Consider the following 447,058-nt stretch of genomic DNA (forward strand, 5'->3'; position numbering starts at 1 on the left):
CAGGCCAGACGGCGCGCAGTCGCCTCGAAGAGAGCGTCGCCGACGACCGGCGGCGCAGCGTCCGGCCAATCGAGAAAGATCGGCTGCGCCGTCGCGCGCCCTGTCAGCCGGAGGATCGCGCGGCGCGCCTCCCCTCTGCGGATCGCGACCAGGCGGCGGCGCGCGCGATCGTCGGCATGGGGATGGGAGGCGCCGCCGTCCGTCACGATGACCACGCCGCCGAGGCATCCCTCTTCCGACGCCTGCTGAATCAGGGCGCCGGCGCCAAGCGTCTCGTCATCGGCATGCGGCGCCAGGACGAGCCATCGCGCCCGGGCCCAGCGCGACCTGGCCAAGGGAGCGGCGCCGACCGGCCCGAGCTTGGGGCTCACCACAGGGCGTCTCCCGCACCCCAGAGGTCGTGATCCAGCCAGGTCTTGGCCGCCTCGTCGCGCGCATGGTCGGGTCCGGCCTGGCGGAGGTACAGGCTCAGATCGCGGATGATCTTGTCCAGCCGTTCGCCGTCGAAGGCGCTGCGGGTTCCCGTCGCCCGGGCAGCCAGCTCCATCACGTCCAGCGCGCTTCGCTCGACGACGCCGCGGGTCGCCCGCGCAAAATCGGCCGCGTCCCTGGCCTCCGTCGCGGCCCGCTCGGCGGCTTCGCGAACCCACAGATAGGCGGTGCGGGCGGCGACGACCGCCTCGGCGAATTTGGCGCGCTGCAACGGATCGCGCCGCGCCGCTTCGGACAGGGCCTCGCGCATCGCCAGGACGAGACCCTCGACGCCGCCGAGCTGGACCGCCGTGAAACGCCAGGCCCCGGCGGTGAAGCGGGGTTCGCGGTCGTAGTCGCCCGGCTGTCCCAAAAGACTGAGGTCCGTCACCGGCAGATCGGTGACGTCGTATCGACCGCTCAGGGTCGCCCGCATGCCGCGGACGCGCCATCCCGTCAGATCGGCTCGCTCGCCGCAATCCGCCGGCACGACGGCGAGACGACGCGGTCCCTCGGCAGGCTGAACGGTGACGACGGCATAGGCGAGCCCGCCCGCCCCGGTGGCGAACATCTTGGCGCCCGACAGCCGGCCCTCCCGGAGCTGGACGCCCGGCTGGGGTTCCGTGGCCCAGACCCCGAACCAGCCGCCGGCGGCGAGTACATCCGCCAGCCAGAGCTTCTGCTCGGGCGCGCCATACCAGTCGAACAGGGCCAGCGCATTGACATGGCCCTCGAAGAGCCGGCCCACGCTCAGGTCCGCGCGTCCGACCCGGCGCAGATCGTCCAGGAGGGCCAGGGCCTTCAGGGCCGGCGTGGCGAAGGCTCCGCCGCCGCTGGCTGCCGGGGCGTAGCGCCGGTGCAGGCCGAGCGTCCGGAGCAGCGCCAGGCTGTCGACCGGAAAGCGCGGCGAGGCGTCGTAGCGCTCGCCGAGCGCCGCCAGGGCGTCATGGACGCCGTCTGCGGAGAGGTCCGGGACGATTGCAGGCGCGTCAGGCATCATTATTTTCTCGTCTTCGATCCGCCAGTTCAACCAGCCAATGGCCGGCGGCCTCGACCCCCTCCCCGCGCAAACCGTCTCGGGCCTGCGGGTCAAGGCCCCGCGCCGCAGCAATAATCCCCGGCCAGGCCTTAGGTTCGGGCCATGCGGCCAGGACGACGGCGGCGCCGGCCTGGGCGAGCCCTGCGGCCTTGGCCGCCTGCTCCTCATAGGGTCGGGGTTCGGGCAGGCAGACGAACGGACGATCCGCCGCGAGAACGGCGTCGACGAGACCGTCGCCCGCCGCCCCGACGACGACGCCGGCCTTTTCGATTTCCGAGTTCACATCCTCGATCCAGCCCTTCAACACCAAATTTGGCGGCGCAAGGGACGGCGCCGTCACAGGCCCGATCGCCGTCCATCGGACGTTCGGCGTCGCGGAGGCGGCTGCGGCCAGTTGCGCCCCGTCCATCGGCGCGCCGCCTCGCCCGTGAACCACCAGGACCGCGTCCGGATCGCCCGGACCGACGTCGGCGCGCCGCGCCGGCGCAAAGTAACGGGTCCGCGCCCGCACCCAATCCGGCGTATCGGGATGCTCCAGCCTCGAATGCCAGGGCGCGAGCAGCGCCTCTGCACCCCGGAAGGCTTCCAGATGGGCCGTATCCGTTCGGGCGCCGGACAGCCGCACATAGACGACCGGCGTCGACGCCAGCCTGGCCAGGAGCGCCACCTCGACCGACACATCCACTACGACGAGCGCCGGGGCGGCCGTCGCGATCCATGTCGAAAGGTCGGCGACGCGCTGGCGCAATCCCGCGACGCCATAGGGCGCGTAATGAAGCCCCTTGGGCAGATCCGGTCCGCCGTCCGCGCCGAACCCCGTGGCGGCGTCGGCCCGGTCGTCGGGAAGATCGACCACGGCGACCTCGCCGCCGCGACCCGCGAGCCCGGTCCCCAGGAGGACGAAGCGTGTCGGCGCGGCGGCCGCGACCTGAAGGGCGCGCTGGCGATGACCCTCCCCCTGATGGTGGACATAGTAGCCGATCGGACGGGTCATGGCGCGACGCCGGCGGGTTGAAGCCTGGGCTTCAGGTCCAGCGCATAGTCCAGCGGCATGGGCGGCAGGTGCGGCTCCGCTTCCGCGATCCGCTGCGCGCCGTCGGGCAGACGGCGAAGGTCGCGGCGCCACAAGGCGCGCGCCCGCCAATGGGAGAAGGCGGGCGCCCTCAGGAGCTCCTGTCCCGCCGTCTGGCGCGCCAGCAGGGCCATGGCCTGGGCCATGCCGTCCTGCGCCCGTCCATGCGCGCGCGCGGAGACGCGGGTCCAGACGCTGAGCGGATGAACCAGTCTGGCGCCGGCGCGCTGGGCCGCCAGCACCAGGGCGCGATCCTCCCCCGTGGGCAGACGCGGCGTCCCGCCCGCCGCCCTGTAGGCCGCAGTAGTGATGGCGAGACTGGCGCCGGTATGGTCGCCGTGACGGGGGGCCGGATCCCAGGGGACCGGGTCCAGGGCGTCCTCGATCGCCCTCACCTCCCGCCAGTAGTCGCGCCAGACCGCCCAACCGGTCTGGAGCGCCTGGCTCTCCGGCTCGTCCTCGTCCAGCGTCAGGGCGCCCCCGACGAGATCGGCCCCCGCAGAGACGGCGTCGAGATTGGCCGAGACCCAGTCCGACGGCGGCCGGGCGTCGGCGTCGGTCGACAAAAGCACCCCCTTCCCGTCCAGGAGGTCCAGGCCCAGGTCCAGGGCCGCCGCCCGGGCGCTGCCCGCATGGGCGTGCTCCGGCGCAAACGTGTGTTCGACGATGGACAGCGTCAGTGTGGCCTCATGGGCGGCCGCGACCGCCTCGGCCTGCCGCCGGGTCCCGTCGGTCGTATTGTTGATGCAGAGCGCCACGCGGACCCGGCCCACGCCGGTCTGATGCGCGAGCGCGTCGAGCAGGCGCGGAAGGCGGTCAGCCTCGTCCCGCGCCGGCACGCAGACACAGAAGGGGGCGACGCTCACGCCGTGAGCCGTTCGCCGGGGCTGTCGTTGGCGACGGCCAGCCGGTCCGCCGTCAGATCGCGATAGAGCGCCTCGTATCGCTGCACCATCTCACCGGCGTCACAGGCCTGCTCGGCCCGCGCCCGGCAGGCGCGGCGCGACAGTCCGACGGCCCCGCGGGCGGCGCGGGCGAGGTCGGCGGGATCGTCCGGCGACGCCAGCACGCCGCAGGCCGGCGTGAGGATTTCCGGTATGGCGCCCCGCGCAAAGGCCGCGACGGGCGTGCCGCTCGCCAGGGCCTCGGCGACGACGAGGCCGTAGGGCTCGTCCCAGCAAGGCGTGCACAGCGCAGCGGCGGCGCATCCGATCTCCTGCGCCAGAGCGCGGTGGTCGAGGTGGCCGAGATACAGGGTGTCGGACGACAGCCGCGGCAGGATTTCGCGATGATGATAGTCCGGGTCGGCGATCGGCCCGGCGAACCGGAGCGGCAGTCCGGCCAGGCGGGCGGCGTCCAGGGCGTGGTGCAGCCCCTTTTCCGGCACGATCCGCCCGTACCAGATCAGATGCGGCGGTCCGGACGCCTCGGCGTGAAACGCGAAGCTTTCGAGGTCGATCCCGTTCAGGATGACATGATCCAGCGGCACGACGTCCTGCCAGCTCGCCCTGATGGATTCCGAAACGCCGACGTAGCGGATGTTTCCGCCCCGGCTCTCGCGCACCCCGCTTTCCAGCCAACAGAAGGGCGGGGTGTGAAGCGTGGTCACCATCGGCATGGGCAGGGTGTCGGCCATCGACACCGGCAGATAGTGCAGGCTGTTGTTGTGGATCACGTCGAAGCGGCTTCGCCGCAGCCGGGTCATCAGGGACAGATAGGCGTGATGTTCACGGAAGAAGGCGACGTCGCCCGCTTCAGCGGTCCCGACCTTCGCCATCTCCGTCTGTTCGCAGATCGCCTCAAGGCCAAGCGCAGGATCGGATCGCGTCGCCGCAAAGAGGGTGACGTCATGGCCGTGCCGCCGCAGCAGACGACATAGCAGATGGGTGTGCATCTCCAGCCCGCCGGCGAACGGCTCGGCGATGGGATATTTAAGATGTGCGATGACGCCGATGCGCATCAAGTTCCGGCCCTGCCCCAACCCGAGCCATATTGGGCTCGTTCAACGTTTTACACGTGACGACGTAAGACCAACCGTGGCCTATCGGTTCCTCTGTGCGGTTCCGCTCTCCGCCCTGTCGCGTTTGACCGGATGACTGGCAGTAGGTTGTAGTCGATATCTTGGCTCAGGACCGACGAATACGCAGGCGCTTCTTGCCGCGCGGCGAAGACTTTCAACTTTCTTGGACCCTGAGCCGCGAACGCGCGTTCCCGGCTCTGAGCAACCAGCGAGGAAGCCTATGACCGCACCGATCACATCAACCTTCGCAACGCGTCGAGACGCCGAGATGGTGGTCGAACGCCTTGTTCAGACCCATGGGGTCTCCCGCGACGCCATCCGGGTCGCTCCCGATGGACAAGAGAATACGGTGGGCGACAGGGCCTCCGGCGGCGATCTGGAAGCCGCAGATCCCAGTGTCGAGGCGAGATCGGACGCGCCGGTGGAAGGGCGAATCGCGGTCTCGGTCACGCCAGGCTCAGCGGACGACGCCGAAATCTTCCGGGCCGCGTTCCGAGAGTTCAACGGCGAGGCTGAGCCGAATGCTTCCGCGTCCGTCTAGACCCGCGACGACGCTTTCGCGCGCCGCATCCGCCGACAGACCCCGGGGCGAGCGCCCGCCTCGCCCGCCATGCCGACCCGTTCCTGTCCCGGGCAGCTGAGCCCGACCGTTCACCGAAAAGGAGGCCCTCGACCATGTCCGACCCCCTCTCAACCGACGCCGACGTCCAGTCGCCGGCCTTCAACGACAAGGATGAAGTGGAGGGCGCCTATGACGCCACCAGCATCCGCGCCGTCATGATCAATCGGCCGCGTCAGGCGCTGTATGACTATTGGCGCGACTTCCGGAACCTGCCCAGCTTCATGGAGAATGTGAAGTCGGTCGATGTGCTGGACGACGCCCGGTCCAGTTGGACCGTCGCCGGTCCGGCGGGCGCGGAAATCGAACTGGTCAGCGAGATCACCGACGACCGTCCCGGCGAATATATCGCCTGGCGTTCCACCGAGGACAGCGACGTCGATCATGAGGGCTGGATCGCGTTTCGCGACAACGCCTTCGGCCGAGGCACCGAGGTCCGCGTTCTGATCAGCTACGACCCGCCTGCGGGCGCCGTCGGCAAACTGGTCGCGAAGGTGATGCAGCGAGAGCCCCGGGTTCAGGCCCGGCGCGAACTGCGGCGCTTCAAGCAACTGATGGAAACGGGCGAGGTCCCGACGTCCAAGGCCCCCGATGCGGCGCCGCGCGCCGATCGTCATTTCTGATCCCGGAAGGAAGTCCCATGCGCGCCCTGACCTGGCACGGCAAACATAATGTTCAGGTGGATACGGTCCCCGATCCTCAGATCATCAACCCCCGCGATGCGATCATCAAGATCACGGCCACGGCCATCTGCGGCTCGGACCTGCACCTCTACGACAGCGTCATCCCCGGCATGTCCAATGGCGACATCCTCGGCCATGAGTTCATGGGCGAGGTCGTCGAGATCGGCCGGGGCGACACCAGCCTTCAGGTCGGTCAGAAGGTGGTCGTGCCCTTCGTGATCGCCTGCGGCTCCTGCTTCCATTGCGGCAAACAGCAGTTTTCGGCCTGCGACAACTCCAATCCGGCCGACAAGTCCGACGCGTCCGAGATCGCCTACGGCTATCCGGCCGCCGGCCTGTTCGGTTATTCCCACCTGACCGGCGGCTATGCGGGCGGCCAGGCGGAATATGTCCGCGTCCCCTATTCCGACATCGGCCCGATCGTGGTGCCCGACGGGATCGAGGACGAGCGAGTGCTGTTCCTGTCCGACATCTTCCCCACCGGCTGGATGGCGGCCGAGAACGCCGGGATCGAGCCGGGCGACACGGTGGCGATCTGGGGCTGCGGTCCGGTCGGCCTGTTCGCGATCAAGAGCGCAAAACTGATGGGCGCCGGACGCATCATCGCCATCGACCATCACCCGCGCCGGCTTGAGCTGGCCAAGGCCAACGGGGCGGAGGTGCTCAACTATCACGAGGTCAAGATCCGCGAAGCCCTGATGGAGATGACCGCCGGCATCGGTCCGGACGCCTGTATCGACGCCGTCGGCATGGAGGCGCACGGCTTTTCACCCGACAACGTCATCGACGCCGTCAAGCAGGAGACCAGGCTTGGCACCGACCGTCCGCATGTGCTGCGAGAAACCCTCATGGCCTGTCGGAAAGGGGGTCGGATCTCCATACCGGGCGTCTATGGCGGACTCGGCGACAAGCTGCCGATCGGGGCCCTCATGCAAAAGGGCCTGACCATCAAGACCGGTCAGACGCATGTGCAGAAATATCTGCCCCAACTGCTGGACCTTGTCCTGGACGGCAAGATCGACACCACGGACCTCATCAGCCACCGCCTGCCGCTGGAGCAGGCCCCCGAGGCCTACAAAAACTTCCACGACAATCCGAACGAGTGGACGAAGGTCGTGCTCAAACCCCACTGATCGCGTCCGGCAGGCGGCCCACAGGCCGAGGGGCCGCCTGCCGACGACGCCCCGCGGTCGTCCGTCCCCGGTTCGGAGCGACCACGCGCCCGGAACAACCGCCCCGACCGGGAGGTTTCAACCCCAAGGGCCCGTCACAAGGCGGGCGTCACAGCAAGGATCTTTTCATGACCGAACGTCTCTACACCTTGAGAATAGGCCAGACCGACGGCCGCGAGCGCAGCGTCCAGGTCCGATCGGAAACGGATGTTCAGGCGGCCGACGCCGCCGCCCCTCTGCTCTCGGAGGGCGAGACCATCCTGTCGATTTCGGAGATCTCGGATGACGGCGCGGTCGTCGCCGACGCGCCCGCGCCCCAGTCATAGGCCGCCGAGCTCGCTCCCGTGACGCCTGGCGTCGCGGCCGCGCCACAAGACATCCGCTAGCCTGGGGTCGCCGACGAGGCCGTGGAGGTCACGTCCGACCGGGACCGTGCGGCTGCGAAAAAATATAGACGCCCGCCGCGACGAGACGATCGTGCAGGCCCGGATCGACCCCGTCGAAATCCTCGGTCGGCGGCGGCTCACATTCGACGACCAGACGACCGTCGCACCAGACGGCGACCGGCGCCTTCAGCGCAAAGGCCCGGCGCCGGGCCTGGCGGAGGGCGTCCGCGACATCGCCCGCGATGAGGGTCTCCGGCTCGCCCCCCTGCCGGAAGCGCAGTTGATAGCCCAGCACGGGCGTCCTCGGTCTCATGACGCCCCCTCCCGGCCAGGCCGGGCCGCCCCCAGCGAATTCACGTCGAGCCTGATCATCGCCGCCTCACGGCCGCGACAGGACAGCGCGCTCAGCGCCGTGCTCCGCGCGCAGATGAACAGGTCGGCCTTCCAGCCATAGGCGCTCCACGGTTATCGCCCTCCATCCCTCAGGGAGGACCACGGGCCGGGCCGGCCAGTCGGCGGGGGCGCCGCGCGCTTCCAGTCCGGTCAGTCCGTAGACAATGCCGAGCAGCAGCCCCCCGAGGTTGGCGAAGAAGGGTCCCGCCGCGGTCTCGCTGTCCGGGTGGTCGGCCCGATACTCCAGACACTGGTGGAACCGTCCGGCGTCGTAGGCTGCGTATCCCTCCTCGAACAGCTTCAGCGCCAAGGTGCGATCGCCGGCGAGCGCCGCCCAGGCGGCATACAGGGCCGGAAACATCGGCGAACCCACATAGGCCTTCCAGTGCGCCAGATAGAAGTCGAGCGTCGCCTTCGCCACATCGGGTCCGGCCGGATATCCGCCCGGAAACAGGCCGGCCAGGGGTGATGGCGTGGCCCCCTTGGGCTCGTCGATCCGGAAGCCGTCATGGGCGGCGATCACCCCATCCGCCCGGAGGGGCAGGTAGAGCTGGTCGCAGACCTGACGCCAGGCCTCCGGCGAAGGCCTGCCCAGGGCCTCTGCGGCGGCCGTGGCGCGCGTCAAGACATCCCGGGCGAACATCAGGGTGAAGGCGTCGTTGTCCGGCGGAACCGGCACCTCGGCCGGACCGGTGGCCCGGATCAACTCAAAGCCGCGATCGGTTCGGACCATCCGGCTGACGATCCAGTCCGCCACCCCGCTGAGGACGGGCCACGCGTCCTCGCGCAGGAAGGCCGCGTCGCCCGTCGCATCGGCATAGAGGCTGAAGGCGCGTGCGACATGCAGCGATCCGTGGTCCTCGTGCGCCGCGCCCGATCCGCCGCCGGGCGTCGCCTCCTGCCCGGTCGAGGGCGCCGCCTCCCAGGGGAACTGCAGCCCCTGACGTCCCGACAGGCGGGCGTTGGCGCCCGCAGCGGCCAGGCCGCGACTGCGGAAGTCCAGCAGGGCGCGCGCGGCGTCGGGTTGGCTGAGGATCAGGGGTGGGACGCAGAAGGCGTCGATGTCCCACATCACATGGCCGTAGTAGTAGGAATAGTCATGCCAGGTCGCCAGCCCGAAGATCGAGGTCGCGGCCGGCGAGGCGGCGTGGACGGAACTGTTGAGATAGAAGAAGGCCGCGTCGATCAGGGCCTGATGCTCGGGCCTGGCGCCCTCGACCACGATCCGGCCCCGCCAGAGGGCGCGCCAGGCCTCGCGGTTTCGGGCGCGCAAGGTCTCGAATCCGGTCTCGGCCGCACGCGCGACGCGGCGCACCGCCTCCTCGTCCGGACGGGCGTGCACCAGCGAGGGGACCAGGGCCGCCATCTGTCGCAGGCGCGCGCCCCGTTTGCCGACGCGCCCGAGATCGTAGGCGGTCTGGAGCGGCCCGGACACATCCCACGTGGCGACGCTCCGAGCCGCAGCCGGTCGGGTCTCGGTCCAGAGGGCGAGGCCGCAGGTCGAGAGGTCGCCCTCGGTGGTCCAGAGCAGAGATCCGTCGCAGGCGGGCTCGGCTTCGCCCGGCGTATCGGTGCTCCGTCGCGTCACCCGCCCCCGCAGACCGGCGGTCGCCACGACGGCGCGGATCTGGAGCCCGCACGCCCTGTCGGGTCGCACAAAGACCTCTTGCAGCACCACGGTCGGGGCCGTGCGGCTTGCAAAGGTGACCACCTCGAACTGAGCTGTCACCTCCCCGAGGCGGGCGGTCCACCGACTGGTCAGTTCCCCGGTGGAGAAGTCGTAGTCCTGAACCAGGTCGGTGACGCACCAGGGCTGATCCGACAGCCAGACGCCTTCGATGCAGACGTCGGCCGCCAAAGGATAGGGCACGGGCGCGGCCGCCTCGATCCGTCGTTCCGGATGTTCGCCGGCGACGCCGTTCACGAGGGTCATGCCGGGGGCGAGCGCCATCTCGCGGACGCGCAGACCGATCAGGCCGTTTGACACATAGGCCGGCAGGGCGCCGTTGCGGGGGCCATGCGCCGGCGGCGGGCTGATCGGGCGCCAGGCCTTCCCCTCACCGCCAGCCATCGAGCACCTCGGCGCATTCGGCGGTTTCGACCTGCTGGGCGAACCGGTCATGATAAAGGGCCAGCAGATGGTCGTGAGGGTCATCGGCGGAGCTGCAGACCGCGTCGGTGACGACCACGACCCGGTACCCCAGATCGATGGCGCCCAGAACCGCCGCCAGAACGCAGACGTCGGTTTCGGCGCCGGTGACCACCAGGGTGTCGACGCCGAGCGCGCGCAGTTCAGCGTCCAGCCCCGTGCCGAGCCACGGCGAATAGACCCTCTTGTCGATCAGGCGGCCGGGCGGCGTGAACCTCTGCAGCGGACCGGCGAGATCGACCATTGACGAGCCCATCGCCTCCAGGGTCATCGAGGACCAGCGGCGCCAGTAGTCGCGCCATGTCCCGCGCCCTTCCCCCACCCGGGCCGCCGGGATGAAACGGGTGAAGATCGTCCGGTCGGCCTTGGCCTCGCAGAGCTTGACGAGGACGGGCATGACCCGCTCGGCCCACGGCGTGCGCCATTCGGTGTCCTCGACGAACATCCGCTGCATGTCGATGCACAGGTGAACGGTCGAAGTCGGCAGGGGCGCATGCAGACCGGCCACGGTCAGATCTCCTCTGGCTTGCGGGCTTGGAGAGGCTCGTGGGTCGCCGTCTCGCCGGCATGATGTTCGATGCGCCCGCTTTCGACCTCCGCCCGGGAAAAGACTTCCTCCTGGCCCGAGTCCAACAGTTCGGTCCCGGCTCCGCCCAGGCCGCCCTGGGCCAGGCCGGAGCGGGCGTCAGCGGCCTGTTTCCGGTTCGGCGACCGCCGAGGATCATCCTCTTCCGCTCCCACGGTCATCGTTCTCTCCCTGTCCAAGTCAATCGCATAGGCCGGGGCGTTCGTTCCCTCTCGCCGGGCCAAACCCTGCCTGTGTCCATGACCGGACTCGACTGCGCCGGGTTCGTCCCCGGCGACCTTGGCGTCGGACTTCGGATCGCCGTCGCGAAAGCGCCACTTCATGACGAGAACCCCAGAGGCCATGACCAAAGCGCAGCTGTTGGCGACGGTGACGGGCCAGGCCTGGGTCATGACGCCATAGACCACCCAGAGAATGAAGCAGGACACCGTAAGCGAATAGGTCTTGAGACTGACGGCCGAGGCGTCCCGCTCCTTCCAGATCTTGATCCCCTGGGGCGCGAAACTGGTCACCGAGCAGATCGCAGCGGCTGATCCCACGATATTGGCGACTGTCTCATTCATAAGCCCGCAACGTGGCCCTGCCCCCCCCTGTTCCTATGCGCGAAAGCGCTCAGTCGCCTGCCGGGCCGCCCTGACCTGACACGAACGTCCATCAATCCCGGAGCGGCTCGGCTCAGCTTCGCCGCAGCCGCAAGCCGTCTGCGTCCGAACCGCGCCCGTCCTGATCCTTCACAGCACATCCGGCCCCTTCCGGGCCTTTTCCACCAGGTCCGCCGTCAGGCGGTCGGGACCCAGGGCCCATCGGGCGAGCGCAGCGTCAAAGACGGCGGGCTCCGGCGAGACCTGGGCGAACAGGGTCATGGAGGACCGGAACTTCAGATCGTCCGGCGATCCGAACAGGCGATGCAGCGAGGCCGCCGGCGCCGTCGTGGCCGCCTCTGCGGCTTGGACAAGCCGGTCGCCCAGGATCGGATGCGCCAAATAGGCCCGGGCCTCGGCCAGAGACGCGATCCCGTAGAAGACGGCGGTGGGCGACCGTCCCAGCGATCGGGCCTGAGGAAAGACGAACCACATCCAGTGGCTCGCCTTGCGACCAGCGGCGAACTCGGCCATCGCCGTGTCGAACACCCCGTCCTGCGCCGTCACGAACCGTTCCAGGTCGGCGGTCATGCTTCACCTCCGTCCAGCGCAGCGAACCAGTCCGCATAGAGGGTGTTCCGCGCCATGCGGCGGTTGAGGTCCGGCGCCCCGTCGTCCCACCAGACCGGACCGCGTTCGCCCAGCGCGATCTTGGCCGTGTCGACGGCGCGACGCGCGGCGGCCAGGGCGTCCTCTTCCGCCGCAGCCAGGGCCGCACGGACGGATCGACGCGCCGCCATCAGGTCCTGGACGCGCCGCTGGCGCGTCTCTGCAGCGAGCGTCGGATCGGCGCAGCGCCACAGGCGGCCGCGCACCACGAAATAGCGGCCGTCGGGCGTGGTCGGATGAGGCGAAGTCGCGGGCATGGACGGACAACGCCCGACCCGCGAGATGTCGCCGCCCACAGACCGCTCCACAGGTCCACATCCTCGCGCCTTGACTCTCGCGGCGTTCGATAAGAACAAATGCGGAACATTGAACGGTTCGCCCAGTTCAGGAGATCATGTCCGTCGCCCCGTCCCCGTTTCAGGCCTTGCGTTCCGAGATCGCCCGCATCGAGGCGTTCCGGCGCACACCCCGCGGCGTCCTGCCGTTCGGCCTGGACGCCCTCGACCGTCGGCTGCCCGCCGGCGGCCTGGCGCTGGGCGCGCTGCATGAGGTGGCCGGCGGCGGAGACGGCGCCGTGGACGGGGCGGTCGCCGCCCTCTTCGCCGCGGGCGTCGCCGCCCGCACCCAGGGTCCGGTGCTCTGGTGCGTCACCCGGCCGGATCTGTTCGCCCCGGCGCTGGAACAGGCCGGCCTCTCGTCCAACCGGGTGATCTATGTGGAGGCCGGCGACGAGGCCGGCGTGCTGGCCGCCTTCGAGGACGGCCTGCGCCACGGCGGCTTCGGCGCGGTCGTCGGCGAGGTGGCCCGCCTGTCCATGACCGCGTCCCGGCGGCTGCAGCTGGTCGCCGAGGACAGCGGATCCCTCGGCCTGGCGGTGCGACGATGGCGTCGCCAGGCCGAGGCGGCGGACTTCGGCCAGCCCACGGCGGCCGCCACGAGGTGGCGGGTCACCGCCCTGCCCTCCGCCCCCCTGCCCGTCGCCGGCGTCGGACGCCCGCGCTGGTTCGTCGAACTGATCCGCTGCCGCGCCGGAGCCTGCGCGGATTTCGAACTGGAAGCCTGCGATGAGACGGGTCGTCTCGCTCTACCTGCCCACTTGGCCGACCGACCGATTGCGGCGCCGGCTTGGACCGGACGCGCCGTCGCCTGAGACGCCTCTCGTCCTGGTGGGCCGTCAGGGCCGTAAACGCCTGGTCCTGGCCGCCGACCCCGCCGCCCTCGCCCATCGTCTGCATCCCGGCATGGCCGCGACCCAGGCGCGCGCGCTCGTGGGCGACCTGGTGGTCCACCCCTTCGATCCCGCAGGAGACGCCGCGGCCCTGGATCAGCTCGCCCTGTGGGCGCTGCGCCGCTATGCGCCCATCGTCGCCGCCGACCCGCCGGACGGACTGGTGCTCGACGGCACCGGCGCCGGCCACCGATACGGCGGCGACCAGGGCCTGCTCGACGATCTGATCGCCCAGACCGCCGGCGTCGGCCTCGACGCCCGCGCCGCCCTCGCCGACACCTGGGGCGCCGCCCACGCCCTCGCACGCCAGGTCGCTCGACCAACGATCGCGGTCGAACGCGGCGGCCCCGCGATCCGCCATCTTCCAGTGCGCGCCCTGCGCCTTCCCGCCGACATGGTCGAAGGCCTGGAGCGCCTGGGGATCGACACCATCGGCGAGCTGGAGGCCAAGCCGCGCGCGCCCCTGGCCCTGCGGTTCGGCCCCGAGCTGACGCGGCGGCTGGACCAGGCCTATGGGCGCGCGCCCGAGCCGATCACCCCCATCGACGCCCCGGAGCTGATCCAGGTCCGACGCCTGTTCGCCGAACCGATCGGCGCCCCCGAGACCCTGGCCCGCTATACGCTCAAACTGGTCGAGGCCCTCAGCGCTGCGCTGGAAAGCCAGGGCCTTGGCGCGACGCGGCTCGATCTGCGCTTCGAACGGATCGACAACCGGACCGAGGCCATCCGCGTGGGCCTCGCCCGCCCCGTCCGCGATATCCAACGGCTCGCGCGCCTGCTCTGCGACCGGATCGAGACCGTCGATCCCGGCCTGGGCGTCGAAGCCATGGTCCTGGCCGCCCCCGTCGTCCTGCCGCTGGATTGGTCGCCGACGTCCGGCGACCTGACCGGCCCGGCCACGCCCGACATCGGCGACCTCGTCGATCTCCTGGCCAATCGTCTCGGCCCGCAAAACCTGTATCGGCTGGCCCCAGCCCAGAGCGACGTCCCCGAACGCGCGACCCGCAAACTCCCCCCCACCGCCCCGCCGGTGACGGAGACCTGGACCCGGCGCTGGCCGCGCCCCTCGCGGCTTCTCGCCCGCCCCGAGGCGATCGAGGCCGTCGCCCTCCTGCCGGATCAGCCGCCGGTCGCCTTCAGTTGGCGGGGCGTTCGCCACCGGGTCAAAAAGGCTGACGGCCCGGAGCGGATCTTCGGCGAATGGTGGCGGCGCGACGGCGAACGCGACGCCGTGAGGGATTATTTCCAACTGGAGGACGAGGCCGGGGCCCGCTTCTGGGTCTATCGGCGCGGCGACGGCGAACAGGCCCAGACAGGCGACCTAAGCTGGTGGCTCCACGGCCTGTTCGGCTGACGCCCGTCCATCGTCAACCGATGTCGGCCTTGGCCTTCAGCGCCGCGATGCGCAGCCTGCACAGGTCCCTGGGGCCCTTCGAGCGACTATGGTCACGCGCGCGACCGCGCCGTCGCAGCGGCGCTTTGGTCCATCCAGACGGACCGGTCCGACCCTAGCAGGCGCCGCATAGCGTTGCGTCAGCGTGCCGGTCCTGCCGGAGCTTGGGCGAGCGGTACGGGTCTAACGTCAGGCTGCCCTTTCGCACCGGCCTTGGCTCGCGCAGCCGTCGATGAACAGGCGTCTCCGCGACGACGGAAATGACCCACCCCGCATCTCGCACACGAAGGATGAGGGGGACATATTCCCTCGGGCGAGCATCAGCGAATGCCGCCTTGAAGCCACGCCCCTGGCCGCCGTAAACGCCGTCGACGGCTTCGTCCTGACAATCATCGACGGCTGGGCGCCTGGGCCGGAAGCAGGACAGTTCGGCCCGCCCCGGAGCCACTGAAGGTTCGGAACGGGCCTGCCCGGACATTCCCTCCCGGATGCTCTTCGGATAACACGAGTCGTTTAGATGACCAGCTCGGCCTTAAGGCTGATTATGCCGGGGGAAGGTCTGGCTTCTCCGCTGATCAGTCCCGTCCAAATGAACGTTCAAGCGGCGACAGCGGCAGTCCGGACCTGCTCGGCTGCGGATCGGTCGCCCAGGGTGAAGTGCGCCCTGAAGTCGATGATCTCGCCAGCGACCAGATGTTCCGCACCCCTCGCACGCGGCTCCAGCGTCCCGTCATTCATCGCAGCCCGATGCGGTGATGCGGTGACGCGGTCCGGCCGGCGTCGCCACCGGCCAGACCGCCTGACGCCGTTCCAGCACGAACCGCGACGGCTGCGGCTTAGCTTCAAAACTCGGTCCTGTCAGCCCGTTGTCTTCGGCGCGTCTTGAGGAAGCCTCTATCGCCGACGTTTCGGCTTCGAGGTCGGTCTCCAGATCGTCCAATAGGGCGAGCGTTCGTGCGTCATGGGATGGACCGCGCACCTTCTGGATGACGGACAGCGTCCTCTGTGAAGACGCGCGTGGCGAAAGGCGTCGCACCCGCCGCCTGTCCCGCCTCAACGCCTGATGCTGCCCTGATGATGGCGAAGCCCTGCCCTTTGGCTGTCTTGCGCCGAAGACCGCCCAAGCTATCCCGACGCCGCCTGCGCCACCCGCAACGGCCGGAACGGCCGGAACGTCGAATCCGACGGCGCGCGCCTACTGGCCCTCGAGACGCGGGAGGCGGCGCCGACCGATCAGCGAAGGGTCAAAGCTGGAAGACCGCCGACGTCAGGGACGGTCACGCCGTCTCATGCCCGGGATAGCCCGACAGCGCTCAAAACGAGGCGTTCTCCCGGGGCGCCGATCAAACCTATTGCGAGATGACCTCCGTCACGGCTGAAGGCCTCGACGCGGCTGAAGGTCTCGACGCAGCTGACGGAATGGATCATTTTGAGAGGGTCGAAGAACCGTAGTGATCCTCGCCATGCGCCCTTTCGTCCTGCTTCCCGTCTTCCTCCTGGCCGCATGCGCCCATGCACAGGGATCGGATCCGCGCGCTGAAGCGACCGCGGCGTGCCTGGGTATTGCGGCGAGAAACGGCGTCGCGATCGGCGGCGCTCCCGCTCAAGACACCGTCGTCATGGGGCCGGACTATGTGCTGGGGGAGAAGACCTGGCCGGCGACCTCGGCCCGGGGCGAGGTGCTGTGCACGCTCCACGACGACCAGGTCCAGTCGGTGGCGGTCGGGGGTAAAGAGGTCTGGCGTCGTCGTTGACCTGCTAGGAACGCCGCAACCGGTCGGTCCGTGGTGGATGCCGAAGGCCGACCGGCGTCGAGACGCAGACGCGCGCCGTGGTCGAGCGCCAGGGGCCGGACGCCAAGTCTCGATGGCGAGAAAGCCCGCCCCCTCGCGAGGGCGGGTCCTGGCTCACCAGTTTTCAGGAAGGGTCGGGCCGTTGCCGCCGCACACGAAGATCGGCGTTGCGTCGTAATAGGGCGAAGGCACATTCGCCCTCAGGACGTAGCTGTAGCTGCCGGATCGGCCGCAGCCGCGATCGGAGATCTCGCCGAGATATTCGGTCTTCGCGGCGTCGGCGTATTAGACGTAGTGATAGGCGGTCAGGTCGGTCTGAGCGACGGCTGAGGTGACGCCGGCGGCGGCGACCAAGGCGGCGCCGACAAGCATGGCTTTAACGCGGATTTTCATCGGGTTGTCTCCATGTGCACGCCCCATCGCGTGCTCGGACAGAGCACACCGACGACGAACCGGAAGCAACTCACGGGCGCGTCATAAACCACGTTTCAGTTGTGAAGCTTGAGAGATCAGAGGAAACGCGCGCGCCCGACCAGCCGCTTGAAGAGGCTATCGGCGCCGACGAGGAGGAGGCCCAGCAGGTTCATAGGTCGAACATGCCGCCACTCCGGCGACCCGGTCACCATAACGATTGGTAATCACCCAACCAGGCTTGCAAGACCAGATATCCAAGACCGGGATTAGGCCGCCAGCCTCCGGCCACGCCGGGCTTGGCAGTGTCGGGTTCCTCGTTGCCGTTCGTCGCCAGCGCGGGTCCCAGGCCTCAGCGGGCGGCTCCACGGCCCGTTCGGCCAGGCCCCCTGCCCTTCGCGGAACGAGAGCCGCGCCCGACGCCTTATCCTCGGAAACGAGAACGCCATGCCCTTCCCTCCCCGCCTTGCCGACCCCGCCCCCGCCCCCGCCTTCGTGACGGGCCCGATCCGGGTCTTCCGCTGAGCGGCCGCTCCCACGGCGCGCCGGCGGAACGCGTCGTCACCCTCCTGGGCGACTCCCTGACCGCAGGTTATGGCCTCAAACCCGCCGAGAGCCTCCCGCGTCAGTTGGCCAAACGCCTGGAAGGCGGGACGCCGCCCGTGCGGATCGTCGGCGCCGGCGTCTCCGGCGACACCACGGCCGACGGTCTGCGCCGCGTCGATCGGGACGTGCCGGCCCAGACCGACCTTTGCGTCCTGGCCCTGGGCGCCAACGACATGATGCAGCTGGTCCCCGCCGACCGCGTGAAGGCCAATCTCCTGTCTATCATCGACCGACTGCACCGGCGCGGCGTCTTCGTCCTCGTCTGCGGCATGCGCGCGCCGCCCTGGTTCGGCGCCTATGCCTGGGCCTTCGACGCCGCCTATCCCGAGGTCGCCCGAGCGTCCGGCGCGCCCCTCATGCCCTTCCTGATGGAGGGGGTGGCGCTGCATCCCGCCTATGTCCTGCCGGACCGGATCCATCCCAACGCCGTCGGCGTGGGCCGGATGGCCGACGCCCTCGCACCCCATGTGCGCGCCGCCCTCGAAACCCTGGCCACCCCAGCGTCGCGGTGACCGACATGCGGATCGCCACCTTCAACATCAATGGCGTCAAGACTCGGCTGCCCAACCTCCTCGCCTGGCTGGAACAGGCCCAGGCGGACGTGGTCTGCCTGCAGGAACTGAAGGCGACCGACAGCCAGTTTCCCGCCGCCGAGATCGAGGCGGCCGGCTATGCGGCGGTCTGGGCCGGCGAACACCGCTGGAACGGCGTCGCCATCCTGAGCCGGATCGGCGAGCCCGTCGTGACCCGACGCCGGCTGCCGGGCGACGCCGACGACCGCCAGGCCCGCTATATCGAGGCGGCGGTGAACGGCGTGCTGATCGGCTGCCTCTATCTGCCCAACGGCAACCCCAGGCCCGGACCCAAGTTCGACTACAAGCTGGCCTGGGCCGACCGGCTCATCACCCATGCGGCCTCGCTCTATCCCACGGCGGCGCCGGTCGTCCTGGCTGGAGATTACAATGTCGTGCCGACCGACGCCGACATCTACAACACCCGCTCGTGGAAGACCGACGCCCTGCTCCAGCCCGAGAGCCGCGCGGCCTACCAGACCCTGCTCGACCAGGGCTGGACCGACGCCCTGCGCGAGCGCTTCCCGCACGATCCGCCGCCCTGGACCTTCTGGTCCTATTTCCGGGAGGCCTGGCCCCGCGACGCCGGCCTGCGGATCGACCATCTGCTGCTCAACGGCCTTGCGGCCGAACGCCTGACCGACGCCGGCGTCGATCGCGCGGTGCGCGACGCCGAGGGCGCCAGCGACCATGCCCCGGTCTGGATCGACCTCGCCTGACCAGACCGTTCCGGACCGCTTCACGTCACCCGACCGCCCCATCCATCGCTAGACAGCCAGGGTCCGGAAGGTGACGGAATAGCGCAAGGCCGTCATCGGCGTGATCGAATGCTCCCAGCCCGCGCGCGCCTCCCCCGACAATCGATAGGCCGAGCCGCACGCCAGCGGCGCATGTCTGCGCAGAAAGCCCGCCCCCTCGCGACGGCGCAGCCGCATCACGCAGGGCGCCAGCAGGGACAGGCCCAGGATCTCGCCATAGACGGGGCGGTCGCGATGCCAGCCGATGCCGGCGCCGGGCGCATATTCATTGACCAGGACCTGGACGAAGGCCGCGCCGTCCAAATCAAGACGATCCGCCAGCCGCGCCATCACCTGGGAGAGAAACACCGGCCATCCCGCGCTGTCGGCTGCTCGATCAAAGGCCGCGATCCGGCGATGGCCGAGGTAGCCCAGATGCTCATAGGGCCTGAAGGCGAGGGTCTGGAGCGCAGCGACAAGCGCGGCCTGTTCGGGCGTCGACAGGACGTCGGCCCAATAGTCGAACCCTGCAACGACCGGCGCAAATACAGGCGCTTCCCCAAACAGGTCGATCTGCGCCGGTCCGGTCAAGACAGGGCCAGTTGTTTCACCGCCGCGCCCATCGTCTCCAGATTGGACAGGCTGACCCCGACGAGCCGCACGCCCCGGCTCGGCGGATAGAGGGACCGGACCAGCAGCCGACTGACCTCGCGCAAGGCCTCGCGGGAGGCGACGGGCTCGGACAGGGACCGGCTGCGGGTCGACTGCTGGAAGTCGGCCCATTTGACCTTGACGGTGACGGTCCGTCCGCGACTGCCCGCCGTCTCGCACCAGGCCCAGACCTCGTCCGCCATCGCCGCCACCCCGGCCTCGATCGCCTCGGGCTCGGTCAGGTCGGAGGCGAAGGTGGTTTCCGAGCCGCTGGACTTGCGGGTCCGGTCCGGGTTGACCGGCCGATCGTCCTCGCCGCGGGCGATGGCGTAATACCAGGGCCCGGATTTGCCGAAATGATGCTGGAGAAAGGCCAGGGACTGGCGGCGCAGGTCCGCGCCGGTGCGGATCCCCAGACGCTCCATCTTGGCGGCGGTCACCGGCCCCACGCCATGAAACCGCTGGACCGGCAGGGTCTCGACGAAGCCCTCGCCCCGGCCGGGCGCCACGACGAACTGGCCATTTGGCTTTCGCTGGTCCGACGCCAGCTTGGCCAGGAACTTGTTGTAGGAGATTCCGGCCGAGGCGGTCAGGCCGGTCTCCTCCAGAATCCGCCGCCGGATCGCCTCCGCCGTCGCCGAGGCGGTGCCCAGGCCGCGCCGGTCGGCGGTCACATCGAGATAGGCCTCGTCCAAAGACAAGGGTTCGATCAAGTCCGTGTAGTCGGCGAAGATGGCCTGGATCTGCGCCGAGACCGCGCGATAGACCTCAAAGCGCGGCGGGGCGAAGACGAGGTCCGGGCATTTGCGCAGGGCGGTCGTCGAGGGCATGGCCGAGCGCACCCCGAACCGCCGCGCCTCATAGCTGGCGGCGGCGACCACGCCGCGCGCCGCCGCGTGCCCCACCGCGACCGGCCGCCCGCGCAGGGCCGGATCGTCCCTCTGTTCGACGGAGGCGAAGAAGGCGTCCATGTCCACATGGACGATCTTGCGGATGGCCGATCCCTGCATGACGCCCTGCATATCAAGGCGAGAACAAAAAGGAAACATTTGTCCAAGGCGACGCTTGCCTTCGGCCTCCCGCAAGCGCTTTCGAGGACGCCGAACACCCCGCGAACCCTGATGTCCTACGTCGAGCTTCAAGCCACCTCGCACTTCTCCTTCCTGCGCGGCGCCAGCAGTTGCGAGCTGCTGTTCGAACAGGCGCGGCTGTGCGGTCTGGAGGCCCTGGCCATCGTCGACCGCAACTCCCTGGCCGGGATCGTGCGCGCCCATGAGGCGGCCAAGGCCTCGGGCATGCGCCTGATCGTCGGCTGCCGCCTCGACCTGGTCGATGGGACCGGCCTGCTGGTCTATCCGACCGACCGTCCCGCCTATTCCCGCCTGACCCGTCTGCTGTCCCTGGGCAAGCGCCGCGCCGGCAAGGCCCGATGCCATCTCGACTGGGCGGACCTGAAGGACTGGTCGCAAGGCCTGATCGCCGTCCTCGTCCCCGACGAGGCGGACGACGCCTGCGCCGCCCGTCTGCGAAAACTGAAGGCGAGTTTCCCGACCGGCGCCTATCTGGCGCTGACGCTGCGGCGACGCCCCGGCGACGCGCTGCGCCTGCACGACCTGTCCACCCTGGCGGCCCAGGCCGGCGTGCCGACCGTGGCGACCAATGACGTCCTCTTCCATCATCCGGACCAGAGGCTGCTGCAGGATGTCGTCACCTGCGTGCGTCACGGCTGCACCATCGACGAACTGGGGTTTCGGCGCGAACGCCATGCGGACCGCTATCTGAAGCCCCCGGCCGAGATGCATCGTCTCTTCAAGGCCTATCCCGAGGCCCTGGCCCGCTCGGTCGAGATCGCCGACCGCTGCCGTTTCTCGCTCGACGAACTGGCCTATCAATATCCCGACGAGGTCTCGACGCCGGGCATGACGCCGCAGCAGACCCTCGAACAGCTGACCTGGGCCGGCGCCGCGGATCGCTATCCGGAGGGTCTGCCGGACAGCGTGCGCCGGACCCTGCATCACGAGCTCGATCTGATCGGCAAGCTGGACTATGCGCCCTATTTCCTGACGGTCCATTCGATCGTCCGGTTCGCCCGCAGCCGGGATATCCTGTGCCAGGGTCGCGGCTCGGCCGCCAACTCCGCCGTCTGCTATGTCCTGGGCATCACCTCGATCGACCCCGGGCGCAACGACCTGCTGTTCGAGCGCTTCGTCAGCCAGGAGCGCAAGGAGCCCCCCGACATCGATGTCGACTTCGAGCATGAGCGGCGCGAGATCGTCATGCAGTGGATCTTCGAGACCTACGGCCGCAACCACGCCGCCCTCTGCGCGGTCGTCACCCGCTATCGGTCGCGGGGCGCCCTGCGCGACGTCGGCAAGGCGCTCGGCCTCAGCGAGGACCTGATCAAGACCCTATCGTCCCAGGTCTGGAGCTATTCCAGCGAAGGGGTGGAGGACAGGCACGTCGAGGGGCTGAACCTCAATCTGGAGGACCGCCGGCTTCGGCTGGCGCTCGACCTGTCGCGTCAGCTGATCGGCGCCCCGCGCCACCTCAGCCAGCATCCTGGCGGCTTCGTCCTGACGCGGGACCGTCTGGACGATCTGGTCCCGATCGAGCCGGCGGCGATGAAGGACCGCCAGGTCATCGAATGGGACAAGGACGACATCGACGTCCTGAAGTTCATGAAGGTCGATGTCCTGGCGCTGGGCATGCTCAGCTGCATGAAGCGCGGCTTCGACCTGCTGGCCGAGCACAAGGGGATCGCGCTCGACCTGGCCACCCTCCCGGCCGAGGATCCCAAAACCTATGCGATGATCCGCAAGGCCGACACCCTGGGCGTCTTCCAGATCGAGAGCCGGGCCCAGATGGCCATGCTGCCCCGGATCAAGCCCCGCACCTTCTATGATCTGGTCATCGAGGTCGCCATCGTCCGCCCCGGACCGATCCAGGGCGACATGGTCCATCCCTATCTGCGACGACGCGAGGGCAAGGAGGCCGTCGTCTATCCCAAGCCCGAGCTGGAGAAGGTGCTCGGCAAGACCCTCGGCGTGCCCCTGTTCCAGGAACAGGCGATGCGGGTCGCCATAGAATGCGCCGGCTTCACGGCCTCGGAGGCCGACCAGCTTCGGCGCGCCATGGCGACGTTCAAATTCACCGGAGGCGTCAGCCATTTCAAGGACAAGCTGATCAACGGCATGGTCGAGCGCGGCTATGACGCCGCGTTCGCCGAAAAAACCTTCAGCCAGCTCGAAGGCTTCGGCTCCTACGGCTTTCCCGAAAGCCACGCCGCCTCCTTCGCCCTGATCGCCTACGCCTCCTCCTGGCTCAAATGCCACCACCCGGACGTCTTCTGCGCCGCCCTGCTCAACGCCCAGCCGATGGGCTTCTACGCCCCGGCCCAGATCGTCCGCGACGCCCAGCAGCATCAGGTCGAGATCCGCCCGGTCTGCGTCAACGCCAGCCGCTGGGACTGCACCCTGGAGCCTTCCGGCCCGGACGGCCGCCTCGCCGTCCGCCTGGGCTTCCGGATGGTGCGAGGACTGGCGAACGCGGACGCGGCCCGCATCCTGGCGGCCCGAACGGAGGGCGCCTTCCGCTCGGTCGACGACCTGTGGCGACGCGCCGGCGCCCAGGTCTCAAGCCTGGTCCGACTGGCCGAAGCCGACGCCTTCCGCCCAGCCCTTTCCCTCGATCGCCGCGACGCGCTGTGGGCCATCAAGGGCCTGCGCGATGCGCCCCTGCCCCTCTTCGCCGCCGCCGACGCCCGCGACCCGCAACCCGAGATCCTGGAGCAGGACGCCGACCTCAAACCCATGACGCCGGGCCGCGAGGTGGTCGAGGACTACAGCCATACCGGCCTGACCCTGCGCGACCATCCGATCAGCTTCCTGCGCGCCGAGCTCCAGACCCGCCACGTCATGACCTGCGCCGATGCGACAGGGATGCGCGACGGACGCCTGACCCGGGTCGCGGGCCTGGTCCTGGTCCGCCAGAAGCCCGGCAGCGCCAAGGGGGTGATGTTCATCACCATCGAGGACGAGACCGGGGTCGCCAATCTGGTGATCTGGCCCAGCCTCTACGACCAGCAGCGCCGCATCGTCCTGTCGGCGACGATGCTGGCGGTGGACGGCAAGGTTCAGCGCGAAGGCGAGGTCGTCCATATCGTCGCGACCAGACTTCACGACGCATCCGGCCTGCTCGCCTCGGTCGGCGACCGAGCCTCGGCCTTCCCCCTCCCCCACGGTCGCGGCGACGAATTCCATCGCGGCGGATCGCCCGACGCCCGCGACGCCCCGCCCCGGACGGTCAGGGCGAGAGACATCTACATCCCCGATCTGCACCTCGACACGATCCGTCTGAAGAGCCGGGATTTTCGGTGATCAGCTTGTCCGCCCCTCATTCAGACGGGCGAGAGAGGCGCCAGCCGAACGGACACCGCACGTCGTCGGTATCGCCTTGGATCACTCCGGTCCGGCGTCACGCTTGGCGAACTCGCGGATCATCGCCACCACGGCATCCCGCTCAGGCCCACGAAGTTGAGACCACAGCTTCAGCATCACCCTTTCGGAGTGCGTATTGGCCGACAACTCTGTCTCGCCATAAAGGCTCAGCACGGAACAGTCGAACGTCTTCGCCAGTTTCAGCATGGCTGCGGCGCTGACGCGATTGAGCCCGCGCTCGTACTTTTGGATTTGTTGAAATGTGACCCCGACCGCCGTGGCGAGCTCGACCTGCGTCATACGCGCGGCCACCCTGAACGCCTTGATCGTGGCTCCAATTCGAACATCGACTTCAGTGGTGTTGCTGCGTGCCATGAGCGGGTGCTAACACGACCGCTCTGGCGTGAACACGGTCAGATTTGCGCACCTGACGCTTCAGGGCTGACACACTCAGCCGGCGGCGGCCGCAGGTCCTGTGTGGAATTCGAAGTTGATTGCGGCCGAGACCTGATTCAGAGCCCCAGCCATGGTGTAGACGGGCTGGACACAACCCAACAGGTGAATGACGTCCACCACGACGGCACGGGAATTCAGCCTACTTCACCGCCCGAGCGCCTCAATCCCGCATCAGGCCACAAGAGGCGAGCATAGGCTTTGCCGATCGGCGTCACGGCGGCTCCGATGCTCGACACGACCCAATTCTGGGCCTTAGCCCAGGCGACGAGCGCACCGCTGCAGCCGGCGCCGGCTCGCGCCCTACCCACCGTCAGGGAACGCCAGAACAAACCACTGAGTGCGACGACGGCCGCGAGAAGCACAATGCCGAACGCAAGGGATAGGCTCTCTGGCACCACGAGCCGCCGAGCCAGAACCAGTAGAATATTGCCGAAGGCGAACGTGAACAGGCTGACCGTGCCGATAAAGCTTAGACGGGCCGTTCGCGCACGACCCCGATCATAATGTTCGGTCGCCAGCCAGACGGCTCCGGCCGCTGTCAGCGCCCCAATGGCGAAGTAAAGCGGATGGTTGTCGTTCCGAAAATCCATGTTGATGAGAAGGCTTACGACAGCGCTGAACGACGCGTCTCTTGGCCAGAGCGCAAGCACGGCGACCAAAGGCATTAAAGTGAGAGCGGCGAACGCCACCCGCCCCGGACCGGGCTCATCAGGATTTCTGGTCAACCACCGGGCGGCGTGTCCGATCAGGAGCCCAAAGGTCACGAAGCCGAGACCATGAAGAACGGACGGTCCACCGGGCCCATCGCCGCCGCCGTAAAGAAATCCCGCGGGGAACTCCAGATAGTTCCGCCCCATCACCGGCGGAGGCCTCGGGAGATCAGCCAGCAGGGGATGGGCGAGTTGGACCGCCAGGCTGAAGGTCACGAGAACCGCGAGCCCCCAACGATCACGCGTCAGACGAAGGATGACCGGCGCAAAGACCAGAATGACCGCGTAAAATTTGAGGATGTCGGAAAAGGGGGTGACGCCCATCAGAAGCAGGCATCTCAAGCCGTAGCCCATCGAGAAATCGCCCACCGCAACACGGACGATGATCGCCAGAGCGTAAAGAAGATAACACTGCGCAGCCCTGGAGAGGAGCTGCCGAACCGTGGCGACGGGCCCGTCTCGATCCAGCTTCTTGCGGTATGCGATTTCAAGCATCGAGCCGAACAGGCAGATGAAAACCGGCGTGGCCAGGCCCATTAAGAGTCTGACGGCGGTCATCGGGATCCCGTTCTGTCCATCGAACGCCCCGGACACGGTGAAGGCATGGCTGCCCATGGCGCCGATAATCGCCACTGACCGAACCAAATCTATGCCGACCAGACGTCGCCCAGTAACCATGCGGATCCTTTAACGGCGCCAGTAGCGCACAATTGCTGCGGCGCAGCAACGGCCGGACATCGGGTCAGGAAGGCTGCACCGCGCAAAAAGACGCCTTGCCGTCGTGTCTTGACGGAGGGACTATTGCGGACCGACGGAGCGGTTCTCTCCATTCGCGTCACAGCCGCCCGCTCCAGCGCTGTGGCCATCCCTCCCCCGACACTGCGCCCGTTCAACATCAGAGCCCCTACATTGATCATGGAACCCAGGATCTCGCCGGAAATTGGTGACGACGCAGCTTTCTACAGCGACATTGGACGGTCGCTTCGGATTCGCCGCAAGGAACTTGGCCTGAGTTTGAGGGTCGTGGCCGCCTCGGTCGGCATGAGTCCGCCCATGGTCCTGAAGTACGAAGCAGGTGCGAAAGTTTCGTCAGCGACGCTCGTTCAACTCGCCGCCGCTTTGGACTGTCTACCCTCCGAGTTTCTCAACGTTCCGGATCCTTACGAGCAGCCCATGATACGCCGTTTGGTCTCCGCATGGTCACGCCTGCCGAATGACGAAGCGCGCACCGCAACAATCCGGTTGATAGAGACCCTGTCCAGCGACGCGGCGTCCCCCACCACAATCGTCTGATCCGAAACGAAGAGTGGCGCTCCGCGATCAAAATCACGAAGCGCCCGCAATCCGTTTCGGCCAAAGCGCTGCCCCGAAGGATCAACCCAAACGGCGCGTTTCCTGAGCAATGAAGCCTGCCCGGCAACGCACCCATCTCCTCTTGGTTCCCCGCGCCCCCCCGATTCGCTCGCCGTCTGTCGCGTCGATCAGCGCTCACGCGCCTCCGCCATCCGCTCGCCACTCTTCCGTCCTGCCGGTGGTCGATAAAGCCACGTCAAGCCGAGCTTTTGAGAGATCAGAACGAAACCGATCGAAATCCCAAGGCTCACGATCGTGAGCACAAAGGGCGTGCCGATCCACTCGGGCGCCAAAGCCTGTCCTGTCATATCGATGACGTAAAACATGATAAGGATCATGATTGGGTGGACGAGATATACGCCCAGACTGTAGCGCCCAAACCCCTGCGCCAGTCGCCCTATCCAAGGCGCCTCTGCAACGATGGAGGCGCCCGCGATGCCGACGGGCGCCGCGAGCACGGCGAGCCCGAACAGCAGCGCGCCCTTGCCCGACAAGGGAACGGGCATCCATACGGTCAGGGCCGTCAGCCCCGCGAAAAGCAGCCCCCCGCCGAGGAGAAGGCGCCAGCGTCGCCCCTCAATGCTCCGCTCTATCTCCCCTGCAGCCACTCCCGTCAGGAAAAAGGGGAGAAACCGGAGGAGGTTGTCGTAGACGAAACTGTTCAGGGCGATCAGGCCCGCAAAGCTGCAGAACGAAAGCGCGCCAGCGCCGATGATGACCGCAAGCCTCCAGGATCGCGGCGTTGCGGCGGCGATCGCGGTGTAAAGAACCAGGGCCCATATGAACCATAGAGGCGAGCGCGGATTGGCCAGATACGCGAGAGGCTCAACGGTCTGCCTATCCCCTAAAGTCGCGGCAGCTGCGGCGTTGAGAAGCGTCCAAAGCGCGAAAACGTAACACAGTCCGGCGATACGACGCGTTACGGCGGCTGACCAGCCGCCGTCGAGGAGCGTTTGGCTGAAGCGTCCGGCAGCGACGAAGAACAGAACGATCGGGAAGGGTGCGAACAGATTGATCAGCATCCAGGCCGTCCAGTGGACTTCTCCTCGCTCACCGAGCCCGAGAACCACGTGGAAAAACACGATCGTTATGATCGCCAAACCCCGAGCAGCGTCCGCCCAGCCCTGCCGCACCATGGTGTCGTCCCCCTGACCTCAAGGCGAGGCCACCCGCCCCTGAAGCCTGCAAGTTCCGAGCCTGAAAACGACGGTGTTCGCCCGTCAGAATGGCACAGACTGACCCAGGCGTGCCAATATGGCACACAGCCCAGATCCAGAAGGCGAGGGTTCAACGTTTCTTGGCGGACCGGATTCAAATTGTCAGGCGTTAACCACCCTGCCCCCGCGACGCCAAGCCCGGACTTGCTAAGGTCCGAGTCGGCCGGCGGGGGTCGGTCTCTCCCTCCCCTCGCCGGCCGGGCGGTCCGTCCGGAACAGCAACCTGCGGATCGCCCACCCCTGATCCAGTTGTACCAGAACAGGACGGGCCACACTTGCTTTGCAAGTTTCGGCGCCAGGACGGCCTTAACGCCATCCGTCTTTCTGGATCGGCCTATCGTCGGCGTCGGATCGCCTGGATGACGAAGGCAACTGTCGGCGCCCACCCTTTTTGCGACGGTCCCGGTCGGATATCTCGCGGAAGGACAGATACGGATGGCGGCGCGCATCGTAGCGGAGCCTTTCGATCCAGCCGGGCGCCGTGGCCGCAGCCACACCCACCGCGTCAGCGAGGAAATCCAACAGGGAGACACTGCGCCCTGTCAGGCCTTGGGCCAACTCGATCAGTAGACCCAAGCCCAGTGTCATCAAGGCGAGATCGTTGCGGCGCCACTGCGGAGCCACGGCGAAGACCATAAGGGTGAGGACATAGAAGGCGATGGCGTGAGCGCTCTTGTCACTCAACCCGGCGCGCGACTCGACGCCCTGAAAGGGTCCCAGGGTGAAGACCAGCAAGCCCAGGATCGTGCAAACGGTTATGGCGCGTAGGATCAGGACGGCGCGATGGGGTGTGATCAAAGCGGGGCTCTCCAATGGAGACCCTGCCTATCCGTCAACCCGCCAAGGCGACGTGAACCAATATCGTGAACCCGTGTAAACCACGTCTGAACGCGGCAGCGCGAGCGGGTATCAGCTCTTGTTGCGTCGCCGGTAGGATCGCCCGCGTCGGACCATTCGACGGAGGGCGGTCGCCGGAGCCGGCAGACCTAGGCGACGCTGGATCACCGGCCAAACCAGCCAAATCGCCACGCAGGCGCAAAGGATCAAAGCCAGCGAAATCAACATTCACTCCAGGTGGGCGCCGACTCCATAGCACGGATATTGCGGCTACGTTGCGGCGCACAAGATTCCGTGCACAAAAATACGCCTGGGTCGCGGGGCGACCTCAGGAATGTTCCTGGCTTTCAGCTTTGAGACGACTCGGCATAGCGTTCCCCCACCACGCGAAAAATCGCGGGAGGAAACGAAATGCAGGATCTGCCCAGTCAGCACCTTCCTATGGCTTGCGCGGGGATTTCGCCTCGCCGGCCACTCGTTTTTTGGGGCCTGATCGGTTGCAATCTCGCAATCTGGATCGGTTTGGCTGCCATGGTTGCTGCACTTCTCGCGGACTAGTTCACGCCGGCGGCAGAGGCCCCGCGCGGTAACCATGCACCCGCATGCGAAGCGATTCGCCCCGCGAGAGAGGACGCCATTGTCCCGCCCATCCGGGATCGAGACCGTTCGCCACCCAGAGGTCGAAATACGGCTTCTGAACCGTGGAGGGGAATCCCAGCGGCGTATCTTCGGGGGTGACGTCAGCGACCACCGCCCCATCGACGAAGAAGCGAACGCGTCGTCCCGCTTCGTAAGCGATCGCCAGCCGAAAACGTCGACCCGACAGGTCGCCTCGAATGACTGTATCGGACCAAACCGCCGTGTGTTTGCCATCGACGGCTGTCCAAAGCGTCAACTGTAGACCGTTGCGCCCCACCACTTCGAAATCGATCTCGTCGAAGGTCTTGGCGTTGAAGGTCCAGAGCGGCGCTGCGATGAGGCCGTCCCGCATCGACGGCAAGGTGACGTCCACCTCCCAAAGCGCTTCAGTGGCGCCGGATGCCGCAGCCTGCGTCTGAACCTGTCCCGAGGCGCGCTCGCTGACGGACAAGACAAGTTCACCGTCGCGAATGACGGCGTGATCGGCACGCCAGTCATATCCCCCGAGCTTTGGTTCAGACCACTGAGACGGGGCCATAGGCGCGTCCCAATCCCACAGTCTAAGCGCAACATTGCTGAAGTCAGGCAGCGGCGGCAAAGGCGTCGGCGCCTGGGCCGTGGCGCCGGCGAGCAGCGCCCCTGCCATGGCGGCAATCAAAAGTCCCGACCCCATCGTTGGCACAAACAAGCTCCGCGGCACAGGACGTTCAATAAGAGCCGCGCGACTGAAGCACGGCGGGGAAAGTGGCCGCCATGATCTGAAGGTTTTTACTGAAGCTCCGGCGGCGGGCGTAAAGAATGTCGCAGGCGATACGTCGACGGTAGGAAACGTCGTTGCGTCCGCTGACCTGCCACACCCCGGTGATCCCGGGTCGCACCGTCAGATAATGCCGCAGATAAGCGCCGTAGCGAACGGTTTCGGCCTGCACGATGGGCCGTGGGCCGACAAGGCTCATGTCGCCTGCGATGACGTTGAAGAGCTGAGGGAACTCGTCGAGGCTCGTTTTGCGGATGAAGCGGCCCAAAGCCGTGACGCGCGGATCGTTGCGCAGCTTGTGATCGACGGCCCATTCCAATCGCGCCGCAGGATCCGTCGCCAGCAAATGGTCGAGCCGTTCCTGCGCATCAGGCACCATCGAACGGAACTTGAGGCAGCCGAAGACGCGTCCGCCCCGCCCGATCCGGTTCTGCTTGTAGATGGGCGCGCCCCCGTCCTGAGCGAACACGGCGAACGCCAGAAGGAGAAGAAGCGGCGCAATAAAGATCACGCCTACAGTTGCGATGACCACGTCGAGTCCCCGCATCCAGTCGATACGGGCCGCAACGAACGGCGCCTCGCTTCGGTCAAGCTTGGACTGTCTATCGGACACCACCGGAAAGGCCATGGGAAAGCTCCATACGACTCCGTCGAAGTCGCCGCCGTTACTGTTGAAAAATCCAGGAAGTCTTGAAAGAACATTCGCACCGCACTGCAACATAGTCCAGCTCTTTTTGCAGCGCACACTGTGGCCTCTCGACGTCATCGAAAAGCCTGTCGGCCGCAAATGTGGCAAGCCTCTTGCTTAGAGGAGGCCAATTCGCCAAAGCGTTAAAAAAGAATGAAGTCCATGGTCGATATTGGCACAGCTGTCTTGCGTTCGCCCTCGGCGAGGCCCCGTCCGTACCGCTCCGGGCCGGGCAAGCCGTTGGCGACGCCACGCCTCTTCGATGTGTCGATCGCGGCGGTCGCACTCCTCTTCCTCGTGCCACTGTTCGTGGCCTTGATCGCCGCCATATGGCTGTCTGATCGGGGCCCTGCGTTCTTCTCGCATCAACGCCTCGGCAAAGGGGGTCGGACGTTCGGCTGCCTGAAGTTCCGCACCATGGTGCCGGATGCAGATGTTCGCCTTGCCGCCTTGCTCCAACACGATCTGGCGGCCAGGCTGGAATGGGAGACCACGCAGAAGCTCACTCGCGATCCGCGCGTCACGCCTCTCGGGCGTTTTCTGCGCGCAAGCAGCCTTGATGAACTGCCCCAACTCATCAACGTCCTGCGCGGCGAAATGAATCTGGTCGGCCCTCGTCCGATCGTCGCCGCCGAACGTCCCTTCTACGGTCGTCGGTTCGAAGCCTACGCGCGGGTGCGGCCGGGCATTTCGGGCCTCTGGCAGATCAGCGGACGCAGCAATACGACCTATCGCCGCCGGGTCGCTTGCGACGTACTCTACGTCCGCCGCCGCGGGCTCGTCACCGACCTCAAGGTTCTGGTGCTGACGATCCCCGCCGTGCTGATCGCGCGCGGAGCGCGCTAAGGCGGAGACGTCTGTGGACAGGGCTGCTAGTGAGCCCCGTCCCTCTCCATCGGATGCTCGACCATGCCGAAACCCGCCGTCGCGCCCAGCGTCGATGTCTGTGTCTGCACTTACCGCCGCGCCAGTTTGTTGCAAACCCTTGCGTCGATCGACGCGCAGGCGGGCGTCGTAGGCGCTGTCAGGGTTCTTGTGGCGGACAACGATGAGACTCCCTCGGCGAAGCCGCTTGTCGACGGCGGGACTGGACGTTGGCCGAGGGTGTATCTTCACGCGCCCGCTCGAAACATCTCCGTCGCCCGCAACGCGCTTCTTGACGCGAGCACGGCCGACTTCGTCGCCTGGATCGATGACGATGAGATCGCCGATCCGACATGGCTGGCCGCCCTTCTGGCTGCGATCGGTGATCACGACGCCGCCTTCGGTCCGGTCCGAGCCGTCTATCCCTCTAACGCTCCGGACTGGATCCTGAAGTCAGACCTGCACTCAACCCGCGCTGTCGACACCCGCCAGGGCGTCGTGACCGGCTACACCTCCAATGCCTTGGTCCGCAGGGCGGCCGTGGGACCGGAACGTTTCCTTGAGGCCCTGGGCCGCTCCGGGGGGGAGGATACCGAGTTCTTCACGCGGCTGTATGGCCAAGGGCGTCGCTATGTGGCGGCTGCGGAGGCCTCGGTCTCGGAACCGACCGCCGCGGACCGGTTGACGTTGAAGTGGCTTACCCACAGAGCGTTCAGGGCGGGTCAGACCCATGCTCTGACCTATGTGGCGTCAGGCCAACGCGGAAGGGGCCTCGTCTCCGCCATGGCCAAGGCGGCAGCCTGCATGGGTTTGAGCACGGTCTTGGCCTGGAATGGCGTGGCGAGACGTCGGCTCTGGGTCAGGGGAGCCCTCCATCGCGGCGTGGCGGCGCGTCTGCTCGGCGTCCGTGACCTGCAGCTCTACTGAACAAATCGCTCCTGGACCGCCCTGTTCGGGAGGCCGAAGCCGGTCGGCGCCCCAGCCAGGGTCCTGGCCCCGAGATAACCGAAGCCCGCAACCACAACCACCAGGATGGTGCTGGAGCTGAAGGGGCCGAAGACATATTCGAAATAGGCGCGCACCGCGAACACGACGCCGATTGAGGCGAAGAATAGTTGGGCTGCAGTCACGCCCTGCTGACTGGCGCGGATCAGGGTGCGGATAATCCCGACGCCGAGCGCCAGGACGATCAAGCCGGCGCCGACAAAACCGAAATCAACGAGCCATTCTCTGTACGAATTGTGGAAGCTGAACCCTTCGCCTGACTGGAGGCCCGCCCATCGCAGAAGGCCGATCGTATCGACGCCGTGTCCGAGCCAGGTCGATCGATACCCGTGCCCCAGCAGGGGTTCCGCCCCAATAAGGGCGTCGGCGTGCGCCCAAAGGTAATCGCGCCCGGTCAACCCCGCATCCTTGTGGAGCACATCGACCAGGATATGGCGCCAGATCTCCGCTAGATCGTCACGAACAATCCACAGCGGAGCCGCAAGAACGACCACGGTGAGCGCGAGAAGAAACTTCGCCGAACTGGAAAGTTTCGATGCGATCACCAGACCCACGAAGGTTCCAAAGAAGATCATCGCGCCAAGAACGGCGCCGGTTGAAAAGGCCTTCACCAGATAGAGAGCCGCCAATGCGGCGATCGGCGCGCTCAGGAGCCGCAGGGCGCGGGGCTGCGCCTCGCTGACGCCCACAGACACCGCCGCGCCAAGCAGCAGGAAGCACAAGGTGCCCATCTCATTCTTGGACCCCAGAAGGCCGATCAGGACCGGCCCGCTGAGCGATTGGCCCTGACGTCCCGACAGGATGCTCAGGACCAGCACGAGAGCGCAGGCGAGGAAGAGGCCTCGCAACAGACGCTCAGGGGGACAGGTCACAACCAGGATCGCCCCGACGCCGATCGTGAGCAAAAGTTGAAGCCCGAAGCGACCGCTCACTCCGGGCTCTGCAGACCAGATCGCAGAGACCATGGCCAGAACGCCGATCAAAAGAAGAGGCCACAACCGCGCGAGGAACACCATCCGCCCGGGATGCAGGGCGACCAGTCCCGCCGCGCCAGACAGCATCATCAAAGGCGCCACCGGACCCAGCAGGCCGAGCCACATGCCCAACATCAACCAGAAGACGGCGACCTCCGACAAGAGGGCCGCCGGGACGACGGAATTGATCCGCGCCGGGTTTCGCTGAAGGTTTGCTAATGACACGGAAACAGCCGGGGCTAAGGTTGGAAGAACGCCTGATTATTGCGCGCTCATTGCTTTGAAGGACACCGCACCATGCCAAACCTATCCGGCTCACAGCCCGATCCGGTTGTCACAGTGGTGGTGGCGGCCTTCAATGTCGCTGAATACGTTGATGAGGCTCTGTTTTCGATCCGGCGTCAATCGCTGGAAGCGATTGAAGTCCTGGTCGTCGATGATCGGTCCACGGATACGACCCGCGCCTGTCTCTCCCGACACGCAGGAGAGGACCCGCGCGTGCGCATTATCGACGGGGCCGGTCGTGGTCCTGCGGCGGCCCGCAATCTGGCGATCGCACAGGCCCGGGGCCGTTGGGTCGCCATCATCGACGCCGATGACGTCATCGCGCCTGATCGGCTCGAACGCATGACGGCGGAAGGAGAGGGTTCTTCGGCGGATGCTGTCGCAGACAATATGACCGCCTTCTACGAGGGGGATCCGTCACGCGACCATCCCTGGATCGATCCGGCGGTCTGGCCAGGGTCACGCGCCCTTTCGTTCGACGACCTGATGACCGGCGGGCTGGGGGATCCCCCAGCGCCCGAACTGGGCTATCTGAAGCCCATGTTGAGGAGAGACCGGCTGGCCAGGCTGGGCAAGCCCTATAACGACACCCTCGTGATCGGCGAGGACTTCGATCTGATGGCGCGCTGGACTGCCGCCGGGTTCAGCTATCGCTATATGGCAGAGGCGGGTTACCGTTACCGTCGCAGGGTCTCCTCGCTGTCGTATCGGCTCTCCGCCGATCAAATCGATCATATGATCGGCGCCCTCGACCGCCTGGACACGTCTGCGCCGGGGTTCAACACGGGAAGCGTTGATCGGCGGCGGCTCGCGCTGGGCCAAACCCAACGCTATGCCCGTCGGGTGGATCGCCTCAAGCGCGGCGATGTGACTGCGCTCGCGGCGATCCTTCTCGACAGTGACGGGCGGCGGCGACTGTCGGTTTCGGTGCGGGAAGGCCTTTCGCGGCGTCTCGGCGCGCTGAAGCGTCCAGACTAATCGCGGGGTCGGGGTTGGGCGTCGATGAACGACGCCACATCCTCATCCGTTCGGCCGAAGACTGCGATTGCAAGGCCGCGCAGCAGGGCGCCGACGCGGGTGGCCGGGTCCCTTGCGCCTGGGGTCCGTTCGAAAATCAGCGCTCTCGCCAACTGTTCGGCGACGGTGTCGGCGGGGACGGAGAGCGCTTGTCCATCAAGGAATGCGCGGCGTCCCGCCGCCTCGGTCGTCTGCCAGATGCGCCGACGTATGCGCTGGATGGCGCGTTTAAGGTCCAACTCACGCTTGAGATAGCCGGCTCGATCGCCCAGATTCCGCGTTGTCTGTTCCCCGTTTGCCGCCCAGGCGGCGAGCGGCTCCAGCGCCACATAGACGTCATCGACGACGCTGAGGGTTCGCAGATACTCCTGGAGCGAGGCGTTGCACGGCGTCACGATCTCCAGCCGCGACCGGGCCCTGGCCGACCAGAACAGGGCGCCGTTTGACACCCCGATGCCGGCGAGCGCGCCCAACCGGATGGTCTCCGCCGACTGCCGGCCTTCCCGGTAGGTGCCCTCCAGGATGCCGAACTCAGACATCGCCCTCCCCGCGCCCGTCAGGTCGTAGTCGACGACCTGATTACGCAGCACGAGCTCGACGCCCTCGCGCCGGGCAAGAGCGATGTTCTCGGCGATGAAGCCGTCGAAGACGTAGTTGTCGTCCTCCAGAACAAAGAAATACTCGGCGTCGTAGGGGTTGAGGGCTGAAAAGCAGCCGTCGATATTCTTTGAGGCGAATCTCTGCGGACGGTTTGGAGAATACACAATCCGTCGGTCGGCGAGGCGCTCGCAGACCGCTCGCCCTGTTTGATCGGGATCGTCGTCGAACACCTCGCAAATCCAGTCAGAGCATGTCTGGGCCTGGAGGGAGCGCAGGCATCGCTCCAAGAGAGCCGGCCGGCGGTAGGTGGGGGTCCGAACATGGACCCGCCCCGAAGTGAAACCTTCCTCAGGCCAAACCGTCATGTCACCCCCCAGACGAAGCGGTCCGCTGCGCGTTCGCCGCGCCGTCTCCGTTTTCGCCGTCCATCATCTTTGAAATCGCCGAACCGGGTTTCGCACGAAGTTCGCGAAACGCCCCCGCCTCAACCAGCCGGCCCTGATCGACCGCAAGAACCCAGTCCGCGAAACTGATCATCGACGGTCTATGGGCCACGGTGATGATCGTCATTCGGCCTCGAAGACGCTCGATCGCCTTGGCGATCAGGCTTTGGTTCTCCCAGTCCAGGGCGCTTGTCGCCTCGTCGAGGATCAACAGCTGGGGCTCCATCAGCAGCGCCCTGGCCAAGGCGATGCGCTGACGCTCCCCCCCTGACAGCCGTGTGCCGCGAGGTCCCACCACCGTGTCGAGGCGGAAATCCAGACGCCGCACGAAATCGCCGGCCTGCGCCAGATCCAGAGCGCGCCACATCGCCGCCTCGTCCGCCGTCGGCAAGGCGATCCTGAGGTTCTCACGGATGGTGTCGTGCATCAGGAAGACATCCTGCGGCACATAGGCGACCGATCGGCGCCAGGCTCTCACGGCATCCGGGCCCAGAGGAATGCCATCGATGGCGATCTCCCCGGCGTCGGGCTCCAGCAAGCCGAGAATCAGGTCGCCGATCGTGCTCTTTCCGCCGCCCGACGGTCCGATCAGGGCGGTGATCCGTCGGGCCGGTATCGCAAGGAAAAGGCCCGCAAGAATCGGCGGCTGATCGGCGCCGTAGCGGAACGTCACGTCCCGGAAGGTGATCATCTCGTTGAGCGGCAAGGCGGACGCTCGGCCGAGGGTCGGCTCGGCTTCCTGTCGGCACGCTCGCGTCAAACGTCGCACCTCGTCAAATCCTTCCAGGTTCATCATCAGTTCCTGAAGATGCGACTGGATGGCCGTGAACCGCGGAGCGATCCGCATGAACAGGAAGATCATCACGATCAGTTGGGCCATCGGCACGCGCATCACATTCAGCGCGAGATAGACGAACAGGCTGAGCCCCAAGGCGCTCAGGATCTGGAAGAGCGCGCCCGCCAGAGAGGCCACCCCCATATAGCGATGGAACTCGCTTCTGGCGTCCGACAGATCGGCGTCGAGCCGTCTGACGTAGCGAGGCTCCGCCGTCAGGCTCTTGACCACCTTGAGTCCCCCGAGGAAGGCGTCGACCGTTCGGAACTGCTTTTGCTTCTGGGCGGTCACGACCGCGCCATAGGCCGAGGACCGGCGTCGAAGCGGCGTGAGCAGAGCCAGGAAGGCCAGTCCGACGCCAGAGGCGACGAAGGTCATCGTGGGCGAGATCATCAGTGAGATCGCGGTGTAGATGGCGAGGATCACCAGCGTCTGCACCAGAGCCAGAAGATGGTTCAGGGACATATGGACCCGGTCGACCTCGACCGTCAGGGTCTGATGCAGGTCAGCGTGCCGTCGCGACGACAGGAAGCGCCATCGGGCCGCGCCTATGGCGCTGAACAGATCCATCCGGACGTGATCGACGACCTCGACCAAAAGGTCCGCCATATAGATCGTCTTGGCGCGCATCAGCAGCGCCTGAAGGGTGACGACGAGACTCAGGACGGCGAGCGCCGTGACCAAACCGATCTGCAACGTTCCGCCGGCGCCCGCGGAGAACAGGTCAGGGAGCGGTATGGAGACGGATTGCGCCCCAGGCCCCAGCAAGGTCAGGAGAGGCACCAACAGCAGAATCGACAAGCCTTCGGTCAGACTGCCGAGGGTCAGAAAAACGGCCGCAGGCCAGGCCCGGCGACCGGACGTGGAAAGGATGAAACGGGCGAAGGCGACAACGCGGAAGACGCCGGGCCGCGCCGGTTCGGCCGTCATGTCGAAGCATCCGCGTCAAGGCGACCGATCTCACTCTCGAGCCAGTCGGGCAACTGCGCCAGGGCGCCGAGATCGTTGGGGACGACCATCCGGCACACGGAGATTCTTTGGCTGAGGGCGGCGCACTGGCGAAGATGGTCGGCGGCCGACCGCCCGCTGATGAGGTCGCGGCCGAAACGCGTGGCGTACGAAAACCGGATCAGAGCGGTGAGCGCCGAGGCGCCCCGGAGAGGATGGAGCGCGAACGCCGCACCGCGCTCGAGAACGAGAGCCGCCTTCGGTTCACGTGGCGCGGGATCGAAGGGCGCGTCCAGACGCAGTCGACGCTTCTCGAACGCCGGGTGAGGACGCGCCATCGCCTCTCCGTCGACGGCGATCGAGGCGTTCGCCTCCTCGGTGAGCTTGACCTGAGGATAGGCGGGATAGAGACGCGGCGCGCCTCGGCAATCGACGGCGACGATGTCGTCGGTGAGAAGGGTCTTGCCCGCCCTGACGAGCGCGGCGGCCGTGGTCGATTTCCCGGCGCCTTTGTCTCCCAGGAAGACAGCCACGCCTGCGGAAAGCTCCACAGCGCTGCCATGAAGGGTGAGAAGACCTCGGCGTTCCAGAAGCACGCCCATCACAGGGCCCAGCAGCGGCAGGCTCACTAGAGCTTCGTCGACCCCCGCCCGCGGCTGATAGACGATGAGGTCGCGGCCCAGGATCCGGAAATCGCCGACGTCGCGCCAGCTCAGCAGCGCCTCGTCTTCCTGGAACCGGAAGGCCGCAGGCGCCTCGGTGTCGAGAATGGACGGCGCCGATCCCAGCCGGATGCGCAGATCGGGAAGCCCGCTGCCCATGTCAGGCTCGAGCTCGGGCAAGGCGAGATCGGCTTCGATGCGCAGCCCGAAGGCGCTGTATCGGCGCAGGCGTGGTGTTGGTTCAATGCGGGACATCTGGTCCCCCGACCTTCAAATTACAGGCCGGGTCGCCAGGAGCGATGGATTCGGTCCAGATCGCCCAGAGACCGATCCGCCAAAGCGCCTGCAGCGCGTCCCCCGACACAGGATGATCAGGCTGGTCCAACCGCCGACGCAAGGCGATCACCCGATCCACATTCAGATGGGACGACAGTCGGCTCCTGGCGGCTTCAAGGGCTTGCGGCGTAATCCGGGGGCTTCGCCGAAGCCCTTCGCGAAGCTGGCTGGAGAAGTCGTGCTTGTCCCGACGCCAGAGCACTTCGTCCGGGAGAACGTCGGCCATCGCCTGACGGAGAATGAACCGGGTCCAACCGCCCTGCAGCTTCGCCTGCGGGGGCAGGGACATGGAATAGTCGATCAAGGCCCGATCCCAGAAGGGACAGCGCCCCTCCACCCCGACGTCTTGGGCCTCCCGGTCGAGCACCTCCAGCGCGTAGCTCTGCTGCGGCCCGGTCAGCACCTCGTGTTCGGCTTCTCGACCCGTGGCGGCTCTCGGTCTCCATCGCGCGGACACGGCGGCGTCGATCGCCGAGACGGCGCGAAAGTCGCTCGACAGAAGGTCCAGCGGGCTTTCCTCCGCCTCCTGCGGTCTGCCGGCTATCCTTCGCACCCGCCGCGCCAAGGCCGCGAACTTGTGCCGCCCTGGCCCGAAACCGCGATACAGCGCGAGGAGCATCGCTGGCGCGCTTTCCCCGTAAAGATCGGCCACGCCGCGCAGTTCGCGATAGAGCCGGATCCACGACCCCGCCCGTGCGAGATCGAGGAGGCGGCCGACGCCCTTGGACACGACCTCGTCGCCGCCATGGCCGTCAAGCAGGACCGCACCCTGCCGCGCGTTTTCGTACACCGGCCGCATCATCAGCAGGTTGGGCGCAGCGACCGGACCGGCATGCCGCTCCAGAGCGGCGTGGGCGCCGGCAAAGGGATCGTAGTCGCCGATCTCCACGAAATGGGCGTCGAAGCCCTGCCCCCGGATCGCCGCCTCGATGTAGGGCCGCTCGCTCAGCGCGGGACGCGCTGAATCGACAAGCGAGAGCGTTCGAACCGTCTCCGCCGTTTCACGCCCCGCGAGACGCGCGAGGCTTGATGAGTCCAACCCCCCGCTGAGGAAACAGTCCACCGCCGCCTCCCCCGCGCACCGGCGCGCGACGGCGTCGCGAAGAAGGGATGAGAACCGCTGCGCCTGAAGCGCCGGCGCATCCGTCGTTTCCTTTGGCAGCACAAGGGCGTCGAATTTGTGGATCTGGACGCCGTCTGCATCGAAGACGGCCGCCGTGCCGGGGACAAGGCGTGAGACCGACGCCCGCATTCCCCGATCGGAAGGCGGAGCCAAGCCGATGAGATACTCAGCCGCGCGGAGATCACAAAGCGGCTCACGTCCATAAAGCGGCGCAAGGCCACGCTCCTCGGAGGCGAACGCGAAAGACGCCTGATCCCGTCGGAAGACGAGCGGCCGCGCGCCAAGGACATCCCGTGCGCAAATGAGGCGCCGACCCTCCGGGTCCCACAGGCCGAAGGCGAATTCCCCCTTGAGGTCGGCGAAACCGGCGATTCCTTTGGACCGGTAAATGTCGACGATGGTTCGCCCGGGCTCCGCCAGACGCCTGCCGTCCGCAGCTTCGAGCCGACCGTCGAGAACGACGCCATACCCCTGGTGCACGACAACCCCGTCTCCCGGTCGAGCCGGAAGATGGCCGCAAGCCAGATGAAGATGCGGCGGAAAGTGGCCGAACGCGCGCCTCGCCCCTCCCCTTCTGCCCATGGCGTCGAGCATGGCCGCCGTCTTCTCGGCGCCGTCGCCCCAAACGCCGGCGATCGCCGTCACGCGCGGGGTCCCAAATCGGTCAGGGGCGTGAAGCTCTCCAGACATTCGCCATCGTCGCCGACGACGACCCGGTCGTCCGAGAGAACCCAGGCATGAGCCTGGACAGCGCCGCTTTCACTGCGGCGAACCCCGATGCGGATGACGGAGCCGTAACCCTGGAGAGAAAGAAGGGCGTTGGCCGCCAGCGCTTGCGGAAGACAGGTCGCACCAAAGGCGGCGCGTGCGGCGTTCGACACGGCCCAGCGCGTCCGCGCGAGCGCCCATGACGGCGCGGTTCGCGGGGTCCGCTGAACGGGAAGGACGCGCCTGACCAGGCGATAGGGCGCGAACGCAAGCGCAATACGATAGAACACCAGCAGCGCCCAGGTCGCTGTGAGGTATCGCACGTCAGCGAGAGAAACGCCTCGCTTGCGTGCGCTAGGCATGCCGCCGGACAACGCCCGCGCTCGCAAAGTCCTCGAGCAGGCGCGCGATGTCGGCGCGACAATCCGGAGCGCCCACATCAAACGCGTCCGCCACCGCTGATGCGAGTGCATCCAAGGTCTTGGGTGTCTGGATCTGATCCCAGACGAAGGCCCCCACAGGGTTGAGGCCGTAATATTGGCTGGACCTGAGGTCGAGCAAGGCGGCCCCGCCATCGACCTCGCTTGCGACCACTTCCGGATCCGCAACAAATGTTTCGTTGACGTTCATCGCCGCACCGCTCCCACGCATAAAAACGACGGGATCCCGAAAGATCCCGCCGGTCTATCTTCTTCAATTCGACGGCGCGGGTGCGCCGATCGATCAGGAGAAGGTCAGATCGCCGAACGGGGTGCCCGTCGGGAAGGTGGCGTCGAGCGCGGAGCCGCGCGAAGCGCCTTGCGTCAGGGTTTCGAACGAACCCAGCGAGGTCATCGCGGGGGCTTCGTAGACAGTCTTTGCGTTGGTCACGGAGATTCTCCCTCAGTGGTATTTTGGAACAGCATTTACATCTCTTTAACGATAAGGCTTCGAAGTCAACGACAAAGCGAACAAAGTTCTGACAGCCTTTGACAAGACCTGTTAGGTGTTGACTTCCAAGCACACTTTCCCGCCTCAGGCGTATTTATGGCTTCCGCTTATCCATCCCTTCAGCCGCCGCCCTCGGGGCATGGCGCCGTTCCCGGCGTCGACCTGGCGGTCGAAATCCTGCGCGCCTGGGCGCAGGGGCGCGGCGACGTTCCGGCGGCGGGTGTGGCGACCGGTCGCGCGGCGACGACACTTCTGGCGCAGAACCGTCTGCTGGGACTGACGGGCGCGCTGCTCTTGAAGGCCGCGCCCGACGACCAGATCGCAGAAACGACCGGTGCGTTCCGGCGCCTGACGGCTGAAATGAACGGGGCGAGCCTCATCATGATGCGTCGCCTGACCACGGCCCTGGCCGGGACGCCGGCGTGCGTGATCTTCTACAAGGGGGTCGTGCTGCAGCAGAATCTTTATGGCACGCCATTCGCCCGCCCGGCCTCCGACATCGACCTGCTGACCGCGCCGGCGACCTACGCCAAGGTCGCCCGCGCCTTGCAGTTGGCCGGGCATCGGCTGGACCCCCACACCGACACCCTATGGTGGCGCTGGTTCCTCGCGGAGCAGCAGTTTCGGGTGGGCGTCGACGCCCAGAACATCGACCTTCACCATCGTCTTCAACAACCCGGCTGCCCGATGCCGCGGCGGCCCGATCGGCTAATCGCCGAGTCGATCCTGCAACCGTTTCTCGGCGGTCAGGTCCGGACGTTTCGGGACGACCACACGCTTTTGGTCGCGGCGATGAGCCTGGCGAAAGCGCTTCATCACCGCGAACCTGCGGGTCGCTATGTCGGCGACGTCGAGCGTCTGTTGCGCCGCCTGCCTCCGGAGGGCTGGTCCGCCGTCGCGCGCGAGGCGGCCGCGATGGGGCTGACCCGCACCCTGGACCTGGCGATCCGCTGCGTTCAGGCCGTATTCCAGACCGTGCCGGCCGAGCGTCAACGCGCCATCCTGCCGGAGATCGACGATCTTGACCTGCAATGCATGTTGTTGGCGCCGTCGCAGGCGCCCCGCTGGGTGCGGCGCCGCCGGCTCCTGCTGGCCCTCTGCGATCGCCCGATCGACGCCGTCACCGCCTGGTTGGTCATGGCCGCGAGCGAAACCGCACGACGCGCCACCGAAGACCGAACGGCGCAGGAGCCTGTTCGATGAGGGCGGCGGTCGGCGACAAAAGCCAGCGCCCCAGGATTCTCTATATGGCGCCGGATCTCAGCGATCCGGCGGTTCGACGACGCCTGGCCATGCTCACCGCGGGCGGCGCCGACGTCGCCGTGGCGGGTTTCTTGCGTGGCGAGTCGCCTGATCCGCCGGCCGCTTGGGGCGCTGAACGGCTTGGGCGGACACGAGACGCCGCCCTCGGCCAGAGAGCCCTGATGGTGGTCAGGCGGCTGATGGAGCCGCGCGCGCTCGGCCGTCGTGTTCGCGACAAGGACGCGATCATAGCCCGCAATCTTGAAATGCTCGTCCTCGCCTGGGCGGGCCTTGTGTTTAGCGGCCGTCGGACCCGTCTCTGCTATGAGGTGCTGGACATCCATCGCGTCATGCTTTCCGGCAGCCTCAAATCCCGAGTGCTGCGAGGCGTTGAGCGACTGCTGCTCAAACGTGTCGATCTGATCGTCCTGAGCTCAGAGGCCTTCGATAGAGCCTACTTCAAGACCTTGCAGCCGACGACCGCGCCGCGGCTGCTCGTCGAAAACAAGGTTCTGGTTCTTGGCGACGGCTTGGCGCCAAGCCTTCCTGCGCCTGCTGCGCCACCCTGGCGGATCGGCTGGTTCGGCATGCTCCGCTGTCGCCGCAGTCTGGAGTTGCTGGGCCGCCTGGCCGCCAGCCGCCCGGGCCGGATCGAAGTCGATATCCGGGGGCGGCCCTCCGCGGCCGTGTTCGGGGAGGACTTCGAGGCCGCCGTGGCCGAGTGGCCCGGCCTGACCTTTCACGGCCCGTACGCCGCTCAGGATCTCGCCCAAGCCTATTCGGCCGTGCATTTCGTATGGGCCGTGGACTTCTATGAAGCCGGTCAGAACTCCGATTGGCTCCTTCCCAACCGCCTTTACGAAGGGAGCGCTCACGGCAGGCCGCTGATCGCCCAGCGAGACGTCGAGACCGGGCGGTGGCTTGCAGCCCACGGGGCTGGCGCTCTGTTCAGCAACCTTGACCTTGAGCTCGGGACCTTCTTTGATGATCTGACCCTGTCTGGATACGCAGACCACGCAGAGGCTGTGGCGCGTCTGGAGCGGTCCGATCTGGTGGCCGATCACCAGGACTGCCGTCGCTTGGTTGAAACCCTAACGGACCGCCCTTGATGAATTCCGGCCTGCTGATCGTGGTGCCCTGCCTCAACGAGGCGGCGCACCTTCCCCAACTCATGGCCGCCTTAGTCGCAGACGCCGGCGACAATGACCTCATCGTGGTGACGGACGGGGGCAGTCACGACGCCAGCCAGGCGATCGTGGCGGAGTGGGCGTCAAGGGACGCGCGGGTTCATCTTCTTCATAATGCGCAGAGGCTGCAGAGCGCGGGCATCAACCAGGCCGTCGAAACCTATGGCGAAGGTCGAACCTTCCTGCTCAGGATTGACGCTCATGCGTCTTATCCCGACCGCTTTGCGCGCCGGCTGGTGGAGGCCGCCACGGCGACGCGCGCGGAATCCGTCGTCGTGCCGATGCGGACGGTGGGGGACTCCTGCTTCCAGATCGCCGCAGCCACAGCGCAGAATTCCAGGATCGGGGCCGGGGGATCCGCGCATCGGATCGGGGGCGAAAGCGGCTGGATCGACCACGGCCACCACGCCCTGATGCGAATTGAAGCCTTCAAACGGATCGGCGGCTACGACGCCGCCTTCAGCCACAACGAGGATGCCGAGTATGACCGACGTCTGACCGCGTCCGGCGGCCGAATCTGGTTTCAGGGCGATCTCGCGATCGATTATTTCCCTCGCCGAACGCCCGGCTCCCTATTCCGGCAATACGTCAACCACGGCCGGGGACGGGCGCGCACTGTGGTCAAACATCGAATGCCGTTGAAGCCCCGGCAACTGGCGCCCGCTATGGTCGGGCCTGCGGTCGCCGTCGCTCTGGCCGGCGTGCTTATCGGGGCGCTGGTCCACCCCTTGGCCTTCCTCCTCGCCGGCCCCGCCCTTCTCTGGGTGTCCATATGTCTCCTGGGCGGCGGGCTCGCGGCTCGCGCCGCCAACGCGCCCGTTTGCGGCTATCTTGCTGGCGTCGCCGCGATGCTGATGCATCTGGGGTGGTCTGTCGGCTTCCTCAGAGGCCGCTTCCTGCCCTCCGACCGACCCGACCCGGCCCTCTGAGCCACGCCTGCCCAGCGAGGTTCTTGAGCAGGTTCAGCGCGGATGCCGGATCGTGGAACGTCTTGAGGGCCGCCCTTGCGTCCCGCGCCTTAACCGCCTCGATCAGCCGGCGCCATTGCAACCGGTCATCCACGCTTCGCCAATGACGCCGCACCGCACGACGCTCCGGGGCCGTCAAAGTCCGGATGCCTTCCAGGTTCCGTGTGCAGTCCCTCAGGGCTTCCAAGTCGTCGATCGTATGGCGACCGCTGAGGGAGTCGGGCCGGGTCAGGGCGATATAGCCGCAAGGCGGGCCGAGTCGTAGACGTCCGCCGTGCGCGAGCACCTGCGCGTAGAGCAGGAAATCCTCGCCAAGCCGGAGACGTGGGGCGTATTCGATGCGGTGACGTCTCAGGAAAACGGTGGACATCAGGGGCTTGATGAAGCCGAGCTCCTCGCGATGACGCCCGCGGCGGCTGACATTGCCTTCGATGAAATCGGCCAAACTGACCGTGGCCCAAAGGGACGCCGCCTGCGGCGTGTCCTGGGGATGGAAGGTCGCCGTCCCGTCGAACGCGGAGACGCGGGTGATGGCGTCGGCCACCATTTCCGCGCCGTCCGCCTCCGCCAGAAGCCGGCCCAAACGCCCGGGCGCGAACCCGTCGTCGGCGTCCAAGACGCATATCCACTCCGCTCGCGTCGCCGCGAGCGCCACATTGCGAGCGGCGGACGGTCCGCCATTGGCCGCCTGCCTGATCACCCGCAGACGTCCCGATCCGTCGTCGCAGCTTTCAGCGACCCGCGCCGTTGCGTCCGTCGATGCGTCGTCGATGACCCAGACCTCAAGCGTCTCGGATTCGGCGAGCGCGCTGCGAACAGCAAGATCGACCGTGGTCTCGGCGTTGAACGCGGCGATCACCACCGCGATGTTGGCAAGGCCGTTCGGTGTTGCCGATGGGATCATTGTCCTGTTTCTCCGCACCCGCTCGCGTCCGGCCGTGCAAGCCGTTCGGTCCGCGCGCCGCCAATGGCGATCTGCAACCCAAGCAGGAAGCTCCAGTACATTGCAAAGGCCGGAATTTGGAGAGCGAAGTCTGTCAATCCATGGGTCAAGACCATGACATTCACGAACAACAACGGAAGCAACACCCGCGCCGATCGCGTGTCGAGGCCTCGAAAGGCCCCATGGATCAAAAGGCCGATCGCCGCCGCCATCGGCAAGGCGGCCGCCAGGCCGCCTTCCGCAATCCACTGGAGAGCCCAGTTGTGCGCGCTCTGGACATTCCAAAGAGATCCATAGTTCGCCGGCGTCAGCCCCAGCTTCGTCACATAGGTCGCCGTTCCCAGTCCGCCGCCGAACAAGGGCGCATCAAGGAAGGCGGTCCAATAGACGGCGAAGATGTCCTTGCGATCGGCTGCGGCCTCCCCAAGGCCAGGCAACCTCAGAAGGAGGCCGCGGGCCGCCTCGGCGACGACCAGCAAGGCGATCGCCGCCGCTCCCGCGAGAAACCACCGTTTGCGAGGGCGAACGCCGCCCGACGGGGCGGGCCAGCATGCCGCCAGACCCAGGGCGCAGAGAACTGCGACACCCAGCCCCGCGCGCGACTGGGTCAGAACAAGCGCGACCGACAGCAGCAGCAGGGCGCCGCCCAGCCATGTGAGTTCCCAGCGTCTGTCCGCGGAAGGGCCGCGGGCGTCTCGCCAGGCGAGAAGTCGGCCTAGGGTCAGGATCACGCCCGCTCCGAGCAGGGTGGCGGCGGTGTTTGGGCTGAGGAAGGGCGCGCCGAGGCGCCCTTGACTGCCTGCCGAAACGAAGAGGATCAGGCTCCACGCCGCCCACAGCGCCGTCAGGACGATGCAAGCGTTCACAAGCCGCGCGGGCGTACGCTCGCCGCGCGCCGCGAAGACGCCGCAAAGAAAGACGCACCCAAGCCCGAACAGCTTGGCGACCTCGATCACGGTCGCGGCAGGCGCGATCGATAGCGAACGTCCGCCGACGACCTCATAGAGGCCGGTTCGCGCGACGGTGTCGGGCAAGGGCATGACCGTCAGGAGGGAAACGCCGATCACGGCGCCGAACGCCAGCGCCGCAGGACCGAGACGCCTCAATGCGATCGGCGACGGCGCCGACAGCCAGCCCACCCCCGCTGCGACGGCGAGGGCGAACGAAAGCCAGAGCGCTTCAGAGGCGTCCCCGCCTCCCCCGAGAAAAAATCCGACGAAGACGAGACCCAACGCCGTCCACCCCAGCCAGAGCGCACGGATCGACGACCGGGGAACAGGCAGCCCCGACCAGCGCATCAGTTTGTGTAATAGCCCTTGTAGGCGGTGTAATAGTAGCCGGGATCGCCGTAGCCGTACCGCGCCTGTTCCTGCATATCGACCTGGGTCAGAACCGCGCCGGCGACCGTCGCGTCGGACTGTTCGAGCGACCGCAGCGCCGCCTCCGCAGCCTTTGCAGGCGTCTTGCGCCAGCGCGTCAGGAACATGACCGCGTCGGCCTGACTCGCCAAGACCCGGGTCTCGGCCACCGCCAGCACGGGCGCAGTGTCGAGGATGACCATGTCGAAATCCTCGCGCAGACGGCTGAGCAACGCCGCCATCTCCGGCGTATTGAACACTTCACGCGGCGTGAAATCCCGCTTGGCAGTGGGGAGAACCCAGGCGCCGGAGGCCTCGCCTTTAAGGAGCACGTCCGCGAGCGTCATGGATCCGTCCAGAACGTCCAGGAGACCGTGGTCGGCGTCCACGCCGAGGAGCCTGCTGACATTGCGACGGCGGATGTCGCAGTCGACGATGACGACCTTCAAGCCCGCCTGGGCCGCCGAGATCGCCAGACAGACCGCTGTCGTGGTCTTGCCTTCCCCGGGCAGCGCAGAGGTCACCACGACGACTTTGGCGGACGACCCCAGTTTGGCGTACATGATCGAGGTCCGAAGGGTCCGGAAGGATTCCGCGAAGGCAGACAGCGGCCGGTTGAGAAGATACTCCGTCGGCGCCATGCGCCGGTCCTTGCGGTCGGCGATCGACATCATCAAGGGCACGGTTCCGAGCATCGGAAGACCCAGCCGACGCTGGACGTCCTCGCTCGTGATCAGACCGTCATCCATCAGTTCGACCAGGACCACGGCGGCCAGACCGCACCCCAGGGCCAGGATGAACCCAAGAACCAGGTTGACCGGCACATTCGGCGAGCTCGGCGCGCCGGAAGCCTGGGCCGCCTGGAGAAGGCGGCTGTCCGCCGTCTCGTTACCGGACTGGTTGGTCGTCTCCTGATAGCGTTCGAGCAGTCCCTCGTAGAGCGTGCGGACGCTCTGGGCGTTCCGCTCCAGTTCGTTCAGCCGCACGCTCGCGGCGTTGTTGCTGGCGAGCGTGCCCCGGGTACGACCCAAGGTCGATTGCAGCGACGCCGTGCGGTCGCGAGCGACTTGAACGCGCGCTTCCAGGTTCGAGATGACGCGTTGGATTTCAGCTTGAATCTGGCCGTCGATGGCGGCGAGTTCCTGGCGCGCCCGCAGGAGTGCGGGCCATTCCGGTCCATAGCGCGCCTGAAGGTCCGCAACCCGCGCCGCAACTGTGGAGCGTTGGCCGCGCAGCTGTCCGACGACCGACGACTGCAGCGCCTCGCCCACGTCGCCGCCGGTCGAGCCACGCGCCAACTGGCTGCGCGCGGCGCGGAGCCGCGCCTCCTCAACCGCCTGATCGGCCTGAGCCGTGGCGAGCTGCTGATTATAGGTGGACACTTCCTGCTCGGTGAGCGTGGCTCCGGAGGAGGTCAGGAGGTTATTGGCGGAACGATAGGCTTCGACGGCCGCCTCAGCCGACTGAACCTCGCCGCGAAGCTGGTTCAGACGCGCCTCAAGGAAGGTGTTCGCCTGGCGGTTGGCCCCGCCCTTGTCCGACACCTGATTGGCGATGTACTGGCCCGCAAAGGCGTTGGCGATCCGCGCCGACTTCTCGGGATTGAGCGAGGTGAAGTTGACGCCGATGATATAGGTCAGACCCATCCGCTGTACGGTCAGACCGCCGCGAAGCGCCGAGGCCGCACGTTCGCGTCCGAGCTGAATCGCCTCGGGCGTGGTCGGCGGGGTCGGCCTGGGCAGAGCCTTGCCTTGGACCTTGGCAATAAAGGCGCCCAGGCCGCCGGGCTCGCGGAGCACCCAGTTGAACTCCGGGTCGTTCTCGAGCCGGAGCACTTCGGCGACCTGTCGCGCCAGATCGCGGGACTGCAAGACCTCGACCTCGGAGTCCACCACCCCTGTTTCCGCAGGCAGGTTTGAAAGGACCTGCTGCGAGTCCAGAACCTGGGACTGTCGCACATTGAGCATGACCTGCGCCTGAGCGGTGTAACGCGGCGTCGCGCGAGCCGTCACCAGCAGCGCGGCCAGGAAGACAAGCAAGGCGACGCCGCCGAACAGGCGAACCCGGCGTCGGAAGATATTGATCAGGTTGCGAAGACTGAACGCCTCGGCGGCCGAGGGGGAAGCAGACGGGACACCGGTTTCGGTCATGATTGCCTTGAGGATCTTTTACGGCGTCAGTACTGGAGCACGAGAGACAGAATAAATCGGTGGGCCGCGTAGTCGTTGATCGCCGCCGCGCCCGATGATTGGCGGGTTTCGTAAGCGTAGCTGCCGGTGACGCCAACGGACCGGTTCAGGAGATAGGTGGCGCGCAGCCCGCCATAGTAGGTGTCATTCTGACGATCGAGGGTGTCGAATTCCTCAACAAGTTTGCCGACGCGACCCTCGACGATGATATTGCGTCGAAACTCGTAATCCACAGTCCCTTCGAGACGGGTCGTGAGGATGCCGGCCGAGCCTATGATGCCGGAATCGACGACCGAGCGGTTCGCATTCACCCCGAGGGTGACCAAAGGCGTGATAAAATAGTCCAGCCGTCCCCGCCCGCTGAAACCATCGAGCTTGCCATACAGTGGATTGTCGAAGCTCTGCGAGATGTAGCCCAGCCCGACGTCGCCTCGGACAAGCGCGCCAAGCTCGAAGTTGGCGCCCGCCAGCAGATTGACGCCGTCAGAGTTCCGCAACGGCGTCAGAACGTCGCCGTTGTCGAAGCGTCTCTGGTTACCCTCGAACTGCAGAAACACCGCCGTCGCCGGGCTGATGGCGTAATCGGCCCTCACCGAGGCGGTGGTCGTGGTCTGGTCGCGAGTGTTCTGGGGAACGACCACCCCGGAGTTGGAAATCCCGTCCTGGTAATCGTAGGTTTGAACACCCGCCGTCCCGACGAGACGCAGCCTGTTGAACGTCCAGGTCGAACCCAAAGTGCCGCCATAGCGATCGTATTCGATGGGCTCAGCGATTGAGGCGGGCGTGTTGGACGCCGTACGCGGCTCGACTTCGCGCGCGTAGTTGAGATCGCCGCGGATGTTGCGTCCGCGCTGGATGTCGTACCGCCCGGCGCCGCCGACGGCCCAGGTTTCGGTGTTCTCGGAGTCGTTGTCGAGGTATCGCGTAATCTTGCCCCGCGCGTATCCGGTCACCGAGTGCCGTCCCCAGTCGCTCTCGACCTCGACCTCCGGCGACAGGGTGATGATGGTGTCGGAGATTTCGTTCTCGTCCGTCGCCAGCACATTGCTGTCATAGCCGGCATCCGCCTGAAGTTTCGGATAGGCGAGCCAAACGCCCGCCCGTGCGCCCAGCGCCTCATATTCCGGGTGAGGTCTCTCCTTCACGGAGACGCCGCGATCGCGCGCGAAAAGATCCGCCGCCTGGGCATGGGCGGCGCCCGCCCCGAAGGAGGCGGCCGCGATTGAACCCAGCCCTGCGGCCAGAGCGGTGTATCTCAGCATCATCATTGCATCCCCCAGTATCTTTTTGTCTCAACCGCCCACCGGCGAGCGGTAGTCCGCGCCGCCGCCGCCCGGCGTCGACGGCGGCGGCGGCGTGGCGACGCCGCCCTCCCCCACGGTCGCGGCCGGTCCCGATCCGATCGCGCGCTCGATGCTGGCGGCGACGCTGGCCAGACCGGCGCACCCCCAACGGTTCCAGTCGCTGTTCTCGAACACGCACCGCTCTTCCGCGATGGCGAGCCGCACGGACGCCAAGGCCTGGACGGGAGCGACGTCGGCGGTGACGATGATGTCTGCGAGCGTCGTGACCACGCCGGATTCTTGCGGATCGGCCGCAGCATTGGGCCGCGCGCGCGCAAGCGCTTGCCGGATTGCAGCCGTGAGCGCCGGCGACGCCGCGTCAGCCTCGACAGGCGCGCTTTGGTCCGTCCGGGCCATGGTCGGCGCGATCGTCTGGGCGGCGAGCGCGGTGGCGACGCCGCACGCCGCAATCACCGACGTCAGCGCTGCAAAGCGCAGATAGTGAGTCATAACTCTGTCTCCCGAGAGCTCTTGTCCCACGGCGATACACGTCTCTCGTGCAAAACCCAACACCAACGCTATCTGATACTGGACAAAACCCCCGCTATCGCCTTTTGTGCGCAATCAGCCGCCGGGGGGACCGGGGTCCTCCTGCAACTGAACATCGCCATGACACGCGAAGAATTCGCCCGCCGGTGGCTCAAGCCGGCGATCGGCGAGACCCGAGACGCGCCGCCCGCCCCTCGCCGCATTCGGCTGACCGAGGCGCCCAGCCGAATGTTCAGAGAGACGGCGCCGCAACCCTCGCGGCTTCTCAAAGTCGGTCGCTTCCTCAAACAGTGGACGATGATCGGCCTGGCCGGGGCGATCCTGTTCACGGGCATGGCGGTGGTCGTCCTGAAACTGGCTCCGTATGTCACGGACTATGCGGCGACCTACCTCGACTATTGAACCGGAGGCGGCGTGGCCGACGGGCTGGCCTCGGCGAGACGCAGCTGTTCGAACATCAGGACGGCCACCATACGCCCCTGCGGCGAAGCAACCGACTCGGGCAACTCGCGCATGGCCCATCCGTGCCTCGGAAACGCCGCCGTAAGTTCCGCCCGCGCCCGGTCTCGAAGATCAGTCGGCAGGTCCGGCCAGTGTTCGAAGACGAACCGCAGCCGCCACGACGAGGCGTCAGGCCCGAGCGGCTCCAACGCGTAGCTTCGGCGCAGAGCCTCGATCGCGGCGGCGTTCAGAGGCCCGGCGCGCAGTCCTTCGAGATAGGCGCGTCGAAGATCGGGTTCGGCGTCCGCTGGCAAGGCCGACCGCTCTCGCTCGACCTTCGCAAGCGCGCGCTCGAGCGTCGGGGCGTCGGCGATGCGCGATGGCGGCGCAGCGCCGTCCTGCACGGCCGCCGCCAGGACGGCCGCGCCGATACCAACCAGAGCAAGCAGAACCCAGGCGCCGACCCCGACGCCGTCTCTGGCGATTGCGACCCGCACCAGGCCGACGATCCGCGTGACCTTGCGTTCCGACGTGCGGCTGCGGCGTCTCGAATGTGTCTTGCGCATCCCGGACATCCCCGTCCCTGTCGATCCGTTCGGACTTGAAGAGCCCCATGCGACAGCGGCGACAGCTTGTCGAGCAGCCAGCAGCCTGAAGCCGACATGATTTGGCGCTGCTTTCGGTCAAAGGCCAAACAAACCGCGACCGTTGTCATGTTGGAGGTTGAGATTCCCCGCGCTTCGGATGACGATACGCCCATGTCCAAGATCATCCTCAGCCGCCGCCGTCTCCTTGTCGCCGCCGGCGCTCTGTCGCTCGCCGGCTGTCAGTCCGTTCCGCCGTCCGAAGACACGCCGACGGGGAGCCGGACGGTCGGCGACTATGAACTGGACTCGGGCGACAAGATTCGACTCAGCGTGTTCGGCGAGGAAGAGCTTTCCGGGGAGTTCGTCGTCAGCGGCGCAGGGATCCTGTCCATCCCCCTTGCCGGCGACATCCCCGCAAAAGGGCGGACCATCACGGACATACAGCGGGCCGTGGAAGAATCGTTGCGCGCCCGGTACATCCTGAACCCTCAGGTCAGTGCGGAAGTCCTGACCTACCGGCCCTTCTACATGCTCGGCGAAGTCAACAAGCCTGGAACCTATCCCTACGCCGCCGGCCTGACCGTCCTGAACGCCGTCGCCACGGCGGGCGGTTTCACCTACAGGAGCGACGATCGCCGCGTCTATATCCGGCGGGATGGCAGTTTGAGGGAGGAGGCCTTCTCGCTTACGTCCAGCTTGCAGGTCGCGCCGGGCGATACGATTCGGATCGCCGAACGACTGTTCTGAAGCCGCCGGAACCCTGGCACGACATCTGCTGTCTTTGGGTGGCGCGGCCAGCCTCTGGCTCTGAACAGGACGCCGGCCGATGGACGACCATCATCTCAGCGTGAACGCCTATATCCGAGCGAGACGCGTTCGGATCATCGGTTCGGTGCTCGTCGGAGGTCTCCTGGCGGCTGTTGCGACCCTGTCTCTGATCACGTCCGATGCGTGGCGGTCCCGCTTTGAGCATGTGTTCGAACCGCTTCCGGGGCTCCTCTACGCGCCGCCAGCCGAGGATTTGAGTCTGACGACTGCGGATAATCCGGTGCCCCTGACCTTCCAGGCCATCGATCGCAGCGATGCGTATCGCTATAATGCCTCCATACCGGTGAGCGACGAACCTCTCGAACCGGCTGCGCCTTTCAGTCTGCCCTCGACGCTCAGCCGCGTGGAGCGCGACCGGGCCTTCAACTGCCTGATCCAGGCGGTGTATTACGAAGCCGGCTCAGAGGGGAGCCAGGGACAGCGCGCCGTGGCCCAGGTGATCCTGAACCGGATGCGCCATCCCGCCTTTCCGTCCTCCGTTTGCGGCGTGGTCTATTCGGGTTCGCAACGCGCCACAGGATGTCAGTTCACCTTCACCTGCGACGGCTCGCTCGCGCGCGCGCCCTCGGCGGCGGGATGGGCGCGGGCCCGTCAGGTCGCGGCGGCCGCGCTGTCTGGTTATGTTGAAAGTTCCGTCGGACAGGCCACGCACTACCATGCCTTATATGTCGCGCCTTACTGGAGCCCATCGCTCCTGAAGGTGGCGAACATCGGAGCCCACACCTTCTACCGTTGGAAAGGGTGGAACGGAAAACGCGCCGCCTTCGTCAGTCCCTACGCCGGGCGCGAACCGGTGGTCAGCGGACGGATGACGGCTGAGGTCGATCCCGGAGCCGAAAGCCCGGCGGAGCCCGAGGTCATGATCGCGCCTCCAAGCGCAGGGTCTCCGGAACCAGTTGTGGCGCCAATCGACATCCCCCAGCCGCAGATCGTCGCGCCTGCGCCGTCCCTGCCGACCTCGTCTCAACCCTCGGTCCAGACGGCCCCACCCCCGCCCGCCGAGGCGGTGACGGCGGCTCCGGCCGAACGTCCGAGGCGGCGGGTGGCGAAGCCCAGTTGGTGAGCCCAATCAAAAGAGCCGCCGCGCTCCGTAAACCGACACATCGGAACTCCTGAGGCGGACGGCCCAGGCTCCAACCGTCGATCGTCGCCGGCGCTCCTGGCGCGCCAGGATCCGGCGTCGGTCCGACAAGCGGTCAACGCAGGCATCAGCGATTCAAGACGGTCCTTCCTCCAGCATCCTCCGGGATCCGAACCGAAGAAATGACATCCGTCAGCCCAGGAGGAAGAATGGCGCGAGGATGAGCGACCACAGCAGCAGCGAACTGCCCACGACAAAGACCAGCGTACGGCGGGCAGACCATTTCTGGTCGGGCGCTTCAGCCGGTCTCGGGAGCGAGGCGACGCGCTCAAGAGCGCGCTCGAATGAAATGTCAGCCATGGATCCTCCCGCCGTGGCCAACTGGATAGACCACGAAGGTGAAGGCCCGGCGAACAGGCAGGGTTAAGCGGGATTAGCCCTGCCTGGCATGCCAGCGCCAAGCGCTGCGGACGATGTCATCGAGGCTGCGCGTCGGACGCCATCCCAGTACGGTTCTGGCCCTCGTGCTGTCGGCGACAAGGCACGGGGCGTCGCCAGGCCGGCGCGCCACGACCTCCACGGGAAGAGGACGATTGGTGGTGCGATGAATGGCTCCCACGAGCTCCCGAACCGTGGTCCCTTCCCCCGTTCCGAGGTTGAAAACAGTGGTTGCGCCCCCTTCAAGAAGGTAGCGAAGCGCACGCACGTGCGCATCCGCGAGATCCAGGACATGGACATAGTCACGGACCGCCGTGCCGTCCCGAGTGTCATAGTCGTCGCCGAACAATTTAAAGCCGTCGCGCAGGCCGAGGGCGGTTTCAAGCGCCAAGGGGATGGCATGGGTCTCGGGTTCGTGGCTTTCGCCGATGCGCCCGGCCTCGTCCGCCCCGGCGGCATTGAAGTAGCGCAGGGAGACCGAGCGAAAGCCCGCGTAGGCGTCGTAATCCGCCAGGGCCTGCTCGATCATCAACTTCGTCCTGCCGTAGGGGTTCAACGGCGATTGGGGATGGTCCTCGTCCATCGGCAGTCGGACAGGATCGCCGTAGGTCGCGCAGGTGGAGGAGAAGACGAGCTTGTCGATGCCGCCTCGGCGAGCAGCTTCGATCAGGCTGATCGCGCCCCCGACGTTGTTGTCGTAGAATCGTCCCGGCGATCGGACAGATTCACCGACTTCGATGAGCGCCGCGAAATGCAAGACGGCGACGGGTCGATGGTCGGCGATGACCGCGTCGAGGCGTGCGCAGTCCCTGATATCGCCCCGTTCGAGCGGCCCCCACTGCACGGCGCGTTCGTGACCGTTGGACAGGTTGTCATAGACAACCGGCCGGAATCCGGCCTCCGCCAGCGCCAGACAGCAATGCGCGCCCACGTACCCCGCCCCGCCCGTCACCAGCACCGTTGGCCTGGCCTGCAACTCGCTCATTTCTTCACCTTGTTCGATCATTCCGGCCTCTGCAGGCCGTCATGGGGATGGTCTCGGCCACGTGGGTAGGACTGCAACGGTTCATGCAAGGATTTTGCGCCCGCGACAAAACCCTGACGGGTGACAGCGTCAGGCGCCGGACATCGCGTCGCGGAACCCCTTCAAACGATTGAGTTCGATGAAGTGATACAGCCATCGCCGCGATCGGCCCAAAAGGCGCCAGGCTCGATAGAGGATCGCGTGACGGACGAAGCGTCGTCTCGACGGCCGCCCGGCCGGACCTGCATTGATGAAGTCGGCCTCCCCCCTGGCCGTCAGAAACGCAGACGTAGCCGCTGCGGATTGGAAATACTGTGCGACATACGCCAGTGTCTGCCGACCCTCCGGGATGAGGTGGTTGACCACGGCGCCCGGCGCCCACCCCGCCGTGTAGCCGCGCCGAAGCAGCGCGATCATCACCTTGGTCTCTTCTCCGAGCCTTCGAAAATCTGGAGAGACACCAAGTTCCCGGTCGTAGGTTTCCAGGCGCTGCGCATCCGACCGGACGGCGAAATTGGCGCCGAACGGCAGCCGTTCGAGGTGATCCAGATCGATCGGACCGTCGGGCCGATCCGGACGCTCGGCCAAGAGCCCGCCCAACAGCGGTCGGCCCTTATGGAACCACTCGGGCGTGTCTCCGATCAGACGGGGCCGCACCGGCCCTCCAAAAAGCGCGACATCCGGCCGCGCCACAAAGGCCTTTGCATACTCTGCGAGCCATTCGGGATCGAGCAAGACGTCGTCGTCCGTCCAGCAAATATAGTCGCCGCGCGCCTGGGCGACCCCCGCGTTGCGCGCATTGGAGAGCCCTGCACGCTCCTCGCGAAAGAGGCGCAGCGGAAGCCTGTCCGCGAACCGGCCTGCAGCCTCGGCGGTTCCGTCCGTGCTGCCATTGTCGATGAGCACCAACTCCCACGCCGCACCCGAAGGCGGCGTCAAAGCGGCGGCGGATTCGAGGAACTCACCGATCTGCCGGGCGCGATTGCGCGTGCAGACGACGACGCTGATCAGCATGGAGAACCTCGATTTTTTCTGATCCGCACAGAACACTTCGACTGTGCAGCGTCAAGCCGACGCCAGGATGGCTGAGCATACCAGGCCCCGGGCCGGGAGTGCATATGCCCTAGACTTCCCCCGTAGCCCTGATATCTCAAGGCGTGACCCTAGTCATCCAGCGCGTCATCTCCCCATGAGCAAGCGAAACCCATGACCACCACGCCCGCGCGCCTGCGCAAGGCCGTACTGCCCGTCGCGGGCCTCGGCACCCGCGTTCTCCCCGGGACCAAGACGACGCCCAAGGAACTGCTGAACGTCGTCGATCGGCCGATCCTGTCTTACATCGTCGAAGAGGCGCGCGAGGCGGGGATCGAGCACATCGTCTTCGTCACCGGCCGCTCCAAGGGGGCCATCGAGGACTATTTCGATCACCAGATCGAGCTGGAAGCCCAGCTCCTGGCCAAGGGCAAGATCGAAATCCTGGAGATGATGAAAGCCGAACTGGCATCCGCCGGCGAGATGAGCTTCACCCGCCAGATGCAACCCAAGGGCCTGGGCCACGCCGTCTGGTGCGCACGCGACATCATCGGCCACGAACCGTTCGCCGTCATCCTGCCCGACGTGATCGTGGATTCGCAGCCCGGCGCCCTGAAGCAGTTGGCCGAGGTCTATGCCGAGACCGGCGGCAACATCATCGGCGTTGAATCCGTCCCCAAAGAAAAGACCCACCAATACGGCATCGTCGATCCCGTCAGCCGCGACGGCTCGCGGATCGTCATGAAGGGCATGGTCGAAAAACCCGCCCCCGGCACGGCGCCGTCCAACCTGTCGATCTCGGGCCGCTATATCCTTCAGCCGGAAATCTTCGACCTCCTGGCGACCCAGGAACGCGGGGCCGGCAACGAAATCCAGCTGACAGACGCCATGGCGCGGCTGATGCAGCACCAGGCCTTCACAGCGGTCGAATACGCCGGCGTGACCCACGACTGCGGCGACAAGATCGGCCTGCTGAAAGCCAACGTCGCCCTGGCGCTGAAACGGCCAGACCTGGGCGACGCCGCCCGCGCGGCGATCTCGGGCTTGTTCTAGCGTCGAACTTGGACTTCGGACCTACCGAATGAAGACAAAGTAAAACAGCGCGTACCATACCGCAGCGCAAAACAACGCGCCTCCACCCAGGCCAAGCAACCGCCATTTCCACCGATGCGGATCGTCATTCATTTAGCCTTAACTCTCTTACTAATGCGCCGCTTTAGAGCGAACAACAGACAGAGCGCGGAGCTTGACGTTAAATATGCATAAGCCGCAGCCACCACTAAAGACTATAGCCCAGGGCTGAGCCACGCAATCCTGGGTCACGCGATGCAGTTGCGACTATTCGACGTTCGTCAGAATTGTCCAGCAAGTCGCGCCGAGCAGACCGCCAGTCTCTTCAAATGCGGTCCGCCGCCGGATAGGCGACGGCGCCGGCGATGAGGGCCATCAAGGTCTGGACCTGATGGTCAGTGTCCAGCGCCGGGCGATCGGCGTAGTCCTTCGCACGCGCCGACACTTCCTCGTAGAGCGCTTCGTCGAACCACAGATCACGTAAGACCGCCGACCAGGTGGACACCGGGGCGTCGTAGTCGAGCACCGAGCCGCCGGCTCCGATGGCGTCTGGCAGCCCGCCGCGGTTCGAGCCGATCACAGGTATGCCGCTGCAGTGCGCTTCAGACGCCACGCGTCCCCACGCCTCCTCCCAACGGCTGGGGGCCAACAGGATGCGGGTCCGACCGTAGACCTTCGCCATGTCCGACTGCCTTCGCATGAAGGTGACGTTGCTGAGGTCGCTTGTCCGGGCGGCAAACGCTTTCAGGGCCTCGCGGCCAAGTACCCAGCTCTCGACAAACAGAAAGGGGATGTCGGGATTGTCACGCGCGATCTCGATGGCCTTACCCACCCCCTTCTTCTCATCGATATTGATGAAGGTGACAAACTCCCTGGATGTCGGTGTAGCGAAGACCGCCTTGTCGATAGCGGGCGGAATCACCACAGCCTCAATGCCGAACGCCTTTCTGTAGGCGTCCGCAGTGAAAGCCGAGTTGGCGATGAAAGTCGCTCCGGCGAGTTCCCGCGGATCGCCCGCCAGTTCGTCGAATTCGACATTATGGAGGTAGACGACGAGGGGCACCCCGTGCCTCATCAGGCTGCGTCCAATGGCGACCGATCGGTGACATTGAACCACGGCCACGTCTGGATTCCAGCCGGCGACGACCGCATCGACCGCCGCCTCGGGAGTCCAAGCCCTGAGCACGCGATATCCATGGATATGATCGACGGCATAGGCGCGTCGCGTGACCTTCAACGCCAACCGCGCCCTCAGCCCTGCCAAGCCGTCTCCGAAGAGGGCGGCGAGGACGCCGATCTCGTGCCCACGCGCCTGCAGTTCGCGGGCCAGGTGGTCGGTGTTCGACTGAACGCCGCCACTGAATTCGGGAATGTATCCGTTACCGCTGGCGAAAAGGATACGCATCGGGCCCCGTCATCTGCTGCACATCGCGACCTCGCGTGAGCGCCGCAGCGTAGCGACCCGCTCGGCGCCCTTGCAAGCCCAGAGATAGTCGCGGCGGATCGCAGGTCGCCTTGGGAGAGGGAGGCGGCGCAAGGGCACGGTTGTTGCATCGACGGTCGGGTCGAACAGAGGATTGGAACGCGATGGCAGGCGTGCAGGAATTTCAAGCCCGGACCTCGGCCGGAGGGGAACAGTTTGTAGGTGTCCAGTACGCCCGGGCGGCAGCCGCGCTGGGCGTCCTCGTATTCCACGCCGGACAGCGAAGCGGTGTGGATTTCGCCGTCGGCGCACGCGGGGTTGATCTGTTCTTCGTCATCAGCGGCTTCATCATGTGGACGGTGTCGACCCGTCGCGAGACCCGCCCCGGCGCATTTCTGATCGCGCGCCTCAAGCGCATCGTCCCGCTCTACTGGATCGCAACCCTCGCCTTGGCGATCGGCGGGCTGGCCGGCCTGTTTCCCACGTTGCGTCAGGAGCTCGGCTGGACGCACCTGATCCAGTCCCTGCTGTTTATTCCGCACATTTCGCCGGGATCCGGCCAGATCTGGCCCGTCCTCGTCCCGGGCTGGACGCTCAACCTTGAAATGTTCTTCTACGGCGTGTTTGCCGTCTGTCTCTTCCTTGCGCCGCGCGCGCGTCTGGCCGCCCTCACTTTGAGTTTCCTGGCGCTGGTCAGCATAGGGCTTATCGCCTCACCGACGGAGGCAGTGGCGGTCACCTACACTAATCCTCTGATCCTCGAATTTGTCGCCGGCGTCTGGTTGGCGGTCATCGCCCGTCGGGTCCCGTCTCCTGCGGCGCCGGCCGCAGCCCTCTTCGCGGTCGCTGGACTGACCCTCCTCTTGATCGTGCCGTTTTGGGGCGGGTTGGCGGAGAGACTGGCCTGTCTGATCGGGGCGACCCTGTGCCTTTACGGAGTTCTGTCGCTGGATCTGCGCCAAGCCACCCGGGACATCCCGCTTCTTCGCACGATGGGCGACGCCTCCTATTCGATCTACCTCTGGCACGGTGTCGCCGTCTCGATCGCCGCCGTTGTCGCCGACAAACTGGGGCTCCCGCCCCTCATCATCATCCCCGCCTCAATCGCCGGCGGCCTGATCCTCGGGGCAGCCAGCTACTTCGGCCTAGAAAAACCGATCGCGAGAGTGCTGTCACGCCCCCGCAGGGTGGACGTCAGCTCTGCGCGGCCAGATGCAGCGGGCGTCGGACAAGGCTGATTTCAGCCCCGCGACGCGCCGTTTGCAAGACATGGCGGTCAGACCCGAAAAGTCGCAACGCCGTCAGAACGCCTGTGGCGTAGGCGCCGGTATCGATCCCGATGCGGCGGTGATCAACGTGCACATGAGCGGTCGGCGTGTGCCCATGGACGACCAGCTTTTCGAACGCCTGGTCATCGTCCAGGAAACGTCGTCGGATCCACATCAGTTGGCGGGGATCTTGCTGATCGAGAGGAACGCCTGGTTCCGCACCCGCGTGTGCGAAGAAAAAGTCCCCCAGCGTGAGGCTCGCCTTTTGCGCCTGGAGAACGGCGCGATGCTCAGCCGTCAAGGCCGCATTCAAGGCTGCGCTCGCGACGCTCCAAACCTCGGCGCCGTCCGTGGAATCCGGCGGATGGACGCCGAAGGATCCTAACGCATCTCGCCCACCATACTCACACCATCCCGCGCCCAGCTCCGGCGCTTCCAAGAAGGCCTCCATACGGTCTTCGTGGTTGCCCCTGAGCAAATGCACTTCGATATCCGGCTCCCGACCGAGATCGGCAAGATAATCGAGCACGCCACGGGAATCCGGTCCGCGATCGATGTAATCGCCGAGGAAGACAATGTGCGTCTGGGCCGCCCGGGTTGCAGCGACGTCCTGCAGCACGCCCTCCATCAAGACGCGGAGAAGGTCGGTGCAGCCATGAATGTCGCCGATCGCCCAGACAAGCGTATCGGAAGGCGGTTTCGCGATCCGGGGCTCAGCGGGCGGCTTTTGAGACTTGCGACGGATGCCGAACATGCGTCGTTGATCATCGCTCCGCGCCGGATTGGCAAGCCCCGACGCCAAAAAACGACGCAGCGGAGACGGCTCACGCTAGATGTCAGAAAGGTCGACCGCAGCATTATGGTGACGACTTCGCGTTAAGCGCGCCGTAACCACTCCGATGCACAAATCAGAAACCTTACTTGTAAGGAACAGCTTGATTTCGACAGCGCATGATAACCCGATCAACCGGGAATACTTCAAGCGATGCCCCAGACCTGCAGTTCGGCAGCCTCCCTACTCATCAGCGCTGCTGCGATGGTGGTCGCCTGGCTGGGTCCGGCGGCGGCGGCCGCCGCCCAGGACGAGCCCATGCCGCTTGGCGCCTCGACCACCGCGCCCGCCGGTTTTCTGGACTTATGCCGCCGATCGCCGGACGTCTGCGCCGAGCAGGGTGTAGAGCCGACGCAGGTCTGGAGCCAAGCGCGACAGCTCTTCTGGGCTGGCGTCTTCGATAGTCCGTCCAGTGAACCCGCCGCAGTGCTCGCACCCGCGGAACGGGATCGAAGCGAGCGCCGTCCAGTTCTGTTCAGGGCCCTCGCCTCTTCGAGCCGGAATCGCTCCTGGACACCGCCGCGGCGTTCAGGACAGGCGTGGCCATCCGGAGCCGCCGCCGCTCTCCAGGATGAGGCGAGCGTGAAACTTGATCTCACAGCGAAAGACCGGGATCGCCTCGACCGTCTAAACAGGGAGATCAATCGCAACATTCGGCAGATGTCGGACCAGCGCCAGTACGGCGTAAGCGATCACTGGGCCGAACCGGGCGGCAGGGCGCCACGAGGCGATTGCGAGGATTATGTCCTGGCTAAACGGCGCGCTCTGATCGATCAGGGCTATCCGCCGACGGCGTTTTCAATCGCCCTAGTCGTGACGCCTTGGGGGGAAGACCATGCCGTCCTTCTGATGGCGACGACCGAAGGCGAGGTCGTCCTGGACAATCTCACCCCGCGGATCATGGCGTGGAATCGCACGGACTACACCTGGGTGAAACGCCAAGCGCCCGGACGGTCTCTGGCGTGGACACGGATAGGTTAGGCCAGGCGCGCAGGTGGAGCCGCGCCCTCTCCGCGGATCCGGCTCATCAACCCTACCAAACTTCGAGACCTCTTGATTAGCGCCATTCGATCGGCGCTAACTGAACGCCCGCGCGGCGCTTCCCCCGCCATCGGAGGGTAGAATGACGCATATCGCCCCTCCGGGTGCGTTCGATACGAACCTCGGCCAAGTCGTCCGGGATAGGCGAACCGCGCTCGACATGAGCCAGGATGCGCTGGCTGCCGACCTCAGCATATCTGCTCCGGTCCTGCGTCGCGTGGAGCAAGGCCTGACTTCATTGCCGGTCGCTGATCTCTTGCGTGTGGCGGGCATCCTCCAGATCGACCTGCATGCCCTGTTGCAGGAGCCTCAGATTCGTGAGCAGTCCGACGCTTCTCGTCTCGTCACAGGATGGCTGATGATCGATAGTGCGAAGGACAGACGTGCAGTCCTGGATTTCCTTCACACACTCGTGGGCGATTGAGGCGCAAACTTTCGTAGGCTTGAGACGAACGTCCGATGACGTTTTTGAGCGTGACCTGACCGGCGCCCGTGGCCGTTGCACGATCCTCCGGAAAACCGGCGGCCGCCTGATCGGAATGCAGACCTAGGCGCGGTCCCAGATCCCCATTGATCGGGTCTTGCGACATAGGGTAGGCGAACACTGCGCCCCTCCCTCGGCGCCTGGAGTCACCAACCGTGTCGAGCGTCGCTGGACGTATGATGAGGGGCAGCGCCTGGATCACGGGCGCCCGCGTCGCAATCAACCTGATCGGGTTCGTCAGCACATTGGTGCTGGCGCGCATCCTCACGCCGGCGGACTTCGGCCTGGTCGCGCTGGGCACCACAATCCTGGTGATCATCACGGCTGTGACGGACATGTCGCTGGCTCAGGCGCTCGTGCACCATCAATCGCCGGAAGACGATCACTTCCATACGGCCTGGACCCTGAACGCATGCCGCGGCCTCGCGCTCGCAGCGCTGATGGGCGCCGCCGGCCATCCCCTCGCGTCGCTTTACAACGAGCCGCGCCTTGAGTGGCTGATTTACGCCCTGGCGTTCAGCGTCATGATCGGCGGGGTCACAAACCCGCGCATCGTCCTGCTGTCCAAGCAACTCGTGTTCTGGCAGGACTTCCTGATGAGCGTCTCCGAACGCCTCGTGGCAGTCATCGTCTCGATCGGCGTGGCCTTGTATTTTCGGAGCTATTGGGCGCTCGTGGCGGGCGCGGTCGCAGGCCAGTTTGCAGCCATGTTGATTTCCTACGCGATCCTGCCTTTCCGGCCGAGGATTGTTTGGAATAGAGCGCGCGAGCTTTGGTCCTTCTCCATATGGCTCACGCTTGGCCAGGCCATGAACACGATTAACTGGCGCTTCGACCAACTGCTCATCGGCCACTATCTGGGCCGGTCGGTGCTGGGCGCTTATGCGGTCGGGGACAATCTCGCACAGATTCCCACGCGAGAAGCGATCGCTCCCCTCACCCACACCCTGTTTCCGGCCTTCAGTCGGATCGCGGAAGACAAGCCGCGCTTGGCGATGGGCTACCAGCGGGCCCAAGCATTGGTGACGGCGATCGCGCTTCCGGTCGGCGTCGGGTTCGGACTTTTGGCGGAGCCGCTGGTGCTGGCGATGATGGGTGAGAAATGGCGCGCCGCCATACCCATCATCCAGGCGCTTTCCGCCGTCTTCGCCTTCCAGACGCTCGGCTCGCTCGTTCAGCCCCTCGGCATGGCGACGGGGGCGACACGGAACCTTTTCCAGCGCGATTTGCTCATGTTCGTCCTGCGCTTGCCCGTCATCATCGGAGCGATGCTGATTTGGGGCCTCACGGGCTTGATCTATGCTCGTGTCGTGACCGGCCTGACCGCAGCGGTCGTAAACATGACGCTCGTGCGTCGTCTGACGGGACTGACCTTGACGGTTCAACTCCTCGCCAATCTTCGAAGCTTGTCGGCTGTTGCGGTGATGGCGGCGGGCGTCATCGGGATCGGCGAGCAGTTCAACCACCACAACCCTGGTCTGATCGCGCTTCTGACAGAGCTCGGTCTACGCGCGACTCTGGGCGCCGTCCTTTATGTGGGAACGACTTTGCTGCTGTGGCAGGTCGCTGGCCGCCCGACCGGGCCGGAGCGAGAGGTTGTGACGCTCCTCTCACGCGTCGTCCTGAAGGCCCGGCGCGTCGCAACGGGCTGATACGCGTCACCAGACAGACGAAGCGGAAAGGTCTACGGCAGGCGGCTTGCAACATCTTCTCCGCCTTTCTCAAATGGAGACGTCCGTGACCGTTGAACACACTGGCTTCGCAGTCGCGCTCGCGCAAACCGCGCCGGATCTCTGGGCATGGCGCGTCCTGGATACGAAAGGCGAGCCGGCGGCGTCTGGTGAGACCGCCAGAGAGGACGTAGCGCGAGAGCACGCCGAATTTTTCAGGAGATCCCTCGAACGCCTGTCGAGGCGGCGATGAGACCCACCTTTGGCGGCCTGCTTTATGCAGTTCACCGGATGCGGCGATCACTCATCATCGCCCTCGGCGCCGGCGCGATTGCCGCATTGGTATGGGGATTTGCATGGATCATCGCCGCTGAGTTCACCCACCTGGGCGAAACGCACGTCTCCAACCCCTCGGCGCCCTTAGAGCCTTAGCCTGATCCATTGACCATCAGTCACTGACGCTGTGCTGCAGCGCAGCAGGGGGTCGCAGATATGCGGCTTGTTGAGGCTTGGCGACATCTGTCCTAGAGGCATCCCTCTCACCCAAGGTCACCGCAATGCAGCATCCGTGTGAATCCTCCATCGAACGGCAGCGGAGAATCCTTATTGATGCGCTGTCGAGTGAGCTGGCTCCCGGTCAAGAGTGGTCTGTTCTCGACTTTCCAGACCATTCGAATATCGGCGATTCGGCTATCTGGGTAGGTCAATACGCAGCGCTGAAAGGTGTCGCCGGCCGGAAGGCGTCGTACGTGGCCAGCTGCGGCGGTGACGACCTCGCCGCCGGAGCATGGGCTGCCGTTCCTGGGCAGATCTTCCTGCATGGCGGAGGCAATTTCGGTGACCTTTACCCCATGCACCAGAACTATCGCCTCGATGTGCTCCGCGCACTACCGGGACGGCGAATTGTTCAGATGGCCCAATCCATCCATTTTTCCGATCGGGCGGGCGTGAAGGAGACAGCCGACGCCATCAAGGCTCACGGAAACTTCTGTTTCTTTGCTCGCGACCGGAAGACTTATGATTTCGCGTCCGAGGCCTTTGAATGCGAAGTGAGACTGGTTCCGGATGGCGCTTTCGGCTTGGGGCCGCTCAAGCGAACGGTTAAGCCCGTCATCGGCACGCTTGAGTTTCGTCGAGAGGACATCGAGGCCGTCGGCGGGCCTATTTCTGGCTCGGTGGACTGGCCTGTCGAGGGGACAGACGACGCGAGGCGGATACAATGGCCTGGCGCGGTCCATCATATTCTTCGTGGCAACTTTTCGAAATCATCCCGTCGCCGTGAAGGTTTCAATGCCGTTGCGGAATGGCGTGTAGCGCGAGGGTTGAACCTCCTGTCATCGGCCGAAAGGATCGTCTGCGACCGATTGCACGTCCACATTCTATCGACGCTTCTGGGCATCCCTCATCAGTTCAGCGACAACTCCACCGGAAAAATCTCGGCCTACTACGAAACCTGGACTCACGACTGCCCCGTTGCCAAGCCGCTTTAGAACTCTCGAACCGCGACGGGCCATCCAGCCGGCGGCCATCTCAGTTCGATGACTGCCGCCTGTATGACCGGGGGGACAAGGCCGTCGCTCACTTGAACACGGTCGAGAAGGCACCTTCTGATGCGTTGGCGATTTTAGTCGGCAGTTTCAGGCTGATCCCACCGAATGTCTGCTTTGCAGCGCTAGGCTAGAGACCACTGCTAGCGCAGAGCAGCGGTCTGGAAGTTGGATGAGGAAGTCAGGTTTCACGAGTTACCGGATCCTATCCCTAACGGTCGGTCCAGGCTCTGGCGTGCCTCAGAGAAGCTCCTCTACAGGCTCGTCAAAGGGAGAGACCTCGCCATAGCCTTGGCCGGGCCGTTTCAGTACGACGCCAGGATGATCACCGCGTTCGTCCTCGCCATCGCCCTGCAGTCCGCCACGCCCGCCGCCCCTTTGATCGGGCGAGCCACGGTCATCGACGGCGACACCCTGGAGATCGGCGGCCAACGCGTGCGGCTGTGGGGCGTCGATGCGCCCGAAGGCCGCCAGTCCTGTCAGCGCACCGGCGCGCCCTACCGCTGCGGCACAGAGGCTGCTCGCCATCTCGATCGGTTGATCAACGACCGGCCGGTGACCTGCACGCCGCAGGGTCGGCCGGATCGGTATCGAAGGATGGTGGCGCGGTGCGCGGTCACGGCCGACTGCGAGCCGAGCGAAGCCTGCACGACGTTTCGCCGCGATCTTGGAAGCTGGATGGTCGCCGCCGGTTGGGCGCTGGATGAGCCACGCTACAGCGGCGGCGAGCACGCCGAACAGCAGCATGACGCCGAACAGGGTCGGAAGGGTTTGTGGGCGGGCGCCTTCGTCAACCCGTGGGACTGGCGCGCCGGCAAACGCTAGCCGTCTCATAAGGCGGGCGCCGCCGGATCCGCGAAGGCGACGGACGACGACGGCGAGTCACCTCCGGATGGCCGACGATCATCTCGACCCGAAGTCTGAAAGGCGGCACGCCGCGACCCAAGGAGGCGATCGGTCGCAAGAGTTCGTCCTGGTCCAACACCGGCGCCCAGAAACCTTAGTCGGCCCTCGCCATAGCGCGTACGACGGCCAGGACAGCAAGTCTCTGATCCTGGCGCAGCGAGGAAAAAGCATGGACCAGCGGCTGGGCTTCCGGGGCGATCACGTCTTCGCCACAGAGCGCCGCGACGGACGTGTCCAAGGCCGTCGCACATTTGATCAGCGTGGAGGCTGACACCCGATTCACCCCGCGCTCGTACTTCTGAACCTGTTGGAAAGAGACCCCAATGGCGTCGCCCAACTGGGCCTGTGTCAAACCGCGCGATTCTCTCGTCGCTCTCAGGCGGGAAGCAATCGCAAGGTCCAAGGGATCAGGTGCGTCGGTCATGCGGCGAAGCTATTGGAGTCGCGAACGGTCAGCGCGCCGATCAGGCTGGCGTCCATCCAGACCGTCTGGGCCGAGCCGTTCGCCACGTCATCGAACATGGCGAAGTTGTCGTTGCTGACGTCGAGGCGGGAGTTCACCCCGACCCCGTCCAGCAGGAACAGGTTTTCATAGATCGAGCCGCCCGAGATCGAGAGGTTTTCGGGTCGCAGGTCCTGAAGCGCCGCACGGGTCGCGCGCCCCTGGGTGGAGGTGAACTGCACCGTCGGGAGCGCCTTGAGGATTTCGTTCACGTCGCCCGACCCCGGCGCCCGGGCCTCGACCGCCTCGCGGGTGAAGGTGCTGGTTCCTGAGTCCTGGCCGTCCCCCAGACGATAGGTCGGCGCCATGCGCCCCTGATCCTCGACCACGACGGTGGGCACGTCCGGTGTCGATTGCGCGGCTGCGGCCCCGGCCAGGGTCAGGACGGCGGTGACGCCGACGGAAGTCAGCAGAGCGATACGCATGGGTGGAGAGCCCCTCGTTGAACAGGGAAAGCGGCCTAAACCGTCACGCTATCAATTGCAACTGACTCGCATTTGCGTTCGTGAGGCCATCTTGTTAGAAGCGGGCGTGTCCCCGCGTAGCGCCAATTCTCCCACCTTCGCGCCAGCGGCGAGAGCCCTCGCCGGATCGGTGGTGGTCGCCCTCCACATCAGCGTCGTGGCCGTCTTCTCCCTTGGCCTGCGGTCTTCGCCAGCCATGGTGGGCGGCGCTCCCGTCATCCAGATCACCCTGACCCCAAGGGCCAGTTTCGATGGCGTCAACACCCCAAGGACCTCCCAGGACAACGACACGCCCGCTCATGCTCCGGACGAACCGCCGCAAGCCGATCCCGAGGCGCCGCGTCAGGATTCCCCGACCCCGCGTCGCTCCACGCCGGCGGCGCCTGTAAGCATCGACAGCCATGATGCGAAAGCGGCCCAGGCCGATCCGTCGCCGCCTTCGGCACGACCGGCTGAGCGCGGCGGCCGTATCGGGTTGCCCAGCCCCGCCTCCGCGCCCGGCCTGACCGCAGGCGGCGGCGCTCCCATTCTCGGCGCGGCGGCGGCCTCGACCGCCGACGCCTATGAGGCCGCCGTCCTCGCCTGGATCGAACGCCACAAGCGACACCCCGGCGGCGCAGCCGGCATTGTCACCGTGCGCTTCACGCTCGATCGGCGCGGCGGCGTCAGAGCCAGCGAAGTGTTGGCGAGCAGCGGCGTCCGGACGATGGACCAGGCCGCCCTGTCACAGCTGAAAGAGGCCGCGCCCTTCCCCAGGCCGCCCGCTACAGCGCCCTGGCGCACGCGGGAATTCACGGTCCGTCTCGACTTTCGCGCGCTCCGACCAGCGGCCTGAGGGGGCGCCCACAGCCGGCGGTTCTTCAGTAGATTAGCGCCAAATCGACCGGTCCTGGTCAGATGCCCTCCTCCCGCTCAGCGACCCAGACCACAGAACACCGCCCAGTCATCCATCAAGGCGACGCGCCGCTCAAACAGGTCGCCCCGGCGATAGGCGGCTTCGACCTTGCTTCCCACGGTGTGGGCAAGCGCCATCTCCGCCAGCTCGTTCGCATGCTCGGTTCGCTCTGCCGCCCAATCGCGGAATGTGGAGCGAAATCCATGAGGAACTGCGTCCACCTTCATGTCGCGCAGCACCTTGGTCAGGGTCATGTCCGAAAGTGTGCCGCCGTTTGCCGCGGGAAAGACGAGGTCATCGGGTTTACCTGGGACGCCCAGGAGACTTAGCGCGGCGTTGGAGAGCGCGACGCGATGCAGCCGACCACCTTTCATCCGTTCTGCAGGCAGGATCCAAGTCCCGCGAGCTAGATCGATCTCGCCCCATGTGGCGCCCCTTGTCTCGCCGGAGCGGGCAGCGGTGAGAATTCCGAACATCAGGGCTCGCGCGCCCATTCCGCCGACTTTCGAAAGGCGAGCGATGAACTCAGGCATCTCGTCAATCGGGAGAGCGCGATGGTGCCGGACCCGCGACACCTTCCCTGGATCGGCCAGGAGCTTGTCCAGATGGCCCTTCCAACGCGCAGGATTAGGGCCAGTGCGAAGTTCCCGGGTCGTAGCCCAGTCCAAGACCGCTTCCAGTCGGCCGCGCACGCGCTTGGCCGTCTCGGTTTTTGTGGTCCAGATGGGGGTGAGAATATCGAGGATCTGGGGTACGCCAATCCGGTCGACGCTTAAGTCCCCGATGACGGGGTAAGCATAGGCTCCGAGGCTGGATGACCACTGGGCTCTATGCTTGGCGTTCTTCCACGCCGCCTCATGTGTGGCGACATAGGTTTCGCTCGCCTGCCGGAACGTCCAACCGGCATTGTCGGATCTGCGGACGAGCGCCGCCCTGGCTTTCCTGGATTTGATGATTGGGTCGACGCCTGCCCGGATCAAATCTCGCGCCGCTCGCGCCGCGTCCCTCGCGCCCGCAAGCGTCACGCTGGGATAACCGCCCAAGCCCATTTCCCGGCGTCGCCCCCCAATCGCAGCCCGCAGGATCCAAGTTCGCCCCCCTGCAGGGAGGACCTGAAGATAGAGGCCAGTGACCCCGCCCACGGCATGGTAGCCTGGAACGGTCAGACGACTGACAGCGAGAGCGCCCAACTCAGCGGCTTGGCGTGGCATGAAACCCTGCGACATTTCTGCAATAGCGTTTTCCGTCCGCCATTCTAAAACACCCACCCATACACCCGCCATAAAATTTGCGACTGGGCGCCACCAGGTGAAAAGCGCTGGAATGGCCGACATCGGCGGACGTTGTAACTTTTCTCCGCCGTGAACAGACTGCACTGTGGTGAAACGGGATGAATCGGACACCGCTTCCGCCAGCCGTTATCCAATCGACTTGAAGATCGAACACGCCGAACGCACGCTGTTGACGGCGCGCTGAGCGATACCCGGTTTTGAGAGAGGTCATCGAACGACAGCGCCTCTCAGAGCACGGCTGCGGTTCACAAGCATTTGCGGGCGGTGGCTGGGGAACTAGGACTCGAACCTAGAATGACGGTACCAAAAACCGTAGTGTTACCATTACACCATTCCCCAGCAGGACCGGCGTTTCCGAAGCACTCTGTGCGGCGGAGGCGGTCAGATACGCCAAGCTGTTTTGGGATGCAACACCCTCTTTCAGGACTATTTTCACGCACCGGGAAGATGGGGTGAAATGGACGCTTGCGGCCTCCCAAACCCATAGCTATAAGCCTCGTCCTCACTTCGGGGCGACGCCGCCAGGCCCGCCCCCACGGTCGGAGTGTGGCTCAGCCTGGTAGAGCACTGCGTTCGGGACGCAGGGGTCGGAGGTTCGAATCCTCTCACTCCGACCATCTTCTCTTTAGAAATGTAGACGGCGCGCCGGCGGGTTTTCACCCGCCGCCCATGCTGTTTTCATCATCGTCGTTCGCCGCCGTCTCCATCGCCTGACGCGCCACGGCGTTCAGATGCGCGCCCACCGATTCGATGGTCCGCAGCCCCAGCGCCTTGCGCCGCGCCAGCAGGTCCGGCGACCCGGCGTCGTAATCCGCCATCAGCCGGCGCACGAACGCTCCACCCTGAACCTCGGCCAGCACCTGATCCATCGCCTCGCGCGACGCGGCGTTGATGATACGCGGTCCGGTCAGATAGGCCCCGTATTCCGCCGTGTTGGAAATCTTGGCGAAGGCCCCGGCGATGCCGCGCTCGTACATCAGGTCGGTCACCAGCTTGGTCTCGTAGAAACATTCGAACCAGGCCACCTCGGGCGGATAACCGGCGTCCACCAGCTTCATGAAGGCCCCGTCGATAAGTTCCGCGACCCCCCCGCACAGCACCACCTGTTCCCCGAACAGATCGCTCTCGCACTCGTCTCGCATCGTCGTTTCCAGAATGCCCTTGCGCCCGCACCCCAGCGCCGCCGCATAGGACAGGCCCAGGGCGTGCGCGCCGCCCGACGCGTCCTGATGCACCCCGAACAGGCAGAAGACCCCCTCCCCGGCCTCGTACAGATCACGAATGCGCGGCCCGATCCCCTTGGGCGACGCCAGGATGACGTCCAGGTCGTTGCGCGGCTGAACCAGACCGAACCGCACCGACAGGCCGTGGGCGAACACCAGGGCCGCGCCCGGCCGCACATTGGGCTCCAGCTCGTCGCGCCACAGGTCGCGATGCGCCTCGTCCGAGGTCATGACCGCGATCACGTCGGCCCCGGCGGCGGCCTCGGCGGCCGTCATCACCGCAAACCCATCCGCCCGCGCCAGTTCACGGGTCTTCGAGCCGGGCTTCAGCCCCACGACGATGTCCGCTACCCCCGAATCGCGCAGGTTCAGGGCATGGGTCCGCCCCTGGCTGCCGTAACCGATCATGGCCACGCGCTTGCTGCGGATGATCGAAAGGTCGCAGTCGCGGTCATGGAACACGGGCAGCGGATTGGATAGGGTCTGGGTCATGACCGTCTTCATAACCCCTTCCTCCGTCGTCGCCTTCTGGAAAGAGGCCGGTCCCGAAAAGTGGTTCGCCAAGGACGAGGCATTCGACGCCGATTTCCGCGACCGTGGCCGCGCGGTCCACTGGGCGGCGGCGCGCCGCGAACTGGACGACTGGATGGAGACGCCGGACGGCGCCCTCGCCCTGCTGATCCTGCTGGACCAGTATCCCAGGAACAGCTTCCGCGGTACGGCGCATCAGTTCGCGACCGACCCGCTGGCCTTGATGTTCGCCAATCAGGCCGTGGCGGGCGACCTGCAGATGCAGGTCGAGCCGGAATTGAAGAACTTCCTCCTGCTGCCCTTCGAACATTCCGAACGGATCGAGGACCAGGACCGCTACATGGCCCTGATCGCCGGCGACGAAGAGCTGGAGAAATGGGGCAAGCTCCACCGCGACATCATCGTCCGCTTCGGCCGCTTCCCCCACCGCAACGCCGCCCTGGGCCGTGAAACGACGGCAGAAGAACAGGCGTTCCTAGACGAAGGCGGTTTCGGCGGCTGAAGCGCACCGCTTGCTCCCCACATCGGAGCTCTCAAAGCCCACAGGCGCCTCTCCCTCCCCTTCATGGGGAGGGACGATCACGCAGCGATCAGGGTGGGGCCGTCAGGACGGGCGTATCGCTTCACACGCCCCCACCCCGGCTGCGCTCCGCTTCGCCGCCCCTCCCCATGAAGGGGAGGGAGAAATGCGGCCAACCATCACAATGACGCTGATTCATTCACCAACCCTAGAATCTCGCCTACAACCCCATCATGGCCACGCTTCGTCCCGACACGCTGGCGGCATCGCTCGCGCGCATTTTTGAAGGTCGGATGATCGACCGGGCCAGTTGGTTCGCCTTGACCGGCGGCGAGCCGCTGTTCTCGGAAGGTGATCCCTCCGACACCCTGTATCTGGTCCGTTCGGGCCGTCTGGGCGTCTTCCGGCTGGACGCGGATCAGCCGCCGCACATGCTGGGCGTGGTCAAGACGGGCGAGCCGGTGGGCGAAATGGCCATGCTGGCCGGCACGCCGCACACCGCCACCGTCGTCGCCCTGAGAGACAGCGAGATACTGGCATTACCGCGCGAGGCCTTCTTCGAGGCCGCCCGCACCGAGCCGGACCTGATGGTCGAGCTGTCGCGCCTGATGATCCACCGCGCCCGCGAGCGCACCGCCGGCGCGTCGGAGCCCAGCGTCTTCGGCTTCGTCTCGGCCCGCCCCCGCCCGATCCGCGCCTTCGTCGAACGGATCGGCGCCGCCATCCAGGCCATGGGCTTCACTTGCCAGGTCATCGACCAGTCGGCCCTGACCTCGGCCGCCGAATGGTTCAGCCGCGTCGAGGGCGACCATGACTACGTCCTCTATGTCGCCGAACAGGATCAGCCCGCCTGGGCCAATCTGTGTGCGCGCCAGGTGGACCGGATGTTCATCGTCGGCAGCGGCCTTCTGGCGCCGCCCGCCGCCTTGCCGCGCCGCATGGGCTTCGGCGACGGGCGTCGGCTGACCGACCTGATCCTGCTGCGCGATCCGCGCATGCGCCAACCCGCCAACACACGCATCTGGCTGGAGGCGCTTCAGCCCGACCGTTGGTTCCACTGCGTCGAGGGGGTGGCCGGCGACGCCGAGCGGATCGCCCGCGTCGTCACCGGAACGGCCGTCGGCCTGGTCCTGTCGGGCGGCGGGGCGCGCGCCTATTGCCACATCGGCGCGATCAAGGCGCTGGAAGAGGCCAAGGTGCCCATCGACTTCGCCGGCGGATCGTCCATGGGCGCGGTCGTCGCCGCCGGGCCCGCCCTGGGCTGGAGTTCCGAACGCCTGGACTTCGAAATCCGCCGCGCCTTCGTCGATTCCGACCCGCTATCGGACCTGGCGGTGCCGATCATCGCCATGTCGCGCGCCCGCAAGGTCGCCGGCCTGCTTCAGCGGGCCTATGGCGACATCGACCTGGCGGACCTGGCCCTGCCCTTCTTCGCCGTCTCGTCCAACCTGACCTCGGGTCGGATCGAGGCGCACCGCACCGGCCTGATGCGCCGCGCCATGCGCGCCTCCATCGCCATTCCCGGCGTCCTGCCGCCCGTCGTCATCGACGATCAGGTGCTGGTGGACGGCGCCGTACTGAAGAACTTCCCCACCAGCGTCATGCGCCAGCTGAACAGCGGCCCCATCGTCGGCGTGGACATGTCCCAGACCCGAGGCGTCGATCCCCAGGCGCTGGAGAACCCGCCGTCCTGGTGGAAATGGATCCTGTCGGGCGCCTGGAAGGCCGGCCCGCCCATCGTCTCGATCCTGATGCGGTCGGCCACCATCACCACCGACACCGAGATGAAGCAGTCGCGCGCCGACGCCGATGTGCTGATCCTGCCCCAGCTCGACAGCACCGACATCCGCGACTGGAAGACCTACGACGGCCCCGTCGCCACGGGCTACGAGGCGACCAGGGCGGCGCTGGCTGACCTGCCCTGCCCCGTCACCCAGATCCGACACTGTCCGACCGAAAAACCCAAACCGTCAGCAGAGGCGAAGGTTTAAAGCGGCGCGCACGCCCCTTCGAGCCAGGCCAGCACCTCGCCATCCACCAGCGACCCGACCTTGGCCAGGGTCTCGGCGTGATAGGCGTCGACATAGGCCCGTTCGTCCAGCGTCAGCAGATCGACGGCGATCAGCTTGCGGTCAATGGGCGCGAACGTCAGCTGCTCGAACCCGTGCATCGGCCGCTCGCCGCCTTCCTGGACAACGGCCGGCGTCACCACCTGCAGGGTCTCGATGCGGATGCCCCAGTGACCCTCGCGGTAATAGCCCGGCTCGTTGGACAGGATCATCCCCTCCAGCAGCGGCTGGGACGTGCCCCATTTGGCGATCCGCTGCGGCCCCTCGTGGACCCCCAGATAGGAGCCGACGCCATGGCCGGTGCCGTGATCGTAATCCAGCCCCGCCGCCCACATCGGCGCCCGGGCGATGGCGTCCAGGGCCATGCCGCTGGTCCCTGCCGGGAATCGGATCGTCGCCATGGCGATGTGCGCCTTCAGCACCAGGGTGAACTTGTGACGCTGGTCCGCCGTCGGCTCGCCCACCGCCATGGTGCGCGTCACGTCTGTCGTGCCGTCCAGATACTGACCGCCGCCGTCCACCAGCAGCAGCGAGCCCTTCTCGACGTTGCGGATCGTCGCGCCGACCGGCTTGTAATGCGGCAGAGCCCCGTTCGGCCCAGCGCCGGCGATGGTGTCGAAACTCAGGTCCTTCAGCGCGCCGGTCTCCTCGCGGAACCGCTCCAGCGCCTCGACCACCTCACGTTCATTGGGCAAAGTTTGCTGAACAACCGTGTCGACCCAGTGCAGGAACCGGCTCAGCGCCGCGCCGTCGCGGATATGCGCCTTGCGGCTTCCTTCGATCTCGACCGCATTCTTGGCCGCGCGGGGAATGGCGCATGGGTCCATCGCCCGCACCACCGTCGCACCCGCCGCTTCCAGCCGGTCGAAATACCAGGCCGAGGACAGGGACGGATCGATCATGACCCGCTGGCCCGCCAAGCTGTCCAGCGCTTCCGCCAACTGCTCGGTCGCCTCGATCCGAACGTCGTCGCCCAACCAACCGGGCAGCGCATTCGTCACCTTGGCCGGATCCAGGAACAGCCGCGCCTTGCCGTCCGCCGCCAGAATGGCCTGGCCGATCGGCAACGGCGAACGGATCACGTCCCCGCCGCGCACATTGAACAGCCAGGCGATCGACATCGGCGCCGTCAGCACCACCGCGTCTGCGCCCGCGTCGGCTACGGCCTTGCCGATCCGCGCCCGTTTCGCCGCATGGCTTTCGCCGGAATAGACATCTTCATGCGGCACGACCGGCGCCGTCGGCTGGGCCGGACGATCCGCACCCCAGGCCAGGTCCAGCGGATTGGCGTCCACGGGCTTCAGCGTCGCCCCTGCCTTTTGCGCCGCCGCCTTGAAGGCGACCAGGGCGTCGGGGCTGTGCAGACGCGGATCGTAACCAATCACCGCCCCCTTCGCCGCCGTTTCCAGATAGGCGGCGACCTCGGTCAGGTCGCGCCGCTCCAACAGGGCCGGATCGGTCTGGGCCTTCACCTGAACCGTATAGCGGCCGTCGGTGAACATGCTGGCCCGATCCTGGAACACCACCGCCGCCCCGGCCGAGCCGGTGAAGCCCGTCGCCCAGGCCAGCCGCTCATTGGCGTCCGGCAAATACTCGTTCTGATGCTCGTCCTCATGCGGGATCAGAAAGCCGTCCAGCCCCTGCTTGCCCATCTCGGCGCGCAACAGAGGCAGATGCTTGGCCCCGAAGGACGGATCGGTCGTTTCGTCGAAGGTCTGGCGCATGATCGTCTTTAGTCTCTCAACCCTTGCGCAGTTGCAGCGCGCTCCACGCGTCATGATGGATGGTCTGCTCGACCACGAAGCCCAGCGGCAGATAGGCCTCCAGCACCCGCTCTTCCTGCGTACGCAGCAGCCCCGACAGGATGGCGACCCCGCCCGTCTTCAGCGCCGCCCCGATCTCAGGCGCCAGCTCGACCAGGGGTGCGGCCAGGATGTTGGCGAACACCAGATCATATGGCTGATGCTGGGCGATGCGCGGATCGCTCAGACCGTCGGCGAAATAGAAGTCGCACTTGGCCTCGTTGATCTCGGCGTTCTCGTTGGCGATCCGCGCAGAGGGCTCGTCGATATCGGTGCCGACGGCGATGGGCGTGCCCGTCTTGGCCGCCGCGATCGCCAGCACACCCGTGCCGCAACCGACGTCCAGCACCTTCTCGAACGTTTCGGTCTTCAGCAGATTGTCGAATGCCTCCAGGCAGCCGACCGTCGTGCCGTGGTGGCCGGTGCCGAAAGCGGCGCCAGCGTCGATCTTCAGCGTCACCCGACCCTCGGGCACCTTGCCCTGATCATGCGCGCCATAGACGAAGAACCTACCGGCCTCGACCGGCGGCAATCCCGACAGCGACATGGCCAGCCAGTCGGCGTCGGCCAGCTTCTCGACCACCACCGTCACCGGGTGATCGGCCAGCACGGCCTTCAGTCCCTCGACCTCGTCGTCGGTCGTGGGGAAGGCGTCGATGCGCCAGACCCCCTTGTCCTCGTCCTCTTCCAGGATGGAATAGGTCGCGCCTTCCAGCCGGGGATCGGCGTCGATGGCCTCTGCGGCGGCCTCTGCGGCGGCGCGGGGACCGCGAGCGATTATCTGAAGAGCGGACTCGGACATTTCTCAAACACCGGTAATATGGCGAATCGTAGCGATCCGGCGTTGTCTGCCCGTCGCCGCCGCGTTTTTATCAAACCGAGGGGTCGGGGAATACATGGCCAAGTCACCGTCTACGTCTAAACCAGCGTCGCCAAAGCCGGCGACCGCCGCTTCCAAGCCTAAAGCCGCGCCGAAGTCGAGCGCTGTGAAGCCCGCCGCCGCGAAAACCGCTGCGTCCAAGGCTGTCGCCAAGCCAGCGACTGCGCCCAAGCCCGCTGCTGCAAAGGTCGCTGCACCCAAGGCTGCAACTCCCAAGCCCGCCGCCGCGAAGGCCGCAGCCCCCAAGGCCGCCGCCAAGCCGAAGGCCGCACCGGCCGCCAAGGCTCCGGTCGCCGCCAGGGCCGCCGCGCCGAAAGCGGCGCCTAAAGCCGCCGCGAAGACCGCCGCACCAAAGGCTGCTGCTCCGAAAGCCGCTGCGCCCAAGGCCGTCGCTCAGAAAGCCGACGCGACCAAGACTGCCCCGAAACCGGCGGCAACGCCCAAGGCCGCTCCGGTCGCCAAACCCGCCGCCGCTGTTGCTGCATCCAAGCCCGCAGAGCCGGTCGCTGCGCCCAAGCCGGTGACCGCACCCGCACCAGCGACCGCTGCTTCGACGCCCAAGCCGGTCGAGGCCCCCAAGCCTGCGGCCGCACCAGCCGCCGCCAAGGTCGAAGAAAAGGGCTTCTTCGCCAAGCTGGGCGACATCATCTTCGGCAAGCGCTGATCGCACCTCGCGTCTGAGCTTGCAGATCGCCGGACGGTTCTCCCGTCCGGCGATTTTCGTTTGCGGCCGCCTCAGCGGAGCTGTTCGGCCAGATAGTCTACGAACACCCGCACCCGCGCCGGCATGTTTGCGCCACCGACGAAGACGGCGTGAATCGGCTCGCGATCCCCTGGATTGAAATCCTCCAGCAGCGGGACCAGCCGCCCCTCGGCGATGGCGTCGCCCACGCTGAAATGCCCCACTCGTGTCACCCCCACGCCAGCCAGCGCCAACTGCGTCAGGGTCTCGCCATTGTTCGCCTCCACCGATCCGCGCACCGTCAGCGCATAGTCGCGCCCGTCCCGACGAAACGGCCAGACCGGCTCCTGACGCCGAAAGTTGAAGTTCAGGCAGTCATGATCGTGCAGGTCCTCGGGCACGCGCGGCACGCCCCGCCTCGCCAGATAATCGGGCGAAGCCACGATGGTCCGCCCCGTGTCTCCCAGTCGCCGCGCGGTCAGGGGGCTGTCGGCCAACGGCCCGAACCGGATCGCCACATCCGCCTGCCCCGCCGCCACATCGACCACGACGTCCGTCAGGTTGATATCGACCAGGATATGCGGATAGCGGCCTACGAATTCACCCAGCAGCGGCACCACCTGCTGGCGGCCGTGGGCCAGAGAGGCGCTGACCCTCAACCGCCCGCGCGGGGCCCCCTGGTCGGCGATCGCCTGTTCGGCGTCGTCCAACTCGGTCAGAATCCGCCGCGCCGCGCCCAGATAGGCCTGCCCCTCAGGCGTCAGCGTCAGAACCCGCGTCGTGCGCAACATCAGCCGCACGCCCAGCCGCGCCTCGATCCGGTCGATAGTCCGACTGATGGCCGAGGGCGTCAGACCCAGGGCTCGCCCCGCCGCCGAGAAATTGCCGCCTTGGATCACGGCGACGAAGACTTCCATCTCGCGCGCCCGATCCACTCCGATCATCTGCATCTTTGCGTCCAGATCAAAAATGTTTGGCCTGACACCTGCCTACCGCCCTCGCACACCGGCGTCCATCTGTGCCTCCGAACACGAATGCGGTCACGAGGACAGTCATGGAATATCGTCAACTTGGAGCATCGGGCCTGCGCGTTCCGGTCCTCAGCTTCGGCACGGGCACCTTCGGCGGCTCCGGTCCCCTGTTCGGCGCCTGGGGAACCAGCGACGTCAACGAAGCGCGCCGCCTGATCGACATCTGCCTGGAGGCTGGGGTCAATCTGTTCGACACCGCCGACGTCTATTCCGACGGCGCCTCGGAACAGGTGCTGGGCCAGGCCATCAAGGGCCGCCGCGATCAGGTGCTGATCTCGACCAAGACCGGCCTGCCCACCGGCGACGGTCCGGGCGCCAATGAGCGTAATTGGGGCGTGTCGCGCGGCCGGTTGATCCGCGCGGTCGAGGACGCCCTGCGTCGCCTCGACACCGACCATATCGACCTGCTGCAACTGCATGCCTTCGACGCCTCGACCCCGGCGGATGAACTCCTGGCGACGCTCGACACGCTCGTGACCTCGGGCAAGGTCCGCTACACCGGCGTCTCCAACTATCCCGGCTGGGCGCTGATGAAGGCGCAAGGCATCGCCGAGCGCGACGCACGCCCCCGCTTCGTCGCCCACCAGGTCTATTACTCCCTGATCGGCCGCGCCTATGAGGCCGACCTGATGCCGCTGGGCGCGGACCAGGGCGTCGGCGCTCTGGTGTGGAGCCCGCTTGGCTGGGGCCGTCTGACCGGCAAGATTCGCCGCGACGCGCCGATCCCCGAGGGCAGCCGCCTGCACCAGACCGCCGCCTTCGCCCCTCCCGTCGAGGACGAGCACCTGTACCGCGTCGTCGACGCCCTGGACGCCGTCGCGGCCGAGACCGGCAAGACCGTGCCCCAGATCGCCATCAACTGGCTGCTGCAACGCCCGACCGTTTCCTCGGTCATCATCGGCGCCCGCAACGAGGAGCAGTTGCGCCAGAACCTAGGTGCCGTCGGCTGGAGCCTCACGCCTGACCAGATCGCCGCCCTCGACGCCGCCAGCGACGTCCTGCCGCCCTATCCCCACACGCCTTACCGCCAGCAAGAAGGGTTCGCTCGCCTGAACCCGCCGCTGGTCTGAGCCTCGAAGGTTTCCTCCCCATGAAACTCAATCCTCCCCTCCTGGCCCTCGCGGCCGGCGCCTTCGGAATCGGCGTGACCGAGTTCGCGCCGATGGGCCTGCTACCCATCATCGCCACGGACCTGGGCGTCTCCATTCCCACATCCGGCCTGCTGATCAGCGCCTATGCCCTGGGCGTCATGCTGGGCGCGCCCCTGATGACCCTGACCACTGGACGGGTGCCGCGTCGAACGTTGCTGATCGGCCTCGCCGCCATCTTCACCGTCGGTAATCTGCTGTCGGCGATCTCGACCGACTATACGATGCTGCTGATCGCGCGGGTCATCACTTCGCTGAACCACGGGGCCTTCTTCGGCGTCGGCTCCATCGTCGCCGCCAGCCTGGTGGCGCCGAACCGTCAGGCGGGCGCCGTCGCCGCCATGTTCATGGGGCTGACCATCGCCAACGTCGTCGGCGTGCCTTTGGCGACCTGGGCCGGAGACGCCCTGGGCTGGCGGGCCAGCTTCTGGGGCATCGCCGCCATCGGCGTGGGGGTCATGGCCGCCCTACGTCTGACCCTGCCCAACCTGCCCGCCCCGACCGGCGGCAACATCGCCGCCGAGCTGCGTGTCCTGGGTCGCGGCCCGGTGCTGGCGGCCCTGGCCCTGACGGTGATCGGCTCCAGCGCCATGTTCACCGTCTTCACCTATATCGCCCCGATCCTGAGCGAGCAGACCCACGCCTCGCTCGGCTTCGTCACCGCCATGCTGGTGACCTATGGCCTGGGTCTGACCCTGGGCAACTGGCTGGGCGGCAGGTTCGCGGACAGGTCCGTCGATCGGACACTGATCGTCACCCTGGCCTCGCTGTCGGCCATCCTGGTCGCCTTCGCCTTCGCCATGCCGTTCGCAGTTCCTACCTCGATCCTGGTCTTCCTGTGGGGGATCGCCAGCTTCGCCCTGGTGCCGCCGTTGCAGGTGCGCGTCATGGCCGCCGCCGGCGACGCGCCCAACCTGGCCTCGGCCATGAACATCGGCGCCTTCAACCTGGGCAACGCCATCGGCGCGGCCGTGGGCGGGGCGGTCATCGCCGGCGGCCTGGGTTATCCAGCCGTCTCTATCGCCGGGGCGATAGCTTCGGGCCTTGGCCTGTTGCTGGTCCTCTTCCTGACCCGCAAGCGGTCGCCCACCACGGTCCCCGCCATCGGCTGACCCCGCCTCAGTGAAAGTCGCGCGACCCCGGCAGAATGCGGACGTCGCGCGGATGCCGGCCGGTCGGACTGCGTGGACCTTGCGGATATTTCACCGCATCCGCCCGCGACAGCTCGACCTGCAGGTCATAATCCTCGGACAGCCGGCTCAGCTCGCCCGAACGATCCACGACCTTGCGCACCATGATGTGCAGAACGCCCTCGACGCTCTTCTCGACCGTGCCCTCCACCTCCATCAGCCGCGCCGCCATCACCTCGCGCCGGAAGGTCTCGAACAGCCGCGCCCACAACAGGGCATTCACCACCCCGGTCTCGTCCTCCATCGTCACGAAGATGGCGTTGCCCGTGCCCGGCCTTTGCCGCACCAGCACCACCCCGGCCGTGCGCACCAGCCGCCCATGCTTCTGGGCCATGACCTCGGCTGCGCTCAGCACCCCCTCCGCCCGGAACACCGACCGCAACATCCCCATCGGATGCCCCTTCAGCGACAGGCGCGTCGTCTGATAGTCGGTGGCGATATGTTCCTTCAGCGTCATCAGCGGCAGGTTCGCCGCCGCCTCGGCGCCCAGCTCCCGCGCCCGCGCGGCCTGGAACAAAGGCAACGGTTCATCGTCCGGCAACCGCCTGACCGCCCACAGCCCCTCACGCCGGTCCAGCCCGATCGACCGAAACGCATCCGCATCCGCCAGCTTCCGCATCGCCGCCGCCTCCAGCCCCGTCCGCCGCGCCATCTCCTCGACGTCGGTGAAGGGCGCGTCGCGCGCCTCGACAATCCGGTCCGCCCAAGCCTGTTTGAACCCGTCGATCTGGCGCATCCCCAGCCGCAGGGCCGGATACTCCCTGCCCCGCTCAGTCGGTTCGAGGGTGTTGTCCCAAAAGCTGTGGTTCACATCGATCGCCCGCACCTCGACCTTCTGCGGGCTCTCCTGCGCATCCCGCACCAGCTGCGCCGGCGCATAGAACCCCATCGGCTGACTGTTCAGCAGCGCACAGGCGAACACCGCCGGATGATGGCATTTGATCCACGACGAAATGTACACCAGCTTGGCGAACGAGACGGCGTGGCTCTCAGGAAAGCCATAGGAGCCGAAGCCCTTGATTTGCTCGAAACAGTTGCGCGCGAAATCGGGGTCGTAGCCCCGTTTGATCATGGTGCCGACCATGAGGGTTTCATATTTGGCCAGGTCGCCATCGCCCCTGAACGTCCCCATCGACTTGCGAAGTGCGCTGGCCTGAACCGGCGTAAATTTGGCCGCCTCCATGGCGATCCGCATCGCCTGCTCTTGAAACAGCGGCACCCCGAGGGTTTTTTTTAGAATAGACTTCAATTCGTCCTTGGGATTTGGCGGCGCCGGTTCGGGATAGACAGGCTCCTCAACGCCCATCCGTCTGCGAAGATAGGGGTGAACCATATTGCCCTGGATCGGACCGGGCCTGACGATCGCGACCTGAATGGCCAGATCGTAGAAAATCTTCGGCTTCAGCCGCGGCAGCATGTTGATCTGCGCCCGGCTCTCCACCTGAAAAACCCCGATGGATCGACCCTCCTGAAGCATCTGATAGACTTCCGGCCGCTCGTCCGGGACCGAGTCCAACTCCAGATCGCCTAGCTCGTGCTGACGCATCAGATCGAACGCTTTGGCGATGCAGGTCAGCATCCCCAGCGCCAGCACATCGACCTTCATCAAGCCCAGCGCGTCGATATCGTCCTTGTCCCATTCGATGAAGGTGCGATCCGGCATGGCCGCATTGCCGATTGGGACGATCTCGTCCAACCGGTCGCGGGTCAGAATGAAGCCGCCGACGTGCTGGGACAGGTGCCTGGGGAACTCCAGCAGTCGCCGGGTCATGGCGACGGCCTGGATCACGGTTGCATTTCCGACATCCAGTCCCGCCTGTTCCAGGTGTCGGTCTGGAATATCCGAGCCGAAACTGCCCCACTGACTGCCCGCCAGACGCGCCGTCACATCGTCGGTCAGCCCCATGACCTTGCCGACCTCGCGGATGGCGCTGCGTGGTCGATAACGGATGACGGTCGCGGCGATCCCCGCTTTTTCCCGGCCATAACGGGCATAGATGTCCTGAATGATCTCTTCGCGGCGCGCATGTTCGAAATCGACGTCGATGTCGGGCGGTTCATCGCGCGCGGTCGATAGGAAGCGCTCGAACAGCATGTCGTGCTTGCCAGGATCGACCGCCGTGATGCCCAGCACGTAACAGACGGCCGAGTTGGCGGCGGACCCCCGTCCCTGACACAGGATGCCCTTGTCGCGCGCCACCCGAACGATGTCGTGAATGGTCAGGAAATAGGGCGCCAATCCTCGCTCGCCGATGAATGTCAACTCGGTCGCCAGCGTCGCGCGGACATGGTCGGGCACGCCCTCGGGGTATTTCTGTCCCAGGTTCCGCTCGACCAGATACTCCAGCCAGCCTTGGGGCGTTTTCCCAGGCGGCACGGGCTCTTCAGGATAATTGTATTTCAACGCTTCCAGATCGAACGCCACCCGCGCCAGAACGTCTTGCGTCTCGGCTACCGCCTCGGGGGCGTCGGCGAACAGGCGGGTCATTTCGGCGGGCGGTTTCAGGTGGCGTTCGGCGTTCTGGTCAAGTCGGCGGCCGGCGGTCTCCAGCGTCACACCTTCGCGAATACAGGTGACCACGTCCTGCAAGTCGCGCTGTTCGGCGTCGTGATAAAGAACGTCGTTGACCGCCAGCAACGACACGCCTGTCGCCCCGGCCAAGCCTTTCAGCCGCGCCAGTCGACGGCGGTCATCGCCCCTTCGGCCCATGGCGGCGCCCAGCCAGACCGCTCCCGCCGCGGCGTCGTTCACCTGGCGCAGCAGGGCCTCCAGCCCCTCCAGTCGGCGCGGCGGCATGACGATCAGCAACAGGCCCTCGGGCGCACGCAGCAGATCGCGCAGGCCGATCTCGCAGTGGCCCTTCTTCGCCCGTCTGTTGCCCAGGGTCAGCAGGCGGCACAGGCGGCCCCAGCCTTGCCGGTCCTCGGGATAGGCCAGGATGTCCGACGTCCCGTCGTTGAACCGCAGCCGCGCGCCCAGGATCAGCTTGAAAGCCTTGGCTCGCGCCTTGATCTCCTCCGGGTCGATGTCGACCGGAAACGAATCCTCCACCAACACCGTCTCGCCGGGACCGCCGCCCTGGCGCACCCGATCCGGCGGCGACCAGCCCTCCTCGCGCAGTGTCTTCAACGCACTCCACGCCCGCACCACCCCGGCCAGGGTGTTGCGGTCCGCCAGACCCATGCCGGTGTGGCCGCGCAGGATGGCGCTCAACACCAGATGTTTCGGATGCGACGCCCCTTCCAGGAAGGAGAAGTTGCTGCGCGTCGCCAGCTCGGCATAGGCGGTCACGCGAAGACCCCGTGCACGAACCAGCGCGGCGCTGGCTCCTCGCCGTAGAATCCGGAGCGGAACAGCCAGAACCGCCGGCCCTCCTGGTCTTCGACCCGGTAATAGTCGCGTGTCGGTTCCAGCGGGCGTTTCAGGGTGCGCCACCATTCCGGCGCGATGCGTTCGGGGCCTTCGACCCGGACCAGGCGGTGATCGACTCGCCGCCAGATGAAGCGGTTCGGCGGGTGGTCGGGCACCTCGGCCGTCGCCAGAACGGGTTGGGGCGGATCGAACATCTGCAAGGGCCGCAGAGGCGGGTCGGCGGGATCAGGTTCGGGCCAACCTTCGTTGCCGCTCGCGGGCATTGCCGCGGGCGCCAAAGCTGCAGGTATGAGCCGAACAGCACGCTCGGGCCGGTGCGACCCCACCGGCTCGAACCGGCTGACCGCCTCCGGTCCCAGGCGTGCGGTCAGGCGATCGACCAGCCGCCCCAGATCCTCCGCGCCCGGCGCAGTGGGCTCGAAGCCGCGCTGGCGCGAGGCCAGTCGATCCGCCACCGGCACGGACAAGCGCAACTGGTCAAAGCCGAACCCCGGCTCTAGAGGCCGCGCCAGCGCCGCCAGTCGTTCGCGAAACAGGCGCAGGACTCCGGCCGCGTCGCGGCTGGGCCGTCCGGTGCGGACGGTGATGTGACGCACCTCGCCGTCCAGGCGAAAGAAGCCCACCTGAAAGGCCCGCCCCCCCTGACCGCGCAGGTCGAGCTGATCCATGGCCTCGACCAGCAGGTCGCCGATCACCGCCTCGATGTCGGTCGTCTCCGTGATTGGTTCGACCCGGATCCGATCGACCGAAATCAGCGGGACCAGCCGTTCGGGCCGTATCCGTGCGTCCTCACGCCCCAGCACCCGGTTCAGTCGCGTCGCCGCCGCCGCGCCGAACCGGGCGGCGATGGGGGCGGTGGGGCGGTCGGCCAGATGCGCCAGGGTCTTAAGCCCCGCGCGCGACAAGGCCTGGGTCTCCTTGTCCGACAGCTCCAGCGCCGCGACCGGCAGGCGGCGTAAGGCCTGGCTCTGCCCATCGCCCTCGTGGATTCCACCACGCCCGAACCGGGCCAGGGCGCGCGCCGCCTCGGGCGTGCCGGCCATGGCCAGACGAACCGCCAGACCCACGCCCTGCGCTCGTGCCGCAACCGCCCGGACCAGCCCCTCTTCGCCCCCGAACAGATGCGCGCAGCCCGTCACGTCCAGCGCCAACCCGTCCGGCCCGTCGGTCGCCGCCATCGGGGTGAAACGGCCGAAATCCAGCAGCACCCGCTTCAACAGGGCCGCATCCGCCTCTGGCCTGTGCGTGACCACCCGGATGTCCGGCGCCCTCGCCCGCGCGTCGGCCAGGGTCATGCCTGGCGACAGACCCAGCGCCAACGCCGACGCATTCGCGGCCGCCAGACGCAGCGCGCCCTTCACCTTCTCGACCAGCACGGTCTCCGGCTCAGCCGAAGCGTCGGACCGCCCCTCCTCGCGCCGCAGCCGATCCGTCGGCAGCAGGGGAAACCAGACCGCCAGGTAGCGCCGGTCGTTGCGACTGTTGATGTTCGGCATTCCGCCCGCCTTGTTCGAAGACTCCGCGCTCACGATCCCACTCCAGGGTCCAGGCGTTCGGCTGCGCGCCCAGCCGATGCCGCAACAGTTCGACCGCATAGGTCGGATGACCGGGCGCCTCCGCCTCCAGCGCCCGTGACAACGCCCCCCTGACGCGCCACCGCGTCTCGGCCGCGCTGGGCTGGGGCTGAGCCGCCAGCCGGATCAGGATCGCCGTCGCTCGCCCCTGCCCCGCCGCCATCGACAGACGTCGCGTAGCGGTCAGGCTCAGCACCTTGCTTTCGCCCCAGGCGGTCAGCAGCACCGCCCCCACTGCGCCGCACGCCAAAGCCTCCTCGCCCGCCGCCAGAAGGTCCTTCGTCTCCTTGACGCGCACCAACACGACCCGCCCGGGATCCAGCCCCATCTCGCGCAGCCCCGGCCCATGGATATGTCCCGTCTCCAGCCCCGCCATGGCCTGGACTCCCCAGACCACAGGTCGATCCCCCGCCGCCCGCTGCACCAGACCCAGAGCAAACCCCAGGGCCGCCGTCGCATCGGGCGTGGTCGCGGCGTAGATCTCGTGCAGCGCATGGGTCGCCAGCCCGCCGACATGCCGATCCGCCGCCTCGCAACCCAGCTCGAAACGCGTGTCGTCGACCGGATGGCCGTCGGCCTCCAGGGTTCTGAGATGCTGGCGAAGGGCTTCAAGATCGCGGCCGGACCGCACAATAGTTCTCCTTTTGTTCTCTCATATGCCGCCTCCACCGGGTGAGGAGTCAAGCGGAGTCCCAGCTTGGCCATGGGAATTTATTCCGCCCCGGCCGGGCGCCGCGCATATCGGGAATACTTGACTTTGACGCAGGGGCTTCTATATCGCCACCAGCCTCGGGACAGGTCTGCGATCCGCGCCGCCCGCTCGCCCAAAGAGGGGCGGTTCCGTTGCTGCTATGCACGCAGACGCTTTCCACCCCAAGGATTCATGACCGAATTTTCCCAACTGGGCCTCTCGCCCACGACCCTGCAGGCCGTCGCCGACACCGGCTACACGACCGCCACCCCCATTCAGGAACAGGCGATCCCCGTCGCCCTCGCCGGCCGCGACGTGCTGGGCATCGCCCAGACCGGCACCGGCAAGACGGCCGCCTTCACCCTGCCGCTGGTCGATCGCCTGTCCACCGGTCGCGCCCGCGCCCGGATGCCGCGCGCCATCGTCCTGGCCCCGACCCGCGAACTGGCCGACCAGGTCGCCGAAAGCTTCGCCAAATACGCCAAGGGCACCAAACTGACCTGGGTGCTGCTGATCGGCGGCGTCTCCATGGGAGACCAGGTCGCGGCCCTGAACAAAGGCGTCGACGTCCTGATCGCCACGCCGGGCCGCCTGCTGGACCTGTTCGAACGCGGCAAGATGATGCTGAACGGCGTCGAGATCATGGTCGTGGACGAAGCCGACCGCATGCTCGACATGGGCTTCATCCCCGACATCGAGAAGATCTTCAAACTGACGCCGCCGCGTCGCCAGACCCTGTTCTTCTCGGCCACCATGCCGCCCGAGATCACCCGCCTGACGGCCGCCTTCCTCAAGGATCCGACCCGGATCGAGGCCTCGCGCCCGGCGATGACCGCCGACACCATCACCCAGTATGTCGTCCGCATTCCGACCTCGGACCCCAAGGCCAAGCGCACCGCCCTGCGCGCCCTGGTCGGCCGTGAGGACGTGCGCAACGGCATCGTCTTCTGTAATCGCAAATCTGAAGTCGACATCGTCGCCAAGTCGCTGAAGCAGCACGGCTTCGACGCCGCGCCGATCCACGGCGACCTGGACCAGTCGCAACGCACCAAGACCCTGGCGGACTTCCGCTCGGGCGCGCTGAAGATCCTGGTGGCTTCCGACGTCGCCGCGCGCGGCCTGGATATCCCGGACGTCAGCCACGTCTTCAACTACGACGTCTCGCACCACGCCGACGACTACGTCCACCGCATCGGCCGCACCGGCCGCGCGGGCAAGCTGGGCCAGGCCTTCATGATCGTGACCCCGGCCGACGACAAGTCGCTGGATAAGGTGCTGAAACTGATCAAGATGGACCCGCAGGAGCTGGTTCTGGACGGCATCGACTTCGCCGCCATCAAGGACGGCCCCGCCCGCGACGACAAACGCTCCGGCGGACGCGAACGCACGGGCGACCGCAGCCGCAGCCGCTCGCGTAATAGCGGCGCCCCCGCCGCCGAGCCGACCGAAGTAGTCGCCGCCGTCGCGGCGCCCCAGGCTGCTCAGCCTCAAGAAACCGAAGCGCCCCGCAGCCGCAGCCGTCGCAAGGCCCGTCCGGAAGCCGCCGCAGTAGAAGTGGCCGCCCCTGCTCCGGTCGTGGTCGAAGCCGTCGAGACGGTCGAAGCGGTCGAAACACCCCGCGCCCCGCGTCCGGACCGTGCAGAGCGTCCCGACCGCGCGGACCGCGAGCCTCATCTGCTGCAATCCGACCGTCGCGGCGACCGCAAGGCCGCCAAGGACGACACGCAGCGTCAGGGCGTGCGCGGCTTTGGCGACGACATCCCGGCCTTCCTGCGCCGTCCGGTCGTCGTGCGCGCCTGAATTCGCACATAAACGGCGCGGTGAACTCCCGCGCCGTTTACCCTGCATTACGGAACACTCCTTAGTGTCCGCCCCGAGATGGCTCCAGAACAGGAGCCAAGGGGAAGAAGAATGTCCAATCAGGTCGAGACGTCGCTCCGGGGTCCACAAGCCTACGCCCTGGCGCGTGATGTCATCGCCGAAATGGAAAAAGCGGGCGTCTGGCCGACGCCATTGAACTTCGAACTTTGGCTGCATTATCTCAACGATCCTGACGGCGCCCTAGCCCAGGAAATCCGACGCCTTCTCGCACAGTCCACGGTCATCACCGACAAGACGTCGGAGATGCTGGCCGCCGAGTTCCTGCCGCGTGGGCGTCTGCCGGATCAGATCCGTGACGTCGGCGCCGTCCTCGACCGCGAACTGGCCAGCGTCGCCAGCGCCATCGCCATGGCCCACAAGACCCAGGCCGACTATGGCGAGACCCTCGCCGACGCCTCCCACTCCATGGAAACCGTCGGGGACTCGTTGTCGCTCAAGGATCTGGTCGGCGGCCTGTCGACCGCCACCAACCGCGTGCGCCGCGAAACCGCGATCCTGGAAAAACGCCTGGAGAAGTCCAACAAGGAAGTCATCCGCCTGCGCGAAAACCTGGAACAGGTGCGCCGCGACGCCATGACGGACGCCCTGACCAACCTGGCCAACCGCAAGGCTTTCGACGAACGGCTGGAGGCCGCCTGCGCCGAGGACGATGGATCGCCGCTCAGCCTGGCCATCCTCGACATCGACCACTTCAAGCGGTTCAACGACACCTGGGGCCACCAGACCGGCGATCAGGTGCTGCGCTATGTCTCCACCGTGCTGTCCAACATCTGCGGCAAGACCCGGTTCGCCGCCCGGTTCGGTGGCGAGGAGTTCGCGATCATCTTCCCCGGCGAGGGCGCGGGCGTGGTCATGGCGGCGCTGGAAAGCATCCGCAACGACGTGGCCTCGCGCGCTTTGCGCCGCCGCTCGACGAATGACGACCTCGGCTCGGTGACCCTCTCGTCCGGCTTCGCTCTGCGTCAGAGGGGCGAAACCGCCGCCAGCCTGCTGGAACGCGCCGACGCCGCGCTTTACGAATCCAAGCGCGCCGGTCGAAACTGCGTCACGCCCGCGTCGTCGCTCGAAAAGGCGGCCTGAGCGGGCCTGACAAGGCCAAGCTTTCTGCCATAGTCGCCCCATGCGCAGCTTCGCCTTCAATGTCGCCTACTGGATCCTTTCGATCGGCTACGGCCTGACGGCGGCCTTCGCGGCGCTCGCGCCCGGTCGCGGTCCCGCCAGTTGGGTCATCCGCCGCTATGTGAAGCGCATGGTCCAGGCCATGGCGATCTTCGCCGGCATCCGGCTGGACGTGCGCGGCAAGGACCGGCTGCCTGAGGGCGCCTTCATCATCGCATCGAAACACCAGAGCTGGGGCGACGGCTTCGCCACCTATGACCAGTTCGACGACATCGCCTTTGTCACCGGCGACCATCTGGAGAAGTTTCCCCTGCTGGGCGGCGTGCTGAAGAAGCTGGGCGCCATCGTCGTCAACAGCTGCGGCGGCCATGAAGCCCGCAAGGCCCTGGCTATGCGCGCCGCAGAGGCCCGCGCCGAGAACCGCAAGATCCTGATTTATCCCGAGGGCCACCTCGCCCCCGTCGGTCAGAAGTTCAAATACCGTTCCGGCGTCTGGCACATGTACCGCGACTTCGACATGCCCGTCGTGCCGCTGGCCACCAACCTCGGCGTCTTTTGGCCCGAGGAGAAATACGAAAAACACCCCGGCACAGCCACGCTGGAGTTCCTGGAACCCATCCCCGTCGGACTGCCCAAGGATGAGTTTCTGGCGCGCCTGGAAGCCGTCATCGAAACCCGCACCGCCGAACTGGTCGCCCATGCGACGGGTCAGCCGGTCACGCCCGCCGTGCTGATGGAAGCGCCGAAATAGAACCTGTCTCCTCCCCGCTTCGCGGGGAGGTGGCGCGGCGCTTCTTCAGCGCCGTGACGGAGGGGTTCTTCACCGCATCGTAGACATCTGTGGGACTTCAAGAGCCCCTCCACCGCTACGCGGTCCCCCTCCCCACAAGTGGGGAGGAGACGAGCTACTTTTTGCTCGGCTTTTTCCCTGCCGCCTTCTTCACCGCAACCTCCAGCGACCGCCGCGCCCAGGCGACCGCTTCGTCGGGATCGTCCAACGCCGTTTCCGGCAAGGTCCAGTATCCCATGCTCATCGTGCGCCCGTCCTTGGTCGGATAGGTAAACTGACGGGAGCCAGCCTCGACGAAGGCCTCGCCCAAGGCGTCGTCGCCCCTCAGCCAGACCACGCCGTTGTCCAGCAGGGCGAACATGACGCCAGATGCATAGACCCCCGCCCCGCCGAACATTCGCTTGATCTCCAGCCGGCCGAGCGCATGGAAATGCTCGCGCACCCATTCGCCGAAGTCGGCGTCGTACGCCATGTCAGTCGGCGGCGACCGGAACGATGGTGACGCTCTCGCCGCAACCGCAGGCGTCGGTCTGGTTCGGATTGTTGAACACGAACTTGGACGCCAGGCGGGTCGTCTCGTAGTCGATCTCGGTGCCGATCAGGAACAGCACGGCCTTGGGTTCGATCAGAATGGTGACGCCCTTGTCCTCAACCACCTCGTCCAGGGGACCGACCTCGTCGGCATAGGCGAAGGTGTATTCCTGCCCCGCGCAGCCGCCGTTCTTGACCCCGATCCTCAAACCGATGTGGTCGTTCTCGGCATTGTCCAGAATTTCGCGTACGCGTTCGGCGGCGGCGTCGGTCAGGGTGACGGCCTTGGGGCGCGGACGACGCGGACGGGATGTGGTTTGAAGCTCGGTCATCAGAACATGTTCAGGGCCAGCTTGGCCTCGTCGCTCATCTTGGAACTGTCCCACGGCGGGTCGAACACCAGATTGGCCTTGGCGCTGCGCACGCCCTCGACCTTCTCGACCGCCGTCTCGACCCAGCCCGGCATTTCGCCCGCGACCGGACAGCCTGGCGCCGTCAGCGTCATGTCCACCACAACGTCGCGGTCGTCGTTGACGTCCACGCGGTAGATCAGGCCCAGCTCATAGATGTCCACCGGGATTTCCGGGTCATAGACAGACTTCAACGCCTCAATCAGCTGATCGGTCAGCGTGTCCAGCTCGGCCTGCGACAGGGCGCTCTTCTGGGGTTCGTCCCAGGCGTCCTTGAAGGCGTCGCTGTCTTGAATAGGTTGATCTGTCATCAGCTTACACGAAGAAGTTCCGCGCCTTGATCAGCGCATCCACGAAGGCGTCGGCATCCTCCACGGTGTTATATAGGGCGAAGGAGGCGCGGGTGCTCGACGTCACACCCATTCTTTTCGCCAGCGGCTCGGCGCAATGCAGCCCGGCCCGCACGGCGACGCCGTAACGGTCCATGATCTGGGCCACGTCATGGGCATGCGCCCCCTCGACGGCGAAGGTCAGAATGGCGCCCTTGCCTTGCGCCTGGCCCAGGATGCGAAGCCACCCCTGGCCGTCCAACCGATCCACGGCGCGCTGATACAGCGCATGTTCGTGCGCCTGCACCGCCGCGCGGTCGTATTGCGCCAGCCATTCCAGCGCCACACCTAGGCCGATGGCCTCCAGGATGGGCGGCGTCCCCGCCTCGAACCGGTGCGGCGGCTTGGCGTAGGTCACGCGGTCCCGCTCGACCGTCTCGATCATCTCGCCCCCGCCTTGATAGGGCGGCAGCGCCTCTAGCGCCTCGGCCTTGCCGTACAAGGCGCCGATGCCGGTCGGGGCGAACAGCTTGTGGCCGGTCAGGACATAGAAGTCGCAACCGATGGCCTGCACGTCCGGCGTCGCATGGACTGCGCCCTGACACCCGTCGATCAGCACCTGGGCGCCGGCTGCATGCGCCAGACGCGTGATCTCAGCGACCGGATTGATGGTTCCCAGCACGTTCGACATATGGGTGACCGCGACCATCCGCGTCTTCGGCCCCAGCAGGTCGGCATAGGCCGCCATGTCCAGCGACCCGTCGTCCAGCACCGGGATCCACTTGATCACCGCCCCGCGCCGTTCGCGCAGCAGATGCCAGGGCACGATATTGGAATGGTGCTCCATCTCCGAGACGATGATCTCGTCGCCCGGCTCGATGCTCAGCCCCAGCCCGTTGGCCACCAGGTTGATCGCTTCGGTCCCGCCCTTGGTCCAGACGACCTGCTCGGGGCTTTCGGCGTTGAGGAACCGCGCGACGATCTCGCGCGCCTTCTCGAACGCCTCGGTCGCCTCGTTCGACAGGGTGTGAAGGCCGCGGTGGACGTTGGCGTAGCCGCCCTCCATCGTCGCCACCAGGGCGTCGATCACCGCGCGCGGCTTCTGGGCCGAGGCCGCATTGTCCAGATAGACCAGCGGCTTGCCGTTCACCTGTCGCGACAGGATCGGGAACTGTGCCCGCACGGCATAGGGATCAAATCCTCCCCCGTCGGGGGAGGGGGACCGCGAAGCGGTGGAGGGGGCTAACCGCGAGGCCGGTGTCTGGGGCGAGCCCCATCCACCACCCTTCGGGCGGTCCCCCTCCCCCTGCGCTACGCTTGGAGGAGGATTATTCACAACCGCGCCGTCAGCCATTCCCGCGCCACCTCTCTCGCGCCTTCATGTTCGATCCGGTCGATGACCTCGATCAGGAAGGCTTGGGTCAGCAGGGCGCGGGCCTCGTCGGCCGGAATGCCGCGCTGCTGCATGTAGAACAGGGCGCTCTCGTCCAGCGTCCCCACTGTGTTGCCGTGCGCGCACTGCACGTCGTCGGCATAGATGATCAGTTCCGGCTTGGCGTCGATCTCGGCCCGTTCCGACGCGATCAGGGCGTGATGGCCCATGCGCGCATCCGTGCCGTCCGCCCCGCGCTCGACCACGATCTTGCCCTGGAAGACGCCGCGCGCCGTGTCGCGCGCCACGCCCTTGATCAACTGGCTGGTCGCGCCGTCGTGCTCGACGTGGCGCACCACGCTGGTCAGGTCGGCGTGACGCGATCCGTTCAGCAGATACAGGCCGTCGGCCTGCACATGCGCGCCCTGGGCATAGTGTGTGATGCGGGTCTCGATCCGCTGCAGCTTGGCGCCGGTCGTGACGATGGTCTGGCGATAGACGCCGCCCGCCTCGACCTTCACATGGGCCTCGGCGATGGAGATGGCGTCCTCAGGCTCTTCGATCAGGACGACGCGCGTCACCTCGGCGCCGGCCGCCACGTCCAGCTCCAGCGTATTGTGCGCCACATAGGCCGACCCCGCGCCCTCGTGCGTCTCCAGCAGCAGCAGCTTGGCGCCCGCGCGCGCCGAAACCCGCGCCCCGGCCGTGTGGCCCGTCCCGACCGCGTCGGAGATATAGCGCAGCCGAAGCGTCTGTTCGCCCGAGGCGATGAAGTCGGTCACGCCCACGGCGCGCCCATTGGCGAAGACGATCGCTTCTCCGCCCAGATCGTAGAACGGCCCTGGCGGCCCGACCGCCGCCGTGCCCGAAGGCTCCGGCGCCGCGCGAAGCCAGCGCTTCAGGTCACTGTATTTCCACGCCTCCGTCCGCCGTGACGGAAAGGTTTCGGCGTCGGTCAGGTCGATGGCGAAGGCTGCGCTCATGCCGGTTCCAGAAGATACTTGTCATATCCTTCCGCCTCCAACTGATGCGCCAGCTCCGGCCCGCCCGAGGCCACGATCCGGCCGCCGGCCAGCACATGGACCCGGTCCGGTTTGATGTAGTCGAGCAGGCGCTGATAGTGGGTGATGACCAGCATGGCCCGGTCGGGACGACGCAGGGCGTTGACCCCCTCCGACACGATCCGCAAGGCGTCGATGTCGAGGCCGGAATCGGTCTCGTCCAGGATCAGCAGCGACGGCTCCAGCAGGGCCATCTGCAGGATCTCCATCCGCTTCTTCTCGCCGCCGGAGAAGCCGACATTCAGCGGCCGCTTCAGCATGTCGAAGTCCATCTTCAGCGCCTTGGACGCCTCGCGGACCAGCTTCAGGAAGGCCGGCGCCGCCACCTCCTCCTCGCCCCGCGCACGCTTCTGCGCATTCAGCGCCGTCCGCACGAAGGTCAGGGCCGGCACGCCGGGGATTTCGATCGGATACTGGAAAGAAAGAAAGACGCCCTTGGCCGCGCGCTCGGCCGGGTCCAGCGCCAGCAGATCCTCGCCCGCCCATTTGACCGCGCCCTCGGTCGCCTCATAGCCCGGCCGACCCGACAGGGCGTAACCCAGCGTCGACTTGCCGGCGCCGTTCGGCCCCATGATGGCGTGCACCTCGCCGGCGGGAACGTCGAGCGTCAGTCCCTTGAGGATCGGCTTGTCGCCGACGGAGACGTGGAGGTTGGATATAGAGAGCATTGGCGGCCTTAACGCGACAGGAAGCAGCCGACGGCGTCGCCGCGGATGCTGTAGATTTTCAGGGAGTCGCCTTCGCGTCCAACGAGCGCAAAATCGGCATCGTCGCGCGGATCGTAGGCGAGCAGCATTTTGTCGCCGTCATCAGCGACAATCGGCACGGGCCGAGTGAAAGCTCCGCCGCGGGCTTGGTCGTAGTCCTGGACCTCGGCAAGGTATGGCTCGACTAACGCGGATCGCATTTCGGTGAGCCCTTCCTCGAACCATTGGCGCGGCAGTGGGGAGCCAAGCGCGTCAGGATGCGGTGACTGTATGTCGTAGGTCTCAAGGTCCCGCAGGACGCGAGCGCGAAGCGTATGCAGATCGGTCACTATCCCACACTCCCCTCAAGCGAGATCGCCACCAGCTTCTGCGCTTCGACGGCGAACTCCATCGGCAGCTTCTGCATCACGTCGCGGACGAAGCCGTTGACCAGCAGGGCCACCGCCTCCTCCTGCGACAGGCCGCGCTGCTGGGCGTAGAACATCTGGTCGTCGCTCAAGCGCGTCGTCGTCGCCTCGTGCTCCAGCTGGGCCGAGCCGTTGCGGGCCTCGATATAGGGGATGGTGTGCGAGCCGCACTCTTTCCCGATCAGAAGGCTGTCGCACTGGGTGAAGTTGCGCACCCCCGTCGCCTTAGGATGCACCGAGACCAGGCCACGATAGGTCGAGTCCGACTTCCCCGCCGACACCGCCTTGGCGATGATCCGCGACTTGGTGTTCTTGCCCAAATGGATCATCTTGGTGCCGGTGTCGGCCTGCTGATGTCCGTTGGTGATGGCGATGGAGTAGAACTCGCCCGAGCTGTCGTCGCCCTTCAGGATGCAGGACGGATATTTCCACGTCACGGCCGAACCGGTCTCGACCTGGGTCCAGCTGACCTTCGACCGATCGCCCCGGCAGTCGGCGCGCTTGGTGACGAAGTTGTAGATGCCGCCCTTGCCCTCGGCGTCGCCGGGGTACCAGTTCTGGACCGTCGAATATTTCACCTCGGCGTCGTCCAGAGCCACGATCTCGACCACGGCCGCGTGCAGCTGGTTCTCATCGCGCATCGGCGCGGTGCAGCCCTCCAGATAGGAGCAATAGCTGCCCTTGTCGGCGATGATCAGGGTCCGCTCGAACTGGCCCGTCTGTGACGCATTGATGCGGAAATAGGTCGACAGCTCCATCGGGCAGCGCACGCCCGGCGGGATGTAGACGAACGACCCGTCCGAAAAGACCGCGCTGTTAAGCGCCGCGAAATAGTTGTCCGAGACCGGCACCACCGACCCCAGATATTTCCGCACCAGTTCAGGATATTCGCGCAAGGCCTCGGAAATTGGCATGAAAATCACGCCAACCTTGGCCAGTTCCTCCTTGAAGGTGGTGACCACGCTGACCGAGTCGAACACGGCGTCCACCGCGACGCGCGGCGCGCCCTGCACCCCTGCCAGCACCTCCTGTTCCTTCAGAGGGATGCCCAGCTTCTTGTAGATTTCCAGGATCTCGGGATCGACCTCGTCCAGAGACTTCGGTCCTTCCTTCTGCTTGGGTGCGGCATAGTAGAACAGCGACTGGTAATCGACCGGCTCGTACTTCACCGCCGCCCAAGTCGGCTCCTCCATCGCCAGCCAGCGCTCATAGGCGGCGAGACGCCATTCCAGCATCCATGCTGGCTCGCCCTTCTTCTCGGAGATGAAGCGCACGATCTCGGCGCTCAGGCCGCGCGGCGCGTATTCCGTCTCGATGTCCGAGGTGAAGCCGTGCTCGTACTTTTCCAGCGCGGCGACGGCGTCGATGGTTTCCTTGACGGCGGCCATCAGGCGACCTCTCTCACGCGCTCGGCGGCGCGTGCCTTGTGCTTCGTATAGGCGGCGATCCAGGCGTCGGCGAACCGCACCCAGTCACCTTCAATCGTTCCCCAGCCGCCGGAAACGCGCACGCCCCCGGTCGCCAGAGCGTTCAATCCCATGGCGCTGATGGTCTTGGACGGCTTGACCTTGCCCGACGAACAGGCCGAGCCCGCCGACACCATGACCCCAGCCAGATCGAGTGTGATCAACTGTTGAGGACTATCCCAACCCTCGACCGCCATGAACAGGGTGTTGGGCAGGCGTTCGGCGTCACCGCCAATAACGGTCGCCCCAGCAGCCTTCACCTTCGCCTCTGCGGCGTCGCGCCAACCGACGTGCGACTGCATCTTCTCCAAATCCCGCACGGCGCAGTCTGCGGCCACGCCGAACCCGGCGATGCCAGGCACGTTCTCGGTACCGGCGCGCAGACCCCGCTCCTGTCCGGCGCCATGCAGGATGCGCACGCCCGACACGCCTTCCTTGAAGATCAACGCCCCCACGCCCTGCGGCCCGCCCAGCTTGTGCGCCGACAGGGTCAGGCTGTCCGCGTCCAGCGCCCGCATATCGACCGGGATCTTGCCCGCCGACTGGATCGCATCGACATGCAGCCAGCCGCCCGCCGCCCGCACCAGGGCGGCGGCCTCGACCACCGGCTGGATCACACCGCTCTCGTTGTTCGCATGATGGATGGCGACCACGGCACGGCCCGGACGGCTCAGCGCCTGCGCCAGCCAATCCAGATTGACCACGCCGTTCGCATCGACCGGCAACACCTCGACCGGCGCACCCGCATTCGCCGCAGCCTCCGCCACGCACGGATGTTCGGTCGCCGACACGATCAACCGCTCGCATCCGGCCGCCAGGGCGCTGGCGATGCCCTGCGCATTCGCCTCGGTCCCGCCGCTGTTGAACACCACCGCCGTCGGATCGGCGCCGACCAGATCGCCGACCTGGGCCCGCGCCGTCTCCACCCGCGCCCGCGCCCGCCGTCCGGCGGCATGGACCGCCGACGGATTGCCGTTGTCGGCCAGGGCGCGCGCTATGACGTTCTGCACTTCCGGCCGAACCAGGCCCGAGGCGTTGTAATCCAGATAGACGCCGGTCATGCCGCCACCCCCACAGCTTGCGGCGGTTCGACATTGCGGCGACGCTGGCCCGTGCGGTTCATCACCACATCCTCCAGCGACACCCCGGCCAGATAGCGATGGATCTCGTCGCCCAGGTCTTCCCACAGATTGTGGGTAATGCAGCGTTCGCCGGCCAGCATGCAGCCCTTGGGCGACCCGTGCGCCACACAGCGCGTCGCGCGGATCGGTTCGTCCACCGCCAGCACGATCTCGGCCACCACCGTTTCGTGCGCAGTCTTGGCCAGGCGATAGCCGCCACCGGGTCCACGCACGCTCTTGACCAGCTCACTCTTGCGCAACCGGGCGAACAACTGCTCCAGATAGCTCAGCGAAATTTCCTGGCGCGCGGCGATCTCGGCCAGCGAAACCGCCCGGATTTCGCCGCTCTCGCCGCGTCCGTTCTTGGCCAGATCGGCCATCGCCATCACGGCGTATCGTCCCTTGGTCGACAGACGCATATTGCAGCCTCAAAAATTGCGCGCTTTTCGGGGCTCTTGTGCTAGAACCCGCGCCTTCGCGAAGGCGGCGTGCTTGCGGAGGGACTTAGAAAGTCCCACCTCCTTGGTCAAGTATTACGCACCTGCGAAATGACAGTTGAACGGATTCCAGAGCCCCTATGCCTGAAGTCATCCTGCCCGGCGCCTCCGGTCGCATCGAAGGCCGCTATTCCCCGGGCAAGCGCCCGAACGCACCGATCGCGCTGATCCTGCACCCGCACCCCAAGGCGGGCGGGCATATGAACAACCCGGTGACGGTCACCCTGCACCAGCTGTTCCAGCAGCGCGGCTTCGCCACCCTGCGCTACAATTCGCGCGGCGTCGGCAAGTCACAGGGCGAGTTCGATTCGGGCATCGGCGAACTCGCCGACGCCGCCACGGCCCTCGACTGGCTTCAGACGAACAATCCCGGCGCCAGCCAGACCTGGGTCGGCGGTTATCAGTTCGGCGCCTATATCGGCATGCAGCTTCTGATGCGCCGCCCGGAAACGGACGGCTTCATCTCGGTCTCGCCGCCGTCGAACATGTACGACTTCAGCTTCCTGGCCCCTTGCCCGGCGTCCGGCCTGTTCCTGCACGGCACGGCCGACACCGTCGTGCCTCCGGTCGAGGTCGAGCGCGTGGTCAACAAGCTGCGCACCCAGAAGGGCATCATCATCGACTACGAACTGGAAGAAGGCGCGAGCCACTTCTGGCAGGACCACATGAGCGCCGTCGATCGCCGCGTCGGCGCCTATCTGGACAAGCGTCTGGAAGAAAAGCCGGCCTGACCAGGGCTTGGGTTCAGGCCGCGAAAGCCAAGTCGGTCTGAGCTTCAAACCCGCCGCAACAGCCCTCCGACAAGATGCCGGAAAGCGTCTACGGCGCGTTCAAAGACCCTCTCCGGCTCATCGGCTGCGGCCACCCACAAGGCAGCGTTCAACGCGGCGCCGTTCACCAGATGGGCTGCGGCCTCCGCATTCATCGGCTTGACGATTCCATCGTCGATCAGCGCCTGGATCAACTGGGTCGTGGTGCGCAGGCACGCCGTCTGATTGGGCCACCGCGAGGGATCGCCCAGCACCGCCGGTCCGTCCAGCAGCATGATGCGCTGGATTTCCGGCTCCAGCGACATTTCGATATAGGCGACACCCTCGGCAACGAAGGCGTCCCAGGGCGGCAGCCCCTCGCCCGCCGCACGCATCCGCACCAGCATCTCCGCGTCGATCTGGTCGATCACCGCCTGTAGCAAGCCCTTCTTGTCACCAAAATTATGATAGAGCGCGCCGCGCGTCAGTCCGGCCTCGGCGGTCAGATCGTCCATCGACGCCGCTGCATAGCCTTGGGTCGCAAAGGCCTGGCGGGCCGCTGAGACAAGCCGCGCCTTCGTTTCCTCGACCTTTTCTGACCGCGTCGCCAAATCCATCTCCGCATTAACATACGATGCGTATGTAAGTTTGACATACGCGGCGTATCGTCCGATCTATTCACATACGCAGCGTATATCAACGCCGCGCCTGGATATGAAAATCAAGGACTGCCCCATGACCGCCCCAACCACGCGAGACGCCGTCTTCCCTGCCGGCCGTCAGGCCCTCTACGACATCAATGGATATTCCGCCGCCATCCGCTCCGGCGACCTGCTCTTCGTTTCCGGCCAGGTCGGCAGCCGCGAGGATGGCTCGCCCGAGCCGGATTTCGCCGCCCAGGTCCAGTTGGCCTTCGACAATCTGACAGCCGTACTGGCGGCGGCCGGGGCGGGCCTGGACGACATCGTCGATGTCACCACCTTCCATACCGATCCTGAAAATCAGTTCGACACGGTCATGGCCGCCAAGGCGCGCGCCTTTCCTTCAGCGCCCTACCCGAATTGGACGGCGGTCGGCGTAAATTGGCTCGCCGGGTTCGATTTCGAGATCAAAGTGATCGCACGCATCCCGCAGACGGCGTAACCGGCGCGGAGGCGGCCTGATTCAGACGACGCTTGGAACAGGCTGGGATCGGCACTAGGCTGCCGGACCGGGCCATGCGGACGCCCGATCAGTCGCCCTGGGCGTCCAAGCTCCGCTCCTTTTTCCGCACCGAAGGGTGTGAACTGGAGCACGGCCTGTGACCTTGAGCGATCAAGAGCCCTCCCCGCCCTCCCTGTCCTACGCGGCCCTGTTTCTCCGCTTCCTTCGCTTCGGTCTTCTGGCCTTCGGCGGGCCGGTGGCGCAGATCGCCATGATCCGCCGCGATCTGGTGGATCAGGAAGGCTGGATGTCCAGCGCCCATTTCAATCGGCTTCTGGCTGTCCTTCAGGTCTTGCCAGGGCCCGAGGCGCACGAGCTGTGCGTGCATCTGGGCATGCGCGCCAGGGGCCGGATCGGCGGTCTGCTGGCCGGTCTCGGCTTCATGCTGCCGGGTTTCCTGATCATGCTTGGGATCGGTTGGGCCTATGTGTCGCTGACCCCGGTCATGGGCCTGCTGGCCGGCGCCTTCCTGGGCGTGCAGTCGGCGGTCGTGGCGGTCGTCATGCGCGCGGTCCACAAGATCGGCGCGCATATCCTTGAGGATCGCTGGCTCTGGGCCGTCGCCGCCATCGGCTTCGTCGCCACCCTGGCGGAGACCGGCTTCTGGATCGTCCTGATCGCCGGCGGCGCGGCCTATGCCTTAATCAAGGCCGGACGGCGCATCCCCGCCGTCATCGTTATGGCGATCGCGCTTGCCGCCGCCGTGGCGCTTCACCCCTGGACGACACCCATGGACGCGCACGGCGCCGCGCCACCCGCCGATCCGACCGCGTGGGCCATGCTCTGGACCGGTTTGAAGGCCGGTCTCCTGACCTTCGGCGGCGCCTATACCGCCATTCCCTATGTCCGCGAGGATACCGTCGGACGCGGCCTGATCGACGACGGAACCTTCCTGGACGGCCTGGCCTTCGCCGGCGTCATTCCCGCGCCGCTGGTCATCTTCTGCACGTTCGTCGGCTTCGTCGCGGGCGGATGGGTGGGCGCCCTGGCGATGACGGCCGGCGTCTTCCTGCCCGCCTTCGCCTTTTCGATGATCTTCTACGAGCGGCTCGAAGCAGTCGTCGCTGATGAACGCCTGCACCGCGTGCTGGCCGGGGTCGCCGCCGCCGTCGTCGGCATCATTGCGGCCACCAGTCTCCAGCTGGGACTGACGACGCTCCAGCGCGCACCGTCGGTCCCCATCGCGATCTTGATCTTTGCGACGGCTTTCGCAGCAGTCTGGTTCTGGAAAAGCCGCTATGCTGCGGCCGTGGTCCTGGCCCTTTCAGCCTTGGCGGGATGGGCGCTGTTTCGGTGAGGTAGAGACGGCCTACGCCGCCTCGACCGCCTCGACCGCCTGTTCCGCCGGCACGGTGCGGATCATGTAGTCGAAGGCCGCCAGCCCCGCCTTGGAGCCCTCGCCCATGGCAACCACAATCTGCTTGTAGGGCACGGTCGTCACATCGCCTGCGCCGAAGATGCCCGGCTGAGACGTCTCGCCGCGATGATCCACTTCGATCTCGCCGCGCGCCGTCAGGCCCACGGCGCCTTTCAGCCATTCGGTGTTCGGCACCAGGCCGATCTGAACGAAGATGCCTTCCAGATCGACGTCATGATGGGCGTCGGAGTTGCGGTCCTTGTAGGACAGGCCCGTCACCTTCTCGCCGTCGCCATGCACCTGGGTCGTCAGGGCCGAGGTGACGATCCGCACGTTCGGCAGGGTCGCCAGCTTCCTCTGCAGCACCGCATCGGCCCGCAGTTCGCTATCGTATTCGATCAGGGTCACATGGGCCACGATGCCCGCCAGATCGATGGCCGCCTCGACGCCCGAGTTGCCGCCGCCGATCACCGCGACCCGCTTGCCCTTGAACAGCGGCCCATCACAGTGCGGGCAATAGGCCACGCCCTTGTTCTTGTACTGCTCCTCGCCCGGCACGTTCATCTGGCGCCAGCGGGCGCCGGTGGCCAGGATCACGGTCCGCGACTTCAGGCTGGCGCCGTTCTCCAGCACCACCTCGTGCAGACCGCCCGGAACCTTGGACGGCACCAGCTTGGCCGCCTTCTGCAGGTTCATCAGGTCCACTTCATATTCGCGGACATGCTGTTCCAGATGGGCCGCCAGTTTCGGCCCCTCGGTATGGGGCACCGAGATGAAGTTCTCGATCGCCATGGTGTCCAGCACCTGGCCGCCGAATCGTTCGGCCGCGATGCCGGTGCGAATGCCCTTGCGTGCCGTATAGATGGCGGCCGCCGCCCCGGCGGGACCGCCGCCGATCACCAGCACGTCGAACGGATCCTTGGTCTTGATCTTCTCGGCCGCGCGCGCCTCGGCGCCGCTGTCGATCTTGGCGACGATCTGCTCCAGCTCCATCCGGCCCTGGCCGAACAGTTCGCCGTTCAGGAAGACCGTCGGCACGGCCATGATCTTGCGCTCGTCCACCTCGTCCTTGAACAGGCTGCCCTCGATGGCGACGTGTTTGATGCGGGGGTTGATGACGCTCATCAGGTTCAGGGCCTGCACCACGTCGGGGCAGTTCTGGCACGACAGCGAGAAATAGGTCTCGAACACATAGTCGCCGTCCAGGTCCTTGATCTGCTGGATCAGCTCCTGCGCCGCCTTGGACGGATGGCCGCCGACATGCAGCAGGGCCAGCACCAGCGAGGTGAACTCGTGGCCCAGCGGGATCCCGGCGAAGCGCACGCCGATATCCGTGCCCTTCCTGCGGATCAGGAAGCTGGGCTGGCGCTCGTCGTCATAGTCGCGGCCCATCTCGACCTTGCCGTGCGAGACCGAGACGATCTCCTCCAGCAGGGTCTTCAGCTCGATCGACTTGGGCCCGGCGCCCAGAGAGGCGACCAGTTCGACCGGATGGACGATGTTCTTGAGGTAGCCCTCAAGCTGAGATTTCAGATTGGCGTCCAGCATGGGGCAGTCCTCGAATTTCAGGGGTGGCGCGCCGCCTTCGAGCCGATCCCGGCGAGGCTTGCGCGATAGCGTCCGGCCCCCATGAGACAGGGAGGCGGCCGGGTGGGTCCGACCCGAAGGCCGGACCCGATAGGCGTTCAGTCTTAGATCTTGCCGACGAGGTCGAGCGACGGGGCCAGGGTCGCTTCGCCCTCTTCCCACTTGGCCGGGCAGACTTCACCCGGATGCGCGCGAACGTACTGGGCGGCCTTGACCTTGCGCAGCAGCTCGGCGGCGTTGCGGCCGATGCCTTCCGAGGTCGTCTCGGTGAACTGGATCACGCCGTCCGGGTCGACCAGGAAGGTCGAACGGTCGGCCAGGCCCACGCCCGGACGCATGGCGTCGAAGTTGTTGGTCACCTGGCCCGAAGGGTCGCCCAGCATGGTGTAGTTGATCTTGCCGATGGCCGGCGACGAGTCGTGCCAGGCCTTGTGCGAGAAGTGGGTGTCGGTCGACACCGAATAAATCTCGACGCCCAGCTTCTGGAACGCGTCATAGTGATCGGCCAGGTCTTCCAGCTCGGTCGGGCACACGAAGGTGAAGTCGGCCGGATAGAAGAAGAAGATCGCCCACTTGCCCGCGACATCGGCGTCCGTGACCGTCAGGAACTTGCCGTTCTTGTAGGCCTCGGCCGTGAAGGGTTTGATGGTCGTGTTGATCAAGGCCATGCGGGAAAATCCAATGCAGGGTGGTTGGGAGGCCTTCTCCCTACCGCACCGCAACAAATAAGCCCAATCACTTATTTGCAGATGCACAATAGATTTTGGTTATAGCGATCTCGCTGGCTTCCCACACTCACCGTCATCCTTGGGCTTGTCCCAAGGATCCAGACTCCCGGTGCTTGGACAGAAGTCACGAACGGGAAAACCGGCAGTATGGATCCTCACCACAAGGGCGAGGATGACGAGATTAGAGGGCTGAATGTCAGCCATCCTCAATACAGCAGGAACGGCCGCCGCGCCTCTTCCCACGCCGCCTCATCCGGCTTCGTCGCCGCATCCAGATCGGCAGGCGTGGCGCTTGCGTCGTCCACCCACTCCCGCAGCCCCGGTCCGCCATTGATCACATCGATGGGCAGTTTCCCGAACGCATACTCATACGGAAAATCACGCCACAGGTCGTAGTCGGGATAAAGCCGCCGGATCGCCTTGAACCCCAGGGCCTGCACCCGCCACGGCTTGAAGGCGGCGTGGTCATAGCCGGGGTGATCGACATGGATCTGCACCCCGCTGCACAGCTGGCCGACATGCTTATGGAAGGTCGGCTCAAACCACATGTCGCGTAAGGTGCAGCCGCGCAGCCACTCCGGCGCCAGCGCCCGCATCTCCGCGATCACCGCCCGCGCGTCGATGTCCGGCGCCCCGAACAGCTCCAGCGGCCGGGTCGTGCCCCGCCCTTCCGACAGGGTCGCCCCCTCCAGCATCACCGTACCGGCATAGGCGCGCGCCATCGACAGGTTCGGCGCATTCGGGCTGGGATTGACCCAGGCCCGCTCGCCCAGCGGCCAGCCGAAGCCCGGCCCCGTCTCGGGCGCCCAGCCCTGCATCTCCACCACCCGGTAATCCACATCCAGTTTGAACTGGTCGATGAACCACAGGCCCAGTTCGCCCATCGTCATCCCGTGCCGCATCGGCAGCGGCCCCGCCCCGACGAAACTCTCCCAGCCGGGCTTCAGCGTCTGCCCCTCGACCGGCCGCCCCGCCGGATTGGGCCGGTCCAGCACCCACACCGACTTGCCGCGTTTCGCCGCCGCCTCCAGCACGTACAGAAGCGTCGTCACATAGGTGTAGATGCGGCACCCCAGGTCCTGAAGGTCGATCAGGACGACGTCGAACGTCTCCATCCATTCGTCCCTGGGCCGCCGCACCTCGCCATACAGGCTGAAGACCGGAAACCCGTGCACCGGATCGCGATAATCCGGGCTCTCCATCATATTGTCCTGCAGATCGCCCTTCATCCCGTGCTGCGGCCCGAAGGCGGCGGTCAGCGCGATTTCGGGACAGGCGGCCAGGGCGTCCACCGCATGGCTCAGGTCCTTAGTCACCGACGCCGGATGCGCCAGGAGCGCGACACGCCGCCCCTTCAGCTGCGCCCTCAGGGCGTCGTCGGACAGCAGGCGGTCGAGACCGAAATTCATGGCAGTTCCAGCGCGAACGAGTCGGAATGATGAAAGTCCGGCTTATCCGATGGATGCGCCAGGGCCCAATAGGCGATCGCCCCGTCCAGCCTCTCGATCACCGCCGTCAGCCCGACGGCGCCCGTCGCATCCTCCGGCAGTTCCACATCGACCGTCAGTCCGAACCGCCCCGGCGCCATCCGCGTCACGATGAAGGGCGGTGCGACCTCCAGCGCCCGCATCCCCTCGCGATAGCCGTCGAGCCGATAGGCCGCCCACGCCCCCGACGGCGACAGATTATATTCGACATAGCCGCTGGCCGTCCGCACGAACGCCTCGAAACAGGTGGCCTGCCACAGCTCATCGGTCCTTTCCCGCGCCGCCGCCTGCGGCCAGCACACCCTCTCGACCGGCCCGGCCAGGACATATTCCAGGCTCAACACCCGCCCCGCCCGCCGCGCCTCGACCTCCAGCGTCAGCCCGGCGGGGGGCGAAATTGGGTGCGGGATCAGGGGCAGACGCATCCCGCCTTCGTATCGCACGCAGGTCGCGGGTCAATCGCCCGGTCAATGCGCGCGCGCCAAAACACGACCCTTGCCGTAGTCGCCATCCAGCCATCCCCTTCGCGCCCAATCCAATACGGCCTGAAAATAGCCGGGGGCGTAACCGATCGACGTGCGCTTGCCATCCGGCGCCGTCTCGAACCGGACGATGCCGTGGTCGGTGTCGGGATATTCCAGCAGGGTGACCGGCCGCCCCTGGGCCGCCAGATCGATCAGGCGTCGGCGTGTGGCCTCAGGCGGCGCGCCGGTATCGTCCTCGGCCTGTATCCAAAGCATCGGCGTGTCCAGGCGGCTCAGCACCGGCAGCGGGTCGTAATCCCACGATGTTCCGACATCGAGCGTCGGCGCCATGGCCACGATCTGCTCGTTCGGCGTATTCAGCAGCAATCCGGTGAACTCGCCCCTGATGTCGGCGAACCACGGTTGGGCGCGATACCTAGCCCGCACGCTCTCCAGACCACCAAAGCCGATCGCCCCGCGCGAGGCGACGAAAGCCCCGGTCACATCGGTGATCTCGCGGGCCTGTTCCAGCACATCGGCGCCCCACCCCTTGGTCTTCAGGTCCTGCACCACCTGGTCGCTGTCCTCGGCAAGCGCGCCATAGGCCAAGCCGAAGCCCACGGTGACGAAGTCCACCGGCGTCAGGCTGGCGGCCAGCGGCGCGATCCAGCCGCCCTGGCTGGCGCCGTGCAGGCCGACCCGGCCCGCCCGGTCTCCGGCCAGCCGACGGGCCTCCACCACGGCGGCGGCGGCGTCCTCGGCAAGGATATGGAAGTCCTGGGTGTACCGCCCCTCCGACCCGCCCGAGCCCCGCTTTGCATAGACGAAAACGCCTACGCCCTCCGCCGGAGCGAACCGCTGAAAAGCGTTGAAATCCAGCGCATTGGCGCCCTCCGACCCATGCACCTCGACCATGATGGGCGCCGGCCCGTCGCCGGGCGGCAGGATCAGCCGCCCTTTCAGCAGCGTCCCGCTTTGGCCGACGAAGGTCGTCTCGCGCACGTCCTGCACCAGACGGCGGCCGGTCTGGCCCTCAAACATGATCCGGCCCTCTTCGCAGGACGCCAACTGCGGCTGAGGCCCTTCGACGCGAGCGGTGGATCCCAGGGTGCTGACCCATTCCCCCTGGGCGCCCGGCATCATCCTGGCCGTCGTCCCATCCAGCCGACGCCAACGCAGACCCTTGTCCGCCAGCGGCGCAACATCCATCCAACTGCCGTCTTCCAGCCGATAGACGCCGACATGACAGACCACGGCCGGATCGGGGCGCTCATCGACGTCGGCTCCCGGAGCCTGGGCCAAGGCTGGGGCGGCGACGGTGGAGACGATGAGGGTCAGGGCGGCGACGAGCCAGGATTGCGACATGGGTGTTCCGATCAGGGTGGGGTTCTCGCCCAACGCCATTGCCGCGCCGCCGCCGGCTCGCTAGGCCCGACTTCGCGAACGGCGCCGTGGGTGCGTGAACGGGACGACATGGGTCACAAGACGAAGACCAACGGGACGACGACTGCGCGGCGCTGGGCCATCGACGCCGTCATGCTCGTCGCCATGGGCTTGCTGCTTGGATTTCTGGGCCCATTCGATTCGGACGATGCGCCTCTCGCCGCCCGCTATGCCTACTGGACAATCTGCATGCTGGGCGGCGGACTGATTGCGGTCGCGGTGGATGAACGCCTGGGCCGTCGCCTGCCCTTTCCCTGGCGGCGCGTGGTCTTGACCTCGGCGCTCGCCACGCCGTTGGTGACGCTGTTCGTCGTCATCAACCAGCACCTCCTGTTCGGCGAGCGGCGCTGGTCGATCTATCTGCCGCTACTCTGGCAGGTGGGGCCGATCATGTTGGCCGCGATGGCGGTCCGGGCTCTGGTCTGGCGCCGCCCGCCCGCACGCATTGAAACCAGAACCATCGTCGAGCCGCCCCTCCCGGAGGCGGAGGCGGCGTTCAGACGACGGCTATCCGCCAAGCGGCGCACCGCCCGGTTGATCGCCATCGAGGCTCACGACCATTATCTGAAAGTCCACACCGACGTCGGTCCCGAACTGATCACCCTGCGTTTCTCCGACGCCCTGGATGACTTGGCCCAGGCCCACGGTTGGCGGGTTCACCGCTCATGGTGGGTGGCCGCCGATGCGGTGGAAGACGTGCGCTGGCGACGGGGCGCGGGCGCGATACGCCTGGCCGGCGGCCTGACAGCGCCGGTCAGCCGAACCTACAGCCCCGTTCTGAAGGAAGCGGGCTGGTTCTAGAAACGCGCTCACGGCCCACACCACGACCGCCGCATCCCTCATACTTCCGTGGATTTTCGCCTTGAAAAACAGGCGCCAAAGCTGGCCGTTCCGCAATCGCCCCAACCGCCAGCCTAGAAGGGGAAGACGACCGTCGGCATCCCTGCTAACGGAGCCTCCGCCATGACCGAACACGCCTTCAAATCCGACTTCCTGCGCACGCTCCAGGCGCGCGGCTACATCCATCAGATCACCCACCCCGTCGAACTCGACGAGGCGGCCGCCTCGGGCGTGGTGCCCGGCTATATCGGTTTCGACGCCACCGCGCCGTCGCTGCACGTCGGCAGCCTGATCCAGATCATGATGCTGCGCCGCCTTCAACAGGCCGGCGGCAAGCCCATCGTCCTGATGGGCGGCGGCACGACCAAGGTCGGCGATCCGACCGGCAAGGACACGTCGCGCCCGCAACTGACCGAGGAAACCATCCAGTCGAACATCGACTCGATCCAGACGGTCTTCGCCAAATTCCTGACCTTCGGCGACGGCCCGACCGACGCGATCATGGTCAACAACGACGACTGGCTGTCCGGCTACGGCTACATCCAGTTCCTGCGCGATTTCGGCACCCATTTCACCGTCAACCGCATGCTGAGCTTCGACTCGGTCAAGCTGCGCCTTGAGCGCGAGCAGCCGATGACCTTCCTTGAGTTCAACTACATGCTGATGCAGTCGGTGGACTTCCTGGAGCTGAACCGAAGCCACAAGGTCACGCTTCAGATGGGCGGGTCGGACCAGTGGGGCAACATCACCTCGGGCGTCGATTTGGTGCGCCGGGTGGACCAGAAGGCCGCCTTCGGCCTGACCACGCCGCTTCTGACCACGGCCTCGGGCGGCAAGATGGGCAAGACGGCCCAGGGCGCCATCTGGCTGAACGCCGAACAGTTGTCGCCCTACGACTACTGGCAGTTCTGGCGCAACGCCGAGGACGCCGACGTCGGCCGCTTCATGCGCCTGTTCACCGACCTGACCCTGGAACAGATCGCGGAATACGAAGCGTTGGAAGGCGCGGCGATCAACGACGCCAAGAAGGCCCTGGCCGACGCCGCCACCACCATGCTGCACGGCGCCGAGGAAGCCGCGAAGGCCCGCGCCGCCGCCGAGAGCAACTTCGAAAAAGGTCAAGTCTCCGCCGACCTGCCGACCGTCGAACTGCCCTCGGCCGAGTTTTACGGCGCCATGATCGCCGCCGTCGTCACCAAGGCCGGCCTGACCGCCTCGAACGGCGAGGCCCGTCGCCTGGCCCAGGGCGGCGGTCTGCGCCTGAACGACGCCCCTGTTTCGGACGGCGCCCAGCTGCTGACCGAGGCCGACCTCAAGGACGGCGTGATCAAGCTGGCCGCGGGCAAAAAGAAGATCGTTCTGGTGAGGCCCGTCTGATGTCCGCAGCCGAAGGCCAGCCCGCCCCCGCCCCCGCCCTCGACCTGCCCACGGACGGCGGCGGCCGCATCACCCTCGCCGCCCTCAAGGGCAAGCCCGCCGTCGTCTATTTCTATCCCAAGGACGACACGACCGGCTGCACCCGTGAGGCCCAGGATTTCACGGCGCTTGCGCCCGACTTCGCCGCCCTGGGCGTCCCAGTCATCGGCGTGTCCAAGGACACGGTGAAGAAGCACGACAGGTTCAAGGCCAAATACGACCTCGCCGTCACCCTCGCCTCGGACGAGGACGGCGTCGCCTGCGAGGCTTGGGGCGTGTGGGTGCAGAAGAAGCTGTACGGCCGCGAATATATGGGCATCGAACGCGCCACCTTCCTGATCGACGCCGAGGGCCGGATCGCCCGCGCCTGGCGCAATGTGAAGGTCGCGGACCACGCGGCCGCCGTCCTGGAGGCCGTCAAGGCTCTGTGATCGACGACCACGGTTCGGAAGCCGTGCTTGACCTCATGCCCTCGCCCACGGCCTAGTGGCCTTCGGGGCTACTAGGGGCTTGGCCGGCCTTGGCTGGCAGATGCGGAGCGCACCATGTTCACCAAGAGCAAATCCTACGACAGCGGATCGACCGGGCTGGGTATTCCCCCCGCCCCTGAACCGACGCCGTCGCCGACCCCCAATCTGCCGGCGGCGACGCCTGCCGCCCGCGCGCCTGAACCGGCCCGCCCGGCGACCCGGTCCAGCAACCTGTCCACCCTCGCGGCCGGGGTGAAATACGAGGGCAATATCTCCGGCGCCGGCGAGCTTCAGGTCGAAGGCAACCTCAAGGGCGACGTCCGCGTCGCCCGCGTCGTCATCGGCGAAGGCGGCGCGGTCGAAGGCACCGTCCACGCCGACGTGCTGGACGTACGCGGCCGCATCACGGGCGCCATCGTCGCCAAACAGGTCAAGCTCTACGCCACCGCCCGCGTCGAGGGCGACATCACCCAGGAGCAGCTGTCCATCGACCAGGGCGCCTGGTTCCAGGGCCGCTGCAACCAGGCCAAGCGCGACACGCCCGGTGCCGCCATGCTGGAAGCCCCCGAGAAACCCGCCAAGACGGACAAGCCCGAAGCCAAGACCCCGGCCTGACCAAGACACAACGGGCTCAAGCAGGCCGAAGGCCGGTAGCCCAACAAACAAAAGGGCGGCCTGACAGGCCGCCCTTTTTCTTTAGTCCGTGCTGGACCCGCGCGTCTCGCCGACCCGGGCCGCCAGCGCCGCCCCCATGAAGGCGTCCAGGTCGCCGTCCAGGACCCCTTGGGTGTCCGAGGTCTCGACCTCGGTCCGCAGGTCCTTCACCATCTGATACGGCTGCAGGACATAGGACCGGATCTGGTGGCCCCAGCCGATGTCGGTCTTGGCGTCGGCTAAGGCCTGGGCCACGGCCTCACGCTTCTGCAGTTCCAGCTCGTACAGGCGCGCCCGCAGCATCTTCCACGCCTGTTCGCGGTTCTGGTGCTGCGACCGGCCGGCCTGGCAGGCCACGACGGTGTTGGTCGGAATGTGCGTCAGTCGCACGGCCGAGTCCGTCTTGTTGATGTGCTGACCGCCGGCGCCCGAGGCCCGGTAGGTGTCGGTGCGCACGTCCGACGGATTGATGTCGATCTCGATGGCGTCATCGACGACCGGCGACACCCCGATGGAGGCGAAGCTGGTGTGCCGCTTGGCCGCCGCGTCATAGGGACTGATCCGCACCAGGCGGTGCACGCCCGACTCCGACTTCAGCCAGCCATAGGCGTTCGGGCCGGAGATCAGGATGGTGGCCGACTTGACCCCCGCCTGCTCGCCTTCTTCATAGGCCTCGATCGTGACCTCGTAGTCGTGCGCCTTGGCCCAGCGGGAATACATCCGCAGCAGCATGCCGGCCCAGTCGTTGGACTCGGTGCCGCCGGCGCCGGAGTTCACTTCCAGATAGGCGTCGTTGCCGTCAGCCTCGCCGGACAGCAGGGCCTCCAACTCGGCGCGTGCGGCGCGCTCCTTGATGGCCCGCAGCGACGCGCGCGCGTCTTCCAGCGCGCCCTCGTCGCCTTCCTCGTCCGCCATCTCGGCCAGCATCACCCCATCTTCGAGGTCCTGCTCCATCGCCTTGACGGTGTTGATCTTGGCTTCCAGCTGCGAGCGATCGCGGCTGACGGCCTGGGCCTGTTCGGGCTTGTCCCACAGCGTCGGGTCCTCGACCCGCGCGTTCAGCTCATCGAGCTTTCTTAGAGCGACATCCCAGTCAAAGACGCCTCCTGAGCAGAGCGACGCTCTGCTCGATGTCGGCCTTCATGGCCTCGACATCCGGTCTCATCGCATTCTCCAGCGACACAACGCCCTCGAACAGGGCGGATTAATGGAAAACGGCGCGCCACGAGGACGCGCCGTTCGAAAGCCCTACCTAGAGCCTCAGTACAGTCCGCTCAAGTCCTCGGCCGGCGCCTTCTTGGGCGGCGGCGGCGCTGTGGGCGCCGGCGCGGCGGCGGGGGCGCCGCTGGCGGCCTCTTGCTCGCGACGGATGACATCATAGTAGTTCTGCGGTCCGGCGGGCTGCACAGGTCCGGTCGGCGTCGGCGGCGGGGCCTGACGCTCGGTGCCGGGGCGGAAGGCTTCCTCGATGCCGTTCACGGTGCGGAAGATGGCGTTCTTGGGCCGCACGAAGGGCCGGGCGGGCCGTTCCTTCAGCGCCGTCTGCATGAACTCGATGAACACCGGCACCGCTGCGGTCGTGCCCGTCTCGCCATAACCCAGGGAGCGGTTGTCGTCGAAGCCGATGAAGACCCCCACCACCACATCGGTGGTGAAGCCCACGAACCAGGCCGAGCGATACTCGTTCGTCGTGCCCGTCTTGCCGGCGACCCACGGACCTAGGCCCCGAGCGCTGGCGGCGGTGCCGCGCTGAACGACACCTTCCAGCATGGAGCTCATCTGATAGGCGGTGATCGGTTCGATGACCTGGGTTCCGCGCTGTTGCAGGCGGGGCGATTCCTGGCCCGAGAAGCCGCGTCCGCATTCGCGGCAGCTGCGGGCATCGGCGCGGAAAATGGTCTCGCCGTCGCGGTCTTGGACGTAGTCGATCAGATAGGGCGTCACCCGCCGCCCGCCGTTGGCGAAGGCGGAATAGGCGGCCGTGATCTCCAGCGGCGTCACCTCGCCGGCGCCCAGCGACACCGACAGGTTCGGGGTCAGGCCGGGAACGCCCATCCTGGCCGACTGATCCACGATCTTCTTCATGCCGACCGACTGGGCCAGGCGCACCGTCATGACGTTGCGCGACAGTTCCAGCCCGCGCCGCAGCGTCTGCGGGCCATAGTATTGGCGGCTGTAGTTCTCGGGCGTCCAGCGCTGGCCATTGGCCCCGCCGGCGAAGCTGATCGGCGCATCCAGCACGATGGAGGCCGGTGTAAAGTCGCCTTCAAGCGCCGTGGCATAGACGAAGGGCTTGAAGGCCGAACCGGGCTGACGCCGCGCCTGGGTGGCCCGGTTGAAGCTAGACAGGGCATAGGAATAGCCGCCGACCATGGCCAGCACGCGGCCCGACTGCGGCTCGATGGCCACCAGGGCGCCGTTGGCGCGCGGCACCTGTTTCAGGGCGTACTGGCCGCCCTTGGGCTCCACGAAAATCAGCTCGCCGCGCTTGAGCTGGCGATTGGCGTTGGCCCAGGCCGCGTCCGCCGCCAGCAACGTGCCGGATTCGTCGTCGCGGGCGGTGCGGATGCGGACCGTATTGCCACTGACGCTCTCGATGGCGGCGGCCTGCCAGCTGCGGCGTTCGGGCGGGGCCTGTTCCTTCAGCGCAGCCGCCTGCCAGCCGTCGGCGAAGTCGGTCGTGCCCCATCCGCCGCGCCAGCCGTGACGCCGGTCATAGTTTTCCAGCCCCTGCATCAGCGCCTGACGCGCCGCCGTCTGCAGCGTCGGATCCAGCGTGGTGCGCATGTAGAAGCCGCCGGCGCGAAGCTGCTCGCCGAACTGGGGATTGGCGGCGGCCTGACGACGGGCCTCCTCCACGAAGAAGTCCGCGTCCTTGTAGTCCGAACGTTGGGGCGCATCGCGCGTGACCAACGGCTTGGCGCGGGCGGCGACCAGTTCCGCAGGCGTCAGCCAGCCGCTCTGCTCCATCTCGCCCAACACCCAGTCCCGACGGCCCTTGGCCGCGCCGGGGTGGCGTTTGGGGTGATAGTTGTTCGGCCCCTTGGGCAGGGACGCCAGGAAGGCCGCCTCGTCCGGCGTCAGCTGACCCAGCGACTTGCCGAAATAGTTGTAGGCCGCCGAGGCGATGCCGAACGAGCGATAGCCCAGGAAGATCTCGTTCAGATACAGTTCGAGGATCTGCTCCTTGGACAGGGTCGCCTCCAGGCGATTGGCCAGGATGGCTTCCTTCAGCTTGCGGTTCAGGCTGGATTCGTTGGTCAGCAGGACGTTCTTGGCCACCTGCTGGGTGATGGTCGAACCGCCTTCCAGCCGTCGCCCCTGCGCCAGGTTGAAGACGTTCTTGATCGAGGCGCGGCCGATGCCGCCCACGTCGATGCCGCCGTGCTGGAAGAAGTTGCGATCCTCGGCGGCCAGGAAGGCCTGCACCACCGGCAAAGGAATCTGGTCGTAGGAGACATAGATTCGGCGCTCGTCCGAGAACTCGCCGATCAGGGTGCCGTCGCCGGCATAGACGCGCGTCGCGGTCGGCGGGCGATAATCCGCCAGCTCCGACGCATCGGGCAGGTCGTGGAACAGCCACGCCGCATAGACGGCGACCACAAGCCCCGCGAGGGCGATGCCGCCCAGCAGAACCATGCCCGCCCACACGAACCAGCGTTCGGCAATCTTCACTGCGTACTCCGACGACGCGCCCCGAAAGGGTGCTTTAGCCCGCGTCGCCGGTCGATTGCTAGAGCGGGCGTGCAACGTCCCCTTCCCCTCTCCCGTTAAGACCCCATCTCAAGCATCCCAACCCAAGGAGCCTGCCATGGAAGTTCTGTATCGCGCCCAGTCCACCGCCTCTGGCGGAGGCCGCGAAGACGGCCGTTCGGCCACCGACGACGGCAAGATCGACGTCAAACTGTCCACGCCCAAGGAAATGGGCGGCAAGGGCGGCGACGGGACCAACCCCGAGCAACTCTTCGCCACCGGATACGCCGCCTGCTACCTCGGCGCCCTGCGCCTGGTCAGCGGCAAGGCCGGCACGCCCGTCGGCCCGGACACCAAGGTCACGGCCGGCGTCGGCTTCGGCAAGAACACAAAGGGCGAGGGCTTCAACCTCGACGTGGACCTGACCGTCACCGATCATGGCCTGGAGCAAGCCGTCATCGACGACCTGATCGAGAAGGCGCACCAGGTCTGTCCCTACTCCAACGCCACCCGCGGCAACGTGGATGTTCGCCTCAGCGCGAAATAAGCGACGCTGAGGGCCGCGCGCGTGTTGAGCCGCGCGCGCGGCGCCTCTAGATGAGGTCCATGACCTCCCCGCTCGACGCCTCCCCCGATCCCCTGTTGACGCTCGAACCGCACCGCCGCGTGACCCTGCGCGAAGCCTTCGGCGTGGACAGCGACATGACCGTGCCCTGCTTCGCCGAGCGCGACAGCCATGTGCCCGAGATCGACGAGGCCTATCGCTTCGATCCGCAGACGACGATCGCCATCTGCGCCGGCTTCGCCTTCGACCGCCGCGTCATGGTTCAGGGCTATCACGGCACCGGCAAGTCGACCCATATCGAACAGGTCGCCGCCCGCCTGAACTGGCCCCTGGTGCGCGTGAACCTGGACAGCCACGTCAGCCGGATCGACCTGATCGGCAAGGACGCCATCGTCCTGAAGGACGGCAAACAGATCACCGAGTTCCGCGAGGGCATCCTGCCCTGGTCGCTGCAACGCCCCATCGCCCTGGTATTCGACGAGTACGACGCCGGCCGCCCCGACGTGATGTTCGTGATCCAGCGCGTGCTGGAGGCGCAAGGCCGCCTGACCCTGCTGGACCAGAACCGCGTCATCCGCCCCAACAAGCATTTCCGCCTGTTCGCCACCACCAACACCATCGGCCTGGGCGACACCACAGGCCTGTATCACGGCGCGCAACAGATCAATCAGGCCCAGCTGGACCGCTGGAACATCGTCACGACGCTGAACTACCTCGACCACGACGTCGAGGCCGAGATCGTCGCCGCCAAGGTGCCCGAATGGTCCGACGCCGAGGGCCGCCGCCGCATCGCCGCCATGGTCCGCGTCGCCGACATGACCCGCAACGCCTTCATGAACGGCGACATCTCCACCGTCATGTCGCCCCGCACGGTCATCACCTGGGCCCAGAACGCCCTGATCTTCAACGGCGACCTGGCCCTCAGCTTCCGCCTGACCTTCCTGAACAAGTGCGACGAACTGGAACGCCCCACCATCGCCGAGTTCTACCAGCGGGCGTTCGGCGAGGACCTGCCCGAGGCGGCGACGCGGGTGAAAATTGGCTGATCCCATCCACGGTTGAGGCCTCGTTAAGCTCCCTGCCTTATGGCCACGCTTGAAGCGGGGACCTGGCGTAATTGGCCGACAGTACAGATTACCTAAAGGCCTATGCCGAGCGGTACCGGGACATGTTCCCGGTGCGGCTGGCCACCATCGCCGCCATCGTGCTCCTGACCTTCTGGGTGCTGGGATGGGGATGGGCGGCGAACTTCGCGCTCTTCCAATTCGGTCTCTATGTCCCGCTCTGGCATGCGGTTCAGACCGCGCGGGCGCGACCGGACGCGCCCGGTGCGGCCCGCAGATTCCGCCTGTCGGCTGAAATCATCACCCTATGTCTGGCCGGCCACAACGCCCTGTTCATCCTCGCCGCCTGGCAGGCCGAACCTGAACATCTCGATTATCTTCGCCTGCTGCTGGCCGGCAATCTGATGGTCGGCGCCCACCAAGTGCATATCAGTCGCGCGAGCTTCGCCGCTGCCGTTCTGCCCCCGTCGATCGCCGCCATGGTGATCGCCTCCTATCAGGTCGGTTCTGACCCCCGCCTTCTGGGCGCCGTGGCCCTGTTCGTCGTGGGCGTCAGCGCCGCCGCCTGGCGACAATGGCGTAGTGATCGTGATGCCATCGATTTGATGATCACGGTCACGGAACGTTCTCGCGAGCTTCGCATCGCCCTGGCCGAGGCCGAGGTGAACCGCGCCGCCGCCGAACGGGCGAACAAGGCCAAGTCCCGCTTCCTGGCGATGATCAGCCATGAGGTCCGCACGCCCCTGAACGTCATCCTGGGACTGACCGAGGTGCTGCGCGGCCGTCCACGCCCTGCGGCGGAAGCCGCCGTCGTCACGGATATGGCGGACGCGGGCGGCATGTTGCTGAGGCTGTTGAACGGCGCCCTGGACATATCCAAGATCGAATCCGGCCAGGACGACCTCCAGCTCGCCCCCGTCGATCTCTCCGAAAAGCTGGACGCCATCGCCCGCATCTGGCGCTCGCGCGTCGAGGAACTGGGCCTGACGCTGGAGATCGAACGCCAGGGCGCGCCAGAGCATTTCGTCGTCATGACCGACGAGGCGCGGGTGGAACAGGTGCTGATCAACTATCTGTCCAACGCGCTGAAGCTGACGCCGAACGGAACGATCCGCATCCTGGCCCGCGCCCTGCCCGCCCCCGACGGGCGCATAGACCTGGACTTCGAGGTCCACGACCAGGGACCTGGCGTGCCGACGGACCAGCGCGAGCGCATCTTCCAACCCTTCGAACAGCTCCCAGCCGGGCGCGCGGCGGGCGGTTCGGGCCTGGGCCTGGCGCTGTGCCGCGCCAGCGTCGAGGCGCTGGGCGGCGCGCTGGGCGTCCGGTCGGCGCGCCCGCAAGGCGCTGTCTTCTGGTTCCGCTTCACCGCCGACCGGGCGGGCCCGGCGTCGATACCCGTTTCCCCGGCCGCACCGGCGCCGATCGCCTCAGGTCATGCCCCTCGGATCCTGGCCGCCGAAGACCACCCCGCCAATCGCAAGCTGCTGACGCTGCTGCTCGAACCGTTCGGCGTCGATCTGACCCTGGTCGAGAACGGACAGGAGGCGGTCGCCGCTGTGCGCGAACAGACCTTCGACCTGGTGCTGATGGACGTGATGATGCCCGTTATGGATGGCGTGGAGGCGCTGATCGCCATCCGCGCCGAACAGGCCGCGTCCGGCCGCCCGCGCACGCCGATCCATATGCTGACGGCCAATGTGTTCGACGAGGATGTCGCGCGCTACAGGGCGGCCGGCGCCGACGGGGTGCTGAAGAAGCCCATCGACATCGCCGCTCTTCAGAGCGTCATCCTGGGCGCCATCGCGGTGGAAGCCTAGCGGCGCGCCTCTTCGCCGCCACCGATGAAGGCGCCGGCGATCCAGCTGACCACGCCCGTCACGATGGCCGCGCCGATGCCGGCCCACAGGCCGTCGACCCGGAAGCCGTCCAGGAAGATGGACGTCAGCCCGATCATGGCGGCGTTCACCACCAGCAGGAACAGGCCCAGGGTCACCACGGTGATCGGGAAGGTCAGCACCACCAGGATCGGCCGCACGAAGGCGTTGACCAGCCCCAGGATGATGGCCGCCGCGATCAGCGATCCCGTGCTGGTGAAGTCCACGCCCGGCACGAACCGCGCGGACAGCCACAGGCCCGCCATGGTGACCAGCGCCTGGATGATGAAACGGATCATGTCGTGCCTCGTTGTGTTCAAGCGTGACCATAATGCACGGCGCGATCGAAGGCTCCCCCTTCGCGGCCGCCGCTGCTATCCAACGTCAAACTGCACGGAGACCGCCCATGAGCCTGCACGGCGCCTATGACCCGAACAACATCTTCGCCAAGATCCTGCGCGGGGACATTCCCTCGGTGAAGGTGTGGGAAGACGACCACGTCCTGGCCTTCATGGACGTGTTTCCCCAGTCGGAAGGCCACGTCCTGATCATCGCCAAACAGTCCCAGGCCCGCAACCTGCTGGAGGTCGAGCCAGAGGTTCTGGCTCGCATGACCGCCGCTCTTCAACGCACGGCCAAGGCCGTCGAAAAGGCGCTTCAGCCCGAGGGTCTGGCGATCCTTCAGTTCAACGGCGACGCGGGCGGACAGACGGTGTTCCACCTGCATTTCCACATCGTGCCGCGTTGGGCCGATCGGGAGATGAAGGGTCACGGCCATGCGCCCATGGCCGACACTGCGACCTTGCAGGCTCTGGCCGACCGGATCGCGGCCGAACTCGATTAGGTCACGCGCCGCTTTTCCAGCTTTCGCGCCAGGGTGCGGCGGTGCATGCCCAGGCGGCGCGCCGCCTCGGAAATGTTGAAGTCGGTTTCCACCAACGTCTCGTGAATCCGCTCCCATTCCAGGGTCTTGATCGAGGTCGGGCGCGTGCCCAGCGGCGTCTCGGCGTCGCCGTCCGCCCGCCCGAACGCGGTCTCGATGTCGTCGGAACTGGCGGGCTTGGCCAGATAGTGGCGCGCACCCAGCTTGATGGCCTCGACCGCCGTAGCGATGCTGGCGAAGCCGGTCAGGACGACGATATTCATCTCAGGATCGAAGGCGTGCAGGGCCTCCACGCAGGTCAGGCCCGAGTGACCGCCCAGCTTCAGGTCCACGACCGCATAGCCGGGCCGGTGCGTCTTCAGCACCTCGGTCATCTGGTCGGGACTGGCGGCGCTGACGACGGCATAGCCGCGCCGTTCGAACGAGCGTCTCAGGGTGGTCGAGAAGGATTCGTCGTCCTCGACGATCAGCAGCAGTCTGGCCTCATCGGTCATGGAACGATCTCGTCCTTGGGCGCCAACGCCGACAGCGGCAAAGTCAGCCGAACCTCTGCGCCGCCGGCCGGGGGATTGGAAGCCTCGACCCGTCCGCCCAGCGACCGGATCACGTTCATCAGCAGGAACAGCCCCAGGCCGGCGCCTGCGCGCGGCTTGGTCGAGTTGTAGGGCTTGCCCCAGGCCTGAAGGATGACGTCCGGGAACCCCGGCCCGTCGTCTCGCACGGCGATGCCGAGCGTGTCGTCCGTCCGCGTCGTGGTGACGGCGATGCGCCTGGCTCCCGCCTCGACGGCATTGTCGAAAAGCACGCCCAGCACCTGGCGCAGGGCCGGGTCGGCGATGATGGACGGGTTCTGAGCCAGTTCGTCGTGGATCTGCACCGCCACGCCGGCGCCGCTCCAACTGGCGACGACACCCGCGACGAAGGCGCGCAGGGTGGTGCGCTCGGGCGCCTGTCCCCTCGCCTCGCCGGCCGACATCAGGATGCCGGTTACGATGGCCTTGCACCGCTCGACCTCGGCCCGCATCACGGTCATGTCCTGAACCAGATCGGCGTCCTGCGTCAGGGCCGGCATCCGCTTCCAGTCGCTGAGGATCACGGACAGCGACGCCAGCGGCGTGCCCAGTTCGTGCGCGGCCCCCGAAGCCAGCAGGCCCATGCGGACGATGTGGTCGTGCTCGGCCGTCTGCTGTCGCATGGCGGCGACGGAGGCGTCGCGCTCGCGCAGGTTCTGGCTGATCCGGGTGACGAACAGAACCAGCAGCACAGCCATCAGGACGAAACAGATCAAACTGCCCTGAAGGTACAGGCTGAGCAGCGAATCCTCGCGCGCCGGGGGCAGGTTCAGCGGCTGGGAATGCAGGCCAAGCCCGGCGAAACACAGGCTGGTGATGGCGATCAGGGCCCAGGCATAGACGGGCGCCAGCAGCACGGCCCCCAGCACGACCTGCAGCAGATACAGCGCCACGAACGGATTGGCCGCTCCTCCCGTCAGGAACAGCAGCCAGGTCAGGGCCGCCACATCCGCCAGCAGGGCGATCATCAGGGCCTGATCCTCGACCTCCTCGCGGCGTGCGGTCAGCGGTGCGCTGATCAGATTGACCAGCACCAGCCCGGCCGGCGCCGCCAGCAGCCACATCACCGGCAGCGGAATCCGCATCACATACTGAACCAGCAGGATCGTCGCCATCTGCCCGGCGACCGCCAGCCAGCGCAGCTGGATCAGCAGCAGCATGTTGCGCCGGTTGGCCCCCCCGTGCGACGCGACGCCGCCTCTGAGCCCCAACCCCAGCAGCCGTTGCAGGGCCGTGGTCATGGCCGGTTGCGCCTGCCGTCGCGCAGGAACAGCCAAAGGCCGACCAGCGTCAGCAAGGCCATGCCGAACCAGGTCAGGGCATAGACCAGGTGGCTGTTGGCGAACCGGATCACGGTCAGCCCGCCCAGCGGCCAGCCGCCCGGATTGGGCGTCGCATCCGCATCGATGAAATAGGGCGCGACGTTCGCCAGGCCACGCCGCGCCGCGATCGCCGCGACGTCGCGCGATCTCCAGCGGTCTCCCACCGCGTCGTTTGCGCGCAGGAAGCCGCCCTTGGGCTCGGTGATCCTGAGCAGCCCCACGATGGTCTGCGGCCCCATGACCTGTCCATCGGCGCGAGCGGCCGCATCGCGACGCCCGGCAGGCACGAAGCCGCGGTTGATCAGGACGGAAAAGCCGCGCGCATCGACCAGCGGCGTCATGACCCAGAAGCCGCCGCCCGCATCGGTCACGGCCTGAACCAGGGTTTCCTTGTCGTGCTCGAAGACCCCCTGCACGACGACGCGACGATACTGATCGTCCTGTCGCGTGACGCTCTGCCACTGCCCCGGTCCCGGAGCGGGCGCAGCCGGCGCGTGGACGCGGGCGTCGACCTGGGCGATCAGGTCCGTCTTCCAGGTCAGTCGCTGAATCTGCCAGCCGCCCAAGGTCAGAAAGCCGACGAACAAGCCCAGCCCCACGACCGATACGACGAGGCGGATCGGTCGCGAGCGCTTGGCCTTATCGGGGGCCGGGGCTGAAGACGGGTCCGTGATCTCGACCTCAGCTGCCCATGTTCGTCATGTCGTGCGTCATGGGCATCATGTTGGTGTTCAGGTGGTACATGACCCACAGCGAACCCGACAGGGCGATGACGACGACGATGATGGTGAAGATCAGCGCCAGCATGATCCAGCCGCCCTCGGACTTGGAGTTCATGTGCAGGAAGTAGATCATGTGGACCACGATCTGCACCACGGCGAAGCCCATGACGATCAGGGCCGTCGCCTGGGTCGGCAGGACGCCGGTCATCACCAGGGCGAACGGGATCGCCGTCAGGATCACCGACAGCACGAAACCGATCATATAGCTCTTGAAGGAGCCGTGATTGTGCCCCTCGTGGCCCAGGTGGTCCGCATCGTGGGACTCAGGCGAGTGGTCGTTCTTGTCGGCGCTCATCGCAGCATGCCCAGCAGATAGACGAAGGTGAAGACGCCGATCCAGATGACGTCCAGGAAGTGCCAGAACATCGACAGGCACATCAGGCGGCGTTTGTTGGCGGGGATCAGGCCCTTCATGCTGACCTGGACCATCAGCGTCACCAACCAGATGATGCCGAAGGTGACGTGCAGGCCGTGGGTGCCCACCAGGGTGAAGAAGGCAGACAGGAAGGCGCTGCGTTGCGGCGTCGCGCCCTCATGGATCAGGTGCGCGAACTCGTAGAGTTCGATGCCTAGGAAGGCTAGGCCGAACAGGCCCGTGACCGCCAGCCAGATCAGGGTCTGACGCTGGTTGTTCCTGTCCATCGCCAGCATGGCGAAGCCGTAGGTGATCGACGAGAACAGCAGCATGGCGGTGTTGATCGCCACCAGCTCCAGGTCGAACAGTTCCTTGGGCCCCGGCCCGGCGGCGTAGTTGCCGCCCAGCACGCCGAACACGGCGAACAGCATCGCGAAGATGAGGCAGTCGCTCATCAGATAGAGCCAGAAGCCCAGCATGGTGCTGGAGCCCTCCTCGTGATGCGGCTCCTCTTCCAGATGGAAGACGGTGGGGTCGTCGAGCTTGATCGTTGTCGCGCTCATGGATCAGGCCTCCGTTCCGGCCAGGGCGCGCGTGCGCGCCTCTTCGGTCGCACGCACCTCATCCTCGGGGATGTAGTAGTCGCGCTTGTAGTTGAAGGTGTGCCCGATCGAGACGGCCAGCACCCCGATGAAGCTGATCGCCGCCAGCCACCAGATGTACCAGATCAGCGCCAGACCCATCACCAGGCACAGGCCCGAGATGATAACGCCCGCCCCCGTGTTCGACGGCATGTGGATCGCCTTGTAGCCGGTCAGCGGGCGCTGATAGTTCTTCTTCTTCATGTCCCACCAGGCGTCGGCGTCATGGATGACCGGCGTGGCGGCGAAGTTGTAGGCCGGCGGCGGCGAGGACGTCGCCCACTCCAGCGTGCGGCCGCCCCACGGATCGCCCGTGACGTCGCGCAGCTTGTCGCGGTTGATGATCGACACGGCGAACTGGATGAACATGGCCGCGATGCCCAGGGCGATCACGCCCGCGCCGATGGCGGCGATCACGAACCAGATTTGCAGCGACGGATCGTCGAACACCCGCATCCGGCGCGTCACGCCCATCAGGCCAAGCACGTACAGCGGCAGGAAGGCCAGCCAGAAGCCGGGCACCCAGCACCAGAAGCTGATCAGGCCCCACTTCTTGTCCAGCTTGAAGCCGAAGGCCTTGGGCCACCAGAAGTTGATCGCCGCGAACAGACCGAACAGCACACCGCCGATGATGACGTTGTGGAAGTGCGCCACTAGGAACAGCGAGTTGTGCAGCACGAAGTCGGCCGGCGGCACCGCCAGCAGCACGCCCGTCATCCCGCCGATCACGAAGGTCAGCATGAAGGCGATCAGCCACATCATCGGCAGTTCGAAGCGGATCCGCCCCCGGTACATCGTGAACAGCCAGTTGAAGATCTTGGCCCCGGTCGGGATCGAGATGATCATCGTGGTGATGCCGAAGAAGCTGTTCACCGAGGCGCCCGAGCCCATGGTGAAGAAGTGGTGCAGCCAGACCAGGTAGGACAGGATCGTGATGACGACCGTGGCGTAGACCATGGAGGTATAGCCGAACAGCTTCTTTCCCGAGAAGGTCGAGGCGATCTCCGAGAAGACGCCGAACAGCGGCAGGATCAGGATGTAGACCTCCGGATGACCCCAGATCCAGATCAGGTTCACGTACATCATCGGGTTGCCGCCGAAGTCGTTCGTGAAGAAGTTGGTGCCGACGTAACGGTCCAGCGTCAGCAGGGCCAGGACGGCGGTCAGGACCGGGAAGGACGCCACGATCAGCACGTTGGTGCACAGCGAGGTCCAGGTGAAGACGGGCATCTTCATCATGCCCATGCCGGGCGCGCGCATCTTAACGATGGTCGCGATCAGGTTGATGCCGGACAGGGTCGTCCCCACCCCCGCGATCTGCAGCGCCCATATGTAGTAATCGACCCCGACGCCGGGGCTGTAACCGATGCCAGACAGCGGCGGATAGGCCAGCCAGCCGGTGCGCGCGAACTCGCCAACGAACAGCGAGGCCATGACGATGATGGCGCCGGCCGTGGTCATCCAGAAGCTGAAGTTGTTCAGGAAGGGGAAGGACACGTCGCGGGCGCCGATCTGCAGCGGCACGACATAGTTCATGATCCCCGTCACCAGCGGCATGGCCACGAAGAAAATCATGATCACGCCGTGGGCGGTGAAGATCTGGTCGTAGTGGTGGGCGTTCAGATAACCCTCGGACCCGCCGAAGGCCATGGCCTGCTGGATGCGCATCATGATGGCGTCGGCGAAGCCGCGCACGAACATGATCAGACCCAGGATCATGTACATGATCCCGATCTTCTTGTGGTCCACGGTGGTGAACCACTCCTTCCAGAGATAGCCCCACATCTTGAAATAGGTCAGGGCGCCGACCAGGGCGAGGCCGCCCAGTATGACCACGGACATGGTCACGACCAGGATCGGCTCGTGCAGAGGCAGGGCCTCCCACGTGAGGCGCCCGAAGATTAGCGGAATGAGTTGGTCAGCGTTCATCGACTGTGTTCGCTCAGGCGTTGGGGGCGGAACGGATGTCGGTCGGAACCGGCCCCGTAGCGAAGGGATTGCGGGCCAGGGTCGTCAGCGAGGCCATGGGGGTCTGCTTGGGCGACAGCCCCTGCCCGGTCAGACGCTCCAGGCTGGTGGGACCGACGACGGTGTCCAGTTCCGCGCGACGCATGCGGTCGGCAGCGGCGGCCTCGGCCTGCAACGGCGTGCAGATGGTCATGACGTAGCTTTCGTTCGACCCGAAATAGGCCGGCGACTTACCGCGCCCGGCATATTTGTCGTAAACCAGCGGCATGGTGTTGCGCACCGACGCCATGCTCAGGCCGCCTTGACGGTCGATTGCCATCATCTCGCCCATGCACATCTTGCCCGGCTCGACGCACATGTTGAGGATGGCGTCCCACAGCGCGCCGTCGACGGCGCCGAAGTGCAGGACCGGCACCTTCTCGCTGGGCTTCTCCAGCTCCAGATACTGATCACGATCCAGCGTCTGGCCGCCCTGGCGCACGCCCGACACCCACTGGTCGAAGCCGGATTGGTCCAGGCCGTGGAAGGCGAAACGCATGTTGGAGAAGCCGTCGCCGGAATAGTTGGCCGAGAAGCCTTCGTATTCGCCCGGACGGTTGATCACGGCGTGCAGCTTCGTCTCCATGCCCGGCATGGCGTAGATCTGACCGGCCAGGGCGGGAATGTAGAAACTGTTCATCACCGACGACGAGGTGATGTGGAAGCGGATAGGGCGGTCGATCGGCGCGGCCAGTTCATTGACCGTGGCGATGCCGTACTGCGGGTAGATGAACATCCACTTCCAGTCGAGCGCGACCACATTGACCTGCAGCGGCTCGACGCTCTCGTCGACGGCCTGACCAGGCTTGATCCGGTCGATCGGACGATAGGGGTCCAGCAGGTGGGTGCCGGCCCAGGTCAGGGCGCCCAGGCAGATGATGATCATCAGCGGCGCGGCCCAGATGACCAGCTCCAGCGACGTGGAGTGATCCCAGTCGGGCTGATACTCGGCCTCGGCCTCCTTGTTCGACGCCCGATACTTCCAGGCGAAGAAGACGATCAGCGCCATCACCGGCACGATGATGATCAGCATCAGCAGGGTGGAGATCATCAGCAGGTCGCCCTGCTGGGCGGCGACGTCGCCGGCAGGGTTCAGCACGACCAGATTGCAGGCCGACAGCAGGGCCACGAGGGGCGCGAGCAGGAGTAGGCGCAGACGGCGCAAGGCGGATCCAATCGAAAAGCGTCGGGCAAAGGGGAGGCGCCGCGACGGTTGGCGTTCGTAGGCTGCGGGATAGTCAGCTTCGTTCTGGAACGACATTGGACAATCTGTCCTATCCTCTTGAGGCCGCTTTCATCGCAAAGGGCGCCCGGTCATAATGCGGCAATCGGCCGTACGCCTGATAATCCTGTCTCACACGGAGCGACCAAGCCCATGTCCGCCTCGACGACCCCCTCGTCAGAGTCGCTGGAACGCGACGCCGCCAAGATAAACTCGCACCATGGCAAGGTGGATGCGGGCGAAATCGCCATCGGCGTCATTATCGGCCGAACTTCCGAGTTTTTCGACTTCTTTGTTTACGCCATCGCCTCGGTGGTGGTTTTCCCCCAGCTTATCTTCCCCTACGCGGGCGCAGTGGGCGGCACGCTGCTGTCGTTTGCGATCTTCGCCCTCGCCTTCCTGTTCCGCCCGCTGGGCACGGTCCTGTTCATCGCCATCGACCGCAAGTTCGGGCGCGGCGCCAAGCTGACGACCGCCCTGCTGTTGCTGGGCACCTCGACCGTGTCTGTCGCCTTCATCCCCAGCTATGAAAGCATCGGTATGTGGGCGCCGGTGCTGCTGGCCCTCACCCGCATCGGTCAGGGCGTCGCCCTGGGCGGCACCTGGGACGGCCTGGCCTCGCTGCTGGCGCTGAATGCGCCGGAGGGCAAGCGCGGCTGGTACGCCATGATCCCGCAGCTGGGCGCGCCCATCGGCCTGCTGGTCGCCTCGGCCCTGTTCGCCTTCTTCCTGAACACCCTGTCGGCCCCCGACTTCCTGGACTGGGGCTGGCGCTATCCGTTCTTCGTGGCCTTCGCCATCAACGTGGTCGCCCTGTTCGCGCGCCTTCGCATCGTGGTGACGCCCGCCTTCCAGAAGCTGTTCGAGACCCGCGAGCTGCAGCCCACGCCCGTGTCGCAGGCCCTGCGCGCCGAAGGCCCCAAGATCGCCATCGGCGCCTTCGCCCCCCTGGCCAGCTTCGCCATGTTCCACATGGTCACCGTCTTCCCCCTGTCGTGGGTCTTCCTGTTCACCAACGAGACGCCGGTCCGCTTCCTGATGATCGAGATGGTGGGCGCGGTGTTCGGCCTGATCGCCATCCTGGCATCGGGCGTGCTGGCCGACCGTTACGGCCGCCGCACCCTGCTGGCGATCACCGCCGCCGGCATCGCCGCCTTCTCGGGCTTTGCGCCGCAACTGCTGAACGGCGGCGCGGCGGGCGAGCTGACCTTCATGATCTCCGGCTTCATCCTGCTGGGCCTGTCGTTCGGCCAGGCCTCGGGTCCGGTGGCGTCCAGCTTCAGCCTGACCCATCGCTACACCTCCTCGGCCCTGACCTCGGACCTGGCCTGGCTGTTCGGCGCAGGCTTCGCTCCTCTGGCGGCCCTGTGGATCTCCAGCCAGTTCGGCCTGATCGCCGCCGGCGCCTATCTGCTGTCGGGCGCCATCTGCACCCTCGTGGCCCTGTGGCTGAACCGCGAACTGGCCCGCAGCTCCTCCGACAAGGACCGCGCAAAGGCGGTCTGATCCGCCGGCTCACGAGGCACAAAAAAACACGGCCCGCAGTCGCCTGCGGGCCGTGTTGCGTTTGAGCCTATGGCTGGGTCAGACTTCCGTCAGATCGCCTTGTGGAGAGACAGTGAAGGTCTTCACCTTCTTCAGCTCATAGGATTTGGCCATGATGGTCGACACCGCCCACAGCTCGCCGATGACCTGATCTCGGGTGACGTTCAGCAGCACATAGCCCTTTGACGTCTGGTCGCAGAACTTGACCTCGGGATTGGCCGCCGACAGCGCCACGCCCAGCGGCAGGCCGCCGACATGGTCGCCTGGCGACGGGCTTGAGATCGAGGACGTGCCGAACTCGACCGCCCGGCGCGCGCCCGCTTTGTCGTGCAGTTCGTTGACCCAGAAGGCGTGGCTGTCGCCCGCCAGGACGATAGGCGCGACGTCCGCCGCCGCAAAGGTCTCATACAGACGCTCGCGCCCGGCCGGATAGCCGTCCCAGCTGTCCAGATTGAACGGCAGGCCCAGCTTGAACAGCTGGATCGCCGCCTCGATCTGCGGTCGGACATCGTCCGCCAGGCTCGCCAGCATCTGCTGGATCTGCTCCGGCGGCATCATGCGCGAGATGTCCGGCCCCTTGACCTTGGCCATCACAACCTGATTGCCGAGAATCTGCCACGGCCGGCCCGCCGCCTTGGAGCGGCTCAACGTCTCGCCGATCCACTGACGCTGACGCTCGCCCAGCAGGTCGCGATCCGGCACCTGGCGCAGCGCCTCGAACGCCGCGACATCCGGCGCGCCCTTGGCCGTCTTGGGGATGTCGGCGAAGGTCATCTGCTCGCCCCGCGCCAGCAGCCGGGTCTCGACCATCGTCAGGGTGGCCAGGTCGCCGAAGTCGAAGCTGCGGTTGATCGCGTCGTTCAGCGCGCCGGCCTTGGGCTCGCGGATCGGCATCCATTCGTAATAGGCGCGAAGGGCCGCCGCCTTGCGCGTCGCGAAGTCGCCATCGGTCTCGGGTTGATGGTTCTCGGCGCCCATCATCCAGGCGTCGTTGGCCACCTCGTGATCGTCCCACACGCAGATGAAGGGCGCGCGGGCATGGGCGGCCTGCAGGTCGGGATCGCTCTTGTACTGGGCGTGGCGCGTCCGATAGTCGGCCCGGCTGACGATCTCATGCGGCGGCTGCGGAACCCGCCCCAGGGCCGCGCCTGAACTCATGCCATAGTCAGACGGCTCGGCCCCGTATTCGTAGATGTAGTCGCCCAGGTGGACGACGGCGTCCAGCCGATCCAGTTTCGACAGGGCGTCATAGGCGTTGAACAGCCCACCGGGATACAGTTGGCACGACACCACGGCCAGGGCCAGATCAGCCGTCACACCCTCAGGCAAGGTGCGCACACGCCCGACGGGCGAGGTCACGCCATTGGCGACGAAGCGATAGAAATACTCGGCCCCCGGCTCCAGACCCTGGCCGTCCAGGTCGTGCTTGACGGTGAAGTCCCGCTCGGCCCGCGCGCGCAGTCCGGTCGAGCGGCGCACGATGTCGCCGAACCCGGCGTCATGTGCGACCTCCAGCACCACGGCGACCTCCCCGACCGACGGATCGGTCGGGGTGACGCGGGTCCAGAAGACGGCCGAACGCGTGTCGGGATCGCCGCTGGCCACCCCGTGCAGGAAGGCGACCGATCCGGTGTTCGTCGCCTGCGCCACGGCGGGCGACGCCGCCCCCGCGCCGAGAAGACCCAGAAGACTGCGGCGATCCATTTTCATCGTCAGATCCTCAGAGCTTCAGCTTGAACACGAGGCCGTACGACGCAGGCCGTCCAGCGATGAAGGTCGGCATGCCCAGACCATCGCCCGTATTGCCGGCGTCCTTGATGTACTCCTCGTCCAGGACGTTCTCGCCGAAGGCCTCGACGCCCCAGTTGGCCGAGTCCGGCGTGTAGCGGACGCGCAGGTTAAGCAGGCCGTAAGCGTCCTGATACTCGTCCTGAGCCCGGTCGGGCACGATGTTGCGGCTCTGCAGCGCCGGCAGGTCGTTGTCGTCGCTGAAGAAGACCTTGGACTGCCAGGTGTAGGTCGGCTGAACCGCGATCTCGCCACCGCTGACCGGCAGGCGCCAGGTAGCACCGATCGAGGCGGCGTTATCCGGCGACAGGCGGAACTGGTTGCCGTCATAGATGCCGTTTTCGAACCGCGAGTGGTTGTAGGCATAGGTGGCGAACAGGTCGAAGTGCGACGTGACGGCGAAGTTGGCCTGGGTCTCGAAGCCGTACGACTTGGCCTCGCCGGCGTTGGTGACGATGAAGGTCGTGCCTTCCTGAACCGTCGTCTGGAAGTTCTGATAGTCGTACAGGAACACCGCGCCATCGACGCGCAGGCGGCCGTCCAGCAGCGACGACTTGGCGCCGACCTCATAGCTGTCGACCGTCTCGGCATCGACGGCTGCGAAGCGGGGCGATCCCTGCGGCGCCGACGGGGCCGAGGCGCTGATCACTTCCGGGCGGCGACCGCGCGCATAGTTGGCATAAACGTTCGTGTCGTCGCTCAGGGCGTAACGCGCCGTCAGACGCCAGGTCACGCCGTCATCCTCGGAGTCGAAATAGGCGAAGTCGCCGTTGTTGGCGGTCGGCTGGGCGATCAGGCCGAACAGCGGGAAGGCGCTGGCGGGAATGGCCAGATAGGCCGGGTTGGCCAGGGCGCCGAGGAAAGTCGGAACCTGCGCCGCCGGAATGGCGCCGGCTTGCAACGCCAGCAGGGCGCCCAGGGTGGAGCGGCTCTGGACCGAGTTCGCGAAACCCGTCGTCTTGTCGTCGCGGGTGTAGCGCACGCCCGCCGACATCTCGAACCGGTCGGTGAAGGCGTATGTGGCGTCGGCGAAGACGTCATAGGACGTCAGTTCCGAGCTGTTGATTGGCGTCTCGATATGCGCCGATTTCAGATTGGCGGCGATCGGCGTGGCGAAGGCGCCGGCGCCCAGCGGCGTCAGCAGACCGCCCAGCGCAGCCTGGGCGATGGCCGGATAGGCGGCGAGCGGCAGGGTCCGATCGCCGACCGTCGTGGGCGAACCGTCCAGCAGGCCCGACAGCTGCGCCAGGATCAGGCGCTCGTCGAACTGGGTCGGGGTGCGCTGATAGCCTTCCTCGTGGAACCAGCCGGCGCCGACGAAGCCGGTCAGACGACCACCGTTGTCGAAGCCCAGACGCAGGTCCTGGCTCCACTGTTCGCCGTGCGTATCCTCTGCGGCGGTCAGCAGCGGCAGGGACACGCCGTCGGCGTCGAACGTCTCGTAGTTGGTGAACTCGCGATAGGCTGTGGTCGCGTTCAGGCTCCAGGCGGCGTTCAGGTCGATGCGCGCCAGACCCGTCACGCCCCAGACCTCGCGGTCCAGACCCAGCGCCTTGCCGCCGTCGAAGGCCGCGCCGCGTGTCAGGGCCGCGCCCTCCCACGGTTCCTTGCCGCCCAGCACGGCGCCGGTGTTCGGATCGGCCGGCGCATAGGCGATCGACTTGAACGAGGTGCCCGAGGCGTTGTCCTTCTGATAGTTGCCGATCACGTCGAACCGCATCGCGTCCGACGGCGTCCAGGCGCCCGACAGACGCAAAGCCCGGGTTTCGATGGCGTTGAAATCCTCGCCGCCCCGCAGGTTCTCGACCGAGCCGTCGCGCGTCTTCAGGCGCGTGGCCAGGCGCAGGCCTGCGGTCTCGCCGACCGGCAGGTTCAGCGCGCCCTCGACCATGCGATAGCCTTCGTTGCCCGCCTCGATATTTGCATAGGCCTCGGTCTCGCCGGGACGCGCGCGGTTCTGCACCAGATTGACCGCGCCGATCAGGGCGCCACGTCCGTACAGAGTCGATTGCGGCCCCTTGGCGATCTCGACGCGCTCAAGGTCGAACAGCTCGACATAGGAGCCGCGCGACTTGGAAATCGACACCCCGTCCTGGAACACCGACACGCGGGCCTCGGAGGTTGCGGCGCCGGAATCCGAGGTGATGCCCCGCATCACGAAGCCGGGATTGTTCGGCGACTGGTTCTGCACCAGGAAGCCCGGCACGAAGGCCGACAGCTGTTCGAACTCCTGAATGCCCAGATCTTCCAGGAACTGGCCGGAATAGGCCGTCAGGGCGAACGGCACGTCGATGGTCTTCTGCTCACGCAGCTGCGCGGTGACGATGACGTCTTCGACGCTGCTGACCGGCGCCTGCTCCTGCGCCCAGGCGGCCGATCCGGTGGTCATCGCGCCCGTCAGGGTCACGGCCGCGAGCAGGCGCGTCTTCAATGTGGTCTTGGACATCTGATCCCCCAGATTCGGCTAAGCTGGGGAGGTGCCTACGCCGCGCCAATGTCGGGGCGACGACATCCCCGCATCGCCTTGACGACGAGGTCGAGACGATGCGGCGACGGTTGATCCGTTTACCGACGGATGAGGACGATCAGTTGTGGCTCTGGTCCGTGGACGGGCGGAAGTCCGTGTCGAAATGGCAGCCGTCATCGTAGCGCGACGCCGCACCGTGACACAGCGCGGCGACATCGCTCGGCGTAGGTTTCACGCCCTCGTCCAGCCAGCGCATCATGGCCTGGAACAGACCGACGTATTCAGGAGGCGACAGTCGGCTGTGCTCGGACTCGTCGGTAAAGGTCTGGACCAGCAAGTCCGACCGGCCGGCGGCGGCGACCGTCTCGCGGTACAGCGCCTCGTTCGACACGAAGGCGGTGGGGTCGTGTTTGGCGTGGATGGTCAGGGTCGGCGCCACGATCAGGCCGCTGAGATCCGCGTCATAGGCCAGGCGCGCGACGCCCATCGGATCGGCAGCGAACCTTTGAACGCCCGCATTCAACGCCGCATCGTCGTGTGAGCCTTGATAGGCGGTCTCGCTGTTGTCGAACGGGTTGAGGCCGTCCAGCCGATGCTGGACCATGTCGCGGAACAGGAAGGTCGCCCAGGACAGGTGCGCGACCAACTGGTCTTCCTGCACGCCCGTCACGGCCAGAATGTCGGCGAGGTTGCGTCTCTGTTCGGCCGAGCGCCGGTTCTCCGGCAGACCCACGCCCGTGCAGGTCTGCACCCGCTCCGCCAACTGGGCGCGCTTCAGCTGGCTGTCCAGCGGCAGCCCCTGCCACAGCGGATACTGGGCCTCGTCCGGCTGGGGATGGTTGTTGCAATAGAACTGATAGACGGCTCGCAGGTCTGCGCGGAACCGATAGGTGCGCGTCCCTCCGCCGATGACCCCGTTGGTCAGGACGACGCCGTCCCAGACGACCTGTCCCTCCGCATCGCGCGCATAGAGTTCGGCCGTTTTGGCCGCGACATTTCCGCCCCAAGACTGTCCGTGCAGCAGGGTGCGGCGCGGCTTGCCGAACGTGTTCCAGAAGATTTGCCGCAAGTCGTCGGTGTCTTCCGCCGCCATCCGTACGCCGTAGCCTCCCCGGCGATAGGTAGAGCCGGCCCAGGCATAACCCTCCTTCACCGTCATCGAGAACCGTTCGAGATCCTCCAGCGGGTCGTTGACTTCAGGCGTGGCGGTGCGCGGCCCGCCGTGGGCGTGGACGACGAGCACGCCGTTCCAGTCCTTTGGCACGGCGATCCAGTAAAAGCCCCCCTTCGCCGCCCGCCCCGACCAGCACTGCGTCTCTTGCGGCAGGAAGTCGGGACAGGCGGTCGGGTCCGGGGAGGGATCGGACGCCGCGGCGACGGGCGCAGCGGCTTGTTGCGACTGCGCCAGGACGAGCGGGGCGAACCCGAGCCAAAGCGTCGACGTCGCCGCCGCAAGGGTCTTGAATGAACGCACCGACATCGCCTTGAACTCCGTCCGGATCAGAACGTCTTGGAGACGTTGACGTACCAGTACCGACCGTAGGGACGATACAGCGAGCCCAGATACCCCGACGAGGTCAGCGGCGGCTGTTCGTCGGTGATGTTGCGCGCGCCCAGTCGCACGGTCGTGCCTGATGCGAACCCGTAGCCGTCCTCGAACTCGTACTGACCATATAGATTTCCGGTCAGCTGGCTTTCGACTTCCCAGGCATCGCCGTCGGTGCTGAGGAATCCTGTCTCGGTCACTGCGCTGACGTACTGAGTGAATGCGCCGACCTGCCATGGGCCTTGCGACCAGGTAAACGAACCCGACACCCGCCACTCGGGTCGCCCGTTGCGCGCAAGCAGGGTTTCCGAGATCGGGAGAGGCGTGTTTTCGTTGATCAGCCCCGCTTCACGCGCCTCGAACAGCGACTCGACCAGCGGTCCAGGCGAACGGTTGAACTCCATGAGACGCGCGGCGTTCAGGCTGGCGCGGAAGCTGCCCCACGGCGTGCCGCGAAGACGCCACTGAATCCCGATGTCCAGGCCTTCCACAGTTTGCGGCAGCAGATTGACGAACTGATCCTCGATCGAGACGATCTGACCGACCGGATCGATGCCGCTTCCCTCGAAGAAGGCGACATCGTCAGCCGTGACCGGCGCGCGATTGACGTTCTCGTTGGTCGTACCCTGCAGAAGGTTCAGGTAGTCCAGCACCACGTTCGACTGAGCGCCCAACAGGCCGACGATCTTTTCCTGCTCGATCTTCCAGCGGTCGATGGTGAAGGTGAAGTCGCCATACTGCTGAGGAATGAACCAGGGCTGGAACACCAGGCCGATCGACTGATTGGTGCTCTCTTCGGGCTGCAGCTCGGGATTGCCGGACACCAGCAGGGATGCGCTGGACGGTTGCGAACATTCGTTGAAGTTGGCGATCCGGCCGAGGCGAAGGTCCGCTTCGCAGCGGATGTAGTCGTTGTTCGTCGAAAGGCGGGCATACTGGGCGGCGTTGGTCTGCTCCAGGTTCGGCGCGCGGAAGCCCTCCGAATAGGAACCACGGACCCGGACGCCTTCGAAGATGTCCCATGCCATGGCGATCTTCGGCTTCGCGACATCGCCAAAGTCCGAATAATGCTCGTATCGGCCGGCGATCTGCAGGTCCAGGCTGTGGACCAGCGGCACGTTCATCTCGGGCGAGACAACGGGCACCGCGAACTCGACATAGGCCGAATAGACCTCGCGCTCACCGTAGGTGTCAGGGTTCGAGCTGACGGCGGCGATATTGGAAATGCTGGTCTGGCCGCTGATGGCGTCGACGAAGACGTTGGTTCCATCAAGGTCTTCGTCGCGGTCGTCCCTCTGGGTTTCCTTGCGCGCCTCGACGCCCACCGCCATGCCGACGGGACCGCCTGGCAGGGTGAACACATCCGGTCGGCTCAGCTTGAAATCCCACAGCGCCAGAGTGGTCTTCGACACCCGCGTCAGATCGGTCGATATCGCATCGATGGCGGTCTGAGAGCTGGGGGTGCAATCGCCGAAGCTGGTGTCGTCCACACAACCGCCGCTGAAGGGGTTGTAGGCGTCGGGCGTCGACAGGGCCAGACTGGCCTGCAGCGCCGTCAGGTTGATGGCGTTGGACGTGTCGGTGGCTTCCGCTTCCGAATACAGCAGCGCGCTTTCCCAGTCGAAGCCACGCCATTCGCCTCGCAATCCGCCCAGAATGCGGGACTGCGAGTTCTCAACATCGACGACCTGGCGGCCCACGTCGTTGAAGCGATACCGGACCAGTTTCACATCCGTCCCCTGCGCCGGAACATTCGCCAGGCCCGCAAGACGGTTGGGATTGAGCGAACCGTCGGCAAAGGTGACGGGACCGAAGGGGTTCCAGTAGTTGCTGGCCGGAATCCAGAGCTGGTTCAGCAGAATGGTGGGCGGTTGGATGTTCTGGGTGTTGGCGGTGTAATAGCCCAACTCGCCGAAGGCGGTGACCCCGTTGTCCATGTCGTAATGACCGGACACGAACAGGTTCAGCCGCTCGACATCGGGCGAAACCGTCGTGTCGCGCGCGCCATCATAGCGCAGTTCGCGGCCCGCGCCGCTGTAGCCGATATTGCCGCTGGCCAGGCAGACGTCGCCGCCGATCGGCGCCGTGCAACCGAAATCGCTCGGCTGATTGTGAAACGCGCCGGCCGTGGACGTCAGATTGGTCGTGCCCTGGCGCACCCGGAACGGCGTCTGGAAGTTGGCCCAGGCGGTATAGGATGACCGCCCGTCGGTGTCGGTGCTGGTTTCATAGCCCGGCACGTTGGCGAACAAACCACGCCGGTCGTCGGTCGCGGTGTAGTCCATATCCTCGGACCGCTGCGCGGTGCGGTCGCTATAGTCCAGGAAACCCGAGATGTTGCCGCGGGAGAAATCCTTGCCCGCGAACAGACCCAGGGTGAACTCGCGCCTGTGCGTACCTTCGGCGCCGCCGTATTGCGCCTTCATCTCCAGACCGTCGAAGTCTTCCTGCAGCACAGTGTTGACCACGCCCGCGACCGCATCGGCGCCGTAGATCGCCGCAGCGCCGTCCAACAGGACTTCCAGCCTTTCAAGCCCGGAAACCGGAATGGCGTTGGAGTTGTAGCTGAGCACTGGAACCGTTCCGGTGTCCGACGTGCCTTGGCTGGTGGGGTGGGCCACGATCCGACGGCCATTCAGCAGCACCAGAGTGTTGCCCACGCCGAGGGAGCGCAAATTGACGGAGTTCACGTCGCCGCGCGCCGCGTTGGATGTCTGCGGGTTGTTTGCGCTGGAAAAGAGCACGTCGCCCATCTGCGGGATGGAGCGCAGCAGATCGTCGCCGCTGACCGCGCCGGTCGCCAGAATCTCCTCCTGCGTGACCACCGTCACCGGCAGGGCCGCAGTGGTCGAAGCGCCGCGGATTTGCGATCCGACCACGACGATGTCTTCGACTTGCGCGGCCTGATCATCCTGCGTAGGCGACGCTTGGCCCGTGGCGCTCTGCGCCAAGGCTCCACCAGCCGACATTAGCAGCACAGCCGAGGCGGCCCCCGCCATGAGCGCGTACTTGGGTTGCATCTTCATTGTCTCCTCCCTCGCGGGTCGCCGTTATGTCGGCGATCCCGTCTCCAAAAATGTCTTCGTGGATCAGTCGTCCGCGAGAACCAGATCGTCGCCTGGTCCCGCCGCCGGATTGGGCGCGGCGGCGACAGGTTGCGGTTTGCCGTCCAGTGCGGCCCTCAAGGCGTCGCGATCCAACGCATTCTCCCATCGGGCCACGACAAGGGTCGCCACGGCGTTGCCGATGAAGTTGGTCAGGGCCCGGCACTCGCTCATGAAGCGGTCGATGCCCAGGATCAGCGCCATGCCGGCGACCGGCACGTCCGGCACGACCGACAGGGTCGCCGCAAGGGTGATGAAGCCCGCGCCGGTGATACCGGCCGCGCCCTTGGACGACAGCATGGCCACCAGAAGCAGCGTGATTTGCTGCCAGATGGTGAGGTCGATGTTCAACGCCTGGGCGATGAACAGCGCGGCCATCGTCATATAGATGTTGGTGCCGTCCAGATTGAACGAATAGCCGGTCGGCACGACCAGGCCGACCACCGACTTGGCGGCGCCCGCGCGCTCCATCTTGGCGATCAGGCTGGGCAGGGCCGCCTCGGAACTGGAGGTGCCCAGCACCAGCAGCAGTTCTTCCTTCAGGTAGCGGATCAGCTTGAGGATGTTGAAGCCGTTGGCGATGCCCACCAGCCCCAGCACCCCGACCACGAAGATGATGGCGGTCACGTAGAAGGTGACGATCAGGGCCGCCAGATTGGCGATGGACGCGATTCCGTAGGCCCCGATCGTGAAGGCGAAGGCCCCGAAGGCGCCGATCGGCGCAGCCTTCATCACAATGGCCACCAGCTTGAACACGGCCAGGCTCAGCGTCTCGAACAAGTCGAGCACCGGCTGACCACGCTCGCCGACCAGCGCCAGAGCCAGGCCGAACAGAATGGAGACGAACAGGACCTGCAGGATGTTGCCAGTCGAGAAGGCGCTGACCAGGGTGTCGGGAATGACCCCCATCAGGAAGCCGACAATGGTGCTTTCATGCGCGGCGGCGGCGTACTGTTCGACTGCGCCCGCATTCAGGGTCGCGGGGTCGATGTTCAGGCCGTCGCCGGGACGAACAAGATTGGCGATGATCAGGCCCACGATCAGGGCCAGGGTCGAGAAAACCAGGAAATAGGCGAAGGCCTTGGCGGCGACGCGCCCGACGCTGCCCAGATCGCGCATGCCGGCGATGCCCGTCACGATGGTCAGGAAGATCACCGGCGCGATGACCATCTTCACCAGCTTGATGAAGCCGTCGCCCAGCGGCTTCAGGCTCTCACCGAAAGTCGGCCAGAAATGGCCGATCAGCGCGCCCAGCGCGATGGCGATCAGCACCTGGAAATACAGGTGGCGGTAGAACGGCCGACGAACGGCCGGCGCGGCCTCTGACGGGATTGCGATCACGACAAGCTCCTGATGTGCGGGGGCGATCCCCGCAGTCTCCTCGATGGGCGCGATCTTCGCCACGCTCCGCCCGAAGACAGTCGGCGAGTTGATCCGACAGACCAACTTCATTGCTCACTTCGTCTATAGATATGTTTTCCTTATCTATTTTATCTCTCTGGACGGCCAGACGCGCAAAGTTGTGCGATTTTTCGCGCGCGTATCTAGTGTCGGAGTGCGATTATCCGCACAATGCGCCATGCCTTTCAGCCGTCCTTCTGAATCGCCGGCTTCGGTCGGATCCCGCCGCAGAGGGTGGCTGGCGTTCGCCGGAGGGTGGATTCTCGTCGCCCTCATCGCCGCCCTGGGCGCAGGCGAGGTGGCGCGTCGAGACGCACGGGCCGAGCTGGCGCGTCAGGCAGAGGCCGCCGCCGCCCTGCATGCCGCCGTCCTGCGAAGCGAGCTGGAAAAGCATCGCTCACTGCCCGTCGCCTTGGCCGGCGATCCCGACATCTCAGCCCTGCTGGCCGCGCCCACGACGGCGCAAGGCGAGCGAGTCGATCTGAAGCTTGAGAACCTGGCGCGTCAGACCCGCGCGGCGGTCATCTACATCATCGACGCCGGAGGCCGGACCCGCGCGGCCAGCAACTGGCGCCTGCCCACCAGCTTCGTCGGCGCCGACTACGGTTTTCGGCCCTATTTCATCAATGCGATGCGCGGCGGCCGGGCCGAGTTCTTCGCCCTGGGCACCGTATCGGGACGGCCTGGCCTCTATCTCGCGCGGAGGGTGGACAGCGTGAACGGCACGCCGCTGGGCGTGGTCGTGGTCAAGGTCGAGTTCGATGCGCTGGAGGCCGAGTGGCGCGCCTCGGGCGAGCCCGCCTATGTCGTCGATCCCGGCGGCGTCGTGCTGATCACCAGCGTGCCGGAATGGCGGTTCCGCACCACCGAGCCGCTCGACGAGCGGCGGCGTCGCCTGACCCTGACCGATCAGACGCTCCAGCCCGAGGCCCTGCGTCCCCTGCCCTTCGCCACCCCGCCGGGCGACCAGCCCCGTCTGGTCCAGGCGCAGGCCGGCGATGGCGAACAGCGCTGGATGCATGCGGCGGTCCCGACCGAGACGCCCGGCTGGACCCTGCATCTGCTGTCGCCGACACGGGGCGGCATCGATGTCGCCGTAGCCGCCGCCCGCGCCCTGGCGGCCCTGGTCGTGACCCTGCTGGCGGGGCTGGTCGCCTTCTTGCTGCGGCGTCGTCAGCAGGGCCTGGCCCGTGCGCGCGCCGAGGAGGAGGCGCGGCTGGAGTTGGAGCGGCGCATTGACGAACGCACCCGCGAACTGCGCGACGCAAACTCCGCCTTGAACCGTCAGATCGAGGAGCGCCGCCGCGCCGAGACCGCCCGCGAACTGCTGCGCGACGAGCTGGTTCAGGCCAGCAAGCTGGCGGCCCTGGGTCAGATCGTGGCCAGCGTCGCGCACGAGATCAACCAGCCCGTCGCCGCCATTCAGACCCAGGCCGAGACCGCCGGCGTCCTGCTGGACCGCGACGAGCCGCAAAAGGCGCGCGGCACCCTAGCCCGCATCGGCGACCTGACCCAGCGCATCGGCGCCATTACCCAAGAACTGAGGGTCTTCTCCAGAAAGTCCGACCCCAAGATCGGCGCGGTGCGGCTGGAAGACGCCATTCATGGCGCCCTGCTGCTGACGCGCGGCCGACTGGACGAGGGCGGGATAGAACTGGTGCGAGAGGGCGACGCCGAGGTGACGGTGCGCGCCGACCGCTTCCGGCTGGAGCAGGTCATCGTCAACCTGCTCAAGAACGCGGCCGAGGCGCTGGAGGGCCATGACCGCCCCCGCCTGCTGCTGAAGGTGACGCAAGACCGCGATCGCGTCCGCCTGATCGTCTCAGACAACGGCCCCGGCGTGCCGCCCGAGGTGCGCGCCCAGTTGTTCACCCCCTTCGTCACCACCCGCGCCAACGGCCTGGGCCTTGGGCTGGTGATCTGCCGCGACATCGTCGCCGGCTTCGGCGGCGAGCTGGACCTGGCCGAGGGCGACGACGGCGCGACCTTCGTCGCCACACTGAGGACCGCCTGATGGAGTTCGCCCGTCCGACCGCCGTCGCCCTGATCGAGGACGACGCCGACTTCCGCCAGGCCCTGGTCGAACGCCTGACGCTGGAAGGCTACGACGTGCGCGCCTTTTCCGCCGCCGAACCGGCGTTGAAGGCGATCGACGCCGACTTCCCCGGCGTGGTCGTCACCGATCTGCGGATGCCCGGCCTGGACGGCCGGCAGCTGCTCAGCCGGCTTCAGGCGCTGGACCCCGCCCTGCCCGTCATCATGATCACCGGCCACGGTGACATCGCAGATGCGGTCGCGGCCATGCACGACGGCGCCTATGATTTCGTCGCCAAGCCCTTCCCGTTCGAGCGGCTGCAGGACAGCCTGACCCGGGCGCTGGAGAAGCGCGGCCTGGTGCTGGAGAACCGACGCCTGCTGGCCATGGCCTCGGACGGCGGGCAGGAGTTGCCGCTGGCCGGGTCGTCGCGCGCCATCACCGCCCTTCGCGCCACCATCGCCCAGATCGCCGACGCCCGCATGGACGTGCTGATCGAGGGCGAGACGGGAACCGGCAAGGAGGCCGTCGCCCGCGCCCTGCACAACGGCGGCCGACGCCGGCTGGCGCCCTTCGTCGCCGTCAACTGCGGCGCCCTGCCCGACGGCCTGATCGAGAGCGAACTGTTCGGCCATGAGTTGGGGGCCTTCGCCGGGGCCCTGCGTCGCCGCGTCGGCCATGTGGAGCGCGCCCACAACGGCTCGCTGTTCCTGGACGAGGTCGAAAGCATGCCTCTCGCCGTTCAGGTCAAGATGCTGCGGGTGCTGGAGGAACGCGAGGTCCACCCCATCGGCGCCAACGAACCCCGGGCCCTGGACCTGCGGATCCTGGCCTCGTCAAAGGTCGATCTGGGCGAGGCGGCGCGCACCGGCGCCTTCCGCGAAGACCTCTATTACCGGCTCAATGTGGTGCGGCTGCGCGTGCCGCCGCTGCGCGAACGGCGCGAGGATATCCCCCTGCTGTTCGCCCACTTCCTGCGCCGCGCCGCCGACCGCCACGGGATCGAGCCGCCGACCGTCAGAGACGGGGTGCGCCGCCGCCTGCTGGAGGCCGACTGGCCCGGCAATATCCGCGAACTGGCCCATTTCGCCGAACGCGTCGCCCTGTCTCTGGACGAGACCGCCCGCCCGGCCGACGCAGGCCTCAGCCTGCCCGAACGCCTGAACCGCTTCGAAGCCGACCTCCTCCGCGACGCCCTCCAGGCCCACCGAGGCGACATCACCGCCGTGCTCGCCGAAATGCGCGTCCCCAGAAAGACGCTCTACGACAAGCTCCAACGGCATGGGCTCAAGCCGGCGGCGTTTCGGTGATGAGGATTAGGCGCGCAGTCCTCGGCGACCAAGGGCGTCAGGCCAAGCGTAGATGTCGATATGGCAGGGACGCCAGGTCCATGTTCAACGAACCCGGCGCATTGCAGTAAAGCATCGCTCCGGCCACGGGTTCGAACGCAGCGCGGAAATGCTGAGTGGACTTCACCACGACCAATGTCTTGGTCGCGAGGTCGATACCGAGCTCGGTGAAGCACTCCGGCGAAAAGACCTGCTGGCGGATGGAGTTGATGACCACGTCCACGCCCCCGATGCGCACCACCACCGAAAGGCCCAGCGGCTCGCTCATCTGGCCGGTCAGCCCACGCTGATAGGCGTCCGCGCGGACGGCCAAGACCTCGACCTCGGCATCGACCGGCGCGCCCGACATCGGTCCGACCTTACCGCCGATCCGTAGCGGCAGCCGCGCCCCAACACCCGCGTCCGACGCGATCAGGGCGGCCTGCGGATCCCAGATCATGCCCAACGCCGCATCCTGGACATCACGCGCGATCAGGGCTGCCAAAAGGAAGGTGCTGTCGCAGGCCGCGCCGCCGCCGGGATTGTCGGCGCCGTCGGCGACCACGACCGGCCCGCTGTTCGCCGACAGCGACACAGCCTCGTCCAATATCTCGTCAATGCCGCGCGTTCGTCCCGGCGAGACCTCGGCGCAAATCTCGACGAACCGGCTCAGAATATCGTCGGCTGCGGCCTCGGCCCGTTCCGGATGCGAGCCGTCATGCACCACGATGGACGCCGCCCCCGTATGTTCGCTGTCCGACCAGGGGAAGCCGTGCATCATGGATACGGATAGCAGGCCGTCGCGGCCTTCCCGCGCCGTCAGGCTGTCGACAAAGCTGCGCATGGGGTCCTCGGTCGTCCCGATCGGCCCGACGACAGGGCCACGTCGGACGATGGTGCGCGGCGCGATTTCGCCACGTCCGGTGCGCTCCAGAAGATCATACAGCTCACCCACGCGAGCGCGATAATCCGTATGCGGATATTCTTTGCAGCCGACGAGCGCGGTGGCGCTATCGGCCATCACGGTTGTGACATTGCCGTGCAGGTCCAGGATCGCTCCAAGCGGGACATCGGCGCCGACCGCAGCACGGGTGCGGGCGAGGATATCGCCTTCGCAGTCCGCATAGCCATCGGCCATCATCGCCCCATGCAGAACAAGCATGACCATGTCCAGCGGTCCTGCCGCCGCGATGTCGGCCAGCAGTTCGTCGCGGAGTTGCTCGTAGACCGGCCTTGGAAGCGGGCCGGACGGCTGGGTCCAGGCGCAGAGGCCTGTAATCATCTCATGCCCCCGCTCGGCGCCAATCTCCAGCGCATCTCCATAGGCCGGGAACGCCATGGCCTGGGCGCGCGTGGCCTCGTCGCCGGCCCGATGCAGAATGTCAGCTGCAAAGGCGCGCAGACTGGTGGGCAGGGGCGAAAAGCTGTTTGTCTCGTGCGACAGGGAGGCGACGAAGACGCGAAGCGGCCGTCCGTTCATGCGCGAACCCGCTCGAACCGCAGGCGCCGTGTGCGGCCGGCGCTGAAGCTTAAGCCGCCGCCATCGGCGTCGAACTCCACGAAGCCTCCCAGTCCGAAATGGGCCATGTCGATCGAAACCGCTCTCCAGAGCGGCCCGCCCACATAGTCCAATCGGTAGTGGGCGCCGTTCCACCGCCCCTTGAAGGTCAGCGTCACGCCGTCCACGCCGACGTCCAGTGCGGCCTCCGTTCCGGTGGATGCGGAGGCATAGTGTCCGGCGTGAGCGGACAGATCCGGCGTCGCGCCTGGTTCGAGCCGCTTCAGCACCTCCGCATTTCCCCACTGGCGATAGACCACCTCGGTCGGCGCCGCCTCGCCTTCCGGCGCCTCGACGACCATGTCGAAGATCCGGTAGGCCGAATGCAATGCGCCCTGCGCGTCGCGACGCGCGGGTAGAGTTGCCCCGCCCATGCCGATCAACTGGCGTCCGTCATGCTCAAGCAGGTGCAGGGTCGTGCCCGTGGCTTCGGCGTAGTACAGGCCGCTGACATTGACGCCGGGCAGGTCTTCCAGCGCAGGCCCCAGATCGGACACGCAGGCGTCGATGACACGATCGGCGAGGCTCATGGTGTCCACGCCGGCGCGGTTGGTGATGATGATGATGTCGAGACCGGCGTCGACCACCTTGATCATCTGACAACCGCCGCCCATCACGGTTCCGCCGTGCTCGATGGTCGCCCGTCCGCGATACTCGCCGACGGAAAGGCCCAGTCCGTACCGGGTCGAATAACCGCTTTGCAGCATGAAGGGAGCCTTCATCGCCGCCCAGGTTTCGGGAGTCCCCACGACGGGACGATCCATATGGGCCATCCAGCGCAGCATGTCGTCGACGGTGGAGACCATGCCGCCCTCGCCGGTCACCTCCATCCCCATATAGTCCTTGGTGAAGGTCCCGTTCGCCCCCAGCATATGAAGGGTCGCGCTGTTGGACACGAAGTCGGTGTCGACGCGGCGAAGAAGCGTGTCGGACATGCCCAGCGGTGTGAAGATCCGCTCGCGCAGCACGTCTTCCAGCGACTGCCCCGTCAGCCGCTGGATGGCGACGCTCAAGGCCGTATAGCCGCCGTTGTTATAGGACCAGGCCGTCTCGGGCGCGAAGTTGGTCGCGTCCTGGCTTGCGAACAGATCCAGCGTATCGGCCTGGGACATGTAGTGGCCCATGCCGTTCAACTGCATCGACAGGTCCAGCGAACACCGCAGGCCGCTGGTGTGGCTCATCAGCTGGCGCATGGTGACGCCGTCGGCGACTGCGGGCGACATCTCGGGGATGTGTTTGCGGACCGGATCGTCAAGCGAGGCCAGGCCTTCTTCGACCAGCAGCATATAGGCCAGGGCGGCAAAATGCTTGGTGGTCGAACCGATCCGCATGCGGATCGTCGGCGACAGGGTCTGGTTCAGCTCGATGCTGGCCAGGCCAAAGGCCTTTCGATAGACGGGCCGCCCCGCCACCGCGATGCCGACCGCCACGCCCGGCGCATGGCTGGTGTCATAGGCCGCAAACAGGGCGTCGATGACGGCGGGATCGACGGCGACGGGGATGCGAGCGGTCATGGTGGATTCCACTGAAGCTAGAAGCGGCGGCTCAAGGTCAGACCGATGGTCCGGGGCCTGAGCGGCGTAATCTGTATCGGGCCGCCGGCAACGGAGAAACTGGTGACCGCAGAGAGTTCACCAAACTCGTCGAAGAGATTGCGGACATACAGCTGCGCCCGCACCTGCCCGAAATCGACGCCGGCGCGCAGATCAACGGTGGTGTAGTCCGGAAGTTGGTGCTGGGGAGAACCCGGGCTCTGCTCGAAGCTTGCGACCCGGTCATCGACATAGCGGACCGTAGCGCCGACATCGGCGTCATAGCCGCCAAGCGAAAAGGCGTAGTCTGCGGACAGCGCCAGGGTGACATCAGGCGCGTCGGGCAAGGCGTCGCCCTTTTGACCGCCAAGATCCGGAGAGTCTGCTTCCAGTTGAGCGTCCATCAGGCTCAGCGACCCTACCAGGGTCAGGGCCGGCACGGGTCGCGCCGTGACCGTCAGCTCCGCGCCCTTGATGGCCGCCTCGCTGGCGTTGGCCACGACGCCCACTCCATTGCGAAGCGCCACGATCTGCAGATCCGTCCAGTCGATCAGATAGACGCTCGCATCGAGACCGAAGCGCCCATCGGCCGTGCTGACCTTGTAGCCCGCCTCGTAGCTTTCCAGGCTATCGGAGTCGAAGGTCGGCGGCGCCAACGGCTCGCCGGTGACCGGATCGTTGGAAACCATGTTGGGACCGCCCGGGCGATAGCCGGTGGCGTAACGAAGATAGGCGATAGAGCGGTCGTTCAACCGATATTTGGCGTTGGCCAGATAGGTCGTCACGTTCTCGCTGGAACTCCGCTTGGGCGCCGGGGCCACCAGCAGGCCCGAGGCGATCTGCTCATAGGTCTGTTCGTTCTTGGCGTAGCGAAGGCCGCCGGACAGGTCTAGGCGATCCGTTACATGCCAGGTGGCCGTCCCGAAGACCGCGGTCTCCTCGTAGAGACTGGGCAGTTCCGCGTTGAGCAAGAGGATCGGGAACGGCGCGCCGGTGACGTCGGTGGCCGGCAGGGTCTGGAGCTGGAAACTCTTTTCGCGGGTGTAGAAGCCGCCGGCGATCCAGTCGATGGATCCCCAAGACCCGGCCAGTCGCGCCTCCTGCGTGAACTTGTCCGTGTCGACCTCTTTCACCAGGGGGGTAGAGCCCAGGGCGAAGCCGAACCCGCCCAGAAGCGGCACATAGAGGGCCGAGACGTCGGTGACATGATTGATGTCGCTCGTCTGGTAGCTGGTGACGGACGTCAGCTGGGCCGGGCCGAAATCATAGTTCACGACCGCGCTGGCCAGGCGGAAGTCCTGGGTGAAGGGCTCGGAGAAGCGGCGCTGATCGTACTCCCCATCGACAGGTTCGCCCGTGGCGGGATTGAAGTCCACGGATCCTGATCCATCCCGCTTGATGTCCTGTGCGAAGGCCGTCAGACGCACGGAAAGGTCGTCCGTGGGATTCAACAGAACATCGACCCGCCCGCCGAACACCTCGGAGGTGTTGGCGTCTTCCTCGCCCAGGGTCAGGTTGTCGATGAAACCCGCGTCCTTGGTATAGAAGCCGTTCAGCCGGACGGCGGCGGTGTCGCTTGCAAACGGCGCGTTCAAGGCGCCCGCCAGATCATAACCGACGCCTCCGTGGGCCGTGGAGTTCACCCCCGCGCGAAGACCGCCGCCGAACCCGGCGGGATCGGGGGCCTTCGTCACATATTTCAGCAGGCCGCCCATGGTGCTTGCCCCATAGAGCGTGCCTTGCGGCCCCCTCAGGATTTCGACGCGTTCGATATCGAACAGACCGACATCCAGAGCCAGTTGCGCCGCGCCGGCGAACGACGTGCTGGAGCCGTACGGCACCTCATCGACATAAATGCCGACCGTCGGCGACACATTCAGACCGGTGGTCACGCCACGCAGGTTCACCTGTCCCTGCCCCACGCCGTTGCTGGTGAAAGACAGACCAGGCACCGTCGCAGCGAAGTCAGACAACTGCGTCGCCCCTGTCGCCTGGAGCGTCTCGCCGGTCAGAACCGACAGGGACAATGGCGTATCGCTTGCCCGTTCCTCCCGCTTCTGGGCGGTCACGATCACGTCCGTGAGTTGGGTCGCCGGATCAGGCGAAAGGCCTGCGGTCTGAGCCAGGGCGGGCAGGCCGCCCAGCGCCGATGTGGTCAAAAGAGCCGCCAAGCCGAGCAGCTTGTGTTGGTTACGACAGGCGTACGTCATGAGAAACCCCCGATTGCTGTCGCCCACCATCGACCCTGTCGCGTTTCTGTCAAGAGAATAAGTCTCTTGCTATAGACGCCATTCCTCGTTCAGGCTGACACCAACCTAGTTCGACCTTTTGGACGAACGTCGATGGGACCGGCAATGGAATATGACTTCATCGTCTTCGGGGGCGGTATGGCTGGCGCCTCCGTCGCCTACGAACTGTCTGCAGACGCCCGTGTCTGTCTGATCGAACGCGAGGCTAGCGTCGGCTATCACGCGACCGGCCGGTCGGCGGCCCTGTTTGCACCCAGCTACGGCGGACGAGAGGTCCGGGGTTTGACCCGAGCCAGCCACCCTTTTTTCACGGCCCCGCCGGAAGGGTTCACGCACGCGCCGCTCCTGACAAGGCGAAGCGCAATGTATATCGCCCGCGAGAACCAGGGCGACGCTCTGGACGTCATGGTCGCGGAAATCCGACGCTCGGGCGGCGTGATCGACCGGCTGACCATGGCCGATGCGTTAAAGGCCGTCCCGCTGCTGAGAGCTGACTATGTCGCCGGCGCGGCCATCGATCACGATGCGCACGACATCGACGTGGACGCCTTGCACCAGGGTTTCCTTCGCGGGGCCAGGGCTCGGGGCGCGCATATAATGACCGGCGCGGGCGAAACGACCGTGTCGCGACGCGACGAAGTTTGGCGCGTCGATCTCGCCACCGGTCCCGTCTCGGCCCCCGTGGCGATCAACGCCGCCGGCGCTTGGGGCGACCGGGTCGCCACGGCGTTCGGCGCCCAGCCCATCGGCCTGACGCCGCTACGGCGGACCGCAGTGCTCGTCGACCCTCCCTTTGGGGTCGATATCATGGGTTGGCCTGCGGTGATCGATGTCGATGAAACCTTCTATTTCAAGCCCGACGCCGGCAAGTTGTTGATCTCGCCGGCCGACGAAACCCTGGTCGAACCCTGCGACGTACAGCCGGAAGAACTCGACATCGCCATCGGGGTTGATCGGGTGCAGGCCGCCCTTCGGCTGGATGTGGAACGCGTCAACCACAGCTGGGCGGGGTTGCGAACCTTCGCGCCGGACCGCGCCCCTGTCATCGGCTTCGATCCCGATGTTGACGGCCTGTTCTGGTCGGTCGGCCAGGGCGGATACGGAATTCAGACTGCACCGGCCTGGGCGCGGACCGCCGCCGCACTCGCACAGGGCCGCCCCCTGCCTGCCGACATCACTGCCGAGGGGCTCGACCCCGCCCATGTTTCCCCGTCGCGCTTCAGAGCCGAGCAACCGAGCCTGCAGAGGTTGGCACAATGAAAATTCATGGCGGCCCGCTCGTGGGCCCGGGCGGCGGCGTTCTTCCGCTGTCGCTTGCGGTCGAGGTTGACGGCCTCGTTTTCGTGTCCGGCCAGCTCGCCCTGGTGGACGGCCGGGTGGAGGGCGACATCGCCTTGCAGACCGAGCGCACCTTCGACGCCATCGCCGCGATTCTGTCGGGCGCCGGCCTCAGCCTGGATCATGTGATCAAGGCGACGATCTGGTTGACCGATCCGGCGGATTTCGCCGCCTTCAACACCGTCTATGGGGCACGCCTGTCCGCGCCCTACCCCGCCCGCTCGTGCGTGATTTCTCAGCTCGTGCTACCGAATGCGCGCGTAGAGATCGAGGTCGTGGCCAGCCGCGACCATCGGCGAACATGATCCGACATCCCTGTCGGACGAGCAGGACATCATGGCGAACGACACCAGCACCCTCGGCGGCCTAATTCGCATCGTGCGGCAGCGCAAAGGCTGGACGCTGCGCGAGATGAGCGCGGTCGTCGGCATTCCCCTGTCGACCCTGGCCAAGGTCGAGACCGACAAACTGTCCCTGACCTACGACAAGCTGCAGCAGTTCACCGCCAGGCTGGGCCTGACGATGGCCGAGTTCCTCGCCGAAGGCGAGCCGTCCGCCGCTGAAGCGGCGCCGGTCATGGGTCGGCGCAGCCTGACGACCACCGGCAACTCGGTCCACATCAAGACGCCCAACTACGACTACGAATATCTCTGCGCCGACCTTCGCCAGAAGCGGATGGTGCCGATCATCACCCGGATCCACACCCGCGACATCGCCGAGTTCGGTGAGGCCGTTCGGCACAAGGGCGAGGAGTTCGTCTTCGTTCTGGAAGGGACGATCGAGGTGCACCTGCAGTTCTACACGCCGGTTGTGCTGAAGGCCGGCGAAGGCGTCTATCTCGATAGCGCCATGGGCCACGCCTACGTCTGCAAGGACTGCGACACGGCCCTCGTGCTGGGCGTCTGCTCCAGCGAGGACGCCGACCTGGCGGGCGAGTTGATCAGTCTGGCCGAAGAAGAAGCCAAACACGCGGCCGAGCCCGCATAGCACCCGTGAAGGGGACCTCTTGAGCACCATTGCACAGCCCGACGTCCCCGAAGTCGGCATCATCGAAGCCCCCGCCCCCTTCTCGGCCTGGTTCGCCGTGGCTGTGCTTGTGGGCGTCACCATCTTCTCATTCGTCGATCGCCAGATCCTGGCTGTCGTGGCCTCGCCCCTGAAAGCGTCGCTGGGTCTGACCGATCTGGAACTTGGCGCCCTGCAGGGGCTGGGCCTCGCCTTCTTTGCGGCGGTCGCCACCTATCCGATCGCCTGGCTGGCGGATCGGTTCGATCGCCGCCTCATCCTGTGCATCGGTATCGCCGTCTGGTCGCTGGCGACGGCGGCCTGCGCCTTCCAGACGACGTTCGAGGGGCTGTTGATCGCCACCATCGGCATCGCCATCGGCGAGGCGGGGCTGGGGCCCATCGTCTGGGCCGTGATCCCCGACCTGTTCCCGGGACGCCAACGCGCCGCTGCGAACCTGGTCTATTTCCTGGCGGCTATCCTTGGAACGGCGCTCGGCCTGGGGATCAGCGGCGCGACCTTCGGCTGGCTGGCGGCGAATGGCGCCGCGCTACCGGGCTTTCTCGGCGACATGGAGCCCTGGCGTGCGACCCTGCTGTTCGTCGCCCTGCCCGGCCCTCTGTTCATCCTGCTGGTCGCAACCTTGCGGCTGAAGGGCAGCCGCGCCGCCGCCAAGGCCTCAGCGGCCGCCTTCGCGACCGTTCTTGCGGACAGCGGCTTCGTCGCCTATGCGCGACGACATATCGTCACCCTGTCCTGCGTCTTCGCTGCCATCGCCGCCTATAATATCGGCATCGCCTCCACCCTGGTGTGGCTGCCCACCGCCCTGCCCCGCATCTTTGCGATCGATCCGGCCACCGTCAGCGTCCAGCTGGGCCTGGCCATCGGGCCGGCCAGCCTGATCGGGGTCGGGGTTTCCGCCCTGTGCGTCAAGTTCTGGCGGGGCGATCGCGTCGTCATGGCGCCCCGCCTGGCTGCCGTCGCCTTCCTGGCCGCCGCCGTTCCGACGGCCTTCCTGCCGTTCGTCACGGAAAGCTGGCAGGCCATGGCCCTGGTCGGGGTGCAGTTCGCCGCCGGGATCGCCGCCGCCTCCGTTCTGCCCAGCATCGTTCAGGACATCAGCCCCCCTCACTTGAGAGCGCGTAACTTCGGCCTCATGACCGTCGTCGCCCTGGTCCCGCAGGGTCTGAGCCCGCTGGTCATCGGCGCCCTGTCCGAAGCGGTCGGCGGCCCGCATGGCCTGATCGCAGCCATCGCCCTGGTCGGGGCGCCGGCTTGGGTGCTGGCCGCCGCGCTGATCTGGCGCAGCGAAAACGCCTTCCGCCGAACGGTGGCCGAGGTCCAGTCCGCCAGCCCCCTCACAGTCGCCGCCGGCCAGGCGCATGACATGGAGACGGGTCGATGACGAACGCCGCCCCAAGCGTCTTCAGCGGTCTGGCGGCCCAGGCGCCCGACGGCCTGCTGGCCCTCATCGGCGCCTATCGATCGGACCCAAGGCCCGGCAAGCTTGATCTGGGCGTGGGCGTCTATCGCGACGCCCTTGGGCGCACGCCGGTGTTCGCCGCCGTCAAGACGGCGGAGCGATTGCTGGTCGAGGGACAGGACACCAAGGCCTATCTCGGCGCTGAAGGCGACGTCGGGTATCTGGAGGCGCTGAGGCCGCTCGTCTTCGGCGCCCGGGCGCAGGCCGACGTCTTCGGCGTGCAGACCCCTGGCGGCACCGGCGCGCTGAGGCTCGCTGCCGAGCTGCTGGCGGCGGGCCGGCCTGCGGCGCGGCTGTTTGTCGGCGCCCCGACCTGGCCGAACCACGAACAGATCTTCGAGGCCGCAGGCGTAACGCTTGTGACCTACGACTATTTCGACGCCGCCAGCCAGACGGTGTGTTTCGAGGCGATGATGGAGGCGCTGGCGACCGCCGCGCCGGGCGACGCGGTACTGCTGCAAGGCGCCTGTCACAATCCCACCGGGGCCGACCTGACCAAGGATCAGTGGCGCATCGTGGCGGATCTCGTCGCCGAGCGCGGGCTGTTTCCGATCATAGACCTAGCCTATCAGGGTCTGGGCCGAGGCCTCGAAGACGACGCCCTTGGCATGCGGCTCATTCTGGAGGCCGTACCCGAAGCGCTCGTCGCCTACTCCTGCGACAAGAATTTCGGGCTCTATCGAGAGCGGACGGGCGCGCTTTTCGCCGTCTGCGACCAGCCGCAGCGCTTGAGCAAGGCCGGCTCCAACATCCTGGCGCTGGCGCGCGCCAACTGGTCGATGCCGCCGGATCACGGCGCCGCGGTCGTTCGCATCATCCTGTCCGACAGCGACCTAACGACGATGTGGACCACCGAGCTGGAGACGATGCGCCAGCGTTTGGTGGATGTCAGGGCAGCGCTCGCAAACCACTGCCCGGATCTCGTCGCCCTCAAGGACCAGAACGGCCTTTTCGCCTGCCTGGCTCTCACGCCGCATCAGGTCGGACGGTTCAGGGACGATCACGCCGTCTATCTGGCCAGTTCCGGGCGGATCAATCTTGCGGGTCTGACGGTCGAAACCGTCCCCGACTTCGTCCGCGCCTATCAGGCCATCAGGCGACTCGGCCCGGAATCACTTGCCGCCGACGTCCGCCCCAGCCCAGCAACGCTGTGATTTCAAAGCATATCTCCGCAAGCGCAGTTGCGACGACCGCGATGCGGTCCTGCCTTTAATCATTTAAGGAAGATGGCGGAGACGGAGGGATTCGAACCCTCGGTACCCCTTACGGGGTACGACGATTTAGCAAACCGTTGCCTTCAGCCACTCGGCCACGTCTCCTGCGACGGCGTCGATAGCGGAGGCTGATGCGTCGCGCAATCCGGTTCTGGAGAAAGCGTCCACGTTAACGCGACATAGAGGCGATACCGCCAGTATCGCGGCCGTTCTTCGCCTCTGGATCGCCCTTTGCTCGACCGCTCCGCCAGTCTCGCCGCCGACGCGCCACCCAAGGGCCGCGCCGCGCGTGGCCCGTTCCGACCCGAGGCGTGGCTGAATGCGCGTCAGCGGTCGACCGTGCGGCTGTCGGCCCACTATTTCCGGCTCGTCGATGTGCTTGTCGTCGTCGGCCTGGCTTTGGGCGCGATCCTGGCGATCCAGCCCAGGGGCCTGGCCGACATCACCGTCGGCGCCGCCGCGCCCGTCATCGGGGGCGCAGCGTTGGTCCTCGTGTCGATGCGGGCGCTACAGCTTTATCGATTCGGTCGCGACACGCCCTGGACCCTGCATCTGGCCGGGGTTGTGGGGGTCGGCGTGGTCTCGGCCGGCGTCGCCTTGATCCTGGGGTGGCTGCTTGATCGACCGGCTCTGGACGTGGTCGCGCCCTGGGCTTTGACGACGACGGCGGCCTTGATCGTGCTGCATGGGCTGTGGCTGGCGGTGATCGCCCGCTGGCGGCGTCTCGGCGCCCTGTCGCCCAATATCGTCATCGTCGGCGCCACCCGGAACGCCCAGACCCTGATCGAGCGGGCGCTGGAGCGGCGCGACATGAACGTGCTGGGCGTGTTCGATGACCGGCTGGCCCGTTCGCCCGACAGCGTCGCCGGCGTGCCGGTGCTGGGCGACGCCAACGCCCTGCTGACCCACCGCATGACGCCCTATGTGGACCGGATTGTCCTGGCCATCGATCCCAATGCGGGCCAGCGAGTGCGCGACCTGACGCAGCGGCTGAACGCCCTGCCCAATCCGCTGACGGTGCTGGTCGATTCGGAGCTGGGCGGCGACGGCGTTCTGAACCGCCTGGCCAATGCGCCGCTGGCGTCGCTGGACGGGCCGGCCGATCCCGATAGGCGGGCCTTCAACAAGCGGATGCAGGACCTGCTGATCGGCGCGGTCGCCCTGGTGGTCGCCGCCCCCGTCATGGCCCTGGTCGCCCTGGCGGTGCGGCTGGACAGCCCTGGTCCGATCCTCTTCCGCCAGCGCCGCCACGGTTTCAATCACGAGACCATCGTGGTGTGGAAGTTCCGTTCTATGCGTCATGAGGCCGCCGACGCCACCGCCAGCCGCCAGGTCTGCCCCGGCGACGACCGCGTCACCCGCGTCGGCCGCTTCATCCGCGCCTCCAGCCTGGATGAGCTGCCCCAGATCTTCAACGTCCTGTCGGGCGAGATGTCCCTGGTCGGCCCCCGCCCCCACGCCATCGGCATGAAGACCGGCGAGACCGAATCCGCCCTGCTGGTCGCCGAATACGCCCACCGCCACCGCATCAAGCCCGGCATGACCGGCTGGGCCGCCATCAAGGGATCGCGCGGGCCGGTGGACACCGAGGCCCAGGTGCGCGAGCGCGTTCAGCTGGACATCGAATATATCGAACGCCAGTCCTTCTGGCTGGACCTGTGGGTCATCGCCGTCACCATCCCCGTCCTGCTGGGCGACCGGGCGGCCGTGCGTTGAGCGAACAGCGCATGTTCTGGCGCGGCGTCTGGGGCTATCTGCCGGCCCAGATCATCCAGGGGGTGGTCGGATTCCTGACCATCTTCGTCTTCACGCGCCTGCTCAGCCCCGACGACTTCGGCCACTACGCCCTGGCGTTTTCGGTCACCACCCTGGCCCACACCGTGACCTTCAGCTGGCTGGAGGCGTCGATGGCCCGCTTCTGGGCGGCCGAGCGCACGCCCCAGGGCTTGGCCGCCCATTTCGCCAGCCTGTACCGCACCTCCTTCGCCATCATCGCCGTCTTCACCCCCATCGCCGCCCTGGTGGTGTGGCTGGCGCCCCTGCCGCCCGCGCTCAAGATCGCCGTCGCCTTCGGCCTGGCCGGCGCGCCGGTGCGTAACCTGGCCAAGCTGGCGCAGGAGCGGTTCCGGGCGGCGGGCGAGGTGTCGAAAGCCGCCCGTGTCGACATCGGCGTCTCCATCTTGGGCTTTCTGGTCGGCGCCGGGTTCGCTGTGGCCGGGGCCGGCGCGGCCTCGCCTCTGCTGGGCCTGGCCATCGCCCCACTGTTCGCCCTGCCCTTCATCCTGCCCGGCGAGCTGCGCCAGGCGACCGGCGGAACGGTCGATCGGGCGCGGCTCAAGGCCTATGCGGCCTACGGCTATCCCATCGCGGCGTCGCTGACGCTGGCCGTGGTGCTGGCCTCGACGGATCGGTTCCTGCTGGCCGCCTTCATGGATGCAGGCGCGGTCGGCGCCTATCACGCCAGCTACAGTCTGGCGAACCGGACCCTGGACGTGATCTTCATCTGGCTGGGGGCGGCCGGAGCGCCGGCCATGGTCATGGCGCTGGAGCGCGGCGGGCGCGAGGCCCTGCGTCGCACTGCGCTGGAGCAGGGATCGACCCTGATCCTGATCGGCCTGCCCGCCGCCGTCGGCCTGTCGATGGTCGCGCGACCGATGGCGGAGCTGATGATCGGCCAGGACCTGCGCGCCGCCGCTGCGCTGGTCACGCCGTGGATCGCGGCCTCGTCCTTCCTGTCCGGCATGATCGCCTATTATTTCGGCTTCGGCTTCACCCTGGGCAAGAAGACCGGCCTGCTGCTGGTCACCATGGCCATTCCGGCGCTGTGCAACGTCGCTTTGAACCTGATTCTGATCCCCCGGCTGGGCGTCCTCGGCGCCGCCGTCTCCACCGCCGCCAGCTTCGCCATCGGCCTGATCGCCTGCCTGCTGCTCAGCCGCCGCGCCATCGCCCTGCCGATGCCGTGGGAGGCGCTGATTCGGTGCGGAATCGCGTCGGCCGTCATGGCCGGGGTCGTCTGGTTGTTGCCACCGCTGGGCGGGTTCGTGGAACTGATGCTGGACGCCGGCGTGGGTGGGATCGTCTATGCCGTCGTCGCCTTGACGCTGAACGCCGCCGGCGTCCGCGACGTCCTGATGCGCCTGATCCGCGCGCGTCGCAGCGTGCCGGCATGAGCGCCCATATCCACGACAACGCCGCCTGGGCGGTGGCGAGGCCGACGATCTCGGTCCTGATCCCCTTCCTGCGCGACGATCCCCAGGCCCTACTGCGCCGGCTGGACACCGAGGCGCCTGCGCTGTCCGGCGCGGTCGAGCTGATCCTGCTGGACGACGGCACCGCCGACGCCCATCTGACGGTGCGGCTTCAGGCTACCCTCGACGCCCTGGAACTGCCCGTGCGCCTGATCAGCCTGGCCGCCAACGAGGGTCGCGCCAGGGGACGAAACCGCCTGACCACCGCCGCCCGGGGCGAGGCCTATCTGTTCCTCGACAGCGACATGCGGCCCGACACCCCCGTTTTCCTACAAACCTGGGTCCGCCTCATCGCCCAGAATGCGCCCGCCGTGGCCTTCGGCGGCTTCTCGCTCGATCAGGCCCCGACCGACGCCCGGTTCGCCGTCCACCGCGCCCTGTCCGGCGCCTCGGAATGCCTGCCGGCGTCCCAGCGCGCCCTGACGCCCGAGAAATACGTCTACACCTCCAACCTGCTGGTGCGCCGCGACGTCTTCGCCGCCGAATCCTTCGATCCCGGTTTCAGCGGCTGGGGCTGGGAGGATGTGGAGTGGGCCATGCGCGTCTCGCGCCGGTTTCCTGTCGTCCACATCGACAATCCCGCCACCCATATGGGCCTGGACACGGTCGAGGACCTGGCGCGCAAGTTCGATCAGGGCGCCGGCAACTTCGCCCGCGTCGTCGCCCTGCACCCCGCCATCGTCCAGACCTATCCCAGCTACAAGGCCGCACGCGCCCTGAAACGCCTGCCCGCCCTGCCCCTCGCGCGCCGCCTGATGAAACGGGCCGCCCTGGCCACGGTCCTGCCGGTCAAGGCCCGCGCCTTCGCGCTCAGGCTCTACCGCGCCGCCGTCTATGCGGACGCCGTCTGACCATGCGCGATGTCGCCGTCATCATCCCCACCCTGCGTCGCCCCAACAGCCTGGAGCGCGCTCTGCGCTCCGTCTTCGTACAGACTGGATCGCTGGACCGCGTCGCCGCCGTCGTCATCGCCGACAACGACCCGCAAGGTTCCGCCGCCATCCTGATCGAGCGCCTGCGCGGCGAGGCGCCCGTCCCCCTGACCTACGTCCACGCCCCCGTGCCCGGCGTGGCGACCGCGCGCAACATCGGCCTTTCCGCGACCGGCGCGCCCCTGATCGCCTTCCTCGACGACGACGAGGCCGCCTCGCCCGGCTGGCTCGCCGCCCTGCTGGACGCGCAGAGCCAGACCGGCGCCGATGTCGTCTTCGGCCCCATTCGCGGGCGTGTGCCGGACCAGACCGGCTGGACCACCGCCTATCTGGAGCGGTTCTTCGGCCGCGACGGCCCGCGGGAGACCGGCCTGACCGACCTCATCCACGGCTGCGGCAACAGTCTGATGGTGCGCGCGACCGCCCTGCCAGGCGACGCGCCCTTCGATGTCGCCATGAACGAGACGGGGGGCGAGGACGACCGGCTGTTCACGGCCCTGTCGGCGCGCGGCGGCCGATTTGGCTGGGCCGCCGAGGCCTGGGCGGACGAGTTCGCCCCGCCCCACCGCGCCACCCTGAACTACGCCCTCACCCGCGCCTTCGCCTATGGCCAGAGCCCGACCCAGATGGCCGCCGCCCGCCGCGACTGGCCCGGCGTCGTCAAATGGATGCTGGTCGGCCTGGCCCAGACCGGCGTCTGGGGCGCCCTGTCGCTGGCTTCCGCCCTCCTGCGCCGCCCCGACCGCGCTCACACCTACGACCGCTGCGCCCGAGGCCTCGGCAAGGTCTTCTGGACCAAGGGTTTCGAGCCGAAACTCTATGGCTCAGCGATGCTCGGCCGACCTGGAGCCTGACCTCGCGGTTCAGCGGATCGGAGTATAATGGCAGGTGAAGTTTGGATCGCCGGTCATCAGGCTCGGCTTCAGGTGAATATGTAGCCGTTCGGCCTGAGCGGCATCGTCCAGTGCGAAGGCCTGCTCTGCCTCGTACATCTCGTCGCGATGCGCGTCGGTCCATCCCGTCGCCTGTTTGATGGCGCGCGCCTTGGCCGCAGGCAGGCTGTCGGCGACGACGAAGACATTCCGGTGCTGCTCGGCGAAGGCCACGCCGTCGTAGCCGCCGAGGTTCACGTAATAGAGTTTTTCCTTGCCCTCGTAGGGCTCGGGCAGAAGGCTGATCTCATAGCCGTCCGCTTGCGAAAGTTCCGACCAGCAGTCGATGTGCAGCGTGCCCTCACGCCCCCACCACTGGGCGAGCAAGGTCTCATACGTCGCCTCGATTGTCGGCGCGGCGATGAAACGCATATCATGCACCTCGATGTTCGCGCCCGGATGCTCTCCGCCGATATAGATCGCAAAAAGTCTCATTTATCCTCACGTCAGGCCGCCGTCTCGGCGAGATCGACCGCAGGCTTTGCGGTATTCATGATCAACGCCAGTCGCCGACCGACGATCCCGCCCATCTCGTGCGAACTGGTGATGCCTTGCGCGAAAGGATAGCGCCCCATCAGAAAGGGCAGGCTGAGACAGAACAGTCGGTCCATGGGCAGCGGCGCACTGACCGGGCGGAACAGATCATCGACGGCGATCCCCCGGACGACATCGGGCGCGTCATTCGCGACCTCGTCTCGAACGATTCCTTGTTCCAGCAGCGACAGGAACGGGAATTGGATGCCGCTCAAGGCCGGCTGTCCCGTCGCCTCGATGAAGACCGAGAAGTGCCGGGTGGCCCCATTGATCGTCACGCGGGCCCCGCCCTCGGGGCAACGCGTATCGACCGCATAGTCGTCGCCGACCGCCAGAACCTCAAGCTTGCCGGCCGCGTGCAGGGCCAGCATTCGCTCGATCGATTCATGCGGCACGCCGGCATAGATGTCGACGAAGATCGGTTTGAACACGCGGCTGAAACGGTCGAACTCGCCTGTGTCCAGATGAGGGACGATGACGGCGACGATCTCATGCATGCGAAGGATGGCGTCGCGCCACGGCACGGTCACCTTCGCCGCGTGGTTCGCCCGCGCCTCCTTCAGGTTGGCGGCGGCCCAAACGAAAGGATCGACCGCTGCGCGCCGGGCGAAATACGCCTCGGCGAAGGTCTCCAGCGTGGCTTGGTCCAGTCCTATCTCGGCGGCGTAGCCGGGATCGATCTCGATCAATTCCCTTCGAAACAGATCGAAGACCGCATCAAGCAGCCCCGCCGGGCCCCTGTCCACAGCGGCCGCGACCGCCTCCGGGGTGCAATGCTGCAGCGGCGGATGCGGCAGGGGGAAGTAGAAATCGGCCTCCGGCAGAAGGCCCTTGCGCGACATCATGGTGATGCGAAAGCCGTCCGTCCCCGGCATCGACTGATAAATCAGCCGTCCGTCGCATTGGACGAACGCGCCATGCGACGTGGCCAGCGCGACCGCCGTGTCGATGGCGGTCAGAGACGAGCCACGGATGCCGACGGTCGTCGCTGGAAGTTCCGCGAGGACCGAGGCCGGCCACGGGCTGAGAAAATAGCCGGGCTGGGCATGCTGGCGAGATGGCCACTGATGACCGGTCGCCAGAACGACATGATCGAATACCGCCTTGGTCGTTCGCCGAGAGGGCGGGGACATGAACGACAACTCCACGCCCGCCTTCCTGTTCGCGGCGTCGACGACGCGACAGCCCGTCTTGACGTCGATCATGACCCCGGCGGCCCGAGCCTGTTCCACCATGATCGCGAACTGGCTTTCGAAATACTGGCCCAGGGCGATGCGGGGCACAAAGGTGCGCTCGTCCAGCGAAGCGCGGTCGATATCCAGCGCATCAAGCTCGGCGCTCGTCCGTGCGCCGAGCCAGTCCGCCAGAGTCTCGTACAGAGGGGGGATCTCGATACTGGCGATGTTGGACAGCATCGCCCGATCGTTCCAGTCCGGACTGTAGGGGCTGCCGCACCCGGCGACCTTGCTCGCCTCAAAGACGGTGATACGCGCCGAACCGGCGCCCTGCGCGAGAAGGGCGTGCAGAGCATAGAGGGTTGTCGGCCCGGCTCCTACGAAGGCGATTGACGTGGTCATGGCCCCACAATGCGCGACGCGTGCAAAGGCGCCGCAGATCGGTCAGCTTTCAGCTCAACCCACTAATTTCCTACGCGAACTTGCGGAATCGTACACGATCAGCCCGTCAGCCGCTGCAAAAAGCTGGGCGGCTTGTAGGTCGAGCGGTTCATCACCACCCCGGCGATCCGCCCCCCCACAGCCTCTATCTCGTCGCGCAGGATGACCGGGGCGCTGGCCGCCGTGCTCTCGGCCGCGACCACCAGCACCGTCATGTCCACGAAGGGCGCCAGGATGATCGCCATGTCGTTGCGGTCGGCGGCGGGGGCGTCGATGACGATGGTGTCCGCATGGGGCCGCAGCGCCTCCCAGTAGCGGGGCTCTCCGACCGCCTCGACCCGGTGCCCGGACCGCAGCGCCTCCATATGGAAATGCGTCACCCACAGCCGTCCGCCCAGGCACGACCGCGCCGTCAGCAGCCGCGAATCCGGCACCGGCTTGCCGTCGCGCCCCGTCACGCGCGGCGTCACGGCGTAGAAGCTGGATCCGTCGGGCGAGGCCTGCGCCGCCTTGCCGACCTGGCCGAACCGATCCGGCTCGGCCGACACGGTCTCCAGCTGTCCCTGCTGGGCCAGGTCGCCGTCGATCAGCCAGACGGGTTTTCGCGCCCGCACGGCCGCCAGACGGGCGAACTCGCGCGCCACGGTCGAGACGCCCTCGCCTGTCGCCGCCGAGGCGAACTGAATCACGCGCGCGCGATGCGCCGGCGCCGGTCCCAGCGCCGCCCAAAGGCCCGCCATTTCTGAAGTCAGATCGACCATCGAATCGCCAAGGCGCTCCCTAAGCCCTCAGCCTAGCACGGCTTTCGCTACGCCGCCTTGGCGGGCGCGACGGCCAGGACCGGCATGTCCAGCGTCCGGCTCATCGAGGCCGGCGTCGTGAAGCCGCGCCGCGTGAACACCCGCAGCAGGCCCACGCACAGGGCGGTAAAGCCCGCAAACAGGAAGACCGCCGCCAGCAGCGGGATCTTCAGGCTCTTGCCCGTCGACGGCGGCTGGGCGCGTTCGATGACGGTGACATTGTCGGCGCCGGCGGCGACCAGGGCGTTGTCGGCGCGGCTCTGGGTCTCGCGCTGCTGGAACTCGCGGATCGAGGCGCTCAGCACCTCGCGATTGCCGGCCAGGGTCGAGTTCTCGGACTCCAGCGCGGTCAGCCGCGTCTGGCGGGCGCGAATGTCGTTCAGTTGCCGATCCAGGACCGCCAGGCGCGCCGCCAGCGAGTCCCGCTCGGCCCGCGTATTGATCCGCGTCGTCTCCAGCTCGGTCCAGACGGGGTTCGGCCCGGTGCGGACTTCCTTGGCGCCCACGGCCGTGCCGGTCGCGACATAGGCCTGAAGCTGGTTGATCCGCGCTTCGATGTCCTTCACCGGCTGGGCGTCGGGCTGATAGCGCGACAGCAGCTGCTCGCGCTCGGTGCGCAGTTGCAGCACCTGATCCTGGGCCGAAATGTTCAGATCTTGCTGCAGGGCCACTTCCGCCGGCGTGCCCGCCTGCTGCGCGACCAGGGTGTTCAGCCTTTGGGCGGTCTGGTTCAACAGGCTCTGCGTGGACATCCGGTCGGTGAAGATCGTCTGATAGGTCGCCGCCAGCGTCGCCTTGGCCGCAGCGAAATCGCCGATGGCGTTGGACGACAGGAAGTTTTCATAGGCCCGGTCCGCATTGCCCAGCTCGTCCTCGAAAGCGACGCGCTGACTGGCGATGGCCGGCGTCTTGTCCTGAAACACCTCGCGTCGATAGACCAGATACTGTTCGATGATGGTGTTCAGCACCCGCGCCGCCTGCTCGGGATCGTCGGCCTTGTAGCTGAGGCGGATCACGGCGCTGCCCGGCGCGGTGGCGATCTCCAGGCTGGTTCCGATCACGCGCCGCGCAGCCGCCTCGGCCTTCTGCGGTCCGCCCTTGGGCGCCTCGCCCAGGATGGCGGCTGGCCCCAGGGCCTCCACCACCTTCTGACGCACCGCGCCCGATCCCAGGATGGCGGCTTCGGAGTTGGCGACCTCGTCGCCCTGCGGCGCCTGGCCCCGCTCGGCTGTGCCGACGCGCGGCTGATAGACGTATTCCTGCCCCACCCCGGCGAAGACCGATCCGGTGGCGGTATAGCTCTTCTTCAGCGTCATCGCCGCCGCGAACCCCAGCGCCAGGATCACGACGAAGACCACGATCATCAGCAACAGCTCGCGGAACAGCAGGCCGATGACGTCCAGCACGCCGTAGCGTGGTCTTGCCGTGACGTGTGCCGTGGAACGCATAGAGCGGGCCGAATCCCTTGAAAGGCTTGTTCTCGCCACCCTTCGCCCACCGGCGTTAACCGATGATTACCCATAAACGGCGAGGTTGGCTCAAATCTCCTCGTCGAGGCCGACCGATTCTCATGCTGTCAGATCGCCGCCTGTTCCTGCTGACCCTGGGTTCAGCCTCCCTCGCCGCCTCCTTGGCGGCGTGCGCCAGCGGCCCGCAGCGCGTCGAACGCCCGATGAACGGCGACTACCCCGGCATTCCCTTCGCCGACTGGACGGATCAGGAGCCGGAATATCTGCTCTATCCCGGCGACGAGATCGAGGTGGCCACCCCCACAGCCTCGGAACTGACCCGTACGGTAAGGATCGGCCCCGACGGCCGGATCGCCCTGCCCCTGATCGGATCGGTCATGGCGGCGGATCGCACCCTGCCCCAGCTGCAGCAGGTCGTCTCGGCGGCCTATGCGCCGCAACTGGTAAGGCCGACGGTCGAGGTGACCTTGCGCCAGGCCGGCCCTATCCGTGTCTGGGTCGACGGCGAGGTTCGCACGCCTGGCGTCTTCGAAATGATCGGCGATCTGGACGCCTATCAGGCGGTCATCCAGGCCGGTGGCTTCGCGCCCACGTCACGCCAGGACAGCGTGGCCCTGATCCGTCGCGGTCCGGGCGGGTCGCGCATGATGCGCGTCGTTGACCTGCGTCCACGTCGCGGCGAGGTGGTTCCCCTGCGCCGGGGCGACATCATCTTCGTGCCGCGTTCGACCCTGGGCGAACTGGCGGCCTTCTTCACCCAGGTGCGCGCCGCCCTGCCCATCGGCTTCAGCTATTCGATCAACGGATCGAACGGCAGCGGCTTCGCACAGTTCTGAACAGATCGCTTCAGGCGACCAGCTGAACCACGCCCTGGTCGATGTAGCGCCGCGCGGCCTTCTGGGCCTCGGCGATCTCCTCGCGCTCCATCTCCATGCTCATCTCGCGGCGATAGACGCGCGCCTCGATCGAGCCCTTCATGGCCGCGAGGTTGAAGATCATGTGGGCCGACACCCGGTCCATCGGGCAACCGCCCGAACCGGCCGAATACATCATGCCCAGTTTGAACAGGTCGTCGCCGGACATGTCCGGGGTCGGCAGCGGCAGACCGTCTTGCGTGGCCTGCAGGTCGTGCGCCAATTCTTGCGCGGTCATCACCGTATCTCCTGATCGGGCGCCATTCTGGGCCCGCCTCTGAGACGCCATCAAATACCCGTGGTTTGAAGTTAAAGTTAACGGGCGAATGGGTCGTGCCGACTTTTCAGTAAAGCAGAAATGAATACTTCCAGCGGGATTCAGGCATCGGAAATCTCTTGGAAATCTTTCGTTTACGACTGCCGAGGTCGCCAGGCGCCCGCCTCGACGCGGCCGCGCAAACCTGACGCGATCGTTCAGCGGGCGTTCAGGCGCAGAATCCGACCTTGAACGTCATTAACGGGTCGGTTCGGCATCTCCGTCGGCGGCCCAGAATGGAGCACGAAGATGAACCGCCTCACCAAGGCCGCCGTCGTCGCCATCGCCCTGTCGACCACGGCCGTGCCGATGCTCGCCCAGGCGCAGGATCGCGACCGCCGCGAGTATCGCCAGGATCGCCGCGACGACCGCCGCGATTTCCGTCAGGAACGCCGTAGCGATAACCGCGACTGGCGCAACGGCCGTTACGACAACCGCCAGGACTATCGTCAGGACCGCCGCGACGACCGTCGTGACTATCGCGACGAACGCCGTGACGACCGTCGCGACTGGCGCAACGACCGCTGGGATCGCAACAACAGCAACTGGTGGCGCGGACGCTCCGACTTCCACGGCTACAATGGTCCACGCGCAGGCTACTGGTATGCGCCCAGCTACGGCTACTACCGCGTCGAGCCGCGCTACAGCGGCTATCGCTGGCGGACGGGCGGCTACCTGCCCCACCAGTATCGCAGCTACTATGTGCGCGACCCTTACGTTTACGGCCTCCGCCAAGCCCCGCGCGGCTATCGCTACGTCCACGCCGGCAACGACATCCTGTTGATCGCCGTCGCCAGCGGCCTGATCGCTAGCGTCCTGTCGGGCGTCTACTAGACCGCGACGCAGATCGACGTCTCGAACCCCGCAGGCCTTGTCTGCGGGGTTCTGTTTTTCGTGCAGCACCTTGATTGCGAACGATGTTCAGCCTGGGTTCATCGCCACCGGCCGATGATCGTCTCAAGCCGCCGGAGAACCGGCGTGCAGGAACCAAAGACCATGAAACGCCTCCTGATGGCTTTCACCGCCATCGCCGCCGTCTCCGGCCCGCTCGCGGCGCCCGCTCAGGCCCTGGCTCAGGAACAGCGAGACCAGCCGCGTCGTGAACGCCCGAACCGCGACGCCGACCGTCCGCAGCGTCCCCAGATTTCGCGCGAGAACCGTCCCTCGCGTCCATTGGCCTCGGCCACGGAACAGTCCGAGCGGCCGCGTCCGTCTCGCCCGAGCCGGCCCGAGACCAGCACGGGCCAAGCGGAACGCCCGACAGCCGGCGCACGGCCGGAGCGGCCTCAGACCAGCAACGGCCGCCCCAGCGGCTGGACCCGTCCTGACCGTCCGAGCACCGGCGGCCAACGTCCAGAACGGCCCGAGGGCGGCTGGAACCGGCCGGACCGTCCGACCACGGGCGGCCAACGCCCCAACCGGCCTGAGGGCGGCTGGAACCGACCGGACCGCCCCAACACCGGCGGCCAACGCCCCGGCCGTCCTGACGGCGGATGGAACCGTCCTGATCGCCCCAACACCGGCGGCCAACGCCCGGATCGTCCCGGCAGCGGATGGAACCGCCCCGACCGTCCGAACGCCGGCGGTCAACGCCCCAACCGCCCCGGCTCGGGATGGAACAACGGTCGCGACCGCGACCGCCAGCACCGCGAGTTCCGCCAACGCTTCAACGCCGACCAGTGGCGGCGTGACTTCTATCGCAACCACCGCTCGGACTGGTGGAGGAACGACAACCGCTTCAGAGGCTATAGCGGCGTCCGCGCCGGCTTCTATTTCGCGCCGGGCTGGGGCTACTACAGCGTCCCGCGCTCGTATTGGAACCGCACATGGTCGGTCGGCCAGTATCTGCCGGACACCTTCTGGCGCTATCAGTTGAACGATTGGCGCACCTATGGCCTGGGCTATCCCCCCGAGGGCACGCGCTGGGTTTCCGTCGACAACACCATCTATCTGATCGACGAATACGACGGCTATATTGTCGACGTCATCCGTGACGCCTGGCGCTGGTGATCGCCTGACGATTTCGAAGCTTTAGCCCGACGGCCCCCGGCCGTCGGGCTTTTTTCGGTTTTTCGCGCCCCCTTACACGCCCAACCATGGCCCTCCCGTGACCTTGGGACGCGTGCGCCGTGATCGCCACGCGACTGTATCGGCGTGTATCCGCGCCCCGACGCGAAGGCGTGTCGCAAGATTATCGAAAGACGAAATCCAGCATCGCGCCTCCAGAACTACTCCACGGAACGGGGACGAAAAACGGCCTCGTTGGGGTTCGAGCCTGCTTGTCGTTGTCATCCCCGACGACGCCCGAACGCCTTCAAGACGCACTTTCACGCAAAGGATAGTCCTATGAAGATCGCCTTGACCGCCCTGGCCTCCTCGCTGTTGCTGGCCGGCGCCGCGACGGCTCAGCAAGCCCCGACTGCGCCGCCCCCGCCGGTCGACCAACAGAAGCCGCAGGATCCTGCGGCCCCGCCGACATGGGATCCGAACACCCCCACGCCGCCCGCGCCGCCTGCTCCCCCGCCCGTCGAGGAACCTGCGCCGCCGCCACCGCCCCCCGAGCCCACGGAGCCCACCGATCCGGATGCGCCGGTTCCGCCCGCACCGCCGGCTCCTCCTGAGCCGCCGACCCCGCCCACGCCGCCGTCGGCCTGAGCCAAGAACTGAAAAGGCCCCGCGGAGCGATCCGCGGGGCCTTTTTAGTTGAACGCGCCGCTCAAGCAGCGAGCGGCCGCGTCGCGAGCGTTAGCGACCAGTTGGGGGCTTGGGGGCCGCAGCCCCCAAGCATCAAAGACCCAGCTTGGCTTTCAGGATGTCGTTGACCGCCGCCGGATTGGCCTTGCCGCCCGTGGCCTTCATGACCTGACCGACGAACCAGCCGATGGCCTGGGGCTTGTCGGCCACGGCCGCCGCCTTGTCCGGGTTGGCGGCTATGATGTCGTCGATGGCTTTCTCGATGGCGCCTGTGTCGGTGACCTGTTTCAGGCCGTGTTTCTCGACCACCTCGGCGGGGCTGCCCTCGCCGTTCCAGACGTGGTCGAAGACCTCCTTGGCGATCTTGGACGAGATGACGTTCGTCTCGATCAGCTCGACCAGTTGCGCCACATGCGCCGCCGGCAGCGTGTTCTCGCTGAAGTCCTTGTTGTCGGCCGCCAGTCGCGCCGAGACCTCGTTGGTGACCCAGTTGGACACCAGCTTGGCGTCGCGTCCCTTGGCGGCCTCCTCGAAATAGTCCGCCTTGGCCTGTTCCGAGATCAGCACGATGGCGTCGTATTGCGACAGGCCGTAGTCAGCCATCAGCCGCTTGCGCTTGTCGTCCGGCAGTTCAGGCAGGGACGCCTTGATCTCGGCGATCCAGGCCTCTTCCAGGTCCAGCGGCAGCAGGTCGGGATCGGGGAAGTAGCGATAATCCTGCGCCTCTTCCTTGGACCGCATCGAGCGGGTTTCGCCGGCCGTCGGGTCGTACAGACGCGTCTCCTGGGTGATCGAACCCCCGTCCTCCAGGATTTCGATCTGGCGGCGCGCCTCATACTGGATCGCCTGAGAAATGAAGCGGAAGCTGTTGACGTTCTTGATCTCGCAGCGCGTCCCCAGATAGCTGAAGTCGCCCGTCGCCTTGAACTTTTCGTAGTTCCCGGCGCGGCACACCGACACGTTCACGTCGGCCCGCAGATTGCCCTTCTCCATGTCGCCGTCGCAGGTGCCCAGATAGATCAGGATGGTCCTGATCTTCTTGACGTAGGCGACCGCCTCGTCCGGCGTGCGCAGGTCAGGACGCGAGACGATCTCCATCAGCGCCGTGCCGGCCCGGTTCAGGTCGACATAGCTCTCGGTCGGCGACAGGTCGTGGATCAGCTTGCCCGCATCCTGCTCCAGGTGCAGCCGCTCGATGCCGACGTTGAAGAAGCTGCCGTCCTCGGCCTCCACCTCGACCACGCCTTCGCCCACGATGGGGTAATAGAGCTGGCTGATCTGATAGCCGGTCGGCAGGTCGGGATAGAAGTAGTTCTTGCGGTCGAACTGGCTGCGTTTGTTGATCTGCGCGCGCAGGCCCAGGCCGGTCTTCACCGCCTGTTCGACGCAGTGTTTGTTCAGGGTCGGCAGCATGCCGGGGAAGCCCGCATCCACCAGCGAGACCTGCTCGTTCGGCCCCGCGCCAAAGCCAACGGCGGCGCCGGAGAACAGCTTGGCCTTCGACGCCACCTGGGCGTGGATCTCCAGCCCCATGACGATTTCCCAATCGCCCGTGCGGCCCTTGATGGTTTTCGAGTTTGTAGCGGTGTCGGTCATCCGTCCGTCCTAGCGCCCTCGTCGGCGGCGAGAAAGGGGGCTGTCTTGATGATGTCGCGAAAGGCGATCAACTTCCGCCTCTCAACGGAGATTTCCATGACCAAGACCCCGTTCGCCGCCGCCGCTGCGGCCTCCCTGCTGCTGACCGGCGCCGCCTCAGCCCAGACCGCGCCTGCCCCGGCTTCGACGACTTCGCCCGCCCAGGAGCATGAGAATCACGCCGCCCACCCGACCATCGACAGCACCATCGAGGCCCTGGTCGCCGATCCCGCGACCAAGGCGGTCCTGGACAAGCACCTGCCCGGCCTCGACAGACATCCCGCCTACGGACAGTTCAAGGCCATGACCCTGCGCCAGATCGCCCCCTACTCCCAGGGCAACATCACCGACGCCAAGATCACCGCCATCGACACCGACCTGAAGGCGCTCCCGGCGGAGTAAATCCATCCTCACCCTCCCTTGGCTTTCAGGCGACGGGAGGGTGAGGGCTTACGGCGCCTGCCGTTCGCGCCTGGGCGCCTATCGCATCCAGAACCCTATCCAGCGCGCCCATGACCTGCTCATTGCGAAACCGCAGCACGAACCAGCCCAAGGCTTCGATCTCCTGCTGCCGAACATGGTCGTTCAGGTGGGCGTCGTCCTGATCGTGAATCCCGCCGTCCAGTTCGATGATGAGACGCGCGGACTCACAGGCGAAATCAGCGAAATAGCGTCCGACCGAATGCTGGCGACGAAACTTCAACCCATCCAGCCGTCCGCCCCGCAGCGACTTCCACAGCATCTTCTCCGCGTGAGTTTCACGCTGCCGAAGCTCGCGAGCGAATCCCGTCGCCCCCGTCATCTCCCCTCTCCCAAAGGGAGAGGGCTTGAGCCTCCGAGAGCGAAGCGATCGGCAAGGCGAAAGGGTGAGGGGTTACGGTTTAGATGTTTAATCACCGTCGCCGCCCCTTCCAGACCGTAACCCCTCACCCTCCCACGCCTGCGGCGCGGGCCCCTCCCTCTCCCTCTGGGAGAGGGGTCTTTAAACTACCACCACTTGCCCGGCTTGGCCGTGAAGCCCGCCGCCTGTTCCAAGGCGGCGCCGACCTGGAACACCGTCGCCTCGTCCAGCGCCTTGCCGATGACCTGCAGACCCAGCGGCAACCCGCCGGCGTCCACGCCCGCCGGCACCGAAATCCCCGGTAGGCCGGCCAGGTTGGTCGTGACCGTAAAGACGTCGTTCAGATACATGGTCAGCGGGTCGATCTGCTTGTCGCCCAGCGCGAAAGCAGCCGACGGCGTCGATGGCGTCAGGATGGCGTCCACCTGACCCCAGACATTGTCGAAGTCCTCGGCGATGCGGCGACGGACCTTCAGGGCGCGGACGTAATAGGCGTCATAGAAACCGGCCGACAGCACATAGGCGCCGATGGTCAGGCGACGCTGGACCTCCTTGCCGAAGCCCTCGGCGCGCGAGGTGGCGTAGAGGTCGTCCAGCGAGCTGAACTGATCCGCCCGGTGCCCGAACCGCATGCCGTCATAGCGGGCCAGGTTGGACGAGGCCTCGGCCGGGGCCACGATATAATAGGTCGGCAGGGCGTATTTGGTGTGCGGCAGGCTGATGTCCACGATCTCGCAGCCGGCGTCCTTCAGCCAGGCCACGCCCTGATCCCACAGGGCCTGAATCTCGGCCGGCATGCCGTCGACGACATATTCGCGCGGCACCCCGATGCGCAGGCCCTTGACCGACTTGCCGACCGAAGCGGTCCAGTCGGGCGTCGGGACGTCCAGGCTGGTCGAATCCTTGGCGTCGAACGAGCACATGGATTGCAGCAGCAGGGCCGCGTCCTCGACCGTCTTGGCGATCGGGCCGGCCTGGTCCAGCGAGGACGCAAAGGCCACCATGCCGAACCGGCTGGCGCGGCCATAGGTGGGCTTGATCCCGACCGTGCCGGTGAAGGCGGCGGGTTGGCGGATCGAACCGCCGGTGTCGGACGCGGTGGCGGCCAGGCACAGGTCGGCGGCGACGGCCGAGGCCGAACCGCCCGACGATCCGCCCGGCGTCAGTTCGGCGTTCGAGCCGGTGGATTTCCACGGGTTCTTGACCGGACCGAAGGCCGAGGTCTCGTTGGACGAGCCCATGGCGAATTCGTCCATGTTCAGCTTGCCCAGCATGACCGCCCCGTCACGCCACAGATTGGCGGTGACGGTCGATTCATACGGCGGCACGAAGCCGCGCAGCATGTTGGACCCGGCCGTGGTCTGCACGCCCTCGGTGCAGAACAGGTCCTTGATCCCCAGCGGCGCGCCTTCCAGCGCCCCGCCCTCGCCGGCCGCGATGCGGGCGTCGGACGCGCGCGCCATGTCCATGGCCTTGTCCGCCGTCACCTCGACATAGGCGTTCAGGGTCGGATTGGCGGTCTCGATATTGGTCAGGAAGGCCTGGGTGATTTCGGCCGAGGAAAAGTCCTTGGCCTTCAGGCCGTCGACGGCGCCCTTGAGGGTCAGTTTGGTCAGGTCGCTCATGACTATTCGACCACCTTGGGCACGACGAAGAAGCCGTCGGCGGACTTCGGGGCGTTGGAGAGGACGGCGTCGATCTTGTCGCCATCGGTGACCACGTCCTCGCGCAGGCGCAGGGGCTGGGCGACGTTCGAGGTCATGGGCTCGACGCCGTCGACATCGACCTCGTTCAGTTGCTCGATCCACTGCAGGATGCCGTTCAGCTCCTGGGCCAGCGGCTCCAGCCGATCCTCGGGGGTCTTGATGCGGGCGAGATGCGCAACCTTGCGCACCGTCGCAGCGTCGATGGCCATGCGGCCCTCCAAACACACAATATGAAGTTGAAACACACGCTAGGTGTGACAGTCGAAGCGGTCGGATTAGCCGCCCGCACCGGGATTCACAAGGATAAGACGCCGGGCGTTCGACGCCGCATCATTGCGTCGTGCTAACATCGACCGCATTAGGCGGCGTCTCGCCGTTCCAGACGAAGTCGATCTGCACCGTCCGATCCGCCTTCAGAATATTCCCGTCCGGCCCCGCCGTGTCCTGACGCACCGCCAGCACCACGCGTCCGGCCTTCGCCTCGACCACTCGCCATTCGGCGTAATCGCCCAGCGAATAGACGCTCCAGCCTTCGGCCGGGCCGCCGAACAGGGCGAAATAGGTCACCAGGCCGTTCACCGCAGGATCGCCGCCAGACAGGCTGAAGACCTTGGCGCTCAGCGCCGGCAGGGCGTGGAACTGCGAGACGTCGGCTGCCGTGCCCATCTCCTCGCGGGGAATGACGGGACGAGGCGCGGACGGACCGAGCGGCCGGGGCGAGGCCTCGGCCACGGACATTGGCGTGGGCGCGGGCTGGGCGCCCGCCGTCTTGCGCGGCGTCTCGGCCGGCCCGCAGCCGCACAGACCCACGGCCAGAACCACCGCCGCAGTCAGGGAAACCCTGCGCATTTCGCCGTCCTCCTTCTTCTGTGCGATCACCATCGCCTTTGACTTAAGGCCGCGCCAGTCCTAACCGCAGGCCGTGCCCGTTCTCGACCTCCTCGACCTGCCCGCCGCCTGCCCGCCCGACACGCCGTGGATGGGGCTGGATCTGGGCGAGAAGACCATCGGCGTCGCCGTGTCGGACTCCACCCGCCTGATCGCCTCGCCGCTGGAGTTGATCAGAAAGTCCAAGTTCACGCTGGAGGCCGAACAGCTGTTCAAGCTGATGGCCCACCGCAAGGTTTCGGCCCTGGTGATCGGGCTGCCCGCCAATATGGACGGAACCGAAGGCCCCCGCGCCCAGTCGTGCCGCGCCTTCGCCCGCAATCTGGAGCGGCTGCGCCCCATCAACATCGCCTTCTGGGACGAGCGGCTGTCCACCAGCGCCGTCGAACGTTTCCTGATCGAGGACCTGGACCTGAACCGCAAGCGCCGGGCGCAGGTCGTGGACCGCACCGCCGCCGCCTGGATTCTGCAGGGGGCGCTGGATCGGGTGCGGGATCAGGCGACCTGGGTTTGACGGCCCTGATCGCCGGCGTCCTGCCGGTCTTTCTGATGATCGCCCTGGGCTATGGGCTGCGAAAATCCGGCTTCCTGCCCGATGAGGCCTGGCGGCCGATCGAGAAGCTGTCGATCAACATCTTCTACCCCAGCTTCCTGATCCCCGCGATCTGGCACGCGGACCTGGCCGGCGGCGGGGCGACGGTGGCGGGGGCGGCGGCGGTGGGGGCGACGCTGATCGTGGCGGCGGCGACATTGGCGGCCAAGCCTCTGATCACCCTGGACGGCCCGGCCTACACCAGCGTCTTCCAGGGGGTGATCCGCTGGAACAGCTTCGTCTTCGTGCCGGTGATCCAGTCGGTCTATGGCTCGGAGGGGACAGCCATGGCGGCGGTCGCCATCGCCTTCATCATTCCGGTGACCAATATCGCCTGTGTCGCGGTGCTGGCCAAATGGGGGTCGTTGCGGCGCGAGCCGTCGGCCTTGGGGCTGGCGAAGTCGATGCTCGCCAATCCCATCCTGCTGGCCTGTCTGATCGGCCTGGCGCTGAACCTGTTGCGCGTGCCCCTGATCCCCGGCCTGTCGGATGCGATGGATCTGCTGGGCGCCGCCGCCCTGCCGCTGGGGCTGATCGTCGCCGGGGCGGGGCTTTCGTTTGCCGAGGTCAAGCGAAGCCGCACCACCATCGCCGCCGTCACCCTGGTCAAGCTGGGGGTCATGCCGCCGCTGATGTGGTTCATCGCCTGGGCCCTGGGCGGCGACAGCCTGGCCCAGGGCATCGCCCTGATCTGCGGGGCCGCGCCGGGATCGGCCGCCTCCTACATCCTGGCGCGCCAGATGGGCGGGGACGCGCCCCTGATCGCCGGGGTCATCGCCCTGACCACCGTGGGCAGCGCCGTGGTCATCCCCATTCTTCTGGCCCTGTTCCATTTCGTCTGACTCGCGTTCAGGCCGAGTCGCGCCTATAGCCGCGTCTCGATGACCCAGCCCCAAGACGTCACCGACCAGACCATCCGCGACCGGCTGGTTCCGTTCCCGAAACCCCACTTCCTCGCCGCGTCGGACCTCAATCCGTATGTGACGCCGCAGTTGCTGGACCTCGGCGACGCCTTCGTCGACTTCAATCGCCAGTCCTCCAAGGCCCTGGACCTGCTGCACGGCCGCACGGTCGTGAACCTGTTCTTCGAGAACTCGACCCGCACCTCCTCCTCATTCGAGATCGCCGCCAAGCGGCTGGGCGCCGACGTGGTGACCATGCCGGTCGGCTCGTCCTCGGTGAAGAAGGGCGAGACCCTGATCGATACGGCGGTGACGCTGAACGCGATGAAGCCGGACATTCTGGTCATCCGCCATTCGGCCTCGGGCGCCGCGGAACTGCTGAGCCAGAAGGTCGGCTGCGCCGTCGTCAACGCCGGGGACGGTCGCCACGAACACCCAACCCAGGCCCTGCTGGACCTGCTGTCGATGCGCCGCGCCTTCGGCGATGTGACCAGCCTGACCGTCGCCATCTGCGGCGACATCACCCACAGCCGCGTGGCCCGCTCCAACGTCGCCCTGCTTCAGATGATGGGCGCGCGGGTGCGCCTGATAGGCCCGCCGACCCTGGTGCCCGGCGACGCCGACCGCTGGGGCTGCGAGGTCTTCCACGACATGCGCGAGGGGCTGGCCGGCTGCGACGTGGTGATGATGCTGCGGCTTCAGTTGGAGCGGATGGCCGGCGCCCTCGTGCCCTCGACCCGCGAATATTTCCGCTTCTGGGGCCTGGATCGCGAGAAGCTGGCCTGGGCCAAGCCGGGCGCTCGGGTGATGCACCCCGGGCCGATGAACCGGGGCGTCGAGATCGATTCCGACGTGGCCGACGACCTGGACGTCTCCCTGATCCAGGATCAGGTCGAGATGGGCGTCGCCGCCCGCATGGCCGTGCTGGCCTCCCTCTCCGCCCGTTGGGGGGACAAGTGATGGACGCCGCTCAAATCCTCCCCCGCATCGCGGGGGAGGGGGACCGCGCGCAGCGTGGTGGAGGGGGCGGAAGCGGATTCCGCATCTGCCGCCGACCTTCCGATCCATTGCAGCCGTTCGGCATCGGGCGCGCCCTCGCCCCCTCCACCGCTTCGCGGTCCCCCTCCCCCGTTCCGCTTCGCTTCTCGGTGGAGGATTTCCGATGACCACCGTCGCCATCATCAACGCCCGCCTGCTGGACCCCGCCACCGACTATGACGGCCCCGGCGGCGTCCTGATCGAGAATGGCCGCATCGTCCGCGTCGTCCACGGCGCAGCGCCCATCGACGCCGACCAGGTCATCGACGCCGACGGCCTGTGCCTCGCGCCCGGCCTGATCGACATCCGCGTCAAGACCGGCGAACCGGGCGCCGAGCCCAAGGAGACGCTGAAGTCCGCCAGTCTGGCCGCGGCGGCCGGGGGCGTGACCACCATCGTCGTCCAGCCCGACACCGACCCCGCCGTCGACGACCCGGCGATGATCGACTTCATCCAGCGACGCGGCGCGGCCCTGAACCTGGTCAATGTCCGCGCCGCCGGCGCCGCGACCAAGGCCCTCGACGGCCAGCGGATGGCCGAGATCGGCCTGATGGACGAAGCCGGCGCCCTGTATTTCACCGACGGCGACAAGGTCATCGTCAACAGCCGCACCCTGCAACGGGTGATGAGCTACGCCGCCGCCTTCAACGCCCTGATCGCCTGCCGCCCCTCCGACCCGTGGCTGACCGAAGGCGCCGTCGCCGCCTCGGGCGAACTGGCCACCCGCTTGGGCCTGTCCGGCAGCCCGGCCATCGCCGAGCGCATCGGGCTGGAGCGGGATCTGGCCCTGGTCGAACAGACCGGCGCCCGGTTCCTGGTCGACCAGATCTCGACCGAAGGCGCGCTGGAGACCCTGGCCCGCGCCCGCGCCAAGGGGCTGGAGGTCGCAGTCAGCGTTTCGATCAACCACCTGTGCTTCAACGAGGTGGATATCGGCGACTACCGAACCTTCTACCGCCTGGACCCGCCGCTACGCTCGGAAGCTGACCGTCAGGCCCTGATCGAGGCCGTGCGCGAAGGCCTGATCGACGTCATCACCTCCGCCCACGCCCCGGCCCCCGCCGAGGACAAGCGCCGTCCCTTCGCCGAGGCCGCGCCCGGCGCCATCGGCCTGGAAACCCTGCTGCCCGCCGCCCTGACCCTGCACCACGAGGACGGGCTGGACCTGCTGGACGTCCTGCGTCCCCTGACCCAGGGTCCCGCCGCCCTGCTGGGTCTCGACGCCGGCGTCCTGGCCGAAGGCGCGCCCGCCGACCTGGTCCTGTTCGACCTCGGCGCCCCCGTCATCATCGACGCCGACGCCCTGCACTCCAAATCCAAGAACTCGCCGTTCGACGGACGCAGGCTCCAGGGCAAGGTGATCGGAACCTGGGTCGGCGGCCGCAAGGTTCACTGACCTTCGGCTTTCCGCCACATTCCGCCCTAGGCTCAACGACAGTGAAGCTTATTGGGGAATCGGTCATGACGATCTGGAAACGCACCGCAGGCCTTGGGCTGGTCCTGCTGGCCGGCGCCGTCATGGGCTGTTCGGAACGGGCCGACGCCCAGTCCTCGCCTGCCCCCGACGCCCCGGCCGAACCCGCGCCCTATGTGCTGACGGGCACACAGGTCTGGACCGTGCCGGACCCCGTTTCCGGTCGCGACGACCAGGTCTTCGTCAGCCTGCCCGCCAGCTACGAGACCAGCCCCCAGCGGCGCTATCCGGTCCTCTACGTCACCGACGCGGACTACGCCTTCCCCATCCTTCGCCAGATCGCGCGGCGTGTGAACCTGGACGGCCCCGTGGTCGAGGAGTTCATCCTGGTCGGCCTGTCCTATTCGCGCGGCGACAGCGGCACGGTCAGCCGCAATCGCGACTACACCCCGACCCCGCACGGCCCGCGTCGCGCCAGCTCGATGGTCCACGGCCAAGGCCCCGCCTATCAGACCTATCTGAAGACCCAGGCCCTGCCCTTCGTCGAAGGCCGCTTCCGCATCGATCCCGCGCGCCGCATCCTGTTGGGCCATTCCTACGGCGGCCTGCTGGGCGCCCAGATCCTGTTCACCGACCCCGGCCTGTTCCACGCCTATGTCCTGGGCAGCCCGTCCTTCTGGTACGACAAGCGCCACATCATGGGGATGGAGGCCGACTACGCCCGCACACATCGCGACCTGCCCGCCGACGTCTTCATGTACATCGGCGGCTGGGAAGTCCCCGGCCCCGACCGCCGCAACACCTCCGGCGCCGACATGGTCGCCGATGTCCGCACGATGGAGCGCACCCTGAAATCGCGCGCCTATCCGAGCCTGACCGTCCGATCCACGATCCTGGCCGACGAAGACCACCTGACCGTCGCCCCCGTCGGCTTCACCCGCGCCCTGATGGCGGTGCTGCCGGCGAAACCGTGATCAGCGCACCCGCTCGCACGTCGCCGCCTTGGCCACCTCTGCGCCCAGCACCGACTTGACCGCCAGCGGCGTGTCGGTGGCGATCACGGTCACGCCCTGGCGCGCCAGGTCGCGGTATTCCGACACGTCGCCGTCGGCGGCGTATCGGTCGTCGCGGCGCACGCCCTCCCGGCCCAGGGTGCCGAACTGCACCTCGACCCCGGCATCGCGCAGCGCGCGCCACAGGACCGGCCGTTCCTCGCGCGTCCCGGTCCAGGCCAGGATCTGCGGCGCGTTCAGCCCCTGCAGGTCATCCACGCCGCTCAGTCCGGCCGAAATCATCATCTCCGGCGCCATGGCCGCGACCGCCCGCGCGTCGGCCTCGTTATAGGTGATCAGGATCACCCGGTCTCCCGCCCGCGACCGGCGCACCTGATCGATCACGGCCCGCGCCAGATCGACGGTCGTCTCGCCGTCGGCGGGCTTCAGGTCGATGCTGGCGATGCCCCCGACGCGCCCGGCGGCGTCCAGCGCCTCGCCCAGGGTCGGCGGCGCGGCGCGGGTCAGGACGCCGTTCGACGCCTTCAGCCGCGCCTGTTTGACCTGCGCCAGGGTCAGGTCCGCGACTCGCCCGCGCCCGGTCGTTGTCCGCTCCATCGTCTCGTCGTGCATCAGCACCAGATGCCGGTCCTTGGTCAGGACGACGTCCAGCTCCAGGATCGCATTGGGAATGGCCCGTCCGGTCGCCTCGATGGCGGCGATGGAATTCTCGGGCTGATCAATGGCCGAGACCGCCCGGTGCGCCGAGATCGCCACGCCGCCGTCCCGCACGCAGTCGAAATATGCGGCCAAAGCCGGCCCTGCGGCAGGCGTTGAACCGACAGGCGGCGCGCCGACGCAACCTGCCGTGGAAAGCATCAGGATCACGGCGGCGGCGGCGGGGATTCGAGTCATGACAGTCTCCGGCAAGGCGGGCGGACCAGACGCTGCGCCGATCGTCGGGTCAAGAGGTCGGATCGCGCTTGCTCCGCGCCGCGCGCCGACGCATTTTGCCGCAACGACACGCGGGGAGCGAATCAACGTGCAGGATCTGGTGGGCCCCGCAATCGGGACCTTGGCGCTCGTCGCGCTGGGCGGCTATCTGCTCGGCTCGATTCCGTTCGGCGTGGTGATCACCCGCGCGGCTGGCGCCGGCGACGTGCGCAATATCGGCTCAGGCAATATCGGCGCGACCAATGTCCTGCGCACGGGCCGCAAGGACCTGGCCCTGGCGACCCTGCTGCTGGACGCCGGCAAGGGCGCCGTGGCCCTGCTGATCGCGCGAGCCCTGTTCGACAGCGAGGTCGCGGGCGCCATCGCCGGCGGCGCGGCCTTCCTGGGCCATCTGTTTCCCGTCTGGCTGGGCTTCAAGGGCGGCAAGGGCGTCGCCACCTTCTATGGCCTGCTGCTCGCCGCCGCCTGGCCCCTGGGCCTGATGGCGGGCGCCGTCTGGCTGATCAGCGCCTTCCTGTTCCGCTATTCCTCTCTGGCGGCCCTGATTTCGGCGGCGACCGCGCCGCTGCTGGCCCTGCTGCCGCTCGCCGTGGTCGGCCTGCCGGTGGGTCTGCCCGTCCTCGCTCTGACCGTCTTCGCCGCCGTCCTGATCTGGGTGCGTCACCACCAGAACATCGCCCGGCTGCTGAAGGGCGAGGAACCGCGTATCGGGGCCAAGAAGGCGTGAGCCTGAGCCCGGCCGAACGCTTCGCCCGGCTGCGGCTCGCCCGCACCGACCGCATCGGCCCCGTCACCTTCGCCCAGCTCCTCGGCCGCTACGGCTCCGCCGCCGACGCGCTGGACGCCCTGCCCGACCTGATCCGCAAGTCCGGCGCCGCCTCCACGCCCCCGCCGGTCGAGGCGGTCGAGCGTGAGATCGCCGCCGGCGACGCCATCGGCGCTCGCCTGCTGGTGCTGGGTGACGATGACTATCCCGAGATGCTGGCTGCCCTTGATCCGCCCCCGCCCATCCTATGGACGCGCGGCCGCGCCGACCTGCTGAACCAACCCGCCGTCGCCATCGTCGGCGCCCGCATCGCCTCGGCCGGCGGTCAGCGAATCGCGCGCGGCCTGGCGCAGCAGTTGGGTCAGGCCGGCCACGTCGTCGTCTCGGGCATGGCGCGCGGCATCGACGCCGCCGCCCACGAAGGAAGCATGGAGACCGGGACCGTCGCCGTCCTCGGCGGCGGGGTGAATGACATCTATCCCCCCGAACACGCCGACCTCTACGCCCGCCTGACGGAACACGGCTGCATCGTCTCCGAAAGTCCCGTCGGCGCCCGCGCCCAGGCGCGAGACTTCCCGCGCCGCAACCGCATCATCTCGGGTCTGTCGCGCGGCGTCGTGGTGGTCGAGGCCGAGATCAGGTCCGGCTCCCTGATCACCGCCCGCCTCGCCGCCGAACAGGGGCGCGACGTCTTCGCCGTGCCCGGCTCGCCGCTGGACCCGCGCGCACGCGGCCCCAACGAGCTGCTGCGTCAGGGCGCCATCCTGTGCGAGGGGATCGAGGACATCGACCGCGCCTTCAACACCCTGCGCACCCTGCGCGAGCCGGCGGCCGATCCGATGCGATTCGACGGCGAGATCGACGACGCCTTCCTCGACCGCGTCGCCGCCCTGCTGTCGCCCACCCCGACGCCGCGCGACGAGATCGCCCGCGCCCTGAACATCCCCGTCTCCCAGGTCGCCGCCGCCCTGCTGGAACTCAGCCTGACCGGCCGCGCCGAACTGCTGCCCGGCGGTCTGGCGTCCATCTAGGCCGGCGGGTGGCCAGCCACGCCCGCGACCTGTTCCAGCATCCCCGCCAGCCGGGCGTCGCCCTCGTCGCGCGCCAGCCGAGCCATTTCCAGCGCCATGGCGCCGATGTATTCCCGCGTGGGAAAGGCCGCCGCCTCTATGTCGGATCGGAACTCCGACGCGCTCGCCGATTGGGGGTGTGCCGTCGCCATGATCGCCTCCGTTGCCAGTTTCGCAATCTAACCGCGTTTCATTAAAACACAACTACCTTGGGCTGTAAGACGACAGGTGCGATTGACTCACGGCCCCGCTCCAACCACGTTCGCGCCCCTTCCCGAGACCGGACAGATATGAACCTCGTCATCGTCGAGAGCCCCGCAAAGGCCAAGACCATCAATAAGTATCTCGGCCCGGACTTCGAAGTCCTGGCCTCCTACGGCCACGTCCGCGACCTGCCGTCGAAGGACGGCTCGGTCCTGCCCGACGACGACTTCTCCATGCACTGGGAGGCCGACGCCAAGGGCGCCAAACGCCTGTCCGAAATCGCCGAGGCCGCCAAGCGCGCCGATCGCGTCATCCTGGCGACCGACCCCGACCGCGAAGGGGAAGCGATCAGCTGGCACGTGCTGGAAGTGTTGAACAAGAAGAAGGTGCTGAAGGACACGCACGTCGAACGCGTCACCTTCAACGCCATCACCAAGTCCGCCGTCCTCGACGCCATGGCCAATCCGCGCCAGATCGACATGGAGCTGGTCGAGGCCTATCTGGCCCGCCGCGCCCTGGACTACCTCGTCGGCTTCACCCTTTCGCCGGTCCTGTGGCGCAAGCTGCCGGGCGCCCGCTCGGCCGGTCGCGTTCAATCCGTCGCCCTGCGCATCGTCGTCGATCGCGAGATGGAGATCGAGAAGTTCAAGGCGCAGGAATACTGGTCCATCGAGGCCGACCTGAACGCCGACAGCCCGCCCTTCACCGCCCGCCTGGTCAAGCATGAGGGCAAGCGGATCCAGCGTCTGGACATCAAGGACGAGGCGACCGCCGCCGCCGCGCGCGCCGCCATCGACGCCGGCGACTTCACCATCAACTCGGTCGAGAAGAAGCCCGTCCGCCGCAACCCGGCCCCGCCCTTCACCACCTCCACCCTGCAGCAGGAAGCCTCGCGCAAGCTGGGCTTTTCGGCCCAGCGCACCATGCAGGCGGCGCAGAAACTGTATGAGGGCGTGGACGAGACCGGCGGCCTGATCACCTATATGCGGACCGACGGCGTCCAGACCACGCCCGAGGGCATCGCCCAGGCGCGCGAGGTCATCAGCCAGGCGTTCGGCCCGGCCTTCGTTCCGCAGGAACCCCGCTATTACAAGACCAAGGCCAAGAATGCTCAGGAAGCGCACGAAGCGATCCGGCCGACAAACATCGCGCGCCATCCCGACAGCCTGCGCCTCGAATCCGATCTTCAGCGGCTCTATGAGCTGATCTGGAAACGGATGGTCGCCTCCCAGATGGAGGCGGCCCGCATGGACCGCACCACGGTCGATATCGAGACCCCCGACGGCCTGACCGGCCTGCGCGCCACCGGCCAGGTGGTCACCTTCGACGGCTTCATGGCCGTCTATGAGGAAGGCCGCGACGAGAAGCAGAAGGGCGCCGAAGAAGACGAGAGCGACGACACCAGCCGCCTGCCCGCGCTGAAGGAAGGCGCCAAGGCCAAGGTGGACGCCATCCGCACCGACCAGCATTTCACCGAACCGCCCCCGCGCTATTCGGAGGCCACCCTGGTCAAGAAGCTGGAAGAGCTGGGCATCGGCCGCCCCTCGACCTACGCCTCGACCCTGTCGACCCTGCGCGACCGCGAATATGTCCGCGTCGACAAGAACCGCTTCTATCCCGAGGACAAGGGACGGCTGGTCACGGCCTTCCTGGAGCAGTTCTTCCGCAAATGGGTCGAATACGATTTCACCGCCGCGCTGGAGACGCGCCTCGACGAGGTGTCGGCCGGCCAACTGGACTGGAAGGTTCTGCTGCGCGAGTTCTGGTCGGACTTCCACGCCGCGACCCAGGCCGCCGGCGAACTGCGCACCACGGCCATCCTGGACGCCCTGAATGAAAGCCTGGGCGCCCACATCTTCCCGGCCAAAGAAGACGGCTCCGATCCACGCGAATGCCCCCTGTGCCACATCGGCCAGCTCAGCCTGAAGACCAGCCGTTTCGGCGCCTTCATCGGCTGCGAACGCTACCCGGACTGCAAATACACCCGCCCCGTCGCCAGCCCCTCGGCCGAGGACGGTTCGGCCGAGAGCGGCGACCGCGAACTGGGCATGGACCCGGAGACCGGCCAGCCGGTGCAGCTGAAGATCGGGCGTTTCGGCCCCTATGTCGAAATCACGCCGCCCGAAGGCGACAAGCCCAAACGCTCGTCCCTGCCCAAGGGGTGGTCGACGGCGTCCCTGACGCTGGACCAGGCCTTGCGCCTGCTCGCCCTGCCGCGCGAGGTCGGGGTTCACCCCGAGGACGGCAAGATGATCACGGCCGGCCTGGGCCGCTACGGCCCCTTCGTCCTGCACGCCGGCACCTACGCCAACGTCTCGGACATCGACGAGGTGTTCGAGGTCGGCCTGAACCGCGCCGTCGCCCTGCTGGCCGAGAAGCGCGCCGGCCGTCCCGGTCGCGGCGCCGCCACGGCCCCGCTCAAGGACCTGGGCGCCCACCCGGAAACGGGCGAGCCGATCCACGTCATGGCCGGCCGCTTCGGTCCCTACGTCAAGTCCGGCAAGATCAACGCCACCCTGCCCAAGGGCACGGCGCCCGAAGACCTGACCCTGGAAGACGCCCTGCCCCTTCTCGCCGCCAAGGCCGGCGCCGCACCGAAGAAGAAGGCCTCGGCCGCCAAGAAGGCCGCCGCCCCGAAAAAGGCCGCAGCCAAGAAACCGGCCGCGAAGAAGGCTGCAAAGCCGAAGACCGAAGACTGACGCCCAACGTCTCCTCCCCACAACGTGGGGAGGGGGACCGCGCGTAGCGTGGTGGAGGGGCTCTTTCCGCCCCACAGCCGCCTGCGATGCGGCACAGAACCCCTCCGTCACGGCGCGAAGACGCGCCGCGCCACCTCCCCGCTTCGCAGGGAGGAGACGAAGCCTCATGGCGCGAATCCCCCGCGCGCCCTATCTTTCTGCCCTCATGCCCATCCGCCGCCTCTCGCCCGAAACCGTCAACCGCATCGCCGCCGGCGAGGTGGTCGAGCGGCCGGCCAGCGCGATCAAGGAACTGGTCGAGAACGCCCTGGACGCCGGGGGCCGCAATATCGAGATCCAGGCCGACGGCGGCGGTCTGTCGCGCATCCTGATCGCCGACGACGGCAAGGGCATCCCCAGGGCCGAACTGCCCCTGGCCATCGAACGCCACGCCACGTCCAAGCTGGAGCCGGACGACGCCGGCGACGTGGACCTGCTGCGCATCCACACCCTGGGCTTCCGGGGCGAGGCCCTGCCCTCGATCGGCTCGGTCGCCCGCCTGTCGATCACCACCCGGTCCCGCGACGAGACCGAGGCCTGGGCCATCACGGTCGAGGGCGGCGACACCCGTCCCCTGGCCCCCGCCCCCTTCCCCGGCCCGCACGGCGCGCGAGTCGAGGTGCGCGACCTCTTCTACGCCACCCCCGCCCGGCTCAAGTTCATGAAGTCCGAACGGTCCGAGGCCATGGCCATCTCGGAGGAGATCAAGCGCCAGGCCATGGCGCACGAGGCCGTCGCCTTCACCCTGTCGCTGGACGGCAAGGTCACCCTGCGCCTGCCCGCCGAACACCCCGGCGACGAGGGGCGGCTGAAGCGGCTGTCCGCCCTCTTGGGCCGCGACTTCGAGGCCAACGCCCTGCTGATCGATCAGGAGCGGGACGGCGTGCGCCTGTCGGGCTACGCCGGCCTGCCCACCTATTCGCGCGGCAATGCGGCGCATCAGTATCTGTTCGTCAACGGCCGCCCGGTGAAGGACCGGCTGCTGCAAGGGGCCCTGCGCGGCGCCTATGCCGACTTCCTGGCGCGGGACCGGCACCCGGCCGCCGTCCTGTTCCTCGACATCGACCCGCTCTACGTGGACGTCAACGTCCACCCCGCCAAGGCCGAGGTCCGGTTCCGCGATCCGGCCCTGGTGCGCGGCCTGATCGTCGGCGCTCTGCGCCACGCGCTCCACGCCGCCGGCCACCGCGCCTCCACCACAGTCGCCGCCGATACGCTGTCCAGCTTCCAAGCCCACACCGGCCTCTCCACCGGTCCCGCCTACAGCCCCAGCGCCCCCTCGGCCCAAGGCTTCAGCGGCTGGACCGGCTGGTCCCAGCCCGCCGCGGCCGCGCAAGTTCTCCCCGGCCTCAACGAACGCAGCGCCCGCGTCGAACCGTCCTGGGACGCCCCGTCATGGCCCCAGCAAGCGCCCACCGACGCCGACCCCGCCGCTCACGACTCACCCTTCACCCCTCACGCCCCCACCGACCCCCTCGACTACCCCCTGGGCGCCGCGCGGGGCCAACTCCACGCCAACTATATCGTCGCCCAGACCCGCGACGGCCTGGTCATCGTCGATCAGCACGCCGCCCACGAGCGGCTGGTCTATGAGCGGATGAAGGCTCAGATGGCCGAGGGGTCCGTGACCCGCCAGGCCCTGCTGACGCCCGAGGTGGTCGATCTGGACCCCGCCGAGGCCGAACGCGTCGCCTCGCGCGCCGAGGAGCTGGCCGAGATGGGCCTGATCGTCGAGGCCTTCGGCGCCGGCGCCGTCCTGGTGCGCGAGACCCCGGCCATGCTGGGCGACACGGACGTTCAGGGCCTCATACGCGACATCGCCGACGACCTGTCCGAACACGGCCAGGCCCTGTCGCTCAAGGAACGCCTCGCCGCCATCTGCGGCACAATGGCCTGCCACGGCAGCGTCCGCTCCGGCCGCGTCCTCTCGGCCCCCGAAATGAACGCCCTCCTCCGCCAGATGGAAGCCACCCCGCATTCGGGCCAGTGCAACCACGGCCGCCCCACCTATGTGGAGCTGAAGCTGCACGATCTGGAGAAGCTGTTCGGGCGGCGGTGAGTGGTGAAGGGTGAGCGGTGCGCGTTTGCGCCCACGCCAACCCCCGTCGTCGGGTGTTCGCCTCCACCCCGTTGCGGCATCTTCGGGGGACCGCACCCACCCCACCTCGTCATCCTAGGGCTTGTCCCTAGGATCCATACTCCCGGTGTCTGATGTCGGCGCACCCTGCGGACGCACCGGGCGTCTGGATCCTCGCCACAAGGGCGAGGATGACGGGAAGTCGAGGGCCACATCCTCAGCACCCGCCGGCTCCGCTCGCCCCGCGCCCCACCTCCCCCGTCGTCATCCTAGGGCTTGTCCCTAGGATCCAGACTCCCGGTCCCGACACCGGCGCACCCTGCGGACACACCGAGCGTATGGATCCTCGCCACAAGGGCGAGGATGACGGGAAGTCGGGGGCCACATCCTCAGCACCCGCCGGCTCCACTCGTCCTGCTCGCCCCGCCTCCCCCGTCGTCATCCTAAGGCCTGTCCCTAGGATCCAGACTCCCGGTCCCGATGCCCTCGCACCCTGCGGACACACCGGGCGTATGGATCCTCGCCACAAGGGCGAGGATGACGGGAAGTTGGGAGCAAACAGTTCCTATCAGCGAAGGTTACCTCGCCAACTCCAGCTCCCTGCGGAATTCGCTCACGGCTTCACGTCTCCCCTCCGAGATCACATCGGCCGCATATACTGCGTCCCTTTCAGCCTCATCATCAACGCACTGCGCCCAGCGCCTGACTTCGGCGGGAAATTGCTCGCGCTCCCAGTCTGATGACCATGATCGCGGAATATCCGGCTTCATGCAGCTAGGTTCCCATTCCAAACGGCTCAGAAAGGAAGAAAACTTACCCTTTGGGCCGAAGATGCTCTGACTTGCAGCCTGACCGCCGCCCAAGCCGATCAGCAAGCACAGCGAGCCTAAAACAAAACGATTCCTGATCATTGCGTCCCTCCGCATCGTCCTATGCGCCAGCAATCATGGGTTGACCATGACCCGTACTCGTCGTCATCCTAGGGCCTGTCCCTAGGATCCAGACTCCTGGTCTACAAATCGACGCATCCTGCGGTCACGCATTCTAAGGAACCATGACACCAAGTGATAAATATCCCACCAATCATTGCGCGCATTACAGACCTTCTAAATCAAGATACTGATTCCAGCATCACGTACGCCGCCCTGGAGGCTCGCCTTGCTCTTGAAAAAGTTTGTTACAATCGTCTTCGGCAATGCCACGACTACATATCACATGAAGACTTGAAGAAATGGCAGCCAAATCAAGTAGTTAATATTCTCATTAACGAAGTTGACCAACACGCCACATCCACCAGAACTCTAAGTATTTCTCGCCTACCTGCTGTGGATGGCAGAAATCCGAAAGACGAAGAATACGTCGAAATCGGAACAGAGGTCGGATTTGATCCGAAGCTAATCGGAAAACTTTGGAATGCCTTGGCGAAATTGGCGCTTCATGTGCGACTACCTCAGAGCAAAAATGACGCCGTCCCGGACTATGGCGACAAAGAAAAAATCAAATCAAAGGTTCTAGACGTAATTTCAGAACTGAAAAGACTATCAAATACTACGATGACCTTCTCTGGAATCGGAGAAGAAGTTTCTTTTGAATGTGATTGCGGAGCAAAGAACCGCAGGCGTGCAAGTTTACTTAAACAAGAACAAGTCGTATCCTGCATCAATCCTGAATGCGCAGGCAGTTGGCATGTCCGAACCGACGGCGCAGACATCGGGTTTCAGGCTAGACTGGCGCATATAAAGTGCGAACAGTGCACCAAGTGCAATCACATCCCATGGCGCACCGTGGCCTCAATGAAATACGATCAGGTTGGATCTTTTTCTTGCGACCCTTGCGGGCACAAGAATTATTTTAACTGGCTCCTCAAACAAGTTCGGCCCGAACCAGTTTTGGAGCAATGAATTGTCCCCCTCCATCCTCTTCGTCTGCCTCGGCAACATCTGTCGCTCGCCCCTCGCCGAGGCCGCCCTTCGCGCCGAGGCCGACCGGCTCCGCCTCGACCTGATCGTCGATTCCGCCGGGACCGGGGACTGGCATGCGGGCGAGCCGCCGGACCCGAGGGCGCAGGCGACGGCGCGGCGGCATGGGGTCGAGATTTCGGGGTTGCGGGCGCGGCAGGTGACGCAGGCCGATTTCCGCCGCTTCACCCATGTGGTGGCCCTGGACCACGACAATCTGGAGAACCTGCGCCGCCTGGCGCCGGCAGACGCGACCGCCGAACTCAGCCTGCTGCTCGACCACGTCCCCGGCCGCGAGGGCCAGGCCGTGACCGACCCCTATTTCGGCGACGATGCCGGGTTCGAGATCACCTGGGCCGAGGTGACGGCCGCCGCGCGCGGGTTGGTCGAAAAGCTGTAACCCTCTCCCGTTGGGAGAGGGCTTGAGCGCCCGAGAGCGCGAGCGATCGGCCTTCGCGCGAAAGGGTGAGGGTCGGGCGTTGGACTTGAGTCGCTGCGACGGCTGACGCCGACGGACGCATCCAACCCTCACCCGGCCCTTCGGGCCACCTTCTCCCAACAGGAGAAGGAAGCAGAAACCCACGTCCGTATTTGACGTAGCGTTGGTTTACGGCTGCGGTCATGACCGACGTTTATCGCATCCGCGCCGCTCAAACCTGGGCCCAGGCCCGCGCCGACTATTTGTCCGGCCTCAGCGCCGAGGCCGTGTGTCGCCGCCACGACCTGGGCCTGTCCGCCTTTCGCCGTCGCGCCCGCAAATACGGCTGGCGGCGCAGCGATCAGGTCGAGCCGCCGCCGGGCGAGATCGACCTCGCCCTCTACGACGACCTGGACATGGACGACCTGGCCCGCACCGCACGCCTGCGCTTCGCCGAGGCGGTGGAGAGCGGGCGCGCGACGGACGCCCGCCGCTGGCGGCGTCTGGCCGACGAACTCGCCAGAGAGTCCCGCGATCACGACGCCGACTTCTTCAAGGGCCAGAGCCGCGAGGAAGTCCGCGCCTGCCTCGACGAGATGCGTCGCGAGATCGCAGAGGAGGACGAGGCCCTGCTGGGTCCGCCGCCCGAGGACTGATCCCGTTGCGACTCGCTCGCAAAAATCTGCACGAAAGTGCACTCAAAAAAATTGGAGTGCACTTTTCCCGCTCAGGCGGTCGGGGTCAGGGCCTTGAGGAACAGCACCCGCGCCGCCCCATAGTCCCGCGCGTCCAGCCGCTGATAACCGGGCGTGTCGATGTCCGGCTCGTCCGACCCGCGCTCGAACACCACCAGGGCGCCGGGCTTGAGCCAGTTCCCCTCCAGCAGCCGCAGCAGCGTCTGTTCCCCCAGCCCCTTGCCATAGGGCGGGTCCAGGAAGGCGATGTCGAAGGCCTCGCCGTCCGATCCGGGCCTGACGCCCAGGTCCGTGGCGCTGCGCCGATGCACACGGGTGCGCCCCATGACCCCATAGGCGTCGGCGTTCTCACGGATGGCGCCCCTGGCCCCGTCGTCCGTCTCGACGAACAGGCAGAACCCCGCTCCCCGGCTGACCGCCTCGAACCCCAGGGCGCCCGAGCCGGCGTACAGGTCGATGACCCGCGCGCCCTGCAGGCTCTCGGCCCAGGCGGCGTGTTCCAGCACGTTGAACACGGCCTGCCGCGCCCGGTCCGAGGTCGGGCGCGTGCCCTGCCCCTCCGGCGCGACGATGGCCCGGCCCTTCAGACTTCCGGCGACGATCCGCACGGCGTCAGTCCTGCGGCGGCGCGAACTGCGCCCACAGCTGTTCGGTCGTCAGGCGCGGCCGGTCGCCCGCCAGCGCATAGCCGTCCGGCTTGCTCTCGATGCAGAACTCGTCCTCCAGCGCAAAGGCCGTCGGATCGTCGAACGCCTGGGCCGAGACCATGGTGATTGCGCCGTCATTGGAGCGCCAGAACAGGCCGGTCCCGCAGGCGGGACAGAACTGGCGCGTCGCCCATTCGGACGAGGCGTAGGTCGCCACATCCCCCTGGACCTCGACGCTGTCGCCGCAATCGACGCTGAACAGGATGCCGCCCGACTGCCGTCGGCAGGTGGGGCAATGGCAGGCGTGCATGCCGCCGTTAGGCTTGGCGGTGAAGCTCACCGCGCCGCACAGGCACCGGCCGGACAGGCGTACATCCATCGTCAGCTCTCCATTCGCCTCTTAGCGCGGCGTGCGGGGCTTGCCCCCCGGCGCGCGACCGCTGGTGCCCGAAGGCCCGGCCGGCTTGCCGCCGCCGGTGCGGGGCGGCCGGACCTCACGGCTGCTGCCGCTCGCGCCGAAGCCGCGCGGCTTGAAGTCGCGTTTGGCGCCCTCTGGGCCGGCCGCCGTGCGCGGCTTGTATTCGCGCTTGGGCCCGTCGCTGGCGCGCGCCGGAGCGCCTTCGCGCGGCGTATAGGTGCGGGCCGGACGGTCGCCGTCTTCGCGCGGCGTGTAGGCGCGCGCCGGGCGTTCGCCGTCCTCGCGCGGCTTGAAGGTCTTCTTGGGATGGACGGTGCGGGGCGTCGCCTTGGCCCAGCCTTCCTTCTTGGGCGGCCGCTCGCGGCGCTCGACCGCGTCGGCCTGGGCCGTCTCGGCGGCGCGGACGCGGCTGGGCTTGCGCGACGGGTCCGACATGGCCGAGCCGGAGTTGCCCTTGAGGATCGGCGTGGACACCCGACGACCGGGGATGGGCGCCGGCGTCTCGACCGTATTGCCCATCGGCAGGTTCTCGGGCCGGATATAGTCGGCCAGCAGCTCGCGGATCACGCGCGGCCCGATCTCCTCGACCGACCCGACGGGCAGGACGTCCAGGCGGAACGGACCATAGGCCAGGCGGATCAGGCGGTTGACCGTCAGGCCGACGGACTCCAGCACCTTGCGGACTTCGCGGTTCTTGCCCTCGGTGATCGAGACCGAGATCCACAGGTTGCTCGGCGTCCGGCCGTCCTCGGATTTGGACTCCTTGGCCTTGTCCAGCGTCGCCACCATGGGACCGTAGGAGATGCCCTCCACGACGGCGCCGTTCTTCAGCTCGTCCAGCTGCGCCTGGGTGATCTTGCCACGCGCCCGCGCCCGGTACTGACGCACCAGCCCGGCCGAGGGCAGTTCCATCGCCCGGCTCAACTCGCCGTCGTTGGTCAGCAGCAGCAGGCCTTCGGTCGACAGATCCAGCCGTCCGATCGAAATCACGCGCGGCAGTCCGGCCGGCAGGGCGTCGAACACCGTCGGGCGTCCGGTCGGATCCCTGTGGCTGGTCAGCAGGCCGGCGGGCTTGTGATAGCGCCAGACCCGCGTCGCCTGGGTCGAACCGATGGGCTTTCCATCGACCGTGATCACGTCGTCGCGCGTCACCAGTGTGGCGGGCGTGTCCAGGATGCGGCCGTTCACCGCCACCTTTCCCAGGCCGATCAGCCGCTCGACCTCGCGGCGCGAGGCGATGCCGGCGCGGGCCATGGTCTTGGCGATTCGTTCGGCGCGCAGGGGCGTGTCTGGCGTCTTCGACGGCTTTCCGTCCTTGCCCGCGCCCCGATCGCTGCGAGGCCGGTCCGGCTTGTCGCCAAACCGCTTTGCGCCGTCTTCGCGAGGGCCGCGCGGCTTGTCGCCGAAAGGGGTCTTCCCGTCGCCGCTCTTGCGGGGACCGGAGGATTTAAAGGGCCGGGGCGACCGTTCGTCTTGACGGGCGCGGGGCTTCTTGTCGTTGTCGTCTGTATGGCGGACCATGATGAGCGGTTCATGCGCATGGCGCTGGACCAAGCGCAAGCGGCGGCGGACGCAGGAGAGGTGCCTGTGGGTGCAATTCTTGTCGATCCTGGCTCAGGTGAGGTAATTTCGACCGGCGCCAACGGTCCCATAGCGTCACGCGACCCCACCGCCCATGCCGAGATCGTGGCCATGCGTCGCGCGGCGACGGCCCTGGACAACTACCGCCTGACCGGCCTGACCCTGTATGTGACGCTGGAGCCCTGCGCCATGTGCGCCGGCGCCATCAGCCACGCCCGCATCGGCCGCGTCGTCTGGGCCGCCGACGATCCCAAGGGCGGCGCGGTGATCCACGGCCCGCGCCTGTTCGAACAACCCACCTGCCACTGGCGCCCGACGACGAACTCAGGTCTTCTGGGGCAAGAGGCGTCCACCCTGCTCAAATCCTTCTTCCGTCAAAGGCGGGGAACGGCGGCAGGCGGCGCACGTTAGAACGCCGCGAAAGCTGCGCTGTTGGGCGTCGCCGTGGAGGGAATGTCGTTGTTCAAGCCGGATCTGCCGCAGTCGATCGTCTTCAGCGGCCTCGCCGCCCTCGCTCTTTTGACCGCCTGCGGTCCCGACCCCGACAAGGCGCCCACCACCGGCGACGAGGTCAAGGAACGCGCCATCGACGCTCAGACCGCCCGAAAACGCACCGGCGCCGAGCTTCAGGACCGCACCCTGAACCGCGTCGTCCACACCGTCTATCTGTGCGACAATGGCGAGCGCCTGTCGGTCGATTTCGACAATCCGCGCCAGATGGCCACCATCCGCAACTCGTCCGGCGAGGCCATCGACCTGTATCAGGAACGCGCCGCCGACGGCATCTGGTACCGCGCCTCCAACGTCGAACTGCGCGGCAAGGGCGTCCTCGCCACCTGGTCCGTCGAAGGCCGGCAACCGACCGAATGCCGGGCGGTGGACTAAAAAGCCTAGCCTCTGCGCGAGGTCGGACGCGGGGCCAGTTGGTCGAGCGCCTCCGCATTGTCCCGCCCCCAGGCATAGAGCAGCTCGACCGGTTCCACGAACCGCACGCCCAGGTCCGTCAGTCGATATTCGACGGCGGGCGGCATCGTCTCCAGCACATGGCGGCTGATCAGGCCGCTGACCTCCATCTCGCGTAGTGTCTGGGTCAGCATCTTCTTGGACACGCCCGGCAGGCTGCGCAGCAGGACGCCGGCCCGCGCGCACCCGCTATGACGGGCATGAAGCGTGTGCAGAACCATACTGGTCCATTTGGTCGCGAACAGCTCCAGCACCCGCCGGGGCGCGCAGTCCTCGCGCCAGTCCTCGTCTTCGCCGTTCGCCAGCATAGTGGTCACCTTCCGGGAGCCAGGTCCCCAAATGGTGCCTTCTAGCGACCCGGCGCCGGCTCCACTAGGTGTGCCCTCAAGACGAAGCAGACGAAGCGGAGATGACGATGTCGAAAACAGCCCTTGTCGTGGGATCCAGCGGAATCGCCGGCGGCGCGGTTGCGGCCGAACTCGTGGCCCAGGGCTGGTCGGTGCTCGGCCTCGCCCGCAGGCCGGTCGCGCAGGCGGGCGTCTTCCCGATCGTCGCCGACCTTCACGATCCGGCGGCGACAGCGGCGGCTCTCGCCGATGCGCGCCCCGACGCCGTCTTCTTCACCACCTGGGCGCGCCAGGCGACGGAGGCGGAGAACATCCGCGTCAACGCCGCCATGGTCCGCACCGTGCTGGACGCCGTGCGCCCGGCGGCCTCAGTCCGCCACGTCGCCCTGGTGACCGGCCTGAAACACTACCTCGGCCCGTTCGAGGCTTACGGCCAGGGCGTCCTGCCCCAGACCCCGTTCCGCGAGGAACAGGGCCGGCTGGATATCGACAACTTCTACTACGCCCAGGAGGACGAGGTCTTCTCCGCCGCCGAACGCGACGGCTTCGCCTGGAGCATCCACCGCCCCCACACCATCATCGGCAAGGCGGTCGGCAACGCCATGAACATGGGCACCACCCTGGCCGCCTACGCCAGCCTGTGCCGCGAGACCGGCCGTCCGTTCCGCTTCCCCGGCTCAGAGGCCCAGTGGAACGGCCTCACCGACATGACCAGCGCGACCCAGTTGGCGCGTCACCTGGTCTGGGCCGCCTCCACGCCCGCCGCGGCGAACCAGGCCTTCAACGTCGTCAACGGCGATGTCTTCCGCTGGAAATGGATGTGGGCGCGGATCGCCGAATGGTTCGGCCTCGTCCCAGCCGAGTTCGACGGCACGATCCTGCCCCTGGAGGTCCAGATGGCCGAAGATCACGCCGTCTGGCGCCAGATCGCCGAGCGCGACAACCTGATCGAGCCCGATCTGGATCGGCTGGCCTCGCCATGGCACACCGACGCCGACCTCGGCCGCCCCATCGAAGTGGTGACCGACATGGGCAAGAGCCGCCGCCTGGGCTTCCTCGACTACCAGCCCACCGACGACGCCTTCTTCGCCCTGTTCGAGCAGCTGAGGGCCGAACGGCTGATCCCCTGACGCCTCTAGGATGGTTGGGTTCCCAGAAGACGCAGTTGCTCGACGGCATTGGCATTGGCGGGATCCAGCGCCAGCGACCGCTGGTAGTTCTCCCTGGCCCGCACACGGTCGCCTGACCTTGCATAGGCCTCGGCCAGGCTGTCGTAGGCGTTGCCGCTCTGCGGATAGAGGCTGACGATCAGCTTCATTAAGGTCAGGGCGTCTGCGACCCGTCCTCTGGACAGCAGCCGATAGCCCCAGTTGTTCAGGTCGCTTTCCGACAGCGCGCCGGCGCCAGCCCGTGCTGCGAGTTCCGCCGCAACCCGCTCGGCCTGATCGAATCCTCCCGCTTCAAGCCGTTCCTGCAGCGCGGCCACGCCCGTCAACTTCATGCCGGGAATGAACCGGGTCGCGACGGAATCGACCAGTTCCTCGGGAGAGGCGCCGGCAAGATTGGTCAGGATGATCACCGCCACCCGATCCCTGGGATAGACGAAGAAGGCGGATCGGCCGCCGCCCGTCATCCCGACCGAAGGATGATCCTGACGATCCACGACAACCCAGCCATTGGCCCATTCGCCTGCCTTGCCGTCGTTCAAGCGTCCCGGCGTCCACAGCGCCTCCAGCGTCTCTGGCTTGAGGATTTCGCCGGCTTGTAGGGCGATCAGCCAACGCGCCAGATCGGGCGCCGAACTGTTGATACCGGCGGCGGCGCGGGTGAACGGCGGAAACAGCTCGTGCACGTTCTGAAGGCGCGGCGCATCGTCATCGGTAGGACGGCTGTAGCGATAGCTGTCGGCCTTGCCGGGGATCAGATCCAGGGAATCGCCGAACCCCGAATGGATCATCCCCAGCGGCTTGAACACGTCCTCGCCCAAGACCGCCTCGAACAGACGCCCCTGCGCCTGTTCGACGATCCATTGCAGCAGCAGATAGTTGGTCTGATTATAGGCGAACCGCTCGCCTGGAACCGCCCTCAAGGGCAGGTCTGCAAGGGCCGCCAGCGCGCCCGCCCTGTCGCGACCGACATAGCCGCCGTCGGGCGTGATGATGCCCGGCAGACCCGACATATGGGTCAGCAACTGACGCACGGTGATCGGACGCCAGGCTTGCGGCAAGTCCGCCAGATAGGTCGAAACCGGCGCATCCACGTCCACCTCGCCGCGCTCGACCAGACGCAGGATCTCGACGCCGGTAAAGGTCTTGGTCGCCGAATTGATCGAGAAGACGGTCTCTTCGGTCACGGGGACCGGGGTCTGCAGATTGGCCAGGCCATAGGCGCCCGAATGGACGATCCGCCCATCCTTCACGACCGCGATCTGCATGCCCGGAATGGAGCGCAGGCTCATCTGGCGCTGAGCCCAGGCGTCCAGTTCCGCGCTGGTCGAAGACTGGGCTGCGGCGCAGAGCGGCGCGCCGGTCAGCGCGACGACGACCGCCAATGTCGCTGTAAGCTGTCGAAACATGATGCCGGCCCCGTTCGCGAAGCCGGCAACCGACCACTTCAATCACTAGGCCGCCAGTGAAGCTTTGGTAATGGGCGAAGGGCTTGAAAGCCCTGCCTAATCGGCCCCGAACGCCGCCAGTCTTCGATCCAGCCCGTCGCGCACCTCGGGCCAGTCGTCGTCGATCACGGCGAACATGGCGGTGTCGCGCGCCCGGCCGGTCCAGGTGATCTTGTGCTTGCGCAGCACGCCCTCGGCCTTGGCGCCCAGCTTCAGGATGGCCGCCTGGCTCTGGGCGTTGACGGCGTCGGTGATGATCTCGACCCGCACCGCGCCCGCGTCGAAGGCGTGACAGAGCAACAGCCGCTTGCAGGCCGGGTTGATCGCCCCGCCTCTCGCTTCTGGCCGATAGAAGGTCGAGCCGATCTCGCAGCGGCGATAGGCCGGGTTGATCTCGTACAGGCTGGTCGTGCCGACCACGACGTCGTCGGACCGCCGCCGCACGGCATAGGCGATCCGTGTGCCCGCCTGCACCGCCGCCAGGGCGCTGTCCCACCAGCCGTCGAAATGCGCGCCATAGGCCGGCGCGACCATGATGTCCCAAGAGGCGGCGTCGCAGTCCAGCGCCGCTCGCATCTCGGCCCTCAAGCCATCCTCGAACGGCTCCAGCCGCACGAACCGGTCCTCCAGCGGGACCGTGGCGATCCGAATCACGCGGTCGCGCCTTCCTCGATCAGGAAGGCCCGCACCGTATCCGCATCCACACCCTTGGCCACGAAGGCCTGACCGATCCCGCGCGCCAGGATCAGGGTCAGCGCCCCGCCCTCGGCCTTCTTGTCTCCGGCCATAAGGGCCAGCAGCCGGTCGGCGGCGAACGCGCCCGCCTGATCCAGCCGCGTCGGCAGGCCCGCTGCCGCGACCACCGCCTCGACCCGTTCGACATCGGCGGCCGAACACAGCCCCTCGCGCGCCGAATAGCGGAAGGCCATGCAGCAGCCCAGGGCGACCGCCTCGCCGTGCGCCAGCGCGCCCTCGTCGAAGCCGACCTCCGTCTCGACCGCATGGCCGAAAGTGTGGCCCAGGTTCAGCAGAGCGCGCCGTCCTGCCTCCTTCTCGTCCTCGCCGACCACCGCGCTCTTGATCTCGACCGAGCGGATCACCGCCCGCTCCAGCGCCGCCGGATCGCCCGCCGCGCCCGCCGCGCCTTCGCCGGCCAGCCAGTCGAAAAAGGCCGCGTCGCAGATCAGCCCGTGTTTCAGCACCTCGGCCCAACCGGACTTCACCTGACGCGGCGGCAGGGTCGCCAGCACGTCGATGTCGGCCAGCACCAGACGCGGCTGATGAAACGCGCCGACCAGGTTCTTGCCGCGCGGCGTATCGATGGCCGTCTTGCCGCCGACCGACGAGTCCACCTGAGCCAGCAAGGTCGTCGGGATCTGCACGAAGTCGATGCCGCGCATGAACAGCGCCGCCGCCAGACCCGCCAGGTCCCCCACGACCCCGCCGCCCAGGGCGATCACCACATCCTTGCGGTCCAGCCCGATCTCCAGCAGCCGATCCAGCACCCGCTCCAGCTCGGCGAAGGACTTTGATCCCTCCCCCGCCGGCACCGCCACGATCTCGCTCCTCACACCCGCCGCCGTCAGCGACGCCGTCAGGGCCTCGGCGTGGACGCCCGCCACCGTCTCGTCGGTGACGATGACCGTCCGTCCCTTGGCCAGCGGCGCGATATGCGCCCCGGCCCGCGCCATCAGCCCGCGTCCCACCACCACGTCATAGGCCGCGAAGGCCCCGCCGCTGACCGGAATGATCGTCACGTCTTCGTCTCCGCGCGCCGTCTGTGGCGCCAGTGTCGGCGCAGATTCTTGTGAATGGCGTCCACCGCCTGGCCGTGCGAGCCCTGGCCCACGTCCACCGTCACGTCGGCCTCGCCATAGATGGGATAGCGCGCCTCGGCCAAGGTCGTCAGCACCTCCAGCGGATCCTTGCCCCGCAGAAGGGGGCGCGTGTCGCGCCGCGCCACCCGTTCCGCGATCACCGCCAGATCCGCCCTCAGCCAGACGGTGTCGGCTCGCGCCTTCAACAGCGCCCGCGTCTCGGGATTCATCATCGCCCCGCCGCCGGTGGCCAGCACGATAGGCGGCCCTTCCAGCAGGCGGCGGATCACCCGCGCCTCGCCCGCCCGGAACTCGGCCTCGCCCAGGGCGGCGAAGATTTCCGACACCGTCATTCCGGCCGCCGATTCGATTTCAACGTCGCCGTCGGCGAAGGGCAGTTTCAGCCGGTTGGCCAGCCGCCGCCCCACCGACGATTTGCCCACCCCCATCAGCCCGACCAAGGCTATGGTGCGGGTCGGTCCCGGATTCGCGCGCCGCCTCATCCGGCGGCTCCGGCGGAACGGTCGGTCGAAAGGACGGCGAAGGCGGCGACGCAGGCAGGCATGATCGATCAAACCTCTACACCAAGCCCGCCCCCACGCCATCCGTTCGAAGGACGGACGGTGCGATGACGCCCCAGATCGAGGCCTTTCTGGAGATGATGGCGGTCGAACGCGACGCCTCGCCCCACACCCTGTCCGCCTATGGCCGCGATCTGGCGGACGCCGAGACGGCGCTGTCGGACGCCGGCGGTCTGATGAAGGCCGACGCCGAGGCCGTCGAAGGGTGGTTCGCCGACCTGTCGCGACGCGGCCTGTCCGCCGCAACCGCCGCCCGTCGCCGGTCCTCCGCGCGCCAGTTCTACCGTTTCGCCCTGGCCGAGGGCTGGCGCACCGACGATCCCTCGCGCCGCCTCGACGCGCCGAAACAGGGCCGCTCCCTGCCCAAGGTGCTGAGCCGCGACGAGATCGACGCCCTGCTGGCCGCCTCGGCCAGCCGAGATGCGGCGGCGGGGCTGCGCCTGGTCGCCCTGGTCGAGATGGCCTACGCTTCGGGCCTGCGGGTGTCGGAACTGCTGGGGCTCAAGGTCGAGGCCATCCGCCGCGACCCCGCCTATCTGATCGTGCGCGGCAAGGGCGGCAAGGAACGTCTCGCGCCGCTGAACACCGCCGCGCGCGAGGCCATCAAGGCCTGGCTGACGGCCCGCGACGCCAAGCTCAAGGGCAAGGATGGGCGAAAGCCCGAGGCGCCCGACAGTCCCTGGCTCTTTCCGTCCTCCGGCCGCACCGGCCACCTGACCCCCCGCCGCTTCGCCCAACTGCTGGACGAGGCCGCGATCACGGCCGGCATCGACCCGGCCCGCGTCAGCCCCCACGTCCTGCGCCACGCCTTCGCCACCCACCTGCTGGAAGGCGGCGCCGACCTGCGCGTCGTCCAGACCCTGCTGGGCCACGCCGACATCGCCACCACCCAGATCTACACCCACGTCGCCACCGACCGCCTGTCCCAGGTCGTCCAGCAAAACCACCCCTTGGCGCGCGACGACTGACAGCGCATATTCGGCCGATGGCGCATTCATTCTACGTCAAGGCGATCTGGGACGCTGAGGCCAGCGTTTGGTACAGCGAGTCCGACATTCCAGGCCTCGTCCTGCAAACGGACACGCTGGAAGAATTCGAGGATCTCATCCGGCACTTCGCGCCTGACCTTTTGGCGTCGAACCTCAATATCCACGAACCTGTCGCCATTCGTTTCGAGGCATCTCGGCAACTTGACCTCGCTGCGGCCTGAGTCCAGCGGCGGCTGCTAGATGGTTCAGGACTACTATCGAGACCTGACGCGGCGGCTCAGAGATGCCGGCTTCGAGCGCGTTCCTGGCGGCAAAGGCAGTCACGAGAAATGGCGTAACGCGGCAGGTCGCCAAGTCACCGTTCCCTCAAAGCCGATGCGGATTATGGCCAACGAAATCCTCAAACAGGCCGGTTTGCCAAAGGCCTTCTGAACCGCCGCTTGCCCGGCGGCGTTGACCTCTCTAGTTTCCCCCGCCTTCCCCAAGGGCGCTCTTGCCCGCTCGCAGTTCCCGGACGCCTTGATGGCCACGCACTATCTCGACTTCGAAAAGCCGATCGCCGATCTGGAAGCCAAGATCGAGGAGCTGTCGCTGCTGTCCGACGCCTCGGGCGATTTCGACAACGAGATCGAAGGCCTGCGCAAGAAGGCCGAGCAGCTGCGCAAGAAGACCTACGCCGGTCTGGACCCCTGGATGAAGACCCAGGTCGCGCGCCATCCGCAGCGTCCGCACTTCATCGACTATGTCCAGAGCCTGTTCACCGACTGGAACGAGCTGCACGGCGACCGCCAGTTCGGCGACGACCAGGCCATCCTGGGCGGCCTGGCGCGCTTTCGCGGCCGTCCGGTCGTGATCATGGGCCATGAAAAGGGTCACGACACCGCCACCCGCATCACCCACAACTTCGGCATGGCCCGGCCCGAGGGCTATCGCAAGGCTGTGCGCCTGATGGACATGGCCGAGCAGTTCGGCCTGCCGGTCCTCAGCTTCATCGACACCGCCGGCGCCTATCCGGGCCTGGGCGCCGAGGAGCGCGGTCAGGCCGAGGCCATCGCCCGTTCGACCGAGCGCTGCCTGACGCTGGGCGTGCCCTCCATCGCCACCATCACCGGCGAAGGCGGTTCGGGCGGCGCCATCGCCATCGCGGCGGCCAGCCGCGTGCTGATGCTGGAGCATTCGATCTATTCGGTCATCTCACCCGAGGGCGCGGCCGGCATCCTGTGGCGCGACGGCGCGCGGGCCAGGGACGCAGCCATGGCGATGAAGATCACTGGCCCGGATCTGATGGGGCTCAAGATCGTGGATCGCCTGATCGAGGAGCCGGTCGGCGGCGCCCATACCGACCGCGACGCCGCCATGGCCAATGTCGGCGACGTCCTGGCCGAAGAACTGAAGGGTTTCGAGGGCCTGTCGCCCCAGCAGATCAAGAAGCGCCGCGCCGACCGATTCTACGCCATCGGCGCCCTGTGAGCGAACAGCGTTAACGCAGCGTCCACCATCGTCTGCCAACCTTGGCCCTTATCGAGGGGCTTCGGGGTTTGCGACCGGCCATGATCACGACGACGGCGGGACAGAGCGAGGCCTTCGCGGCATGAGCGGCGGCGAATCCCTGCGCGAAAGCGCCGTCTTCAATCTGGGCGGCGCGATCACGATGATCGTCGACGATTCGCCCTTCTCGTTGACGTTGACCTCCAACGCCCTGACCGGCTTCGGCATCCGCCCGGCCTTCGCCTGCGGCACAGGAAGCCAGGCCAAGAAGCTGCTGACCGACAAGCCCATAGACCTGCTGGTCGTGGACACCGACATGCCGGACATCGACGGGTTCGAGCTGGTGCGATGGCTGCGTCGATCCGGGCCCAACCCCAACGCCTTCACCCCCGTCATCATGACCGCCAGCCACATCCGGCGCGGGCGTGTGGCCGAGGCCCGCGACTGCGGCGCCAACTTCGTCGTCACCAAGCCCTTCAGTCCCGCCATGCTGCTGGAGCGGATCCTGTGGGTCGCGCGCGACAGTCGGCCCTTCCTGGAGGTCGGCGACTATCTGGGACCGGACCGCCGGTTCCGACACAGCGGCTATGAGGGCGTCGAACGCCGGGCCGACATGATACGAAAGGCCAATGCGATGGAGAGCCTGGCCCTATGACCGTCATCACCCACACCCAGCGCAAGTCGCGCCTGTCCGAGATGCTGGATCGCCCCGGCGGCGTCAGCGTCGGCGTCGCCCTGGCCCAGGCCAGGGCCAATCTGGACGCCTTGCAGGACCAGGCCCGCGCCATCATCGCCGACAATATCGCCGTCCTGCTGGCCAAGCCCGAGCCCGACCTGATCGAGCCGATGCGGCTGGACCTGGCCTATTCCGCTTCCAGCCAGATCATCGACGCGGCCAGCCCGTTTGCGATGGACGACCTGTGCACGGCGGCCAAGGGTCTGTGCGATCTGCTGGACGCCGCGCCGCGCCAGGGCGGGTTCGACTGGCGCATCGCCACCGTTCACGCCCAGGCGATGAAGGTGCTGCTGGCCCTGCCGCCCGAGGAGCAGGCCGCGCGAACGGCCATCCTGACCAATCTGCACGAAGTCCTGCGCAAGAAGCTGCCCGCGAGCGATCAGTCCGCGACCTGAGACGCCTTGCCGGCGCGCGTCTGCTTGCGCCACAGGGCAGCGTATTCCCCGCCCTGACGCGCCACCAGCTCATGGTGCCCGCCGCGCTCGACGATCCGCCCGGCCTTCAGCACCAGGATCTGATCGGCGTCCGCCACGGTCGACAGCCTGTGCGCCACCACCAGGGTCGTGCGACCATGACGCGCCTTTTGCAGAGTCTTCTGGATCGCCGCCTCGGTGCGGCTATCCAAGGCGCTGGTCGCCTCGTCCAGGATCAGGATGCAGGGATCGGCCAGCAGGGCGCGGGCGATGCCGACACGCTGACGCTCGCCGCCCGACAGCTTCAGGCCCCGTTCTCCGACCTTGGTCTCCATCCCGTCCGGCAGGCCGCGAATGAAGTCGGCCAGTTCCGCCGCCTCGGCCGCCGCCCAGACCTGGGCCTCGTCCGCATCGGGGCGCGCAAAGGCGATATTGGCGCCCAAGGTGTCGTTGAACAGGGCCACGTCCTGCGGCACCAGGGCCACGGCGGCGCGCAACGACGCCTGGGTCACCTGACGCGCATCATGGCCGTCGATCAGCACGCGCCCTTCCTGCGGGTCCAGCAGCCGCAGCGCCAGTTTGACGATGGTGGACTTGCCCGAGCCGGACGGCCCGACCAGCGCGGTCGTCGTGCCGGGCGCCGCAAAGAAGCTGACGTCCTCCAGCCCGTTGGCCCGCGCGTCGTGGCGGAAGCCGACGTTTTCGAACTGGACGGACGCGCCGCGCGCATCGACCGGACGCGGCAGGGCCAGCGCATTGGCGGCGTCTGCGACCTGGGGCGTCTGACGTGTCACCTTCAGCATCTCTTCCATGTCGATGAAGGATTGGCGGATTTCCCGATAGGCGAAACCCAGAATGTTCAGCGGCGCATATAGCGAGATCATGATCAGCACGGCCGCCGTCACGTCGCCCGGCCCCATCCGACCGGCCGCCGCCTCGAACCCGGCCATCACCGCCATGACGCCCAGACCCAGGTTCATCACCAGGGCCTGCATCCCGTTCAGCATGGCCAGCGAGCTGTTGGCCTTCAGCGAGGCCTCGGCATAGTCGCCCAAGGCCCGGTCATAGGTCTGGGCCGCGCGCGTCTCGGCGCCGAACGACTTCACCGTCTCATAGTTCAGCAGGGCGTCGACCGAGACGCCGGCCGCCTCGGAGTCGGCAGCATTCATGATCCGGCGATGCTCCAGCCGCCAGTTGGACATGGCGAAGGTGGCCGCGGTGTAGATGACGACCACGACCACCGCGACGGCCGCGAACCGCCAGTCGTATTTCGCGCCCAGCACCCCCGCCGCCAGCACCAGCTCGACCCCGGTCGGGATCAGGTTGAAGGCCAGGATGCGCAGCAGGAAGTCCACCGCCCGCGACCCGCGATCCATCGTCCGCGACAGGGCGCCCGAGCGTTTGGTCTGGTGGAAGTCCAGCGACAGGCTCAGCGCATGGGCGAAGGCCTCGGCCGCCGTGGTGCGTTGGGCGGCGGCGCGCACGGGCGCGAACACCACGTCCGAAATCAGGGGAGAGGCGGCCGACAGGAACCGCACGAAGGTCCAGCCGATGGCGAAGGCTGCAAAGCCCAGACCGACGGCAGTCGCCGCGCCCTGCCCCGCCGCCAGCCGATTGACCGCCGCGCCCAGCACCAGCGGCGCCATGACGCCCAGCCCCTTGCCCGCCAGGGTCAACAGGATGGCGAAGATCAGCCTCAGTTTCAGGTGCGGCGCGCCCGAACGGGCGACCAGCCGCGCAAGGTCCGCCAACGCCGTCAGCGTCGGGGGTCCGTCCGTCTTGTCCTGTGTGCTGCCTGCCTGCTGCGCCTTGACCATCGGGTCACGCCTGCCGCCGGAGCGTTCGCCTCGTATCGCCATGATCCGCATATGGAAACCCATTGCGACCGGGGAAAGGCCACGCTGGCGCGCGACCGGGGATTAGTCGCTCAACCCAGGCCGGCGACCGCCTCGATCAGTTCGTCCACGGCCGCTTCCTGCGTCGCCCACGAACAGACGAACCGCACCGAGCCATCGTCGAACGGATAGCAGGCCCAGCCCAGGGCGTTCAGGCGCGCGTGCGCCTCAGGCGACATCCGCACGAACACGGCGTTGGCCTCGACCGGATGGGCCAGCACGAAGGGCGAGCGCGCGGCGATCCCCGCCGCCAGCCGCTGCGCCATCAGATTGGCGTGTGCGCCGCCCGATTCCCAGTCGCCGCTTTCCAGCAGCCCCAGCATCGGCCCCGACAGCATCCGCGCCTTCGACGCCGTCTGCCCCGCCTGTTTCAGACGATTGTCCAGCCGCCGCGCCAGGCTCTTGTCGAACAAGACGATGGCCTCGGCGCAGTTGGCGCCCGCCTTGGCGCCGCCGAACACCAGAACGTCCACGCCCAGGCGCGGAATGTCCTTCAGGTCGAACCCCGAGGCGACGGCGTTGGTCAGACGCGCGCCATCCATGTGGACGCCGTAACCCAGCGCCTTGGTCGGCTCGATCAGGTGACGCAACTCTTCCTCGGTATAGACCGCGCCATACTCGGTGGCCTGGGTCAGCGACAGGGCCGCTGGCGGCTGGCGGTGGCCGACTTCGGCCTCGCCCAGATGCGCCTGCAGGGCCAGCGGATCGATCTTGCCAGAGAAGCCTGGCAGGCCGATCAGGCCGACGCCGTGACCGAAGAAGCCCGGCGCGCCGGTCTCGTCGGTGCAGATATGGGCGGCGTTGTGCGCCAGAACCGCCTCATAGGGCTGGGCCAGCATCGACAGGGCGATGGCGTTGGCGGCCGTTCCGCTAAAGACGAACCGCACCTCGGCGTCCGCATCCAGCCGCTGGCGAATCTGATCGGCGGCGCGTGCGGTGACGTCGTCGGCGCCGTAGGCGCGGGCGAAACCTTTGTTGGCGCGGACCAGGCCTTCGACGGCGCTGGGCATCATGCCGGCGGTGTTGTCGGATCCGAAATCGTAGCGCATCAGCGGGTCGTCGCCTTCAAGTCAGCCGCGTCATCGTCGACAGTCCGCACACGGACCACCGGCATCACATCCTCGTCGCCATACGGTACGGCGACCTGATGCGGGAACGGGATTTCGATGCCCGCGGCGTCCAGCGCCTCCTTGCCGCCCTGCATCAGATCGGCCTGGGTCTGCCACCAGTCTTCGACCTTGACCCAGGCGTGCAGGGTCACTTGGACCGAACTGTCCAGAAGGCCCGTCACCCCCGTCCACGGATGCGGATCGTGCAGCACCTTCTCATGAGCCTCGGCCATGTCCGCCAGAACGCACCGCGCCTGGTTCAGGTCTTCGCCATAACCGACGGTGAAATTGATTTCGATCCGGCGCGTCTGCTGTCCGGTCAGATTGGTCAGCGGATCGCTCAGAACCTTCGAATTCGGGATGACGATCTTGTGGTTGTTGGCGTTCGACAGTTGGGTGGTGAACAGGTCCAGCCGCTGCACCGTGCCCGACATGCCGCCCACGTCCACGACGTCGCCGACGCGGTAGGGACGCAGGACAAGCAGCATGATCCCCGACGCCACGTTCGACAGCGTGCCTTGCAGCGCCAGGCCCACGGCCAGCGACGCCGCGCCCAGGACCGCGATGATCGAGGTGGTCTGCACCCCAAGCCGCTGCAACACGGCGATCATGCCGATGATGAACACCACCACGCGCACTACCTGAACCGCAAAGCTCAGGACCGTCGGATCGTGGCGGAAGCCGCGCACCCGCGACAGGCCATTGCGCGCCGCCCTCGACGCCCATTTCGCCGCAAAGACCGTCGCGGCGAAGATCAGGATGGCGATGGTCAGGTTGATCGCAAAATCACCGGCCATGTCGGTCAGTTTGGCGATCACGGCGGCGTCGATGGACACGGCCTTGCGTCCTGCGGCGACCGCTTCGGCGATAGGGGTGATATCGGCTGGGATGGGCGAAGACATGGGCCGGGTCTAACGCCTGACGCGCCGATTGGAACCCCCGAATGCCCGTTTTCAGGCCTTGGCGATCCGTCCGCCGCCGCTTTCGATGGCGTCCAGCAGGTCCATCACGTCGTCGATGGTGTTGGCCTCTCTAGCCGGTTTGTCCCAGCGGATGCGGCTGACGCGCGGGAAACGCATGGCCACGCCCGACTTGTGCCGCGTCGAGCGATTCAACCCCTCGAAGGCGATCTCCAGCACCAGTCCGAAGTCCCTCTCGGCCCGCACAGACCGCACCGGCCCGAACCGGTCGATGGTGTGGTCGCGCACGAACTTGTCGAGCTGTTTCAGCTCCTCGTCGGTAAAGCCGAAATAGGCCTTACCGACCGGCGTCAGCGCCCCCTCCGGCGTCCAGACGCCAAAGGTAAAGTCGGAATAGAAGCTGGATCGTTTCCCATGTCCGCGCTGGGCGTACATCAGGACCGCGTCGATGACGTGGGGATCGCGCTTCCATTTGAACCACGGCCCCTTGGGCCGCCCCGCCAGATAGGGACTGTCCCAGCGTTTCAGCATCAGGCCTTCCGCCGCCGCCCCGACCGGCGGATCGGCCCGGAGCCGCGCCAGATGATCCCAGTCGGCGTAATCGACCACGGGCGACAGATGCAGCCGCTCGCCCGTGTGACCGGCCACCAGTGCTTCCAGCCGCGCGCGACGGTCGCGCAGAGGCAACGTCCGCAAATCCTCGCCGTCCTGGGCCAGCAGGTCATAGGCGATCACCGCCGCCGGAAAGGCCTGCATCGCCTTGGCGTCCACCGTCTTGCGGTTCAGCCGTTGCTGCAGATCCCCGAACGGCGCCACCGCCCCGTCGCGCCAGACGATCAGCTCGCCATCGATCGCGCCCTGGAACGCCAGAGCCTCCATCACATCGGGAAAGGCCGCCGAAATCTCGTCGCCGGTGCGGGAATACAGCTTGCCGACATCGCCCTCCAGCACCGCCTGAACCCGTATGCCGTCCCACTTCCACTCGGCGGCGTAATCGGCCGGCGACAGTTTGGGCAGATCGACCGCCTCGTCGATGGCGACCGCAAGCATGACGGGTCGGAACCGGCCGGGCGCATCCGGGCTGGGCCGTTCCGCCCTGCCCTCAAGCCAGGCGAACAGGTCGGCGTATGGCGGTTCGACCGCGTGCCAGACCTCTTCGATGGCCGAGGCGTCGATGGCCTCCAGCGTCGTCTGGGCTTCATCGCCGTCGGGCGACGGCGGCGCCATCACGGCATCCGGTCGCATCATCGCCGCCGCCGTCTTGGCCAGCCGCGCCGACAGGCCCACACGCAAGGCCCCGGTCATGAGTTTCAGCAGCGCCCAACGACCCTTCGGCTCCAGCGCGTCCAACCAGCCTTCCAGCAGCCCCCGCACCTCGGCCCGGCTGGCGGTGCGCAAGGCCTCGACCACCTCGGCCAGCTCCGGCTCGCGATTGGGCCGATGATCGGGGCTGACGGGCCAGATCAAGGCCACGGTCTCAGCCAGATCTCCCACATAGTCGTAGGACCAGCCGAACAGCACGCTGTCCACCCGCCCCTCGACCGCCTTCCTGATCATGGCCGGTTTGGCGGCGTCGAACGTCAGGTCGCCCGTCAGCGCCGCCAGCGCCCAGCCCCGGTCGGGGTCGGGCGTCGCCCTCAGATAATCCCTCACCAGCACCAGTTTCGCATTGCGCGAGGCGGTAAGGGACAAACGATCCAGAAGCTCGGCGAAGGCGCGCATCGTCATCCATCTTGGGCGCTCGAAGCGTCGCCGCATACCAGAACGAAAAACGCCCCGGAGGTTTCCCTCCGGGGCGCGTCTTCGATCTCAGGGATCAGTTGAACAGGCCGGCGATCACGGCGGTGATCAGACCCCCGGCGACGGCGGCCAGAACCACGTCATTGCCGCTGCGGACGTACTGATAGCCACGCGGCGGGGCGCGCAGGCCGTAGCGGTTGTAGTCGTTCACCACATAGGCGTTGGAGCGATAGTAGGACGGCATGCGCTGGCCATAGCTCCAGGTGCGCACCGCATAACCGCGCGGGGGCGCATAGCGGGGAGCGTTGTAGCGACGCTCGGCCCGCTGCCAGCGAGCATAGGCGCGCTGTTGCTGGCGATACTCCTGACGATCCTGGCGCTGATCCTGACGGAACTCCCGGCGGTCGTCACGACGATCCTGGCGATGATCGCGTTGCTCGTAACGATGATCGCCGCGCGATTGGGCCGAGGCGGCGCCGGCGGCGCCCAGGGCGGTGGTGGCCATCAACGCGGCCATCGTGGCGGTGAGGATCTTTCTCATGATCGTGTCTCCATCTGCGTCGAAGGGCTTCGACTTGATCGCAGTTATGGAGCGCGGCGGCTGAGGCGGGTCTGAACCGCCGTCAGAGGCTGGCGTTCATTGTGGGAACACGTTTAGGCCACGATCAGGCGGCGACGGAGTTCTGCGAAGCCGGCGGCGCCATCTGTCCGACCGCCTCGCGTCCGCCGCCGACCCGGCCCATCAACGCCGCCAGGGCGCTGAAATCGATGGGTTTGTTCAGATAGGCGTCGGCGCCGGCTTCCAGGCCGGCCTTGTGGTCTTCGGTACGGGCGGATGCCGACAGGACGACGATGGGCGTGCCCGCGTTCTGGCCCCCGCCGTCGCGAATAAGTCGGGTCGCGGTCAGGCCGTCCATGACCGGCATGTTCACATCCATGATGATCAGGTCGAACGGCTGATCCTTGGCGATCTCGACAGCCATCTGGCCGTTCTCGGCTGTCGAGGTGACGTGGCTGGCCGAACTCATCCAGGCTTCGAGGATCATGCGGTTCACCGGATGGTCCTCGACCACCAGCACGCGCAGCGATTCGCCGCCCGCGATCTCGGCGTGGACTTCATCGGCCGCCACCGGCTTGGCCCACTCGACCACCTCGGCCTCGATCTCCAGGGTGAAGCACGACCCATCGGCAAGGCGCGATGTGACCGTGATGTCGCCGCCCATGATGTTGGCCATGCGCCGCGCGATGGTCAGGCCCAGGCCCGTGCCGCCGAAACGGCGCGTGGAGGAGGTATCGACCTGGGTGAAAGGCAGGAACAGCCGCTGCAGGTCCGCCGCCGCGATGCCGGTTCCGCTGTCCTTGACGATGAACTCGAACCGCACGCGCTGGTCCGACACGCGATGACCACGCACAGTGTAGTGAATCTGGCCGGCCTCGGTGAACTTGACGGCGTTCGACAACAGGTTCTGAACCACCTGGCAGACCCGCAGCGGATCCCCTCGCACCACCGTCGGGATCTCACCTTCGAAGGTGGAGACGAACTCCAGGCCTTTGGCCTCGGCCTGGGCTTCGAACGGTCCGGTGATACGCTTGTGCAGGCTGTCGACGGCGATATCGACGACCTCGAAGTTCATCTTGCCCGCCTCGATCTTTGTCATGTCGAGGATGTCGTTCAGCAGCGACAGCAGGTTGTCGCCCGAGTTGCGGATGATCGACAGATACTCGCGCTGCGTCGCTTCCAGACGTGTCGCGCTGAGCAGTTGCGCCGCGCCCAGGACGCCGTTCATCGGCGTGCGCAGCTCATGAGAAATCACGCCCAGGAAGTTGGACTTGGCGTCATTGGCGGCATTGGCCTTGTCGCGGGCGGCTTCCAGTTCCTCGATCAGATGGGACTGATGCGACTGGAAGGCGCGGATGCGCTCTTCGCGCAGCAGCGTCATGGTCACCAGAACGAACAGACCCGCCGCCGTGAACGGCAGGACGGCCAGCATCGACCAGAACTCGCTCGTGCCCCACAGGCTTAACAGAATGACCGCCGCCGCCGCGCCATAGGGCGAAGAGATGATCAGGGCCTGACGGGGCGAACTCCGCAGTTGGGCGAACACCAGCACATAGCCGGAACTGATCAGGGCCAGGGCTAGAGGCCGGCCGAAATCGGAAGGCGAGAACCAGGCCAGCAGGGGCGCGATGGCCCAGGCGCCGGTCGTTACGGTGGCGACGATGGGGAAGATCACCCCCCAATTCGTGCCCACGCGATGGCTCAAGCGCTGCTCGACCAAGCCGCGCACGGCGCCCGCCGCGACCGTCACACCGAACCACAGCACCGCCTGCCACAGGCCCACCGTACCCAGCAGCCCGAGAGCCCACGAGGCGATGATCAGGTAGCGCAGATATTGCGTTTGCAGGATGGCCGTCAGAGCCTGAGCTGCATCGCCGGCGCGCTGATCGCCCTCTAACGCTTTCGCGACGCCGTCGGATTCCACCATAAGCCCAGATCCCCACGTTCTGTTTGGTCGCGTGACGCTAAGACGAAGGTTCTAAGACGATGTGAACGCTGTTTTTTCCGTCATATCGATTCCCCCGCCTCCTCCGGCGTCAGCGCCTTGATCGACAGGGCGTGGACGGGTCCGGTCATCTCGTCCTTGAGCAAGGCGTTGACCGCCCGTTGACGCGCCAGACGCGACTGCCCCTGGAAAGCAGCCGAAACGATCACCAGATTGAAGTGGCTTTCCCCACCGGGTTTGGCGTCCATCCCGCCTTCGTGATGGTGACCGGCGTGTCGCCAGCTGTCATCTTCGACCTCCAGCCGTTGCGGCGAGAGCCCATCGGTCAGTTTTGCACGAATAATCGTCGCAACCGGGCCTTCTGACATGATCGATTCCTTGATGCTGTCCCATTCGGCCTTACACTTCGGCTGATGTCCGCCTCCTTTCAATACAAGCCGCGCTTCACCGACATTCGGGTGAAGCCGCCCAAGCCCGAGGAAGAGGCGGCGAAAGCCGATGTCCTTCACCTCAAGCCGGGCGAGACGCCGTGCCAATGGCCCGACTGTCGCAAGGCCGCGGCCGCCAAGGCGCCGAAGTCGAGAGAGCGGCTGAACGACTTCTACGAATTCTGCCAGCCCCACGCCGGCGAGTACAACAAGGGCTGGAATTTCTACGCCGGCATGAGCGAAGGACAGATTCGCAACCTGCAGGAAAACGAGGCCATGACCGGCGGCCGCCCGACCTGGGAAATGCAGGCCGGAAAGTTCACGCGAGAGGCCGCCGCCTTCGCCGCCAAGATGGGTACGGCCAACACCACCGGCGCCGGCTCATGGCGCGACAGCTTCGGCCTGTTCGGGCGCAAGGGCGATCAGGCGCCCCAGTCTCCGACCGAGGATCGCCGCATCGGCAAGCTGGAACGCGCGGCCCTGGCCGACCTGGATCTGGATCCCGGCGCGGACAAGGCCAAGATCAAGGCCCAGTACCACGACCTGCTGAAGCGCTTTCACCCCGACACCAACAACGGTGACCGGGGCGCGGAGGCCAAGCTGCAACGTGTCATCAAGGCCTGGAAGACGCTCAAGAAGGCCGGCCTGGCCTGATCTCGCCTATTCGGCGTAGATCATCTTGCGCGTCATGCCGCCGTCCACCGTCAGAACCTGGCCGGTGATGAAGCCCGCGTCGGCCAGATAGACCACGGCCTGGGCGATGTCCTCGACACGGCCAACGCGGCCGACGGGATGCTGGTCGTGATCGACGGGTCGCAGGTCGTCGTCGCCGGAAATCCAGCCCGGCGCGATCGCATTGACCCGCGTCTTCGGCCCCAGGCTGATGGCCAGGGCGTGGGTCAGGGCGACCATGGCGCCCTTGGACGCGGCATAGGCTTCGGTCTCGGGTTCCGACATGAAGGCGCGGGTCGAGGCCATATTGATGATGCTCCCACCCTCCGCCAGCAGCGGAATGGCGCTGCGGGTCATCAGGAAGGCGCCCGTCAGATGGCTGTCGACCGTCTTGCGCCAGTCCTTCAGCGACAGTTCGGCCAGCGGCCCATTGACGGGATCAGCCACCCCGCCGTTGTTCACCAGCAGGTCCAGTTCCGACCAGCCGAGTTCCTCATAGGCTTTGGCGACCGAGGCCTCGTCGCCGATGTCGCACAGTATCTGGCGGGCGTCGGTGGTCATGCCCGCCTTCAGATCGAAGGATGCGACATCCCACCCGCGCGCAGCCAGGGCCTTGCAGACGCCGGCTCCGATCAGACCTGCGCCACCCGTAACGATTGCTCTTTTCATGGGCCTGGAACCGCCGAAGCCGGGCTTGGTTGCGCCGCGCCGGCCCTAACCCGCCGCCCCGCTGTTCGAGGCGGTCATCATCGGCGCCGAAGGTTCGCGGAAATAGCGGTCGATGCCATCAGCGACCGACTTCATCAAACGACGGCGCGCGCGCTCGTCGGTTAGCAGCCGCTCGTCCTCGGGATTGGTGATGAAGCCCATCTCCAGCAGCACGGCCGGCACGTCGGGCGCCAGCAGCACGGCCAGACCTGCGTCTCTATGGCTGCGGCGCAGCAGCGGCTGGTCCGAGCCTTCCAGATGGGTGAGCAGCACGCGGGCGAACTGGGCCGAACGATTCTGGGTCGCGCGCTGGGTCATATCCAGCAGAATACGGTCCACCGACGGGTCGCGGCCCGGCAGGTGCAGCTCGCGGTGCCAGTTGTCGCCGCGCGTGAACTCGCGCACCGCCCGGCCCGCACCCTGTTCCGACAGCGTATAGACGCTGGCCCCGCGCAGCGCCGGATCGGCCCCGGCGTCGGCGTGCAGAGAGATGAACAGGTCGGCGTCCGACTGACGCGCGATGGACACCCGGCGATACAGGTCGACATACCGATCGTCGGACCGGGTCAGCCGCACGCGATAACGACCGTTCTTCTCCAGCTCGGTCTTCAGCGCCAGTGCGGCGGCCAGGGTGATCTGCTTTTCCTGGGCGCGGGCGCCGCTGGCGCCGGGGTCATTGCCGCCGTGACCGGCGTCGATGACGATCAGCGGCCGTTCGGCCCGGCGCGGCGGAGCGCTTGGTCGCGGCGCAGGCGTGTTGGACGCGCGTACGGCCGCGCCGGTCGCCTTCAGATCCACGACATAGCGATAGTGTCCGACCCCGTCGCCGGGCGGCAGCAGGAAGCGCCGCTCGATCTCGCTGCCCCGCGCCAGCTCCAGCTGAACCCGCGACGACCCGCCGGAAGACGTGACCTCATAGGACCGCACCAGGCCCGATCCGCCGCCGTTCAGGCCCCGTCCCGGCGCGACGCCGTTCAGGGCCAGGACCACGCGACCTTCGCCGCCCGCGTCGATGACACGGCCCTGCGCCGACTTGTCCAGATCGATGACGACGCGGGTCCGATCGCCGTCTGCGCCGAAGCGCACGGCCAGCACATCCCCTTGCGCGCCCCAGGCGAAGCCGCGCGTCGCGAACAGACCGACCACGCAGATGACCACGAAGGCCAGGGCGGTCATCGCCCATTCCTTCGCGCCCCAGCGCATCAGACCTGTCAAAACGCGACCGCTCATTGCGACGCCAAACCCAAATAAAGCCTACTAAGCCGTCATCATGCCAGACGCTCGTATTCAGGGGGTTAAGGCGAACGCCTTTTAATTCTCCAGTTGCGTGACTATGCTGTGAACCGCTCGCGAACCGATCGCGCCGATTTCGCCTCTGCGAATCTTGGCGCGCCCTCCTCGCGGCGTTGACTTTCACCAATCCGAGAACCGCCCCGGCATCGCCGATGGTTCGAAGAGCGGACCAGGGACGCGGCCTTCCCAAGGGATTGGCGCGCCCGGTTCAGGACCGACGACTTCAATGGGCCTTTCCGCCTGCGTTCCCCAACGGCTTGATCAAGCCCGCTTCGCCGTTCTCGGCGAGGGGATGTCGCGCGCGCCGGCCCTCACCTTCATTCGGCGAGCCGCCATGACCCTGCCCGGTGTTCCGGGACGGTCGGCCTGCGCGCGCCAGAGAGAGACTTTCCATGTCAAAGACAATGCTGATCGATGCGGCGCATCCCGAGGAGACCCGGGTCGCCATCGTGGACGGACGCCAAATTGAGGAATTCGATTTCGAATCCCGTGCGAAGCGCCAGCTTCGCGGCAACATCTACCTCGCCAAGGTCACCCGCGTAGAGCCCAGCCTGCAGGCCGCGTTCATCGAATACGGCGGCAATCGCCACGGCTTCCTGGCCTTCAACGAAATCCACCCGGACTATTACCAGATCCCGGTCGCCGACCGCGAAGCCATCATGGCCGAAGCGCACGACGATGAGGACGAGGACGATCTGGATCGGGAATCGACTGGCGACGACGTCGATCCCGAAGGCGCCCTGGCCGACGAGGAACGCCTGAAGCGCCGCCTGATGCGTCGCTACAAGATCCAGGACGTCATCAAGCGCCGCCAGATCCTGCTGGTTCAGGTCGTCAAGGACGAACGCGGCGCCAAGGGCGCGGCCCTGACCACCTGGCTGTCGCTGGCCGGCCGCTACTGCGTCCTGATGCCCAACACGGGCAAGGGCGGCGGCATCAGCCGCAAGATCACCAACACCTCCGACCGTCGCCGCCTGAAGAGCGCCGTCTCGGCCCTGGACGTGCCCAAGGGCATGGGCCTGATAATCCGCACGGCCGGCGCCAAGCGCACCAAGGCCGAGATCAAGCGCGACTATCAGTATCTGATGCGCCTGTGGGAGACGATCCGCGAGACCACGCTGAACTCCCACGCCCCCTCGGTGATCTACGAGGAAGAGAACCTGGTCCGCCGCGCCGTGCGCGACATGTTCGACAAGGATTTCGACGGCATCCAGGTCGAGGGTGTCGAGGGCTTCAAGGAAGCGCGCGACTTCATGCGCGTGCTGATGCCGGCCCAGGCCAACAAGGTTCACCTGTATCGCGGTTCGCGGCCCCTGTTCGCCGCCAACGGCATCGAGGAGCTGCTGACGCAGATCCACCAGCCGGTCGTGCCGCTGAAGTCCGGCGGCTATCTGGTCATCAACCAGACCGAGGCCCTGGTGGCCATCGACGTCAACTCGGGCCGCGCCACCAAGGAACGCAACGTCGAGCAGACGGCGTTCAAGACCAATATGGAAGCGGCCGAAGAAGCCGCCCGCCAGCTGCGCCTGCGCGACCTCGCCGGCCTGGTCGTCATCGACTTCATCGATATGGATGAGGGCAAGAACAACCGCGCAGTCGAGCGCGTGTTGAAGGAGGCCCTGTCCTCCGACCGCGCCCGCATCCAGATGGGCCGGATATCGCCCTTCGGCCTGATGGAAATCAGCCGCCAGCGTCGCCGCCTGGGCGTGATCGAGGGCGCGACCGAGGCCTGCCCGCACTGCCAGGGCACGGGCCGCATCCGCTCGGCCGAATCCGCCGCCCTGATGACCCTGCGCGCGGTCGATATCGAGGCCGGCAAGAACGGCGCGGGCGTCGTGGTGCTGAAGGTCTGCACCGCCGTCGGCCTGTATATCCTGAACCACAAGCGCGCCTATCTGCAGTCGCTGCTGGAACGTCGCGGCCTGAACGTCATCGTCCAGATCGACGACAGCCTGGGCCAGGGCGAGCACAATATCGAGCGCACCGAGACCAACGAGGACTTCGTCGCGCCCGAGATCGAGATGCCCAACCTCGACGACGACTTCGACGCCTCGCTGTACGAAGACGAGGATGAGGACGACGACGAGGAGATCGTCGGCGACGACGACGACGATATCGAGGCGCTGGACCGCGAGGACAGCGACGATGACGAGCCGCGCGAACGGGCTGAACGCGCCGAGTCCGGCGGTCGTGATCGCGACCGCGGTCGTGGCCGCAATCGCCGCCGTCGCGGCGGTCGTCGCGACGAGGAGACCGCAGAGGTCGCCGAAACCGTCGAAGCTGCCGATACGCTGAACGTCGACGACGCCTCGGACGACGAGGAAGACGAGAACGGCCGTCGCCGTCGCCGTGGCCGCCGTGGCGGTCGCCGTGTCCGCGAGGACGGCGAGCGCGACGTCTACACCTGGGTCCGCGGTCGCACGCCGTCGCTGGACGACCCCTATGTTTGGTTCGACCCGCTGAATCCCGGCCGTTCGGAAGGTCGCCCAGAGCGCCCAGAACGTGTTGAGCGTCCCGAGCGCGCCGAACGCCCCGCTGCGGCTCAGTCCGAAGTCGAAGGTCTGGACGTGGCAGCCGGCGAAGGCTCCGGCGAGGAAGGCGGCCGTTCGCGCCGTCGCCGTCGTCGCGGTCGAGGTCGTGGCGACGCGCCTGTCGGTCACGAGATCAAGGTCGAGAACCGCGCCACCAACGAAGGCATGCCGCCCGACGGCTCGCCCGAGACGCCGATGGCCGTGATGGTCGATGCGCCCGTTGAGACGGCTGAAGTCGATACTCCGGCGGTCGCGCCGGAACCGCAGCGTCGTCGCGTGCGCCGCAAGTCGGCCAGCGCCAATGTCGAGATCGCGACCGAACCGCATCCCGACACGGCCATCGAGCCGAACGAGGCTGCGGTCGAAGGCGCGCCGGTCGAACTGGACGTGACCCCGCACGAGGCCATGGTCTCCGCGCCGGCCGAGGTCGCGCCGGTAGAGGAGCCGACCCCGGTTCCGGTCGCAGAGGCCGTCCTGGCCGAACCGTTCGTGGCCCCGACGCCCGAGATCGATGTCGAGGCGATCATCGCCGAAGATCCGAACCAGATCGTCGCACCGCCTGAAAAGCCCAAGCGTGGGTGGTGGCGCCGCTGATCGGTCACGATTAGACTGTCAGGATGCAGGCGGGGGCCGGTCGCTATTGGAGTAGAGCCATGAGATGGCGTCCCCGATCTGCATCTCGCGTTCTGGCGACGGCGGCGGCGGGCCTGACGGCTCTCGTCGTCGCCGGCCAGGCCTCGGCTCAGAGCCTGATCCGCGACACCGAGGTCGAGGGCATCGTGCGCGAATGGGCCGATCCGGTCTTCGTCTCGATGGGGCTGAACCCGTCCGACGTCGAAGTCCTGTTGGTCAATGACAACGACCTGAACGCCTTCGCCACACGCGGACGGATCATGGGCGTCAACACCGGCCTGATCCTGCGCACCAAGACGCCCGGCGAACTGCTGGGCGTGATGGCGCACGAGGCGGGCCACATCAAGAACCGCCACACCCTGCGCGACGGCGCCCAGGACGCCGGCCGCCAGCCCATGCTGATGACCATGGCCCTGGGCGCCCTGGCCATCGCCGCCGGTGCGCCCGACGCGGGTGTCGCCCTGCTGGGCTCCAGTCAATATTTCGGCGCGCTGGGTGCGATGCACTATATGCAGAGCCAGGAGGGCGAGGCCGACCTGACTGGCGCGAGGGCGCTGGAGGGCGCAGGCGAATCCGGCGCGGGCCTGGTGTCCTTCTTCGAGAATTTCCGCTCGCAAGAGGTCTTCTCGGACGCCCGTCGCTATCCCTATTTCCGCAGCCACCCCCTATCGTCGAACCGTATCGAGACCCTGCGCCGCTATGTGCAGGAACAGCCGCACTACGATCACCGCGACAGCCCCGAACGCATGGCCCAGCACGCCCTGATCCTGGCCAAGATCCACGCCTTCATGGACCCGCCGAACGCGACGCTGCGGGACTATCCGTCGACCAACACCTCCCTGCCCGGCCGCTATGCCCGAGCCATCGCCTGGTATCGCGACGGCCAGACGGAAAAGGCGCTGACGGCGGTGGACGAACTGATCGCCGGCGACGTGACCAACCCCTATTTCCAGGAACTGAAAGGCCAGATCCTGTTCGAGGAAGGCCGTCCGGCCGAGGCCGTCGCCGCCCACCGTGATGCGGTTCGGCTCAAGCCCGACGCCCCCCTGCTGCGCGTCAACCTAGCCCACGCCCTGATCGAGACCAACGACAAGGCCAATCTGGACGAGGCCATCGACCAGCTGAAGCACGCCGTCGTCGCCGAGAAGGACAACACCATGGCCTGGCGCCTGCTGGCCCAGGCCTATGCCTCGCAAGGCAAGGAGGGCGAGGCGCGCCTGGCCTCGGCCGAATACTATTTCGCCGCCGGCAGCGAGCAGCAGGCGACCCAGTTCGCCCTTCGCGCCCGCTCCATGCTGGACCCCGGCTCCATGGAATGGCGCCGGGCCGTGGACATCGTCCTGGCCTCGGGCGCCACGCCCGACGATCTCAACGACCTGGACCGTCGCGACGCCGCACGCCGACCGACAACCCTCAACTAACCTTTCCAACTGCGAGACTGAATGACCGACGACGCCCCCACGCCTGCGCCCGAAACCAAGACCGCCAAGCCTGCGTGGCTGAATGGCGCGCGCGCCGGCTATCTGGCCCTGGGCCTGTCGGTCATCGCCCTGGGATTCTCGGTCGCACCCTATTTCAACGCCGGTGAGTCCGACGTCCGGTCCTATCTGCTGGAGCACCCCGAGGTGCTGCAGGAGACGCAGCTGGCGCTGCAGGCGAAGGAAGCCGAGGCCAGCGTGGAAGAGACCAACCAGGCCGCCGCCGCCAACGCCGGCCTCCTGGCGCCCGACGCACGCGACCCGGCCTTCGGTCCGGCGAACGCCAAGGTCACGGTGGTCGAATTCTTCGATTTCCGCTGCCCCGGCTGCAAGGCGGTGGCCCACGACTATCGCGCCCTGATGGCCGCCCATCCCGAGGTCCGCTTCGTCTTCAAGGACTGGCCCATCCTGGACCGCGGCGACGACATCGCCTCGCAATACGCCGCCCGCGCCGCCCTGGCCGCGCATCAGCAGGGCAAGTATCTGGAGGTCTACGACGCCCTGATGACCGAGCGCGCCCTGTCGATCGAGTCCATCGACGCCATCCTCGCCGCCAACGGCGTGGACATGGCCCGCGCCAAGGCCGCCATCGCCTCGCCCGACACCACACGCCACATCGCCGACATCCACACCACGGCCGCCGCCCTGCGCCTGCGCGGCACGCCCACCTTCTTCATCAACGGCAAGGCCAGCCCCGGCATCGACCCCGCCGAAATCGCCAAACTGATCGAAGAGGCGAAGCGCTAAGGCTACCCTCTCCCGTTGGGAGAGGGCTTGAGCCTCCGAGAGCGCAGCGATCGGCAAGGCGAAAGGGTGAGGGTCGGGTCGTGCGAACTGGCCCACCGGCCAACCCTCATCCGGCCCTTCCACCTTCTCCCAACGGGAGAAGGGACTGCTCAGGCCTCACCCAGCGTCATCTTCCCGCCGATCCATTCGACGCCCGCATGCCGCAGGGCGTCGTTCGCCGCCGGTTCGTCGCCCATCGTCTGCTCGGCGCGATAAAGCACATAGTAGCTGTAGGGATCGCTGGGCCAGTCCGTCAGCAGTTCGGCGATCTTGGCCTTGGCTCCGGCCGCATCCCCCGACGCCAGCATGGCGGCGGCCAGGCTGCGGCGCGTCGGGTACCAGATCATCGGCGGATCGCCGCCCTCGGGATTCATCGCCTGGATCGCCGCCGCCCGGCCATAGGCGGCGATGGCGGTCGGATAATCCTGATCGATCATGGCCGCGCGGCCTTCCAGCACCTTCTGGAACAGTTCGGCGAATCCGACCTGACGATCCGCCATCGCGCCCTTGAACGCCTTGTCTGTAAGCAGGGCCCTAATGGCCTGGGCCTCGATCCGCACGGCCGCCGCATCGCCGCGCCGGGCTGCGGCCTCGCCGCGCGCATAGCGCCAACCGACCCGCATCAGCGGTCGCCCGACATCCGGCTCGGGCAGGGCCGCGACCTGGGCCTCCGTTCCGAACCGGCCGTAAAGCGCATAGGCGTCGGCCGCCATAATCTGACGATAAACGACATAGCCGTCGTCGCCGGGTTCGGGCGCGTCCAGAAGCTGCGGATAGGTCGCCATATACCAGTCGGCCAGCTCCAGCCCCCGTTCGGCCCCGCCCGCCATCAGGGCGCCGCCCATGCCGAAATGGATGTTGTGGGCGTGCAGCCGCATGCCGCGAATGCCGCCGGGCGGACTGGCCAGCCGGTCGTAGGTCTTGTCCAGCGCTACGGCGTTGACGTTGGACATCATCGCGTCCTTGTACCGTCCCACCCGATAGAAGGTGTGGGACGGCATATGCACCAGGTGACTGGCGCCCGGCGCCAGCAGCGCCAGCCGCTCGCCATAGGCCAGCGCCCTATGCGGATCGTCCGACCATTCCGTCAGGTGGATATAGAGGTGGATGGACGCCGGATCGTTCGGCTTGACCGTCAGGCTGTGCTCCAGGATCGCCATGGCGCGCGTCACGGCGGGATCGGCCGCCTTGCCGTTCTCGTCCCACCAGTCGCCCTCGGGCTGCAGCATCCAGGCGTCGGCAGTGATCGAGCCGACCGAAACGTCGTCGGGATGGCGTTTGGCGATCCGGTCCATGGCGCGGGCGAAGCGCAGGCCGCGGGTGCTTTCCTTGCCGGAGTAACGCTGGATCAGGGCGTCGATCATCTGGCGCTGCATCGGCGTGGCGTCGCGCGCCAGCCTGCGGGCTTCGCGCGCCGTTCTCAGGCCCGCGGCGAGGGATTCAGGGTCGTTCCCGCCGCCGTTCAGGTTCGGCCCGATGGCCCAGGCCTCGCCCCAGGCGCACATGCCGCACGCCGGATCCAGCTGCCGCGCCTTGCGGAACGCCCGCACCGATTCCGAATGTTCGAACGCCCAGCGCAGCCGCACCCCATGGTCGAACCAGGCCTGGGCCTCAGGGTTCTTGGTATCGACGGCGAAACTCTCGTCGCCGAAACCGGGCACCATGACCATGTCCGCCGTGGGCTGCACATCGCCGACCGCGTCCACGCGCCCGCAGACCTGGGGATTGGTGATCAGCGCCAGGGTCGCCGCCGTCGCCGTGGCGTCCGCGACGGCGATCGGCGCCATCAGACAGGCGGCCGAAACCGTCGCCACCCACAGACCCTTGCGCATTCCCGCCTCCCCCGCTTGGCGACCTATGTGCGCCTAATTGGCCGCCTCGCCAATTAGGCAGTCAAGGCGCCCGATCAGGGCGTGGTGATGGGCAGGGTGTCGGCGGCGCGGCCGTCGCCCGCAAGTGCGTCGAGGCCCAGCAGGCGCGCCAGGAAGGGCTGAACGTCCACGCTGTCCAGATCGGTCAGCCGACGTCCCGCGATGACTCCCGGTCCGTGGGCGATGAAGACCGCCGCCATCTCCGGCGCCTGATTGTCATAGCCGTGTGCGCCGCCCGCGCGGGTCACCGGCCGGTCGCGCGTCGCCGCCAGCCAGCCGGTCTCGACCAGGCAGACGATCTGGGCCACGCGCGGATTGGAGCCATAGACCAGCCGCGCCGGGACATCGGCCTTGTTCCAGCATTCCATATGCGGATGACGACCGACCAGCTTGGCCTGCACCTCCGCCTCGCGGCCCGGCGCCGGGTCGGCCGTCAGGACCGCCCCGCCATAGCCGATCTTCAACGCCGCCGGGTCGATGATGTCGTCGATCCAGACCACCCGGTCCGGCGAGGTGGCGGCCATGCCGTGATCGGACACGATCACCAGCATCGCCCGATCATAAAGCCCCCTCGCCTTCAGCCCCTCGACCAGCCGCCCCATGGACGCATCGACCGAGACCACGGCGGCACGCGTCTCTGCGCCGTCGGGACCATGGCGATGTCCGGCCGTATCGACGATGTCGAAATAGAGGGTCTCCAGCTTCGGACGCTGATCCGCCGGCAGGTCCAGCCACGACAGCACCCGATCCACCCGCGCGTCGCCCGGCATGGACTGATCGAAGGGCATCCACTGGCTGGGGCGAACGCCTTGCAATTCGACCTCCGAGCCGGGCCAGAACATGGTGCCGGTGCGAACGCCGGCCTTTTCCGCCGTGACCCAGATCGGCTCGCCCTGATCCCAGAAGCCGGTCTCCTTGCTGGCCATGGAGAAGACGCCCAGCTGCGCGTCCGTGAACCGATTGCCGACCACGCCGTGGTGGTCCGGGTGCAGCCCCGTCACCAGCGTATAGTGGTTGGGGAAGGTCACGCTGGGGAACGACGGCCGCATCGGCCCAAAGGCGCCGCCCGCTGCCAGCCCGTCCAGCACCGGCGTTTGCCCCTTGCCCAGATAATCAGGCCGGAACCCGTCGATCGAGACCAGAATCACCAGATCGGGTTGCGCCGGCTGCGACGCCGAGGCGGAAACGACCGGAGATTGCGAGATGGGCTGTTTCGAGACCGGCGTTGCGGCGCAGGCCGCAACCGCAAGGGCGGCGACCAAGGCCAGGCAGGAGGTGGAAAGACGGGACATAGGCGTACTCCAAGGCGACATCGAACCATTGCCTAAACTTTATGGACGACAGGCTTGCGACGGCTTGTGGGAACATCGTTCTCGCGCCAAGCTTGCGTCATGGAAACCGTCATCGACATTCGCGGCCTGACCAAGACCTATGGGACGGTGAGGGCCCTGGACGGCCTGACCCTGTCGATCCCGCGTGGCGGGGTCTATGGCGTTCTCGGCCCCAATGGTGCGGGCAAGTCCACCCTGTTCCGCACCCTGCTGGGCCTGATTCGCCCGACCGAGGGCGAGGCGACGGTAATGGGCGGGCGGATCGGCGATCCGGCGTCGATGCGCCGCATGGGCTCGATGATCGAGACGCCGCGCTTCCCGCCCTTCATGACCGCCCGCCAGGTGCTGGAATGGCTGGCCCGTGCGCACGGCGGCGTGACCTCGGCCGAGATCGACAACTGGCTGCAACGCGTCGGCCTGACCGAGGCGGCGAACCGACGCGTGAAGGGCTTTTCGGTCGGCATGCTGCAACGCCTCGGCGTCGCCGCCGCCCTGATGACCAAGCCGGACCTCGTCATCCTGGATGAACCGACCAGCGGCATGGATCCGCCCGGCATCCAGGAGATGCGCGCCCTGATCCGCAGCCTGGCCGACCACGACGGCGTGACCGTCATCCTGGCCAGCCATCAGCTCCAGGAGGTTCAGCGCGTCTGCGACCGCGTCGCCATCTTCAACAAGGGCAAGGTGATCACCGAGGGCAAGGTCTCCGACCTGACCGCCTCGGGCGAGCGTCTGCGCCTGTCCGTCACGCCGCTGGCCAAGGCCCTGTCGGTGCTGGGCGATCGCGCCACCCTGGACGGCGACGCCGTGGTGGCCGCCGTGCCCCGCGCCGAGGCCGCCGCCGCCATCAGGGCCCTGGTCGAGGGCGGCGTCGACATCGAAGAAGCCCGCTGGATCGGCGCCGACCTGGAAGACGTCTTCATGAGCGAAACCGGCTGGACCGGCGTGCAGGAGCAAAACCGTGCTGGCTGACGCGATCCGATCCGAAACCTACCGCCTGTCCAAGAACCGGACCGCCCTGTTCTGGAGCGTGCTGTTCATCCCGATCATGGGCATCCTTCTCGCCACCCTGGGCTTCGTGGTCGCCAAGGCCAACGAGGCCAAGCTGGCCGGCAAGCTGCCGCCCGAACTGATGAAGGGCGGACCGCTCGATCTGGGTCTGACCCTGGTCAAGAGCGCCGGCGACTTCGCCAATCCCGCGATCCTGATGTTCGTCCTGATCGGCGCGGCCACCATCTACGCCGGCGACTATCGCTGGGAGACCTGGCGGCTGATCAGCGCGCGCAACACCCGGCCCAACCTGCTGACGGGCAAGGTCGTGGTCGTGGCCCTGGTGATCGTGCTGGCGACCTTCGCCGCCCTGATCTCGGACGTGATCGCCAGCCTGATCCAGGCGGCGGTGTTCGGCCGCCCCGTCACCTTCTCGATGACCGGCGCAGCTGCGGCGGATTTCGGCCTGCTGACCCTGACCTCCTGGGCGCGCATCCTTCAGTTCACCATGCTGGGTCTGCTCGGCGCCGTGGTGACACGGTCGTTGCTGGCGGCCCTGTTCGCGCCGCTTGTGATCGGCATCGCGCAGTTCTTCCTGCCCCAGCTCCTGCTGCCCATGGGTGTGACGCCGGACGGCTGGCTGCTGCCCCTGTTGTCACCGGGCCTGGCCACGGACCTGCTGAAAGCCGTCATCCAGGGCGGCATGGCGGCGGCCGAACTGCCCGATCACGCCCTCACCAAGGGCGTGATCAGCCTGGCCCTGTGGATCGGCGTCCCGTTCGCCGCCGCAGTCGCTTGGTTCAACCGCCAGGACCTTTCAAAGGAATAGGCGGCGGCGGGCTCCGCACACCTTCCGCGACCAGCCAGTCGCGGAAGGCGTCCACCGCCGCATCCCTGCGTCCCTCCGGCCGCAAGAAAGCAAACCACGACGGCCGCTCCACGAAGCCGAACGGCGCCGACAGACGTCCCGCGAGGACATCCGGCGCCACGAAGGCCCACGGCGCGATGGCGACGCCCAGACCCGAGATCGCCGCCTCGACCAGCGAGTGGTTGTGCGCGAACTCCCGCTCCGTCGTCGCCGTCGGCAGAGCCACACCTGCCAGTTCCGACCACGCCGGCCAGCCCCGCCGGAAGGTGGCCGAACGCAGGCGCGGCGCATGCGCCACGGCCTCGAGCGTCGGCAACCCCGCCATCAAGGCCGGCGCCCCGACGGGTCCCTGATATTGCGCCAGGAAGGGCGTCGCTTCCGTGCGGGCATGGATCTGATCCGGCTCGACGATGCGAATGGCGCCGTCGAACCGATCACGCCGATAATCGACCGTCGCATAGGATTCCGACAGCCTGACCCGCACCTCGGGATGCGCCTCCAGAAACCCCGGCAGGCGCGGGATCAGCCATTTCAGGGCGAAGGTGCCCAGGCAGGAAATCTCGATCTCGCGCGCCGCGCCCGGCCGCACGCCCTCGACCGCATCGGTGATCACCACAAAGGCCGGCGTAAGGCGCTCGGCCAGCTGCGCGCCTGCCTCAGTGAGGGTCAGCGCATGACGCGGCCCGGTGACCAGGGTCACGCCCAGCGAGGCCTGCAGGGCCGCGATCTGTCGGCTGACCGCGCCGTGGGTCACGCACAGCTCGGCCGCCGCACGGGTCATGCTCCTGTGCCGGCCAAAGACCTCGAAGGTTCGCAAGGCATTCAGCGGTGGCGGCGCCCGGCCCGACATGTGACCTCCCCTCACAGACACCGCCCCGCTTAATCGATTTCTGCGCCTTGGGAAATCGGGTTCAAGCTTGGCGATGCCGCTCCCGAACCCGCCGCCAAGACCGTCCCGCCCCTCACGCCAGGACCAGATCGCCTATGGCCTGTGCATTCTGCTCATATGGAGCATGGCGGTCGCCGCCATCCTGGACAGCTAAAGCTGCTTTTCCATGAAGACATCGGCGCGGGCATAGGGCGTCGGCCGCGCCGGCAGATGGATGAAGCCGAAGCTCTCGTACAGGGCGATGGCCGGCGTCAGCGCGCTGTTGGTCTCCAGATAGAGCCGCCCCGCCCCCGCCTCGCGCGCCGCAGCCTCGCAGGCCTGCAACAGCTGTCTTGCCAAGCCCAGGCCGCGCGCGGCCGGCGTCACTGTCATCTTGGATACCTCGAACCCGTCATCGAGCCGAATCAAAGCGCAGCAGCCGATCGTCTCGCCTTCCCGCTCGACGATGAAGATACGGCCGCCGTCGGCGAGGAAGACGCCGTGCGGATCGTCGATCGACCGCCGGTCCTTCGCCTCAATGGCGAATCCACCCTCGGCCAGCCAGGCAGTGTTCAGCCGCGCCCAAGCGGCGGCGTGATCAGGACGGAAATCAACGATCGAAACGCTCATCCGCGCGTCATGCCTCATGTCCGCGCAAAGCAAAAGGGCGGCCGGATTGCTCCGACCGCCCTTCCGGCGTTTGGTCCTGCGACCAAATCTTAGTCTTCGTCGCCGCCTTCGAAGGCCAGGACCGGACCGGAGTCCTTGCCCTTGGCTTCGACGTCGCGATCGACGAACTCGATGACGGCCATCGGGGCGTTGTCGCCGTGACGGAAGCCCGCCTTCATGATGCGGATATAGCCGCCGTTACGCTCGCTGTAGCGCGGGCCGAGCGTTTCGAACAGCTTGCCGACTTGCGGCACGTCGCGAACCTGGCTGATGGCCTGACGACGAGCGTGCAGGTCGCCCTTCTTGGCGAGGGTGACCAGCTTCTCGACGAAGGGACGCAGTTCCTTCGCCTTGGGCAGGGTCGTGGTGATCTGCTCGTGCTTGATCAGCGAGGCGGCCATGTTCGCGAACATGGCGGTGCGGTGGCTGCTCGTGCGACCGAGTTTACGATGGGCGGCGCCGTGGCGCATCAGGGTCTCTCCTACTCCGGAACCGGTATCCTCGAACGGACCTGGAACCGTAATCTTCTAACCGCCCCGACATTCTCCCAAGGGAGACGGGCGGAGGGTTGAACTTAGATCTGGTCGTCGAACTTCTTGGCCAGGTCTTCGATGTTTTCGGGGGGCCAGTTCGGCACGTCCATGCCGAGGCTGAGACCCATCGTCGTCAGAACTTCCTTGATCTCGTTCAGCGACTTGCGGCCGAAGTTCGGGGTGCGAAGCATTTCGCCCTCGGTCTTCTGGATCAGGTCGCCGATGTAGACGATGTTGTCGTTCTTCAGGCAGTTGGCCGAACGAACCGACAGTTCCAGCTCGTCCACCTTCTTCAGCAGCGCCGGGTTGAAGGGCAGGTCGGGCTTGCCGTCCGACTGCTCGACAGCCTTCTTGGGCTCTTCGAAGGTGATGAAGATCTGGAGTTGGTCCTGCAGGATGCGCGCCGCATAAGCGACGGCGTCAACCGGCGTGACCGCACCGTTGGTTTCGACTTCAAGCAGCAGCTTGTCGTAGTCCAGCGACTGGCCCTGACGGGTCGGCTCGACGCGGTAAGCCACCTTCTTGACCGGCGAATACAGAGCATCGACGGCGATCAGGCCGATCGGCGCATCTTCCGGACGGTTCAGCTCGGCGGCGACATAGCCCTTGCCGTTCTGGACGGTCAGTTCCATGCGGACCGACGCGCCGTCGTCCAGCGTGCAGATGACGTGGTCGGGGTTCAGAACCTCGATGTCCGCCGGCACGTCGATCTGGCCGGCCGTCACGACGCCGGGGCCCGTGGCGCGCAAGGTCATGCGCTTGGGGCCTTCGGCGTGCATGCGCAGCGCCAGTTGCTTGATGTTCAGGACGATGTCGACCACGTCTTCCCGCACGCCTTCCAGCGACGAGAATTCATGAACGACGCCGTCGATCTGGATGGCCGTGACAGCCGCGCCTTGCAGCGAGGACAGCAGAACGCGACGGAGCGCGTTGCCGAGCGTCACGCCGAAGCCACGTTCGAGAGGTTCGGCCACCAAGCGCGCCTTGCGCTGGGCGTCGGAACCGATCTCGATCTGCGGCTTCTCGGGACGGATCAGCTCTTGCCAGTTTCTTTCGATCATTTTGTCCCTCGAACGGGTTTCGCCTGCTCCGGCCTTGTCGACGAGGCCATGATGGAGCGGACGGAGATGGGGGTGCTTTGGGCGGGGTCGCTTAGACGCGACGACGCTTGGGCGGACGGCAACCGTTGTGCGGCATCGGCGTAACGTCGCGGATGGTCGTGATCGTCAGGCCGACCGACTGCAGAGCGCGCAGAGCCGACTCACGACCGGAACCCGGACCCGAGACGTTCACTTCCAGCGTCTTGACGCCGTGTTCCTGAGCCTTCTTGCCGGCGTCTTCAGCGGCCATCTGGGCGGCGTACGGGGTCGACTTACGCGAACCCTTGAAGCCCATGTGACCTGCCGAAGACCACGAGATCGCGTTGCCCTGGGCATCGGTGATCGTGATCATGGTGTTGTTGAACGAAGCATTCACGTGGGCGACGCCCGAGGTGATGTTCTTGCGCTCGCGCTTCTTTACGCGACCCGGTTCCTTGGCCATGTGTCTGTCTTACTTCTTCTTGCCGGCGATCGGCTTGGCGGGACCCTTGCGGGTGCGGGCGTTCGTATGGGTGCGCTGACCGCGGACCGGCAGGCCCTTACGGTGACGCAGGCCGCGATAGCAGGCCAGATCCATCAGACGCTTGATGTTCATCGACGTCTCGCGGCGCAGGTCGCCCTCGACGGTGTGATCCTTGTCGATCGTCTCGCGGATCGACAGGACTTCGGCGTCCGTCAGCTGGTTCACGCGACGGGCGGACTCGATGCCCACCTTCTCGGTGATGTCCTTGGCGGCGGCGGGGCCGATGCCATGGATATACTGAAGCGCGATCTCTACGCGCTTGTTGGTCGGGATGTTGACGCCAGCAATACGGGCCACGAAATTCTCCAGATACGCGTTAGTCAGACGCAACAAACGCTCCGGTCAACAGACCAGGAGCGTGGCGCCCTTCGCGGGAAGGCGCCCTTATACATGTGATTCACGAGGCGTCAACATCTGGAGGCGCGTCAGCGCGGCGGACGGCCGAAGTCCACACCCACAGTGACCCGCTGACCCTCGACGGGTCGGCCGTCCTCGGTGGGGGGCTGAAAACGGAAATATCCCGACACCTGAAGGCCCGCCGCGCCGAACCCCATACCGGGCGGCGACTCGTCCACGACGCGGCAACCGTCCAGCCGACTGTCCAGCCGAATGATGCACGACAGCTCCACGCGGCCATAGCGGCTGCGCGCGCCCGAGGGGTGATTGGCGCGAATCTGGCCGATGGTGGGGCCGGTGACCAGGCGTGGTCCGGTCGAGCCGCTGCCGGGGCCGCTGCCCGATCCCACGCCGGATCCGCTGCCGGTCCCCAGCCCGCCCTGGCCGAAGCTCGGCTGGGGCGACGGCGCGGGCGCAATACCCACGACAGGCGCGGGTTCGGGCGCTTTCACGGGCGGCGCAGGAACCTCGCGCGGACGTTCCCTGGGCGGAGGCGGAGGCGTGTGGATGACGGAGGGGGCCGCGGGCGCGCCGCCGCCCGTCTCGGGCGCAGGCGGTTCGTTCGAGATCGGCGGCGGCGGATCGTAAAGCACGACCTCGAACGGCGGCGGCTCGACCACAGGCGTCTGCGTCGGCCCCCTCACCCGCCCCAGCAGCAGGAACAGGCCAATCTCGGCGACGGCGACGGCGACGAAGATGCACGCCATGCGCCAACGACGCAGACGGGTCTTTTCAGGTGTAGGGTCGGCGGGTTCAATCATCAGGCGATCAACGCCCGAGATCGCAAATCAGGCCAGGGCCTCGTCGATGGCTTTGGCGACGGACTCGATCGTGCCCATGCCGTCCGCCTCGGTCAGCTTGCCCTGGGCTTCATAGTAGGGAAGCAGCGGCGCCGTGTTGCGGTTGTAGGCCTCAAGCCGGACCTTGAACGATTCGGGATTGTCGTCGGGCCGGCCCTGCTCCGCGAAACGCTTGGCGATCCGTTCGGTCAGGGCGGCGTCATCGACCTTCAACCGCACGACGGCGTCGATCTGGACACCGCGCTTGGCCAGCATCTCGTCCAGCGCCTCGGCCTGGGCCACGGTGCGGGGGAAGCCGTCGAAGATGGCGCCGCCGGCGGCCTCGGCCTCCGTCAGGCGATCCTCGATCAGGGCGATGACGATCTCGTCGGTGACTAGGTCGCCACGCGCCAGCACGTCCTTGACCTTGAGCCCCAGCTCCGAGCCAGAGGCGATCGCCGCGCGCAGCATGTCGCCGGTGGAGAGCTGGACCATGCCCTTCTCTTCCACCAGCCGCTTCGCCTGGGTGCCCTTGCCCGCCGCCGGCGGTCCAAACAGGATCAAGTTCATGCTTCAGCCCTCCCCTGGGCGTCTGTCAGCTTAAGACCTAGCGGCGCACGGGCGTGGGCGCGCCACGACCGCCACGACCGCGCAGCTTCGCCTTCTTGATCAGGCCTTCGTACTGGTGCGCCAGCAGTTGGGACTGAATCTGAGCCACAGTGTCCATCGTGACCGACACGACAATCAAGATAGACGTTCCGCCGAAGTACAGGCTGTTGCCCATCTGGGCGACCATGAACTCAGGCAGCAGGCAGACCGCGGTGATGTAGGCGGCGCCGATCACGGTCAGGCGGGTCAGGACATAGTCCAGATATTCCGCCGTGCGTTTGCCCGGACGAATGCCCGGCAGGAAGCCGCCGTATTTGCGCAGGTTCTCGGCCGTGTCCTCGGGGTTGAAGGTGATCGAGGTGTAGAAGAAGCAGAAGAAGACGATCAGGGCGGCGTACAGCGCCATGAACAGCGGCTGGCCGTGCGTCAGCTGCGCCGTCACCAGCGGCAGCCAGCTCATCCAGCTGGGCAGGTCGGCGTTGGCCGTCATAGTCGCCACCGTCGTCGGCAGCATCAGTAGTGACGAGGCGAAGATCGGCGGGATCACGCCCGCGGTATTGACCTTCAGCGGCAGGAACGAACGCTCGCCCCCGGCCATGCGGTTGCCTTCCTGGCGCTTCGGATACTGGATCAGAAGACGGCGCTGGGCGCGTTCCATGAAGACGATGAAGACCACGGTCGCCACCGCCAGCGCGGCGATGAACAACAGGGCGAAGGCCGACATCTGGCCTTGCTGAGCCAGGCCCAGCAGGCGGGCGATGGTGGACGGCAGGACCGCCACGATACCGGCGAAGATGATCAGCGAGATGCCGTTGCCGACGCCCCGCGCCGTCACCTGCTCACCCAGCCACATCAGGAACATGGTGCCGCCGGTCAGGGTCACGACCGTCGAGGCGATGAAGAAGACGCCCGGATTATCGACCAGGCCGGCCGTGCTGTTCAGGCCCGCCGCGATGCCGAAGGACTGCGCCAGCGCCAGGAACACCGTCAGATAGCGGGTGTACTGGTTCAGCTGCTTGCGGCCGCTTTCGCCGCCTTCCTTCTTCAGCTTCTCCCAGGGCGGATACACGGTGCCCATCAGCTGCACGATGATCGAGGCCGAGATGTACGGCATCACGTTCAGCGCGAAGATGGCCATACGCTCGACGGCGCCGCCCGAGAACATGTTGAACATGTCGAGGATGCCGCGCTGACCCGACGGGTCCTGGAAGAACTGCAGAAAGGCCTGCGAGTTGATGCCCGGAATCGGCACATACGTCCCGATCCGATAGACCAGGAGCGCGCCCAGCGTGAACAGCAGGCGCTTGTGCAGCTCGGTCGCTTTCGCGAACGAGCCCATGTTCATATTGGCGGCGAGTTGTTCTGCGGCCGAAGCCATTATGCGTCCCCACGACTGATTGAGTCGTCAGATAGGCGAGAAGCGGCGCTCTTGCGAGGCCGCTTCCGTTCTTTCGTCGCTGCGATGTGTTCAGGCCACGGCCCAATCAGCCGCAACGACGCGTTGATCAGGCTTTGGCGGCGGCGCGCTTGGTGCGGGCCGAGATCTTGTTCTCGTCGCCCAGGCGTGCCTTGGCGGGCGGAACCTTGCCCTTGGCCAGGTTGCGCTTCTCGATGCGAGCAGCGGCCTTGGCTTCGGCGGCGATGCGCTCTTGAACGACCGAACCGCCAGCGGCTTCGATGGCCTTGATGGCGCCCGAGGTGGCCGACCAGACGACCAGGTTCAGCGCTTGCTTCAGCTCGCCGGTGCCCAGCAGGCGCACGCCGTCCTTGACGCGACGGATCACGCCGGCGGCGACCAGGGCGTCGCCCTTCAGTTCCGACTTGGCGTCCAGCTTGCCGGCGTCGATGGCGTCTTGCAGGCGCCACAGGTTCACTTCGGCCAGCTTCAGAGCGTTGGCGTTGTTGAAGCCACGCTTAGGCATACGCATGTACAGCGGCATTTGGCCGCCTTCGAAGCCGCCGATGGCGACGCCTGAACGCGACTTCTGACCCTTGACGCCACGGCCAGCGGTCTTGCCCTTGCCCGAACCGGGGCCACGGCCGACACGCATGCGCTTCTTGTGCGCGCCTTCGTTGTCGCGGATTTCGTTCAGTTTCATATGCCTGATCCTTTCGGGTGCTAGCGCCCGGACCATTGATCCGGACTCGGCTGTAAAAATTTAAGGGCCGCTGATAGGCGACCCTTGGGGTATTCGCAAGTGCAGAAACGCCCTCCCCCGGGTTCGGGAGAGGGCGAAACGGCTTACTTTTCGACGATCTCGGTCAGGTGGGCGACCTTGGCGATCATCCCACGAACCGAAGGCGTGTCTTCCAGGGTCGATTCACGACCCAAGCGGTTCAGACCCAGGCCCACCAGGGTGGCGCGCTGGTCGTTCTTGCGGCGGATCGGCGAACCGGTCTGCTTGACGGTGACGGTCTTGGCGTCGGTCTTCTTGGACGGGGCCATGATTAGGACTCCACAGCTTCGGGCGTCGAAGCGCCGTCGTTGCGACGGCCCATCAGATCTGCGACCTTCTTGCCGCGCTTGGACGCGACCTGACGGGGCGAGGACTGGACCTTCAGCGCTTCGAACGTCGCGCGGATCATGTTGTAGGGGTTCGACGAGCCGGTCGACTTGCCCACGACGTCCTGGACGCCGAGGGTTTCGAGCACGGCGCGCATCGGACCACCTGCGATGACGCCGGTCCCGGGAGGGGCAGCGCGCATCATGATCTTGCCGGCGCCCCAACGGCCGTTACCGTCGTGGTGCAGGGTGCGGTTCTCGCGAAGCGGAACGCGGATCATGGTCTTCTTGGCTTCTTCCGTCGCCTTGCGGATGGCTTCCGGCACTTCGCGCGCCTTGCCGTGACCGAAGCCGACGCGACCCTTGCCGTCACCGACGACCATAAGGGCTGCGAAGCTGAAGCGACGGCCGCCTTTGACGGTGGCGGCGACGCGGTTGATGTGGACCAGCTTCTCGACGATGTCCGAATCCGGACCATCGGCTTGGGGGCCATTGCGGTTGTCACGACGGTTGCGGTCGTTGCCGCCGCCGCCACGTTGGGGTTGATGCGCCATCTGTCGCGTCCCTTAGAAGTTCAGGCCGGCTTCACGCGCGGCTTCCGCCAGCGCCTTGACCCGTCCATGATAGATGTACTCGCCACGGTCGAAGACGACGTCCTTGACGCCCTTCTCGATGGCGCGTTCGGCGATCAGCTTGCCGATCGCGGCGGCCGCAGCGGTGTCCGAACCCCGCTTGCCCTTGCCGCCTTCCAGCGACGAGGCAGACGCGACGGTCACGCCTTGGGCGTCGTCGATGATCTGGGCCGAGATGTTCTTGTCCGAACGGCTGACCGACAGACGAAGGCGACCGTTGGCGACAGCCTTCAGGCGGCGACGGGTGCGCTCCGAGCGGCGCTTGGCTTGTTGTCGAAGAGAAAGAGCCATGACTTACTTCTTCTTGCCTTCCTTGCGACGGACCTTCTCGCCCGCGTAACGGACGCCCTTGCCCTTGTAGGGCTCCGGCGGACGCAGCTTGCGGATGACCGCGGCGATCTGACCGACGGCTTGCTTGTCAGCGCCCGAGACCTTGATCTCGGTTTGCTTCGGCACTGCGAAGCTGACGCCGGCCGGCGGAGCGATATCGACTTCATGCGAGAAGCCGAGTTGCAGCGAAAGGGCGTCGCCCTTCATGGCGGCGCGGTAACCCACGCCGACCAGCTCCAACGACTTTTCGAAGCCGGAGGTGACGCCGACGACCATGTTGTCGACCAGGGTGCGCGACAGGCCCCACATCGCGCGACCGCGTTGCGTGTCCGACCGCAGACCCAGCGACAGTTCGTCGCCTTCCTGGGTGACTTCGACCTCTTCGGCGACGGTCCAGGAGCTCTCGCCCTTGGGGCCCTTCACGGTGACTTTCTGGCCGTCGAGCGTGACAGTCACGCCCTTCGGCACAGCGATGGTTTTCTTGCCAATACGGGACATATCAGTAGACCCTGCAGAGGACTTCGCCGCCGACGTTAGCGTCGCGGGCGGAGGCGTCGGACATGACGCCCTTCGAAGTCGAGAGGATCGAGATGCCGAGGCCGTTCTTGATCGGCTTCAGATCGCCGATCGCCGAATAGACGCGGCGGCCCGGCTTGGACACGCGAGCGATCTCGGCGATGACGGGCTGACCGTCGAAGTACTTCAGCTCGATCTCGAACTGCGGAAACTCACCCGGGTTCTGAACCAGGTTGTAGCCGCGGATGTAGCCTTCGTCCTGCAGCACGTCGAGGACGCGCTGACGCAGACGAGAAGCGGGGGTCAGCACCTTGGAACGCTTGCGGGTCGCCGCGTTCTTGATGCGAGCGATCATGTCGCTCAGGGGATCGTTGATCATCATGTCTGTTCGCTCCCCTTACCAGCTGGATTTCGTCAGGCCAGGGATCTGGCCCTGGTTGCCGAGTTCGCGCAGCGCAATCCGGCTCATCTTGAGCTTGCGATAGAACGCCCGCGGACGACCCGTCACTTCGCAACGGTTGCGAATGCGGCTCGGCGCGGAGTTGCGCGGCAGTTCAGCCAGCTTCAGGCGCGCGTCGAAGCGCTCCTCCAGCGGCAGGTTTTCGTCGTTGGCGGTCGCCTTCAGGGCGGCCCGCTTCGCGGCATACTTCGCAACCAGGGCCTTGACGGCTTCGTTACGGTTTACGGCGCTTTTCTTAGCCATTGTGCTCTTCCCTTCCCGCTCAGTTCTTCACGAACGGGAACTTGAACTCGGTGAGGAGAGCCTTGGCTTCCTCATCGGTCTTGGCCGTGGTGCAGACGACAATGTCCATGCCCCACATCTGATCGATCTGGTCGTAGTTGATCTCCGGGAACACGATGTGTTCCTTCAGACCCGTGGCGTAGTTGCCGCGACCATCGAAGGACGTGCCCTTCAGACCACGGAAATCTTTCACGCGCGGCAGCGCGATCGTGATGAACCGGTCCAGGAACTCGTACATCTGTTCGCCGCGCAGGGTGACCTTGCCGCCGATAACCATGCCTTCGCGCAGCTTGAAGCCGGCGATGGAGTTACGGGCCTTGGTGGCGACGGCCTTCTGACCGGCGATGGCCGTCAGATCCTTGAGGGCGGTGTTCGCCTTCTTGGAGTCCGCGACAGCTTCACCGATGCCCATATTCAGGACGATCTTGTCCAGCTTGGGCACCTGCATTTCGTTCGTGTAGCCGAACTTTTCCTTCATCACCTGGCGGATGCGAGCGTGATACTCGACCTTGAGGCGCGGAGTGTACTTTTCGGTAGCCATCAGATGACGTCTCCCGTCGTCTTGGCGATGCGGACCTTGGTGTCCCCATCGATCTTGAAGCCGACGCGGGTCGCCTTGCCGTTGGCGTCGGCGATCGCGACGTTCGACAGGTGAAGCGAGGCTTCCTTGTTCTTGATACCGCCCTGCGGGTCAGCCTGGCTCGGGCGCGTGTGGCGCTGAACCATGTTGCAGCCTTCGACGAGGACGCGGTTTTCGGTAGGCAGGACCTTCAGCACGTTGCCCGTGCGGCCCTTGTCCTTGCCGGTGAGGACGACGACGCGGTCGCCCTTCTTGATCTTGGCGGCCATGTTACAGGACCTCCGGAGCCAGCGAGATGATCTTCATGTGGTTCTTGGCGCGCAGTTCGCGAGGAACAGGGCCGAAGATCCGCGTGCCGACGGGCTCGTTCTGCTTGTTGACGATGACGGCGGCCGACTTGTCAAAACGAATGACCGAGCCGTCCTTGCGTTGGATGTCCTTGGCGGTGCGCACGACGATGGCGCGAACGACGTCGCCCTTCTTCACACGGCCGCGCGGGATGGCTTCCTTCACGGAGGCGACGATTGTGTCGCCGATCGAGGCGTAGCGGCGCTTGGAGCCGCCCAACACCTTGATGCACATGACCCGGCGGGCGCCCGAATTATCGGCCACTTCCAGGTTAGTTTGCATCTGGATCATAAGATCAGATCCTTCTGATTACGAGGCCGAGGCGTTGGAAAGGACTTCCCAGCGCTTCAGTTTGGATTTCGGGGCGCACTCGACGATGCGAGCGATGTCGCCGACTTTGAGCGCGTTGGCTTCGTCGTGCGCGTGATACTTCTTCGAAAGACGAACGATCTTCTTCAGAACAGGGTGCAGCAGCGTGCGCTCCACCTTCACGACGACGGTCTTTTCGCCCTTGTCGGACACGACCACGCCTTCAAGAATTCGCTTGGGCATATTCGTTTCCTTACGAGGCCGCACGCTGCTCGCGCAGAAGCGTCGAGATGCGTGCGATGTCTTTGCGGACTTCACCAACGCGGTGAGTCTTTTCCATTTGGCCGGTGGCCGCCTGGAAGCGCAGGTTGAACTGTTCCTTCTTGAGCTTCAGCAGCTCGTCGGACAGCTGGTCGGTCGTTTGCGACCGCAAGTCGGCGATCTTGGTCATCAGGCGGCTACCTCGACATGAGCGACGCCGGCGTCGATGCGGGTCACCACCTTGGTGCGGACCGGCAGCTTGGCTGCGCCGAGACGGAGCGCTTCGCGGGCGACATCGTCCGGAACGCCGTCGATTTCAAACAGGATACGGCCAGGGTGGCAGCGCGCGGCCCAGTGGTCCACGGCGCCCTTGCCCTTACCCATCCGGACTTCGGCCGGCTTGCCCGTGACGGGCAGGTCGGGGAAGACGCGGATCCAGACGCGGCCCTGACGCTTCATCTGGCGAGTGATCGCGCGGCGAGCCGCTTCGATCTGACGCGCAGTGATGCGTTCCGGCTCCAGCGTCTTCAGGCCATACGACCCGAAGTTCAGCGAGAAGCCACCCTTGGCCGAGCCATGGATCCGGCCCTTGAAGGCCTTGCGGTACTTGGTCTTCTTCGGTTGCAACATGACTTAGTTCTCACGTCCCCGGTCGCGACGCGGACCGCGGTCGCCACGGGGGCCGCCGCGTTCGCGGCCTTCGTTCGAGGACGGACCCGAAGCTTCCTGGGCCCAACGCTTGTCCTGCGCCATGGGATCGTGCTCCAGCACTTCACCCTTAAAGACCCAGACCTTCACGCCGATGATGCCGTAGGTCGTCTTGGCTTCGTAGAAGCCGTAGTCGATGTCGGCGCGCAGCGTGTGAAGCGGCACCCGACCTTCGCGGTACCATTCCATACGTGCGATTTCCGCACCGCCTAGACGACCAGCGACATTCATACGAATGCCCTTGGCGCCGAGACGCATCGCCGACTGCATCGAACGCTTCATGGCGCGACGGAAGGCCACGCGGCGTTCCAGTTGTTGCGCGATGTTTTCAGCGATCAGCTGTGCATCGGTTTCCGGCTTGCGGACTTCGATGATGTTCAGGTGAACTTCACCTTCGGTGCGTGCCGAGATGTCCTTGCGGAGCTTCTCGATGTCAGCGCCCTTCTTACCGATCACGACGCCCGGACGGGCGGCGTAGATGGTGATGCGGCACTTCTTGTGAGGGCGCTCGATGATGATGCGCGACACACCGGCGGCGCCCAGACGTTCCCGCAGCCACTCGCGCAGCTTCAGGTCCTGGTGCAGCAGGCGGGAATAGTCGGCGCCGGCGGCGAACCAACGGCTGTCCCACGTACGGTTCACGCCGAGGCGCAGACCGATCGGATTGATTTTCTGACCCATCAGGCGGCCTCGCCGGCTTCACGGACCACGATGGTGATCTCGCTGAACGGTTTCAGGATGCGCGACGAACGACCACGAGCACGGCTCGCGAAGCGCTTCATCACCAGGTTCTTGCCCACATAGGCCTCGGCGACGATCAGGTTGTCGATGTCGAGGTTGTGGTTGTTCTCGGCATTCGAGATCGCCGAATACAGGACCTTGCGGACGTCGGTCGCGATACGCTTACGGCTGAATTCCAGCTCGTTCAGCGCCTTCTGGACCGGCATGCCGCGGATCGATGCGGCGACCAGGCCCAGTTTTTGCGGGCTGATGCGTACGTTGACCAGCTTTGCGCGGGCCTCTGTCGGGGCGACCCGACGCTCATTTTTTGTCTGGGCCATCAGTTACTTCCTTTTGGCCTTCTTGTCCGCCGCGTGACCCGGGAAACTCCGGGTCGGGGCGAACTCGCCGAGCTTCATGCCGACCATCTCTTCCGAGACCGACACGGGCACATGCTTCTGACCGTTATGGACGCCGAACGTCAAACCGACGAACTGCGGCAGGATGGTGGAGCGGCGCGACCAGGTCTTGATCACGTCCTTGCGGCCCGACGTTTGAACGGCGTCGGCCTTCTTGAGCAGATACCCGTCGACAAACGGGCCTTTCCAGGAGGAGCGGGCCATTCTTAGCGAGCCTTCTTAACGTGGCGGGTACGGATGATGTACTTGTCCGTAGCCTTGTTCTTACGGGTACGGGTGCCCTTGGTGTCCTTGCCCCACGGCGTAACCGGGGTACGACCACCAGAGGTCCGGCCTTCACCACCACCATGCGGGTGGTCGATCGGGTTCATGGCGACGCCGCGAACGTGCGGGCGGAAGCCCATGTGACGCTTGCGACCGGCCTTGCCCAGGTTCTGGTTCATGTGGTCGGGGTTCGAAACCGCGCCCACCGTGGCGATGCAGCCGTCCAGGACCATGCGCAGTTCGCCCGAGCCGAGACGGATCTGGGCGTAACCCTGATCGCGACCCACCAGTTGGGCGTAGGCGCCGGCCGAACGGGCCAGCTGAGCGCCCTTGCCCGGCTTCATTTCGATGTTGTGGATGATCGTACCCACCGGCATCGAACGAAGCGGCATGGCGTTGCCCGGCTTCACATCGGTCTTTTCGCCCGCGATCACCGTGTCGCCGGCCTTAAGGCGTTGCGGCGCGATGATGTAGGTCTTCTCGCCGTCTTCGTAGGTCACGAGGGCGATGAAGGCCGTGCGGTTCGGATCGTATTCCAGACGCTCGACCGTGCCGACCATGTCCCACTTACGACGCTTGAAGTCGATCCGACGGTACAGGGTCTTGGCACCGCCGCCACGGAAGCGGACCGCGATGCGACCGCCCTGCCCGCGTCCGCCCGACTTGGTCAGGCCTTCGGTCAGCGACTTTTCCGGACGGCCCTTGTGGAGCTCCGAACGATCGACCAGCACGAGGGCGCGACGGCCCGGCGAGGTCGGATTGTAATGTTTCAAGGCCATCCGATCAGAGCCCCGTGGTGACGTCGATCGACTGGCCGTCGGCCAGCGTCACGATCGCTTTTTTGATGTCGACCCGGCGACCCAGGATACCCCGGAAGCGCTTGGTCTTGCCCTTTTGAACCAGGGTGTTGACCTTCAGGACGTTGACTTTGAACAGGCTTTCGACCGCCGCGGCGATCTCGTCCTTGGTCGACGTATCGGCGACGCGGAAGACGACCTTGTTCTGCTCGGACAGGATCGTCGCCTTCTCGGTGATGATCGGCGAGAGGATCGTGTCGTAGTGCTTGGCGGTAGGTTGAGCGGCCATTACGCGGCTTCCTTATCGCTGAAGCGAGCTTCGATCGCTTCGATGGCGGCCTTGGTCAGCACCAGCTTGTCAGCCCGCAGGATGTCATAGACGTTCAGGCCGGCGTTCGGCAGCACGTCGATGTGCGGGATGTTGCGTGCGGCCAGGCCGAAGTTCGTGTCGACTTCGGGACCCGCGATGATGAGAGCCTTGGTCCAGCCCAGCTTGCCGAGCGTCTCGCGCAGCGAGGCGGTCTTGGCTTCCTTGACCGAGACGGTGTCGACGATGATCAGGTCGCCCGACTTGACCTTGGAAGACAGGGCGTGACGCAGGGCCAGCGCGCGGATCTTCTTGGGCAGCGAGAAACCGTGATCGCGAACGATCGGACCAAAGGCGCGCGAACCACCAACGAACTGCGGTGCACGGCGCGAACCGTGACGAGCGCCGCCGGTGCCCTTTTGCTTGTACATCTTCTTGCCCGTACGAGAGTTCTCGTTGCGGGTTTGAACCTTGTGCGTACCGGCGCGGCGCTTGGCCAGTTGCCAGTTGACGGTGCGGGCCAGGATGTCGCCGCGGATGTCGGAGATGCCGAAGACGGCGTCCGACAGTTCCACGTCGCCAGCAGCCTTGCCGTCGAGTTGGATGACAGAGAGTTTCATTACGCTTCACCGCCTTCGGTCGCTTCGACGGGGGCTTCTTCAGCCGGGGTCGAGGCGGGTTGAGCAGCAGACTTGCTCGACTTCAGCGCACCGGGGAACGGAGCGTCGGCCGGGCGAGCCTTCTTGATGGCGTCGCGAACCTTGACGTAGCTGCCGTCATGACCGGGGACAGCGCCCTTGATCAGGATCAGGCCACGCTCGGCGTCCACGCGGACGACGGTCAGGTTCTGGGTGGTGACGGTTTCCGTGCCGTAGTGGCCGGCCATCTTCTTGCCGGGGAACGTGCGACCCGGATCCTGACGGTTACCCGTCGAACCGTGCGAACGGTGCGAGACCGAAACGCCGTGGGTGGCGCGAAGGCCGCCGAAGTTCCAGCGCTTCATGGCGCCGGCGAAACCCTTACCGATGGTCTCGCCCTGGATGTCGACCTTCTGGCCTACCAGGAAGTGTTCGGCCGACAGTTCGGCGCCCACGTCCAGCAGACCGTCCGCATCGACGCGGAACTCGGTCACATAGGCTTTCGGTTCGACTTCCGCCTTGGCGAAGGTCTCGCGTTGAGCCTTGTTGGTGTTCTTGGCCTTCTTCGTGCCAGCACCCAGCTGGAGGGCGACGTAACCGTCACGCTCCTGGGTACGTTGGCCGACGACTTGGCAGCCGTCGAGCTGGAGCACAGTGACCGGTACGTGCGCGCCGTCATCGGCGAACACGCGGGTCATGCCCAGCTTCTTGGCGATCACGCCCGTGCGCATCGGATCCCGCCTCTTTCTACTTTAAATCTTGATCTCGACGTCCACACCGGCGGACAGGTCGAGCTTCATGAGCGCGTCCACGGTCTGCGGGGTGGGGTCGATGATGTCGAGCACGCGTTTGTGCGTGCGGATTTCAAACTGCTCACGCGACTTCTTATCGACGTGCGGCGAGCGGTTCACGGTGAACTTTTCGATCAGGGTCGGCAACGGAATCGGACCGCGAACGGTCGCGCCGGTGCGCTTGGCTGTATTGACGATCTCGCGCGTCGAGAAATCGAGGACGCGGTGATCAAAGGCCTTGAGCCTGATGCGGATGCTTTGATCCATATCGGTGCTTACTTCCAATGCGGTCGGAGGACCGCGTCCCTGTGAACTATTTCAAAGACCGAAGGCCTTCGGGCAAAAAGCCCTCAGGGAACGCAAATCCGCAAAAACGATCGGCCCACGCAGTTACCCGCGAAGGCCGCTGAAGTCCCAAGAAGCTGCAAAGAACAGTGACTTAGGTCGTTCCTGCGGACCGCGTTTGCAGCGAACTGCACAGCCGGTCCAACAAGAGTGGTGGCTTATGCCTACCGATTCTGATTTCGTCAAGCGCGCAAGCCCGTGCTGACACAGGATTTCGTCAGGCGATCTCCAGCGGCGACACCGACCTGTAAATCGGCCTGGGCCGTCCCGCTTCATCCACCGCCACCATGATGAACTCGGCCGCTGCAGACCGTCTCCGTTCGCCCGTCAGCAGCCCCTCGGCCCACAGTTCGACCTCGATGGTCACCGACGTCCGACCGACCTTTGTCGCGCGCGACGCCAGTTCGATCATGTCCCCTTCTCTTATGGGAGACGAGAAATCGATGCGGTTCGACGCCGCCATGACCATGACGGCCCTGGCCTTGCGCGTGGCGCAGATGAAGGCCGCCTTGCCCATCAGCTTCAGCGCATCGCCGCCGTAGAGGGTGCCGTAGTGATTGGTCCAGGTCGGGAAGACCATCTCCACCGTCCTCAGCCAGCCGTCGTCCACGGGCGGAGCTTCCTGCGGAGGCGGCAGGTCGCCCTGCCCCGCCTCTCGCGGCGCGACCATATTAAAGACGCCCCGCGTGCATAGCCGCCGTTCGCCGCTGACCGGCGCCTCGGCCCATAGCTCGACCTCGACGCCCATGGACGTGCGGCCGACGCGCACGACCTTGCCCGTCGCCTCGACCATCTCCCCGATCCGGGCCGGTGCGGCGAAGTCGATCCGCTCGCACCCGGCCGTCACCGTCGGCCGCCGCGCATGACGCGCGGCGGCCAGGAAGGCGACCTTGTCCAGATGCGCCAGACCGACGCCCCCGAACAATGTCCCGTGGTGATTGGCGTCCCCAGGGAAGACCATGTCGATCAGGCGGACAGTCATTGATGGGCGATTTCCATAGGCGTATTGGTCAGCGAGCCGGAGTTCTTAGTCTTTTGGGTATGCCTCGGTACGCATATCGCGCCAGTGCGGAGTCGATTCAGAATAGTGTTCATTGAATTCAGGCCGACAGTTCTTTTCGGATGATCTCGGCGCCGGCGCCCAGCGCCTTCAGCTTGCCGTTGGCGACCCGGCGTGACAGGGGCGCCATGCCGCAGTTGGTGGCGGGATACAGCTTGTCGGCATCCACGAACTGGAGCGCCTTCCTCAGGGTGTCGGCGACTTCCTCGGGAGTCTCGATCACGTCGGTCGCTACGTCTATGGCTCCGACCATAACCTTCTTGCCCCGGATCAATTCGATCAGGTCCATCTGCACGCGCGAGTTCTGAGCCTCCAGCGAAATGATGTCGATGCTGGAGGTTTGCAGCTTGGGGAAAGCCTCCTCATACTGGCGCCACTCCGAGCCCAGGGTCTTCTTCCAGTCGGCGTTGGCCTTGATGCCGTAGCCGTAGCAGATGTGGACGGCCGTCTCGCACTTCAGCCCCTCGGCCGCCTTTTCGAGTGTGGCGACGCCCCAATCGTTCACCTCGTCGAAGAAGACGTTGAAGGCGGGTTCGTCGAACTGAACGATGTCGACGCCGGCGGCTCCCAATTCGCGGGCTTCCTCGTTGAGAATTTTGGCGAACTCCCATGCCAGCTTCTCGCGGCTGCCGTAGTGGCCGTCGTAGAGGGTATCGATCATCGTCATCGGCCCAGGAAGAGCCCATTTGATCGGCTGGTCAGTTTGGGCCCGCAGGAACTTCGCGTCCTCCACGAACACAGACTTCGGACGGCTGACGGCTCCCACGACCACCGGCACGCTGGCGTCGTAGCGGTTGCGGATTCGCATGGTTTTGCGGTTCTCGAAGTCCACGCCGTCGAGATGCTCGATGAAGGTGGTGACGAAATGCTGGCGGGTCTGTTCGCCATCGCTGACGATGTCGATGCCGGCACGGCGCTGGTCGTCTAGAGACAGGCGCAGGGCGTCCTGCTTGGCCTCGACCAGTTCGTCGCCTTCCAGCTTCCAGGGCGACCATAGGGTCTCGGGCTGGGCCAGCCAGACGGGTTTGGGCAGACTGCCGGCGGTCGAGGTGGGGAGCATGGTTTTCATGAGCAATGACTTTGAAGTGCTGGACTGATCAGGCGGCGGCGAAGTTGGCGGACCATTGGTCGAGCACGGCGCGGTAGGGCTTGATGAAGCGCTCCTCGACGAACCGGCCCTGCTCGACGGCCAAGCGGCTGCGCTCCTCGCGGTCGTAGACGATGCGGGTCAGCGAATAGTCCTGGGCCTTCAGGCTCGGCTGATACTGCTCTGTCGCCGGGGAGTTGGCGTTGTAGATTTCGGGGCGATATATCTTCTGGAAGGTCTCCATCGTCGCGATGGTGCTGACCAACTCCAGATCGGTGTAGTCGCCGGTCAGGTCGCCGATGTGGTAGAAGGCGAACGGCGCGACGCTGCCCTTGGGCATGAAGTAGCGGACCTTCATTCCCATCTTCGCGAAATACCGATCGGTCGGAGAGAACTCCTCGTTCGCGTATTCAAGACCGAGCACGGGGTGCTCGGCGCCCGTGCGATGGTAGGTCTTGTTGCTCGACACGCTCAGGCAGATGACCGGCGGCTTGGCGAAGTTGTCCTGATAGGCGCGCGACCCCAGGAAGTGTCTGAACAGCTTGCCGTGCAGGTCGCCGAAGTCGTCCGGCGCACCCGCATTCGGGTGGGCCTTCATGTGCTCAGGCAGGACCACGCTGAAGTCGTAGTCGCGGACGTAGGAGGAGAAGTTGTTCCCAACGATGCCGTCGATGCGCGCGCCTGTTTGTCGATCGACGATCGTCGTCTGCAGGATCTCGATCAGGGGGAAAGCGTCGGTGTTTTCGGTCCCAGAGAAGCTCATCTCTACGGAGACGATCTGAAGCTCTAGCGCATAGCGGTCGCCCCGGGGATTGTCCCGCCAGGCCAGCGAGTTGAACCGGTTGTCCATCATCCGAAGGGTGCTGCGCAGGTTCTCCTGTCGGCTCTCCCCTCGCGCCAAGTTGGCGAAGTTGGTGGTGATCCGCGTGTTCTCGGCGGGACGATAGTCCTCGTCGAGCGCGGTGCGCTTGATCCTGAAAGTGAAATCGCTGCTGACCATGCTCTCTGCCGTTGATGCTGTGGCGAGACAGCGGACAGGGACGCGCGACCGCTCGCGCGCGGTCGTTCCGTCGCGGCGTTCATGCGGCCTGACCGGGCACCCCGCCGGAGGACGTTATCTGTCGGGGCAGGTCTCCTGGCTCACGGGTCGACGCCTCGGGCCCGGCCTTCCCGGCGCGAACGCCAGTGACACGAGATAGACCCTCGACTCGCCGCTTACAGTTGCGGGGGCAGCGCCGGTTTCACACCGGCTTCCCTCTTAGCTCCACGCGCTCCGAAGACCGCGTGCAGACCACGACGCAGTCAGATGACCGCAAGGCACGGCTCACGTCAATAGACATAAGGATATGCTTATATGTTTATGCGATTGGCGCTGTTAACCGCTTGCCTCATGAAGCACGCCGAACTGACACATTCCAACCACAAGGCGTGACCGATCCGCCACACGACAGTTTCAAGACATTTATGTAACGGCGGTTTATTGCTCAGCTTCGACACATCCTGATAGCAGCCGCCCTCCCTGGACCCCCATCCGGGCACAGACTGCTAAGGACAAAAGAAAATGAAGACGATCCTCCTCGCCTCGGCCGCCGCCGCCACTCTGTTCGCCGCCCCGGCCTTCGCTCAAGACGCCGTCGGCTCGGTCGGCGTCGCCTACAACCATTCCAAGGCCGAAGCCTTCGGCGCTGAAGCCGACCTGGACGGCGCCACCGTCGCCGGCGTCGTCGCGACCCCCGCCTTCGGCGACTGGACCGCGACCTTCAACGCCGCCGGAACCTATTCGGACAACGACTTCGGCGACGAGACCACCCTGTCGGGCGCCGTCCACCTGACCAAGGCCATCGAAGACATGCGTTTCGGCGGTTTCGTCGGCGCTGAAGAAATCGCCGGTGGCGACACGCTGATGACGTTCGGCGCCGAAGGCCAGAAGTACTTCCAGCAAGCCACGCTGACCGGCGTCGTGTCGTACGGCTCCGTCGACGACGCGGACCTGTGGACAGTTGGTGGTGAAGCCGCCTTCTACGCCACGCCCGCCCTGCGTCTGGCCGCTCGCGCCTCCTATTCGGACGTGGACTTCGCTGGCGTCAGCACCGACGGCTGGTCGGCCGGCGTCGGCGCCGAATACGCCTTCGCTGCAACGCCTTACAGCGTCTTCGCCGGCTATGACCGCGCTGAGCTGGAAGATGCCGATCTGACGATCGACTCCTTCGAAGTCGGCGTTCGCTACAACTTCGGTGGCGATCTGCAATCGCGCGACCGCGCCGGCGCCACCCTGGGCCGCAACCTGGGCAGCATCACCAAGCTGTTCGGCCTGCGTTGATCCTCGACGCCTGATCCAAGACGAAGAGCCCCGGGGGAGCGATCCGCCGGGGCTTTTTCTTGGCTGACGCCACGCACGAAAAAGGCCCCCGGGGTTCCACGACCGGGGGCCTTTCCTCTCGCGGCGGAGAAACGGGTCTTAGCGCCCGATGTGCAGGGTTCCCGATCCGACGACAGAGCGAGACACCGATCCGGTGGCCGAGGCGACGCGGACGCTGCCCGACCCGGCGATGGCGACATCCAGATCACGCGTCGCGCCGCCGTAACGGACATCGCCCGAGCCGCCGATGGCGACCGACAGCTTGTCCATCCGCCCCTGGCGCACGTTCACACCGCCCGAGCCGCCGATGGACAGGTCGCCCCGGCCGTTGGCGCTGGCCACGTCCACATTGCCCGAGCCGCCGACGGCCGCCTTCAGATTGCCGGTCGGTCCTGCCGCGACGGAGCCGGAGCCGCCGACACTGGCATCCAGCGAACGCGACGTGCCCGCGCGGATCGCCCCCGATCCGCCAAGGCCCAGTTCCAGATCGCCGTCCACATTGGCGACGTTCCAGTTGCCGCAACCGCCGTTGTCCAGTTCGACCGACCGCGCGCCACGCCCGATCGAGCCGAACACGGCGCCGCTGGCGCTGACATCCACGACGCGCGGCGTGCGCACCACGATCAGCGGCGCGTCTTCCAGCCGAATCCGTCCCAGGTCGCGCACCTCGACCGTCGCGCCCTGCCCCGGCTGGGCGGCGTCCGATCGTCCCGAGTTGCAGCTGCGGATGCCGTCATTGCCGCCCCACATGCCGTTGCGACGAAGGCCGCCGTCGATCTTCACGTCGCCGCCTTCGCGACGGATCTGGACGGCCGGCAGGCGCGTCTGGCCCTGCGTGACCTCGACGCCGATGTCTTGGCGGTCCTCGACGATGACGACGACGCGCGCCACCGCGTTGCGGATTTCGACCTCGGCGGCCGAGGCGGGCGCGGCGGCCAGTCCCGCCAGTGTGGCGACAGCGGCGGCGGCGATCAGTGCGGTCTTCATGTGCGGCTTCCCTTTCCCGAATGTGAGGAGAAGGTGCGCGCCGCCCGCGCCGAAGTCATTTTAACTCGGGGTCATGAACTCGAATTAACGCGCCGTGTTCAGCGCGCCCGCCCCATCCGCCGCCCCGACCTCGGGTTCGAAGTCGCGTTCGAAGTTCTCGATCTTGCTCTTCATCGCCCCCGACTTCTTCAGCGCCAGCGACGCGGCCCAGCGCGCGGCCAGCTCCGGCGTCGTCATGCCGTCGGTAAAGCGCGGCCGCCCGCCCCGGCTGCGGATCACCGCATTGGTGAACAGCGCCCCATTCCTGAACCGCGACGGCCAGGTCTGGAAATCCATCGACAGGCTGACGCAGAACCGGTCCAGATTCTCGACCCGGTGCGGCGCATACAGCGGCCAGGTCAGCGCCCGCCCCGGCTCCAGATCCATGACCTGGGCATCGGCCTCGAACGCCATCGTATAGGGCAGTTCCTCGGTCGTCTGACGCGCCACCACCTGTTCCATATTGCGCTCGGGCAGATGCCCTTCGTCGCCCGGATAGACGAACAGCCGCTTGCGCCCGCGCAGGTGGAACAGCACCACCCCCGCCGCGTCGAAATGATAAGGCACCCGCGCCTTGGGCGACGACAGGATCAACTGTCCCGCATTCCGCACCGCCCGCATCCCCGGATAGGTCGCCTGAATCGTGGCGAAATCCTTCATGGCCGCCGCCCACAGCTCGGGCCAGCCGGTCTCGACCCCGCGCAGATTGACCCAAAGCCGACCCTGTTTGATCGCCTCCAGCAGTTCCTCGCCCGACAGCCGCCCGCGTGCGCCGGTGCGCAAGCTGACCTGCCCCTCGTCGTCGTAATCATACAGGTTGATGTCGAACAGCTCGGCCGGATAGCGGTCCAGCACGGCCGCCAGCGCGGCATCCTCGGCGAAGCCCTGATCGATCAGCGTATGGGCGTGTGTCTTCGCCTCGGCGATCGGCCCAGGATAGCGGGTGCGGCGTTCGGTCATGGCAGCCTTCTCCTTCAGACGTGGGCGACGCGCGCCGGCGCCTTCTTCTTGGCGGCGGCCTTCTGGACGGCGGATCGCGCCGCGACCGCAGCCCCCCTCAGCCGACCGACGGGCGTCGCTTCGCAGGCTTCGATGGTGGCCCAGCGCCGACGCAGCGAGGCCCTGACCGCCTCGCCCCGTCCGCCCGCGCGGTTCAGCGCCGCCACCGTCACGTCGCCCAGCACCTGGGTCACGCCGGGCCTCATCACCACGGCCTCGCGCACCGTCTGGCGGGCGTTGACGAAGTACTTTTTGTAGGTCTCGCCCTCGAACCCGAAGTCGAACACCCGGAACCCTTCGACCGCCGCCAGTCGCATCGTGTCCATGCTCAGCAGGATGCCCGGCGAACAGCGCGCCAGCGCCGGTTCATAGACCGGGAACCAGAAATGATAGTGCCGCCCGGCGTGCAGCGAGAACTCCACCGCCACCAGCTTGTCGCCCGCATGCATCGCCGCCATCGAGGCGCCGAAGTCCGCGCGCGGCTCGCTCATCAGCGCGTGCAGCAGATCCCGCGTCCAGCCGCAGGCGAAGATGTCGTGCAGGCCCGAACGCCGATACTGCGCCGCCTTCAGCGCAATCAGATGATCCAGCAGCACCGGATCGCGCAGCCCGCGCTCAACCCGGATCGGCCCCAGCTCGGCCTCCAGGCTGCGACGCGCCCGCTCCTTGTCCTTGAAATATTTCCCGAAGGTCGAGCGCCGCTCGGCGTACCAGGCGTCGTATCCCGTCTCGGGCATGACGACCTGCACCGTCTCGCGCGCCTGCCCCGTCTCGGCGGCGCCGATCCAGCCGGGCACGTTCAGCCGTTTGGCCTTCAACAGCCGCGCCACCTCTTCCAGCGTGATCGTCTCACCGACCGGCGCGATAACGCCGTGATAGTCGTTCATCGGCGCGCCCAGCGGCTGCACCGCGCCGCCGCGCCGCTGGTGCGAGAAGAAGCCGACGATCTCGCCGTCGCGCCGAAACACCGCGATCGCCGCGCCGGGACAGACCCGCGAGGCGATCTCGGCGTATTCCCAGCGGAAATAGGGGCTGGCCAGCTCCGGATTGCCGTCCGTCCACGCACGCCACAGGGCGACGGCGGCGGCGTCCATCGCCCCCGCGTCCATGATCTCGACCTGCAGCATTCCGGCCATACGCATCCTCATTGAACCCCGTGCAGCAAGGTCCATTCCAGACCGCACCCTGCACCATGCGCGTTTCATCAGGGTTCACCGGCATGGTGAACACGCATTGACGGAGCCGCACCGCTCTCTGCGCGTTGCCTTGATCCAAAGGGAAACCACCATGACCGACCAACGCCCCGACAGCAAAAGCGTCGAAAACGAAAACCTGCGCCCGGACGCAGACGGCGAACCGCCGCGCCCCGCCACCGAACCCAAGGGCTCGGAAGGCTCATCCAACTCCGGCGAGACCGAAACCGATCCCGCCACAGGCGAACAGAACTGATATCGCCCACCTGTCCCGCCTGCCTCGAAAGTCCGCAATGAACCGATCCGCATACGTCGCCGCCCTCGCCGTCCTGTCTCTGTCCGCCTGCTCGCCCAGGGAGGAACAGGCGCCGGCCTCGGCGCCGGCGGTGCAGGTTGGCGCGACCGGCCCCCTCTCGCGCGACGCCATCGAGAACACCGCCTATACGCCGCCCGTCCAGTCGACGCCCCAGGCCGGTCAGTCGCTTCAGCCCGGCGACGCTCAGGCTCAGGCTCAACCGGCCTTGGTCCGAGCCCAGGTGCTGCTCGAACGCGCCCGCTTCTCGCCCGGCGCCATCGACGGTCTGCCGGGGTCGAACATGCGTCAGGCCATTTCCGCCTTCCAGAAGGCCAACGCCATGACCGTGACCGGCGAACTCGACGCCGAAGTGATGGGCCGGCTGCGCGCCGCTGCCGGTCCGGGCGCGATCACCACCACCTACGCCATCACCCAGCAGGACACCGCCGGTCCCTATCTGGGCGTCGTTCCCACGGAACTGGAGGCCCAGGGCCAGGCCGCGCACATGGGCTACGCCAACGTCGTCGAGGCTCTGGCCGAACGTTTCCATGTCACCGAGGCGCTGTTGCGCGCCATGAATCCCGGCGCCGACTTCAACCGTGTCGGTCAGGCGTTGCTGGTGCCGGCCGTCAATACCACGCCTCTGCCCGCCGAAGTCGATCACATCGACATCGACAAGAGCGAAGGCTCGGTGAAGGCCTTCGACGCCGACGGCAAGCTGATCGCCTATTTCCCCGCCACCATCGGCAGCGGTGACAACCCGACCCCGACCGGCACAGTCAAGGTCAACGGCGTCGCCCGGAACCCCGACTACACCTATGACCCGTCAAAGCTCAGCTATGGCGACAGCAAGGAAAAGGTCATCGTCAAACCCGGACCGAACAATCCGGTCGGCATCGTCTGGATCGATCTGAACAAGCCCAGCTACGGAATCCACGGCACGCCAGACCCGCACTTGGTCGGCAAGACTGGGTCTCACGGCTGCGTCCGCCTGACCAACTGGGACGCCTGGATGCTGGCCGACAAGGTCAAGCCCGGCGTCACGGTCCGCTTCATCTGAGGGTCAGTGGACGGCGCCGAACGGCGTCCCGTCCCAGAAGTCGCAGTGGTGGCGCGCGAAGAAGTCTTCGTCCATCGCATCGCCTTCCGGCTTGAACACCCGAACCGGCCCCGCGCCCTCGACGCGGGGCCACTCTGCGGCGAAGTCCGCCGTTCCGAACGTCGCCCACAGTCGCTGCATCCGCTCAGACAACGCCTTCTGCTCCGGCGTGAATTTCTTCACGTCCGCAAACACCCAACTGGTCCCGAAGACATAGGCCAGTTCGCTGGCGTGATAGGCCCCCAGATCCAGACCGACGATCCAGTCCGGCAGCACGAACGGCGCCCCGCGATCCGCGAACTCATAGCCCCACACCGGCACATGCTGCGCCAACACCCGCCTCAGCGCCTGTGACGGACAGGCGAACCTCTGGTCCGTGAAGTTGGTCGCGATGGCATAGGCAGGCCCGTCCTCACCGACCGGATAGCGCGCCAGCACCCGCTTGCCCTGGTCGCCGTACATCCAGATCGTCTCCTTCTGATAGCGATCCATGTCCTGCACCTCGTTGGCGAACAGCCGCCCCTCGTCCAGGTTCGTGCCCACGATCACCGGCACGCGCGTGAACCGCCCTTCGCGGAGCGCTGCCGCCGGGTTTTCCGGCACGGTCGCATCCGTATGCACTGGCCCCCACGACCCCGGCCCATTGATACCGGCCCTCAGCGAGGGCGCCCGCGACAACCGCCACGCCGGCAGGGCCTTCAGGCACCCGATCTGACCCTCGCCGGTGCAGCCCAGCCGTTCGGCGAACATAGGCCCCGACTGGGCCGCATCCTGCGCGCTGACCAGCGACGACGGCTCCAGACACCCGCCGCTCTGCATGATGACCCGTTGATACAGCCCCTCAGACTGCGGCGACGCCATCAGATAACAGGCCGTCCACGCCCCCGCGCTCTCGGCGAATAGGGTGACATTGGACGGATCGCCGCCGAAGGCCGCGATATTGCGATGGACCCACTGCAGCGCCGCCTGCTGGTCCATCAGGCCGAAGTTGCCGCCGAACCCTTCCCCCGTCGCCTGAAACTGCGGATGGGCCAGCCAACCCAAGGCGCCCAGACGATAGTTCATCGTCACGACGACCCGCCCCTGATCGCGCGCCAGTTTCGACGGGTCATAGTTGGCCCCCGACCCCACGGTGAAGGCGCCGCCGGGAATGTAGACCATCACCGGCAGGGCCTCGGCCGCCTGCCCGCCCGGCGCATAGATGTTCAGGTAGAGACAGTCCTCTGACCCCACCACGATCCCGCCGCCGCCTCCCAGGATCGAGCGCCGCCCGATGGCCTGGGTGCAGTCCTTGGATATCCGCGTCGCATCCCGAACACCGTTCCACGCCTCCACCGGCTGCGGTGCGCGCCAGCGCAGTTCGTCCACAGGCGGCGCGGCGAAGGGCACGCCCAGAAACGCCCGCGTCCCCGCCCCGTCCACGCCGCGCAGCACGCCAACCTCGGTCGTCGCCAACACCGTCTTCGCATCGCCGGCGAACCGGACATGATCGATCTTGCCGGGATGGGTCGCGCAGGCCGACAGGGCCACAAGGCAGGCAAGCAACGAGATCAGACGCATCGGGAACCTTGGCTTTTCGGCAGACGATCCTAACGCCTGAAGCAAGGCCGCGTTGCCGACATCCGCCACGACTCAAAGCAAAACAGCCCCCGGATTTCTCCGGGGGCCGCTCTGTTACGCTACTGTCGGTCCGAAGACCTGGCGTCGACTACTCGACGATCTTGGCGACGACGCCGGCGCCGACGGTGCGACCGCCTTCACGGATGGCGAAGCGCAGGCCCTGGTCCATGGCGATCGGGGTGATCAGTTCGACGTTCAGCTCGGCGTTGTCGCCGGGCATGATCATCTCGACGCCTTCCTTCAGGTGAACGATGCCGGTCACGTCCGTCGTGCGGAAGTAGAACTGCGGGCGATAGTTCGTGAAGAACGGCGTGTGACGACCGCCTTCTTCCTTGGTCAGGATGTAGGCTTCGGCCAGGAACTTGGTATGCGGCGTGATGGAGCCCGGCTTGCACAGCACTTGGCCGCGCTCGACGTCTTCACGCTTGGTGCCGCGCAGCAGAACGCCGACGTTGTCACCGGCTTGACCTTGGTCCAGCAGCTTGCGGAACATTTCGACGCCCGTGCAGGTCGTCTTCTGAACCGGACGGATGCCGACGATTTCGACTTCTTCACCGACCTTGACGATACCCTTCTCGACGCGGCCCGTGACCACGGTGCCGCGGCCCGAGATCGAGAAGACGTCTTCGACCGGCATCAGGAAGGGCAGGTCGACCGGACGTTCCGGCTGCGGGATGTAGGCGTCGACGGTTTCCATCAGGGCCAGAACGCGCTGTTCGCCGATTTCCGGGTTCACGCCGTCGGTCGCGGCCTTGGCCGAGCCCTTGGTGATCGGAATGTCGTCGCCGGGGAACTGGTAGGACGACAGAAGCTCGCGCACTTCCATCTCGACCAGCTCGAGCAGTTCTTCGTCGTCGACCAGGTCGACCTTGTTCATGAAGACCACCAGGGCCGGCACGCCGACCTGACGGGCCAGCAGGATGTGCTCGCGGGTCTGCGGCATCGGGCCGTCTGCAGCCGAAACCACCAGAATCGCGCCGTCCATCTGCGCGGCGCCGGTGATCATGTTCTTCACATAGTCGGCGTGGCCGGGGCAGTCGACGTGGGCGTAGTGACGGTTGGCCGTCTCATATTCCACGTGGGCGGTGTTGATCGTGATGCCGCGGGCCTTCTCTTCCGGCGCTGCGTCAATGTCAGCATAGGCCATGGCCTTTGCGCCACCAGCCTTCGCCAGCGTCATCGTGATCGCAGCCGTCAGCGTCGTCTTGCCATGGTCAACGTGACCAATCGTGCCGATGTTGCAATGCGGCTTGTTCCGTTCGAACTTTTCCTTGGCCATTTTCTAGCTCCTAAGGTCCCCGAACCGGGGTTCCTGCAGTTTGGGGGTTAAGGACGCCCGGTCCTTACGGTCCGGGCGCATATAGGTCCGCTTTCCGAAAAGGGAAAGCTTAGGCGTACTTCTTGATCACTTCGTCGGCGACGTGTTGCGGCACCGGCTCGTAGTGGTCGTATTGCATCGTGAACTGGGCGCGGCCCTGCGACATGCCGCGCAGCGTGTTCACATAGCCAAACATGTTGGCCAGCGGCACGAAGGCGTTCACGACGGTGGCGTTGCCGCGCATGTCCTGACCCTGGATCATGCCGCGACGGCCGTTCAGGTCGCCGATGACCGAGCCGAGGTATTCCTCGGGGGTCACGACCTCGACCGCCATGATCGGCTCGAGCAGCTTCGGCGCGCCCTTTTCCTTCAGTTCGCGGAAGGCGGCGCGGGCCGCGATTTCGAACGCCAGCACGCTGGAGTCGACGTCGTGGTACTTGCCGTCCGTCAGGGTCGCCTTGAAGTCGATCAGCGGGAAGCCGGCCAGCAGACCCGAGTCCTTGATGGAGTTCAGGCCCTTTTCGACGCCGGGGATGTATTCCTTCGGCACCGCGCCGCCGACGATCGAGTTCTCGAACACGAAGCCCGAGCCCGGCTCGCCGGGTTCGAAGGTCAGCATGACGCGGGCGAACTGGCCCGTACCGCCGGTCTGCTTCTTGTGGGTGTAGTCGATGTCGACCTTGCGGCCCAGCGATTCACGATAAGCGACCTGCGGCGCGCCGATGGTGGCCTCGACCTTGTAGGTGCGCTTCAGGATGTCGATCTTGATGTCCAGGTGAAGCTCGCCCATCCCCTTCAGGATCGTCTGTCCCGACTCGTGGTCGGTCGAGACGGTGAAGGACGGATCTTCCGAGGCCAGCTTGGCCAGGGCGACGCCCAGCTTCTCCTGGTCGGCCTTGGTCTTGGGCTCGACCGAGATTTCGATGACCGGCGCCGGGAACTCCATCTTCTCCAGGATGACAGGCGACTTGATCGGATCGCACAGGGTGTCCCCGGTGCGGGTCTCCTTCAGGCCGGCCAGGGCGACGATGTCGCCGGCGTAGGCTTCCTTGACGTCTTCACGGTTGTTGGAGTGCATCTGCAGCATCCGGCCGACGCGCTCTTTCTTGTCGCGGCTGGAGTTCAACAGGCTCATGCCCGTTTCCATCTTGCCCGAATACAGGCGGCAGAAGGTCAGCGAGCCGACGAAGGGGTCGTCCATGATCTTGAAGGCCAGGACCGACAGGGGCTCGTCGTCCGACGCCTTGCGAACGACCGGCTCTTCCGTCTTGAAGTCGATGCCCGGCGTCGGCGGGATGTCCAGCGGCGACGGCAGGTAGTCGACGACGGCGTCCAGCAGCGTCTGCACGCCCTTGTTCTTGAAGGCCGAGCCGCACAGGATCGGATAGAAGGCGCCGGTCAGCACGGCCTTGCGGATGCACTTCTTCAGCACTTCGACCGAAGGCTCGGTGCCTTCGAGGTAGGCTTCCATCGCCTCGTCGTCCAGTTCGACGGCGTTGTCGATCAGGTACTGGCGGGCTTCATTGGCCTTGTCGACCAGGTCAGCCGGGATTTCACCGACGGTGAAGTTGGCGCCCAGGGCGTCGTTGTCCCAAACGACCGAACGCATTTCGACGATGTCGACCAGGCCGGTCAGCGAGGACTCGGAACCGATCGGGAACTGGATCGGCACGGCCTTGGCGCCCAGGCGGTCGCGGATCGACTGGACCGAGGCGTCGAAGTCGGCGCCGATCTTATCCATCTTGTTGACGAAGACGATGCGCGGCACCGAATATTTGTCGGCCTGGCGCCAGACGGTTTCCGTCTGCGGCTCGACGCCGGCGTTGCCGTCCAGCACCGTCACGGCGCCGTCGAGCACGCGCAGCGAACGCTCGACTTCAATGGTGAAGTCCACGTGGCCGGGGGTGTCGATGATGTTGAGGCGCTTTTCTTTCCAGAAAGCGGTCGTCGCGGCGGACGTGATCGTGATGCCGCGCTCCTGCTCCTGGTCCATCCAGTCCATGGTCGCGGCGCCGTCGTGGACTTCGCCGATCTTATGGTTCTTGCCGGTGTAATACAGGATTCGCTCGGTCGTCGTCGTCTTGCCCGCATCGATGTGGGCCATGATGCCGAAGTTGCGGTAGTCCTCGAGCTTGTGAGTGCGGGCCATGAGAGCGTGCCTTGCCAGAAGTTCGGGCGCCGCCGGCGCCCTGGGGAAAGTTTTCAGGACGCTTGAGGGCGCCCTCGGAAGGATGTCGGTGTTCGGATAAGCGAGTGCGGGCGATTTAGCTCAAACCGCCCGCACCGGATAGCCTTAGATAGGAACCGCCCATTACCTTTGAAAGGAAGACGGTTTTAAGACGCTTACCAGCGATAGTGGCTGAAGGCGCGGTTGGCTTCGGCCATCTTGTGGGTGTCTTCGCGCTTCTTGACCGCAGTGCCGCGGTTGTTCGAGGCGTCCAGCAGCTCGGCGGCCAGCTTTTCCGTCATGGTGTTCTCGCCACGCTTGCGCGCAGCATTGACCAGCCAGCGGATCGCCAGGGCGCGACGGCGCTCGGGGCGGACTTCGACGGGCACCTGATAGGTGGCGCCGCCGACGCGACGCGAACGGACTTCGACCGACGGTGCGACGTTGTCCAGCGCGGCGTGGAAGGTCGCGACCGGCTCTTGGTCTTTTTTCTTGTCGGCCAGGATGTCGAAGGCGCCGTAGACGATGTTTTCGGCGACGGCCTTCTTACCTTCGTACATGACGTAGTTCATGAACTTGGTGACGATCAGGTCCCCGAACTTGGGATCCGGCAGAACTTCACGCTTCTGGGCGCGGTGACGACGCGACATAGGTTATTCCTTGCAGTGCCCGGCGCACGCCGGGAAGATCTCGAAAAGGCCTCCGGGCGCGACGGCCCGGAGAGGAATGGCTTACTTCGGACGCTTGGCGCCGTAGTGCGAACGACGCTGCTTGCGGTCCTTGACGCCTTGCGTGTCGAGCACGCCGCGCAGGATGTGGTAGCGAACGCCGGGCAAGTCCTTCACGCGGCCGCCGCGGATCAGAACAACCGAGTGTTCCTGAAGGTTGTGGCCTTCACCGGGGATGTAGCAAACGGCTTCGTAGCCGTTCTTGGCCAGACGGACCTTGGCGACCTTACGCAGAGCCGAGTTGGGCTTCTTCGGGGTCGTCGTATAAACGCGGGTGCAGACGCCGCGACGCTGGGGCGAACCCTCCAGAGCCGGCACCTTGTTACGGGTGGGCTTGGGCTTGCGCGGCTTGCGGATCAGTTGGTTGATCGTAGGCATTCGAAACTTATCTCGACTTCTGATGGAGGCGTGTGTCTTTCGACCGAAGCGCCTCTCGCCTTCTTGTGAACGGGGGACCATCCCCTCGCCCGGGTGTCATCGAGACTGAGAGCATGACCACCCAAACAGAAAAACCGGAACGCGCGCTTTGGGCGTTCCGGCGGCGCACAGGCCGTCCGTTAAGTTGTCACGATCTCAGCAACCGGCGAACCGGCCACGCCTCGAAAGTGGGCGGCTTTTACGCGCGATAGGGGCCAAGGTCAAGAAGGCGGCGTTAACACCTCGCCACCGCCGCCCAGTCCCTCAAAGCTTGGCCGTCTCCATTAGAACCGCAAGTTGCCTGAAACCCGCCACGCTTCGCGTCCAGCTTGATCCGAACGAAGGGTGACGGGGCGATGACCGCGACTGCAATCAGTCGAACGGGGCGGGCACAGCTAGACTGGCGCAAGGCCGGGCTGGCGGCGACCGCCGTGGGCCTCAACGCCGGCGCGATCGCCCTGCTGTCCCTGACCGACCTCGGTCCGCGCAATCGGCCGCTGCGAAGCGAACCGATGATCGTCTATCTGGATGACGCCTGGCCACGGCTGGCGCGTGCGCCGCAAGCAACGGCTCACATCGCTGACGGGCCTGCGTCCGCTACCCCGCCTCGCGATATGACGCCCACGACGCGGAATGATTCGCCGGGATCGGAGATCTCAGAAACCGCGCCGGCCTCCGCGCCCTCGATCATCCCTGCCGAGAACGATGCCATCGACGCCCGATGGCGGGTCGGACCGATCACACCGGGATCGAACGGCGCGTTCTTGTCCTGCGACGCTCCTCACCGACTGTCCCCCGACGCGCGACGCCGCTGCGAGGAACGCTGGGCCGGACGCGAGAACGCGCGCGCCATCGCCGGGACGGGGAATGCGGAACGCGATGCGACCTTCGCCCGACACGGCGCGCGCCGTCTGGCCGCATGGGAGGCGCAACGCGCCATGCCTACCCGTAGCGATCCGCCGTGCGAACGCCCGAACCCGGTCGCCGGTTGTGAAGGCGTGAACGTGCAAGTCGAGCTATTCTCGTCGCGGGACGGCTTCCTGCCCAACCTCAGAAAGCGCCGCGAATGACCGCCCTGCCCTTGCCACGCCCCGGACGGCCCGACTGGCGCAAGGCTGGGCTGGCCACGGCCTCTGTCGTCATCAACACCGCTCTGATCGCCCTCCTGTCGTTCACGGCGCCCGGCATCAAGAGGCCCGCCGTCCTCGCGGAGCCGCCGCCGATCTATGTCGACATCACGCCGCGCCCTCTCCTGCCCGACGAGCAGCCGCGCATCCCGGTCCAGACGCCCCCCGCCAGTGACGCCACGACCACGCCTCGCAACGCCCGCGAGGTCGCCGCCGCCCCCTCTGCACGCCTGGAGACGCCGCAGGATGTCCGCCCCGCGCCTCTGCGACCCCGGATCGCCGCGCCCTCGCCCCAGGGCGTCCCCGCCCCGCCCGACACCTGGACGGTCAATCCGAACGACCGCTCGAACGCCATGGCCCGCACCCTGCGTCAGGGCCTGATCGGCTGCACCACGCCCCAACAACTCAGCACTGCCGAGCGCGCCAACTGTCGCGAGGACGCCATGCGACGTGGCCTGAACGCCGCCCCCATCACCGGCACCGGCAATCCCGAGCGCGACGCCGCCTTCGCGCGTGAAGGCGCGCGTCGTCTGGCGGAATGGGAGCAACGCCGCCGCCCCTTGTCCGGCGGCGTGGGCGTCGTCGGCCCGGCGGACTGCGTCGGCTCGAACTTCGGCACAGGCTGCGCCGGCGCCCAGCTCCCCAGCGTCCCCGGCGTGGACATGCGCCAGGGCGCCGAGACGACGATCAACCGAGGCGAACGCCGCCGTCAGCCATAGAAAAAGGGCGGCGCCGTCGCCGGCGCCGCCCTCTTCATGTCTTCGCTTCCGAGACGGAAGATCAGCTTTCGCTGCTCTCCAGCTCCAGTTGCAGATCGGCCGGCAACGGCTCGATCGAGTCTTCGCGGGCCTGGGTCAGCTCTGCATCGCGATCGTTGGCGATCTTCTGCAGGGAGCGCAGGTAGGCGCCGGTGCCTGCCGGGATCAGTCGGCCGACGATGACGTTTTCCTTCAGGCCTTCCAGCATGTCCTTCTTGCCGTGGACCGAGGCGTCGGTGAGGACGCGGGTGGTCTCCTGGAAGGACGCCGCCGAGATGAAGCTGCGGGTCTGCAGCGACGCCTTGGTGATGCCCAGCAGGACGGGCTGGGTGGTGGCCAGACGACCGCCACGCTTCTCGACCTTCTGGTTTTCCAGAACGGCTTCGGCGACTTCGACGGTGTCGCCGCGGATCAGGGTGGTTTCACCCGAATCCAGCACTTCGACCTTTTGCAGCATCTGACGCACGATGACTTCGATGTGCTTGTCGTTGATCGGCACGCCTTGCAGGCGATAGACCTCCTGCACTTCGTTCACCAGATACTCGGCCAGCGCCTCGACGCCTTGGATGCGCAGCAGGTCGTGCGGATCCGGGTTGCCGTCGATGATGTAGTCGCCCTTCTGGATCAGGTCGCCGTCCTGGACGGAGATGTACTTGCCCTTCGGGATCAGGAACTCGACCGGTTCAGCCTGCACGCCGTCGGCGTTGACTTCCGGCGTGATCTTGATGCGGCGCTTGTTCTTGTAGTCGCGACCGAATTCGACGCGACCATCCATCTCGGCGATGACCGCGCAGTCCTTGGGACGGCGAGCTTCGAACAGTTCGGCGACGCGCGGCAGACCGCCGGTGATGTCGCGGGTCTTGGCGCCTTCGGTCGGGACGCGGGCGATGATCTCGCCCGGCTTGACCTCATCGCCGTTCGACACGGACAGAACCGCGCCCACGGGCAGCAGGTAACGGGCGTCTGAGCCCGAGGCCAGCTTGGCGTAGCCGTCACCCAGGGTGACGCCCATGGCAGGACGCAGGTCCGAACCACGCGGGCTGGCGCGCCAGTCGCTGACGACGCGCTGGGCGATGCCCGTCGCTTCGTCGGTTTCTTCCTTCACCGACAGGCCTTCGACCAGATCCTCGAAGCGGATGATGCCGCCGACTTCCGTCAGGATCGGGGTGGTGTAGGGGTCCCACTCCGCCAGACGTTGGTTCTTCTTGACCTCGCTGCCTTCCTTGACGCGGATTCGGGCGCCGTAAGGGGCCTTGTGCGTCTCGCGATCCTTGCCGTCCACGACCACGGTCACGATGACGTTGCGGCTCATGGAGACCAGGTCGCCGTGGGCGGCGACGACGGTCGGACCGGTGATCTTGGCCACGCCGGCGTTGGTCGCCTCCATGAAGGAGGTTTCCGCAACCTGCGCCGTACCGCCGATGTGGAAGGTCCGCATGGTCAGCTGGGTGCCCGGCTCGCCGATGGACTGGGCGGCGATGACGCCGACCGCTTCGCCGATGTTGACGTTGGTGCCGCGCGCCAGGTCACGCCCATAGCAGTGGGCGCAGATGCCGGCTTCCGCCTCGCAGGTCAGGGCCGAACGGACCTTGACCGACTGGACGCCGGCGGCCTCGACGACCTCGGCGACCTCTTCCACCAGATAGGTGTCGGCGGGGAACAGGACGTTATCGGTGCCCGGCTCCTTGATGTCCTCGGCCGCATAGCGACCCAGGATGCGCTGACCCAGCGAGACCAGCACGTCGCCGCCTTCCATGACCGCACGCAGCGTGATGCCGCGCGTCGAGCCACAGTCGATCTCGGTGACGATGCTATCCTGCGCCACGTCCACCAGACGACGGGTCAGGTAACCCGAGTTGGCGGTCTTCAGCGCGGTGTCGGCCAGACCCTTACGGGCGCCGTGGGTGGAGTTGAAGTATTCAAGGACGGTCAGGCCTTCCTTGAAGTTCGAGGTGATCGGCGTCTCGATGATCTCGCCGGAAGGCTTGGCCATCAGGCCGCGCATGCCGCCCAGCTGCTTCATCTGCGCCTGCGAGCCACGGGCGCCGGAGTTGGCCATCATGAACACCGAGTTGATGTCGGGGTTTTCACCCTCGATCAGCACGCGCGGTTGCGCGATCTCGGCCATCATGGCGTCGGCGATCCGGTCCGTCGCTTTGGACCAGGCGTCGACCACCTTGTTGTACTTCTCGCCGCGCGTGATCAGGCCGTCGGCGTACTGTTGTTCGTACTCCTCGACCTGGGTGCGGGTCTCGGCGACCAGCTCGACCTTCTTGGCCGGGATGACGATGTCGTCCTTGCCGAACGAGATGCCGGCTTTGGCGGCTTCGCGGAAGCCCAGGCCCATCATCTGGTCGGCGAAGATCACCGTCGCCTTCTGACCGCAGTGGCGATAGACCACGTCGATCAGATTGCCGATTTCCTTCTTGGTCAGGTTCTTTTCGAGCAGGCGATAGCCGACGTTCGGGTTGCGCGGCAGCAGGGCCGCCAGCTTCATCCGGCCCGGCGTGGTGTCGATCACCTTGGTGATCTCCTTGCCTTCGGCGTCCTGTTCCGTCCAGCGCGCCTTGATGCGCGTGTGCAGGGTGACGACCTTGGCGTCCAGCGCGGCGTCGATCTCGCCGATGTTGGCGAACAGCTTGCCTTCACCCGGCTCGCCGTCCTTGACCAGCGACAGATAGTACAGGCCCAGGACGATGTCCTGCGACGGCACGATGATCGGCTTGCCGTTGGCGGGCGACAGGATGTTGTTGGTCGACATCATCAGGACGCGCGCTTCCAGCTGGGCCTCAAGGCTCAGCGGGACGTGAACGGCCATCTGGTCGCCGTCGAAGTCGGCGTTGAACGCCGTACAGACCAGCGGGTGCAGGCGGATGGCCTTGCCCTCGATCAGCTTGGGCTCGAACGCCTGGATGCCCAGACGGTGAAGCGTCGGCGCGCGGTTCAGCAGGACCGGGTGTTCGCGGATGACCTCGTCCAGGATGTCCCAGACGGCGGGTTGCTCGCGCTCGACCATGCGCTTGGATTGCTTGACGGTGCCCGACAGGCCCTTGGCGTCAAGGCGCGCATAGATGAACGGCTTGAACAGCTCCAGCGCCATCTTCTTGGGCAGGCCGCACTCGTGCAGCTTCAGTTCCGGTCCCACGGTGATGACCGAACGGCCCGAATAGTCGACGCGCTTGCCCAGAAGGTTCTGACGGAAGCGGCCTTGCTTGCCCTTCAGCATGTCGGCCAGCGACTTCAGCGGACGCTTGTTGGCGCCCGTGATGACGCGACCGCGACGGCCGTTGTCGAACAGCGCATCGACGGACTCTTGCAGCATCCGCTTTTCGTTGCGGATGATGATGTCCGGCGCCCGCAGCTCCATCAGGCGCTTCAGGCGGTTGTTGCGGTTGATCACGCGGCGATACAGGTCGTTCAGGTCGGAGGTCGCGAAACGACCGCCGTCCAGCGGCACCAGCGGACGCAGTTCCGGCGGAATGACCGGCACGATGGTCAGGATCATCCACTCGGGCTTGTTGCCCGATTCCAGGAAGGCCTCGATCAGCTTCAGGCGCTTGGACGCCTTCTTGGCCTTCATTTCCGACGGGCTGTCCGCCAGCTCGCCGCGGTGCTTTTCAGCCTCGGCGTGCAGGTCGATGCCCATCAGCAGGTTGCGGACGGCCTCGGCGCCGATCTCGGCGGTGAAGCCGTCATCGCCGAACTCTTCCTGGTAACGATAGAACTCGTCTTCCGTCAGCAGTTGGTTCTGCTTCAGCGGGGTCAGGCCCGGCTCGGTGACGATGTAGTTCTCGAAGTACAGGACACGTTCCACGTCCTTCAGCGCCATGTCCAGCATCAGCGAGATGCGCGACGGCAGCGACTTCAGGAACCAGATGTGGGCGACCGGGGCGGCCAGGTCGATGTGACCCATGCGCTCGCGGCGAACGCGAGCCAGCGTGACTTCGACGCCGCACTTCTCGCAGATGATGCCCTTGTACTTCATGCGCTTGTACTTGCCGCACAGGCATTCGTAGTCCTTGGTCGGGCCAAAGATACGCGCGCAGAACAGGCCGTCACGCTCGGGCTTGAACGTACGGTAGTTGATGGTTTCCGGCTTCTTGATCTCGCCGAACGACCACGAACGGATCTTCTCCGGCGAGGCCAGGGCGATCTTGATCTGGTCGAAGGTCGGGGTGACCGGGACCGGGTTGAAGATGTTCAGGACTTCCTGGTTCATCTTGTTTTCCTTCTGCGGACTTGCCGCGAAAATTCAAAGAGGAGGACGGCGAACCCGTCTCCTCCCTGTCGCCTCTTGGCGATGGGGAGGGGGACCGCGAAGCGGTGGAGGGGCTCTTCACGCCGCACGGGCGGCAAAACCCCCTCCACCATCCTTCGGATGGTCCCCCTCCCCATCCCTTCGGGACAGGGAGGAGACGTCAGGCTCAGCTGTTCCCCAGCTCCACGTTCAGACCCAGCGAACGCATTTCCTTGATGAGCACGTTGAAGCTCTCGGGAATGCCGGCCTCGAAGCTGTCGTCGCCGCGGACGATGGCCTCGTAGACCTTGGTCCGTCCGGCCACGTCGTCGGACTTCACCGTCAGCATCTCCTGCAGGGTGTAGGCGGCGCCGTAGGCTTCCAGAGCCCAGACCTCCATCTCCCCGAAGCGCTGACCGCCGAACTGCGCCTTGCCGCCCAGCGGTTGCTGGGTGACGAGCGAGTACGGGCCGATGGAGCGGGCGTGGATCTTGTCGTCGACCAGGTGGTGCAGCTTCAGCATGTAGATGTAGCCGACCGTGACCGGACGCTTGAACTGCTCACCCGTTTGACCGTCGTACAGGATCGACTGGGCCGACTTGTTCAGCCCCGCCTCTTCCAGCAGGCGTTCGATGTCGCCGATGTGCGCACCGTCGAAGACCGGGGTCGCGAAAGGCACGCCCTTGGACAGGTTCTTCGCCAGTTCGATCAGCTCTTCCTCATCCTGCGGCAACGGGGTTTCCGGGCCGTAGATATGCGTCAGACGATCGATCAGGGCCTGCTTCTGACCACCACCCTGCCAGGCTTCCAGCAGACCGGAGATCTGCTTGCCCAGGCCGGCGGCGGCCCAACCCAGGTGGGTTTCGAAGATCTGGCCGATGTTCATGCGCGAAGGCACGCCCAGCGGGTTCAGAACGACGTCCACGTGCGTGCCGTCTTCCAGGTGCGGCATGTCCTCGATCGGCAGGATCTTGGAGATGACGCCCTTGTTTCCGTGACGGCCGGCCATCTTGTCGCCGGGCTGAAGCTTGCGCTTCACGGCCACGAAGACCTTGACCATCTTCATCACGCCGGGAGGCAGTTCGTCGCCGCGTTGCAGCTTCTCGACCTTGTCTTCGAAACGACGGTCCAGTTGCTTGCGAGCGTCTTCGAACTGGCGCTTCATCGCTTCCAGCTCGCCCATGGCCTTTTCGTCGTCCAGGGCGATCTGCCACCAAAGACCACGGCTGACCTCGGCCAGCTTCTCGTCGGTCAGCTCGCCACGGCCGATGCCCTTGGGCCCCGACACGGCGTTCTTGCCCACGATCAGCGGCTTCAGGCGGCCATAGACGTTGCGCTCAAGGATCTTGAGCTCGTCGTCGCGGTCCTTGCCCAGGCGTTCGATTTCGGCGCGTTCGATCGCCATGGCGCGCTCGTCCTTGTCGACGCCGTGACGGTTGAAGACGCGAACGTCGACGATCGTGCCGGCGACGCCGGGCGGCAGGCGCAGGGAGGTGTCGCGCACGTCCGAAGCCTTCTCGCCGAAGATGGCGCGCAGCAGCTTCTCTTCCGGCGTCATCGGGCTTTCGCCCTTCGGCGTCACCTTGCCGACCAGGATGTCGCCCGGCTGGACTTCGGCGCCGATGGCCACGATGCCCGCTTCGTCGAGGTTGCGCAGGGCTTCCTCGCCGACGTTGGGGATGTCGCGGGTGATTTCTTCCGGGCCCAACTTCGTATCACGCGCCATCACTTCGAACTCTTCGAGGTGGATGGAGGTGAAGACGTCGTCGCGCACGATGCGCTCCGAGATCAGGATGGAGTCTTCGAAGTTGTAGCCGTTCCAGGGCATGAAGGCGACGAGGGCGTTGCGGCCCAGGGCCAGTTCGCCCAGGTCCGTCGACGGGCCGTCGGCGATGACGTCGCCGGCCTTCACCTGGTCGCCAACGCGCACGATCGGGCGCTGGTTGATGCAGGTCGACTGGTTGGAACGCTGGAACTTCGACAGGCGATAGATGTCCACGCCCGAACGGGCGGCGTCCACGTCGCCGGTGGCGCGCACGACGATCCGGGTGCCGTCGATCTGTTCGACGACGCCTTCACGACGGGCGACCACGACGGCGCCGGAGTCCACGGCCACGACCGCTTCCATGCCGGTGCCGACCAGCGGCGCGTCCGACTGCACCAGAGGCACGGCCTGACGTTGCATGTTCGCGCCCATCAGTGCGCGGTTGGCGTCATCGTTTTCCAGGAACGGGATCAGGGCGGCGGCGACCGAAACGACCTGTTTCGGCGACACGTCCATCATGTCCACGGCGTCGCGGTTCAACAGCTGGGATTCGCCGTTGATCCGGCCGGGGACCAGGTCCTCGACGATGCTGCCGTTCTTCAGTTCGATGTTGGCCTGGGCGATCGTGTATTTCGACTCTTCCATGGCCGAGATGTAGACCACCTCGTTCTGGGCAACGCCGTCCTTCACGCGACGGTACGGGCTCTCGATGAAGCCGTACTTGTTGACGCGCGCGTGGGTGGCCAGCGAGTTGATCAGGCCGATGTTCGGGCCTTCCGGCGTTTCGATCGGGCAGATGCGGCCGTAGTGGGTCGGGTGGACGTCGCGGACTTCGAAGCCTGCGCGCTCACGCGTCAGACCGCCCGGGCCAAGCGCCGAAAGGCGACGCTTGTGGGTGATTTCCGACAGCGGGTTCGTCTGGTCCATGAACTGCGACAGCTGCGACGAACCGAAGAACTCGCGAACCGCAGCGGCGGCCGGCTTGGCGTTGATCAGGTCGTGCGGCATCACCGTGTCGATATCGACCGAGGACATGCGCTCCTTGATGGCGCGCTCCATCCGCAGCAGGCCGACGCGATACTGGTTTTCCAGCAGCTCGCCGACCGAACGGACCCGGCGGTTGCCCAGGTTGTCGATGTCGTCGATCTCGCCGCGACCGTCCTTCAGGCCGACCAGGATTTGCAGCACTTTCAGCACGTCGTCCTTGCGCAGGACGCGGATCTCGTCGGAAACCTCGGGGGTCTCCAGGCGCATGTTCATCTTGACCCGGCCGACGGCCGACAGGTCGTAGCGTTCGCTGTCGAAGAACAGCGAGTTGAACATGTTCTCGGCGGCTTCCGGGGTGGGCGGCTCGCCCGGACGCATCACGCGATAGACGTCGAACAGGGCGTCTTCACGGTTGTCGTTCTTGTCCACCCGCAGGGTGTTGCGCATGTAGGCGCCGACCGTGACGTGGTCGATGTCCAGCACTTCGATGGTGGTGAAGCCGTTTTGCTCCAGCACTTCGATGGTGGGCGCATCCAGCTCGTCGCCGGCCTCGGCGAAGATTTCGCCGGTCTCGAAGTTGACGGCGTCATTGGCCAGGTACTTGGTGACCAGGGCGTCGGCGGCCAGCGACAGCGACGTCGTGGTGTCGCCCAGTTTCTTGGCGGCGCGCGCGCTGATCTTCTGACCGGCCTGAGCGATCACTTCGCCGGTGTCGGCGTCCACCAGGTCGAACTCCGGCTTCACACCGCGCCAGCGCTCGGCCTTGTACGGCGTGACCCAGCCCTCGCCGCGCTTCTCGTAAGGCACGGTCTCGTAGAAGGTCTTCAGGATTTCTTCGCCGTCCATGCCCAGACCCATCAGGAAGGTCGTGGCCGGCAGCTTGCGGCGGCGGTCGATGCGGACATAGACCACGTCCTTGGCGTCGAACTCGAAGTCGAGCCACGAACCGCGGTACGGGATCACGCGGGCGGCGAACAGCAGCTTGCCCGAGCTGTGCGTCTTGCCCTTGTCGTGGTCGAAGAAGACGCCCGGCGAACGGTGCATCTGCGAGACGATCACGCGCTCGGTGCCGTTGACGATGAAGGTGCCCTTGTCCGTCATGAGCGGGATGTCGCCCATGTAGACGTCCTGCTCCTTGATGTCCTTGACCGAACGGGCTCCCGTTTCCTCGTCGGTCTCGAACACGATCAGGCGCAGCTTGACCTTCAGCGGCGCGGCATAGGTCATGTCGCGCTGGATGCACTCCTCGACGTCGTACTTCGGCTCTTCGAACTCGTACGAGACGTATTCCAGGATGGCGCGTTCGTTGAAGTCCTTGATCGGAAACACCGACTTGAAGACCGCCTCGATGCCCTGCTCCTTGCGGACGCCCGGACGGACCTCACGCTGCAGGAACTGTTCGTAGGAAGCGCGCTGGACCTCGATCAGGTTGGGCATCGCCACCGCTTCGGGGATACGCCCGAAGGATTTGCGGATGCGCTTCTTGCCGGTGAACGAGGTGGCGGAAGCGATCTGACCGTTGATGGCGAGATCGTGGGCGACGTCAGTCATTCAGTGTTTCCCATGACGCGCGACCCGGGGAAGTCGCGCGTGAAATGCAGCAGCCACGGCGCGCGTCTCCGCGTCCGCAGCCAGGGTTTCGGCATCCACCCTCGGCCCGCTGCCGGGCCAGGACGCCTGAAATATACCGGCTCCCTGGGGAAGGAGCCGCGCCTTCGCACGGTCGGAGGGCGACGGACCGGGCCTCGGCGCTTGCGCGCAGACTCAAATGGAGTGTTGCGGGAACGTGCACATATACGCGCATTCTCGACGAAATAAAGGCCCCCGCGGAACCTTTTCCTCCCCATCGCTCGCGATGGGGAGGGGGACCGCCGGCGCAGCCGGTGGTGGAGGGGCTGCATCCGCATCACCGCCGTTGCAGAGGCCAACCACGTCATCTAGCGTCGCCATATGACACGCATCGCCCTGCCCCTGCTCGCCGCCCTGTCGCTCGCCGCCTGCGCCACGCATGGCGAGCCGGTCACCTATGCCGAAACCGCCTCGGCCGCCGCCCGCGCGGCCGCCCAGGTCGCGGGCCAGACCTCCCAGACCCCGCAACAAGCCTGGGACGCCGGCAACATCGCCTATCTGGCCTGGAACGGCGCCCGGCGCGGCTGGACGACCACCGAAAGCGGCCTGCAATACCGCCGCGTCGGCAGGGCCCATCCCAACGGCGCCCAGCCCTCCGGCTCCGACACGGTCAAGGTCCACTATCGCGGGACCTTCATCGACGGGCGCGAGTTCGACAGCTCCTATTCCCGCAACGAGCCCGCCGAGTTCCCCCTGAACCGCGTCATCAAGGGCTGGACCGAGGGCGTCGCCCTGATGCGGGTCGGCGAGATCTACGAGTTCGTCATCCCCGCCTCGCTCGGCTACGGCTCGCGCTGGGTCGGCGGCGACGAGCTTCCGCCCAACTCGACCCTGCGCTTCTCCGTCGAACTGCTAGACGTCAAGCCGGGCTGAGCCGGACAACAGGTCGCGGGGCGGAACGGCGACGGGACTTGTAGGGTTCGCCCCGTTATGATCCGCACCCTCCTCTCCGCCTCACTCGCCGCCCTCCTCGCCGTCGCCGCCCCGGCGTCGGCCAAGGAAAGCCAGCCTGACCGCCCGACCTACGGCCCCCGGCTGGAGGGTTACAACTACCCCTTCCCGGTCCGCACCTACGCCTTCAACTCCCAGCGCCAGCCGCTGGAGATGACCTATATGGACGTGGCCCCGACCGGCCCGGCCAACGGCCGCACCGCCCTCCTGCTGCACGGCAAGAACTTCTGCGCCGCCACATGGGCGCCGACCATCCGCGTCCTGGCTCAGGCCGGTTTCCGCGTGATCGCCGTTGATCAGATCGGCTTCTGCAAGGCGTCAAAACCCGCCGACTATCAGTTCAGCCTCCCGCAACTGGCGACCAACACCAAGGGCCTGCTCGACAGCCTGAACATCGACCGCGCCGTCATCGTCGGCCATTCGATGGGCGGCATGCTGGCGGCCCGCTTCGCCATCCAGCATCCCGACGCCGTCGAGCGCCTGGTTCTGGTCAACCCCATCGGCCTGGAGGATTGGCAGGCCGAGGGCGTCCCCTACGCCCCGCTGGACGCCGCCTACGCCAACGAGCGCCGCACCACCTTCGACACCATCAAGACCTATCAGCGGAAATTTTACTACGACGGCCAGTGGCGACCCGAATACGACGAACCCGTCGCCATGCTGGCGGGCATGTACGCCGGTCCGGGCGGCGACGCCGTCGCCTGGAACCAGGCCCAGACCTCGGACATGATCTTCACCCAGCCGATCGCGCACGAGTTCGCCCGCATCGCCGCCCCCACCACATTGATCATCGGCGGGACCGACCGCACCGCCCCCGGCGCCAACCGCGCCTCGCCTGAGATTCAGGCCCGCCTCGGCCAATATCCCGCCCTTGGCCGCCGCACCGCCGAGGCCATTCCCGACGCGACCCTGGTCGAATTCCCCGCCCTCGGCCACGCCCCTCAGACCCAGGATCCGGCCCGCTTCCACGCGGCCCTGCTGAAGGCCCTGAACTGACCAACTATGCAGGCTAAGCGGGGCTCTCCATCCTAATGCCGAACGCAAACCCCAGGTCTTTCAGCAGCTTGGCACTTTGAACCGGCTTTCTTCCGGCCATAGGTAGCGCCGCCCGCATCTGGTCGGCATGACCGATGATAGCCAATACCTACCCGACTCCCCGCCGCCGCAGACGCGACGTTCCGCCGAGACCTGGGCGGCCGCCCGCGCAGACTATCTGGCCGGTGGTTCCGCCGCCGAGGTCTGCGAGCGCCACAGCCTGTCCCTCTCCACCTTCCGGTGGCGAGCTCAACAGGAGGGCTGGCGAAAAATGGATCAACCGCTCTCCGCCCCTTTTCACGTCACCGACGACCCGGGCGACTATCGCAACTGGATGCCAGCGCCCACGCCGATGGATGACGACGCCGATGCCGGCGCGCCGGCGGACACGCCTGCGGCTGCGGCCGACGATGCTGCTTCCGTCTCCTTCTCGCACGGGAACGAGGACGCATATGAAGACGCCCTGCCCGCCGCCGCCGACCTGTGCGAACAGGCCTGGTACAACGCCGCCCGCGCCATCCGTCACGGACGTATGATCGAGGCGCGCGGCTGGACCCGTCTGCACAAGGAGTTGGCCGCAATCGCCCATGATCGCGACGCCGACCGGATGCGGCGCCTCAACGACAGGATCGGCCGCGACCTGGCGGACCTCAAGGCCTCGATCGGCGCCATGCGCACGGCCCCAAAGGATTTGTGACCCCATCGGCTGAAGTTGGACTCTTGGACTCGTTGGACTGTTTTTTCCGGAGTCCAACTTCCGGGCCGGGTTGACGCCCCGCCCCCTGCGGCGGACTGTCGCGGCTGCCCCATGTAGCCTTCAAGAGTCCGCGATGATCCGTCCCTCCCTGCGCGCCGCCCCTCTCGGTCTTGGCCTCGCCTTCCTGCTTGTCTCGACCGCCCCCGCCGCCCTCGCGCAACAGGCCTCGACCTATCCGCCCGCCCTGCCCGCAGCCCTGCCCCCGATCCCCGACGCCCAGGACGTCGCCTACCCTGGCGTCATCACCCTGGATGTCGACGCCACCAACCTGGCCCAGCACATCTTCGCGGTGACCGAGACGATCCCCGTCGCCCAGGCGGGTCCGATGACCCTGTTCTTTCCCGAATGGCTGCCCGGCAACCACGGCCCCGTCGGCCCCATCGCCCAGCTGGCGGGCATCGAGATCACCGCCAATGGTCAGCGCGTCGAGTGGGTGCGCGATCCCCTTCATCTCTTCGCCTACCACGTCGTCGTCCCGGCCGGCGCGACCGCGCTGAACATCACCATGCAGCACCTGTCGCCGACCACCGGCGCCCAGGGGCGGATCACGATGACGCCCGAGATGCTGAACATTCAGTGGGAGAAGATGCTGCTCTATCCCGCCGGCCACTGGTCGCGGAACATCACGGTCCAGCCGACGGTCAAGTTTCCGACCGGCTGGCAGTTCGGCACGGCCCTGGAGCCCGAAAGCAAGACCGGCGACGTTCAGACCTTCAAGCCCGTCAATCTGGAAGTCCTGATCGACAGCCCCGTCTTCGCCGGCGTCCACTATCGCCAGATCGATCTGGACCCCGGCGGCCGCTCGCCGGTCCGCGCCAACTTCGTCGCCGACGACGCCAAGAGCCTTGAGGCCACCGACGATCAGATCCAGATCCTGCGCAACATGGTCGATCAGATGGACCGCCTCTACGGCGCACGCCACTTCGATCACTACGACTTCCTGATCGCCATGACCGACAAGCTGGGCGGCATAGGGCTGGAGCATCATCGCAGCTCCGAAAACTCAGTCGATCCCGCCTTCTTCACCGGCTGGGCTGCGCATCTGGCCGACCGCGACCTGCTCAGCCACGAGATGAACCACTCCTGGGACGGCAAATGGCGCCGCCCGGCCGACCAGTATGTGCCCAACTTCAACAGCCCGATGCAGAACAGCCTGCTGTGGGTCTACGAGGGCCAGACCCAATACTACGGCCAGGTCGTCGCCGCCCGCTCGGGCCTGCTGACCAAACAGCAGGCGATGGACTCGCTGGCCATGACCGCCGCGACCTTCGACACGCGCGTCGGCCGCGAATGGCGCGCGATGCAGGACACCACCAACGACCCGATCATCAGCCAGCGCCAACCCAAGGGCTGGCTGTCGTGGCAGCGTGACGAGGACTACTATTCGGAGGGCCAGCTGATCTGGCTCGACGTGGACACCACGATCCGAGAGAAGACCAACGGCCGCAAGTCGCTCGACGACTTCGCCCGCGCCTTCTACGGCGTCCAGGACGGCGATTACGCGCCCGCTCCCTATACGTTCGAGGACGTGGTCGCGGCCCTGAACGGCGTCGTCGCCAACGACTGGGCGACCTTCCTGCGCACGCGCCTGGACGCCGACGGCCCCGACGCCCGCGCCCCGCTGGACGGCCTGGCGCGCGGCGGCTGGCGGCTGGCATACACGGACACGCCCACCGACTATATGAAGACCCTGTATGCCGAGCTGAAGCGCAACGACTTCACCTATTCCCTGGGCTTCCAGACCGGCGAGGCCAACAAGATCCGCAGCGTCCAGTGGAACAGCCTGGCCTTCAAATCGGGTCTCGCCGCGGGCATGGAGATCGTCGCCGTCAACGGCCAGGCCGCCACCGCCGACCGCCTGAACGAAGCCGTCACCGCCGCCAAGGATCCGGCTGTCCCCATCACGCTGATCGTCAAGGACGACGACCAGTATCGCACCGTCGTCTTCGACTACCACGACGGCCTGCGTTTCCCGCGCCTGGAACGGATCGCAGGCACGCCCGACCGCCTCGGCGACATCCTGACGCCGCGCAGGCGCTGAAGGCATACGTCTCCTCCCCGCAACGTGGGGAGGGGGACCGCGCGTAGCGTGTTGGAGGGGCTCTTGAAGTCCCACAGGCGCCCGTGGTGCGTCGCTGAACCCCTCCGTCACGGCGCGAAGACACGCCGCGCCACCTCCCCATTTCATGGGGAGGAGACACAACGCCACGCTTGACGCATCGCCCATCGCCTCCGACGGTGCGGCTCCCCCTGCCGATGTGGATGACCTGATGCCGCGTACCCGCCTGACCGCCGCCTGCCTCGCCGTTTTGATGACGGCCGCCGCCGCTCCGGCCCTGGCCCAGACCTTCCAGTCCACGCCCGTCATTACCGATGCGACCCAGGCGCCGCTGGCCCTGCCCCGCGCCCAGCCGGCCATCCCCGCGCCGCAGGACACCCCCTATCCCGGCGTCATCCAGTACCGCGCCGACATCACCGATCTGGACCGCCGCATCATCAACGTCAGCCAGACCATTCCCGTCGCCGGCCCCGGCCCGCTGACCCTGCTCTACCCGAAGTTCCTGCCCGGCAACCACGCCGCCACCGGCCCAATCCAGCTGATCTCCGGCCTGACCGTGACGGCCAATGGTCAGCGGATCGAGTGGCTGCGCGACACGCTGGACCCCTATGCCTTCCATCTCGACATCCCCGCGGGCGTCGCCAGCATCGACGTCGCCTTCCAGCAACTGACCCAGCCCGACAGTTCCAACTGGCGCGTGCTGATGACCCCGGCGATGGTCAATCTGCAGTGGGAGAAGGCCATCCTCTATCCGGCCGGCTATTTCAGCCGCCAGATTCAGGTCGCCCCGAGCGTGGTCCTGCCCGCCGGCTGGAAATACGGCACGGCCCTGAGCACGGCCTCGCAAGACGGCGACGTGGCGACCTTCGCCCCGACCGACCTCTACACCCTGATCGACAGCCCCATCTTCGCCGGCGCCCACTACCGCCGCGTTGACATCGACCCCAGCGGCGACCGCGTCCACCTGAACCTGCTGGCCGACGAGGCCAAGGGTCTCGCCGCCACCGACGAGCAACTGAAGCTGTACGAAAACATGGTCCAGCAGGCCGACCATCTGTTCGGCGCCCGCCACTTCGACAACTATGAGTTCCTGTTCGCCCTGACCGATCAGATGGGCGGCATCGGGCTGGAGCATCACCGCAGTTCCGAGAACACCGGCGCCCCCGGCTTCTTCACCGACTGGGCCAAGAGCGCCGGCGACCGGGGCCTGCTGCCCCACGAATATGCCCACTCCTGGAACGGCAAATTCATGCGACCGGCGGACGAGCTGACCGCCAACCACAACGTTCCGACCCAGAACACCCTGCTGTGGGTCTATGAAGGCCAGACCGAATACTGGGGCGATGTGCTGGCCGCCCGCGCGGGCCTGCATTCCAGGGAGGTGGCGCTGGCCACCCTGGCCAACGTCGCCGCCTTCTATGACGAGCAGCCGGGCCGTCAGTGGCGCGCGCTGCAGGACACCAACAACCACAATCTGCTGGGCTATCGCGTGCCGGGCCAGTTCACCTCGTGGATGCGCGGCACCGGCGACTATTACCGCGAAAGCCTGCTGGTCTGGCTGGACGCCGATACCCTGATCCGCGAGGGCACCAATGGGCGCAAGTCCCTGGACGACTTCGCCAAGGGCTTCTTCGGCCACGACGACGGCGAATGGGCGCCCCAGGGCTATCGGTTCGAGGATGTGGTCGCCGCCCTGAACGCCGTCTATCCGCACGACTGGGCCGGGTTCCTGCGCAGTCGCCTAGACGCCGTCGGGCAGGACGCCAAGGCGCCCCTGGCCGGGATCGAACGCGGCGGCTGGCGGCTGACCTACACCGACACGCCGTCGGCGGCCGAGAAGTCGGTTCAGAGCGGCTGGGCCAACGACTTCCAGTATTCGCTGGGCTTCACCCTGACGTCGGACAAGCTGACCAACATCCGCTGGGGCGGCCCGGCCTTCGATCAGGGCATCGGCGCCGGCTGGAGCCTGGTCGCCGTCAACGGCAAGGCCGGCTCGGCCGAGGTTTTGCGCGACGCCGTGACCGCCGCGAAAGGGACCGACGCCCCCATCGAACTGCTGTTGAAATCCGGCGACCGCTTCCGCACAGTGGCCTTCGACTACCACTACGGCCTGCGCTACCCGCGCCTGGAACGGATCGAGGGCGCGCCGGACCGCCTGTCGGACATCCTCGCGCCCAGGCGGCGCTAAACAAGTCTCCTCCCCGCTTCGCGGGGAGGGGGACCGCGCGAAGCTTGGTGGAGGGGCTCTCACCGTCCCACTGACATCCGTTAAGGAGCCCCTCCGTCACGGCGCAAGAGGCGCCTCGCCACCTCCCCATCGCTTCGCGACGGGGAGGAGACGGTCGTCGTCCTACGCCTTCAACAGACCCAGCAGCGCCTCGGCCGCTTCACGCGACGAACCCGGGTTCTGACCCGTCACCAGCTTGCCGTCGACGACGACATACGACCCCCAGTCCGGCCCCTTGGAATAGTCACCGCCATTGGCGATCAGCACGTTCTCCACCAGGAACGGCACCACGTCCGTCAGACCCACCGCATCCTCTTCGGAGTTGGTGAAGCCCGTCACCTTGCGGCCGTTGACCAGCGGCTTGCCGTCCGCGCTGGTCACGGACTTCAGCACGCCGGGCGCATGGCACACGAAGCCGGTCGGCTTGTCCGCCTTGGCGAAGGCCTCGATCAGGGCGATGGATTGCGCATCATTGGCCAGGTCCCACAGCGGCCCGTGGCCGCCGGGATAGAAGACGGCGTCGAAATCATCGGCCTTCACTGACGACAGGACGACGGTCGAGGCCAGGGCGGCCTGCGCCTCGGCATCGGCCTTGAAGCGGCGCGTGTCGTCGGTCTGGGCGTCGGCGTCGTCGCTCTTGGGGTCCAGCGGCGGCTGTCCGCCCTTGGGCGAGGCCAGCACGACCTGCGCGCCCGCGTCCTTCAGCGCGTAATAGGGGGCCGCCAGCTCTTCCAGCCAGAAGCCGGTCTTCTTGCCCGTGTCGCCGAGTTGATCGTGCGACGTCAGCACCAGCAGGATGTTCATGGGAAGGCTCCGTCTCTTGGGGTGTCCACAGATGGGAAGCCGCACGCCGCCCCTCAAGACTGGCCTCCGAACGGGAAACACACCACCCTGCCGGTTCCACTCACGAGAGGCGAAGTCGCATGAAGCGTTGGATCGGTCTGTTCGCCGCCCTGCTGGGCCTGATGACCTTCAGTCAGACCGCCCATGCGGCAGCGCCCTGCGGCATCGGCCAGGCGGGCGCGACCCAGGCCGTCCCCATCGGTCGGACCGGGCGCACGATGCTGCTCCACCTGCCCGCAGGCTTTGATCCGAACACGCCCGCGCCCCTTGTCTTCCTGCTGCACGGCAGCGGCGGCACGGGCGAGAAGATGCTGGCCTCGTCTCGGTTGGCGGAAGCGGCGGACAGGCACGGCTTCATCGTCGCCGCGCCCGACGCCGGCATTCCGGTCGAGCAGGGCTTCGTCTGGAACATACCCGGCGTTCCGACCATCACCGGCGCGGTGCCCGGCCCCGGCGACGCCGACGACGTCGCCTATCTGACGACCGCAATCCGGGTGCTGGCGGATCAGGGCTGCGTCGATGACAGCCGCGTCTATGCCACGGGCCTGTCGGGCGGCGGGCGGATGACGTCCTGGCTGGGCTGCGTCGCCGCCGACCGGTTCGCCGCCATCGCCCCCGTCGTGGGCCTGCGCGCCGGCAATCCGAGGAAGGACCGACCGGAACAGCCCGATCCCGCCACCTGCCGTCCCTCGCGCCCCATGCCGATCATCGCCTTCGCCGGTGACGCCGACACGACCAATCCGATCCAGGGTGGTGGCGCAGGCTACTGGCATTACACCATGCACGCCGCCGAACAGCGCTGGGCCCAGATCAACGGTTGCACGCAAATCCGCGACACCCGCTGGGTCGCCGACAAAGTCTATGAGGAAGGCTACGCCGCCTGCCGCGACGGCGCGGACGTGGTGGGCCGTATCACCGCCGGCGGCGGCCATAGCTGGGTCGCCGACAACGACGCCCTGTGGGCCTTCTTCGCCACCCGCCGCCGCCCACAACGCTGACCGTCCACGCGCCTTGCGGACGACAGCAGTCCCAACGGCCTCAAGTAGCGCGAAGCGCGGTAGGCCCCGCAAACAAAAAGACCCGGCGGTTTCCCGCCGGGCCTTTCCGATATTCAGCAAATGCCGAAAGTCAGATCTTACTTGATCTGGACCTTGGCGCCGGCTTCCGTCAGCTTCTTGGCGACTTCGTCGGCGTTCTGCTTGGAGACGTTCTCGACGACGTTCTGCGGAGCGCCTTCGACCAGGTCCTTGGCTTCCTTCAGACCCAGGTCCGAACGCACGCCACGGACTTCCTTGATCACGTTGATCTTCTTGTCGCCACCGTCCAGCAGGACGACGGTGAATTCGGTTTGCTCTTCGGCAGCTTCAGCCGGAGCACCGCCACCGGCAGCCGGAGCAGCCATGGCGACGGGAGCAGCGGCGCTGACGCCCCACTTTTCTTCAAGCAGCTTCGACAGTTCAGCGGCTTCGAGAACGGTCAGAGCGGACAGGTCTTCGACGATCTTGGCGAGGTCAGCCATTGTCAGTGTTCCTTCGGAGGATTGGTTTTAGAGAGTGATGCAGAGATGAAAGGCTGGGCCGCTTACGCGGCTTCCTTGGTGGCGTAGGCGTTGAACACGCGAGCCAGCTGACCGGCGGGTGCTTGCAGCACGCCAGCGATACGAGTCGCAGGCGCGTTGAGCAGGCCGATGAGTTGACCGCGAACCTCGTCGAGCGTCGGGAGCTTGGACAGTGCGTCCACGCCCTTTTGGTCGACGATGGTCGAGCCCATGAAGCCGCCGACGATCTTGAAGCGATCGTTGGCCTTGGCGAACTCGGTGGCGACCTTGGCGGCCGTACCGGGGTTCTCGGAATAGGCGATGCCCACGGGACCCTTGAACAGGCCGTGGAATTCGCTGCCTTCTTCGGCTTCGAGCGCCTTCAGCGCCAGGCGGTTCTTGACCACCTTGAACGCGCCGCCTTCTTTACGAAGACGACCACGCAGATCTTCCATTTCCGCAACGGTCAGACCCAGGTTTTGGGTCACGACCACGGAGCCGGCGTCGGCGAATACGCCCTTGAGCGTTTCGATCGACTCGGCTTTTTGAGCGCGGTCCATTGCGGTCTCCAGTCTTGGTATTCGCCGCCGGGCTTATTCCCGACGACGGATTGGCCAAAGCGCCGTGCATCGCTGCAAAGCGTTCGAGCCGGTCGTATTGTCCGAAGGATGCGTCTGACGGCGTCCGTCCCGGAATGCGGGCTGACAGCGCAGGGTCGCGTCCCCATCTCCCCACGGCGTCAGAGGGCTCTCTGACAGTTATGGCCTGGGTGACCCCCACGCCCCGAAGTTCTCGGACAGGACCGTCAAAGGAATGAACCAGTGACGGGAAGCGGCGCTCTTACAGGGACGGATCACGGAAATCAAGGCGCAGATAGCATGGCGTATGAACTCTACTATTGGCCGACCATCCAGGGACGGGGCGAATTCGTCCGTCTGGCGCTGGAGGCGGCCGGCGCCGACTATGTCGATGTCTCGCGCCAGGACGACGGCAAGGCGATGATGAAGCTGATGGCCGACGCCGCCACGCCGCCCTTCGCCCCGCCCTTCGTGCGCCTGGGCGACCGCACCGTCGGACAGGTCGCGGCCATCCTGGCCTGGCTGGGTCCGCAACTGGGCCTCAGCCCCAATGGCGACAGCGACCGCGCCTGGCTGAACCAGATCCAGCTGACCCTGGCCGACCTGGTCGCAGAGGCCCACGACACCCACCACCCGGTCGATCTGATGGCCTATTACGACGACCAGAAACCCGAGGCCGCCCGCCGCGCCGAAGGGTTTCGCAAGGAACGGATCGCCAAGTTCCTGGGCTGGGCCGAACAGGTGCTGGTGCGAAACCCGCAAGGCTCGGACTGGATGGTCGGCGACCGCCTGACCTATGCCGACCTGTCGCTGTTTCAGGTGATCGAAGGCCTGACCTACGCCTTTCCCAAGGCGTCGGCGCGTGTCCTGAAGACGACGCCCCATGTGGTCGCCGTGCGCGACCGCGTAGCCGCCCTGCCCCGCATCGCCGCCTATCTGGCCAGCCCGCGGCGCATCCCATTCAACGAAGACGGCATCTTCCGCCGGTATCCCGAACTGGACGACTGAAGTCGTTCAATCTTCCAGGGGCGTGGCGTCGAAGTCGCGGATCAGGGCGGCCAGGTCCGGTTCGTGCACCAAGTCCGCCGCCTCGCTCATACTCATCCAGCGGCGCTCGCGCTGGTGCGCCTCGGGCCAGGCGCCCAGCTGGACCAGCACCTGAAGCGGATAGACCGAGACCACGCACTGGCGCACGCCGCCGTCCTTCAGACCCTTGGCGTAGCGGAAGACGCCGATGGAGGTCTGATCCATCTCGCCGCGCACACCGGCTTCTTCCATGGCCTCTTGGGCGGCCGCCTCGGGATCGGTCTTGCCGACCATCCGACCGCCCTTGGGGATGACCCAGCGGCGGGTCTCGCGCGAGGTGATCATCAGGATCTGACGGCCGTCGTCCGTCAGCCGCCACGGCAGGGCCGCGACCTGACGGGTCTCGGATCGCGCCGTGCGTTTGACGCCCGACGCCATCAGGCGCGGTTCCGACAGGATCGGGTCTTGAGACAGGCCATGCGACGTTTTGCACCAGCGAAAGGATCAGCGCGTTCCAAAGGTGATCGCGCCGCCTGCGTCAAGCGAACTGACGCAGGCGTCCTATTTTTCGCCGGGCGCCTTCGCATCGGGATCCCCCAGGACGTCTTGACGATACAGCATGGTGATCAGGGTGTGCAGCACCAGCGCCAGCGGCGTAGCGAACAGCACGCCCAGGGGCCCGAACAGGGTGCCGATGCCCACCACGGCGAAGATGCCCAGCACGACCGGCAGGTTGGCCACGTTCTTCTGCACCATCGGCGTGATGAAGTTGCTCTCCAGCTGGGACACCACGACATAGAGGGCCAGCGTCATCAAGGCGGTCTCCCACCCTTGGGTCGCGCCCACCAGAACCGCCGGAATGGTCGAGACGATGGGTCCGACGATGGGCACGAACTGCGCCAGGCCCGTCAGCAGCCCCAGACCCAGGGCCGAGGGAACGCCGATGATCGCCAGACCCACGCCCGTCAGCGTGCCGACCAGCACCATCGAGAACAGCTGCGCCTTCAGCCACCCCTTCAACGCCTTGCCACAGCTGTTCAGCACCTCGCGCAGACGGGCCCGACGGTCCATCGGAACCATCGACAGCAGACCCTCGCGAGACTTGGCAGGTTCGATGGCCAGGAACACGCCGGCGACGATGACGAGAACCAGGGTGGTCACGCCGGAGGCGAAACCCAGCGCAAACTTCTGCGCCACCTGCAAGGCCTGGCCCGCTCTGTCGCCCAAACCTTGCAGTTGCTCGAACAGTTGGGCGGCGTAAGGCTGGGCCTGGATCCAGGACTGCACCTGGTCCCAACCCTGGGGCACGACGGCGGACAGAGCCACGACCTGCTCGGTGATCTGGGCGCCGAAAAGGGTCAGTATCCCCGCCAGCACGGCGACCACGATCACCAGCGACAGAAACACCGCCAGCGGATCCGGCGCCTTCAGCCAGCGCACGAGGGGGTCGGCCAGGGCGCGAAGAACCACCGCCACCACGATGGCCCCGAAGATCAGCAGCCACAGCGTCTGCAGCGTCACGATCAGCTGGACCGCGAAATAGGCCGACACCAGCACGATGGCGCCGAACGCCAGCCGCCCCTTCCACGGGTCGCCCCCACCCGAACCTAGGCCCACATTAGCCTTGTCGCCCATCAATCTTCCCAGTCCGAACATATCGCCCCCTTCAAGGTCGCGACAGGAACGCAGGTCGAGCGTGGCCGTTCGCCGCACGCGATAATAAAATCAGTGGGCGTCGGATGACCGCTGATCATAGGCCGTCTGCGCCGCCGCGACCTGGGGCATCTGAGTCTCGGCCCAGTCGATCATGGACTGCATCGCCGCCATCAGGGTGCGGCCCAGCGGCGTCACCGCATAGGTCACGGACACCGGCACGGTCGCCACGACGGATCGCGACACTAGGCCGTCGCGCTCCAGCGACTTCAGCGTCTGGCTCAGCATCTTCTGCGACACCCCATCGATCCGGTGCTTCAGGGCGTTGAACCGGATCGGCCCCTCGCCCAGCACGATCAGGATCAGGGTGCTCCACTTGTCCGCGATCCGGTCCAGCAACTGTCGCGTTGGACAGTTCGCCGCGAACACATCGCCGCGCGTCCAGGTTTCTGCGGGGTGACCAGGTGTCTGAAAGGTGCCGTCTTGCATGGCCGCATCCCATAGCGCACCTGGTATCCATTGGATACCCAAAGGAGCCTTCCATGAAAGTCACAGTCCTCGGCGCCAGCGGTCGCGCCGGCTCGGAAATCACCAGGGAACTGGCCGCGCGCGGTCACGCCGTCACCGCCATCGCCCGCAAGCCCGAGGCCATCCCCGCCGCCGACGGCGTCACGCCTGTGGCGGGCGACGCCTCGGACGCCGCCGCGCTGGCTAAGCTGATCAAGGGTTCGGACGCCGTCATCAGCGCCCTGCACTTCGACGTGCCGGCCGAAACTCTGCTGAACGCACTCAAGACCGCCGGCGTGCCTCGCCTGCTCGTCACCGGCGGCGCCGCCAGCCTGGAGGTCGCGCCCGGCGTCCGGCTGATCGACACGCCCGCGTTCCCCGAGGAGTGGAAGCCCTTCGCACAGGGCGGCATCGTCTTCCTGGATGCCCTGCGCCACGAGAGCGACGTCGACTGGACCTTCTTCTCACCCGCCGCCGTGATCGAGGAAACGCCCCGCCTGGGCCATTTCCGCACCGGCACCGACCAACTGGTCGTGGACGACAAGGGCGACAGCAAGATCGGCTTCTCCGACTACGCCACTGCCATGGTCGACGAGTTGGAAAACCCCCGGCACAGCCGCGCCCGCTTCACCGCAGCCTACTGAGGTCTATTGGGCCGCCATGCCCTGCGCAGCCTCGGCCATGGCGGCCTTCATCTCGCGACGTTCGTCTGGCGTGCATTTCAAGCGGCTGCACATGGCGTCGCCCATGCCGGCCAGCATCTCGGGCATCACAGACATGGCGGCCGCATTCAGTCGCGGCATGGCCTGCACGCTCTTGACCAACAGGTTCTGGCCGACATCGCTCTCATAGAAGGCGACCATGGCCCGAAGCTCCTCCAGCGTGAAGATATCGGCATAGACGGGAGCCATGGCTTCGAACATCCGAGGCATCATGGCCTGGGTCATGTCCACGACCACCTCTCGAATCGCGGCGGCGTCGGAGGCGCTTAGGTCTTCATCGGACTCCGGGATCATGGACTCGACCATCTGCCCCATGGCGGTCGTCATTTCCTCGCCCTGGATCAGCATGACGAACTTGTTGGCCAGGGCCAGGCGCCCCGCCTCGTCGCTACGTACGTCCGCCAGGGCGGCGCCCGGCGCAACCAGCAGCGACACGGCAATGCACAGCCCGCCGATGAGTTGTTTCATGTCATCCCCCAGATAGGCGCGCATCCTGACGGCTGCGACTACTCTCGGGCAAGAAAAAACGGCGGGGATCGCTCCCCGCCGTTCTTCAGTACCGGTTGTCTTTAGGCTTAGGCGCCCAGCGAGGACGGGTCGACCTTGATGCCCGGACCCATCGTCGAAGACAGGCTGATGCGCTTCACATAGGTGCCCTTGGCGCCCGACGGCTTGGAACGCACCAGGGCGTCCACGATGGCCTTCACGTTGGCTTCCAGGGCGTCCTGGGTGAACGAGACCTTGCCGATGCCGGCGTGGACGATGCCCGCCTTCTCGACGCGGAACTCGACGGCGCCGCCCTTGGCGTCCTTGACGGCCTGGGCCACGTTCGGGGTCACGGTGCCGACCTTCGGGTTCGGCATCAGGCCGCGCGGGCCCAGCACCTTACCCAGACGGCCGACCAGGGCCATCATGTCCGGCGACGCGATCACGCGGTCGAACTCCATGAAGCCGCCGGCGATTTTCTCGTACAGATCTTCGGCGCCGACGTGTTCGGCGCCGGCTGCGGTGGCTTCGGCGGCCTTGGCGTCCTTGGCGAAGACGGCGACGCGAACGTCACGGCCCGTACCCGACGGCAGGTTGACGACGCCACGGACCTGTTGGTCGGCGTGACGGGGATCGACGCCCAGGTTGACGGCGATCTCAAGGGATTCGTCGAACTTCGACTTGGCGTTTTCCTTGGCCAGCTTGATGGCGTCGGAGAACGGCAGCAGGTCTTGGCTGACGCCGGTGCGGGCTTTCTGAGCCTTGGTTTGCTTGGCCATGGTTTAGCCCTCCACCACTTCGAGGCCCATCGCGCGGGCGGAGCCTTCGATGATCTTGGTCGCGGCGTCGAGGTCGTTCGCGTTCAGATCTTTCATCTTCTTTTCAGCGATCTCGCGCAGTTGCGAAACCTTGACCGTACCGGCGGTCTCGCGACCGACCAGCTTGGAGCCCGACTTCAGGCCGGTGGCCTGCTTCAGGTACCAGGTCGCCGGCGGCGTCTTGGTCAGGAAGGTGAACGACTTGTCCTGATAGACGGTGATCACGGTCGGAAGCGGGGTGCCCTTGGCTTCCTTTTCGGTGCGCGCATTGAACTCCTTGCAGAAGCCCATGATGTTCACGCCGCGTTGACCCAGAGCGGGGCCGATCGGGGGCGAAGGCGTGGCCGAACCGGCCGGCACTTGCAGCTTGATATAGCCGAGAATCTTCTTGGCCATTGGTCTCTCCTATGAATGACCCGACGACTGAACGCAGGGCCGGTGAGCCGTGGTGCGGCATGGCTGCCTCCCACGGATTTGCCGCCCCGCGAGCCGAGGCCCGCCGAGCGAAGGCGCGCGTGTAACAGAGGGGGGGCGTAAAGGCAACGCGCCAACGTCCTCGCGACGCCGAAACGAAAAAGCCGCGCCCTTTCGGACGCGGCTTCAAATCTGGGAGGTGCGTAGGCGTTAGCCCGAAACCTTCTCCACCTGGGCGTATTCCAGCTCGACCGGCGTGGCGCGACCGAAGATCGAAACGGCGACGCGCAGGCGGGCGTGTTCTTCGTCGACGCTCTCGACCGAACCGTCGAAGCTGGCGAACGGGCCGTCGATGACCTTGACCTTCTCGCCGATGTCGAAGCGGATGGTAGGCTTGGGACGTTCGACGCCTTCTTCCACCTGGCCGATGATGTTCTGAACTTCACGTTCCGAGACCGGCAGGGGCTTGGTGCCGCCCGCGGCGCCCAGGAAGCCGGTGACCTTCGGGGTGTTCTTGACCAAGTGATAGGCCTGGTCCGTCATTTCCATCTTCACCAGCACATAGCCGGGGAAGAACTTGCGTTCCGAGTTCACCTTGCGGCCGCGACGGATCTCGACGACGTCCTCGGTCGGAACCAGGATTTCGGAGAAGGCGTCTTCCAGACCCTGCTGCTTGGCCTGGTCGCGAATCTGCTCCGCCACCTTCTTCTCGAAGTTCGAGTAGGCGTTGACGATATACCACTTGTGGCGCGGATTGGCGGGCTTTGCGGGCGCTGCATCGGTCATGGGCGCGTCTTTCTCAGGATCCGAGAGCGATGATGTAGCGGAAGGCGAAGCCCAGGCCGGTGTCCACGATCCAGAAGAAGATCGCGGCGATGATCACCATGATGAAGACCATCACCGAGGTGATCCAGGTCTCCTTACGGCTGGGCCAGACGATCTTGCGACCCTCGGCGCGAACCTGGCTGAAGAACTGGCCGGGGCTGGTGCGGGGCTTCTTGGGCTCGGGCGAATCGACCGTGATGGCGGCGGCGCCGGCCGCCTGGGGCTTGGCGCCCATCTGGGGCTTTGCGCTGCCCTGAGGCCGCTTGCCGGGAGTTTTGGCCTTGGCCATCAGTTGCTCTTCACACAATTGTTCCTGTCGCCCCAGATGGGAAGTCCCATCCGGAAGCGACAGGGAGGATTGGCAGGAGTTGGGGGACTCGAACCCACGACCCCCGGTTTTGGAGACCGGTGCTCTACCAGCTGAGCTAAACTCCTAGACAACCGCTCGAACCCTCAGGTCCGTGCGTTCGCCAGAGGGGGGCGTATGCCCGACACCGCCCTGCATTTCAAGGGCGATATGACACTTCCACCTAGTCTTCCTGATGCGCGGCGATGGCGTCCCGCTCTTCCTGAGCCTGGATCAGTTCCTTGAAGATCAGCTTGTCGATGCGGCGGTCGTCCATGTCGACGACCTCGACCTCGAATCGGCCGACCTGGACCACTTCGCCCTCATCCGGCACGCGCGACAGCTGGTGCAGAATCAGGCCGGCGACGGTGTGGTAGCCCTCGTGATCGCCGAAATCCTCGCCCAGCTTGTCGGCCAGTTCGTCCAGATGCGTCTGACCATCGACCAGCCAGCTGCCGTCGGCGCGCTGATGGATCCAGGCCTGTTCCTCGTCGTGACCCTCGTTGAAGTCGCCGGCGATCATTTCCAGAATGTCGGTCGCGGTCACCACGCCTTCGAAGGCGCCGTATTCATCGACGATGAAGGCCATGTGGACCTTGGAGCCCTTCAGGATCTCCAACGCCTTCAGCACCGAGGTCGACTGGGGAATGAAGGCCGGCTCGGCGACCAAGGGTTCGATGTCGAACTTGCCGTGCGTCAGCAGGCTGTCCAGCAGGTCCTTCTTGTGGACCACGCCCAGCGGATTATCGACGTCGCTCTCGCGCGCCACCACGATCCGCGAATAGGGGCAGGTGCGAATCTCTTCGCGCAGGATTTCCTCGGGATCGTCCAGCGCGATCCAGAAGACGTCGTGCCGCGGCGTCATGGCCACCCGCACAGGGCGGTCGCCCAGGCGCAGTATCTCTTCGATCATCACCTGTTCTTCGGGCTCGATCAGGCCGGCCGAGGTGCCTTCCGCCAGGATGGTCGCCACCTCTTCCTGGGTCACGTCCGAACCGTCACGGTCCTTGACGCCCAGCAGTTTTAGAATGCCCGAGGTCGAGGCGGTCAGCAGCAGCACGAACGGCTTCAGCACGATCGCCATCTTGGAGATCGGCCCCGCCATCTTGGACGCCACCGGTTCCGGGAAGATCAGGGCGATCCGTTTGGGCACCAGTTCGCCGACGATCAGCGAAACATAGGTGATGCACACGACCACCAGGGCCGTGGCGAAGACTTCGGTGTATCGCGCCAGCGCCGGGAAACTGACTTCCAGAATACGATCCAGCTCGCCTGCGATGGTCGCCTGACCATAGGCGCCCGCCAGAATGCCGATAAGGGTGATGCCGACTTGAACGGCGGACAGAAACTGAGTCGGTTCTTCCGACAGCTTCAGCGCCGCCCTGGCCCCCCGGTCTCCCCGTTCCGCCCTCGCCTGGAGTTTGGATTTCCGCGAGGAGACGACCGCCAATTCAGTCATGGCGAACAAGCCGTTAAGCACCACCAGGAGCAGAACGACGACAATAGCGATGAGTAACATCTAGGGGGGTGTGGGGACCGACGCGGCGCAACATTCGGCGTCCGCGACGCTACAATAGGGCAGGATCGCGGCTAGCGCCACGTTTTCCTTTGAGCCTCAGCCCGCCCGCCCCGCATCGACCGAACCATAGCCCCCTGAAATCGGCCGACCGTCGGCGTCATATTGGGTCGCGCAGGCGCTCATGCCCAGAACGGTGCCGATGAAAAGACCCAGGCGGATGGCGCGTCGCATTTGGTTACCGAAAAGTTAACGTCCGTACCGAACGTAAACCCCGGTTCCCGGTTGCAGGCAAGACGCCTCGCGCGATGGGCGAACCAACCACTCCCCACGCCCCACGCCCCACCCCTTCCCTCTCACATTGGGAGAGGGCTTGAGCGCCCGAGAGCGGAGCGATCAGCTTGGCGCGAAAGGGTGAGGGATTACGCCGTGCGACGCGATCAGCACCGTACCCCTTCATCCGGCTCTGCAAGCCACCTTCTCCCCATGGGAATGGGGAAAAGCAAAACGGCCCCCGGATTTCTCCGGGGGCCGCTCTGTTACGCTTACTGTATCTCTCGGCCTCATGCAGCGCGTGAGCGCGTTAGGCCAAAAGGATGTGTCGACTACTCGACGATCTTGGCGACGACGCCGGCGCCGACGGTGCGGCCGCCTTCACGGATGGCGAAGCGCAGGCCTTGGTCCATGGCGATCGGGGTGATCAGTTCGACGTTCAGCTCGGCGTTATCGCCGGGCATGATCATCTCGACGCCTTCCTTCAGGTGAACGATGCCGGTCACGTCCGTGGTGCGGAAGTAGAACTGCGGGCGATAGTTCGTGAAGAACGGCGTGTGACGACCGCCTTCTTCCTTGGTCAGGATGTAGGCTTCGGCCAGGAACTTGGTGTGCGGCGTGATGGAGCCCGGCTTGCACAGCACTTGGCCGCGCTCGACGTCTTCACGCTTGGTGCCGCGCAGCAGAACGCCGACGTTGTCACCGGCTTGACCCTGGTCCAGCAGCTTGCGGAACATTTCGACGCCCGTGCAGGTCGTCTTCTGGACCGGACGGATGCCGACGATTTCGACTTCTTCACCGACCTTGACGATACCCTTTTCGACGCGGCCCGTGACCACGGTGCCGCGGCCCGAGATCGAGAAGACGTCTTCGACCGGCATCAGGAAGGGCAGGTCGACCGGACGTTCCGGCTGCGGGATGTAGGCGTCGACGGTTTCCATCAGGGCCAGAACGCGCTGTTCGCCGATTTCCGGGTTCACGCCGTCGGTCGCGGCCTTGGCCGAGCCCTTGGTGATCGGAATGTCGTCGCCGGGGAACTGGTAGGACGAGAGCAGCTCGCGCACTTCCATCTCGACCAGTTCCAGCAGTTCTTCGTCGTCGACCAGGTCGACCTTGTTCATGAAGACCACCAGGGCCGGCACGCCGACCTGACGGGCCAGCAGGATGTGCTCGCGGGTCTGCGGCATCGGGCCGTCAGCGGCCGACACCACCAGGATCGCGCCGTCCATTTGCGCCGCGCCGGTGATCATGTTCTTCACATAGTCGGCGTGGCCGGGGCAGTCGACGTGGGCATAGTGACGGTTGGCCGTCTCATATTCCACGTGCGCGGTGTTGATCGTGATGCCGCGCGCCTTTTCTTCCGGCGCAGCGTCGATGTCGGCGTAGTTCATCGCCTTCGCGCCGCCGGCCTTGGCCAGCGTCATCGTGATCGCCGCCGTCAGCGTCGTCTTGCCGTGGTCAACGTGACCAATCGTGCCGATGTTGCAGTGCGGCTTCGTGCGTTCGAACTTTTCCTTGGCCATGGCCAAACTCCTGATGGCCCGGGTTGAGGGGCGCGATGCTGATCAAAAAACCTGGAGCGGGTAGACGGGATCGAACCGACATCCTCAGCTTGGAAGGCTGCTGCACTACCATTGTGCTATACCCGCGCGGAGACTGCGGAAGTTCTTAAGGGAACGCCGCAGCCGGTTCCTCTCCGTCGTCCTGATCCGTCGTATCCGTCAAGGCGCGTGGTGGGGGAAGAAGGACTCGAACCTTCGAAGCTTACGCAGGGGATTTACAGTCCCCCCCCTTTGCCACTCGGGACATTCCCCCAGCGCGCCTTGTCGAACCGCCGGACCCCTCGTTCCGCCCATAAAGAAGCGGGACGAAACAAAAGCCTTCGGCTTGTCGCCTCCTCTAGGATAGAGGGGGCGCCCAGACCCGAAAGCCCTTGGGGCTCCAAATCGGAGGGCGTCTTATAGTGTCGTCGAAATCAGAACGCAACGACCGTAGAAGCGGTAAAAAACCGGTCTTCGGAAACCGGCCTGACGGACCGCGCGACAAGGGTCAAAAGCCCGCCGCGCAAGGGTTTGGCGGGCGCGACGATGCGCCCCGCCCGCCCCGTGCGCCGGATCGGAACAAGTCGGACGCCGATAATTTTCTGTGGGGCCGTCACCCGGTCCTGGCCGCTTTGGCGAATCCCGCGCGTCGCGGCACGGGTCGCCTTCTGGCCACGGCCGAACGCGCCGCCGAGATCGAAGAGGGCAAACTGGCCCACGGTCACAAGATCGAGGTGGTCGAGGTCCAGGCCCTGACCCGGATGCTGCCCCCCGGCGCCGTGCACCAGGGTCTGGCCTTCAAGGTCCAGCCGCTGGAAGGCGTGTCGTTGGAAGAGCTGGCCGATCCGGCCCAGGGCGTCATCGTCATGCTGGACCAGTTGACCGATCCCCAGAACGTCGGCGCCATCTTCCGTTCGGCCCTGGCCTTCGGCGCGCGGGGAATCATCGTCCAGGACCGCCACGCCCCCGCCCTGGCCGGGGCCCTGGCCAAGGCGGCGGTCGGCGCCACCGAACGCTTGCCCCATGCGCGCGTGACGAATCTGTCGCGCGCCCTGGAACGTCTTGCCGACATGGGCTGGCGCGCCGTCGGCCTGGACGGAAGGGGAGAACAGACCTTGGAAGAGGCGCTGGATCGCCAGCCCACCGTCCTGGTGATGGGGTCCGAGGGCGACGGCATCCGGCGCCTGGTCGCCGAGCACTGCGATGTCCTGGCCAAGATCCCCATGCCGGGCGGATTCGAGAGCCTGAACGTCTCCAATGCCGCCGCCGTCGCGCTTTATGAGGCGTCACGCGCTCAACGCGGCTGACAGAAGGTCGCACCGGCGTTAGAGAGCGGAAATGGAATTTCTCTCTTCTCCCGAATTCGCCAGCCAGGCCGCCGCCCTGGGCCAGGTCCTTCTGATGGATCTGGTCCTGGCCGGCGACAACGCCGTCGCCGTGGGCCTGGCCGCCGCCGCCCTGCCCCAGGAACAGCGCAAGAAGGCCATTCTGATCGGCCTGGCCGCCGCCGTCGTCATGCGCATCGGCTTTGCTCTGATCACGGTCCAGCTTCTGGCCCTGGTCGGTCTGCTGCTGGCGGGCGGCCTGCTGCTGCTGTGGGTCTGCTGGAAGATGTGGCGCGAACTGCAGGAGCAGCGCACCCACGACCAGGCCGAGGCCGAGAGGGAACTCGAACTGGCCCTGAGCATCGAGCACGGCAAGGGGCCGTCGCCCGAGGAACTGGGCCTGAAGCGCAAGTCCTTCGGCGCCGCCCTGCTGCAGATCATGATCGCCGACCTGACCATGTCGCTGGACAATGTGCTGGCCGTCGCCGGCGCCGCCCATGACCATCCGTGGATCATGGTCTTCGGTCTGGTGCTGTCGATCGCCCTGATGGGCCTGGCCGCCACCTTCATCGCCAAGCTGCTGCACCGCTACCGCTGGATCGGCTACGTCGGCCTGGTCGTGGTCCTGTACGTCGCCATCCACATGATCTGGGACGGCGCCCGTCAGGTCGTGGTCCGCACCGGCCATATGGACGAGTTCAACGCCTCGGCCCCGGCCTTCATCGAGATCAGTCCCGAGGAAGCCGCCAAGCACCAGGGCCAAAGACGCACCGAGGACAGCCCGACCCCGGCGCCCGCCGAACCGACGGCGCCGGCTGCGGCGCCCGCGGCATGACCGTCGCTACGGTCACGGTCGAAGAGGCCGCCGCCTGGCTGCAATCCGGCGAGGCGGTCCTGATCGACGTGCGCGAGCCGGACGAGTTCGCCGCCGCCCGCATCGACGGCGCCATCCTGGCCCCGCTCAGCCAAATGCCTGCCGCCTGGGAGGCGCTGGACCTGCCTGCCGACAGGAAGATCATCGTCCAGTGCCTGAAGGGCGGCCGCAGCCACCAGGTCTGCGCCTTCGTCGGCCCGACCGGCCCCGACGGCCAGCCGCTTTTCAACCTGACCGGCGGCATCCAGGCTTGGCACGCCGCCGGCCTGCCTGTGATCGTCGCTGACCAGGCCTGATCAGAGGCCCCTCAACCACCCCGTAACCGATATCCGGTCCGCCGCCGCCGACAGGGCGACCTGGGTCACGGAATGGGGCGTAGGCACCTTCAACAGATTCAGGGTGTTGAAGCGCGGCGTGAAGGCCTCGGCGACATTGCCGTCGGCGCCGTGGAAGGCCAGCAGGCCGCCCCACTCGATCCGCCAGGCGGGCGTCAAGTTCAGCACATAAGCGAAGTAGCGGTTCTTGCCGTCCGCATGGTCGTCATGCTCGGTCAGAAAATGTCCGGCGCGAAAGCGGGTCAGCTGCGCGTCTGCCAGGGCGATGCGCGGCTCGCCAGTCACGTCTCTCATCAGATCCAGGAAGGCCTCGCCGTTCAGGAAGGCTAACAGGTCGGACCACACCTGGGCCGCCTGCTCCGCCTCGACCAGATCGTAGATGGGATGGTTGTCGTACAGATACTGAAAATCGGTCTGGGCCGAGACCTGCACCGCCTGCCCCAGCCCCTGTTTCTGATCCGGCGACAGAGACGCCAGCCAGGCGGCGGGCAGATCGACATGCCCCGTCCCGCGCCGCGTCACCACATTGTAGTCAGCGGTCGTCGCCGCCTCATACAGGCCTTGAGCGTCGGCCGGGGCCAGGACACCGTCGATCTGCGCCCGGCGTGTGCGCGCCAACCGCTCGCGAACCGCGGCGCGACGTTCGTCGGTCAGAGGCGTCAGGGTCGGCGTCATCGCGTATCCCCTACCCGTCCGATCAGGCGTCCGCGCCGCCGAAGCGTTCGGACCATTCCGCCACCTGGGCGTCCTCGATCTTGGCGAACAGCACGCCCTGGGCCGCGACCGGCTGGCCGACGGTCAGGACATTCAGCACATCCTCGTCCGCACCGGGCCAGCTCAGGTCGGTGACGCCCACCGAGGCGGCGATCTTCTCGGCCGAGAACGGCAGGATCGGCGCCGCCAGCCGCGCGAACAGGGCCACCAGGTTCAGGCCGGTGCGCACCCCCACGGCCGCCCGGTCGCGGTCGGTCTTCAACGCGGTCCAGGGCGCGGCGACCTGCAGGTATTCGTTGCCCAGCACCCAGACGGCGCGCAGGGCCTGGGCGGCCTTGCGGAACTCCATGGCCTCGAACTGTTCGGTCGCCTCGGCGATCCCCGCCCTGATGTCGGCTTCCAGCTGGATCTCGACCGGTCCGGGCTCGCCGCCCTCCGGCACGACGCCGTCGAACTTGGACTCGGCGAATTTGACGATCCGATTGACGAAATTGCCCAGCACATCGGCCAGGTCCTTGTTGGTCGAGGCCTGGAAATCCTCCCAGGTGAAGGCGGAATCCGCGTGTTCCGGGCCGTAGGCCGTCAGGCGCCAGCGCCAGTAGTCGGCCGGCAGCAGCTCCAGCGCCTGGTCCATGAAGACGCCGCGCTTCTGGCTAGTCGAGAATTTGCCGCCGTACCAGTTCAGCCAGTTGAAGGCCTTCAACTGGTCCACCGTCTTCCACGGCTCGCCCGAACCGATGATGGTCGCGGGGAAGCTGACGGTGTGGAAGGCGACGTTGTCCTTGCCCATGAACTGGACATAGCGGACGTCCTCAGCCCCCTCGTCCAGACGCCACCAGTCGCGCCAAGACCCACCGGTCGCCTCGGCCCATTCCTCGGTCGCGGCGATATATTCGATGGGGGCGTCGAACCAGACGTAGAAGACCTTGTCCTCCATGCCCGGACGGGGGAAGCCGTCCTTCAGCACCGGCACGCCCCAGGCCAGGTCGCGGGTGATGCCCCGGTCAATCAGCCCTTCGTCGAGGTGTTTGTAGGCGATGGACTTGGCCAGCACCTGCCAGCCGCTCTTGCCGTCGACCCAGGCGCGGATCTGGGGCTCGATCTTGGTCTGCAGCAGATAGAGGTGGCGGGTGTCGCGGACCTCAAGGTTCTTGGACCCCGACACCGACGAATAGGGATCGATCAGGTCGGTGGGGTCCAGCAGCCGGCCGCAGTTGTCGCACTGGTCGCCCCGCGCGCCGACATGGCCGCAGTGCGGGCAGGTTCCCTCGACATAGCGGTCGGGCAGGAAGCGGGCGTCGTCGATCGAATAAATCATCCGATCCACCCGCTCCTCGATCAGGCCGTTCTTCTCCAGCGCCTCGGCGAAATGCTGGGTCAGGCGATGGTTCTGCGGGTTGGACGACCGGCCGAACCAGTCATAGCTCAGGCCGAAGGCCTGACCGGCGGCCTTCTGGATCTCGTGCTGCTCGTCGCAATAGGTGCGCACGTCCTGACCGGCGGCGGCGGCGGCCAGCTCGGCCGGGGTGCCGTGCTCGTCGGTGGCGCAGATATAGAGGACCTCATGCCCCTGGGCCCGCTTGAACCGCGCCCAGACGTCGGCCGGCAACATCGAGCCCGCCAGATTCCCCAGGTGCTTGATGCCGTTGATGTAGGGCAGCGCCGAGGTGATGAGGATGCGGGCCATGATCGTCCAGGAGTTCGGGGAAGCGCAGGGATATAGAGCGGCGAGGCCGTTTCCTCAAACGCCTTGCGGCAGACGGCGCGCAATACGGATGAAACGCCCCGTCAGCAGAGTCGAGGACGCCAGGCTGGCGATCACCACCGCCCAGACTAGGCCGTCGATTCCCATCCGGTGCGCCAGCACCCAGCCTAGCGGCATCATCACGGCGCCATAGGCGGCGAAATGCATGATGGTGGGCCACCAGACGTCGCCCGCCGCCCGGTTCGCCTGGGCCGCCACGACCTGGATTCCGTCCGCGACGAAGAACAGGGTCGCCAGAACCAGGGCCGGCGCGGCGATGGCCAGCAATGCCGGATCGCGGTTGTAGGCGCCAACGATCAGATGTGCGCTGGGCCAGACGATGATGGCGACCATCAAGGTCAAGGCCGTCACCACGCCCAGTCCGACCAAACCGGCCCTCAACACCCCTCGTCCATCCCCGGCGCCATAGCTGCGCCCCACCAGAACCGCCGTCGCCGACGACAGACCCATGGGCAGCATGAAGACGATGGCGGAGACGTTCAGCACCACCGCCCAGGCCGCCGTCTCCGCCGTGCCGATCTGGCCGGCGAAGAAGGTGAAGCCGGAAAAGGCCCCGACCTCGATGAAATAGGATGCGCCAGCGCCCAGGCCGACCTTGACCTGTTCGCGCGCCGCCTTGGGATCGCGCTCGGGCTTGTCGAAGATACCCAGCGACCGCGCCTCGGGCAGGCGCAGGATGTAGACCACGAGGAAGATCGCCAGCGCCGCCCGCGCCCCGAACGTCGCCCAGGCCGAGGCGAAGGCGCCGTCGAAACCGATGCCCAGCAGGTCCGGCACCAGCACGATGTTCAGCGCCAGATTGACCCCGTTCGCCACCCACATGGCCACCATGCCGGGCTTGGGCCGACCCAGGGCCTCCAGGAAGAACTGCCCCGTCACCGAAATCAGATAGAAGGGCATGGACAGGGCGAACACGATCAGGGCCGGTCCCGCCCCTTGGGCCAGACCGTCCTCCAAGCCCATCTGACCGAGCCCCCAAGGACCCACGGCGATCAGGGCGATCATCGAGACCACGCCGATCTGCAGCGAATAGGTCATGCCCCGGCGCAGCACCGAGCCGACGGCGTGCCGCCGCCCCTCGCCCAGCATGCGCGCCGTCATCACCTGCACGCCCAGCATCAGCCCGACCGCCGTCGTCACCACGATCGACGTCGGCGCCCAGGCCAGGGAGTGGAAGGCCAACTCCTGGCTCGAAAACCGCCCGACCACGATAGCGTCGGTCAGGCCCATGGTCATGATTCCCAGGCGCGACAGGATCACCGGCCAAGCCAAGTTGAGCAGGTCTCGGAAGGCGGTACGGGTCGGGAGGCTGAGCGCGATCATCGGAGGCGGCACAGGCCACGCGGACCCGTCGCGGTCAACACCCAAAAACTCTGGGGGTTCAGCCTACCAGGCGCCCAGTTCGCGCAGTTGCCGCACCAGTTCCTCCGGCGCCTCGCCCGCATCCAGTTCGGTCAGATCGACAGGCGCGTCCTTGGGCTCGAAATAGCGCCATCCCTGAAATGGCCGGCGCACCATCGGCGCCGTGCGGACGACCCTGGGTTCAAGCGTGATCTCGCAGCGGCTCTGCTTGCCCTCGCCCAGTGTGGCGATGTCCAGCACGGGCTGGCGGCAGACGATGGTCCCCTTCACCACCCAGTACAGCGACCCGCCGTCCTCGATTTCCGACGCGCGCTTGGGCGTCATCCGGGTATGGACCACCAGGGGGCCGCCCTTGGCGGCGCGGGTCTCCAGCCATTCGACGTCGGGGACCCCGACGCCCAGCTTGATCATGTGAAGCGGCATGGCGCCCACGTAGTCGCCCTTAGGCGCATTGGCCAGATTCTTAATCTACACGGGCGCATAAGGATGATCGCGCGCCGCCTGCCCGCGTCAGGCGCGACACAGGACCAGTATGTACGGATTGATTACCCGCCTGACGGCCCATCCCGGTCGTCGCGACGAACTGGGCCTGTGCCTGCTCGACCCCAATGTGAAACGCCCCGGCTGCCACAGCTATGTCGTGGCCCACGACCTGAGCGACGCCGACGCTCTGTGGGTCACCGAGGTCTGGATGAGCAAGCCCGCCCACGACGCCTGGTCCGCCGACATCCGCGAAAGCGGCGTCATGCGCTCGGCCCTGGCCCTGATCGCCACATGGGGCGACACCGTCTTCACCCGCCCCATAGGCGGCGTGGGACTTTAGTCGGCCTTGACCACCGCCAGCACGGCCGCCTCGACCACCTGATCGCCGAGAGTCGCGACGCTATCGACCACCCCGTCGAACGGGGCCGTCAGGGCGTGCTCCATCTTCATGGCTTCCAGCACGACGACCGGCTGGCCCTTGGTCACGACGTCTCCGACCTTGACCGGCGTGGCGACGATCTTGCCCGGCATGGGCGCCCGAAGGGAGCCATCGGACACCGCGCCTGCGCCTGAACCCACGACCGCGCGATAGGGCGTCACGCGACGCGCCTCGCCGTCCACGAACAGGACGAAGCCGTCATCGACGGCCTGATAGCCGAACAGCCGATCTCCGGCCTGAACCTGATCGAAACCGACATGCGCCAATTCGCCCAGCGGACCGCGCCAGCCCGTCTCGACCGGCGTCACCGCCGCGGACACGCCCTCACCGTCGATATGGGCCCAGACCGTCGTCTGCGACGACGCATTAAGGCGCGCGCCATAGGACAAGCCCGGTTGCCCGCCCCAGGGGCTGAACCGATCCGAACGCACCTCGACCGCATCCGCCGCCGCTTCCGCGATCAGGGTCAAGGCCGCCAGCGTCGCTTCGTCGGACGGCTGGGGCTGCAACGCCCCCTCCTCAGCCGCGATGAAGCCCGTGTCCACGTCGCCCGTCACGAAGCGTGGATGGTCCAGACAGCGTTTCAGGAAGCCGGCGTTGGCCTTGACCGGCCAGACCTCGACCTCGCCGGCCGCCTCGGCCAGCCGTGCCGCAGCTTCCTCGCGAGTGTCCTCATGCACGATCAGCTTCGCGATCATCGGGTCGTAGAACTGGCTGACCTCGCCGCCCTGCTCCACGCCGGTGTCGACGCGGATGCCGTCCGGCATGACGAAATGCTCCAGCCGGCCGATGCTGGGCAGGAAGCCGTTCGCCGGATCCTCGGCATAGAGGCGCGCCTCCATGGCCCAGCCTTTCAGCTGGATCTGATCCTGTTTCAACGGCAGCGGCTCGCCCGCCGCGACCCGGAACTGCCATTCGACCAGATCGACGCCGGTCACGCTCTCGGTCACCGGGTGCTCGACCTGAAGCCGGGTGTTCATCTCCATGAACCAGATCCCGTCCGCCTTCAGCCCGTCCGAGGCGTCGGCGATGAATTCGATAGTCCCGGCGCCGACATAGTTCACCGCCTTGGCCGCCTTGATCGCCGCGCCCGTCACGGCGGCGCGCACAGCCTCGCTCATGCCCGGCGCCGGCGCCTCCTCGATCACCTTCTGGTGGCGGCGTTGCAGCGAACAGTCGCGCTCATACAGGTGGACGACATCGCCGTGCCTGTCCCCGAACACCTGCACCTCAATGTGACGCGGACGGGTGATGTAGCGTTCGATCAGCACCCGGTCGTCGCCGAAGGCCGCCGCCCCCTCGCGCTTGGCGCTGGCCAGGCCGGCGGCGAAGTCGGCCGGATCATCGACCCGCTTCATCCCCTTGCCGCCGCCGCCCGCGACCGCCTTGATCAGCACCGGATAACCGATCCGCGCCGCCTCGGCGGTCAGCGTCTCTTCCGACTGATCCGCGCCCTGATAGCCGGGCGTCACCGGCACCCCGGCCTGGATCATCAGCTGCTTGGCCGCATCCTTCAGACCCATGGCGCGAATCGAGGACGGATCCGGCCCGATCCAGATCAGTCCCGCCGCCGCCACGGCCTCGGCGAAGTCGGCGTTCTCACTCAGGAAGCCATAGCCGGGGTGGATCGCCTCCGCCCCCGTCGCCTTGGCCGCCGCCAGCACCTTGGCGCCGTCCAGATAACTCTCGCGCGCCGCCGCCGGGCCGATCAGCACCGCCTCGTCGGCCTCTCGCACATGCAGGGCGTCGGCGTCGGCCTCGGAATAGACGGCGATGGTGCGTAATCCCATCCGCTTGGCGGTACGGAAGACACGGCAGGCGATTTCGCCGCGATTGGCGACAAGGACGGACTTGAACATGAAGCGTTCTTAGCCGGATCGTGCGAGGCAGGCGAGAGCTTCTCCCTCCCCTTCATGGGGAGGCACGGCGAAGCGCAGCGTAGCCCGGGTGGGGCCGTCATAACCATTTCGCTCACGCCCCTTCGGGCCCCACCCCGATCGCTCCGGGATCGCCCCTCCCCAAAATGGGGAGGGACAGTATTCAGCCGCCTCCGCAGGCGTTAAGCCAATCCCATGTCCCTGCGCCCTCTCTTCGTCACCCAGGTCTATGAAGCCAGCCTCGCCGACGGCCGGGGCTGGCCCGAGTTCAACGAACAACTGATCGACGTCATCCGCATGATGGCCGAGGAAGACGCCGCGGGCCGCCATTGGTGCAAGGCCAACGCCTATCGCGGCTACACCTCCTACGGCTCGCTGAACGACCTGCCCCAGCGGTTCCCCGAGTTCGCGGAACTGAAACGCCACCTGGATCGTCACGCCGTCGCCTACGCCAAGGCGCTGAACTTCGATCTGGCGAGGAAGCCGCGCCTGGACAATCTGTGGGTCAATATCCTCAAGCCCGGCGGCGGCCATACCGGCCATATCCACCCCCACGCCTTCCTGTCCGGCACCGTCTATATAGACATCCCCGACGGCGCCTCGTCGCTGAAGCTGGAAGACCCCCGCCTGCCCTTCATGATGGCTCGCCCCTCGGTGACCGAAGAGGCATCGGAGGCCGAACGCCCCTTCGTCTATATGAAGCCCCAGGCGGGCACGGTGCTGATGTGGGAAAGCTGGCTGCGGCACGAGGTCCCGACCAACCTGGCCAAGGCCGACCGGATTTCGATCAGCTTCAACTACGCCTGAACCGGCCAGCGGCGCCCGAACGGCCATCGCCGAGCGCCGACCGAAACTTCGCGCGACGCTTCCCAAGACAAGACGTGGGTCAGTTCAAGGTGACCCGCCGCGACCCTGCCGGAATGACCAGTTCGTCGCCCGCCCACGTCGCCGCGCGGCCGTCGATCCGCACCCGCTCCGGCCGCCCCTGCCCCGCCGGCCATTGCAGGACGAATCCGCCCGGCGGCGTCGCGCCGTCGCCCAGGGTCAGCACATACCCCTGTCGTTCCTTGCGATAGCCATAGGTCAGCGGGCCATAGGCCGTGCGCAGATCCCGCACCCCTACGCCCTCCTTCGTATCCAGCCAGGCCTCCGGCACGCCCGCCGCCAGCACCAGGGCGTGGTCGCGGTCCCGCTCATAGGCGAACAGGTCCAAGGCCGAGCGGATGTAGTCGGAACTGATCCAGGCGTGCGGCATGTCGCCGATGAAGCGCGGCTCGCGCTTTTCGCGCCCCACCACCTCGGCCCAGCCGTTCCAGGCTTCGGGCCGGCGGTCGGCCATCAGGAAGTCCAGCACCGCCAGGGCTCGGTCCTTCTGGCCCAGCCGCACATAGGCGCCGACCAGCCGCCATTCGTAGGGGGTGTAGTCCTTCCACGCCGTCCGATTGGTCAGCCGCTTCTGGAAATTTTCCCAATACCGGTCGAAGGTTCGCGCCATAAGTTCCGGCGGAAGATTATCCTGCTCGCCCGCTGGCGACAGGGCGATCGTGGTCGAGGTGGCGTCGAAATCGCCCCTGTCCGCGGCGCCGGCGATCCAGTCGATGTCGTGATGCTGAGCCGTCGCGACGATTGAGGCACGGATGTCGGCGGCGAACTGGTCCCGCGCCTGCGCATAGCGAGTGGCGGCCTCGGCGTCGCCTAAAGTCCCTGCGATGAAGACGGCGTCCTTATAGCCCAGCAGGCCCCAGAAATCGTCCCAGTAGGAATAGGCCGCCTTGTCCGAATAGCCCTCGTGGCTGATCGTCGGCGGCAGCAGGCCGTAGAGATGGCGCTGATCCGGAGCCTCGAACGCCGCCGTCCGGGTCGAGGCGCGCAACTCGTCCATATAGGCGATGGCCTTCTGAACCTGAGGCCAGACCTGGCGCAGCAGGGCCTCGTCGCCGGTGTAGCGATAGGTCTCGGCGGCCAGGAAGACGAACTCGCCGTGGCTGTCGTTCTCGGGCACCGGATCGGCGCCCCGCGCGTCGACGCAGCAGGGAACCTTGCCGTTTTCAAAGACGTAAGGGGCATACCAGCGCAGATAGTCGGCCGAATGCTCGGCCATGCCCAGGCGGTTCAACCCCTCGGCCATCATGGCGCCGTCGCGGATCCAAGAGCGGTTGTAGCTGCGGGTGCCGGGCTGGAGGATCGGCCCCTGACGCGACATCAGCATATGGGCCAGCGACGACTTCAGCGCGTCCTCGATCCGTTGGGCGGCGGGCGGCAGGGTCAGGTCCACCCGGTCCAGCTTGTCGCGCCACTCCGCCGCCAGCGCCTGCTCGGCCTGATCCAGGGCGGCGAGGCCCTGCCCGGACTGCGGCGGATCGCCCGCCAGGGGCGACAGGAAGCCGAAGGTGCGCGTTTCACCAGGCTGAAGCGTCACCTCATACAGTAACGCGCCGGCCGGCAGGTCCGTGGCGTCGGAGACGGCGACCGGCTCGCCCGCGGGCCGTCGCGCCGTCGGCAAAATCAATGATTGAGGATCAGTCCCTGTGTCGAAGCTCGAAGCCGCCACAGCGTCCGGCGCGGTCAGGGGCTGGACCCGGACGTCGTCGTTCAGCGTCAGGGCGCCGCCGTCCCAGGCGATCCGCTCCACCGGCGCCACGCCGCCCGGAATGGCCAGGAACTGCACGGGCCCGTTGACCTGGAACGGCCGCGCCGTCAGGGCCAGGGTCAGGCGACGCGGCCGGTTGGAGGTGTTGGTCAGGTCATAGCGGCCCCACAGACGCGCCTGGTCCGGCGCGCCGTCGGCGAAGCTGGTGATCTTCAGCGTCCAGTCGTCGGCGGTCCAGGTCACGGACGGTATGGGCAGGTCGTCGTCCCTCAGCCCCTGTTCGATATTGACGTCGGCCCAGGTGATCAGCCGCCCGTTGTCGACCACAAAGGGTTCGATGCTTGGCCCCGCCCGGCGCAGTTCGATGGCGCCGTCCTCGCCGATCAGGCCGCTCTCGCCACCGCCGTCCACGCCGACCAGGGTCCAGTAGGGCTGTTCCCCGAAGAAGCCGCGCGGATAGAGGCCGCGCCGGTTCTCCCTGGCTACCGCCTCCACGAAGGCCGTGGCGTCCTCGCCGAAGGCCAGGGGTTCGACCTCGATCTCGTTCAGCGCATAGGTCGTCGCCTGCCCCGCGCCCAGCCGCTGGCCGGCGCCGGAGGATCCGACCACGTCCGATGCGGGGACCGGCTTCAGCGGCTCCAGCCGCAGCCACCGCGCCGTGGCCTCCGGCGTACGCAGCCAGTCGACGCCGCCGTTCCCGCCCTGAACTGTCGCCAGGTCCCGCCAGTCGCGCCCGTCGGTCGAGGCCGAAATCCGATAGTCCGCCGCCGCGCCCCGCTCGCCCCAGCGCAGGGTCAGGCCGCCGAACTCGCGCTCGTAGCCCAGGTCCAGGGTCAGGGCCGACGGTTCGCCCACCGGCGGGGTCCAGGCCGTCTTCGGGTCCAGATCGACGGCGTTGACGGCGGTCGTCTGCGGTCGGCCGTCGGCGGCGACCGGCTGCGGCGGCACGGCGGGATCGACCGGCAGGGCGCGAAGGCTCAGTTGGTCGATCTCGACGGCGCCCTTGCCGCCCTCAGCTGCGACGACGACGAACTCGACCCGCTCGGCGCGGCGCAGCACCGTCTCCGGGCTGGGGCCCCAGGCCTTGGACACCTGGCGGCGCTTGATCACGAACTTCGTCCAGCCGTCGGGGAAATCATAGCGTGCGGTCTGTTTCCACCAGACGTTCTCGGCCGAGGCGTCGGTCAGCTTGACCTCGAAGGTGTTGGTCGGCCCCGCGCCGCGCACCCAGAAGCTGATCTCGTAATTGTCGGGCAGGTCGAACGGCAGCGGCCGGCTGAGCACCGCATAACCGGCCTTGCCGTCGAAATCGTAGTCGAGCCGGACCGCCCGTCCGTCATGCCCGGCGACGGCGGAGACGGCGGCATGAACGTCGGTCGAGGCGCTGGCCTCCCACCGCGATGCATCGTCCATACTGTCGAGGACGCGCGCCTCCTGCGCGACGACGGGGGCGGCTATCAGGGCGGCGCTGAGCGCGAGGGCAGAGGTCAGGATACGCATTCGGATTACTCCAGTTTCCCCTGCTGCCGTCATCCTCGGGCTTGTCCCGAAGATCCATACGCCCGGTGTCGAAGGCGTGCGTCCCGTCCTCGACGGGAGTCTATGGATCCTAGGCACAAGGCCTAGGATGACGGCAGTAGAGGGCTACAAGGATCACCCCTTCACGCTACCCGCGAGCATGCCGCGGATGTAGTAGCGTTGCAGGGCGAGGAAGAGGATCAGCACGGGCGCGACCGTGACGACGGCGCCGGCCATCATCAGCTCGATGTCCTGCACATGCTCTCGCGACAGGGCCGCCAGGGCGACCGGCAGGGTGTAGTTCGACTGATCCGTCAGGACGATCAGCGGCCACAGGAAGTCGTTCCAGCTGCCCAGGAAGACGAACAGACCCAGGGTGACGATGATCGGCTGCAGCGTCGGCAGGACCACGCGGCGGAAGATCTGGCCTTCGCTGGCGCCGTCGATCCGGGCGGCCTCAAGCATCTCGTCGGGAATGCTCAGCGCATACTGGCGCACCAGGAACAGGCCGAAGATCGAGGCCAGCCAGGGCACCAGCGCCCCGGCATAGGTGTTCACCAGCCCCATCCCCTTCAGCATCAGAAACAGCGGCAGGGTGCCGATCTGGGCCGGCACCACCAGGGCGGCGACAAGCAACTGGAACAGCCGCTCGCGCCCGGCGAACTTCAGCTTGGCGAAGGCGTAGCCGGCCGGGACGGTGAAGCTGAGCGCCAGGATCGTCGCCAGGGTCGCTAGGGCGAAGCTGTTCCACAGATACCGGCCCATGCCCTGGTTCAGGAACAGGTCCTGATAGTGCTCCAGCGTCCAGCGCGACGGGACCAGGGGCGGCGGGAAGGTCGCGGCTTCGCCGGTCGGCATGAAGCTGACCGACGCCATCCAGACCAGGGGGAACAGGACGATGAGCGCGATCAGGGCGACGGCGAGGTTGAGCAGGATGGATCGGATTTTCACAGGCAGTACTCCCCTGTTGCCGTCCCGATCGCCGCCCCCCTTGCCGTCATCCTAGGGCTTGTCCCTAGGATCCAGACTCCCGGTGTTCGACGGGTGCGCACTCTGCGGAAACACCGGGCATATGGATCCTCGCCACAAGGGCGAGGATGACGAGCTTTTGGGTTGCGAGACTGGCGACAGGAAAACGCCATCACTGGTACGCCCCCACCCGCTTGGCCACGGCCAACTGGACCAAAGTAATCGCCAGGATGCACAGGAACAGAACGAAGGCGACCGCGCTGGCCGAACCCAGGTTCCACCATTTGAAGCCTTCTTCGTACATGAAGTAGAGCACCGTCACCGTGCTCTGGGCCGGCCCCCCTTGCGTCATCACATAGGGTTCGGCGAACAGCTGGAAGAAGCTGGCGACCGAGATGATCGAGACCAGCAGCATCGTCGGCGCGATAGCCGGCAGGGTGACATGGCGGAACTGTTTCCACGGCCCGGCGCCGTCGATGCGGGCGGCCTCGTACAGGTCGTCCGGCACGGTCTGAAGCACTGCCAGGAAGATCAGCATATTGTAGCCGAAGATCTTCCAGACCACGAACATTAGGATGGCCGGGATCGAGGTCGAGGGCTGGCCCAGCCAGTCGACGGCGGGCAGGCCGACGCTCTCAAGCCCCCAGTTGATGACGCCGTAACGGGTGTGCAGCAGATAGCGCCACACCACGGCCGTCGCGACCAGGGTGGTGACATAGGGGGCGAAGAACATGACCCGCCAGATCGGCCGCCACTTCACCACCCGCGCGTTCAGGATCACCGCCGCCGCCAGAGAGGCCGCGATGGACAGGGGCACGCCCAGGATGGCGAAAGTCAGGGTGTTCTTCATCGCCCCCCAGAACAGCGGATTGTTCATCAGCCGCTCGTAGTTCTGCAAGCCGACGAAGCGCAGATTGTCGAGATCCGCCAAGGCGTAGATGTCGAAGTCGGTCAGGCTGAGCAACAGGGCCGCGATCACGGGAAGGGCGAAGAATAGGCCGATGGCAATCATCGCCGGGGCGACGAAGGCCCAGGCCGCGCGCTCTCTCGCCGCGCGTCCACGCGACGGCTTCACGCGGGCCAAGGTCGGATCGGCGACGGTCATACGGCCCTGCCCTGTTCCATCATCCAGCGGCGCTTCTCCAGCAACCGGTCGGCCCGGCGGTCGATCTCGGCGGCGGCGGTCTCGGGCGTATATTCGCCGCGCACCATCCGTTCGGCGACGATCTGCATCTCCGTGACGATCCGTTCCCACTCCGGGACCTTGGGCACGGCCTTGGCCCGCTCCAGCTGGCCCCGGAAGGGCGCCAACATCGGGTCGCGCTCGACCTGGGCGATGTCCCAGGCGCTCTGGCGCGCCGGCAGGTCGCCGACGATGGTGTTGAACCGGGCCTGGACGGCCGGTTCGGACAGATAGCGGACCAGGGCCCAGGCCGCCTCCTGATGCGGCGAAGACTGGAAGACCGCCAGGCTCGACCCACCCGGCGCAGAGGCGCCCAGACCGTTCGGCCCCGGCACCCCGGCCGTGGCCCAATTCGGCTGGAACGACGCCGGCAGGCGCGAACGGAAATCACCGACGCTCCACGGGCCGGAGAAGTAGAAGCTGAAATAGCCGCGCGCGAACTCGGTCCAGACGTTGGAAATCTGCGCCGCCGAGGCCAGAGGCGCTAGGCCCTCGACGAACAGGCTGCGATAAAAGGCCAGGGCCGCGACGAAGCCAGGGCTGGAGAAGGCGCCGCGCGTGTCACGGTCGCGCAGCAGCGGCTCGTCGATCTGTAGGCCGAAGGTCAGCAGTTGTTCGAACTCGTTCAGCGGCAGCAGGATGGCGAAGTTATCGCCTCCCGCCACGCGCTTGACCCCGTGCATGGCCCGCTTCCATTCGGCCCAGTCCTGCGGCGGCGCGTCGAAGCCCGCGCGGGCCAGCAGATCCTTGCGATAGAATAGCAGCCGGGTGTCCACATACCAGGGCGTGGTCATGGCCCGACCGGCGATCTGGTTGGTCTCCAGCACCGCCGGAAACTGGTCGGTCAACAGGTCGGCGGCCGCCGGCGGGGTCGGCGACAGGGCGCCGATGGCGCTCAGCTCCGCAACCCAGGTGTTGCCGATCTGGCTGACGTCCGGCAGCGAGGCGCCGGCATAGGCGGTCAGCAGCTTCTCGTGCGCTGCCGTCCACGGCAGGGGCTGGACCGAAACCCGGACGCCGGGATTGCGCCGCTCGAACTCGGGCATCAACTGGCCCACGGTCCCGCCCTCATTGCCCATGGCCCAGAAGCGCAGCACGGTCTCGCCTGACCGACGTGGGGTGCAGGCCGCAGCCGCCCCTCCCGCCATCAGGGCCAAGGCGCTCCTCCTGTGTGGACCGGGCCTGTGGGCGGTCTGCGTCATGCGTTCAGCCAGCCGCCGGTGAAGCCCGCTGTCTCCAGGGCCTTACGGATGTGCGGCTCGCCGCGCATGTAGCGCCAGATGAAGTCAGAGCGATGGTTCTCGGTCATGCCGACAATGGGCCCTTGATCGATGCCCAGATAGTCGTCGGCGACCCAGCCGACCCCGTCCACGATCTTGCCGTGCTGCAAGGGCCCGTCGCGCTGGGTCAGGGTCGGATTGAAGCTGTCGAGGAAGCCCCACTCGGTATAGATCCCCGCCCCGAACCGGCTCTTCATCGCCTTGATGCAGGGCACGACGATCTCGGGCGCGAAGGCGATGGAGCTGGCCGCCGCCGTGGGGGCGATGGTCCCGTCGTCGCGGTCGCCCGGGCCGCGCGCCGAATAGCTGAAGAACTCGCGCTCGACGTCGTTGATCGTCTGTTTGAAATCGCCCGGCCCGTCGCAAGCCGTCAGCCCCCAGGTCTCGGACGAATAGCCCGCCCACTGCCCCGGATTGTCGTGACCGTATTTCTGCTGAGCGTAGACCGCGCGGCGGCTGTTTTCGAAATAGTCCAGATGTTCGCCCAGTTGTGCCGTCTGCCCCCGCATCCAGGCATCCTGAATGCCGCGGAAGTCGATATACATGTGGCTGTACTGGTGGCCGAAGATCGGCGCGAAATTCAGGTGCCAGCTGCCCCACTGATCGGTCCAGCTCTCATCATAGCTGGCGGCCCATTCGTGCCAGACATTGACCGAGACCGGATGGGTCGGGCTGCCGATGGCCAGCAACAGAACCAGCATGCCCTCGTTGTAGACGTGCCAGTCGGACGGGATGAAGCCGCTCTCGGGATGCCAGCCCATAGTGATCCGGTTGTCGCGCACGACGGCCCAGTCCCACTCGACCCGCTCGTACAGGGCCTGGACTCGGCTGCGGATCTCGACCTCGTCCGGGTGGTCGCCATCGAAATACCGGGCGGCGAACAGCATGCCCGCGATCAGCAGGGCCGTATCGACGGTCGACAGTTCGTTGGTCCGGTAGCGATTACCGGTCTCCATATCGAGGAAATGATAGAAGAAGCCCTTGTGCCCCGCCGTGCCGGTCGGCTCCGGCCCCTGGGGCAGGCTGTGGAAGTAGCGGACAGTGATCAGAGTACGCTCTCGCGCCTCGTCCCGGCTCATCCAGCGCCGCTCGACGCCGATGGGCCAGCAGGTCAGGGCGAAGCCGACCGCCGCGATGGAGGAGAAGGACGGACTGGGCCAACGATCCGGCGTCAGGCCGGTGCGCCGATCCGTGACCTTTTCGAACCAGCGGAAGGTGCGTTCCTGAAGCTCGCCGATCTCGCGGTCCAGCCGCAGCGGGCGCCGCTGCGTGCCGTTCACTGCGGCCGTACCCTGCTGAGCCGCTGCTGCTTCCTGCGCCACCGCCCCCACCGGAACCCCGACCGCCACCGCGGCCGCTCCAGCCGTCGTTCGCATCAGAAAGTTTCGGCGGTTCATGGGCACGCTCACTGTTTTACTGAAATCAAAAAAGAAAGGCCGCCTTCCGACAAGCGGAAGACGGCCAAGGCTCAGGTTTTTAGAAGGAGTAACGCAGACCCACCTGGAAGCTGCGGGTCGGCAAATACTGGGACGTCGGGGCACCGAAACGGGGGTTATTGTAGCCCCCCTCGAACCCATTGTAGTTCTGGAAGTTGAACACGTTGATCGCATCTACGATGAACTCGACGCGCTGACCGCCGAAGACGTCGAAGCCCTTGGTCAAACGTAGATCGACTTGCCGGAAGGCGAAGTTCAGACCCGGCAAGAACGCCCGCTTTTCAGGACGCCCACCGTTCCAGCAGATCGCCGGGCCATAAGGCGATGCATCCGGGCAATCGAACACGTTGTATGGCAGACCAGAGCCCAAGGTGACGATACCCGACAGCAGGAAGTCCGCAGGCAGGCCGAGCGTACCGGACGCCACCAGACGGTGGCGTTCGTCCGTCGCCGACGGGAACTCCGGCGAATAAGCTGGGGTCGGATAGTCGAAGTCGAACGCCACAGTGCCGTTGTCACGGCTGCCGTTCTGGGTCGCGTCCATATAGGTATAGGCGATGTTCAGGCCCCAGTTATCATCGGCGTTATACGGCTTGTCGGCGGTGAAATAGATCGCCTTGAAGTCACGCTCCTTGTCCTGGTTCTGGAAGAAGACCGTGTCGTTATACTGGGCGAAACCGACCGACGTCGGGGTCGGGCCGATGTTGGCGTTGACGTCCGGGTTCAGAACATTGGCCTTGTACCATCCGGACTCGTTTTCCGTATGGCCCAGGGCAAAGGTCAGCGACGTCTGGAACATGCCGACCTTCTGACGAACGCCGATGTTGAACTGATCCGTCCGGGGCGGCTCAGCCTCATTGTTGATCAGGAATATCTCGCCCTTGCCCTGCGACGCGGCCAGCAGCGGATCAAGACCAGCTGGAGTCAGATAGGACGGATTCCAGGCGACTGTCGGCGCCGTGATCGGCGACCCGTCTGAATTGGTTCCGGTCTGAACCGGCGCACCGTCTTCAGAGAAGTAGATGGTGCGATTGAACTGATTGGGTTTGAAGCGCTCGTCCACGGCGAAGTTGAAGCCGAGGCGGTCATAGTACCGGCCGGCGCCGCCGAAGATCACCGTGCGCTCGTCGCCGTATACGTCGTACGAGAAGCCGATCCGGGGCTGGAAGGCTTTCATGAAGGGATCGCGGTCGCCGTCGGAGATATAATCAGCGGGCTTGAAATAGTCCGGGAAATCGTACCCAGGCGAATTTTCGAGCGCCGCGAGCATGTCGCGGATGTCCTGCGGCGTCTCGTAATCGTTGTTGAATGCGTTGCTTTCGTAGTCCCAACGGATGCCGAGATTGATCTCCAGCTTGTCGGTGATCTGCCAGTCGTCCTGGATATACAAGCCGACGACATCATTATCTACGTCGACTGACGGCAGAGGTGAACCCAGGTTCACCAGCACCGGAATATCGGTACTGCCGTTGATTTCCGGGCGACCGTCCACGTCGAACACGAACTGTGGATTTCGGCCGAAGAAGCGATCCAGGCGGTAGTTCTGCATCGAATATTTGGCGCCCATCTTGACGGTGTGCAGGCCCATCCAGTTCAGATCGGTGAACGTCAGGTCGTTACGGAAGGTGTAGCTGGTCTGTTGGTTGAACTGGCTGTCGCCGCGTCCGCCCGTGATGAAGACCGTCGAGTCACGATTGTTGATATTGTAGTCGAAGGCTTCCGTATCCGGGTCATTGTCACGGAAAATCACATATTCACGACCGTAAGAATCGAAGTTCTCGGCCGTGTTGGTGTAGCCGAACTGGAAGAAGTCGAAGCTGGCCTCGTTCAGGAAGTTGCCGCCCTGGAACTGGTGGCGAACATTGATAGAAGTCGTTTCGCCCTGGATCGACGTGGCGCGATCTGGGCCGTTTTGACCGCCGACGTCGCGGATGTCTTCCTCGGTCCGGTACTGGCCGCTGATCTCCAGCCGCTGCCGGTCGTCGATCTGCCAGGACAGCTTGCCGAAGTAGAGGTCCTCCTCGAACGGGGTCGAGAAGGTGCCCAGGTCATCCTGGAATAGATTTTCGTACTCTGTCCGGTTCAGGAAGGTCTGGGCCGCACGGGTTTCGTCCTTACGCTCGTATGATCCGAAGAAGTGCAGCCGGTCCTTGATGATCGGGCCACCCAGCGACACGCCGTACTGGAGCCGCTCCAACTCAGGCTGATCGTCGCCGCGACGTTCCGAAAACACGTCCTGAGCGATCCAGTCCTGGTTCTGATAGCTGCCGAAGACTTCGCCGTGGAATTCGTTGGTGCCCGAGCGAGTCACTGCGGTGATGATGGCCGAACCCGCCTGCTCGTACTCCGCCTTGAAGTTCTGGCTGATGACACGGAATTCCTGCACCGCCGCCTGCGGGAACGGGTTGCCACGGCTGTCGTCCTGACCAGCCGCGCCGCCATCGATGATGGTGGACTTCTGATTCTGGCCATCGATGAAGATGTTGATCGCCTGCGCGCTTTGGCCGCCTGCTGAGATGGTACGCTCAGTTTCACCCTCGGTGACGCGCAATCCAGGAGCCAAGGCGGCGAAGTTCAGGAAGTTGCGATTGATCTGCGGCAGATTATTGATCTGTTGTTGCGTGACGTTGGTGGCGACTTCAGGCGTCCGAACCTCGAACACACGACGCCCTGTGACGACGATGTCGCCCAGCTCGGCGACGCCTTCCGCGCCCGGCGCGGCCGTTGTCGCGGCAGCGACATCCAGGTCCAATGTTCCGACTTGGCCCAAACCCAGCGTGACGGTTTCTTCCGCCGTCTGGCCGTCTGCGGTGGCGACCTGAACGCGATAGGTGCCCGGTCGCAAACCGGCGAACACATAGCGCCCATCAGCACCAACCGCAGCGCGGACGACATAGCCGGTGGAAACCTCGGTTGCGGTCACGGCCGCACCGGCCTCAGTAGTCTGGCCGTCATAAATCGACCCTCTCAGGGTCGTGGTAGCGCTCTGCGCCTGGGCGGCGCCCACGAACGCCATGCTGATGGCGATGGCCGATGCGGCGGCCAAGGCGGCCTTACGCGTGTTGAACTGGTTCATCCTGAGCTCTCCCCTCCTGATGGGATCGGTTTGCAGCGACATGGCCGGCCTACCCTTTGTTGAACCTGGCGGACGATGCCGCCGCGGTGGATTGGCGTTCGACCAAGATCGGCCGAACGATTTCGCAAGCGGTGTCCTGGGCGTCGGCGTGCTGGCCGGCCTGGACGAGACCGATCAGGCGTTCGACGCCTCTCCGGCCGATTTCCGCGATATTGACGCGCATGGTGGTCAGCGCTGGCCGCATCAGGGCGGCGATGGGCACGTCGTCGAACCCGATGACGGCGATGTCCTCGGGGCAGCGCACGCCGGCTTCCTGGAAGGCCAGCAGGGCGCCGACGGCCATCATGTCGTTGGCGGCGAAAACGGCGTCGGGCCGCTCAGGCATGGCCAGCAACTGGGTCGCGGCGCGGTGACCCGAGGCCTGGGAGAAGTCGCCCTCGACGATGATGGGAGCATGGCCGTCCAGCGCCGCCGCATAGCCGTCCGCGCGCGTGTCGGCCTCGATATTGCCCGCGGCGCCGCGGATGTGGGCGATCCGACGACGTCCCGTGGCGATCAGGTGTTCGACGGCGCCGACGGCGCCGCCATGGTTGTCGATCATGATGGCGGCGCGTCCCGCCTCGGCCGTGCCGCCGTTCATCAGCAGCACGGGCATGCGCCCGGCGAACTCGGAGGCCAGGTTCGTGGCGCCCAAATGAGGCGACAGCACGATCATGCCGTCCACCCGCCCCCGCATCGACCGGATCGCTGCAAGGGTGTCCTCGGCCCCGTCATGCGAGCTGGAGACGATCAGGTGTTTGCCGTGGGCGCGCGCAGCGAGGTCCATGCCCCGGATCAATTCGGAGAAGAACTCGCCGAACAGGTCCGGCAGGATGACGCCGATGGTGTCGTTCTTGCTGGTCGACAGGCTGCGGGCGCCGAAGTGCGGCACATAGCGAAGGTCCTCGACGGCATCGAGAACGCGCTGGCGCGTCGCGTCCGACGTCACGCCCAGTCCGTTCAGCACGCGCGAGACGGAAGCCACCGACACCTGGGCGCGCTCGGCTACGTCGCGCATGGTGGCGGCCTTGGCGAAAGGCGGTCCTTCCTGCCGTGCAGACGCAACGCTGGGCGCAGCCATGTCCAATCGGATTCTCCCTGCTCCCTACCGTCCCGGCCCCTTCTCGAAGATCCGTCGATAGATGATGTAAGCGGTTACATGACACAGGACCAATGGAAGCCGCAAGCCATGTTCGGCCGCATTTCGGGCTATTTTTCAGCGAAGCTTGGTCATCGAAAACGCCTAGGAAAGACGGCCCTTCCGACAAGCCGTTATGGGCGCTTGATTTTTTCCAGGCGGCGGCCGCCCCCCCTCCGTCCCACGGCCTCGCTGCGCCGCGCGGCTTGGTCGCAGCGGCGGATGCTCTGGTCGAATCAACCGACCGGTCACGAAGACGCCCGCACCATCGACTGGTGCGGGCGTCATCATCGATCGACCTTGTCAGGCGGGATTCAGATCCGACAGCCGGCCGCGCAACATCTGCAGCATGGCCGAGAAGTCGCGACCGCCATGACCGATGCCGTCGAACAGGGCGTACATGGCCTCGGCCTGGGCGCCCAACGGCGTAGAGGCGCCCGACTTGGCCGCCGCATCCTGGGCCAGTTTGAGATCCTTCAGCATCATGGCCGTGGCGAAACCGCCCTGATAGTCGCGGTTCGACGGCGCGGCCGGCACCGGGCCGGGCCAGGGGTAATAGCTGGTGACGCTCCAGCACTGGCCCGACGACTTGGACGCGATCTCGAAGAAGCGCTCGGGATCCAGGCCCAGCTTCTCGGCCAAGGCGATGGCCTCGCAGGTGCCCAGCATGGAAATGCCCAGCAGCATGTTGTTGCAGATCTTGGCCGCCTGCCCCGCCCCATGATCGCCGGCGCGGATGGTGATCCGGCTCATGGGCTCCAGCGCGGCTTCGACCCGGTCGAAGTCACCCTCGTCGCAACCGACCATGAAGGCCAGGGTGCCCGCATCCGCCGCCGCCGTTCCGCCCGACACCGGGGCGTCGGCGAAGGCGTAGCCCGCCGTCTTCGCAAGACTGGCGACCTTGCGCGCCGTCTCCACGTCGATGGTCGAACAGTCCAGCAACAGGGCCGACGACGGCGCCGCGCCGATGATCTGTTCGGAATAGACCTTCAGCACATGCGGCCCGGCGGGCAGCATGGTGATGACGACCTCGGCGTCCTTGACGGCCTCGGCGACCGAAGCCGCCGCGCCGCAGCCGGCCGCGCTGGCCCGCTCCAGCGCCTGCGCCGAAAGGTCGAAGGCAGCCACCGCATGGCCGGCCTTGGCCTGGTTGGCCGCCATGCCTCCGCCCATATTGCCCAGGCCGATGAAGGCGATCTTGGTCATGGTCTCTCTCCCTATGTCGGCGTCGCGGTTAGGCCAGCGGCGTCCATTTTTCATTGTCCGGCAGGGGCGCGAACAGCGCATCCAGCGTCGATTCCATAACGCCCGACAGGTCCGCCGGGGACCATTTGGGGGCGTTGTCCTTGTCCACGATCACGGCCCGCACGCCTTCCTGGAAGTCGTGGGTCGCGCCGATCCGACCGCTGACGGCGTATTCGACGGCCATGTTGTCGCTGAACGACGCCGCCTTGGCCCCCTCGCGGATATGGCGCAGCGTCACCTTCAGCGAGGTCGGCGACTTGGTCTTCAGTGTCGCCAGTTGCGCCAGTGCCCAATCCGACCCGTCCGCCTCCAGCGCCGCGAAGATGTCCTCGACCGTGTCGAAGGCGAACAGCCGGTCGATGGCTTCGCGATGCGCGGCCAGAGGCGCAGGTCCGGCGTCCTTGGCGTGACGGGCGGCGACCGCAGCCGGATCGGCGGCCTCGGCCAGCAGATCGGCCTTCAACGCCTCGACGCTCTCGCTCGGCACGAAGTGCGTGTGAATGCCCAGGGCCACCGTATCCGCCGCCTTCAGCCGCGCGCCCGTCAGGCCGATCCAGACGCCCGTCTGGCCCGGCAGACGCGGCAGGAACCACCCGCCCCCGACCTCGGGATACAGGCCGATGCCCGTCTCGGGCATGGCGTAGGTGGTGCGTTCGGTGGCGATGCGGACATCCGCCGGTTCCGAAATCCCGACCCCGCCGCCCATGACGATGCCATCGACGATGGCGGTGATCGGCTTGGGATAGCCGAACATCAGGGCGTTCAGCCAGTATTCGGCCAGGAAGAAAGCCCTGGCGTCCACGCCGTCGCCCGCCCCGCTGTCCGCGATCATGCGAATGTCGCCGCCCGCACAGAAGCCGCGCTCGCCTGCGTGGTCGATGAGTACGGAGGAGACGGAGGGATTCGAACGCCACTCCAAAAGCGCCGCAATCATCGCGTCGCACATCGACCGGTTCAGCGCATGGATCGCCTTGGGCCGGTTCAGGGTGATGCGGCCGGCGCCGCCTTCGATGCGGGTGATGATTTCGATCTCAGTCATGGCTCAATCCCGCAAATCTATGATTTCGACGCCGAGGACCAAGGCGGCCTGAAGCAGTTCCGCGTCACGACTGGCCAGCGCCGCCGACCGGTCAAGGCAAAGTTGGAGATAGGCATTGTCGAATAAACTCAGCCGCCGCGACAGGGCCGTCTCCACCGACGCCAGCACGCTCTCAGGGGCGAGCGGCGTGTCGATTTCCACGTCCAGGGCTTTCAGGTCGTCGAGCATGGCCGCAGACGACAACCCGCCCTTGCGGGATCGATTGAGAATCTGATTGCCCAATTCCCAGGGCAGAATGGCGGGCGCGATCAACTTACGCGCCTCAGTCGCAACCAGAAAAGCGTCACCCGCGCGGGTCGCCTGGGTTGGAAATATCCAGCTCGCCGCTGCGGAGGCGTCAACCGTGACGATCTTCATTCCGTCCGATCCGCTTCAGTTGAGACCAGTCGAGATCGTCGAAACCCTCGACCACAGGACGCGCGTCACGCCGCGCCAGCAGCGCGCGAATGGCGGCCGCGCGCTGATCCGCGTTCAAGACGGACGCGCTTTGCACCGGGACGATCCTGACCGCCGCCTTGCCGCGCCGCGTGACCGTGACAGCCTCACCCGTTCGCTCGACCTCGGCGATGAGGTGAGTGAAGGATGTCTTGGCTTCGAGTACGCCGACTTCACGCATCACAGGCTCCTGACCATTATGGTCAGAATAGCATATGGCGTGTGCAAGGTCATCATTGCCGCGCCATCTCCCGCGCGATGATCACCCGCATGATCTCGTTCGTCCCCTCCAAGATGCGATGCACCCGCAGGTCGCGCACGATCCGTTCCAGCGGATAGTCCTTCAGATAGCCATAGCCGCCGTGCAGTTGCAGCGCCTCGTCGGCGATCTGGAAACAGGCGTCGGTGGCCAGCCGCTTGGCCATGGCGCACCACTTCGTCTTCTCAGGATGATCGTTGTCGATGGCCCAGGCGCCGCGCAGCACCATCAGCCGCGCCGCCTCCAAGTCGGTGGCCATGTCCGCCAAACGGAACTGCAGCGCCTGAAACTCGCCGATCGGACGGCCGAACTGTTTGCGCGTGGCCACGTAATCCTGGGCCGTCTCCAGCGCCAGCCGTGCCCCGCCCAGCGAACAGGCGGCGATATTCAGCCGCCCGCCGTCCAGCCCGGCCATGGCGTAGCGGAAACCCGCGCCTTCTTCCCCCAGCAGGTTGGCGACAGGCACGCGGCAGTCGTCGAACTGGACGATGGCGGTCGGCTGGGCGTTCCAGCCCATCTTCTTCTCCTGCGCCCCAAACGACAGACCGGGCGTCCCGGCCTCGACGACGATGGCGGACACCCCCTTCGCGCCCTCCCCGCCTGTGCGGACCATGACGACATAGAGGTCGCTGGTCCCCGCGCCCGAGATGAAGGCCTTTGACCCGTTCAGCACATAGTGATCGCCGTCGCGCACAGCTGTCGTCCGCAGCGCCGCCGCGTCCGACCCGGAGCCCGGCTCGGTCAGACAGTAGCTCGCGATCTTGTCCATCGAGACCAGATCCGGCACGAACCGCCCGCGCAGCTCGTCCGACCCGAACCGGTCGATCATCCACGTCGCCATATTGTGGATCGAGATGAAGGCCGCCGTCGCAACATCGCCGCGCGACAGCTCTTCGAAGATGACCGCCGCCTCGACCCGGCCCAGGGCCATGCCGCCGTGTTCCTCAGCCGTATAGATGCCGCAGAAGCCCATCTCGGCCGCCTGCTTCATCACCTCGACGGGGAAATGCTTGTCCTCGTCCCAGCGGGCCGAGTGCGGCGCCAGTTCGGCATCGGCGAAGGCGCGGGCCGCGTCCTGAATGGCGCGCTGGTCGTCGGTAAGGGCGAAGTTCATCGGGTCAGCACCATGAGATCAGACCTGTTCTGGCCTGAATCTATGTTGAAACGGGTAGACACCGAGACGAGACCGCCCGCAGTTCGGGCACTCGGTCGGCAGTGGCTCCAAGCTCGGAAAAACGAGAGGACGAGTATCACGTCGCGTGAGATGAAAACCGCAGCGAGGACATTTCAACTCAATCAGCCCCCAAAAGGCTAGTAAAGAAGCGCCTCCGAATACGGCCGCTTCTAGAGGCGCCTCGACCACGGTGAAGCCGATCAGGGTCACTAACATCCCAGCGTAGGTTACGAGCTGCAGCGGGACGGTCCAACGCACACCCTACCTCATCGTGGGAATGACGAACGAACTGTCCGAATGCTCCAGCGCGCTATCCGGCCAGCGGGCGGTGACGGTCTTGGTCTTGGTCCAGAAGCGGACGCCCTCCATGCCGTGCTGGTTGATGTCGCCGAAGGCCGAGCGCTTCCAGCCGCCGAAGGTGTGATAGGCGACCGGCACCGGGATCGGCACATTGATGCCCACCATGCCGACATTGACCCGGGCGGCGAAATCACGCGCCGCGCGGCCGTTCTGGGTGAAGATGGCGACGCCGTTGCCGTACTGGTGGTTCGACGGCAGGGCCAGGGCCTCCTCGAAGGTCTCGGCGCGCACGATCTGCAGGACGGGCCCGAAGATCTCCTCCTGATAGGACGACATCTCTGGCTTCACATGGTCGAACAGCGACGGGCCGATGAAATAGCCCTTCTCGTGCCCTTGCAGGCTGAAGTCGCGACCGTCCACGACCAGTTCGGCGCCTTCCTGCACGCCCTTCTCGATCCAGCCGGCGATGCGGTCACGGTGCTGGGCGGTGACGACGGGGCCATAGTGGGCGCCCGCGTCCGTCGAGACGCCGACCCGCATGGACGGGATTTCCGCCACCATCCGCTCGCGCAGCTCATCCGCCGTCTTCTTGCCGACCGGCACGACCACCGGCAGCGCCATGCAGCGCTCGCCGGCCGAACCGTATGCCGCGCCCGCCAGGTCCTTGATGACCTGATCCATGTCCGCGTCAGGCAGGACGATGCCGTGGTTCTTGGCCCCGCCCATGGCCTGGACCCGCTTATGGTTGGCGGCTCCGGTCTGATAGACATAGTGGGCGATGTCGGACGAGCCGACGAAGCTGACGGCGTGCACCAGCGGATGGGTCAGGATGGCGTCCACCGCCGTCTTGTCGCCGTGCACCACGTTCAGCACACCGTTCGGCGCCCCGGCCTCCAGCATCAGTTCGGCCAAGCGCACCGGCAGGGACGGATCCCGCTCCGACGGCTTCAGCACGAAGGTGTTGCCGACCGCGATGGCGACGCCGAACATCCACATCGGGATCATGCCGGGGAAGTTGAACGGGGTGATGCCCGCGACCACGCCCAGCGGCTGACGCATCGAATAGACGTCGATGCCGGGGCCCGCGCCTTGGGTGTATTCGCCCTTCAGCGCGTGGGGGATGCCGCAGGCGAACTCGATCACCTCCAGCCCACGCTGGATGTCGCCCTTGGAGTCGGCGATGACCTTGCCGTGCTCGCTCGACAGCAGCTCGGCCAGCTCGTCCATCCGCGCCTCGACCAGCCGCTTGAAGTCGAACATGACGCGTGCGCGACGCTGGGGATTGGTACTGGCCCAGCCGTCGAAGGCGTTCTGCGCCGCCTGGACCGCGCGATCGACCTCGCCGGTCGTCGCCAGCTGCACGCGCGCCTGGACCTCGCCCGTATTGGGATCGAACACGTCTCCGAACCGGCCGGACGCGCCGTCGAAGGCCGCGCCGTCGATGAAGTGGCGGATGTCGCGCATGGCGTATCTCCCTGATCGTTCTTTTGTCTGCCTCTGGCCTAGCACCGCGCAAAGCGAGCGGATAATGCAAAGATGCAGGAAGGTTTCTGCATTAATGCACGAAGGCGACCGCCATGTTCGACTGGGACGATGTGCGCATCTTCATCGCCGCCGCACGGGCGGGGTCTCTGGGCGGGGCGGCCCAGCGGCTGGGCATCGACGCCGCCACCGTGGGCCGGCGCGTGGCGCGGCTGGAAAGCACCTTGAAATCCACCCTGGTGGTGCGATCGACCACCGGCCTGCAACTGACGGCGGCGGGCGCCCAGTTGCTGGACATCGGGCTGGAGGCCGAAAGCGCGATGGAGGCCGCCGCCCGGGTCACCCGCCCCGACACGCTCGCCGGCGTGGTCCGGGTCAGCGCATCGGAAGGGTTCGGCGTCACCCTCATGGCCCCCGCCCTGCCCGACCTGCGGCTGGCCAGCCCCGGCCTGCGCATCGAACTGGCGGCGACCTCGGGCTTCCTGTCGCCCACCCGGCGCGAGGTGGACATGGCGATCACCCTGGCCGCGCCGGACGCCGCCCGCCTGATCGTCGAGCCGCTGACGCCCTATCAGCTGGCCCTCTACGCCTCGCCCGCCTATCTGGCCCGACGCGGCGCGCCAGAGACGGTCGACGACCTGCCCGGCTTCGACATCGTCGGCTATATCGACGACCTGATCTATGCGCCCGAGCTGCGCTACCTGGACGAGGTCCGGCCCGGCCTGACGCCCCACCTCGGCTCCTCCTCCATCCGCGCCCAGAGAGAGATCATCGCCTCGGGCGGCGGCGTCGGCGTCCTGCCCTGTTTCCTGGCCGAGGGGCTGGAGCGCGTCCTGCCTTCCATCCTGATCGAGCGCCGCTTCTGGCTCAGCACCCACCGCGAGGTCCACGACACCGCGCGGCTGCGCGCCGTGCGCGCCTGGCTGAAGTCGCTGTGCGCCGCGCGTCAGGCCAGCCTCAGACCCTTTGCATAGGCGCCCCTCAAGACCTGGCCCGCCATACCGACCCGTCCTCCGGCCGAACTTTACTTGCCGCGCCCGCGTCGGTTACGTCTCGCTTCTCGCCGAAAGACGCATCATGGCCGCCCCGGACCTCAAATCCTCCGCCGCCGCCCGACCCCGCCTGATCCGCAACGCCTATGACGTTCTCGTCGTCGGCGCCGGATTCGCCGGCGCGGTCATGGCCGAACGGCTTGCGTCCGACGGCGGCAAGCGCGTCCTGGTCGTCGACCGACGCCCTCACATCGGCGGCAACGCCTATGACGAGCTGGACGCCTCCGGCCTGCTGATCCATCGCTATGGCCCGCACATTTTCCATACCAACTCGGTGGAGGTCTTCGCCTATCTGTCGCGCTTCACGCGCTGGCGGCCTTACGAGCACCGCGTCCTGGCCCAGGTCGGCGACCAGCAGGTCCCGATCCCGATCAACCGCACGACCCTGAACCAGCTCTACGGCCTGGCGCTGAACACGGAGGCGGAAGCGGCGGCCTGGCTTGAGGCGCGCGCCGAGCCGGTCTCCCCGATCAGGACGTCCGAGGACGTCGTGGTCTCCGCCGTCGGCCGCAAACTCTACGAGACCTTCTTCCGCGGCTATACGCGCAAGCAGTGGGGCCTCGACCCGTCCGAACTGGACCGGTCCGTCACGGCGCGCGTGCCGACCCGCACCAACACCGACGACCGCTATTTCACAGACGCCTTCCAGGCCATGCCGCTGGACGGCTAAACGCGGCTGTTCGAGCTTATGCTGGACCACCCGAACATCGAGGTGCGAACCGGCGTCGATTATCGCGAGGTCGCCGATCAGGTCGACGTCGAACACCTGGTCTTCACCGGCCCGATCGACGAATTCTTCGACCACCGCTACGGCCGGCTGCCCTATCGCTCGCTACGGTTCGAACACATGACCCTGGACCAGCCCCAGGCCCAGTCCGTCGCCACGATCAACTACCCCGACGAGGCCACGCCCCAGACCCGCGTCACCGAATACAAGCACCTGACCGGCCAGACCCATCCGAAGACCAGCCTCACCTACGAATATCCCTCGGCCGAGGGCGATCCCTACTACCCCGTGCCCCGCCCCGAAAACCACGAGCTCTACAAACGCTACGAGGCCCTGGCCCTGGCCCGGCCGGACGTCAGTTTCGTCGGACGGCTGGCCACCTATCGCTACTACAATATGGACCAGGTCGTGGGTCAGGCCCTGGCCGCCTACCGCCGGCTGTCGCAGCGGCTGAACCGGTCATCGGCGGCGTCCGTGGCCGAGGCCGGCTCGGAAGGCTGACCGCGCCGTGTCTGTGTCCGGTTGACGCGAACAGCTTTTGGGTTTCTGCGACGAGATCGCCCGACGGTGCGACCGGAACGGCGCTGATGCATTGTGAACCCGCATCTTTCGGTCCGGAGCGGCATGCCTGATCCCTATATCGTCGTCCTGTTCGTCGTCGGCGCCCTGATCGCCCTCGTCGCCTGGCTTCCGCTCGTGTTCCGCAAGGTTCCGCTGTCGCTGCCGATCGTCTGCGTCGCCCTCGGCGCCGGCCTGTTCGCCCTGCCGGGGATCGACTTTGCGCCCTTGCCGCAGCGATTTCCTGAGATCACCGAGCGGCTGACGGAGTTCGTGGTCATCATCGCCCTGATGGGCGCGGGCTTGAAGATCGACAGCATCTTCAGCTTCAAACGCTGGGGCGTCACCTGGCGGTTGCTGGGCATTACGATGATGCTGTCCGTCGCCGCCATCTTCCTGATCGGCTTTACGGTGCTGGGCCTCAGCGTCGCCGCCGCCGTTCTGCTCGCCGGCTGTCTTGCGCCCACCGACCCGGTGCTAGCCTCCGACATCCAGGTTGGCGCGCCGCAGGAGGGACGCGAGGACATCGTGCGTTTCGGCCTGACCTCGGAAGCCGGTCTGAACGACGGCCTGGCCTTCCCCTTCGTCCACCTGGCCATCGCCCTGGCTTTGGCGGCGTCCGGCGTGAAGCCCGACTGGTTCACCGACTGGCTGACCGTCAACGTCCTGTGGGAAGTGTTCGCCGGCCTGGCGGTCGGCTGGGTGATCGGTTGGGTGTTCGGCTGGCTGACCTTCGCCATTCCGGTCAACAGCAAGCTGGCCGCCACGCGCGACGGCTTTATCGTTCTGGCGGCGACCTTCATCTCCTATTCTGTGACGGAGATGCTCCACTGCTATGGATTCCTGGCGGTCTTCATCACGGCCCTGGCCTTCCGCCACGCCGACCGCGACCACGACTTCCACGTCCAGATGCACGACTTCATCGAGCAGATCGAACGCATGACGATGATGGTGGTGCTGGTTCTGTTCGGCGGCGCCCTGGCGTCCGGCCTGCTGGCGCCGCTGCGCCCCATCGACATCGCTGCGGCCTTTGTCGTCGTGCTGGTGGTCCGCCCCCTGGCCGGGCTTGTGGGCTTCATCGGCTGGCGCCGGCCTACGCGCGAGAAGCTGATCCTCGCCTTCTTCGGCATTCGCGGCGTGGGGTCCTTCTACTATCTCGCCTATGGCCTCAACAGCGCCGCCTTCCAGCAAGGCGATCGCCTGTGGGCGCTGGTCGGTCTGATCTGCCTGATGTCGATCCTGCTGCACGGGGTGTCGGTCACGCCCGTGATGCGCATGTTCGACCGCAGCCAGGGTCGCGATCCCGACCGCGACATCGACCCGCCCGCAGAAACCGCCGGTCGCGGCGCCGCAGCCTAGCCGACCGGCGGGCCTAACCCCTCGCCTTCTTCAGGTCAGCCACCATCCGCTTGCGCTGCTTTTCATGGTCGGCGTCCAGGGCGGCGCGCCGGTCATTCAGCGCCTGCTGCTTGGCATCCAGTTCGGTCGACGCGGCCTGGTGATCGCCGTCCAATGCTTCCAACGCCGCCTCCAGCTTCGCGACCTTCTCGCGCCTGGCCTTCGAAGGGCCGGCCGAGGTCTTCGTCTTCGCCTTTGATATCTTGCCGACGTCGATGGTCAGGCCGCGCTCGACCACCTCGCCCGGCGAGGCCAAGGCCGCCTCATAGTCCGGCCCGCCGCTCAGTTCGCTGGCCAGGCCCGTCGCGAACAGGTCCTGCTTCGAGCCCCACGCTTCCAGCGCCTTGGGCCGCGAGCTGGTCGCCACGGAGAAGGCGTGAAAACCGTCCGACCAGGTGAAGACCTTCAGCCTGGGCGCCATTCAGTCGATCAGTCCGCGCCGCTGCATGTCCAGCACCACCGGGTCCATCAGGGCGGTGACGACCTCGATGTCGAAGGCGATCTCGGCCTCGGTCTCGTCGGCGAACTGACGCGGCTGGCCGTGCCGCAATGTGGACAGCCGCCAGGATTGCTGCACCACGCGTTGCCGCTCCGCCAACTGCTCGACATGCATCAGTCGAACGCCCGCCTGCGATCGGATCAGGGTCTTCCGGGTTGTCATGATCGGTCCTCCCGCGACATTCCTCTCACAACGAACACAGTTTGTGGAGTCGCCCCAAACCAGCACACCGACTTGTGTCCGAAGACGCAAGGCGTTGTTTCTGCAACCGTAACGACAACACTTATCGCATGAGGCGTGGCAACCGCAGGCGTTTTCGTCCTCCATCAAGACGCTAGCTGGCGGATTTTGCGTTGTGATCACGGATAGGCCCTACCGGCACACCACCGAGGCCGAGACTTCTACAGTCAAGCATCCCACCTTGCGGGTTGACCGTCCGCCAAAGAGTCGAAGTTCAATGTTTGGCGATTTGCGCCCAAAATGTGTTGGCCATCTGCGCTCCGGCGGGAACAGAGCGTCAGCCCAAGCCTTATTACAGGGCACGCGAGGCCCATAATGACCCTGACCTTCACCCTGACCTTGATGGCCGCCCTGCTGGGCGCACCGACCGCCTCTCCGGCTCGGGAGGCGATGCTGGCAGCGGTCGCCCCGGTCGAGCCCGCGATCGTCCAAGCCTTATCCGAAGATGATCACTTTACGGTACGGCTTCGGTGTACGGCTCTTGCATCCGGACGGGTCGCAGACTGCGTCGTGCTGGAAGAGTCTCGGCCTGACTACGGCTTTGGCCAAGCAGCGCTGGTTCTGATGCGCGACGCCGAGGTGACGCCCGTAATCAAGGGCGGGCGGCCCGTAGAGACGATGTTCGAACGCACGATCGACTTCACGCCCTGATCGCTATCGTTGCGCCTTATTGACGCCGAACGCTTTGGGCCGCTGGCGTCATGAACGACAGCGGCCTTCGGCGGGATCTATTCAGTCCGGCAGGTCTTCGGCCAGGATCGCCATCTCGAACATGAACGAGCCTTCCTCGTCCTCGTCCTCGAAGACGATGCCGATGAACTCGTCGCCGACATAGACTTCGGCCGAGTCGTTCTGTTTGGGGCGGGCCTTCAGGATGATGCCGCCAGTGTTGAAGGTGCGCTTGAGGTGGGCCTCGATGCGCTTCAGGTCGGTGTCTTTCACGGGGGCCTCATGGTCTGAATGTTGGCGGCGGACCCTAGAGACATCGGCGGTTCAGGGAAACCGGCGATGCGCATTTTCCCCGTTTCAGAGGTAACGCATCCACCAGTGCGAACTGCGCCGCTTCATGCCGGCGAACCATCGGCAGGCGAACCAGCACGGCACGGCGAGCACAGCCGCCAGTCCCCATAGCCAGGCCACGCCCGGCACGGCGAACCCGTCGCCCTGATTGGGACCGAAGGCGGTCAGGGCCGCCAGATTCAACAGGCGCAGCGCATAGATGTGCAGGATGTAGAAGAACAACGGCGCCGCGCCGAACACCGCCAACAGCCCGACCAGCCGATCTGACGCCTTTTCCAACCCGGCCAAAACCAGCGCCCCGATACCCAGCGTCAGCAGCAGGAAGTCGGCCGACGGCGGATATTTGGTTAGGTTCAGCACGCTCATCACCGTCTGGATGGGCGTCGCCTGCACGGTCCAGGGCGTCGGATCGCCATAAAGGTTGATCGTCCGCAACACGACGAACAGCGCCAGCGCGCCCACCCCCAGCAGCACCAGCCGCCGCAACCGCGTCCTCTGCTCGCCCACGAACCAGGGCCCGATGGCGTAACCCAGCGCCGCCACCCCGATCCACGGCAACAGCGGATAGGAGGTGCGCACCTGCCCGCCCCAAGGCAGGTCCATCAGACTGCGATCATGCAGCACGGCCCAGAAGACATGGCCCGGCTGGCCCGCCGCGACGGTGATGGGATCCAGCAGATTGTGTCCCAGCACGATCACCAGTCCCACGACGATCAGCGCCGGACGTGGCAGATGCACCAGGGCCGCAAGCGCGATCATCGACAGGCCGATGGCCCAGATGACCTGCAGATAGATGATCTGCGGCGTGAACGAGAAGCTCCAGCCGAAACCGACGACCGTCAGTTCCAGAACCACCAGAAACAAGCCGCGCTTCCACAGGAAGTCGGACGCCGACTTGGCGCCGTTTGCGCCTTGCGCCTGCTTGTTCCCATACAGCCACGCCCCCACCCCCGTCAGCGCCAGGAAGATGGGCGCACACAGATGGGCCGACAGCCGCGTGAAGAACAGGGCGGGGGAGGTCGTCTCCAGGTTCATCGGGTCCGAGACCTGGGCGTGGATGAAGAACGACTCGCGGGCGTGATCGACCAGCATCAGCAGGATCACCAGCCCGCGCAGGGCGTCGACGGATCGGATCCGACCCGCCGAACGGACCACGGCGGTTATCGGAGAGCCGAAGGCGGGAACAGGCGTTGCAGTGGTTGACATCGTCATGCCGGAGCGGATAGCCGATATAGTATAACGTTTCAAACGGAGTCTGATTTGTCCCTCCTCATGAGCTGCGCCGGCGCGTGCCTGCTGGTCGCCGCCAACGCCCCCGCCCCTGCTCCCGCTACGGCAGCCGAACCCCAGACGGTGGGCGAGATCGTGGTCCTGGGCCGGCGTCAGGCGCCGCGCGACCTGACCCTGGGCGCCGGGCCGGTGACGGAGGCCATGTCGCCGTCCAGCCGATCCATCGAGAACGACCTGATCAAGGCCGTGGGCGCCACGCGCTTGGCCGACGCCCTGGAGCTGGTCAGCGGCGTCAGCCAGCAGAACAATCGCGGCGGCGTCATGGACAACTTCGCCATTCGCGGCTTCCTGGGCACGCCCGACGGCGGTGCGGAATATTATGTCGACGGCTTCCTGGCCAATCGCGGCATGGCCCCGCCGCGCGACCCGGCGACGGCCGAACGGATCGAGGTGCTGAAGGGGCCGTCCGGCGCCCTGTTCGGCGACATCGACCCGGCGGGACGCGTCAACATCGTGTCCAAGACCCCGCGTTTCGCAACCGGCGCCGCCTTCACCGCCACGGTCGGCTCGTTCGGTTTGAGGCGCGGCGAACTGGACCTGACGGCCCCCATCAGCGACACCCTGGCCGGACGGCTGGTGGTGGCGGGCGAGACCAGCACCGGCTGGCGCGACCATGTCGGCCTGGACCGCACGGTGATCGCCCCGTCACTGACCTGGCGGCCCAACGACGACCTGCGCCTGACCTATGTGGGCGAGTTCACGACCTTCACCACCCTGTTCGACCGGGGCATGCCGGCCATCGACGGCGACGCCCTGGCCCTGCCGGAATCGAACTACTACGGCGAGCCGGGCGACGGCGTGACCCGGTTCCGCAACGAACGGCACCAGATCACCGGCGAATACCGGATCAACGACGGCTGGAGCGTAAACGGCGGCATCGCCTGGCGCGGCGGCTCGCTGAAGGGTCTATCCAGCGACCACTCCCGCCTGGTCGGGGACCAGTTGTGGCGCCAACGCCGGGGCCGCGATTTCACCGTCGAGGATCTGTCGGCCCGGCTGGAGCTGAACGGCGTGGTCGAAACGGGGCTCGGCGTCCACAACCTCGGCTTCGGGGTGAAGGCCTATCAGCTGACCTATGGCGAGAAGTGGCTGCGCATCAACCCGACCGCCGCCAATCCCTATCCGATCGACGTCTTCGATCCCGTCTATGGCGCGGTGACGCCGCCGACGCCCCTGCCCTTCACCGACAATCTGGAAACCCGCGAGGTCGTCACCCTGTATGCCCAGGACCTGTGGGAGGTGAACGACCGTCTCAGCCTGCTGGCCGGCCTGCGGTTCGACGACTACGACCAGACCATCCGCAACAACCGCACCGGCGCCGTCGGCGAGGCCAGCGATACCCCGCTGAAATACCGCTTCGCCGCCCGCTATCGCCTGACCGACAACCTGACCGCCCACGCCAGCTATGGCCAGTCCTTCGTGCTGAACTCAGGGACAGGTCGCGATGGTCTGGGCTTCGCCCCCGAAGACGGCAAGGGTTACGAGATCGGCCTGGCCGGCGCCTGGGACGGACTGGATCTGGCGGCCACAGTCTTCGACATCGAGAAGTCGAACATCCTGACCACCGACCCGGTCGACCCCAACTACCTGGCCCCGGTCGGCAAGCTGACGACGCGCGGGATAGAGCTGGACGGGTCCCTGCGCATCGACGACGCCTGGCAGGTGGTGGCCAACTATGGCTGGACCGACGCCACGGCCGACGACAGCGCCTTCGCCACGGACGCCGTGCTGAACGTGCCCGAACATTCCGGTTCGCTGTTCGCCATCGGGCGCTTCGACACGGCGCACGGCACGACCTGGTCGGTGATGGCCGGCGCCGCCTATGTCGGAGATCGGGCCGGCGCCCTGACGCTCAATCCTGTGCGTCTGCCCGCCTATTGGAAGGCCAAGGCGGCGCTGGACTACGGCCTGACGCCCCAGGTCACGGCCCGGATCGAAGTCGACAACCTGTTCGACGAGCGATACGCCGCCAGCTCCTACAGCGCCCTGTGGATCTTCCCCGGCGCCCCGCGCAGCGTGCGCGCGTCACTCAGGATCGCGCTGTGAGGCGACGGCTCAGATGACGAAGTCGTAGACGACCTCGGCCAGGGTGTGATCCATCGTCCTGGCCGGTTCTGCGTTGGTGGGGCAGTTGACCAGCCGCGCCGGAACCCCCGCCACGGTGCAGCCGGACGGCACGTCCTTCAGAACCACCGAGCCCGAGGCGACCTTGGCGTAGTCGCCGACGTGGATATTGCCCAGCACCTTGGCCCCGGCACCCAGCAGCACGCCCTTGCCGATCTTGGGATGGCGGTCGCCGCGCTCGGCGCCCGTCCCGCCCAGGGTGACGTTGTGCAGCATCGACACATCATCGCCGACCACCGCCGTCTCGCCGATGACGATGCCGGTGCCGTGGTCCAGGAACAGCCCCTTGCCCAGTTGCGCGGCCGGATGGATGTCCAGCTGGAACAGTTCGGAAATCCGGCTCTGGAAGTGGAACGCCAGGGTCTCGCGCCCCTGTCCCCACAGCCAGTGCGCCACGCGCCAGCCCTGCAACGCCTGGAAGCCTTTGAAATACAGGAAAGGCTGCAACAGATTGCGAATGGCCGGGTCGCGCTCGGCCACCGCCTGAAGATCGGCCTCCGCCGCCTCGACCATGGCCGCATCCGCCTTGAACGCCGACAGGCAGACCTCGCGCACCGACATGGCGCTCATCTCGCCGTCCGCCAGCTTGCGCGCGATCTGGAAGCTGAGCGCGCCGGCCAGATCGTCGTGCGACAGGATCACCGCATTCATCTGCGAGCCCAGTTGCGGTTCCTCGCGCGACGCGGCCTCGGCCGAGGCGCGCAGCTGGCGCCACACGCTGTCGGTTTCGGTTTCCGCGACGACTTCAAGCTTGGCCATGACCGGCTCCTTCGCACCCATCATACGCGCCCCAGCATGGCCTGCGCCAGCACCTGGGGCAGTTCCCCGTTCAGGGCCATATGATAGGCCTTGTAGGCCGTCGCCACCGTCAGACTGTCGCGCACCGTCCCGCGCCCGATCTCGTCCAGCAGATCCAGGAACGGCACGCGCACCACGGCGATGATCTCGGTCGGGTCCGGCGCAACGGGCGCAGGCGCCAGTCCCCAGGCGATCCAGGTCATGCCGATCTCGTCGGTGATGGAGTTGGACATCTCCACCTTCAGCGCCGGCAGCCAGTGCTCGGCCTTCAGTCCCGCCTCCTCGGCCAGCTCGCGCCGGATTCCGTCGAACGGATCCTCGTCCAGCGGCGCGCCCCCCTCTGGCATCTCCCACGAATAGTTGGCCAGGGCGAACCGCTGCTGCCCCACCAGGGTCACCGTGCCGTCGTCATGCACCGGCAGGACGCCTGTCCCGACATTCTTGAACCGCACCACGGCATAGTCGGCGGCATGCCCCGTCGGCGCCGTCGCCGGATGTCGGGTCAGGGTCATCCATGGGCTGTCGAACACGGTCTCGGTCCCGTCGCTGCGCCACGCCGGCGGCTTGGACAGGCCCTCAGCCCATTTCGGTTCGTCGGGAGTTCGCATGGTTCACCTATGGCGAAGACGCGGATGAAAGCCTAGCTAGACGGCATGGTCGCGCTCAACGAACCCCTGCCCCTGCCCGTTCCGTCACAGGCCTTTCTCGACCGTCTGGCGACGCGCCGTTCGGCCCCGGCCCAGGCCCTGGTCGCGCCCGGCCCGTCAGAGGCGCAGCTGGAGCAGATCCTGACCCTCGGCGCCCGCACGCCGGACCATGGCAAGCTGTTCCCCTGGCGGTTCGTGGTCATGGGGCCGCAATCGCGCGCCGAGATCGCCGAGCGTCTGGCGGTGCTGGCCGAACTGCACAACCGGCCGGCCAAGGATCAGGCGGTCCTGGCCAAGCTGACCGCCGCCCCGCTCACCATCCTGGTCGTCTCGACCCCTGTTCCCGCTGCCAAGCCCGTCTGGGAGCAGCAGTTGTCGGCCGGGGCGGTGTGCATGAACCTGGAACACGCGGCGGCCGGCTTCGGCTATGCGTCCAGCTGGATCACCGACTGGTACAGCTACGACCCTCAGGCCACGGCCCTGTTCGGCCTGACAGACGGTGAAACCGTCGCCGGCTTCATCCATATCGGAACCCTGACCGAGCCGCCGCTGGAACGTCCTCGTCCCGACATGGCCGCCAAGGTCACGCACCTGCCTTAAGCGGAGCAGTGGCGGATATTAATCTTTCCTCCCTAACATCAGCGCCTTGACTGGAGACGTGGCGGCCGATGTCCTGTGTGGGTTGTAAAGACGGGGCCGGGTTCGACCTGCCGATCACCATGGCGTTTCAGCCCATCGTCGATGTCGCGAACCAGACCGTCTTCGCCTATGAGGCCCTGGTGCGGGGCAAGGACGGAGCCGGCGCCGGCCAGGTGCTGTCGCAGGTCTCGCCCGACAACCGCTACGCCTTCGACCAGGTCTGCCGGACCACCGCCATCGACCTGGCGGCCGGTCTGGACATGACGGCAGACGGCGCCAACCTGTCGATCAACTTCCTGCCCAATGCGGTCTACGAGCCGCGCGCCTGCATCCGCGCCACCCTGGCGGCGGCGATGCGCACCAACTTCCCGCTGAACCGGATCATCTTCGAGTTCACCGAGAGCGAGGCGATGGACGCCGCCCACATCCTGAACATCCTGCGATCCTATCGCGCCATGGGTTTCAAGACCGCCATCGACGACTTCGGCGCCGGCTATGCGGGCCTGGGCCTGCTGGCCCTGTTCCAACCGGACATCGTCAAGCTGGACATGGCCCTTATCCGCGACATCGACACCGACCCGGTCAAACGCACCATCGTGCGCAACACCCTGAACATGCTGCGCGACCTGGGCGTCGAGCCGGTCTGCGAAGGGGTCGAGACCCTGGCCGAACACGACGTCCTGCGCGACCTGGGCGTCACCCTGATGCAGGGCTATCTGCTGGCCAAGCCGGCGGTCGAGGCCCTGTCGCCCGTCTCATGGCCCCGCGCGACCCAGCCCCTGGCCCACACCGCCTGACGGCTCTTCCTCCGGCCGGTGGACCAGCGACACCAGCACCACGGATATGATCATCAGCAGGAACCAGCTGCCCAGCTTGCCCAGGGACACCATCTCCCACCCCGCCTCCTGTCCCGGATAGACCCAGGCCCGCCCCAGCGTGCCCAGGTTCTCGGCGAACCAGATGAACGTCGCCACCAGCCCGTATCCCAGCAGCAGCGGCATCGATCGCCGCCTGCGGTCCGCCGTGAAATAGAACCACCCCCGCCCGAACAGCAGCACGGTCGCCGCGAACAGCGCGATGCGCACGTCCGGCAGCCAGTGATGGGCGAAGAAGTTGACGTAGATCGCCGCCGCCAGCACCCAGGTCGTCCACAGCGGCGGATACCCCCGCACCCGGATGTGGAAGATGCGCTGCACCCGCGCGATATAGCTGCCCACCGCCGCATACATGAAGCCCGAGAACAGCGGCACGGCGCCGATCCGCAGCAGACTGTCCTCGGGATAGATCCACGACCCGTGCGCGGTCTTGAACAGCTCCATGATCGTCCCCGCCACATGGAACAGGAAGATCACCCGCGCCTCCTCCCAGCTCTCCAGCTTGAACGCCAGCATGGCCGCCTGGATCACCACCGCCCCGACCGCCAGAAAATCATACCGCGAGATCGGCGCCTGATCCGGCCAGAACAGGAAGGTCGCCAGGATCAAGCCCAGCATCAGCCCCCCGAACAGACACGCCCACCCCTGCTTCAGCCCGAACCAGAGGAATTCGTAGGCATAGCGTCGCGGCCGGGACCGGTCGGCCCAGGTCTCGGCGCGCGTAAGGAGGCGGCGGCCCCAGGCTTCGAGGGGGAGGCGGTGGTTCATTCCTTCTCCCCTTGCGGGAGAAGGTGGCGGCCGCAGGCCGACGGATGAGGGGTCAAACAAACCTCGACGGAAATGGGAGAACAGGCGGCGAGACCGAACAACCCCTCATCCGACCTCGCTCCGCTCGGCCACCTTCTCCCGCAAGGGGAGAAGGACTCAAGCATTCACCCCCGCCCGCGATACGTCGGCACGCCCTGATCCGGCAGCCACAGCCCCTCCGGCGCCACGCCCGTCTGCCAGAAGACGTCGATGGGTATCCCGCCGCGCGGATACCAATACCCCCCGATCCTCAGCCATTTCGGCGCCAGCAGGTCCGCCAGCCGCCGCCCGATGGCGACGGTGCAGTCCTCGTGGAAGGCGCCGTGGTTGCGGAAACTGGTCAGGTACAGTTTCAGGCTCTTGGACTCGACCAGCCAGTCGCCCGGCGCATAGTCGATGACGATGTGAGCAAAGTCCGGCTGGCCGGTCACCGGGCACAGGCTGGTGAACTCGGGCGCCGTGAACCGGGCCAGATACAGCGTATCCGCATGCGGGTTCGGCACCCGCTCCAGCACGGCCGTCTCGGGGCTGGTCGGGGCGGCGGTCTGGGCGCCGAGCTGGCTGAGGTTGTCGGTGTAGTGGGTCATGGGGCGCATTTAGGCGCTTGCGACCGGCTTGAAAATCCTCCCCCATCGGGGGAGGGGGACCGCGTAGCGGTGGAGGGGGCCGGCCGCGCACACGGTCGAGGACGCAAATGACCTATGCACCCAAGTCTACCGTCGCCCGCGCCCGCGAGTTGCGCCGTGAAATGACCCTGCCCGAGGTGCTGCTATGGGGCCAAATCCGGGGCCGGCGTCTGGACGGCATACGCTTTCGCCGCCAGCATCCCATCGGCCCCTACATCCTGGACTTCTATTGCGAGTACGCCCGGCTGGCGGTTGAAGTCGATGGTGAAACCCACGCCTAGCCCGAAGCCGTCGAACACGACAGACGCCGGACGGAATGGCTAAACCTGCGCGGGATCGCCGTCGTTCGGGTCGCTGCGCGGGATGTGCTGGGCGAGATGGGGGCGGTGGTGGATCATATTCACCGACAGGTGCGCGATCGGCCCCCTCCACCGCGCAGCCTGTCCTCGGGCTCGCCTTCGGCGAGACCCGGGGGCGGTCCCCCTCCCCGACGGGGGAGGATTAAGAGGCGCACCCATCCGATTTCGCGAAAACTTCTTTCTCGATTTCAACGCCTTCACACCGACCATCGTTAATCGACCGACTACCCGTCAGAACCGTCGTATGATGGCCGGTTTTCCGGCAACGCCGGCCCCTTGCCGATTTCAACCCTGCCCGACGCCCCCTCACCCCCGAGATTAGACGAATTAGACTCTGTTTTTCGCCTCACCGTCTGAAATCCTCCCGATTGCCTTCCCCCGCGACAGCCCGCTAAGCGTAGCGAAAGAAAACTCCAGGAGACGCCCGTGGCCATTCCCGCTTCGCTGCAAAAAGGTCTGATCCTGCCGATCATTTCGGCGCCCATGTTCCTGGTCTCCGGCCCGGATCTGGTGGTCGAGGCCTGTAATGCGGGCGTCATCGGCACCTTCCCGTCGCTGAACCAGCGCACGACCGAGGGCTATCGCGACTGGATTCACGAGATCAAGGGTCGGCTGAAGCCCGAGGCCGCCGCATTCGGCGTCAACCACATCGTCCACCCGACCAATCCCCGGCTGATGGCCGACATGATGGTGTCGGTCGAGGAGAAGGTGCCGCTGATCATCACCTCCCTGGGCGCCGTGCGCGACGTCGTCGATGCGGTTCACGGCTATGGCGGTCAGGTCTTCCACGACATCGCCAACATCCGCCACGCGCGAAAGGCGGCCGAGGCCGGCGTCGACGGCCTGATCCTGGTCGCCAACGGCGCCGGCGGCCATGCCGGGATCATCAACCCCTTCGCCCTGGTCAACGAGGTCCGCAGCTTCTTCAAGGGGACCATCATCCTGTCGGGCGCCCTTTCGACCGGACAAGATGTCGCGGCGGCCCTGATGCTGGGCGCCGACTTCGCCTATATGGGCACCCGCTTCATCAACACGACCGAGGCCATGGCCGCCGACGCCTACAAGCAGATGGTCATCGACAGCGGCGCGACCGACATCGTCCATACCCCGGCGGTCTCAGGCATCCCGGCCAACTTCATGAGCAAGTCGTTGATCGAGAACGGAATCGACCCCAAACATCTGCCCGAGCACAAGCTGGACATGGGCGACGAGGCCAAGGCCTGGAAGACCGTCTGGTCCGCCGGACAGGGCGCGGGCGCCATCCACGACGTCCTGCCCACCGCTGAACTGGTCGCGCGCCTGCGACAAGAGTTCGCTCAGGCCACGGATGAATTCGCCATCAAGGCCGGAGCGCGCTAAAGGCGGCGCCAATCCGCATCTCGCGCGTTGGAGCCGCCATGATCCGCACGACCGTCCTCGCCGCCCTTTCCGCCGCCGCCATGGCCGCCGTTCTCGCCAGCCCAGCAGCGGCCCAATCCGCCCCGGCGTCGTCCGCTCGCGACGCCTGGTCGTTCGAGGTCGGCGCCGGCACGGACAACCGCTCCAAGGGCGCGTCCAAGTCCGGCAACGACGGCTACGCCTTTGGGTCGGCGACTTGGGAAAGCGCCGACGGCCTCTTCTACATCAGCCCCGCGGCTGAAACGATCCAGGCGGGCGGCTCCAACGTCGAGGCCGAGGTCGCCTTCGGCTACCAGCCCGAGGCCTTCGGCTATCAGTTCGACTTCAACGTCGCCTATAAGAACCGCCTCGACGCCAACCCGGGTTATGACGAAGACACGTTCGAGTTCGGGGCCAACATCAGCCGCTCGATCGGTCCCGCCAGCGCGCGGCTCCAGGTCCAGTATTCGCCCGACTCCGCCGGCGCGACCGAGGCCTTCACCTGGGTCGAGGGCCGCCTGGGCTGGGCCTTCACCCCCCGGCTCGACGGCACGGTCGCCCTGGGCCGTCGCGAACAGGACAACTCGCCCGACTACACCGCCTGGAACGCCGGGGTCACCTACGCCCTGACGGACGCCCTGGCGCTCGACGTTCGCTACTATGACACCGACGCAGCCGAGTTCGGCGAGCAGTACGAGGACGGCCTGGTGGCCGAGATCGCCTACGCCTTCTGAGGGCGCGCCTTGCGCAAAGGGCGTTTGAGGCCCATATAGGGGCTGTCGATCTCTCTGCGTAACGCCGCTGCTCCCTTTGCATCACGCACCGAGGTCCAAAAGCCGATCCCATTCAGACCCGACAGGCCGACCAGGGATCCCTCCCTGCGGTCAACGCCAGACGGAGGTCTCCAAATGGCTACCGGCACTGTTAAATGGTACAACCCCACCAAAGGCTACGGCTTCATCGCTCCCGATGACGGCGGCAAGGACGTCTTCGTCCACGCCTCGGCCGTCGAAACGTCGAGCGTTGGTTCGCTGAACGAAGGCCAGAAGATTTCCTACGAAATCGAACGTGACTCGCGCTCTGGCAAGGAATCCGCTGGTCGCCTTACGGCGGCAGAGTAGGACACGCTTCTCAACACGCACGCCATCGCTTTTGATGGCGTCGTGACGAAGCACCTGCCTCTGGGCGGCCGCAAGGTCCGCCTGGACAACGGCCACGTCGTCTCGGTCCTGCCCTCGCTCGGTTCGCCTAAAGGCCTATCCGTGCTGGGCGACCGCGTCGTGGTCGAGATCGCCTTCAATCAGCTGAAGGGCTGGTGCCTCGCGCGCCGGCCCTGAAGCCCGTTCCATCAGGACGTGACCCATGACGACCCTCGCCGAAAAAATCCCGACGATGACCGACGCCGACCTCAACAGCCTGCGCGCCAACGCCACGCGCCTGGCCGAAACCGGCGCCTCCACTCAGGTGATGGCCGCCGCTGACATCCTGCCTGTGATCGACACCGAGATCGCCCGCCGCGCCGCCCTGCCCAAGGCCGCCAAGGCCCCGGTCAAGCGCGCCGCTCCCAAGAAGAAGCTGCCGCCCGTCACCGGCCACCAGACCGCCCTACCCTCCAGCTGAGATCAGCCCAGGGCCTGATCCAGATCCGCGATCAGGTCCTCGACGTTCTCGACCCCGACCGATAGCCGGATCAGGTTGTCGGTCACGCCGCCCGCCTCGCGGACGTCCTTGGGCACGCTCGCGTGGGTCATGATCGCCGGGTGGTTCACCAGGCTTTCGACCCCGCCCAGCGACTCCGCCAGGGTGAAGACCTCGACCCGCTCCAGCACGCGCTTCGTGCGCTCCAGGTCGCCCTCCAGGATCACCGTCACCATCCCGCCGTAGCCGCCGCTCATCTGACGCGCGGCCAGCTCATGCTGCGGGTGGGCGATCAGGCCAGGATAGATGACCTTGGCCACCCCCGCCCGCGTCTCCAGCCACCGCGCCACCGTCAGGGCGTTCTCGCAGTGCGCCTTCATCCGTAACGCCAACGTCTTCAGGCCCCGGTTGGCCAGGAAGGCGTCGAACGGTCCCATGATCCCGCCGACCGAGTTCTGCAGGAACTTGATCCGCGTCGCCAGATCGGGATCGGCCGTCACCAGCACCCCGCCGATGATGTCCGAATGGCCGTTCAGGTATTTGGTGGCCGAGTGCATCACCACATCCGCCCCCAGGCTCAGCGGCTGCTGGCAGAAGGGTGTGGCGAAGGTGTTGTCCACGATCAGCAGCAGGCTGTGCGCCTTGGCCACCTTCGACAGGGCGGTGATGTCGGCCAGCTTCATCAGCGGGTTGGTCGGCGTCTCGACCCACAGCATCTTCGTCTTGGGCGTGATCGCCGCTTCGACCGCCGCGATGTCGCTCAGGTCCACATAGGCGAAGTCCAGCCCCATGGTCCGCCGGCGCACCCGCTCGAACAGCCGCCACGATCCGCCGTACAGATCATCGCCGGTGACGATGTGATCGCCCGCGTCCAGCAGCTCCAGCGCCGTCGAGGTCGCCGCCATGCCCGAGCCAAAGCCGAACCCGTGCGTCCCGCCTTCCAAATCCGCGATACAGGCCTCGAACGTCTCGCGCGTCGGGTTCTTGCCCCGCGCATACTCATAGCCCTTGTTCACGCCCGGGCTTTCCTGGGCATAGGTCGAGGTGGCGTAGATGGGCGTCATCACCGCGCCCGTGGTCGGGTCGGGATGCTGTCCGGCATGGATGGCGCGGGTCGAGAAACCCTGGCTGTTCTTCTTGTCGCTCATGGACCTTACCGGTTCAGGCTGAGATGGTTGATCAGGTCGGTGCGGGTGATCAGGCCGACGAACGTTTCGCCGTCCAGCACGATGGCCACACGGTCGCGGTCGAAGACCGGGATCAGGGCGTCCAGCGACTCCTTGACCTGAAGCGTGTCCAGGTCGCGCGTCATGGCCGAGGCGACCGGCTTGGCGAACCGTTCCTTGCGGGTGATCTCGTCGGTGTTCATCACGTGGATCAGGTCGCTCTCGTCCAGGATGCCGACCAGGCGGCCGTCCTCGATGATCGGCAGCTGGGACACGTCGGCGCCCTTCATCCGCTTGAAGGCGGTGTCCAGGGTGTCGCCCGGACCGGCGACGACCACGTCGCCCTTTTCGTATTTGCGGTTGATCAGGTCCGACAGATCGCCGTGCAGCTCGCGCTCGCCCAGGCCCTGATCGGCCAGCCAGGCGTCGTTATAGACCTTGGACAGATACTTGGCCCCCGTATCGCAGACGAAGGTGACGCAGGTCTTGGCTTCCGTCTGTTCACGGCACCAACGCAGGGCCGAGGCGATCAGGGTGCCCGAGGACGAGCCCGCCAGAATGCCTTCCTTCAGCAACAGCTCGCGCGCCGTGGCGATCGCCTCAGCGTCCGGGATCGAATAGGCCTTGTCGATCAGGCTCATGTCCGCCGTGTCGGGCACGAAGTTCTGGCCGATGCCCTCGACCGTATAGCTGCCGTCCGGTCCAGGCACGCCGTCGTTGACGATGCCGGCCAAGGTCGAACCCACCGGGTCGGCCAGGATGATCTGGGCGTCCGAGCCCACGCTCTTGAGGTAGCGCCCCACGCCGGTGATGGTCCCGCCCGAGCCGATGCCGGCGACGAAGGCGTCGATATCGCCCCCCGTCTGCTCCCAAATCTCCGGCCCCGTGGTCTTCACATGGGCGTCGGCGTTCGACTGGTTGGCGAACTGGTTGACGTAATAGGCGCCGGGAATGGCCTGGGACAGACGCTCGGCCATGTCCGTGTAATATTCGGGGTGTCCGTGCGGCACATCCGAACGCGTCAGGCGAACATCGGCGCCCATGGCCCTGAGATGCTGAATCTTTTCCTTCGACATCTTGTCCGGGATGACCAGCAGCACCTTATAGCCCCGTGCCCGGCCGACCAGGGTCAGGGCCAGGCCCGTATTGCCCGCCGTCGCCTCGACGATGGTGCCGCCCTCCTTCAGCCAGCCTTCCTTTTCGGCCGCATCCAGCATCTCGACCGCGATCCGGTCCTTGATCGACCCGCCGAGATTCTGGGACTCCAGCTTGAGCAGCAGGCGGCACTTGCCGGTGTCGATCTTCGTCACCTCCACCATCGGCGTCTTGCCGATCAGATCCAGCGGCGACTTCACGGTCGCGCTCAGGGCGGGTGCATGCAGGGACATCGAAGACTCCATTCGGGGACGGCGGAAGCTGAAGCCCCGCATTCACTCGGTCAACTCACGCAAGATTTGACCCCCCAAGATTTACCCAAAGGCGCGGTTCCGCGCTACGAAAGACATAATGACCAATTCATCCAAGAGGCCGCCCGCCGGCCTGCCCGACAAAGACACCCTCCTCGCCTTCCTGCGCGAGGCCGGATCGGCCGAGAAGACCGATATCGCACGCCATTTCGGACTGAAGGGCGGCGACCGCCGGGCCCTGCGCGAAATGATCCGCGAACTCGAAGAAGAAGGCCGGCTGGGCAAGCGCGGCCGCAAGGGCTTTTCCGAGGCCGGCGCCCTGCCCCCCGTCGGGGTCGCCGATGTGATCGAGCGCGACGGCGACGGCGAACTGTATGTCCGCCTGGTCGAGGCCAGCGCCGACGCGCCGCGCGCCATCCTGATGCCCGACAAGTCCAAGCCCGGTCCTGCCCCTGGCCTGGGCGACCGGGTTCTGGTCAAGTTCCAGCGCGGCGACGAAGGCTGGGAGGCCCGGCTGATCAAGAAGCTGGACGTCGGCACGAACCGCGTCCTGGGCGTCATCCGCAAGTCGGCGCGCGAGACCCGCGTCGAGCCAGTCGACCGCCGCTCCAAGGACGTGCTTCTCGTGCCCCAGGCCCAGTCCGGCGACCTGCGCGACGGCGATCTGGTCCTGGCCGCCATCGAAAAGGGCGAGCAGCGGTTCGGTCCCAAGCGCGGCAAGATCCTGGAACATATCGGCAAGGAGGACGATCCCCGCGCCGCCTCCCTGATCGCCATCCACGCCCACGGCGTCCCGACCGGCTTCTCCGAGGCGGTCGAGCGCGAGGCCGAGGATCAGGCCCTGCCGACGCTGAAGGGGCGAGAGGACCTGCGCGAGGTTCCCTTCATCACCATCGACCCCGCCGATGCGCGCGACCACGACGACGCCGTCTATGCGGCGCGCGACGAGGATCCGAAGAACGAAGGCGGCTGGATCGTCTGGGTCGCCATCGCTGACGTCGCCGCCTATGTCCGCCCCGGAACCCATCTGGACCGCGAGGCGCGCGACAAGGGCAACTCGACCTATTTCCCCGACCGCGTCGAGCCGATGCTGCCCGAGGTTCTGTCGAACGGTCTGTGCAGCCTGAAAGAGGGCGAGAACCGCGCCTGCATGGCCGTGCGGATGGTCTTCGACAAGGACGGCCGCAAGGTGGGCCACAAGTTCGTGCGCGGGCTGATGCGGTCGCACGCCAAACTGTCTTACGAACAAGCCCAGTCCGCCATCGACGGCCAGACAGACGACGCCACCGGCCCGATCATGGAGGCCATCCTCTATCCGCTGTGGAACGCCTATCACGCCATGCTGAAGGGCCGGCTGAAGCGCAGCCCCCTGCAGATCGAATCCGCCGAGCGCCGCATCCGCATGGCCCCGGATGGCGGCATAGCCTCGATCGAGAAGCGCGCCTCGCTGGAGGCTCACCGGCTGATCGAAGAGATGATGATCCAGGCCAACGTCTGCGCCGCCGAGACGCTGGAGCAGAAGAAAACTCCGCTGATCTATCGGATCCACGACACGCCCAGCCAGGAGAAGATCTTCAACCTGGCCGACTTCCTGTCCACCATCGGCAAGCCGTGGAACAAGGGCGAGCCGGGCACGACCAAACGGTTCAACAAGCTGCTGGACGAGACCCGCGACACCGAACACGCCGATGTGGTCAACGAGGTGGTGCTGCGCAGCCAGATGCAGGCGATCTACAGCCCCGAGAACATCGGCCACTTCGGCCTGAACCTGGACCGCTACGCCCACTTCACCTCGCCGATCCGGCGCTATTCCGACCTGATCGTTCACCGCGGCCTGATCCGGGCGCTGAACCTGGGCAAGGACGGCCTGACGGACCGCGAGATCGCCGAACTGCCCGCCATCGCCGAGGGCGTGACCATGACCGAGCGCCGGTCGATGGCCGCCGAACGCGACGCCATGGACCGCTATATCGCCGCCTATCTGGAAGAACACGTTGGCGCGACCTTCACCGGGCGCATCACCGGCGTGACCCGGTTCGGCCTGTTCATCCGTCTGGACGAAACTGGCGCCGACGGCCTGGTTCCGGTTTCGACGTTGGGCAGCGAATATTTCGCCCACGACGACCGCGCCCACGCCTTGGTCGGCGAACGCACCGGCAAGCGTTTCACCCTGGGCCGCAAGGTCGAGGTCAAGCTGATGGAGGCCACCCCCGTCACGGGCGGCCTGGTGTTCGAAATGCTCAGCGAACCGGAGCCGCGCGATCCCAACGCCCCCGCCCCGCGCTATGGCGTCCGGGGACGCGGCGGCGACGGCCCGCCGATGCGCGGCAAGGGTCGCCCAGGCGGTCCCAAGCCCGCAAAGGGCGGCCGTCCCTCCGGCGGGCTGAAGGGCGTGCGCAAGGGCAAGCGGAAGTGACGCAAGGCCTCCTAATCCTCCCCCATCGGGGGAGGGGGACCGCGGAGCGGTGGAGGGGGCTAACCACGCACCGTGTCTGGGGTTCCCCCCCTCCACCACGCTGCGCGCGGTCCCCCTCCCCCGATAGGGGAGGATTGTGGTGACTGCCCCCTTCGACGCCGCTCAGGACCTCGCGGACGCTCCGCGCATCGGCGGCGCGCAGCGGCCCAAGGATGCGGCGACGCTGATCCTGACGCGGGGTGGGTCGCGGCCCGAGGTGCTGATGGGAAGACGGGCGCCGGGGCATGTGTTCATGGCGTCGAAATGGGTGTTTCCGGGCGGGCGGATCGACCGGAGCGACTTTACCGCCGCCGCGACAGGCGACCTGCCCTCCGATGTCGTGCGGCGGCTGGAAGGCGAGCTGCCGGCCCGCCGGGCGCGCGCCCTGGCGCTGACGGCGGTGCGCGAGACGTTCGAGGAGACCGGGCTGATCCTGGGGCAGGCCGCGCCGAGCGCCTCAGTCGCCGGACCGTGGCGGGAGTATCGGCAGGCGGGCGCCCTGCCCGATCTGTCGGTCCTGTCCTACATCGCCCGCGCCATCACCCCGCCGGGCCGGACACGGCGGTTCGACGCCCGGTTCTTCATGGCGCCGGCCGAGGCTCTGCTGAGTCCGGAACCGACCGCCGGGTCGGGCGAACTGGACGAGATCGCCTGGCTGCCGCTGGACGAGGCTCGCGCCTTGGACCTGCCCGCCATCACCCGTTTCGTGCTGGGCGAACTGGCGGAGCGGTTGGAACACCCGAACCGCCCCCTGCCCTTCGTGCGGATGGTGCGGGGCCGCCACACGGTCGAACACAGGGACTGACATGGCCGGATCGACGATCACCCTGCGCCTGACCATCGCCGATCCGGTCGCGGGCGTCGCCTACAGCCTGCAGGACAAGGCCAACATCCCGGTCGAGCCGTGCCTCGCCGGCGACGGACCGATCAGCTTCGATGCGCCGATCACCCTGTCCGACGACGGACGACTGACCGGCACGTTCGTGCGGCGCGAGGGGCCGTTGCGACGTTTCGTCTATATCGCCATCGGCACGTCTGCCGGCCAGCACGCCAGCGCATGGAGCCGACGCGCCAAGATCGACATCCACGACATTCCCGTCGATCTGCTGGCTCAGGCGCGCGAGGGTAAGGTGCTCGAAGTTATGCTGCCCGGCCGCGCGAAAGACGGCGGCCCGGCCTGCGCCACCGTGCGGCCGCTTCAGGCCTGGCGCGTCGTCTGATCCTTAGTCGGCGATCGGCTTCGTCAGGTCGAACTCGACGCGGAAATGGCGGTTGGGACGGCGCAGTTCATAGGCGAACATCCGATCCGGATGGACCTCCATCGCCCAGACATTTGTGGTCGAGACCGCCGCGTCATTGGCGTTGAACAGGGCGATCGATTCGGCGTCGACGGGAAACTCCTGCCGCTCGGCCGTGCCCGCGCCGGCCGTGTCGCCGCCATACCAGTGCAGCACGTCGGTCGTGCCGTCCTCGTGCCGGTGATCGTGCTTCAGCCGCAGGCCCGCGTCGGTCTTGGTCACGACCCAGGTGCGCGAGCGGTCGTCGCCCACAGCGAAGGGAATGCGCACCTCGTCCGCCGAACAGTCGCGGACGTGCATGATCAGCCGCTCGCTGGCGAACTTGGCGTCGGCGGCGTCGGTCGTGACGACCCGGCCTTCGAATCGCTGACCGCACAGGGCGTTCAGCCTGGCCAGGAACGAGTCCTGCGCAGGATCGGGGGCCGCAGCCGCAACGCCGGCGGACGAGAGGGAAACCAGGGCCGCAGCGGCCAGCAAGGATGCGATTTTCATACGGTCACACTATATGTGCATCCGACCGCATCAACGTGGCATCGCGCCCGTTGACTTTGGGGCGATCCTGAGTATGTTCCGCGCCTCTTATTTTAAGCGGCTTTCGCCGTCGCAGAGGTAATTCCGATGGCCAAACCGGCTTCCATCAAGATCCGCCTGAACTCCACGGCCGACACCGGCTTCTTCTATGTCACCAAGAAGAACGCCCGCACCATGACCGAGAAAATGGTCGTCAAGAAGTACGATCCCGTCGTGCGCAAGCACGTCGAGTTCAAGGAAGGCAAGATCAAGTAAGACCTTGATCTGCTGAGAATTGAAAACGCCCGGCTGGTCTCCAGCCGGGCGTTTTTCGTTGTCTGGAGGTTCGGTCAGGCCGCCTTGGCGATGACCTTGTTGCGGCCGGCGGCCTTGGCCTCATAGACGCCTTCGTCGGCGCGTTTCAGCAGGCCCTCGGGCGTGTCGCCGTCGCCGGTCGTGGCGGCCACGCCGATCGAGATGGTGATGGTGATCTGTTCCTTGCCGCCCATGACCCGGAACGGGGCGGAGGCGACGTCGCGGCGAATCCGTTCGGCGACGCGGCCTGCGTCTTCCAGGCTGGCGCCCGGCATGACGACCACAAACTCTTCCCCGCCCATCCGGCACGGCAGATCGACGGCGCGGACGTTGGTGGCCAGGCGCACGGCGAACTCGACCAGAACCTCGTCCCCGGCGTCATGGCCGAAGCTGTCGTTGACGGACTTGAAGTGGTCGATGTCCAGCACCAGCAAGGCGACCTGAGACCCGCCCTGGGCCGCGCGGCCGACCAGAGCCTGTAGCTGGCCGGTCATGTAGCGACGATTGTGCAGGCCGGTCAGGGCGTCTGTGACGGCCATTTCCATGCTGCTGTCCAGCTTCTGGCGCAGAAAGTCGGTATAGCGTTTACGTCGGATCTGAGTGCGGACGCGCGCCGACAGTTCCTCGGTATCGATGGGACGCGGCAGGATGTCGGCGGCGCCCAGTTCCAGCGCCTTGACCATGCGCGGCCGTTCGGCCGGCTCCACCACCGCCAGGATCGGCGCGCGGCGTGCGTCGCCCGACTTGGCCTGGGCCACGATCCGCAGGCCGTCGAAGCCGGCGGCGGCGACATTGACGATGATCAGATCCAGCGCCCCCTTGGCCGCGACCAGCGCCGCCTCGGGATCGGATTCGATGGTGACGCGGTGTTCGCCGCTCAGCTCAGCCGCCATCTTCTCGGCCTGGCGCATATCGTCATCGACGATCAGAACCCGCCCACCCTCGCTGCGAAGCCGCGCGGCGTTGTCCGAATCAACGCCCAGGCGCCGGCCGCTTTCCTCGCGTTCGCGCAGTTCGTCCATGACGTGCTTCAGCCGGGTCAGCGACTTGACCCGCGCGAACAGGATCACGTCGTCGATGGGCTTGGTCAGGAAGTCGTCGGCGCCCGCTTCCAGCCCCCTGATGCGGTCCTGACGGCCGTCCAGCGCGGTGACCAGCACCACCGGAATGTGACGCGTCTCGGCCTGGGCCTTCAGCCGACGACAGGTTTCGAACCCGTCCATGCCCGGCATCATGACGTCGAGAAGGATAAGGTCCGGCTGATGTTCGGCGGCGATGGCCAGGGCCGTCGCGCCGTCATTGCAGCTCAGCACATCGTAATATTCGATGGTCAGCTTGGCTTCGAGCAGGCGGACGTTCACGTCCACGTCGTCGACCACGAGAATGCGCGCGCTCATCCGAGGTGCTGCCGGATGGTTTCGAGGAAGTGCATCACCGAAATGGGCTTGGAGATATAGGCCTCGCACCCGCCCTGGCGGATACGCTCCTCGTCGCCCTTCATGGCGAAGGCGGTCACGGCGATGACGGGGATGTGGCTCAGCTCCTCGTCGTCCTTCAGCCACTTCGTGACTTCCAGGCCCGAGATTTCCGGGAGCTGAATATCCATCAGGATCAGATCGGGATGATGGGCGCGCGCCAGGGCCAAGGCCTGCAAGCCCTCTCGGGTCTGCAGGGTCTCGTAGCCCTGGGAATCAAGCAGATCATGAAAAAGCTTCATGTTCAGCTCGTTATCCTCGACGATGAGGACTTTCTTGGACATCATCACCTGACCTGCGCACCCCTCGAACACGGGACGCCTCGTTGGTCGCATTCGTAGGCGAGCAGTCTTAAGTTGGGGTGAAGCCAACCTTACGGAGACCTTAAGCGTGGCCATCAAGGCCATCTGTCGCGACTGCCTGTGGACCGGCGAAGACCCCGCCGGGCCGGCCGACCGTCGCTGCCCGGCGTGCGGGTCGCGGCGCATCGTCGCCGATCCCGAACTGGACCAGCTGTCCATCGCCCACATGGACTGCGACGCCTTCTACGCCTCGGTGGAGAAGCGCGACCGGCCGGAACTGCGCGACAAGCCGGTCATCGTCGGCGGCGGCAAGCGCGGGGTCGTCTCCACCGCCTGCTACGTCGCGCGCCAGTACGGCGTGGGCTCGGCCATGCCGATGTTCAAGGCGCTGAAGGCCTGTCCCGAGGCGGTGGTCATCAAGCCCGACTTCACCAAATACGTCTTCGAATCGCAGCGTATCCTCGGCGCGCTCGGCCGGCTGACGCCGCTGATCCAGCCGTTGTCGCTGGATGAGGCCTGGGTCGATCTGTCGGGCACCGAGCGGCTGAACGGCGGCCCGCCGGCGTTTCAGCTGATCCGTTTCCAGAAACAGATCGAGGAGGAGACCGGCCTGACCGTCTCCATCGGCCTGGCCCCCAACCGCTTCCTGGCCAAGATGGCGTCGGAGATGGACAAGCCCCGCGGATTCTCCGTCGTCGGCGCCGCCAACGCCCAGGCCCTGCTGGCGCCGCGCCTCGTCACCACCCTGCCCGGCGTCGGTCCGGTGTTCGGCAAGGCGCTGCGCAGCGACGGCTATTCGACCATCGGCGATCTGGCCCGGGCGGATGTGCGCGATCTGGTCAAACGTTACGGCGAATCGGGCCTGCGCCTGCACGAACTGGCTCACGCCCGCGACGCCCGCGCCGTGAACCCCGAGCGCGACCGCAAGGGGATGAGCGCCGAGACCACCTTCAACGAAGACCTGACCTCATCTGAGGCGCTGGAGGCGGAGCTGTGGCCCCTGTGCGAGAAGCTGGCGTCCAAGGCCCGGCGCGACGACGTCGCCAGCCGGGTTCTGGTGCTGAAGCTGCGCCGCACCGATTTCAAGATCGTCACCCGCCGCATCACCCTGCCCGATCCGGTCCAGACGGCGCGCGCCCTGTTCGCCGCCGGGCGGGATCTGCTGAAGCCGGAACTGGGCCCGTCCTATCGGCTGATCGGCATCGGCATGGCCGACGTCCAGGACGCCGAGGATGCGCCCGTCGGCCTGTTCCAGACCCCCGAGACCCGCACCCTGAAGACCGAACGCGCCATCGACAAACTGCGCGAGAAGTTCGGCAAGGACGCCGTGGTGGCGGGGCGCGCGCTGAAGCCGTAGGAAGCGCCATGGACCTCGCCAAACGCGCCTATGACCACGGCTTTCGCCTGGACCCCATCGTCCGCAGCCTGCTGGATACCGACTTCTACAAGCTGCTGATGCTGCAGATGATCTGGCGCGAGCATCGCGACGTGCCGGTCGTCTTCCAGGTCATCAACCGCACCAAATCCGTCCGCCTGGCCGACGAGATCGACATCGACGCTCTGCGCGAGCAGCTGGATCACGCCCGCACCCTGCGCTTCACCAACAAGGAACTGGTCTGGCTAGCGGGCAACAGCTTCTATGGGGTGAAGCAAATCTTTTCGCCCGACTTCATCGCCTGGCTGACCGACTATCGCCTGCCGGACTATGACCTGTCGGTTCAGGGCGGGCAGTATGTCCTGACCTTCTCGGGCGGCTGGGCCGAGGTGACGCTGTGGGAGATCCCGGCGCTGGCGATCCTGAACGAGTTGCGTTGCCGCGTCGGCATGCGGCGGCTGGGCCGGTTCGAGCTGGACATTCTCTATTCGCGCGCCAAGACGCGGCTGTGGTCCAAGGTCGAGCGGCTGCGCGCCTTGCCCGACCTGGCCCTGTCCGACTTCGGCACGCGGCGGCGCCACGGTTTCCTGTGGCAGCGCTGGTGCATCCAGGCGCTGAAGGAAGGCCTGGGATCGTCCTTCATCGGCACATCCAACGTGCTGCACGCCATGGAGAATGATCTGGAGGCTATCGGCACCAACGGACACGAACTGCCGATGGTGATGGCGGCGCTGGCGCCCGACGATGTGGCGCTGGCCCAAGTCCCCTATGACGTTCTGGACGAGTGGCGCAGGCATTATGCGGGCAATCTGCTGATCGTCCTGCCCGACGCCTTCGGCACCGAGGCGTTTCTGGAGCAGGCGCCCGATTGGGTGGCGGACTGGACCGGATTCCGTCCCGACTCGGCTCCGCCCATTCCGGCCGGAGACCGCTTGATCGACTGGTGGCGGGCGCATGGCCGCGATCCGAAGGACAAGCTGCTGATCTTCTCGGACGGGATGGATATTGACGGCATCGAGGCGACCCATGCCCATTTCCACGGTCGCGCCCGGCTCAGTTTCGGCTGGGGCACCAATCTGACCAACGACTTCCGCGACTGTTCGCCCGCCTTCGCGCCGGAGCTGGAGCCCATCTCCCTGGTCTGCAAGGTGGTCGAGGCCGGCGGCCGGCCCGCCGTCAAACTGTCGGACAACCCGGAAAAAGCGGTCGGCGACCCGGCCGAGATCGAACGCTATCGCCGGGTTTTCGGCGTGCGCGGCCTGACCGCCCAGCCTGTCACGGTCTGAAACCCTGCCTTAAGCCCGTTGGGCCATAAGGGCGGGATGAACGCCTTTCTCGACAAGATGCGTCGCCGCGCCGGCCGCTATCTCGACGTCCGCCCCGCCATGGTCCAGCCCGCGCGCGGCGTCCTCAGCCTGTCGTTCGACGACATCCCCGCATCGGCCTGGACCGAGGCCGGACCGATTCTGGCCCAGCACGGGGTCAAGGCGACCTATTATGTCTGCGGCGGCCTGGCGGGCGGTCACAATCTGGACCTGCCGCAGTTCGAGGTGGAGCATCTGCAGGCGCTGCATGAGGCGGGTCACGAGGTCGGCTGCCACACCTATGAACACGTCTCGACCCTGACCCTGTCGCCGACCGAACTGGACGCCAGCCTGGGCCGCAACGCCGCCTGGGTGGCCGAGCGGTTGGACGGGTATCAGATGCAGACCTTCGCCTATCCGTTCGGCGACTGCGCCCTGGGGTCCAAGGCGATCATCGACAAACGCTTCCTATGCGGGCGCGGCGTGCGCGATGGGATCAACGCCGGCCGCGCCGACCGCAACCTGCTGCAGGCCATCGGCCTGGAGAGCCGTCGTCTGCCCGGTTACGATCTGGAGGCGCTGGTGGCGGAGACGGCGGCGTCCAAGGGCTGGCTGATCGCCTATGGTCACGACGTCAGCGACGCCCCGACGCCCTACGGCTGCCGTCCCGAGGATATCGACCGGCTGATCCGCCTGGCCAAGGCGGCCGATCTGGACATCCAACCGGTCGCGGCGGCGTGGCGGATGGCGACGGCCTGACGTTTCAGCCGGCCTTGCGCCGATCCGCCCAGGCGATCAGTTCCTTGCGGGGCCAGATCATCAGCCAGGATCGGGCGGTGTATTCCCCGCTGTCGATCAGCGCCTTGCGCGACGCCGAGGCCGTCGCAGCCCGTTCCGTGTGGATCGGCGCCGGTCCCTGGTGGACCATGAAGGCGCCGCCGTTCAGGGGGTTGAGCCGCAGGTGCGCCAGGCGCGGGCTGATCTCGGTCAGGGGCGGGTCGTAGAACCAGCTGGAGCCAATCATCCCCGCCAGTTCCGGGCGCGCGCGGCAAAGCTCCGCCGCCGTCGCCCAGGCCTCGTTCCAGCCGTCCTCGTTGAAGCCCCGCAGCCAGCGGCTTTCGGTGTGCACCTCCAGCCACGGCTCGCGCTTTGCGCCCGCAGCCAGATAACGGAACAGGGGTTTCACGCCCCAGCCGTCGCGGACATGTTTGACGATCTGGCCCGGTCCGACCGGCGAACTCAGGTCGATCACCTGGCTCTTTGCGCCCGGCACGCTCAGCGCCAGGGTGAACCGCACGTCCTTGGACCAATGGTCGAAGACGTAGTCGCCTTCGGCCTTGTCCAGAAACGCCGCCAGTTGTTCGATCCAGTAGGGATACAGCGTCATAACCTCGGCCGGCAGGCTCATCGCCGCCGCGCGGTCGGGCAGTTGCAGCGCCCAGGCGGCGACCAGGCCACGACGCACGTGGTCCGATGCGTCCGCGCCCAACAGGGCGTCCACCGCCTTGGCCGGCATTTCGAAATCCCAGTGCGGCGCGGCCTCGGCGGCCTTGTACGCCGCCGGACCGGCGACGGCGTCCACGCGCGCCCGGTCGTCGGGGGACAGTCGCGCCAGCACGGCATGGAAGACGGCGACATCGGGGGTCAGGTGCATATCCATGATCGGCACAATGACACGGCGCGGTTGGCGAACCTTTAAAGCCGCGCGACGGACGTGACGCCGCCCTTGCCGCGCGCTAAACCGCGCCCAGATAAAAGGAGCCCCCATGAGCATCGAAGCCCGTATCGCCGAACTCGGCCTCACCCTGCCGGAACCCGCCAAGCCGGTGGCCAGCTATGTCTCCTATGTCCGCTCGGGCAATCAGGTCACCATCTCCGGCCAGCTGTCGAACGACGCCTCGGGCGGGATCAAGGGCACAGTCGGCGTGGACGTGACGCCGGAACAGGCCACGGAGGCGGCCCGCCTGTGCGGTCTGAACCTGATCGCCCAGATCAAGGCGGCCTGCGACGGCGATCTGGACCGGGTGGTCCGCATCGCCAAACTGGGCGGCTTCGTTCAGGCTGGCCCCGATTTCATCGCCATTCCCGCCGTCATCAACGGCTGCTCGGACCTGATGGTCGAGGTCTTCGGCGACGCGGGCAAGCACGCCCGTTCGGCCGTCGGCGTCTACAAGCTGCCGCTCGGCTTCGCCGTCGAGATCGATGCGATCGTGGAGATCCGCTGATCTATCAGATCTCGGTTCACGAAGGGATCGCCGACATCGGCCGCGAGGCCTGGGACGCGTGCGCGCAGCCCACTGGCGATCCCTTCGTCTCCTATGATTTTCTGAACGCCTGCGAAGCGTCAGGCAGCGCCGCGCCTCGCCAAGGCTGGGCGCCACGTCACCTGGCCCTGCGGGGTGACGACAACGCCGTTCTCGGCGTCATGCCCCTCTATCTGAAGGGCAACAGCCAGGGCGAATACGTCTTCGACCACAGTTGGGCCGACGCCTATGAGCGGGCTGGCGGGCGTTATTATCCCAAGCTGCTGGGCGCCGTGCCGTTCACCCCGGCGACCGGCCCGCGCTTCCTGAACCATCCCGACACCGACGCCGCCACGGTGCGTCAGGCGCTGATCCAGGGGGCGATGACGCTGGTCGAGCGACTGGGCGTGTCGTCCCTGCACGTCAACTTCCCGACCGAGCCGGAATGGTCGGCCATGGCCGAGGCGGACCTGCTGCCGCGCCAGGACATCCAGTTCATCTGGAAGAACAACGGCTATCGGACCTTCGACGATTTCCTCGCCGCCCTGTCGGCCAACCGCCGCAAGACCATCAAGCGCGAGCGCCGCGACGCCCAGGCCGATCTGGACATCCGCGTCCTGACCGGCGCCGACATCACCGAGGCGCACTGGGACGCCTTCTTCGCCTTCTATATGGACACCGGCTCGCGCAAATGGGGCCAGCCCTATCTGACGCGCGACTTCTTCAGCCGCGTCGGCGCAACCATGGCCGACCGGATCGCCCTGGTGATGGCGTTTAGGGACCAGACGCCCATCGCCGGCGCCCTGAACTTCATCGGCCGCGACGCCTTGTACGGCCGCCAGTGGGGCACGCTGGAAGACGTGCCCTTCCTGCATTTCGAGCTCTGCTACTATCAGGCCATCGACTTCGCCATTTCGCGCGGCCTGTCCCGCGTCGAGGCCGGCGCCCAGGGCGATCACAAGATCGCGCGCGGCTACTTGCCCTCCCCCGTCTATTCCGCCCACTTCATCGCCGACCCGGCCCTGCGCGATCCCGTCGCCCGCTATCTGGACGGCGAACGCCCGGCGATGCAGGCCGAGATGGCGGCGATGACCGAGGACCTGTCGCCCTACAAGGCCACATAGAAAAAGGCCCGGCTGTTTCCAGCCGGGCCTTCCGCATTTGATCCTTCGAGGATCAGGCCGTCTCTTCTTCCTCGGCCTTCGCAGGCGCGTTGGCGCTGGCGATGTCGAAGTCGATCTTGCCGTCCTTCAGCTGGACCTTGACGTGTCCGCCGCGCGTCAGACGTCCGAACAGGATGTCGTCGGCCAGCGGCTTCTTGATCGAGTCCTGGATGACACGCGCCAGCGGACGCGCGCCGTACAGTTCGTCGAAGCCGTTCTTGGCCAGCCAGTCGGCCGCCTCGTCGGTCAGTTCGATGGTGATGTTGCGATCCGCCAGCTGGGCTTCCAGCTGAAGGATGAACTTGGTCACCACCGAGCGGATCGTGTCGGCCTGCAGCGGCTTGAAGGCCACGATGGCGTCCAGGCGGTTCCTGAACTCCGGCGCGAACAGGCGCTGGATGGCCTTGTCGTCCTCGCCCTCGACCTTGCCCCGGCCGAAGCCGATAGAGGCGCGGGCGTTGTCGGCGGCCCCGGCGTTGGTGGTCATGATCAGGATGACGTTCCTGAAATCGACCTTCTTGCCGACCGCGTCGGTCAGCATGCCGTTGTCCATCACCTGCAGCAGGATGTTGTAGACATCCGGGTGCGCCTTCTCGATCTCGTCCAGCAGCACCACCGAGTGCGGGTGCTGATCGACGGCGTCGGTCAGAAGCCCGCCCTGGTCATGGCCGACATAGCCGGGAGGCGCCCCGATCAGGCGGCTGACGGTGTGGCGCTCCATATATTCTGACATATCGAACCGCTGCATCTCGATGCCCAGGGTGGCGGCAAGCTGCTTGGCCACCTCGGTCTTGCCGACGCCGGTCGGACCGCTGAACAGGAAGCTGCCGATGGGCTTGTTCGGATCGCGCAGACCCGCCCGCGCCAGCTTCATCGCCGCCGAGACCTGTTCGATGGCCTGCTCCTGGCCGAACACCGCACGCTTCAGATCGACCTCAAGCTCGCGCAGGCTTTCGGTGTCGGACTTGGACACCGACTTAGCCGGGATGCGCGCCATCTTGGCGATGACGGCCTCGACCTCCTTCTGGCCGATGACCTTCTTGCGCTTGGATTCGACCAGAAGCATCTGGCCGGCGCCCGCCTCGTCGATCACGTCGATCGCCTTGTCCGGCAGTTTGCGGTCCGTCATGTAGCGGGCCGACAGCTCGACTGCGGTGCGGATGGCGCTGTCGGTATAGCGGACCTTGTGGTGCTGCTCGTAGTAGGTCTTCAGACCCTTCAGGATCTTCACCGTATCTTCGACCGTCGGCTCGTTGACGTCGATCTTCTGGAAGCGACGCACCAGGGCGCGGTCCTTCTCGAAGTGCTGGCGATATTCCTTGTAGGTCGTCGACCCCATGCAGCGCAGCGAACCCGACGCCAGGGCCGGCTTCAACAGGTTGGAGGCGTCCATGGCCCCGCCCGAGGTCGCGCCGGCGCCGATCACCGTGTGAATCTCGTCGATGAAGAGGACCGCGTTCTCGTGGTTCTCCAACTCCTTGACCACCTGTTTCAGGCGTTCCTCGAAGTCGCCGCGATAGCGAGTGCCGGCCAGCAGTGCGCCCATGTCGAGCGAATAGATGGTGGCGTCTTTGAGGACGTCGGGCACCTCGCCGTTGACGATCTTGCGAGCCAGACCTTCGGCGATGGCGGTCTTGCCGACGCCGGGGTCGCCGACCAGCAGCGGGTTGTTCTTGGTGCGGCGGCACAGGATCTGGATCGAGCGATCCACCTCGGCCTGGCGACCGATCAGCGGATCGACCTTGCCCTGGCGCGACTTCTCGTTGAGGTCCACGCAATAGGCTTCCAGCGCCTCGCCGCCCGACTTGACGGCCGAGGCGTCCTCGGCCTCCTCAGGCGAAGAGCCCTTGGCGGGACGGGCCTCGTTGGCGCCGGCCTTCTTGGCGATGCCGTGGGCGATGAAGTTGACCGCGTCATAGCGCGTCATGTCCTGCTCTTGCAGGAAGTAGGCGGCGTGGCTTTCACGCTCCGAGAAGATGGCGACCAGCACGTTGGCGCCGGACACTTCCTCGCGGCCGGACGACTGGACATGGATCACGGCCCGCTGGATCACGCGCTGGAAGCCGGCGGTCGGCTTGGCGTCCTCGCCGTCGGCCGTGGCCAGGGCGGCGAGATCGTTGTCGACATACAGGGTCAGCGCCGCTTTCAACGCAGTCAGATCGACGTTGCAGGCCTGCATCACGCCGGTCGCGTCGGGATCGTCGATCAGCGCGAGCAGCAGGTGCTCAAGCGTTGCATATTCGTGCCTGCGCGCATTGGCGTATCCCACCGCGCGGTGCAGGGTTTCTTCGAGAGGACGGGAAAATGAAGGCATCGGGAGGTTCCTCTCAGTCCTTTTCCATCGTGCATTGCAGAGGGTGCTGGTGTCGGCGCGCGGTCTCGATGACCTGCGCGACCTTGGTCTCGGCGACCTCGTAGGTGAAGACGCCGCAGACGCCCACGCCATGCTGATGCACATGCAGCATGATGCGGGTGGCCTCTTCGCGGCTCTTCTGGAAGAACCGCTCCAGCACATAGACGACGAATTCCATCGGCGAATAATCGTCGTTCAGGATCAGCACCCGATAGAGCGAGGGCTTCTGAAGCTTGGGCTTTGTTTCGGTGACGGTGGCGGCGCCTGCGCCGCCCCCGGTATCACCGGGCCTTTGTATGGGCATTCGTATTCCGTAATCGGGGAGTCGTCTTGTCTCCAACAGATAGGGAATGATGGCCTGAATTGAAGCGGCGTCCAGTCACGGGTTTCGTGAACGGCTTCTGACCAAAATTTCACGTGATCGCGGCGCGCGTTGGACACAGGTTGAAGCCTTCAAAAGAAAGCCTAGACATCGCCATGCCTGTTGCCCTTTTCGCCGCGGTCGCCATCGCCGTCATGCCGCCGAGCAATCCGCTGGAAACCGCAGTGATGGCGGCGGACACCCGTTTGTTCGATCTGTTTTTCGAAGGCTGCGACCCTGCGGGCCTTCGCACAATGCTGACGGATGATTTCGAGTTCTTCGATGATCGCGGCGGCCTAGTTGCGACCGACGCCGACGGCTTCGTCGAACAATATGCAGGTCGCTGTCGGGACCGCAGCGCGCCCGACGCCTGGCGTTCACGCCGTAAGGCCTTGGTCGATACCTTGGCCATCTATCCCGTCCAAGACTATGGGGCGGTCGAGACGGGAGAACACGTCTTTTACGAACGTCAGGGCGACGGACCGGAAACCCGGGTCGGGCGCGCCCGATTCACACAGATGTGGAAGCAGGAGGGCACGGATTGGAAGTTGGCGCGCGTCTTCAGCTACGACCATTCCGCCCTGCCATAGAAACGAAAAAAGCCCCGAAGCGAACTCCGGGGCCTTCTCGATCCGTAGAGGACGCCGTGTTTAGCGGGCGGCCTGGAAGGTTTCGACCGAAGCGGTGACGCGCTCGTTGATCGGCTTGATGCTGTCCTTGACCGTGGCGGTGACGATCTCGTTCGTCTTGGTCAGTTCGGCGACATAGCGCTCCATCGACTTCTTGGCCCAGGCGGTCTGCAGCTCGAAGAACTCCTGCACCGAACGGGCGGTCGACAGTTCCTTGGAGGCGGCGACGCCTTCTTCCCAGGACGACTTGGCGAAGCCCAGCGCCTGCTGCGACAGGGCCTCGGCGCCCTTTTGGGCGACTGTGGCCGACTCGACCATGGCGTCCAGGTTCTTCTTGCCGTGCGCATTCAGCTCGGCCAGCGAGGCGGTCGATTTCTCGATGCCTTCACGGAAGGCTTGGGTGCCTGCAGCCTGCATGGTTTCGGCCTGAGCCTTGACCTTGGCGGCGGCCGAAGTCGCGGCTGCGGTGGCTTGATCGGCAGTCTTCTTCACGTTTTCGGTGGCGTCGGCCATGGTCGTCTCTCCGGTGATGTGACCCGTGAGCACGGGCGCTGGGCGGAAATTTCAGGCGAGGATGGTCCTCGCAGGCCTCTCTTATGCTGCAAGTGCGAAGGTTTTTCAAGCTTATTGTGCAACGCACCATATTATCGATGATAACCTTGGTCATCGGGTCAAATTCCCGTTGACGAGCGGTTAACCACCACGAAACCCGCGCTTCCTATGCTAGCTCTTTCTTCGTGACGGCCGGGGGGCCTGTCGCACCCTGTTCACCGAGGGGTTGTCCCGCCCATGATCGCTTTTCTCCGCCGTGGCCTGTTCGCCGTTCTTGCGCTGTCGCTCGTTCTGGGTGCGAATTCAGTGCCGATCGCGGCCCAGTCGCAGGAGAACAGCCGCTACGCCGCCATCGTCATCGACGCCGCCACCGGCGAGGTTCTATTTGCGCGCAACGCCGACAGCCGCCGCTATCCGGCGTCCCTGACCAAGATGATGACCCTGTATCTGACGTTCGAGGCCCTCTCTCAGGGCAAGGTGAACGTGAACGACGTGCTGACGATCTCGCCGCGCGCCGCCTCGCAGCCGCCGTCCAAGCTGGGCCTCGCCGCCGGCCAGACCATCACCCTGGATAACGCCATGCGCGCCACGGCGGTGCGGTCCGCCAACGACATGGCCCTGGCCATCGGCGAACACATCGGCGGGTCGGAAGCTCGCTTCACCAACATGATGACCCTGAAGGCGGAACAGCTGGGCATGACCCAGACCCGCTATTTCACCGCCAATGGCTTGCCCGACGCGCGCCAGATCACATCGGCGCGCGACCAGGCCATCCTGGCCCGCGCCATCATGCGTGATTTCCCGCAATATTACAGCTACTTCGGCCTGCACGACTGGGCCTATAACGGTCGCAACTATCGCAACACCAACGGCCTGCTGCCCACCGGGCGCGGCTATGACGGCATGAAGACCGGCTATACCAACGCCTCGGGCTACAATCTCGCCGCCTCGGCCGTACGCGACGGACGCCGACTAATCACCATCGTGTTGGGCGGCCGCTCAACCGCCAGCCGCAACGCCCACGTCGCCGAACTGATGGACACCGGCTTCGAGGTCGAACGCCGTCGCGCCCAGGGCGAACGGATACAGATTGCCCAGACCTTCTTCGAACAGCGTGGCTTCGGCGTCGGCAGCGTCTCGGCCGACGCTCCGATCGCCTATGCTTCGGTCAACGACGACGAAGACGGCATCGGCGCCGAATCCACCGCCGTCGCCTATACGGCGGCCCCTCCGCCCGCTGCCCTGCCGACCCGCGTCGCCCCTGCCCCCTCGGAACGCGCCGCCAGCCAGCGCGCCGCCGCAACCGCACAGGCCGTCGGCCAGGCCGCCGCCTCCTCTTCGAACGCCCGCGCGCCCCAAAATGTCACCGCCTCTCTGAACGGCGCGCCGTCCAGCGCGGCCGTCGCGCCCTCGACCACGCCGCGTCGCGCGACCCCGCCCCCGGCGCGAGAGCCCGCACGCGCAGCCGCCCGCGCGCCCGCCGGACGTTGGGCGGTTCAGGTCGGAGCCTTCCGCGAGGAGAAGGTCGCCACCGACTGGTTGACCGAGGTCAATCGCCGCTTCCGCAGCCAGTTCGCCACCGCGGAACGCAACGTCCAGACCGCCGGCGACTGGTATCGCTCGCGCTTCGTCGGCCTGACGGAAGCCGGGGCCAAGACCGCCTGCGAGGCCCTGGCCGAACGCCGCGTCACCTGCATGGTCATCGGCCCCGACTGACGCGATCCAGAGCGAGAACAAATGTTCTTGCTTTGTTCCAGATGATGTCGCATCGTCCTTCCCATGGAAACCGCCAAGGGAAGAGGGGCGCGTTCGAATGCGACCGGCCGCTACGAGCCTGAACAGCATCAGTCGTTCGACGACGGCTGGACGCGCGACGACGCCGAGACCGCGCCGCTGCGCACCACCCTCACCCCGGAGCATGCCCGCACCATCATCGCCCGGAACGACAGCCCGGACATCGGATTCGACCGCTCCATCAACCCTTACAAAGGTTGCGAACATGGCTGCATCTACTGTTACGCCCGTCCGTCCCATGCCTGGATGGGCCTATCCCCGGGCCTGGATTTCGAGAGCCGGATCTTCTTCAAGCCCCAGGCCGCAAGTCTGCTGGAACAGGCGTTCCTCGCACCCCGATACCGGTGCAAACGCATCCACATAGGCGGAAACACCGATCCCTATCAGCCGGTGGAGCGCGATCTGAAATCCACGCGCTCGATCCTGGAGGTCATGCAACGCTTCAATCACCCGTTCAGCATCATCACCAAGTCGGTGTTGATCGGGCGCGACGCCGACATCCTGGGGCCGATGGGCAAGGCGGGGCTGGCCTCGGCCTTCGTCTCCATCACCACCCTGGATCGGGGTCTGGCCCGCGCGATGGAGCCCCGCGCCTCCACCCCGGCGAAAAGGCTGGAGGCCATAAGCCGCCTGGCGGATGCGGGCTGTCCCGTCGGCGTCGGGTTCGCGCCCGTCATCCCCGGCCTGAACGACCACGAACTGGAATCCATTCTGGAAGCCGCCGCAAAGGCCGGGGCGACGCGGGCCATGTACGTCACCCTGCGTCTGCCGCTGGAAATCAAGGATCTGTTTCGCGAGTGGCTGGCCGACGCCCGACCAGACCGGGCCGCGCGTGTCATGTCCCTGATCCGCCAGACTCGCGGCGGCAAGGATTACGACGCCGACTGGTCCCAGCGCATGAAGGGAACCGGCCCGGTCGCCGAACTGATCGGCGCGCGGTTCAAGGCCGCCGTCAAACGCTACGGCCTCGACACGCCTCACCGCCTGCTGGACGAAGCCCAGTTCCGCGTGCCCGCTGACGCCCGGCCGCAGATGGATCTTTTCGACCTCCCCCTCGACAAGATTGCCTGAACCTACACCTGAGGTTAGCGTCACGCATCCTTGGGGGGTTTCATGATCAAGCGTCTGTCTGCGACCGTCGCCGCCCTGTGTCTATCCGGCGTCTTGGCCGGGTGCATGACCGTCAGCGTGCCGGAGGGGCAGTTTTTCTATCCCGACGCCCGCGTGACGGCCGAGAAGATGGTGCTCACGCCCGGCCCCGCCATTCCCGGCGCCGAGGTTCTGTCCCTGCCTTATTCCGGGGGCGCTGTCGCCGCGACGCGGGTGCGGATGGGAAAGTCCGACGCGCCGCTGATCCTTTACTGCGGCGGCAACCTGTTCCGGCGCGACGTCAACGGCGCGCAGGTGGCGACCGAACTCGCCCCGTTCGGCGACGTGCTGATGTTCGACTACCCCGGCTCGGGCGACACGCCTGGACAGGCGAACTTCGCGACATACAGGTCCGCTGGCGCGGTCATCGCGGCGACCGCTCGCGCGCAAGCCGACGCCGAGGGCCGTAAACTGATCGCCTGGGGGCATTCTCTGGGCGGCCCGATCTGCGCTGAAGCCGCGCGGGTCATACGCGCCGACTCCCTTGTGCTTGAGGCGACCACGCCCACCGCCCGCGACGCTGTGAACGAGATGATCGGCCTATGGCGGCCTCTGGTCCGTGTCCAGTTGGCCGATGCCTTGGCAACCGTGGACGTGCCGGCGACGCTGGACGGCTATCCGGGCAAGGTCGTCGTCCTGGAAGCCGGTCGCGACGAGACCCTGCCGCCAGCGCTCAGCCGAAAACTGGCTCAGGATCTTGAGACGCGCGGCGTAAATGTCGAGCGTCTGGTGTTTCCCCGCGCGGACCATGGCGACATCCCGGCGCAGCCGAACTTCGTCGCCCGCGTCGCCGCAGCTCTTAATTAATCGTCCGCCGCTGACGGGTCGATGGCGCGGGTGACCAGGTCGCGCCAGGTCGGATCGGTATCGTCGACCAGATCGACATCCTCCAACAGAGCCACCGCCCCCTCGCCGTCCGGCAGGATCAGGCCAAGGACCTCCATCTCCTCGCCGTCAGGGCCAAGGTGGCTCTCTGCCTGCACGGCCACCGCCGCCTGCTCGCCGTCCTCCTCCCACCAGATCACGGGCTGGGGCAGCTCCATAACGATCGGGCGCGGATCATCCGTCTCCCCCAGGGCGAAAACGGCCCGGCGCGCCTGGACGTCGTCCAGGGTCGCGACGGCGCCGACGAACGGCTTCAGCCGCGCCCAATCGTCGGCGTCGAAGCCGCCGCCATCCTCATCGTTCTGATCGTCCATGGTCATCGCCTGAACACCCCCACCAGTTCGACATGCGACGACCACAGGAACTGGTCGATCGGCGTGACCGTCTCCAGCCGAAACCCGGCGTTGATCAGCACGCGGGCGTCACGAGCAAAGGTTTGAGGGTTGCACGACACCCCGACCACGACCGAGGCCTTCGTATCCGCGATCTGCGCCGTCTGGTCGATGGCCCCGGCGCGCGGCGGGTCGAACACGATGGCGTCGCACCCTTTGAGATCATATGGATTGAGCGGCCGGCGGAACAGGTCGCGCGCCTCGGCGGTGATGGCCTTCAGTCCCTTGGCCGAGCCGACGGCGGCCTTCAGCGCGTCGATGCCTGGTTTGGACGCGTCCGCCGCGATCACTGGCGCTACCGTCGCCAATGGGAAGGTGAAGGCGCCCGCACCGCAAAACAGGTCGGCGATCTTCCTGGCCCCCTTCACCGCCGCCACCGCGCGGGAGGTCATCGCGTCTTCCGCCTGGGGCACGGCCTGCAGAAAACCGCCGGCCGGGAGGGAGACCGTCGCCGGGCCGAACGCCACCTTGGGCTGACGCGCCATGACCAGGGTCTCGCCCGCCAGGCTGAGCCGCGCCAGATCGGCCCGGTGCGCCGCCTGGATGGCCTTCCACTGAGCATCGGCCGACAGCCCGCCGCCCGAGCGCCGCTCGACCCCCGTCACATCGACGTCCAGCCCCGACAGGGTCCAGGTGACATGCAGGGTCGGCGCGGATTTCGGATGTTCGAAGAAGGCCGCGGCCAACTCGGCCAGCGCCGGAATGGCCGCCACGATCCGGGGATCGGCGACGGGACAGGCCCGCACCTCGACCAGCCGCCACGAGCGACGCGCCTTGAACCCCAGCACCACGCGACCATCCTGGGTCCGCCGGGCGTGAAGCGCCACGCGGCGACGGCTTCCGGGCGGCGTCGCCACCGTCGCCTCGATCTCGGTCTCGATCCCCTCGCGCGCCAGCGTCAGCCGAACCTGCTCACGCTTCCAGTCTAGATACGGTCCCTCGGACCAGTGCTGAAGCGAGCACCCCCCGCAATCGCCATATTGCGGCGAAACCGGTGCGATCCGGTCGCGGCTGGGGGTGACGATCTCGACCTGCTCCAACCGGCCGTCCACGACCACGCCGCGCACCGTTTCGCCGGGCAGGGTCAGGCTGGCGAAGACTGGCCCCGACGGCGTCTGGGCGACGCCGTCGCCCTGGCCGCCGACGCGGTCGATCGTGAAGATATCCATCGGCGGGCTTCTAGCCGCGCGCCCCTTGCTTCTCAACCCGCGCGGCGTTTTGCGGACGCCATCGCGGGCTCGTGCAAGATGAACGAATATGAACGAGCCGATCAATTGCCGTTCAGCTTCGCGGCGGTAAATCTCTCTGCAACGAGACACGAGGCTTTGCCGTTAACGATTGACGGAAACCGTTCGGTCCTCAGAGGTTTGGAAAATGCGTCTCACCAAAACATCGCTCGCCGCAGTCGCCGCCCTGGCGCTCGGCGTCACGGCCGCCCCGCTCACGGCGTCGGCGCAAGTCTATTACGGCAACGGCTACAGCCAGAACTACGGCACCGGCTCGTATGCTCCATCCTACAACTACGGGCGCGGCTATCAGCAGTCCTACGACCCCTGCGCGCGTGAACGCCAGGGTCGTACCGGCGCCGGTGCAGTGATCGGCGGCGGCGCGGGCGCCGTCATCGGCTCGCAACTGGCCGCGCGCGGTCGTCGCACCGAAGGCAGCATCCTGGGCGGCGTCCTCGGCGCCGTGGTCGGGTCGCAGGTCGGCCGATCCAGCTCGGACGCCTGCCGCAGCTACCAGAGCAGCTATGGCCAGAGCAGCTATGGTTCGAATGGCTACTACGCCCAAGGCTACAGCCAGCCGAGCTATGGCTACTACGACGATCGCTACACCGGCGATCAGGGCTATCGTTACGACGATCGTCGCGACGACTACGCCTACGACCGTGGCGGCTATTACGACGACCGCTCGCGCCCGGTCGAATCCTATCAGAATTCAGACGGATGCCGTCTGGCCGAAAGCCAGGTCCGTTTGCCCGATGGTCGCACGGACACTCGATATGTCCGCACCTGCCCCGACCAGTACGGCCGCTATCGCGTCGTCGATTAATTTTCAGCCCCCCTGTCGATCGACGACGTGACGGGAGCCGCCGGAGGATCAGTCCTCCGGCGGTTTCTCTTTGTTCTGGGACTATCGCGCTTCGCGCGACTTGAGCGCATCTTGGTGGGCTATCGGCCTTCGGCCTACTTGAGCCCGTGTTTGAGGGCTATCGGCCCTCGCGCGACTTGACGTCTAGCCCGGCTTCTTTGCCCACAACAGGAACTCGACATTGCCGTCGCCGCCGGTGATGGGGCTCTCGGTCGTCGCCTGCACGATCCAGCCCATCGCCTCCAGCCAGTCCCGCACACGTTCGACGGCGGCGGCGTGGGCGGCGGGATCCTTGACCACCCCCTTCTTGCCGCCACCGGGACCGTCGGCCTCGAACTGCGGCTTGACCAGCGTCACCAGATCCGCCCCCGGCGCAGCCAGATCCAGAGCGGCGGGCAGCACCTTGATCAGGCTGATGAAGCTGGCGTCGCACACGATCAGCGACGGCGCCTCCGGGATCAGATCCGGCGTCAGGTCGCGCGCATCGGTCCGCTCCAGGCTGACCACGCGCGGATCGGCCGCGACCCGCTCATGCATCTGGCCAAAGCCCACATCGACCGCGAACACCTTGGCGGCGCCGCGATCCAGACAGACCTCGGTGAAGCCGCCGGTCGACGCGCCGACGTCCAGCACCACCCGTCCCTCGACCACCACGGGCCAGACGGTCAGGGCGTGGTCCAACTTCAACGCCCCGCGCCCGACCCAGCGGTGGGCGGGCTGGGCGTCCAGCGCCGCGTCGTCTGCGAACTGCTCGGACGGCTTTCGCACCACCACGCCGTTGGCGACGACCAGCCCCGCCTCGATGGCCGCCCGCGCCTGGGACCGGCTATCGAACAGACCGCGCGCGACCAAAAGCTGATCGATCCGCGTCCTCACGCCCTTCTTCCCTCGGGGGAGAAGGTGGCTCGCGGAGCGAGACGGATGAGGGGGCTGCCAAAGTCGGACCGAACATCAACGAGGGGATCAAGCTGAACCACCCCCCTCATCCGGCCCTCTGGGCCGCCTTCTCCCCCGAGGGGAGAAGGGCTCACAGCGACGCCAGACGCGCCAGCGCCGCCTGCAGCTTGACCTTGCCCGCCTCGGCCTCGGCCAGCTTGGCGCGCTGCTCGTCCACCACTTCGGGCGCTGCGCGCGACACGAAGTTAGGGTTGCCCAGCTTCTTGTTCACATGGCCGATGTCGCTGTCGAAGACGGCAATTTCCTTCTCCAGGCGCGCCCGTTCGGCGGTCAGGTCGATGATGCCCGCCAGCGACAGGGCGACCGTCGATCCGCCCGAAACGAAGGTCACCGCCCCGGTCGGCGCGGCCTCCGCCGACCCGACCTCGGACACCCGGCCCAGGGTCAGGATCAGGTCGCGATGTCGCGCGATCCGTTCGGCGGTCACGGCGTCCGGCGCGACGAACGCCAGCGGCGGCTTGGCCGCCGGCGGCACGTTCATCTCGGCCCGCAACCCCCGGATTTCCCCGACCAGATCGACCAGCCAGCCGATCTCGGCCTCGGCCGAGGCGTCGATGAAGCCGTCAGGCAGCACCGGCCATTCCGCGCCGATCAGCAGGCCTTCCCGCGCAGGCCCCTCCTTGCCCAGCTCGGCCCACAGCTCCTCGGTGATGAAGGGCATGACCGGGTGCAGCAGCTTCAGCGTCTGGTCCAGGGTCCAGGCGGTCATGGCCCGCGTCTCGGCCTTGGCGGCTTCATCGGCGCCATTGAACACCGGCTTGGCCAGTTCCAGATACCAGTCGCAGAAGACGTTCCAGACGAAGCGATACAGAGCGCCCGCCGCATCGTCGAACCGCCCGCCCTCGATAGCCTCGGACACGGCGCGTTCGGCCTTGGTCAGTTCGCCGCGGATCCAGCGGTTGATGGTCTGCTCGACGGTCGCGGGATCAAAGCCCTCGACGCGCCGCGCCTCGTTCATCTGGCTGAAGCGGGCGGCGTTCCACAGCTTGGTGCCGAAATTCCGGTATCCCTCGATCCGCTGCTTCGACAGCTTGATGTCGCGCGTGCCCGACAGGATGGCCATGGTGAACCGCAGCGGATCGGCGCCCAGCTCGTCGATGATGCCCAGGGGATCGATGACGTTGCCCTTGGACTTGCTCATCTTCTGGCCCTTCTCGTCGCGGACCAGACCGTTGATGATGACCCGTTTGAACGGGACCTCGCCCATGAAGTGCTGGCCCATCATCATCATCCGGGCGACCCAGAAGAAGATGATGTCCGCCGCCGTGACCAGGTCGCTGGTCGGATAGAACCGCTCCAGATCCTCGGTCTTCTCGGGCCAGCCCATGGTCGAGAACGGCCACAGGGCCGAGCTGAACCAGGTGTCCAGCACGTCCTCGTCCTGGGTCAGGGCGACTTCGGAATCATAGTCCGCCATCGCCAGTTCGCGGGCGTCCTCTTCGGTCTCCGCGACATAGATCTCGCCGTTCGGGCCATACCAGGCCGGGATGCGGTGGCCCCACCATAGCTGGCGGCTGATGCACCAGGGCTCGATGTTCCTCAGCCATTCGAAATAGATCTTCTCGTACGACTTCGGCTCGAACACCGTGTCGCCCTGCTCCACCGCCTTCAGCGCGGGCTGGGCCAGAACCTTGGCGTCGACGTACCATTGGTCCGTCAGCCACGGTTCGATGACCACACCGGAGCGGTCGCCGTGCGGGACGACGTGCTTGGTCTTCTCGATCTCGCGCAGCCAGCTCTCTTCCTCGGCCAGAGCGACGATGGCCTTGCGCGCCGCGAAGCGGTCGAGGCCTACGTAATCCGACGGCACGTCCGGCGTATCGATGTCGGTTATGCGGCCAAACGCGTCGAGGATGTTCAGCGACGGCAGACCCGCCCGCTTGCCCACGCCGAAGTCGTTGAAATCATGCGCCGGCGTGATCTTCACCGCGCCCGAGCCCTTGGCCGGATCGGCATAGTCGTCGGCTACGATGGGGATGCGGCGACCGACGATGGGCAGGGTCACGAACTTGCCGACCAGGCCCTTGTACCGCTCATCCTCCGGGTGAACCGCCACGCCGGTGTCGCCCAGCATGGTCTCCGGCCGGGTCGTGGCGACGACGATGAAGTCGCGCGTCTCCCATTCCGTCGCCTTGCCGTCCTCGTCGAAGGCGACAGGGTGTTCGTAGGTCACGCCGTCCGCCAGCGGATAGGCGAAGTGCCAATAGGCGCCGTCCACCTCGCGCTGCTCGACCTCCAGGTCCGAGATGGCGGTCTGGAAATGCGGATCCCAGTTCACCAGCCGCTTGTCGCGGTAGATCAGGCCTTCTTTGTGCAGTTGCACGAAGACCTTGCGCACGGCGGCGTTCAGCCCCTCGTCCAGGGTGAACCGCTCGCGCGACCAGTCGCAAGAGGCCCCCAGGCGACGCAGTTGCTGGACGATGGCGCCGCCGCTCTCGGCCTTCCATTCCCAGACCTTGTCGATGAAGGCGTCGCGGCCCATGTCGCGGCGACCGACGTTGCCGGAGGCGGCCAGCTGGCGCTCGACCACCATCTGGGTGGCGATGCCCGCGTGGTCCGTGCCGGGCAGCCACAGCACCGCCTTACCCTTCATCCGATGATAGCGGGCCAGAATGTCCTGCAGCGTATTGTTCAGCGCATGGCCGACGTGCAGGCTGCCGGTCACGTTCGGCGGCGGAATGACGATCGAATAGGCGTCGGCGGCGCCGTCGGTCGCGGCGGCGGCGCGGGGCGCGAACAGGCCGCTCTCTTCCCACTGGGCGTACAGACGGGGCTCGGCGGCCTGGGGTTCGAAGGTCTTCTCAAGCATGGGACTTCTTTGATCGTTGTCGTGCGGCGCAAGCGGCGCGGCCGCACGGGGCCTCGAATGACAAAGGGCGGCCCCAGCAGGAGCCGCCCTTCGATTAGTCTGCGGTGAAGCGAAGGGCTAGGCGCTGCGCGCGATGCGTTCGACTTCCTTTTGTACGGCCGCCTGGACGATGGCGGGTAGATTGGCGTCCAGCCAGTCCTTCAGCAAGGGGCGCAGCATCTCTGCGACCATGGCCTCGACGGTGTTGCCGCTGACGAAGGGCAGGTCGCCCGACGCGGCCTGCGCCGGTTCAGGCTTCTTGAAGGAGGCGGCCAGGCCGGCGAAGGCCGAGGCGGCGCTGGCGGCGGCGCTGTCGCCGACCAGGGTGTCATAGGACGGCGCAGGCTCGGGCGCCGATTCGGCATAGAGCGGCGCGGGTTCCGGCTCGGGCTGATACGGTTCGGGCGTGTGCTCGACCACGTCCAGGTCGCCGATGGTTTCGGCCGGCGCTTCGTAGCGGTCCGTCAGTTCAAGCACGTCGTCCTCGACGGCTGCGGGTTCCGGCGTCGGCTCGACGGGTGCGGCGAAGATGGTCTCGGCCGCCAGCGGCTCGGGCACAGGTTCAGGCGTGGCTTCAGGCGCAGCTGCGGCGGGCGTCTCGGCCGGAGCGTCATCTTCGGAGATGATCCGGCGAATCGACGCCAGGATCTCTTCCATGGTCGGTTCCTGGGCGGACTGATCGGTCATGGCGCAACCTTGGGCGAGGCCTGGGAAGAAGTTGGCTTACGGACTAGGCCGCACGCCGCGAAAGGGTCAGGCGCCGAACGACGGATCGTTGGGCGCCTATGCCTTGTCGTCGCATCTTCGCCCGTCGGAATCAACGGGCGGTTTCAGTCCGTATTCGGCGGTCGTCAGTTCTGCGGCGCGGTGCGGACGACCTCGCCTTTCAGCTGCGTGTCGATCGGCGCATCGGCGGCGTCGGCGGCGGCGACGATCGGCGGCGAGGCCACGCGGTCCAGCGTCTCGATCACGCCATCCCAGGGCAGACCGCCGCGCCCCTTGACCTGATCGTAGTTGGTCGCGGGATCATAGGCGTCGATGGAGGGGTTCAGCGCGGGGCCTTCCAGCTGACCCATGGCGGCCAGCAGCGAGGCGCGGGCCACATATTCGGCGGCGCGCGCGCTGGCGACCAAGGTCTGCGAGTTCCGCAGGGCCAGTTCCTGGTTCAGCACGTCCAGCGTGGTGCGCAGACCGACCTGGGCCTCCTGGCGCACGCCCTCGGCGGCGACCGAGGCGGCGCGAACCGCCTCGCTGCCTGCCGATACCGTGGCGCGGGTCGACAGGACCTGGGCGTAGGCCGAGCTGACGTCCTGAAGCACCGTGCGGCGCTCGCCTTCGATGGAAATCTGGGCCGCATTGGCGCGCTCCAGCGCCTGGGCGACGCGCGAACGGTTCAGACCGCCGGTGAACAGCGGCACCGACAGGGTGGCGCCGGCGGTGAAGCTGCGACGGTCGGCCAGTTCGCCGAGGTCGCCCAGATCGTTGGTCGAACCGCCATACGAAGCGGTGGCGCGAACAGACGGCAGATATTCCGAGCGGGCGGCGGCGACGGCCGCCTCTGCGCCTTGCAGCGTATAGGTGGCGGCCAGCACGCCGGGATTCCGCTGAAGGGCGGTCTCGATGGCGACGTCGAAGTCGCTGGGCACGGCCGGCAGGGCCGGCGCGGCTTCCAGATCGCTAGGCGACTGGCCCACGACGGCGGCATAGGCGGCGCGCGAGGTGGACAGCTGGGCTTGGGCATTGGCCAGATCGGCTTCCGACTGCGCTTGCGACGCCTCGGCCTGGGCCACGTCGGTGCGAGTGATCTCGCCGACCTCGAAGCGGGCGCTGGTCTCTTCCAGCTGGCGCTGCAGGACGGTCAGGTTTTCCTGGCGGATTCGCAGGATTTCCATGTCACGGGTCACGTTCACATAGGCCTGGATGACCGACAGCATGACCGACTGTTCGATCTCGCGCAGGTTCTCGCGGCCGGCCAGGACGCTGGCGCGGGCCTGGTCGATGGCGCGCGAGGTGCGGCCGGCGGTCCAGATATTCTGGCTCAGGCTGACGCCCACATTCGCGCCGTCGGTTTCCGACGAGGAGGACGAAACCTGGGTGTCCGGCACGCCGTCGCCGTTGGTGTCCACGAACTGGGTCACGGTGGGGAAGTCGCTGCGGGTGTAATCCACGCCCACCGAGGCGCTGAGGGTCGGGCGCAGGCCGGAGCGGGCCTGGACCACCGTCTCATCCAGCGCGCGCTGGTTGGCGCGTTGGGCCAGCAGGTTGGGATTGGTCCGATAGGCCAGGGCGATCGCGTCCTGCAGCGTCTCTGCCCAGGCAGGCGCACCCAGTCCGGTCATCACGGCGACCACTGCGGCCGAAGCCAGCACACGCGAGCGTTTCAACATTGTCCGTCCTTGCCTGACGCCCCGAGGAACGCCCGAATGTTTTCTCAAGCGTAACTGCGGCCTGACCGAACCACACGCCAGTTAAGTTTTCTTCACGGTTGCGAACGGGATTTCCGTCGCAACCATGCGTCCCTTGTTTCTTACAGCGCGAAAGTGGGGGCCGGCGTCAGCTCGGCAAGGACCGACGGCGACGAATCGAACAGTTCGCGACGCGACAGGCCTTCGCGCGTCTGCACATACAGGGCCGCCTTGCCGATGGCGCCGCGACGCTCGACCACAACGATACGGCCGCCGGGACGAAGAGCGGCGCCCCACGATTCGGGCAGGCTCTGCACGCCGCCCTCGGAAATGATCAGGTCCCAGCCTTCACCGGCCGGTTGGGCCAGCGGCGCGACGACCGTCGTCACGCCCTCGGCCGCCAAGGGTTCGCCGACGACGGCGAAAACGGCGTCGTCCGATTCCTGGGCGGTGACGCTCACGCCCATGCGCGCCAGCACAGCGGCGGCGTAAGGGGCGGCGATGGCCAGGGCCTTCTCGCCTGTCCGCGCATCGGCGGCCTGCAGCAGCTTGGCGACGTCGCGGGCGGGCATCAGGCGACGCTCGCCGGCGATGACCACCGATTCTTCGGAATAGGCGGCGAAGGCGCGGTCGGGCGCGCAGTACGATTCACGCGGTACGGCCATCATGGCCAGGTGAATGGCGCGATCGGTCACGTCGTTCACCCGCACCTGCGAGTCGACCATAGCCTTGCGCTCGGCGGTGAAATCCATCTGTAGGGCAGCCTTCAACGATAATCCGGGAGGAAAACTCGCGCGCTTATAGGTCCGTGCGTTGCAGCGGACAATCCGATCTGATAGCGAACGCCCCTCGCGATGACCGCCCCCGAGAAATCGGGGACAAAAAAGCGGCCTGATGGCGGAGTGGTGACGCAGAGGACTGCAAATCCTTGCACCCGGGTTCGATTCCCGGTCAGGCCTCCATCGCGATGACACGGACAAAGGCCGCCCCTCGGGGCGGCCTTTGCGTTTTCAGCCCCGCGCCAGCGCCGTCGTGGTCAGATGATGCAGGGCGACCGCGCTGGTCGCGGCGACGTTCAGCGAATCGAATCCGCCCGCCATGGCTATGCCGACGGGCCGGCAGCGGTCGATCAGCTTTCGCGGCAGACCCGGCCCCTCCGACCCCAGCACCAGGGCGACCGCCCCCGTGCGCCGATAATCCGACAGACGCTCCGTCGCCGACGGCGTCAGGGCCAGCACCTCGACGCCCGCCTGTAGCAGCGCATCCACGATGACCTCGCCCTCGGCAACGGCGAACGGCGTACGCAGCACGGCCCCGACCGAGACGCGAATGGCCTTGCGGTAGAAGGGATCGCAGCAAGTCGCATCCAGCAACACCGCCTTGGCCCCGAAGGCGGCGGCGTTCCGGAACAGCCCGCCCATATTGTCGTGATTGCCGATGCCGCTGGCGACGACGAACACATCCTGAGGCCTCACATCCGCCAGCAGTTCGGCCAGCGCCGGCGGCGCAGGCTTTTCGCCCAGGGCCAATATGCCCCGATGCAGCTCGAATCCGGCGATCCGATCCAGCACAGGCTGGCGTGCGACATAGACGGGCGTTCCAGGCGGCAAGGTCTGAATGACGTCGTCCAGCGCGGCCACGCGCTTTTCGGCCAGCAGCAGCGACAACGGCCGGCAGCGCGACGCCGCCGACGCCAGCCCACGCACCACCACCTCCCCTTCGGCGATGAACAGGCCTTGCCGGCCCGTCAGATCACGCTCGCGGATGTCGCGATACGCCGCAACACGCGGGTCTTCGAGATCGTCGATAATTATCGGGGTCATTTGCTCATTTACCCGTTGCACGATCCGAACACCCGCTGCTATAGGCCCGCCTCCCGAGCATGTTCCGCGGTAGCTCAGTGGTAGAGCAGCCGACTGTTAATCGGCTGGTCGTAGGTTCGAATCCTACCCGCGGAGCCACTCGGGGCGAATGATTGGATCGAGCGTTTTGCTCTCCAATCACGCCCATGCCCCCTCCCCTGACGACAGCTTTCGACGACGCCTCTGACCGTCTGACAAAAAGAAGCCCGACGCGGGCGCCGGGCTGCAAAAGGTTCGGTGATGGTTGTCCCTGAGGACGACCCTTTCGTTAACCGAATTGGTTGCCAAAATCTTAATTCGCCTGATCCGGCAGCCAGGCCGCCTGACGACCGTTGGGCGCGACAGGCCAGCTGATGCGCCATCCCTGGCCAGCGCGCTCGATGGAAAAGCCCGCCGCGCCGCCCGGACCGGGGTAGTCAAAGCTCCGCCCGTCGACGGTGATCGTCGTCGCGCCGATTGGTCCCGCCATGGCGCGCCACCCGCCTCGCCCTATAGGCGCAGCCGTCGCGGAAACCCCGTTGATCGTCACCACAGGCGCGGCGCCGTCGGTGCGGCCTGAAGCCATCAGGGTCGCCCCGTCCGAGTCCACGGCGTCCAGCCCGCCCGCGCCATCCAGACGAACGGTCGGCTGGCCTGCGGCGATCAGCACGACAGGCCCCGCCCCGCCCTGGATGACCACCAATGTCTCTGGCGAGACGGCCGCGTCCTCGCCCACCTGCACCTCGGGCGTGAACCGCACATCGCCGTGCAGGGGCGGCAGCCGAAGCTCGAATCGGCCCGCCCCATCCGCGCTGGCGGCCACCGCTGCCGCACCCGGCGCACGCAGCACGACGCGCGCATTCGGACCCGCCGCCCCGCGCACGACCAGCACCCCGCCATCACGTGCCACACCGTCGATCAGCGGCGGCCGGACCCAGGGCGATGCCTCGTCCGCCCCCGTCGGCCCCGCCACGCCGCCCCGCGGGTCGGAACAGGCCGCCGCAGCCAGGACCGCGACACACGCGACGATCATCCGACGTTTCATCCTTCGCCTCTACGATATAGGACTGGCGACCCAGCGGCTTGAGCCTGTGTTAGCTTGAGCGCCGTCGGTTTGGCCATGGCCAGATCCGGTATTCGTTTTCTTCGAGGCTCCATGTCCCTGCCCCCCGTTTCGTTCCTGCCGTTCGACGGCTCTTCCGTCTGCCTGTTCTGCGGCGCCTCCGAAACCGCCGATCCCTCCTACACCGAGGCCGCCTACGCCTTCGGCAAGGCGACGGCCGAGGCCGGCTGGCGGCTGGTCTATGGCGGCGGCGGTGTGGGCCTGATGGGGGCCTCGGCGCGCGGCGCACATGACGCGGGCGGCCGGGTCGTCGGCATCATGCCCGCCTTCCTGCGCAGCCGCGAACGCCTGTTCGACGAGGTCGAGACCGTCGTCGTCACCTCGATGCACGAGCGCAAACAGCTGATGTACGATCAGTCGGACGCCTTCGTGGTCGCCCCCGGCGGCATCGGCACCCTGGAAGAGGTCGTCGAACTGCTGTCGTGGAAGCGGCTGGATCTGCACCACAAACCGGTCGTCTTCCTGAACCTGAACGGCTTCTGGAACGGCTTTTTCGCCCTGATGAAGCACAGCGTCGAGGAAGGCATGACCCCGCCTTCGTTCCTCGACGCCTGGACCGTCGCCGACACCGTCGAAGAGGCGATGGCCCAGGTTCAGGCTGGCGGCGACGTGCCGCAGCTGAAACATGATCAGCGGTAAGTGATCGACGCTAATATTCGCGCGACTACGTATTGACAGTTTTTATGGAAAACTGACATGGGGGCGCAGCGGCACGACGCCGTTCTTCATTTCGGAGAGTTTTCCATGCGCGCCCTGCTCATCGCCGCCGCCCTGTTCGTCGCCGCTCCGGCCGTCGCCCAGGCCCCTGCCGCCACCAGCCTGACCCTGGTCGACGCCGCCTCGGCGCCCGCCCGCGCCACCATCATCGACGGCGCGCGCTGGTCTTGCGAAGGCGCAACCTGCACCGCGTCGGGCGGCACGCCGCAACCTGCAACGCGCGCCTGCCGTCGCGTGGTTCAGAAGTTCGGTCCCGTGACCGCCTTCTCCTACAAGGGCGTGGAACTGAGCGCCGAAGAACTGGCCGTCTGCAACGCCTGATCCCGGTCGAGGCGGTTTAGGCCGCCTCGCCTCTCAGACGCCGCTGGATGGTCTCGCGACCGATCAGCGGCGCCATGGCCGCCATGTCCGGCCCATGCGGCTGGCCCGTCAGCGCCAGACGCAGCGGCATGAACAGCGCCTTGCCCTTGGCGCCGGTCTCGGCCTTGACGGCCGAGGTCCAAGCCGACCAGGCGTTCTCGTCGATCACGTCCGGCAGCAGACGCAGCGCCGTCTCGATGAAGGCGACGTCCTCGATCACCGGCTGTACCGGCCCCTGGACGATCTTCGCCATTTCAACGACATCGGCGAACTTGGTCAGGTTGCCGCGCACCACAGACCAGAAGGTTTCGCCCAGATCGGCGCCCAGCGCCTGAAGACGCGGCTGAGCCGTCGCATAGTCCATCACATGCAGAGCCTGGGCGTTCAGCCGATCCAGATCCGCCGTGTCGTAACGGGCCGGCGACCGGCCCATCTTGGAAAAGGCGAAGCTCTGACCCAGGGCCTCGACCGAGGCGCCGACTTCCAGCGGATCGGATGTGCCGATGCGGCCCAGGTGGCTGGTGATGGCGATGGGTTCATATCCCTGGTCGCGCATGTCGCTGATCGACAGCGAACCCAGTCGCTTGGACAGGGCCGCGCCGTCGGCGCCGACGAGCAGCGGCATATGGGCGAAGCCGGGGACCGAGGCCCCGAGCGCCTCGAAGATCTCGATCTGCGCGCCGGTGTTGGTGACGTGGTCCTCGCCCCGGATGATGTGGGTGATGGCCATGTCGATGTCGTCCACGACCGACGGCAGGGTGTAGAGGAACAGGCCGTCCTCGCGGATCAGCACCGGGTCCGACATGGAGGCCGTATCCACCTCGGCATGACCGCGCGCCAGGTCTTCCCAGGCGACCCGCTTGCCTTCCAGCTTGAAACGCCAATGCGGGCGACGGCCCTCGGCTTCATAGGCGGCCTTCTGGTCTTCGGTCAGCTCCAGCGCGGCGCGGTCGTAGATCGGTGGCAGGCCGCGCGACAACTGCACCTTGCGGCGGCGGTCCAGTTCGTCGGCGGTCTCATAGGCGGGATACAGCCGACCCGAAGCCTTCAGCTTGGCGGCGGCCTCCTCATAGCGGTCAAACCGCTTGGACTGGTTGTAACGCTCGTCCCACAGCATCCCCAGCCAGGTGAGATCGTCCTCGATCCCCTGTTCGAACTCGGGCGTGGAGCGCGCCAAGTCGGTGTCGTCGATCCGCAGCACGAACGACCCGCCCTGCCCCCCGATCTTGGCGCTCTGGGCGAACATCCAGTTCACCAGGGCGGTGCGGACATTGCCGACGTGCAGCTTACCCGTGGGAGACGGGGCGAAACGGACCTTGACGGACATACGATAGAGACCTTGAAAGCGAGGCGGCTAGGTCACCCCGCAACCCGGCGAAGTCAAGGCGCGGGTGGATTGAGCGGGACGTCATGATAGATTTGCATCCGTCATGAATGCGCCTGTGCAAATCCGAAAGCCCGAAGTCGCCGAGCGGCTGCGCGAACTTGCACGCCTTGAAGGCAAATCCATTACCGATCTGGTCGAGGACATGGTCCGAGAGCGAGACGAACGGCTGGTCGCCAGACGCGAGGCTGAAATCGAGGCCAAACTCGCCGCAGTCGAACAAATCGTCGCCCATTTCAACAGCCTGCCGATCATCGGCCCGTTACTCACGGACGATGACATCTACGACGAAGACGGCCTGCCCAAATGATCGTGGTCGATGTCTCCGCCTTGGTGGCGGTGCTTCTGCGAGAACCGGAAGATATGGCGTTCCGCCGGTTCATGGCGCGTGAAACAGACCTGTTCATGTCGCCTGTCGGTTATTGGGAAGCGGCAACGCGTCTGAGAGCACTGCGCGGTGAGGCCGGCGTCGCGGATCTGGATCTCGTGATCGCAAGTTTGGGGATACGGATTGCCCCCGCCACATCACGCACGGCGTCTCTGGCCGCAGGCGCCGAACGAGACTTCGGCAAGCGCACGCCCGCGAGGCTCAATCTCGGCGACTGCTTCGCCTACGCCTTGGCCAAGGAAAGCGACGCCCCCTTGTTGTTCAAGGGCGACGACTTCGGCCAGACTGACGTGATCCCGGCTCTTTCCGCCTGAACGGGCTGAAGGTCAGTCGTCGCGGTGAACGCGTTCGCGGCGTTCGTGGCGTTCCTGGGCTTCGACCGACAGGGTTGCCGTCGGGCGGGCTTCAAGACGGCCCAGGCTGATCGGTTCGCCCGTATCCTCGCAGTAGCCGTAGGAGCCGTCCTCGATCCGGCGCAGGGCGTCGTCGATCTTGGAGATCAACTTGCGCTGGCGGTCACGGGTGCGCAGTTCCAAGGCCCGGTCGGATTCCGATGACGCGCGATCCACCAGATCGGGGTGGTTTTCGGTCTCCGCCTTCAGATTGACCACCGTGCCCTTGGACTCGCGAAGGATGTCATCCTTCCAGGCCAGAAGCTTCTTCTTGAAATAGGCTTGCTGCCGTTCATTCATGAACGGCTCGCTGTCAGACGGCCGATACGGGCCGGTTTCGTCGGACACAACGGACGCCAAAGCGTTCATCGATCTCACGCTCTCTAACACGCCCCCCTGTGGCGTAGATGGCCGTATAGTCAGCCTGTCGAGTCGCGGCAACGCGGTTCTCGATTCCGTGATCCGATTACGGCGATCCGAGGGCTTACAGTGACAAATGTCACTCACCTGGGAAGCTTAGCCGACTGAGATTAGGGGATTATTCCGCTTTAGCCCCGTTTCCCGCGCATTTCAGCCTTCGCCAGTTCCACGGAGGCCCGCAGGTCGATCTGGTCCAGCAAGGCGCTCAGATCCGCATCACCGTCGTCTGTGCGCTCCTCGCGCAGGGTTCGCGCCAGCTGATCCAGCGAGCCTTCGTCCGCATCGCCCGTCAGTAGCGCCAGCTTGAGTTCGTCCAGTCGGTCCAGAAGACCGCCGCCCCGTCGGATCGCCCGGCGACGCTTCTCCAGCGGCCCCTCGATCCCTTGCAGCGCCATCAGGGCCGAGACGTCAGAGACGCCGCCGGCGGCAGTGCTGGCCGTCGCGGCCGATGGCGACGCCGCAGCCGGCGCCTGGCCCAGCGAAAAGCCGCTGGCGGATCGCGTCGTGCGTGTGCTTGCGGGCGTGCTGACGCCGTTTGGGCCGACAACCTTCATGCGTAGGTGCTCCGCGTCATGACCCCATGCATGACGGGCGGCGGTGACTGTTTGGTTAACGCCCCGGCAAATCCTGCCGCTTCAATACCGCTGCAAAGCCAGCCGATGTTGAATTCACGTCGTTAATTATCCGGCATGATCCTCGCAAGGAAGAAGGCGTAACCTTGCGTGGACGTCTGACCGATGCAAAATCTGCTTGCCCGCCTCATCGCCTCCGTCGCCGCGACGATCGTCGTCGCCGGCGGTGCGACCTCGGCGCTGGCCCAGTCGCAGTCGCGCATCAAGGACATAGTCGCCGTCGAGGGCGTGCGCGGCAACCAGTTGGTCGGCTACGGCATGGTCATGGGCCTGAACGGCACGGGCGACAGCTTGCGTAACTGCCCCTTCACCCGCCAGTCGCTGGAAGGCATGACCGAGCGGCTGGGCGTCAACATCCGCGGCGCCAACGCAAACACCAAGAATATGGCCGCCGTCATGGTCACCGCCGACCTGCCGGCCTTCGCCACGCCCGGCTCGCGCGTCGATGTGTCGGTCGCCTCCATGTGCGACGCCAAGAGCCTGCTGGGTGGTTCGCTAGTCGTGACAAGTCTGCAAGGCGCGGATGGTCAGGTCTATGCGGTGGCCCAGGGGTCGGTTCAGACCGGAGCCGTCTCGGCCTCCGGTGGATCGGGTTCTTCGGTCACGCGCGGCGTGCCGACTGCCGGCCGGATCGCCTCCGGCGCGGTGGTCGAACGCGAGACCGGCTTCCAGATGGCCAACATGAACGAGGTGCGCCTGAACCTGCGCAACCCCGACTTCACCACCGCCCAGCGTGTCGCCGCCGTGGTCAACGCCGCCTACCCCGGCTCGGCTCTGGCCGAGAACGGGACCGTGGTCGCCCTGCGTGCGCCGGGACAGTTGGGCATGGCCGGCTTCATCAGCCGGATCGAGAACCTGGCGGTCAGCGTGGACACCCCCGCCAAAGTCATCATCGACGAGGTCAACGGCGTCATCGTCATGGGCGACGCCGTCCGCATCTCCCGCGTCGCCATCGCACAGGGCAATCTGACCATCTCGGTCGACGAACAGCCGTTCGTCAGCCAACCCGCACCTTTCAGCCAGGGCCAGACCGCTGTCGTGCCGTCCACCCAGGTCAGCGTGGAAGAGGACCTGGGCACGCAGATGCGCATGGTCGGGGGCGGGGCCAACCTGTCCACCCTGGTCAACGGTCTGAACGCCCTGGGCGTCAGCCCGCGCGACATGATCAGCATTCTTCAGGCCATCAAGGCCGCCGGCGCCCTTCAGGCCGACATCGAGGTGATGTGAGCATGAGCGACCTGACCGTCTCCCCCGATCTGTTGCGGCCCGCTGCGGCCGCCCCCACGGCTCCGAACCGCGACAAGATCGAGGAAACCGCCAAGGCCTTCGAGGCCACCTTCATCTCGCAGATGCTGAAGCCGATGTTCGAAGGCCTGTCGACCGACGGCCTATTCGGCGGCGGTCAGGGCGAGGCGACCTGGCGCAGCTTCATGCTGGACGAAATGGCCAAGAACACGGTCAAGGCCGGCGGCATCGGCCTGAGCAACACGGTCATGGCCGAAATGCTGAAGATGCAGGAGGGACGGCAATGAGCGACACAGAGCTGGCTCAGGCGCGCGTGCGCCAACTGACGACCCTGACGTTGCGCCTGACCGAGCGCCTGGAAGCCGAGACCCTCGCCTTCGCCGACGGCCGCCCCCAGGACGTGGCCTCAGGCCTGGCCGAGACCCAGGAGATGGCCAATCTCTACCGCCGCGATTCCGCTCACGTGAAGGCGAACCCGGCCCTGCTGAGCGGCGCGCCACTCGAAGACCGCAAGACCCTGATCGAAGCCACCCGCGCTTTCGACGCCGTTCTGACCCGTCACGGGCGCGCCGTCGACGCCGCCCGCCAGATTTCCGAGGGCCTGGTCCGCGCCATCGCCGAAGAGGTCACGGCCGCCCGCACCCCGGCCTCCGCATACGCCGCCGACGGCCGCGCGGCCCAGGGCGACGGCCGCGCCGTGGCCTTCAATCGAACCGCCTGATCGGCATTGCCTAATTTTTAAGCGAAGACGTGTCAGAACGTCTTCATGACGCTGACCGTTCGTCTTCTTGGCTTGGCTTTCGCATCCGCCGACACGCTGGTCGAGGTGGACCCGAAGGGCGTCGTCTCCTTCGCGATCGGCGCGGGCGCCGTATCAGGCGAGGACGCCGGCGCGACCTGGACTGGCAGGGCGCTGATCGATCTGCTGCACGAAGGCGCCTCGACCCTGACGGCGCTGCGCAACATGAAGCCGGGGTCGCGCATCCCGTCCACCTCCATTCTCGTCTCGGCCGGTCCCGACCGCGTGCGACGCGCCTCGTTCAGAGCCTTCATCCTGCCTCAGATGGCGCCGGCCGTGTCCTGCGCCATCTCCTATGAAGGTCCCGCTTTCGCCCTGGCCGACCTGGCCATCCGCCCCCTGCTGGAACCGGAGGATTTCCTGGCGGACGCCGGGCGCGTGCTGGACGCCAACCCTGATCTGGCCCTGTCCTTCGTCGATGTCCGGGGAATGGAGAACGTCAGCGACGAAGTCGCCGACCGTCTGAACCGCCGCATCGAGGCGACCCTGCAATCCGCCGCCGTCGAGGGATCGAGCGCGGCCCAGGTGACCGGCGCGCGTTTCGCCCTGCTGCGTCCCGCCAACGACCGCCGCGACATCGCCGCGGAGATCATCGAGGCCGGCCGTGCCGAAGGTTTGTCGCTCGGCGCCGAAGCCTTCAGTTCGCCCGTGCCGCCGGGATCGGATTCGCTGTGCGTCCTGCGCGCCATGCGGTTCGCCATCGAGGGCTGCCTGAAAGGCGATGGCCTCGCCAACCCGCAGATCGCCTTCGCGGACTCGCTGAAACGCACCTTCCGCGACGCCGAGACCTTCCGCAGCCTGGTCAAGTCGCGTGAATTCCAGGTCCATTACCAGCCCATCGTCCACCTCGACTCGCGCGCCGTTCATCACTTCGAGGCCCTGACCCGCTTCAACGCCAACAGCGGCCCGGCCGACGCCATCCGCATGGCCGAGGAACTGGACCTCATCGAATCCTTCGATCTGGCCGTGGCGGAAAAGGTGCTGAAGCGGATGCGCCAGTCGGGCGCCGGCCTGCTGAAGATGGCGATTAATGTCTCCGGCGCCTCGCTGGGCGACGACACCTATGTCGAACAGCTTCTGCGCATGACCGCCGGCGCGCCCGAGGAACGCCGACGCCTGATGGTCGAAGTCACCGAGACCTCGGCCCTTGCGGACATCGAGGCGGCCGACCGGCGCCTGGCCGCCCTGCGCGAAGCCGGCATCAAGGTCTGCATCGACGACTTCGGCGCGGGCGCCGCCGCCTTCGACTATCTGCGAAAGCTCTCGGTCGATGCGGTCAAGATCGACGGCGCCATCGTGCGCGACATCGAAACGGACGAACGGTCAAAGGCCATGCTGCACAGCATCGTCGAACTGTGCCGCTCGATGAAGCTGGAAACCATCGGCGAGATGATCGAGACCGAAGGCGTCGCCGCCGAGATGAAGACCGCCGGCGTCGATTACGGTCAGGGCTGGCTGTTCGGCCGCGCCGAGGCCGAACCCCGCACCCAGCTCAGCAGCCCGTCGATGGTTCGCCGCAAAGGCGCCGTCGAGGCCTGGGGCTGACGGCTAGAGGCGGCAACGGTGACCTAGCCATCCTATTCCGGTCCGCAAAGCCTAGACAGATCAGAGACCTGACTTCAACCATCGACAATCGACCTGTCGTGGGGTCAAGCCGTGCGATGATGATCCGTTCGGTCTTTGAAAACTCAAATCCATCCAGAAGTTGGACTCGTTAGACTCGTTGGACTGTTTTTTCTGACTTGGAGTCCAAGTCGGATCACAGGGCTAAGGTGCGCGTGATATCCAGCGCGGCCAGAAAGTCCGCATCGTGGCTGACGACGACCAGCGCCCCATCATAGGCGGTCAGCGCCGCCTCCACGGCCGCGATGGCGTCCAGGTCCAGATGGTTCGTCGGTTCGTCCAGCACCAGCAGGTGCGGCGGCGTCGCGCCGGTCATGACGCAAGCCAGGGCCGCCCTCAGCCGCTCACCGCCTGACAGGTCCCCGACCCGCCGCTGGCCCGCGGTATTGCGAAACAGGAACCGCGCCAGCGCCGCCTGGGCGTCGTTGGCGCTACCTTGCGGGTTCAGCCGCCGCCACGCCTCGACCAGCGTTTCGTCCGGCTTCAGAATCGCCGCCTCCTGATCCAGCAAAACCGCCCGCACCGGCCGCTCGACGGACCCGGCCGTGGGTTCCAGATCGCCTGTGATCAGCCGCAACAGGGTCGTCTTGCCCGCGCCGTTCGCCCCGGTCACCGCGACACGCTCCGGCCCGACCAGTCTGAGGTCGATCGGTCCGACGATGGTCCGCCCCTCGGGCGTCGCCCACGACGCCTGATCCAGCGTCAACACCGTTCGCCCGGCCGCCAGTCCCGTCGTCGGCATAGGAATCGCCAGCGCCCGCGTGCGCTCCACCCGCTCCTGCGCCGCCGCCAGCGCGCCTTGCGCCGCCTCGGCCTGGCGCGTGGCCAGCAACCGGTCGCGCCCGCCGCTGTTCTGGGCCCGCTCGGCCCGTGCGCCAAGCAGGATCTTGGGCATGTCGCCCTTGGCCGCCTTGCGCCGCCCCGCCGCGTCGCGCTTCGCCTTGGTTTCGGCTCGCCTCTGCGCCTCGGCGCCCGATCGCGCGACGTCACGCTCAGCCTCGGCCAGCACCCGCTCCGCCGCCTCCCGCTCGGCCGCCTTTCGCGCGACATAGAGGTCATAGCCGCCGCCGTAGATGGCCACGCCCAGGGCCGACACTTCCACGATCCGATCCATCCGACGCAGCAGGTTGCGGTCGTGGCTGACCACTACGGCCCCGCCATCCCAGCGCCCTATCACCTCGGCGACCAGCGCCCGCGCCTCCACGTCCAGATGATTGGTCGGCTCGTCCAGAAGGATCAGGTCCGGCTGCGCCAGCATCAGGCCGGCCAGCCTCAGCCGCGTCTGCTCGCCCCCGCTCAGGCTGACGGTCGGTCGCTCCAGCGCGAGCGCCGACAGCCCCACGGCCGCCAACGCCTCGCCCAACCGCGCCTCCAGCGTCCAGTCGGCCTCGGCCAAGTCATCGGCCGTCCCCTCGCCGGCCAACACCCGCGCAATGATGGCCAGGTCGTCTGCGACGCCCAGTGTCTGCGCCGCCGTCTCGTTCGGCGCAGGGTCATATCGCTGATCCAGCATACCGATAGAGCCGGCGCGCGCCACCACGCCCTCGGCCGGCGCAGCAGCGCCCGAGATCAGCCGCAGCAGCGTGCTCTTGCCCGCGCCGTTGCGGCCGACGACGCCTGTGCGCTCGGCGCCGAACGTCAGGCTTAGATTATCGAATAGGGTTGCGCCGTCAGGCGTCCTAGCGGCGACCTTGTCGAGTGTCGCGAGTGCGGACGGGGACGCGCTTCGGCTTGGGCTGGTTGGCATTGAGGATCACGAGCAGCATGGCGGACAGGGCGGAACCGGTGGCCAATGCGATGATCATGATCGTCAAACCTTCTGCAAAAAACGCGTCAGAACAAGGAGGATGGGTCGTAATCCTGCAATGCGCAAGTCTGGCGTCGAACACGGCCGCGTGAGGAGGGACGCATCGTCCAGTGGCGCGATGCTCGCCGGGCGGCTACTTGATCGCCATGGAAAGCCGTTTCCGCATTGAAGATCCCGCCGGCGCCGCCGCCCGCCGCGAGGCCGCCGTCCAGCGCCTGCGCGACGAGACCGGCATAGACGAGACCATGATCGACGCCCTGGTCGAAGGCTTCTACGCCCGCGTCCGAGACGACGCCCTGATCGGCCCAATCTTCGCGGCCCGTATCAACGACTGGGCGCCGCATCTGGCGCAGATGAAACTGTTCTGGTCGTCGGTCGCCCTGTCTACCGGCGTCTATCAGGGCCGGCCGATGCCGAAACACCTGCCCCTGCCCATCGACGCCCGCCACTTCGACCGCTGGCTGGAGCTGTTCGCCGAGACCGCCCGAGACCTGTGCCCGCCTGTCGCCGCCGCCCACTTCATCGAACGCGCCCGCCGCATCGCCGAAAGCCTGGAACTGGGGATCGCAACCGCCAACGGGACGCGTCTGGCCAAGGGCGAGCGGTTCGTGCGGCCGACGCAGGCCTGGACGCCGGGCTAGGTCAGGCCGAACGATCCTCCAGCGTATGGAAGATGCGGGTTATGACGACATTCGCCCGCTCGACATGATAGCGGATGACATAACCAGCCTGCCCAAATCGGACGACCATGTCCCGGCCGCCAAGCAGGTTCTTCGGCGCGCGCTCGGGATAGGTTTCCAATGTCCTCAACGCCTCGTCCAGCACATCCGCAGCACGAAGAGCAGTGCTCGGCGCTACATCGGCCAGAAAGTTCGAGACGCGGATCAGATCGCTGCGCGCGGGTGGCAGCAACCGGACCCGATACTTCACGACTTCTCCGCCAGCCGTCGAGCCAGATTGGCATGGAAGTCCTGCAAGGCGTCCTCAAGCGGGATGGTCTCGCCCGTCCGCTCATATTCCGCCCAGCGTTCGGCGTCCTCCGCGACCCAAGCCGCCGAATATTCGCTGACGCCTGTGATGCTGATGTCGCCGATCACGTTTTCCAGCGCTTTCAAGGCATAGGCCGTCGGTTCCACGCCGGCCGCTTCGGCCGCAGCCTTCAGCCGCCGCGCCTGATCTTCGTTCAGATGGATGTCGAAACCATCGGCCATGCCGTGACGATAACCCAGCCCGCAGACCGCCGCAATGTTCACACATTGTTCTTGCTTCAATCGCGCGATTCATCCCCATATAGCGATGTCGCGCCGGACCCGCCCGGCCCTTCCCGCGTTCTCCGGACAGCATGACCGAAAAGCATAACTTCATCCGCGTTCGCGGCGCCCGCGAGCATAATCTCAAGGGCGTGGACCTCGACATCCCGCGCGAGCAGCTGGTGGTGATGACCGGGCTGTCGGGCTCGGGCAAGTCTTCCCTGGCGTTCGACACCATCTACGCCGAGGGCCAGCGGCGCTATGTCGAGAGCCTGTCGGCCTATGCCCGCCAGTTTCTGGAACTGATGGGCAAGCCGGATGTGGACCTGATCGAGGGCCTGTCGCCGGCCATCTCCATCGAACAGAAGACGACGTCCAAGAACCCGCGCTCGACCGTCGGCACGGTGACCGAGATCCACGACTATATGCGTCTGCTGTGGGCGCGGGTCGGCGTGCCCTATTCGCCGGCCACCGGCCTGCCCATCGAAAGCCAGACCATCAGCCAGATGGTCGACAAGCTGGTCGCCCTGCCCGACGGCGAGCGAATCCTGCTGCTGGCGCCCGTCGTTCGGGGCCGCAAGGGCGAGTACAAGAAGGAAATCGCCGAATGGCAGCGTCAGGGCTTCCAGCGCCTGAAGATCGACGGGCAATTCTATCCGATCGACGAAGCCCCGACTCTGGACAAGAAGTTCAAACACGACATCGACATCGTCGTGGACCGGATCGTCACCAAGCCTGACCAGGAAGCCCGATACGCCGACAGTCTTCAGACCGCCCTGGGTCTGGCCGACGGCATCGCCAACGCCGAGTGGGCGAGCACAGCCGAGGGCGAGACCGCGCCGCGCAGCCTGCTGTTCTCCGAGCGGTTCGCCTGTCCGGTGTCCGGCTTCACCATTTCAGAGATTGAGCCGCGGCTGTTCTCGTTCAACAATCCGTTCGGCGCCTGCCCGGTCTGTGACGGTCTTGGAGTCAAGCTGGCCTTCGACGCCGACCTGGTGATCCCGGATCGCGACAAGAGCCTGCACAAGGGCGCCGTCGCCCCATGGGCGCGCGGCCCCTCGCCCCTCTACACCCAGACGCTTCAGTCGCTGAGCCGCCACTACGGCTTCTCGATGGACGTCGCCTGGCGCGAGCTTCCGGCCCAGGCGCACAAGGCGATCCTGTATGGAACCGGCGCCGAGAAGATCAAGTTCACCTATGACGACAATGCCCGAAAATACGAGGTCTCCAAGCCGTTCGAAGGCGTGCTGCCGAACCTAGAGCGTCGCTGGCGCGAGACCGACAGCGCCTGGGTGCGCGAGGAACTGGCCCGCTACCAGTCCGAGACCCCCTGCGACGCCTGCCACGGCAAGCGGCTGAAGCCCGAGGCCCTGGCGGTCAAGGTCGGGGGCCAGGACATCGCCGACGTCTCCACCCTGTCGATCAAGAAGGCCTACGACTGGGTCCAGGCCCTGCCCGAGGCGCTCAGCGACAAGCAGATGGAGATCGGCCGGCGCATCCTGAAGGAGATCGGCGACCGGCTGCGGTTCCTGAATAACGTCGGCCTGGACTATCTGTCGCTATCGCGCGCCTCCGGCACCCTGTCGGGCGGCGAGAGCCAGCGCATTCGTCTGGCGTCACAGATCGGCTCGGGCCTGACCGGCGTCCTCTATGTGCTGGACGAACCCTCCATCGGCCTGCACCAGCGCGACAACACCCGACTGCTGGAAAGCCTGAAAGGGCTGCGCGACCTGGGCAACTCGGTCCTGGTGGTCGAGCATGATGAGGAAGCCATCCTGACCGCCGACTATGTCATCGACATGGGCCCCGCCGCCGGCGTCCACGGCGGCGAGGTCTGCGCCGAGGGCACGCCGGCTCAGGTCATGGCCAATCCGAAGTCGCTGACCGGAAAATATCTGACCGGCGAACGCGAGATCGAAATTCCCGCCGACGGCCGTCGTCCCATCGACCGCAAACGGATGCTGAAGATCAGCGGCGCCAGCGGCAACAATCTGAAGAGCGTCACTGGCGAGATCCCCGTCGGCGTCTTCACCTGCATCACCGGCGTGTCCGGCGGCGGCAAGTCCACCTTCACCATCGAGACCCTGTACAAGGCCGCCGCGCGCCGCCTGAACAATGCGTCCGAAGCCCCCGCCCCCTTCGACCGGATCGAAGGACTGGAGCATTTCGACAAGGTCATCGACATCGACCAGTCGCCCATCGGGCGCACCCCGCGTTCGAATCCGGCGACCTATACCGGCGCCTTCGGCCCGATCCGCGACTGGTACGCCGGACTGCCGGAATCCAAGGCGCGCGGCTACGGCCCCGGCCGGTTCAGCTTCAACGTCAAGGGCGGTCGCTGCGAGGCCTGCCAGGGCGACGGCGTCATCAAGATCGAGATGCACTTCCTGCCCGACGTCTATGTCACCTGCGACGTCTGCAAGGGCAAACGCTATAACCGCGAGACGCTGGAGATCGTGTTCAAGGGCAAGTCCATCTCGGACGTGCTGGACATGACGGTCGAGGAGGCCGCGACCTTCTTCAAGGCCGTGCCGCCGATCCGCGACAAGATGTTGACGCTGGAACGGGTAGGCTTGGGTTACGTCAAGGTCGGCCAGCCGGCGACCACCCTGTCCGGCGGCGAGGCCCAGCGGGTCAAGCTGTCCAAGGAGCTGTCGAAACGGGCCACCGGCCGCACCTTGTATATCCTCGACGAGCCGACGACGGGCCTGCATTTCGAGGACACGCGCAAGCTGTTGGAGGTGCTTCAGGAACTGGTCGAGGCCGGCAACACCATCGTGGTGATTGAGCACAATCTGGATGTCATCAAGGTCGCCGACTACCTGCTGGACTTCGGTCCCGAAGGCGGCGATGGCGGCGGCGAGATCGTCGCGGTCGGCACGCCCGAACAGGTGGCGGCCAACAGCGCCAGTTGGACCGGCAAATACCTCAAGGAGGTGCTGGATCGAAACGAAACCCGGCGCAAGGCGCGGGTTGCGGCCTTGGGCGGATCCGTAGGCGAGCCGGCGAAGAAGAAGCGGGCCAAGGCGTCGGCCTGACGCCATTCGTCTCCCTCGCCGCCGGAAACCGGCGGCGAGGGAAAGATGAGATTCAGCGCGGCTTCAGCGCTGCCCAGGCCGCCGAGAACGGGGCATAGAGCACGGCCAGTTGCAGCGCCGACATCAGGGCGTTGACCATCGACGACACCAGAATGGCAGGCCAGGCCTGAGCGAGAATCTGCATCGTGCCGACGCCGTCAAAGCGGGCGAGGGTCTGAATCCCGCCGGTCATCAAATCGGTCGCCGCCCCGATGATCATGCCCAGAATGCTGACGATCAGGGACATGATGACCGCGATGACGGCCATGCCCAGCAGCGCCCAGAAATGTCCCTTGGTGGCGGCGAACGACTCGAACAGCGTGATCTTGCGGCGATCGACGGTCATCGCCACAGCTAGACTGAACTTGATCGCCAGCCAGACGATCAGGGCGAAGACGGCGAAGATCAGCAATACGCCCGCCAGGATCAGCAGAGGCTGCCCCGATGCGGAGCCGAAGCCGATGGCGGCGCCCACCAAGGCCATGCCCACGCCCGAGGCGAGACCCACGATGAGACTGACCAGCAGGCTGACGACCAGCACGCGCACCTCGTCCATGCCCACGCGGACATAGCCCCAGCGCGACTCTTCGGGACGCAGGACCGAACGTGCGACGGCGGCGCTCAGCACCGTCCCGATCAACAGCCCGGCCGGCGCCGCCCAGGCCAGCGCGCCGGCATAGACCTGACCCAGGGCCTGGAAGTCCGCCATCGACGGATTGGCCGACTGCTCCAACGCCTCGCCCGCCGCCATCAGGGCCGCCCATTTGTCGGCGCCCAGGCCGAACATGACGACATACATCAACAGATAGACCAGCCCCCAGGCCAGGGCGACGACCGGATGACGACGAACGACCCGAAAGCCTTCGAAGGCGGCGTCGGTGGCGGAAAAACTCATGACAACTCCGGGTCAGATTCGAAGGCAGGTTAGCGCATTCTCTCCGGCGCGTCCTGCGGCGCGCCATCCGGCAACTGGCGGACGGCTGAAGCGAACAGTGCGTTCAACAAGGTCATCTCCTGCCGGAGACGAACCCACCTGGAAGCAGCAGCAATTCCCGGCGCGACCAAGGCCTCACTGATGGAGAAGGTCTCGCCCATGTGGTTTCTCCAGCGGCGTCCAGCGTTCGAGCCGGCGATAGGCCGCGCCAAGGTAACCCGTCGTCAGCGGCGCCTGAACCGCGATCAGCACGACCGCCCCGACGATCCAGCCTGACGTTCTGGACAGCAGCCCAACCGCCCACAGAACAGTCAGGACCAGCGTCGGGATCGCCGTGATCGCCTGCCCGATCATCAAGGGCCACAGGGCGCCACGCGCGATGCTCATGCTTTGCAGCGACACCATATGCCCGCGCCCGATCGTCGCCGGCGCGAACAGGGACAGCCGCACGCTAAAAGCGACGACGGCGAACAGGGCGAAGGCCGTCACCAGCGCCAGCAAGGCCAGCTTCCAGACCGGGCCGACCGCGCTCCACTGGCGCAGTTCGATGGCCTGGGCGTTCAGTTCGGCCATGCCGAACAGGGCCAGCAGCACCAGGGCGACGACCGACAGGATCATGGCCAGGAAGACCGCACACAGCAGGCCGGCGCCCAGCAGGCGCAACTCGGGTCGGCCGAACTGAAGCCCCGCCGGCCCCAGGCCCAGCCGCCGCGCCTGCGGCAAGTCCTCCGTGATGGCGATCCGGCCGAGCGCCCCGGCCAGCACCAGCGTCGCGACCAGGCCGAACGGCGCCCAGATCAGGCTCGCCGCGCCCGCCGCCAGAGGCTGGATGCCCCAGATCACGGCGGCGGCCAGGATCGCGCCCCAGGCCCCGCGCCACAGACCAGGCAGGGCATCGACCGTCGCCCGCAACGTCTCGCCCAGTCGCAGAACCCGATGCCCGTCCAAATCTCGCCCCCGATTACCGGCGGCGGATATAGCAGGGGACCATGACACCGCGCCACCCGCCCGCTAGAAGGCCGCGATGATCGCTTCCTCCTCTTCCCCCATCCACGTCATCGGCGGCGGTTTAGCCGGTTCCGAAGCCGCCTGGCAGATCGCCAACGCCGGCGTGCCCGTCATCCTGCACGAGATGCGCGGCGTCCCCGGCGTCAAGACCGACGCCCACCACACCGATGGCCTGGCCGAGCTGGTCTGCTCCAACTCCTTCCGCTCGGACGACTGGGAGCACAACGCCGTGGGCCTGCTGCATGCCGAGATGCGTGCGCTGGATTCCATCATCATGGCCTGTGGCGACATCAATCAGGTGCCGGCGGGCGGCGCCCTGGCCGTGGACCGCGACGCCTTCTCCCAGGCCGTGACCGCAAAGCTGGCGGCCCACCCGCTGATCACCATCGTGCGTGAAGAGATCGCCGGCCTGCCGCCGGAAGATTGGGACAATGTCATCGTCGCCACCGGCCCCCTGACCTCGCCGGCCCTGGCCGAGGCCATCCTGAAGGCGACCGGCGAGGAAAGCCTCAGCTTCTTCGACGCCATCGCCCCCATCGTCCACGCCGACTCGATCGACTTCGACATCGCCTGGCGTCAGTCGCGCTATGACAAGGAAGGCCCTGGCGGCGACGCCGCCGCCTACGTCAACTGTCCGATGAACAAGGCGCAGTACGAGGCCTTCATCGACGCTCTAGTGAACGGGCCCAAGGCCGAGTTCAAGGAATGGGAGCACGTCCCCTATTTCGACGGCTGCCTTCCCATCGAGGTCATGGCCGAACGGGGTCGCGAGACCCTGCGCCACGGCCCGATGAAGCCCGTCGGCCTGACCAACCCGCGCGACCCGCTGGTCAAGGCCTACGCCATAGTCCAGCTGCGTCAGGACAATGCGCTGGGCACCCTGTTCAACATGGTCGGCTTCCAGACCAAGCTGAAGCATGGGGCGCAGGCCGAGACTTTCCGCATGATCCCCGGCCTGCAGAACGCCCAGTTCGCGCGTCTGGGCGGCCTGCACCGCAACACCTATCTGAACAGCCCGCACCTGCTGGACAGGCAACTGCGCCTCAAGGCCATGCCGCGCCTGCGTTTCGCCGGTCAGGTGACGGGCGTCGAGGGCTATGTCGAAAGCGCCGCCATGGGCCTTTTGACCGGCCGCCTCGCCGCAGCCCAGGCGCTGGGTCGCGACCTGTCGCCGCCGCCGCCCGAGACCGCTATGGGCGCCCTGGTCGAACACATCACCGGCGGGCATCTGGAAGGCTCCAAGTTCCAGCCGATGAACATCAACTACGGCCTGCTGCCGCCGCTTGAGGCGCCCAAGGTGGACGAGGCCGGCGTCAAGATTCCGCTCAAGGAACGCGGCCGGGCCAAGAAGCGCCTGATGAGCATACGGGCGATGGAAAGCCTGAAGGCGTGGCGCGACGCGGCGACTACTCGCTAAGGATTTCGACCACGGCTGAAATGATCACCAGCAGCAGTGGCGGGCTGGCGATCATTATGGCGACGCGATAACGCCTGAAGATAAATGTCGCCCAGCCCGTCAGCGGACAGGCCAATAGGGAAACGTAGAAAATCGCGAAAGCGAGCGCCGAGCCGAACCGTTCGTCCTTTTCGAGATCGTCCAATGCGAAAAACACGGCAAGCGACGCGACCCACGTTCCAAAGAGCCCGAAAAGCGTCGCAACGGCGAGAATGACAAGTGCTGGCTTTCGCCAGTCATCCCGAGAATAACGCGTCATTGCCAAATGCCGGTCCGATAGTTTCGAGGTGCCGCAGCCCACTATCCACGCTCTTTAAGCGCGAACAAGCACTTCAGCGCAGCTTGGGCAGGCCCGGCCGGAACCCCAGCGTCATCCCGCCCAGCAGGATCACGCCGACGCCCATCAACACCCAGGCCTGGGTCAGGTCGGCCATATGGTCGCGCAACAGGCCGGCGCCCAGCGGCGACAGGCTGGCGATGATGTAGCCGCCGCCCTGGACGAAGGCGAGCAGGTCGCCCGACCGCGCGGGGTCGTCGATCTGATCCATCGCCAGGATCAGGCTCAGCGGAAAGACGGCCCCTATCCCCAGGCCGAGGACCAGCACCACCGGAACCGCCAGGCTGACCGGCGCGATCACCAGTCCGGCCAGACCAAGCAGGGCCAACACCAGCGCCGTCAGGATCGGTCCGCGCCGATCGGGGAACCGGCCGATGGTCATCGACACCAGCAGCCCCGCCATGACCTCGGCGCCGGTCATGCCGCTGAGCAGATAACCCGCCGTCGCCCTCGGCTGGCCCAGGTCGATATAGAAGGGCGGCAGCCAGGCCAGCACCAGCGTATAGGCCGACGTGCCCAGCCCCATGATCAGGATCAGACGCCAGGCCCGGCCCTGACGCCAGAAAGGAAGCTCCGGGTCCGTCGCCTCGACCACGGCGGCTCGGTTCGGCTCCTCGGCCGCCGGATCGCGTGAAGCGGCCAGCCAGATGATCGAAGCGACAAAAGCCGGCACGCTCCACAGCGCCAGGGTTCCGGCCCAGCCGACCGCCTCGGCCAAGCCCGCCGCCGTCGCCGCCGCGATGGCCGCGCCGCCCATGATGCCGGTGGTGTAGAGCGCCATGACCGTGCCGAACCGGGTGGGAAAGGCCCGTTTGATGACGACCGGCGCCAAGGCCTGGATCAAGGCCACGCCGACCCCGACGACCGCTGCGCTGGCGATCAGGCCCGCCGTATCGCTCAGCACCGCGCGAACCAGGCAGGCTCCGCCGATCAGCAGCGCGCCCAGCAAGACCCCGCGCCGCTCGCCCAGCCGCCGGCGCAACGGCCGGATCGACAGGGCGCCCAGACCGATCATCAGAACCGGCAAGGTGGTCAGCAAGCTGGCGGCGGTGGACCCCATGCCCGTCGCGCCTTCGATCAGGTCCAGCAGCGGCCCGACCGCCGCCATCGCCGGACGCAGGTTCAGCGCCAGGGCGACGATGGCCGCCAGCAACAGCAGCGACGCGCCACGCATCGGCGCGGCGTCAGGTCGTGCGGTCATGATGAGGACTCCCAGCGAAATTCGCGCTAGTCTCTCGACCTCAAGTATCTCGATGTCAAGATAACCATGCCCGACAGAGCCTCCCGCGCCGCCGCCCAATGGGCCGTCCAGCGCCCCGACCTGGACATGCTGCCGATGGAGGTGCTGGGCCGTCTGAACGAAGCGTCGCAGCTGGTGATCCGCGAGCGCCAGACGCCGCTATTCGCACGCTATGGCCTGCAGCATGGCGAGTTCGACGTGCTGGCGACGCTGCGTCGCTCCAGCCAGCGAGACGGGCTGACGCCGACGGCGCTGTTCGAGGCGGCTATGATGTCGTCGGGCGGCATGACCGCCCGTATCGATCGGCTGGAAAAGGCGGGTCTGGTCGAGCGCCGGCCCCACCCGAGCGACCGTCGGGCCACCCTGGTCCGCCTGACCGACAAGGGGTTCGACCTGATCGACTCAATCATGCCCAGCCATCAGGACACAGCGCGAGAAGCGCTGGCGGGGTTGTCGCTTGAGGAACAGAAGAGGCTGAACACCCTGCTGGCGCGCCTGATCGCCGGCCTGAACGGCTAGGTCAGATCCGGCCGCGCAGAACGGCCCACAGCAGGCGCAGCCGCTTCAACGGTTCGGGCCGGTTCGGGTCGGCCAGGGCGGCGTGGGCGACGGCGGGGAAGCCGACCGGCGGCAGACGCTTCAGCGCGGCGTTGGCGGCGGATCGCAGGGCCGCCGCCTCTTCTGCTCGGCCGGTCTGGGCCAGTCCCCAGACACGGCCCGCGTCGGCGACGGCCGCGTCATGACCCTCGCCTGCCAGGATCCGCACCCCGACTTGCATCGGCCCGACGTAGAAGGCGTCCAGGTCGTGCGGTTCTTCGCGCACACGGCCGATATGGGCCTCGATCAGGCCGTCGAACGGGGCGCGGTCCAGGCCGTGGCGGGCGACGAGGTCGGTCAGGGCCTCCAGCACCGGATGGCCCTTGCGGGGGACGCCGGCGAAGACGCCGTCCATCTGTTCCGCCCACCAGGTGTAGCGCATCTCGGCCAGCAGGGGCTGGGTCACGCGCGTGGGGATCGTCATCAGCTCGGCCTCGAAGGCGTAGAGCGCGATCAGGTCGGCGCGAGCACGCGCATCCGCGACCAGGCGGCTGGACAGCCAGCGGTCGAGGTCGGCGGTGCGGACCTGTTGGTCGAGGGTATCCGCAGCCTCGGTCAAGCTGCGCGCGACACCGCGAAATCGGCGAGGTCTTCCAAAGCCGTGCGCCAGTCGCTGGACGGCAGAACCGACAAGGCCGCCTTGGCCTGATCGGCATAGTCGCCGGCCAGGTCCAGCGTCGCGCCGATGGCGCCCGAACCGATGATCAGTTCGCGGGCGCGGGTGAAGTCTTCGGGCGTGCGCTCGCCCTTGGTCACGGTGCGCTCCCAGAAGGCCTCTTCACGGCCCTTGGTGCGGGCGACGGCCAGCAGCAGCGGCAGGGTCGCCTTGCCCTCGTTGAAGTCGTCGCCGGCGTTCTTGCCCAGGGCCTCGGCCGTCGCGCCGTAATCCAGGGCGTCGTCGGCCAGCTGGAAGGCGATGCCCAAGGCCATGCCGTAGTCGCGCAAAGCCGTGGTCGCGGCCGGATCGGCCCCGGCGCCCACCGCGCCGGCCTCGGCGGCGGCGGCGAACAGTTCGGCCGTCTTGGCCGAAATGATCTGCAGATAGGTGGCCTGGTCCAGGTTCAGGTCGTGGGCGCGGGTCAGTTGCAGCACCTCGCCCTCGGAGATCACGCGCGACGCCTCGGCCAGAATGCCCAGGGCGCGCATCGAATCGGTCTCGACCATCAGCTCGAAGGCGCGGGCGAACAGGAAGTCGCCGACCAGGACGCTGGTGGGCGCGCCCCAGATCAGGTGGGCTGCGACCTTGCCGCGGCGCAGCTCGGACGCATCGACGATGTCGTCGTGCAGCAGGGTGGCGGTGTGAATGAACTCGACCGCGGCGGCCAGCTTCAGCGGCGCGTCGATGTCGCCTGTCGCGCCCACAGCGCGGGCGGCGGCGACAGTCATCAGGGGGCGCAGACGCTTGCCGCCCGCCGACACCAGATGCTCCGCCAGCTTGGGGATGATCGGCACGTCCGACTGCATCCGGTCCAGGATCAGGGCGTCCACAGCGGCCATGTCGACCTCAGCCAGCCGGACAAGGGCGTTGACGTCCCCCTTCGGGCGGGGAGCGGCGGCGATGGCGACGTCCAAACGGATACTCTTTCACTGGCGCGGCGGACCGCGTCGAAGGATTTTGCGGCCGGGCCGGCTTGCCCCCGCGAGTTGCGGCGCACAATGATGTTCGCCCCCTTGAGGGTCAAGGAGATTGAGGCTTGGACGCGGTCGAAACCCTGCCGACGGAAATCGTCGAGAACGGCCTGTTGAACGGTCGGGTGCGCCTGCGTCAACCCGCGCGCGGCTATCGCGCCGGGATGGATGCGGCCCTTCTGGCGGCGGCGGTCCCGGCCGAGGCGGGCCAGAGCGTGATCGAGGCGGGCTGCGGCGCAGGCGCCGTCCTGATGCAGATCGCGGCGCGCCGACCAGGGGTCGTACTGACGGGGCTGGAGCGCGATCCGGCCATGGCGGCGCTGGCGGTGGAGAACGCGGCCCTGAACGGGCTGGCCGCCACCACTGCGATTCGACAGGGCGAGGTGGCGGCGGGGTTCAGGGCGCTGGGGGTCGAATCTGGCGACTGGGCCGTGTCCAATCCGCCCTTCTTCGACGACGCAGGGGCTTTGCGCGCGCCGGCCGAAGGCAAGCGCGGAGCCTGGATGGCCGACGACGGGCTGAAGGCCTGGACCGACTTCCTGCTGAAGGCGGTGAAGGAAGGCGGGCGGATCGTCGTGATCCACCGGGCGGACCGGCTGGCGGACCTGCTGGCCTTGCTGGGCGAGAAGGCCGGATCCTTCGCCATACGGCCTGTCCACGCTTTCGCGGACGAGCCGGCCAAACGCGTGCTGGTCCACGCCATCAAGACCGGGCGGGCGCCGCTGCGACTGTTGCCTGCGCTGGTGCTGCACGACCGCGATGGCGCCAAGCACACCGATCAGACCGAAGCCATACTGCGCGGCGAGGCGGCGCTGGACTGGTGATCTGGCGCGGCGCTCGGGTGGTCAATCGCCGCCGGAACGCCTAAATGCCGCCTCCTGACGAAAACGAGCGCGCTCCGTGTCAACCGACGACCTTCAGCATGATCTGCCCCAAGATATTCAAGATGGCCTGATCGCCGTCGGCGAGGCCGCGCGCGACCTGCGCGACCCGTGGTGGATCTTCGGCGGGGCGGCCATGGCCCTGTATGGTCTGACAGACCTGCATGTGCCTGACATCGACGTTCTGTGTGCGCCGCGCGACGCGCGCACGCTGCTGGCGGAACTGGGCGGCGAGGTGATCGCCGATCCGGGTGAAGGCCTGTTCCGCTCGGCCGTCTTCGGTCGTGCGCCTGACCAGCCGATCCTGGTGGAGGTCATGGCCGATCTGGAGACCCGCGACGGCGCCGACTGGACCCAGGTCGCCTTCGGTTCACGCCGCCTCGTCTTCGTCGAGGATACGCCCCTGTTCGTACCCGACATCCGGGACCACATCGCCCTGTACCGCCTGTTCGGCCGCCCCAAGGATCTGGCGCGGGTCGAGCAGCTTGAACGACTGATCGCCTGATGCCCTTCCCCTTCGACATATCCGCCAAAGAATGCCGCGCCCGCACCGGCGTGCTGAAGACCGCGCGCGGCGACATCCGCACCCCCGCCTTCATGCCTGTGGGCACGGCGGCGACGGTCAAGGCAATGACGGTCGACCAAGTCAAGGCGACCGGCGCCGACATCATCCTGGGCAACACCTATCACCTGATGCTGCGCCCCGGCCCCGAGCGGATGGAGCGTCTGGGCGGGCTTCACAAATTCATGGGCTGGGACAAGCCGATCCTGACCGACAGCGGCGGGTTCCAGGTCATGTCCCTGGCCGGGATTTCGAAGGTGAAGGAAGAGGCCGTGACCTTCTCCTCCCATATCGACGGCTCCAAACACGTCCTGACGCCCGAACGCTCGATCGAGATCCAGGCCGACCGGATCGGCGCCGACATCTCGATGCAACTGGACCAGTGCGTCGCCTATCCGGCCGAGAAGGATGCGGCGAAGAAGGCGATGGAGTTGTCGATCCGCTGGGGCGCCCGGTCCAAAGCCCGGTTCGGCGAACGCGAGAGCCAGGCCCTGTTCGGCATCCAGCAGGGCTCGACCTTTGAGGATCTGCGCCGCCAGTCGTCGGAACAGCTTCAGGAGATCGGCTTCGACGGCTACGCTATCGGCGGCCTGGCGGTCGGCGAAGGCCACCAGGCCATGTGCGAGGTGTTGGACTATGCACCCGAGTTCCTGCCCAAGGACCGCCCCCGCTATCTGATGGGGGTGGGCAAGCCGGTCGATCTGGTCGAGGCAGTGTGGCGCGGCGTGGATATGTTCGACTGCGTCCTGCCGACGCGCGCGGGTCGCCACGGCCAGGCCTGGACCTGGGACGGTCCGCTGAACCTGAAGAACGCCCGGTTCGCCGAGGATCAGGACCCGCTGGACCCCGCGATCGACGGGCCGTCATCGCAGTATTCGAAGGCCTATCTGCACCACCTGATCCGCGCCGACGAAATCCTCGGCAAGGTCCTGCTCAGCTGGCACAATATCGCCTTTTACCAGGCGCTGACGGCGGCCATGCGCGCCGCGATTTCGGAGGGCCGCTTCGAAGCCTTCCGCCGCGACTTCCACGCTCGTCACACGTCGAACTGACATGCGTATCGAGAAGTCAGGCTTCCACGCCTACAACACCTATCTGGAAGAGCCGCCCCGTGACGAGGGGAACGAGACGGCCCTGCACCGGCACGTCATCATCATCGGCGGCGACAAATATTCGTTCTTCGCCCACTGGTCCGGCAAGTTCGCGCACAAGGGCGAGCGCATCTCGTTCGACTGGGACTGGGACCGGACCGGCGAGTTCCGCAACATCGAAAAGACGTCCTTCGAGGCCTTCGCCAAGGACGGCACGGTCCAGATCAGGGGCGACCGTAGAGACAGGCGCCGCACCTTCGGCCGTTAAGTCCCGGCAGGCCGGAACCAGCTGGGCGCCGCCGGCGGGGCGCAGTTCCGCTGCATCCCCATGCCCTTCAGGAAGGCGCGGCGCATCCGGCCGGACTGGATGGCGGACTGGACGTGTTTGCTATGCTGCTCGGCCCCGCTCAGGCGGCGTATCCAGCTTCGACCGGGAATGAAGTCGGTCGTGGTGTCGCGGATGGCGTTCAGCGCCGCCTTGGCCGCCGCATCGGCGGCGCGTTCGCTCAGAAACGAACCGTCCTGACGCGGCGGCTCGTCCGTGTCCGGCCCCAGCGCCTCATTCAGCCGCGCCACTTCGGCGCCGATGGTGGTGCACTGGTTCAGGTTGCGCAGATCGTAGGGGTTGGCTTGCGCCTGCAACAGCACCGTCGGGATGATCTGGCGACGCAGGTTGAAATCTTCCAGCGGCGCGGTCGCCGCCGCCGCAAACCCGGCCCCGACCTGCTCGGCGCCCCCCATGGCGGAGCGTCCGGCGTTGCAACCCGTCAGCGCGAGCGAAAGGAGGGCGGGCAGGAAGAAACGCGTCATAGGCCGGACTTAGATCATGCCGTGTTCTTCAATCAAAGCGTGGCCGCAGAACTGCTTAACAGCAAAAAGCCCGCCGAAGCGGGCTTTAAATGGTACGCCCTCTCGGGCTCGAACCGAGGACCCTCTGATTAAAAGTCAGATGCTCTAACCAACTGAGCTAAGGGCGCACCGCGCGACGTCCGGGCTAGCCCGAACCGTCGAAGGGCGCCTTCTGTTGTAATCCGGCCTTCCGGTCAAGTCCCGGTCTGCTACTCATGTGGCATGCAACCGTTAAATGGCGTCCGCATCATCGAATTCGACGGCCTGGGGCCGGTCACCTTCGCCGGCATGATGCTGGCGGACCTGGGGTCGGAGGTGGTGCGGCTGACGCGCGACGCCTCGGCGGCACCAGCCGTGTTCGACGAAGTGGGCGGGGCGGTGCTGCATCGGGGGCGCGCCTTCGTGCCAGTCGATCTGAAGTCGGCTGACGACCGTGAGCGCATCCTTCAACTGGTCGATGGCGCGGACGCGGTGATCGAGGGGTTCAGGCCCGGCGTCATGGAGCGGCTGGGCTATGGGCCGGAGGTGTTGCAGGCGAGAAAACCCGCGCTGGTGTTCGGGCGGGTGACGGGCTGGGGCCAGACGGGGCCGCTGGCGAACGCCGTGGGGCATGACCTGAACTATATCGGCCTGTCGGGCGTGCTGCACGCCATGGGCGAGGCGGATCGACCGCCCTCCCCGCCGCTGAACCTGGTGGGCGACTATGGCGGCGGAGCCATGCTGCTCGTGGTCGGCGTGCTGGCGGCGCTGGTGGAGGCCAGGACCACCGGTCAGGGCCGGGTGGTGGATGCGGCCATGACCGACGGCGCGGCCCTGCTGGGCGGACTGTTCCAGGCCCTGCGCGGTCAGGGGATGTGGAGCGAGCGGCGCGGGGCCAATCTGCTGGACGGGGGGGCGCCCTTCTATCGGTGCTACGTCTGTCGCGACGGCGGGTTCGTGGCGGTGGCGGCGCTGGAGCCGCGATTCTATTCCGCCCTGCTCGCGGGGCTGGACATCGATCCGGCCGAAGCGGTTCAGTACGACATCGCCGCCTGGCCCGCGTTGCAGGCTCGGCTCGCCGCCTTGTTCGCGAGCCGGGACCGTGACGACTGGAGCGCCCATTTCGCCGGGACCGAGGCCTGCGTCACGCCGGTCCTCAGCCTGGCCGAGGCGCCCGACCATCCGCACAATCAGGCCAGGGGGACATTCCACGACGGCCTGCCGCGACCGGCGCCCCTGTTCGACGGCAAGGCGGCGGAGCCCGGTCCCAAGTCCGCGCTGACGCTGGACCAGGTGGTCACAAAATGGTCCCATCGCGCGGGATGACCAGCGCAGTTTTCGGCGTTAAGGGAACGGCTTAGCGCGGCAGGCGTTGCATGGACGAAGACCCGGGGACTTTCATGACACGCTCGACTTTCGTTCTGGCCGCCGCCGTATTGAGCGTGTTTGCGCTCTCGGCCTGCGACGACCGTCCGTCGAGGGATGACGACGATTACGTCGAAGCGCCGGTCGAGGCTGCGCCCCCGCCGGTCGAGGAAGAGACGCCGCCCCCTCCGCCCGAGGTGCCGGACCCGACCCCCACGCCCCCGCCGTCCAGCAGCCTTCCGCCGGATGAACGCACGTCGGAACAGACGGTCCAACCCGAGAGCGAGACCCTGTTCTACTAACGAACAGGTTTGCCGGGGGGCGCAGTTTTGACGAGAGATCGAGTTTGACGTTCAGGCCTAACCTGCTGGTCGCGACCCTCGCGGCTTTTTCGGCCTGCGCTCATGCGGCGGCGGCGGACCCCCGCGCCCAAATCCGCGGCGACGTGGACGCCGAACTGCGCCGCATGCTGGAACGCGCCGTGGGCGAGGTCGATGGGTCGCCGGCCAGCCGTTTCGAGGCCCGCCGCCGGGCGGAAAGCGCGGTCGAGTCAGCGACGGCTCTGCTGCGCTCCGAGGCCTATTATCAGCCGGTCGTGGAAGACATCGTCGAGGGCGAGGAGACGCCGGTCGCCATCGTCTCTGTCGAACCGGGTCGGCGCTTCCTTCTGACAGATCCGACGATTCAGTGGGTCGATCCCGCGCCCGAGGCCGAGGCGGCCGACAAGGCCAGGACGGCCATCGCCCTGAAGGCCGGAGCCCCCGGTCGGGCGGTGGATGTCATCTCTGGCGAGGGGCGGCTGGTGGCGGCCCTGGTTCGTGACGGTTACGCCGACGCCAAGGCCAATCCGCGCCGGGTCGTGGTGGACCACGCAGCCTTCACCGTCGCGCCGGAATACCGCATCGCCTCGGGCGCCCTGGTGCGGCTGGACGGCGTTCGTCTGTCCACGCGCGGCCGGACCAACCCCGACTGGGTCGCCGGGCTGGCTCCGTGGAACGAGGGCGACCGCTACGACCCCGACCAGGTCGCCGAGCTGGAGCGCCGGCTGCTGGACACCGGCGTCTATGATGGCATCGGCGTGGCCCTGTCGCCGTTGAACCAGGTGACCCCGGAGGGCCTGCGTCCTGTGATCGTCAGCCTGCAGGACCGGCCGCGCCGCGTGCTGGAAGCGGGCGCCACCTGGTCCACGGCCGAAGGCGCCGGGGTGGACGTGATCCAGACCCGCTACAACCGTTTCGGACGCGCCGACACCCTGAGGCTGGAAGCGCGGCTGGCGAACATCGACAGCCGGATCGGCGCGGACCTGTCCCTGCCCCACTGGCGCCGGCCCGGCCGGACGCTGAAGCTGGGCGCGGCGGTGGTCAACGAAGACACCGACGCCTATCTGCGCACCGCTCTTGTCCTGTATGCCGACCTGCAGCAGCGGATCGGCAAGACCTCCTATTTCAACTACGGCATCGGGCTGGACGCGGGACGCTACAGCGAGACCCGCTACGACTTCACCACCCTGCCCCCTGAGCGCGTGACCTTCGACCGCGACCTGGCGATCATCACCGCGCGGACCAGCGCCTATATCGACCATTCCAACGATCCGCTGAACCCGACCAAGGGCTGGCGCGTCAATCTGGCGGTCCAGCCGACGGCGGTGACGGGCGAGAGCAACATCCTGTTCCTGCGAACGGAAACGCAAGGCACGGCCTATTTCCCGGTGGCCGGCGACCGCACCATCCTGGCCGGACGCATGAAGATCGGGTCCATCGTCGGCGGCAGCGAGCTGAACGTGCCGTCGGATCGCCTGTTCTATTCCGGCGGCGGCGGCTCCGTGCGAGGCTATTCCTATCAGGGCGTCAATCCGCAGCTGCCGGACGGAACGCCGCGCGGGGGGCTGTCGCTGTTCGAGACTTCGTTCGAAGTGCGTCAGTCGATCGGCCAGAGCTTCCAGGCCGTCGCCTTCGTGGACGCCGGCTCGGTGGGCTTCCAGGAGACGCCGAACCTGACCAACATGCGCTACGGCGCGGGCGTGGGCGTGCGCTACATGCTGCCGTTCGGGCCGATCCGGGCGGACGTGGCCGTGCCGTTGAACAAGAGTGAAGGCGACTCGGCCTTCCAAATCTACATCAGCATCGGGCAGGCGTTTTGACCGACACACCGCCTGACGCTCCGCCGCCCGAAACCACGTCGCAAGAGACGGCGCCGACCAAGGCCGCGCGGCCCAAGAAGGCGCGGCGCGGATGGCTGAAACGCATCGCCTTGGTTACCGGCGCGGTCATCGCGGGTCTGCTGGTGCTGGTCGCCGCCGCTTTGGTCGGCGGGCGTTACTACATCGCCTCGGACGGTGGTCGGGAGATGGTGCTGCAGCGGCTGCAGGACCTCAAGATCAGCCGCTATGGCCGGCTGAAGGTCTATGGGCTGAGGGGCGACCTGCTGAGCGATTTCACCATCGACCGCGTCACCCTGGCCGACAGTCAGGGCGTCTGGCTGGAGGTGAACAACCTCAGCATGGACTGGTCCTATCTGGCGCTGGTTGGCCGCAGCTTCCACGCTGAGGACATCAAGGCCGAGACCGTCCGCGTCCTGCGCCGGCCCGTGGTCGAGCCGCCCAGCGGCGAGCCGCCCAGCCCGCAGCCGATCTCGGTTCGGATCGACAAGTTCTCGGCCAACATCGAACTGATGGAGGGCTTCTCCAAGGAATATGGCCGCTGGAGCCTGTCGGGCGACGCCAGCCTGCCGCGCACCGGGGCCAAGAGCGCCACCGTCAACGCCGACAGTCTGAACCGGCCGGGCGACTATCTGCGCCTGGCCGCGACCTTCGGCGGCAAGCTGGAAGACACGCGCCTGAACCTGCGCGCCAACGAGGTGCAGGGCGGACCCCTGGCCGGCGCCTTGGGCTATTCGCCTGATCAGCCGTTCTCGGCGGTCGCAGTGCTGAACGCCGATGTCGTCAACGCCCGCGTCCAGACGGGGCAGTTCGTTCCCCTGATCATCCAAGGGCATTTCGGCGACAAGGGATCGCGCGTCTCGGGTTTCGCCGATTTCAGCGGCTCGGACCTGCTTGAGCCGTTCGTCACCCGGGTTGGCCGAACGGCGCGTTTTGGCTTCGCCATGGTCCCGACGCCGGACAAGGCCAGCCAGGGCGTGGCGTGGAAGCTGATCTCCGACAACGTCCAGTCCGAGGCGCGCGGCCTGATCCGAAACTCTGACCGCAGTTCTCCTGACGGGATCACCCTAAACATCCAGACGGCGTCGCTGAGCCGGCTGGTCGGCTCCGATGTCGCCGGTCCGGCCGCCTATTCCGGCCTGTTCAAGGGCGACGCCCAGACCTGGAGCCTGAACGGTCAGGCCACGCTGCTGAACGCCAATGTCGCCAGCTATCGCGCGACCCGCATCGCCGGGCCGCTGAACGTCGCGGTCAAGAACGGCCGCATGGACTTCGACGGCGACATCCGCGCCAACGGCGGTTCGGGCGAAGGCATAATCGGCGGCCTGCTGGGTTCGGCGCCGCGCGTGCAGATGCAGGCGGCGCGGATGAAGGACGGCGCCATACTGCTGGAGAAGGTCGATCTGCAGGGCCGGGGCCTGACCCTTAACGGCTCGGGGTCGCGCAACCTGCTGGGCGGGATGAGCTTCCGGGGCAACGCCCAGCTGACCGACGCCTCGCGCGTCCTACCCGAGGCGCGCGGCGCCTTCGGCGGGCCGATCCGCGCGTCTTCGGCGCGGACGGGCGCGCCGTGGGTGCTGAACTTCGACGGGCGGGGGCGAAACCTGAACGTCGGCATGTCCGAACTGGATCGCCTGCTGGGCAAGACGCCCCGTCTGCAACTCGCGGGCAGGCTGAACGGCGGGCGGATCGAAGTCGAGCGCGGCGAACTGACCGGCGCGGCCGGGCGCGCGGGGGCCAAGGGCGTCATCGAGACGGCGGGTCGGCTGCGGCTGGCGCTGGACTGGAACGCGCGCGGCCCGTTCGCGGCCGGGCCGGTCGAGATCGGCGGCGACATGAACGGACGCGGCGCCCTGACCGGCACCCTGTCCCAGCCGCGCGTCGACCTGACCGCCGGCTTCCAGCAGGTGACGGCCGGCGCCCTGACGCTGAACAACGCCGACCTGACGCTGAGCTTCCGCAAGGGCGCGGATGCGTCCGACGGCCGGATCACGGTCGTCAGCGGCTCGAACTATGGTCCCGCGCGCGCCTCGGGCAACTTCTTCCTGGGCGGCAAGCAGATCCGCCTGACGGATCTGGACGTGGACGCGGGCGGCGTGACGGCCAAGGGCGCCGTCGCCCTGTCGGACAACATTCCGTCCAGCGCGGACCTGACGTTCACGGCGCGCGCCGGGGCCTTCCTGGCCTCGGGCGAGGCGAACGGCCGCGTGCGCCTGACGGACGGCGGCGGATCGGACAGCGCAATTCTGGACGTCAATGGACGCAACGTGCGGCTGGCGGGTCAGAGCTGGATCATCCGCACCCTGGACCTGGACGGACGCGGCACGTTGAACAACCTGCCCTTCACCCTGGCGCTGGACGTGGGCGGGCCGACGCCGGCCCAGTTCAACGGAACGGGCGTTTATTCGCGCCAGAACGAGACGCACGGCCTGACGCTGCGCGGCGACGGTCGGGTGCGTGAGGTGGCCTTCACGACCCGCAGCCCGGCCTCGGTCACCTTGAACGGCGCGAACCGAACGGCCCATCTGGACTTGGGCGTCGGCGGCGGCGTGCTGCTGGCCGACCTGCGCCAGGATGCGCGCACGGTCGCGGTTCAGGCCGACCTGACGCAGGTGGACCTGGGGTCGATCTCGCCGGAACTGCGCGGCAGCGTGACGGGCCAGGTGGCCATGCGCGGCGCCGGAAGCGATCTGTCGGGAACGGCCAACATCGCCCTGCAGAACGTGCGCAGCATCGATGCGCCGCGCGGCCTGGCCGTGGACGGACGGGTGGACGCCACCCTGGCCGGCGACCAGCTGACCATCAAGGCGACGGCGGTCGACGAGGGTGCGGTTCAGGCCTCCGCCGATGTCGTCCTGCCCGTCGAGGCCTCGGCCGCGCCGCTGCACCTGGCCATCGCCCGGACGCGCGAGATGTCGGGCCGGGTGTCGATCAACGGCCAGATCCAGCCGATCTGGGACCTGTTCCTGGGCGGTGAACGCAGCCTGGCGGGTCAGGTCAACGGTCAGGCGACCCTGGCCGGCACGCTGAACGCGCCGCGCCTGAACGGCCGGTTCGACCTGAGCCAAGGTTCCTATCGCGAGAATGCGGTCGGCCTGGTGCTGGGCGACATGACCCTGCGGACCCGGTTCGACGACACGACGGCCCAGATCGAGACCTTCACGGCCAACGACGGCTCGGGCGGTACGGTGACCGGCCAGGGCCGCGTCGGCCTGCGTCAGGGATCGGGATCGAACGCGCAGCTGACGCTGAGCCGCTTCCGCGTCATCGACAACGACATCGCCGAGGCGCGGGCTTCCGGCCCGATCACCATCGTTCGGGGCGCCGACGGCAATATCCAGCTGGGCGGCCGGATCGACATCGACGAGGCCAATATCCAGCCGGAACTGCCCGGCGCCACCGGCATCGTCTCCATGGACGTGGTGGAAATCAACCGGCCCGGCGGCGACCCCGTCGAGACCGAGGAGAAGGCGCGCGGCCCACAGATCGGCCTGGACATCGCCCTGCGCTCGACCGGGGGCAAGGTGCGGGTCAACGGGCGCGGTCTGAACGTGGTGCTGGACGTCAATGCGCGGGTGCGCGGCACCATCGCCAATCCGCAACTGACCGGCTCGGCCAATGTGGTGCGCGGCGACTATGAGTTCGCGGGCAAGCGGTTCGTGTTCGACGACACCGGCCGGGTCACCTTGTCCACCGATCCGAAACAGATCCGGCTGAACCTGGCGGCGACGCGCGAGGATGCGGCCCTGACCGCCTCCATCAACGTCACGGGCACGGCGGCCGAGCCGAAGATCGCCCTGACCTCGACCCCCTCCCTTCCCCAGGACGAAATCCTGTCGCAGGTGCTGTTCGGGCGGTCGGCGTCGCAGCTGTCGGCGTTCGAGGCGGCCCAACTGGCGGCGGGCGTCGCGGCCCTGGCGGGCGGCGGCGGGTTCGATGTGATTGGCAATCTGCGCGAACTGGCGGGTCTGGACCGGCTGTCCTTCGGCGGCGAGGCCTCGGCGGTCACGGTTGCGGGCGGCCGCTACATCACCGACGACGTCTATCTGGAGGTCATCGGCGGCGGCGAGAGCGGCGCGGCGGTCAAGGTCGAGTGGCAGCCCCGGCGCAACATCGCCGTCAGCTCGCAGTTCGGCGGCCAGGGCGACACCAGCCTGTCGATCCGCTGGCGCCACGAGAGCCGCGAGGCCGGCGACCGTCGTCCGAACCGGGGCCGTCGCACGCGTTAGGTTGCTGCGGCGGTCGGGAGGCCCATACCTTCTCTCCGCTCATCCCGGCGAAAGCCGGGACCCAGTGCTTTGGGCGAGAGTTGCCTGAGATCAAAGCACGATGGTCATCCGACGCATCTGCGATGCGAAAGAACTGGGTCCCGGCTTTCGCCGGGATGAGCGGGAGAAAGGGTTCAGCTGGAGCCGGCTAGAGAACCTCCAGCACCCGCTCCGGCGAACGGCCGATGACGGCGCCCTTGTCTGTCTCGACGATGGGGCGTTCGATCAGGGTCGGTTGGCGATGGCGGCGGCCGGTAGGGTTTCACCGTCGGCTCGACCCCCTGCTCTCGCAGCAGCGCCAGGGCGTTGCGCGACGTGCCGCATTTCGGATTGTGGAAGATGACGACGGTCATTCAGGGCTCGCTGCGCAGACGGTGAAGCAGCATCGCGCCCTGCAGGGACGCGACATAGATCACGGTCGAGACGGCGGCGGCCGGCCAGGTGGTCAACAGGATCCACAGCGGCAGTTCGGCGGCCGGCATCGATCCCAGCAAACGCATGCCCAGGTTGGCCACCAGACTGTAGGCCATCAGGGCCAGCATGATGATGGGGATGGCGCGCGTCATCATCCGCCATTGGACCACCGCCAGCACGCCATAGAGCAAGACGGAGAAGATCGCACCGAAGCCGATGGCGTAGGGCCAGATCACCTTCATGAACTCGCGCTGCATCGCGACCTGATCGGACGACAGACCCATGCGGGCGTATTCGGCGCTCATCGCCGTGTCGAACCAGCCCGAGGTGAACATCCACCAAGTCGGAACCAGACTGACGATCAGGGCGATGCCCAGGCCGATCACCATCGACCGCGCCGAACGCTGCGCCTCGGCCATGCCGCGCGGCAGCATCATCGGGTTCATGGCCCGAAGCCATAGATCGATCGTCGTGCGTGTCATGTCGCGTTCCTGTTCGGGCGGAAACTAGCGGCGATCGGCGATGACTTACAGGCCCCGACCTTCACCTTTGTCACGGCTGCGTCTAGGGTCCGGCCGATGCGGATTCTGACCTCTGACCAGGCCGTCCTCGATCACGTCGCCGCGCGACGCGAGGCCATCATCGGGCGCACCATCGACTGGGCCAACATCAACTCCGGCAGCCGCAATGCGGTCGGTTTGAACGCCGTGCTGGACGCGCTGGAGAGCGAGGCCAAGACCCTGCCCGCCACGGTCGAGCGTATCGCGACGCAAGGTTCGACCAGCGTCGCCGACGACGGTTCGGTGCGGACCGACGCCCATGCCGACGCGCTGAAGATCACCGCCCGGCCGGATGCGCCGATCCAGGTCGTGCTGACCGGCCACTACGACACCGTCTTCCCCGCCGAGAGCCAGTTCCAGACCGTGACGACGCGGGCGGACGGCGCCTTGAACGGTCCCGGCGTGGCCGACATGAAGGGCGGGATCAGCGTGCTGCTGGCCGCCCTGGAGGCGTTCGAGACCCACCCCGACCGGCACGGCGTCGGCTGGACCGTGCTGCTGAGCCCCGACGAAGAGATCGGCTCGCCCGCCTCCGCGCCGCTGCTGGCCGAACTGGGCGCGCGGGGTCATGTGGGCCTGACCTATGAACCGGCCCTGGCGGACGGGACGCTGGCGGGGGCGCGCAAGGGTAGCGGCAACTATCATCTGATCGTGACGGGCAAGGCCGCCCACGCCGGCCGCGCCTTCGAAGAGGGCCGTAACGCCATAGCCGGCGCCGCCATGATCGCCGCCGCCCTGCATGGGCTGAACGGCCAGAGGGACGGCGTCACCGTCAATGTCGCCAAGATTTCCGGCGGCGACGCGCTGAACGTCGTCGCCGACAACGCCGTGGTCCGGTTCAACGTGCGTGTGCCGGACAAGGCCGCCGCCGACTGGATCGACGCGTCGGTCCGCGCCATCGCCGCCCAGCCGCCTTTCGAGGGGCTAAGCCTGGATCTGCACGGCGGCTTCACCCGCGCGCCCAAGCCGATGGACGCCGCCCAGACCGCCCTGTTCGAGGCGGTGGAGGAAGCCGGCGCCCTGCTGGGCCAGCCCATCGCCTGGAAATCCTCGGGCGGGGTGTGCGAGGGCAACAATCTGCACGCGGCCGGCCTGCCGAACATCGACACCCTGGGCGTCCGGGGCGGCGATATCCATTCGGATCAGGAGTTCGCCTGGCCCGACAGCTTCGTCGAACGCGCCCAGCTGAGCGCCCTGATCCTGTGCAAGATCGCGTCGGGCGAGATCGACGCGGCCAAACTGAAATCCCTGCGGATGGAAACTCTCTAGAATGCTCGTCGTCCGTCCCGCCGGCCCTGCCGATCTCGATCATCTGCTGGAGCTGGCCATCCTGTCCGGCCCCGGCTTCACCAGCCTGCCCGAGGATCCCGACGCCCTGTCCGACCGGCTGGAGCTGAGCCAGGCCAGCTTCCGGGGCCAGGTCACGCCGCAGGAGGCCTGGTACACATTGATGCTGGAAGACGGCGACACCGGCGACATCGACGGGGTCGGATCGGTCAAGGCGACGGTGGGGCTGAAACGGCCGTTCTTCTCGTTCCGGGTGGTGCACAACACCGCGTCGTCGCCGTCGCTGGGCGTCAAGCTGGACCACCAGACCCTGGTGCTGGTCAACGAATGCACGGGCTGGACAGAGGTTGGATCACTGTTCCTCAAGGCGGATCGGAGGAAGGGCGGCGCGGGGCGGCTGCTGAGCCAGTCGCGCTATATGCTGATCGGCGCCCAGCCCGAACTGTTCGCCGAGAATGTGCTGGCCGAGTTGCGCGGGGTCTTCACGCCGGACGGCGCCTGCCCGTTCTGGGACCATGTGGCGCACAAATTCTTTCCGATGGAGTTCGATCACGCCGACCGGATGAGCGGATCGACCGACAAACAGTTCATCCTGGACCTGGCGCCGCGTCACCCGATCTATACCGAGCTTCTGCCCGAACCGGCGCGGGCCGTGATCGGCAAGGTGCATCCGCAGGGCGTGCCGGCCATGGCGCTGCTGGAGAGCGAAGGATTTCGGCCCAACGGGTTGGTGGACATCTTCGACGCCGGGCCGACCGTGTCGTGCGGCCGCGACAATATCCGCACCGTGCGCGATGCGCGCCGCCTGACGGTCGAGATCGTGGGGTCGGTCGAGGCCGAACTGCCGGCGCTGATCTCGACCGACAGCATCGCCGCCTTCCGCGCCGTTCGGGCGAAAGCCGACATCGAGGGCGACACTGTCCGCCTGACCGCCGAAAGCGCCGCCGCGCTGAAGATCAAGACCGGCGCCACCGTCCGCGTGAAATCATGACCGTATCCCACACATTCCTTCTCCCCTCGGGGGAGAAGGTGGGCGGCGAAGCCGCTCGGATGAGGGGGCGGGTTCAGCAGTTCTTCGCGTCAAACATCGACCCCGCATCTGGCAACCCCCTCATCCGTCTCGCTCCGCGAGCCACCTTCTCCCCCGAGGGGAGAAGGGGAGTGCAATCATGACCATTTTCAAATCCATCGACCCCGCCACCGAAGCGACCAACTGGGAGGGCGAGGCCGCCAGCCCGGCGCAGGTGCAGAGCGCCGTTGACGCCGCCCGCGCCGCCTTCCCCGCCTGGGCCGACGCGCCGCGCGCCGAGCGGATCGAGGCGGTCAAACGCTATCAGGCCGTGCTGAAGGACCGCGCGCCCCAGATCGCCGAGGCCATCGCCCGCGAGACCGGCAAGCCGCTGTGGGAAACGAAGACCGAGGCCGCCGCCATGATCGGCAAGGTGGACATCTCGATCCGCGCCTATGACGAACGCACCGGCGAACGCACCAACGATACCGCCTTCGGCCGCGCGACCCTGCGTCACCGTCCGCACGGGGTGGCGGCGGTGCTGGGCCCGTTCAACTTCCCCGGCCACCTGCCCAACGGCCACATCGTCCCGGCGCTGCTGGCGGGCGACACCGTCGTGTTCAAGCCGTCGGAAGAGACGCCCCTGGTCGGCCAGGTGATGGCCGAGGCCTTCGCCGCCGCCGATCTGCCGAGCGGCGTGGTCAATGTGGTCCAGGGCGGGCGCGAGACCGGGGCGGCCCTGCTGGACGCCGGGATCGACGCCCTGATGTTCACCGGTTCGGGCGCGGCGGGCGCGCATTTCCGCAGGAAGTTCGCCGACGATCCGCACGTCATCCTGGCGCTGGAGCTGGGCGGCAACAATCCGCTGTTGGTGTGGGATGCGGCGGACGCCGAAGCCGTGGCGGGCATCGCGGTGCAGTCCGCCTTCATCACCACCGGCCAACGCTGTTCCTGTGCCCGTCGCCTGATCGTGCCGGAAGGGCCGCAGGGGGATGCGATCATCGAGGCCGTCGCCGCCCTGTCCGACCGTCTGGTGTTCGGCCCCTGGGACAGCGATCCCGAGCCCTACGCCGGGCCTCTGATCTCGGCCCGCGCGGCGGAGGCGGCGCTGAAGGCGTTGCAAGAACGGGTCGAAATGGGCGCCAAGGTCATCCGCGCCTCGGGGCCGGTCGCCAACCTGCCCGGCGCCTTCGTCAAGCCCGCCATCATCGATGTGACCGGGATCGACGTGCCGGACGAGGAGATGTTCGCTCCCTTCCTGTCGGTGACCCGCGCCCCGACCTTCGACGCCGCGATCCAGGCGGCGAATGCGACCCGCTATGGTTTGTCGGCGGGCCTGGTCAGCGACGATCCGAAAAACTGGGACCACTTCATCCGCCGCATCCGCGCGGGCGTGGTCAACTTCAACCGGCCGACCACCGGCGCCGCCGGCGACATGCCATTCGGCGGCCTGGGCGCCAGCGGCAACCACCGCCCCAGCGCCTATTATGCGGCGGACTATTGCGCCTATCCAGTGGCCAGCTTCGAGGCGGATGCGGTCGCGAACATCGAAGGCGAAATGAAGGGGCTGAGAGGGTGACGGCGCACGATGCCTCTCCCTCCCCTTCATGGGGAGGGACGATCGCGCAGCGATCCGGGTGGGGCCCGAAAGGGCGTGAGCGAAATCTCGGCAACTTCCCCACCCCGGCTGCGCTTCGCTTCGCCGCCCCTCCCCATGAAGGGGAGGGAGACGTTCAGTGACCCACGCCGTCGAAGCCAACGCCGACGGCCTGATCGGGCCGACCCACTCCTACGCCGGTCTGTCGCCGGGCAATCTGGCCTCCAGCCTCAACAAGGGCGAGGCGTCAAATCCGCGGGCGGCGGTGCTGCAGGGGCTCGACAAGATGAAGACCCTGGCGGACCTGGGCCTGCCCCAGTTCGTCCTGCCGCCGCACGAGCGGCCGAACATCCCGTTCTTGCGGAGCCTGGGCTTCACCGGCTCGGACGCCCAGGTGCTGGAGCGGGCGTGGAAGGATGCGCCGTCCTTCGCCGCCGCCGCCTGTTCGGCCTCGCCCATGTGGGCCGCCAATGCCGCGACGGTGACGCCCAGCGCGGATGCGGCGGATGGCCGGGTGCATGTCACGCCCGCCAATCTGGTCACCAACCTGCATCGGTCGCTGGAGCATCAGCAGACGAAGCGGGCGTTGGACGCCCTATTCCCTGATACGGCGCGGTTCGCGGTGCATGACGCCCTGGCCTCGGTCGCGCATTTAGCCGACGAGGGCGCGGCCAACCATGTGCGGCTGTGCGCCGAGCACGGGACGGCGGGCGTCAATCTGCTGGTCTGGGGGCGAGAGGCTTTCACGCCCTGGGACGGCCCCTATCCGGCGCGTCAGACGCGCGAGGCGTCGCAGGCGATCGCCCGTCGCCATGCGGCGTCGGGTGTCGTGCTGGCCCAGCAGTCCAAGGCCGCCATCGCGGGCGGCACCTTCCACAACGACGTGGTCTGCGTCGGGGCGCTGGAGACCCTGTTCTTCCATGACCTGGCGTTCGAGGACACGGCCGGGACGCAAGACGCCATCCGTCGCGCGGCCGAAGGGCTGTTCGAGCCGATCTTCGTCGAGGTGTCGTCCGCCGACCTGCCCTTGGCCGATGCGATCAGCAGCTATCTGTTCAACTCCATGCTGATCCAGATCCCGGGCGAGGATCGCCTGACCCTGATCTGTCCGACCGAGACCCGCGACAATCCGCGCAGCCATGCGGTGGCGCAAGGCCTGGCCGCCTCCAACGGCCCCATCGGCCGGGTCCAGTATGTCGATGTGCGCCAGTCGATGCGCAACGGCGGCGGCCCGGCCTGTCTGCGTCTGCGGGTCGTGCTGAACGAGGCCGAACTGGCGGCGACCAATCCCGCCATGCGGCTGACCGACGCTCTGCACGGCCGGTTGGCGGACTGGGCCGGGCGCTGGTACCGCGACGAACTGCGGCCGGCCGATCTGGCCGATCCCGACCTGCTGGGCGAAAGCCGGGGCGCGCTGGACGAACTGACGACGATTCTGAAGCTTGGGACTGACTTCTATCCCTTCCAGAGAGATTGATGCGCCGATGACCGATGCGCCCATGAGCCCCGCTCGCCGCCTGAGAAACATCGTCGGCGGGTCCGCCGGCAATCTGGTGGAGTGGTTCGACTGGTACGCCTATGCGGCCTTCACCCTGTATTTCGCGCCGGTCTTCTTTCCCAGCGAGGACCCGACGGCCCAGCTTCTGAGCGCAGCCGCCGTCTTTGCGGTGGGCTTCCTGATGCGGCCCATCGGGGCGTGGATCATGGGGGTCTATGCCGACCGCAAGGGACGCAAGGCGGGGCTGACCCTGTCGGTGACGCTGATGTGCACCGGGTCGCTGATCATCGGGGTGACGCCGGGCTATGCGACCATCGGCCTGGCCGCGCCGGCCCTGCTGCTGTTCGCGCGCCTGTTGCAGGGGCTCAGCGTCGGCGGGGAATACGGGTCCAGCGCCACCTATCTGTCGGAAATGGCAGAGCCGCATCGGCGCGGCTTCTGGTCCAGCTTCCAGTACGTCACCCTGATCTCGGGCCAGCTTATCGCCCTGTTGCTGCTGATCGTGCTGCAGAACACGCTCAGCGAGACGGCGCTGGCGTCGTGGGGCTGGCGGATTCCCTTCTTCGTCGGGGCGGGTCTGGCGGTCGTCGTCTTCTGGCTGCGTCGTCGGCTGGACGAGACGCACAAGGAGTCCGACGCGAAAGACGCGCCGAAATCCAGCGCTACGCAGCTGATCCTGAAACACCCCAAGGAGGCGTTGATGGTGCTGGGCCTGACGGCCGGCGGCACCTTGGCCTTCTATACCTACACGACCTATCTGCAGAAGTTCCTGGTCAACACCACCGGCTTTCCCAAGAACACGGCGACCGAGATCAGCGCCGCGGCCCTGTTCCTCTTCATGCTGTTGCAGCCGGCGGTGGGGGCGCTTTCGGACCGGGTGGGACGGCGGCCGGTGATGATCGCCTTCGGCGTCTTGGGGATGCTTTGCACCGTGCCGATCATGACGGCGCTGTCGACGGTCGAGAGCCCGTTCGTCGCCTTCCTGCTGGCGCTGGCCGGGCTGGTGATCGTGTCGGGCTATACCGCGATCAATGCCGTGGTGAAGGCCGAGCTGTTTCCCGCCCATATCCGCGCCCTGGGCGTCGCCCTGCCCTACGCCATCGCCAATGCGGTGTTCGGCGGGACGGCGGAATATGTCGCGCTATGGCTGAAGGGCGCGGGGGTAGAGAGCGTCTTCTTCTGGTATGTGACCGGCATGATCGGGATTTCACTGATCACCTTCATCCGCATGCGCGATACGAAGCACAACAGCTTGATTACGCATACGTAGTTCTTTTCTGTCGTCATCCCAGGGCTTGTCCCTGGGATCCAGACTCCCGGTTTAGGGGTCCGTGCGCACTACCGAAACACCGGGAGTCTGGATCCTCGCCACAAGGGCGAGGATGACGGGTTTGGGGAAGGGCGAGGATGACGGGTTTTAGGTAGTTTAGGCCGCGAACCGCCCGCCGCGCTGGGCGTAGGCCTGGGTGCCGCGCGTGAAGACCTTATCGGACGGCAGAACGGTCTCGATCGGCAGGTCGTCCTGGCCCTTCAGCGCCGCATAGACAGGGCCGAAGTCCTTTAGCGTCTCGTCCTTCAGGGACTCGATGCTGTCGATGACGAAATAGACCTGCTGGAAGTCGTCGATCCGGTACAGGGTGCGCATCACCCGCTCCAGGTCGAAGCCCAGGCGGTTGGGCGACGGGTTGTCCAGCGCAAAGACACTCTCGGTCGCCGAGGAGACGATGCCGGCGCCGTAGATGCGCAGGCCGTCGGTGTCCTTCATCAGGCCGAACTCGACCGTGTACCAGTAGAGGCGCGCCAGGTTGGGCAGCATGCCCAGGCCTGCCGCGCGTTGGCCGCCCTTGCCATAGGCCTCCATATAGGCGGCGAAATCGGGGTCGGTCAGCATCGGCACATGGCCGAAGACGTCGTGGAAGATGTCGGGTTCCTGGAGATAATCCAGTTGGTCCGGCTTACGGATGAACTGGCCCGAGACGAAGCGGCGATTGGCCAGGTGGTCGAAAAAGACCTCGTCCGGCACCAGGCCCGGCACACAGACCACGGTCCAGCCCGTCAGGGCCTGAAGCTTGGGATTGATCACGTCGAAGTCGGGAATGCCGCCGGCGTTCAGGTCCAGCGCGTCCAGGCCGCGCAGGAAGGCGTCACAGGCGCGGCCCGGCAGGATCTTCATCTGGCGCGCGTACAGGGTGTCCCACGTCTGGTGCTCGACATCGGTATAGTCGGCCCAGTTCTGGGGAATGGTCCAGTCGGCGGCCGCGCCCTCGGGCGGCTGTTCGAAGACGTGTTCGAAGTCGGACATAGGCTTTCCTCTTTTGCCGACAGTCTAGCCCGGAGCCGCCGCGCCTTCCAACCGCCAGTCCAAAAGTCAGTGCAGTTGTTCGTCCAGAGGCGCATGGTGGCCCAGGCCGTCAGTCGTGAACCAGCGTTCGGCGTCGTCGGGCAGCAGCACGGATCGACCGTCTTCCAGCACCGCCTCGGCCGCATAGGCGACGAAACCGCCGTCGTCGCCCAGGGCATAGACGCGGTAGAAGGGCTGATCGGCGGCGACCAGGCCGGTCTCGCCGGCCGGGCCGTCATAGGCGTGATCCACGTCCATCACCACGCCGCGAAAGGCGTCGTCGCAATGGCGGACGATCTGTCCGATGGCGAAACGGGCTGTGTGAATCTGGGTCATCGGTCCTGATACGACGCGGCGTATGACCCGAACGCCTGCCGGTCTGTTCATCTTCCTGACAGAATGGCTTGGCGCGGACGATCTTCGCGGGTTAGGCTGATCGGGACGGGCGCCGTTTTGGACCGCCCACATCGGAATGACGACCCATGCCGGAGACCCACGGCGCGCCCCGACGGCGCGACGAGCGGTCCCAGCCTTCCCGTTCGCGGGATGCGTCGGGTCGGGATGCGCCGCTGTATGGCGCGCTCGATCTGGGGACCAACAATTGTCGGCTGCTGATCGCGCGGCCGTCGCGCGAAGGCTTTCGCGTCGTCGACAGCTTCAGCCGCATCGTGCGCTTGGGCGAAGGCTTGTCGCGCACGGGCCTGCTGGACCCGCGCGCCATGGACCGGGCCTATGACGCCCTGGCCCTGTGCGCCGAACGGATCGTCAGGAAGGGCGTGGACTCGGCTCGCCTGAGCGCCGTCGCCACCCAGGCCTGCCGTGCGGCCGAGAACGGGGCCGAGTTCATCGACCGAGTGCGCAAGGGAACGGGTCTGCGACTACGGATCATCGATCCGTCGGAAGAGGCGCAGTTGGCGGTCGAAGGGTGTCTGAACCTGATCGATCCCCAGGCGGAGGCCGTGCTGGTCATCGATGTCGGCGGCGGCTCGACCGAGATGTCGTGGCTGAAGCGGGAAGGCGCGGAATGGGCCACCACAGCCTGGATGTCGGCGCCGGTCGGGGTGGTGACCCTGGCCGAGCGGCATCCGGAACCCCCGAACTCCGGCGAGGCCTGGTACGAGGCCATGGTGGCGGACATGGGCGCGGCCATTGCGGCCGGCGGCATCGTCGATGAACCGATGCTGGAGCTGTTCCGCCAGGACCGGGCCCATCTGGTCGGGACGTCCGGGGCGATCACTAGCCTGGCGGGCATTCACCTGAACCTGCCCCGATATAATCGAGACCGGGTCGATGGGTTGTGGATGACGCGGGGCGACTGCGAGGCGGCGGCGGATCGGCTGAAGGCCCTGGGGCCGGACGGACGCGCGCGCGAGGCCTGCATCGGTCCAGACCGGGCGGACCTGGTGCTGGCGGGCGCGGCCATTCTGGAAGCGGTGCAGCGGGCCTGGCCGTCCGAGCGGGTGCGGGTCGCGGACCGGGGCCTGCGCGAGGGTCTGCTGCTGCAGAGAATGCGCGAGGACAAAAAGCCGTCGAAGAGCCGCAGGCGGCGGCGCGGTAGGGGTAAGGGAGCGGCGGCGAGCTGAAGCAACCTGTCTCCTCCCTGCTTCGCGGGGAGGAGATGATTTAGCTCGCGGGCGTGATCCGCACCGGCAGTTCGATGTCGCACACCGAGAAGTCGGCGCCGCGCGCCTGTCGCGCCTGTTGCACCAGGGTCTGAAAGGTGGCGGAGTTGGTGTTCAGCACCGACGCCGTGGGGCGTTCTGCGGCGGGCAGGTCCGATGCGACGCGGACGCGGGTCATCTGGTCCGGTCCCTGAACGAGACCGTCGGGCGTGCCGCTGGCCTTCAGAGCGCGCACCACGTCCAGACCGGACACGACGCGGCCCCAGACGGTGTAGCGTTTGTCCAGCGCCGGATAGGCCTGACGCATCAGGAAGAACTGGCTGTTGGCGGTGTCATTGCCCTCGTCGCGCGCCATGCCGGCGACGCCGGGGCAATACAGAGCCCAACCGTGGACCTTGTCGTCGCCGGTGCCCGACATCAGGGCGTCGGGCTGGGTCTGGACGGGAATGGAATCGATGAATCCGACCAGGGCGCCCACGGGGGCCGCGACGGGGGTGAAGGCCATGTCCGCCCCGCGGCGGAAGGTGAACTCGCCCTTCAGGTCGGGATACCAGCTCTGCCCCTCGCCCGTGCTCAGCGGGTCGCCAGTCTGGGCCATGAACCAGTCGATCACCCGATGCCAGACCAGATTGTCGTAGAAGCCGCGCGAGGCCAGCAGCTTGATCCGTTCGACATGGGCCGGGGCGATCTGAGGCGCCAACTCGACCAGGACCTGACCCTTGCTGGTGTCGATGACCAGCAGGTTCTCGGGCGCGACGGTGCGCCACTCGGCCGGAGGCGACGGGGGGGCAGGCGGCGCAGGCACGGCGGTCGCGTGCTGGGCCAGGGCGGCCCCGGCCGTCGCGGTCAGAGCCGCAGCCGCGATCATCAGACTACGCATCTTCATCGTCCCCTCCCCCGTCGTCTTGAAAGCGTCAGCCGCCGACGACCTCGGCCACCGGCTGAACGTCACAGATGCTGAAGCCGTTACCGCGCGTGGCGCGTGTGGCGGCAATTCGCTCGGCGAAGGCGGCGCTGCCTGCGTTCAGGACGCGCACCGTCGGACGGCTAGCTTCGGGCATCGCCGAGGCCATGCGGACCTGGGTCATGGTGTCGGGGTCGGTCACTTTGCCGTCCTCCGCGTCTGAGCCCTTCTTCAGCTTGCCGACCACATCCAGGCCGGAAACCACGCGACCGAAGGCGGTGTAGACGCCGTCCAGTTGGTCGCGCGCGCCCATCATCAGGAAGAACTGGCTGTTGGCGCTGTCAGGCGCGCCCGAGCGGGCCATGCCCAGCACGCCGGGGCAGAACAGGCCGTGGGCGTCGACCTTGAAGTCGGCGGTGACCATCATCTGGGCGTCGGGCTGGGTCTGGACCGGCAGGTCGCTGACCAGGCCGCGGATGCCTTCCCCGACGCTTGGCACGGCGACGAAGCCGGCGTCGCGACCCCGCCGGAAGCTGAACTCGGCCTTCAGATCGGGAAGCTCGCTGCCGCCCTCGCCGGTGCCTTGCGGGTCGCCGGTTTGCGCCATGAATTCAGGGATGACGCGATGGAACTTCAGGCCGTCATAGAAGCCCTGGTTGGCCAGGGTGCGGATGCGTTCGGCATGGTTGGGCGCGGCGACCGGAACCAGTTCGACCAGAACGCGGCCCTTGGAGGTGTCGATGACCAGCAGGTTTTCCGGCGCGATGGTGCGCCAATCGGAGGCCGCCGGCGCGGTTTGCGCCACAGCCGGGGCCTGGGCCGCGCCAGCCGCCAAAAGGGCGGCGACGGTCGCCGCGATGATCGCCTTACGCATAGTCTATCAAATCCCGTTCTTGACCTTGGCCCGCACGCGCTCGGCGATGGCGGGGCTGACGAAACTGTCGATCGCGCCGTCCAGCCGAGCGATCTCCTTGACCAGACGCGAGGCGATGGCCTGATGACGCGGATCGGCCATCAGGAATACCGTCTCGATGTCCTGATTGAGGCGCTGGTTCATCGCCGTCATCTGGAACTCGTATTCGAAGTCGGCGACGGCGCGCAGACCCCGGATGATGACGTTGGCGTCCAACTCTTCGGCGAAATGCATCAGCAGGGTCGAAAAGGGCTGGACCACGATGTCGCCGCCAAAGTTGGCGACCTCGGCCTTGAGCATCTCGACGCGCTCGGCGGTGGAAAACAGCGGCCCCTTGTCGTCATTCTGGGCCACGCCGATGACCAGCCGGTCCACCAGCTTCAGCGCCCGCTTGATGATGTCGGTATGCCCGTTCGTCACCGGGTCGAAGGTGCCCGGATAAAGCCCGATGCGCATGCGTGTCTCCCCAGCCTGTCGCGTGCCGTTGCGGTCGTTTAGCAGGTGCGAAATCAGCGGCCTAGCCGGCTGACGCCATCGTCATCGTTGCGGGCGTCATCGTCGCGGGGCGCGATGGGTTGCGGCGGCTGGGCGAACCAGGCGGCTTCGATCCGGGACAGCAGCGTGGGATCGTTGGCGAAGGCGACGCCGTCGATGGCCGTGATGGGACAGACAGGCGTGGCGCTGTTGCACAGGAAGGCGGCGTCGAAGGCGCCGATTTCAGAAATGGAGACCGGGCGGGTTTCCGAGGCCAGGCCCGCCTCGGCCAGGCCGCGCAGGATCAGGGCCTGGGTCACGCCCGACAGCATCGGCGCCTGGGGCCAGACGATGCGGTCGCCCTGGACGAAACCGATGTTCCACAGCGTGCCTTCGGACACCCGCCCCTGACCGTCCACGAACAGGGCGTCGTCGAACCCGGCGGCCCGTGCGGCGCGGCGCGCACGGATCAGGCCGAAGGTAGCGAGGTGTTTCAGATGCGGGGCTTCGCGTTCGTAGGAGACGGCGGTGACGCGCACGCTGCTCGCCAGCGGCGGCGGCGCAGGCGAGACTATCGTCATTACCTTCGGCCGGCCGACGAAGGACGGATTGCGATGGCCGATCTCTGGCGAGAACAGACTGACGCGCAGCCAGCAGGCGTCGTGGCCGGCGACGGCGAGGGCCATCAGGCGGCGGAACTCGGCCTCGCCGGGGCTTTCGCCGAACAGTTCGATGGCGGCCTGGTTCAGGCGGCTGAGGTGGAGATCAAGTCCGCGAGCGGCGCCGTTCTCGACGCGGAAGGAGGTGTAGGCGCCGTAGTTGACCAAGGCCTGGTGGGCGAGGTCGTCAGGCGATGCGGGGTGGCCGTCGATCAGGATGTCCACTGGCCACTCCCGTTCAAGTCTTTCCTTCTCCCGTTGGGAGAAGGTGGCCCGGAGGGCCGGATGAGGGTCGGCCGGTGGGCCAACTCGCACCACTGGCCCCTCACCCTTTCGCACAAGAACGACGGCTGTCGCCGCCGTGTGCTCAAGCCCTCTCCCGCTGGGAGAGGGTCTTGGTTTTAGGCTTCGGTCTCGCCGCCCTCGTCTGCGACGTCCGCCTCATCCGAACCGCCGCTGTCGGGCAGGCGTTCGACCGAGACGACCTTTTCGTCCTTGCCGGTGCGGAAGATGGTGACGCCCTGGCTGGAGCGGCCGACGATGCGGACCTGATCGATGCGGGTGCGGATCATCTGACCGCCCGAGGTGACCAGCAGCAGGTCGTCGGTTTCCTCGACCGGGAAGGCCGCCGCCAGGCGCGTGCCCGCGCGACCGCCCAGGCCGTGAGCCGTCAGCCCCTGACCGCCGCGACCGGTGCGGCGGTACTCGTAGGCCGAGGACCGCTTGCCGAAGCCGGTCTCTGTGACCGTCAGGATGAACTGTTCGGCGGCGCCCAGTTGGGCGATCCGTTCGACGGTCAGGGCGGCGTCGGCCCCAATACCCGAAGTGTCGTCTTCGGCTCCAGCCGGAGCCGCGACATCGTCTTCCGCGTCTGCGCCGGCCAGGGCCTTACGCATGGCGTTGGCGTGTTTGACGTAGGCCGAGCGTTCTTCCGGCGTCGCATCGACCCGGCCCAGGATGGCCATGGAGATGACCTCGTCGCCGTCCTGCAGTCGCACGCCCCGGACGCCGGTCGAATCCCGGCCCTTGAACACGCGCACGTCGTCGGCCTTGAAGCGGATCGCGCGGCCCAGGGCCGTGGTCAGCAGTATGTCGTCGTCGGCGGTGCACAGGCCGACGCCGACCATGCGGTCGTCGCCTTCCAGCTTCATGGCGATCTTGCCTGCGCGGTTGACCGTGGCGAAGTCCGACAGCTTGTTCCTGCGCACATCGCCTGCCTGGGTGGCGAACATGATGTCGTAGTCGCCCCAGGTCGTCTCGTCCTCGGGCAGGGGCAGGACGTTCATGATGCTGTCGCCCGGCTCGATGGGCAGCAGGTTGACGAAGGCCTTGCCGCGCGAGGTCGGATTGCCCAGCGGCAGGCGCCAGGTCTTCAGCTTGTAGGCCTTGCCGTTGGTGGCGAAGAACAGGACCGGGGTGTGGGTGGAGGCGCTGAAGACGCCGGTGATGGCGTCCTCGTCCTTCATCGTCATCCCGGACTTGCCCTTGCCGCCGCGATGCTGGGTCCGATAGGCGTTCAGGGCGACGCGCTTGACGTAGCCGCCGTGGGTGACGGTGACGACCATGTCCTCGCGCGGGATCAGGTCTTCGTCCTCCATCTCGCCGTCGCCTTCCCCGATCAGGGTGCGACGCGGCACGGCGAACTGATCCTTCACCGCGATCAGGTCGTCGCGGATGATGGCCAGGACGTTCTTGCGGTCCGACAGGATGGTCAGGTGGCCCTGGATCGTATCGGCCAAGCCGCGCGCCTCGCCGAAAATGTCGTCACGGCCCAGGCCGGTCAGGCGCGACAGGGTCAGGGCCAGGATGGCGCGGGCCTGTTCGTCGGTCAGTTGCAGGCTGTCGCCGTTGATGACGACGCTGCGCGGGTCGGCGATCAGCTCGACCAGGGCCATCATATCGCCCACGGGCCAGGCCTTGCCTTGCAACCGCTCGCGCGCCTCGGTCGGATCGGCCGAGGAGCGGATGATGTGGATCACTTCGTCGATATTGGCGACGGCGACGGCGAGACCCACCAGGACGTGGCCACGGTCGCGCGCCTTGTTCAGCTCGAACTTGACGCGGCGAACGACGACTTCCTCACGGAATTCGAGGAAGATCTGCAGCAGATCGCGCAGGCCCATCTGCTCGGGCCGGCCGTGGTTAAGCGCCAGCATGTTGACGCCGAACGAGCTCTGCATCGCCGTGTAACGCCACAGCTGGTTCAGGATGACGTCGCCGGAGGCGTCGCGCTTCAGCTCGATGACGATCCGCATGCCCTGGCGGTCGGATTCGTCGCGGACGTCGGAAATGCCCTCCAGGCGTTTTTCACGCACCATTTCGGCGATGCGTTCGATCAGGGTCTGTTTGTTGACCTGGAACGGCAGTTCGGTGACGACGATGGCCTCGCGATCCTTGCGGATCTCTTCCACCGAGGCGCGGCCGCGCACGACGACCGAGCCGCGACCGTCGCGGAGCGCATTGCGCGGCGCGGTGCGGCCCATAATCTCGCCGCCGGTCGGGAAGTCGGGACCGGGGACGATGTCCAGCAGTGCGTCGTCCGAGATGTTCGGATCATCCAGCAGGGCCAGGGCCGCATCGACGACCTCGCCCAGATTATGAGGCGGGATATTGGTCGCCATGCCGACGGCGATGCCGCCCGCGCCATTGACCAGCAGGTTCGGGATCCGGCTCGGCAGGACGACCGGCTCCAGCTCCTTCTCGTCGTAGTTCGGCTGGAAATCGACGGTGTCCTTGTCGATGTCGCCCATCAGGGCGACGGCGGCCGGCGCCATCTTGGCCTCGGTGTAACGCATCGAGGCGGGCATATCGCCGTCGACCGAACCGAAGTTGCCCTGGCCGTCGACCAGCATCAGACCCATCGAGAAGGGCTGAGCCATGCGCACCAGGGCCATATAGACCGAGGCGTCGCCGTGGGGGTGGAACCGGCCCAGCACGTCGCCGACCACGCGGGCGCATTTCGAATAGCTGCGCTCGGGCGTCATGTTCAGGTCGTGCATCGAATACAGGATGCGACGGTGAACCGGCTTGAGGCCGTCACGGGCGTCAGGAAGGGCGCGGCTGACGATCACGCTCATGGCGTAGTCGAGGTACGAACGCTTCAGTTCGTCCTCGATCGTGATCGTGGAAATGTCGGAGCCGCCGCCTCGACCGTTGATCGGAGTTGCGGCGTTTTCGTAGCTGTCGTCGGTCAATGAAGCGTGGCTTTATGCGGCCGGAATCGGAACGTGATCCGTTGTGACGATTTCTAGCATTCCAGGGGCTCGGTGGCAAAGCGACGTCGCCGTGAAAGCCCGTCTCTGAAAGGACTTTCCATATGCGCGCCCACACCTTCGCCGCCGCCCTCATGATCGCCTCGCCGCTGGCCCTGACCTCGGCCTGCGCCGCGACCGGCAACGCCCCGCAAACCCACGTCGAACGTGCGCCCGTCGGCGCGACGGGACAGGCGGTCCTGATCAACGCCTCGGGCGCCAACATCGGCCGCGTCGATCTGCGCCAGGGGCCGACCGGCCTGGTGATCAAGGTCGAGGCCTCGGGCCTAACGCCCGGCTGGCACGGCATCCACATCCATGCGACCGGCGAATGCGCTGCGCCCTTCACTTCGTCCGGCGCCCATATCAACCACGGCGAACCGAAAGCCCCGCACGGCCTGCTGAACGCGGCGGGCCCGGACGACGGCGACCTGCCCAACATCTGGGCCGGCGCGGACGGCAAGGTGAACGCCGAACTGTTCACCCCCCGCGCCCGCATCTCGTCGGAAGGCCCCGGCCAGTGGCTGTGGGACGCAGACGGCTCGGCGATCATCGTCCACGCCAATCCCGACGACCATTCGACCCAGCCCATCGGCGGGGCCGGCGACCGGGTGGCCTGCGCAGCGCTCAGCGCGAGCTGAGCTTTCCCTAGACGTTGAAGATGGCCCGCTGAACGCCGTTCAGCGGGCTTCTTTTTGCGCCAGCAGGCGGCGGATCAACTCGGTCTGTTCTTCCTGGCGCGCGGTCAGGTGCTCGACCTTTTCCAGCAGGGCCATGATCTCGATCTCGGCCTTCAGGTTGACCTGATAGTCGTTGCCGGCGTCGAGCCGATCTTTCTGCGCCTGACGGTTCTGGCTCATCATGATGATCGGCGCCTGGGCTGCGGCGATCATCGACAGCATCAGGTTCAGGAAGATGAAGGGATAGGGGTCGAAGGCGTCGCGCCTGAGAACCAGATTCAGCGCCGTCCAAACCACCAGGAACAGGCCGAACGCGATCAAAAAGGTCCAGGACCCGCCGAATGTCGCCACCCGGTCCGCCAACCGCTCGCCAAAGGTTTGACGGTCGTCGAAGGTCTCGTTGATGTCCTCGGAGATCGGCCGGCGTTCGGCCGTGCTGCGAACGACGCTGGCGGCGTTGGCGGGCAACTCGTGCGTCGCCTTGCCCAGCCAACGGCGGGAGACATGGTCGGCGTCGATGGGAGCGTGGTTCACGGCGGTCTCCTGAAAGGCTCAGGAGATGATCAAGCCTTGGCGGCCCCCGCGCGCAAGCCCCGTTCGGCCAGGGCGACCAGCGCGACCCCGCCCATGGCGATGGCCGAACCGGTCAGGATCTGCGGCGTCAGCACATCGCCCATGAAGCCCCAGCCGATCAGCATCGACACCACCGGCGTCACCAGCAGATAGGGCGTCACCCGCCCCGCCTCGCGCCGCTGCACCAGCCAGAACAGCAGGGTCGTCGCCAGCACCGACGACACGACCCCGGCCCACAGCAGCGTGGCCCAGACCATGGGGGTGGCGGTCTTCACCGCCTCCCATTGCCCGTGTTCGAACACGGCGGAACCAAAGGCCATGACCGGAAAGGCGCCCAGCGCCAGCAGGCCCTGCATCTTCAGCGGCGGGATGGAGGTGGTCCGACGCGCCACCACTGTGGTCACGCCCCAGGCCGCGCCCGCCGCAATGGCGACCAGAATGGCCTTCCAGTCCTGCAAGGCGTGGGCGTCCAGCGTCATCCAGGCCACGCCGACGAAGGCCACGCCCATGCCGACCAGGGCCGCCTTGGACAACCGCTCGCCCAGGATCAGGAAGGCGAACAGGGTGGTAAAAGGAATCCAGAGCTGGTTGGCCACGGTCACCGGGCTGACGTCGGTCGCCAGCCAATAGGCGGTGTAGGCCAGCCCATACTGGATCGGCCCGCCGACGATGACGATCAGCAGCAGGCTCTTCCAGTCGGGGAAAGGCGGCCGGACAAAGACAATCAGACAGGCGCTGGCGATGCCGAACCGGATCGCCCCGACCAGCAGCGGCGACAGGTGTTCGGTCGCCAGCTTGGCCCCGGCGTTGTTGATGCCCCACACCACGATGATCGCCGCGATGGCGGCGATCTCCAGCCCGGTCAGGGCGTGGGGCTTGGGCGGCAATGGTGCGGGGGCGACGTCGGTCATCAAAGGCCTATGACATGGCTTTGGGCGCGCGTCGGCTCACTTTGGATGACCCCGGGTTTCGGGATCAGAATTCCGGCTTGGCGACCATCAGCCTTGATCGCCAAGCCGGCGGGTCTTCTTAGAACGGAATGTCGTCGTTCAGGTCGTAGCTTTCCTTGGGGCCGCTCGGCTTGTTGGCGCCGCCCGTGGAGAAGCCCGAGGAATAGTCGTCGTCGCCGCGACCACCGCCGCCGCCGGCATAGCCGCCGCCTTGCGATCCGCCTTCCGAGCGACCGCCCAGCATGGTCAGTTCACCCTTGAACCGGCTGACCACGATCTCGGTCGAATATTTCTCGACGCCCTGCTGGTCGGTCCATTTGCGGGTCTGAAGCGCGCCCTCGATATAGACGGTCGAGCCCTTCTTCACATAGTTCTCGACCACCTTGACGATGTTGTCGTTGAAGATGACGACCCGGTGCCACTCGGTCTTTTCCTTGCGCTCGCCCGAGGACTTGTCGCGCCAGGTTTCCGAGGTCGCGATCGACAGGTTGGCGATGCGGTCGCCGTTCGGCATGGACCGGATTTCAGGGTCGCGACCCAGGTTGCCGACCAGAATGACCTTGTTGACGCTGCCCGCCATGAAAACTTCCTTCTCGTGTGAGGCGGCGACTGCATCGCCTGCCCCGTCAATTCAGTCCGATGTCTGACCGGGGCGACGCCTTATCGCCAGCCGCTTTCGACATCGCACCCGCCAAACCGGTGGATTAACGAAATGTTCCACCTTTGTTCACGTCGCGCAAGTCCTACTTCGCGGCGGGGTCCGCGGCGATGGCGATGGGACGGCCCGTCTCGTCGCGCTGGATCGCCCCGGGGATGGCCAGGCGGCCGTCGCCGGTGCGGGCCATGGCGAAGAAGCGGCTGCCGTTCAGGCTCTTGCCGATCTTGACCCCCTCGCGGTCGATGAAGATGAACCGGCCCTGATAGGCGCCCGAGATCTCCTGGTTCGAGCCGCCCATGCGCAGGAAGCGCAGACGCATCTCTTCCAGACGCGCGGCGCACAGTTCGAGCTGAGGCTGGTCGTCGGCGATCTTCTGCAGGCGAGGCGGCGCATTGTCCGGCGTCGCCACGAAATAGCAGGCGCCATCCACGAACTCGTATTTCGGTTCGTTGGAGCAGGCGCCCAGCAAGGCCGTTCCAGCGACGGCGGCGAGAACGACGAGGCGCATCAGTTCATCCCAGGAAATTGGCAGTTACGGTCCTGCTCGGCCAACGTCCGGAAACGGGAATTGTCGCCCGACTGTTCCACCCGGCGCGGCACCAGGCGCAGCGTCGTATCGCCCCAGCGGCCATATTGGGCGTCGCCCGGCCCGACGCAGGTTCCGGCATACAGCGCCTGAACGCAGGCGTTCAGGCTCATGTTCGAAGACAGGGTGCGCCAGTCGGAACCACTGTGACGCAGGCAGGGAGACCCGGCGGCGGCCGGCGTAGGCCGGGGCGCCGGCATGGGCTCCATGCGGGGCTGAGGCTCTTCCTCAGCCATCTGGACCGCAGGAAGTTCCGGCGGCGGGGCGAAGGCGGCGGTCGGCGCGGCGGCCAAGGCGCCTGTCGCGTCCAGTCCGACGTCGAGTGCGTCAGTCGCCAGGCCGTTGCGTTGGGCGCAATCGGCCAAAGTCGCCATGCCCACGAACTGGCCGTCCACGAAACAGCGCAACTCGCGCGTCGGCTCAAGCGAGGGAGCATCCGCCAGATTGACCACCAGCCCGCCCTTGGATGCGGGCGAGGCCTCCGGCGTCTTGTCGCCACCGCCGGTGAAGATCAGGGCCAGCACGACGGCGGCGATGATCACCAGACCGGCGCCGACGGCTATGATGACACGGTTGTCGTTCGGAAGGGCCATGGAGAGGCTTTCGCGGATAAGGTCGCCAATAACCCCGAGCGGACGCCGGGCGTCAACCGCCTTGGGCCGTCAAGGACGCGATCATCCCATAAGACGGTCGAGCGCGGCCTGGAAGTTGGCGATCTGCATCTGCTGATAGGCCGTGGACGAACCGTTTCCGGTCTGGGTGTTGGTGGTGTCGGCCTTTTGCGGTCCCAGCGACTTGTATGCGGAGCGGATCACCGTCATCGCCTGGGATAGACCATCGACCGCCGCCTTGATCGATGCGGGGTCGTTCAGGTTCAGCGTGTTGGACAGATTCAGGCCGTATGTGGTCGGCGCATCTTTTTCCGGCTTGCTGGGGCCGACGAAGCCCGGCGTCAGGCCCAGGGCGGCGAGAGCGTCCTTGCCCGCCGCGCCCGCCGAAATCACCGCGCCTTCACGGTTCACCGCCGTGGAAATCTGCAGGCGTTGCGTGACGGGAACCGACTTCAGGTCGGTGATCACCTTGGCTTCCAGCTGGCGGCCCGAGGCGGAGGCGATCTTCTTGGCCAGGCTGTCCAGCGTGTCCTTGGCCCCGATCGTCACGGTCACGGCCCGGCCGCCTCCGGCCGGCGAAATGGTGAACTGGTCGCCCACCCTGGCCGAGGTGGCGACGATCAGCAGCTTGGAATCCGCCTGCATGATCTCGCCCTGGGGGAGGCCCAGGCGGTCGAGCACGCTGGCGCCGCCTGCGGCGATGCTGAGGCTGGTCGGCTTAGCCTGGTCGTCGTCCGCCTGCCAGGTCTTGTTCTGCTCGACGGCGCCCGTCGCTAGGTCGATGCGCGCCAGATAGCCGCGGGTCGGATCTTCCTTGGCCGCGCCATCCGCGCGGTTCGTGCCGGTGATCCAGACCTTGCCGTCCTTGATCTCGACATCGGCGGCGGTGTCGTTTCCGGCTCCGCCGAAATAGGTCAGCCGCTCGTCGCCCGAGGCCTGGAGGTCCGCCGATAGGGTGGCGACGAAAACGTCGGTCCCGCCCGCGTGGGCGTTCGTCGTCGTGCCGACGTCCAACGCCGTATTGTTCGTGTGCCCGGTCACGACTACCTTGCCGTCCTCGACCGAGATGCCTGCGATCTCTCCTCCGGCGTAGCCAAGGTCTCGGGTGGAGGCCAAGGTGGGCACGCCCTGCGCGTCCAGGGTGAAGCGACGGACGATCGCCTTCCCGTTCTCGACACCGGCCGTATAGAGGTCGGAGCCCGACACGGTCATCGCCTGGACGGAATCGTCGCCCGCGCTGCCGAACTGCGTCGTGGAGACGCTCACCCCAGCGATCGGCCCGATCACCGTCAGCGGCTTTTCCTGGAAGGTCTGAAGATAGGAATCCCAGCCTCCCAGCGCCGCCGTGCCCGGCATGGCCGACTTGGAGCGACCTGCCACATAGACCACGCCGTCGGCGCCGAAACTGACTTCCGTCGCCTCGTCGGCCGCCTTGGCGCCGCGCCGCTGGGTCCACAACTCCTTGCCCGAACTGTCGAACAGGGTGACGAAACTGTCTGCCGTCGCAGCGTTGTCGCCGCTCTTGCCGGGTTCCAGCGCGCCGGTGACGGAGCCGGCCAAGGCGACCCGGCCGTCGTCGTCGATGGCGATGGAGAAGCCGTTGGCGCTGGACGCCGCGCCCAGCAGCTTGGTCTGCATCAGATTGCCGGCGGAATCGTACTTCATCAGGGCGACGTCGCGCGCGCCCTTGATCGGTTGATTGGCGTCGCCGGCGGTCAGATCCGCGACCACCCACACCGAGCCGTCGGGGGCCACGGCGCTGGCGCGGACGGATTCGACACCCTCGGGCAGGTCGGTCTGGCCCACCCTGCCCTCGACCCAGAACGGATCGTCGACGCCCCGTTGCGCGGTGGGCGCGGCGCCGCCGTCGACCTGGAACTTCAGGAGTTGGCCCGTTCCGGCCTTGCCGGCGCCCTGGGTGACGTAAACCGCATCGGAGGCGTCGACGGCTGCGAAGGCAACCGTTTCGCCGGTGGATCCCGACACCCTCAGCGCCCACTGATCCGGGCCCGCCGGCAGGGTGATGGTCTTGTCGCCGCTCTTGATCGTCTTGGGCTCGGCGGGGACCATTTCGCGGCCCATACGGGTCGCAACGCCGGCGTCCTCCAGCTTGCCGTTCATGTAGGCGACCACATTGTCCATGGTCCGTTCGGTCGCACCCATCTCGGACAGGTCCATCTCGACCGTCTGGGTCCCGTCAGTCGTCTTGACCGTCATGGCGAATTTCACGTCGCCTTCGAAGGCCTTCACCGCCGACGTGATGGCGCCGTCATGGATCGGCGCGGTCGTGAAAGTGGTCGGGGCGCGTTCCTGGGCATAGCCGGTCTTGACCGTCGACTGCGACACGCCCTGAACCATGCGGACGTCCTCGAATTCGGCGGTCTTCAGATAGTCGGACAGTTCGGCCAGGCCGGAGCCGAATCGTTTGGCGACCTGGGCGGCCTCGCCGCTGGTCAGTCCCTTAACGTTGGCGCGGTCGGCGAGGGCGGTGAGGGAATTCAAGCCCTGATAGAGGGCGAAAAGCTTGCGATAGTCGGCCGAGGCGCCGGCCATGTCCATGTCGACGGCGGACTCGTTGATCAGTCGCCTGCCCGCCAGGGCGGAGCGCAGAAGGTCGCTGGGCTGGGGGGCTGCGGCTTCCGCCGCCCAGGGCGCCGTCGGCTGCGTCTTCTTCGTCGTGGTCGCAGCCGTCGTGGCGCCGATCAGCGACGACGTATCCGTCGTCACTCCGTACAGACCCAGCAAATAGCTGTTGTTGATCATTCAGACGGCTCCGCCCTCATGATGCGGCAGCACGCCGTAACGAACCGTTAAGCTGCCTCAGCCCTGGAACAGCGACAGGATCATCTGAGGCGCCTGGTTGGCGATCGACAGGGATTGCACCCCGAGTTGCTGCTGGACCTGCAAGGCCTGCAAGCGCGCGCTTTCCTTGGCCAGATCAGCGTCGACCAGATTGCCGATGCCGGATTCAAGCGAGTCCGACAGCTTGCCGACGAAGGTCGTGTGGCGCTCGATCTGCTTGGCCTGGGCGCCCAGTTCCGCCAGACGCGAGCTGGATGTCGCCAGCGCCGTCTTGACGGCCGCCAGAGCCGCGCCGGCGCCCGCCGTCGTGTCAAGTGACAGGCCCGTCAGGCCCAGGCCATCGACGGTGAGATCCTGACGGCTGAGGGAAATCGTCTCGGCCCCATCCGCACTCGCCAGGAAGGGCACAGCGATCGTCGATGAACCATCCAGAATATTCGCGCCGTCGAAGACCGCATTGTTTGCGAAGGATGCGATGGACCCCAGCAAGGCCTGGAATTCTTCGTCGTAGCGGTCGCGTGTTTCCGGACTTTCGCTCGGATTGGAAGCCGCCGTGGCCTTGGCCTGAAGCTCCACCAGCAGATCCGAGATCTGCTCCCCGGCCGCCAGCGACACGTCGGTGATCGACGTCGCACGCTTCAGACTGGTCGTCACCGCCTCCAGCGACCCCATGTCGGCGCGCTGGCCTTGGGCGACTGCCCATACGGCCGCATTGTCCTTGGCGCCCTGCACCTTCAGGCCCGTACTCACCCGCCCCTGGGTCGCCGCCAACTGGTCGTTGGTGCGGTTCAGGTTCTGCAGGGCGATCATCGCCGAGGTGTTGGTGTGGATACTGGTGGTCATGGCTTCAAGCCCCGGACATTCTGTTCTCTACAGGATTAACCATGAGTCGTGAGCGTATGGTTAACGTGCAGGAAAGCACGATTCCGCCGTCCGGCGAACCGGCGGCGTCAGGCAGGACAGGAGCATAAAGCGCGTCAAACGGCGGTATCGACCACCTTCCCTCCCCTATAGGTCGGGTCGCCGCTCAGCTTTTCGACGTCTTCCCGGGGAAGCTGGCGGATCACCTCGCCTGTCACGCGGTCTAGGACCTTGTATACGAAACGATTTCGACCCAGGGCCTCGATGGTGAGGCGATAACGGCCGGCGTCGGCGTTGTCGTTCCTGGCCGCCGGCGTCGGGGGCGCCTCGACCGCATTCACAGGAACGACTGCGGGGGGCGGTAAGCTTGTTACTCTGACGACATGGTTTGTCATGGCTCCTTGCGCGGCGAATCAGCCCGCGCCCCTCTGACGTCTGCGACGGTCGGCCGGGGCGGTCGCGAAACCGCCCCGGCCTCTCGCTTTAGCGGAACAGGCCGAGCAGGATCGAGCTCGACGAGTTGGCGATCGACAGCGCTTGCACGCCCAACTGCTGCTTGGTTTGCAGAGCAGTCAGCTTGGCGCTTTCCTTGGCCAGGTCGGCGTCAACCAGGTTGCCGATACCGGCTTCCAGAGCGTCTTCCATCTTGCTGGTGAAGGTGGTCGTGCGTTCCAGCGACTTGGACTGGGTGCCCAGGGTCGCCAGGTTGGCCGTGAACGACTCGAGGGCCGCCTGGACGCCGTCAGCAGTCGCTGTAGCCGGTGCGACCGTAACCGCTGCAGCGAAACCGATGGTCTTCGTACTGCCGGCGGTGTCGGTGATCACGGTCTTGCCGGTGTCTTCGAACAGGTTGGTCCCATCGAAGTTTGCGCCGGCCAGAGCGGCGTTGATCTCTTCCTGATAGGCGTCGTAGTCAGCCTGAAGAGCGTCGGTCGTCGCGGTGGAACCGCCGGCTTCGATGGCGACGGCCAGCGACTTCATCTCGGTCAGCGCGTTGACGACGGTGTCGCCGGCGGCCAGGGCCACGTCGACGATCGATTGACCGCGTTGCAGCGACTGTTTGACCGAACCCAGGGCGCTCATCTCAGCACGCTGATTGGTGGCGATAGCGAACAGAGCGCCGTTGTCCTTGGCGGACGAGACGGCTTGACCCGTGCTGATGCGGTTCTGGGTCGTGGAGAGCGACTTGTTGGTGGCGTTCAGGGTCTGCAGCGCAACGTTGGCGCCGTAGTTCGTGTTGATGCTGTTAGCCATTTTGGCTGTCCTTTTCACTTCGTGATGTCCGGCGCCATTTTGGCGGCCGGGGGCTTTTTGCCCACTCTCCATGGAAGCAAGTGCCGGGCCACCAAGGCCGTTAACGCCGCGCTAGACACGCCATCTAACTTACTGATTTAGCTGTGTTATTTTCTTGTTTAGGTTAAGCCGCCCGGCAATCTTCACCTAGTGGACGCAAAAGTTGCCGGGCGCCCGGCAAAAAATGCCCGGCACGATATGCCGGACAAGCAAAAAAGCGGCCGGACCAGGGTCCGACCGCTTTCAGAACGCAGGGTGTGACGGCTTAGCTGCTTAGCCGCGGAACAGGCTCAGCAGGATCTGGCTGGACGAGTTGGCGACCGACAGCGCCTGGACGCCCAGCTGCTGCTTGGTCTGCAGGGCCGTCAGGCGCGCGCTTTCCTTGGCCAGGTCGGCGTCAACCAGATTGCCGATGCCGGCCTCGACCGCATCCTGCATCTTGCTGTTGAAGGTGGTCTGGCGTTCCAGCGACTTGGACTGGGTGCCGATCTGGGCCAGGTCGGCCGTGAAGGACTCGATCGTCGCCTGCACCCCGGCCGAGGTCACGGTGGCGGGCGTCGGATCGATCGCCGCACCGAAGCCGATGGTGTAGGTGGAGCCCGTGGTGTCGGTCAGCACGCCGGTTACGGCGGTGTTGGTCCACAGGTTCACGCCGTCGAAGTTGGCGCCGGACAGAGCGGCGTCGATTTCGGACTGATAAGCGTCGTAGTCGGCCTTCAGCGCAAGATAGGAGGCGCTTGTCGTAGTGCCATCGGCCTCGATGGCGACGGCCAGAGCCTTCATTTCGGTCAGGGCGTTGACGACGGTGTCGCCGGCGGCCAGGGCGACATCCACGATCGATTGACCGCGTTGCAGCGATTGGCGGACCGCATCCAGCGCTCCCAGCTCGGCGCGCTGGTTGGTGGCGATGGCGTAGATGGCGCCATTGTCCTTGGCGGACGAGACGTTCATTCCCGTGGAGACACGGTTTTGCGTCACGGCCAACTGACGGTTGGACGCGTTGAGGTTTTGCAGCGCGACCATGGCGCCGACGTTCACATTGATGCTGTTAGCCATTTTGGCTGTCCTTTTTCACTTCGTGTGATGTCCGGCGCCATTTTAGCGCCAGGAGCATTTTGCTCGGGCTTCCTAAGAGCAAGGGAGGGGCCAGCCGAAAGCGGGGCCAGCGGCATGGACCTCCGTTGTTTTTATTGAACTTATTTTGGATTTCGGCGAAGCGACCCGGCAAGCTCGCCCCTCATGCGGCAGAAGTTGCCGAGTCGTTTCTGCAGGGTGTCAGTCGAGCGGTCCGTTCTGACCGGCCTGGGCGTCCTGCATCGCGCGCTCCGCCAGCAGCGTCTCCACCGCCAAACGCCTGGCGCCGTCGCAGGCGATGATCTGGGCCCCGCGCTCGGCATAGGCCGCGTCGAGGTCCCCTGCCGTCGGATCAGCTGGCAGGGTCGCCAGGGCGCAGGGTCGCGTCGCCGCCTCCGGCAGCGTCAGCCGCACCGGCGCAACCGTCGAGATCGGGGGCGAGCCGGCACAGCTCGCGGTCATGGCCGCGCAGGCGATCAGCGCGGCGGTGTTCCAAGGGATGGTCGGCGTCATCGGCGCTCCTGGCCTGCGCGACGGCGGTCGCGGTCGCCCGTTCCACCGCCGTGGTCCTGTGTTGATAGTGATCGACGCGCACGGCCTGCGCGGCCGCACCTTCGGTTTCGAGCCGGCGGGCGTCGGCTTGCGCCTGGGCGGCTGCGGCGGCGTCCCGCGCCTGGGTCCGGGAGGTCTCCAGACGCTTCTGCTGAAGGTCCAGCGGGTCCCAGCGAAAGCCGAGCCCGCCCAGCAGGGCGGCCCCCAGCGCCAGAATCGCTGCGCCCGCCGCCAGCCAGCCAAAGGGGGTCAGCGCGCGCAGGATCGACCCGGGGCTCATGGGAAGGCCTTTCGATCCAGTTCGAAATGCGGGCCGTCGCGCAGCGTCTTCCAGTCCCCGCCCCAGATCAGCGGCGTCTTCAGATCGGCCGCCGCCGCCTTGAACGCCTGGGCGATCCGGCCATACAGCGGCCAGTCCCAGCGCACCTGACCCTCGACTAGGGCGGCGACATCGACCGCGTGACCCGTCAAATGGCGCGAGCGCAGCGTGCGGCTGGCCCCGGCCTTGACCAGCGCGGCCTGACTCGTCGCCGTGCGCAGGCCCTCCGTGATCATGAAATCGACAGGAGATCGCAGGATCGCCGCCTCGACCACCGCCGTCAGCGCCGGATGGACGCCGACAAGCCGCGTCCGAGACCGGGTGGAAAGCCGAAAGCTCATGGCCGGCCTCCCATCATCTTCAGCCGGGCGTTTGCCAGAAGGGCGACCAGTTGTTGGGCGGTGGGCGCCACCAGATAGAGGATCAGGATCAGGGCCAGCAGTCCCATCAGCCCATCCGTCATCTTGGGCAGCATCTCGGGCGGCATCCGCCCCACAGTCCGCATCAGCAGCACCCACAGCCCTGCGCTGACGGCGAAGGCGTAGAGCCGGCGAAACAGCCAGCGTCCCTCGGCCAGCGGCTCTATCGTCGGTCGGGTCATTGTTCGTCCTCCTTGTCATAGGTTTCCACGATGCAGCGTCCGTCCCAGCCAGACTGGGCGCGCCATTCGCCGTCGCTGAGGCTGTCGGGCGCTTCCCAAGCCTCGGCCTCCAGCACTTCCACCGGCTCGGCCGGATGCCGCCGCCGGCTCATCCGACGGCCGTGATGCGAACCGCGCCAGCCGCGCCTGCGCCGCCCAGGCCGGCGACGGTCAGACCTGCGCCGCCGCCCCCTCCGCCTGCGCCGAATATCGCCCCCGCACCGCCGGGACTTCCGGCGCCGCTCGCCGATGCGGTCCCCCCGCCGCCGCCTCCACCAGCCAACGACAGATGGGGCATGGCGGCGATCGAACCCGCCGCACCCGCCGCACCGCCAGCGGCCAGACGTCCGCACCAGCCGCCGCCCCCGCCCGGTCCTCCAGCGCGCGCGACATCGGACGCACTCAGCCCGCCGCCAGCGCCGCCGCCACCTGGGCCATCGGGACAGACCGTCTCGCCGCCGGTCGCGGCTGTTGTCGTGATCGATGAGCCGCCGCCGGGGTTGGCGACGCGCAGACCCAGGCCGCCGGCGCCGCCCAAGCCCGCGCTGGCGCTACCTGTCCCACCGCCGACGCCGCCCGAGGCGCGCAGCAGGACCTCGCCGCCCGCCGCGATGCGGCTCTCGCCTCCCGCAGCACCGCCAACGCCGCCCGCGCCGACGGTGATGGTCAATGCATCTTCGAGATCGTCAGTGGACCAGCAGCCTTGCGTCAGGCCGCCCGCGCCGCCGCCCCCGCCGCCGAAACGCGCGGTTCCGGCCGGCCCAGCCAGCCCAGCGCCGCCCCCTCCTCCGCCGCCGACGCAGGCGACTTCGAGCCAGCGCGCCCAGGGCGGCGCGACATAGTCGCCGTCGTTGGTGAACAGGGTCGTCTCGCGCCTGACGGCTCCCAGGTCGAAGGCGACGCGGCCGGTGGCGCGGTCCACGCGAAACACCGTCCGCCAGGCGCCCGCATCGTCGCAGACCTTGAGACCCAGGTCGTCCTCGCCGATCAGGCCAAGTTCGGCGCGCGCCGCATAACCGCTCTGGAACAGCAGCGACAGCACATCGGCCGCCGTTTCCTTGTTCAGAGTCAGACGCAGGTCGCCGTCGCCGCCATCCTCCACGCAGCGCGCGGTGAACAGGGCGGCGTTGATCTTGGCGGACAGGGGATTGGCGTCATCGGCGGTCGTGCCCAAACCCAGCCGCGCCAAGCCCTGGGCCTCGCCCAGCCGTTCGCCGAGCGCGACCCAGCCCGCGTCGGTCCGCATCAGAACCGCTGGCTCGTCCAGCACCACGGCGATCAGGCCATTGGGCGTCGGCACGACGGTCCAGCCGCCCGCCTCGAACCGCATCAGGTTTCCGCTTACTCGCCCGGCCCAGGCGGCCCCCTCCGCATCGTCCGGCAGGATATAAAGGTCGCCATCGGCCGGCGCGCTCGGCTGAACCGCCGTGGTCCGGCTGACCACCGCCGTTTGCAGCAGGACGTCCAGCCGGGTCAGGGTCGTGTTCAGGGTCACGTGCTTCTGCATCTGTCCCGCCGCCAGATAAGGCAGGGCCAGACGCGCACTGAAGTCGTCGCTCATCATTCTCTCCGTTGTCGTCGGAGATCAGTCTGGGCGCGGCCCTACCTCAGGCCGGAAGATGGTCGATACGATCGATTAGGCCGTTGTTTTCAGACGGCTTCGGTTTGCAAAATACGCAGGCTAGACCTGCTCAACCCGCGCATCTCAGTCGTGAAGATAGACGATCCGCTTCAGCGTCTGGTCGTTTTGAACCCGCGCCTCGTGCATCTCGTGGTCACCGCTGGCGCGCGCATTGGCCTCGGTGTCCTCGACCCAATGGGTGCTTTCGATGTGCTTCTGCAGCGCCCGCGCCGCCATCAGCTGGCCGGGGAAAAAGGTGTCCACGATGTCGCCCGCGATCGGCACCGCGCCGGTCGCCGTGTCGATGGCCATATAGGCCCCCATCCGCGCCAGTGTCGCCGGCGTCGCCTTGGCCCGCACGGCCTGAAGCATCAGCCAGCCGCCGGTGCCGACCGTATAGGCCGTGCCCACCACCGGCACCCAGGTCAGCATGGCGTCCAGCCCCAGACCGAACGGCCCGATGCCGATCACGCGGTCGGACAGCTTCTTTACGCCCTCGACATTGGACCAGATGTTCTCGATATCCCGGATCGACCGTCTGGCCATTTTCGCCCTCCAAAGCGTCGCCTTAACGCGGCGCGACGCTTCGCGTTCAATCCGAGAGATACGTCTTCGATGACCCTGATCAAGCTGGCGGCGAATGTGACGGCAAGCGCCCTGTTGCTGGGGCTGGCGGCGTTCGGCGTGGCGGCCCTCAGCGGGATCGGCCATCGCTGGGTCGACATCCTGGCCCAGTTCACGTCGCCGATGCTGCTGGCGGCCGTCGGCGTGACCCTGGTCTGTCTGATTATGCGACTGTGGCCGGCGTCGATCATCGGCGGGCTGGCCTGTCTGGTGCTGACCATCGCGGTCTGGCCGCAATGGATGCCGACGAAGGGCGTCCCTGTTTCGGACCAGCCCATCGTGCGCGTCTATTCCGCCAATCTGTGGGTGTTCAACACGGACGTGGACGCGATGCGCCGGTCCATCGCCGCCGCCGACGCCGACATTCTGGTGCTGGTCGAAATGGGCCAAGCGCCGGCTTCGCGCCTGGACGATCTTCTACCGGACTATCCTCACCGAGCGCTGATCGGGCGGACGCGAGGCCCCGGCGACCATGCGCGGTCGATCATCGCCTCACGCTATCCGATCCTGCAACGCCTGCCCGACCGCAACGACGGCCTCAGCGCCGTGGGCGCGACCGTCCAGACGCCCATCGGCCCGATCAACGTCCTCGGCGTCCACCTGACCCGGCCCTGGCCCTATCAGTATCAGTGGGGGCAGATCAGCCAGGTCATGGCCCTGACCGAGCGTCGCAAGGCCGCGCCGGATCACCCGGTCATCGCCGCCGGCGATTTCAACAGCGTCTCGACCGCCCGCATCGGTCGTCAGATCCAGGCGGACATGGGGCTGATCCCCGCGCCCGGCTGGCCCGCCACATGGCCCAGCCAGGCCCCGGCCTTCGCCGGTATCACCATCGATCAGGTCTATCGCTCCCCCGACCTGGCTCTGATCACGCGACGGTTGGGCCAGCCGACGGGATCGGACCATCGCCCGGTCGTCACCGAGTTCACCCGCGCGCAGTCGCCGCGATAAGCGACTTCAACCGCGCCTCGTGCCCATCGGTCGGAAAGTCGTCAGCGACCCAGCCGTCCTCGAACGCCTTGATCAGGCGGCCGGTCTCAGGCCCTGCGGCGAGGCCCAGCCGCGCCAGATCGCGCCCGCCGACCGGCATCTTCGGCGGCGTCCAGTCGGCGGCCAGCGAACGCAGCCGCGCGTCGTCGCCCTCGCCTGCCGCCTCGGCCCGCATCAGCCGATCCTCGAACGCCCTGCGTCCCAGCCGATAGATCGCCGCCCGCGCCTCGGCGTCGCTCATGCGCGGCGACACAGCCGGGCCGTCCCCCACGGCTGCCGCCAGTCGGTCCCGCACCACGTTCGACAGGCGTAGAGCGCTCGCGATCCTGACCACTGCCGCCGCATCGGCGGGCAGCAAAGCCGACAGCCGCATCACCGGGTCGTCGGTCAGACCACACATCGCCTCGAACAGCGGCAAGGGCTGCACCTGCGGCAGCACCTGGGCCAGCACGCCCGTCTCGGCCATCGCTTGCACCGCCGCACGCGGATCGCGCGCCGCCAGCAGCTTCAGCAGCTCCTTGGACACCCGTTCGGCCGACAGCTGCGCCATGCCCGCCTTCAACGCCGCGCAGGCCGCCAGCCCGACCGCATCCGGCGCGCCGCGCCCATACCAGGCGTAGAAGCGGAAGAAGCGCAGGATGCGCAGATAGTCCTCGCGGATGCGCGTCTCCGCCTCGCCGACGAAGACGATCCGGCCCGCCGCCGCATCGTCCAGCCCCCCGCCGGTCGGGTCGAACACCGTCCCGGCCGCATCGGCATAGAGGGCGTTCAGGCGGAAATCGCGCCGCGCCGCATCCTCGGCCCAGTCCTCGGTGAAGGCGACGACCGCGCGGCGTCCGTCCGTCTCGACGTCTCGGCGCAGGGTCGTGATCTCATAAGGACGCCGCTCCGACACCCCCGTCACCGTGCCGTGCTCCACCCCGGTCGGCACGGCCTTCAGCCCGGCCGCCTTCAGCGCCGCAATAGTCTCTTGCGGCCTCAGCCGCGTGGCGATGTCGATGTCGTCCACCGGCTGGCCCAGCAGGCTGTTCCTGACGCAGCCCCCGACGAACCGCGCGCAGCCCGAACCGCCCGCCGCCTCCAGCGCCCCCATCACCGCCCGCGTCGCCTGGCTTTCCAGCCACGGCTGTCCCGCCATGGAGACGCTCATGCGGCGTCCTCGTCCGCCGCTGCGTCAGGCGCGGCCTCATCGCCGTAAAGCCGGACGTGCAAGGCCTTCAGAATTCCCGCCGTCACGCCCCAGATGTAGCGTTCGCCCCAGGGCATGGCCCAGAACCAGCGCCGCAACCCCTCGTCCATGTCGTAGAAGTCGCGCCTGTGGTTGGCGGCGTCCATCAGGAAGTCCCAAGGCGTCTCGAACACCTCAGCCACCTCGTCCGGCGAGGGCGTCGTGACCGGCGCCTCGCGCAACCAGCCTATCACCGGCGTCACCAGGAACCCCGTTCCCGTCTCATAGGCGTCGGACAGGCCCAGCACCTCGACCGCAGCCGGGTTCAGCGCCACCTCTTCGTCCGCCTCGCGCAGGGCCGCCTGGACCGCGTTCTCGCCCGGATCCAGCCGTCCGCCCGGAAAGGCGATCTGGCCCGTATGCCGCGCCAGGGTGTCGGCCCGCCGCGTCAGCAGAACCGTCGCGCCCTCGGGCCGCGCCACGATCGGGATCAGCACAGCCGCCGGCCGAAGCTCCTTGGCCGTCCGTGTCCCCTGGGGGTTCAGGTCGAAGTCCGACCGCGCCGCGACCAGTTCCGGCCGCCAGGTCTCGACCGGCGCCAGCCGTTCGACCAGCCGGTTTCTCAGTGTCTCCAGGCTCACGCTACGGCGCCCAGCGAAAAAGTCTGGCCGCCCGATCGAACGACCAGCCGTCCATCGACCTCCTCGGCCATCTCGACCAGTTCGTAGAAGACCGGGCGTGCGATCCGCGCCCACAGGTCTCGCCGCACATGGATGCGCGGCGCCGGCTCACCCGTCGTCGGATCGGTCTCGACCACGATGGGATCGGCCTCGCTCGCCGTCACCTCGTCTCCGACATCGGTCGTAAACACGAGGTCGTCGCCAAGACGCGTCATCGCCACGGCCCGGAACGGCAGATCCTCGACCTGGATCTTCAGCTTCTCAACCGGCGTGACCAGGTGATAGCCGTCCGGGTCCTTGCGCAACACGGTCGAGAACAGCCGCACCAGTTCCTTGCGGCCGATGGGCGAGCCTTCGTGCATCCAGACGCCATCGGCGCGAATGACGATGTCGATCTCGCCGCAATGCTCGGGATGCCATAGGTGAACCGGCGGCAACCCTTTGCCGGGCGCCTGTTTCGCCGCCTCGGCGACGGCGTTCAGTCCTGACTTGGGATCATTCATCCCTCTGACTTAAGCCCCGCAAAGCGTGCGGGAAAGGTCAGCCGATGCGAACCGGTCCCGAAACCTGATCCACGCCCGTCGCCAGCCACAGGACGCGGCGGCGATCCACCGGCCCTGGCAGGATCGCCTCCGGCGCGCCGACGAAACCGAACCGCTCGAAATAGGCGGCGTCGCCGACCAGAAGCACCCCACCGACATCCAGCGTCCGCGCCTGGTCCAGACAGGCCTGCACCAGCTCAGCGCCCAGGCCGTCACTGCGTCGGCCGGCATCCACCGCGATCGGCCCCAGGAACAGTGCGGAAGTGTCTCCGATCGTCACAGGCCACAGCCGCACCGAACCGATCACCCGTCCATCCAGTCGCGCAACGAAGCCCACGGCGGAGTGAGAGCCTTCACGCAGCCGCTCGGCTGTCTTGGCGAACCGCCCCGGCCCGAAGGCGGCCATGACCAGGGCCTCCACGCCTTCGGCGTCGGCCGGGGTCTCGGCTTCGATACGGCTTACGGCCGGGGAAATGGCGAGGGCGTGCGACATCGGCGCTCCAACAAGCGCGGGCACCTAGAAGCAAAGCTGCGCCAAATCAAGGCGCGCTTCGATGACAGTCAGCCCGCCTTGGAAAAGTCCGGCGCACGCTTTTGCGTGAAGGCCATGAAGGCCTCCATGGCTTCGGGGCTCTTCATCTGCGAGCCGAAGGCCTCGCCCTCGCGCTGCATCAAGGCCCACAGACTTTCGGCGTCTCGCATCAGCCGCTTGGTCTTGCGGATGGAGTTGGGCGCGCGGGCCGCTACCCTGGCGGCCAGGTCCGCCGCCGTCGCCTCGACCTGATCGGCCGGGACCGCCCGGTTGGCGATGCCCCACGCCAGGGCCGTGCGACCATCCAGCGGCTCGCCCAGGGCGAACAGTTCGAAGGCCCGCTGATGACCGATCACGGCCGGCAGCAGCAGGCTGGACGCCGCCTCGGGCGCCAGGGCCAGGTTGACGAAGGGCACGGACAGAAGCGCGTCCTCGGCCACAACCACAAGGTCGCAGTGCAGCAACATGGTCAGACCGATGCCGACCGCCCGCCCCTTCACCGCCGCCACAGCCGGCTTGTCCAGGTCCGCCAGCGCCTTCAGGAAGCGGAACACCGGCATCTCGCCCGGTCCCGCGCCCTGCGACCCCAGGGCGATGAAGTCCTGAATGTCGTTGCCGGCCGAGAAGCTGTCGCCCTCGGCGCGCAGCAGCAGCACGCGCACCGCATCGTCGGTCCGCGCCCGCTCGGTCGCCTCGGCCAGGGCCGAATACATGGCCTGGGTGATGGCGTTCTTCTTGTCGGCCCGGTCCAGGGTGACGCTCAGGACGCCGTCGGCCAGTTCGCTGCGGATATGTTCGCTCACGTCGTTTCCTCGTCCTGTTCGACGGCTGTCCACCAGTCGACGCCGTTCTCGTCACGCGTCCGCGTCGCGCGGCCGCGTCTCTCCAGATAGTTCAGGTGCGCCTGGGCCTCGCCTGTGGCCATTCCCAGTACTCCGTCGCCTACTGTCCGCCCGAAGACGGCCGGGAAGCCATCGACCACCCTAGACGGTTGACGCAACGTCCGCTCAAGCCGTTTCAGCGCAACCTCGTGCCCGCGTTTCAAGGCGTCGAGCCGCGCGTGAACCCCGTAGAAGGGCTCGCCATGCGCGGGCAGGATGAACGCGCCTTCCGGCAGCAGGCCGCGCAGCCTGGCCAGAGAATCCATCCAGTCGCCCAGCGGATTGGCGTCCGGCTCCGTCGACCAGACCGAGACGTTCGACGATATGCGCGGCAGGATCTGGTCCCCGGCGATGAAGATGTCGTCCGAGCGTCGCCACAGGCAGATATGCTCGGGGCTGTGGCCCGACCCGACCACCACCGTCCAGTCGTCGCCGTCGATGCTCAAGGCGTCGCCGTCCGACAGCCGGCGGTAGCTGCGCGGCATCGGACTCACTCCCTTCGCGAACCCGCCATAGTCCGCGCGCCAGCGTTCGATCTGGACCTCGTCCCACCCCGCCGCACGATAGAAGACCTCGCCGTCGGCCGGCGCATCGCCCGCCTGCTCGGCCATCAGCATCCGACCGGTGATGTATTCGATCTGCGACATCAGCAGGGGCGCGCCCGTCCGTTCGCACAGCCAGCCGGCCAGGCCGATATGGTCGGGGTGCATATGAGTGCAGATCAGCCGCGTCACCGGCCGCCCCTCCAAGGCCCCCGCCAGCGCCGTTTCCCAGGCGGCGATGGAGCCGCTGGTGTTCAATCCGGTGTCGATTACGACCCAGCCCTCGGCGTCGCGGATCGCATAGACGTTCACATGATCCAGCTGGAACGGCAGGGCGAACCGTAACCACAACACCCCGCGCACTACCTCGATCGCCTCGCCGGGCTCCGGCACGGCGTCGAACGGATAGGTCAGGCCCCTTGCGTCCTTCGCCACCGTCGTTTGCGTGCTGCCGTCGGCCAAGTCAGTCTCCAATCGAAACGCGCAGACACTAGCCTCAGTCCGGCCTCATCGTCCACACTCGCCTTGACCCGGCCCAAATACACCGCCACGAAGCCAGCCTGCATTCAGAAACCCAGGGTGTTTTCATGAAGTCCCGCCTCGCCGCCGCCCTTGCGGCGCTTCTGTTCAGCGCCTTCGCCGTCGCGCCCGCCATGGCGCAGGAGCGTCAGCAACCTCGTGCTACCGACAACGAACCTGCGGTGAGGGAGGGCACGTCGCGCGCCGCCGCCGGCCGCCAGCGTCGCGAACGCGCGCCTGCGGCGCCTACCGCCGAACAGATTCAGGCCACGGCCCAGGAACAGGCCACGCTCGCCAACACCAACTGCCAGGTCAGCGAAGCCAAGTTGCTGGGCCAGACCGAGGCCAAGACCTCGGTCTATGAGGTCGCCTGCGCCGCCGGCCCGGGCTTCATCATCGAATCCAAGACCCCGCCCTCTGCAATCAACTGCGTCATGCTGGCCCATACTGCAGAGACCCTGCGCGCGCGTGATCCGGCCGCCGATCCGGGTCCGCAATGCACCATCGCCGCGAACGCCGACACCCAGAAGTTCCTGCGCGAATACGCTGTGCAGGCCGGCGTCGCCTGCACCGTCGATCAGGTGAAGATCCTGGGCCAGTCCAGCGACGGCGGCGTCATGTATGAAGCGGGCTGCTCTGACGCCGCAGGCTTCTGGCTCAAGCAACTGAACAACGCCTGGAGCAAGACGCCCTGCATCCAGGTGCTGGCCGAAAGCGGAACCTGCGCCTTCACCACCACGGCCGAGAACGCCGGCTATGTGAAGACCCTGCTGGCCGGTTCCGAAGCCGCATCCTGCGACGTGACCGAAGCCCGCCTGATGGGCCGCAATGCCAACGGCGTCTTCTATGAAGCCAAGTGCGCCGGCGCCGACGGCGTCATCGCCCGCTTGAACGCCGAAAACGCCGTCCAGCAAGTCTATCCCTGCGCCACCGCTCAAGCCATCGGCGGCGGCTGCAAGCTGACGACGGCTCCGGCCGCTGCGGCTGCGCCGGCCGGCGGTCGCCCGTAAGCGAAGCGAAAGACCAAATGAAGGGCCGTCGGAGCGATCCGGCGGCCCTTTTGTTTTGCGCGGCCTCTTTTCCGAAACCGTGACGCGCCCTACCGTCGCCGTCATGCGCATCGCCACCTGGAACGTGAACTCCGTCAACGCCCGCCTGCCGACCGTGCTGGCGTGGCTGGAGCAGGCCGCCCCCGACGTCGCCTGTTTCCAGGAGATCAAATGCGTGGACGAGAAGTTCCCGCGCGAGGCCTTCGAGAGCCTGGGCTACAATGTCGAGACCCACGGCCAGAAGAGCTACAACGGCGTCGCCCTGCTGTCGAAACACCCGCTTTCCGACATCCGGCGCGGTCTGCCCGGCGACGATACGGATGAACAGGCCCGCTATATCGAGGCTCTGGTCGAGGCGCCCCGGCCCATCCGTGTCGGGGCCATATATCTGCCCAATGGTAATCCCATCGGGACAGAGAAGTTCGACTACAAGCTGGCCTGGTTCGAGCGTCTGAACCGCCACGCCCGGGACCTGCTGGCGTTCGAGGAGCCGCTGGCCCTGTGCGGCGACTACAACGTCATCCCCGAGGCTGAGGACGCCAAGAACCCAGCCGCCTGGACCGACGACGCCCTGTTCCAGCCTCAGAGCCGGCAGGCCTTCCGCGCGCTGAAGAACCTGGGCCTGGCCGACGCGCATGAGATCGGCGGCGAACCGGCGGGAACCTACACCTTCTGGGACTATCAGGCCGGCGCCTGGCAGCGCGATCACGGCATCCGCATCGACTTCGCCCTGTTGTCGCCCCAGGCGGCTGACCGGTTCCGGGGCATCGAGACCCACCGCGACGCCCGCGACATGGAAAAGCCCAGCGACCACGTCCCCGTAGTCGTCGATCTGGATCTCGCCAGAGACGGGGAGGCCTGACGCCCATGGCCGACGCCTTGCGGGTGGTTCTGCTGATCGCCCTGGCGGCGGCCCTGCTGACGACGCTGGCCCTGGCGCTGTCGTGGTGGATGGAGCCGCCGCGTCGCCTGCACCGCGCCATGCTCAAGACCCTGGGCGCCGCGCCCGAGGTCGAGGCCCTGTCGCCGGGCGAAGGCCGCGCCTGCGCGCTGAACTTCGACATCGAACAGGTGGTCGTGCTGTGGGCCAACGGCGCCCACGGCCTAGTCTATGGTTTCGACGAGGTCGATGGCGGCGAGATCATCGTCGACGGCCATGTCGTTGCTCGCGTCCGACGGGGCGAGGCGCGAAAGTCACTGGACGTCCTGGCCCCCGACGCCGAACAGGTGGTGCTGCGCCTGATGTTCGCCGACGCCCGCCATCCCGAGTTCGAGCTGGCGCTGTGGGACGCCGCCCTGCCCGCCCAGACCGGCTCGCCCGGCGAGGCGCTGCGGCTGGGTCGGCGCTGGCTGTCGCATCTGGAAGCCCTGCTGAAGGGCTGAGACGCGACAGGGCCTTTCGGTCGCCGCGATGGGGCGCTAGAAGCCCCGCTCATTCCTGAAGACACGCCTTTATCAAGGAGGCCGCCTTGGCCCGCCTTTTCGACGCCTATATCGTCGCCGACTGGACCGCAGCCGAAACCAAGAAGCTGGGCGACACCTCGCTGTGGATCGGCGTGGCCAAACGCGACGTGCGGTTCCGCCTCTATACCGAGACGCACAATGTCGCGACCCGCTCCGAGGGCGAGGCTCTGTTGGCATCCATCCTGGCGGATCACAGGAAGCGCGGCGACCGGGTGCTGGTCGGGCTGGACTTCAACTTCGGCTATCCCGTCGGCACGGCCGCGCGGCTGAAGCTGGATGGAACCCCGTGGCAAGCCATGTGGAAATTCGTCGCCTCGAACGTCGTGGACAAGGCCGACAACACCAACAACCGCTATCAGGTCGCGGCCAAGATGAACCGGCTGATGACGGACGAAGCCTGGCCGCTGTGGGGCGCGCCGGCCAAACAGGCCCAGCGCTGGCTGACCACGACCAAGCCTCCCGTTGGATCGGGCGCTAACATCCCCGAGTTCCGCGCCACCGAGAACGCCGCCCGCAAGGGCCGGCTTCAGCCCAAGAGCGTGTGGCAGATGCACGGCGCGGGCGCAGTGGGTGGCCAGACCCTGGTCGGGATCCCGGCCGTGCGGCGGCTGCTGGAAAGCCTCGGCCCGTCCGGCGCCGTATGGCCCTTCGGCACCGGCTGGCGCGAACTGACGCCCGACGACGTCGAGCCCCTGTCGGCCCTGGTGGTCGAGGTCTGGCCCTCGATGCATGAGACCAAGCCGAACGAGGGCGAGTTCAAGGATCAGGCCCAGGTCCGCTCGACCGCCGAGGCCCTGGCCCACATGGACGAGGCCGGTGATCTGGCCAAGGCCTTTGGTCCGCCCAAGGACGCGACGCCCGAGCTGATCGCACAGGTCGAGCAGGAAGAAGGCTGGATCCTGGGCGTCTGAATCAGGCGGCGGCCGGCACGCCCTGCATCGCATCGGAGACGGCGCGAATCAGGGCTTCCGCCGCCACCGGCTTGGACACCGCGCCGCAGAAGCCCTGGGCCAGCAGCTCCGCCTCCATCCCCTCGCCGGCGTCGGCCGTATAGGCCAGGATCGGGGTCAGGCGGTTGGGGCCAGAACCCCCGCGAATCCTGTTCAGGACCTCGACCCCGCCCATCTTCGGCATCCGCAGGTCCATCAGGATCACGTCAAAGACGGCGCATTCGGCGCGCTCGACCGCGTCCGCGCCGTCCACCGCGTCATCCACCGTCGCGCCCATGCCATTCAAAAAGGCGCGGGCCAGTTCACGATTGGCGGGATGGTCGTCCGCCACCAGCACGCGCAGACCCCCGACATCTGCGCCGCTCATCGGCCGGGCGCCGACAGCGACCTCTTCTTCTGCAGCGGGCGCCGGGATTTCGAACCAGAAGACGCTGCCCTTCCCCTCGACGCTATCGGCGCCGATGGCGCCATTCATGGCTTCCACCAAGCCTTTGCAGATGGCCAGGCCCAGGCCCGTGCCGCCATGCGAGCGTGTGTGCGACCCGTCCACCTGGGAGAAGCGGCGGAACAGTTGGTCCAGCTTGTCCGCGGCGATGCCGTCGCCGCTGTCATGCACAGCAACGCGAAGCCGTTCCTCGTCGGCGCTCCAGCGCACGGCCAACCGCACCCCGCCCCGTTTGGTGAACTTCACCGCATTGCCGATCAGGTTCAGCAGGATCTGGCGCAAACGGTCGGGGTCGGCGACGATCGAAGACCGATCCGTGGTCAGTTCAAGGACCAGATTCAAATCCTTGGCGCCGGCCTGGGGCGTGAACAGTTCCAGGGTCGAACGCGCCAGGGTCTCGATATCGGTCGCCTCGGGTCGAATGGCGACCTGCCCGGCCTCTAGCTTTGAAAAGTCCAGGATGTCGTTGACCGTGCACAACAGGGCGCGGCCCGCATTGTCGACCCGGCCGACATAGTTGCGCACCAGGTCCGGCAACGGCTGTTCCAGCGTCAGGCCCGTAAAGCCGATGATGCTGGTCAGGGGCGTGCGCAGCTCGTGGCTCATATTGGCCAGGAACTCTCCCTTCACGGCGGCGGAGGCTTCGGCCTCGGCGCGGGCGTGTTCCAGTTGCACCTCCAGCGCCTTGCGGCGCGAGATGTCGCGGATGACGACCACGGTCTCGACCGGTCGGCCGGTCTTGTCGCGCACCAACTGCATTCGGGTCTCGCTCCAGACCGGGTGGCCGTCACGGTGCAGCAGCCGGTTCTCCAGGGTCGCCGAACCTCGCCCGCGCGCCATCTGGGCGAAGGTCTCGGCCAGACGAACACGGTCGTCGGGATGAACGAAGGATTCGGCCGTCCGTCCCGCCATCTCGTGCGGCTTCCAACCCAACAATCGCTCGACGGCCGGGGAGATATAGTTGGAATGCCCATCCAGTTGAATGCGAGCGATGACGTCGGCGGCGTTGTCGGCCAACAGCTTGAACTGATTGTGGCTGCGCGCCAGCGCGTCCATGGCCGCGCGCTGGTCGGTCACGTCCTGAAACACGCCGAACATGGCCAAGGGCTTGCCGTCCGGCGAGAACTCTGCGGCGCCCTTGGTGACGACTTGACGAACGACGCCGTCATTGCGGCGGATACACAGATCCAGCTCGAACGGGCCTTCCCCCTGCAGCGTTTGCCGCCATTTTTCGTCCAGCAATGTGCGTTCGGCTTCGGGATAGAAGGCTGCCGCCGTCTCGAAATCGGGCGAGAAAGTCTCGGGCGAAACGTCGTGAATCTTGTAGACTTGGTCCGACCAGAAGATGGCCGGATCGACCACGTCCACGCGCCAGTGACCGACGCCGGACAGGGCCTCGATCATGCTCAGCATATGCTGCTGCTCGCCCCGCTGACGTTCGGCGCGCGAGCGTTCCAGTTCCGCCACCACCAACCGCGCCAGGGCGCGCAACCGATCAAGCGTCGCATCGTCCGGTCGCGGTCGGACACGAGTATCGATAACGCACAGCGTGCCGTAGTTTGCTCCGTCCGACCCCGTCAGCAGGGCGCCGACGTAGAAGCGGACGTGTGGCTCGCCCGTCACGAACGGGTTGTGCGCGAAGCGAACATCCTGCGTGGCATCCTCGACCACCATCACTTCGTTGGCAGGCAGATCGAGCGCGTAGGTGCAGAAGGATAAATCGCGAGGTGTCGAGCAGCCGTCCATGCCGATGTTGGCCTTGAACCACTGAATGTCCTCGTCCAGCAGCGTCACCAGGGCGATGGGACAGTCCAGAAGATGCGCCGCCAGATTTGCTGCCGCTTCAGTCGCCGCATCGCCCTCTGCACCCACAGCATGCAATGAGCGAACACTGGAGAGACGCTGGCTTTCGTTCATCGACGCGGCACCCGGATACTGACGAGGTTCGAAAATGCGCGAACTTGCCTACTTTAACGTTACCCGGCGGTAGGTAAGTTTCCTGATCTCAGCCGATCAAGGCCCGCGCCGCCGCCCGCGCCTCGTCCGTGATTTCGGCGCCGGACAGCATCCGGGCGATCTCTTCCTGACGGCGCTGATCGTCTAGGGTGACGACTGTGGTGGTGGTCAGGCCGTCGCGGTCGGCCTTCATCACCTTCCAGTGGGCATGGCCGCGCGAGGCGACCTGGGGGCTGTGGGTCACGACCAGGACCTGAGCGCCGTTCGACAGGCGTTTCAGGCGCGAGCCGACGGCCTCGGCCACGGCGCCGCCGACGCCCTGGTCCACCTCGTCGAAGATCATCACCGGCTGGCGCATGTCCTCGCGGCTGGCCAGGGCGGCCTTCATCGCCAGGGCGAAGCGGGCCAGTTCGCCGCCTGAGGCGATGGCGTCCAACGGCCCGAAGTCGGTTCCGGCGTTGGTGGCGATCTGGAAGCGCACGGTTTCGACCCCGTCGGGGCCGCGCCGGCCCTCGATCGGCTCCAGCGCGACGCGGAACCGCGCCCGCTCCAGCTTCAGCGGCCCCAGTTCGCCCATGACGGCGGCGGTCAGGCGCTCGGCCGCCGCCTCGCGCGCCGAGGTCAGGAAGGTGGCAGCCAGGTCGTAGGATTCGGCGGCCTCGGCGGCCTCGCGACCAGCATTGGTCAGGGCCTCCTCGCCGTCCTCGATCAGCCGCAGCTGCTCGCGCAATCGGATGCGAAGGCTCGGCAAGGCATCGACCGTGGTGTTCAACTTGCGGGCTGCAGCGCGCAGAGCGAACAACCGCTCCTCGGCCTTGTCCAGGCGGCCCGGCTCGTAATCGAAGGCCCCGGCGGCGGCGTCCACGGCGGCGACGGCCTCCGCCGCCTCGACCATGGTCCTGTCGATGGCGTCGACGGCGGCGGACAGTTTCAGGATGACGGGATGATCGCCCTCGGCCCCCGCCTGCCCCGCTCGCTGGCGCGCGTGTTCGACGGCGCGAAGAGCCGCGCCCAGCTTTTGGCTCAGCTTGTCGCCGCCCAGTTGGGTGCGGGCGTCGGCCAGATCAGCGATGGCTTTTTCGGCGGCGCCCAGCAGGGCACGTTCGCCCGCCAGTTCCGTCTCCTCATCGGCGCGGGGGTCCAGGGCGTCCAGTTCGGACAGGTTGAGTGTGATCTCTTCGACCCGCGCGGCGGCGTCGGCCGCCTGCGCCTTGAGCTCCGCCAGCTTCGCCTCGGCGGCCTTCAGCTTGGTCGAGGCCGCCGCGACCGCCAGAAGTTGCGGCTGCAAACCGCCATAGGCGTCCAGCGAGGCGCGATGGGTGCGCCAGTCCAGCAGACCGACCGTCTCGTGTTGTCCATGCACCTCGACCAGCGCCGCGCCGATCTCGCGCAGGGCTGTGACCCCGGCGGGCTGGTCGTTGACATAGGCCCGGCTGCGACCGTCGGAGCCCAGCACCCGTCGCAGGATCAAATCCTCTCCCGCCTGGACCTCGAACCCCTTGTCCGCGATCAGAGCCAGCAGGTCGGGATCGTCGGGAGCAGAGAAAACGGCGGTGGCGACGGCCTGTTTCGCGCCATGCCTGACCAGCCCGGCATCGCCCCGCCCGCCCAGCGCCAGGCCCAGGGCGTCCAGAATGATCGACTTGCCGGCCCCGGTCTCGCCGGTCAGCACGGTCAAGCCGCTCTCGACCTCAAGATCGAGCACGTCCACCAGGACGACATCGCGAATGGAGAGGGCGGTCAGCATCGGTTCAGGCGCCGGCGGAACGAATCATGACCGACAGAATCCCGATACCGGCCGCATTGCACAAGCCGTTGCGTGATCAGCCCGGAATGATCCGTTGCAGCCAGCTCTCACGTTTGCCCTCGGGGGCCTTTTCCGGGGTCTCGCCGTTCTCGGTCAGCAGGGCGTAGGCCTCGGCGTACCAGGGGCTGCCGGGGAAGTTGTAGCCCAGAACGGCGCCGTTGCGGGTCGCCTCTTCCTTCAGGCCCAGCTGCAGGTTCACCTCGACCAGGCGATACAGGGCCTCGGGGGTGTGCGAGGTGCGCTGGAAGTCGGGGTTGGCGATGACCGACTTGTAGCGGTTCACCGCCGCCAGCGGCTGGTTGGCGCGCTGATAGTAGCGGCCGATGTTCATTTCCTTGCCGGCCAGCTGGTCGTTGACCATGTCGATCTTGACTGCGGCGTCCGAGGCGTAAGGCGTACCCGGATAGCGGCGCGAGACGTCCTTCAGACCCGCCAAGGCGGCGGTGGCGTAACCCTGGTCGCGACCCACGTCCGTGATCTGCTCGAAGTTGCAGACCGCCTTCATGTAGAAGGCGTAGGAGGCCGAAGGATTACCGGGGAACAGGGCGATGAACCGGTCGGCCGCCGCGATGGCGTCGGTATAGGCGTTGTTCTGATAGTAGGCGTAGACCTGCATCAGGATCGCGCGGCGCGCCCAGTCCGAATAGGGGTGCTGGCGTTCGACTTCCTGGAAATAATCGACGGCGTCGGACCAGCGGCGCTGCTGCAGGCGCTCATAGCCGGTGTTGTACAGGGCCTCGACCGGACGTTCTTCGTAGGCGAGGCGCGGGCGCTCTTTGCCGGCGCAGCCTGAAATCGTCACTGCAGCGATCGCCGCAGCCATCAGCACCATGCCGGAACGGAACTTAGAAGCGGACAAGGACGACCCCATGACGTGTGAAGGAAGGCCTGAAAGCCGTTCCCCCTGAAACCAACGCGGCGACCTCTAGCACCCGCAACCGAGCCGCGCCATGCCGAGGAAATCTCAGCATACGACTTGCCCTGCCCGGCTCCACTGGTAAAGAGCGCGCCAACCGACCGCCGTTCATGGGGGGCGGATGACGGCGAAAGGATGACCGGCCGATGAAGCTGCTCTCAGGCAACTCCAACCGCGCACTGTCCCAGGCGATCGCCGACCACCTGGATGCGCCGCTCACCAAGGCCCAGGTCAAGCGGTTCGCAGATAACGAAGTCTTCGCCATCATCGAGGAGAACGTGCGCGGCGAGGATGTCTTCATCCTGCAGTCGACCTCCTATCCGGCGAACGACAACCTGATGGAGCTGCTGATCATCACCGACGCCCTGGTGCGGGCCTCGGCGCGGCGGATCACGGCCGTCATCCCCTATTTCGGCTATGCGCGTCAGGATCGAAAGACGGGCGGCCGCACGCCCATCTCGGCCAAGCTGGTCGCCAATCTGATCACCCGCGCCGGCGCCGACCGCGTCCTGACCATGGATCTGCACGCTGGTCAGATTCAGGGCTTCTTCGACATCCCGACCGACAACCTGGTGGCCACGCCCGTGCTGGCGCAGGACATAAAGACGAACTACGCCCGCGGCGACGACCTGATGATCGTCTCGCCCGACGTCGGCGGCGTGGTGCGCGCCCGCTCTCTGGCCAGCCGCCTGGACGCCGACCTGGCCATCGTCGACAAGCGCCGGCCCAAGGCGGGCGAGAGCGAGGTCATGAACATCATCGGCGACGTTCAGGGCCGCCGCTGCATTCTATTCGACGACATCGTCGATTCGGGCGGCACCCTGGTCAACGCCGCCAAGGCCCTGATCGACCAGGGCGCGACCGAGGTCTCGGCCTACATCAGCCACGGCGTTCTGTCCGGCCCGGCCGTCCAGCGGATCACCGACGGCCCGCTGAAGGAGCTGGTGATCACCAACTCCATCGAGCAACCCCACGAAGTTTTGAACTGCCCGAAAATCCGAACGGTTTCCGTGGCTCCGCTGGTTGGTGAAGCTATCCGACGGATCGCGAACGAGGAATCGGTTTCCAAGCTGTTCGATTAACCTTCGGATAACCATAAGGCCCGCCTTATAAGCGCCAACAGTGTTGGCGCTTTGTGCGCGCGTGATCGCCTGAGGAAGTCTTCATGAAATCGGCCCATCTGAGCCGCGGCCTCTCCGCCGCCGCCCTCGCCGTCGCCGTCCTGCTCGCCAGCTGCGAGAGCGGACCGTCGAAGGCTGAACTGGAAGCGCAACGTCTTGCCGCCGAACTGGCGGCCCGCCAGCCTCCGCCCATTTCGCTGAACAAGGACGTGGCGGACGCCGCCTCCATCTACGTCGCCTTCCTGCGCGAGGCCCGCACCATCCAGCCCGGCGGATTCCCCGACGCCGAATCGATCCAGGTCGCCCTGCGCAAGGGCGCGTCCTACGATCCCAACCAACTGTCGCGCGGCCTGATCGCCTATGGCTCCATCATCGCCCTGCAGTCGCCCGAGTTCGTCGCCGGCGTGCGTCAGTACGCCATCGATCCGGCCCAGCGTCAGCAGATGGTGGCCCAGATCGTCGCCGACCCGGCCTATGCCGCCACCCTGCCTGGCGCCGACGCCGCCGCGGGCCTGATCTCCAGCACCATCGGCAAGGACGCCGTGGCCATGCGCGGCATCGCCGAGGCCATCGAGCAGGACGCCTATACCATCCAGGGCCGCAGCGACCCGCGCCGCCGTTGGGCCATTGTGCCGATCCCGAACCGCGAGATCCGGCTGGAGAGCGCCAAGACCTTGTCCGACGTGGACATGCTGCCCTCTGCCGACGAAGCCAACCTGCTGTTCGCCGCCGCCAACAGCGGCACGGGCCTGGCCATCGAACCGTCGCGCAAGGCGCCGCCCTACACCCCCGCCGTGGTCCGCTCGCTGGCCATCGCCGCCCTGGCCGCCCTCGGGTCAGGCGGCGACGAGGCGCGGGTCAACACCGAGGCGCTGACGCGCGAGCCCAACAGCGAGTTCTGCCTGAACATGTCCAAGCTGATGCTGTTCCAGTGCCTGGCCGCCTCGCGACCCAGCTATGAGGACATCTTCTGCCTGGGCCGTCACGTCACCCGCGACCTGGCGACCTGCACGACCGAAGCGACCCAGATCACCACCATCCTCGTCGGCGATCCGCAGGAAACCGGCGGCGCCCCGGCGCGCACCCCCATCTCGGTCACCGTGCCGCAAGCGACGCCTGCCCCGACACCGGCGGCAGCGACACCGGCGGCAGCGGCAACCACCCAGTCGCTGAACACGACGCCGACCGGCCCGCGCTAAACAGCGTCCACAATGAAACAAGGCCCGCCCCGAGCGATCGGAGCGGGCCTTTTTCTTTGGGCGAACGACCTATTCGTAGCCGTGCGCCGCCTCATTGATCACCTGGGACGGCATGGACGAGAAGTCCACGGCGACCGGCGTCGCGGTCTTGGCCTGATAGGTCCGCAGCACGTGCGTCATGCGACGACGCACCTCGCGTTCGGCCTCCGTGCCGGTGTCGAGCGCCAGGGGCGCCAGGCAGAAGTCGATGATGGCTTCGGTTCGGGTCAGCGGTTCCATTGTGTGGTTCCTTTCCTGGATTAAGCCGCGTGTGTGAACTGAGCGGTCTCGGTCGAGTCCTTCAGCGCCGTCGTCGAGGACGTGCCGTTGGAGATGACCGTGGCGACCTGGTCGAAATAGCCGGTGCCGACTTCGCGCTGGTGACGCGTCGCGGTGTAGCCGATGGCCTCATTGGCGAACTCGCGCTGCTGCAGCTCGGAATAGGCCGCCATGCCGCGATCGCGATAACCGTCCGCCAGCTCGAACATGGAGTTGTTCAGGCTGTGGAAGCCGGCCAGGGTCACGAACTGGAACTTGTAGCCCATGGCCCCTAGCTCGCGCTGGAACTTGGCGATGGTGGCGTCGTCCAGCTTGGCCTTCCAGTTGAAGGAGGGCGAGCAGTTGTAGGCCATCAGCTTGCCCGGATGCTTCTTCTGCACGGCTTCCGCGAACTTCTTCGCGTCGTCCAGGTCCGGATGGCTGGTCTCCCACCACAGCAGGTCGGCGATGTTGGCATAAGAAAGCCCTCGCGCGATGCAGTGGTCCAGGCCCGTGCCTTCCTTCAGGCGGAAGAAGCCCTCCGGCGTGCGGTTATCGCGGTCGATGAAGGGTTGGTCGCGCTCGTCGATGTCCGAGGTGATCAGCTGGGCGCTTTCGGCGTCGGTGCGGGCGACCGTGATGGTCGGCGTGCCCATGACGTCGGCGGCCAGGCGCGCGGCGACCAGATTGCGCTCGTGCGCCTGGGTCGGGATCAACACCTTGCCGCCCAGGTGACCGCACTTCTTCTCCGAAGCCAGCTGGTCTTCGAAGTGGACGCCGGCGGCGCCCGCCTCGATGAAGGCCTTCATGATCTCGAAGCTGTTCAGCGGGCCGCCGAAGCCGGCCTCGGCGTCGGCGACGATGGGCGCGAACCAGTCGCGCTTGGCCCCGCCTTCGGCATGTTCGATCTGGTCGGCGCGTTGCAGGGTGCGGTTGATGCGGCGGCACAATTCCGGCGCGGCGTTGGCCGGGTACAGCGACTGGTCTGGATACATGGCGCCGGCGGTGTTGGCGTCGGCGGCGACCTGCCACCCCGACAGATAGATGGCCTTAAGACCCGCGCGGACCATCTGCATGGCCTGGTTGCCGGTGACGGCGCCCAGGGCGTTGATGAAGGGCTCGTCATGCAGCAGCTGCCACAGGCGGTTGGCGCCCCGTTCGGCAAGGGTATGGGTGACGGGCACCGAGCCGCGCAGGCGCAGGACGTCCTCCGGCGTATAGGGGCGCTCGATGCCGTCGAAACGGCCGGCGGGCGAAGGAACCAGATCGGCGAAGGTGGTCATGGTCGAACTCGGTCTCTGAATGGCGCGGCCGCAACCGCCGTCTCAGGGACAAGAACACGTCGAAGTCACGAATGACACAGCACCGCACGGCGCATTGGTGTCACTTTGTCACATCATGACTTTGCGTCGTCGGTCATGTTGTGACATTCTGCAGACATGGACGCCTCCGCCGATCGCAAACTTTTCCTCGGCGCCCGGCTGAAGCGGCTGCGGCGCGACCTGACCCTGACCCAGACGGCCATGGCGGCCGACCTGGGGGTTTCACCCAGCTATCTAAATCATATAGAGCGGAACCAACGCCCCGTTTCGGCCCAGCTTCTGCTGCGTCTGGCCGACACCTACGACGTCGATCTGCGCGCCCTGAACCAGGGCGGGGCGGCGGATGAGGCGCGGCTGACCGAGATCCTGGCCGACCCCCTGTTCAAGGGGCTGTCCGCCCCACGCCACGAACTGGTGCAGTTGCTGGAGGAGGCGCCGGGCGTCGCCGACGCCATGCTGCGGCTGTATCAGGCCTTCGACGACGGCCGCACCCGGGCCCGCGCCGCCGCCGAGAACGGCGAGGGCCTGGTCGAGACCAGTCCGGCCGAATGGGTGCGCGAATACATCCAGTCGCGCGGCAACCACTTCCCCGAACTGGATCAGATGGGCGAGGCCTTGGCCGAAGCCCTTGCGGCCGAGTCTCCCGCCCACGCCGACGGCTTCGAGCCCGCCGCGCGTCACCGGCTGGCGGCCAAACACGATCTGGGCGTCCGCACCCTGCCGGCCGAGGTCATGGTGGAATGGACCCGCCGCTTCGATCTGCACCGCCGTCGCCTGCTGCTGTCCGAGACCCTGGGACCGTCCTCGCGCGCCTTCGCCATCGCCTATCAGCTGGCTCTGGTCGAGCACGGCCCGGCCCTGCACGACATGGTTCGGGCCGCGAACGCCCCCGACGCGGCGACGCGAGCCCTGCTGAAGGTCGCCCTGACCAACACCCTCGCCGCCGCGACCCTGATGCCCTACGCCGCCTTCCAGCGCACGGCGGAAGCTGCCGGATACGACCTGGCCCGGCTCCAGGCCCGGTTCGGCGTCAGCTACGAACAGGCCGCCCACCGGCTGACGACCCTGTCGCGCCCCACGGCGCGCGGCGTGCCCTTCTTCCTGATGCGGGTCGATCAGGCCGGAAACATCTCAAAACGCTATGCGGCCGGCGCCTTTCCGTTTTCGCGGTTCGGCGGCGCCTGCCCGCGCTGGCGGCTGCACTCCGCCTTCCGTACGCCCGGCCGGATCGTCACCCAGATCATCGAGACGCCGGCCCAGGACGGAAAACCCGGCGGCCGCTGGTTCACCTTCGCCCGCACGGTCGAGCGACAGGGCCACGACGGTTTCGGCGAGACCCACGATCTGGCCGTCGGTCTGGGCTGCGAACTGCGCCACGCCCACCGCCTGGCCTATGCCCACGGCCTGGATCTGGAACGGCCCGACGTCACCCCCATTGGCCCAGCCTGCCGCCTGTGTCACCGCCACCCCTGCGCCGAACGCGCCGCCGCCCCCATCGACCGCCCGCTGGCGGTCGACGACTGGTCGAAATCGGTCAGCCCCTACCCATTCGCGGCGGCCTGAGACCTACCGCCGCTGATCGGCCGTGCGGTCGCGGATGGCGTTGAACTCGGCGGTCGGTTTCCACGCAGGCCAGCCCTCGCTGTCGGCCACCGTCAGTCCCAACCGATAAAGCAGATCGAGATTTTGCAGCGCCGCCGTGAAGTCGTAGTCGGCGCGCCATTCGTCGGTCAGCTTGTGGTAGTAGCGCGCCATCTGCCCCTCGTAATAGGGCTTGCCCGCGTCGATCCCGCCCTCGACGAAATCGCGACCCGTCCACGGCATCAGGGCCGGCACACCGCCCGCTGCGAAGTTGAAGTGGTCCGAGCGATAGTAGAAGCCTTCCTCGGGATAGCCGTCGCCCGTCACCACCCGACCCTGCACGGCCGCGAACAGGCCCAGGATGTCCTCCAGCTCCGACTTGCCGACACCAAACACCGCCACGTCCCGTGTTGCAGGCGTGAAGGGCAGCATGTCGATGTTGATATCCGCCGCCGTCTTCGCCAGCGGATAGACCGGATCGGCGGCATAGGCTTCCGACCCCAACAGCCCCTGTTCCTCGGCCGTAACGTGCAGGAAGACCACGGTGCGTTTCGGCGCCGGCCCCGCCTTGAACGCGCGCGCCATTTCGATCAGGCCCGCCGTCCCCGACGCATTGTCCCAGGCGCCGTTGAAGATGTCGTCGCCCTCGGCGTTCGGCGTCTTCGCCTTGCCGACGTGGTCCCAGTGGGCGGAGTAGAAGACGTATTCGTCCGGCCGTTCCGTGCCGGGAATCTTGGCCAGCAGATTGTTCGAGCGGATGACCTCGGTCGTCTCGGCAATGTCGACGCTAAGGCGCGCGCCCATATCGACTGCACCGCCCAGCGCCGCCGTCTTGCCGCGCTCAGCCATGCCTGTGAAGGCCTCGCCGCCGATGGCCGTCGCAGTGGCCATGTTGATCGCGCCGGTGAAGCGGGCGTCCTCCGTGCCCTTGACCGTCATCTGCGACCGGGTCGCCCCGCCTACGGCGCGCCGCCAGCGGCCGTCCTGATCCTGAAGCGTGATGACGCCGACGGCTCCGCGCCTCAGCGCCTCCTGCGTCTTGTGCGTGGTGGAGCCGTAGAAGTTCGGGTCGGCCCCCATGACGGTCGGCTGGCCGCGCAGGATGACCACGACCTTGCCGGTCAGGTCCGTGTCGCCATAGTCGTCCCAGGTCGGGGCCGAAATGCCGTAGCCGGCGAACACTAGCGGCGCCTCCCCGATCTTCACCATCGGGTCAGCTGGCCCGGCGCGCAGGGTGATGTCGGTCCCCGAAATCAGCGGATGCGCCGCCCCGTCCGTCCCGATCCATGACGCCGTCGGCGCCCGCTGCGGCGTGAACCGCACCAGATCGACCGGTTGCAGCCACGATCCGTCGCGACCGCCCGGCTCCAGTCCCATCGCCTCATACTGGGCTTGCAAATAGGCCAGGGTCAGCCCCTCGCCGACCAGGCCGGGGAACCGGCCCTCCATCTCGTCCGACGCCAGATATTTGATGTGGTCCGACAGGCGTTGGGCGCTGAACTGGGGCGTCGCGGCCGAGGCGACGGCGAAGGCGTCCAGCCGAGGCGCCGGTGCAGAAACCGGTGCGGTCGCACATGCGGCCAGGGCAAGCGCCGCGAGGGCGACGAAAGACGAACGGCGAAGGATCATGAAGCGTACTCGACAGGGACAACGACGAAAGGGCGGAGATACATCCCCGCCCCTTCTCTTGATTTCGAAGACTTAGCGGCGTTCCGACGCGGTGGTCGCGCGCGCCGGCGCGAACTCCGACCCCGGCTTCCATTCCGGCCAGTCGCGGCCGTTCGCCAGGGCGCGGCCGACATCATAGAAGACCGTCAGATCCTCGATCATGCCGCTGTAGTCCCAATCCGGCGACCATTCGTCCGCCGCCTGGTGATAGCGTTTGGCCCCATATTCCGCCCGCGCCGCCTCGCGCTCAGCGATCGGCGCGTCGCGGAAGTCACCCCGGCTGCCCGCATAGGCCATCGGCACGCCGCGCTTTGCCAGGGGGAAGTGGTCCGAGCGGTAATAGGTGCCGGCCGCATTCTCGTAATCGGGAACCAGGGTGCGGCCCTGCGGCTGGATCGCCGCCGCCAGACGCTCGTCGAAGTCCGACTGGCCATAGCCGGTGACGCCCAGGCCGGTGACGCGGCCATAGACGTTCATCGAATCCATATTGAACCCGCCCACCGTCTTGGCCAGCGGATAGACCGGGTTGACGGCATAGTATTCCGAACCCAGCAGGCCGCTTTCCTCGGCTGTGAAGCTGATGATCACGATGGACCGTTCGGTGCGCGGCGCGCCGCCGAACATCCGCGCCAGCTCCAGCAGGCCCGCCGTGCCCGAGGCGTTGTCGACGGCGCCGTTGAAGATGCGATCACCCGTCACGTCCGGCTCGCCCATGCCGATGTGATCCCAGTGGGCGGTATACAGCACCGTCTCGTCCGGATGGGTCGTGCCCGGCAGGCGGGCGATGACATTGTGGCT

437 protein-coding genes, 9 tRNA genes, 4 pseudogenes and 1 riboswitch (2 of these 451 running past the window's edge) are annotated in these 447,058 nt (G+C 66.7%); of the genes and pseudogenes, 174 read left to right on the forward strand and 276 right to left on the reverse strand.

The features are described 5' to 3' along the window. The 5 genes in view from ACP69V_RS07985 to ACP69V_RS08005 are tightly spaced (each overlapping or abutting the next) and all read right to left on the reverse strand, a layout consistent with a single transcriptional unit that may run on beyond the window. Positions 1-371, reverse strand: partial view of a PIG-L deacetylase family protein gene (locus ACP69V_RS07985; RefSeq protein WP_426023382.1) — the 5' portion only. It extends 337 nt beyond the left edge of the window; 371 of the gene's 708 nt are visible here — the first part of the coding sequence; it begins with the start codon at positions 369-371; the stop codon falls past the left edge of the window. After that, the gene (locus ACP69V_RS07990) at positions 368-1,468 is read right to left on the reverse strand and encodes an acyl-CoA dehydrogenase (protein ID WP_426023383.1); all 1,101 of its coding nucleotides are present in this window, start codon (positions 1,466-1,468) and stop codon (positions 368-370) included. The genes ACP69V_RS07985 and ACP69V_RS07990 overlap by 4 nt, the downstream gene beginning before the upstream one ends. After that, positions 1,461-2,504, reverse strand: a complete 1,044-nt coding sequence (locus ACP69V_RS07995; protein ID WP_426023384.1) for a glycosyltransferase — start codon at positions 2,502-2,504, stop codon at positions 1,461-1,463. Before ACP69V_RS07995 ends, ACP69V_RS07990 begins: the two co-directional genes overlap by 8 nt. After that, a complete protein-coding gene (locus ACP69V_RS08000; RefSeq protein ID WP_426023385.1) occupies positions 2,501-3,448 on the reverse strand; it encodes a glycosyltransferase in 948 nt (315 codons plus the stop codon). The genes ACP69V_RS07995 and ACP69V_RS08000 overlap by 4 nt, the downstream gene beginning before the upstream one ends. Further along, the gene (locus tag ACP69V_RS08005; protein WP_426023386.1) at positions 3,445-4,542 is read right to left on the reverse strand and encodes a glycosyltransferase; all 1,098 of its coding nucleotides are present in this window, start codon (positions 4,540-4,542) and stop codon (positions 3,445-3,447) included. Before ACP69V_RS08005 ends, ACP69V_RS08000 begins: the two co-directional genes overlap by 4 nt. 280 nt (positions 4,543-4,822) lie before the next feature. On the opposite strand from ACP69V_RS08005, the gene ACP69V_RS08010 reads away from it, so the two are divergent. The 4 genes from ACP69V_RS08010 to ACP69V_RS08025 all read left to right on the forward strand — a co-directional run bounded on the left by ACP69V_RS08010 (position 4,823) and on the right by ACP69V_RS08025 (position 7,402). Beyond that, positions 4,823-5,143, forward strand: a complete 321-nt coding sequence (locus tag ACP69V_RS08010; RefSeq protein ID WP_426023387.1) for a hypothetical protein — start codon at positions 4,823-4,825, stop codon at positions 5,141-5,143. Between the two features lie 134 nt (positions 5,144-5,277). Then, positions 5,278-5,844, forward strand: coding sequence for an SRPBCC family protein (locus ACP69V_RS08015; RefSeq protein WP_426023388.1), 567 nt, complete (start codon positions 5,278-5,280; stop codon positions 5,842-5,844). Between the two features lie 17 nt (positions 5,845-5,861). Continuing rightward, positions 5,862-7,037, forward strand: a complete 1,176-nt coding sequence (locus ACP69V_RS08020) for a zinc-dependent alcohol dehydrogenase (RefSeq protein WP_426017052.1) — start codon at positions 5,862-5,864, stop codon at positions 7,035-7,037. Between the two features lie 167 nt (positions 7,038-7,204). Then, positions 7,205-7,402 carry a hypothetical protein gene (locus ACP69V_RS08025; protein WP_426023389.1) on the forward strand — a complete coding sequence of 66 codons (198 nt, stop codon included), beginning with the start codon at positions 7,205-7,207 and terminating at the stop codon, positions 7,400-7,402. A gap of 88 nt (positions 7,403-7,490) precedes the next feature. Here the strand turns inward: ACP69V_RS08025 and ACP69V_RS08030 are convergent, their stop codons facing one another. The 6 genes and pseudogenes from ACP69V_RS08030 to ACP69V_RS08055 form a co-directional block, all read right to left on the reverse strand. Then, positions 7,491-7,775, reverse strand: a complete 285-nt coding sequence (locus ACP69V_RS08030; protein WP_426023390.1) for a hypothetical protein — start codon at positions 7,773-7,775, stop codon at positions 7,491-7,493. Positions 7,776-7,841: 66 nt separating this feature from the next. Further along, positions 7,842-9,926, reverse strand: a complete 2,085-nt coding sequence (locus ACP69V_RS08035; protein ID WP_426023391.1) for a glycoside hydrolase family 65 protein — start codon at positions 9,924-9,926, stop codon at positions 7,842-7,844. After that, positions 9,913-10,512: a cysteine hydrolase family protein gene (locus tag ACP69V_RS08040; RefSeq protein ID WP_426023392.1), complete on the reverse strand. Its 600-nt coding sequence runs from the start codon at positions 10,510-10,512 to the stop codon at positions 9,913-9,915. The genes ACP69V_RS08035 and ACP69V_RS08040 overlap by 14 nt, the downstream gene beginning before the upstream one ends. A 371-nt stretch (positions 10,513-10,883) precedes the next feature. After that, positions 10,884-11,153: pseudogene (locus ACP69V_RS08045) on the reverse strand (SemiSWEET family sugar transporter); the annotation flags it as partial. Between the two features lie 168 nt (positions 11,154-11,321). Beyond that, positions 11,322-11,762: a DUF1810 domain-containing protein gene (locus tag ACP69V_RS08050; protein ID WP_426023393.1), complete on the reverse strand. Its 441-nt coding sequence runs from the start codon at positions 11,760-11,762 to the stop codon at positions 11,322-11,324. Then, a complete protein-coding gene (locus ACP69V_RS08055; protein WP_426023394.1) occupies positions 11,759-12,097 on the reverse strand; it encodes a hypothetical protein in 339 nt (112 codons plus the stop codon). Before ACP69V_RS08055 ends, ACP69V_RS08050 begins: the two co-directional genes overlap by 4 nt. Before the next feature lie 137 nt (positions 12,098-12,234). Here ACP69V_RS08055 and ACP69V_RS08060 point away from each other — a divergent pair, with 137 nt between their 5' ends. Together ACP69V_RS08060 and ACP69V_RS08065 are read left to right on the forward strand one after the other, a co-directional pair. Further along, entirely contained in the window at positions 12,235-12,990 is a 756-nt protein-coding gene (locus ACP69V_RS08060; protein WP_426023395.1) for an ImuA family protein, read from the forward strand. Next, on the forward strand, positions 12,905-14,422 hold the full coding sequence (locus ACP69V_RS08065; RefSeq protein WP_426023396.1) for a Y-family DNA polymerase: 1,518 nt from the start codon (positions 12,905-12,907) through the stop codon (positions 14,420-14,422). The genes ACP69V_RS08060 and ACP69V_RS08065 overlap by 86 nt, the downstream gene beginning before the upstream one ends. Positions 14,423-15,058: 636 nt before the next feature. On the opposite strand, the gene ACP69V_RS08070 is transcribed toward ACP69V_RS08065, so the two are convergent. Both ACP69V_RS08070 and ACP69V_RS08075 read right to left on the reverse strand, forming a co-directional pair. Beyond that, positions 15,059-15,199: a hypothetical protein gene (locus ACP69V_RS08070; protein WP_426023397.1), complete on the reverse strand. Its 141-nt coding sequence runs from the start codon at positions 15,197-15,199 to the stop codon at positions 15,059-15,061. Continuing rightward, the gene (locus ACP69V_RS08075; protein WP_426023398.1) at positions 15,192-15,401 is read right to left on the reverse strand and encodes a hypothetical protein; all 210 of its coding nucleotides are present in this window, start codon (positions 15,399-15,401) and stop codon (positions 15,192-15,194) included. Before ACP69V_RS08075 ends, ACP69V_RS08070 begins: the two co-directional genes overlap by 8 nt. A gap of 511 nt (positions 15,402-15,912) precedes the next feature. On the opposite strand from ACP69V_RS08075, the gene ACP69V_RS08080 reads away from it, so the two are divergent. The 3 genes from ACP69V_RS08080 (at position 15,913) to ACP69V_RS08090 (ending at position 18,562) form a co-directional block, all read left to right on the forward strand. Beyond that, complete coding sequence (locus ACP69V_RS08080) at positions 15,913-16,215, forward strand: hypothetical protein (RefSeq protein WP_426023399.1); 303 nt, start codon at positions 15,913-15,915, stop codon at positions 16,213-16,215. A 1,019-nt stretch (positions 16,216-17,234) separates the two neighbouring features. Continuing rightward, entirely contained in the window at positions 17,235-17,783 is a 549-nt protein-coding gene (locus tag ACP69V_RS08085) for an arylesterase (RefSeq protein ID WP_426024043.1), read from the forward strand. 5 nt (positions 17,784-17,788) lie between these two features. Further along, a complete protein-coding gene (locus ACP69V_RS08090; protein WP_426023400.1) occupies positions 17,789-18,562 on the forward strand; it encodes an exodeoxyribonuclease III in 774 nt (257 codons plus the stop codon). A 48-nt stretch (positions 18,563-18,610) separates the two neighbouring features. Here the strand turns inward: ACP69V_RS08090 and ACP69V_RS08095 are convergent, their stop codons facing one another. Beyond that, positions 18,611-19,171: an alpha-ketoglutarate-dependent dioxygenase AlkB gene (locus ACP69V_RS08095; RefSeq protein WP_426023401.1), complete on the reverse strand. Its 561-nt coding sequence runs from the start codon at positions 19,169-19,171 to the stop codon at positions 18,611-18,613. Next, complete coding sequence (gene dinB, locus ACP69V_RS08100) at positions 19,168-20,241, reverse strand: DNA polymerase IV (protein ID WP_426023402.1); 1,074 nt, start codon at positions 20,239-20,241, stop codon at positions 19,168-19,170. Before dinB ends, ACP69V_RS08095 begins: the two co-directional genes overlap by 4 nt. 111 nt (positions 20,242-20,352) lie before the next feature. On the opposite strand from dinB, the gene ACP69V_RS08105 reads away from it, so the two are divergent. Continuing rightward, a complete protein-coding gene (locus tag ACP69V_RS08105) occupies positions 20,353-23,607 on the forward strand; it encodes an error-prone DNA polymerase (RefSeq protein ID WP_426023403.1) in 3,255 nt (1,084 codons plus the stop codon). 81 nt (positions 23,608-23,688) lie between these two features. On the opposite strand, the gene ACP69V_RS08110 is transcribed toward ACP69V_RS08105, so the two are convergent. Together ACP69V_RS08110 and ACP69V_RS08115 are read right to left on the reverse strand one after the other, a co-directional pair. Beyond that, a complete protein-coding gene (locus ACP69V_RS08110; protein ID WP_426023404.1) occupies positions 23,689-24,042 on the reverse strand; it encodes a helix-turn-helix domain-containing protein in 354 nt (117 codons plus the stop codon). A 215-nt stretch (positions 24,043-24,257) separates the two neighbouring features. After that, positions 24,258-25,511 carry a heparan-alpha-glucosaminide N-acetyltransferase domain-containing protein gene (locus ACP69V_RS08115; protein ID WP_426023405.1) on the reverse strand — a complete coding sequence of 418 codons (1,254 nt, stop codon included), beginning with the start codon at positions 25,509-25,511 and terminating at the stop codon, positions 24,258-24,260. A gap of 237 nt (positions 25,512-25,748) precedes the next feature. Between ACP69V_RS08115 and ACP69V_RS08120 the strand changes: the two genes are divergently transcribed. Further along, entirely contained in the window at positions 25,749-26,126 is a 378-nt protein-coding gene (locus tag ACP69V_RS08120; RefSeq protein WP_426024044.1) for a helix-turn-helix domain-containing protein, read from the forward strand. Between the two features lie 188 nt (positions 26,127-26,314). Here ACP69V_RS08120 and ACP69V_RS08125 read toward each other — a convergent pair whose 3' ends face one another. The 4 genes from ACP69V_RS08125 to ACP69V_RS08140 form a co-directional block, all read right to left on the reverse strand. Continuing rightward, the gene (locus ACP69V_RS08125; RefSeq protein WP_426023406.1) at positions 26,315-27,322 is read right to left on the reverse strand and encodes an acyltransferase family protein; all 1,008 of its coding nucleotides are present in this window, start codon (positions 27,320-27,322) and stop codon (positions 26,315-26,317) included. 387 nt (positions 27,323-27,709) lie between these two features. Further along, entirely contained in the window at positions 27,710-28,138 is a 429-nt protein-coding gene (locus ACP69V_RS08130; RefSeq protein WP_426023407.1) for a VanZ family protein, read from the reverse strand. Positions 28,139-28,799: 661 nt separating this feature from the next. Beyond that, on the reverse strand, positions 28,800-29,525 hold the full coding sequence (locus tag ACP69V_RS08135; RefSeq protein WP_426023408.1) for a family 16 glycosylhydrolase: 726 nt from the start codon (positions 29,523-29,525) through the stop codon (positions 28,800-28,802). Positions 29,526-29,586: 61 nt separating this feature from the next. Continuing rightward, positions 29,587-30,264 (reverse strand): sugar transferase, encoded by a 678-nt coding sequence (locus tag ACP69V_RS08140; protein ID WP_426023409.1) that lies wholly within the window; start codon positions 30,262-30,264, stop codon positions 29,587-29,589. Between the two features lie 222 nt (positions 30,265-30,486). On the opposite strand from ACP69V_RS08140, the gene ACP69V_RS08145 reads away from it, so the two are divergent. Next, positions 30,487-31,170, forward strand: a complete 684-nt coding sequence (locus tag ACP69V_RS08145; RefSeq protein ID WP_426023410.1) for a sugar transferase — start codon at positions 30,487-30,489, stop codon at positions 31,168-31,170. Positions 31,171-31,233: 63 nt separating this feature from the next. Then, complete coding sequence (locus ACP69V_RS08150; RefSeq protein ID WP_426023411.1) at positions 31,234-32,115, forward strand: glycosyltransferase family 2 protein; 882 nt, start codon at positions 31,234-31,236, stop codon at positions 32,113-32,115. On the opposite strand, the gene ACP69V_RS08155 is transcribed toward ACP69V_RS08150, so the two are convergent. Then, positions 32,109-33,329, reverse strand: coding sequence for an O-antigen ligase family protein (locus ACP69V_RS08155; protein WP_426023412.1), 1,221 nt, complete (start codon positions 33,327-33,329; stop codon positions 32,109-32,111). The genes ACP69V_RS08150 and ACP69V_RS08155 overlap by 7 nt on opposite strands. Positions 33,330-33,464: 135 nt before the next feature. On the opposite strand from ACP69V_RS08155, the gene ACP69V_RS08160 reads away from it, so the two are divergent. Beyond that, the gene (locus tag ACP69V_RS08160) at positions 33,465-34,430 is read left to right on the forward strand and encodes a glycosyltransferase family 2 protein (protein WP_426023413.1); all 966 of its coding nucleotides are present in this window, start codon (positions 33,465-33,467) and stop codon (positions 34,428-34,430) included. Here the strand turns inward: ACP69V_RS08160 and ACP69V_RS08165 are convergent. From ACP69V_RS08165 to ACP69V_RS08195, 7 genes are all read right to left on the reverse strand, one after another. Beyond that, complete coding sequence (locus ACP69V_RS08165; protein ID WP_426023414.1) at positions 34,427-35,434, reverse strand: glycosyltransferase; 1,008 nt, start codon at positions 35,432-35,434, stop codon at positions 34,427-34,429. The genes ACP69V_RS08160 and ACP69V_RS08165 overlap by 4 nt on opposite strands. A 1-nt stretch (position 35,435) precedes the next feature. Then, entirely contained in the window at positions 35,436-37,277 is a 1,842-nt protein-coding gene (locus tag ACP69V_RS08170; protein WP_426023415.1) for an ABC transporter ATP-binding protein, read from the reverse strand. Then, positions 37,274-38,212, reverse strand: a complete 939-nt coding sequence (locus ACP69V_RS08175; RefSeq protein WP_426023416.1) for a hypothetical protein — start codon at positions 38,210-38,212, stop codon at positions 37,274-37,276. The genes ACP69V_RS08170 and ACP69V_RS08175 overlap by 4 nt, the downstream gene beginning before the upstream one ends. After that, on the reverse strand, positions 38,199-40,061 hold the full coding sequence (locus tag ACP69V_RS08180; protein WP_426023417.1) for an asparagine synthase-related protein: 1,863 nt from the start codon (positions 40,059-40,061) through the stop codon (positions 38,199-38,201). The genes ACP69V_RS08175 and ACP69V_RS08180 overlap by 14 nt, the downstream gene beginning before the upstream one ends. Further along, positions 40,058-40,447: a lasso peptide biosynthesis B2 protein gene (locus ACP69V_RS08185; protein ID WP_426023418.1), complete on the reverse strand. Its 390-nt coding sequence runs from the start codon at positions 40,445-40,447 to the stop codon at positions 40,058-40,060. The genes ACP69V_RS08180 and ACP69V_RS08185 overlap by 4 nt, the downstream gene beginning before the upstream one ends. A gap of 31 nt (positions 40,448-40,478) precedes the next feature. Further along, on the reverse strand, positions 40,479-40,754 hold the full coding sequence (locus tag ACP69V_RS08190; RefSeq protein ID WP_426023419.1) for a PqqD family protein: 276 nt from the start codon (positions 40,752-40,754) through the stop codon (positions 40,479-40,481). 93 nt (positions 40,755-40,847) lie between these two features. Further along, positions 40,848-40,994, reverse strand: coding sequence for a lasso RiPP family leader peptide-containing protein (locus ACP69V_RS08195; protein WP_240484590.1), 147 nt, complete (start codon positions 40,992-40,994; stop codon positions 40,848-40,850). A gap of 156 nt (positions 40,995-41,150) precedes the next feature. On the opposite strand from ACP69V_RS08195, the gene ACP69V_RS08200 reads away from it, so the two are divergent. The 3 genes from ACP69V_RS08200 to ACP69V_RS08210 are packed head-to-tail and all read left to right on the forward strand — an operon-like array spanning position 41,151 to position 44,412. After that, positions 41,151-42,257, forward strand: coding sequence for a nucleotidyltransferase family protein (locus ACP69V_RS08200; protein WP_426023420.1), 1,107 nt, complete (start codon positions 41,151-41,153; stop codon positions 42,255-42,257). Continuing rightward, entirely contained in the window at positions 42,254-43,405 is a 1,152-nt protein-coding gene (locus ACP69V_RS08205) for a glycosyl transferase family 1 (protein WP_426023421.1), read from the forward strand. The genes ACP69V_RS08200 and ACP69V_RS08205 overlap by 4 nt, the downstream gene beginning before the upstream one ends. Beyond that, a complete protein-coding gene (locus ACP69V_RS08210; RefSeq protein WP_426023422.1) occupies positions 43,405-44,412 on the forward strand; it encodes a glycosyltransferase in 1,008 nt (335 codons plus the stop codon). The genes ACP69V_RS08205 and ACP69V_RS08210 overlap by 1 nt, the downstream gene beginning before the upstream one ends. On the opposite strand, the gene ACP69V_RS08215 is transcribed toward ACP69V_RS08210, so the two are convergent. From ACP69V_RS08215 to ACP69V_RS08235, 5 genes are all read right to left on the reverse strand, one after another. Continuing rightward, complete coding sequence (locus tag ACP69V_RS08215) at positions 44,366-45,355, reverse strand: glycosyltransferase family 2 protein (protein WP_426023423.1); 990 nt, start codon at positions 45,353-45,355, stop codon at positions 44,366-44,368. The two genes, ACP69V_RS08210 and ACP69V_RS08215, sit on opposite strands and share 47 nt — an antisense overlap. Next, the gene (locus tag ACP69V_RS08220; RefSeq protein ID WP_426023424.1) at positions 45,352-46,500 is read right to left on the reverse strand and encodes an O-antigen ligase family protein; all 1,149 of its coding nucleotides are present in this window, start codon (positions 46,498-46,500) and stop codon (positions 45,352-45,354) included. Before ACP69V_RS08220 ends, ACP69V_RS08215 begins: the two co-directional genes overlap by 4 nt. A 191-nt stretch (positions 46,501-46,691) precedes the next feature. Next, the gene (locus ACP69V_RS08225; RefSeq protein ID WP_426023425.1) at positions 46,692-48,902 is read right to left on the reverse strand and encodes a GumC family protein; all 2,211 of its coding nucleotides are present in this window, start codon (positions 48,900-48,902) and stop codon (positions 46,692-46,694) included. Positions 48,903-48,928: 26 nt separating this feature from the next. Then, positions 48,929-50,209 (reverse strand): outer membrane beta-barrel protein, encoded by a 1,281-nt coding sequence (locus ACP69V_RS08230; protein ID WP_426023426.1) that lies wholly within the window; start codon positions 50,207-50,209, stop codon positions 48,929-48,931. Positions 50,210-50,233: 24 nt separating this feature from the next. Beyond that, positions 50,234-50,734, reverse strand: coding sequence for a hypothetical protein (locus tag ACP69V_RS08235; protein ID WP_426023427.1), 501 nt, complete (start codon positions 50,732-50,734; stop codon positions 50,234-50,236). Between the two features lie 159 nt (positions 50,735-50,893). On the opposite strand from ACP69V_RS08235, the gene ACP69V_RS08240 reads away from it, so the two are divergent. Next, positions 50,894-51,175 carry a hypothetical protein gene (locus tag ACP69V_RS08240; protein ID WP_426023428.1) on the forward strand — a complete coding sequence of 94 codons (282 nt, stop codon included), beginning with the start codon at positions 50,894-50,896 and terminating at the stop codon, positions 51,173-51,175. Here the strand turns inward: ACP69V_RS08240 and ACP69V_RS08245 are convergent. Continuing rightward, positions 51,169-51,780, reverse strand: a complete 612-nt coding sequence (locus ACP69V_RS08245) for a hypothetical protein (protein ID WP_426023429.1) — start codon at positions 51,778-51,780, stop codon at positions 51,169-51,171. The genes ACP69V_RS08240 and ACP69V_RS08245 overlap by 7 nt on opposite strands. Before the next feature lie 192 nt (positions 51,781-51,972). Here ACP69V_RS08245 and ACP69V_RS08250 point away from each other — a divergent pair, with 192 nt between their 5' ends. Both ACP69V_RS08250 and ACP69V_RS08255 read left to right on the forward strand, forming a co-directional pair. Then, positions 51,973-52,548, forward strand: a complete 576-nt coding sequence (locus ACP69V_RS08250; RefSeq protein WP_039245948.1) for a polysaccharide biosynthesis/export family protein — start codon at positions 51,973-51,975, stop codon at positions 52,546-52,548. A gap of 301 nt (positions 52,549-52,849) precedes the next feature. Continuing rightward, positions 52,850-53,692: a cell wall hydrolase gene (locus ACP69V_RS08255; protein ID WP_426023430.1), complete on the forward strand. Its 843-nt coding sequence runs from the start codon at positions 52,850-52,852 to the stop codon at positions 53,690-53,692. 210 nt (positions 53,693-53,902) lie between these two features. On the opposite strand, the gene ACP69V_RS08260 is transcribed toward ACP69V_RS08255, so the two are convergent. From ACP69V_RS08260 to ACP69V_RS08270, 3 genes are all read right to left on the reverse strand, one after another. Next, on the reverse strand, positions 53,903-54,070 hold the full coding sequence (locus ACP69V_RS08260) for a hypothetical protein (RefSeq protein ID WP_426023431.1): 168 nt from the start codon (positions 54,068-54,070) through the stop codon (positions 53,903-53,905). Positions 54,071-54,143: 73 nt separating this feature from the next. Beyond that, positions 54,144-55,154, reverse strand: a complete 1,011-nt coding sequence (galE, locus tag ACP69V_RS08265; protein ID WP_426023432.1) for a UDP-glucose 4-epimerase GalE — start codon at positions 55,152-55,154, stop codon at positions 54,144-54,146. Between the two features lie 108 nt (positions 55,155-55,262). Continuing rightward, positions 55,263-56,186 (reverse strand): glycosyltransferase family 2 protein, encoded by a 924-nt coding sequence (locus tag ACP69V_RS08270; RefSeq protein WP_426023433.1) that lies wholly within the window; start codon positions 56,184-56,186, stop codon positions 55,263-55,265. 192 nt (positions 56,187-56,378) lie between these two features. Here ACP69V_RS08270 and galU point away from each other — a divergent pair, with 192 nt between their 5' ends. After that, positions 56,379-57,257 carry a UTP--glucose-1-phosphate uridylyltransferase GalU gene (gene galU / locus ACP69V_RS08275; RefSeq protein WP_426023434.1) on the forward strand — a complete coding sequence of 293 codons (879 nt, stop codon included), beginning with the start codon at positions 56,379-56,381 and terminating at the stop codon, positions 57,255-57,257. Positions 57,258-57,600: 343 nt separating this feature from the next. Here the strand turns inward: galU and ACP69V_RS08280 are convergent, their stop codons facing one another. Further along, complete coding sequence (locus ACP69V_RS08280; protein ID WP_426023435.1) at positions 57,601-58,680, reverse strand: glycosyltransferase; 1,080 nt, start codon at positions 58,678-58,680, stop codon at positions 57,601-57,603. A 182-nt stretch (positions 58,681-58,862) separates the two neighbouring features. Between ACP69V_RS08280 and ACP69V_RS08285 the strand changes: the two genes are divergently transcribed. Then, positions 58,863-59,936: an acyltransferase family protein gene (locus tag ACP69V_RS08285; RefSeq protein ID WP_426023436.1), complete on the forward strand. Its 1,074-nt coding sequence runs from the start codon at positions 58,863-58,865 to the stop codon at positions 59,934-59,936. On the opposite strand, the gene ACP69V_RS08290 is transcribed toward ACP69V_RS08285, so the two are convergent. Then, positions 59,893-60,720: a metallophosphoesterase family protein gene (locus tag ACP69V_RS08290; RefSeq protein WP_426023437.1), complete on the reverse strand. Its 828-nt coding sequence runs from the start codon at positions 60,718-60,720 to the stop codon at positions 59,893-59,895. The two genes, ACP69V_RS08285 and ACP69V_RS08290, sit on opposite strands and share 44 nt — an antisense overlap. A 224-nt stretch (positions 60,721-60,944) precedes the next feature. Next, the gene (locus ACP69V_RS08295) at positions 60,945-61,079 is read right to left on the reverse strand and encodes a hypothetical protein (RefSeq protein WP_276202867.1); all 135 of its coding nucleotides are present in this window, start codon (positions 61,077-61,079) and stop codon (positions 60,945-60,947) included. On the opposite strand from ACP69V_RS08295, the gene ACP69V_RS08300 reads away from it, so the two are divergent. From ACP69V_RS08300 to ACP69V_RS08320, 5 genes are all read left to right on the forward strand, one after another. Continuing rightward, a complete protein-coding gene (locus tag ACP69V_RS08300) occupies positions 61,057-61,779 on the forward strand; it encodes a transglutaminase-like cysteine peptidase (RefSeq protein ID WP_426023438.1) in 723 nt (240 codons plus the stop codon). The two genes, ACP69V_RS08295 and ACP69V_RS08300, sit on opposite strands and share 23 nt — an antisense overlap. 142 nt (positions 61,780-61,921) lie before the next feature. After that, entirely contained in the window at positions 61,922-62,263 is a 342-nt protein-coding gene (locus ACP69V_RS08305) for a helix-turn-helix domain-containing protein (RefSeq protein WP_426023439.1), read from the forward strand. A 239-nt stretch (positions 62,264-62,502) separates the two neighbouring features. After that, entirely contained in the window at positions 62,503-63,975 is a 1,473-nt protein-coding gene (locus ACP69V_RS08310) for a lipopolysaccharide biosynthesis protein (protein ID WP_426023440.1), read from the forward strand. Between the two features lie 575 nt (positions 63,976-64,550). After that, a complete protein-coding gene (locus ACP69V_RS08315) occupies positions 64,551-65,483 on the forward strand; it encodes a polysaccharide pyruvyl transferase family protein (RefSeq protein WP_426023441.1) in 933 nt (310 codons plus the stop codon). Positions 65,484-65,861: 378 nt separating this feature from the next. Next, complete coding sequence (locus ACP69V_RS08320) at positions 65,862-66,365, forward strand: thermonuclease family protein (RefSeq protein WP_426023442.1); 504 nt, start codon at positions 65,862-65,864, stop codon at positions 66,363-66,365. A gap of 175 nt (positions 66,366-66,540) precedes the next feature. Here the strand turns inward: ACP69V_RS08320 and ACP69V_RS08325 are convergent, their stop codons facing one another. Both ACP69V_RS08325 and ACP69V_RS08330 read right to left on the reverse strand, forming a co-directional pair. Continuing rightward, entirely contained in the window at positions 66,541-66,870 is a 330-nt protein-coding gene (locus tag ACP69V_RS08325) for a helix-turn-helix domain-containing protein (protein WP_426023443.1), read from the reverse strand. Continuing rightward, positions 66,867-67,373: a hypothetical protein gene (locus ACP69V_RS08330; RefSeq protein WP_426023444.1), complete on the reverse strand. Its 507-nt coding sequence runs from the start codon at positions 67,371-67,373 to the stop codon at positions 66,867-66,869. Before ACP69V_RS08330 ends, ACP69V_RS08325 begins: the two co-directional genes overlap by 4 nt. Before the next feature lie 106 nt (positions 67,374-67,479). Here ACP69V_RS08330 and ACP69V_RS08335 point away from each other — a divergent pair, with 106 nt between their 5' ends. After that, complete coding sequence (locus tag ACP69V_RS08335) at positions 67,480-68,247, forward strand: TonB family protein (protein ID WP_426023445.1); 768 nt, start codon at positions 67,480-67,482, stop codon at positions 68,245-68,247. 77 nt (positions 68,248-68,324) lie between these two features. Here ACP69V_RS08335 and ACP69V_RS08340 read toward each other — a convergent pair whose 3' ends face one another. Next, complete coding sequence (locus ACP69V_RS08340; RefSeq protein WP_426024045.1) at positions 68,325-69,533, reverse strand: tyrosine-type recombinase/integrase; 1,209 nt, start codon at positions 69,531-69,533, stop codon at positions 68,325-68,327. A gap of 331 nt (positions 69,534-69,864) precedes the next feature. Beyond that, positions 69,865-69,938: transfer RNA gene (locus ACP69V_RS08345), tRNA-Gln, on the reverse strand. A gap of 201 nt (positions 69,939-70,139) precedes the next feature. Between ACP69V_RS08345 and ACP69V_RS08350 the strand changes: the two genes are divergently transcribed. Next, positions 70,140-70,216 (forward strand) — tRNA-Pro (locus ACP69V_RS08350). A gap of 39 nt (positions 70,217-70,255) precedes the next feature. Here ACP69V_RS08350 and ilvC read toward each other — a convergent pair. After that, the gene (gene ilvC, locus ACP69V_RS08355; protein ID WP_426023446.1) at positions 70,256-71,314 is read right to left on the reverse strand and encodes a ketol-acid reductoisomerase; all 1,059 of its coding nucleotides are present in this window, start codon (positions 71,312-71,314) and stop codon (positions 70,256-70,258) included. Between ilvC and ACP69V_RS08360 the strand changes: the two genes are divergently transcribed. Together ACP69V_RS08360 and ACP69V_RS08365 are read left to right on the forward strand one after the other, a co-directional pair. Continuing rightward, positions 71,313-71,855 carry a DUF924 family protein gene (locus tag ACP69V_RS08360; RefSeq protein ID WP_426023447.1) on the forward strand — a complete coding sequence of 181 codons (543 nt, stop codon included), beginning with the start codon at positions 71,313-71,315 and terminating at the stop codon, positions 71,853-71,855. The two genes, ilvC and ACP69V_RS08360, sit on opposite strands and share 2 nt — an antisense overlap. A gap of 251 nt (positions 71,856-72,106) precedes the next feature. Beyond that, positions 72,107-73,864 (forward strand): patatin-like phospholipase family protein, encoded by a 1,758-nt coding sequence (locus ACP69V_RS08365; protein WP_426023448.1) that lies wholly within the window; start codon positions 72,107-72,109, stop codon positions 73,862-73,864. Here the strand turns inward: ACP69V_RS08365 and ACP69V_RS08370 are convergent. After that, positions 73,861-75,666, reverse strand: a complete 1,806-nt coding sequence (locus tag ACP69V_RS08370) for an aminopeptidase P family protein (RefSeq protein ID WP_426023449.1) — start codon at positions 75,664-75,666, stop codon at positions 73,861-73,863. The genes ACP69V_RS08365 and ACP69V_RS08370 overlap by 4 nt on opposite strands. Positions 75,667-75,682: 16 nt before the next feature. Beyond that, positions 75,683-76,546 carry a 50S ribosomal protein L11 methyltransferase gene (locus ACP69V_RS08375; RefSeq protein ID WP_426023450.1) on the reverse strand — a complete coding sequence of 288 codons (864 nt, stop codon included), beginning with the start codon at positions 76,544-76,546 and terminating at the stop codon, positions 75,683-75,685. Between the two features lie 184 nt (positions 76,547-76,730). Here ACP69V_RS08375 and ACP69V_RS08380 point away from each other — a divergent pair, with 184 nt between their 5' ends. Next, positions 76,731-77,288: a hypothetical protein gene (locus ACP69V_RS08380; protein ID WP_426023451.1), complete on the forward strand. Its 558-nt coding sequence runs from the start codon at positions 76,731-76,733 to the stop codon at positions 77,286-77,288. A gap of 71 nt (positions 77,289-77,359) precedes the next feature. On the opposite strand, the gene ACP69V_RS08385 is transcribed toward ACP69V_RS08380, so the two are convergent. Continuing rightward, positions 77,360-78,256, reverse strand: a complete 897-nt coding sequence (locus tag ACP69V_RS08385) for a LysR family transcriptional regulator (RefSeq protein WP_426023452.1) — start codon at positions 78,254-78,256, stop codon at positions 77,360-77,362. Positions 78,257-78,360: 104 nt separating this feature from the next. Between ACP69V_RS08385 and ACP69V_RS08390 the strand changes: the two genes are divergently transcribed. Together ACP69V_RS08390 and ACP69V_RS08395 are read left to right on the forward strand one after the other, a co-directional pair. Further along, complete coding sequence (locus ACP69V_RS08390; protein WP_426023453.1) at positions 78,361-79,407, forward strand: aldo/keto reductase; 1,047 nt, start codon at positions 78,361-78,363, stop codon at positions 79,405-79,407. Between the two features lie 20 nt (positions 79,408-79,427). Continuing rightward, entirely contained in the window at positions 79,428-80,597 is a 1,170-nt protein-coding gene (locus ACP69V_RS08395) for an MFS transporter (protein ID WP_426023454.1), read from the forward strand. 7 nt (positions 80,598-80,604) lie between these two features. Here ACP69V_RS08395 and ACP69V_RS08400 read toward each other — a convergent pair whose 3' ends face one another. Genes ACP69V_RS08400 through ACP69V_RS08410 form a run of 3 tightly spaced genes read right to left on the reverse strand, consistent with a single transcriptional unit; the run spans position 80,605 to position 86,253 of the window. Next, the gene (locus ACP69V_RS08400) at positions 80,605-83,967 is read right to left on the reverse strand and encodes an error-prone DNA polymerase (protein ID WP_426023455.1); all 3,363 of its coding nucleotides are present in this window, start codon (positions 83,965-83,967) and stop codon (positions 80,605-80,607) included. Further along, complete coding sequence (locus ACP69V_RS08405) at positions 83,964-85,544, reverse strand: Y-family DNA polymerase (RefSeq protein ID WP_426023456.1); 1,581 nt, start codon at positions 85,542-85,544, stop codon at positions 83,964-83,966. Before ACP69V_RS08405 ends, ACP69V_RS08400 begins: the two co-directional genes overlap by 4 nt. Further along, entirely contained in the window at positions 85,435-86,253 is an 819-nt protein-coding gene (locus tag ACP69V_RS08410) for an ImuA family protein (protein WP_426023457.1), read from the reverse strand. Before ACP69V_RS08410 ends, ACP69V_RS08405 begins: the two co-directional genes overlap by 110 nt. 252 nt (positions 86,254-86,505) lie before the next feature. On the opposite strand from ACP69V_RS08410, the gene ACP69V_RS08415 reads away from it, so the two are divergent. The 3 genes from ACP69V_RS08415 to ACP69V_RS08425 all read left to right on the forward strand — a co-directional run bounded on the left by ACP69V_RS08415 (position 86,506) and on the right by ACP69V_RS08425 (position 90,064). Further along, the gene (locus tag ACP69V_RS08415; RefSeq protein WP_426023458.1) at positions 86,506-88,113 is read left to right on the forward strand and encodes a DEAD/DEAH box helicase; all 1,608 of its coding nucleotides are present in this window, start codon (positions 86,506-86,508) and stop codon (positions 88,111-88,113) included. Between the two features lie 111 nt (positions 88,114-88,224). Further along, positions 88,225-89,274 (forward strand): GGDEF domain-containing protein, encoded by a 1,050-nt coding sequence (locus tag ACP69V_RS08420; protein ID WP_426023459.1) that lies wholly within the window; start codon positions 88,225-88,227, stop codon positions 89,272-89,274. A gap of 40 nt (positions 89,275-89,314) precedes the next feature. Further along, positions 89,315-90,064, forward strand: a complete 750-nt coding sequence (locus ACP69V_RS08425) for a lysophospholipid acyltransferase family protein (RefSeq protein WP_426023460.1) — start codon at positions 89,315-89,317, stop codon at positions 90,062-90,064. A 154-nt stretch (positions 90,065-90,218) separates the two neighbouring features. Here ACP69V_RS08425 and ACP69V_RS08430 read toward each other — a convergent pair whose 3' ends face one another. From ACP69V_RS08430 to ACP69V_RS08475, 10 genes are all read right to left on the reverse strand, one after another. Continuing rightward, positions 90,219-90,575: a TfoX/Sxy family protein gene (locus ACP69V_RS08430; protein WP_426023461.1), complete on the reverse strand. Its 357-nt coding sequence runs from the start codon at positions 90,573-90,575 to the stop codon at positions 90,219-90,221. A 1-nt stretch (position 90,576) separates the two neighbouring features. Beyond that, positions 90,577-90,966 carry a HesB/IscA family protein gene (locus tag ACP69V_RS08435; RefSeq protein WP_426023462.1) on the reverse strand — a complete coding sequence of 130 codons (390 nt, stop codon included), beginning with the start codon at positions 90,964-90,966 and terminating at the stop codon, positions 90,577-90,579. Further along, positions 90,966-91,355, reverse strand: a complete 390-nt coding sequence (locus ACP69V_RS08440; protein WP_159850384.1) for an SUF system Fe-S cluster assembly protein — start codon at positions 91,353-91,355, stop codon at positions 90,966-90,968. The genes ACP69V_RS08435 and ACP69V_RS08440 overlap by 1 nt, the downstream gene beginning before the upstream one ends. A gap of 4 nt (positions 91,356-91,359) precedes the next feature. After that, a complete protein-coding gene (locus ACP69V_RS08445) occupies positions 91,360-92,556 on the reverse strand; it encodes an aminotransferase class V-fold PLP-dependent enzyme (RefSeq protein ID WP_426023463.1) in 1,197 nt (398 codons plus the stop codon). A 149-nt stretch (positions 92,557-92,705) separates the two neighbouring features. Then, positions 92,706-93,728, reverse strand: coding sequence for a Fe-S cluster assembly protein SufD (gene sufD / locus ACP69V_RS08450; RefSeq protein WP_426023464.1), 1,023 nt, complete (start codon positions 93,726-93,728; stop codon positions 92,706-92,708). Then, positions 93,725-94,474 carry a Fe-S cluster assembly ATPase SufC gene (gene sufC, locus ACP69V_RS08455; RefSeq protein WP_426023465.1) on the reverse strand — a complete coding sequence of 250 codons (750 nt, stop codon included), beginning with the start codon at positions 94,472-94,474 and terminating at the stop codon, positions 93,725-93,727. The genes sufD and sufC overlap by 4 nt, the downstream gene beginning before the upstream one ends. A gap of 8 nt (positions 94,475-94,482) precedes the next feature. Continuing rightward, a complete protein-coding gene (locus ACP69V_RS08460) occupies positions 94,483-94,842 on the reverse strand; it encodes a hypothetical protein (protein WP_426023466.1) in 360 nt (119 codons plus the stop codon). Beyond that, on the reverse strand, positions 94,842-96,308 hold the full coding sequence (gene sufB / locus ACP69V_RS08465; protein ID WP_426023467.1) for a Fe-S cluster assembly protein SufB: 1,467 nt from the start codon (positions 96,306-96,308) through the stop codon (positions 94,842-94,844). Before sufB ends, ACP69V_RS08460 begins: the two co-directional genes overlap by 1 nt. Continuing rightward, a complete protein-coding gene (locus ACP69V_RS08470) occupies positions 96,308-97,447 on the reverse strand; it encodes a cysteine desulfurase family protein (protein ID WP_426023468.1) in 1,140 nt (379 codons plus the stop codon). The genes sufB and ACP69V_RS08470 overlap by 1 nt, the downstream gene beginning before the upstream one ends. Next, complete coding sequence (locus ACP69V_RS08475; protein ID WP_426023469.1) at positions 97,444-97,926, reverse strand: Rrf2 family transcriptional regulator; 483 nt, start codon at positions 97,924-97,926, stop codon at positions 97,444-97,446. The genes ACP69V_RS08470 and ACP69V_RS08475 overlap by 4 nt, the downstream gene beginning before the upstream one ends. A gap of 158 nt (positions 97,927-98,084) precedes the next feature. On the opposite strand from ACP69V_RS08475, the gene ACP69V_RS08480 reads away from it, so the two are divergent. Beyond that, on the forward strand, positions 98,085-98,735 hold the full coding sequence (locus ACP69V_RS08480) for an alpha/beta hydrolase (RefSeq protein WP_135195434.1): 651 nt from the start codon (positions 98,085-98,087) through the stop codon (positions 98,733-98,735). Between the two features lie 44 nt (positions 98,736-98,779). Here ACP69V_RS08480 and ACP69V_RS08485 read toward each other — a convergent pair whose 3' ends face one another. Beyond that, positions 98,780-99,364 (reverse strand): TetR/AcrR family transcriptional regulator, encoded by a 585-nt coding sequence (locus ACP69V_RS08485; protein WP_426023470.1) that lies wholly within the window; start codon positions 99,362-99,364, stop codon positions 98,780-98,782. Positions 99,365-99,488: 124 nt separating this feature from the next. Between ACP69V_RS08485 and ACP69V_RS08490 the strand changes: the two genes are divergently transcribed. Both ACP69V_RS08490 and chrA read left to right on the forward strand, forming a co-directional pair. Continuing rightward, positions 99,489-99,896: a RidA family protein gene (locus ACP69V_RS08490; protein ID WP_426023471.1), complete on the forward strand. Its 408-nt coding sequence runs from the start codon at positions 99,489-99,491 to the stop codon at positions 99,894-99,896. Positions 99,897-100,053: 157 nt separating this feature from the next. Continuing rightward, positions 100,054-101,253 carry a chromate efflux transporter gene (gene chrA / locus ACP69V_RS08495; RefSeq protein WP_426023472.1) on the forward strand — a complete coding sequence of 400 codons (1,200 nt, stop codon included), beginning with the start codon at positions 100,054-100,056 and terminating at the stop codon, positions 101,251-101,253. 12 nt (positions 101,254-101,265) lie between these two features. On the opposite strand, the gene ahpF is transcribed toward chrA, so the two are convergent. The 5 genes from ahpF to ACP69V_RS08520 form a co-directional block, all read right to left on the reverse strand. Further along, the gene (gene ahpF / locus ACP69V_RS08500; RefSeq protein WP_426023473.1) at positions 101,266-102,861 is read right to left on the reverse strand and encodes an alkyl hydroperoxide reductase subunit F; all 1,596 of its coding nucleotides are present in this window, start codon (positions 102,859-102,861) and stop codon (positions 101,266-101,268) included. A gap of 143 nt (positions 102,862-103,004) precedes the next feature. Beyond that, positions 103,005-103,568, reverse strand: a complete 564-nt coding sequence (ahpC, locus tag ACP69V_RS08505) for an alkyl hydroperoxide reductase subunit C (RefSeq protein WP_425984075.1) — start codon at positions 103,566-103,568, stop codon at positions 103,005-103,007. Between the two features lie 266 nt (positions 103,569-103,834). Then, positions 103,835-105,037: an exo-beta-N-acetylmuramidase NamZ family protein gene (locus ACP69V_RS08510; protein ID WP_426023474.1), complete on the reverse strand. Its 1,203-nt coding sequence runs from the start codon at positions 105,035-105,037 to the stop codon at positions 103,835-103,837. Next, a complete protein-coding gene (locus ACP69V_RS08515; RefSeq protein WP_426023475.1) occupies positions 105,034-105,540 on the reverse strand; it encodes a DOMON-like domain-containing protein in 507 nt (168 codons plus the stop codon). Before ACP69V_RS08515 ends, ACP69V_RS08510 begins: the two co-directional genes overlap by 4 nt. A 42-nt stretch (positions 105,541-105,582) precedes the next feature. Further along, the gene (locus ACP69V_RS08520; RefSeq protein WP_426023476.1) at positions 105,583-106,944 is read right to left on the reverse strand and encodes an alpha/beta hydrolase family protein; all 1,362 of its coding nucleotides are present in this window, start codon (positions 106,942-106,944) and stop codon (positions 105,583-105,585) included. Between the two features lie 108 nt (positions 106,945-107,052). Between ACP69V_RS08520 and ACP69V_RS08525 the strand changes: the two genes are divergently transcribed. The 4 genes from ACP69V_RS08525 (at position 107,053) to ACP69V_RS08540 (ending at position 110,363) form a co-directional block, all read left to right on the forward strand. Continuing rightward, positions 107,053-107,823, forward strand: a complete 771-nt coding sequence (locus tag ACP69V_RS08525; RefSeq protein WP_426023477.1) for a LytTR family DNA-binding domain-containing protein — start codon at positions 107,053-107,055, stop codon at positions 107,821-107,823. Positions 107,824-107,985: 162 nt separating this feature from the next. Then, positions 107,986-109,239 (forward strand): tyrosine--tRNA ligase, encoded by a 1,254-nt coding sequence (gene tyrS, locus ACP69V_RS08530; RefSeq protein ID WP_426023478.1) that lies wholly within the window; start codon positions 107,986-107,988, stop codon positions 109,237-109,239. After that, positions 109,239-109,709 (forward strand): peroxiredoxin, encoded by a 471-nt coding sequence (locus ACP69V_RS08535; protein WP_426023479.1) that lies wholly within the window; start codon positions 109,239-109,241, stop codon positions 109,707-109,709. The genes tyrS and ACP69V_RS08535 overlap by 1 nt, the downstream gene beginning before the upstream one ends. Before the next feature lie 114 nt (positions 109,710-109,823). Beyond that, on the forward strand, positions 109,824-110,363 hold the full coding sequence (locus ACP69V_RS08540; RefSeq protein WP_346496079.1) for a bactofilin family protein: 540 nt from the start codon (positions 109,824-109,826) through the stop codon (positions 110,361-110,363). An 81-nt stretch (positions 110,364-110,444) separates the two neighbouring features. On the opposite strand, the gene prfB is transcribed toward ACP69V_RS08540, so the two are convergent. Both prfB and ACP69V_RS08550 read right to left on the reverse strand, forming a co-directional pair. Beyond that, positions 110,445-111,567 (reverse strand): peptide chain release factor 2 gene (gene prfB / locus ACP69V_RS08545; RefSeq protein WP_426023480.1). Its coding sequence is split into 2 segments (ribosomal slippage): positions 110,445-111,497 and positions 111,499-111,567, totalling 1,122 coding nucleotides; the frame shifts between segments, so codons are not numbered across the junction. Positions 111,568-111,662: 95 nt separating this feature from the next. Then, positions 111,663-114,077 carry a penicillin-binding protein 1A gene (locus tag ACP69V_RS08550; protein WP_426023481.1) on the reverse strand — a complete coding sequence of 805 codons (2,415 nt, stop codon included), beginning with the start codon at positions 114,075-114,077 and terminating at the stop codon, positions 111,663-111,665. Between the two features lie 136 nt (positions 114,078-114,213). Between ACP69V_RS08550 and ACP69V_RS08555 the strand changes: the two genes are divergently transcribed. The 3 genes from ACP69V_RS08555 (at position 114,214) to ACP69V_RS08565 (ending at position 117,544) form a co-directional block, all read left to right on the forward strand. Continuing rightward, a complete protein-coding gene (locus ACP69V_RS08555) occupies positions 114,214-114,642 on the forward strand; it encodes an organic hydroperoxide resistance protein (protein ID WP_426023482.1) in 429 nt (142 codons plus the stop codon). 59 nt (positions 114,643-114,701) lie between these two features. Further along, positions 114,702-115,706, forward strand: a complete 1,005-nt coding sequence (gene cobS, locus ACP69V_RS08560) for a cobaltochelatase subunit CobS (protein WP_409715214.1) — start codon at positions 114,702-114,704, stop codon at positions 115,704-115,706. A gap of 71 nt (positions 115,707-115,777) precedes the next feature. After that, positions 115,778-117,544 (forward strand): response regulator, encoded by a 1,767-nt coding sequence (locus ACP69V_RS08565; protein WP_426023483.1) that lies wholly within the window; start codon positions 115,778-115,780, stop codon positions 117,542-117,544. Here ACP69V_RS08565 and ACP69V_RS08570 read toward each other — a convergent pair. After that, entirely contained in the window at positions 117,541-117,900 is a 360-nt protein-coding gene (locus tag ACP69V_RS08570) for a phage holin family protein (RefSeq protein WP_425984096.1), read from the reverse strand. The genes ACP69V_RS08565 and ACP69V_RS08570 overlap by 4 nt on opposite strands. Positions 117,901-118,007: 107 nt before the next feature. Between ACP69V_RS08570 and ACP69V_RS08575 the strand changes: the two genes are divergently transcribed. Next, positions 118,008-118,445 (forward strand): HIT family protein, encoded by a 438-nt coding sequence (locus tag ACP69V_RS08575; RefSeq protein ID WP_346496066.1) that lies wholly within the window; start codon positions 118,008-118,010, stop codon positions 118,443-118,445. Here the strand turns inward: ACP69V_RS08575 and ACP69V_RS08580 are convergent. The 7 genes from ACP69V_RS08580 to cyoA all read right to left on the reverse strand — a co-directional run bounded on the left by ACP69V_RS08580 (position 118,442) and on the right by cyoA (position 125,328). After that, on the reverse strand, positions 118,442-118,978 hold the full coding sequence (locus tag ACP69V_RS08580; protein WP_135195413.1) for a response regulator transcription factor: 537 nt from the start codon (positions 118,976-118,978) through the stop codon (positions 118,442-118,444). The genes ACP69V_RS08575 and ACP69V_RS08580 overlap by 4 nt on opposite strands. Further along, positions 118,975-120,297 carry an ATP-binding protein gene (locus ACP69V_RS08585; protein WP_426023484.1) on the reverse strand — a complete coding sequence of 441 codons (1,323 nt, stop codon included), beginning with the start codon at positions 120,295-120,297 and terminating at the stop codon, positions 118,975-118,977. The genes ACP69V_RS08580 and ACP69V_RS08585 overlap by 4 nt, the downstream gene beginning before the upstream one ends. After that, positions 120,294-120,965 (reverse strand): SURF1 family protein, encoded by a 672-nt coding sequence (locus tag ACP69V_RS08590; protein WP_426023485.1) that lies wholly within the window; start codon positions 120,963-120,965, stop codon positions 120,294-120,296. The genes ACP69V_RS08585 and ACP69V_RS08590 overlap by 4 nt, the downstream gene beginning before the upstream one ends. 94 nt (positions 120,966-121,059) lie before the next feature. Continuing rightward, positions 121,060-121,455, reverse strand: coding sequence for a cytochrome o ubiquinol oxidase subunit IV (gene cyoD, locus ACP69V_RS08595; RefSeq protein ID WP_135195410.1), 396 nt, complete (start codon positions 121,453-121,455; stop codon positions 121,060-121,062). After that, positions 121,452-122,078: a cytochrome o ubiquinol oxidase subunit III gene (gene cyoC / locus ACP69V_RS08600; protein ID WP_425984106.1), complete on the reverse strand. Its 627-nt coding sequence runs from the start codon at positions 122,076-122,078 to the stop codon at positions 121,452-121,454. The genes cyoD and cyoC overlap by 4 nt, the downstream gene beginning before the upstream one ends. A 3-nt stretch (positions 122,079-122,081) precedes the next feature. Then, entirely contained in the window at positions 122,082-124,085 is a 2,004-nt protein-coding gene (gene cyoB, locus ACP69V_RS08605; RefSeq protein ID WP_426023486.1) for a cytochrome o ubiquinol oxidase subunit I, read from the reverse strand. 13 nt (positions 124,086-124,098) lie between these two features. Then, positions 124,099-125,328: a ubiquinol oxidase subunit II gene (cyoA, locus tag ACP69V_RS08610; protein WP_426023487.1), complete on the reverse strand. Its 1,230-nt coding sequence runs from the start codon at positions 125,326-125,328 to the stop codon at positions 124,099-124,101. A 210-nt stretch (positions 125,329-125,538) separates the two neighbouring features. Here cyoA and ACP69V_RS08615 point away from each other — a divergent pair, with 210 nt between their 5' ends. Beyond that, entirely contained in the window at positions 125,539-126,891 is a 1,353-nt protein-coding gene (locus tag ACP69V_RS08615; RefSeq protein WP_135195406.1) for an MFS transporter, read from the forward strand. Between the two features lie 78 nt (positions 126,892-126,969). On the opposite strand, the gene ACP69V_RS08620 is transcribed toward ACP69V_RS08615, so the two are convergent. The 5 genes from ACP69V_RS08620 to ACP69V_RS08640 all read right to left on the reverse strand — a co-directional run bounded on the left by ACP69V_RS08620 (position 126,970) and on the right by ACP69V_RS08640 (position 137,176). After that, entirely contained in the window at positions 126,970-128,640 is a 1,671-nt protein-coding gene (locus tag ACP69V_RS08620; protein WP_426023488.1) for an alkaline phosphatase D family protein, read from the reverse strand. A 10-nt stretch (positions 128,641-128,650) separates the two neighbouring features. Further along, on the reverse strand, positions 128,651-131,164 hold the full coding sequence (locus ACP69V_RS08625) for a TonB-dependent receptor (RefSeq protein WP_426023489.1): 2,514 nt from the start codon (positions 131,162-131,164) through the stop codon (positions 128,651-128,653). A gap of 139 nt (positions 131,165-131,303) precedes the next feature. Continuing rightward, positions 131,304-132,665, reverse strand: a complete 1,362-nt coding sequence (locus ACP69V_RS08630; protein ID WP_426023490.1) for a hypothetical protein — start codon at positions 132,663-132,665, stop codon at positions 131,304-131,306. Between the two features lie 20 nt (positions 132,666-132,685). Beyond that, on the reverse strand, positions 132,686-135,757 hold the full coding sequence (locus tag ACP69V_RS08635; RefSeq protein ID WP_426023491.1) for a TonB-dependent receptor domain-containing protein: 3,072 nt from the start codon (positions 135,755-135,757) through the stop codon (positions 132,686-132,688). A 63-nt stretch (positions 135,758-135,820) separates the two neighbouring features. Continuing rightward, positions 135,821-137,176: a dicarboxylate/amino acid:cation symporter gene (locus tag ACP69V_RS08640; RefSeq protein ID WP_426023492.1), complete on the reverse strand. Its 1,356-nt coding sequence runs from the start codon at positions 137,174-137,176 to the stop codon at positions 135,821-135,823. 238 nt (positions 137,177-137,414) lie between these two features. Here ACP69V_RS08640 and ACP69V_RS08645 point away from each other — a divergent pair, with 238 nt between their 5' ends. Together ACP69V_RS08645 and ACP69V_RS08650 are read left to right on the forward strand one after the other, a co-directional pair. Then, on the forward strand, positions 137,415-139,250 hold the full coding sequence (locus tag ACP69V_RS08645) for a sensor histidine kinase (RefSeq protein WP_426023493.1): 1,836 nt from the start codon (positions 137,415-137,417) through the stop codon (positions 139,248-139,250). Beyond that, positions 139,250-140,581: a sigma-54-dependent transcriptional regulator gene (locus ACP69V_RS08650; protein WP_426023494.1), complete on the forward strand. Its 1,332-nt coding sequence runs from the start codon at positions 139,250-139,252 to the stop codon at positions 140,579-140,581. Before ACP69V_RS08645 ends, ACP69V_RS08650 begins: the two co-directional genes overlap by 1 nt. Before the next feature lie 37 nt (positions 140,582-140,618). Here the strand turns inward: ACP69V_RS08650 and ACP69V_RS08655 are convergent, their stop codons facing one another. Genes ACP69V_RS08655 through ACP69V_RS08665 form a run of 3 tightly spaced genes read right to left on the reverse strand, consistent with a single transcriptional unit; the run spans position 140,619 to position 145,899 of the window. Continuing rightward, positions 140,619-142,079: a M81 family metallopeptidase gene (locus tag ACP69V_RS08655; RefSeq protein WP_426023495.1), complete on the reverse strand. Its 1,461-nt coding sequence runs from the start codon at positions 142,077-142,079 to the stop codon at positions 140,619-140,621. Then, positions 142,076-143,671, reverse strand: a complete 1,596-nt coding sequence (locus tag ACP69V_RS08660) for a serine hydrolase domain-containing protein (protein ID WP_426023496.1) — start codon at positions 143,669-143,671, stop codon at positions 142,076-142,078. Before ACP69V_RS08660 ends, ACP69V_RS08655 begins: the two co-directional genes overlap by 4 nt. Positions 143,672-143,688: 17 nt before the next feature. Next, positions 143,689-145,899, reverse strand: a complete 2,211-nt coding sequence (locus ACP69V_RS08665) for a TonB-dependent receptor (protein ID WP_426023497.1) — start codon at positions 145,897-145,899, stop codon at positions 143,689-143,691. Positions 145,900-146,043: 144 nt separating this feature from the next. Here ACP69V_RS08665 and ACP69V_RS08670 point away from each other — a divergent pair, with 144 nt between their 5' ends. The 5 genes from ACP69V_RS08670 to ACP69V_RS08690 are packed head-to-tail and all read left to right on the forward strand — an operon-like array spanning position 146,044 to position 150,918. Then, on the forward strand, positions 146,044-147,198 hold the full coding sequence (locus tag ACP69V_RS08670) for an NAD(P)/FAD-dependent oxidoreductase (protein ID WP_426023498.1): 1,155 nt from the start codon (positions 146,044-146,046) through the stop codon (positions 147,196-147,198). Then, positions 147,195-147,581 (forward strand): RidA family protein, encoded by a 387-nt coding sequence (locus ACP69V_RS08675; protein ID WP_426023499.1) that lies wholly within the window; start codon positions 147,195-147,197, stop codon positions 147,579-147,581. The genes ACP69V_RS08670 and ACP69V_RS08675 overlap by 4 nt, the downstream gene beginning before the upstream one ends. Before the next feature lie 31 nt (positions 147,582-147,612). Then, positions 147,613-148,263 (forward strand): helix-turn-helix domain-containing protein, encoded by a 651-nt coding sequence (locus ACP69V_RS08680; protein ID WP_426023500.1) that lies wholly within the window; start codon positions 147,613-147,615, stop codon positions 148,261-148,263. 19 nt (positions 148,264-148,282) lie between these two features. Then, entirely contained in the window at positions 148,283-149,686 is a 1,404-nt protein-coding gene (locus ACP69V_RS08685; RefSeq protein ID WP_426023501.1) for an MFS transporter, read from the forward strand. Further along, positions 149,683-150,918: an amino acid aminotransferase gene (locus ACP69V_RS08690; RefSeq protein ID WP_426023502.1), complete on the forward strand. Its 1,236-nt coding sequence runs from the start codon at positions 149,683-149,685 to the stop codon at positions 150,916-150,918. Before ACP69V_RS08685 ends, ACP69V_RS08690 begins: the two co-directional genes overlap by 4 nt. Before the next feature lie 73 nt (positions 150,919-150,991). Here the strand turns inward: ACP69V_RS08690 and ACP69V_RS08695 are convergent. Then, a tRNA-Ser gene (locus ACP69V_RS08695) sits at positions 150,992-151,083 on the reverse strand. Between the two features lie 126 nt (positions 151,084-151,209). Here ACP69V_RS08695 and ACP69V_RS08700 point away from each other — a divergent pair. From ACP69V_RS08700 to ACP69V_RS08715, 4 genes are read left to right on the forward strand one after another with little or no spacing between them, the layout of a single operon-like run. Then, entirely contained in the window at positions 151,210-152,694 is a 1,485-nt protein-coding gene (locus ACP69V_RS08700; RefSeq protein WP_426023503.1) for an exopolysaccharide biosynthesis polyprenyl glycosylphosphotransferase, read from the forward strand. Further along, the gene (locus ACP69V_RS08705) at positions 152,691-154,151 is read left to right on the forward strand and encodes an oligosaccharide flippase family protein (RefSeq protein ID WP_426023504.1); all 1,461 of its coding nucleotides are present in this window, start codon (positions 152,691-152,693) and stop codon (positions 154,149-154,151) included. The genes ACP69V_RS08700 and ACP69V_RS08705 overlap by 4 nt, the downstream gene beginning before the upstream one ends. Beyond that, positions 154,148-155,080 (forward strand): glycosyltransferase family 2 protein, encoded by a 933-nt coding sequence (locus ACP69V_RS08710; RefSeq protein ID WP_426023505.1) that lies wholly within the window; start codon positions 154,148-154,150, stop codon positions 155,078-155,080. The genes ACP69V_RS08705 and ACP69V_RS08710 overlap by 4 nt, the downstream gene beginning before the upstream one ends. 2 nt (positions 155,081-155,082) lie before the next feature. Beyond that, positions 155,083-156,015: a glycosyltransferase family 2 protein gene (locus ACP69V_RS08715; RefSeq protein ID WP_426023506.1), complete on the forward strand. Its 933-nt coding sequence runs from the start codon at positions 155,083-155,085 to the stop codon at positions 156,013-156,015. A gap of 9 nt (positions 156,016-156,024) precedes the next feature. On the opposite strand, the gene ACP69V_RS08720 is transcribed toward ACP69V_RS08715, so the two are convergent. The 4 genes from ACP69V_RS08720 to ACP69V_RS08735 form a co-directional block, all read right to left on the reverse strand. Next, entirely contained in the window at positions 156,025-156,528 is a 504-nt protein-coding gene (locus ACP69V_RS08720; RefSeq protein ID WP_426023507.1) for a DUF1543 domain-containing protein, read from the reverse strand. An 11-nt stretch (positions 156,529-156,539) separates the two neighbouring features. After that, positions 156,540-158,204 carry an FAD/NAD(P)-binding protein gene (locus tag ACP69V_RS08725; protein WP_426023508.1) on the reverse strand — a complete coding sequence of 555 codons (1,665 nt, stop codon included), beginning with the start codon at positions 158,202-158,204 and terminating at the stop codon, positions 156,540-156,542. Positions 158,205-158,302: 98 nt separating this feature from the next. Beyond that, a complete protein-coding gene (locus ACP69V_RS08730; RefSeq protein ID WP_135195397.1) occupies positions 158,303-159,004 on the reverse strand; it encodes a hfsB in 702 nt (233 codons plus the stop codon). A gap of 47 nt (positions 159,005-159,051) precedes the next feature. After that, on the reverse strand, positions 159,052-160,491 hold the full coding sequence (locus tag ACP69V_RS08735) for a GumC family protein (RefSeq protein WP_426023509.1): 1,440 nt from the start codon (positions 160,489-160,491) through the stop codon (positions 159,052-159,054). A gap of 122 nt (positions 160,492-160,613) precedes the next feature. Between ACP69V_RS08735 and ACP69V_RS08740 the strand changes: the two genes are divergently transcribed. Continuing rightward, positions 160,614-161,348 (forward strand): polysaccharide biosynthesis/export family protein, encoded by a 735-nt coding sequence (locus tag ACP69V_RS08740; protein WP_426023510.1) that lies wholly within the window; start codon positions 160,614-160,616, stop codon positions 161,346-161,348. Positions 161,349-161,358: 10 nt separating this feature from the next. Here the strand turns inward: ACP69V_RS08740 and ACP69V_RS08745 are convergent, their stop codons facing one another. Then, complete coding sequence (locus ACP69V_RS08745; protein ID WP_426023511.1) at positions 161,359-161,664, reverse strand: sel1 repeat family protein; 306 nt, start codon at positions 161,662-161,664, stop codon at positions 161,359-161,361. Positions 161,665-161,991: 327 nt separating this feature from the next. Here ACP69V_RS08745 and ACP69V_RS08750 point away from each other — a divergent pair, with 327 nt between their 5' ends. From ACP69V_RS08750 to ACP69V_RS08760, 3 genes are all read left to right on the forward strand, one after another. Next, positions 161,992-162,576 carry an RcnB family protein gene (locus tag ACP69V_RS08750; protein WP_426023512.1) on the forward strand — a complete coding sequence of 195 codons (585 nt, stop codon included), beginning with the start codon at positions 161,992-161,994 and terminating at the stop codon, positions 162,574-162,576. Positions 162,577-162,738: 162 nt separating this feature from the next. Continuing rightward, entirely contained in the window at positions 162,739-163,752 is a 1,014-nt protein-coding gene (locus ACP69V_RS08755) for an RcnB family protein (protein ID WP_426023513.1), read from the forward strand. 336 nt (positions 163,753-164,088) lie between these two features. Then, positions 164,089-164,397 (forward strand): hypothetical protein, encoded by a 309-nt coding sequence (locus ACP69V_RS08760; RefSeq protein ID WP_426023514.1) that lies wholly within the window; start codon positions 164,089-164,091, stop codon positions 164,395-164,397. Between the two features lie 132 nt (positions 164,398-164,529). On the opposite strand, the gene gatB is transcribed toward ACP69V_RS08760, so the two are convergent. Beyond that, a complete protein-coding gene (gatB, locus tag ACP69V_RS08765) occupies positions 164,530-166,032 on the reverse strand; it encodes an Asp-tRNA(Asn)/Glu-tRNA(Gln) amidotransferase subunit GatB (protein ID WP_426023515.1) in 1,503 nt (500 codons plus the stop codon). 96 nt (positions 166,033-166,128) lie between these two features. Between gatB and ACP69V_RS08770 the strand changes: the two genes are divergently transcribed. Further along, positions 166,129-166,473: a hypothetical protein gene (locus ACP69V_RS08770; protein ID WP_426023516.1), complete on the forward strand. Its 345-nt coding sequence runs from the start codon at positions 166,129-166,131 to the stop codon at positions 166,471-166,473. Between the two features lie 25 nt (positions 166,474-166,498). Here ACP69V_RS08770 and ACP69V_RS08775 read toward each other — a convergent pair whose 3' ends face one another. From ACP69V_RS08775 to ACP69V_RS08790, 4 genes are all read right to left on the reverse strand, one after another. After that, the gene (locus ACP69V_RS08775; RefSeq protein ID WP_426023517.1) at positions 166,499-166,873 is read right to left on the reverse strand and encodes an endonuclease domain-containing protein; all 375 of its coding nucleotides are present in this window, start codon (positions 166,871-166,873) and stop codon (positions 166,499-166,501) included. Positions 166,874-167,058: 185 nt separating this feature from the next. Next, complete coding sequence (gene gatA, locus ACP69V_RS08780; RefSeq protein ID WP_426023518.1) at positions 167,059-168,537, reverse strand: Asp-tRNA(Asn)/Glu-tRNA(Gln) amidotransferase subunit GatA; 1,479 nt, start codon at positions 168,535-168,537, stop codon at positions 167,059-167,061. 2 nt (positions 168,538-168,539) lie between these two features. Continuing rightward, positions 168,540-168,827, reverse strand: a complete 288-nt coding sequence (gatC, locus tag ACP69V_RS08785; RefSeq protein WP_267516244.1) for an Asp-tRNA(Asn)/Glu-tRNA(Gln) amidotransferase subunit GatC — start codon at positions 168,825-168,827, stop codon at positions 168,540-168,542. 121 nt (positions 168,828-168,948) lie between these two features. After that, positions 168,949-169,467 (reverse strand): hypothetical protein, encoded by a 519-nt coding sequence (locus ACP69V_RS08790; RefSeq protein ID WP_426023519.1) that lies wholly within the window; start codon positions 169,465-169,467, stop codon positions 168,949-168,951. 73 nt (positions 169,468-169,540) lie between these two features. Between ACP69V_RS08790 and ruvX the strand changes: the two genes are divergently transcribed. The 5 genes from ruvX to ACP69V_RS08815 all read left to right on the forward strand — a co-directional run bounded on the left by ruvX (position 169,541) and on the right by ACP69V_RS08815 (position 174,426). Next, positions 169,541-170,020 (forward strand): Holliday junction resolvase RuvX, encoded by a 480-nt coding sequence (ruvX, locus tag ACP69V_RS08795; RefSeq protein ID WP_426023520.1) that lies wholly within the window; start codon positions 169,541-169,543, stop codon positions 170,018-170,020. Then, positions 170,017-170,940: an AEC family transporter gene (locus ACP69V_RS08800; RefSeq protein ID WP_426023521.1), complete on the forward strand. Its 924-nt coding sequence runs from the start codon at positions 170,017-170,019 to the stop codon at positions 170,938-170,940. The genes ruvX and ACP69V_RS08800 overlap by 4 nt, the downstream gene beginning before the upstream one ends. A gap of 39 nt (positions 170,941-170,979) precedes the next feature. Beyond that, on the forward strand, positions 170,980-171,960 hold the full coding sequence (locus ACP69V_RS08805; protein ID WP_426023522.1) for an aspartate carbamoyltransferase catalytic subunit: 981 nt from the start codon (positions 170,980-170,982) through the stop codon (positions 171,958-171,960). A gap of 202 nt (positions 171,961-172,162) precedes the next feature. Further along, entirely contained in the window at positions 172,163-173,434 is a 1,272-nt protein-coding gene (gene pyrC / locus ACP69V_RS08810; protein WP_426023523.1) for a dihydroorotase, read from the forward strand. A 65-nt stretch (positions 173,435-173,499) separates the two neighbouring features. Beyond that, positions 173,500-174,426 (forward strand): alpha/beta hydrolase, encoded by a 927-nt coding sequence (locus tag ACP69V_RS08815; RefSeq protein ID WP_426023524.1) that lies wholly within the window; start codon positions 173,500-173,502, stop codon positions 174,424-174,426. Here ACP69V_RS08815 and ACP69V_RS08820 read toward each other — a convergent pair whose 3' ends face one another. Continuing rightward, positions 174,427-175,359: a glycerophosphodiester phosphodiesterase family protein gene (locus ACP69V_RS08820; RefSeq protein WP_426023525.1), complete on the reverse strand. Its 933-nt coding sequence runs from the start codon at positions 175,357-175,359 to the stop codon at positions 174,427-174,429. A 127-nt stretch (positions 175,360-175,486) separates the two neighbouring features. Here ACP69V_RS08820 and plsY point away from each other — a divergent pair, with 127 nt between their 5' ends. Both plsY and dprA read left to right on the forward strand, forming a co-directional pair. Continuing rightward, positions 175,487-176,125 (forward strand): glycerol-3-phosphate 1-O-acyltransferase PlsY, encoded by a 639-nt coding sequence (plsY, locus tag ACP69V_RS08825; RefSeq protein WP_426023526.1) that lies wholly within the window; start codon positions 175,487-175,489, stop codon positions 176,123-176,125. Next, positions 176,122-177,195, forward strand: a complete 1,074-nt coding sequence (dprA, locus tag ACP69V_RS08830) for a DNA-processing protein DprA (RefSeq protein WP_426023527.1) — start codon at positions 176,122-176,124, stop codon at positions 177,193-177,195. The genes plsY and dprA overlap by 4 nt, the downstream gene beginning before the upstream one ends. Here dprA and ACP69V_RS08835 read toward each other — a convergent pair. Next, complete coding sequence (locus ACP69V_RS08835) at positions 177,192-177,386, reverse strand: hypothetical protein (protein ID WP_426023528.1); 195 nt, start codon at positions 177,384-177,386, stop codon at positions 177,192-177,194. The genes dprA and ACP69V_RS08835 overlap by 4 nt on opposite strands. Positions 177,387-177,524: 138 nt before the next feature. On the opposite strand from ACP69V_RS08835, the gene topA reads away from it, so the two are divergent. Together topA and mutL are read left to right on the forward strand one after the other, a co-directional pair. Next, positions 177,525-180,137, forward strand: a complete 2,613-nt coding sequence (gene topA, locus ACP69V_RS08840) for a type I DNA topoisomerase (protein ID WP_426023529.1) — start codon at positions 177,525-177,527, stop codon at positions 180,135-180,137. Positions 180,138-180,342: 205 nt separating this feature from the next. After that, positions 180,343-182,235: a DNA mismatch repair endonuclease MutL gene (gene mutL / locus ACP69V_RS08845; RefSeq protein WP_426024046.1), complete on the forward strand. Its 1,893-nt coding sequence runs from the start codon at positions 180,343-180,345 to the stop codon at positions 182,233-182,235. Between the two features lie 596 nt (positions 182,236-182,831). Here the strand turns inward: mutL and ACP69V_RS08850 are convergent. Then, entirely contained in the window at positions 182,832-183,164 is a 333-nt protein-coding gene (locus ACP69V_RS08850) for a hypothetical protein (protein WP_426023530.1), read from the reverse strand. Positions 183,165-183,317: 153 nt separating this feature from the next. Between ACP69V_RS08850 and ACP69V_RS08855 the strand changes: the two genes are divergently transcribed. The 3 genes from ACP69V_RS08855 to ACP69V_RS08865 all read left to right on the forward strand — a co-directional run bounded on the left by ACP69V_RS08855 (position 183,318) and on the right by ACP69V_RS08865 (position 185,285). Next, a complete protein-coding gene (locus tag ACP69V_RS08855; RefSeq protein WP_426023531.1) occupies positions 183,318-184,154 on the forward strand; it encodes a hypothetical protein in 837 nt (278 codons plus the stop codon). A gap of 1 nt (position 184,155) precedes the next feature. After that, the gene (locus ACP69V_RS08860; RefSeq protein WP_426023532.1) at positions 184,156-184,611 is read left to right on the forward strand and encodes a low molecular weight protein-tyrosine-phosphatase; all 456 of its coding nucleotides are present in this window, start codon (positions 184,156-184,158) and stop codon (positions 184,609-184,611) included. 221 nt (positions 184,612-184,832) lie between these two features. Further along, a complete protein-coding gene (locus ACP69V_RS08865) occupies positions 184,833-185,285 on the forward strand; it encodes a hypothetical protein (protein WP_426023533.1) in 453 nt (150 codons plus the stop codon). 71 nt (positions 185,286-185,356) lie between these two features. On the opposite strand, the gene rsmD is transcribed toward ACP69V_RS08865, so the two are convergent. From rsmD to ACP69V_RS08880, 3 genes are read right to left on the reverse strand one after another with little or no spacing between them, the layout of a single operon-like run. Then, positions 185,357-185,932: a 16S rRNA (guanine(966)-N(2))-methyltransferase RsmD gene (gene rsmD, locus ACP69V_RS08870; protein ID WP_426023534.1), complete on the reverse strand. Its 576-nt coding sequence runs from the start codon at positions 185,930-185,932 to the stop codon at positions 185,357-185,359. Positions 185,933-185,936: 4 nt separating this feature from the next. After that, complete coding sequence (locus ACP69V_RS08875) at positions 185,937-186,350, reverse strand: GFA family protein (protein WP_426023535.1); 414 nt, start codon at positions 186,348-186,350, stop codon at positions 185,937-185,939. A gap of 21 nt (positions 186,351-186,371) precedes the next feature. Beyond that, the gene (locus ACP69V_RS08880; protein WP_426023536.1) at positions 186,372-187,910 is read right to left on the reverse strand and encodes a pseudouridine synthase; all 1,539 of its coding nucleotides are present in this window, start codon (positions 187,908-187,910) and stop codon (positions 186,372-186,374) included. A 12-nt stretch (positions 187,911-187,922) separates the two neighbouring features. Here ACP69V_RS08880 and tadA point away from each other — a divergent pair, with 12 nt between their 5' ends. Both tadA and ACP69V_RS08890 read left to right on the forward strand, forming a co-directional pair. Beyond that, complete coding sequence (tadA, locus tag ACP69V_RS08885) at positions 187,923-188,381, forward strand: tRNA adenosine(34) deaminase TadA (RefSeq protein ID WP_426023537.1); 459 nt, start codon at positions 187,923-187,925, stop codon at positions 188,379-188,381. Between the two features lie 42 nt (positions 188,382-188,423). Then, positions 188,424-188,855, forward strand: coding sequence for an MliC family protein (locus tag ACP69V_RS08890; RefSeq protein WP_426023538.1), 432 nt, complete (start codon positions 188,424-188,426; stop codon positions 188,853-188,855). Positions 188,856-188,860: 5 nt separating this feature from the next. Here ACP69V_RS08890 and ACP69V_RS08895 read toward each other — a convergent pair whose 3' ends face one another. Then, positions 188,861-189,241, reverse strand: a complete 381-nt coding sequence (locus ACP69V_RS08895; protein ID WP_426023539.1) for a winged helix-turn-helix transcriptional regulator — start codon at positions 189,239-189,241, stop codon at positions 188,861-188,863. A gap of 107 nt (positions 189,242-189,348) precedes the next feature. On the opposite strand from ACP69V_RS08895, the gene ACP69V_RS08900 reads away from it, so the two are divergent. Then, positions 189,349-190,410, forward strand: a complete 1,062-nt coding sequence (locus ACP69V_RS08900; protein ID WP_426023540.1) for an SDR family oxidoreductase — start codon at positions 189,349-189,351, stop codon at positions 190,408-190,410. 5 nt (positions 190,411-190,415) lie between these two features. Here the strand turns inward: ACP69V_RS08900 and ACP69V_RS08905 are convergent, their stop codons facing one another. From ACP69V_RS08905 to ACP69V_RS08920, 4 genes are all read right to left on the reverse strand, one after another. Continuing rightward, complete coding sequence (locus tag ACP69V_RS08905; RefSeq protein WP_426023541.1) at positions 190,416-191,855, reverse strand: serine hydrolase; 1,440 nt, start codon at positions 191,853-191,855, stop codon at positions 190,416-190,418. 96 nt (positions 191,856-191,951) lie between these two features. After that, a complete protein-coding gene (locus ACP69V_RS08910; RefSeq protein WP_426024047.1) occupies positions 191,952-192,545 on the reverse strand; it encodes a GNAT family N-acetyltransferase in 594 nt (197 codons plus the stop codon). Then, positions 192,545-193,651, reverse strand: coding sequence for a 3-dehydroquinate synthase (gene aroB / locus ACP69V_RS08915; protein WP_426023542.1), 1,107 nt, complete (start codon positions 193,649-193,651; stop codon positions 192,545-192,547). Before aroB ends, ACP69V_RS08910 begins: the two co-directional genes overlap by 1 nt. Continuing rightward, entirely contained in the window at positions 193,648-194,214 is a 567-nt protein-coding gene (locus ACP69V_RS08920; RefSeq protein ID WP_426023543.1) for a shikimate kinase, read from the reverse strand. The genes aroB and ACP69V_RS08920 overlap by 4 nt, the downstream gene beginning before the upstream one ends. Positions 194,215-194,339: 125 nt before the next feature. On the opposite strand from ACP69V_RS08920, the gene ACP69V_RS08925 reads away from it, so the two are divergent. The 6 genes from ACP69V_RS08925 to ACP69V_RS08950 all read left to right on the forward strand — a co-directional run bounded on the left by ACP69V_RS08925 (position 194,340) and on the right by ACP69V_RS08950 (position 197,900). Beyond that, positions 194,340-195,260 (forward strand): site-specific tyrosine recombinase XerD, encoded by a 921-nt coding sequence (locus ACP69V_RS08925; RefSeq protein WP_426023544.1) that lies wholly within the window; start codon positions 194,340-194,342, stop codon positions 195,258-195,260. Between the two features lie 17 nt (positions 195,261-195,277). Then, complete coding sequence (locus tag ACP69V_RS08930; protein ID WP_313011742.1) at positions 195,278-195,502, forward strand: DUF1902 domain-containing protein; 225 nt, start codon at positions 195,278-195,280, stop codon at positions 195,500-195,502. Positions 195,503-195,521: 19 nt separating this feature from the next. Continuing rightward, positions 195,522-195,713, forward strand: coding sequence for a type II toxin-antitoxin system HicA family toxin (locus tag ACP69V_RS08935; protein WP_159844690.1), 192 nt, complete (start codon positions 195,522-195,524; stop codon positions 195,711-195,713). A 90-nt stretch (positions 195,714-195,803) separates the two neighbouring features. Continuing rightward, entirely contained in the window at positions 195,804-196,751 is a 948-nt protein-coding gene (locus ACP69V_RS08940) for an acetyl-CoA carboxylase carboxyltransferase subunit alpha (RefSeq protein ID WP_159844693.1), read from the forward strand. Positions 196,752-196,872: 121 nt separating this feature from the next. Continuing rightward, on the forward strand, positions 196,873-197,424 hold the full coding sequence (locus tag ACP69V_RS08945) for a response regulator (RefSeq protein WP_426023545.1): 552 nt from the start codon (positions 196,873-196,875) through the stop codon (positions 197,422-197,424). Next, complete coding sequence (locus ACP69V_RS08950; RefSeq protein ID WP_426023546.1) at positions 197,421-197,900, forward strand: chemotaxis protein CheE; 480 nt, start codon at positions 197,421-197,423, stop codon at positions 197,898-197,900. Before ACP69V_RS08945 ends, ACP69V_RS08950 begins: the two co-directional genes overlap by 4 nt. Here the strand turns inward: ACP69V_RS08950 and ACP69V_RS08955 are convergent. From ACP69V_RS08955 to ACP69V_RS08985, 7 genes are all read right to left on the reverse strand, one after another. Continuing rightward, positions 197,885-199,735, reverse strand: coding sequence for an ABCB family ABC transporter ATP-binding protein/permease (locus ACP69V_RS08955; RefSeq protein WP_426023547.1), 1,851 nt, complete (start codon positions 199,733-199,735; stop codon positions 197,885-197,887). The genes ACP69V_RS08950 and ACP69V_RS08955 overlap by 16 nt on opposite strands. A gap of 110 nt (positions 199,736-199,845) precedes the next feature. After that, positions 199,846-200,862 (reverse strand): threonine aldolase family protein, encoded by a 1,017-nt coding sequence (locus ACP69V_RS08960; protein WP_426023548.1) that lies wholly within the window; start codon positions 200,860-200,862, stop codon positions 199,846-199,848. Next, positions 200,862-201,824 (reverse strand): mechanosensitive ion channel family protein, encoded by a 963-nt coding sequence (locus ACP69V_RS08965; RefSeq protein ID WP_426023549.1) that lies wholly within the window; start codon positions 201,822-201,824, stop codon positions 200,862-200,864. The genes ACP69V_RS08960 and ACP69V_RS08965 overlap by 1 nt, the downstream gene beginning before the upstream one ends. 51 nt (positions 201,825-201,875) lie before the next feature. Then, positions 201,876-203,564 (reverse strand): cisplatin damage response ATP-dependent DNA ligase, encoded by a 1,689-nt coding sequence (locus ACP69V_RS08970; RefSeq protein WP_426023550.1) that lies wholly within the window; start codon positions 203,562-203,564, stop codon positions 201,876-201,878. A 94-nt stretch (positions 203,565-203,658) separates the two neighbouring features. Next, positions 203,659-204,123 carry an RcnB family protein gene (locus ACP69V_RS08975; protein WP_426023551.1) on the reverse strand — a complete coding sequence of 155 codons (465 nt, stop codon included), beginning with the start codon at positions 204,121-204,123 and terminating at the stop codon, positions 203,659-203,661. A gap of 124 nt (positions 204,124-204,247) precedes the next feature. Next, positions 204,248-206,068 carry a response regulator gene (locus tag ACP69V_RS08980; RefSeq protein WP_426023552.1) on the reverse strand — a complete coding sequence of 607 codons (1,821 nt, stop codon included), beginning with the start codon at positions 206,066-206,068 and terminating at the stop codon, positions 204,248-204,250. A gap of 80 nt (positions 206,069-206,148) precedes the next feature. Next, on the reverse strand, positions 206,149-206,454 hold the full coding sequence (locus ACP69V_RS08985; RefSeq protein WP_426023553.1) for a BolA family protein: 306 nt from the start codon (positions 206,452-206,454) through the stop codon (positions 206,149-206,151). Between the two features lie 45 nt (positions 206,455-206,499). On the opposite strand from ACP69V_RS08985, the gene ACP69V_RS08990 reads away from it, so the two are divergent. Then, complete coding sequence (locus tag ACP69V_RS08990; protein ID WP_426023554.1) at positions 206,500-207,168, forward strand: J domain-containing protein; 669 nt, start codon at positions 206,500-206,502, stop codon at positions 207,166-207,168. Between the two features lie 6 nt (positions 207,169-207,174). On the opposite strand, the gene ACP69V_RS08995 is transcribed toward ACP69V_RS08990, so the two are convergent. Both ACP69V_RS08995 and ACP69V_RS09000 read right to left on the reverse strand, forming a co-directional pair. Continuing rightward, positions 207,175-207,855, reverse strand: coding sequence for an SDR family oxidoreductase (locus ACP69V_RS08995; RefSeq protein WP_426023555.1), 681 nt, complete (start codon positions 207,853-207,855; stop codon positions 207,175-207,177). Between the two features lie 45 nt (positions 207,856-207,900). After that, entirely contained in the window at positions 207,901-209,070 is a 1,170-nt protein-coding gene (locus ACP69V_RS09000; protein ID WP_346495995.1) for an N-acetylmuramoyl-L-alanine amidase, read from the reverse strand. A 509-nt stretch (positions 209,071-209,579) separates the two neighbouring features. Between ACP69V_RS09000 and ACP69V_RS09005 the strand changes: the two genes are divergently transcribed. Genes ACP69V_RS09005 through ACP69V_RS09015 form a run of 3 tightly spaced genes read left to right on the forward strand, consistent with a single transcriptional unit; the run spans position 209,580 to position 214,576 of the window. After that, on the forward strand, positions 209,580-212,312 hold the full coding sequence (locus ACP69V_RS09005) for an Rne/Rng family ribonuclease (RefSeq protein WP_426023556.1): 2,733 nt from the start codon (positions 209,580-209,582) through the stop codon (positions 212,310-212,312). Between the two features lie 59 nt (positions 212,313-212,371). Further along, positions 212,372-213,772, forward strand: a complete 1,401-nt coding sequence (locus ACP69V_RS09010; protein ID WP_426023557.1) for a M48 family metalloprotease — start codon at positions 212,372-212,374, stop codon at positions 213,770-213,772. A gap of 21 nt (positions 213,773-213,793) precedes the next feature. After that, positions 213,794-214,576 (forward strand): thioredoxin domain-containing protein, encoded by a 783-nt coding sequence (locus ACP69V_RS09015; protein WP_426023558.1) that lies wholly within the window; start codon positions 213,794-213,796, stop codon positions 214,574-214,576. A gap of 149 nt (positions 214,577-214,725) precedes the next feature. Here the strand turns inward: ACP69V_RS09015 and ACP69V_RS09020 are convergent, their stop codons facing one another. Next, positions 214,726-216,447, reverse strand: a complete 1,722-nt coding sequence (locus tag ACP69V_RS09020) for a hypothetical protein (protein WP_426023559.1) — start codon at positions 216,445-216,447, stop codon at positions 214,726-214,728. Between the two features lie 74 nt (positions 216,448-216,521). After that, positions 216,522-217,778, reverse strand: coding sequence for an ectonucleotide pyrophosphatase/phosphodiesterase (locus ACP69V_RS09025; protein ID WP_426023560.1), 1,257 nt, complete (start codon positions 217,776-217,778; stop codon positions 216,522-216,524). Between the two features lie 99 nt (positions 217,779-217,877). Here ACP69V_RS09025 and ACP69V_RS09030 point away from each other — a divergent pair, with 99 nt between their 5' ends. After that, on the forward strand, positions 217,878-218,789 hold the full coding sequence (locus tag ACP69V_RS09030; RefSeq protein WP_426023561.1) for an ABC transporter ATP-binding protein: 912 nt from the start codon (positions 217,878-217,880) through the stop codon (positions 218,787-218,789). Beyond that, the gene (locus ACP69V_RS09035; protein ID WP_426023562.1) at positions 218,779-219,636 is read left to right on the forward strand and encodes an ABC transporter permease subunit; all 858 of its coding nucleotides are present in this window, start codon (positions 218,779-218,781) and stop codon (positions 219,634-219,636) included. Before ACP69V_RS09030 ends, ACP69V_RS09035 begins: the two co-directional genes overlap by 11 nt. Here the strand turns inward: ACP69V_RS09035 and ACP69V_RS09040 are convergent. The 33 genes from ACP69V_RS09040 to ACP69V_RS09200 all read right to left on the reverse strand — a co-directional run bounded on the left by ACP69V_RS09040 (position 219,608) and on the right by ACP69V_RS09200 (position 239,509). Next, a complete protein-coding gene (locus tag ACP69V_RS09040) occupies positions 219,608-220,525 on the reverse strand; it encodes a LysR substrate-binding domain-containing protein (protein ID WP_426023563.1) in 918 nt (305 codons plus the stop codon). The two genes, ACP69V_RS09035 and ACP69V_RS09040, sit on opposite strands and share 29 nt — an antisense overlap. A 189-nt stretch (positions 220,526-220,714) precedes the next feature. Beyond that, positions 220,715-221,173 carry a GNAT family N-acetyltransferase gene (locus ACP69V_RS09045; protein ID WP_346495985.1) on the reverse strand — a complete coding sequence of 153 codons (459 nt, stop codon included), beginning with the start codon at positions 221,171-221,173 and terminating at the stop codon, positions 220,715-220,717. Positions 221,174-221,262: 89 nt separating this feature from the next. Continuing rightward, complete coding sequence (gene rplQ / locus ACP69V_RS09050; protein WP_055753399.1) at positions 221,263-221,682, reverse strand: 50S ribosomal protein L17; 420 nt, start codon at positions 221,680-221,682, stop codon at positions 221,263-221,265. Between the two features lie 104 nt (positions 221,683-221,786). Continuing rightward, positions 221,787-222,806 (reverse strand): DNA-directed RNA polymerase subunit alpha, encoded by a 1,020-nt coding sequence (locus tag ACP69V_RS09055; protein ID WP_135195341.1) that lies wholly within the window; start codon positions 222,804-222,806, stop codon positions 221,787-221,789. 91 nt (positions 222,807-222,897) lie between these two features. Continuing rightward, complete coding sequence (rpsK, locus tag ACP69V_RS09060) at positions 222,898-223,287, reverse strand: 30S ribosomal protein S11 (protein ID WP_013268944.1); 390 nt, start codon at positions 223,285-223,287, stop codon at positions 222,898-222,900. 9 nt (positions 223,288-223,296) lie between these two features. Next, the gene (gene rpsM / locus ACP69V_RS09065) at positions 223,297-223,665 is read right to left on the reverse strand and encodes a 30S ribosomal protein S13 (protein WP_135195340.1); all 369 of its coding nucleotides are present in this window, start codon (positions 223,663-223,665) and stop codon (positions 223,297-223,299) included. A gap of 128 nt (positions 223,666-223,793) precedes the next feature. Continuing rightward, entirely contained in the window at positions 223,794-224,525 is a 732-nt protein-coding gene (locus ACP69V_RS09070; protein WP_426023564.1) for an energy transducer TonB, read from the reverse strand. Positions 224,526-224,552: 27 nt separating this feature from the next. Further along, on the reverse strand, positions 224,553-225,113 hold the full coding sequence (locus tag ACP69V_RS09075; protein ID WP_409718673.1) for an adenylate kinase: 561 nt from the start codon (positions 225,111-225,113) through the stop codon (positions 224,553-224,555). Between the two features lie 37 nt (positions 225,114-225,150). After that, positions 225,151-226,530, reverse strand: coding sequence for a preprotein translocase subunit SecY (secY, locus tag ACP69V_RS09080; RefSeq protein WP_426023565.1), 1,380 nt, complete (start codon positions 226,528-226,530; stop codon positions 225,151-225,153). A 127-nt stretch (positions 226,531-226,657) separates the two neighbouring features. Continuing rightward, the gene (gene rplO, locus ACP69V_RS09085; protein WP_426023566.1) at positions 226,658-227,251 is read right to left on the reverse strand and encodes a 50S ribosomal protein L15; all 594 of its coding nucleotides are present in this window, start codon (positions 227,249-227,251) and stop codon (positions 226,658-226,660) included. Between the two features lie 143 nt (positions 227,252-227,394). Next, positions 227,395-227,598: a 50S ribosomal protein L30 gene (gene rpmD, locus ACP69V_RS09090; RefSeq protein WP_135195335.1), complete on the reverse strand. Its 204-nt coding sequence runs from the start codon at positions 227,596-227,598 to the stop codon at positions 227,395-227,397. Positions 227,599-227,600: 2 nt separating this feature from the next. After that, positions 227,601-228,209 carry a 30S ribosomal protein S5 gene (gene rpsE, locus ACP69V_RS09095; protein WP_135195334.1) on the reverse strand — a complete coding sequence of 203 codons (609 nt, stop codon included), beginning with the start codon at positions 228,207-228,209 and terminating at the stop codon, positions 227,601-227,603. 12 nt (positions 228,210-228,221) lie between these two features. Beyond that, positions 228,222-228,578, reverse strand: a complete 357-nt coding sequence (gene rplR / locus ACP69V_RS09100; protein ID WP_135195333.1) for a 50S ribosomal protein L18 — start codon at positions 228,576-228,578, stop codon at positions 228,222-228,224. A gap of 3 nt (positions 228,579-228,581) precedes the next feature. Next, positions 228,582-229,115: a 50S ribosomal protein L6 gene (gene rplF / locus ACP69V_RS09105; protein WP_409718681.1), complete on the reverse strand. Its 534-nt coding sequence runs from the start codon at positions 229,113-229,115 to the stop codon at positions 228,582-228,584. Between the two features lies 1 nt (position 229,116). Further along, positions 229,117-229,515 carry a 30S ribosomal protein S8 gene (gene rpsH / locus ACP69V_RS09110; RefSeq protein WP_135195331.1) on the reverse strand — a complete coding sequence of 133 codons (399 nt, stop codon included), beginning with the start codon at positions 229,513-229,515 and terminating at the stop codon, positions 229,117-229,119. 15 nt (positions 229,516-229,530) lie between these two features. Next, positions 229,531-229,836, reverse strand: coding sequence for a 30S ribosomal protein S14 (gene rpsN / locus ACP69V_RS09115; RefSeq protein ID WP_135195330.1), 306 nt, complete (start codon positions 229,834-229,836; stop codon positions 229,531-229,533). A 19-nt stretch (positions 229,837-229,855) separates the two neighbouring features. Further along, a complete protein-coding gene (gene rplE, locus ACP69V_RS09120; RefSeq protein WP_426023567.1) occupies positions 229,856-230,416 on the reverse strand; it encodes a 50S ribosomal protein L5 in 561 nt (186 codons plus the stop codon). Further along, positions 230,416-230,724, reverse strand: a complete 309-nt coding sequence (gene rplX / locus ACP69V_RS09125; RefSeq protein ID WP_135195328.1) for a 50S ribosomal protein L24 — start codon at positions 230,722-230,724, stop codon at positions 230,416-230,418. The genes rplE and rplX overlap by 1 nt, the downstream gene beginning before the upstream one ends. A 1-nt stretch (position 230,725) precedes the next feature. Next, a complete protein-coding gene (rplN, locus tag ACP69V_RS09130; RefSeq protein ID WP_003164378.1) occupies positions 230,726-231,094 on the reverse strand; it encodes a 50S ribosomal protein L14 in 369 nt (122 codons plus the stop codon). 18 nt (positions 231,095-231,112) lie between these two features. Further along, positions 231,113-231,355 carry a 30S ribosomal protein S17 gene (gene rpsQ / locus ACP69V_RS09135; protein ID WP_008262472.1) on the reverse strand — a complete coding sequence of 81 codons (243 nt, stop codon included), beginning with the start codon at positions 231,353-231,355 and terminating at the stop codon, positions 231,113-231,115. 10 nt (positions 231,356-231,365) lie between these two features. Beyond that, a complete protein-coding gene (rpmC, locus tag ACP69V_RS09140) occupies positions 231,366-231,563 on the reverse strand; it encodes a 50S ribosomal protein L29 (RefSeq protein ID WP_135195327.1) in 198 nt (65 codons plus the stop codon). Further along, positions 231,563-232,003, reverse strand: a complete 441-nt coding sequence (gene rplP, locus ACP69V_RS09145; protein ID WP_087119314.1) for a 50S ribosomal protein L16 — start codon at positions 232,001-232,003, stop codon at positions 231,563-231,565. Before rplP ends, rpmC begins: the two co-directional genes overlap by 1 nt. Positions 232,004-232,006: 3 nt before the next feature. After that, positions 232,007-232,762, reverse strand: coding sequence for a 30S ribosomal protein S3 (rpsC, locus tag ACP69V_RS09150; RefSeq protein WP_135195326.1), 756 nt, complete (start codon positions 232,760-232,762; stop codon positions 232,007-232,009). Then, positions 232,762-233,142, reverse strand: coding sequence for a 50S ribosomal protein L22 (rplV, locus tag ACP69V_RS09155; RefSeq protein WP_135195325.1), 381 nt, complete (start codon positions 233,140-233,142; stop codon positions 232,762-232,764). Before rplV ends, rpsC begins: the two co-directional genes overlap by 1 nt. A 3-nt stretch (positions 233,143-233,145) precedes the next feature. Further along, entirely contained in the window at positions 233,146-233,424 is a 279-nt protein-coding gene (gene rpsS, locus ACP69V_RS09160; protein WP_135195324.1) for a 30S ribosomal protein S19, read from the reverse strand. A 2-nt stretch (positions 233,425-233,426) separates the two neighbouring features. Next, positions 233,427-234,263 (reverse strand): 50S ribosomal protein L2, encoded by an 837-nt coding sequence (gene rplB, locus ACP69V_RS09165; protein WP_135195323.1) that lies wholly within the window; start codon positions 234,261-234,263, stop codon positions 233,427-233,429. Between the two features lie 4 nt (positions 234,264-234,267). Continuing rightward, positions 234,268-234,570, reverse strand: coding sequence for a 50S ribosomal protein L23 (locus tag ACP69V_RS09170; RefSeq protein ID WP_135195322.1), 303 nt, complete (start codon positions 234,568-234,570; stop codon positions 234,268-234,270). Then, positions 234,570-235,208: a 50S ribosomal protein L4 gene (gene rplD, locus ACP69V_RS09175; protein WP_135195321.1), complete on the reverse strand. Its 639-nt coding sequence runs from the start codon at positions 235,206-235,208 to the stop codon at positions 234,570-234,572. The genes ACP69V_RS09170 and rplD overlap by 1 nt, the downstream gene beginning before the upstream one ends. Continuing rightward, complete coding sequence (rplC, locus tag ACP69V_RS09180; RefSeq protein WP_055753390.1) at positions 235,208-235,957, reverse strand: 50S ribosomal protein L3; 750 nt, start codon at positions 235,955-235,957, stop codon at positions 235,208-235,210. The genes rplD and rplC overlap by 1 nt, the downstream gene beginning before the upstream one ends. Before the next feature lie 21 nt (positions 235,958-235,978). Continuing rightward, the gene (rpsJ, locus tag ACP69V_RS09185) at positions 235,979-236,284 is read right to left on the reverse strand and encodes a 30S ribosomal protein S10 (protein ID WP_105563630.1); all 306 of its coding nucleotides are present in this window, start codon (positions 236,282-236,284) and stop codon (positions 235,979-235,981) included. 295 nt (positions 236,285-236,579) lie between these two features. Further along, positions 236,580-237,344: an acyl-CoA thioesterase gene (locus tag ACP69V_RS09190; RefSeq protein ID WP_426023568.1), complete on the reverse strand. Its 765-nt coding sequence runs from the start codon at positions 237,342-237,344 to the stop codon at positions 236,580-236,582. Between the two features lie 118 nt (positions 237,345-237,462). After that, positions 237,463-238,491, reverse strand: a complete 1,029-nt coding sequence (locus tag ACP69V_RS09195) for a methionine synthase (protein ID WP_426023569.1) — start codon at positions 238,489-238,491, stop codon at positions 237,463-237,465. A 28-nt stretch (positions 238,492-238,519) separates the two neighbouring features. Continuing rightward, complete coding sequence (locus tag ACP69V_RS09200; RefSeq protein ID WP_426023570.1) at positions 238,520-239,509, reverse strand: DUF1852 domain-containing protein; 990 nt, start codon at positions 239,507-239,509, stop codon at positions 238,520-238,522. Positions 239,510-239,617: 108 nt separating this feature from the next. Beyond that, positions 239,618-239,820: riboswitch (cobalamin riboswitch) on the reverse strand. A gap of 250 nt (positions 239,821-240,070) precedes the next feature. Here ACP69V_RS09200 and ACP69V_RS09205 point away from each other — a divergent pair. Then, positions 240,071-240,829, forward strand: coding sequence for a hypothetical protein (locus tag ACP69V_RS09205; RefSeq protein WP_426023571.1), 759 nt, complete (start codon positions 240,071-240,073; stop codon positions 240,827-240,829). A 138-nt stretch (positions 240,830-240,967) separates the two neighbouring features. Here the strand turns inward: ACP69V_RS09205 and ACP69V_RS09210 are convergent, their stop codons facing one another. The 3 genes from ACP69V_RS09210 to ACP69V_RS09220 all read right to left on the reverse strand — a co-directional run bounded on the left by ACP69V_RS09210 (position 240,968) and on the right by ACP69V_RS09220 (position 244,029). Further along, entirely contained in the window at positions 240,968-241,855 is an 888-nt protein-coding gene (locus ACP69V_RS09210; RefSeq protein WP_426023572.1) for a GIN domain-containing protein, read from the reverse strand. A gap of 84 nt (positions 241,856-241,939) precedes the next feature. Then, a complete protein-coding gene (locus ACP69V_RS09215; RefSeq protein WP_426023573.1) occupies positions 241,940-242,854 on the reverse strand; it encodes a transcriptional regulator in 915 nt (304 codons plus the stop codon). A 14-nt stretch (positions 242,855-242,868) separates the two neighbouring features. Then, the gene (locus ACP69V_RS09220; protein WP_426023574.1) at positions 242,869-244,029 is read right to left on the reverse strand and encodes a GNAT family N-acetyltransferase; all 1,161 of its coding nucleotides are present in this window, start codon (positions 244,027-244,029) and stop codon (positions 242,869-242,871) included. Positions 244,030-244,180: 151 nt separating this feature from the next. Here ACP69V_RS09220 and ACP69V_RS09225 point away from each other — a divergent pair, with 151 nt between their 5' ends. After that, complete coding sequence (locus ACP69V_RS09225; protein ID WP_167762547.1) at positions 244,181-244,342, forward strand: hypothetical protein; 162 nt, start codon at positions 244,181-244,183, stop codon at positions 244,340-244,342. Between the two features lie 37 nt (positions 244,343-244,379). Further along, the gene (locus ACP69V_RS09230; RefSeq protein WP_426023575.1) at positions 244,380-245,441 is read left to right on the forward strand and encodes a L,D-transpeptidase family protein; all 1,062 of its coding nucleotides are present in this window, start codon (positions 244,380-244,382) and stop codon (positions 245,439-245,441) included. A gap of 3 nt (positions 245,442-245,444) precedes the next feature. Here ACP69V_RS09230 and ACP69V_RS09235 read toward each other — a convergent pair whose 3' ends face one another. From ACP69V_RS09235 to rpsL, 5 genes are all read right to left on the reverse strand, one after another. Beyond that, the gene (locus ACP69V_RS09235; RefSeq protein WP_426023576.1) at positions 245,445-247,040 is read right to left on the reverse strand and encodes a carboxylesterase/lipase family protein; all 1,596 of its coding nucleotides are present in this window, start codon (positions 247,038-247,040) and stop codon (positions 245,445-245,447) included. Between the two features lie 148 nt (positions 247,041-247,188). Further along, positions 247,189-248,379: an elongation factor Tu gene (gene tuf, locus ACP69V_RS09240; RefSeq protein WP_135193056.1), complete on the reverse strand. Its 1,191-nt coding sequence runs from the start codon at positions 248,377-248,379 to the stop codon at positions 247,189-247,191. A gap of 109 nt (positions 248,380-248,488) precedes the next feature. Then, positions 248,489-250,567, reverse strand: coding sequence for an elongation factor G (gene fusA, locus ACP69V_RS09245; RefSeq protein WP_426023577.1), 2,079 nt, complete (start codon positions 250,565-250,567; stop codon positions 248,489-248,491). Between the two features lie 194 nt (positions 250,568-250,761). After that, complete coding sequence (gene rpsG, locus ACP69V_RS09250) at positions 250,762-251,235, reverse strand: 30S ribosomal protein S7 (RefSeq protein WP_135195309.1); 474 nt, start codon at positions 251,233-251,235, stop codon at positions 250,762-250,764. An 81-nt stretch (positions 251,236-251,316) separates the two neighbouring features. After that, on the reverse strand, positions 251,317-251,691 hold the full coding sequence (gene rpsL, locus ACP69V_RS09255) for a 30S ribosomal protein S12 (protein ID WP_008260482.1): 375 nt from the start codon (positions 251,689-251,691) through the stop codon (positions 251,317-251,319). Positions 251,692-252,086: 395 nt separating this feature from the next. Between rpsL and ACP69V_RS09260 the strand changes: the two genes are divergently transcribed. Both ACP69V_RS09260 and ACP69V_RS09265 read left to right on the forward strand, forming a co-directional pair. Beyond that, positions 252,087-252,800, forward strand: coding sequence for a hypothetical protein (locus tag ACP69V_RS09260; RefSeq protein WP_426023578.1), 714 nt, complete (start codon positions 252,087-252,089; stop codon positions 252,798-252,800). Continuing rightward, complete coding sequence (locus tag ACP69V_RS09265) at positions 252,797-253,576, forward strand: hypothetical protein (protein ID WP_426023579.1); 780 nt, start codon at positions 252,797-252,799, stop codon at positions 253,574-253,576. Before ACP69V_RS09260 ends, ACP69V_RS09265 begins: the two co-directional genes overlap by 4 nt. Before the next feature lie 61 nt (positions 253,577-253,637). Here the strand turns inward: ACP69V_RS09265 and rpoC are convergent, their stop codons facing one another. Together rpoC and rpoB are read right to left on the reverse strand one after the other, a co-directional pair. Further along, positions 253,638-257,834 carry a DNA-directed RNA polymerase subunit beta' gene (rpoC, locus tag ACP69V_RS09270; RefSeq protein ID WP_426023580.1) on the reverse strand — a complete coding sequence of 1,399 codons (4,197 nt, stop codon included), beginning with the start codon at positions 257,832-257,834 and terminating at the stop codon, positions 253,638-253,640. A 205-nt stretch (positions 257,835-258,039) separates the two neighbouring features. Beyond that, positions 258,040-262,155, reverse strand: a complete 4,116-nt coding sequence (gene rpoB / locus ACP69V_RS09275) for a DNA-directed RNA polymerase subunit beta (RefSeq protein WP_346495969.1) — start codon at positions 262,153-262,155, stop codon at positions 258,040-258,042. Positions 262,156-262,554: 399 nt separating this feature from the next. On the opposite strand from rpoB, the gene ACP69V_RS09280 reads away from it, so the two are divergent. The 5 genes from ACP69V_RS09280 (at position 262,555) to ACP69V_RS09300 (ending at position 269,223) form a co-directional block, all read left to right on the forward strand. Next, positions 262,555-263,106 carry an FKBP-type peptidyl-prolyl cis-trans isomerase gene (locus tag ACP69V_RS09280; RefSeq protein WP_426023581.1) on the forward strand — a complete coding sequence of 184 codons (552 nt, stop codon included), beginning with the start codon at positions 262,555-262,557 and terminating at the stop codon, positions 263,104-263,106. Between the two features lie 57 nt (positions 263,107-263,163). Next, positions 263,164-264,180 (forward strand): alpha/beta fold hydrolase, encoded by a 1,017-nt coding sequence (locus ACP69V_RS09285; RefSeq protein ID WP_426023582.1) that lies wholly within the window; start codon positions 263,164-263,166, stop codon positions 264,178-264,180. A gap of 127 nt (positions 264,181-264,307) precedes the next feature. Further along, positions 264,308-264,916: a hypothetical protein gene (locus ACP69V_RS09290; protein WP_426023583.1), complete on the forward strand. Its 609-nt coding sequence runs from the start codon at positions 264,308-264,310 to the stop codon at positions 264,914-264,916. A gap of 133 nt (positions 264,917-265,049) precedes the next feature. Further along, positions 265,050-267,017 (forward strand): M61 family metallopeptidase, encoded by a 1,968-nt coding sequence (locus tag ACP69V_RS09295; RefSeq protein ID WP_426023584.1) that lies wholly within the window; start codon positions 265,050-265,052, stop codon positions 267,015-267,017. A gap of 229 nt (positions 267,018-267,246) precedes the next feature. Next, positions 267,247-269,223, forward strand: a complete 1,977-nt coding sequence (locus tag ACP69V_RS09300; RefSeq protein WP_426023585.1) for a M61 family metallopeptidase — start codon at positions 267,247-267,249, stop codon at positions 269,221-269,223. Positions 269,224-269,385: 162 nt separating this feature from the next. On the opposite strand, the gene ACP69V_RS09305 is transcribed toward ACP69V_RS09300, so the two are convergent. After that, the gene (locus tag ACP69V_RS09305) at positions 269,386-270,066 is read right to left on the reverse strand and encodes a type 1 glutamine amidotransferase domain-containing protein (RefSeq protein ID WP_426023586.1); all 681 of its coding nucleotides are present in this window, start codon (positions 270,064-270,066) and stop codon (positions 269,386-269,388) included. 119 nt (positions 270,067-270,185) lie between these two features. On the opposite strand from ACP69V_RS09305, the gene ACP69V_RS09310 reads away from it, so the two are divergent. Then, the gene (locus ACP69V_RS09310) at positions 270,186-271,103 is read left to right on the forward strand and encodes an alpha/beta hydrolase family esterase (protein WP_426023587.1); all 918 of its coding nucleotides are present in this window, start codon (positions 270,186-270,188) and stop codon (positions 271,101-271,103) included. Between the two features lie 137 nt (positions 271,104-271,240). Here ACP69V_RS09310 and rplL read toward each other — a convergent pair whose 3' ends face one another. Together rplL and rplJ are read right to left on the reverse strand one after the other, a co-directional pair. Further along, on the reverse strand, positions 271,241-271,624 hold the full coding sequence (gene rplL, locus ACP69V_RS09315; protein ID WP_135193045.1) for a 50S ribosomal protein L7/L12: 384 nt from the start codon (positions 271,622-271,624) through the stop codon (positions 271,241-271,243). A 62-nt stretch (positions 271,625-271,686) separates the two neighbouring features. Beyond that, a complete protein-coding gene (gene rplJ, locus ACP69V_RS09320; RefSeq protein ID WP_426023588.1) occupies positions 271,687-272,202 on the reverse strand; it encodes a 50S ribosomal protein L10 in 516 nt (171 codons plus the stop codon). Positions 272,203-272,520: 318 nt separating this feature from the next. On the opposite strand from rplJ, the gene ACP69V_RS09325 reads away from it, so the two are divergent. After that, positions 272,521-273,228 carry a glutathione S-transferase gene (locus ACP69V_RS09325; protein ID WP_426023589.1) on the forward strand — a complete coding sequence of 236 codons (708 nt, stop codon included), beginning with the start codon at positions 272,521-272,523 and terminating at the stop codon, positions 273,226-273,228. Between the two features lie 6 nt (positions 273,229-273,234). Here ACP69V_RS09325 and ACP69V_RS09330 read toward each other — a convergent pair whose 3' ends face one another. The 3 genes from ACP69V_RS09330 to ACP69V_RS09340 all read right to left on the reverse strand — a co-directional run bounded on the left by ACP69V_RS09330 (position 273,235) and on the right by ACP69V_RS09340 (position 275,388). Continuing rightward, positions 273,235-273,684, reverse strand: a complete 450-nt coding sequence (locus ACP69V_RS09330; protein WP_426023590.1) for an NUDIX hydrolase — start codon at positions 273,682-273,684, stop codon at positions 273,235-273,237. Positions 273,685-273,807: 123 nt separating this feature from the next. After that, positions 273,808-274,881: an AI-2E family transporter gene (locus ACP69V_RS09335; RefSeq protein ID WP_409718454.1), complete on the reverse strand. Its 1,074-nt coding sequence runs from the start codon at positions 274,879-274,881 to the stop codon at positions 273,808-273,810. Between the two features lie 90 nt (positions 274,882-274,971). Further along, positions 274,972-275,388, reverse strand: a complete 417-nt coding sequence (locus tag ACP69V_RS09340; RefSeq protein WP_426023591.1) for a winged helix-turn-helix transcriptional regulator — start codon at positions 275,386-275,388, stop codon at positions 274,972-274,974. 53 nt (positions 275,389-275,441) lie between these two features. Here ACP69V_RS09340 and ACP69V_RS09345 point away from each other — a divergent pair, with 53 nt between their 5' ends. After that, positions 275,442-276,050 (forward strand): NAD(P)-dependent oxidoreductase, encoded by a 609-nt coding sequence (locus ACP69V_RS09345; protein ID WP_426023592.1) that lies wholly within the window; start codon positions 275,442-275,444, stop codon positions 276,048-276,050. Positions 276,051-276,053: 3 nt separating this feature from the next. Here the strand turns inward: ACP69V_RS09345 and ACP69V_RS09350 are convergent, their stop codons facing one another. From ACP69V_RS09350 to ACP69V_RS09400, 11 genes are all read right to left on the reverse strand, one after another. Further along, entirely contained in the window at positions 276,054-276,596 is a 543-nt protein-coding gene (locus ACP69V_RS09350) for a DUF2059 domain-containing protein (protein ID WP_426023593.1), read from the reverse strand. A 107-nt stretch (positions 276,597-276,703) separates the two neighbouring features. Continuing rightward, positions 276,704-277,393, reverse strand: coding sequence for a 50S ribosomal protein L1 (rplA, locus tag ACP69V_RS09355; protein ID WP_135193052.1), 690 nt, complete (start codon positions 277,391-277,393; stop codon positions 276,704-276,706). A gap of 3 nt (positions 277,394-277,396) precedes the next feature. Beyond that, on the reverse strand, positions 277,397-277,828 hold the full coding sequence (gene rplK, locus ACP69V_RS09360) for a 50S ribosomal protein L11 (RefSeq protein ID WP_135193053.1): 432 nt from the start codon (positions 277,826-277,828) through the stop codon (positions 277,397-277,399). Positions 277,829-278,056: 228 nt separating this feature from the next. Then, positions 278,057-278,632, reverse strand: a complete 576-nt coding sequence (nusG, locus tag ACP69V_RS09365) for a transcription termination/antitermination protein NusG (RefSeq protein ID WP_159844899.1) — start codon at positions 278,630-278,632, stop codon at positions 278,057-278,059. 13 nt (positions 278,633-278,645) lie between these two features. Continuing rightward, a complete protein-coding gene (secE, locus tag ACP69V_RS09370; RefSeq protein ID WP_135193055.1) occupies positions 278,646-278,960 on the reverse strand; it encodes a preprotein translocase subunit SecE in 315 nt (104 codons plus the stop codon). A gap of 70 nt (positions 278,961-279,030) precedes the next feature. After that, positions 279,031-279,106, reverse strand: a tRNA-Trp gene (locus ACP69V_RS09375). A 95-nt stretch (positions 279,107-279,201) separates the two neighbouring features. Next, positions 279,202-280,536 (reverse strand): hemolysin family protein, encoded by a 1,335-nt coding sequence (locus ACP69V_RS09380; RefSeq protein WP_426023594.1) that lies wholly within the window; start codon positions 280,534-280,536, stop codon positions 279,202-279,204. 96 nt (positions 280,537-280,632) lie between these two features. After that, positions 280,633-280,767, reverse strand: coding sequence for a hypothetical protein (locus ACP69V_RS09385; protein ID WP_426023595.1), 135 nt, complete (start codon positions 280,765-280,767; stop codon positions 280,633-280,635). A 371-nt stretch (positions 280,768-281,138) separates the two neighbouring features. Continuing rightward, positions 281,139-282,329, reverse strand: coding sequence for an elongation factor Tu (tuf, locus tag ACP69V_RS09390; RefSeq protein ID WP_055753383.1), 1,191 nt, complete (start codon positions 282,327-282,329; stop codon positions 281,139-281,141). A 52-nt stretch (positions 282,330-282,381) separates the two neighbouring features. Beyond that, positions 282,382-282,455, reverse strand: a tRNA-Gly gene (locus ACP69V_RS09395). An 82-nt stretch (positions 282,456-282,537) separates the two neighbouring features. After that, a tRNA-Tyr gene (locus tag ACP69V_RS09400) sits at positions 282,538-282,621 on the reverse strand. Between the two features lie 148 nt (positions 282,622-282,769). On the opposite strand from ACP69V_RS09400, the gene rlmB reads away from it, so the two are divergent. Genes rlmB through ACP69V_RS09415 form a run of 3 tightly spaced genes read left to right on the forward strand, consistent with a single transcriptional unit; the run spans position 282,770 to position 284,842 of the window. Next, entirely contained in the window at positions 282,770-283,654 is an 885-nt protein-coding gene (rlmB, locus tag ACP69V_RS09405) for a 23S rRNA (guanosine(2251)-2'-O)-methyltransferase RlmB (RefSeq protein ID WP_426023596.1), read from the forward strand. 31 nt (positions 283,655-283,685) lie between these two features. Further along, a complete protein-coding gene (locus ACP69V_RS09410) occupies positions 283,686-284,507 on the forward strand; it encodes a YjbE family putative metal transport protein (RefSeq protein WP_426023597.1) in 822 nt (273 codons plus the stop codon). Further along, entirely contained in the window at positions 284,504-284,842 is a 339-nt protein-coding gene (locus tag ACP69V_RS09415; RefSeq protein WP_426023598.1) for a rhodanese-like domain-containing protein, read from the forward strand. The genes ACP69V_RS09410 and ACP69V_RS09415 overlap by 4 nt, the downstream gene beginning before the upstream one ends. Here ACP69V_RS09415 and ACP69V_RS09420 read toward each other — a convergent pair whose 3' ends face one another. The 4 genes from ACP69V_RS09420 to ACP69V_RS09435 form a co-directional block, all read right to left on the reverse strand. Beyond that, complete coding sequence (locus tag ACP69V_RS09420; protein ID WP_426023599.1) at positions 284,843-285,556, reverse strand: 2OG-Fe(II) oxygenase; 714 nt, start codon at positions 285,554-285,556, stop codon at positions 284,843-284,845. A 22-nt stretch (positions 285,557-285,578) separates the two neighbouring features. Next, positions 285,579-287,282: a methionine--tRNA ligase gene (gene metG / locus ACP69V_RS09425; RefSeq protein WP_426023600.1), complete on the reverse strand. Its 1,704-nt coding sequence runs from the start codon at positions 287,280-287,282 to the stop codon at positions 285,579-285,581. A gap of 54 nt (positions 287,283-287,336) precedes the next feature. Further along, positions 287,337-288,632, reverse strand: coding sequence for an MATE family efflux transporter (locus ACP69V_RS09430; protein WP_426023601.1), 1,296 nt, complete (start codon positions 288,630-288,632; stop codon positions 287,337-287,339). Positions 288,633-288,746: 114 nt separating this feature from the next. Further along, a complete protein-coding gene (locus ACP69V_RS09435) occupies positions 288,747-289,145 on the reverse strand; it encodes a DUF1489 family protein (RefSeq protein WP_426023602.1) in 399 nt (132 codons plus the stop codon). Between the two features lie 109 nt (positions 289,146-289,254). On the opposite strand from ACP69V_RS09435, the gene ACP69V_RS09440 reads away from it, so the two are divergent. Then, positions 289,255-289,545, forward strand: a complete 291-nt coding sequence (locus ACP69V_RS09440) for an antibiotic biosynthesis monooxygenase family protein (RefSeq protein ID WP_426023603.1) — start codon at positions 289,255-289,257, stop codon at positions 289,543-289,545. Here the strand turns inward: ACP69V_RS09440 and ACP69V_RS09445 are convergent. Beyond that, a complete protein-coding gene (locus ACP69V_RS09445; RefSeq protein ID WP_426023604.1) occupies positions 289,542-291,503 on the reverse strand; it encodes an acetyl/propionyl/methylcrotonyl-CoA carboxylase subunit alpha in 1,962 nt (653 codons plus the stop codon). The genes ACP69V_RS09440 and ACP69V_RS09445 overlap by 4 nt on opposite strands. A 213-nt stretch (positions 291,504-291,716) precedes the next feature. On the opposite strand from ACP69V_RS09445, the gene ACP69V_RS09450 reads away from it, so the two are divergent. Further along, entirely contained in the window at positions 291,717-292,328 is a 612-nt protein-coding gene (locus ACP69V_RS09450; RefSeq protein WP_426023605.1) for a TIGR02466 family protein, read from the forward strand. A 79-nt stretch (positions 292,329-292,407) separates the two neighbouring features. Here ACP69V_RS09450 and ACP69V_RS09455 read toward each other — a convergent pair whose 3' ends face one another. From ACP69V_RS09455 to ACP69V_RS09515, 13 genes are all read right to left on the reverse strand, one after another. After that, positions 292,408-295,611: a discoidin domain-containing protein gene (locus ACP69V_RS09455; RefSeq protein WP_426023606.1), complete on the reverse strand. Its 3,204-nt coding sequence runs from the start codon at positions 295,609-295,611 to the stop codon at positions 292,408-292,410. Between the two features lie 153 nt (positions 295,612-295,764). Continuing rightward, positions 295,765-296,580, reverse strand: coding sequence for a carbohydrate ABC transporter permease (locus ACP69V_RS09460; RefSeq protein ID WP_426023607.1), 816 nt, complete (start codon positions 296,578-296,580; stop codon positions 295,765-295,767). Between the two features lie 190 nt (positions 296,581-296,770). Continuing rightward, complete coding sequence (locus tag ACP69V_RS09465) at positions 296,771-297,703, reverse strand: carbohydrate ABC transporter permease (protein ID WP_426023608.1); 933 nt, start codon at positions 297,701-297,703, stop codon at positions 296,771-296,773. Then, positions 297,700-298,929 (reverse strand): sugar ABC transporter substrate-binding protein, encoded by a 1,230-nt coding sequence (locus ACP69V_RS09470; RefSeq protein ID WP_426024048.1) that lies wholly within the window; start codon positions 298,927-298,929, stop codon positions 297,700-297,702. Before ACP69V_RS09470 ends, ACP69V_RS09465 begins: the two co-directional genes overlap by 4 nt. 50 nt (positions 298,930-298,979) lie before the next feature. Continuing rightward, positions 298,980-300,458, reverse strand: coding sequence for a glucoamylase family protein (locus tag ACP69V_RS09475; RefSeq protein ID WP_426023609.1), 1,479 nt, complete (start codon positions 300,456-300,458; stop codon positions 298,980-298,982). A 79-nt stretch (positions 300,459-300,537) separates the two neighbouring features. Continuing rightward, positions 300,538-303,513 (reverse strand): TonB-dependent receptor, encoded by a 2,976-nt coding sequence (locus tag ACP69V_RS09480; RefSeq protein ID WP_426024049.1) that lies wholly within the window; start codon positions 303,511-303,513, stop codon positions 300,538-300,540. A gap of 109 nt (positions 303,514-303,622) precedes the next feature. Beyond that, entirely contained in the window at positions 303,623-304,630 is a 1,008-nt protein-coding gene (locus tag ACP69V_RS09485; RefSeq protein WP_426023610.1) for a LacI family DNA-binding transcriptional regulator, read from the reverse strand. Between the two features lie 423 nt (positions 304,631-305,053). After that, positions 305,054-305,956, reverse strand: a complete 903-nt coding sequence (gene mmsB / locus ACP69V_RS09490) for a 3-hydroxyisobutyrate dehydrogenase (protein WP_426023611.1) — start codon at positions 305,954-305,956, stop codon at positions 305,054-305,056. 28 nt (positions 305,957-305,984) lie between these two features. Continuing rightward, positions 305,985-307,034 (reverse strand): enoyl-CoA hydratase/isomerase family protein, encoded by a 1,050-nt coding sequence (locus ACP69V_RS09495; RefSeq protein ID WP_426023612.1) that lies wholly within the window; start codon positions 307,032-307,034, stop codon positions 305,985-305,987. 3 nt (positions 307,035-307,037) lie between these two features. Next, positions 307,038-307,451 carry a type II toxin-antitoxin system VapC family toxin gene (locus tag ACP69V_RS09500; RefSeq protein WP_426023613.1) on the reverse strand — a complete coding sequence of 138 codons (414 nt, stop codon included), beginning with the start codon at positions 307,449-307,451 and terminating at the stop codon, positions 307,038-307,040. Further along, positions 307,432-307,710 (reverse strand): type II toxin-antitoxin system Phd/YefM family antitoxin, encoded by a 279-nt coding sequence (locus tag ACP69V_RS09505; protein ID WP_426023614.1) that lies wholly within the window; start codon positions 307,708-307,710, stop codon positions 307,432-307,434. Before ACP69V_RS09505 ends, ACP69V_RS09500 begins: the two co-directional genes overlap by 20 nt. Before the next feature lie 52 nt (positions 307,711-307,762). After that, complete coding sequence (locus tag ACP69V_RS09510; RefSeq protein WP_426023615.1) at positions 307,763-308,902, reverse strand: isobutyryl-CoA dehydrogenase; 1,140 nt, start codon at positions 308,900-308,902, stop codon at positions 307,763-307,765. 321 nt (positions 308,903-309,223) lie between these two features. Then, a complete protein-coding gene (locus ACP69V_RS09515; RefSeq protein ID WP_159850595.1) occupies positions 309,224-310,726 on the reverse strand; it encodes a CoA-acylating methylmalonate-semialdehyde dehydrogenase in 1,503 nt (500 codons plus the stop codon). 113 nt (positions 310,727-310,839) lie between these two features. Between ACP69V_RS09515 and ACP69V_RS09520 the strand changes: the two genes are divergently transcribed. The 3 genes and pseudogenes from ACP69V_RS09520 to ACP69V_RS09530 all read left to right on the forward strand — a co-directional run bounded on the left by ACP69V_RS09520 (position 310,840) and on the right by ACP69V_RS09530 (position 314,440). Then, a complete protein-coding gene (locus ACP69V_RS09520; RefSeq protein WP_426023616.1) occupies positions 310,840-311,718 on the forward strand; it encodes a LysR family transcriptional regulator in 879 nt (292 codons plus the stop codon). 103 nt (positions 311,719-311,821) lie between these two features. Continuing rightward, a pseudogene (gene glf, locus ACP69V_RS09525) lies at positions 311,822-313,024 on the forward strand (UDP-galactopyranose mutase). A 123-nt stretch (positions 313,025-313,147) separates the two neighbouring features. Beyond that, positions 313,148-314,440, forward strand: coding sequence for a cation:proton antiporter (locus tag ACP69V_RS09530; RefSeq protein ID WP_426023617.1), 1,293 nt, complete (start codon positions 313,148-313,150; stop codon positions 314,438-314,440). A gap of 13 nt (positions 314,441-314,453) precedes the next feature. Here ACP69V_RS09530 and ACP69V_RS09535 read toward each other — a convergent pair whose 3' ends face one another. Continuing rightward, entirely contained in the window at positions 314,454-314,900 is a 447-nt protein-coding gene (locus ACP69V_RS09535; protein ID WP_426023618.1) for a hypothetical protein, read from the reverse strand. Then, positions 314,901-315,140: a hypothetical protein gene (locus tag ACP69V_RS09540; RefSeq protein ID WP_426023619.1), complete on the reverse strand. Its 240-nt coding sequence runs from the start codon at positions 315,138-315,140 to the stop codon at positions 314,901-314,903. Positions 315,141-315,533: 393 nt separating this feature from the next. Between ACP69V_RS09540 and ACP69V_RS09545 the strand changes: the two genes are divergently transcribed. Next, the gene (locus ACP69V_RS09545; RefSeq protein ID WP_426023620.1) at positions 315,534-315,869 is read left to right on the forward strand and encodes a TonB family protein; all 336 of its coding nucleotides are present in this window, start codon (positions 315,534-315,536) and stop codon (positions 315,867-315,869) included. Between the two features lie 81 nt (positions 315,870-315,950). Here the strand turns inward: ACP69V_RS09545 and ACP69V_RS09550 are convergent, their stop codons facing one another. Both ACP69V_RS09550 and ACP69V_RS09555 read right to left on the reverse strand, forming a co-directional pair. Continuing rightward, positions 315,951-316,160, reverse strand: a complete 210-nt coding sequence (locus ACP69V_RS09550; RefSeq protein WP_292223966.1) for a DUF3126 family protein — start codon at positions 316,158-316,160, stop codon at positions 315,951-315,953. Between the two features lie 84 nt (positions 316,161-316,244). After that, complete coding sequence (locus ACP69V_RS09555; protein ID WP_426023621.1) at positions 316,245-317,444, reverse strand: DUF1624 domain-containing protein; 1,200 nt, start codon at positions 317,442-317,444, stop codon at positions 316,245-316,247. A 54-nt stretch (positions 317,445-317,498) separates the two neighbouring features. Between ACP69V_RS09555 and ACP69V_RS09560 the strand changes: the two genes are divergently transcribed. Then, positions 317,499-319,574 carry a TonB-dependent siderophore receptor gene (locus ACP69V_RS09560; RefSeq protein ID WP_426023622.1) on the forward strand — a complete coding sequence of 692 codons (2,076 nt, stop codon included), beginning with the start codon at positions 317,499-317,501 and terminating at the stop codon, positions 319,572-319,574. A 9-nt stretch (positions 319,575-319,583) separates the two neighbouring features. Here the strand turns inward: ACP69V_RS09560 and cysE are convergent, their stop codons facing one another. After that, a complete protein-coding gene (cysE, locus tag ACP69V_RS09565) occupies positions 319,584-320,411 on the reverse strand; it encodes a serine O-acetyltransferase (protein ID WP_425984409.1) in 828 nt (275 codons plus the stop codon). Between the two features lie 20 nt (positions 320,412-320,431). Beyond that, a complete protein-coding gene (locus ACP69V_RS09570) occupies positions 320,432-321,058 on the reverse strand; it encodes an NUDIX domain-containing protein (protein ID WP_426023623.1) in 627 nt (208 codons plus the stop codon). A gap of 45 nt (positions 321,059-321,103) precedes the next feature. On the opposite strand from ACP69V_RS09570, the gene ACP69V_RS09575 reads away from it, so the two are divergent. Next, complete coding sequence (locus tag ACP69V_RS09575) at positions 321,104-321,697, forward strand: nitroreductase family protein (RefSeq protein WP_426023624.1); 594 nt, start codon at positions 321,104-321,106, stop codon at positions 321,695-321,697. A gap of 68 nt (positions 321,698-321,765) precedes the next feature. Then, the gene (locus ACP69V_RS09580; protein ID WP_426023625.1) at positions 321,766-322,533 is read left to right on the forward strand and encodes an EAL domain-containing protein; all 768 of its coding nucleotides are present in this window, start codon (positions 321,766-321,768) and stop codon (positions 322,531-322,533) included. Here ACP69V_RS09580 and ACP69V_RS09585 read toward each other — a convergent pair. Both ACP69V_RS09585 and queF read right to left on the reverse strand, forming a co-directional pair. Beyond that, on the reverse strand, positions 322,492-323,379 hold the full coding sequence (locus ACP69V_RS09585; RefSeq protein WP_426023626.1) for a DUF817 domain-containing protein: 888 nt from the start codon (positions 323,377-323,379) through the stop codon (positions 322,492-322,494). The genes ACP69V_RS09580 and ACP69V_RS09585 overlap by 42 nt on opposite strands. A gap of 164 nt (positions 323,380-323,543) precedes the next feature. Next, on the reverse strand, positions 323,544-324,005 hold the full coding sequence (gene queF / locus ACP69V_RS09590) for a preQ(1) synthase (RefSeq protein WP_040349994.1): 462 nt from the start codon (positions 324,003-324,005) through the stop codon (positions 323,544-323,546). A 161-nt stretch (positions 324,006-324,166) separates the two neighbouring features. Here queF and ACP69V_RS09595 point away from each other — a divergent pair. From ACP69V_RS09595 to ACP69V_RS09620, 6 genes and pseudogenes are all read left to right on the forward strand, one after another. Next, positions 324,167-324,619 (forward strand): annotated as a pseudogene (locus ACP69V_RS09595) (endonuclease domain-containing protein). 210 nt (positions 324,620-324,829) lie between these two features. Beyond that, complete coding sequence (locus ACP69V_RS09600) at positions 324,830-325,762, forward strand: NAD(P)H-dependent flavin oxidoreductase (RefSeq protein WP_409715502.1); 933 nt, start codon at positions 324,830-324,832, stop codon at positions 325,760-325,762. Positions 325,763-325,800: 38 nt separating this feature from the next. Continuing rightward, entirely contained in the window at positions 325,801-326,514 is a 714-nt protein-coding gene (locus ACP69V_RS09605) for a TorF family putative porin (protein ID WP_426023627.1), read from the forward strand. Between the two features lie 174 nt (positions 326,515-326,688). Next, the gene (locus tag ACP69V_RS09610; protein WP_008260450.1) at positions 326,689-326,901 is read left to right on the forward strand and encodes a cold-shock protein; all 213 of its coding nucleotides are present in this window, start codon (positions 326,689-326,691) and stop codon (positions 326,899-326,901) included. 42 nt (positions 326,902-326,943) lie between these two features. Continuing rightward, positions 326,944-327,117, forward strand: coding sequence for a hypothetical protein (locus tag ACP69V_RS09615; RefSeq protein ID WP_426023628.1), 174 nt, complete (start codon positions 326,944-326,946; stop codon positions 327,115-327,117). A 25-nt stretch (positions 327,118-327,142) separates the two neighbouring features. After that, positions 327,143-327,400: a hypothetical protein gene (locus ACP69V_RS09620; protein ID WP_135195276.1), complete on the forward strand. Its 258-nt coding sequence runs from the start codon at positions 327,143-327,145 to the stop codon at positions 327,398-327,400. A 2-nt stretch (positions 327,401-327,402) separates the two neighbouring features. Here ACP69V_RS09620 and ACP69V_RS09625 read toward each other — a convergent pair whose 3' ends face one another. Next, positions 327,403-328,566, reverse strand: a complete 1,164-nt coding sequence (locus ACP69V_RS09625) for a cystathionine gamma-synthase (RefSeq protein ID WP_426023629.1) — start codon at positions 328,564-328,566, stop codon at positions 327,403-327,405. Between the two features lie 5 nt (positions 328,567-328,571). Continuing rightward, positions 328,572-329,972 (reverse strand): pyridoxal-phosphate dependent enzyme, encoded by a 1,401-nt coding sequence (locus ACP69V_RS09630; RefSeq protein ID WP_426023630.1) that lies wholly within the window; start codon positions 329,970-329,972, stop codon positions 328,572-328,574. A gap of 118 nt (positions 329,973-330,090) precedes the next feature. Between ACP69V_RS09630 and rnr the strand changes: the two genes are divergently transcribed. The 3 genes from rnr to ACP69V_RS09645 all read left to right on the forward strand — a co-directional run bounded on the left by rnr (position 330,091) and on the right by ACP69V_RS09645 (position 333,665). Beyond that, entirely contained in the window at positions 330,091-332,406 is a 2,316-nt protein-coding gene (gene rnr, locus ACP69V_RS09635; RefSeq protein ID WP_426023631.1) for a ribonuclease R, read from the forward strand. Between the two features lie 136 nt (positions 332,407-332,542). Then, a complete protein-coding gene (locus ACP69V_RS09640) occupies positions 332,543-333,250 on the forward strand; it encodes an NUDIX hydrolase (protein WP_426023632.1) in 708 nt (235 codons plus the stop codon). A 1-nt stretch (position 333,251) separates the two neighbouring features. Further along, the gene (locus tag ACP69V_RS09645; protein WP_426023633.1) at positions 333,252-333,665 is read left to right on the forward strand and encodes a DUF5990 family protein; all 414 of its coding nucleotides are present in this window, start codon (positions 333,252-333,254) and stop codon (positions 333,663-333,665) included. A 3-nt stretch (positions 333,666-333,668) separates the two neighbouring features. Here the strand turns inward: ACP69V_RS09645 and ACP69V_RS09650 are convergent, their stop codons facing one another. Then, complete coding sequence (locus ACP69V_RS09650) at positions 333,669-334,235, reverse strand: hypothetical protein (protein WP_426023634.1); 567 nt, start codon at positions 334,233-334,235, stop codon at positions 333,669-333,671. A gap of 126 nt (positions 334,236-334,361) precedes the next feature. Here ACP69V_RS09650 and rpmG point away from each other — a divergent pair, with 126 nt between their 5' ends. Beyond that, a complete protein-coding gene (rpmG, locus tag ACP69V_RS09655; protein WP_003164451.1) occupies positions 334,362-334,529 on the forward strand; it encodes a 50S ribosomal protein L33 in 168 nt (55 codons plus the stop codon). A gap of 74 nt (positions 334,530-334,603) precedes the next feature. Here the strand turns inward: rpmG and ACP69V_RS09660 are convergent, their stop codons facing one another. Beyond that, complete coding sequence (locus ACP69V_RS09660) at positions 334,604-335,965, reverse strand: PleD family two-component system response regulator (RefSeq protein WP_426023635.1); 1,362 nt, start codon at positions 335,963-335,965, stop codon at positions 334,604-334,606. Continuing rightward, complete coding sequence (locus ACP69V_RS09665) at positions 335,962-336,327, reverse strand: response regulator (protein WP_167762544.1); 366 nt, start codon at positions 336,325-336,327, stop codon at positions 335,962-335,964. The genes ACP69V_RS09660 and ACP69V_RS09665 overlap by 4 nt, the downstream gene beginning before the upstream one ends. Positions 336,328-336,433: 106 nt before the next feature. Here ACP69V_RS09665 and ACP69V_RS09670 point away from each other — a divergent pair, with 106 nt between their 5' ends. Genes ACP69V_RS09670 through ACP69V_RS09680 form a run of 3 tightly spaced genes read left to right on the forward strand, consistent with a single transcriptional unit; the run spans position 336,434 to position 339,783 of the window. After that, complete coding sequence (locus ACP69V_RS09670; protein WP_426023636.1) at positions 336,434-337,702, forward strand: DNA polymerase IV; 1,269 nt, start codon at positions 336,434-336,436, stop codon at positions 337,700-337,702. Positions 337,703-337,710: 8 nt separating this feature from the next. Further along, complete coding sequence (gene pncB / locus ACP69V_RS09675; protein ID WP_426023637.1) at positions 337,711-339,006, forward strand: nicotinate phosphoribosyltransferase; 1,296 nt, start codon at positions 337,711-337,713, stop codon at positions 339,004-339,006. A 36-nt stretch (positions 339,007-339,042) separates the two neighbouring features. Then, positions 339,043-339,783: a polysaccharide deacetylase family protein gene (locus tag ACP69V_RS09680; protein WP_426023638.1), complete on the forward strand. Its 741-nt coding sequence runs from the start codon at positions 339,043-339,045 to the stop codon at positions 339,781-339,783. 4 nt (positions 339,784-339,787) lie between these two features. On the opposite strand, the gene ACP69V_RS09685 is transcribed toward ACP69V_RS09680, so the two are convergent. Continuing rightward, positions 339,788-340,684, reverse strand: coding sequence for a hypothetical protein (locus ACP69V_RS09685; RefSeq protein WP_426023639.1), 897 nt, complete (start codon positions 340,682-340,684; stop codon positions 339,788-339,790). A 106-nt stretch (positions 340,685-340,790) separates the two neighbouring features. Here ACP69V_RS09685 and ACP69V_RS09690 point away from each other — a divergent pair, with 106 nt between their 5' ends. Together ACP69V_RS09690 and ACP69V_RS09695 are read left to right on the forward strand one after the other, a co-directional pair. Continuing rightward, positions 340,791-341,249, forward strand: coding sequence for a RidA family protein (locus ACP69V_RS09690; protein ID WP_426023640.1), 459 nt, complete (start codon positions 340,791-340,793; stop codon positions 341,247-341,249). Continuing rightward, complete coding sequence (locus tag ACP69V_RS09695) at positions 341,246-342,391, forward strand: GNAT family N-acetyltransferase (RefSeq protein ID WP_426024050.1); 1,146 nt, start codon at positions 341,246-341,248, stop codon at positions 342,389-342,391. The genes ACP69V_RS09690 and ACP69V_RS09695 overlap by 4 nt, the downstream gene beginning before the upstream one ends. A gap of 52 nt (positions 342,392-342,443) precedes the next feature. On the opposite strand, the gene clpA is transcribed toward ACP69V_RS09695, so the two are convergent. Both clpA and clpS read right to left on the reverse strand, forming a co-directional pair. Further along, complete coding sequence (gene clpA, locus ACP69V_RS09700) at positions 342,444-344,744, reverse strand: ATP-dependent Clp protease ATP-binding subunit ClpA (RefSeq protein ID WP_426023641.1); 2,301 nt, start codon at positions 344,742-344,744, stop codon at positions 342,444-342,446. A gap of 13 nt (positions 344,745-344,757) precedes the next feature. Then, positions 344,758-345,087, reverse strand: a complete 330-nt coding sequence (gene clpS, locus ACP69V_RS09705) for an ATP-dependent Clp protease adapter ClpS (RefSeq protein WP_426023642.1) — start codon at positions 345,085-345,087, stop codon at positions 344,758-344,760. A gap of 113 nt (positions 345,088-345,200) precedes the next feature. On the opposite strand from clpS, the gene ACP69V_RS09710 reads away from it, so the two are divergent. After that, positions 345,201-345,734, forward strand: a complete 534-nt coding sequence (locus tag ACP69V_RS09710) for a nuclear transport factor 2 family protein (protein WP_426023643.1) — start codon at positions 345,201-345,203, stop codon at positions 345,732-345,734. Between the two features lie 60 nt (positions 345,735-345,794). Here ACP69V_RS09710 and ACP69V_RS09715 read toward each other — a convergent pair whose 3' ends face one another. Next, on the reverse strand, positions 345,795-346,286 hold the full coding sequence (locus tag ACP69V_RS09715; protein WP_426023644.1) for a phasin family protein: 492 nt from the start codon (positions 346,284-346,286) through the stop codon (positions 345,795-345,797). A 276-nt stretch (positions 346,287-346,562) separates the two neighbouring features. On the opposite strand from ACP69V_RS09715, the gene ACP69V_RS09720 reads away from it, so the two are divergent. The 3 genes from ACP69V_RS09720 (at position 346,563) to ACP69V_RS09730 (ending at position 350,075) form a co-directional block, all read left to right on the forward strand. Then, the gene (locus ACP69V_RS09720; RefSeq protein WP_426023645.1) at positions 346,563-348,041 is read left to right on the forward strand and encodes a D-alanyl-D-alanine carboxypeptidase family protein; all 1,479 of its coding nucleotides are present in this window, start codon (positions 346,563-346,565) and stop codon (positions 348,039-348,041) included. 63 nt (positions 348,042-348,104) lie between these two features. Beyond that, entirely contained in the window at positions 348,105-349,190 is a 1,086-nt protein-coding gene (locus ACP69V_RS09725) for a PA0069 family radical SAM protein (RefSeq protein WP_426023646.1), read from the forward strand. 42 nt (positions 349,191-349,232) lie between these two features. Then, the gene (locus ACP69V_RS09730; protein WP_426023647.1) at positions 349,233-350,075 is read left to right on the forward strand and encodes an alpha/beta hydrolase family protein; all 843 of its coding nucleotides are present in this window, start codon (positions 349,233-349,235) and stop codon (positions 350,073-350,075) included. Here ACP69V_RS09730 and ACP69V_RS09735 read toward each other — a convergent pair. Together ACP69V_RS09735 and ACP69V_RS09740 are read right to left on the reverse strand one after the other, a co-directional pair. Further along, a complete protein-coding gene (locus ACP69V_RS09735) occupies positions 350,072-350,467 on the reverse strand; it encodes a hypothetical protein (RefSeq protein WP_426023648.1) in 396 nt (131 codons plus the stop codon). The genes ACP69V_RS09730 and ACP69V_RS09735 overlap by 4 nt on opposite strands. Positions 350,468-350,469: 2 nt before the next feature. Next, positions 350,470-351,714, reverse strand: coding sequence for a class I SAM-dependent RNA methyltransferase (locus ACP69V_RS09740; RefSeq protein ID WP_426023649.1), 1,245 nt, complete (start codon positions 351,712-351,714; stop codon positions 350,470-350,472). A 205-nt stretch (positions 351,715-351,919) separates the two neighbouring features. Between ACP69V_RS09740 and ACP69V_RS09745 the strand changes: the two genes are divergently transcribed. Further along, a complete protein-coding gene (locus ACP69V_RS09745; RefSeq protein ID WP_426023650.1) occupies positions 351,920-352,597 on the forward strand; it encodes a glycine zipper 2TM domain-containing protein in 678 nt (225 codons plus the stop codon). A 183-nt stretch (positions 352,598-352,780) separates the two neighbouring features. On the opposite strand, the gene ACP69V_RS09750 is transcribed toward ACP69V_RS09745, so the two are convergent. The 5 genes from ACP69V_RS09750 to ACP69V_RS09770 form a co-directional block, all read right to left on the reverse strand. Next, entirely contained in the window at positions 352,781-353,512 is a 732-nt protein-coding gene (locus ACP69V_RS09750; RefSeq protein ID WP_426023651.1) for a TlyA family RNA methyltransferase, read from the reverse strand. 151 nt (positions 353,513-353,663) lie between these two features. Next, on the reverse strand, positions 353,664-356,402 hold the full coding sequence (locus tag ACP69V_RS09755; RefSeq protein ID WP_426023652.1) for a valine--tRNA ligase: 2,739 nt from the start codon (positions 356,400-356,402) through the stop codon (positions 353,664-353,666). A gap of 117 nt (positions 356,403-356,519) precedes the next feature. Continuing rightward, entirely contained in the window at positions 356,520-357,128 is a 609-nt protein-coding gene (locus ACP69V_RS09760) for a DUF2497 domain-containing protein (RefSeq protein WP_426023653.1), read from the reverse strand. A 164-nt stretch (positions 357,129-357,292) separates the two neighbouring features. Next, a complete protein-coding gene (locus tag ACP69V_RS09765; RefSeq protein ID WP_426023654.1) occupies positions 357,293-358,828 on the reverse strand; it encodes a TolC family outer membrane protein in 1,536 nt (511 codons plus the stop codon). Positions 358,829-358,968: 140 nt separating this feature from the next. Then, positions 358,969-359,616: a protein-L-isoaspartate O-methyltransferase family protein gene (locus tag ACP69V_RS09770; protein ID WP_426023655.1), complete on the reverse strand. Its 648-nt coding sequence runs from the start codon at positions 359,614-359,616 to the stop codon at positions 358,969-358,971. Positions 359,617-359,734: 118 nt separating this feature from the next. Here ACP69V_RS09770 and ACP69V_RS09775 point away from each other — a divergent pair. Then, positions 359,735-359,808: transfer RNA gene (locus tag ACP69V_RS09775), tRNA-Cys, on the forward strand. A gap of 48 nt (positions 359,809-359,856) precedes the next feature. On the opposite strand, the gene ACP69V_RS09780 is transcribed toward ACP69V_RS09775, so the two are convergent. Then, positions 359,857-360,669 (reverse strand): TrmH family RNA methyltransferase, encoded by an 813-nt coding sequence (locus ACP69V_RS09780; protein ID WP_426023656.1) that lies wholly within the window; start codon positions 360,667-360,669, stop codon positions 359,857-359,859. 63 nt (positions 360,670-360,732) lie between these two features. Between ACP69V_RS09780 and ACP69V_RS09785 the strand changes: the two genes are divergently transcribed. Then, a tRNA-Asn gene (locus ACP69V_RS09785) sits at positions 360,733-360,807 on the forward strand. A 193-nt stretch (positions 360,808-361,000) separates the two neighbouring features. Here ACP69V_RS09785 and ACP69V_RS09790 read toward each other — a convergent pair. After that, on the reverse strand, positions 361,001-361,720 hold the full coding sequence (locus ACP69V_RS09790; RefSeq protein ID WP_426023657.1) for a hypothetical protein: 720 nt from the start codon (positions 361,718-361,720) through the stop codon (positions 361,001-361,003). A gap of 123 nt (positions 361,721-361,843) precedes the next feature. On the opposite strand from ACP69V_RS09790, the gene ACP69V_RS09795 reads away from it, so the two are divergent. Continuing rightward, positions 361,844-362,449 carry a TIGR00730 family Rossman fold protein gene (locus ACP69V_RS09795; RefSeq protein ID WP_426023658.1) on the forward strand — a complete coding sequence of 202 codons (606 nt, stop codon included), beginning with the start codon at positions 361,844-361,846 and terminating at the stop codon, positions 362,447-362,449. 105 nt (positions 362,450-362,554) lie between these two features. Then, entirely contained in the window at positions 362,555-362,848 is a 294-nt protein-coding gene (locus tag ACP69V_RS09800; protein ID WP_426023659.1) for a CC_3452 family protein, read from the forward strand. Positions 362,849-362,864: 16 nt separating this feature from the next. On the opposite strand, the gene gltX is transcribed toward ACP69V_RS09800, so the two are convergent. Then, entirely contained in the window at positions 362,865-364,214 is a 1,350-nt protein-coding gene (gene gltX / locus ACP69V_RS09805) for a glutamate--tRNA ligase (RefSeq protein ID WP_426023660.1), read from the reverse strand. 115 nt (positions 364,215-364,329) lie between these two features. Here gltX and ACP69V_RS09810 point away from each other — a divergent pair, with 115 nt between their 5' ends. Beyond that, on the forward strand, positions 364,330-364,581 hold the full coding sequence (locus ACP69V_RS09810) for a type II toxin-antitoxin system VapB family antitoxin (RefSeq protein ID WP_426023661.1): 252 nt from the start codon (positions 364,330-364,332) through the stop codon (positions 364,579-364,581). After that, positions 364,578-364,973: a type II toxin-antitoxin system VapC family toxin gene (locus ACP69V_RS09815; protein WP_426023662.1), complete on the forward strand. Its 396-nt coding sequence runs from the start codon at positions 364,578-364,580 to the stop codon at positions 364,971-364,973. The genes ACP69V_RS09810 and ACP69V_RS09815 overlap by 4 nt, the downstream gene beginning before the upstream one ends. A gap of 12 nt (positions 364,974-364,985) precedes the next feature. Here ACP69V_RS09815 and dksA read toward each other — a convergent pair whose 3' ends face one another. Both dksA and ACP69V_RS09825 read right to left on the reverse strand, forming a co-directional pair. Beyond that, the gene (gene dksA / locus ACP69V_RS09820; RefSeq protein WP_346495876.1) at positions 364,986-365,420 is read right to left on the reverse strand and encodes an RNA polymerase-binding protein DksA; all 435 of its coding nucleotides are present in this window, start codon (positions 365,418-365,420) and stop codon (positions 364,986-364,988) included. Between the two features lie 179 nt (positions 365,421-365,599). After that, positions 365,600-366,025 (reverse strand): flagellar assembly protein FliX, encoded by a 426-nt coding sequence (locus tag ACP69V_RS09825; RefSeq protein ID WP_426023663.1) that lies wholly within the window; start codon positions 366,023-366,025, stop codon positions 365,600-365,602. A gap of 183 nt (positions 366,026-366,208) precedes the next feature. On the opposite strand from ACP69V_RS09825, the gene ACP69V_RS09830 reads away from it, so the two are divergent. Genes ACP69V_RS09830 through ACP69V_RS09845 form a run of 4 tightly spaced genes read left to right on the forward strand, consistent with a single transcriptional unit; the run spans position 366,209 to position 369,692 of the window. After that, the gene (locus ACP69V_RS09830) at positions 366,209-367,330 is read left to right on the forward strand and encodes a flagellar basal body P-ring protein FlgI (RefSeq protein WP_409715623.1); all 1,122 of its coding nucleotides are present in this window, start codon (positions 366,209-366,211) and stop codon (positions 367,328-367,330) included. 2 nt (positions 367,331-367,332) lie between these two features. After that, positions 367,333-367,635 (forward strand): rod-binding protein, encoded by a 303-nt coding sequence (locus ACP69V_RS09835; protein WP_346495873.1) that lies wholly within the window; start codon positions 367,333-367,335, stop codon positions 367,633-367,635. Next, positions 367,632-368,069 carry a flagellar basal-body protein FlbY gene (locus ACP69V_RS09840; RefSeq protein ID WP_426023664.1) on the forward strand — a complete coding sequence of 146 codons (438 nt, stop codon included), beginning with the start codon at positions 367,632-367,634 and terminating at the stop codon, positions 368,067-368,069. The genes ACP69V_RS09835 and ACP69V_RS09840 overlap by 4 nt, the downstream gene beginning before the upstream one ends. A gap of 45 nt (positions 368,070-368,114) precedes the next feature. Continuing rightward, positions 368,115-369,692, forward strand: a complete 1,578-nt coding sequence (locus tag ACP69V_RS09845) for an EAL domain-containing protein (protein WP_426023665.1) — start codon at positions 368,115-368,117, stop codon at positions 369,690-369,692. Positions 369,693-369,906: 214 nt separating this feature from the next. Here the strand turns inward: ACP69V_RS09845 and ACP69V_RS09850 are convergent, their stop codons facing one another. Then, positions 369,907-371,517, reverse strand: coding sequence for an ABC-F family ATP-binding cassette domain-containing protein (locus tag ACP69V_RS09850; protein WP_426023666.1), 1,611 nt, complete (start codon positions 371,515-371,517; stop codon positions 369,907-369,909). Between the two features lie 206 nt (positions 371,518-371,723). Between ACP69V_RS09850 and ACP69V_RS09855 the strand changes: the two genes are divergently transcribed. Beyond that, positions 371,724-372,218, forward strand: coding sequence for a group III truncated hemoglobin (locus ACP69V_RS09855; protein WP_426024051.1), 495 nt, complete (start codon positions 371,724-371,726; stop codon positions 372,216-372,218). 1 nt (position 372,219) lies between these two features. Here ACP69V_RS09855 and ACP69V_RS09860 read toward each other — a convergent pair whose 3' ends face one another. Together ACP69V_RS09860 and ACP69V_RS09865 are read right to left on the reverse strand one after the other, a co-directional pair. Continuing rightward, positions 372,220-372,507 (reverse strand): type II toxin-antitoxin system RelE/ParE family toxin, encoded by a 288-nt coding sequence (locus tag ACP69V_RS09860; protein ID WP_426023667.1) that lies wholly within the window; start codon positions 372,505-372,507, stop codon positions 372,220-372,222. Continuing rightward, positions 372,504-372,848 carry a hypothetical protein gene (locus tag ACP69V_RS09865; protein WP_426023668.1) on the reverse strand — a complete coding sequence of 115 codons (345 nt, stop codon included), beginning with the start codon at positions 372,846-372,848 and terminating at the stop codon, positions 372,504-372,506. Before ACP69V_RS09865 ends, ACP69V_RS09860 begins: the two co-directional genes overlap by 4 nt. A gap of 71 nt (positions 372,849-372,919) precedes the next feature. Here ACP69V_RS09865 and uvrA point away from each other — a divergent pair, with 71 nt between their 5' ends. Next, the gene (gene uvrA, locus ACP69V_RS09870) at positions 372,920-375,865 is read left to right on the forward strand and encodes an excinuclease ABC subunit UvrA (RefSeq protein WP_426023669.1); all 2,946 of its coding nucleotides are present in this window, start codon (positions 372,920-372,922) and stop codon (positions 375,863-375,865) included. Positions 375,866-375,917: 52 nt separating this feature from the next. Here uvrA and ACP69V_RS09875 read toward each other — a convergent pair whose 3' ends face one another. Beyond that, complete coding sequence (locus ACP69V_RS09875) at positions 375,918-376,799, reverse strand: hypothetical protein (RefSeq protein ID WP_426023670.1); 882 nt, start codon at positions 376,797-376,799, stop codon at positions 375,918-375,920. 174 nt (positions 376,800-376,973) lie between these two features. Continuing rightward, positions 376,974-377,786 carry a hypothetical protein gene (locus tag ACP69V_RS09880; RefSeq protein WP_426023671.1) on the reverse strand — a complete coding sequence of 271 codons (813 nt, stop codon included), beginning with the start codon at positions 377,784-377,786 and terminating at the stop codon, positions 376,974-376,976. A gap of 76 nt (positions 377,787-377,862) precedes the next feature. Here ACP69V_RS09880 and trmFO point away from each other — a divergent pair, with 76 nt between their 5' ends. Further along, positions 377,863-379,263: a methylenetetrahydrofolate--tRNA-(uracil(54)-C(5))-methyltransferase (FADH(2)-oxidizing) TrmFO gene (trmFO, locus tag ACP69V_RS09885; RefSeq protein ID WP_426023672.1), complete on the forward strand. Its 1,401-nt coding sequence runs from the start codon at positions 377,863-377,865 to the stop codon at positions 379,261-379,263. Here trmFO and ACP69V_RS09890 read toward each other — a convergent pair. Beyond that, positions 379,253-379,561: a hypothetical protein gene (locus ACP69V_RS09890; protein ID WP_426023673.1), complete on the reverse strand. Its 309-nt coding sequence runs from the start codon at positions 379,559-379,561 to the stop codon at positions 379,253-379,255. The genes trmFO and ACP69V_RS09890 overlap by 11 nt on opposite strands. A 73-nt stretch (positions 379,562-379,634) precedes the next feature. Continuing rightward, the gene (locus tag ACP69V_RS09895; protein ID WP_426023674.1) at positions 379,635-380,840 is read right to left on the reverse strand and encodes an MFS transporter; all 1,206 of its coding nucleotides are present in this window, start codon (positions 380,838-380,840) and stop codon (positions 379,635-379,637) included. 66 nt (positions 380,841-380,906) lie between these two features. Here ACP69V_RS09895 and ACP69V_RS09900 point away from each other — a divergent pair, with 66 nt between their 5' ends. Continuing rightward, on the forward strand, positions 380,907-381,398 hold the full coding sequence (locus ACP69V_RS09900) for a MarR family winged helix-turn-helix transcriptional regulator (protein ID WP_426023675.1): 492 nt from the start codon (positions 380,907-380,909) through the stop codon (positions 381,396-381,398). Between the two features lies 1 nt (position 381,399). Here ACP69V_RS09900 and ACP69V_RS09905 read toward each other — a convergent pair whose 3' ends face one another. Together ACP69V_RS09905 and ACP69V_RS09910 are read right to left on the reverse strand one after the other, a co-directional pair. Beyond that, complete coding sequence (locus ACP69V_RS09905) at positions 381,400-382,035, reverse strand: squalene/phytoene synthase family protein (protein ID WP_426023676.1); 636 nt, start codon at positions 382,033-382,035, stop codon at positions 381,400-381,402. After that, entirely contained in the window at positions 382,032-383,048 is a 1,017-nt protein-coding gene (locus ACP69V_RS09910; RefSeq protein ID WP_426023677.1) for a polyprenyl synthetase family protein, read from the reverse strand. Before ACP69V_RS09910 ends, ACP69V_RS09905 begins: the two co-directional genes overlap by 4 nt. A 122-nt stretch (positions 383,049-383,170) precedes the next feature. On the opposite strand from ACP69V_RS09910, the gene ACP69V_RS09915 reads away from it, so the two are divergent. The 4 genes from ACP69V_RS09915 (at position 383,171) to ACP69V_RS09930 (ending at position 385,907) form a co-directional block, all read left to right on the forward strand. Then, the gene (locus tag ACP69V_RS09915) at positions 383,171-383,929 is read left to right on the forward strand and encodes a tRNA1(Val) (adenine(37)-N6)-methyltransferase (protein ID WP_426023678.1); all 759 of its coding nucleotides are present in this window, start codon (positions 383,171-383,173) and stop codon (positions 383,927-383,929) included. Between the two features lie 76 nt (positions 383,930-384,005). Next, positions 384,006-384,491 (forward strand): hypothetical protein, encoded by a 486-nt coding sequence (locus ACP69V_RS09920; RefSeq protein ID WP_426023679.1) that lies wholly within the window; start codon positions 384,006-384,008, stop codon positions 384,489-384,491. Further along, on the forward strand, positions 384,488-385,600 hold the full coding sequence (gene tgt / locus ACP69V_RS09925; RefSeq protein ID WP_426024052.1) for a tRNA guanosine(34) transglycosylase Tgt: 1,113 nt from the start codon (positions 384,488-384,490) through the stop codon (positions 385,598-385,600). Before ACP69V_RS09920 ends, tgt begins: the two co-directional genes overlap by 4 nt. A gap of 1 nt (position 385,601) precedes the next feature. Then, positions 385,602-385,907: a hypothetical protein gene (locus tag ACP69V_RS09930; RefSeq protein WP_426023680.1), complete on the forward strand. Its 306-nt coding sequence runs from the start codon at positions 385,602-385,604 to the stop codon at positions 385,905-385,907. Here ACP69V_RS09930 and ACP69V_RS09935 read toward each other — a convergent pair. Together ACP69V_RS09935 and ACP69V_RS09940 are read right to left on the reverse strand one after the other, a co-directional pair. Beyond that, the gene (locus ACP69V_RS09935; protein WP_426023681.1) at positions 385,904-386,449 is read right to left on the reverse strand and encodes a hypothetical protein; all 546 of its coding nucleotides are present in this window, start codon (positions 386,447-386,449) and stop codon (positions 385,904-385,906) included. The two genes, ACP69V_RS09930 and ACP69V_RS09935, sit on opposite strands and share 4 nt — an antisense overlap. A gap of 90 nt (positions 386,450-386,539) precedes the next feature. Then, positions 386,540-386,616 (reverse strand) — tRNA-Lys (locus tag ACP69V_RS09940). Positions 386,617-386,710: 94 nt separating this feature from the next. Between ACP69V_RS09940 and ACP69V_RS09945 the strand changes: the two genes are divergently transcribed. From ACP69V_RS09945 to ACP69V_RS09960, 4 genes are all read left to right on the forward strand, one after another. Continuing rightward, the gene (locus tag ACP69V_RS09945; protein ID WP_426023682.1) at positions 386,711-387,793 is read left to right on the forward strand and encodes a CaiB/BaiF CoA transferase family protein; all 1,083 of its coding nucleotides are present in this window, start codon (positions 386,711-386,713) and stop codon (positions 387,791-387,793) included. Positions 387,794-387,867: 74 nt separating this feature from the next. Then, positions 387,868-388,134 carry a hypothetical protein gene (locus ACP69V_RS09950; RefSeq protein ID WP_426023683.1) on the forward strand — a complete coding sequence of 89 codons (267 nt, stop codon included), beginning with the start codon at positions 387,868-387,870 and terminating at the stop codon, positions 388,132-388,134. Positions 388,135-388,178: 44 nt separating this feature from the next. Next, entirely contained in the window at positions 388,179-389,972 is a 1,794-nt protein-coding gene (locus ACP69V_RS09955; protein WP_426023684.1) for an autotransporter assembly complex protein TamA, read from the forward strand. After that, entirely contained in the window at positions 389,969-394,219 is a 4,251-nt protein-coding gene (locus tag ACP69V_RS09960) for a translocation/assembly module TamB domain-containing protein (protein ID WP_426023685.1), read from the forward strand. The genes ACP69V_RS09955 and ACP69V_RS09960 overlap by 4 nt, the downstream gene beginning before the upstream one ends. Before the next feature lie 187 nt (positions 394,220-394,406). Here ACP69V_RS09960 and ACP69V_RS09965 read toward each other — a convergent pair whose 3' ends face one another. The 3 genes and pseudogenes from ACP69V_RS09965 to ACP69V_RS09975 all read right to left on the reverse strand — a co-directional run bounded on the left by ACP69V_RS09965 (position 394,407) and on the right by ACP69V_RS09975 (position 395,154). Next, positions 394,407-394,487, reverse strand: a complete 81-nt coding sequence (locus tag ACP69V_RS09965; protein ID WP_426024053.1) for a hypothetical protein — start codon at positions 394,485-394,487, stop codon at positions 394,407-394,409. A gap of 25 nt (positions 394,488-394,512) precedes the next feature. Then, positions 394,513-394,611: pseudogene (locus ACP69V_RS09970) on the reverse strand (arsenate reductase (glutaredoxin)); the annotation flags it as partial. Next, on the reverse strand, positions 394,612-395,154 hold the full coding sequence (locus ACP69V_RS09975) for a hypothetical protein (RefSeq protein WP_426023686.1): 543 nt from the start codon (positions 395,152-395,154) through the stop codon (positions 394,612-394,614). It lies immediately after the preceding pseudogene. A 96-nt stretch (positions 395,155-395,250) separates the two neighbouring features. Between ACP69V_RS09975 and ACP69V_RS09980 the strand changes: the two genes are divergently transcribed. The 5 genes from ACP69V_RS09980 to ACP69V_RS10000 all read left to right on the forward strand — a co-directional run bounded on the left by ACP69V_RS09980 (position 395,251) and on the right by ACP69V_RS10000 (position 401,893). Beyond that, positions 395,251-396,501 (forward strand): hydrolase, encoded by a 1,251-nt coding sequence (locus tag ACP69V_RS09980; RefSeq protein WP_426023687.1) that lies wholly within the window; start codon positions 395,251-395,253, stop codon positions 396,499-396,501. 1 nt (position 396,502) lies between these two features. Beyond that, positions 396,503-397,510: an arginine N-succinyltransferase gene (locus ACP69V_RS09985; RefSeq protein ID WP_426023688.1), complete on the forward strand. Its 1,008-nt coding sequence runs from the start codon at positions 396,503-396,505 to the stop codon at positions 397,508-397,510. 178 nt (positions 397,511-397,688) lie between these two features. After that, positions 397,689-399,107, forward strand: a complete 1,419-nt coding sequence (gene astD, locus ACP69V_RS09990) for a succinylglutamate-semialdehyde dehydrogenase (protein WP_426023689.1) — start codon at positions 397,689-397,691, stop codon at positions 399,105-399,107. A 157-nt stretch (positions 399,108-399,264) separates the two neighbouring features. Next, positions 399,265-400,602, forward strand: coding sequence for an N-succinylarginine dihydrolase (gene astB / locus ACP69V_RS09995; RefSeq protein WP_426023690.1), 1,338 nt, complete (start codon positions 399,265-399,267; stop codon positions 400,600-400,602). Positions 400,603-400,609: 7 nt separating this feature from the next. Beyond that, complete coding sequence (locus ACP69V_RS10000; protein WP_426023691.1) at positions 400,610-401,893, forward strand: MFS transporter; 1,284 nt, start codon at positions 400,610-400,612, stop codon at positions 401,891-401,893. Positions 401,894-402,049: 156 nt separating this feature from the next. On the opposite strand, the gene phhA is transcribed toward ACP69V_RS10000, so the two are convergent. Then, positions 402,050-402,925 carry a phenylalanine 4-monooxygenase gene (gene phhA, locus ACP69V_RS10005; protein ID WP_426023692.1) on the reverse strand — a complete coding sequence of 292 codons (876 nt, stop codon included), beginning with the start codon at positions 402,923-402,925 and terminating at the stop codon, positions 402,050-402,052. Between the two features lie 66 nt (positions 402,926-402,991). Beyond that, positions 402,992-403,300 (reverse strand): heat shock protein HspQ, encoded by a 309-nt coding sequence (hspQ, locus tag ACP69V_RS10010; RefSeq protein WP_426023693.1) that lies wholly within the window; start codon positions 403,298-403,300, stop codon positions 402,992-402,994. A 146-nt stretch (positions 403,301-403,446) separates the two neighbouring features. Between hspQ and ACP69V_RS10015 the strand changes: the two genes are divergently transcribed. Then, positions 403,447-404,547, forward strand: coding sequence for a Ppx/GppA phosphatase family protein (locus ACP69V_RS10015; protein WP_426023694.1), 1,101 nt, complete (start codon positions 403,447-403,449; stop codon positions 404,545-404,547). A 40-nt stretch (positions 404,548-404,587) separates the two neighbouring features. Here ACP69V_RS10015 and ACP69V_RS10020 read toward each other — a convergent pair whose 3' ends face one another. From ACP69V_RS10020 to gyrA, 5 genes are all read right to left on the reverse strand, one after another. After that, positions 404,588-405,472: a peptidylprolyl isomerase gene (locus ACP69V_RS10020; protein ID WP_426023695.1), complete on the reverse strand. Its 885-nt coding sequence runs from the start codon at positions 405,470-405,472 to the stop codon at positions 404,588-404,590. A gap of 28 nt (positions 405,473-405,500) precedes the next feature. Beyond that, positions 405,501-406,364, reverse strand: a complete 864-nt coding sequence (locus ACP69V_RS10025; protein ID WP_426023696.1) for a peptidylprolyl isomerase — start codon at positions 406,362-406,364, stop codon at positions 405,501-405,503. A gap of 6 nt (positions 406,365-406,370) precedes the next feature. Then, positions 406,371-406,859 (reverse strand): pantetheine-phosphate adenylyltransferase, encoded by a 489-nt coding sequence (gene coaD / locus ACP69V_RS10030; protein WP_425982853.1) that lies wholly within the window; start codon positions 406,857-406,859, stop codon positions 406,371-406,373. Positions 406,860-406,912: 53 nt separating this feature from the next. Beyond that, a complete protein-coding gene (locus tag ACP69V_RS10035; protein WP_426023697.1) occupies positions 406,913-407,761 on the reverse strand; it encodes an aminotransferase class IV in 849 nt (282 codons plus the stop codon). A 176-nt stretch (positions 407,762-407,937) separates the two neighbouring features. Further along, positions 407,938-410,730, reverse strand: coding sequence for a DNA gyrase subunit A (gene gyrA, locus ACP69V_RS10040; RefSeq protein WP_426023698.1), 2,793 nt, complete (start codon positions 410,728-410,730; stop codon positions 407,938-407,940). 122 nt (positions 410,731-410,852) lie between these two features. Here gyrA and ACP69V_RS10045 point away from each other — a divergent pair, with 122 nt between their 5' ends. Then, positions 410,853-411,428, forward strand: a complete 576-nt coding sequence (locus tag ACP69V_RS10045; RefSeq protein WP_426023699.1) for a superoxide dismutase family protein — start codon at positions 410,853-410,855, stop codon at positions 411,426-411,428. 39 nt (positions 411,429-411,467) lie between these two features. Here ACP69V_RS10045 and ACP69V_RS10050 read toward each other — a convergent pair whose 3' ends face one another. The 16 genes from ACP69V_RS10050 to ACP69V_RS10125 all read right to left on the reverse strand — a co-directional run bounded on the left by ACP69V_RS10050 (position 411,468) and on the right by ACP69V_RS10125 (position 424,553). Beyond that, on the reverse strand, positions 411,468-412,001 hold the full coding sequence (locus ACP69V_RS10050) for a DUF1003 domain-containing protein (protein WP_426023700.1): 534 nt from the start codon (positions 411,999-412,001) through the stop codon (positions 411,468-411,470). 29 nt (positions 412,002-412,030) lie between these two features. Then, the gene (locus ACP69V_RS10055; protein WP_426023701.1) at positions 412,031-412,951 is read right to left on the reverse strand and encodes a DMT family transporter; all 921 of its coding nucleotides are present in this window, start codon (positions 412,949-412,951) and stop codon (positions 412,031-412,033) included. A gap of 118 nt (positions 412,952-413,069) precedes the next feature. Beyond that, on the reverse strand, positions 413,070-413,570 hold the full coding sequence (ssb, locus tag ACP69V_RS10060; RefSeq protein ID WP_159850440.1) for a single-stranded DNA-binding protein: 501 nt from the start codon (positions 413,568-413,570) through the stop codon (positions 413,070-413,072). Positions 413,571-413,733: 163 nt separating this feature from the next. Continuing rightward, a complete protein-coding gene (locus ACP69V_RS10065; RefSeq protein ID WP_426023702.1) occupies positions 413,734-414,156 on the reverse strand; it encodes a hypothetical protein in 423 nt (140 codons plus the stop codon). Next, positions 414,156-414,827, reverse strand: a complete 672-nt coding sequence (locus ACP69V_RS10070) for a hypothetical protein (RefSeq protein ID WP_426023703.1) — start codon at positions 414,825-414,827, stop codon at positions 414,156-414,158. Before ACP69V_RS10070 ends, ACP69V_RS10065 begins: the two co-directional genes overlap by 1 nt. Positions 414,828-414,908: 81 nt before the next feature. Next, positions 414,909-417,608: a transcriptional regulator gene (locus ACP69V_RS10075; protein WP_426023704.1), complete on the reverse strand. Its 2,700-nt coding sequence runs from the start codon at positions 417,606-417,608 to the stop codon at positions 414,909-414,911. A 57-nt stretch (positions 417,609-417,665) separates the two neighbouring features. Continuing rightward, positions 417,666-418,490, reverse strand: coding sequence for a flagellin (locus ACP69V_RS10080; protein ID WP_426023705.1), 825 nt, complete (start codon positions 418,488-418,490; stop codon positions 417,666-417,668). Positions 418,491-418,991: 501 nt separating this feature from the next. After that, positions 418,992-419,762, reverse strand: coding sequence for a flagellin (locus tag ACP69V_RS10085; RefSeq protein WP_426023706.1), 771 nt, complete (start codon positions 419,760-419,762; stop codon positions 418,992-418,994). Between the two features lie 312 nt (positions 419,763-420,074). Next, positions 420,075-420,857, reverse strand: a complete 783-nt coding sequence (locus tag ACP69V_RS10090) for a flagellin (RefSeq protein ID WP_426023707.1) — start codon at positions 420,855-420,857, stop codon at positions 420,075-420,077. Positions 420,858-421,076: 219 nt separating this feature from the next. Next, complete coding sequence (locus ACP69V_RS10095) at positions 421,077-421,289, reverse strand: hypothetical protein (RefSeq protein ID WP_426023708.1); 213 nt, start codon at positions 421,287-421,289, stop codon at positions 421,077-421,079. Beyond that, positions 421,228-421,707 (reverse strand): hypothetical protein, encoded by a 480-nt coding sequence (locus ACP69V_RS10100; RefSeq protein ID WP_426023709.1) that lies wholly within the window; start codon positions 421,705-421,707, stop codon positions 421,228-421,230. The genes ACP69V_RS10095 and ACP69V_RS10100 overlap by 62 nt, the downstream gene beginning before the upstream one ends. After that, complete coding sequence (locus tag ACP69V_RS10105; protein WP_426023710.1) at positions 421,704-422,087, reverse strand: M15 family metallopeptidase; 384 nt, start codon at positions 422,085-422,087, stop codon at positions 421,704-421,706. The genes ACP69V_RS10100 and ACP69V_RS10105 overlap by 4 nt, the downstream gene beginning before the upstream one ends. Then, the gene (locus ACP69V_RS10110) at positions 422,084-422,347 is read right to left on the reverse strand and encodes a hypothetical protein (protein ID WP_426023711.1); all 264 of its coding nucleotides are present in this window, start codon (positions 422,345-422,347) and stop codon (positions 422,084-422,086) included. The genes ACP69V_RS10105 and ACP69V_RS10110 overlap by 4 nt, the downstream gene beginning before the upstream one ends. Further along, positions 422,344-422,499 (reverse strand): hypothetical protein, encoded by a 156-nt coding sequence (locus tag ACP69V_RS10115; protein ID WP_409719228.1) that lies wholly within the window; start codon positions 422,497-422,499, stop codon positions 422,344-422,346. The genes ACP69V_RS10110 and ACP69V_RS10115 overlap by 4 nt, the downstream gene beginning before the upstream one ends. Next, a complete protein-coding gene (locus ACP69V_RS10120) occupies positions 422,496-423,947 on the reverse strand; it encodes a DUF2793 domain-containing protein (protein WP_426023712.1) in 1,452 nt (483 codons plus the stop codon). The genes ACP69V_RS10115 and ACP69V_RS10120 overlap by 4 nt, the downstream gene beginning before the upstream one ends. Positions 423,948-424,091: 144 nt before the next feature. Continuing rightward, positions 424,092-424,553, reverse strand: coding sequence for a DUF4112 domain-containing protein (locus ACP69V_RS10125; RefSeq protein WP_426023713.1), 462 nt, complete (start codon positions 424,551-424,553; stop codon positions 424,092-424,094). 69 nt (positions 424,554-424,622) lie between these two features. On the opposite strand from ACP69V_RS10125, the gene ACP69V_RS10130 reads away from it, so the two are divergent. After that, complete coding sequence (locus tag ACP69V_RS10130; RefSeq protein ID WP_426023714.1) at positions 424,623-425,582, forward strand: endonuclease/exonuclease/phosphatase family protein; 960 nt, start codon at positions 424,623-424,625, stop codon at positions 425,580-425,582. On the opposite strand, the gene ACP69V_RS10135 is transcribed toward ACP69V_RS10130, so the two are convergent. The 6 genes from ACP69V_RS10135 to ACP69V_RS10160 form a co-directional block, all read right to left on the reverse strand. Continuing rightward, the gene (locus ACP69V_RS10135; protein WP_426023715.1) at positions 425,557-426,771 is read right to left on the reverse strand and encodes a CCA tRNA nucleotidyltransferase; all 1,215 of its coding nucleotides are present in this window, start codon (positions 426,769-426,771) and stop codon (positions 425,557-425,559) included. The two genes, ACP69V_RS10130 and ACP69V_RS10135, sit on opposite strands and share 26 nt — an antisense overlap. After that, on the reverse strand, positions 426,768-427,430 hold the full coding sequence (locus ACP69V_RS10140; RefSeq protein ID WP_426023716.1) for a CoA pyrophosphatase: 663 nt from the start codon (positions 427,428-427,430) through the stop codon (positions 426,768-426,770). The genes ACP69V_RS10135 and ACP69V_RS10140 overlap by 4 nt, the downstream gene beginning before the upstream one ends. Then, a complete protein-coding gene (locus tag ACP69V_RS10145) occupies positions 427,427-427,972 on the reverse strand; it encodes a DUF1285 domain-containing protein (RefSeq protein ID WP_426023717.1) in 546 nt (181 codons plus the stop codon). Before ACP69V_RS10145 ends, ACP69V_RS10140 begins: the two co-directional genes overlap by 4 nt. 37 nt (positions 427,973-428,009) lie before the next feature. Further along, complete coding sequence (locus tag ACP69V_RS10150) at positions 428,010-428,504, reverse strand: GNAT family N-acetyltransferase (protein ID WP_426023718.1); 495 nt, start codon at positions 428,502-428,504, stop codon at positions 428,010-428,012. A 68-nt stretch (positions 428,505-428,572) separates the two neighbouring features. Then, positions 428,573-429,346, reverse strand: coding sequence for an enoyl-CoA hydratase (locus ACP69V_RS10155; RefSeq protein ID WP_426023719.1), 774 nt, complete (start codon positions 429,344-429,346; stop codon positions 428,573-428,575). Next, positions 429,343-430,428, reverse strand: coding sequence for an MBL fold metallo-hydrolase (locus ACP69V_RS10160; protein ID WP_426023720.1), 1,086 nt, complete (start codon positions 430,426-430,428; stop codon positions 429,343-429,345). Before ACP69V_RS10160 ends, ACP69V_RS10155 begins: the two co-directional genes overlap by 4 nt. Before the next feature lie 125 nt (positions 430,429-430,553). Here ACP69V_RS10160 and ACP69V_RS10165 point away from each other — a divergent pair, with 125 nt between their 5' ends. From ACP69V_RS10165 to ACP69V_RS10180, 4 genes are all read left to right on the forward strand, one after another. Continuing rightward, a complete protein-coding gene (locus ACP69V_RS10165) occupies positions 430,554-431,495 on the forward strand; it encodes a hypothetical protein (RefSeq protein WP_426023721.1) in 942 nt (313 codons plus the stop codon). A gap of 103 nt (positions 431,496-431,598) precedes the next feature. After that, on the forward strand, positions 431,599-432,396 hold the full coding sequence (gene xth / locus ACP69V_RS10170; RefSeq protein WP_426024054.1) for an exodeoxyribonuclease III: 798 nt from the start codon (positions 431,599-431,601) through the stop codon (positions 432,394-432,396). A 5-nt stretch (positions 432,397-432,401) separates the two neighbouring features. Next, positions 432,402-432,917 carry a hypothetical protein gene (locus ACP69V_RS10175; RefSeq protein ID WP_426023722.1) on the forward strand — a complete coding sequence of 172 codons (516 nt, stop codon included), beginning with the start codon at positions 432,402-432,404 and terminating at the stop codon, positions 432,915-432,917. An 86-nt stretch (positions 432,918-433,003) separates the two neighbouring features. Beyond that, entirely contained in the window at positions 433,004-433,909 is a 906-nt protein-coding gene (locus ACP69V_RS10180; RefSeq protein WP_426023723.1) for a cobalamin biosynthesis protein CbiG, read from the forward strand. A gap of 1 nt (position 433,910) precedes the next feature. On the opposite strand, the gene ACP69V_RS10185 is transcribed toward ACP69V_RS10180, so the two are convergent. The 3 genes from ACP69V_RS10185 to ACP69V_RS10195 all read right to left on the reverse strand — a co-directional run bounded on the left by ACP69V_RS10185 (position 433,911) and on the right by ACP69V_RS10195 (position 439,027). Continuing rightward, positions 433,911-436,265 carry a PAS domain-containing protein gene (locus tag ACP69V_RS10185; protein ID WP_426024055.1) on the reverse strand — a complete coding sequence of 785 codons (2,355 nt, stop codon included), beginning with the start codon at positions 436,263-436,265 and terminating at the stop codon, positions 433,911-433,913. 133 nt (positions 436,266-436,398) lie between these two features. Then, positions 436,399-438,096, reverse strand: coding sequence for a DNA repair protein RecN (recN, locus tag ACP69V_RS10190; protein ID WP_426023724.1), 1,698 nt, complete (start codon positions 438,094-438,096; stop codon positions 436,399-436,401). 76 nt (positions 438,097-438,172) lie between these two features. Beyond that, complete coding sequence (locus ACP69V_RS10195; protein ID WP_426023725.1) at positions 438,173-439,027, reverse strand: outer membrane protein assembly factor BamD; 855 nt, start codon at positions 439,025-439,027, stop codon at positions 438,173-438,175. A 191-nt stretch (positions 439,028-439,218) separates the two neighbouring features. On the opposite strand from ACP69V_RS10195, the gene ACP69V_RS10200 reads away from it, so the two are divergent. Then, positions 439,219-440,154, forward strand: a complete 936-nt coding sequence (locus tag ACP69V_RS10200) for a ribose-phosphate pyrophosphokinase (protein ID WP_346495166.1) — start codon at positions 439,219-439,221, stop codon at positions 440,152-440,154. Between the two features lie 83 nt (positions 440,155-440,237). Further along, a complete protein-coding gene (locus ACP69V_RS10205; protein ID WP_426023726.1) occupies positions 440,238-441,392 on the forward strand; it encodes a hypothetical protein in 1,155 nt (384 codons plus the stop codon). 69 nt (positions 441,393-441,461) lie between these two features. Here ACP69V_RS10205 and ACP69V_RS10210 read toward each other — a convergent pair whose 3' ends face one another. Continuing rightward, complete coding sequence (locus ACP69V_RS10210; RefSeq protein ID WP_066550777.1) at positions 441,462-441,671, reverse strand: hypothetical protein; 210 nt, start codon at positions 441,669-441,671, stop codon at positions 441,462-441,464. A 20-nt stretch (positions 441,672-441,691) separates the two neighbouring features. Continuing rightward, entirely contained in the window at positions 441,692-442,972 is a 1,281-nt protein-coding gene (gene aceA, locus ACP69V_RS10215; protein WP_426023727.1) for an isocitrate lyase, read from the reverse strand. A 156-nt stretch (positions 442,973-443,128) separates the two neighbouring features. Between aceA and ACP69V_RS10220 the strand changes: the two genes are divergently transcribed. Continuing rightward, positions 443,129-444,574 (forward strand): helix-turn-helix domain-containing protein, encoded by a 1,446-nt coding sequence (locus ACP69V_RS10220; RefSeq protein ID WP_426023728.1) that lies wholly within the window; start codon positions 443,129-443,131, stop codon positions 444,572-444,574. Positions 444,575-444,577: 3 nt separating this feature from the next. Here the strand turns inward: ACP69V_RS10220 and ACP69V_RS10225 are convergent, their stop codons facing one another. Together ACP69V_RS10225 and ACP69V_RS10230 are read right to left on the reverse strand one after the other, a co-directional pair. Beyond that, entirely contained in the window at positions 444,578-446,221 is a 1,644-nt protein-coding gene (locus ACP69V_RS10225) for a M28 family peptidase (RefSeq protein ID WP_426023729.1), read from the reverse strand. A 72-nt stretch (positions 446,222-446,293) separates the two neighbouring features. After that, a protein-coding gene (locus ACP69V_RS10230) for a M28 family metallopeptidase (protein WP_426023730.1) crosses the window boundary here: on the reverse strand, positions 446,294-447,058 show its final stretch. The gene runs 903 nt beyond the window's last position; the window shows 765 of its 1,668 coding nt (coding positions 904-1,668); its start codon lies beyond the right edge, outside the window; it ends in the stop codon at positions 446,294-446,296.

The organism is Brevundimonas sp. PWP3-1b1 (assembly GCF_049896065.1).
GTDB classification, from domain to species: domain Bacteria; phylum Pseudomonadota; class Alphaproteobacteria; order Caulobacterales; family Caulobacteraceae; genus Brevundimonas; species Brevundimonas intermedia_B.

Excerpts from the sequence above, each read along its gene's own strand:
- ACP69V_RS07990 (WP_426023383.1), bottom strand. The coding sequence starts at position 1,468 with ATGCCTGACGCGCCTGCAATCGTCCCGGACCTCTCCGCAGACGGCGTC.
- ACP69V_RS07995 (WP_426023384.1), bottom strand. The coding sequence starts at position 2,504 with ATGACCCGTCCGATCGGCTACTATGTCCACCATCAGGGGGAGGGTCAT.
- ACP69V_RS08005 (WP_426023386.1), bottom strand. The coding sequence starts at position 4,542 with ATGCGCATCGGCGTCATCGCACATCTTAAATATCCCATCGCCGAGCCG.
- ACP69V_RS08010 (WP_426023387.1), top strand. The coding sequence starts at position 4,823 with ATGACCGCACCGATCACATCAACCTTCGCAACGCGTCGAGACGCCGAG.
- ACP69V_RS08015 (WP_426023388.1), top strand. The coding sequence starts at position 5,278 with ATGTCCGACCCCCTCTCAACCGACGCCGACGTCCAGTCGCCGGCCTTC.
- ACP69V_RS08020 (WP_426017052.1), top strand. The coding sequence starts at position 5,862 with ATGCGCGCCCTGACCTGGCACGGCAAACATAATGTTCAGGTGGATACG.
- ACP69V_RS08025 (WP_426023389.1), top strand. The coding sequence starts at position 7,205 with ATGACCGAACGTCTCTACACCTTGAGAATAGGCCAGACCGACGGCCGC.
- ACP69V_RS08030 (WP_426023390.1), bottom strand. The coding sequence starts at position 7,775 with ATGAGACCGAGGACGCCCGTGCTGGGCTATCAACTGCGCTTCCGGCAG.
- ACP69V_RS08035 (WP_426023391.1), bottom strand. The coding sequence starts at position 9,926 with ATGGCTGGCGGTGAGGGGAAGGCCTGGCGCCCGATCAGCCCGCCGCCG.
- ACP69V_RS08050 (WP_426023393.1), bottom strand. The coding sequence starts at position 11,762 with ATGACCGCCGACCTGGAACGGTTCGTGACGGCGCAGGACGGGGTGTTC.
- ACP69V_RS08055 (WP_426023394.1), bottom strand. The coding sequence starts at position 12,097 with ATGCCCGCGACTTCGCCTCATCCGACCACGCCCGACGGCCGCTATTTC.
- ACP69V_RS08060 (WP_426023395.1), top strand. The coding sequence starts at position 12,235 with ATGTCCGTCGCCCCGTCCCCGTTTCAGGCCTTGCGTTCCGAGATCGCC.
- ACP69V_RS08065 (WP_426023396.1), top strand. The coding sequence starts at position 12,905 with ATGAGACGGGTCGTCTCGCTCTACCTGCCCACTTGGCCGACCGACCGA.
- ACP69V_RS08070 (WP_426023397.1), bottom strand. The coding sequence starts at position 15,199 with ATGAATGACGGGACGCTGGAGCCGCGTGCGAGGGGTGCGGAACATCTG.
- ACP69V_RS08090 (WP_426023400.1), top strand. The coding sequence starts at position 17,789 with ATGCGGATCGCCACCTTCAACATCAATGGCGTCAAGACTCGGCTGCCC.
- dinB (WP_426023402.1), bottom strand. The coding sequence starts at position 20,241 with ATGCAGGGATCGGCCATCCGCAAGATCGTCCATGTGGACATGGACGCC.
- ACP69V_RS08105 (WP_426023403.1), top strand. The coding sequence starts at position 20,353 with ATGTCCTACGTCGAGCTTCAAGCCACCTCGCACTTCTCCTTCCTGCGC.
- ACP69V_RS08110 (WP_426023404.1), bottom strand. The coding sequence starts at position 24,042 with ATGGCACGCAGCAACACCACTGAAGTCGATGTTCGAATTGGAGCCACG.
- ACP69V_RS08115 (WP_426023405.1), bottom strand. The coding sequence starts at position 25,511 with ATGGTTACTGGGCGACGTCTGGTCGGCATAGATTTGGTTCGGTCAGTG.
- ACP69V_RS08120 (WP_426024044.1), top strand. The coding sequence starts at position 25,749 with ATGGAACCCAGGATCTCGCCGGAAATTGGTGACGACGCAGCTTTCTAC.
- ACP69V_RS08125 (WP_426023406.1), bottom strand. The coding sequence starts at position 27,322 with ATGGTGCGGCAGGGCTGGGCGGACGCTGCTCGGGGTTTGGCGATCATA.
- ACP69V_RS08135 (WP_426023408.1), bottom strand. The coding sequence starts at position 29,525 with ATGGCAGGGGCGCTGCTCGCCGGCGCCACGGCCCAGGCGCCGACGCCT.
- ACP69V_RS08140 (WP_426023409.1), bottom strand. The coding sequence starts at position 30,264 with ATGGCCTTTCCGGTGGTGTCCGATAGACAGTCCAAGCTTGACCGAAGC.
- ACP69V_RS08145 (WP_426023410.1), top strand. The coding sequence starts at position 30,487 with ATGGTCGATATTGGCACAGCTGTCTTGCGTTCGCCCTCGGCGAGGCCC.
- ACP69V_RS08150 (WP_426023411.1), top strand. The coding sequence starts at position 31,234 with ATGCCGAAACCCGCCGTCGCGCCCAGCGTCGATGTCTGTGTCTGCACT.
- ACP69V_RS08160 (WP_426023413.1), top strand. The coding sequence starts at position 33,465 with ATGCCAAACCTATCCGGCTCACAGCCCGATCCGGTTGTCACAGTGGTG.
- ACP69V_RS08165 (WP_426023414.1), bottom strand. The coding sequence starts at position 35,434 with ATGACGGTTTGGCCTGAGGAAGGTTTCACTTCGGGGCGGGTCCATGTT.
- ACP69V_RS08170 (WP_426023415.1), bottom strand. The coding sequence starts at position 37,277 with ATGACGGCCGAACCGGCGCGGCCCGGCGTCTTCCGCGTTGTCGCCTTC.
- ACP69V_RS08175 (WP_426023416.1), bottom strand. The coding sequence starts at position 38,212 with ATGTCCCGCATTGAACCAACACCACGCCTGCGCCGATACAGCGCCTTC.
- ACP69V_RS08190 (WP_426023419.1), bottom strand. The coding sequence starts at position 40,754 with ATGAACGTCAACGAAACATTTGTTGCGGATCCGGAAGTGGTCGCAAGC.
- ACP69V_RS08200 (WP_426023420.1), top strand. The coding sequence starts at position 41,151 with ATGGCTTCCGCTTATCCATCCCTTCAGCCGCCGCCCTCGGGGCATGGC.
- ACP69V_RS08205 (WP_426023421.1), top strand. The coding sequence starts at position 42,254 with ATGAGGGCGGCGGTCGGCGACAAAAGCCAGCGCCCCAGGATTCTCTAT.
- ACP69V_RS08210 (WP_426023422.1), top strand. The coding sequence starts at position 43,405 with ATGAATTCCGGCCTGCTGATCGTGGTGCCCTGCCTCAACGAGGCGGCG.
- ACP69V_RS08215 (WP_426023423.1), bottom strand. The coding sequence starts at position 45,355 with ATGATCCCATCGGCAACACCGAACGGCCTTGCCAACATCGCGGTGGTG.
- ACP69V_RS08225 (WP_426023425.1), bottom strand. The coding sequence starts at position 48,902 with ATGACCGAAACCGGTGTCCCGTCTGCTTCCCCCTCGGCCGCCGAGGCG.
- ACP69V_RS08230 (WP_426023426.1), bottom strand. The coding sequence starts at position 50,209 with ATGATGATGCTGAGATACACCGCTCTGGCCGCAGGGCTGGGTTCAATC.
- ACP69V_RS08235 (WP_426023427.1), bottom strand. The coding sequence starts at position 50,734 with ATGACTCACTATCTGCGCTTTGCAGCGCTGACGTCGGTGATTGCGGCG.
- ACP69V_RS08240 (WP_426023428.1), top strand. The coding sequence starts at position 50,894 with ATGACACGCGAAGAATTCGCCCGCCGGTGGCTCAAGCCGGCGATCGGC.
- ACP69V_RS08245 (WP_426023429.1), bottom strand. The coding sequence starts at position 51,780 with ATGCGCAAGACACATTCGAGACGCCGCAGCCGCACGTCGGAACGCAAG.
- ACP69V_RS08250 (WP_039245948.1), top strand. The coding sequence starts at position 51,973 with ATGTCCAAGATCATCCTCAGCCGCCGCCGTCTCCTTGTCGCCGCCGGC.
- ACP69V_RS08260 (WP_426023431.1), bottom strand. The coding sequence starts at position 54,070 with ATGGCTGACATTTCATTCGAGCGCGCTCTTGAGCGCGTCGCCTCGCTC.
- galE (WP_426023432.1), bottom strand. The coding sequence starts at position 55,154 with ATGATCGAACAAGGTGAAGAAATGAGCGAGTTGCAGGCCAGGCCAACG.
- ACP69V_RS08270 (WP_426023433.1), bottom strand. The coding sequence starts at position 56,186 with ATGCTGATCAGCGTCGTCGTCTGCACGCGCAATCGCGCCCGGCAGATC.
- galU (WP_426023434.1), top strand. The coding sequence starts at position 56,379 with ATGACCACCACGCCCGCGCGCCTGCGCAAGGCCGTACTGCCCGTCGCG.
- ACP69V_RS08280 (WP_426023435.1), bottom strand. The coding sequence starts at position 58,680 with ATGCGTATCCTTTTCGCCAGCGGTAACGGATACATTCCCGAATTCAGT.
- ACP69V_RS08285 (WP_426023436.1), top strand. The coding sequence starts at position 58,863 with ATGGCAGGCGTGCAGGAATTTCAAGCCCGGACCTCGGCCGGAGGGGAA.
- ACP69V_RS08290 (WP_426023437.1), bottom strand. The coding sequence starts at position 60,720 with ATGTTCGGCATCCGTCGCAAGTCTCAAAAGCCGCCCGCTGAGCCCCGG.
- ACP69V_RS08300 (WP_426023438.1), top strand. The coding sequence starts at position 61,057 with ATGCCGCTTGGCGCCTCGACCACCGCGCCCGCCGGTTTTCTGGACTTA.
- ACP69V_RS08305 (WP_426023439.1), top strand. The coding sequence starts at position 61,922 with ATGACGCATATCGCCCCTCCGGGTGCGTTCGATACGAACCTCGGCCAA.
- ACP69V_RS08310 (WP_426023440.1), top strand. The coding sequence starts at position 62,503 with ATGAGGGGCAGCGCCTGGATCACGGGCGCCCGCGTCGCAATCAACCTG.
- ACP69V_RS08315 (WP_426023441.1), top strand. The coding sequence starts at position 64,551 with ATGCAGCATCCGTGTGAATCCTCCATCGAACGGCAGCGGAGAATCCTT.
- ACP69V_RS08320 (WP_426023442.1), top strand. The coding sequence starts at position 65,862 with ATGATCACCGCGTTCGTCCTCGCCATCGCCCTGCAGTCCGCCACGCCC.
- ACP69V_RS08325 (WP_426023443.1), bottom strand. The coding sequence starts at position 66,870 with ATGACCGACGCACCTGATCCCTTGGACCTTGCGATTGCTTCCCGCCTG.
- ACP69V_RS08330 (WP_426023444.1), bottom strand. The coding sequence starts at position 67,373 with ATGCGTATCGCTCTGCTGACTTCCGTCGGCGTCACCGCCGTCCTGACC.
- ACP69V_RS08340 (WP_426024045.1), bottom strand. The coding sequence starts at position 69,533 with ATGTCGCAGGGTTTCATGCCACGCCAAGCCGCTGAGTTGGGCGCTCTC.
- ACP69V_RS08360 (WP_426023447.1), top strand. The coding sequence starts at position 71,313 with ATGACCGTCTTCATAACCCCTTCCTCCGTCGTCGCCTTCTGGAAAGAG.
- ilvC (WP_426023446.1), bottom strand. The coding sequence starts at position 71,314 with ATGACCCAGACCCTATCCAATCCGCTGCCCGTGTTCCATGACCGCGAC.
- ACP69V_RS08365 (WP_426023448.1), top strand. The coding sequence starts at position 72,107 with ATGGCCACGCTTCGTCCCGACACGCTGGCGGCATCGCTCGCGCGCATT.
- ACP69V_RS08370 (WP_426023449.1), bottom strand. The coding sequence starts at position 75,666 with ATGCGCCAGACCTTCGACGAAACGACCGATCCGTCCTTCGGGGCCAAG.
- ACP69V_RS08375 (WP_426023450.1), bottom strand. The coding sequence starts at position 76,546 with ATGTCCGAGTCCGCTCTTCAGATAATCGCTCGCGGTCCCCGCGCCGCC.
- ACP69V_RS08385 (WP_426023452.1), bottom strand. The coding sequence starts at position 78,256 with ATGCAGATGATCGGAGTGGATCGGGCGCGCGAGATGGAAGTCTTCGTC.
- ACP69V_RS08390 (WP_426023453.1), top strand. The coding sequence starts at position 78,361 with ATGGAATATCGTCAACTTGGAGCATCGGGCCTGCGCGTTCCGGTCCTC.
- ACP69V_RS08395 (WP_426023454.1), top strand. The coding sequence starts at position 79,428 with ATGAAACTCAATCCTCCCCTCCTGGCCCTCGCGGCCGGCGCCTTCGGA.
- ACP69V_RS08405 (WP_426023456.1), bottom strand. The coding sequence starts at position 85,544 with ATGCCGAACATCAACAGTCGCAACGACCGGCGCTACCTGGCGGTCTGG.
- ACP69V_RS08415 (WP_426023458.1), top strand. The coding sequence starts at position 86,506 with ATGACCGAATTTTCCCAACTGGGCCTCTCGCCCACGACCCTGCAGGCC.
- ACP69V_RS08420 (WP_426023459.1), top strand. The coding sequence starts at position 88,225 with ATGTCCAATCAGGTCGAGACGTCGCTCCGGGGTCCACAAGCCTACGCC.
- ACP69V_RS08425 (WP_426023460.1), top strand. The coding sequence starts at position 89,315 with ATGCGCAGCTTCGCCTTCAATGTCGCCTACTGGATCCTTTCGATCGGC.
- ACP69V_RS08430 (WP_426023461.1), bottom strand. The coding sequence starts at position 90,575 with ATGGCGTACGACGCCGACTTCGGCGAATGGGTGCGCGAGCATTTCCAT.
- ACP69V_RS08435 (WP_426023462.1), bottom strand. The coding sequence starts at position 90,966 with ATGACCGAGCTTCAAACCACATCCCGTCCGCGTCGTCCGCGCCCCAAG.
- ACP69V_RS08440 (WP_159850384.1), bottom strand. The coding sequence starts at position 91,355 with ATGACAGATCAACCTATTCAAGACAGCGACGCCTTCAAGGACGCCTGG.
- sufD (WP_426023464.1), bottom strand. The coding sequence starts at position 93,728 with ATGAGCGCAGCCTTCGCCATCGACCTGACCGACGCCGAAACCTTTCCG.
- sufC (WP_426023465.1), bottom strand. The coding sequence starts at position 94,474 with ATGCTCTCTATATCCAACCTCCACGTCTCCGTCGGCGACAAGCCGATC.
- sufB (WP_426023467.1), bottom strand. The coding sequence starts at position 96,308 with ATGGCCGCCGTCAAGGAAACCATCGACGCCGTCGCCGCGCTGGAAAAG.
- ACP69V_RS08470 (WP_426023468.1), bottom strand. The coding sequence starts at position 97,447 with ATGACCGGCGTCTATCTGGATTACAACGCCTCGGGCCTGGTTCGGCCG.
- ACP69V_RS08475 (WP_426023469.1), bottom strand. The coding sequence starts at position 97,926 with ATGCGTCTGTCGACCAAGGGACGATACGCCGTGATGGCGATGGCCGAT.
- ACP69V_RS08480 (WP_135195434.1), top strand. The coding sequence starts at position 98,085 with ATGCCTGAAGTCATCCTGCCCGGCGCCTCCGGTCGCATCGAAGGCCGC.
- ACP69V_RS08490 (WP_426023471.1), top strand. The coding sequence starts at position 99,489 with ATGACCGCCCCAACCACGCGAGACGCCGTCTTCCCTGCCGGCCGTCAG.
- ahpF (WP_426023473.1), bottom strand. The coding sequence starts at position 102,861 with ATGCTGGACGCCAATCTGAAATCTCAGCTTGAGGGCTACCTCAAGAAC.
- ahpC (WP_425984075.1), bottom strand. The coding sequence starts at position 103,568 with ATGGCCTTGATCAACACGACCATCAAACCCTTCACGGCCGAGGCCTAC.
- ACP69V_RS08510 (WP_426023474.1), bottom strand. The coding sequence starts at position 105,037 with ATGAATTTCGGTCTCGACCGCCTGCTGTCCGACGACGCCCTGAGGGCG.
- ACP69V_RS08515 (WP_426023475.1), bottom strand. The coding sequence starts at position 105,540 with ATGCGTCTGCCCCTGATCCCGCACCCAATTTCGCCCCCCGCCGGGCTG.
- ACP69V_RS08520 (WP_426023476.1), bottom strand. The coding sequence starts at position 106,944 with ATGTCGCAATCCTGGCTCGTCGCCGCCCTGACCCTCATCGTCTCCACC.
- ACP69V_RS08525 (WP_426023477.1), top strand. The coding sequence starts at position 107,053 with ATGGGTCACAAGACGAAGACCAACGGGACGACGACTGCGCGGCGCTGG.
- tyrS (WP_426023478.1), top strand. The coding sequence starts at position 107,986 with ATGACCGAACACGCCTTCAAATCCGACTTCCTGCGCACGCTCCAGGCG.
- ACP69V_RS08535 (WP_426023479.1), top strand. The coding sequence starts at position 109,239 with ATGTCCGCAGCCGAAGGCCAGCCCGCCCCCGCCCCCGCCCTCGACCTG.
- ACP69V_RS08540 (WP_346496079.1), top strand. The coding sequence starts at position 109,824 with ATGTTCACCAAGAGCAAATCCTACGACAGCGGATCGACCGGGCTGGGT.
- ACP69V_RS08555 (WP_426023482.1), top strand. The coding sequence starts at position 114,214 with ATGGAAGTTCTGTATCGCGCCCAGTCCACCGCCTCTGGCGGAGGCCGC.
- cobS (WP_409715214.1), top strand. The coding sequence starts at position 114,702 with ATGACCTCCCCGCTCGACGCCTCCCCCGATCCCCTGTTGACGCTCGAA.
- ACP69V_RS08570 (WP_425984096.1), bottom strand. The coding sequence starts at position 117,900 with ATGATCCGTTTCATCATCCAGGCGCTGGTCACCATGGCGGGCCTGTGG.
- ACP69V_RS08575 (WP_346496066.1), top strand. The coding sequence starts at position 118,008 with ATGAGCCTGCACGGCGCCTATGACCCGAACAACATCTTCGCCAAGATC.
- ACP69V_RS08580 (WP_135195413.1), bottom strand. The coding sequence starts at position 118,978 with ATGACCGATGAGGCCAGACTGCTGCTGATCGTCGAGGACGACGAATCC.
- ACP69V_RS08585 (WP_426023484.1), bottom strand. The coding sequence starts at position 120,297 with ATGACCACGGCCCTGCAACGGCTGCTGGGGTTGGGGCTCAGAGGCGGC.
- cyoD (WP_135195410.1), bottom strand. The coding sequence starts at position 121,455 with ATGAGCGCCGACAAGAACGACCACTCGCCTGAGTCCCACGATGCGGAC.
- cyoC (WP_425984106.1), bottom strand. The coding sequence starts at position 122,078 with ATGAGCGCGACAACGATCAAGCTCGACGACCCCACCGTCTTCCATCTG.
- cyoB (WP_426023486.1), bottom strand. The coding sequence starts at position 124,085 with ATGAACGCTGACCAACTCATTCCGCTAATCTTCGGGCGCCTCACGTGG.
- ACP69V_RS08615 (WP_135195406.1), top strand. The coding sequence starts at position 125,539 with ATGTCCGCCTCGACGACCCCCTCGTCAGAGTCGCTGGAACGCGACGCC.
- ACP69V_RS08620 (WP_426023488.1), bottom strand. The coding sequence starts at position 128,640 with ATGAAAATGGATCGCCGCAGTCTTCTGGGTCTTCTCGGCGCGGGGGCG.
- ACP69V_RS08625 (WP_426023489.1), bottom strand. The coding sequence starts at position 131,164 with ATGTCCAAGACCACATTGAAGACGCGCCTGCTCGCGGCCGTGACCCTG.
- ACP69V_RS08630 (WP_426023490.1), bottom strand. The coding sequence starts at position 132,665 with ATGTCGGTGCGTTCATTCAAGACCCTTGCGGCGGCGACGTCGACGCTT.
- ACP69V_RS08635 (WP_426023491.1), bottom strand. The coding sequence starts at position 135,757 with ATGAAGATGCAACCCAAGTACGCGCTCATGGCGGGGGCCGCCTCGGCT.
- ACP69V_RS08645 (WP_426023493.1), top strand. The coding sequence starts at position 137,415 with ATGCCTTTCAGCCGTCCTTCTGAATCGCCGGCTTCGGTCGGATCCCGC.
- ACP69V_RS08650 (WP_426023494.1), top strand. The coding sequence starts at position 139,250 with ATGGAGTTCGCCCGTCCGACCGCCGTCGCCCTGATCGAGGACGACGCC.
- ACP69V_RS08655 (WP_426023495.1), bottom strand. The coding sequence starts at position 142,079 with ATGAACGGACGGCCGCTTCGCGTCTTCGTCGCCTCCCTGTCGCACGAG.
- ACP69V_RS08660 (WP_426023496.1), bottom strand. The coding sequence starts at position 143,671 with ATGACCGCTCGCATCCCCGTCGCCGTCGATCCCGCCGTCATCGACGCC.
- ACP69V_RS08665 (WP_426023497.1), bottom strand. The coding sequence starts at position 145,899 with ATGACGTACGCCTGTCGTAACCAACACAAGCTGCTCGGCTTGGCGGCT.
- ACP69V_RS08670 (WP_426023498.1), top strand. The coding sequence starts at position 146,044 with ATGGAATATGACTTCATCGTCTTCGGGGGCGGTATGGCTGGCGCCTCC.
- ACP69V_RS08675 (WP_426023499.1), top strand. The coding sequence starts at position 147,195 with ATGAAAATTCATGGCGGCCCGCTCGTGGGCCCGGGCGGCGGCGTTCTT.
- ACP69V_RS08680 (WP_426023500.1), top strand. The coding sequence starts at position 147,613 with ATGGCGAACGACACCAGCACCCTCGGCGGCCTAATTCGCATCGTGCGG.
- ACP69V_RS08690 (WP_426023502.1), top strand. The coding sequence starts at position 149,683 with ATGACGAACGCCGCCCCAAGCGTCTTCAGCGGTCTGGCGGCCCAGGCG.
- ACP69V_RS08710 (WP_426023505.1), top strand. The coding sequence starts at position 154,148 with ATGAGCGCCCATATCCACGACAACGCCGCCTGGGCGGTGGCGAGGCCG.
- ACP69V_RS08715 (WP_426023506.1), top strand. The coding sequence starts at position 155,083 with ATGCGCGATGTCGCCGTCATCATCCCCACCCTGCGTCGCCCCAACAGC.
- ACP69V_RS08720 (WP_426023507.1), bottom strand. The coding sequence starts at position 156,528 with ATGAGACTTTTTGCGATCTATATCGGCGGAGAGCATCCGGGCGCGAAC.
- ACP69V_RS08725 (WP_426023508.1), bottom strand. The coding sequence starts at position 158,204 with ATGACCACGTCAATCGCCTTCGTAGGAGCCGGGCCGACAACCCTCTAT.
- ACP69V_RS08730 (WP_135195397.1), bottom strand. The coding sequence starts at position 159,004 with ATGGTCGATCTGACTTCAGAAATGGCGGGCCTTTGGGCGGCGCTGGGA.
- ACP69V_RS08735 (WP_426023509.1), bottom strand. The coding sequence starts at position 160,491 with ATGCGTTCCACGGCACACGTCACGGCAAGACCACGCTACGGCGTGCTG.
- ACP69V_RS08740 (WP_426023510.1), top strand. The coding sequence starts at position 160,614 with ATGCTGTCAGATCGCCGCCTGTTCCTGCTGACCCTGGGTTCAGCCTCC.
- ACP69V_RS08745 (WP_426023511.1), bottom strand. The coding sequence starts at position 161,664 with ATGACCGCGCAAGAATTGGCGCACGACCTGCAGGCCACGCAAGACGGT.
- ACP69V_RS08750 (WP_426023512.1), top strand. The coding sequence starts at position 161,992 with ATGAACCGCCTCACCAAGGCCGCCGTCGTCGCCATCGCCCTGTCGACC.
- ACP69V_RS08755 (WP_426023513.1), top strand. The coding sequence starts at position 162,739 with ATGAAACGCCTCCTGATGGCTTTCACCGCCATCGCCGCCGTCTCCGGC.
- ACP69V_RS08760 (WP_426023514.1), top strand. The coding sequence starts at position 164,089 with ATGAAGATCGCCTTGACCGCCCTGGCCTCCTCGCTGTTGCTGGCCGGC.
- gatB (WP_426023515.1), bottom strand. The coding sequence starts at position 166,032 with ATGACCGACACCGCTACAAACTCGAAAACCATCAAGGGCCGCACGGGC.
- ACP69V_RS08770 (WP_426023516.1), top strand. The coding sequence starts at position 166,129 with ATGACCAAGACCCCGTTCGCCGCCGCCGCTGCGGCCTCCCTGCTGCTG.
- ACP69V_RS08775 (WP_426023517.1), bottom strand. The coding sequence starts at position 166,873 with ATGACGGGGGCGACGGGATTCGCTCGCGAGCTTCGGCAGCGTGAAACT.
- gatA (WP_426023518.1), bottom strand. The coding sequence starts at position 168,537 with ATGAGCGACCTGACCAAACTGACCCTCAAGGGCGCCGTCGACGGCCTG.
- gatC (WP_267516244.1), bottom strand. The coding sequence starts at position 168,827 with ATGGCCATCGACGCTGCGACGGTGCGCAAGGTTGCGCATCTCGCCCGC.
- ACP69V_RS08790 (WP_426023519.1), bottom strand. The coding sequence starts at position 169,467 with ATGCGCAGGGTTTCCCTGACTGCGGCGGTGGTTCTGGCCGTGGGTCTG.
- ACP69V_RS08805 (WP_426023522.1), top strand. The coding sequence starts at position 170,980 with ATGACCCAGCCCCAAGACGTCACCGACCAGACCATCCGCGACCGGCTG.
- pyrC (WP_426023523.1), top strand. The coding sequence starts at position 172,163 with ATGACCACCGTCGCCATCATCAACGCCCGCCTGCTGGACCCCGCCACC.
- ACP69V_RS08815 (WP_426023524.1), top strand. The coding sequence starts at position 173,500 with ATGACGATCTGGAAACGCACCGCAGGCCTTGGGCTGGTCCTGCTGGCC.
- ACP69V_RS08820 (WP_426023525.1), bottom strand. The coding sequence starts at position 175,359 with ATGACTCGAATCCCCGCCGCCGCCGCCGTGATCCTGATGCTTTCCACG.
- ACP69V_RS08835 (WP_426023528.1), bottom strand. The coding sequence starts at position 177,386 with ATGGCGACGGCACACCCCCAATCGGCGAGCGCGTCGGAGTTCCGATCC.
- topA (WP_426023529.1), top strand. The coding sequence starts at position 177,525 with ATGAACCTCGTCATCGTCGAGAGCCCCGCAAAGGCCAAGACCATCAAT.
- mutL (WP_426024046.1), top strand. The coding sequence starts at position 180,343 with ATGCCCATCCGCCGCCTCTCGCCCGAAACCGTCAACCGCATCGCCGCC.
- ACP69V_RS08850 (WP_426023530.1), bottom strand. The coding sequence starts at position 183,164 with ATGATCAGGAATCGTTTTGTTTTAGGCTCGCTGTGCTTGCTGATCGGC.
- ACP69V_RS08865 (WP_426023533.1), top strand. The coding sequence starts at position 184,833 with ATGACCGACGTTTATCGCATCCGCGCCGCTCAAACCTGGGCCCAGGCC.
- ACP69V_RS08875 (WP_426023535.1), bottom strand. The coding sequence starts at position 186,350 with ATGGATGTACGCCTGTCCGGCCGGTGCCTGTGCGGCGCGGTGAGCTTC.
- ACP69V_RS08880 (WP_426023536.1), bottom strand. The coding sequence starts at position 187,910 with ATGGTCCGCCATACAGACGACAACGACAAGAAGCCCCGCGCCCGTCAA.
- tadA (WP_426023537.1), top strand. The coding sequence starts at position 187,923 with ATGCGCATGGCGCTGGACCAAGCGCAAGCGGCGGCGGACGCAGGAGAG.
- ACP69V_RS08890 (WP_426023538.1), top strand. The coding sequence starts at position 188,424 with ATGTCGTTGTTCAAGCCGGATCTGCCGCAGTCGATCGTCTTCAGCGGC.
- ACP69V_RS08895 (WP_426023539.1), bottom strand. The coding sequence starts at position 189,241 with ATGCTGGCGAACGGCGAAGACGAGGACTGGCGCGAGGACTGCGCGCCC.
- ACP69V_RS08900 (WP_426023540.1), top strand. The coding sequence starts at position 189,349 with ATGTCGAAAACAGCCCTTGTCGTGGGATCCAGCGGAATCGCCGGCGGC.
- ACP69V_RS08905 (WP_426023541.1), bottom strand. The coding sequence starts at position 191,855 with ATGTTTCGACAGCTTACAGCGACATTGGCGGTCGTCGTCGCGCTGACC.
- ACP69V_RS08920 (WP_426023543.1), bottom strand. The coding sequence starts at position 194,214 with ATGAGGCGGCGCGCGAATCCGGGACCGACCCGCACCATAGCCTTGGTC.
- ACP69V_RS08925 (WP_426023544.1), top strand. The coding sequence starts at position 194,340 with ATGACGCCCCAGATCGAGGCCTTTCTGGAGATGATGGCGGTCGAACGC.
- ACP69V_RS08930 (WP_313011742.1), top strand. The coding sequence starts at position 195,278 with ATGGCGCATTCATTCTACGTCAAGGCGATCTGGGACGCTGAGGCCAGC.
- ACP69V_RS08935 (WP_159844690.1), top strand. The coding sequence starts at position 195,522 with ATGGTTCAGGACTACTATCGAGACCTGACGCGGCGGCTCAGAGATGCC.
- ACP69V_RS08940 (WP_159844693.1), top strand. The coding sequence starts at position 195,804 with ATGGCCACGCACTATCTCGACTTCGAAAAGCCGATCGCCGATCTGGAA.
- ACP69V_RS08945 (WP_426023545.1), top strand. The coding sequence starts at position 196,873 with ATGAGCGGCGGCGAATCCCTGCGCGAAAGCGCCGTCTTCAATCTGGGC.
- ACP69V_RS08950 (WP_426023546.1), top strand. The coding sequence starts at position 197,421 with ATGACCGTCATCACCCACACCCAGCGCAAGTCGCGCCTGTCCGAGATG.
- ACP69V_RS08955 (WP_426023547.1), bottom strand. The coding sequence starts at position 199,735 with ATGGTCAAGGCGCAGCAGGCAGGCAGCACACAGGACAAGACGGACGGA.
- ACP69V_RS08960 (WP_426023548.1), bottom strand. The coding sequence starts at position 200,862 with ATGCGCTACGATTTCGGATCCGACAACACCGCCGGCATGATGCCCAGC.
- ACP69V_RS08965 (WP_426023549.1), bottom strand. The coding sequence starts at position 201,824 with ATGTCTTCGCCCATCCCAGCCGATATCACCCCTATCGCCGAAGCGGTC.
- ACP69V_RS08970 (WP_426023550.1), bottom strand. The coding sequence starts at position 203,564 with ATGCGCGCCTTCGCCGAGCTTCTGGATCGTTTGTCCCTTACCGCCTCG.
- ACP69V_RS08975 (WP_426023551.1), bottom strand. The coding sequence starts at position 204,123 with ATGAGAAAGATCCTCACCGCCACGATGGCCGCGTTGATGGCCACCACC.
- ACP69V_RS08980 (WP_426023552.1), bottom strand. The coding sequence starts at position 206,068 with ATGGTGGAATCCGACGGCGTCGCGAAAGCGTTAGAGGGCGATCAGCGC.
- ACP69V_RS08985 (WP_426023553.1), bottom strand. The coding sequence starts at position 206,454 with ATGTCAGAAGGCCCGGTTGCGACGATTATTCGTGCAAAACTGACCGAT.
- ACP69V_RS08990 (WP_426023554.1), top strand. The coding sequence starts at position 206,500 with ATGTCCGCCTCCTTTCAATACAAGCCGCGCTTCACCGACATTCGGGTG.
- ACP69V_RS08995 (WP_426023555.1), bottom strand. The coding sequence starts at position 207,855 with ATGAAAAGAGCAATCGTTACGGGTGGCGCAGGTCTGATCGGAGCCGGC.
- ACP69V_RS09000 (WP_346495995.1), bottom strand. The coding sequence starts at position 209,070 with ATGACCGCCCTGGCCTTCGTGGTCATCTGCGTGGTCGGTCTGTTCGCG.
- ACP69V_RS09005 (WP_426023556.1), top strand. The coding sequence starts at position 209,580 with ATGTCAAAGACAATGCTGATCGATGCGGCGCATCCCGAGGAGACCCGG.
- ACP69V_RS09010 (WP_426023557.1), top strand. The coding sequence starts at position 212,372 with ATGAGATGGCGTCCCCGATCTGCATCTCGCGTTCTGGCGACGGCGGCG.
- ACP69V_RS09015 (WP_426023558.1), top strand. The coding sequence starts at position 213,794 with ATGACCGACGACGCCCCCACGCCTGCGCCCGAAACCAAGACCGCCAAG.
- ACP69V_RS09020 (WP_426023559.1), bottom strand. The coding sequence starts at position 216,447 with ATGCGCAAGGGTCTGTGGGTGGCGACGGTTTCGGCCGCCTGTCTGATG.
- ACP69V_RS09025 (WP_426023560.1), bottom strand. The coding sequence starts at position 217,778 with ATGTCCCGTCTTTCCACCTCCTGCCTGGCCTTGGTCGCCGCCCTTGCG.
- ACP69V_RS09030 (WP_426023561.1), top strand. The coding sequence starts at position 217,878 with ATGGAAACCGTCATCGACATTCGCGGCCTGACCAAGACCTATGGGACG.
- ACP69V_RS09040 (WP_426023563.1), bottom strand. The coding sequence starts at position 220,525 with ATGTCGGGCCGGGCGCCGCCACCGCTGAATGCCTTGCGAACCTTCGAG.
- ACP69V_RS09045 (WP_346495985.1), bottom strand. The coding sequence starts at position 221,173 with ATGAGCGTTTCGATCGTTGATTTCCGTCCTGATCACGCCGCCGCTTGG.
- rplQ (WP_055753399.1), bottom strand. The coding sequence starts at position 221,682 with ATGCGCCACGGCGCCGCCCATCGTAAACTCGGTCGCACGAGCAGCCAC.
- ACP69V_RS09055 (WP_135195341.1), bottom strand. The coding sequence starts at position 222,806 with ATGATCGAAAGAAACTGGCAAGAGCTGATCCGTCCCGAGAAGCCGCAG.
- rpsK (WP_013268944.1), bottom strand. The coding sequence starts at position 223,287 with ATGGCCAAGGAACCGGGTCGCGTAAAGAAGCGCGAGCGCAAGAACATC.
- ACP69V_RS09070 (WP_426023564.1), bottom strand. The coding sequence starts at position 224,525 with ATGATTGAACCCGCCGACCCTACACCTGAAAAGACCCGTCTGCGTCGT.
- ACP69V_RS09075 (WP_409718673.1), bottom strand. The coding sequence starts at position 225,113 with ATGAACTTGATCCTGTTTGGACCGCCGGCGGCGGGCAAGGGCACCCAG.
- secY (WP_426023565.1), bottom strand. The coding sequence starts at position 226,530 with ATGGCTTCGGCCGCAGAACAACTCGCCGCCAATATGAACATGGGCTCG.
- rplO (WP_426023566.1), bottom strand. The coding sequence starts at position 227,251 with ATGAAACTGAACGAAATCCGCGACAACGAAGGCGCGCACAAGAAGCGC.
- rpmD (WP_135195335.1), bottom strand. The coding sequence starts at position 227,598 with ATGGCCCCGTCCAAGAAGACCGACGCCAAGACCGTCACCGTCAAGCAG.
- rpsE (WP_135195334.1), bottom strand. The coding sequence starts at position 228,209 with ATGGCGCATCAACCCCAACGTGGCGGCGGCGGCAACGACCGCAACCGT.
- rplR (WP_135195333.1), bottom strand. The coding sequence starts at position 228,578 with ATGGCTCTTTCTCTTCGACAACAAGCCAAGCGCCGCTCGGAGCGCACC.
- rplF (WP_409718681.1), bottom strand. The coding sequence starts at position 229,115 with ATGTCCCGTATTGGCAAGAAAACCATCGCTGTGCCGAAGGGCGTGACT.
- rpsH (WP_135195331.1), bottom strand. The coding sequence starts at position 229,515 with ATGATGATCAACGATCCCCTGAGCGACATGATCGCTCGCATCAAGAAC.
- rpsN (WP_135195330.1), bottom strand. The coding sequence starts at position 229,836 with ATGGCTAAGAAAAGCGCCGTAAACCGTAACGAAGCCGTCAAGGCCCTG.
- rplE (WP_426023567.1), bottom strand. The coding sequence starts at position 230,416 with ATGGCTACCGAAAAGTACACTCCGCGCCTCAAGGTCGAGTATCACGCT.
- rplX (WP_135195328.1), bottom strand. The coding sequence starts at position 230,724 with ATGGCCGCCAAGATCAAGAAGGGCGACCGCGTCGTCGTCCTCACCGGC.
- rplN (WP_003164378.1), bottom strand. The coding sequence starts at position 231,094 with ATGATCCAGATGCAAACTAACCTGGAAGTGGCCGATAATTCGGGCGCC.
- rpsQ (WP_008262472.1), bottom strand. The coding sequence starts at position 231,355 with ATGCCCAAGCGAATTCTTGAAGGCGTGGTCGTGTCCGACAAGGGCGAA.
- rpmC (WP_135195327.1), bottom strand. The coding sequence starts at position 231,563 with ATGACCAAGATCGCCGACTTGCGGTCGCAAACGACCGACCAGCTGTCC.
- rplP (WP_087119314.1), bottom strand. The coding sequence starts at position 232,003 with ATGTTGCAACCGAAGAAGACCAAGTACCGCAAGGCCTTCAAGGGCCGG.
- rpsC (WP_135195326.1), bottom strand. The coding sequence starts at position 232,762 with ATGGGTCAGAAAATCAATCCGATCGGTCTGCGCCTCGGCGTGAACCGT.
- rplV (WP_135195325.1), bottom strand. The coding sequence starts at position 233,142 with ATGGCCCAGACAAAAAATGAGCGTCGGGTCGCCCCGACAGAGGCCCGC.
- rpsS (WP_135195324.1), bottom strand. The coding sequence starts at position 233,424 with ATGGCCCGCTCCTCCTGGAAAGGCCCGTTTGTCGACGGGTATCTGCTC.
- rplB (WP_135195323.1), bottom strand. The coding sequence starts at position 234,263 with ATGGCCTTGAAACATTACAATCCGACCTCGCCGGGCCGTCGCGCCCTC.
- ACP69V_RS09170 (WP_135195322.1), bottom strand. The coding sequence starts at position 234,570 with ATGGCCGCTCAACCTACCGCCAAGCACTACGACACGATCCTCTCGCCG.
- rplD (WP_135195321.1), bottom strand. The coding sequence starts at position 235,208 with ATGAAACTCTCTGTCATCCAACTCGACGGCAAGGCTGCTGGCGACGTG.
- rplC (WP_055753390.1), bottom strand. The coding sequence starts at position 235,957 with ATGCGCACGGGCGTGATCGCCAAGAAGCTGGGCATGACCCGCGTGTTC.
- rpsJ (WP_105563630.1), bottom strand. The coding sequence starts at position 236,284 with ATGGATCAAAGCATCCGCATCAGGCTCAAGGCCTTTGATCACCGCGTC.
- ACP69V_RS09190 (WP_426023568.1), bottom strand. The coding sequence starts at position 237,344 with ATGACTGTCCGCCTGATCGACATGGTCTTCCCTGGGGACGCCAATCAC.
- ACP69V_RS09195 (WP_426023569.1), bottom strand. The coding sequence starts at position 238,491 with ATGAAAACCATGCTCCCCACCTCGACCGCCGGCAGTCTGCCCAAACCC.
- ACP69V_RS09200 (WP_426023570.1), bottom strand. The coding sequence starts at position 239,509 with ATGGTCAGCAGCGATTTCACTTTCAGGATCAAGCGCACCGCGCTCGAC.
- ACP69V_RS09205 (WP_426023571.1), top strand. The coding sequence starts at position 240,071 with ATGAAGACGATCCTCCTCGCCTCGGCCGCCGCCGCCACTCTGTTCGCC.
- ACP69V_RS09210 (WP_426023572.1), bottom strand. The coding sequence starts at position 241,855 with ATGAAGACCGCACTGATCGCCGCCGCCGCTGTCGCCACACTGGCGGGA.
- ACP69V_RS09215 (WP_426023573.1), bottom strand. The coding sequence starts at position 242,854 with ATGACCGAACGCCGCACCCGCTATCCTGGGCCGATCGCCGAGGCGAAG.
- ACP69V_RS09220 (WP_426023574.1), bottom strand. The coding sequence starts at position 244,029 with ATGGCCGGAATGCTGCAGGTCGAGATCATGGACGCGGGGGCGATGGAC.
- ACP69V_RS09225 (WP_167762547.1), top strand. The coding sequence starts at position 244,181 with ATGACCGACCAACGCCCCGACAGCAAAAGCGTCGAAAACGAAAACCTG.
- ACP69V_RS09230 (WP_426023575.1), top strand. The coding sequence starts at position 244,380 with ATGAACCGATCCGCATACGTCGCCGCCCTCGCCGTCCTGTCTCTGTCC.
- ACP69V_RS09235 (WP_426023576.1), bottom strand. The coding sequence starts at position 247,040 with ATGCGTCTGATCTCGTTGCTTGCCTGCCTTGTGGCCCTGTCGGCCTGC.
- tuf (WP_135193056.1), bottom strand. The coding sequence starts at position 248,379 with ATGGCCAAGGAAAAGTTCGAACGGAACAAGCCGCATTGCAACATCGGC.
- fusA (WP_426023577.1), bottom strand. The coding sequence starts at position 250,567 with ATGGCCCGCACTCACAAGCTCGAGGACTACCGCAACTTCGGCATCATG.
- rpsG (WP_135195309.1), bottom strand. The coding sequence starts at position 251,235 with ATGTCGCGTCGTCACCGCGCCCAGAAGCGTGAAGTTCTGCCGGATCCC.
- rpsL (WP_008260482.1), bottom strand. The coding sequence starts at position 251,691 with ATGCCTACGATCAACCAACTGATCCGCAAGCCGCGCAAGCCCAAGCCC.
- ACP69V_RS09260 (WP_426023578.1), top strand. The coding sequence starts at position 252,087 with ATGACCGCGACTGCAATCAGTCGAACGGGGCGGGCACAGCTAGACTGG.
- ACP69V_RS09265 (WP_426023579.1), top strand. The coding sequence starts at position 252,797 with ATGACCGCCCTGCCCTTGCCACGCCCCGGACGGCCCGACTGGCGCAAG.
- rpoC (WP_426023580.1), bottom strand. The coding sequence starts at position 257,834 with ATGAACCAGGAAGTCCTGAACATCTTCAACCCGGTCCCGGTCACCCCG.
- rpoB (WP_346495969.1), bottom strand. The coding sequence starts at position 262,155 with ATGACTGACGTCGCCCACGATCTCGCCATCAACGGTCAGATCGCTTCC.
- ACP69V_RS09280 (WP_426023581.1), top strand. The coding sequence starts at position 262,555 with ATGACACGCATCGCCCTGCCCCTGCTCGCCGCCCTGTCGCTCGCCGCC.
- ACP69V_RS09285 (WP_426023582.1), top strand. The coding sequence starts at position 263,164 with ATGATCCGCACCCTCCTCTCCGCCTCACTCGCCGCCCTCCTCGCCGTC.
- ACP69V_RS09290 (WP_426023583.1), top strand. The coding sequence starts at position 264,308 with ATGACCGATGATAGCCAATACCTACCCGACTCCCCGCCGCCGCAGACG.
- ACP69V_RS09295 (WP_426023584.1), top strand. The coding sequence starts at position 265,050 with ATGATCCGTCCCTCCCTGCGCGCCGCCCCTCTCGGTCTTGGCCTCGCC.
- ACP69V_RS09300 (WP_426023585.1), top strand. The coding sequence starts at position 267,247 with ATGCCGCGTACCCGCCTGACCGCCGCCTGCCTCGCCGTTTTGATGACG.
- ACP69V_RS09305 (WP_426023586.1), bottom strand. The coding sequence starts at position 270,066 with ATGAACATCCTGCTGGTGCTGACGTCGCACGATCAACTCGGCGACACG.
- ACP69V_RS09310 (WP_426023587.1), top strand. The coding sequence starts at position 270,186 with ATGAAGCGTTGGATCGGTCTGTTCGCCGCCCTGCTGGGCCTGATGACC.
- rplL (WP_135193045.1), bottom strand. The coding sequence starts at position 271,624 with ATGGCTGACCTCGCCAAGATCGTCGAAGACCTGTCCGCTCTGACCGTT.
- rplJ (WP_426023588.1), bottom strand. The coding sequence starts at position 272,202 with ATGGACCGCGCTCAAAAAGCCGAGTCGATCGAAACGCTCAAGGGCGTA.
- ACP69V_RS09325 (WP_426023589.1), top strand. The coding sequence starts at position 272,521 with ATGGCGTATGAACTCTACTATTGGCCGACCATCCAGGGACGGGGCGAA.
- ACP69V_RS09330 (WP_426023590.1), bottom strand. The coding sequence starts at position 273,684 with ATGGCGTCGGGCGTCAAACGCACGGCGCGATCCGAGACCCGTCAGGTC.
- ACP69V_RS09335 (WP_409718454.1), bottom strand. The coding sequence starts at position 274,881 with ATGGGCGACAAGGCTAATGTGGGCCTAGGTTCGGGTGGGGGCGACCCG.
- ACP69V_RS09340 (WP_426023591.1), bottom strand. The coding sequence starts at position 275,388 with ATGCAAGACGGCACCTTTCAGACACCTGGTCACCCCGCAGAAACCTGG.
- ACP69V_RS09345 (WP_426023592.1), top strand. The coding sequence starts at position 275,442 with ATGAAAGTCACAGTCCTCGGCGCCAGCGGTCGCGCCGGCTCGGAAATC.
- ACP69V_RS09350 (WP_426023593.1), bottom strand. The coding sequence starts at position 276,596 with ATGAAACAACTCATCGGCGGGCTGTGCATTGCCGTGTCGCTGCTGGTT.
- rplA (WP_135193052.1), bottom strand. The coding sequence starts at position 277,393 with ATGGCCAAGCAAACCAAGGCTCAGAAAGCCCGCACCGGCGTCAGCCAA.
- rplK (WP_135193053.1), bottom strand. The coding sequence starts at position 277,828 with ATGGCCAAGAAGATTCTCGGCTATATCAAGCTGCAAGTGCCGGCCGGT.
- nusG (WP_159844899.1), bottom strand. The coding sequence starts at position 278,632 with ATGACCGATGCAGCGCCCGCAAAGCCCGCCAATCCGCGCCACAAGTGG.
- secE (WP_135193055.1), bottom strand. The coding sequence starts at position 278,960 with ATGGCCAAGGCCAAAACTCCCGGCAAGCGGCCTCAGGGCAGCGCAAAG.
- ACP69V_RS09380 (WP_426023594.1), bottom strand. The coding sequence starts at position 280,536 with ATGTTACTCATCGCTATTGTCGTCGTTCTGCTCCTGGTGGTGCTTAAC.
- ACP69V_RS09385 (WP_426023595.1), bottom strand. The coding sequence starts at position 280,767 with ATGCGACGCGCCATCCGCCTGGGTCTTTTCATCGGCACCGTTCTGGGC.
- tuf (WP_055753383.1), bottom strand. The coding sequence starts at position 282,329 with ATGGCCAAGGAAAAGTTCGAACGCACGAAGCCGCACTGCAACATCGGC.
- ACP69V_RS09410 (WP_426023597.1), top strand. The coding sequence starts at position 283,686 with ATGGAATTTCTCTCTTCTCCCGAATTCGCCAGCCAGGCCGCCGCCCTG.
- ACP69V_RS09415 (WP_426023598.1), top strand. The coding sequence starts at position 284,504 with ATGACCGTCGCTACGGTCACGGTCGAAGAGGCCGCCGCCTGGCTGCAA.
- ACP69V_RS09420 (WP_426023599.1), bottom strand. The coding sequence starts at position 285,556 with ATGACGCCGACCCTGACGCCTCTGACCGACGAACGTCGCGCCGCGGTT.
- metG (WP_426023600.1), bottom strand. The coding sequence starts at position 287,282 with ATGGCCCGCATCCTCATCACCTCGGCGCTGCCCTACATCAACGGCATC.
- ACP69V_RS09435 (WP_426023602.1), bottom strand. The coding sequence starts at position 289,145 with ATGCCGCTTCACATGATCAAGCTGGGCGTCGGGGTCCCCGACGTCGAA.
- ACP69V_RS09440 (WP_426023603.1), top strand. The coding sequence starts at position 289,255 with ATGTACGGATTGATTACCCGCCTGACGGCCCATCCCGGTCGTCGCGAC.
- ACP69V_RS09445 (WP_426023604.1), bottom strand. The coding sequence starts at position 291,503 with ATGTTCAAGTCCGTCCTTGTCGCCAATCGCGGCGAAATCGCCTGCCGT.
- ACP69V_RS09450 (WP_426023605.1), top strand. The coding sequence starts at position 291,717 with ATGTCCCTGCGCCCTCTCTTCGTCACCCAGGTCTATGAAGCCAGCCTC.
- ACP69V_RS09455 (WP_426023606.1), bottom strand. The coding sequence starts at position 295,611 with ATGCGTATCCTGACCTCTGCCCTCGCGCTCAGCGCCGCCCTGATAGCC.
- ACP69V_RS09465 (WP_426023608.1), bottom strand. The coding sequence starts at position 297,703 with ATGACCGTCGCCGATCCGACCTTGGCCCGCGTGAAGCCGTCGCGTGGA.
- ACP69V_RS09470 (WP_426024048.1), bottom strand. The coding sequence starts at position 298,929 with ATGGCGGGAGGGGCGGCTGCGGCCTGCACCCCACGTCGGTCAGGCGAG.
- ACP69V_RS09475 (WP_426023609.1), bottom strand. The coding sequence starts at position 300,458 with ATGAACCGCCGAAACTTTCTGATGCGAACGACGGCTGGAGCGGCCGCG.
- ACP69V_RS09480 (WP_426024049.1), bottom strand. The coding sequence starts at position 303,513 with ATGGCGTTCGTGGGCGCCGCCCAGGCGCAGAGCGCTACCACGACCCTG.
- ACP69V_RS09485 (WP_426023610.1), bottom strand. The coding sequence starts at position 304,630 with ATGCGCGACGTAGCCGAGCGCGCCCAGGTGTCGGTGGCTTCCGTCTCG.
- mmsB (WP_426023611.1), bottom strand. The coding sequence starts at position 305,956 with ATGACCAAGATCGCCTTCATCGGCCTGGGCAATATGGGCGGAGGCATG.
- ACP69V_RS09495 (WP_426023612.1), bottom strand. The coding sequence starts at position 307,034 with ATGACTGAGATCGAAATCATCACCCGCATCGAAGGCGGCGCCGGCCGC.
- ACP69V_RS09500 (WP_426023613.1), bottom strand. The coding sequence starts at position 307,451 with ATGAAGATCGTCACGGTTGACGCCTCCGCAGCGGCGAGCTGGATATTT.
- ACP69V_RS09505 (WP_426023614.1), bottom strand. The coding sequence starts at position 307,710 with ATGCGTGAAGTCGGCGTACTCGAAGCCAAGACATCCTTCACTCACCTC.
- ACP69V_RS09510 (WP_426023615.1), bottom strand. The coding sequence starts at position 308,902 with ATGAACTTCGCCCTTACCGACGACCAGCGCGCCATTCAGGACGCGGCC.
- ACP69V_RS09515 (WP_159850595.1), bottom strand. The coding sequence starts at position 310,726 with ATGCGCGACATCCGCCACTTCATCGACGGCGCGGCCTTCGACGGCGCG.
- ACP69V_RS09520 (WP_426023616.1), top strand. The coding sequence starts at position 310,840 with ATGTTCGACTGGGACGATGTGCGCATCTTCATCGCCGCCGCACGGGCG.
- ACP69V_RS09530 (WP_426023617.1), top strand. The coding sequence starts at position 313,148 with ATGCCTGATCCCTATATCGTCGTCCTGTTCGTCGTCGGCGCCCTGATC.
- ACP69V_RS09535 (WP_426023618.1), bottom strand. The coding sequence starts at position 314,900 with ATGGCGCCCAGGCTGAAGGTCTTCACCTGGTCGGACGGTTTTCACGCC.
- ACP69V_RS09540 (WP_426023619.1), bottom strand. The coding sequence starts at position 315,140 with ATGACAACCCGGAAGACCCTGATCCGATCGCAGGCGGGCGTTCGACTG.
- ACP69V_RS09545 (WP_426023620.1), top strand. The coding sequence starts at position 315,534 with ATGACCCTGACCTTCACCCTGACCTTGATGGCCGCCCTGCTGGGCGCA.
- ACP69V_RS09555 (WP_426023621.1), bottom strand. The coding sequence starts at position 317,444 with ATGTCAACCACTGCAACGCCTGTTCCCGCCTTCGGCTCTCCGATAACC.
- cysE (WP_425984409.1), bottom strand. The coding sequence starts at position 320,411 with ATGGCCAAGCTTGAAGTCGTCGCGGAAACCGAAACCGACAGCGTGTGG.
- ACP69V_RS09570 (WP_426023623.1), bottom strand. The coding sequence starts at position 321,058 with ATGCGAACTCCCGACGAACCGAAATGGGCTGAGGGCCTGTCCAAGCCG.
- ACP69V_RS09575 (WP_426023624.1), top strand. The coding sequence starts at position 321,104 with ATGGTCGCGCTCAACGAACCCCTGCCCCTGCCCGTTCCGTCACAGGCC.
- ACP69V_RS09580 (WP_426023625.1), top strand. The coding sequence starts at position 321,766 with ATGTCCTGTGTGGGTTGTAAAGACGGGGCCGGGTTCGACCTGCCGATC.
- ACP69V_RS09585 (WP_426023626.1), bottom strand. The coding sequence starts at position 323,379 with ATGAACCACCGCCTCCCCCTCGAAGCCTGGGGCCGCCGCCTCCTTACG.
- queF (WP_040349994.1), bottom strand. The coding sequence starts at position 324,005 with ATGACCCACTACACCGACAACCTCAGCCAGCTCGGCGCCCAGACCGCC.
- ACP69V_RS09605 (WP_426023627.1), top strand. The coding sequence starts at position 325,801 with ATGATCCGCACGACCGTCCTCGCCGCCCTTTCCGCCGCCGCCATGGCC.
- ACP69V_RS09610 (WP_008260450.1), top strand. The coding sequence starts at position 326,689 with ATGGCTACCGGCACTGTTAAATGGTACAACCCCACCAAAGGCTACGGC.
- ACP69V_RS09620 (WP_135195276.1), top strand. The coding sequence starts at position 327,143 with ATGACGACCCTCGCCGAAAAAATCCCGACGATGACCGACGCCGACCTC.
- ACP69V_RS09625 (WP_426023629.1), bottom strand. The coding sequence starts at position 328,566 with ATGAGCGACAAGAAGAACAGCCAGGGTTTCTCGACCCGCGCCATCCAT.
- ACP69V_RS09630 (WP_426023630.1), bottom strand. The coding sequence starts at position 329,972 with ATGTCCCTGCATGCACCCGCCCTGAGCGCGACCGTGAAGTCGCCGCTG.
- rnr (WP_426023631.1), top strand. The coding sequence starts at position 330,091 with ATGACCAATTCATCCAAGAGGCCGCCCGCCGGCCTGCCCGACAAAGAC.
- ACP69V_RS09645 (WP_426023633.1), top strand. The coding sequence starts at position 333,252 with ATGGCCGGATCGACGATCACCCTGCGCCTGACCATCGCCGATCCGGTC.
- ACP69V_RS09650 (WP_426023634.1), bottom strand. The coding sequence starts at position 334,235 with ATGAAAATCGCATCCTTGCTGGCCGCTGCGGCCCTGGTTTCCCTCTCG.
- rpmG (WP_003164451.1), top strand. The coding sequence starts at position 334,362 with ATGGCCAAACCGGCTTCCATCAAGATCCGCCTGAACTCCACGGCCGAC.
- ACP69V_RS09660 (WP_426023635.1), bottom strand. The coding sequence starts at position 335,965 with ATGAGCGCGCGCATTCTCGTGGTCGACGACGTGGACGTGAACGTCCGC.
- ACP69V_RS09665 (WP_167762544.1), bottom strand. The coding sequence starts at position 336,327 with ATGTCCAAGAAAGTCCTCATCGTCGAGGATAACGAGCTGAACATGAAG.
- pncB (WP_426023637.1), top strand. The coding sequence starts at position 337,711 with ATGGACCTCGCCAAACGCGCCTATGACCACGGCTTTCGCCTGGACCCC.
- ACP69V_RS09680 (WP_426023638.1), top strand. The coding sequence starts at position 339,043 with ATGAACGCCTTTCTCGACAAGATGCGTCGCCGCGCCGGCCGCTATCTC.
- ACP69V_RS09685 (WP_426023639.1), bottom strand. The coding sequence starts at position 340,684 with ATGGATATGCACCTGACCCCCGATGTCGCCGTCTTCCATGCCGTGCTG.
- ACP69V_RS09690 (WP_426023640.1), top strand. The coding sequence starts at position 340,791 with ATGAGCATCGAAGCCCGTATCGCCGAACTCGGCCTCACCCTGCCGGAA.
- clpA (WP_426023641.1), bottom strand. The coding sequence starts at position 344,744 with ATGCCTTCATTTTCCCGTCCTCTCGAAGAAACCCTGCACCGCGCGGTG.
- clpS (WP_426023642.1), bottom strand. The coding sequence starts at position 345,087 with ATGCCCATACAAAGGCCCGGTGATACCGGGGGCGGCGCAGGCGCCGCC.
- ACP69V_RS09715 (WP_426023644.1), bottom strand. The coding sequence starts at position 346,286 with ATGGCCGACGCCACCGAAAACGTGAAGAAGACTGCCGATCAAGCCACC.
- ACP69V_RS09720 (WP_426023645.1), top strand. The coding sequence starts at position 346,563 with ATGATCGCTTTTCTCCGCCGTGGCCTGTTCGCCGTTCTTGCGCTGTCG.
- ACP69V_RS09725 (WP_426023646.1), top strand. The coding sequence starts at position 348,105 with ATGGAAACCGCCAAGGGAAGAGGGGCGCGTTCGAATGCGACCGGCCGC.
- ACP69V_RS09730 (WP_426023647.1), top strand. The coding sequence starts at position 349,233 with ATGATCAAGCGTCTGTCTGCGACCGTCGCCGCCCTGTGTCTATCCGGC.
- ACP69V_RS09735 (WP_426023648.1), bottom strand. The coding sequence starts at position 350,467 with ATGGACGATCAGAACGATGAGGATGGCGGCGGCTTCGACGCCGACGAT.
- ACP69V_RS09740 (WP_426023649.1), bottom strand. The coding sequence starts at position 351,714 with ATGGATATCTTCACGATCGACCGCGTCGGCGGCCAGGGCGACGGCGTC.
- ACP69V_RS09745 (WP_426023650.1), top strand. The coding sequence starts at position 351,920 with ATGCGTCTCACCAAAACATCGCTCGCCGCAGTCGCCGCCCTGGCGCTC.
- ACP69V_RS09755 (WP_426023652.1), bottom strand. The coding sequence starts at position 356,402 with ATGCTTGAGAAGACCTTCGAACCCCAGGCCGCCGAGCCCCGTCTGTAC.
- ACP69V_RS09760 (WP_426023653.1), bottom strand. The coding sequence starts at position 357,128 with ATGACCGATCAGTCCGCCCAGGAACCGACCATGGAAGAGATCCTGGCG.
- ACP69V_RS09765 (WP_426023654.1), bottom strand. The coding sequence starts at position 358,828 with ATGTTGAAACGCTCGCGTGTGCTGGCTTCGGCCGCAGTGGTCGCCGTG.
- ACP69V_RS09780 (WP_426023656.1), bottom strand. The coding sequence starts at position 360,669 with ATGACCCCGATAATTATCGACGATCTCGAAGACCCGCGTGTTGCGGCG.
- ACP69V_RS09790 (WP_426023657.1), bottom strand. The coding sequence starts at position 361,720 with ATGATCGTCGCGTGTGTCGCGGTCCTGGCTGCGGCGGCCTGTTCCGAC.
- ACP69V_RS09795 (WP_426023658.1), top strand. The coding sequence starts at position 361,844 with ATGTCCCTGCCCCCCGTTTCGTTCCTGCCGTTCGACGGCTCTTCCGTC.
- ACP69V_RS09800 (WP_426023659.1), top strand. The coding sequence starts at position 362,555 with ATGCGCGCCCTGCTCATCGCCGCCGCCCTGTTCGTCGCCGCTCCGGCC.
- gltX (WP_426023660.1), bottom strand. The coding sequence starts at position 364,214 with ATGTCCGTCAAGGTCCGTTTCGCCCCGTCTCCCACGGGTAAGCTGCAC.
- ACP69V_RS09815 (WP_426023662.1), top strand. The coding sequence starts at position 364,578 with ATGATCGTGGTCGATGTCTCCGCCTTGGTGGCGGTGCTTCTGCGAGAA.
- dksA (WP_346495876.1), bottom strand. The coding sequence starts at position 365,420 with ATGAACGCTTTGGCGTCCGTTGTGTCCGACGAAACCGGCCCGTATCGG.
- ACP69V_RS09825 (WP_426023663.1), bottom strand. The coding sequence starts at position 366,025 with ATGAAGGTTGTCGGCCCAAACGGCGTCAGCACGCCCGCAAGCACACGC.
- ACP69V_RS09830 (WP_409715623.1), top strand. The coding sequence starts at position 366,209 with ATGCAAAATCTGCTTGCCCGCCTCATCGCCTCCGTCGCCGCGACGATC.
- ACP69V_RS09835 (WP_346495873.1), top strand. The coding sequence starts at position 367,333 with ATGAGCGACCTGACCGTCTCCCCCGATCTGTTGCGGCCCGCTGCGGCC.
- ACP69V_RS09840 (WP_426023664.1), top strand. The coding sequence starts at position 367,632 with ATGAGCGACACAGAGCTGGCTCAGGCGCGCGTGCGCCAACTGACGACC.
- ACP69V_RS09845 (WP_426023665.1), top strand. The coding sequence starts at position 368,115 with ATGACGCTGACCGTTCGTCTTCTTGGCTTGGCTTTCGCATCCGCCGAC.
- ACP69V_RS09850 (WP_426023666.1), bottom strand. The coding sequence starts at position 371,517 with ATGCCAACCAGCCCAAGCCGAAGCGCGTCCCCGTCCGCACTCGCGACA.
- ACP69V_RS09855 (WP_426024051.1), top strand. The coding sequence starts at position 371,724 with ATGGAAAGCCGTTTCCGCATTGAAGATCCCGCCGGCGCCGCCGCCCGC.
- uvrA (WP_426023669.1), top strand. The coding sequence starts at position 372,920 with ATGACCGAAAAGCATAACTTCATCCGCGTTCGCGGCGCCCGCGAGCAT.
- ACP69V_RS09875 (WP_426023670.1), bottom strand. The coding sequence starts at position 376,799 with ATGAGTTTTTCCGCCACCGACGCCGCCTTCGAAGGCTTTCGGGTCGTT.
- trmFO (WP_426023672.1), top strand. The coding sequence starts at position 377,863 with ATGATCGCTTCCTCCTCTTCCCCCATCCACGTCATCGGCGGCGGTTTA.
- ACP69V_RS09890 (WP_426023673.1), bottom strand. The coding sequence starts at position 379,561 with ATGACGCGTTATTCTCGGGATGACTGGCGAAAGCCAGCACTTGTCATT.
- ACP69V_RS09895 (WP_426023674.1), bottom strand. The coding sequence starts at position 380,840 with ATGACCGCACGACCTGACGCCGCGCCGATGCGTGGCGCGTCGCTGCTG.
- ACP69V_RS09900 (WP_426023675.1), top strand. The coding sequence starts at position 380,907 with ATGCCCGACAGAGCCTCCCGCGCCGCCGCCCAATGGGCCGTCCAGCGC.
- ACP69V_RS09930 (WP_426023680.1), top strand. The coding sequence starts at position 385,602 with ATGCGTATCGAGAAGTCAGGCTTCCACGCCTACAACACCTATCTGGAA.
- ACP69V_RS09935 (WP_426023681.1), bottom strand. The coding sequence starts at position 386,449 with ATGACGCGTTTCTTCCTGCCCGCCCTCCTTTCGCTCGCGCTGACGGGT.
- ACP69V_RS09945 (WP_426023682.1), top strand. The coding sequence starts at position 386,711 with ATGCAACCGTTAAATGGCGTCCGCATCATCGAATTCGACGGCCTGGGG.
- ACP69V_RS09950 (WP_426023683.1), top strand. The coding sequence starts at position 387,868 with ATGACACGCTCGACTTTCGTTCTGGCCGCCGCCGTATTGAGCGTGTTT.
- ACP69V_RS09975 (WP_426023686.1), bottom strand. The coding sequence starts at position 395,154 with ATGACACGCACGACGATCGATCTATGGCTTCGGGCCATGAACCCGATG.
- ACP69V_RS09980 (WP_426023687.1), top strand. The coding sequence starts at position 395,251 with ATGCGGATTCTGACCTCTGACCAGGCCGTCCTCGATCACGTCGCCGCG.
- ACP69V_RS09985 (WP_426023688.1), top strand. The coding sequence starts at position 396,503 with ATGCTCGTCGTCCGTCCCGCCGGCCCTGCCGATCTCGATCATCTGCTG.
- astD (WP_426023689.1), top strand. The coding sequence starts at position 397,689 with ATGACCATTTTCAAATCCATCGACCCCGCCACCGAAGCGACCAACTGG.
- ACP69V_RS10000 (WP_426023691.1), top strand. The coding sequence starts at position 400,610 with ATGACCGATGCGCCCATGAGCCCCGCTCGCCGCCTGAGAAACATCGTC.
- phhA (WP_426023692.1), bottom strand. The coding sequence starts at position 402,925 with ATGTCCGACTTCGAACACGTCTTCGAACAGCCGCCCGAGGGCGCGGCC.
- hspQ (WP_426023693.1), bottom strand. The coding sequence starts at position 403,300 with ATGACCCAGATTCACACAGCCCGTTTCGCCATCGGACAGATCGTCCGC.
- ACP69V_RS10015 (WP_426023694.1), top strand. The coding sequence starts at position 403,447 with ATGCCGGAGACCCACGGCGCGCCCCGACGGCGCGACGAGCGGTCCCAG.
- ACP69V_RS10020 (WP_426023695.1), bottom strand. The coding sequence starts at position 405,472 with ATGAAGATGCGTAGTCTGATGATCGCGGCTGCGGCTCTGACCGCGACG.
- ACP69V_RS10025 (WP_426023696.1), bottom strand. The coding sequence starts at position 406,364 with ATGCGTAAGGCGATCATCGCGGCGACCGTCGCCGCCCTTTTGGCGGCT.
- coaD (WP_425982853.1), bottom strand. The coding sequence starts at position 406,859 with ATGCGCATCGGGCTTTATCCGGGCACCTTCGACCCGGTGACGAACGGG.
- ACP69V_RS10045 (WP_426023699.1), top strand. The coding sequence starts at position 410,853 with ATGCGCGCCCACACCTTCGCCGCCGCCCTCATGATCGCCTCGCCGCTG.
- ACP69V_RS10055 (WP_426023701.1), bottom strand. The coding sequence starts at position 412,951 with ATGACCGACGTCGCCCCCGCACCATTGCCGCCCAAGCCCCACGCCCTG.
- ssb (WP_159850440.1), bottom strand. The coding sequence starts at position 413,570 with ATGGCGGGCAGCGTCAACAAGGTCATTCTGGTCGGCAACCTGGGTCGC.
- ACP69V_RS10065 (WP_426023702.1), bottom strand. The coding sequence starts at position 414,156 with ATGCGCCTCGTCGTTCTCGCCGCCGTCGCTGGAACGGCCTTGCTGGGC.
- ACP69V_RS10070 (WP_426023703.1), bottom strand. The coding sequence starts at position 414,827 with ATGGCCCTTCCGAACGACAACCGTGTCATCATAGCCGTCGGCGCCGGT.
- ACP69V_RS10075 (WP_426023704.1), bottom strand. The coding sequence starts at position 417,608 with ATGATCAACAACAGCTATTTGCTGGGTCTGTACGGAGTGACGACGGAT.
- ACP69V_RS10080 (WP_426023705.1), bottom strand. The coding sequence starts at position 418,490 with ATGACCACCAGTATCCACACCAACACCTCGGCGATGATCGCCCTGCAG.
- ACP69V_RS10085 (WP_426023706.1), bottom strand. The coding sequence starts at position 419,762 with ATGGCTAACAGCATCAACACGAACTACGGCGCCAACGTTGCGCTGCAG.
- ACP69V_RS10090 (WP_426023707.1), bottom strand. The coding sequence starts at position 420,857 with ATGGCTAACAGCATCAATGTGAACGTCGGCGCCATGGTCGCGCTGCAA.
- ACP69V_RS10100 (WP_426023709.1), bottom strand. The coding sequence starts at position 421,707 with ATGAGCCCCGGGTCGATCCTGCGCGCGCTGACCCCCTTTGGCTGGCTG.
- ACP69V_RS10105 (WP_426023710.1), bottom strand. The coding sequence starts at position 422,087 with ATGAGCTTTCGGCTTTCCACCCGGTCTCGGACGCGGCTTGTCGGCGTC.
- ACP69V_RS10110 (WP_426023711.1), bottom strand. The coding sequence starts at position 422,347 with ATGACCCGACCGACGATAGAGCCGCTGGCCGAGGGACGCTGGCTGTTT.
- ACP69V_RS10115 (WP_409719228.1), bottom strand. The coding sequence starts at position 422,499 with ATGAGCCGGCGGCGGCATCCGGCCGAGCCGGTGGAAGTGCTGGAGGCC.
- ACP69V_RS10120 (WP_426023712.1), bottom strand. The coding sequence starts at position 423,947 with ATGAGCGACGACTTCAGTGCGCGTCTGGCCCTGCCTTATCTGGCGGCG.
- ACP69V_RS10125 (WP_426023713.1), bottom strand. The coding sequence starts at position 424,553 with ATGGCCAGACGGTCGATCCGGGATATCGAGAACATCTGGTCCAATGTC.
- ACP69V_RS10130 (WP_426023714.1), top strand. The coding sequence starts at position 424,623 with ATGACCCTGATCAAGCTGGCGGCGAATGTGACGGCAAGCGCCCTGTTG.
- ACP69V_RS10135 (WP_426023715.1), bottom strand. The coding sequence starts at position 426,771 with ATGAGCGTCTCCATGGCGGGACAGCCGTGGCTGGAAAGCCAGGCGACG.
- ACP69V_RS10145 (WP_426023717.1), bottom strand. The coding sequence starts at position 427,972 with ATGAATGATCCCAAGTCAGGACTGAACGCCGTCGCCGAGGCGGCGAAA.
- ACP69V_RS10150 (WP_426023718.1), bottom strand. The coding sequence starts at position 428,504 with ATGTCGCACGCCCTCGCCATTTCCCCGGCCGTAAGCCGTATCGAAGCC.
- ACP69V_RS10165 (WP_426023721.1), top strand. The coding sequence starts at position 430,554 with ATGAAGTCCCGCCTCGCCGCCGCCCTTGCGGCGCTTCTGTTCAGCGCC.
- xth (WP_426024054.1), top strand. The coding sequence starts at position 431,599 with ATGCGCATCGCCACCTGGAACGTGAACTCCGTCAACGCCCGCCTGCCG.
- ACP69V_RS10175 (WP_426023722.1), top strand. The coding sequence starts at position 432,402 with ATGGCCGACGCCTTGCGGGTGGTTCTGCTGATCGCCCTGGCGGCGGCC.
- recN (WP_426023724.1), bottom strand. The coding sequence starts at position 438,096 with ATGCTGACCGCCCTCTCCATTCGCGATGTCGTCCTGGTGGACGTGCTC.
- ACP69V_RS10195 (WP_426023725.1), bottom strand. The coding sequence starts at position 439,027 with ATGGGGTCGTCCTTGTCCGCTTCTAAGTTCCGTTCCGGCATGGTGCTG.
- ACP69V_RS10200 (WP_346495166.1), top strand. The coding sequence starts at position 439,219 with ATGAAGCTGCTCTCAGGCAACTCCAACCGCGCACTGTCCCAGGCGATC.
- ACP69V_RS10205 (WP_426023726.1), top strand. The coding sequence starts at position 440,238 with ATGAAATCGGCCCATCTGAGCCGCGGCCTCTCCGCCGCCGCCCTCGCC.
- ACP69V_RS10210 (WP_066550777.1), bottom strand. The coding sequence starts at position 441,671 with ATGGAACCGCTGACCCGAACCGAAGCCATCATCGACTTCTGCCTGGCG.
- aceA (WP_426023727.1), bottom strand. The coding sequence starts at position 442,972 with ATGACCACCTTCGCCGATCTGGTTCCTTCGCCCGCCGGCCGTTTCGAC.
- ACP69V_RS10220 (WP_426023728.1), top strand. The coding sequence starts at position 443,129 with ATGGACGCCTCCGCCGATCGCAAACTTTTCCTCGGCGCCCGGCTGAAG.
- ACP69V_RS10225 (WP_426023729.1), bottom strand. The coding sequence starts at position 446,221 with ATGATCCTTCGCCGTTCGTCTTTCGTCGCCCTCGCGGCGCTTGCCCTG.